The sequence below is a fragment of the Terrabacter sp. Root181 genome, assembly GCF_001428505.1.
Lineage (GTDB): Bacteria > Actinomycetota > Actinomycetes > Actinomycetales > Dermatophilaceae > Terrabacter.
Genome location: NZ_LMHU01000001.1, coordinates 660,128 through 1,110,528, shown reverse-complemented (window position 1 = coordinate 1,110,528; position 450,401 = coordinate 660,128). Strand labels below are relative to the sequence as shown.

At 71.7% G+C, this 450,401-nt stretch carries 437 protein-coding genes, 6 tRNA genes, 4 pseudogenes and 2 riboswitches (2 of these 449 running past the window's edge); of the genes and pseudogenes, 213 read left to right on the top strand and 234 right to left on the bottom strand.

Annotated features, from left to right (window positions below):
* The 3 genes in view from ASD90_RS05205 to ASD90_RS05195 are tightly spaced (each overlapping or abutting the next) and all read left to right on the top strand, a layout consistent with a single transcriptional unit that may run on beyond the window.
* A protein-coding gene (locus tag ASD90_RS05205; RefSeq protein WP_056752501.1) for a Gfo/Idh/MocA family oxidoreductase crosses the window boundary here: on the top strand, positions 1–634 show its 3' portion. Its footprint begins 371 nt before the window's first position; only the last 634 of its 1,005 coding nucleotides appear in the window; the start codon falls outside the window, past its left edge; it ends in the stop codon at positions 632–634.
* Positions 631–1,680, top strand: a complete 1,050-nt coding sequence (locus ASD90_RS05200; protein WP_056752498.1) for a Gfo/Idh/MocA family protein — start codon at positions 631–633, stop codon at positions 1,678–1,680. The genes ASD90_RS05205 and ASD90_RS05200 overlap by 4 nt, the downstream gene beginning before the upstream one ends.
* A complete protein-coding gene (locus ASD90_RS05195) occupies positions 1,677–2,558 on the top strand; it encodes a sugar phosphate isomerase/epimerase (RefSeq protein WP_056752496.1) in 882 nt (293 codons plus the stop codon). The genes ASD90_RS05200 and ASD90_RS05195 overlap by 4 nt, the downstream gene beginning before the upstream one ends.
* A gap of 7 nt (positions 2,559–2,565) precedes the next feature.
* Here ASD90_RS05195 and ASD90_RS05190 read toward each other — a convergent pair whose 3' ends face one another.
* The 3 genes from ASD90_RS05190 to ASD90_RS05180 are packed head-to-tail and all read right to left on the bottom strand — an operon-like array spanning position 2,566 to position 4,928.
* Positions 2,566–2,967, bottom strand: a complete 402-nt coding sequence (locus tag ASD90_RS05190) for a hypothetical protein (RefSeq protein WP_056752493.1) — start codon at positions 2,965–2,967, stop codon at positions 2,566–2,568.
* Positions 2,968–3,021: 54 nt separating this feature from the next.
* Positions 3,022–3,657 (bottom strand): response regulator transcription factor, encoded by a 636-nt coding sequence (locus tag ASD90_RS05185; protein ID WP_200958573.1) that lies wholly within the window; start codon positions 3,655–3,657, stop codon positions 3,022–3,024.
* A 5-nt stretch (positions 3,658–3,662) separates the two neighbouring features.
* Positions 3,663–4,928 (bottom strand): sensor histidine kinase, encoded by a 1,266-nt coding sequence (locus ASD90_RS05180; protein WP_082588490.1) that lies wholly within the window; start codon positions 4,926–4,928, stop codon positions 3,663–3,665.
* A gap of 229 nt (positions 4,929–5,157) precedes the next feature.
* Between ASD90_RS05180 and ASD90_RS05175 the strand changes: the two genes are divergently transcribed.
* From ASD90_RS05175 to ASD90_RS05165, 3 genes are all read left to right on the top strand, one after another.
* On the top strand, positions 5,158–6,255 hold the full coding sequence (locus tag ASD90_RS05175; protein WP_056752483.1) for an ABC transporter permease: 1,098 nt from the start codon (positions 5,158–5,160) through the stop codon (positions 6,253–6,255).
* On the top strand, positions 6,252–6,974 hold the full coding sequence (locus ASD90_RS05170; RefSeq protein ID WP_056752480.1) for an ABC transporter ATP-binding protein: 723 nt from the start codon (positions 6,252–6,254) through the stop codon (positions 6,972–6,974). The genes ASD90_RS05175 and ASD90_RS05170 overlap by 4 nt, the downstream gene beginning before the upstream one ends.
* A gap of 109 nt (positions 6,975–7,083) precedes the next feature.
* Complete coding sequence (locus ASD90_RS05165) at positions 7,084–7,368, top strand: hypothetical protein (RefSeq protein ID WP_056752476.1); 285 nt, start codon at positions 7,084–7,086, stop codon at positions 7,366–7,368.
* Between the two features lie 46 nt (positions 7,369–7,414).
* On the opposite strand, the gene ASD90_RS24200 is transcribed toward ASD90_RS05165, so the two are convergent.
* From ASD90_RS24200 to ASD90_RS23740, 3 genes are all read right to left on the bottom strand, one after another.
* The gene (locus tag ASD90_RS24200) at positions 7,415–8,392 is read right to left on the bottom strand and encodes a LuxR C-terminal-related transcriptional regulator (RefSeq protein WP_056752473.1); all 978 of its coding nucleotides are present in this window, start codon (positions 8,390–8,392) and stop codon (positions 7,415–7,417) included.
* Positions 8,393–8,822: 430 nt separating this feature from the next.
* Entirely contained in the window at positions 8,823–10,400 is a 1,578-nt protein-coding gene (locus ASD90_RS05155; RefSeq protein WP_056752471.1) for a phosphatidylserine/phosphatidylglycerophosphate/cardiolipin synthase family protein, read from the bottom strand.
* A gap of 52 nt (positions 10,401–10,452) precedes the next feature.
* Positions 10,453–10,638, bottom strand: a complete 186-nt coding sequence (locus ASD90_RS23740; RefSeq protein ID WP_157610716.1) for a hypothetical protein — start codon at positions 10,636–10,638, stop codon at positions 10,453–10,455.
* 352 nt (positions 10,639–10,990) lie between these two features.
* Here ASD90_RS23740 and ASD90_RS23355 point away from each other — a divergent pair, with 352 nt between their 5' ends.
* Complete coding sequence (locus ASD90_RS23355) at positions 10,991–11,146, top strand: hypothetical protein (RefSeq protein WP_157622996.1); 156 nt, start codon at positions 10,991–10,993, stop codon at positions 11,144–11,146.
* A 123-nt stretch (positions 11,147–11,269) separates the two neighbouring features.
* Here ASD90_RS23355 and ASD90_RS05145 read toward each other — a convergent pair whose 3' ends face one another.
* Positions 11,270–11,824 carry a nucleotidyltransferase family protein gene (locus tag ASD90_RS05145; RefSeq protein ID WP_056752466.1) on the bottom strand — a complete coding sequence of 185 codons (555 nt, stop codon included), beginning with the start codon at positions 11,822–11,824 and terminating at the stop codon, positions 11,270–11,272.
* An 81-nt stretch (positions 11,825–11,905) separates the two neighbouring features.
* Between ASD90_RS05145 and ASD90_RS05140 the strand changes: the two genes are divergently transcribed.
* The 3 genes from ASD90_RS05140 (at position 11,906) to ASD90_RS23350 (ending at position 14,598) form a co-directional block, all read left to right on the top strand.
* Positions 11,906–12,682, top strand: a complete 777-nt coding sequence (locus tag ASD90_RS05140; protein ID WP_056752461.1) for an endonuclease/exonuclease/phosphatase family protein — start codon at positions 11,906–11,908, stop codon at positions 12,680–12,682.
* On the top strand, positions 12,570–14,279 hold the full coding sequence (locus ASD90_RS05135; protein ID WP_082588489.1) for a CYTH and CHAD domain-containing protein: 1,710 nt from the start codon (positions 12,570–12,572) through the stop codon (positions 14,277–14,279). The genes ASD90_RS05140 and ASD90_RS05135 overlap by 113 nt, the downstream gene beginning before the upstream one ends.
* A 148-nt stretch (positions 14,280–14,427) precedes the next feature.
* On the top strand, positions 14,428–14,598 hold the full coding sequence (locus tag ASD90_RS23350; RefSeq protein ID WP_157622994.1) for a hypothetical protein: 171 nt from the start codon (positions 14,428–14,430) through the stop codon (positions 14,596–14,598).
* Positions 14,599–14,630: 32 nt separating this feature from the next.
* On the opposite strand, the gene ASD90_RS05130 is transcribed toward ASD90_RS23350, so the two are convergent.
* The 3 genes from ASD90_RS05130 to ASD90_RS05120 form a co-directional block, all read right to left on the bottom strand.
* Positions 14,631–15,629 (bottom strand): glutathione synthase, encoded by a 999-nt coding sequence (locus ASD90_RS05130; RefSeq protein WP_056752455.1) that lies wholly within the window; start codon positions 15,627–15,629, stop codon positions 14,631–14,633.
* Positions 15,626–16,810 (bottom strand): flavohemoglobin expression-modulating QEGLA motif protein, encoded by a 1,185-nt coding sequence (locus ASD90_RS05125; protein WP_235506392.1) that lies wholly within the window; start codon positions 16,808–16,810, stop codon positions 15,626–15,628. Before ASD90_RS05125 ends, ASD90_RS05130 begins: the two co-directional genes overlap by 4 nt.
* A gap of 290 nt (positions 16,811–17,100) precedes the next feature.
* Positions 17,101–17,181 (bottom strand) — tRNA-Tyr (locus ASD90_RS05120).
* A 136-nt stretch (positions 17,182–17,317) separates the two neighbouring features.
* On the opposite strand from ASD90_RS05120, the gene ASD90_RS05115 reads away from it, so the two are divergent.
* Positions 17,318–17,812, top strand: coding sequence for a YajQ family cyclic di-GMP-binding protein (locus tag ASD90_RS05115; RefSeq protein ID WP_026864286.1), 495 nt, complete (start codon positions 17,318–17,320; stop codon positions 17,810–17,812).
* An 85-nt stretch (positions 17,813–17,897) separates the two neighbouring features.
* On the opposite strand, the gene ASD90_RS05110 is transcribed toward ASD90_RS05115, so the two are convergent.
* Positions 17,898–18,686 carry a DUF4031 domain-containing protein gene (locus ASD90_RS05110; protein ID WP_056752452.1) on the bottom strand — a complete coding sequence of 263 codons (789 nt, stop codon included), beginning with the start codon at positions 18,684–18,686 and terminating at the stop codon, positions 17,898–17,900.
* A gap of 139 nt (positions 18,687–18,825) precedes the next feature.
* Here ASD90_RS05110 and ASD90_RS05105 point away from each other — a divergent pair, with 139 nt between their 5' ends.
* Entirely contained in the window at positions 18,826–19,116 is a 291-nt protein-coding gene (locus ASD90_RS05105; RefSeq protein ID WP_056752449.1) for a WXG100 family type VII secretion target, read from the top strand.
* A 159-nt stretch (positions 19,117–19,275) separates the two neighbouring features.
* On the opposite strand, the gene groL is transcribed toward ASD90_RS05105, so the two are convergent.
* The 3 genes from groL to ASD90_RS05090 form a co-directional block, all read right to left on the bottom strand.
* Complete coding sequence (gene groL / locus ASD90_RS05100; RefSeq protein WP_056752446.1) at positions 19,276–20,907, bottom strand: chaperonin GroEL; 1,632 nt, start codon at positions 20,905–20,907, stop codon at positions 19,276–19,278.
* 224 nt (positions 20,908–21,131) lie between these two features.
* On the bottom strand, positions 21,132–21,557 hold the full coding sequence (locus ASD90_RS05095) for an HIT family protein (RefSeq protein ID WP_056752442.1): 426 nt from the start codon (positions 21,555–21,557) through the stop codon (positions 21,132–21,134).
* Between the two features lie 46 nt (positions 21,558–21,603).
* Positions 21,604–22,149, bottom strand: coding sequence for a hypothetical protein (locus ASD90_RS05090; protein WP_056752440.1), 546 nt, complete (start codon positions 22,147–22,149; stop codon positions 21,604–21,606).
* A gap of 104 nt (positions 22,150–22,253) precedes the next feature.
* Here ASD90_RS05090 and ASD90_RS05085 point away from each other — a divergent pair, with 104 nt between their 5' ends.
* Positions 22,254–23,147: an MBL fold metallo-hydrolase gene (locus ASD90_RS05085; protein WP_235506391.1), complete on the top strand. Its 894-nt coding sequence runs from the start codon at positions 22,254–22,256 to the stop codon at positions 23,145–23,147.
* 95 nt (positions 23,148–23,242) lie between these two features.
* Here ASD90_RS05085 and ASD90_RS05080 read toward each other — a convergent pair whose 3' ends face one another.
* Entirely contained in the window at positions 23,243–24,265 is a 1,023-nt protein-coding gene (locus ASD90_RS05080) for a type IV toxin-antitoxin system AbiEi family antitoxin domain-containing protein (RefSeq protein ID WP_056752434.1), read from the bottom strand.
* A gap of 289 nt (positions 24,266–24,554) precedes the next feature.
* Here ASD90_RS05080 and ASD90_RS05075 point away from each other — a divergent pair, with 289 nt between their 5' ends.
* Positions 24,555–25,787: a M48 family metalloprotease gene (locus ASD90_RS05075; RefSeq protein ID WP_056752432.1), complete on the top strand. Its 1,233-nt coding sequence runs from the start codon at positions 24,555–24,557 to the stop codon at positions 25,785–25,787.
* 33 nt (positions 25,788–25,820) lie between these two features.
* Here ASD90_RS05075 and ASD90_RS05070 read toward each other — a convergent pair whose 3' ends face one another.
* The 6 genes from ASD90_RS05070 to ASD90_RS05045 form a co-directional block, all read right to left on the bottom strand.
* The gene (locus tag ASD90_RS05070; RefSeq protein WP_056752429.1) at positions 25,821–26,891 is read right to left on the bottom strand and encodes a P1 family peptidase; all 1,071 of its coding nucleotides are present in this window, start codon (positions 26,889–26,891) and stop codon (positions 25,821–25,823) included.
* Complete coding sequence (locus ASD90_RS05065; protein ID WP_056754453.1) at positions 26,888–27,352, bottom strand: GNAT family N-acetyltransferase; 465 nt, start codon at positions 27,350–27,352, stop codon at positions 26,888–26,890. Before ASD90_RS05065 ends, ASD90_RS05070 begins: the two co-directional genes overlap by 4 nt.
* Before the next feature lie 94 nt (positions 27,353–27,446).
* A complete protein-coding gene (locus tag ASD90_RS05060) occupies positions 27,447–27,746 on the bottom strand; it encodes a DUF3263 domain-containing protein (RefSeq protein WP_030193685.1) in 300 nt (99 codons plus the stop codon).
* Positions 27,747–27,959: 213 nt separating this feature from the next.
* Positions 27,960–29,321: a pyridoxal-dependent decarboxylase gene (locus ASD90_RS05055; protein WP_056752426.1), complete on the bottom strand. Its 1,362-nt coding sequence runs from the start codon at positions 29,319–29,321 to the stop codon at positions 27,960–27,962.
* A 178-nt stretch (positions 29,322–29,499) separates the two neighbouring features.
* Positions 29,500–30,147, bottom strand: coding sequence for an HAD family hydrolase (locus ASD90_RS05050; RefSeq protein ID WP_056752424.1), 648 nt, complete (start codon positions 30,145–30,147; stop codon positions 29,500–29,502).
* Positions 30,148–30,156: 9 nt separating this feature from the next.
* Positions 30,157–31,335, bottom strand: coding sequence for an N-acetylglucosamine-6-phosphate deacetylase (locus ASD90_RS05045; protein WP_056752421.1), 1,179 nt, complete (start codon positions 31,333–31,335; stop codon positions 30,157–30,159).
* A gap of 44 nt (positions 31,336–31,379) precedes the next feature.
* Here ASD90_RS05045 and ASD90_RS05040 point away from each other — a divergent pair, with 44 nt between their 5' ends.
* The 3 genes from ASD90_RS05040 (at position 31,380) to ASD90_RS05030 (ending at position 35,548) form a co-directional block, all read left to right on the top strand.
* Positions 31,380–32,057: a uracil-DNA glycosylase gene (locus ASD90_RS05040; RefSeq protein WP_056754450.1), complete on the top strand. Its 678-nt coding sequence runs from the start codon at positions 31,380–31,382 to the stop codon at positions 32,055–32,057.
* Positions 32,054–32,872 carry an SGNH/GDSL hydrolase family protein gene (locus tag ASD90_RS05035; RefSeq protein WP_056752419.1) on the top strand — a complete coding sequence of 273 codons (819 nt, stop codon included), beginning with the start codon at positions 32,054–32,056 and terminating at the stop codon, positions 32,870–32,872. Before ASD90_RS05040 ends, ASD90_RS05035 begins: the two co-directional genes overlap by 4 nt.
* Before the next feature lie 294 nt (positions 32,873–33,166).
* On the top strand, positions 33,167–35,548 hold the full coding sequence (locus ASD90_RS05030) for an immune inhibitor A domain-containing protein (RefSeq protein WP_056752416.1): 2,382 nt from the start codon (positions 33,167–33,169) through the stop codon (positions 35,546–35,548).
* Between the two features lie 134 nt (positions 35,549–35,682).
* Here the strand turns inward: ASD90_RS05030 and gabT are convergent, their stop codons facing one another.
* The gene (gene gabT / locus ASD90_RS05025) at positions 35,683–37,020 is read right to left on the bottom strand and encodes a 4-aminobutyrate--2-oxoglutarate transaminase (protein WP_056752414.1); all 1,338 of its coding nucleotides are present in this window, start codon (positions 37,018–37,020) and stop codon (positions 35,683–35,685) included.
* Between the two features lie 365 nt (positions 37,021–37,385).
* Here gabT and ASD90_RS05020 point away from each other — a divergent pair, with 365 nt between their 5' ends.
* The gene (locus ASD90_RS05020) at positions 37,386–38,918 is read left to right on the top strand and encodes a S53 family peptidase (RefSeq protein WP_056752410.1); all 1,533 of its coding nucleotides are present in this window, start codon (positions 37,386–37,388) and stop codon (positions 38,916–38,918) included.
* A gap of 107 nt (positions 38,919–39,025) precedes the next feature.
* Here the strand turns inward: ASD90_RS05020 and ASD90_RS05015 are convergent, their stop codons facing one another.
* The 3 genes from ASD90_RS05015 to ASD90_RS05005 are packed head-to-tail and all read right to left on the bottom strand — an operon-like array spanning position 39,026 to position 40,355.
* Positions 39,026–39,466, bottom strand: coding sequence for a VOC family protein (locus tag ASD90_RS05015; RefSeq protein WP_056752408.1), 441 nt, complete (start codon positions 39,464–39,466; stop codon positions 39,026–39,028).
* 5 nt (positions 39,467–39,471) lie between these two features.
* On the bottom strand, positions 39,472–39,966 hold the full coding sequence (locus tag ASD90_RS05010; protein WP_056752405.1) for an SRPBCC family protein: 495 nt from the start codon (positions 39,964–39,966) through the stop codon (positions 39,472–39,474).
* Positions 39,963–40,355, bottom strand: coding sequence for a helix-turn-helix transcriptional regulator (locus ASD90_RS05005; protein WP_056752401.1), 393 nt, complete (start codon positions 40,353–40,355; stop codon positions 39,963–39,965). The genes ASD90_RS05010 and ASD90_RS05005 overlap by 4 nt, the downstream gene beginning before the upstream one ends.
* A gap of 177 nt (positions 40,356–40,532) precedes the next feature.
* On the opposite strand from ASD90_RS05005, the gene ASD90_RS05000 reads away from it, so the two are divergent.
* Genes ASD90_RS05000 through ASD90_RS04985 form a run of 4 tightly spaced genes read left to right on the top strand, consistent with a single transcriptional unit; the run spans position 40,533 to position 43,672 of the window.
* Positions 40,533–40,928, top strand: coding sequence for a molybdopterin-binding protein (locus tag ASD90_RS05000; RefSeq protein ID WP_056752399.1), 396 nt, complete (start codon positions 40,533–40,535; stop codon positions 40,926–40,928).
* Entirely contained in the window at positions 40,925–41,779 is an 855-nt protein-coding gene (gene modA, locus ASD90_RS04995) for a molybdate ABC transporter substrate-binding protein (protein WP_056752397.1), read from the top strand. Before ASD90_RS05000 ends, modA begins: the two co-directional genes overlap by 4 nt.
* A gap of 37 nt (positions 41,780–41,816) precedes the next feature.
* Positions 41,817–42,602, top strand: a complete 786-nt coding sequence (locus ASD90_RS04990) for an ABC transporter permease (RefSeq protein WP_056752394.1) — start codon at positions 41,817–41,819, stop codon at positions 42,600–42,602.
* Entirely contained in the window at positions 42,599–43,672 is a 1,074-nt protein-coding gene (locus ASD90_RS04985) for an ABC transporter ATP-binding protein (RefSeq protein ID WP_056752392.1), read from the top strand. Before ASD90_RS04990 ends, ASD90_RS04985 begins: the two co-directional genes overlap by 4 nt.
* Positions 43,673–43,691: 19 nt before the next feature.
* Here the strand turns inward: ASD90_RS04985 and ASD90_RS04980 are convergent, their stop codons facing one another.
* On the bottom strand, positions 43,692–44,945 hold the full coding sequence (locus ASD90_RS04980) for an MFS transporter (protein ID WP_056752388.1): 1,254 nt from the start codon (positions 44,943–44,945) through the stop codon (positions 43,692–43,694).
* A 159-nt stretch (positions 44,946–45,104) separates the two neighbouring features.
* Positions 45,105–46,001 carry a peptidoglycan DD-metalloendopeptidase family protein gene (locus ASD90_RS04975; protein ID WP_082588486.1) on the bottom strand — a complete coding sequence of 299 codons (897 nt, stop codon included), beginning with the start codon at positions 45,999–46,001 and terminating at the stop codon, positions 45,105–45,107.
* A gap of 141 nt (positions 46,002–46,142) precedes the next feature.
* On the opposite strand from ASD90_RS04975, the gene ASD90_RS04970 reads away from it, so the two are divergent.
* Positions 46,143–47,288, top strand: a complete 1,146-nt coding sequence (locus ASD90_RS04970) for an acyl-CoA dehydrogenase family protein (RefSeq protein WP_056752382.1) — start codon at positions 46,143–46,145, stop codon at positions 47,286–47,288.
* Between the two features lie 48 nt (positions 47,289–47,336).
* Positions 47,337–48,113 (top strand): SDR family NAD(P)-dependent oxidoreductase, encoded by a 777-nt coding sequence (locus tag ASD90_RS04965; RefSeq protein WP_056752380.1) that lies wholly within the window; start codon positions 47,337–47,339, stop codon positions 48,111–48,113.
* 72 nt (positions 48,114–48,185) lie between these two features.
* Here ASD90_RS04965 and ASD90_RS04960 read toward each other — a convergent pair whose 3' ends face one another.
* Complete coding sequence (locus tag ASD90_RS04960) at positions 48,186–48,581, bottom strand: hypothetical protein (RefSeq protein WP_056752377.1); 396 nt, start codon at positions 48,579–48,581, stop codon at positions 48,186–48,188.
* A gap of 10 nt (positions 48,582–48,591) precedes the next feature.
* Positions 48,592–49,422 carry an FHA domain-containing protein gene (locus tag ASD90_RS04955; RefSeq protein ID WP_056752375.1) on the bottom strand — a complete coding sequence of 277 codons (831 nt, stop codon included), beginning with the start codon at positions 49,420–49,422 and terminating at the stop codon, positions 48,592–48,594.
* 177 nt (positions 49,423–49,599) lie between these two features.
* On the opposite strand from ASD90_RS04955, the gene arfB reads away from it, so the two are divergent.
* Positions 49,600–50,055 carry an alternative ribosome rescue aminoacyl-tRNA hydrolase ArfB gene (gene arfB, locus ASD90_RS04950; protein ID WP_235506390.1) on the top strand — a complete coding sequence of 152 codons (456 nt, stop codon included), beginning with the start codon at positions 49,600–49,602 and terminating at the stop codon, positions 50,053–50,055.
* Between the two features lie 92 nt (positions 50,056–50,147).
* Here arfB and ASD90_RS04945 read toward each other — a convergent pair whose 3' ends face one another.
* Positions 50,148–50,474 (bottom strand): DUF952 domain-containing protein, encoded by a 327-nt coding sequence (locus ASD90_RS04945; protein ID WP_056752371.1) that lies wholly within the window; start codon positions 50,472–50,474, stop codon positions 50,148–50,150.
* Positions 50,475–50,619: 145 nt separating this feature from the next.
* Between ASD90_RS04945 and ASD90_RS04940 the strand changes: the two genes are divergently transcribed.
* From ASD90_RS04940 to ASD90_RS04930, 3 genes are all read left to right on the top strand, one after another.
* On the top strand, positions 50,620–51,495 hold the full coding sequence (locus tag ASD90_RS04940; RefSeq protein ID WP_056752368.1) for an alpha/beta fold hydrolase: 876 nt from the start codon (positions 50,620–50,622) through the stop codon (positions 51,493–51,495).
* A 166-nt stretch (positions 51,496–51,661) separates the two neighbouring features.
* The gene (locus ASD90_RS04935; RefSeq protein WP_056752366.1) at positions 51,662–52,168 is read left to right on the top strand and encodes a SigE family RNA polymerase sigma factor; all 507 of its coding nucleotides are present in this window, start codon (positions 51,662–51,664) and stop codon (positions 52,166–52,168) included.
* Complete coding sequence (locus tag ASD90_RS04930; RefSeq protein ID WP_056752363.1) at positions 52,165–53,484, top strand: hypothetical protein; 1,320 nt, start codon at positions 52,165–52,167, stop codon at positions 53,482–53,484. The genes ASD90_RS04935 and ASD90_RS04930 overlap by 4 nt, the downstream gene beginning before the upstream one ends.
* A 248-nt stretch (positions 53,485–53,732) precedes the next feature.
* Here ASD90_RS04930 and ASD90_RS04925 read toward each other — a convergent pair whose 3' ends face one another.
* Complete coding sequence (locus ASD90_RS04925) at positions 53,733–54,422, bottom strand: Crp/Fnr family transcriptional regulator (RefSeq protein WP_056752362.1); 690 nt, start codon at positions 54,420–54,422, stop codon at positions 53,733–53,735.
* 177 nt (positions 54,423–54,599) lie between these two features.
* Between ASD90_RS04925 and ASD90_RS23345 the strand changes: the two genes are divergently transcribed.
* A complete protein-coding gene (locus ASD90_RS23345; protein ID WP_157610704.1) occupies positions 54,600–54,797 on the top strand; it encodes a hypothetical protein in 198 nt (65 codons plus the stop codon).
* A 4-nt stretch (positions 54,798–54,801) separates the two neighbouring features.
* Here ASD90_RS23345 and ASD90_RS04920 read toward each other — a convergent pair whose 3' ends face one another.
* From ASD90_RS04920 to ASD90_RS04900, 5 genes are all read right to left on the bottom strand, one after another.
* Positions 54,802–56,466 carry a peptide ligase PGM1-related protein gene (locus ASD90_RS04920; protein ID WP_056752359.1) on the bottom strand — a complete coding sequence of 555 codons (1,665 nt, stop codon included), beginning with the start codon at positions 56,464–56,466 and terminating at the stop codon, positions 54,802–54,804.
* Positions 56,463–57,617: an adenylate/guanylate cyclase domain-containing response regulator gene (locus tag ASD90_RS04915; RefSeq protein ID WP_235506389.1), complete on the bottom strand. Its 1,155-nt coding sequence runs from the start codon at positions 57,615–57,617 to the stop codon at positions 56,463–56,465. Before ASD90_RS04915 ends, ASD90_RS04920 begins: the two co-directional genes overlap by 4 nt.
* Positions 57,617–58,009 (bottom strand): response regulator, encoded by a 393-nt coding sequence (locus ASD90_RS04910; protein ID WP_056752354.1) that lies wholly within the window; start codon positions 58,007–58,009, stop codon positions 57,617–57,619. Before ASD90_RS04910 ends, ASD90_RS04915 begins: the two co-directional genes overlap by 1 nt.
* Complete coding sequence (locus ASD90_RS04905; protein ID WP_056752351.1) at positions 58,006–60,618, bottom strand: response regulator; 2,613 nt, start codon at positions 60,616–60,618, stop codon at positions 58,006–58,008. The genes ASD90_RS04910 and ASD90_RS04905 overlap by 4 nt, the downstream gene beginning before the upstream one ends.
* 112 nt (positions 60,619–60,730) lie before the next feature.
* Complete coding sequence (locus tag ASD90_RS04900; protein WP_162260173.1) at positions 60,731–62,302, bottom strand: amidase family protein; 1,572 nt, start codon at positions 62,300–62,302, stop codon at positions 60,731–60,733.
* Between the two features lie 140 nt (positions 62,303–62,442).
* Between ASD90_RS04900 and ASD90_RS04895 the strand changes: the two genes are divergently transcribed.
* On the top strand, positions 62,443–63,192 hold the full coding sequence (locus tag ASD90_RS04895; protein WP_056752346.1) for an MIP/aquaporin family protein: 750 nt from the start codon (positions 62,443–62,445) through the stop codon (positions 63,190–63,192).
* Positions 63,193–63,247: 55 nt separating this feature from the next.
* On the top strand, positions 63,248–65,560 hold the full coding sequence (locus tag ASD90_RS04890) for an MMPL family transporter (protein ID WP_235506388.1): 2,313 nt from the start codon (positions 63,248–63,250) through the stop codon (positions 65,558–65,560).
* Here ASD90_RS04890 and ASD90_RS04885 read toward each other — a convergent pair.
* Complete coding sequence (locus tag ASD90_RS04885; RefSeq protein ID WP_235506387.1) at positions 65,526–66,038, bottom strand: hypothetical protein; 513 nt, start codon at positions 66,036–66,038, stop codon at positions 65,526–65,528. The genes ASD90_RS04890 and ASD90_RS04885 overlap by 35 nt on opposite strands.
* A 143-nt stretch (positions 66,039–66,181) precedes the next feature.
* On the opposite strand from ASD90_RS04885, the gene ASD90_RS04880 reads away from it, so the two are divergent.
* Positions 66,182–68,965 carry a cation-transporting P-type ATPase gene (locus ASD90_RS04880; protein ID WP_056752341.1) on the top strand — a complete coding sequence of 928 codons (2,784 nt, stop codon included), beginning with the start codon at positions 66,182–66,184 and terminating at the stop codon, positions 68,963–68,965.
* A gap of 9 nt (positions 68,966–68,974) precedes the next feature.
* On the opposite strand, the gene ASD90_RS04875 is transcribed toward ASD90_RS04880, so the two are convergent.
* Positions 68,975–70,021: a type I asparaginase gene (locus tag ASD90_RS04875; protein ID WP_157622990.1), complete on the bottom strand. Its 1,047-nt coding sequence runs from the start codon at positions 70,019–70,021 to the stop codon at positions 68,975–68,977.
* A gap of 233 nt (positions 70,022–70,254) precedes the next feature.
* On the opposite strand from ASD90_RS04875, the gene ASD90_RS04870 reads away from it, so the two are divergent.
* Positions 70,255–70,962 (top strand): hypothetical protein, encoded by a 708-nt coding sequence (locus ASD90_RS04870; RefSeq protein WP_082588483.1) that lies wholly within the window; start codon positions 70,255–70,257, stop codon positions 70,960–70,962.
* Positions 70,963–71,149: 187 nt separating this feature from the next.
* Here the strand turns inward: ASD90_RS04870 and ASD90_RS04865 are convergent, their stop codons facing one another.
* The 3 genes from ASD90_RS04865 to ASD90_RS04855 form a co-directional block, all read right to left on the bottom strand.
* Positions 71,150–71,596, bottom strand: coding sequence for a DUF6325 family protein (locus tag ASD90_RS04865; protein ID WP_056752336.1), 447 nt, complete (start codon positions 71,594–71,596; stop codon positions 71,150–71,152).
* Positions 71,597–72,050: 454 nt separating this feature from the next.
* Positions 72,051–73,106, bottom strand: coding sequence for an ABC transporter permease (locus tag ASD90_RS04860; RefSeq protein ID WP_056752334.1), 1,056 nt, complete (start codon positions 73,104–73,106; stop codon positions 72,051–72,053).
* On the bottom strand, positions 73,100–73,744 hold the full coding sequence (locus ASD90_RS04855; RefSeq protein ID WP_157610700.1) for an ABC transporter ATP-binding protein: 645 nt from the start codon (positions 73,742–73,744) through the stop codon (positions 73,100–73,102). Before ASD90_RS04855 ends, ASD90_RS04860 begins: the two co-directional genes overlap by 7 nt.
* A 399-nt stretch (positions 73,745–74,143) precedes the next feature.
* Here ASD90_RS04855 and ASD90_RS04850 point away from each other — a divergent pair, with 399 nt between their 5' ends.
* A complete protein-coding gene (locus tag ASD90_RS04850; RefSeq protein ID WP_162260172.1) occupies positions 74,144–75,250 on the top strand; it encodes a cytochrome P450 in 1,107 nt (368 codons plus the stop codon).
* Between the two features lie 96 nt (positions 75,251–75,346).
* The gene (locus tag ASD90_RS04845; RefSeq protein WP_056752324.1) at positions 75,347–76,174 is read left to right on the top strand and encodes a PhzF family phenazine biosynthesis protein; all 828 of its coding nucleotides are present in this window, start codon (positions 75,347–75,349) and stop codon (positions 76,172–76,174) included.
* Between the two features lie 189 nt (positions 76,175–76,363).
* On the opposite strand, the gene ASD90_RS04840 is transcribed toward ASD90_RS04845, so the two are convergent.
* The 4 genes from ASD90_RS04840 to ASD90_RS04825 all read right to left on the bottom strand — a co-directional run bounded on the left by ASD90_RS04840 (position 76,364) and on the right by ASD90_RS04825 (position 80,130).
* Positions 76,364–76,436: transfer RNA gene (locus ASD90_RS04840), tRNA-Thr, on the bottom strand.
* Positions 76,437–76,587: 151 nt separating this feature from the next.
* Positions 76,588–77,229 (bottom strand): transglycosylase family protein, encoded by a 642-nt coding sequence (locus ASD90_RS24605; RefSeq protein WP_304437877.1) that lies wholly within the window; start codon positions 77,227–77,229, stop codon positions 76,588–76,590.
* Between the two features lie 12 nt (positions 77,230–77,241).
* Positions 77,242–77,455: riboswitch (cyclic di-AMP (ydaO/yuaA leader) on the bottom strand.
* A gap of 295 nt (positions 77,456–77,750) precedes the next feature.
* Positions 77,751–79,598 carry a serine/threonine-protein kinase gene (locus ASD90_RS04830; protein ID WP_056752319.1) on the bottom strand — a complete coding sequence of 616 codons (1,848 nt, stop codon included), beginning with the start codon at positions 79,596–79,598 and terminating at the stop codon, positions 77,751–77,753.
* A gap of 100 nt (positions 79,599–79,698) precedes the next feature.
* Entirely contained in the window at positions 79,699–80,130 is a 432-nt protein-coding gene (locus tag ASD90_RS04825) for a CBS domain-containing protein (protein WP_056752316.1), read from the bottom strand.
* Between the two features lie 206 nt (positions 80,131–80,336).
* Here ASD90_RS04825 and ASD90_RS04820 point away from each other — a divergent pair, with 206 nt between their 5' ends.
* Positions 80,337–81,875 (top strand): trehalose-6-phosphate synthase, encoded by a 1,539-nt coding sequence (locus ASD90_RS04820; protein ID WP_056752313.1) that lies wholly within the window; start codon positions 80,337–80,339, stop codon positions 81,873–81,875.
* A complete protein-coding gene (gene otsB, locus ASD90_RS04815) occupies positions 81,872–82,675 on the top strand; it encodes a trehalose-phosphatase (protein ID WP_056752311.1) in 804 nt (267 codons plus the stop codon). The genes ASD90_RS04820 and otsB overlap by 4 nt, the downstream gene beginning before the upstream one ends.
* Positions 82,676–82,882: 207 nt before the next feature.
* Here the strand turns inward: otsB and ASD90_RS04810 are convergent, their stop codons facing one another.
* The 5 genes from ASD90_RS04810 to ASD90_RS04790 all read right to left on the bottom strand — a co-directional run bounded on the left by ASD90_RS04810 (position 82,883) and on the right by ASD90_RS04790 (position 89,736).
* Entirely contained in the window at positions 82,883–83,896 is a 1,014-nt protein-coding gene (locus tag ASD90_RS04810; protein ID WP_056752307.1) for a LacI family DNA-binding transcriptional regulator, read from the bottom strand.
* A gap of 1 nt (position 83,897) precedes the next feature.
* Entirely contained in the window at positions 83,898–85,784 is a 1,887-nt protein-coding gene (locus tag ASD90_RS04805; RefSeq protein ID WP_082588480.1) for a glycoside hydrolase family 13 protein, read from the bottom strand.
* Positions 85,781–86,722, bottom strand: coding sequence for a sugar ABC transporter permease (locus ASD90_RS04800; RefSeq protein WP_056752304.1), 942 nt, complete (start codon positions 86,720–86,722; stop codon positions 85,781–85,783). The genes ASD90_RS04805 and ASD90_RS04800 overlap by 4 nt, the downstream gene beginning before the upstream one ends.
* Complete coding sequence (locus ASD90_RS04795; RefSeq protein WP_056752302.1) at positions 86,722–88,266, bottom strand: ABC transporter permease subunit; 1,545 nt, start codon at positions 88,264–88,266, stop codon at positions 86,722–86,724. The genes ASD90_RS04800 and ASD90_RS04795 overlap by 1 nt, the downstream gene beginning before the upstream one ends.
* Before the next feature lie 150 nt (positions 88,267–88,416).
* A complete protein-coding gene (locus ASD90_RS04790) occupies positions 88,417–89,736 on the bottom strand; it encodes a maltose ABC transporter substrate-binding protein (protein ID WP_056752299.1) in 1,320 nt (439 codons plus the stop codon).
* 327 nt (positions 89,737–90,063) lie between these two features.
* On the opposite strand from ASD90_RS04790, the gene ASD90_RS04785 reads away from it, so the two are divergent.
* The 3 genes from ASD90_RS04785 (at position 90,064) to ASD90_RS04775 (ending at position 93,195) form a co-directional block, all read left to right on the top strand.
* Positions 90,064–91,167 (top strand): ABC transporter ATP-binding protein, encoded by a 1,104-nt coding sequence (locus ASD90_RS04785; protein WP_056752296.1) that lies wholly within the window; start codon positions 90,064–90,066, stop codon positions 91,165–91,167.
* Positions 91,168–91,294: 127 nt separating this feature from the next.
* Positions 91,295–91,954, top strand: a complete 660-nt coding sequence (locus ASD90_RS04780) for a Pr6Pr family membrane protein (protein WP_056752293.1) — start codon at positions 91,295–91,297, stop codon at positions 91,952–91,954.
* Positions 91,951–93,195 (top strand): DUF4032 domain-containing protein, encoded by a 1,245-nt coding sequence (locus ASD90_RS04775; protein WP_056752290.1) that lies wholly within the window; start codon positions 91,951–91,953, stop codon positions 93,193–93,195. Before ASD90_RS04780 ends, ASD90_RS04775 begins: the two co-directional genes overlap by 4 nt.
* A gap of 56 nt (positions 93,196–93,251) precedes the next feature.
* On the opposite strand, the gene ASD90_RS04770 is transcribed toward ASD90_RS04775, so the two are convergent.
* The 4 genes from ASD90_RS04770 to cysS form a co-directional block, all read right to left on the bottom strand.
* Positions 93,252–93,776: a vitamin K epoxide reductase family protein gene (locus tag ASD90_RS04770; protein WP_056752288.1), complete on the bottom strand. Its 525-nt coding sequence runs from the start codon at positions 93,774–93,776 to the stop codon at positions 93,252–93,254.
* 7 nt (positions 93,777–93,783) lie between these two features.
* Positions 93,784–94,635 carry a DUF929 family protein gene (locus ASD90_RS04765; RefSeq protein WP_056752285.1) on the bottom strand — a complete coding sequence of 284 codons (852 nt, stop codon included), beginning with the start codon at positions 94,633–94,635 and terminating at the stop codon, positions 93,784–93,786.
* Positions 94,636–94,808: 173 nt separating this feature from the next.
* Positions 94,809–95,780: a 23S rRNA (guanosine(2251)-2'-O)-methyltransferase RlmB gene (gene rlmB, locus ASD90_RS04760; RefSeq protein WP_056752282.1), complete on the bottom strand. Its 972-nt coding sequence runs from the start codon at positions 95,778–95,780 to the stop codon at positions 94,809–94,811.
* A 1-nt stretch (position 95,781) separates the two neighbouring features.
* Positions 95,782–97,275 (bottom strand): cysteine--tRNA ligase, encoded by a 1,494-nt coding sequence (cysS, locus tag ASD90_RS04755; RefSeq protein WP_056752280.1) that lies wholly within the window; start codon positions 97,273–97,275, stop codon positions 95,782–95,784.
* Between the two features lie 85 nt (positions 97,276–97,360).
* Between cysS and ASD90_RS04750 the strand changes: the two genes are divergently transcribed.
* Complete coding sequence (locus tag ASD90_RS04750; protein WP_056752277.1) at positions 97,361–98,110, top strand: hypothetical protein; 750 nt, start codon at positions 97,361–97,363, stop codon at positions 98,108–98,110.
* An 89-nt stretch (positions 98,111–98,199) separates the two neighbouring features.
* Here ASD90_RS04750 and ASD90_RS04745 read toward each other — a convergent pair whose 3' ends face one another.
* The 7 genes from ASD90_RS04745 to ASD90_RS04715 all read right to left on the bottom strand — a co-directional run bounded on the left by ASD90_RS04745 (position 98,200) and on the right by ASD90_RS04715 (position 103,198).
* A complete protein-coding gene (locus ASD90_RS04745; protein ID WP_056752273.1) occupies positions 98,200–98,874 on the bottom strand; it encodes an MBL fold metallo-hydrolase in 675 nt (224 codons plus the stop codon).
* On the bottom strand, positions 98,871–99,953 hold the full coding sequence (locus tag ASD90_RS04740) for an S-(hydroxymethyl)mycothiol dehydrogenase (protein WP_056752270.1): 1,083 nt from the start codon (positions 99,951–99,953) through the stop codon (positions 98,871–98,873). Before ASD90_RS04740 ends, ASD90_RS04745 begins: the two co-directional genes overlap by 4 nt.
* 88 nt (positions 99,954–100,041) lie before the next feature.
* Positions 100,042–100,476 carry a hypothetical protein gene (locus tag ASD90_RS04735; RefSeq protein ID WP_056752268.1) on the bottom strand — a complete coding sequence of 145 codons (435 nt, stop codon included), beginning with the start codon at positions 100,474–100,476 and terminating at the stop codon, positions 100,042–100,044.
* 114 nt (positions 100,477–100,590) lie between these two features.
* The gene (gene ispF / locus ASD90_RS04730) at positions 100,591–101,076 is read right to left on the bottom strand and encodes a 2-C-methyl-D-erythritol 2,4-cyclodiphosphate synthase (protein WP_056752266.1); all 486 of its coding nucleotides are present in this window, start codon (positions 101,074–101,076) and stop codon (positions 100,591–100,593) included.
* Positions 101,076–101,897, bottom strand: coding sequence for an SDR family oxidoreductase (locus tag ASD90_RS04725; RefSeq protein ID WP_056752264.1), 822 nt, complete (start codon positions 101,895–101,897; stop codon positions 101,076–101,078). The genes ispF and ASD90_RS04725 overlap by 1 nt, the downstream gene beginning before the upstream one ends.
* 98 nt (positions 101,898–101,995) lie before the next feature.
* Positions 101,996–102,667, bottom strand: coding sequence for a 2-C-methyl-D-erythritol 4-phosphate cytidylyltransferase (gene ispD, locus ASD90_RS04720; RefSeq protein ID WP_369793578.1), 672 nt, complete (start codon positions 102,665–102,667; stop codon positions 101,996–101,998).
* A gap of 48 nt (positions 102,668–102,715) precedes the next feature.
* On the bottom strand, positions 102,716–103,198 hold the full coding sequence (locus ASD90_RS04715; protein ID WP_020145708.1) for a CarD family transcriptional regulator: 483 nt from the start codon (positions 103,196–103,198) through the stop codon (positions 102,716–102,718).
* A 264-nt stretch (positions 103,199–103,462) separates the two neighbouring features.
* Here ASD90_RS04715 and ASD90_RS04710 point away from each other — a divergent pair, with 264 nt between their 5' ends.
* Positions 103,463–103,984: a hypothetical protein gene (locus ASD90_RS04710; protein WP_056752259.1), complete on the top strand. Its 522-nt coding sequence runs from the start codon at positions 103,463–103,465 to the stop codon at positions 103,982–103,984.
* A 121-nt stretch (positions 103,985–104,105) separates the two neighbouring features.
* Here ASD90_RS04710 and ASD90_RS04705 read toward each other — a convergent pair whose 3' ends face one another.
* Both ASD90_RS04705 and ASD90_RS04700 read right to left on the bottom strand, forming a co-directional pair.
* Positions 104,106–104,789 (bottom strand): response regulator transcription factor, encoded by a 684-nt coding sequence (locus ASD90_RS04705; RefSeq protein ID WP_020145710.1) that lies wholly within the window; start codon positions 104,787–104,789, stop codon positions 104,106–104,108.
* A 64-nt stretch (positions 104,790–104,853) separates the two neighbouring features.
* Positions 104,854–106,146 (bottom strand): cell wall metabolism sensor histidine kinase WalK, encoded by a 1,293-nt coding sequence (locus tag ASD90_RS04700; protein WP_235506386.1) that lies wholly within the window; start codon positions 106,144–106,146, stop codon positions 104,854–104,856.
* 291 nt (positions 106,147–106,437) lie between these two features.
* On the opposite strand from ASD90_RS04700, the gene phoU reads away from it, so the two are divergent.
* The gene (gene phoU / locus ASD90_RS04695) at positions 106,438–107,148 is read left to right on the top strand and encodes a phosphate signaling complex protein PhoU (RefSeq protein ID WP_056752254.1); all 711 of its coding nucleotides are present in this window, start codon (positions 106,438–106,440) and stop codon (positions 107,146–107,148) included.
* 80 nt (positions 107,149–107,228) lie between these two features.
* Here the strand turns inward: phoU and ASD90_RS04690 are convergent, their stop codons facing one another.
* Genes ASD90_RS04690 through mshA form a run of 3 tightly spaced genes read right to left on the bottom strand, consistent with a single transcriptional unit; the run spans position 107,229 to position 109,897 of the window.
* Complete coding sequence (locus ASD90_RS04690; RefSeq protein WP_200958532.1) at positions 107,229–107,972, bottom strand: phosphoglyceromutase; 744 nt, start codon at positions 107,970–107,972, stop codon at positions 107,229–107,231.
* 24 nt (positions 107,973–107,996) lie between these two features.
* Positions 107,997–108,551, bottom strand: a complete 555-nt coding sequence (locus ASD90_RS04685; protein WP_056752248.1) for a YbjN domain-containing protein — start codon at positions 108,549–108,551, stop codon at positions 107,997–107,999.
* Positions 108,548–109,897, bottom strand: a complete 1,350-nt coding sequence (mshA, locus tag ASD90_RS04680) for a D-inositol-3-phosphate glycosyltransferase (RefSeq protein ID WP_235506385.1) — start codon at positions 109,895–109,897, stop codon at positions 108,548–108,550. Before mshA ends, ASD90_RS04685 begins: the two co-directional genes overlap by 4 nt.
* 106 nt (positions 109,898–110,003) lie before the next feature.
* Between mshA and ASD90_RS04675 the strand changes: the two genes are divergently transcribed.
* Positions 110,004–110,804: a hypothetical protein gene (locus ASD90_RS04675; RefSeq protein WP_056752244.1), complete on the top strand. Its 801-nt coding sequence runs from the start codon at positions 110,004–110,006 to the stop codon at positions 110,802–110,804.
* Between the two features lie 162 nt (positions 110,805–110,966).
* Positions 110,967–111,902 carry an MEDS domain-containing protein gene (locus ASD90_RS04670; RefSeq protein WP_162260171.1) on the top strand — a complete coding sequence of 312 codons (936 nt, stop codon included), beginning with the start codon at positions 110,967–110,969 and terminating at the stop codon, positions 111,900–111,902.
* Positions 111,903–112,011: 109 nt separating this feature from the next.
* Here ASD90_RS04670 and ASD90_RS04665 read toward each other — a convergent pair whose 3' ends face one another.
* The 9 genes from ASD90_RS04665 to ASD90_RS04625 form a co-directional block, all read right to left on the bottom strand.
* Positions 112,012–112,476 carry a phosphomannose isomerase type II C-terminal cupin domain gene (locus ASD90_RS04665; RefSeq protein WP_056752238.1) on the bottom strand — a complete coding sequence of 155 codons (465 nt, stop codon included), beginning with the start codon at positions 112,474–112,476 and terminating at the stop codon, positions 112,012–112,014.
* Positions 112,477–112,551: 75 nt separating this feature from the next.
* The gene (locus ASD90_RS04660; protein WP_056752235.1) at positions 112,552–112,866 is read right to left on the bottom strand and encodes a DUF2516 family protein; all 315 of its coding nucleotides are present in this window, start codon (positions 112,864–112,866) and stop codon (positions 112,552–112,554) included.
* 87 nt (positions 112,867–112,953) lie between these two features.
* Positions 112,954–113,379, bottom strand: coding sequence for a D-aminoacyl-tRNA deacylase (gene dtd, locus ASD90_RS04655; RefSeq protein ID WP_056752232.1), 426 nt, complete (start codon positions 113,377–113,379; stop codon positions 112,954–112,956).
* Between the two features lie 54 nt (positions 113,380–113,433).
* A complete protein-coding gene (locus ASD90_RS04650) occupies positions 113,434–114,429 on the bottom strand; it encodes an asparaginase (protein ID WP_056754435.1) in 996 nt (331 codons plus the stop codon).
* Between the two features lie 99 nt (positions 114,430–114,528).
* Positions 114,529–115,539: a hypothetical protein gene (locus tag ASD90_RS04645; RefSeq protein ID WP_056752227.1), complete on the bottom strand. Its 1,011-nt coding sequence runs from the start codon at positions 115,537–115,539 to the stop codon at positions 114,529–114,531.
* Between the two features lies 1 nt (position 115,540).
* Positions 115,541–116,032: a helix-turn-helix domain-containing protein gene (locus tag ASD90_RS04640; protein WP_056752224.1), complete on the bottom strand. Its 492-nt coding sequence runs from the start codon at positions 116,030–116,032 to the stop codon at positions 115,541–115,543.
* Positions 116,033–116,169: 137 nt separating this feature from the next.
* On the bottom strand, positions 116,170–117,024 hold the full coding sequence (locus ASD90_RS04635) for a 3-keto-5-aminohexanoate cleavage protein (RefSeq protein WP_056752221.1): 855 nt from the start codon (positions 117,022–117,024) through the stop codon (positions 116,170–116,172).
* A 35-nt stretch (positions 117,025–117,059) separates the two neighbouring features.
* Entirely contained in the window at positions 117,060–118,103 is a 1,044-nt protein-coding gene (locus tag ASD90_RS04630; RefSeq protein ID WP_056752217.1) for a folate-binding protein YgfZ, read from the bottom strand.
* 40 nt (positions 118,104–118,143) lie between these two features.
* Positions 118,144–118,641, bottom strand: coding sequence for an FABP family protein (locus tag ASD90_RS04625; protein WP_030199640.1), 498 nt, complete (start codon positions 118,639–118,641; stop codon positions 118,144–118,146).
* A gap of 23 nt (positions 118,642–118,664) precedes the next feature.
* Between ASD90_RS04625 and ASD90_RS04620 the strand changes: the two genes are divergently transcribed.
* On the top strand, positions 118,665–119,036 hold the full coding sequence (locus tag ASD90_RS04620) for a DsrE family protein (protein WP_056752214.1): 372 nt from the start codon (positions 118,665–118,667) through the stop codon (positions 119,034–119,036).
* A 71-nt stretch (positions 119,037–119,107) separates the two neighbouring features.
* Here ASD90_RS04620 and ASD90_RS04615 read toward each other — a convergent pair whose 3' ends face one another.
* Together ASD90_RS04615 and ASD90_RS04610 are read right to left on the bottom strand one after the other, a co-directional pair.
* Positions 119,108–119,938: a hypothetical protein gene (locus ASD90_RS04615; protein WP_056752211.1), complete on the bottom strand. Its 831-nt coding sequence runs from the start codon at positions 119,936–119,938 to the stop codon at positions 119,108–119,110.
* A 6-nt stretch (positions 119,939–119,944) separates the two neighbouring features.
* The gene (locus ASD90_RS04610) at positions 119,945–120,265 is read right to left on the bottom strand and encodes a MoaD/ThiS family protein (protein WP_082588478.1); all 321 of its coding nucleotides are present in this window, start codon (positions 120,263–120,265) and stop codon (positions 119,945–119,947) included.
* Positions 120,266–120,331: 66 nt separating this feature from the next.
* Between ASD90_RS04610 and ASD90_RS04605 the strand changes: the two genes are divergently transcribed.
* Complete coding sequence (locus tag ASD90_RS04605) at positions 120,332–121,027, top strand: response regulator transcription factor (protein ID WP_056752208.1); 696 nt, start codon at positions 120,332–120,334, stop codon at positions 121,025–121,027.
* 92 nt (positions 121,028–121,119) lie between these two features.
* Here ASD90_RS04605 and ASD90_RS04600 read toward each other — a convergent pair whose 3' ends face one another.
* Positions 121,120–122,985 carry a bifunctional UDP-sugar hydrolase/5'-nucleotidase gene (locus tag ASD90_RS04600; protein WP_056752206.1) on the bottom strand — a complete coding sequence of 622 codons (1,866 nt, stop codon included), beginning with the start codon at positions 122,983–122,985 and terminating at the stop codon, positions 121,120–121,122.
* A gap of 144 nt (positions 122,986–123,129) precedes the next feature.
* Here ASD90_RS04600 and mshD point away from each other — a divergent pair, with 144 nt between their 5' ends.
* On the top strand, positions 123,130–124,062 hold the full coding sequence (mshD, locus tag ASD90_RS04595; RefSeq protein ID WP_056752204.1) for a mycothiol synthase: 933 nt from the start codon (positions 123,130–123,132) through the stop codon (positions 124,060–124,062).
* Between the two features lie 44 nt (positions 124,063–124,106).
* Complete coding sequence (locus tag ASD90_RS04590; RefSeq protein ID WP_056752201.1) at positions 124,107–126,419, top strand: RNA degradosome polyphosphate kinase; 2,313 nt, start codon at positions 124,107–124,109, stop codon at positions 126,417–126,419.
* Positions 126,420–126,481: 62 nt separating this feature from the next.
* Here the strand turns inward: ASD90_RS04590 and ASD90_RS04585 are convergent, their stop codons facing one another.
* The gene (locus ASD90_RS04585) at positions 126,482–126,880 is read right to left on the bottom strand and encodes a nuclear transport factor 2 family protein (RefSeq protein ID WP_056752194.1); all 399 of its coding nucleotides are present in this window, start codon (positions 126,878–126,880) and stop codon (positions 126,482–126,484) included.
* 135 nt (positions 126,881–127,015) lie between these two features.
* Here ASD90_RS04585 and ASD90_RS04580 point away from each other — a divergent pair, with 135 nt between their 5' ends.
* The 5 genes from ASD90_RS04580 (at position 127,016) to pstB (ending at position 132,214) form a co-directional block, all read left to right on the top strand.
* On the top strand, positions 127,016–127,963 hold the full coding sequence (locus ASD90_RS04580; protein WP_056752192.1) for an NUDIX hydrolase: 948 nt from the start codon (positions 127,016–127,018) through the stop codon (positions 127,961–127,963).
* Between the two features lie 235 nt (positions 127,964–128,198).
* On the top strand, positions 128,199–129,320 hold the full coding sequence (gene pstS, locus ASD90_RS04575; protein ID WP_056752189.1) for a phosphate ABC transporter substrate-binding protein PstS: 1,122 nt from the start codon (positions 128,199–128,201) through the stop codon (positions 129,318–129,320).
* Positions 129,321–129,450: 130 nt separating this feature from the next.
* Positions 129,451–130,440: a phosphate ABC transporter permease subunit PstC gene (gene pstC / locus ASD90_RS04570; RefSeq protein WP_369793559.1), complete on the top strand. Its 990-nt coding sequence runs from the start codon at positions 129,451–129,453 to the stop codon at positions 130,438–130,440.
* Entirely contained in the window at positions 130,437–131,417 is a 981-nt protein-coding gene (gene pstA / locus ASD90_RS04565; protein ID WP_056752183.1) for a phosphate ABC transporter permease PstA, read from the top strand. Before pstC ends, pstA begins: the two co-directional genes overlap by 4 nt.
* A 20-nt stretch (positions 131,418–131,437) precedes the next feature.
* Positions 131,438–132,214 (top strand): phosphate ABC transporter ATP-binding protein PstB, encoded by a 777-nt coding sequence (gene pstB / locus ASD90_RS04560; RefSeq protein WP_056752180.1) that lies wholly within the window; start codon positions 131,438–131,440, stop codon positions 132,212–132,214.
* Positions 132,215–132,313: 99 nt separating this feature from the next.
* Here the strand turns inward: pstB and ASD90_RS04555 are convergent, their stop codons facing one another.
* The 7 genes from ASD90_RS04555 to ASD90_RS04525 all read right to left on the bottom strand — a co-directional run bounded on the left by ASD90_RS04555 (position 132,314) and on the right by ASD90_RS04525 (position 138,249).
* On the bottom strand, positions 132,314–133,318 hold the full coding sequence (locus ASD90_RS04555) for an inorganic phosphate transporter (RefSeq protein ID WP_056752176.1): 1,005 nt from the start codon (positions 133,316–133,318) through the stop codon (positions 132,314–132,316).
* A gap of 7 nt (positions 133,319–133,325) precedes the next feature.
* Entirely contained in the window at positions 133,326–133,946 is a 621-nt protein-coding gene (locus ASD90_RS04550; RefSeq protein WP_056752173.1) for a DUF47 domain-containing protein, read from the bottom strand.
* 171 nt (positions 133,947–134,117) lie between these two features.
* Positions 134,118–134,387 (bottom strand): hypothetical protein, encoded by a 270-nt coding sequence (locus tag ASD90_RS04545; RefSeq protein ID WP_157610697.1) that lies wholly within the window; start codon positions 134,385–134,387, stop codon positions 134,118–134,120.
* A 274-nt stretch (positions 134,388–134,661) separates the two neighbouring features.
* Positions 134,662–135,273, bottom strand: a complete 612-nt coding sequence (locus ASD90_RS04540; protein ID WP_056752170.1) for a hypothetical protein — start codon at positions 135,271–135,273, stop codon at positions 134,662–134,664.
* A 119-nt stretch (positions 135,274–135,392) separates the two neighbouring features.
* The gene (locus tag ASD90_RS04535) at positions 135,393–136,010 is read right to left on the bottom strand and encodes an LUD domain-containing protein (RefSeq protein WP_056752167.1); all 618 of its coding nucleotides are present in this window, start codon (positions 136,008–136,010) and stop codon (positions 135,393–135,395) included.
* A complete protein-coding gene (locus tag ASD90_RS04530; RefSeq protein ID WP_056752166.1) occupies positions 136,007–137,497 on the bottom strand; it encodes a lactate utilization protein B in 1,491 nt (496 codons plus the stop codon). Before ASD90_RS04530 ends, ASD90_RS04535 begins: the two co-directional genes overlap by 4 nt.
* The gene (locus tag ASD90_RS04525) at positions 137,494–138,249 is read right to left on the bottom strand and encodes a (Fe-S)-binding protein (protein ID WP_056752163.1); all 756 of its coding nucleotides are present in this window, start codon (positions 138,247–138,249) and stop codon (positions 137,494–137,496) included. The genes ASD90_RS04530 and ASD90_RS04525 overlap by 4 nt, the downstream gene beginning before the upstream one ends.
* A gap of 121 nt (positions 138,250–138,370) precedes the next feature.
* On the opposite strand from ASD90_RS04525, the gene ASD90_RS04520 reads away from it, so the two are divergent.
* The 3 genes from ASD90_RS04520 (at position 138,371) to ASD90_RS04510 (ending at position 140,332) form a co-directional block, all read left to right on the top strand.
* Positions 138,371–138,685, top strand: a complete 315-nt coding sequence (locus ASD90_RS04520) for a pyridoxamine 5'-phosphate oxidase family protein (RefSeq protein WP_157610695.1) — start codon at positions 138,371–138,373, stop codon at positions 138,683–138,685.
* Positions 138,686–138,808: 123 nt separating this feature from the next.
* Positions 138,809–139,597: a sigma-70 family RNA polymerase sigma factor gene (locus ASD90_RS04515; RefSeq protein ID WP_056752160.1), complete on the top strand. Its 789-nt coding sequence runs from the start codon at positions 138,809–138,811 to the stop codon at positions 139,595–139,597.
* 141 nt (positions 139,598–139,738) lie between these two features.
* Positions 139,739–140,332, top strand: coding sequence for a DUF664 domain-containing protein (locus ASD90_RS04510; protein WP_235506384.1), 594 nt, complete (start codon positions 139,739–139,741; stop codon positions 140,330–140,332).
* Between the two features lie 60 nt (positions 140,333–140,392).
* Here ASD90_RS04510 and ASD90_RS04505 read toward each other — a convergent pair whose 3' ends face one another.
* Both ASD90_RS04505 and ASD90_RS23340 read right to left on the bottom strand, forming a co-directional pair.
* Positions 140,393–140,914, bottom strand: coding sequence for a YbhB/YbcL family Raf kinase inhibitor-like protein (locus ASD90_RS04505; RefSeq protein ID WP_056752157.1), 522 nt, complete (start codon positions 140,912–140,914; stop codon positions 140,393–140,395).
* Between the two features lie 101 nt (positions 140,915–141,015).
* Entirely contained in the window at positions 141,016–141,408 is a 393-nt protein-coding gene (locus tag ASD90_RS23340) for a hypothetical protein (RefSeq protein ID WP_162260170.1), read from the bottom strand.
* A gap of 1 nt (position 141,409) precedes the next feature.
* Here ASD90_RS23340 and ASD90_RS04500 point away from each other — a divergent pair, with 1 nt between their 5' ends.
* The 19 genes from ASD90_RS04500 (at position 141,410) to ASD90_RS04415 (ending at position 155,201) form a co-directional block, all read left to right on the top strand.
* Positions 141,410–141,988, top strand: coding sequence for a hypothetical protein (locus ASD90_RS04500; protein ID WP_157610691.1), 579 nt, complete (start codon positions 141,410–141,412; stop codon positions 141,986–141,988).
* A 99-nt stretch (positions 141,989–142,087) separates the two neighbouring features.
* The gene (locus ASD90_RS04495; protein ID WP_157622984.1) at positions 142,088–142,738 is read left to right on the top strand and encodes a hypothetical protein; all 651 of its coding nucleotides are present in this window, start codon (positions 142,088–142,090) and stop codon (positions 142,736–142,738) included.
* Between the two features lie 277 nt (positions 142,739–143,015).
* On the top strand, positions 143,016–143,270 hold the full coding sequence (locus ASD90_RS04490; protein ID WP_235506383.1) for a hypothetical protein: 255 nt from the start codon (positions 143,016–143,018) through the stop codon (positions 143,268–143,270).
* Positions 143,271–143,289: 19 nt separating this feature from the next.
* Positions 143,290–144,465 carry a PEP/pyruvate-binding domain-containing protein gene (locus tag ASD90_RS04485; RefSeq protein ID WP_235506382.1) on the top strand — a complete coding sequence of 392 codons (1,176 nt, stop codon included), beginning with the start codon at positions 143,290–143,292 and terminating at the stop codon, positions 144,463–144,465.
* On the top strand, positions 144,462–145,061 hold the full coding sequence (locus ASD90_RS04480) for a hypothetical protein (RefSeq protein ID WP_056752147.1): 600 nt from the start codon (positions 144,462–144,464) through the stop codon (positions 145,059–145,061). Before ASD90_RS04485 ends, ASD90_RS04480 begins: the two co-directional genes overlap by 4 nt.
* Positions 145,062–145,302: 241 nt before the next feature.
* Positions 145,303–145,378: transfer RNA gene (locus ASD90_RS04475), tRNA-Lys, on the top strand.
* Positions 145,379–145,598: 220 nt separating this feature from the next.
* Positions 145,599–146,201 (top strand): DUF433 domain-containing protein, encoded by a 603-nt coding sequence (locus tag ASD90_RS04470; RefSeq protein ID WP_056752145.1) that lies wholly within the window; start codon positions 145,599–145,601, stop codon positions 146,199–146,201.
* Positions 146,198–146,662, top strand: coding sequence for a hypothetical protein (locus ASD90_RS04465; protein WP_056752142.1), 465 nt, complete (start codon positions 146,198–146,200; stop codon positions 146,660–146,662). The genes ASD90_RS04470 and ASD90_RS04465 overlap by 4 nt, the downstream gene beginning before the upstream one ends.
* Before the next feature lie 303 nt (positions 146,663–146,965).
* The gene (locus ASD90_RS22830; protein ID WP_082588475.1) at positions 146,966–147,190 is read left to right on the top strand and encodes a helix-turn-helix domain-containing protein; all 225 of its coding nucleotides are present in this window, start codon (positions 146,966–146,968) and stop codon (positions 147,188–147,190) included.
* A 184-nt stretch (positions 147,191–147,374) separates the two neighbouring features.
* Complete coding sequence (locus tag ASD90_RS04460) at positions 147,375–148,526, top strand: hypothetical protein (RefSeq protein WP_157622982.1); 1,152 nt, start codon at positions 147,375–147,377, stop codon at positions 148,524–148,526.
* Between the two features lie 11 nt (positions 148,527–148,537).
* A complete protein-coding gene (locus ASD90_RS04455; RefSeq protein ID WP_157622980.1) occupies positions 148,538–149,026 on the top strand; it encodes a hypothetical protein in 489 nt (162 codons plus the stop codon).
* 3 nt (positions 149,027–149,029) lie between these two features.
* On the top strand, positions 149,030–149,278 hold the full coding sequence (locus ASD90_RS04450) for a helix-turn-helix domain-containing protein (protein ID WP_056752134.1): 249 nt from the start codon (positions 149,030–149,032) through the stop codon (positions 149,276–149,278).
* A gap of 12 nt (positions 149,279–149,290) precedes the next feature.
* Positions 149,291–149,716: a hypothetical protein gene (locus ASD90_RS04445; RefSeq protein ID WP_162260169.1), complete on the top strand. Its 426-nt coding sequence runs from the start codon at positions 149,291–149,293 to the stop codon at positions 149,714–149,716.
* A gap of 15 nt (positions 149,717–149,731) precedes the next feature.
* The gene (locus tag ASD90_RS04440; RefSeq protein ID WP_056752128.1) at positions 149,732–150,178 is read left to right on the top strand and encodes a hypothetical protein; all 447 of its coding nucleotides are present in this window, start codon (positions 149,732–149,734) and stop codon (positions 150,176–150,178) included.
* Positions 150,175–150,879 (top strand): toprim domain-containing protein, encoded by a 705-nt coding sequence (locus ASD90_RS04435; RefSeq protein WP_056752125.1) that lies wholly within the window; start codon positions 150,175–150,177, stop codon positions 150,877–150,879. Before ASD90_RS04440 ends, ASD90_RS04435 begins: the two co-directional genes overlap by 4 nt.
* Positions 150,880–150,905: 26 nt before the next feature.
* Positions 150,906–152,084, top strand: a complete 1,179-nt coding sequence (locus tag ASD90_RS04430; protein WP_056752123.1) for an AAA family ATPase — start codon at positions 150,906–150,908, stop codon at positions 152,082–152,084.
* 370 nt (positions 152,085–152,454) lie between these two features.
* Positions 152,455–153,045: a hypothetical protein gene (locus tag ASD90_RS04425; RefSeq protein WP_157622978.1), complete on the top strand. Its 591-nt coding sequence runs from the start codon at positions 152,455–152,457 to the stop codon at positions 153,043–153,045.
* Between the two features lie 222 nt (positions 153,046–153,267).
* The gene (locus ASD90_RS04420) at positions 153,268–153,939 is read left to right on the top strand and encodes a recombinase family protein (RefSeq protein ID WP_056752117.1); all 672 of its coding nucleotides are present in this window, start codon (positions 153,268–153,270) and stop codon (positions 153,937–153,939) included.
* Entirely contained in the window at positions 153,939–155,201 is a 1,263-nt protein-coding gene (locus ASD90_RS04415) for a site-specific integrase (protein ID WP_056752115.1), read from the top strand. The genes ASD90_RS04420 and ASD90_RS04415 overlap by 1 nt, the downstream gene beginning before the upstream one ends.
* A gap of 53 nt (positions 155,202–155,254) precedes the next feature.
* Here the strand turns inward: ASD90_RS04415 and ASD90_RS04410 are convergent, their stop codons facing one another.
* The 10 genes from ASD90_RS04410 to ASD90_RS04360 form a co-directional block, all read right to left on the bottom strand.
* Positions 155,255–155,533 (bottom strand): hypothetical protein, encoded by a 279-nt coding sequence (locus ASD90_RS04410; RefSeq protein WP_157622976.1) that lies wholly within the window; start codon positions 155,531–155,533, stop codon positions 155,255–155,257.
* 597 nt (positions 155,534–156,130) lie between these two features.
* Complete coding sequence (locus tag ASD90_RS04400) at positions 156,131–156,826, bottom strand: SDR family NAD(P)-dependent oxidoreductase (protein WP_056752109.1); 696 nt, start codon at positions 156,824–156,826, stop codon at positions 156,131–156,133.
* Entirely contained in the window at positions 156,823–158,064 is a 1,242-nt protein-coding gene (locus ASD90_RS04395) for an exo-alpha-sialidase (RefSeq protein ID WP_056752106.1), read from the bottom strand. Before ASD90_RS04395 ends, ASD90_RS04400 begins: the two co-directional genes overlap by 4 nt.
* Positions 158,061–158,855, bottom strand: coding sequence for an HpcH/HpaI aldolase/citrate lyase family protein (locus ASD90_RS04390; protein WP_235506381.1), 795 nt, complete (start codon positions 158,853–158,855; stop codon positions 158,061–158,063). The genes ASD90_RS04395 and ASD90_RS04390 overlap by 4 nt, the downstream gene beginning before the upstream one ends.
* On the bottom strand, positions 158,852–159,844 hold the full coding sequence (locus ASD90_RS04385) for an aldo/keto reductase (protein WP_056752102.1): 993 nt from the start codon (positions 159,842–159,844) through the stop codon (positions 158,852–158,854). Before ASD90_RS04385 ends, ASD90_RS04390 begins: the two co-directional genes overlap by 4 nt.
* A complete protein-coding gene (locus tag ASD90_RS04380) occupies positions 159,841–160,689 on the bottom strand; it encodes an ATP-binding cassette domain-containing protein (RefSeq protein WP_082588473.1) in 849 nt (282 codons plus the stop codon). The genes ASD90_RS04385 and ASD90_RS04380 overlap by 4 nt, the downstream gene beginning before the upstream one ends.
* The gene (locus ASD90_RS04375) at positions 160,682–161,521 is read right to left on the bottom strand and encodes an ABC transporter ATP-binding protein (protein WP_056752099.1); all 840 of its coding nucleotides are present in this window, start codon (positions 161,519–161,521) and stop codon (positions 160,682–160,684) included. The genes ASD90_RS04380 and ASD90_RS04375 overlap by 8 nt, the downstream gene beginning before the upstream one ends.
* Positions 161,518–162,471, bottom strand: a complete 954-nt coding sequence (locus ASD90_RS04370) for an ABC transporter permease (RefSeq protein ID WP_056752096.1) — start codon at positions 162,469–162,471, stop codon at positions 161,518–161,520. The genes ASD90_RS04375 and ASD90_RS04370 overlap by 4 nt, the downstream gene beginning before the upstream one ends.
* Positions 162,468–163,400: an ABC transporter permease gene (locus tag ASD90_RS04365; protein WP_056752094.1), complete on the bottom strand. Its 933-nt coding sequence runs from the start codon at positions 163,398–163,400 to the stop codon at positions 162,468–162,470. Before ASD90_RS04365 ends, ASD90_RS04370 begins: the two co-directional genes overlap by 4 nt.
* A gap of 29 nt (positions 163,401–163,429) precedes the next feature.
* Positions 163,430–165,031, bottom strand: a complete 1,602-nt coding sequence (locus ASD90_RS04360; RefSeq protein ID WP_056752091.1) for an ABC transporter substrate-binding protein — start codon at positions 165,029–165,031, stop codon at positions 163,430–163,432.
* Between the two features lie 275 nt (positions 165,032–165,306).
* Here ASD90_RS04360 and ASD90_RS24185 point away from each other — a divergent pair, with 275 nt between their 5' ends.
* From ASD90_RS24185 to ASD90_RS04345, 3 genes are read left to right on the top strand one after another with little or no spacing between them, the layout of a single operon-like run.
* Complete coding sequence (locus ASD90_RS24185) at positions 165,307–166,710, top strand: four-carbon acid sugar kinase family protein (RefSeq protein WP_056752088.1); 1,404 nt, start codon at positions 165,307–165,309, stop codon at positions 166,708–166,710.
* On the top strand, positions 166,707–167,714 hold the full coding sequence (gene pdxA, locus ASD90_RS24180) for a 4-hydroxythreonine-4-phosphate dehydrogenase PdxA (RefSeq protein WP_056752084.1): 1,008 nt from the start codon (positions 166,707–166,709) through the stop codon (positions 167,712–167,714). The genes ASD90_RS24185 and pdxA overlap by 4 nt, the downstream gene beginning before the upstream one ends.
* A gap of 10 nt (positions 167,715–167,724) precedes the next feature.
* The gene (locus ASD90_RS04345; RefSeq protein WP_056754425.1) at positions 167,725–168,513 is read left to right on the top strand and encodes a DeoR/GlpR family DNA-binding transcription regulator; all 789 of its coding nucleotides are present in this window, start codon (positions 167,725–167,727) and stop codon (positions 168,511–168,513) included.
* A gap of 1 nt (position 168,514) precedes the next feature.
* On the opposite strand, the gene ASD90_RS04340 is transcribed toward ASD90_RS04345, so the two are convergent.
* Positions 168,515–170,935, bottom strand: coding sequence for a phosphoketolase (locus ASD90_RS04340; RefSeq protein WP_255358542.1), 2,421 nt, complete (start codon positions 170,933–170,935; stop codon positions 168,515–168,517).
* Positions 170,936–171,131: 196 nt separating this feature from the next.
* Positions 171,132–171,326, bottom strand: coding sequence for a CsbD family protein (locus ASD90_RS04335; RefSeq protein ID WP_056752081.1), 195 nt, complete (start codon positions 171,324–171,326; stop codon positions 171,132–171,134).
* Positions 171,327–171,470: 144 nt separating this feature from the next.
* Here ASD90_RS04335 and ASD90_RS04330 point away from each other — a divergent pair, with 144 nt between their 5' ends.
* The 12 genes from ASD90_RS04330 (at position 171,471) to ASD90_RS04275 (ending at position 179,409) form a co-directional block, all read left to right on the top strand.
* Entirely contained in the window at positions 171,471–172,490 is a 1,020-nt protein-coding gene (locus tag ASD90_RS04330) for a cation diffusion facilitator family transporter (protein WP_056754419.1), read from the top strand.
* Positions 172,487–172,999 (top strand): methylated-DNA--[protein]-cysteine S-methyltransferase, encoded by a 513-nt coding sequence (locus ASD90_RS04325; RefSeq protein WP_056752078.1) that lies wholly within the window; start codon positions 172,487–172,489, stop codon positions 172,997–172,999. Before ASD90_RS04330 ends, ASD90_RS04325 begins: the two co-directional genes overlap by 4 nt.
* Positions 173,000–173,088: 89 nt before the next feature.
* Positions 173,089–173,589, top strand: coding sequence for an RNA polymerase sigma factor (locus tag ASD90_RS04320; protein ID WP_056752074.1), 501 nt, complete (start codon positions 173,089–173,091; stop codon positions 173,587–173,589).
* Positions 173,582–174,190, top strand: coding sequence for a methylated-DNA--[protein]-cysteine S-methyltransferase (locus tag ASD90_RS04315; RefSeq protein WP_056752071.1), 609 nt, complete (start codon positions 173,582–173,584; stop codon positions 174,188–174,190). The genes ASD90_RS04320 and ASD90_RS04315 overlap by 8 nt, the downstream gene beginning before the upstream one ends.
* Before the next feature lie 117 nt (positions 174,191–174,307).
* Positions 174,308–174,787 (top strand): nitroreductase/quinone reductase family protein, encoded by a 480-nt coding sequence (locus ASD90_RS04310; protein ID WP_056752068.1) that lies wholly within the window; start codon positions 174,308–174,310, stop codon positions 174,785–174,787.
* 105 nt (positions 174,788–174,892) lie between these two features.
* Positions 174,893–175,441 (top strand): NUDIX domain-containing protein, encoded by a 549-nt coding sequence (locus ASD90_RS04305; protein WP_056752065.1) that lies wholly within the window; start codon positions 174,893–174,895, stop codon positions 175,439–175,441.
* Positions 175,442–175,564: 123 nt separating this feature from the next.
* Positions 175,565–176,131: a SigE family RNA polymerase sigma factor gene (locus tag ASD90_RS04300; protein ID WP_082588471.1), complete on the top strand. Its 567-nt coding sequence runs from the start codon at positions 175,565–175,567 to the stop codon at positions 176,129–176,131.
* On the top strand, positions 176,128–177,009 hold the full coding sequence (locus ASD90_RS04295) for a hypothetical protein (RefSeq protein WP_056752063.1): 882 nt from the start codon (positions 176,128–176,130) through the stop codon (positions 177,007–177,009). The genes ASD90_RS04300 and ASD90_RS04295 overlap by 4 nt, the downstream gene beginning before the upstream one ends.
* Before the next feature lie 39 nt (positions 177,010–177,048).
* Positions 177,049–178,095: a PHP domain-containing protein gene (locus tag ASD90_RS04290; protein ID WP_056752061.1), complete on the top strand. Its 1,047-nt coding sequence runs from the start codon at positions 177,049–177,051 to the stop codon at positions 178,093–178,095.
* A gap of 104 nt (positions 178,096–178,199) precedes the next feature.
* Positions 178,200–178,272: transfer RNA gene (locus ASD90_RS04285), tRNA-Glu, on the top strand.
* Positions 178,273–178,304: 32 nt separating this feature from the next.
* Positions 178,305–178,378: transfer RNA gene (locus tag ASD90_RS04280), tRNA-Asp, on the top strand.
* Positions 178,379–178,452: 74 nt separating this feature from the next.
* Positions 178,453–179,409, top strand: a complete 957-nt coding sequence (locus tag ASD90_RS04275) for a D-2-hydroxyacid dehydrogenase family protein (protein WP_082588470.1) — start codon at positions 178,453–178,455, stop codon at positions 179,407–179,409.
* 100 nt (positions 179,410–179,509) lie between these two features.
* On the opposite strand, the gene ASD90_RS04270 is transcribed toward ASD90_RS04275, so the two are convergent.
* Positions 179,510–180,652: a CdaR family transcriptional regulator gene (locus ASD90_RS04270; protein ID WP_082588469.1), complete on the bottom strand. Its 1,143-nt coding sequence runs from the start codon at positions 180,650–180,652 to the stop codon at positions 179,510–179,512.
* A 147-nt stretch (positions 180,653–180,799) separates the two neighbouring features.
* Here ASD90_RS04270 and ASD90_RS04265 point away from each other — a divergent pair, with 147 nt between their 5' ends.
* The 3 genes from ASD90_RS04265 to ASD90_RS04255 are packed head-to-tail and all read left to right on the top strand — an operon-like array spanning position 180,800 to position 183,861.
* A complete protein-coding gene (locus ASD90_RS04265; RefSeq protein WP_056752056.1) occupies positions 180,800–181,870 on the top strand; it encodes a ferredoxin reductase in 1,071 nt (356 codons plus the stop codon).
* Between the two features lie 13 nt (positions 181,871–181,883).
* Positions 181,884–183,170: an acyl-CoA desaturase gene (locus ASD90_RS04260; RefSeq protein WP_056752054.1), complete on the top strand. Its 1,287-nt coding sequence runs from the start codon at positions 181,884–181,886 to the stop codon at positions 183,168–183,170.
* A gap of 16 nt (positions 183,171–183,186) precedes the next feature.
* Entirely contained in the window at positions 183,187–183,861 is a 675-nt protein-coding gene (locus ASD90_RS04255) for an HAD family phosphatase (RefSeq protein ID WP_056752050.1), read from the top strand.
* A gap of 142 nt (positions 183,862–184,003) precedes the next feature.
* Here ASD90_RS04255 and ASD90_RS04250 read toward each other — a convergent pair whose 3' ends face one another.
* Positions 184,004–185,440 (bottom strand): GuaB1 family IMP dehydrogenase-related protein, encoded by a 1,437-nt coding sequence (locus ASD90_RS04250; RefSeq protein ID WP_056752048.1) that lies wholly within the window; start codon positions 185,438–185,440, stop codon positions 184,004–184,006.
* 199 nt (positions 185,441–185,639) lie between these two features.
* Between ASD90_RS04250 and ASD90_RS04245 the strand changes: the two genes are divergently transcribed.
* Entirely contained in the window at positions 185,640–187,778 is a 2,139-nt protein-coding gene (locus ASD90_RS04245; RefSeq protein WP_056752045.1) for an MMPL family transporter, read from the top strand.
* 100 nt (positions 187,779–187,878) lie between these two features.
* On the opposite strand, the gene ASD90_RS04240 is transcribed toward ASD90_RS04245, so the two are convergent.
* Positions 187,879–188,460, bottom strand: a complete 582-nt coding sequence (locus ASD90_RS04240; RefSeq protein WP_056752043.1) for a dihydrofolate reductase family protein — start codon at positions 188,458–188,460, stop codon at positions 187,879–187,881.
* 193 nt (positions 188,461–188,653) lie between these two features.
* Between ASD90_RS04240 and ASD90_RS04235 the strand changes: the two genes are divergently transcribed.
* Complete coding sequence (locus ASD90_RS04235) at positions 188,654–189,676, top strand: M12 family metallopeptidase (protein WP_056752040.1); 1,023 nt, start codon at positions 188,654–188,656, stop codon at positions 189,674–189,676.
* Between the two features lie 134 nt (positions 189,677–189,810).
* Positions 189,811–190,332: a hypothetical protein gene (locus ASD90_RS04230; protein WP_056752038.1), complete on the top strand. Its 522-nt coding sequence runs from the start codon at positions 189,811–189,813 to the stop codon at positions 190,330–190,332.
* Positions 190,333–190,398: 66 nt separating this feature from the next.
* Here ASD90_RS04230 and ASD90_RS04225 read toward each other — a convergent pair whose 3' ends face one another.
* Positions 190,399–190,965 (bottom strand): YceI family protein, encoded by a 567-nt coding sequence (locus ASD90_RS04225; RefSeq protein ID WP_056752036.1) that lies wholly within the window; start codon positions 190,963–190,965, stop codon positions 190,399–190,401.
* 236 nt (positions 190,966–191,201) lie between these two features.
* Between ASD90_RS04225 and ASD90_RS04220 the strand changes: the two genes are divergently transcribed.
* A tRNA-Phe gene (locus tag ASD90_RS04220) sits at positions 191,202–191,275 on the top strand.
* Positions 191,276–191,478: 203 nt separating this feature from the next.
* Here the strand turns inward: ASD90_RS04220 and ASD90_RS04215 are convergent.
* From ASD90_RS04215 to ASD90_RS04190, 6 genes are all read right to left on the bottom strand, one after another.
* A complete protein-coding gene (locus tag ASD90_RS04215; RefSeq protein ID WP_056752029.1) occupies positions 191,479–193,065 on the bottom strand; it encodes a ribonuclease J in 1,587 nt (528 codons plus the stop codon).
* Between the two features lie 430 nt (positions 193,066–193,495).
* Positions 193,496–195,127, bottom strand: a complete 1,632-nt coding sequence (locus tag ASD90_RS04210) for a bifunctional 3-(3-hydroxy-phenyl)propionate/3-hydroxycinnamic acid hydroxylase (protein ID WP_082588467.1) — start codon at positions 195,125–195,127, stop codon at positions 193,496–193,498.
* Positions 195,124–195,477 (bottom strand): DoxX family protein, encoded by a 354-nt coding sequence (locus ASD90_RS04205; RefSeq protein WP_056752026.1) that lies wholly within the window; start codon positions 195,475–195,477, stop codon positions 195,124–195,126. Before ASD90_RS04205 ends, ASD90_RS04210 begins: the two co-directional genes overlap by 4 nt.
* Positions 195,474–197,357, bottom strand: a complete 1,884-nt coding sequence (locus ASD90_RS04200) for an acyl-CoA synthetase (protein ID WP_235506380.1) — start codon at positions 197,355–197,357, stop codon at positions 195,474–195,476. The genes ASD90_RS04205 and ASD90_RS04200 overlap by 4 nt, the downstream gene beginning before the upstream one ends.
* Complete coding sequence (locus tag ASD90_RS04195) at positions 197,357–198,295, bottom strand: fumarylacetoacetate hydrolase family protein (RefSeq protein WP_056752019.1); 939 nt, start codon at positions 198,293–198,295, stop codon at positions 197,357–197,359. The genes ASD90_RS04200 and ASD90_RS04195 overlap by 1 nt, the downstream gene beginning before the upstream one ends.
* On the bottom strand, positions 198,292–199,425 hold the full coding sequence (locus tag ASD90_RS04190) for a VOC family protein (protein WP_056752016.1): 1,134 nt from the start codon (positions 199,423–199,425) through the stop codon (positions 198,292–198,294). Before ASD90_RS04190 ends, ASD90_RS04195 begins: the two co-directional genes overlap by 4 nt.
* 138 nt (positions 199,426–199,563) lie before the next feature.
* Between ASD90_RS04190 and ASD90_RS04185 the strand changes: the two genes are divergently transcribed.
* From ASD90_RS04185 to ASD90_RS04160, 5 genes are all read left to right on the top strand, one after another.
* A complete protein-coding gene (locus tag ASD90_RS04185; RefSeq protein ID WP_235506379.1) occupies positions 199,564–200,229 on the top strand; it encodes a TetR/AcrR family transcriptional regulator in 666 nt (221 codons plus the stop codon).
* Positions 200,230–200,361: 132 nt separating this feature from the next.
* Positions 200,362–202,851 (top strand): poly(3-hydroxyalkanoate) depolymerase, encoded by a 2,490-nt coding sequence (gene phaZ / locus ASD90_RS04180; RefSeq protein WP_200958530.1) that lies wholly within the window; start codon positions 200,362–200,364, stop codon positions 202,849–202,851.
* Positions 202,852–203,056: 205 nt separating this feature from the next.
* A complete protein-coding gene (locus ASD90_RS04170) occupies positions 203,057–203,500 on the top strand; it encodes a hypothetical protein (protein ID WP_056752009.1) in 444 nt (147 codons plus the stop codon).
* 314 nt (positions 203,501–203,814) lie between these two features.
* A complete protein-coding gene (locus ASD90_RS04165) occupies positions 203,815–204,204 on the top strand; it encodes a DUF1003 domain-containing protein (protein WP_056754409.1) in 390 nt (129 codons plus the stop codon).
* 102 nt (positions 204,205–204,306) lie between these two features.
* Entirely contained in the window at positions 204,307–205,242 is a 936-nt protein-coding gene (locus ASD90_RS04160) for a diacylglycerol kinase family protein (protein WP_082588466.1), read from the top strand.
* Positions 205,243–205,465: 223 nt separating this feature from the next.
* On the opposite strand, the gene ASD90_RS04155 is transcribed toward ASD90_RS04160, so the two are convergent.
* Positions 205,466–206,101 (bottom strand): DUF1269 domain-containing protein, encoded by a 636-nt coding sequence (locus tag ASD90_RS04155; protein ID WP_056752002.1) that lies wholly within the window; start codon positions 206,099–206,101, stop codon positions 205,466–205,468.
* A 234-nt stretch (positions 206,102–206,335) separates the two neighbouring features.
* Positions 206,336–210,082 carry a S8 family serine peptidase gene (locus tag ASD90_RS04150; protein ID WP_082588465.1) on the bottom strand — a complete coding sequence of 1,249 codons (3,747 nt, stop codon included), beginning with the start codon at positions 210,080–210,082 and terminating at the stop codon, positions 206,336–206,338.
* A gap of 234 nt (positions 210,083–210,316) precedes the next feature.
* Here ASD90_RS04150 and ASD90_RS04145 point away from each other — a divergent pair, with 234 nt between their 5' ends.
* From ASD90_RS04145 to ASD90_RS04135, 3 genes are all read left to right on the top strand, one after another.
* Positions 210,317–211,303 carry a helix-turn-helix domain-containing protein gene (locus ASD90_RS04145; protein WP_056751997.1) on the top strand — a complete coding sequence of 329 codons (987 nt, stop codon included), beginning with the start codon at positions 210,317–210,319 and terminating at the stop codon, positions 211,301–211,303.
* Between the two features lie 81 nt (positions 211,304–211,384).
* Positions 211,385–213,580 (top strand): glycosyltransferase, encoded by a 2,196-nt coding sequence (locus tag ASD90_RS04140; RefSeq protein WP_056751995.1) that lies wholly within the window; start codon positions 211,385–211,387, stop codon positions 213,578–213,580.
* Positions 213,577–214,917 carry a glycosyltransferase gene (locus tag ASD90_RS04135; protein WP_056751992.1) on the top strand — a complete coding sequence of 447 codons (1,341 nt, stop codon included), beginning with the start codon at positions 213,577–213,579 and terminating at the stop codon, positions 214,915–214,917. The genes ASD90_RS04140 and ASD90_RS04135 overlap by 4 nt, the downstream gene beginning before the upstream one ends.
* A gap of 72 nt (positions 214,918–214,989) precedes the next feature.
* Here the strand turns inward: ASD90_RS04135 and guaD are convergent, their stop codons facing one another.
* The 10 genes from guaD to ASD90_RS04085 all read right to left on the bottom strand — a co-directional run bounded on the left by guaD (position 214,990) and on the right by ASD90_RS04085 (position 226,041).
* Positions 214,990–216,300, bottom strand: a complete 1,311-nt coding sequence (gene guaD, locus ASD90_RS04130; protein ID WP_056751991.1) for a guanine deaminase — start codon at positions 216,298–216,300, stop codon at positions 214,990–214,992.
* On the bottom strand, positions 216,297–217,130 hold the full coding sequence (xdhC, locus tag ASD90_RS04125; protein ID WP_056751988.1) for a xanthine dehydrogenase accessory protein XdhC: 834 nt from the start codon (positions 217,128–217,130) through the stop codon (positions 216,297–216,299). The genes guaD and xdhC overlap by 4 nt, the downstream gene beginning before the upstream one ends.
* A gap of 1 nt (position 217,131) precedes the next feature.
* Complete coding sequence (gene xdhB / locus ASD90_RS04120; protein WP_056751985.1) at positions 217,132–219,615, bottom strand: xanthine dehydrogenase molybdopterin binding subunit; 2,484 nt, start codon at positions 219,613–219,615, stop codon at positions 217,132–217,134.
* The gene (locus ASD90_RS04115) at positions 219,612–221,078 is read right to left on the bottom strand and encodes a xanthine dehydrogenase small subunit (RefSeq protein ID WP_056751982.1); all 1,467 of its coding nucleotides are present in this window, start codon (positions 221,076–221,078) and stop codon (positions 219,612–219,614) included. The genes xdhB and ASD90_RS04115 overlap by 4 nt, the downstream gene beginning before the upstream one ends.
* Positions 221,079–221,132: 54 nt before the next feature.
* Positions 221,133–221,810 carry a GTP cyclohydrolase II gene (ribA, locus tag ASD90_RS04110; RefSeq protein WP_056751979.1) on the bottom strand — a complete coding sequence of 226 codons (678 nt, stop codon included), beginning with the start codon at positions 221,808–221,810 and terminating at the stop codon, positions 221,133–221,135.
* Positions 221,807–222,502, bottom strand: coding sequence for a dihydrofolate reductase family protein (locus ASD90_RS04105; protein WP_082588463.1), 696 nt, complete (start codon positions 222,500–222,502; stop codon positions 221,807–221,809). Before ASD90_RS04105 ends, ribA begins: the two co-directional genes overlap by 4 nt.
* Positions 222,495–223,505, bottom strand: coding sequence for a lysylphosphatidylglycerol synthase transmembrane domain-containing protein (locus ASD90_RS04100; RefSeq protein ID WP_056751976.1), 1,011 nt, complete (start codon positions 223,503–223,505; stop codon positions 222,495–222,497). Before ASD90_RS04100 ends, ASD90_RS04105 begins: the two co-directional genes overlap by 8 nt.
* Before the next feature lie 83 nt (positions 223,506–223,588).
* A complete protein-coding gene (locus ASD90_RS04095) occupies positions 223,589–224,527 on the bottom strand; it encodes a glycosyltransferase family 4 protein (RefSeq protein ID WP_235506378.1) in 939 nt (312 codons plus the stop codon).
* Positions 224,528–224,637: 110 nt separating this feature from the next.
* Positions 224,638–225,036 (bottom strand): 6-carboxytetrahydropterin synthase, encoded by a 399-nt coding sequence (locus ASD90_RS04090; RefSeq protein ID WP_056751973.1) that lies wholly within the window; start codon positions 225,034–225,036, stop codon positions 224,638–224,640.
* Between the two features lie 12 nt (positions 225,037–225,048).
* Positions 225,049–226,041 carry a zinc-binding alcohol dehydrogenase gene (locus tag ASD90_RS04085; protein ID WP_056751968.1) on the bottom strand — a complete coding sequence of 331 codons (993 nt, stop codon included), beginning with the start codon at positions 226,039–226,041 and terminating at the stop codon, positions 225,049–225,051.
* A gap of 92 nt (positions 226,042–226,133) precedes the next feature.
* Between ASD90_RS04085 and ASD90_RS23335 the strand changes: the two genes are divergently transcribed.
* The 4 genes from ASD90_RS23335 (at position 226,134) to ASD90_RS04065 (ending at position 230,389) form a co-directional block, all read left to right on the top strand.
* A complete protein-coding gene (locus ASD90_RS23335; protein ID WP_235506377.1) occupies positions 226,134–226,916 on the top strand; it encodes a CDP-alcohol phosphatidyltransferase family protein in 783 nt (260 codons plus the stop codon).
* Entirely contained in the window at positions 226,913–228,619 is a 1,707-nt protein-coding gene (locus tag ASD90_RS22820) for a CDP-alcohol phosphatidyltransferase (RefSeq protein WP_235506376.1), read from the top strand. Before ASD90_RS23335 ends, ASD90_RS22820 begins: the two co-directional genes overlap by 4 nt.
* Before the next feature lie 96 nt (positions 228,620–228,715).
* The gene (locus tag ASD90_RS04070) at positions 228,716–229,105 is read left to right on the top strand and encodes a hypothetical protein (protein ID WP_056751963.1); all 390 of its coding nucleotides are present in this window, start codon (positions 228,716–228,718) and stop codon (positions 229,103–229,105) included.
* Between the two features lie 96 nt (positions 229,106–229,201).
* Positions 229,202–230,389 carry a hypothetical protein gene (locus ASD90_RS04065; RefSeq protein WP_056751958.1) on the top strand — a complete coding sequence of 396 codons (1,188 nt, stop codon included), beginning with the start codon at positions 229,202–229,204 and terminating at the stop codon, positions 230,387–230,389.
* 27 nt (positions 230,390–230,416) lie between these two features.
* On the opposite strand, the gene ASD90_RS04060 is transcribed toward ASD90_RS04065, so the two are convergent.
* From ASD90_RS04060 to ASD90_RS04020, 9 genes are all read right to left on the bottom strand, one after another.
* Positions 230,417–232,819, bottom strand: coding sequence for a beta-glucosidase (locus ASD90_RS04060; RefSeq protein ID WP_056751955.1), 2,403 nt, complete (start codon positions 232,817–232,819; stop codon positions 230,417–230,419).
* A gap of 12 nt (positions 232,820–232,831) precedes the next feature.
* On the bottom strand, positions 232,832–233,281 hold the full coding sequence (locus ASD90_RS04055) for an ATP-binding protein (protein ID WP_056751952.1): 450 nt from the start codon (positions 233,279–233,281) through the stop codon (positions 232,832–232,834).
* Between the two features lie 99 nt (positions 233,282–233,380).
* Positions 233,381–233,794 carry a hypothetical protein gene (locus ASD90_RS04050; RefSeq protein WP_056751949.1) on the bottom strand — a complete coding sequence of 138 codons (414 nt, stop codon included), beginning with the start codon at positions 233,792–233,794 and terminating at the stop codon, positions 233,381–233,383.
* 92 nt (positions 233,795–233,886) lie between these two features.
* Positions 233,887–235,056, bottom strand: coding sequence for an acyl-CoA dehydrogenase family protein (locus ASD90_RS04045; RefSeq protein ID WP_056751945.1), 1,170 nt, complete (start codon positions 235,054–235,056; stop codon positions 233,887–233,889).
* A gap of 95 nt (positions 235,057–235,151) precedes the next feature.
* Positions 235,152–236,372 carry an acyl-CoA dehydrogenase family protein gene (locus ASD90_RS04040; protein ID WP_056751942.1) on the bottom strand — a complete coding sequence of 407 codons (1,221 nt, stop codon included), beginning with the start codon at positions 236,370–236,372 and terminating at the stop codon, positions 235,152–235,154.
* Positions 236,373–236,374: 2 nt separating this feature from the next.
* Positions 236,375–237,421 carry a phosphotransferase family protein gene (locus ASD90_RS04035; protein ID WP_056751939.1) on the bottom strand — a complete coding sequence of 349 codons (1,047 nt, stop codon included), beginning with the start codon at positions 237,419–237,421 and terminating at the stop codon, positions 236,375–236,377.
* Between the two features lies 1 nt (position 237,422).
* Positions 237,423–238,193 carry a 3-oxoacyl-ACP reductase FabG gene (fabG, locus tag ASD90_RS04030; RefSeq protein WP_056751936.1) on the bottom strand — a complete coding sequence of 257 codons (771 nt, stop codon included), beginning with the start codon at positions 238,191–238,193 and terminating at the stop codon, positions 237,423–237,425.
* Positions 238,190–238,975, bottom strand: a complete 786-nt coding sequence (locus tag ASD90_RS04025) for an SDR family oxidoreductase (RefSeq protein ID WP_056751932.1) — start codon at positions 238,973–238,975, stop codon at positions 238,190–238,192. The genes fabG and ASD90_RS04025 overlap by 4 nt, the downstream gene beginning before the upstream one ends.
* A gap of 97 nt (positions 238,976–239,072) precedes the next feature.
* Positions 239,073–240,083 carry an alpha/beta hydrolase gene (locus ASD90_RS04020; protein WP_082588461.1) on the bottom strand — a complete coding sequence of 337 codons (1,011 nt, stop codon included), beginning with the start codon at positions 240,081–240,083 and terminating at the stop codon, positions 239,073–239,075.
* A gap of 84 nt (positions 240,084–240,167) precedes the next feature.
* On the opposite strand from ASD90_RS04020, the gene ASD90_RS04015 reads away from it, so the two are divergent.
* The 13 genes from ASD90_RS04015 to ASD90_RS03955 all read left to right on the top strand — a co-directional run bounded on the left by ASD90_RS04015 (position 240,168) and on the right by ASD90_RS03955 (position 256,374).
* A complete protein-coding gene (locus ASD90_RS04015; RefSeq protein WP_056751929.1) occupies positions 240,168–241,745 on the top strand; it encodes an ATP-dependent DNA ligase in 1,578 nt (525 codons plus the stop codon).
* A 128-nt stretch (positions 241,746–241,873) separates the two neighbouring features.
* Positions 241,874–243,685: a glycoside hydrolase family 3 protein gene (locus ASD90_RS04010; protein ID WP_235506375.1), complete on the top strand. Its 1,812-nt coding sequence runs from the start codon at positions 241,874–241,876 to the stop codon at positions 243,683–243,685.
* A gap of 1 nt (position 243,686) precedes the next feature.
* Positions 243,687–244,604: an endonuclease/exonuclease/phosphatase family protein gene (locus tag ASD90_RS04005; RefSeq protein ID WP_056751926.1), complete on the top strand. Its 918-nt coding sequence runs from the start codon at positions 243,687–243,689 to the stop codon at positions 244,602–244,604.
* Entirely contained in the window at positions 244,601–245,923 is a 1,323-nt protein-coding gene (locus ASD90_RS04000; protein ID WP_056751924.1) for an exo-beta-N-acetylmuramidase NamZ domain-containing protein, read from the top strand. The genes ASD90_RS04005 and ASD90_RS04000 overlap by 4 nt, the downstream gene beginning before the upstream one ends.
* A 55-nt stretch (positions 245,924–245,978) precedes the next feature.
* Positions 245,979–247,721, top strand: coding sequence for a serine hydrolase (locus ASD90_RS03995; protein WP_056751920.1), 1,743 nt, complete (start codon positions 245,979–245,981; stop codon positions 247,719–247,721).
* A 4-nt stretch (positions 247,722–247,725) separates the two neighbouring features.
* Positions 247,726–248,625 (top strand): MurR/RpiR family transcriptional regulator, encoded by a 900-nt coding sequence (locus ASD90_RS03990; RefSeq protein WP_056751918.1) that lies wholly within the window; start codon positions 247,726–247,728, stop codon positions 248,623–248,625.
* A gap of 115 nt (positions 248,626–248,740) precedes the next feature.
* Complete coding sequence (locus ASD90_RS03985) at positions 248,741–249,700, top strand: N-acetylmuramic acid 6-phosphate etherase (protein WP_056751914.1); 960 nt, start codon at positions 248,741–248,743, stop codon at positions 249,698–249,700.
* 68 nt (positions 249,701–249,768) lie between these two features.
* On the top strand, positions 249,769–251,088 hold the full coding sequence (locus ASD90_RS03980) for an extracellular solute-binding protein (RefSeq protein WP_056751912.1): 1,320 nt from the start codon (positions 249,769–249,771) through the stop codon (positions 251,086–251,088).
* A gap of 10 nt (positions 251,089–251,098) precedes the next feature.
* Positions 251,099–251,998: a carbohydrate ABC transporter permease gene (locus ASD90_RS03975; RefSeq protein WP_056751909.1), complete on the top strand. Its 900-nt coding sequence runs from the start codon at positions 251,099–251,101 to the stop codon at positions 251,996–251,998.
* Positions 251,995–252,903 carry a carbohydrate ABC transporter permease gene (locus ASD90_RS03970; protein ID WP_056751907.1) on the top strand — a complete coding sequence of 303 codons (909 nt, stop codon included), beginning with the start codon at positions 251,995–251,997 and terminating at the stop codon, positions 252,901–252,903. The genes ASD90_RS03975 and ASD90_RS03970 overlap by 4 nt, the downstream gene beginning before the upstream one ends.
* Before the next feature lie 13 nt (positions 252,904–252,916).
* Positions 252,917–253,867 (top strand): N-acetylglucosamine kinase, encoded by a 951-nt coding sequence (locus tag ASD90_RS03965; RefSeq protein ID WP_056751905.1) that lies wholly within the window; start codon positions 252,917–252,919, stop codon positions 253,865–253,867.
* A 96-nt stretch (positions 253,868–253,963) separates the two neighbouring features.
* Positions 253,964–255,733, top strand: a complete 1,770-nt coding sequence (locus ASD90_RS03960; protein ID WP_056751902.1) for an alpha-amylase family glycosyl hydrolase — start codon at positions 253,964–253,966, stop codon at positions 255,731–255,733.
* A gap of 68 nt (positions 255,734–255,801) precedes the next feature.
* On the top strand, positions 255,802–256,374 hold the full coding sequence (locus ASD90_RS03955; RefSeq protein WP_056751899.1) for a DM13 domain-containing protein: 573 nt from the start codon (positions 255,802–255,804) through the stop codon (positions 256,372–256,374).
* 70 nt (positions 256,375–256,444) lie between these two features.
* On the opposite strand, the gene ASD90_RS03950 is transcribed toward ASD90_RS03955, so the two are convergent.
* Positions 256,445–257,713, bottom strand: a complete 1,269-nt coding sequence (locus ASD90_RS03950) for an FAD-binding oxidoreductase (protein WP_056751897.1) — start codon at positions 257,711–257,713, stop codon at positions 256,445–256,447.
* A 143-nt stretch (positions 257,714–257,856) separates the two neighbouring features.
* Here ASD90_RS03950 and ASD90_RS03945 point away from each other — a divergent pair, with 143 nt between their 5' ends.
* Positions 257,857–259,491 (top strand): CdaR family transcriptional regulator, encoded by a 1,635-nt coding sequence (locus ASD90_RS03945; RefSeq protein ID WP_235506374.1) that lies wholly within the window; start codon positions 257,857–257,859, stop codon positions 259,489–259,491.
* 28 nt (positions 259,492–259,519) lie between these two features.
* Positions 259,520–259,987: a nucleotidyltransferase domain-containing protein gene (locus tag ASD90_RS23900; protein ID WP_056751895.1), complete on the top strand. Its 468-nt coding sequence runs from the start codon at positions 259,520–259,522 to the stop codon at positions 259,985–259,987.
* On the opposite strand, the gene ASD90_RS03935 is transcribed toward ASD90_RS23900, so the two are convergent.
* Positions 259,984–260,427, bottom strand: coding sequence for a VOC family protein (locus ASD90_RS03935; protein ID WP_056751892.1), 444 nt, complete (start codon positions 260,425–260,427; stop codon positions 259,984–259,986). The two genes, ASD90_RS23900 and ASD90_RS03935, sit on opposite strands and share 4 nt — an antisense overlap.
* Before the next feature lie 137 nt (positions 260,428–260,564).
* Here ASD90_RS03935 and ASD90_RS03930 point away from each other — a divergent pair, with 137 nt between their 5' ends.
* Positions 260,565–261,032 carry a hypothetical protein gene (locus tag ASD90_RS03930; protein ID WP_056751890.1) on the top strand — a complete coding sequence of 156 codons (468 nt, stop codon included), beginning with the start codon at positions 260,565–260,567 and terminating at the stop codon, positions 261,030–261,032.
* Positions 261,033–261,133: 101 nt separating this feature from the next.
* Here ASD90_RS03930 and ASD90_RS22815 read toward each other — a convergent pair whose 3' ends face one another.
* Positions 261,134–261,325, bottom strand: a complete 192-nt coding sequence (locus ASD90_RS22815) for a BldC family transcriptional regulator (RefSeq protein ID WP_045191048.1) — start codon at positions 261,323–261,325, stop codon at positions 261,134–261,136.
* A gap of 385 nt (positions 261,326–261,710) precedes the next feature.
* On the opposite strand from ASD90_RS22815, the gene ASD90_RS03925 reads away from it, so the two are divergent.
* A complete protein-coding gene (locus ASD90_RS03925; RefSeq protein ID WP_020142456.1) occupies positions 261,711–261,905 on the top strand; it encodes a DUF3073 domain-containing protein in 195 nt (64 codons plus the stop codon).
* Positions 261,906–262,219: 314 nt separating this feature from the next.
* Here ASD90_RS03925 and purM read toward each other — a convergent pair whose 3' ends face one another.
* Positions 262,220–263,350, bottom strand: coding sequence for a phosphoribosylformylglycinamidine cyclo-ligase (purM, locus tag ASD90_RS03920; protein ID WP_056751887.1), 1,131 nt, complete (start codon positions 263,348–263,350; stop codon positions 262,220–262,222).
* A gap of 201 nt (positions 263,351–263,551) precedes the next feature.
* Between purM and ASD90_RS03915 the strand changes: the two genes are divergently transcribed.
* Positions 263,552–264,490 (top strand): hypothetical protein, encoded by a 939-nt coding sequence (locus ASD90_RS03915; protein WP_056751884.1) that lies wholly within the window; start codon positions 263,552–263,554, stop codon positions 264,488–264,490.
* Positions 264,491–264,514: 24 nt separating this feature from the next.
* On the opposite strand, the gene purF is transcribed toward ASD90_RS03915, so the two are convergent.
* The 6 genes from purF to ASD90_RS03885 form a co-directional block, all read right to left on the bottom strand.
* Positions 264,515–266,077, bottom strand: a complete 1,563-nt coding sequence (gene purF / locus ASD90_RS03910; RefSeq protein WP_056751882.1) for an amidophosphoribosyltransferase — start codon at positions 266,075–266,077, stop codon at positions 264,515–264,517.
* A gap of 42 nt (positions 266,078–266,119) precedes the next feature.
* Positions 266,120–266,680, bottom strand: coding sequence for an RNA 2',3'-cyclic phosphodiesterase (gene thpR, locus ASD90_RS03905; protein WP_056751879.1), 561 nt, complete (start codon positions 266,678–266,680; stop codon positions 266,120–266,122).
* Positions 266,677–267,861 (bottom strand): CaiB/BaiF CoA-transferase family protein, encoded by a 1,185-nt coding sequence (locus ASD90_RS03900; RefSeq protein WP_056751876.1) that lies wholly within the window; start codon positions 267,859–267,861, stop codon positions 266,677–266,679. The genes thpR and ASD90_RS03900 overlap by 4 nt, the downstream gene beginning before the upstream one ends.
* The gene (locus ASD90_RS03895) at positions 267,858–268,106 is read right to left on the bottom strand and encodes a hypothetical protein (RefSeq protein ID WP_056751874.1); all 249 of its coding nucleotides are present in this window, start codon (positions 268,104–268,106) and stop codon (positions 267,858–267,860) included. The genes ASD90_RS03900 and ASD90_RS03895 overlap by 4 nt, the downstream gene beginning before the upstream one ends.
* Positions 268,103–268,483, bottom strand: a complete 381-nt coding sequence (locus tag ASD90_RS03890; protein WP_056751871.1) for a sterol carrier family protein — start codon at positions 268,481–268,483, stop codon at positions 268,103–268,105. Before ASD90_RS03890 ends, ASD90_RS03895 begins: the two co-directional genes overlap by 4 nt.
* 61 nt (positions 268,484–268,544) lie before the next feature.
* Positions 268,545–269,426 carry an LLM class flavin-dependent oxidoreductase gene (locus ASD90_RS03885; protein ID WP_056751868.1) on the bottom strand — a complete coding sequence of 294 codons (882 nt, stop codon included), beginning with the start codon at positions 269,424–269,426 and terminating at the stop codon, positions 268,545–268,547.
* A gap of 22 nt (positions 269,427–269,448) precedes the next feature.
* Between ASD90_RS03885 and ASD90_RS03880 the strand changes: the two genes are divergently transcribed.
* Positions 269,449–270,240 (top strand): GNAT family N-acetyltransferase, encoded by a 792-nt coding sequence (locus ASD90_RS03880; protein WP_056751866.1) that lies wholly within the window; start codon positions 269,449–269,451, stop codon positions 270,238–270,240.
* A 68-nt stretch (positions 270,241–270,308) separates the two neighbouring features.
* Positions 270,309–271,055 (top strand): spermidine synthase, encoded by a 747-nt coding sequence (locus ASD90_RS03875; RefSeq protein WP_056754390.1) that lies wholly within the window; start codon positions 270,309–270,311, stop codon positions 271,053–271,055.
* Between the two features lie 18 nt (positions 271,056–271,073).
* On the opposite strand, the gene purL is transcribed toward ASD90_RS03875, so the two are convergent.
* The 4 genes and pseudogenes from purL to ASD90_RS03855 all read right to left on the bottom strand — a co-directional run bounded on the left by purL (position 271,074) and on the right by ASD90_RS03855 (position 275,140).
* The gene (purL, locus tag ASD90_RS03870) at positions 271,074–273,374 is read right to left on the bottom strand and encodes a phosphoribosylformylglycinamidine synthase subunit PurL (protein WP_056751864.1); all 2,301 of its coding nucleotides are present in this window, start codon (positions 273,372–273,374) and stop codon (positions 271,074–271,076) included.
* On the bottom strand, positions 273,371–274,066 hold the full coding sequence (gene purQ, locus ASD90_RS03865) for a phosphoribosylformylglycinamidine synthase subunit PurQ (RefSeq protein WP_056751862.1): 696 nt from the start codon (positions 274,064–274,066) through the stop codon (positions 273,371–273,373). Before purQ ends, purL begins: the two co-directional genes overlap by 4 nt.
* A gap of 101 nt (positions 274,067–274,167) precedes the next feature.
* Positions 274,168–274,416: pseudogene (purS, locus tag ASD90_RS03860) on the bottom strand (phosphoribosylformylglycinamidine synthase subunit PurS); the annotation flags it as partial.
* 94 nt (positions 274,417–274,510) lie between these two features.
* Complete coding sequence (locus ASD90_RS03855) at positions 274,511–275,140, bottom strand: hypothetical protein (protein ID WP_056751856.1); 630 nt, start codon at positions 275,138–275,140, stop codon at positions 274,511–274,513.
* 130 nt (positions 275,141–275,270) lie between these two features.
* On the opposite strand from ASD90_RS03855, the gene ASD90_RS23330 reads away from it, so the two are divergent.
* Positions 275,271–276,545, top strand: coding sequence for a GNAT family N-acetyltransferase (locus ASD90_RS23330; RefSeq protein WP_157622974.1), 1,275 nt, complete (start codon positions 275,271–275,273; stop codon positions 276,543–276,545).
* A gap of 9 nt (positions 276,546–276,554) precedes the next feature.
* On the opposite strand, the gene ASD90_RS03840 is transcribed toward ASD90_RS23330, so the two are convergent.
* Positions 276,555–277,124 carry a GNAT family N-acetyltransferase gene (locus ASD90_RS03840; protein ID WP_056751854.1) on the bottom strand — a complete coding sequence of 190 codons (570 nt, stop codon included), beginning with the start codon at positions 277,122–277,124 and terminating at the stop codon, positions 276,555–276,557.
* A 118-nt stretch (positions 277,125–277,242) separates the two neighbouring features.
* Between ASD90_RS03840 and ASD90_RS03835 the strand changes: the two genes are divergently transcribed.
* On the top strand, positions 277,243–278,493 hold the full coding sequence (locus ASD90_RS03835; RefSeq protein ID WP_056751852.1) for a hypothetical protein: 1,251 nt from the start codon (positions 277,243–277,245) through the stop codon (positions 278,491–278,493).
* Between the two features lie 108 nt (positions 278,494–278,601).
* Positions 278,602–278,886: a hypothetical protein gene (locus ASD90_RS03830; RefSeq protein ID WP_056751850.1), complete on the top strand. Its 285-nt coding sequence runs from the start codon at positions 278,602–278,604 to the stop codon at positions 278,884–278,886.
* On the opposite strand, the gene ASD90_RS03825 is transcribed toward ASD90_RS03830, so the two are convergent.
* The 4 genes from ASD90_RS03825 to purD all read right to left on the bottom strand — a co-directional run bounded on the left by ASD90_RS03825 (position 278,876) and on the right by purD (position 282,287).
* The gene (locus ASD90_RS03825; protein WP_200958527.1) at positions 278,876–279,289 is read right to left on the bottom strand and encodes a GNAT family N-acetyltransferase; all 414 of its coding nucleotides are present in this window, start codon (positions 279,287–279,289) and stop codon (positions 278,876–278,878) included. The two genes, ASD90_RS03830 and ASD90_RS03825, sit on opposite strands and share 11 nt — an antisense overlap.
* An 86-nt stretch (positions 279,290–279,375) precedes the next feature.
* Positions 279,376–280,281 carry a phosphoribosylaminoimidazolesuccinocarboxamide synthase gene (locus tag ASD90_RS03820; RefSeq protein ID WP_056754383.1) on the bottom strand — a complete coding sequence of 302 codons (906 nt, stop codon included), beginning with the start codon at positions 280,279–280,281 and terminating at the stop codon, positions 279,376–279,378.
* Between the two features lie 56 nt (positions 280,282–280,337).
* On the bottom strand, positions 280,338–280,973 hold the full coding sequence (locus ASD90_RS03815; protein ID WP_235506373.1) for an RNA polymerase sigma factor: 636 nt from the start codon (positions 280,971–280,973) through the stop codon (positions 280,338–280,340).
* Between the two features lie 36 nt (positions 280,974–281,009).
* Entirely contained in the window at positions 281,010–282,287 is a 1,278-nt protein-coding gene (gene purD, locus ASD90_RS03810) for a phosphoribosylamine--glycine ligase (protein ID WP_056754381.1), read from the bottom strand.
* Positions 282,288–282,335: 48 nt separating this feature from the next.
* Here purD and ASD90_RS24670 point away from each other — a divergent pair.
* Positions 282,336–282,485, top strand: a pseudogene (locus tag ASD90_RS24670) (DUF664 domain-containing protein); the annotation flags it as partial.
* A gap of 158 nt (positions 282,486–282,643) precedes the next feature.
* On the opposite strand, the gene ASD90_RS03800 reads toward ASD90_RS24670, so the two are convergent.
* Positions 282,644–283,267: a GNAT family N-acetyltransferase gene (locus ASD90_RS03800; protein WP_056751842.1), complete on the bottom strand. Its 624-nt coding sequence runs from the start codon at positions 283,265–283,267 to the stop codon at positions 282,644–282,646.
* Between the two features lie 59 nt (positions 283,268–283,326).
* Here ASD90_RS03800 and ASD90_RS03795 point away from each other — a divergent pair, with 59 nt between their 5' ends.
* Positions 283,327–285,648, top strand: a complete 2,322-nt coding sequence (locus ASD90_RS03795) for an ATP-binding domain-containing protein (protein ID WP_235506372.1) — start codon at positions 283,327–283,329, stop codon at positions 285,646–285,648.
* 639 nt (positions 285,649–286,287) lie between these two features.
* Complete coding sequence (locus ASD90_RS03790; protein ID WP_056751836.1) at positions 286,288–287,862, top strand: M4 family metallopeptidase; 1,575 nt, start codon at positions 286,288–286,290, stop codon at positions 287,860–287,862.
* A gap of 103 nt (positions 287,863–287,965) precedes the next feature.
* Here the strand turns inward: ASD90_RS03790 and lysS are convergent, their stop codons facing one another.
* The 6 genes from lysS to ASD90_RS03760 all read right to left on the bottom strand — a co-directional run bounded on the left by lysS (position 287,966) and on the right by ASD90_RS03760 (position 294,418).
* Positions 287,966–289,753: a lysine--tRNA ligase gene (gene lysS / locus ASD90_RS03785; RefSeq protein ID WP_056751834.1), complete on the bottom strand. Its 1,788-nt coding sequence runs from the start codon at positions 289,751–289,753 to the stop codon at positions 287,966–287,968.
* Positions 289,754–289,812: 59 nt separating this feature from the next.
* A complete protein-coding gene (locus ASD90_RS03780) occupies positions 289,813–291,123 on the bottom strand; it encodes an adenylosuccinate synthase (RefSeq protein ID WP_056751831.1) in 1,311 nt (436 codons plus the stop codon).
* A gap of 88 nt (positions 291,124–291,211) precedes the next feature.
* Positions 291,212–292,015: a Cof-type HAD-IIB family hydrolase gene (locus ASD90_RS03775; RefSeq protein WP_056751829.1), complete on the bottom strand. Its 804-nt coding sequence runs from the start codon at positions 292,013–292,015 to the stop codon at positions 291,212–291,214.
* 25 nt (positions 292,016–292,040) lie between these two features.
* Positions 292,041–292,448 (bottom strand): DUF3151 domain-containing protein, encoded by a 408-nt coding sequence (locus tag ASD90_RS03770; protein ID WP_056751827.1) that lies wholly within the window; start codon positions 292,446–292,448, stop codon positions 292,041–292,043.
* Positions 292,445–293,473 (bottom strand): class II fructose-bisphosphate aldolase, encoded by a 1,029-nt coding sequence (fbaA, locus tag ASD90_RS03765; protein ID WP_056751820.1) that lies wholly within the window; start codon positions 293,471–293,473, stop codon positions 292,445–292,447. The genes ASD90_RS03770 and fbaA overlap by 4 nt, the downstream gene beginning before the upstream one ends.
* Before the next feature lie 102 nt (positions 293,474–293,575).
* On the bottom strand, positions 293,576–294,418 hold the full coding sequence (locus ASD90_RS03760) for a GNAT family N-acetyltransferase (RefSeq protein WP_200958526.1): 843 nt from the start codon (positions 294,416–294,418) through the stop codon (positions 293,576–293,578).
* A gap of 29 nt (positions 294,419–294,447) precedes the next feature.
* On the opposite strand from ASD90_RS03760, the gene ASD90_RS03755 reads away from it, so the two are divergent.
* Complete coding sequence (locus ASD90_RS03755; RefSeq protein ID WP_056751816.1) at positions 294,448–295,860, top strand: FAD-binding oxidoreductase; 1,413 nt, start codon at positions 294,448–294,450, stop codon at positions 295,858–295,860.
* A 21-nt stretch (positions 295,861–295,881) separates the two neighbouring features.
* Here the strand turns inward: ASD90_RS03755 and ASD90_RS03750 are convergent, their stop codons facing one another.
* The gene (locus ASD90_RS03750) at positions 295,882–297,009 is read right to left on the bottom strand and encodes a Xaa-Pro peptidase family protein (RefSeq protein ID WP_056751813.1); all 1,128 of its coding nucleotides are present in this window, start codon (positions 297,007–297,009) and stop codon (positions 295,882–295,884) included.
* Between the two features lie 76 nt (positions 297,010–297,085).
* Here ASD90_RS03750 and ASD90_RS03745 point away from each other — a divergent pair, with 76 nt between their 5' ends.
* The 4 genes from ASD90_RS03745 to ASD90_RS03730 are packed head-to-tail and all read left to right on the top strand — an operon-like array spanning position 297,086 to position 301,346.
* Complete coding sequence (locus tag ASD90_RS03745; RefSeq protein ID WP_056751809.1) at positions 297,086–298,450, top strand: sensor histidine kinase; 1,365 nt, start codon at positions 297,086–297,088, stop codon at positions 298,448–298,450.
* On the top strand, positions 298,447–299,154 hold the full coding sequence (locus ASD90_RS03740; RefSeq protein WP_056751806.1) for a response regulator transcription factor: 708 nt from the start codon (positions 298,447–298,449) through the stop codon (positions 299,152–299,154). Before ASD90_RS03745 ends, ASD90_RS03740 begins: the two co-directional genes overlap by 4 nt.
* Positions 299,155–299,190: 36 nt before the next feature.
* Positions 299,191–300,117, top strand: coding sequence for an ABC transporter ATP-binding protein (locus tag ASD90_RS03735; RefSeq protein WP_056751803.1), 927 nt, complete (start codon positions 299,191–299,193; stop codon positions 300,115–300,117).
* Entirely contained in the window at positions 300,114–301,346 is a 1,233-nt protein-coding gene (locus ASD90_RS03730) for an ABC transporter permease (protein ID WP_082588459.1), read from the top strand. Before ASD90_RS03735 ends, ASD90_RS03730 begins: the two co-directional genes overlap by 4 nt.
* Before the next feature lie 12 nt (positions 301,347–301,358).
* Here ASD90_RS03730 and ASD90_RS03725 read toward each other — a convergent pair whose 3' ends face one another.
* Entirely contained in the window at positions 301,359–302,600 is a 1,242-nt protein-coding gene (locus ASD90_RS03725; RefSeq protein WP_056751800.1) for an MFS transporter, read from the bottom strand.
* Between the two features lie 236 nt (positions 302,601–302,836).
* Positions 302,837–304,009 carry a citrate/2-methylcitrate synthase gene (locus tag ASD90_RS03720; protein ID WP_056751796.1) on the bottom strand — a complete coding sequence of 391 codons (1,173 nt, stop codon included), beginning with the start codon at positions 304,007–304,009 and terminating at the stop codon, positions 302,837–302,839.
* A gap of 37 nt (positions 304,010–304,046) precedes the next feature.
* On the opposite strand from ASD90_RS03720, the gene ASD90_RS03715 reads away from it, so the two are divergent.
* Complete coding sequence (locus ASD90_RS03715; protein ID WP_082588457.1) at positions 304,047–305,285, top strand: citrate synthase; 1,239 nt, start codon at positions 304,047–304,049, stop codon at positions 305,283–305,285.
* A gap of 1 nt (position 305,286) precedes the next feature.
* Here ASD90_RS03715 and ASD90_RS03710 read toward each other — a convergent pair whose 3' ends face one another.
* Positions 305,287–305,937: a TrmH family RNA methyltransferase gene (locus ASD90_RS03710; protein ID WP_056751791.1), complete on the bottom strand. Its 651-nt coding sequence runs from the start codon at positions 305,935–305,937 to the stop codon at positions 305,287–305,289.
* 35 nt (positions 305,938–305,972) lie between these two features.
* On the opposite strand from ASD90_RS03710, the gene ASD90_RS03705 reads away from it, so the two are divergent.
* The 4 genes from ASD90_RS03705 to ASD90_RS03690 all read left to right on the top strand — a co-directional run bounded on the left by ASD90_RS03705 (position 305,973) and on the right by ASD90_RS03690 (position 309,681).
* Positions 305,973–307,004: an SPFH domain-containing protein gene (locus tag ASD90_RS03705; protein ID WP_235506371.1), complete on the top strand. Its 1,032-nt coding sequence runs from the start codon at positions 305,973–305,975 to the stop codon at positions 307,002–307,004.
* Positions 307,001–307,627 carry a hypothetical protein gene (locus tag ASD90_RS03700; protein ID WP_056751788.1) on the top strand — a complete coding sequence of 209 codons (627 nt, stop codon included), beginning with the start codon at positions 307,001–307,003 and terminating at the stop codon, positions 307,625–307,627. Before ASD90_RS03705 ends, ASD90_RS03700 begins: the two co-directional genes overlap by 4 nt.
* Before the next feature lie 258 nt (positions 307,628–307,885).
* Positions 307,886–308,614, top strand: a complete 729-nt coding sequence (locus tag ASD90_RS03695) for a DedA family protein (protein WP_056751786.1) — start codon at positions 307,886–307,888, stop codon at positions 308,612–308,614.
* A gap of 116 nt (positions 308,615–308,730) precedes the next feature.
* Positions 308,731–309,681, top strand: coding sequence for a TIGR03086 family metal-binding protein (locus tag ASD90_RS03690; RefSeq protein ID WP_056751783.1), 951 nt, complete (start codon positions 308,731–308,733; stop codon positions 309,679–309,681).
* Here the strand turns inward: ASD90_RS03690 and ASD90_RS03685 are convergent.
* Positions 309,671–310,408, bottom strand: coding sequence for a LemA family protein (locus ASD90_RS03685; RefSeq protein ID WP_056751779.1), 738 nt, complete (start codon positions 310,406–310,408; stop codon positions 309,671–309,673). The genes ASD90_RS03690 and ASD90_RS03685 overlap by 11 nt on opposite strands.
* 131 nt (positions 310,409–310,539) lie before the next feature.
* Here ASD90_RS03685 and ASD90_RS03680 point away from each other — a divergent pair, with 131 nt between their 5' ends.
* The gene (locus ASD90_RS03680; RefSeq protein ID WP_056751778.1) at positions 310,540–310,833 is read left to right on the top strand and encodes a DUF1905 domain-containing protein; all 294 of its coding nucleotides are present in this window, start codon (positions 310,540–310,542) and stop codon (positions 310,831–310,833) included.
* Positions 310,830–311,519, top strand: a complete 690-nt coding sequence (locus ASD90_RS03675) for a hypothetical protein (protein WP_200958525.1) — start codon at positions 310,830–310,832, stop codon at positions 311,517–311,519. Before ASD90_RS03680 ends, ASD90_RS03675 begins: the two co-directional genes overlap by 4 nt.
* On the opposite strand, the gene pyrE is transcribed toward ASD90_RS03675, so the two are convergent.
* Both pyrE and ASD90_RS03665 read right to left on the bottom strand, forming a co-directional pair.
* Positions 311,483–312,046, bottom strand: a complete 564-nt coding sequence (gene pyrE, locus ASD90_RS03670) for an orotate phosphoribosyltransferase (RefSeq protein ID WP_056751776.1) — start codon at positions 312,044–312,046, stop codon at positions 311,483–311,485. The genes ASD90_RS03675 and pyrE overlap by 37 nt on opposite strands.
* A gap of 24 nt (positions 312,047–312,070) precedes the next feature.
* Positions 312,071–312,619 (bottom strand): YciI family protein, encoded by a 549-nt coding sequence (locus ASD90_RS03665; RefSeq protein ID WP_056751775.1) that lies wholly within the window; start codon positions 312,617–312,619, stop codon positions 312,071–312,073.
* A gap of 128 nt (positions 312,620–312,747) precedes the next feature.
* Between ASD90_RS03665 and ASD90_RS03660 the strand changes: the two genes are divergently transcribed.
* Complete coding sequence (locus tag ASD90_RS03660) at positions 312,748–313,548, top strand: maleylpyruvate isomerase N-terminal domain-containing protein (RefSeq protein WP_056751771.1); 801 nt, start codon at positions 312,748–312,750, stop codon at positions 313,546–313,548.
* A 17-nt stretch (positions 313,549–313,565) separates the two neighbouring features.
* On the opposite strand, the gene ASD90_RS03655 is transcribed toward ASD90_RS03660, so the two are convergent.
* Positions 313,566–314,342 (bottom strand): SDR family oxidoreductase, encoded by a 777-nt coding sequence (locus tag ASD90_RS03655; RefSeq protein ID WP_056751768.1) that lies wholly within the window; start codon positions 314,340–314,342, stop codon positions 313,566–313,568.
* A gap of 52 nt (positions 314,343–314,394) precedes the next feature.
* Between ASD90_RS03655 and ASD90_RS03650 the strand changes: the two genes are divergently transcribed.
* A complete protein-coding gene (locus ASD90_RS03650; RefSeq protein WP_056751765.1) occupies positions 314,395–315,219 on the top strand; it encodes an exodeoxyribonuclease III in 825 nt (274 codons plus the stop codon).
* Positions 315,216–316,106: an alpha/beta fold hydrolase gene (locus ASD90_RS03645; RefSeq protein WP_056751764.1), complete on the top strand. Its 891-nt coding sequence runs from the start codon at positions 315,216–315,218 to the stop codon at positions 316,104–316,106. The genes ASD90_RS03650 and ASD90_RS03645 overlap by 4 nt, the downstream gene beginning before the upstream one ends.
* Positions 316,107–316,160: 54 nt before the next feature.
* On the opposite strand, the gene ASD90_RS03640 is transcribed toward ASD90_RS03645, so the two are convergent.
* Entirely contained in the window at positions 316,161–317,930 is a 1,770-nt protein-coding gene (locus ASD90_RS03640; protein WP_369793552.1) for an MFS transporter, read from the bottom strand.
* Between the two features lie 7 nt (positions 317,931–317,937).
* A complete protein-coding gene (locus ASD90_RS03635; RefSeq protein ID WP_056751761.1) occupies positions 317,938–318,648 on the bottom strand; it encodes an LppX_LprAFG lipoprotein in 711 nt (236 codons plus the stop codon).
* Between the two features lie 120 nt (positions 318,649–318,768).
* On the opposite strand from ASD90_RS03635, the gene ASD90_RS03630 reads away from it, so the two are divergent.
* Positions 318,769–319,437: a hypothetical protein gene (locus tag ASD90_RS03630; RefSeq protein ID WP_057589373.1), complete on the top strand. Its 669-nt coding sequence runs from the start codon at positions 318,769–318,771 to the stop codon at positions 319,435–319,437.
* Complete coding sequence (locus ASD90_RS03625) at positions 319,434–320,030, top strand: HAD family hydrolase (protein ID WP_056751755.1); 597 nt, start codon at positions 319,434–319,436, stop codon at positions 320,028–320,030. The genes ASD90_RS03630 and ASD90_RS03625 overlap by 4 nt, the downstream gene beginning before the upstream one ends.
* Positions 320,031–320,053: 23 nt before the next feature.
* Here the strand turns inward: ASD90_RS03625 and clpB are convergent, their stop codons facing one another.
* From clpB to dnaK, 9 genes are all read right to left on the bottom strand, one after another.
* Complete coding sequence (gene clpB, locus ASD90_RS03620; protein WP_056751752.1) at positions 320,054–322,615, bottom strand: ATP-dependent chaperone ClpB; 2,562 nt, start codon at positions 322,613–322,615, stop codon at positions 320,054–320,056.
* Between the two features lie 99 nt (positions 322,616–322,714).
* Entirely contained in the window at positions 322,715–323,146 is a 432-nt protein-coding gene (locus tag ASD90_RS03615) for a VOC family protein (RefSeq protein WP_056754368.1), read from the bottom strand.
* Between the two features lie 9 nt (positions 323,147–323,155).
* On the bottom strand, positions 323,156–323,413 hold the full coding sequence (locus ASD90_RS03610; RefSeq protein WP_056751750.1) for a hypothetical protein: 258 nt from the start codon (positions 323,411–323,413) through the stop codon (positions 323,156–323,158).
* Positions 323,414–323,422: 9 nt separating this feature from the next.
* Positions 323,423–324,118 carry an ANTAR domain-containing protein gene (locus tag ASD90_RS03605; protein ID WP_056751748.1) on the bottom strand — a complete coding sequence of 232 codons (696 nt, stop codon included), beginning with the start codon at positions 324,116–324,118 and terminating at the stop codon, positions 323,423–323,425.
* A 153-nt stretch (positions 324,119–324,271) separates the two neighbouring features.
* The gene (locus ASD90_RS03600; RefSeq protein ID WP_056751743.1) at positions 324,272–327,412 is read right to left on the bottom strand and encodes an ATP-binding protein; all 3,141 of its coding nucleotides are present in this window, start codon (positions 327,410–327,412) and stop codon (positions 324,272–324,274) included.
* 115 nt (positions 327,413–327,527) lie between these two features.
* Entirely contained in the window at positions 327,528–327,980 is a 453-nt protein-coding gene (locus ASD90_RS03595; RefSeq protein WP_056751739.1) for a heat shock protein transcriptional repressor HspR, read from the bottom strand.
* Positions 327,981–328,016: 36 nt separating this feature from the next.
* Entirely contained in the window at positions 328,017–329,027 is a 1,011-nt protein-coding gene (locus ASD90_RS03590; protein ID WP_056751737.1) for a DnaJ C-terminal domain-containing protein, read from the bottom strand.
* Between the two features lie 89 nt (positions 329,028–329,116).
* A complete protein-coding gene (locus tag ASD90_RS03585) occupies positions 329,117–329,794 on the bottom strand; it encodes a nucleotide exchange factor GrpE (RefSeq protein ID WP_056751733.1) in 678 nt (225 codons plus the stop codon).
* Complete coding sequence (gene dnaK / locus ASD90_RS03580; protein ID WP_056751731.1) at positions 329,791–331,722, bottom strand: molecular chaperone DnaK; 1,932 nt, start codon at positions 331,720–331,722, stop codon at positions 329,791–329,793. The genes ASD90_RS03585 and dnaK overlap by 4 nt, the downstream gene beginning before the upstream one ends.
* A gap of 259 nt (positions 331,723–331,981) precedes the next feature.
* Here dnaK and ASD90_RS03575 point away from each other — a divergent pair, with 259 nt between their 5' ends.
* From ASD90_RS03575 to ASD90_RS03565, 3 genes are all read left to right on the top strand, one after another.
* Positions 331,982–333,241, top strand: a complete 1,260-nt coding sequence (locus ASD90_RS03575; RefSeq protein ID WP_056751728.1) for a sorbosone dehydrogenase family protein — start codon at positions 331,982–331,984, stop codon at positions 333,239–333,241.
* 55 nt (positions 333,242–333,296) lie between these two features.
* A complete protein-coding gene (locus ASD90_RS03570) occupies positions 333,297–333,773 on the top strand; it encodes a MarR family winged helix-turn-helix transcriptional regulator (RefSeq protein ID WP_056751725.1) in 477 nt (158 codons plus the stop codon).
* 208 nt (positions 333,774–333,981) lie between these two features.
* A complete protein-coding gene (locus ASD90_RS03565; RefSeq protein ID WP_200958524.1) occupies positions 333,982–335,073 on the top strand; it encodes an MFS transporter in 1,092 nt (363 codons plus the stop codon).
* Here the strand turns inward: ASD90_RS03565 and ASD90_RS03560 are convergent.
* The 3 genes from ASD90_RS03560 to ASD90_RS03550 all read right to left on the bottom strand — a co-directional run bounded on the left by ASD90_RS03560 (position 335,070) and on the right by ASD90_RS03550 (position 338,462).
* The gene (locus tag ASD90_RS03560; RefSeq protein WP_056751723.1) at positions 335,070–335,906 is read right to left on the bottom strand and encodes a hypothetical protein; all 837 of its coding nucleotides are present in this window, start codon (positions 335,904–335,906) and stop codon (positions 335,070–335,072) included. The genes ASD90_RS03565 and ASD90_RS03560 overlap by 4 nt on opposite strands.
* An 11-nt stretch (positions 335,907–335,917) precedes the next feature.
* The gene (locus tag ASD90_RS03555) at positions 335,918–337,633 is read right to left on the bottom strand and encodes an alkaline phosphatase D family protein (RefSeq protein WP_056751721.1); all 1,716 of its coding nucleotides are present in this window, start codon (positions 337,631–337,633) and stop codon (positions 335,918–335,920) included.
* 88 nt (positions 337,634–337,721) lie between these two features.
* Positions 337,722–338,462, bottom strand: coding sequence for a dienelactone hydrolase family protein (locus ASD90_RS03550; protein ID WP_056751719.1), 741 nt, complete (start codon positions 338,460–338,462; stop codon positions 337,722–337,724).
* A gap of 94 nt (positions 338,463–338,556) precedes the next feature.
* Between ASD90_RS03550 and ASD90_RS03545 the strand changes: the two genes are divergently transcribed.
* Positions 338,557–339,393 (top strand): DUF3626 domain-containing protein, encoded by an 837-nt coding sequence (locus ASD90_RS03545; RefSeq protein WP_235506370.1) that lies wholly within the window; start codon positions 338,557–338,559, stop codon positions 339,391–339,393.
* Positions 339,394–339,481: 88 nt separating this feature from the next.
* On the opposite strand, the gene ASD90_RS03540 is transcribed toward ASD90_RS03545, so the two are convergent.
* Positions 339,482–341,182, bottom strand: a complete 1,701-nt coding sequence (locus tag ASD90_RS03540) for an alpha/beta-hydrolase family protein (protein ID WP_056751713.1) — start codon at positions 341,180–341,182, stop codon at positions 339,482–339,484.
* Between the two features lie 115 nt (positions 341,183–341,297).
* Here ASD90_RS03540 and ASD90_RS03535 point away from each other — a divergent pair, with 115 nt between their 5' ends.
* The 8 genes and pseudogenes from ASD90_RS03535 (at position 341,298) to ASD90_RS03505 (ending at position 348,568) form a co-directional block, all read left to right on the top strand.
* Positions 341,298–342,137, top strand: a complete 840-nt coding sequence (locus tag ASD90_RS03535; protein WP_056751709.1) for an alpha/beta fold hydrolase — start codon at positions 341,298–341,300, stop codon at positions 342,135–342,137.
* 85 nt (positions 342,138–342,222) lie between these two features.
* Positions 342,223–342,942: a DsbA family oxidoreductase gene (locus tag ASD90_RS03530; RefSeq protein ID WP_056751706.1), complete on the top strand. Its 720-nt coding sequence runs from the start codon at positions 342,223–342,225 to the stop codon at positions 342,940–342,942.
* Positions 342,943–343,174: 232 nt separating this feature from the next.
* A complete protein-coding gene (locus ASD90_RS24665; RefSeq protein WP_369793551.1) occupies positions 343,175–343,387 on the top strand; it encodes an MmcQ/YjbR family DNA-binding protein in 213 nt (70 codons plus the stop codon).
* A 76-nt stretch (positions 343,388–343,463) separates the two neighbouring features.
* Positions 343,464–344,267 (top strand): CAP domain-containing protein, encoded by an 804-nt coding sequence (locus ASD90_RS23895; protein WP_056751703.1) that lies wholly within the window; start codon positions 343,464–343,466, stop codon positions 344,265–344,267.
* Positions 344,268–344,288: 21 nt separating this feature from the next.
* A complete protein-coding gene (locus tag ASD90_RS03515) occupies positions 344,289–345,146 on the top strand; it encodes a 2-phosphosulfolactate phosphatase (protein ID WP_056751700.1) in 858 nt (285 codons plus the stop codon).
* A gap of 60 nt (positions 345,147–345,206) precedes the next feature.
* Positions 345,207–345,482, top strand: a pseudogene (locus tag ASD90_RS22805) (NUDIX domain-containing protein); the annotation flags it as partial.
* 132 nt (positions 345,483–345,614) lie between these two features.
* Positions 345,615–347,585, top strand: coding sequence for a right-handed parallel beta-helix repeat-containing protein (locus tag ASD90_RS03510; RefSeq protein WP_056751697.1), 1,971 nt, complete (start codon positions 345,615–345,617; stop codon positions 347,583–347,585).
* A gap of 155 nt (positions 347,586–347,740) precedes the next feature.
* Positions 347,741–348,568: an LLM class flavin-dependent oxidoreductase gene (locus tag ASD90_RS03505; protein ID WP_056751694.1), complete on the top strand. Its 828-nt coding sequence runs from the start codon at positions 347,741–347,743 to the stop codon at positions 348,566–348,568.
* Positions 348,569–349,078: 510 nt separating this feature from the next.
* Here ASD90_RS03505 and ASD90_RS03495 read toward each other — a convergent pair.
* Entirely contained in the window at positions 349,079–349,627 is a 549-nt protein-coding gene (locus ASD90_RS03495) for a DUF1062 domain-containing protein (RefSeq protein WP_157622970.1), read from the bottom strand.
* A gap of 287 nt (positions 349,628–349,914) precedes the next feature.
* Between ASD90_RS03495 and ASD90_RS03490 the strand changes: the two genes are divergently transcribed.
* Positions 349,915–350,754 (top strand): alpha/beta fold hydrolase, encoded by an 840-nt coding sequence (locus ASD90_RS03490; protein WP_056751688.1) that lies wholly within the window; start codon positions 349,915–349,917, stop codon positions 350,752–350,754.
* A 189-nt stretch (positions 350,755–350,943) separates the two neighbouring features.
* Here ASD90_RS03490 and ASD90_RS22800 read toward each other — a convergent pair.
* The 3 genes and pseudogenes from ASD90_RS22800 to ASD90_RS03480 form a co-directional block, all read right to left on the bottom strand.
* A pseudogene (locus tag ASD90_RS22800) lies at positions 350,944–351,114 on the bottom strand (4-oxalocrotonate tautomerase family protein); the annotation flags it as partial.
* A gap of 25 nt (positions 351,115–351,139) precedes the next feature.
* Positions 351,140–351,577 carry a VOC family protein gene (locus ASD90_RS03485; protein ID WP_056754361.1) on the bottom strand — a complete coding sequence of 146 codons (438 nt, stop codon included), beginning with the start codon at positions 351,575–351,577 and terminating at the stop codon, positions 351,140–351,142.
* 146 nt (positions 351,578–351,723) lie between these two features.
* On the bottom strand, positions 351,724–353,106 hold the full coding sequence (locus ASD90_RS03480; protein WP_056754355.1) for an FAD-binding oxidoreductase: 1,383 nt from the start codon (positions 353,104–353,106) through the stop codon (positions 351,724–351,726).
* Between the two features lie 152 nt (positions 353,107–353,258).
* Between ASD90_RS03480 and ASD90_RS03475 the strand changes: the two genes are divergently transcribed.
* The 6 genes from ASD90_RS03475 (at position 353,259) to ASD90_RS03450 (ending at position 358,535) form a co-directional block, all read left to right on the top strand.
* A complete protein-coding gene (locus tag ASD90_RS03475) occupies positions 353,259–354,614 on the top strand; it encodes an aspartate aminotransferase family protein (protein ID WP_056751686.1) in 1,356 nt (451 codons plus the stop codon).
* A 198-nt stretch (positions 354,615–354,812) separates the two neighbouring features.
* On the top strand, positions 354,813–355,262 hold the full coding sequence (locus ASD90_RS03470; RefSeq protein WP_056751683.1) for an EVE domain-containing protein: 450 nt from the start codon (positions 354,813–354,815) through the stop codon (positions 355,260–355,262).
* Positions 355,259–355,723: a MarR family winged helix-turn-helix transcriptional regulator gene (locus ASD90_RS03465; protein WP_056751680.1), complete on the top strand. Its 465-nt coding sequence runs from the start codon at positions 355,259–355,261 to the stop codon at positions 355,721–355,723. Before ASD90_RS03470 ends, ASD90_RS03465 begins: the two co-directional genes overlap by 4 nt.
* 44 nt (positions 355,724–355,767) lie before the next feature.
* Positions 355,768–356,751 (top strand): L-lactate dehydrogenase, encoded by a 984-nt coding sequence (locus tag ASD90_RS03460; protein ID WP_056754352.1) that lies wholly within the window; start codon positions 355,768–355,770, stop codon positions 356,749–356,751.
* 13 nt (positions 356,752–356,764) lie between these two features.
* A complete protein-coding gene (locus ASD90_RS03455; protein WP_082588565.1) occupies positions 356,765–357,802 on the top strand; it encodes a glycerophosphodiester phosphodiesterase family protein in 1,038 nt (345 codons plus the stop codon).
* Positions 357,803–357,836: 34 nt separating this feature from the next.
* Positions 357,837–358,535: a TetR/AcrR family transcriptional regulator gene (locus ASD90_RS03450; protein WP_056751675.1), complete on the top strand. Its 699-nt coding sequence runs from the start codon at positions 357,837–357,839 to the stop codon at positions 358,533–358,535.
* A 22-nt stretch (positions 358,536–358,557) separates the two neighbouring features.
* On the opposite strand, the gene ASD90_RS03445 is transcribed toward ASD90_RS03450, so the two are convergent.
* On the bottom strand, positions 358,558–358,941 hold the full coding sequence (locus ASD90_RS03445; RefSeq protein ID WP_056751672.1) for a VOC family protein: 384 nt from the start codon (positions 358,939–358,941) through the stop codon (positions 358,558–358,560).
* A 90-nt stretch (positions 358,942–359,031) separates the two neighbouring features.
* On the opposite strand from ASD90_RS03445, the gene ASD90_RS03440 reads away from it, so the two are divergent.
* The 4 genes from ASD90_RS03440 to ASD90_RS03420 all read left to right on the top strand — a co-directional run bounded on the left by ASD90_RS03440 (position 359,032) and on the right by ASD90_RS03420 (position 362,530).
* Positions 359,032–359,772, top strand: coding sequence for a TetR/AcrR family transcriptional regulator (locus tag ASD90_RS03440; RefSeq protein ID WP_056751670.1), 741 nt, complete (start codon positions 359,032–359,034; stop codon positions 359,770–359,772).
* Positions 359,769–360,593: a thioesterase family protein gene (locus ASD90_RS03435; RefSeq protein WP_056751666.1), complete on the top strand. Its 825-nt coding sequence runs from the start codon at positions 359,769–359,771 to the stop codon at positions 360,591–360,593. Before ASD90_RS03440 ends, ASD90_RS03435 begins: the two co-directional genes overlap by 4 nt.
* Positions 360,594–360,779: 186 nt before the next feature.
* Positions 360,780–362,156: a L,D-transpeptidase family protein gene (locus ASD90_RS22795; RefSeq protein WP_082588450.1), complete on the top strand. Its 1,377-nt coding sequence runs from the start codon at positions 360,780–360,782 to the stop codon at positions 362,154–362,156.
* A 155-nt stretch (positions 362,157–362,311) separates the two neighbouring features.
* Positions 362,312–362,530, top strand: coding sequence for a hypothetical protein (locus ASD90_RS03420; RefSeq protein ID WP_056751659.1), 219 nt, complete (start codon positions 362,312–362,314; stop codon positions 362,528–362,530).
* A gap of 35 nt (positions 362,531–362,565) precedes the next feature.
* On the opposite strand, the gene ASD90_RS03415 is transcribed toward ASD90_RS03420, so the two are convergent.
* The 3 genes from ASD90_RS03415 to ASD90_RS03405 are packed head-to-tail and all read right to left on the bottom strand — an operon-like array spanning position 362,566 to position 364,529.
* Positions 362,566–362,991, bottom strand: coding sequence for an OsmC family protein (locus tag ASD90_RS03415; RefSeq protein ID WP_056751658.1), 426 nt, complete (start codon positions 362,989–362,991; stop codon positions 362,566–362,568).
* A 21-nt stretch (positions 362,992–363,012) separates the two neighbouring features.
* Positions 363,013–364,059, bottom strand: coding sequence for an LLM class flavin-dependent oxidoreductase (locus ASD90_RS03410; RefSeq protein WP_235506475.1), 1,047 nt, complete (start codon positions 364,057–364,059; stop codon positions 363,013–363,015).
* Positions 364,060–364,088: 29 nt separating this feature from the next.
* Complete coding sequence (locus tag ASD90_RS03405; protein ID WP_056751656.1) at positions 364,089–364,529, bottom strand: DUF732 domain-containing protein; 441 nt, start codon at positions 364,527–364,529, stop codon at positions 364,089–364,091.
* A gap of 24 nt (positions 364,530–364,553) precedes the next feature.
* On the opposite strand from ASD90_RS03405, the gene ASD90_RS03400 reads away from it, so the two are divergent.
* Positions 364,554–364,835 (top strand): hypothetical protein, encoded by a 282-nt coding sequence (locus ASD90_RS03400; RefSeq protein ID WP_056751654.1) that lies wholly within the window; start codon positions 364,554–364,556, stop codon positions 364,833–364,835.
* A gap of 12 nt (positions 364,836–364,847) precedes the next feature.
* On the opposite strand, the gene ASD90_RS03395 is transcribed toward ASD90_RS03400, so the two are convergent.
* From ASD90_RS03395 to ASD90_RS03365, 7 genes are all read right to left on the bottom strand, one after another.
* Entirely contained in the window at positions 364,848–366,062 is a 1,215-nt protein-coding gene (locus ASD90_RS03395) for a pyridoxal phosphate-dependent aminotransferase (RefSeq protein ID WP_056754343.1), read from the bottom strand.
* A 102-nt stretch (positions 366,063–366,164) separates the two neighbouring features.
* Positions 366,165–366,695: a hypothetical protein gene (locus ASD90_RS03390; protein WP_056751651.1), complete on the bottom strand. Its 531-nt coding sequence runs from the start codon at positions 366,693–366,695 to the stop codon at positions 366,165–366,167.
* Positions 366,696–366,772: 77 nt separating this feature from the next.
* Positions 366,773–368,353, bottom strand: coding sequence for a polyprenol phosphomannose-dependent alpha 1,6 mannosyltransferase MptB (gene mptB / locus ASD90_RS03385; RefSeq protein ID WP_056751645.1), 1,581 nt, complete (start codon positions 368,351–368,353; stop codon positions 366,773–366,775).
* The gene (locus ASD90_RS03380) at positions 368,346–368,942 is read right to left on the bottom strand and encodes a histidine phosphatase family protein (RefSeq protein WP_056751642.1); all 597 of its coding nucleotides are present in this window, start codon (positions 368,940–368,942) and stop codon (positions 368,346–368,348) included. Before ASD90_RS03380 ends, mptB begins: the two co-directional genes overlap by 8 nt.
* 1 nt (position 368,943) lies before the next feature.
* Positions 368,944–369,480: a hypothetical protein gene (locus ASD90_RS03375; RefSeq protein WP_157611111.1), complete on the bottom strand. Its 537-nt coding sequence runs from the start codon at positions 369,478–369,480 to the stop codon at positions 368,944–368,946.
* A 55-nt stretch (positions 369,481–369,535) separates the two neighbouring features.
* Positions 369,536–371,866: an ATP-binding cassette domain-containing protein gene (locus ASD90_RS03370; protein ID WP_056751638.1), complete on the bottom strand. Its 2,331-nt coding sequence runs from the start codon at positions 371,864–371,866 to the stop codon at positions 369,536–369,538.
* Between the two features lie 22 nt (positions 371,867–371,888).
* Entirely contained in the window at positions 371,889–372,503 is a 615-nt protein-coding gene (locus ASD90_RS03365) for an ECF transporter S component (RefSeq protein WP_056751635.1), read from the bottom strand.
* A gap of 89 nt (positions 372,504–372,592) precedes the next feature.
* Positions 372,593–372,709: riboswitch (TPP riboswitch) on the bottom strand.
* A gap of 64 nt (positions 372,710–372,773) precedes the next feature.
* Here ASD90_RS03365 and ASD90_RS03360 point away from each other — a divergent pair.
* Entirely contained in the window at positions 372,774–373,241 is a 468-nt protein-coding gene (locus tag ASD90_RS03360; protein WP_056751631.1) for a DUF4235 domain-containing protein, read from the top strand.
* A 49-nt stretch (positions 373,242–373,290) separates the two neighbouring features.
* Here ASD90_RS03360 and ASD90_RS03355 read toward each other — a convergent pair whose 3' ends face one another.
* Entirely contained in the window at positions 373,291–374,364 is a 1,074-nt protein-coding gene (locus tag ASD90_RS03355) for a zinc-dependent alcohol dehydrogenase family protein (protein ID WP_369793550.1), read from the bottom strand.
* Between the two features lie 115 nt (positions 374,365–374,479).
* Between ASD90_RS03355 and ASD90_RS03350 the strand changes: the two genes are divergently transcribed.
* Complete coding sequence (locus ASD90_RS03350; RefSeq protein ID WP_056751626.1) at positions 374,480–374,995, top strand: DUF1918 domain-containing protein; 516 nt, start codon at positions 374,480–374,482, stop codon at positions 374,993–374,995.
* Between the two features lie 64 nt (positions 374,996–375,059).
* Here ASD90_RS03350 and ASD90_RS03345 read toward each other — a convergent pair whose 3' ends face one another.
* Positions 375,060–375,761: a response regulator transcription factor gene (locus ASD90_RS03345; RefSeq protein ID WP_056751622.1), complete on the bottom strand. Its 702-nt coding sequence runs from the start codon at positions 375,759–375,761 to the stop codon at positions 375,060–375,062.
* Entirely contained in the window at positions 375,758–376,942 is a 1,185-nt protein-coding gene (locus ASD90_RS03340) for a sensor histidine kinase (RefSeq protein WP_056751619.1), read from the bottom strand. The genes ASD90_RS03345 and ASD90_RS03340 overlap by 4 nt, the downstream gene beginning before the upstream one ends.
* A 160-nt stretch (positions 376,943–377,102) precedes the next feature.
* Between ASD90_RS03340 and ASD90_RS03335 the strand changes: the two genes are divergently transcribed.
* Complete coding sequence (locus tag ASD90_RS03335; protein WP_056751616.1) at positions 377,103–378,515, top strand: MBL fold metallo-hydrolase; 1,413 nt, start codon at positions 377,103–377,105, stop codon at positions 378,513–378,515.
* 92 nt (positions 378,516–378,607) lie between these two features.
* Positions 378,608–378,817 (top strand): DUF1918 domain-containing protein, encoded by a 210-nt coding sequence (locus ASD90_RS03330; RefSeq protein ID WP_020142172.1) that lies wholly within the window; start codon positions 378,608–378,610, stop codon positions 378,815–378,817.
* Here the strand turns inward: ASD90_RS03330 and hutI are convergent.
* The 3 genes from hutI to ASD90_RS03315 are packed head-to-tail and all read right to left on the bottom strand — an operon-like array spanning position 378,814 to position 382,600.
* Positions 378,814–380,010: an imidazolonepropionase gene (gene hutI, locus ASD90_RS03325; protein WP_056751614.1), complete on the bottom strand. Its 1,197-nt coding sequence runs from the start codon at positions 380,008–380,010 to the stop codon at positions 378,814–378,816. The genes ASD90_RS03330 and hutI overlap by 4 nt on opposite strands.
* Positions 380,007–381,341, bottom strand: a complete 1,335-nt coding sequence (locus ASD90_RS03320) for a formimidoylglutamate deiminase (protein ID WP_056751611.1) — start codon at positions 381,339–381,341, stop codon at positions 380,007–380,009. The genes hutI and ASD90_RS03320 overlap by 4 nt, the downstream gene beginning before the upstream one ends.
* Entirely contained in the window at positions 381,338–382,600 is a 1,263-nt protein-coding gene (locus ASD90_RS03315) for an allantoate amidohydrolase (RefSeq protein ID WP_082588449.1), read from the bottom strand. Before ASD90_RS03315 ends, ASD90_RS03320 begins: the two co-directional genes overlap by 4 nt.
* Before the next feature lie 53 nt (positions 382,601–382,653).
* Here ASD90_RS03315 and ASD90_RS03310 point away from each other — a divergent pair, with 53 nt between their 5' ends.
* Both ASD90_RS03310 and ASD90_RS03305 read left to right on the top strand, forming a co-directional pair.
* The gene (locus ASD90_RS03310; protein WP_082588448.1) at positions 382,654–383,187 is read left to right on the top strand and encodes an aminoacyl-tRNA deacylase; all 534 of its coding nucleotides are present in this window, start codon (positions 382,654–382,656) and stop codon (positions 383,185–383,187) included.
* A gap of 34 nt (positions 383,188–383,221) precedes the next feature.
* The gene (locus ASD90_RS03305) at positions 383,222–383,599 is read left to right on the top strand and encodes a DUF2256 and DUF3253 domain-containing protein (protein WP_056754334.1); all 378 of its coding nucleotides are present in this window, start codon (positions 383,222–383,224) and stop codon (positions 383,597–383,599) included.
* 90 nt (positions 383,600–383,689) lie between these two features.
* Here ASD90_RS03305 and hutU read toward each other — a convergent pair whose 3' ends face one another.
* Both hutU and hutH read right to left on the bottom strand, forming a co-directional pair.
* The gene (gene hutU / locus ASD90_RS03300; RefSeq protein WP_056751608.1) at positions 383,690–385,345 is read right to left on the bottom strand and encodes a urocanate hydratase; all 1,656 of its coding nucleotides are present in this window, start codon (positions 385,343–385,345) and stop codon (positions 383,690–383,692) included.
* Positions 385,346–385,388: 43 nt separating this feature from the next.
* On the bottom strand, positions 385,389–386,972 hold the full coding sequence (hutH, locus tag ASD90_RS03295; RefSeq protein WP_056751607.1) for a histidine ammonia-lyase: 1,584 nt from the start codon (positions 386,970–386,972) through the stop codon (positions 385,389–385,391).
* 100 nt (positions 386,973–387,072) lie between these two features.
* On the opposite strand from hutH, the gene ASD90_RS03290 reads away from it, so the two are divergent.
* The 4 genes from ASD90_RS03290 to ASD90_RS03275 all read left to right on the top strand — a co-directional run bounded on the left by ASD90_RS03290 (position 387,073) and on the right by ASD90_RS03275 (position 390,331).
* Complete coding sequence (locus ASD90_RS03290; RefSeq protein ID WP_056751604.1) at positions 387,073–387,855, top strand: IclR family transcriptional regulator; 783 nt, start codon at positions 387,073–387,075, stop codon at positions 387,853–387,855.
* A 10-nt stretch (positions 387,856–387,865) separates the two neighbouring features.
* Positions 387,866–388,843: an NAD(P)H-quinone oxidoreductase gene (locus ASD90_RS03285; RefSeq protein WP_056751601.1), complete on the top strand. Its 978-nt coding sequence runs from the start codon at positions 387,866–387,868 to the stop codon at positions 388,841–388,843.
* A gap of 110 nt (positions 388,844–388,953) precedes the next feature.
* The gene (locus tag ASD90_RS03280) at positions 388,954–389,565 is read left to right on the top strand and encodes a hypothetical protein (RefSeq protein ID WP_056751599.1); all 612 of its coding nucleotides are present in this window, start codon (positions 388,954–388,956) and stop codon (positions 389,563–389,565) included.
* A gap of 133 nt (positions 389,566–389,698) precedes the next feature.
* On the top strand, positions 389,699–390,331 hold the full coding sequence (locus ASD90_RS03275) for a bacterial proteasome activator family protein (protein ID WP_056751596.1): 633 nt from the start codon (positions 389,699–389,701) through the stop codon (positions 390,329–390,331).
* 8 nt (positions 390,332–390,339) lie between these two features.
* On the opposite strand, the gene ASD90_RS03270 is transcribed toward ASD90_RS03275, so the two are convergent.
* Both ASD90_RS03270 and ASD90_RS03265 read right to left on the bottom strand, forming a co-directional pair.
* Positions 390,340–391,023: a histidine phosphatase family protein gene (locus ASD90_RS03270; RefSeq protein WP_056751594.1), complete on the bottom strand. Its 684-nt coding sequence runs from the start codon at positions 391,021–391,023 to the stop codon at positions 390,340–390,342.
* The gene (locus ASD90_RS03265; protein WP_056751592.1) at positions 391,020–391,220 is read right to left on the bottom strand and encodes a hypothetical protein; all 201 of its coding nucleotides are present in this window, start codon (positions 391,218–391,220) and stop codon (positions 391,020–391,022) included. Before ASD90_RS03265 ends, ASD90_RS03270 begins: the two co-directional genes overlap by 4 nt.
* A 102-nt stretch (positions 391,221–391,322) precedes the next feature.
* Between ASD90_RS03265 and ASD90_RS03260 the strand changes: the two genes are divergently transcribed.
* Complete coding sequence (locus tag ASD90_RS03260) at positions 391,323–392,996, top strand: metallophosphoesterase (RefSeq protein WP_235506368.1); 1,674 nt, start codon at positions 391,323–391,325, stop codon at positions 392,994–392,996.
* On the opposite strand, the gene ASD90_RS03255 is transcribed toward ASD90_RS03260, so the two are convergent.
* From ASD90_RS03255 to ASD90_RS03235, 5 genes are all read right to left on the bottom strand, one after another.
* Complete coding sequence (locus tag ASD90_RS03255; protein WP_056751585.1) at positions 392,986–394,749, bottom strand: AMP-binding protein; 1,764 nt, start codon at positions 394,747–394,749, stop codon at positions 392,986–392,988. The two genes, ASD90_RS03260 and ASD90_RS03255, sit on opposite strands and share 11 nt — an antisense overlap.
* Positions 394,750–394,800: 51 nt before the next feature.
* Complete coding sequence (locus ASD90_RS03250) at positions 394,801–395,490, bottom strand: PH domain-containing protein (protein ID WP_056751584.1); 690 nt, start codon at positions 395,488–395,490, stop codon at positions 394,801–394,803.
* A 55-nt stretch (positions 395,491–395,545) separates the two neighbouring features.
* Positions 395,546–397,192 (bottom strand): SulP family inorganic anion transporter, encoded by a 1,647-nt coding sequence (locus ASD90_RS03245; RefSeq protein WP_235506367.1) that lies wholly within the window; start codon positions 397,190–397,192, stop codon positions 395,546–395,548.
* A gap of 64 nt (positions 397,193–397,256) precedes the next feature.
* Positions 397,257–397,574, bottom strand: a complete 318-nt coding sequence (locus ASD90_RS03240) for an SHOCT domain-containing protein (protein WP_056751577.1) — start codon at positions 397,572–397,574, stop codon at positions 397,257–397,259.
* The gene (locus ASD90_RS03235; protein WP_157622966.1) at positions 397,571–398,035 is read right to left on the bottom strand and encodes a DUF6325 family protein; all 465 of its coding nucleotides are present in this window, start codon (positions 398,033–398,035) and stop codon (positions 397,571–397,573) included. The genes ASD90_RS03240 and ASD90_RS03235 overlap by 4 nt, the downstream gene beginning before the upstream one ends.
* Positions 398,036–398,157: 122 nt before the next feature.
* Between ASD90_RS03235 and ASD90_RS03230 the strand changes: the two genes are divergently transcribed.
* The 3 genes from ASD90_RS03230 (at position 398,158) to ASD90_RS03220 (ending at position 402,128) form a co-directional block, all read left to right on the top strand.
* Complete coding sequence (locus ASD90_RS03230) at positions 398,158–399,252, top strand: AI-2E family transporter (protein ID WP_082588447.1); 1,095 nt, start codon at positions 398,158–398,160, stop codon at positions 399,250–399,252.
* A 166-nt stretch (positions 399,253–399,418) separates the two neighbouring features.
* On the top strand, positions 399,419–400,507 hold the full coding sequence (locus tag ASD90_RS03225; protein ID WP_082588446.1) for an SGNH/GDSL hydrolase family protein: 1,089 nt from the start codon (positions 399,419–399,421) through the stop codon (positions 400,505–400,507).
* 64 nt (positions 400,508–400,571) lie between these two features.
* Positions 400,572–402,128 carry an NAD(P)/FAD-dependent oxidoreductase gene (locus ASD90_RS03220; RefSeq protein WP_056751571.1) on the top strand — a complete coding sequence of 519 codons (1,557 nt, stop codon included), beginning with the start codon at positions 400,572–400,574 and terminating at the stop codon, positions 402,126–402,128.
* A gap of 3 nt (positions 402,129–402,131) precedes the next feature.
* Here the strand turns inward: ASD90_RS03220 and ASD90_RS03215 are convergent, their stop codons facing one another.
* Together ASD90_RS03215 and ASD90_RS03210 are read right to left on the bottom strand one after the other, a co-directional pair.
* The gene (locus tag ASD90_RS03215) at positions 402,132–402,719 is read right to left on the bottom strand and encodes a DNA-3-methyladenine glycosylase I (RefSeq protein ID WP_056751569.1); all 588 of its coding nucleotides are present in this window, start codon (positions 402,717–402,719) and stop codon (positions 402,132–402,134) included.
* 9 nt (positions 402,720–402,728) lie between these two features.
* The gene (locus ASD90_RS03210) at positions 402,729–403,307 is read right to left on the bottom strand and encodes a GNAT family N-acetyltransferase (RefSeq protein WP_056754325.1); all 579 of its coding nucleotides are present in this window, start codon (positions 403,305–403,307) and stop codon (positions 402,729–402,731) included.
* A gap of 143 nt (positions 403,308–403,450) precedes the next feature.
* Here ASD90_RS03210 and ASD90_RS03205 point away from each other — a divergent pair, with 143 nt between their 5' ends.
* From ASD90_RS03205 to ASD90_RS03190, 4 genes are read left to right on the top strand one after another with little or no spacing between them, the layout of a single operon-like run.
* Positions 403,451–403,942, top strand: coding sequence for a CAP domain-containing protein (locus tag ASD90_RS03205; RefSeq protein ID WP_056751566.1), 492 nt, complete (start codon positions 403,451–403,453; stop codon positions 403,940–403,942).
* Between the two features lie 57 nt (positions 403,943–403,999).
* The gene (locus ASD90_RS03200; RefSeq protein ID WP_056751563.1) at positions 404,000–404,317 is read left to right on the top strand and encodes a helix-turn-helix transcriptional regulator; all 318 of its coding nucleotides are present in this window, start codon (positions 404,000–404,002) and stop codon (positions 404,315–404,317) included.
* Positions 404,314–404,838 (top strand): SRPBCC family protein, encoded by a 525-nt coding sequence (locus ASD90_RS03195; protein ID WP_056751560.1) that lies wholly within the window; start codon positions 404,314–404,316, stop codon positions 404,836–404,838. Before ASD90_RS03200 ends, ASD90_RS03195 begins: the two co-directional genes overlap by 4 nt.
* On the top strand, positions 404,838–405,218 hold the full coding sequence (locus ASD90_RS03190; protein ID WP_056751559.1) for a VOC family protein: 381 nt from the start codon (positions 404,838–404,840) through the stop codon (positions 405,216–405,218). The genes ASD90_RS03195 and ASD90_RS03190 overlap by 1 nt, the downstream gene beginning before the upstream one ends.
* Before the next feature lie 29 nt (positions 405,219–405,247).
* On the opposite strand, the gene ASD90_RS24170 is transcribed toward ASD90_RS03190, so the two are convergent.
* Both ASD90_RS24170 and ASD90_RS24165 read right to left on the bottom strand, forming a co-directional pair.
* Positions 405,248–405,598, bottom strand: coding sequence for an HNH endonuclease signature motif containing protein (locus ASD90_RS24170; RefSeq protein WP_235506472.1), 351 nt, complete (start codon positions 405,596–405,598; stop codon positions 405,248–405,250).
* A gap of 389 nt (positions 405,599–405,987) precedes the next feature.
* Positions 405,988–407,181, bottom strand: a complete 1,194-nt coding sequence (locus tag ASD90_RS24165) for a DUF222 domain-containing protein (protein WP_056751553.1) — start codon at positions 407,179–407,181, stop codon at positions 405,988–405,990.
* Positions 407,182–407,324: 143 nt separating this feature from the next.
* Here ASD90_RS24165 and ASD90_RS03175 point away from each other — a divergent pair, with 143 nt between their 5' ends.
* Positions 407,325–408,176 carry a phosphatase PAP2 family protein gene (locus tag ASD90_RS03175; RefSeq protein ID WP_056751549.1) on the top strand — a complete coding sequence of 284 codons (852 nt, stop codon included), beginning with the start codon at positions 407,325–407,327 and terminating at the stop codon, positions 408,174–408,176.
* Between the two features lie 121 nt (positions 408,177–408,297).
* On the opposite strand, the gene ASD90_RS22790 is transcribed toward ASD90_RS03175, so the two are convergent.
* Positions 408,298–409,122 (bottom strand): methyltransferase domain-containing protein, encoded by an 825-nt coding sequence (locus tag ASD90_RS22790; RefSeq protein WP_082588445.1) that lies wholly within the window; start codon positions 409,120–409,122, stop codon positions 408,298–408,300.
* A 101-nt stretch (positions 409,123–409,223) separates the two neighbouring features.
* On the opposite strand from ASD90_RS22790, the gene ASD90_RS24510 reads away from it, so the two are divergent.
* From ASD90_RS24510 to ASD90_RS03155, 4 genes are all read left to right on the top strand, one after another.
* Complete coding sequence (locus ASD90_RS24510; protein ID WP_082588444.1) at positions 409,224–410,396, top strand: glycosyltransferase family 4 protein; 1,173 nt, start codon at positions 409,224–409,226, stop codon at positions 410,394–410,396.
* Positions 410,380–410,967, top strand: a complete 588-nt coding sequence (locus ASD90_RS03165; RefSeq protein ID WP_056751543.1) for a hypothetical protein — start codon at positions 410,380–410,382, stop codon at positions 410,965–410,967. The genes ASD90_RS24510 and ASD90_RS03165 overlap by 17 nt, the downstream gene beginning before the upstream one ends.
* Before the next feature lie 305 nt (positions 410,968–411,272).
* Positions 411,273–412,958, top strand: a complete 1,686-nt coding sequence (locus tag ASD90_RS03160) for an FAD-dependent oxidoreductase (RefSeq protein ID WP_056751542.1) — start codon at positions 411,273–411,275, stop codon at positions 412,956–412,958.
* 129 nt (positions 412,959–413,087) lie between these two features.
* On the top strand, positions 413,088–414,815 hold the full coding sequence (locus ASD90_RS03155) for an alpha/beta hydrolase (RefSeq protein WP_162260168.1): 1,728 nt from the start codon (positions 413,088–413,090) through the stop codon (positions 414,813–414,815).
* Positions 414,816–414,827: 12 nt separating this feature from the next.
* Here the strand turns inward: ASD90_RS03155 and ASD90_RS03150 are convergent, their stop codons facing one another.
* The 5 genes from ASD90_RS03150 to ASD90_RS03130 all read right to left on the bottom strand — a co-directional run bounded on the left by ASD90_RS03150 (position 414,828) and on the right by ASD90_RS03130 (position 417,709).
* On the bottom strand, positions 414,828–415,121 hold the full coding sequence (locus ASD90_RS03150; protein WP_056751535.1) for a hypothetical protein: 294 nt from the start codon (positions 415,119–415,121) through the stop codon (positions 414,828–414,830).
* Positions 415,122–415,210: 89 nt separating this feature from the next.
* Entirely contained in the window at positions 415,211–415,834 is a 624-nt protein-coding gene (locus tag ASD90_RS03145) for an FMN-binding negative transcriptional regulator (protein WP_056751532.1), read from the bottom strand.
* Positions 415,835–415,929: 95 nt separating this feature from the next.
* Positions 415,930–416,202 carry a hypothetical protein gene (locus ASD90_RS03140; protein ID WP_056751529.1) on the bottom strand — a complete coding sequence of 91 codons (273 nt, stop codon included), beginning with the start codon at positions 416,200–416,202 and terminating at the stop codon, positions 415,930–415,932.
* On the bottom strand, positions 416,199–417,140 hold the full coding sequence (locus ASD90_RS03135; protein ID WP_157622962.1) for a DUF4097 family beta strand repeat-containing protein: 942 nt from the start codon (positions 417,138–417,140) through the stop codon (positions 416,199–416,201). The genes ASD90_RS03140 and ASD90_RS03135 overlap by 4 nt, the downstream gene beginning before the upstream one ends.
* Positions 417,137–417,709: a hypothetical protein gene (locus ASD90_RS03130; RefSeq protein WP_056751523.1), complete on the bottom strand. Its 573-nt coding sequence runs from the start codon at positions 417,707–417,709 to the stop codon at positions 417,137–417,139. The genes ASD90_RS03135 and ASD90_RS03130 overlap by 4 nt, the downstream gene beginning before the upstream one ends.
* 93 nt (positions 417,710–417,802) lie before the next feature.
* Between ASD90_RS03130 and ASD90_RS03125 the strand changes: the two genes are divergently transcribed.
* Both ASD90_RS03125 and ASD90_RS03120 read left to right on the top strand, forming a co-directional pair.
* Positions 417,803–419,122: an MBL fold metallo-hydrolase gene (locus tag ASD90_RS03125; protein WP_056751520.1), complete on the top strand. Its 1,320-nt coding sequence runs from the start codon at positions 417,803–417,805 to the stop codon at positions 419,120–419,122.
* A gap of 130 nt (positions 419,123–419,252) precedes the next feature.
* The gene (locus ASD90_RS03120; RefSeq protein WP_056754321.1) at positions 419,253–420,326 is read left to right on the top strand and encodes an MBL fold metallo-hydrolase; all 1,074 of its coding nucleotides are present in this window, start codon (positions 419,253–419,255) and stop codon (positions 420,324–420,326) included.
* 28 nt (positions 420,327–420,354) lie between these two features.
* Here the strand turns inward: ASD90_RS03120 and ASD90_RS03115 are convergent, their stop codons facing one another.
* The 4 genes from ASD90_RS03115 to ASD90_RS03100 form a co-directional block, all read right to left on the bottom strand.
* Positions 420,355–420,879 (bottom strand): GtrA family protein, encoded by a 525-nt coding sequence (locus tag ASD90_RS03115; protein WP_157622960.1) that lies wholly within the window; start codon positions 420,877–420,879, stop codon positions 420,355–420,357.
* Between the two features lie 5 nt (positions 420,880–420,884).
* On the bottom strand, positions 420,885–422,933 hold the full coding sequence (locus tag ASD90_RS03110; protein WP_056751515.1) for a glycosyltransferase family 39 protein: 2,049 nt from the start codon (positions 422,931–422,933) through the stop codon (positions 420,885–420,887).
* A 114-nt stretch (positions 422,934–423,047) separates the two neighbouring features.
* Positions 423,048–424,778 (bottom strand): cell wall metabolism sensor histidine kinase WalK, encoded by a 1,731-nt coding sequence (locus ASD90_RS03105; RefSeq protein WP_056751512.1) that lies wholly within the window; start codon positions 424,776–424,778, stop codon positions 423,048–423,050.
* Positions 424,756–425,493, bottom strand: a complete 738-nt coding sequence (locus ASD90_RS03100) for a response regulator transcription factor (protein ID WP_056751509.1) — start codon at positions 425,491–425,493, stop codon at positions 424,756–424,758. The genes ASD90_RS03105 and ASD90_RS03100 overlap by 23 nt, the downstream gene beginning before the upstream one ends.
* 140 nt (positions 425,494–425,633) lie before the next feature.
* On the opposite strand from ASD90_RS03100, the gene ASD90_RS03095 reads away from it, so the two are divergent.
* Positions 425,634–426,353 (top strand): hypothetical protein, encoded by a 720-nt coding sequence (locus ASD90_RS03095; protein WP_056751507.1) that lies wholly within the window; start codon positions 425,634–425,636, stop codon positions 426,351–426,353.
* Here ASD90_RS03095 and ASD90_RS03090 read toward each other — a convergent pair whose 3' ends face one another.
* Complete coding sequence (locus tag ASD90_RS03090; protein ID WP_056751502.1) at positions 426,354–429,563, bottom strand: response regulator; 3,210 nt, start codon at positions 429,561–429,563, stop codon at positions 426,354–426,356.
* Positions 429,564–429,726: 163 nt separating this feature from the next.
* Here ASD90_RS03090 and ASD90_RS03085 point away from each other — a divergent pair, with 163 nt between their 5' ends.
* From ASD90_RS03085 to ASD90_RS03075, 3 genes are all read left to right on the top strand, one after another.
* Positions 429,727–430,476 (top strand): VIT family protein, encoded by a 750-nt coding sequence (locus ASD90_RS03085; RefSeq protein WP_056751499.1) that lies wholly within the window; start codon positions 429,727–429,729, stop codon positions 430,474–430,476.
* A 236-nt stretch (positions 430,477–430,712) separates the two neighbouring features.
* Complete coding sequence (locus ASD90_RS03080) at positions 430,713–432,899, top strand: DEAD/DEAH box helicase (RefSeq protein ID WP_056751496.1); 2,187 nt, start codon at positions 430,713–430,715, stop codon at positions 432,897–432,899.
* A gap of 138 nt (positions 432,900–433,037) precedes the next feature.
* Entirely contained in the window at positions 433,038–434,078 is a 1,041-nt protein-coding gene (locus ASD90_RS03075; protein ID WP_056754318.1) for a zinc-dependent alcohol dehydrogenase family protein, read from the top strand.
* 39 nt (positions 434,079–434,117) lie between these two features.
* Here the strand turns inward: ASD90_RS03075 and ASD90_RS03070 are convergent, their stop codons facing one another.
* Positions 434,118–434,618 (bottom strand): GNAT family N-acetyltransferase, encoded by a 501-nt coding sequence (locus ASD90_RS03070; RefSeq protein ID WP_200958523.1) that lies wholly within the window; start codon positions 434,616–434,618, stop codon positions 434,118–434,120.
* 10 nt (positions 434,619–434,628) lie between these two features.
* Positions 434,629–436,671 carry an NAD(+) synthase gene (locus tag ASD90_RS03065; protein WP_056751494.1) on the bottom strand — a complete coding sequence of 681 codons (2,043 nt, stop codon included), beginning with the start codon at positions 436,669–436,671 and terminating at the stop codon, positions 434,629–434,631.
* 139 nt (positions 436,672–436,810) lie between these two features.
* On the opposite strand from ASD90_RS03065, the gene ASD90_RS03060 reads away from it, so the two are divergent.
* Positions 436,811–437,239 (top strand): pyridoxamine 5'-phosphate oxidase family protein, encoded by a 429-nt coding sequence (locus ASD90_RS03060; RefSeq protein ID WP_056751492.1) that lies wholly within the window; start codon positions 436,811–436,813, stop codon positions 437,237–437,239.
* A gap of 139 nt (positions 437,240–437,378) precedes the next feature.
* Here ASD90_RS03060 and ASD90_RS03055 read toward each other — a convergent pair whose 3' ends face one another.
* Positions 437,379–438,572 carry a glycine C-acetyltransferase gene (locus ASD90_RS03055; RefSeq protein WP_056751489.1) on the bottom strand — a complete coding sequence of 398 codons (1,194 nt, stop codon included), beginning with the start codon at positions 438,570–438,572 and terminating at the stop codon, positions 437,379–437,381.
* A gap of 144 nt (positions 438,573–438,716) precedes the next feature.
* Between ASD90_RS03055 and ASD90_RS03050 the strand changes: the two genes are divergently transcribed.
* The 4 genes from ASD90_RS03050 (at position 438,717) to ASD90_RS03035 (ending at position 443,449) form a co-directional block, all read left to right on the top strand.
* Positions 438,717–438,962, top strand: a complete 246-nt coding sequence (locus ASD90_RS03050) for a pyridoxamine 5'-phosphate oxidase family protein (protein WP_056751486.1) — start codon at positions 438,717–438,719, stop codon at positions 438,960–438,962.
* A 195-nt stretch (positions 438,963–439,157) separates the two neighbouring features.
* A complete protein-coding gene (locus ASD90_RS03045; RefSeq protein WP_056751479.1) occupies positions 439,158–439,406 on the top strand; it encodes an SCO4226 family nickel-binding protein in 249 nt (82 codons plus the stop codon).
* 128 nt (positions 439,407–439,534) lie between these two features.
* Positions 439,535–440,362 (top strand): caspase family protein, encoded by an 828-nt coding sequence (locus tag ASD90_RS03040; RefSeq protein ID WP_056751477.1) that lies wholly within the window; start codon positions 439,535–439,537, stop codon positions 440,360–440,362.
* Between the two features lie 3 nt (positions 440,363–440,365).
* On the top strand, positions 440,366–443,449 hold the full coding sequence (locus tag ASD90_RS03035) for a CHAT domain-containing protein (protein ID WP_056751472.1): 3,084 nt from the start codon (positions 440,366–440,368) through the stop codon (positions 443,447–443,449).
* Here ASD90_RS03035 and ASD90_RS03030 read toward each other — a convergent pair.
* Positions 443,439–443,999 carry a dihydrofolate reductase family protein gene (locus tag ASD90_RS03030; protein WP_056751469.1) on the bottom strand — a complete coding sequence of 187 codons (561 nt, stop codon included), beginning with the start codon at positions 443,997–443,999 and terminating at the stop codon, positions 443,439–443,441. The genes ASD90_RS03035 and ASD90_RS03030 overlap by 11 nt on opposite strands.
* Positions 444,000–444,143: 144 nt before the next feature.
* Here ASD90_RS03030 and ASD90_RS03025 point away from each other — a divergent pair, with 144 nt between their 5' ends.
* On the top strand, positions 444,144–444,524 hold the full coding sequence (locus ASD90_RS03025; RefSeq protein WP_056751464.1) for a hypothetical protein: 381 nt from the start codon (positions 444,144–444,146) through the stop codon (positions 444,522–444,524).
* 7 nt (positions 444,525–444,531) lie between these two features.
* On the opposite strand, the gene ASD90_RS03020 is transcribed toward ASD90_RS03025, so the two are convergent.
* The 4 genes from ASD90_RS03020 to tdh are packed head-to-tail and all read right to left on the bottom strand — an operon-like array spanning position 444,532 to position 448,198.
* Complete coding sequence (locus ASD90_RS03020) at positions 444,532–446,094, bottom strand: Na+/H+ antiporter (protein WP_082588442.1); 1,563 nt, start codon at positions 446,092–446,094, stop codon at positions 444,532–444,534.
* A gap of 9 nt (positions 446,095–446,103) precedes the next feature.
* On the bottom strand, positions 446,104–446,481 hold the full coding sequence (locus tag ASD90_RS03015; RefSeq protein WP_056751459.1) for a YrdB family protein: 378 nt from the start codon (positions 446,479–446,481) through the stop codon (positions 446,104–446,106).
* The gene (locus ASD90_RS03010) at positions 446,478–447,149 is read right to left on the bottom strand and encodes an alpha/beta fold hydrolase (RefSeq protein WP_056751456.1); all 672 of its coding nucleotides are present in this window, start codon (positions 447,147–447,149) and stop codon (positions 446,478–446,480) included. The genes ASD90_RS03015 and ASD90_RS03010 overlap by 4 nt, the downstream gene beginning before the upstream one ends.
* 11 nt (positions 447,150–447,160) lie before the next feature.
* Complete coding sequence (gene tdh / locus ASD90_RS03005) at positions 447,161–448,198, bottom strand: L-threonine 3-dehydrogenase (RefSeq protein ID WP_056751453.1); 1,038 nt, start codon at positions 448,196–448,198, stop codon at positions 447,161–447,163.
* Between the two features lie 32 nt (positions 448,199–448,230).
* Here tdh and ASD90_RS03000 point away from each other — a divergent pair, with 32 nt between their 5' ends.
* Positions 448,231–448,752, top strand: coding sequence for a Fur family transcriptional regulator (locus tag ASD90_RS03000; RefSeq protein ID WP_235506365.1), 522 nt, complete (start codon positions 448,231–448,233; stop codon positions 448,750–448,752).
* A 7-nt stretch (positions 448,753–448,759) separates the two neighbouring features.
* Here ASD90_RS03000 and ASD90_RS02995 read toward each other — a convergent pair whose 3' ends face one another.
* A protein-coding gene (locus tag ASD90_RS02995) for an alpha-galactosidase (protein ID WP_082588441.1) crosses the window boundary here: on the bottom strand, positions 448,760–450,401 show its 3' portion. The gene runs 560 nt beyond the window's last position; only the last 1,642 of its 2,202 coding nucleotides appear in the window; the start codon falls outside the window, past its right edge; it ends in the stop codon at positions 448,760–448,762.

Sequence of the window (450,401 nt, the reverse complement as noted above, 5' to 3'; positions counted from 1 at the left end):
CGCCTTCAGCGCCGCCCGGTCCGCTGTCGAGTCCGGCGAGCTCGGCTGGGTCCACACGGTGCGGTCGACCACGCTGGACCCGTCGCCCGCACCGCGCGCGTACATCGAGACCTCCGGCGGGATCTTCCGCGACTGCAGCGTGCACGACTTCGACACCGTCCGCTGGGTGACCGGCCGGGAGGTCGTCGAGGTGTACGCCACCGGGAGCGCACGGGGCGCGGACTTCTTCGCCGAGCTCGGCGACGTCGCCACGGCGGCCACCCTGCTGACCTTCGACGACGGCGCCACCGCGGTCGTGTCGAACACCCGCTACAACCCGCGCGGCTACGACGTGCGCCTCGAGCTGCACGGGACCGAGGACAGCGTCGCAGCCGGGTGGAGCGACACGACTCCCCTGCGCAACCTCGAGCCGGGAGCGACCTGGCCCGCCGGACCGCCGGCCACCTTCTTCATGGACCGGCTCACGGCTGCCTTCCGCGCCGAGCTGCAGGCGTTCACGGATGTCGTTGCGGGAGAGCGGAGCTCGCCGTGCACGGTCGATGACGCCCTCGCCGTGGCCTACATCGCCGAAGCCGCCGCCCTGTCCCTGCGCGAGCACCGCCCCGTGCGGATCGACGAGGTCCGGCTCCCATGACGGGCTCGACCGGCGAGATGCCGGCCACGGAGCCGCTGCGCCTCGGCATCCTCGGGGCCGCACGCATCACCGAGCTCGCCCTCGTGAAACCCGCGAGGATCACCGGTGCCCGACTCGTCGCCGTCGCCGCTCGCGACCGCTCCAGGGCCAGCGCGTTCGCGCAGGCCCATGGCGTCGAACGGGTCCACGACTCCTACCTCGACGTCATCGAGGACCCCGAGGTGGAGGTGGTCTACAACCCGCTGGCCAACAGCCTCCACGGGCCGTGGAACCTCTCCACGCTGGGCGCCGGCAAGCACGTCTTCACCGAGAAGCCGTCCGCGAGCAACGCGGCCGAGGCCGAGACCGTCGCTGCGGCCGCGCGCCGGAGCGACCGACAGTTCTTCGAGGGCTTCCACTACCTCTGGCACCCACTCGTCGCGCGACTCCACGCCATCCTCGCGAGCGGCGAGATCGGCGAGCTGCGACACGTCGAGACCGTCATGGACATGCCGGCTCCCGCTCCGTCAGACCCTCGATGGTCCTTCGAGCTCGGCGGCGGGGCCCTCATGGACCTCGGCTGCTACAGCCTGCACACCCTGCGCCTGCTCGCCCCGTTCGCCGGCGGCGAGCCTGCTCTGGTCAGCGCGACCGGCGGTGAGCGGAGCGGTCACCCGGGGGTCGACGAGTGGCTCACCGCGGAGCTGGAGTTCCCCGACGGCGTCACCGGGACCGCCGGCTGCAGCATGGCGAGCGACCACCACGAGATGAGCCATCGCCTCGTCGGCACCGCCGGCGAGGCGGTCATCACCGACTTCGTCAACCCCCACCACGACGACCGGCTCGTCGTCACCACCGCAGCCGGCACCCGCACCGAGCACCTCGGTCGACGCTCCTCGTACACCTACCAGCTCGAGGCCCTCACGACGGCGATCCGCACCGGCACCCCGGCCCGTCCCGACGCCGACGACGCCGTGCTGACGATGCGCCTCATCGACCAGTGCTACGAGGCGGTGGGCCTGGGCCCCCGACCCACGCACGTCGACCCCGAGAGGGCCGTCCGATGACGTCCCGATCCGCACCCGACGACCTCCTCGCCACGTGCTGGACGAGTGCCGGGGACGCCGCCTCCGACCGCGCCGACCTGCGCAGCCCGCTCACCCTGCGCGAGCGCGTCGAGGCCGCGTCGGCCGCCGGGTACCCAGGCTTCGGCCTCCTCTCCGACGACCTCCCTGCGGCCGTGACGGCATACGGCCTCAAGGGGATTCGCGCCCTGCTCACCGACAGCGGGATCACCCACCTCGAGCTGGAGGGCATCCCGTACTGGTGGGACGATGGAGCCCACCGACACGAGTCCGACCGCGTGCGCCGGGCACTCCTCGAGGCCGCGGAGACCTTGGGTGCCCGCCACCTCAAGGTCACCCCCGACGGCGACAACGCGCCGTGGGACCGCAGCCTCTGGGCTGCACGGTTCGCCGAGCTCGCCGCCCAGGCGCAGGACGTGGGCGCCCGCCTCGGGATCGAGTTCTTCCCGTGGTCCAACGTCGCATCGCTCGAGGAGGGGCTGCGACTGGTCACCGAGGCCGGGCACCCGGCGGGCGGCGTCATCATCGACACCTGGCACATCGCCCGCGCCGGGACGCCACCGTCGGACCTGGCGACGGTGCCGCTCGAACGCATCATCGGGGTCGAGCTGAACGACGCGGACCCACAGGTGGTCGGCTCCCTCTTCGAGGACACCGTCCACCGCCGCCGGTACTGCGGCGAGGGCAGCTTCGACCTCGCGGGCATGATCGCGGCCCTGAGGTCCGCCGGCTGGGCCGGGCCGTGGGGTGTCGAGATCCTCTCCGACGAGCACCGGTCGCTGCCGGTCGGTGCGGCGCTTCTGCGCGCCGCCACCAGCGCCCGCCGCGCGCTCGAGACGGCGCGTGCGCCGACCTCGTGACGCGGACTCAGCCGCCGACTGCCCCGTTGGAGCCGGTCTGGACGCAGCGGAAGGGCTTTTGCCCGTCTGCTCCGTGGTAGACGTACTCCTCGGCCCCGGCACGCAACACGATGCGATAGCCGTCGACCAGCGCCTGCGTGTACGAGTAGCCCGGCTTGGGACAGCCGAGCGAGCCGTCGGGCCACGTGACCCGCTCGTGGGTGACCACGTCGATGTCGGCAGGGTCGACGCCTGTCAGGGCAGCGAGATCAGCGATCGCGAGAGCCTCGGGGTCGACACCGCTCGTGGGTTCGGCGGCCCGGGGGGTGCTCGTGGCATCCGCCGCGCCGCCGGATCCGTCGCTGACGGCGCAGCCGGAGGTCGCGACGACGACAAGGAGAGCCAGGGCAGTCAATCCGAAGCGGGACACGTCTCCTCCTCTGCGGCCGTCGGTGTCAGTGTCCGGGTGGTGCCGATGATCTGTCTACCGTGGGCGATCGCTCCGGCGAATCAGTCCTCGCTGGACGGCCACGGCCACCGCGGCGGTTCGTGAGTCCACGTCGAGCTTGGCGAAGATGTGCACGAGGTGTGACTTGACGGTGGCCTGGGACACGAAGAGCTCGGACGCGATCTGTTGGTTCGACCTGCCCGCCGCCACGAGGACCAACACATCGGTCTCCCGGGTGCTCAATGCCTGTGACGGGATGCGGATCCGCTCGATGAGGCGGCCGGCGATGGCGGGCGCGAGGGCCGACTGCCCCGCTGCGGCCGTACGCACGGCCGCACTGAGCTCATCCGGTGGAGCGTCCTTGAGCAGGTAGCCGCAGGCGCCTGCCTCGACGGCAGCGATGATGTCGGCGTCGGTGTCGTAGGTGGTCAGGATGATGACGCGTGGAGCGGCCGGCGCCATGGTGATCTGCCGGGTCGCGGCGCTGCCACTCAGGCCGGTGCCGAACTGGAGGTCCATCAGGACGACGTCGATGTCACCGCGGCCGGCACGCTCGACCGCAGCCTCTGCGGTGTCGACGTCGTCGACGACCGCGATGTCCGGCTCGGACTCCAGGACGGCGCGCAGTCCCGCGCGCACCACCGGATGGTCGTCGGCAAGAAGGAGACGGATCGCAGTCACTGGCGCTCACCGGTGGCTGGGGTCGCGCTGACCCGGTCGAGATGAACCGATACCGCTGTGCCGCGGCCGGGTTGGGACTCGACCGTCAGCGTGCCGCCGAGCTCGGCAGTCCGAGAGCGCATGGACCCGAGGCCATAGCCCCCACTGCCGGGCTTGTCGGCGGCGGGCGCGTCGGTGGCGAAGCCGATCCCGTTGTCGACGATGTCGAGGGTCACCTCGCTGTCCATGATGGTCAGGGTGACATCGGCGCGGGTGGCTCGCGAGTGCTGCGCGGCGTTACCGAGCGCGCCCTGGGCGATCCGGAGCAGGGCGACCTCCACGGGCTTGGCCACGGCGGTCGCCGGACCCTCGTCGTGGAAGACGACGTCGATGCCGGTCCGGGAGGCGGTCGTGTCGCACAGTCGCTGCAGAGCCGCCGGCAGGGTTGAGCTTTCGAGGTCGCCCGGGGTCAGGGCGCGGACGACGCGGCGGGCCTCTGCCAGGTTGTCCTTCGCGGCGACGCGGGCCTGCTCGACGAGGACCGCCGCCCGGGCCGGGTCGACCTCGCGGTCGGGGTCCAGGGAGCGGGAGGCCGCTTGCAGGAGCAGCTGGATGCTGGACAGGCCTTGGGCGAGGGTGTCGTGGATCTCCCGAGCCAGGCGTTCTCGCTCGTCGAGAACGCCCGCACGGTGTTGGGCGGCGGCCAGCTCGGTGCGGGTGCGGTCGAGCTCGACGATCAGCTGCCGTCGCTGCTCCGACTCGGCCTGCAACGCCTGGTAGCCGAAGACGGTGGCGATCGGGACAACGGCTCCCAGCACGGGTCCGATCGCCATTGCAGCCGTGAACGTCTCCTGGTGCCAGCCGAACCCGGCGACCGACACCAGGGTCACGACGGCGACTGCTGCGAGCCCTTGCCGCGGCGGCAGGAGGTGCAGCAGCAGCAAGAACCAGGGGAACGCCAGGTAGACGGCCTCCGGGGTCAGGATCAGCAGGGCGACCCAGGCCGAGAGCAACAGCGCGAGCCAGGCGCCGGCCGCGAGCTGGGACCCGGCGACGACCGCCGACCTGGCTCCGACCGCATAGACGACTCCCACGAGAGCAGCGAATGCCACGACCCACGGCCAGCCGGGAGCCTGGTCGGAGGCGCTGCGCCCGGCCACGAGGACGAGCAGTGCGCCGACCAGCAGGTGCAACCCCGCTCGCAGCAGGGCCGGCACCGGGGTCGGTTCCCACCGGCGGGTGGCCGCATCGTGATGGGGCTGGCTCCGGGCACCGTGGATCATGTCGCTGGAGAGCCTATGGCGCCGACGCGAGGTGGCGCATCCATCAAAGGGTTGAACGGCCACTGCATCTCTTGATCGCGCGGATCCGTACTCACGCCCGATGCCGCGAGCGTGCGGATCGAGGAACGTTGCCTGTGGCGCCGCAACCGCGGCGCGCCGGTCATCCGAGCGCTGGAGCCCACGGGCGGGCGTGCACGAGCCGGGACACCGTGGAAAGGAAGCCACCGGCGTGTTCGTCGCCATCCGAGATCTCCGCCATGCCAAGGGGCGGTTCGCGCTGATGGGGGCCGTCGTCACCCTCATCACCATGCTCGTTGTCCTGCTGTCCGGCCTGACCGCCGGACTCGCGCGGGGCAACACCTCCGCCATCACCGACCTGCCCGCCGACCACCTCGTGTTCTCAGCCCCGGCCGAGGGACAGAAGCTGGCCTTCACCGAGTCCTCGATCACCCCCTCCGTCCAGCAGGAGTGGGCCTCCGTGGACGGCGTGGTCAGCGCCGATCCGGTCCGCATCGCGATGACCCGTGCCAGCGGGAGCGGGAGCGGGAGCGGGAGCGGGAGCGGGCGCAGCGCCGCTGTAGCGGTGTTCGCCGTCCCGGCCGGTTCCGCGCTGGCACCGCGAGTCGGCACCGACCGGGTCGTCCTGTCCTCGAAGGCCGCCGCCTCGCTCGAGGTCGCCGCGGGTGACCAGATCGAGCTGACGGGTCAGCTCGTCACCGTGGAGGCCGTCTCCGGCGATGACGAGTTCTCGCACGCCCCGGTGATCTGGGCGGCCACCGAGAACGCGCCATCCTCCGGGCTGACGCCGGGCAACGCCACCGTCATCGCCCTCACCACCACCGGCGGAGCCGATCTCGCCGCCGCCGACCAAGCCCTCGGTACCCGCACCCTCACGGTGGCCGAGTCGCTCTCCGGGATCGGCTCCTACACCTCCGAGAACGGGTCCCTGCAGCTCATGCGCGTCCTGCTGTTCGCGATCTCCGCCCTGGTCATCGGCGCCTTCTTCACGGTCTGGACCGTCCAGCGCAGCGGCGAGATCGCCATCCTCAAGGCCGTCGGTGCCTCCACGGGCTACCTGCTCAAGGACGCACTCGGTCAGGCGCTGGCGCTGCTCGCCATCGGCACGGCCCTCGGCACCGCAGCCGCGTCCGCGATCGGGGCAGCCATCAGAGCCTTCGCCGGCACCGCCGTCCCGTTCGTCCTGGCCCTGCCCACCCTGCTGTTCCCCAGCGCGGTGATGATCCTGCTCGGCCTCGTCGGTGCGGCGGTCTCGCTGCGCACCGTCACCTCCGTCGACCCCCTCACTGCCCTGGGAAGTGCACGATGACCCTCCACATCGACGACGTCACCCTCACCTACCCGGACGGCGAGCAGCGCCTCACCGCCCTCGACCACGTCAGTCTCACCGCCGAACCCGGCACCCTCACCGCGATCGTCGGGCCTTCCGGCTCAGGCAAGTCCAGCCTGCTCGCTGTGGCGGCCACACTGATCACCCCCGACTCCGGGCGCGTCCTGCTCAACGGGCGCGACCTCGCCCAGCTCAGTCGCACCGAGACCGCGAAGGCGCGACGGGAGGGGATCGGCATCGTGTTCCAGACCTCCAACCTGCTTGCCTCACTCACGGCCCTGGACCAGCTGCTCGTGATCGCCCACATCGCCGGGAGGGACATCGATGCCGCCCGGATCCAGGCCATGGACCTGCTTGGCGCGGTGGGACTCGTCCCCCAGGCAGACAAGCGCCCCAGCCAGCTCTCCGGCGGACAACGTCAACGTGTCACGATCGCTCGAGGCCTGATGAACCAGCCGTCCCTGCTGCTGGTCGATGAACCCACGAGCGCCCTGGACCGCCACCGCGGAGAGGCCGTGCTCGACCTGCTGCGTGAGCTGACCACCGACCGCAACCTCACGACGGTGATGGTCACCCACGACCACGAGCACCTCGCCACCGCCGACGCGGTCATCGAGCTCACCGACGGCAGGATCGCGACTCTCGCGGACGGTGATGCGGTTGAACCGGGCGTCGTTGCCATCGCGTCCACACGATGATCCGATCACGGGGGCGCCGGCACCTCATGACGGGCTGGGTCACGTGGCACACCATCCGTTCGCTGAACGGCCACTGGTGCCCGGCCGTGAAGCAGGCGACGATGACGCCATGGCGAAGTCTGGGGGTGGCCCGCGGTTCTTCAGGCGTCGCGGTGACGAGCTGACCGTGAAGGACGGCGAGGGCAACAAGCACCACGCAACCCTCGAGCGCGTCGACGCGGACACGACCCAGGAGGACGGCTCGTTCGTGCTCGGCTACTGCAAGAGCTGCGACTGGACGGGCCCCGCGCGACGAGCCCGCGACAAGGCCCGCAAGGACGCGCTCGCGCACGCCGACGACTGCCCCAGCAAGGGCAAGGTGCGTCTCGGCGTCAGCGAGGAGGACCTCCGCTAGGTCGACGACCACGAGGACGACCGCGCGCGGACGACCGCGCGGTCCCTCAGCCGGGCCCGTGGCGCACCAGCCAGCGCAGCTCGCTGCGGTGCTGGAGCCCGAGCTTCGCGAGCACCGAGGCGACGTGCGTCTTCACGGTCGCGGTGCCGATGTCGAGGGCGGCCGCGATCCCTGCGTTGCCCGGGTCGCCGTCCGGGCCGATGACGAGGGCGACGACCTCCCGCTCCCGCGCGGACAGCCCCTCGAGCGGGTCGGTCACCGGACTCCTCCCGCGGGCCGTCTCGGCGCGGCCGCCGAGACGGGTCATGAGGGCAGCCTGCACCTCGAAGCAGCGTCGGCTGAGCAGGGCGAGCCGGTCGCGAGCGCCGTCGTCTGCGTCCGGCGGCAGCTCCTCGGCCGTCTCCTCGATGTCGAGCGCCAGGCGGGTCAGCGCCGAGGACGCCTGGTTGACCGCCATCAGGGTGCCGGCACGCCCGTCGTCCGAGAGCTCCGGGTAGACCGCCCCGAGGTTGAGACGCCGACCCGGGCTGGCCGCATGGATCCGGTCGAGCACCAGCGCCGCGAGCCAGGTCAGCGCCGTCACGACCTCGTCGGTCATGACGTCCGGGGTGTCCGACAACGCACCCAACAGGCCCACCACCCCGTCGACGCCGAGCATCGGCACGACGACGGCGTCGGCGGAGAGCTGCCCGTCGCCGAACCGCACTCCCCGGTTGAGCAGGGCACCACCGTCGTCCCGGTAGCGATAGGGCCGGTGCGAGGCGAGCACCCAGGCCACGACCCCGCTCGGGCCGTAGGCAAGCGTTCCGGTCTCGAGGTAGCGCCCGTTGCTGAAGACGTACGGGTAGGACAGCTCGCGGTCCTGCTCGTGCACGAGGGCGACGTAGAAGTCGTCGAGTCTGGTGATGGCCCCGACGGCCGCCCGGCAGGCGTCGTAGACGGTGAAGACGTCGCTGCGGTCCGCCTCGTGCATGACCTGGTCGGCATGGCGCAGGGCCCGGATCGTCAGGTCGCTGAGCGTCATCGTGCACCCCCTCCTGCAACGCGCTCGTCCCACCTCGGGCGAGGTGGCCACCGTAGAACGCCCTCGACCCGCGTGCGGCCGCTTTCACGCAGGTCGGCTCCGCCGGCGAACGACCCGCCCACTCCCCCTCCGGCGGATACCCCGCGGCCACGCCAGGGCTGATAGTGGGCATGGCCGGTCGATGGCTCGCAGGTCACCGACGGCCCGGATCAGGGGTTCCATCCGGTTGCGCGACGGCACGGGTCGGTCAGGGGGTATGCCGCAGCGCACCGGCTCGTCCGGCCGTCGAGTGCCGCGATCGCCCCGGTCCCCGGCCTCGTGGAGGGGCGCCGGGGACCGGGGCACCGCTGGCTTCGGAGACACCTGGCCTCCGGTCGGCCCGACCGGACAGCCGTCGCGGCCACGACGGCCGGGGTCGCGAGGCGGGGTCTCAGTAGCGCTCGTCCTTGCGCAACGCCGGCGGTCGCCCGTCGGGATCCTGGATCACGTCGAGCGGGAGCGTGGCCCAACGCCGCTGCCGGGCCGTGAGCTGCGGCAGAGGCAGCCGGCGCAGCCGCCCCGGCGGTCGCGACCCGTGGCTCCCGGCGGCAAGCCACGCGTCGAGCCGCGCGGCATGGTCGGCATAGACCTCGACCATGTCGGCAGGATCCAGGCAGTCGCCCATCGTCGCCTCGAGGCCGCGGTCGCGCACGTCGTCGAGCCGGTCGAGGTGCTCGGCGGCAAGGGTGAGACGCAGGTCGCGGGCGTAGGACTCGTCGAGCACGACGGCCGTGAGCTCCGAGTCGTGCGTCCAGGAGCGACGGCTGAAGTTGTCGGAGCCGGTGCTCGCCCACGTGTCGTCGACGATGCAGACCTTCGCGTGGACGTAGACGGGGACGTCGGCGTGGTTCACCAGGCCGTACGCCGTCACGCGGCCGGGAGCGACCTCCGTCAGCCGCCCGATCGCGCGGTGACGGCCGAGCAGCTGCGGCACGCGGTTGACACCGGCCAGGTCGGGGACCAGCGGGATGACGACGACCACGTGGAGGTCCGGCTGCCTCCGGAGCTGCTCGTCGAAGACCCGCGCGACGTCATGCCCCCAGAAGTACTGGTCCTCGACGTAGACGAGGCGCTCGGCCCGCCGGACTGCCTTGGCGTAGCCGCGGGCGACGCTGCGTTCTCCACCCCTGGCGAAGGGATAGTCGCGGCCCCGGCCCAGGTCGGGGTAGGTCCGCAGGAGCTGCACGACGTGGTCACCTGCGAGCGGCGGCGGAGGCCACTGTCCGGGAAGGCGGGCGGGCGTGCTGTCCAGGCCGCGAGCCCTGTCGGCCAGCCGACGCCACGGAGCGCGCGACAGCGGGGCCGGGTCGCCCCAACGCTCCCTGAACACCGTCTCCACGTCGTGGACCGCCGGCCCCTGGATCGCCACCTGGACGTCGTGCCACGGCGGGCGTGGGCCGTACTCCTCGCTGAGGGGCTGGGGCTGCGGATCACCCTGGTGCGTGGCGTCATCGCGCCGGTTGTGGGCCACGTCGATACCGCCGACGAAGGCCACGTCGCGGCCTGGGTCCTGGTGGTGGCGGATCACGACGAACTTCTGGTGGTGGGACCCGCCGGCGCGCACCCGCATGTCGAGCAGCACCTCGGCGCCCCGGCGCTGCAGCTGCTCACCGAGGTGGCGGTTCTCGGTCGCGAAGAATCCGGTCTGGTCGACGTGCGACCGCCACACCAGCCCGCGGACGACGACCCCGCGCCGGTCCGCGCGTGCGAGCACCTCGACCACCTCGCTGCCGGGCTCCCCGGTGAGCCGTTCGTCGGCATCGCCCTGCCAGTCGGTGAAGAGGACCAGGTCACCCGGCCCCGTCGCCTCCACCGCGTCGTACAGCTCTCGGAAGTACGTCGCGCCGTGGATGAGCGGACGGACGTGGTTGCCCTCGGACCAGGCCAAAGGGCCGTGCAGGTCGTCCACCCGGGTGGAGGGGTTGCCCCGCTCGGCCCGGGTCAGCAACCAGTCAGCAGGGTCGGTCATGCTCCGAGCATGCCGCACTCACGACGCCGGAGGGCCGGCGTCGCGGGCTGGGTCAGCCCTCGCCTCCCTCGTCCGCGTCGTCATCCTCGTCGTGCCGTTCGTCTTCGAAGTCCTGCACGAGTTCCTGCGCCCGTTCGTCGCGGCCGGCGGTGTCGTCGTCGTCCAGGTCGTTCATCGCTTGCCCCAGAGCCCAGTCCGGTAGGGACCGGCCCGAGTCGGGGCTTGAGCTCGTGGACATGTCCTTCACCCTCCGCCGCGCACCTGGCAGTCGTGCACAGGTCCATTGTGACGCCCGTGGTGGCGACCCGCTCCTCCTCCAGCCCTCGGGTTCCCCGTCCTGATGCTCGCGAGACGTGGATCGGTCGCCCCTTCCTCGAGGGCCAGCACGGGCCCGGCGATGTTCAGCGGGCGTAGGGTTCGGGAATGAGGTCGGCGCACCGTGCGGCGACAGACCGGAGTCAGCGATGCGGACCGATCCGCCGGTCGTGCCACCAGCCGCACCGCAGCTGTCGGAACTGATGTCGCTCGTCCACGCAGCTCAGGCAGACGTGCGAGTCCTGCGGTCCGGGCGGGTCGATGCGGCTCTTCTGATGGCCGCTCGGGGCGCGCTGCTCGACGCCACGGAGAGATATGCCGCCGAGCTGGTTCGACGCGGGCTGCCGATGCCGCCCGGTCTTCGTGACGACCTGCGCCTGCAGCGGAGGATTCGCGGCCCGCACCGGTCGGGGTCGCTGCGCAACGGTTGAGCAGTCGGGTTGAGCTCCCCGCGCGGCAGCCTTCGGATCCCACGCCGCGGCCTAGCCCCACCTCGTACACGAGGAGGGGCACCGGGAGGGATGGACGTTGGAGGAGCCCCTCGCCTGACACGGTCAGCCGGAGATGATGTCCAGCCGTCGAAGCAGGAAGAGCACGGTGACGGCGAAGTCGTTGCCCGCGGTCTCACGCCCGACGCGGTCCCAGTCGACCTGTTCTCGCAGGGCCCGTGTGACCGGAAGGACCTTGGCGAGATCGCAGTAGTGTTCGTCGAGCGCGTTCAGCTTGTGCACGAGCAGCTCTGTGGCCTCGAGCACTGGCATCTCGACCGACAGGACATCCATGGCCGTCGCGCGCTGGACCTCCGCACGGTGCACGGCCCCGCCGACCGGTCCGTGGATGATGTCGACCATGGCCCCGTCGGCGTAGACCTTGAACAGCCAGTCCTCCGGCGGCTGCACGACATCGAGCCCTTCGTCAGCCAGGTGCTGGGCCACAAGGTCCGCGTCCTCGTCCGCGACGAGGAAGTCCACGTCGTGGTCGGGTTCCGGCCCTCCACGGGCCCATGCCGCATAGCCACCCATCAGCGCGAACGGCACGCCGGCCCGCTTCAGTGCCACGGCCACGGTCTTGAGCGCCTCCCGAAGGTCCGGCGCGTCGTCCACTCCCATGGTGTTGGTTTACCCACACGAGCACGTGCGCCGACAGCCCGCATTCGCGTGCGCCGACGGGCCGGCGGGTAGGAGCCTGTCATGAGAGTCGCGACGTTCAACATCCTCAACGGACGCGTGCCGACCGACCAGCACGTCAATCTCGTCGGATTCCGCGAGGCGATCCGCCGCCTCGACGTCGATGTCCTGGCGATGCAGGAGGTGGACCACAACCAGCACCGCTCGGACCGCGCCGACCTCACGGCCATCGCCGCCGAGGCGATGGAGGCACCGGAGCACAGGTTCGTGGCGGCTCTGTCCGGCAGCCCCGGTGCGACCTGGATCGCGTCAACCGGCGAGGAGCAGCCCGACGCTGCCGCGTACGGCATCGCCCTCCTGTCGCGCTTCCCCGTGCGAGGGTGGCGGGTCGTGCGGCTCGCACCGGTGCCGGTGCGGGTCCCGATGCGCTTCTCCGGTCGCCGCCTCCCTGAGCTGGTGCGCGACGAGCCTCGGGTCGCCGTCGTCGCAGATGTCGAGTCCCCCGGCGGGCAAGTCACGGTGGTGAACACGCACCTGTCGTTCATCGACTGGTGGAACGGCCGTCAGCTGCGCCGCCTCGTTGCCGACATCGCCGACGACACCGGACCGGTGTTGCTCATGGGTGACCTCAACATGGGACCCGAGCGCGCGACGCACCTCACGGGGATGACATCGGGCGTGCAGCTGCTGACCTACCCCGCGGCCGGACCGACCCAGCAGATCGACCATGTGCTCGTGCGTGGAAACGTACGGACCCACCGAGGCGAGGCCGTGGCGCTCCCCGTCTCTGACCACCGGGCACTGGCTGTGGACGTCGAACTGCTCCACGACCCTGCGTGAGCGGACGACACCAGCGGGGCCGGGGCAAGCCACCCATGGCAACCGAGGATGCGTCAAGATCAGGAGCATGGCCGCTTCGCAGCATGACGAGACAGAGCGAAAGTTCGACGTCGAGACACGAACCGTCTTGCCGAACCTCACCTCCGCTGAGGGCGTGTCCTCGGTCGACCAACCCGGCGAGTTCCAGCTCGAAGCTGTCTACTTCGACACCCCGGACTACGACCTCGCCCGCGCGCGAATCACGTTGCGGCGCCGCACGGGCGGCACGGACGCGGGGTGGCACCTCAAGCTGCCTGCCGGACCAGACACCAGGACCGAGATACGCGAGCCACTCGGGCCTGTAGGCGGTGACGTGCCTGACCAGCTACGGACGCGAGTGGGCGCCATCGCACGGGCCCGCCCCCTCGCACCGATCGCCATCGTGAACACGACTCGGCGTGAGTACGCCCTGCGTGATGCCGAGGGCGCAGTGGTCGCGCGGGTCTGCGACGACGCGGTGCTGGGTCAGCTGCTCGGCGACGACGAACCCGACCAGACCTGGAGGGAATGGGAGGTCGAGCTCGACGCAGGCCCTGCCTCAGTGCTTGAAGCCGTCACCGCGGTCCTGCTCGCTGCCGGCGCGGTCCCGGCGAGCGCCGGGTCGAAGCTGGGTCGCGTCGTGGGCGAGATCCCAGGCGTCGAGCAGGTCCGGCCATCGAAGAAGCAGCTCGCCAGGGGCACCGCCGGCCAGCTGCTGTCCGCGCACCTGACCGAACAGACCGCTCGTCTGCACGAGCACGACGCCGGGGTGCGGGCCGGCCATCCCGAGTCGGTCCACCGGCTTCGGATCGCCGCCCGGCGGCTGCGGTCCGCGCTCAGCACCTTCCGACCGATCCTCGACCGAACCCACACCGATCCCGTGCAGGAGGAGCTGCGCTGGCTCGGCCGGTCGCTCGCGCCAGCGCGCGACGCGCACGTGCTACGTGAGCACCTGCTCGCCCTGGTCTCGTCGGAGCCGGATGAGCTCGTCATCGGCTCTGCCGTGACGCGCATCGAAGACCAGCTGCGCGCTGATCACCAGACCGGGCTCGTGGGGGCCCGCGAAGCACTCGACAGTGACCGCTACTGGCACCTGCTCGACACCCTCGACACTCTCGTCGCCAGCCCGCCGCTGCGACCGCACGCGGACACGTCGGCCCGCACGATGATGCCGCGTCTGCTGGCCCGTGACCTGAAGCGGCTTCGTCGCGCGGTGCGAGCGATCGAGGCCGCCCCGGACGCCGCCCACCGCGACATGGCGTTCCACGAGGCCCGGAAGAAGGCCAAGCGCCTGCGCTACGCAGCCGAGGTCGCAGTACCCCCGCTGGGCAAGCGGGCTCGTTCACTCGCGAAGTCCGCCAAACAGGCGCAGAAGGTGCTCGGCGCGCACCAGGACTCGGTCAACGCGCGCGGCCGTCTGCGCGAGCTGGGAGTGCAGGCGCATCTGGCCGGGGACAACAGCTTCTCCTTTGGTCGGCTCCACGCCCTGGAGCAGGTTCGTGCCGAACGTGCCGAGGCCGAGTTCGAGACGGTCTGGACCAGGTTCAGCCGCAAACAGATCCCGCGCTGGACCGGCTAGCACGGACTGCACCCATACCTCTCGGGGTTGCAACGCTCTCAGTGCGTGACAGCCCCACTCAGCGACTGCCACGTGCAGCGACGACGCTCGTTGGTTCGAGGCCCGGTGCTCTGGGTATCGGATGCCTGTGCGAGCAGAGGTCGTCGTCGTGGGCGAGATCGAGCACGACGACCTCTGGCCGTATGCCATCGCCTCCCAGCGCACCGGCGACCTGTCCGTCTTCGCGCTGGAAGTGCATGACAGTCAAGAGTTCCTCGGAGTCCTTGAGATGCTCACGGCTCGCGGTGCTGAGGTCACCCACGCCCAACTGCTCGCTTGAGAGCGCGGCACATTCGCGTTCGACAGGGTTTGTCACCTGTTCGACCGGGTGCGGCGCTCCAAGGCCTCGATGACGGTGGGGCAGACGTCCACGTCGTAGAGCCGTTCGACGCTCTGCATCCCTCCGGGGCTCTCGGCGTTGATCTCGACCACCTTGTCGCCGATCACGTCGATGCCCACGAGGAACATCCCGTCTGCCACGAGCTTCTCGCTCATCACGTCCACGACGGCGAGCTCGACGTCGCTGACCTCGAGGGGAACGGAGCGCCCGCCCGTGCTGATGTTGGCTCGAGGGTCGTTGCCGGTGGGCACCCGTCGGAACGCCGCGAGCTTTCCACCGCGCTCGAGGATGCGTCCTTCGAGGACGAAGATGCGTGCATCTCCCCGCTCTCCCCCGTCGATGAACTCCTGGACGATCGCGTAGCCGTCCTGCAGCACCGCTTCGGTCATCTGGGCGAGGTTGGTCTCGTCGGCGTCCTTGATCATGAAGACGTTTCGGCCCTTGGCTCCGTAGAGCGGCTTGACGACGGAGTGACCCACCATGCGGACGAACCGCTCGATCGACTCGGGGTCGCGCGTCACCAGTGACCGGGGTCGGATCTTCTCGGGGAACTCCTCCAGGTACAGCTTGCTGGTGGCGCGGATCAGGGACATGGGGTCGTTGACCACCACAACGCCGCGGGCCTTGAGCATCTGGCCGAAGACGGCGCCGAGTGGGCTCGCCCAGGGGCGCTCCTGCAGGTCGTCGATCGACTCGTTGCGCAGGACCACGGCGTCGAGGTCGTCCAACACGATTCGTTCGGCGTCGCCCTCCTGGACGCGGCCCATGAACGTTCGAAGCGTGTCACCGCCCTCGAGCGTCGCGATCCGAGCCCGGCCGAGCAGCTGCCCGTTTCGCTCTCCGAGCTCGAGGTCGCCGACGCCGAGGTACCAGACCTCGTGGCCGCCCTGGGCGGCGGCTCTCGCCAGCCTGGTGGTCGTGTACTCGTCGATCTCCGTGGCGACGTCGTTGACGAGGAAGGCAAGTCTCATGTGGGCACGGCTCCTTCGTAGAGGTCGGTGACGGACATGCCCGCGCGTATGCCGTCCAGCCGTTCCTGCGCGCCGGGAACGTCGAGCCAGCGCGGACGGACCCATGGCGCTTCAAGCACCTTGCGGTCGAGCAGATCCTGGATCAGCGGAATGTGGTCGACCGCGAGCTTGCCGACGAACAGGACGTCGAGGTTGACGCCCTCTGCGAGCAGGTCGAGGAGGCGGCTGATCCCGCGGAGGTAGATCGCGTCCTTGACGGACCCGCCCGCGACGACGACGCGAATGGCGATGGCCCACGCGGTCCGCGCCGGGATCCCATGGTCCGCCCTCAGCGACTCGAAGATCTCCAAGAAGTCGGCTCCGTGCAGCATCCGGTCGATGGCGATGACGCGCGCCGCGAGCACCCGCAGCCGCCGGGGGTCCAGCCCGCCGACCAGGTACTCCGCCAGCACGGCGAGTCCCTCCTGGGTCTCGTCATAACCCGGCAGGCCGATCGTCAGGAGCTTCAGCGCTTGCCTGGCACCGTTCTGGTACGTGACGACGTGAGTGCCGACCTCATGGTGCAGCAACGCCTCGACGCGGTCAGCCCTGATCGCTGCGGCCTCGGGGATGAGCAGCTGGCCGAACGACACCATCAGCTCCGAGATGTCCTCGCGCACCTGGACGTTCACGGGGAAGCCCGGGTACTGGGCGCCGTATCGATGGAACTCGGCACGCGCGGCCTCCGCAAAAGCCCCGGCGGTGACGCTGCGCCCGCTGGGGACCTGGGCGGGGATGAGCCGCAGCAGCTCTTCCGCATCCGCTGCCAAGACCCGGGTGATCCCCCCGTAGAGCTGCAGTGACCCGTACACGAAGCGCGACGTGTCGCGATCCTCCAGAGCCGTGACCTGTCTGGCTATCTCGTCCCGCTTGGATCGCAGAAGTGCGTGGAGTGCGGGATCCGTGACGTTCTCGATCTCGAGCCCGTAGAGATCACGCCGCACCAGGTCCGGGTCGAAGTCCAGGGGCCGCAGCCGCAGCGTCGGCGCGCTGCCATAGTCACTGCGTTCGAAGTCGACCCACGCCTCGGCCGCGTTGACCGGCGTCAGGTTCAGCAGCAGATCCACGGTGCGCTCGAGGCCGGTGAGGCGAGCATCGATGTCAAGAGCCGGCCCCAGCCGCTGCCCCGTCAGAGTTGACACGCCATGTACATACCCAAGGCCCGGCCATACCACCTGCGGCACGCAGCGGTCTCGCTCTGGCTCAACGCGGGTGCGCCCGTCACCCAGGTCGCCGATCGGGCGGCACACAGCGTGAACGTACTCCTCCGCGTCTACGCGTCCTGCAGCCATCTCTGCGTCGAGCCCGGCAGATTTCCCCACAGACACTCGTAAAGAGCCGTCGTCGGCCACCAGCGGGCCCCCGCCGCCAGACAGCAGAAAGGGCCCCCGACCGGCGTTTCCGCTGGTCAGGGGCCCTTCTGAGCACTGGGTGGCAGGTGAAGGATTCGAACCTTCGTAGCTCTCGCGACGGATTTACAGTCCGTTTCCATTGGCCGCTCGGACAACCTGCCCTGGTGCGTCTGGAAGGATAGCAAGAGATCGGGCGCGGTCCGAAATCGGGCCCGCGGCGGCGCTTTCGTCGCGTCCGCACGCGTCTCGAGCGCCCGCCCGACAGACCAGACAACAGCATCCGGAAGGACCCCACCGATGGCCGACTCCTCGTTCGACATCGTCAGCAAGTTCGACAAGCAGGAGATCGCGAACGCGGTCAACAGCGCCAGCAAGGAGATCGCGACGCGCTACGACTTCAAGAACGTCGGCGCCTCCGTCGACCTCGCGGGTGACGTCATCAAGATGAAGGCGAACACCGAGGAGCGCTGCCTCGCGGTGCTCGACGTCGTGCAGACCCACCTCGTCAAGCGCAAGGTCAGCCTCAAGCACCTCGACGTCCCCGAGGCCGGACCGCGCCTCTCCGGCAAGGAGTACCACCTCGACGCGCCCCTCAAGGAGGGAATCTCGCAGGAGAACGCGAAGAAGATCAACAAGCTCATCCGCGACGAGGGGCCCAAGGGCGTCAAGAGCCAGATCCAGGGCGACGAGCTGCGCGTGTCGAGCAAGTCCCGCGACGACCTCCAGGCCGTCCAGCGGATGCTGCGTGAGGCCGACCTCGACGTCGCGCTGAACTTCACGAACCAGCGTTGAGCGCGCGGGTCCGCTTGGGCGACAGGTGAACCCACCACGAGAGACCACGTATGCCGTCCACCCAGGTGGGCGGCATACGTGCGTCTCAGCGGGGGCGGGCGAAGCCGCGCAGGTCCGGGAAGACCTCGACGGCGAGGGCCCACCAGAAGAGGTGGCCGCAGAGCTCGGCGTACTCCTGCGGCGTCACCCAGCGCGTCTCGTGGATGCCGTCGTCGCCGTCGGTGAGCTCCGGCCGCACGTCGTCGAGCCGGGTTCGGAAGACCTGCAGGAAGGGCTTGTCGCGACCGAAGAGGTTGTCGTCGGTGCGAGGCGTGAACCGCTCGTAGCCGCAAGGCAGTACGTCCGGGTGACGCAGCCTGAGTCCGGTCTCCTCGAACGTCTCGCGCACGGCGTTCTCGACCGGTGTCTCGTCGTCCTCGCGCCACCCACCGGGAGAGCCCCACTCGCCGCGACGCACGCTGTGCACGACGACGAAGTCGCCGCGCCGGTCGCGGACGAAGACCATCGCCGCCAGCACGCGGGCCGGGTCCATCGGGTCGTCGGAGGCCACGAGGTCGACGTCGCTCGAGCCGTTGGGGAACGACACGTCGAGGATGCGGAGGACCCCGCGGTCGCGCTTGCGCTTGCGCAGCCGCAGGCCGGACGCGTTGAGCCGGCGCGCGAGGTCGGCCCCGCCCGTCGGTGTGGCGCCGGCGTCGACCGCGTCCTGCCACCGTCCCTGCGGCACGTCGTAGTGGTCGCCGTCGAACGACCGCGGGTGCAGCTGGGCGGCGCGGGCGACGGCGTGCAGCTCGTCGTAGGAGGTGTCGCTGACGAGGTGGGCGAAGAGCCGACCGTGGGCGGGCCAGATCGGCTGGTCGATCCACACGGTCATGGCCCCGAGCCTAGGCCAGCCCCATCACGTACGCCGTCGGGTCCCCTGTGGATGACGCGCGCCGCCGCCCCTCCGCCCGACCTAGCCTCGAACGCACGCGGCCGCCGTCCGGCCGGTCCACCGATCGAGGAGTAGACCCATGTCCCGTTCCGTCGTTGACACCGAACGCATCGCCGCCGCGGCCGGCGACATCAACCGCCTCGCCGACACCATCACGTCGAGCACCGCCGAGCTGCGCGGGCGCCTCGCCGGCATGGGCGCCGACTGGCAGGGCCCGGCCAAGGTCGAGTTCGAGCGCGTCATGCACGACTACCAGCGCATCCGGGCCCAGATGACCGAGGCGCTGGCCGACGTCGGCCGCCTCACCCTCAAGGCGTCCTCGGCGTATGCCGAGCACGAGAACGCGACGCGCGCCCTCTTCGCCCGCTGAGTCCCTCGCGGGCACACGGCATACGCCGCTCTGCCTCACGGGCGCCTGGGACCCCGGGACGCCCGGGACGCCCGAGACGCCCGAGACGCCCAAGGGCGGCTCCCCCGTGAGGAGGAGCCGCCCTTGCGACGTGCTGCGGTGCTGCTCAGACGGTTGGGCTCAGAAGCCCATGCCGCCCATGCCGCCCATGTCGTCGCCACCGGGCATGGCCGGCGCGTTCTTCTCGGGCTTGTCGGCGATGACGGCCTCGGTCGTGAGGAAGAGCGCCGCGATCGAGGCTGCGTTCTGCAGCGCCGAGCGCGTCACCTTGACCGGGTCGATGATGCCGGCGGCGAGCAGGTCGACGTACTCACCCGACGCGGCGTTGAGACCGTGACCGGCCTCCAGGCCGCGCACCTTCTCCGCCACGACTCCACCCTCGAGACCGGCGTTGATCGCGATCTGCTTGAGCGGGGCCTCGGTCGCGACGCGCACGATGTTGGCGCCGGTCGCCTCGTCACCCTCGAGCACGAGCTCGTCGAGCGCCTTGGCGGCCTGGATGAGAGCCACGCCACCACCGGCGACGATGCCCTCCTCGACGGCAGCCTTCGCGTTGCGGACGGCGTCCTCGATGCGGTGCTTGCGCTCCTTGAGCTCGACCTCGGTGGCCGCGCCCGCCTTGATGACGGCGACGCCGCCGGCGAGCTTGGCGAGGCGCTCCTGGAGCTTCTCGCGGTCGTAGTCGGAGTCCGACTTCTCGATCTCGGCCTTGATCTGGGCGATGCGGCCCTCGATCTGCGAGCGGTCCTCGGCGTCCTCGACGATGGTCGTCTCGTCCTTGGTGACGACGACCTTGCGAGCGCGGCCGAGCAGGTCGAGGGTGGCGTTCTCGAGCTTGAGACCGACCTCCTCGGAGATGACCTGGCCACCGGTGAGGATGGCGATGTCGGTGAGCATGGCCTTGCGGCGGTCGCCGAAGCCGGGAGCCTTGACGGCGACCGACTTGAACGTGCCCTTGATCTTGTTCACGACGAGCGTCGCGAGTGCCTCACCCTCGATGTCCTCGGCGATGATCAGCAGCGGCTTGCCTGACTGCATGACCTTCTCGAGGAGCGGGATGAGGTCCTTGATGCTGCCGATCTTGGAGTTCGCGACGAGCACGTAGGCGTCGTCGAGGACGGCCTCCATGCGCTCGGTGTCGGTGACGAAGTAGGCGGAGATGTAGCCCTTGTCGAAGCGCATCCCCTCCGTCATCTCCAGCTCGAGGCCCATGGTGTTGGAGTCCTCGACGGTGATGACACCTTCCTTGCCGACCTTGTCCATCGCCTCGGCGATGAGAGCACCGATCTCCTCGTCGGCCGCCGAGATGCTGGCGGTCGAGGCGATCTGTTCCTTGGTCTCGATCTCCTTGGCCTGCTCGAGCAGGCGGGCGGTGACGGCCTCGACGGCCTTCTCGATGCCGCGCTTGAGCGCCATCGGGTTGGCGCCGGCGGCCACGTTGCGCAGGCCTTCCTTCACCATCGCCTGGGCGAGCACGGTCGCCGTCGTCGTGCCGTCACCGGCGACGTCGTCGGTCTTCTTGGCAACTTCCTTGACGAGCTCCGCGCCGATCTTCTCGTACGGGTCGTCGAGCTCGATCTCCTTGGCGATCGAGACGCCGTCGTTGGTGATCGTGGGGGCGCCCCACTTCTTCTCCAGGACGACGTTGCGGCCCTTCGGGCCGAGGGTCACGCGGACGGCATCGGCGAGGATGTTCATTCCTCGCTCGAGCCCGCGACGCGCCTCTTCGTCAAACGCAATGGTCTTGGCCATTCGGGTGGTTCCTCCCACGCGAATCGTTGGTGGTGGCCCGCATGACGCCCGCGACGGACGGGACCGGTCTCCCCAGCTTCATGTAGCTGCGAACCCAGCCCCTCGGCATACGGCCCATTTCTGTCACTCCCCTAGGGAGAGTGCTAACGCCATTATTGGCACTCTCGGGGTGAGAGTGCAAACGTCTCACCCGCTCGGGTGAGGGCGTATGCCGTGGGGTCGGCTCAGGCGTCCCCGGCCGGTGCCAGCACGGTGGCGATCCGGGCCGCGTGCGCGGCGGACTCCTCCGGCGACGCGTAGGTCGTCCGCGGCCAGAAGAAACCGCGCAGGCCGTCGCCCTTGGTCCGTGGCACGACGTGGACGTGCAGGTGCGGCACGGACTGGCTCACGACGTTGTTCACCGCGACGAACGTGCCCTGCGCGCCGAGCGCCTCGACGACGGCCGCGGCGAGGCGCTGGGTCGCCCCGAGCAGCGTGGCGTGCAGGTCCGCGGGCAGGTCGAGCAGGGTGTCGACATGCCGGCGCGGCACGAGCAGCACGTGGCCCTTGAAGACGGGGCGGCGGTCGAGGAAGGCGACGAGGTCCGGCTCGTCGAGCACGACGTCGGCCTGGACCTCCCCCGCCACGATCGAGCAGAAGACGCAGTCCATGCCGACAGGCTTTCACGCCCGAGCACGGTCGGGCGGGCCGCGGGGCTCAGCAGATGACGAGCAGGACGCAGCCGCCGTCGCTCGACGTGGGTGAGGGGCTGGGCGTCGGGATGGGCTTCTTCGTCGAGGTCGGCTTCGGCTTCGGGTTGCCCCTGGTCGGCCTCGGGCTCGGGGCGGCGGTCGAGCTCGGTGCGGGCGCCGTGGTGGCCTGGCTCGGCGACGGAGCGGGCGCCGTCGTCGTGGGGACCGACGAGGTCGGGTGGGAGGCCGGCTCGACGACGACAGCGGTAGCCCGCGGTCGGGTGGTCCCGGGTCGGCGGGCCCCGGTCGCCCCGGTCGCGCCGGCCCCGCTGGTGGCGGCGGTGGAGGTGTCTGCCGAGCCCCAGCCGTCGTCCGAGGTCGTGCTCGACCAGTCGCCCCCGGGCAGTCCGGGGAAGCCGCCCGACGACATCGCCTCGTCGCTCCAGCTGTCGCCGGACCAGAAGGCGACGGCACCGGTCGAGAGCAGGGCGATCGAGGCGAGGACGGCAGCGATGACGACCTTGCGTCGGGACTTCGAGCCGGGAGTGGAGGTGTGGATCTCGGTCGACATGGTCCACAAACGTAGAGGAACCGGGCGCCGGACGCCTCCTCAGGACGTGGCCGCTACGGTGGACCCATGCTCGGCGAGACGTGGATCACACCAAGGGTCGCGGCATGACCGCACCGCCCGAGGGAGCCACGACGGCGACGACGACGGGCTTCGTCGAGGTCGCCGATCGCGTCTTCGTCGCGCGCTACCGGCAGTGGGACGTCAACGTCGGACTCGTGCTCGGCCGCCACGGCGCCGTCGTCATCGACACCCGTGCGAGCGACGTCGAGGGCAGCCAGGTGCTCGACGACGTCCGGCGCCTCGGCCGTGACATCGAGGTGCGCCACGTCGTCAACACGCACGTCCACTTCGACCACACGTTCGGCAACGCCGCCTTCGACCTCGCGACGGTGCATGCGCACGACAACGTCGGGCGCACGATCGAGGAAGACGCCCAGCGGATCAAGGCCGCCTTCCGGGCCGACCCGGGAGCCGGTCCGGAGCACGGCTACACCGAGCGCGACGCCGCCGAGGTCATGGCTACCGTCGTGCGCGCGCCCGACCGCACCTTCGGCTCCAACGCGACCATCGACCTCGGTGACCGCGTGGTCACGATGACGTATGCCGGTCGCGGCCACACCGACGGCGACGTCGCCGTGCTCGTGCCCGACACCGACGCGATGTTCCTCGGTGACCTCGTCGAGGAGAGCGCCCAGCCGTCGTTCGGCAGTGACTGCTGGCCGCTCGAGTGGGCCGACACACTCACCTCGCACCTCGTCCAGGCCGCTGACCGCATCGTCGTCGTGCCGGGACACGGACGCCCGGTCGACGGCGCGTTCGTGGCCCGGCAGCGCGACGAGATCGCCGCGGTCGCGGCCGTGATCCGCGAGCGCCGGCTCGGTGCGGGCTCCCTCGAGGAGGCGCTGCGCGAGCCCGACCCGCGCCTGCCCTACCCGCTCGACCACCTGGGTGCAGCGATCCGCCGGGGCTGGGACCACCTCACCCCACCCGCCCCCTGACTCCGCGCCGACGGGCGCCTCGGGTCCGGTGGTGGAGTTCTCCCAGCACGTGGTGCCGACTGCACTCCACGACCTGCGGCCCACGCAGACGGCCCTCACGCGACCCGATGCCTCGACCGAGCCACGCCGCAGCTCGGGCCGCACGACGTGAGCTCGCCGTCCCAGCCGCGGGATCGGAGGAGCTGCCCGACCAGCAGACTCGCGCGACAGGGCTCGAGAACGTGGGACCAACCCAGTCGCAGGGTGGCATCACCACGGCTCGCGGCGTCGACGTCGCGCTCGAGATCGGCCCACTCGCGCGCCGGCCCTGCGTGGACGAACCGTCCGTCGAGCTCCACGACGACCCCGAGCTCCGGGTACTCGACGTCGCGGTAGGTCACTCCCCACCTCGTGACGGCGCGGACCTGCCGGCGCGCCGTCGGCAGGCCGTGCGCTCGCTCGACCTCGGAGAGGTAGCGCCGTTCGAGGACCGACATCGTCCCGTTCGCGATGTCGTCCAGGATCGCCAGGAGGAGCCGTCGCCGAGGCAACCGCCCACGTGCGGCCAGCGTGGCGCGAAGGCGTGAGGCGGTCGTCGCTCCCTCCTGGCACGCATCCGACAGGACGGCGACGGCGTCCGCCTCGCCTCGACAGCTCGACGCCACGTCGAGAAGGGCCTCGTCGAGGCGGAGACGCGGCGGCGCGAGGTGGAGCAGGACGCGACTCTCGAAGTCGGACCGACGGGTCACGACGACACCACTCGGTGGCACGACCCGTCGACTCGCGTCCACGACGACATGGACCGGGTCCACGTCGGCCACGCGTCCGAAACGGATCCCCTTGTCGATCCACGCGTCAGCGCGCCCTCCCCCGTTGAACGACCTGAGACCGTGAGCCCGCAGCGCGGACGGCCCGGCGAGCGCCGCGGGCCAGTGGAAGAGCGTGGCGGCCCAGGCGCGCTGCGACCACGTGGCGGGCCCGGTGTGGTCGACGTAGATGCCCGGGTGGATCCGCGCCAGCTCTCGACGGCGCAGCAGCCTCTCCAGGCCGTTGTCGTCGAGGCCGCACTCCAGGGCCTGCGACCGCGAGATCACCCCGTCCTGCGACCGGAGCAGTCGGTGCGCGCACGACAGGTCCATGCCTCCGAGCGTGACCGCGCATCCTGGATGCCGCACAGCGGCGGCGTCTGCCTGTGGCTGACGAGCCACCCCGACGAGGGGGTGTGGATGATCCGCGGGATGGCTCGATGAGATCCTTCGGCACCAGGTGCCGGGAGAGCTCCACGACCTTGCGGCCCGCGCCCCTGATGTGGGCCCGGCTCTGGCCCTCGTGGCGGGGCCCGTCGCGACCGTGCCCGGGCAAGCAGCCCGCGACGGTCGACGCAGCCGTAGCATCCGGAGCACCAACCCACCGCCGAAGGGCCGTCCGTTGTCCGAGCTCCACCCACATTCGTCCTCGCCCACGTCCACCGCCGCCGCGGCCCCACCGCGACCTGGACTCTCGTGGTTCGCCCGCCGGCGAGTCGAGGCACTCGACCAGGCCTCGGCCCGGATCCACGGCGTCCTGCTCGCCCAGGTGAGTCGGGGCGAGCGCCCCCAGGCTTCGACCCGCACGTCACGTGGCGTCATCGCGATCTCGGTGCTCGTACTCGCCTCGTATGCCATCGCGTTGGTCCTGCTCGTCATCGCCACCGTCGCCTCGAAGAACGTCATCGGCTGGTTCGCCGTCGTCCTCGGCTGGCTGATCGTGGTTGCCATCGCGCCACGGCCCCACCGGCTCGAGGACGTCCGACTGCTGCCAGCCGATGACTATCCGAGTACCCACCGCCTCGTGGCAGCCGTGGCCGAGTCGGTCGGTACGCCGGCCCCGGACCTCATCGCCGTCTCGATCGAGTTCAACGCGGGCGTCGCTCGAATCGGCTGGGGGCGCCGTCAGGCGCTCGTGATCGGGCTACCGCTCTGGACCCTGCTCACCGACGACGAGCGCCTCGCCCTGCTCGCCCACGAGATGGGACATCTCCGCGGCCGGGACACGGCCCTCAGCCACCTGGCGGCCGTCGCGCACGGCGTGCTGCGTCGCGCCGCCACGCTCCTGACCCCCTTGCCCGACGACGCCTACTCAGACTTCGTCGACGACCGTCGCGATGTCTCCGAGGCGACCATGAACGCTGTCGGCTCACTGGTCCTCCGCGTGCTCTCCGCGCCCGCAACCCTCCTGCTCCTGCTCTTCGAGCGCCTCGCCGCCGTCGAGTCCCAGCGCCGCGAGTACCTCGCCGACCTCCGGGCCGCCGAGGTTGCAGGCACGTCCGCCGTCGTGCGTCTGCTCGTCACGACCGAGAACCTGCCCGGCCTCCACACGCTGGCCGCCGCGGGGGCGCGACGGCGAGAGGACCCCTTCGCGGTCCTCGAGGCGGTGCGCGAGCGTCCGGGCCCGACGGCGCAGCAGGTCGCGGCCGCACGCCAGCGGGCGCGAGAGCAGGACCTGCGCTGGGACGCGAGCCACCCCCGCGACGACCTGCGCCTCTCTCTCGCGGAGGCCCGCGCCGCGGAGCGCTCCATGGGCGCCTCCGACGTGCAGCACGGCGCCGACCGCGAGCTGGCCGGTCTCCGGGGCGAGCTCACCCGTCAGCTCTCCGACGAGCTGGTCCATCCCTACTACTGAGCCCTCCGGGTCTCAGCGCGCCGGCTCCCGGAGTCAGCGCGCGATCGCGGACGGGAACGCGTCGGACCACGAGCGCAGCATCACGCCGCCGTCGGCGGAGCGGTCGACCGACGTCGCCGCCAGCAGCGCGTGGACGATCGCTCGCGCCACGCAGTCGGCGCCCGCCTCCATGAGCAGCGTCTGCTCGACCGGGTCGGGTGCCGGCCGCTCCCCCGTCGCCAGCGTGAAGAGGGTGTCGCCGTCGAAGAGCGTGTGCACGGGCTTGAGCGCCCGCGCGAAGCCGTCGTGACCGATGCCGGACATCTTCTGGCACTGGGCCTTGGTCAGGGTGGCGTCCGTCGCGATCACCCCGATCGTCGTCGCGAGGCCCGGGCGGCCGGTGTTGGCGGGCAGCGCCTCGGCCCGGGCCCGGGACTCCTCGAGCTCTGCCGCACTCGGCCGACCCACGTGGGCCAGCTCGTCGCCGAGACCCAGGCCCACGGCATACGGCAGCCCGGTGGCAGGGTCGACGGCCGAGCCGACGGCGTTGACGGCGACGAGCGCTGCGACGGTGGCACCCGACTCGAGCACGATGCTCGCGGAGCCGACGCCGCCCTTGAAGCCGCCCGCCTTCGCACCGGTCCCGGCGCCGACGCAGCCCTGGGCGACGGCCGAGGCCGACGCACTGGCGTATGCCGCCCTCCCGTCCTCCGCGCGCGGACGATGGGCCCACGTGCCGCCCCGTCCGAGGTCGAAGAGGATCGCGGACGGCACGATCGGCACGACGTGTCCGGGCTCGCCCATCGGCCAGCCGATCCCGTCGTCGAGCAGGGCGTCCACGACACCGTCGGCGGCGGCGAGGCCGAGGGCGGACCCGCCGCCGAGGACGACGGCGTTGATCCGGTCGACGAGGTTGCGGGGGTCGAGCAGGTCGGTCTCACGCGTGCCGGGGCCACCGCCACGCACGTCGACGCCGGCGACCGCACCGCCCTCGGGCGCGAGCACGACGGTGACGCCTGTGAGCCACCCGGGCTCGTCACGGGTGCAGTGGCCGACGCGCACGCCGGAGACGTCGACGAGGGAGTTGGTCGGGCCGGGGGCCGCGACGAAGGGGCCACCGCTCACTGCGGTTCCCGGAGGTCGAACTCCATGAGCCGACCGGGCGAGCTGAAGCCGAGCCGCTCGTAGAACTCCTGCGCGCGGTCGTCGGGGGCGTTGAGCCGGATCCACTTGACGTCGGTGGTGCGCGACCACTCGATCATCGCCTCGGTGAGGGCGCGGCCGACGCCGCGGTCACGGCAGCCCGGGGCCACGAAGAGGCCACCGACGTGCAGCCAGGAGACGTCCTTGCGACCGGGCCACGGCAGCGCGTGGATGCGCCGGGTCTCGAGGATGCCGGCGTGCTCGCCGCGGCTCTCGGCGATCCACGTCGGCCGGTCGGGCCGCTCGGCCAGCCACGCGTCGACGAAACGGTCGAGGTAGCCAGTCTCGGACGGCATACCCAGCTCGCGGGCGAACTGCAGGTGCAGCGCGGCGACGATGAGGGCGTCGTCGGCCGACGCGCGGCGGATCGTCACCTCGGCCATGAGGGAAGTGAACCACGCGCGCGTTGCGAGGGCCCGCATCACCGGCTCGAGCGGCCACCTGCCCATCGGTGGGACGGGCGACGTGAGGGACGGGTCAGACGTTGATGCCGAGGCGGCGGCTCGTGCGCGCCCGCTGGCGGCTCGCGCGCATGCGGCGCAGGCGCTTGATGAGCATCGGGTCGGCCTCGAGGGCCTCCGGGCTGTCGAGGAGCGCGTTGAGCACCTGGTAGTACCGCGTGGAGCTCATGTCGAAGAGCTCCTTGATGGCCTGCTCCTTGGAGCCGGCGTACTTCCACCACTGGCGCTCGAACGCCAGGATCTCGAGGTCACGCGCACTGAGGCCGTCCTCGGACTCGTGGCGGTGCGGCTGCGCCGTGGCGTGTTCTGTGCTCATGTCCCCGTCTCGCTGGAGTGGTGCTGCGTCTCACGTCGTGCGTTGGCTCCGGTCACACCCTAGACCGAAATGACAAGGGTGTCATTCAGCTCGGGCGTGGCGCGGCATGTCGTCGGCGGGGCGCTCGGAAGGCCCGGAACATGCGTCCCACCAGCCTCATGAGCCCCACCCGTGACGCGTCGTCGCGTCCGGTCGTGCGGCGTCCCCCGTGCGTCACGCCATCGTATCGAGGATGGCGTTGACGTCCTCCTTCGTCGTGTGCGGGTTGACGATCGCGAAGCGCGTCAGCGTCTCCGCGCGGAACGTCGTCGGCACGACGAAGGCGAACTCCTGCGCGAGTAGCCGGTCGGTCCACGCCTGGTAGTCCTCGGGCGACCAGCCGAGGCGCCGGAAGACCACGACCGAGAGGTCGGGCTCGCGCACCGCCTCGAGGTAGTCGCGGCGCCCTATCTCGTCGGCGGCGAAACGCGTCACCTCGAGCGTGCTCTCGATGGCGTCGACGTAGGCGTCGGTGCCGTGGACCGCGAGGGAGTACCAGAGCGGCAGGCCGCGGGCCCGCCGCGTCAGGCCGATGGAGTAGTCGGTCGGGTTCCACTCGGCCGACTTCGTGATGACGTCGAGGTAGCCGGCCTCCTGCGTGTGCGCGACCCGTGCGAGCTCGGGCTCGCGGTAGATGAGGGCGCAGCAGTCGAACGGCGCGAAGAGCCACTTGTGCGGGTCGACGATGAAGGAGTCGGCGTGCTCGATGCCGGTGAAGAGGTGGCGCACCGACGGGGCCGCGAGCCCGGCGCCGCCGTAGGCACCGTCGACGTGCAGCCACAGGCCGTACTCGCGGCACACCTCGGCGACCGACTCGAGGTCGTCCACGACACCGAAGTTCGTCGTGCCGCTCGTCGCGACGACGGCGAAGAAGGTCTCGGCGCCGTGCTCCTCCAGCGTCCTGCGCAGCTCGGCACCGGTCAGGCGCAGCTTCTCGTCGACGTGGACGCCGCAGACCTCGGCGTCCATGACCGCGGCCATCGAGACGACCGACGAGTGCGCGTTGTCCGTCGCGGCGATCCGGTAGGGGCGCGCGCCGGTGCCCGCCTGCTTCGCGCGAGCCCTGGCCGTATGCCGTGCCACGACGAGCGCTGACAGGTTGCCCACCGTGCCACCGGGCACGAAGACGCCGCCCGCCGAGTCGGGCAGGCCGGCGAGGTCACTGATCCAGCGCAGGGCCTGGTTCTCGGCGTAGACCGCGCCGGCGCCCTCCATCCACGACCCGCCGTAGATCGATGACGCGCCCACGACGACGTCGAACGCCGCGGCCTCGCGCGTCGGAGCGCACGGGATGAAGGAGAGGTAGCGGGGGTGGTCGGTCGAGAGGCAGGCCGGCGCCAGGGTGTGCTCGAAGAGCTCCATCGCCCGCGTCGAGCCGAGACCCTGCGGGGTGATGGTCTGGCCGGCCGCGGCCCGGAGGTAGTCCTCGGGCTGCGCGCCGTCGAGCGGGATCGGGTCCATGAGCAGTCGCTCGCGGGCGTAGCTGAGGACCTTGTCGACGGCGACGTGGTCGGCGTCCTTGTCGAAGCTGTGCACGCACAGATGCTAGGCCCTGCGACCCGGTGCCTCCGACCCCTCCGACCCCCTCCGCACCGAACGCCGCGTTCGGTGTCGAGCTCGGTGTTCTGACGGCGCGTTCGCGACCGAACGCGGCGTTCGGTCGTTGGGACGCAGCCTGCGGGCCGTCAGGTGCGGACCGGGACCCCCAAGGACCTCAGCCGATGAGGGCGGTGCGCAGCTCGCCGGCGGTCGCCACGACGGCCGTGGGCCGCACGCCGTGCAGGGCGTCGGGCAGGCCCGCGCCCCACGTGACGGCGACGGTGTCCATGCCCGCGGCCTTGCCGGCGAGCACGTCGACGACCGCGTCACCGACGTAGACGGCGTCGTTGGACCCGCGCCCCATCCGGTCGAGCGCGAGCAGCAGCGGCGTCGGGTCGGGCTTGTGCCGCTCGGTGTCCTCCATCGCGACGAGGACGTCGACGTGCTCGCTGATGCCGAGGATGTCCATGGCCTGCTCGGCCGACTCGCGCCGCTTCGACGTGGCGACACCGACGTGGACGCCCGCAGCGCGCAGGTCGCCGAGCACCTCGACGACGCCGTCGTAGCCGCGGATGAGGCGCTCGGTGTTGTCGGCGTTCCACTGCAGGTAGGTCGCGTAGAGCTCGTCCGCGTGCTCGGGCGAGTGGTCGCGGAACGCGCCGATGAGGGGCCGGCCGATCCACGAACGGATCACGTCCGGGTCCTCCTCGCGGCCGATGACGGTGCGGAACGCGTGCTGGTAGGACTCGACGATGAGGTTGATCGTGTCGGCCAGCGTGCCGTCGAGGTCGAAGACAGCGGTGGACCAGCGGGGAGAAGTCACCGGCCGAGCCTAGGGCAGCGGGGACTCCAGCCACCGCCCGCGTCTCATGACCCGGGTCGCTCGGGCGGCCTCGTCGACGACGACCACGTCGGCGCGGGATCCCACGGCGAGCGCCCCCCGGTCGGCCAGCCCGAGCGCGCGGGCAGGCGTGCGCGTGGCGGGGCGGACGGCATACGCCATCGGGACGCCGGCGGCAACGGCCCGGGCCACGATGTCGGCGACGTGGCTCGTGCCCCCGGCGATCGATCCGGGCGTCGTGCCGTCGGGGTCACGGGTGAGGCGGGCGATGCCGCGGTCGACGACGACCGAGAGGCCGCCGAGGACGTAGGCACCGTCTCCGACGCCGGCCGCCGCCATGGCGTCGGAGACGAAGGCGACGTGGTCGGCGCCGACGAGGTCGAGGACCGTGCGCACGGTGTCGTCCGACAGGTGCGCGCCGTCGGCGATGAGCTCGACCGTGACGTGACCGCGCGCGGCCGAACGCATCAGTGCCGCAACGGCGCCCGGCGTGCGATGGTGCCACGGGTCCATGCCGTTGAAGAGGTGCGTGGCGAGGTCGGCGCCGGCCGCGACCGCCGCCTCGACCTGCGCGTAGGTGGCCGTCGTGTGACCCACTGCCGCGTGGATGCCGGCCGACGTGAGCCAGCGGACGAGGTCGAGGCCGTGAGCGCGCTCAGGGGCGAGCGTCACCTGGCGGATGTGGCCGCGGCCGAGCTCGATGAGGCGCTCGACCTCGGCGAGCGAGGGGTCACGCAGGAGCGTCGGGTCGTGGGCGCCGCAGCGGGCCTCGGCCAGCCACGGACCCTCGAGGTGGATCCCGTCGACGACGCCGTCGTCGGCGAGCTCGGCGAGCATCGCGACGCCCCGCTCGAGGTCACGGGAGCTCATCGTCACGAGGCTCGCGAGGAGGCTCGTCGAGCCGTGCGCGTGGTGGTGCTCGGCCGCAGCGGCGGCCGCGTCGTCGCGGAGGTCGGTGAACGCCGTGCCGCCGCCGCCGTGGCAGTGGATGTCGACGTATGCAGGCAGCATCGTCCCCGACACCCGCTCGGCCGCGTCGGCGCCGGGCGGGGGCTCCGCGCCGGCCGTGAGTGGAGTGACGGCCGTGATGCGCTCGCCGTCGACGTGGACGAGGACGTCGGGCAGCACCGTGTCGTCGACGAGGGCGGGTCCGCGCAGTGTGAGGTTCATCGGGGTCGATTCTGTCGCACACCGCACAGGGGTAGCGTGTGGCCGTGCCAGCCCGCCCCCTCAGCGACCTCGTCCACCCGACGTGGGTGCCGGCGCTCGAGCCGGTCGCCGACACCATCACCGCGATGGGGGAGTTCCTGCGCGCGGAGGTGGCGGCAGGTCGCGGCTACCTCCCGGCCGGCGACCGCGTGCTGCGCGCCTTCTCGCTGCCACTGCCCGACGTGCGCGTGCTCGTGGTCGGCCAGGACCCCTACCCGACACCCGGTCACCCGGTGGGCCTGAGCTTCAGCGTCGCGCCCGACGTGCGCCCGGTCCCCCGGTCGCTGCAGAACATCTACCAGGAGCTCGGCACCGACCTCGGCCTCCCGACGCCGGGCGACGGCGACCTGACGCCGTGGTTCCAGCGCGGCGTGATGCTGCTCAACAGGGTGCTCACGGTGCGGCCCGGCGCGTCAGCCAGCCACCAGGGCAAGGGCTGGGAAACCGTGACGGCACAGGCGATCTCGGCCCTCGTCCAGCGCGGCGGACCACTGGTCGCGATCCTCTGGGGACGGCAGGCGCAGTCCCTCGCCCCCATGCTCGGCGACGTGCCGCGCATCGAGTCGGCCCACCCGTCCCCGCTCTCGGCGCGTTCCGGCTTCTTCGGCTCGCGGCCCTTCAGCCGCACCAACGACCTCCTCGCCCAGCAGGGCGCGGCACCCATCGACTGGAGGCTGACATGACCCAGCCCGCACCCGACGGCTCCGGACCCACGGTCTGGACGCGCTTCGTCGCGATCGGCGACTCGTTCACCGAGGGCATGTGCGACGACGACCCGACGTTCGGGCACGACGGCGAGTTCGCCGGCTGGGCCGACCGGCTCGCGTCGCACCTGTCCGAGATCGCTCGCAGCGAGGGGCTCGACTTCGGCTACGCCAACCTCGCCGTGCGCGGCCGCAAGCTCGCCGACGTCGTCGGCCCGCAGCTCGAGGACGCCCTGTCGCTCCAGCCCGACCTGGTCAGCATCGTCGGCGGCGGCAACGACATCCTGCGCCCGAAGGCCGACCTCGACGGCCTCGCCGCGCGGCTCGAGGCCGCCGTCGCCCGCATCCGCGCGACCGGGGCCGACGTCCTCATGGCCACGCCGGTCGACCCGGCCGACGCCCCGCTCGTCAAGGCCACCCGGGGTCGCGCCGCGATCCACACCGCCAACATCTGGAGCATCGCCCGTCGCAACGGCGCCCACGTCATCGACCAGTGGGGCCTGCACGCCCTCCGGGACTGGCGGATGTGGTCCGAGGACCGCATCCACATGACGACCGAGGGCCACCGCCGCGTCGCCCTCGCCGCGCTCGAGGCCCTCGGCCACACGCCGACCGAAACCGACTGGGCCACCCCGCTCGAGCCTGCTCCCCCGATCGGCCGCCGCGAGGCGCTGCAGGCCAACGCGCAGTGGGCCAAGGAGTACGTCGGCCCGTGGGTCCACCGCCGCCTCACCGGGCGCAGCTCGGGCGACCACCGCCTGGCCAAGCGCCCCGACGTCGCCCCCCTCGACTGACGCCGCGTCACACGCTCGGGCCGGGACGCGGACGCGCCCGGCAAGTACGGCTCCGGATCCTCCGTCGACCACCCGGCATACGACCACTTCTTCGGAACACCCTGCCCGCCACCTGAGGATCTCCTGAAAATGGATGGCTCCAACCTCTGGCGCGGAGCGGTCCGTCCTGCCATTCTCCTTCTCGGGTTGCTCGGGGGAGCCCCAACCCGACACCACTGGTGCGCGTGACCCGGATCGGGCCACGCGCATCGCGCGGACCGGCGGCCGACGACGGCTGCCAGTCGAGGAGGATCAGTGCGCAGGACGTCCAGGGGGCTGCTCAGCCTCGCTCTCGCAGCCGGCATGGGGGTCGCCGTCGGCGCTCCCATGGTCGGCGCCCAACCGACCGTCGACCGGGTCGCCCACCAGCCGGCCGACGCCGCCGCCCAGAAGGGGTCGGACGAGCTCCCCAACCCCAGGGAGGACAAGCGCCGCGCTCTCAAGGAGACGGCGATCAAGCAGGTGCTGAACGGCACCGCCACGCCCGTCAAGAAGGGCAACAGCACCGTCGTCAAGGTCAAGGGCGCGACCGGCGGGAAGGGCCCCACCGACGAGTACGTCGAGCTGAGCCGCGAGGGCACCGACAAGATCTTCGTGATCCTCGCCGAGTTCGGCAACGAGCGCGAATCGCGCTACCCCGACCAGGACACGGACCCGGCCACGCCCGGCCCGACGACGTTCGAGGGCCCGCTGCACAACGCGATCCCCGAGCCGGACCGCACGCTCGACAACTCGACGAACTGGAACGCGAACTACAGCCGCGAGTACTTCCAGAACCTCTACTTCGGTGCCGGCGGCCCCATCGGCCAGGGCGGCACCCAGGAGAGCGTCAAGCAGTGGTACGAGCGCCAGAGCTCGGGCCGCTACAGCATCGACGGCGAGGTCTCCGACTGGGTCAAGGTGCGCTACAACGAGGCCCGCTACGGCCGCTCGAACGGCTACCCGTGCGCCGGCAACGTCTGCAACAACACGTGGGCGCTCGTCCGTGACGCGGTCAACCAGTGGGTTGCCGACCAGAAGGCCGCCGGCCGCACGCTCGACCAGATCAAGGCCGACCTGGCGCTGTACGACCAGTGGGACCGCTACGACGTCGACGGCGACGGCAACTTCAACGAGCCCGACGGCTTCATCGACCACTTCCAGATCGTGCACTCCGGTGGCGACCAGGCCGATGGCGACCCTTACCAGGGTGAGGACGCCGTCTGGTCGCACCGCTGGTACGCCTCGACCGCGGCCGGCGGTCCCGGCGGGGCGACGGGCACCCCGATCGCCGACACCGGCATGTGGGTCGGTGACTACACGATCCAGCCCGAGAACGGCGGCATGTCCGTCTTCACGCACGAGTACGGCCACGACCTCGGCCTGCCCGACCTCTACGACTCCGCCACCGGCGCCGACAACGGCGTCAACTGGTGGTCGATGATGAGCCAGAGCCGCCAGGCCGGTCCGAACGACCAGTCCATCGGCGCGCGCGGCTCGGACTTCGGCGCGTGGGAGAAGCTCTTCCTCGGCTGGCTCGACTACCAGGTCGTGACGCCGACGGCCAAGGGCACCAAGGTCATGGTCGGCCCGCACGAGTACAACACCGACAAGAAGCAGGCGGTCATCGTCCCGCTGCCGAAGAAGAACGTCGTCTCGCCCCTCGTCACCCCGAGGACGGGCTCGAAGGACTTCTACGGGGGTCGCGCCAACGCGACCGAGGCGACCCTGACCCGCTCGGTGGCCCTCGCCTCGGGCACGTCGACGCTGTCCTTCGCGACGAACTACGCGATCGAGGACTGCGGCTGCGACTACGGCTACGTCGAGGTCAACGACGGCTCCGGCTGGACGGCCATCCCCGGCACCGACACCCGAGCCCCCGAGGGCAACGGCATCACCGGCTGGAGCGGCGGCGCCGAGGGCCAGATGGGCTGGAAGGACGCGTCCTTCGACCTGTCCGCCTACGCGGGCAAGACGGTGCAGCTGCGCTTCCGCTACCACACGGACCCGGCCTACACCGAGCTCGGCTGGTTCGTCGACGACGTCAAGGTCGTCAGCAACGGCGCGACCGTCGTCGACAGCGGGGCCGAGGGAGGCCTCGAGGGCTGGACGGCGAGCGGTTGGTCGTCGGTCGGGGCGAGCGTCTCCACGGCGTACGACAACTACTACATCGCCTCGTACCGCAACTACGTGTCGTTCGACTCGTACCTCAAGAGCGGGCCGTACAACTTCGGCTGGCTCAACACCAACGGCGACAAGGTGGAGCACTTCCCCTACCAGGACGGCCTGCTCGTCAGCTACTGGGACACCTCGCAGGCCGACAACAACACCGGCGCCCACCCCGGCGAGGGCCTGATCCTCCCGGTCGACGCCAACCCCGAGCCGCGCCTGCTGTCCGACGGGACGCTCCTGCGGGCGCGCATCGCCGGCTACGACGCGCCGTTCTCGACACAGCAGTCGGACTCGTTCACGTTCCACAAGAACGGGGTGGCCTTCCCGGTCGCCGGTGCTGCGGCCAAGCCGGTCTTCAACGACTCCAAGCAGTTCTGGTACTCGAGCACGCCGTACACCGGCGTCAAGGTCCCGAACAACGGCGTCAACATCGGCATCGAAAACCAGTTCGGCACCTCGATGCAGGTCAAGGTCTGGCTCCGCTGACGCGGATCCCCCCGTGACGCAGTGAGGCCCGCCCCCCGTTCGGGGGCGGGCCTCACTGTCGTGGGGGGGCGTATGCCGTCGGGCTTGGTTGCGCTGCAAGGCAACCGGACGGCATACGCACTCGGGAACGTGCGTCAGACGGAGGCGGCGAACGCCTTCTCGAAGATGTCGAGCCCCTCGGAGAGCAGGTCGTCGCTCGCGGCGAGCGGCGGGAGGAACCGGAAGACGTTGCCGTAGGTGCCGCACGTCAGGGTGACGAGCCCCTCGGCGTGGCAGGCCTTGTTGACGGCGCCGGTCAGGGCGGCGTTCGGGGTCAGGTCGCCGGGGCCGTTGACGAGCTCGACGGCGAGCATGGCCCCACGGCCGCGGATGTCGCCGATCTGGGGGTACTTCTCGGCGAGGGCCTGAAGGCGCGGCACGAAGAGGGCCTCGACCTGCTTGGCGCGGGCGCAGAGGTCCTCCTCCTTCATCGTCTCGATGGCGCCGAGGGCTGACGCGCACGCGACGGGGTTGCCGCCGTAGGTGCCGCCGAGGCCACCGCCGTGGATCGAGTCCATGACGTCGGCGCGGCCCGTGACACCGGCGAGCGGGAGGCCGCCGGCCATGCCCTTGGCCGTCGTGATGAGGTCGGGCACGACGCCCTCGTGCTCGCTCGCGAACCAGTCACCCGTGCGGCAGAACCCGGTCTGCACCTCGTCGGCGATGAAGAGGATGCCGTTGTCGGCGCACCAGTCGGCGACCTGCTTGACGAATCCCGGTGCGGGGACGATGAACCCGCCCTCGCCCTGGATCGGCTCGAGGATGACGGCAGCGAGGTTGTCCTCGCCCACCTGCGCGTGCACCTGGGTGACGAACGCGTCGAAGCTCTCCTTCGCACAGTCGGCGGCGCCGCCCGGCCAGCGGTAGGGGTAGCTCATCGGGGCGCGGTAGACCTCGCCGGCGAACGGCCCGAACCGGTGCTTGTAGGGCATGTTCTTGGCCGTCAGCGCCATCGTGAGGTTGGTGCGCCCGTGGTAGGCGTGGTCGAACGCGACGACGGCGTTGCGGCCGGTGAAGTGGCGCGCGACCTTGACGGCGTTCTCGACGGCCTCGGCGCCGGAGTTGAAGAGCGCGGTGCGCTTGTCGTGGTCGCCGGGCGTCAGGTCGTTGAGGGCCTCGGCCACCTCGAGGTACTCCTCGTAGGGCGTGACCATGAAGCAGGTGTGGGTGAAGTCCTGCACCTGCGCTGTGACACGGTCGACCACGCGCGGCGCGGCGTTGCCGACGGTCGTCACGGCGATGCCGGAGCCGAAGTCGATGAGCTGGTTGCCGTCGACGTCGACGAGGATGCCGCCGCCGGCCCGCTCGATGTAGACCGGCAGGCCGGTGGAGACTCCGGCGGACACGGCCGCCGTCTTGCGGGCCTGGAGCGCGGCCGACGTGGGGCCGGGGATCGCGGTCTGCAGGAGCCGCTGCTGGGGGACGTTGCTCATGGGGGTCAGTATGCCGTCCGGCGAGGGCCGGACGGAACCCGGGCGCCTCCACGGAAAGTGCGCATTCCGTGATTCCTTGCCCATTCGGGCCGCGCATACCGTCGTCTAGCACGGCAGACACGACTGAATGTGCACCCAGCGACATGTGGCTTCCGGCGCCCTGGGGTGGGTGGGTGTCGACAGCGACCCGGGCACTCTCGATTCTGCGAGAAACCCGTGAACTCGCACTGAATATCCGGTGAGTTGTGGTGGCGACCTCGCTTCGGCGGTTCCCTGAGTAGTGGCTGTCGACGACGATGTCGTGTCGCCGGTGAGCCGAAGGATCGATCCGCAGATCACAGGCACTCGGGGAGCTCGGAGCAACCATGATCCACACCCAGCCGAGAGCGGTGGCGACCATCAGCGCCCTCGCCCTCGCCACCCTCGGCGCGGCCACGAGCGGCGCCCTCGCACCGGTCAGCGCGGCACCCGCCTCACCAGCCCGGACGACCACGTCCCTGTCGGGCCTGCACCCGACCGTGTCCGACTACGTCCAGGTCTCGGCCTCGACGACTCCGCCGACGGAGGCGCAGTGCTACTCCGTCGGGCGGCGGTGCTTCACGCCGACGTCGACCCGCGCGGCCTACAACGTCCAGGGCCTCATCGACAGTCACCTCGACGGCCGCGGCATGACCATCGCCATCGTCGACTCCCACGGCAGCGACACGATGGCGCACGACCTGCACGTGTACGACCAGGCGTTCGGGCTCCCCGCCATGTGCGGCGAGGAGTCGGTGTCGTGCGCTGCCGGCATGCCGACCTTCAGCGAGCTGCAGCTCCAGGGCAGCCCGGCGACCAAGGCGCCACCGTCGACCAGCAAGGGCACCGGCCTGCAGGACAAGGCCGCCTGGGCGCTCGAGGTCGCCCTTGACGTCGAGACGGCTCACTCGATGGCCCCCGGCGCCAACATCCTGCTCGTCACCACGCCGAACTCCGAGACCCTCGGAGTCCAAGGCTTCCCGCAGATGATGGCGGCCGAGCAGTACGTCGTCGACCATCACCTCGCGAACGTCATCTCGCAGAGCTTCGCCTCGGCGGAGGACGCCTTCGGCAGCTCCCAGTCGCTGCTCAACCTCCGGCATGCCTTCGTCTCCGCCGCCCAGAGCGGCGTCACGGTGCTCGGGTCGTCGGGTGACGGCGGCACGGCGAACACCATGAAGCAGCCGGTGAAGGCCGGCGGCGCCCTCATCCCCTACCCGACCGTGGAGTGGCCGGCATCCGACCCCCTCGTGACGGGAGTGGGAGGCACCTACCTGTGCACCGACGCCCAGGCGAGCGCCGGCCGCGTCGTCGACAGCATCCACCCCCCGGCCAAGTGCCAGGCAAACCCGGGCGCAGCCGAGGTCGGGTGGACCTTCTCGGGCGGCGGCTTCAGCCACGTCTTCGACACCCCCGCCTACCAGTCGACCCTGCCCACCGGCAGCACACCGATCGGCACCAAGCGCGGCGTTCCCGACATCGCCCTCCAGGCCAGTGCGGGCACGGGCGCGCTCGTCTACCTGTCGCTGCCACCCGACGGCACGGGCGGCCTCTTCTGCGGGAGCACACCCTGCAGCACCGGCTGGTACGACATCGGAGGCACGTCGTTGTCCTGTCCCCAGTGGGCGGGGCTCGTCGCCATCGCCGACCAGATCAACGGCGGCGGGCTGGGTCTGATCAACCCGGGCCTCTACCGGATCGGCGCCAACCCCGCTCGGTATGCCGCCGACTTCTACGACGTGACACTGGGCAACAACACGGCCGATCCCAGCGTTGCGGGATATCCGGCCACGACCGGGTGGGACCCGGTGACCGGTCTCGGCACTCCGAATGCGGGAGTGCTGCTGCCCGATCTCGTCCAGGCGGTGCACGGCAACTGACCACCGGCAGGCGTGCATGAGCGTCATGGCCTGAACCGGGGGTCTCGGTGGCCCCGGACGCCGGCGAAGTGCCCACTCGACCGCGAGTGGGCACTTCGCTCGGGGCGTCAGAGCTCGACGCCCTCACCGAAACGGCCGCGGGCCTCGTGCGGGATGAGCGGCTTGTCTGCCCGCACCTTGAGCTCCTGGACGGCCCACGAGTTGCCGTCGGGGTCGGTGAAGCCGAAGAACGTGCCGCCGTCGCGAGGGTCGATGACCTGGACCTCGGAGCACTCGACTCCCCGGCCGACGAGCTCTTCGCGCGCGGCGGCGGCGTCCGGCACGACGAGCTGTATGCCGTGCAGCGAGCCGGGCGTCATCGCCTTCTGCGACGGGAGGTCGCCGACGACGATCGAGCACCCGGAGCCGCGCGGCGTCAGCTGTGCGATGTGCATGTGCTCGTTCTGCGTCTCGTGGTCGAGGTCGAAGCCGACCTGGTCACGGTAGAAGGCGATCGCGGCCCCGAGGTCGCTGACCGGGACGATGACGACCTCGAGGGTCCAGTCCACGGCGCTCAGCCCTGCGCCGTCGCGGGGGCGGCGACGCCGAGCAGCTCGTCGAGCTGCTCGTAGCCCTGGGCCATGCCCTTCTCCATGCCGCTCTCGACCATCAGGTCGCGGCCCTCGACGGTCGGGCCGACGCTGTGTCCCTCGAGCCGGCAGCGGCCGTCGCCGAGGTCGACGAAGCGCATGAACTCGATGGCGACCTCATCGGGCGCACCCTCGAACTCGAAGGTCTGGATGGCGAGGTCGTTCTCGCGCACGGTGTGGAACGTGCCGTGGAAGCCATAGACGTTGTCCCCGTCCCGGTGCGTGTAGCGGTAACCGCCGCCGGACGTGAAGTCCCAGCGCTCGATCTGCATCTCGTAGCCTCGCGGCCCGAGCCACTGGCGCACGAGCTCGGGGTCGCGGTGGGCGTTGAACACGGCCTCGACGGGGGCGTCGAACTCGCGCGTGAAGTCGATCCACGGCTTGCCCGCGGGGATGTCGAGGGTGAGTGGGTTGGTCATGACTGCTGCTCCTTGTCGGTGATCGGTGTGGTTGCGTCCGCCTGGATGGCGGGCTGGGTGGTGCGTTCGAGGACGGCATCGAGCGACCGGAAGCGCTGCTCGGCGGCGAGCCGGTAGCGGTCGATCCAGGCCGTCATCGCCTCGAGGCGGGCGGCCTCGAGGTGGACCGGACGGCGCTGGGCGTCGCGGGTCCGGCTCACGAGACCGGCCAGCTCGAGCACCTGGATGTGCTTGCTGACGGCCTGCTTGCTGATCTCGAACGGCTCGGCGAGCTCGTTGACGGTCGCGGCGCCCCGGCTGAGGCGGGCGATGATGGCGCGGCGCACGGGGTCGGCCAGGGCCGCGAAGGCGCGGTCGAGGTGGGCTTCCGAGACGGGCGAGAGGATCATTGTCAACTAACTCCTTGATCAACTAATACGTTGATTAAACGCCGGTGCCATCCCTCCCGTCAACCCCCTGCCGCCACCAACCGCGCCACCCGCGGGGCCGACCCTGGGCGCTCGAGGAGCGCACGCGGCATACGCAAGCACAGCGACTCCCGCACCTGCGGGTGTAATGTCACACTCATGCCGCATCTGCGAATCACCGAGGCAGCCTCGCTGCTCGGCGTCTCCGACGACACCGTCCGGCGCATGGTCGACTCCGGCCGCCTCGACGGGGCGACCGACGACGCCGGCCGACGCACCGTCGACGGCGCCCAGCTCGCAGCGGTGGCCCAGGAGCTCGCGCATCCGGCTGCGGTCGGCGCCATCGGGGGCGCATCCGCCCGCAACCGGATGCGCGGCATCGTCACCGCCATCACCCGGGACACCGTCATGGCCAAGGTCGAGCTCCAGTGCGGGCCCTTCCGCATCGTCTCGCTGCTCTCGAGCGAGTCCGTCGACGACCTCGCCCTCGAGGTCGGATCCGTCGCCGTCGCCAGCGTCAAGTCGACCCACGTCGTCGTGGAGGTCCCGGCGTGAGCGCCGGGCCATCGCGCCCCGCGCCGCCCCGGAGCCCCCGGAGCGCCCGCAACCCCCATCGGGCCGTCGCGGCCGCCGTCGCGACCCTCGCCACCGCCCTGCTCGTCGCAGGGTGCGGCAGCAGCACCCCCACCACGTCTGCCGACGGCACCGGACAACCGGGGAGGTCCGGTGCCTCGGCGGCCTCCCTCGAGGGCACCGTGACGGTCCTCGCAGCGGCGTCGCTCACCGAGTCCTTCGACCAGCTGAAGACGGACTTCGAGGCCGCCAACCCCGGCGTGACCGTCGAGACGTCCTACGGGTCGAGCGCGACCCTCGTGCAGCAGGTCGACAACGGCGCACCCGCCTCGGTCATCGCCCTCGCCGGCACGGCCGCGGCGGAGCCCCTCGACCAGGCCGCCGTCAAGGACACGCAGAGCTTCGCGACCAACGTCCTCGAGATCGCCGTGCCACCGAGCAACCCCGGTGCGGTCACGTCGATCAACGACCTCGCGAAGCCGAGCGTCAAGGTCGTGCTCTGTGCCGACACGGTGCCGTGCGGCAAGGCCGCGCAGGCGACCTTCAAGAAGGCGCGCATCGTGCCCAACGTCGTGAGCAAGGAGGTCGACGTCAAGGCGACCCTCTCCAAGGTCAAGCTCGCCGAGGCCGACGCCGCCGTGGTCTACCACTCCGACGTCGTCGCGGCGAAGGACGCCGTCACCGGGGTGGAGATCCCGTCGCAGTTCAACACGAGCCTGTCCTACCCCGTCATCAGGCTCTCCGACGACGCGGCGACCAAGGCCTTCGTCGCCTACCTGCTGAGCGCCAAGGGTCTCGCGACCGTGCAGTCGTTCGGCTTCGGCGCGCCCTGAGCAGGGGGCCGTCGGGCCACCGGGAGGATGACCTGACATGAGGTATGCCGGCCGGTGGCGTTCGCGGGTCGCGCTCGGCGTGCCGGCGGCGCTCGCCCTGCTGCTGCTCGTCGTGCCCCTCGTCGCGCTGCTCCTCCGCGCCGACTGGGCCCGCATCCCGTCCGACCTCGCGACCCCGACCGTCCTTCCGGCGCTGCGGCTCTCGCTGACGACGACGTCGGTCACGGCCGTCCTGTGCCTGCTGCTGGGCACTCCCCTGGCCTGGTTCCTCGCCCGCTCCGACCACCGCGCCACGAGCTGGGTGCGGGCACTGCTCACCGTGCCCCTCGTCCTGCCGCCGGTCGTCGGCGGCGTGGCGCTGCTCATGACGTGGGGCCGCAACGGGCTCATCGGGCAGCACCTGGCGCCGTTCGGCATCCAGATCCCGTTCACGACCGTGGCGGTCATGCTCGCCGAGACGTTCGTCGCGATGCCCTACTACGTGCTCGCCGTCGAGGGTGCGATGCGCGGCCTCGACCCCCGGCTCGAGTCGGTGGCGCGCACGCTCGGCGCGAGCGACCTGCGCTACCTGCGCACGGTGGGCATCCCGCTCGTGCTGCCCGGTATCGCCGGTGGCCTGGCCCTTGCGTGGGCGCGCGCACTCGGGGAGTTCGGCGCGACGATCACCTTCGCCGGCAACTTCCCGGGGCGCACCCAGACGCTGCCACTGCTCGTCTACGTCGAGCTCGAGCGTGACCCGCAGGTGGCGATCTCGATCTCGATCATGCTGCTCGTGGTCAGCGTGCTCGTGCTCGGTGTGCTGCGCGGACGGTGGCTCCGATGAGCAGGCTGGTCCCCGCCGGCGAGGGCCTCGACGCGCGGATCTGCCTGTCACGCGGGGAGATCGAGGTGGACGTGGCACTGACGGCCGAGCCCGGCCAGGTGATCGGCGTGCTGGGGCCCAACGGTGGCGGCAAGACGACCACCGTCCTCGCGCTCGCCGGCGTGCTCGCCCTCGGCGAGGGCCACATCCGGGTCGCGGGCGACGTCTGGGACGACGGCCGTCGCCGCCTCGCACCCGAGCAGCGTGCCGTCGGTCTGATGCTGGCCGACAGCCTGCTCTTCCCCCACCTTCGCGCCCTCGACAACGTCGCCTTCGGCCCACGCAGCCGCGGCATCAGCCGGCACGAGGCCCGGGAGCGCGCGCGCACCGAGCTCGAACGCGTCGGCCTCTCCGACCGCGCCACCTCGCGACCCCGGGAGCTCTCCTCCGGTCAGCAGGCGCGCGTGGCCCTCGCGCGCGCGCTCGCGACCGACCCGGCCCTGCTGCTCCTCGACGAGCCGCTCGCCGCCCTGGACCCCGACACGCGCGCACGGACGCGCAGCGACCTCGCGGCCCGCCTGACGGCATACGACGGGGTGACGGTGCTCGTCACCCACGACCCGCTCGACGCGCTGACACTCGCCGACCACCTCGTCTTCGTCGAGGACGGGCGGGTGACGCAGGCGGGCACGCCCGCCGAGGTGCTGAGCGAGCCGCGGAGCGCGTACGTCGGCACGGTCGTCGGGCTCAACCTGTATGCCGCACACGGCGATTCACATGGCCACGTGCACACGGCAGACGGTGGTCTCATCGTCACGACGAGTCCGACCGAGGGCGCGGTGTGGGCGACGATCCCGCCGAGCGCGGTGTCGCTGCACCGGCACGAGCCGGAGGGGTCGCCCCGCAACGCGTGGCGGCTGCGCATCGCGTCCGTGACGATGCAGGGCCAGTCGGCCCGCGTCGGTCTCGTCGGTGACGTGGCCCTCACAGCCGAGGTGACGCTCGAGTCGGTCACGGCGCTCGGCCTGCAGGTCGGTCAGGGCGTCTGGGCCGCCGTCAAGGCCACCGAGGTGCGCACCTACCCGCGCTGAAACCGGCTGCCGACTCTGTTCACTCGAGTGAGCGGGTGGTGGTGTGGCGGATCCGGAGGAAGGCCAGCACCGACGGCAGCTGCACCGCCGCGGAGACGAGCAGGGCCACGGGGATCGAGGTCCGGGTCGCGAGGGCGCCGAGCGGCGGCCCACCCGCGACCTGGCCGATGGCGTTCGCCTGGCTGTTCATCGACAGCACCGTCGCGCGCGAGGCCGACTCGAGGTTGCGGTTGAGCCACGTCGCCTGGATCGGCGCGCTGAAGGCGCTGCTCGCGTTGTGCAGCCACAGGGCCGCGAGGACGAGCCACAGGTTGCCGAGGAGGGCGACCCCGACGACGGCCACGACCTGCGCCGCGGACGCGAGCGCCACCGGCAGTCCCGGGTTCTCGTCGACGACCCGAGACGGCAGCCAGCGGCCGCTCGCCCCGGACGCGAGCAGCGAGACGACCGAGCCGATGAGCGCGAACACGGTGAACGCCACGGCCGGGTCGCTGCCGAGGAACTCGGGCATCTCGAACGTGTCGAGCACGTGCACCTGCCACAGGCGGTCGAAGACCTCGCTCGAGAGCCCGACGAGCACGCTGACGAAGAGGAAGACGCGCACGACCTGCCGCCCACGCGCGATCCGCAGGCCCGCGACGAACTGGTCCTTGAGGTGCCCGAACGTCTCCCGTTCGCCGCGTGGTGTCGGGTGGAAGTGGCGCTCCGGCATCGTCACCGCGAGGCCCACGGCCAACAGCACCAGGGTCACGCCCGCCACGATGATCGGCACCCTGAGGGCGATCAGGCCGAGCCCTCCGGCAGCGAGGATGCCGACGAAGCCGAAGGCGAGGTCGAGCTGCGTCTCCCTCGTGAAGACCCGCGCGACGTGCGCCTCCCCCACCTCGTCGGTGATCCACGCCTGGAGCGCACCGGACGTGAACGTGTAGCCGATGCCCCAGATGACGTTGCCGACGATCGCGGCGGCGAAGGTCGCGACGACCCCCTCGACCGCGAACCCGACGCCGACGAGGAAGAACCCGATGATGACCGACACGCGTCGGCTCCACAGGTCCGCGACGATCCCGGTCGGCACCTCGAAGACGAAGCACGTCGCCTCGAGCACCGTGCCGACGAGCACCATCTGGAAGGGGTCGAGACCGACGACGCGGTACTGGAAGACGAGGTTGAGCGTGAAGCACGCGGCATACGCGAACGCCGCGACGGCCGTCAGCACGTAGAAGGTGGCCGTCGCGTCCGCCTCGCGCAGCGGACGCCGCAGGAGCGTGAGCACGGGTCGACCGTAGGGCCCGCGAGGTCGTGCCGTCGCGCGGTTTCCCGAGCACGTATGCCGGGTGGCCGGCCCCGTGACCATGGCTGGGGCTCGGCAGGCGAGGGTGACCGGCGGGTCGGCGGCCGGGACCGACGTGGTCCCGGCCGCCGACGTGCCTGCTCAGGGAAGCGCGAGGAAGGCGTTGCGGAGCAGCGGCTGGTTGTTGACGAAGCCGTAGTCCGCGCAGGCGGCAGCGCTGCACGACACACGCGAGTCGACGCCGACCCCCATGTCGATGTGCAGGTGCGAGTCGGTGCAGAGGGCGTGGTACTTCGTGCCGACGTAGCCGAGGCGCTGGCCCTTGGTCACGGACTGCCCGACCGAGACCACCGGGGCGTGGCTGTCGTCCATGTGGGCGAAGTACCACAGCCGTCCGAAACCGTCCTTGACGGTGACGGTGCTGCCGACGCTGTCGCAGGCCGTGCTGCCCGCACGGACGTTGCGCGTCATCACCGTGCCGTTGACCGGCGAGAGGACCGAGGTGCCGGTCGCGGCGAAGATGTCGGACGCGTTGTAGTCGTGGTGGCAGTTGACCTTGCTGTCCCAGCACCAGTGCGGTGTGCGGTTCTTGATGTCGGCCTGCGTGACGCCGAGCGGGAAGCGCAGCGACGCGTCGCCGATGATCTGCGAGGCGTTGTTGTTCTTGACGTTGGCGTTGAGGTCGACCTGCGCGCCGTTGGGGACCTCGTCGTAGACCCCGCCGAAGTCGCTGTTGTAGAAGACGAACACCGACGTGCCGGTGCGGTTCCAGACCGAGGCGGTGTTGTTCTTGACGCACTGGCCCTGGCCGGACCCGCTGCTGACGAACGTGATGCAGCCGGACCCCGAGCCGTAGTCGCGCTGGGAGTTGACGAGGTCGACGCGGGACCCCGCGTTTCCGCTGTTGTAGTAGAGGCAGAACTCGCCGGACTCGCACACCCCGTTGCGAGCCGTGGCGCTGGCGGTCGGCGCGGTGCCGACGAGTGCGGCTGCGACGCCGAGCACGGCGACCAAGCCGACTGCGAATCTCCTGAACATGTCGTGTCCTTCCAAAGAGCGGTGTGGTGGTGCCCTGTCCGACCCACTGAACCGACGTCGCCTAACTGGCTCCTAACAGGACGAGGAGCCCCTCACGTCTCACACTTTGGACGAAATGCTCGGACGTCCTAGTATCTAGCCATGCCAGCGACGAGGTTGATGCCGACTGACGAAGCCACCGACCTGATCGAGCTGACGCGGGAGATCTGCCGCAAGGACCTCGCGCCGAAGGTCGACGACGCCGAACGCGCCCACACGTTCCCCGGCGAGACCTTCCGGACGCTCGGCCGAGCGGGCCTGCTGTCGCTGCCCTACCCCGAGGAGTTCGGCGGGGCCGACCAGCCCTACGAGGTCTACCTCCAGGTCGTCGAAGAGATCGCCTCCGTCTGGATGAGCGTCGCGGTCGGGGTCAGCGTCCACAGCCTCACGGCATACCCCGTGGCGACCTTCGGCACCCGCGAGCAGCAGGAGGCCCTGCTGCCGGGGATGCTCTCGGGCGAGCAGCTCGGCGCGTACTGCCTCTCCGAGCCCCTCGCCGGGTCCGACATCGCCTCGATGACGACCCGGGCCACCCGAAGCGACGACGGCTGGTCACTCAAGGGCACCAAGGCGTGGATCTCGCACGCGGGACACGCCGACTACTACACGACCTTCGCGCGCACGTCCGACGACGGCGGCAAGGGACTGTCGACGTTCATCGTGCCGGGCGACGCACCGGGCCTGAGCTTCGCCGAGCCGGAGCGGAAGATGGGCCTGCACTGCGACCCCGTCGCACAGGTGATGTTCGACGCGGTCCACGTCGACGGGTCCCGCCTCGTCGGCCAGGAGGGGCAGGGCATGCACATGGCCCTGTCCGCCCTCGACGCCGGGCGCCTCGGGATCGCCGCCGCCGCGACGGGACTCGCGCAGGCGGCACTCGACGCGGCAGCCGACTACGCCACCGAGCGCCAGCAGTTCGGACGCCCCATCGGTGACTTCCAGGGCCTTGCCTTCCTCCTCGCCGACATGGAGGCCGCCGTCACGTCGGCCCGCGCCACCTACCTGCACGCCGCCCGGCTCAAGGACGCCGGCCGCGGCTACGGCAAGGAGGCCGCTGTCGCCAAGCTCGTGGCGACCGATGCCGCGATGCGCGTGACGACGGACGCCGTCCAGGTGCTCGGCGGCGCCGGCTACACCGAGGACTTCCCGCTCGAGCGCTACATGCGCGAGGCCAAGGTCACCCAGATCTTCGAGGGCACCAACCAGATCCAGCGCCTCGTCATCTCGCGCCAGCTCCTCGCCCGCTGAGCCTCCGCTCCCCCCTCCCGACTGCCCGTCCCCGCGAAAGGCCTTGTCATGCAGCTGAACTCGTCCACCGTCGCCGTCGTCACCGGTGGCGGCTCCGGCCTCGGCGGTGCCACCGCCCGCCGTCTCGTCGCGGACGGCGCGACCGTCGTCATCATCGACCTCGAGGGATCCACTGCGCCGGCCCTCGTCGACGAGCTCGATGCGCAGCGCGAGGGCAGTGCCGTGTTCGTCGCCGCCGACGTCCGGGACGAGGCACAGGTGCAGGCCGCGATCGAGCGGGCCACCGAGCTCGGGGAGCTGCGGATCGCCGTCAACTGCGCGGGCGTCGCCACACCCGGCCGGGTCCTCGGACGAGGCGGACCGCTCGCCCTCGACACGTTCCGGACGGTCATCGACATCAACCTCGTCGGCTCGTTCAACGTCCTGCGTCTCGCGGCCGCGGCGATGCTCGGCAACGAGCCCGTCGACGGCGACCGCGGCGTCATCGTCAACACGGCGAGCATCGCCGCCTTCGACGGCCAGATCGGCCAGGCTGCGTACGCCGCCAGCAAGGGTGGCATCGTCGGGCTCACGCTGTCGGCTGCTCGGGACCTGGCCGACAAGGCGATCCGAGTCATGACGATCGCACCCGGCACGTTCGAGACGCCGATGCTCGCCGGGCTCCCGGGCGAGGTCAAGGAGGTCCTCGAGAAGCAGGTGCCGCACCCGTCGCGCCTCGGTCGCCCCGAGGAGTACGCCAACCTCGTGCGCCACATCGTCGACAACCCGATGCTCAACGGTGAGGTCATCCGCCTCGACGGCGCCCTGCGGATGCCGCCGCGCTGAGACCGCGCGCCCCGTCCCGACGTGTGCCGCCCCCAGTCGCTGGGGGCGGCACACGCGTCTTCCAGGCGACCCTCAGACGGACAGCATCGTCGACACGCCGCCGGCCAGTGGCCCGAGCCAGCCGGCGAGGGCGCGGATCGGTTCCACTAGTGCGGCACCGGCCGACGCCAGCGCGCCGATCGACCTGAGCCGCTGCGTCAGTCGCTCGAGGGCCGAGGCCGCCGCCGCCCGGTCGGGCTCCTGCACTCCGAGTGCCTCGTCGATGCGCGCGGCCTCGTGCCGTGCCACAGGGTCTGCCGACGCCTCGGGGCATGCATCGATCGCTGAACGTAAGTCGGCCAAGGCGTCTCGACCCTGCTTGAGGTCCTGGCGCATGTGCACCGTCGAGTGCTGCCCCCCGTGGACGTGCTGGTCGCCGTCGACGTTGTTGATCGTGCCGGCGTTCTGGTTGTTGATGTTGAAGGTCATGGCGGTCTCCTCAGTAGGCGTGCGACCAGGGCCGTGCGGGCATCTCCCGGTCGACCCGCTTGCGCCGCGAGGCGGCGACGACGTGCAGCACGAGTCCGATGACGAACAGCACGACGCCGAGCGACGAGACCGCGGCGCCGGTGAAGGCGAGCTGGAAGCTGCCCATCGACGGCAGGGTGGACGGGTTCGTCGTTCCCGGCGCCGCGGTGAAGCCCTCGTCGATGGCTCCCGTGATGCCCTGCATGAAGCCCATGGAGCCGAACAGCTGCACGCCGAAGCCGAGCGCGAAGACGACGAACCCGGTCCACAGGAGCCATCGGGCCCTGGTCCGCGTCGCGGCGATCTCGCGCATGAAGCTCTCTCGCTGGTGGATGTAGGCGTTGTACTGGTCACGCCCGACGTTGTTGATGGTGCCGGCGCGCTGCTCGTCGACGTCGTAGCGAACCCCCGGCTCGGCGCGGTGGTCGGCACCGGTTCGGGCCCGAGCCCCGGCCTGGGTCGGCCCGGCCGGTGGCAGGACACGCGTCCCCGAGTCGTCGGTCGAGACCCTGAGCCGGACCCGACCCATGGTCACGACGTCACCGGCGTGCAGCTCGACGACGCCATCGACGGGCTCGTCGTTGACCCAGGTGCCCCCTGATGAGCCGAGGTCCCGGATGCGTACCCGACCGGACCTGACCTCGAGCTTGGCGTGGACCCGGCTGAGGTAGGGATCGTCGAAGCGCAGGTCGCACGCCTCGGCACGCCCGACGAGGAGGTCGTCCTCGCCGAGCTGGTAGCGCCGGTCGTGATCCGACTCGGGCGCGAGAACGGTGACGTGTGTCGAGTGGTCCGTCTGCATGACCTGTCCCCTCCGGGCATCCTTCGCGCCCGTGCCTGCCGAGGGCGCACGGCGACGGCGGAACGGTGGATGGGTGCGCGCCCTCTGGTTGCCGTCACCGGACGGAGGGCGAAGCGGCCCCGCCAGATACGTGGGTGCGCGTGCCGCAGTGAGGTGGCCGGGCGGCACAATGGTTCGGTGAACGAGCCCGGCGGTGACCTCGTGATCGCGGCCGGCCCCGGTCTGCGGCGCGGCCTCGTCATCCCCGCGGTCGAGCTCGTCGAGCGGTTCAGCCGGTCGTCCGGCCCGGGCGGTCAGGGCGTCAACACCACGGACAGCCGGGTCGAGCTCGCCTTCGACCCGGAGGCGTCGACCGCCCTGACGCCCACCCAGCGGGAGCGCCTCGTCACCGCCCTTGCGGGCCGCCTCGTCGCCGGCCGGCTCACGATCGTGGCCTCCGAGCAGCGCTCCCAGCTGCGCAACCGGTCCGCGGCCCGTGAGCGGCTCGCCGACCTGCTCCGCGAGGGCCTGGCTCCCCCGCCTCCGGCACGCCGCGCGACGAAGCCGACGCTCGGCTCGAAGAGGCGGCGGATCGAGGGCAAGAAGCGCCGGTCGCAGGTCAAGTCGGGCCGGGGCCGCATCAGCCCCGAGTGACGGGCACGAGCCGTGGCCTCTCGACGTGCAACGGGGCACGCGACGTGGCCTCTCGACGTGCAACAGTGGGCACGACGTGGCCACTCGACGGGTCAGGCGTGGGGTGGTGCCAGCACGGTCGTGTCGACGACGGCGTCCACCTCGATGGGGCCGTAGACGTGCGGGAACGTCTCACCCGTGGCGGGGTCGCCGACCTCGTGGACGACGCGCGAGGTCAGCCTCGACTCGTCGACGTGCAGCAGCACGAGCGGCTCGGTGACGTCGGCGTAGAAGCGGGACCGCACGACCGGCCACTGCTGCGCCGACGAGGCGTGGATGAACCCCTCCTCGGCGAGGGAGCGACCGCGCGTCGAACGCACGTAGCTGCCGTCGCGGAGGGCCTGCTGCCAGTGGGCCTGCTCGGCCAGGTGGTAGATCATGCGCCGCGACGCTAACAGGCGAGCGCCGCCGGTGACGTGTATCTCAGGGAGGGCACGCGGCCCCTGAGGAGAGAGAGGCTGGAGGTGTGGATCGCGGTCGACCGCAGTCCCCGGCCGCACGCACCCGGTGGGAGGACGACGCACCATGACCAGGACGCAGGGCCCGCGCGACGAGGCCGAGCTGAGCTACCCGGCGAGCGTCGCGAACCTCGGTGGGCACGACCTCTCCTACGTCGACACCGGTCACGGCTCAGCCATCCTCTTCATCCACGGGCTGCTCGGCTCGCACGAGAACTGGACCCACCTCGTCGACCGCCTCGACACCGAGCACCGGGTGCTCATCCCCGACCTCTTCGGGCACGGCGCCTCGGCCAAGCCCGTGGGTGACTACTCGCTCGGCTCGCACGCCGCCATCCTGCGCGACCTCATCGACCGGCTCGAGATCCCGAGGGTCACCCTCGTCGGCCACTCGCTCGGGGGCGGCATCGCCATGCAGTTCTGCTACCTCTTCCCCGAGCGTGTCGAGGCGCTCGTCCTCGTCTCCAGCGGTGGCCTCGGGCGGTCGGTCAGCCCGCTGCTGCGCTCCGCCACGCTCCCGGGGGCCGAGCTCGTGCTTCCCGTCATCGCCTCGACGTGGGTGCGTGAACGGGTGGAGACCGTCGGCCGGGCCGTGCGGGGCCTCGGGTGGCGGCCCAGCGCCGACGTCTCGGCGGCCTGGAAGGGCTTCACGTCGCTCTCGGACGCCGAGAGCCGCCGCGCCTTCCTCGCCACCACCCGCGGGGTCATCGACCCCGGTGGCCAGACGGTCAACGCGCACGGCCACCTGACGACCGCCGACCACATCCGCACGCTCGTCATCTGGGGCACCCGCGACCGGATGATCCCCGTCGGCCACGCCGAGCGGGCTCACGAGGTCTTCCCCGGCGCCGAGGTCGTGCTCTTCGAGGGTGCCGGCCACTTCCCGCACCTCGAGCAGCCGGACCGCTTCGCGAGCGTCCTCGAGACGTTCATCCACGGCTGACCCGAGGCTGGAGCGGGCGCTCAGCGCCGGGATGCCGTCCGGTCCCGACGTGCCCGATGTGCCCCCGCTGTGCCCGACGCACCCTCCTCGGAGAGGATCGTGCCCGATGACAACCTCTGGGCGGCCCCACCGCGTTGAGGGTGCGTCCAGCCACACCAGACAGGGGATGTCAGTGGGAAACACCGAGCGCGAGGTCGACTTCTCGGCCTACGTGCGAGCGCGACAGACCTCGCTCGCACGATTCGCGTACCTGCTCACCGGGGACCCGCACAGCGCCGAGGACCTCGTCCAGTCGTCGCTGGCGAAGGTCTACGGCAAGTGGGACCACATCAGCACCGTCGAGTCGCCCGACGCCTACGTGCGAAAGGTCATGGTCAACGAGCACACGACGTGGTGGCGGCGCGCCTGGCGACATCGCGAGCGCACCGACAGCGAGCTGATCCGCGTCATGGACCCGGCAGCCGCGCCGGTCACGGGGCACGACAGCGAGCTGTGGGCCCACGTCCGCTCGCTCGCACCGCAGCAGCGGGCCGCCGTCGTCCTGCGCTACTACGAGGACCTCACGGAGGCCCAGACGGCGGAGATCCTCGGGGTCTCCGTCGGCACCGTCAAGAGCCACACGAGCCGAGCCATCAGCTCGCTGCGCAGCCGCATGAAGGAGGTCACGTCTTGACCACGCCAGACCAGGAGAACGAGCTCCAGGCCCTGCTCAGGCAGCACGCCGGCGGCATCGAGGTGTCCGGGGACTTCGCACCGGTCGCCATCGCGCGCCGTCGTCGCGACCGGCGCAACCGGGCCGTGCTCGGGGCGGCGGCCGCTGTCGCCGTCATCGCCGTGGCGGTGCCGACCGTGTGGTCCGCGGGCCGCGGCACGCCGCCGGTCCCGGCGCTGACCACCTCGTCGACGTCGGTCCCGTCGTCGCCGAGCTCGGTGCCGACCCAGACGCCGTCGGTGACGACCGGCACGGGCACGGTCGCTCCCCCGACCAGCGCCCCTCCGCTGACCAGCGCGCCTCCGACGGCGACGGGCACGATCCCGCCGAGCGGCACGGCACAGGTGGCGACGCGCGGGACGGCCTACGCGCTGGACGACACGATCCGCTTCGGCGACAAGGTCTTCCGGCTCCAGAAGGGCACCGCCGTCGAGACGTTCGCCGTGCTCGGCAACGGTGGCTTCGTCGTCGCGTCACACATGTCAGACGGGCCCTCGCAGAGCATCATGGAGATCCTGTCGCCGGGCGGTCGCCTCGTCACCTCGCTCGGGGTCAGCGGGACGTACGCCGTGTCGCCGGACGGGTCACGGGTGCTCGCCAAGAGCGGGGACTCCGACACGGTCGTGGTCTACGCCGCTGACGGCTCGAAGGTGGCCCAGCGCACGGACGACCGCCAGCCAGGCGCGATCGTCGGTGACCTCGCCTACCTCACCGGGGACACGACGACGGGCTCGCTCGAGTGGGACGTCGCGACGGGGACGTCCCGGAAGCTCCCCGCGCACGTCGTGGCGGTCTCCCCGGACCGCAGCCGGGCCGCTCTCCAGTGGTTCGTCGCGACGGACGCGATGGACGAGGCGTGCTGGGCGGTCGTCGACCTGACGAGGTCGACGTTCCCGAAGACGGTGGAGAGGTGCGGCGCGGGCCAGAACCCGACCATGTTCATGCCGACCGCCTTCTCGAGCAGGGGCACCTACCTCGTCGGCTCGCACTACCTCGACGGCGGCTTCTGGTTCAGCGCCGGCGTGGTGCGGGTCAGCGACGGCACGGTCGTCCTCGGCGGCACCGGGGACCGCGTGGTCTCCGGCTGGACGTGGCACCTCGGCGACGACGAGTCCACGCTCGTCATCTCGCGCAACACGTCGAAGCCGCTGACTCCCGCCGCGCGGAACACCGTCCAGCGATGCACCCTGGCCATGGACTGCAGTGTCCTGCACCCCGAGATCGGACTGAGCAACCCGTCCTCCTTCACCGAGCCGAGGTACGTCGTCCCGAGGTGAGCCCGGGCCCACCGAGCACCCACGTATGCCGTTCGCCCACCCGGGCGGACGGCATACGTGTTCGGGGAGAAGACCTGTCGGCCGCGTGCAACCATTCCCGGGTCGTCGGTTCCGACAGGGGGAACCGACAGAGAGGCACTCACGATGCCTTCACCAGAGGACGAGGACGACTTCGCCGCGTTCGTCCGAGCCCGCCCGCCCGACCCACGCCAGAGCGGGGGGTCCTGTCACGTCGCGGACGGAGGTCGTCAGGCGTGCCCGAGTGGGTGGGTGACGGTCGCTGTCCGGCGCAGGGCCCCGGGGTCCACGACCGTCACGCGCCCACGGTCGAGCGCGACGACACCACCCGACTCGAGGCGGCGCAGGACGCGGTTGGCCGTCGGCCTGGTGACGCCGGCGAGCTCGGCGAGCTCGGACTGGTTCAGCTGCACTGTCACCGGTGAGCGTGACTGCGCGCCAACGGCATACACCCCGCACAGGGACACGAGACTGCGCACGACTCGGAGCTCGGCTGGCGTGTGCAGGGCCTCCATGAGCGCCTCGGTGAGGCAGTTCACCCGGGCCGCGAGCAGCCGCACGAGCAGCCGACTGACCTCCGGGTGCTTGGCACACAACCGCTCGAAGTCCGCGAAGGCCAGGGCCAGGGTCACGGTCGGCTCCACGGCCTCGATCGTCGCCGTGCGTCGCCCGGCGCGCACGATCATCGCGAGCTCCCCGAAGGCCTGACCCGGACCCATGACGGAATACGCCAAACGGTCACCCTGCTCCGACGACCGGCGGGCGACGACACGCCCCTCGACGACGAAGTGCACGGAGTCCGCGGTGTCCCCCTCGTGGAAGACCACCTCGCCCGTGGCGTACGTGTGCCGGTGCATCGTCGCGACGACCTCCCGGCGCTCGCTCGGTGCGAGGTCGGACAACAGCCCGAGCTCGAGCATCACGGCAGCACCCTCGCGGCGACTGGGTGCCGACGAGCACGCCCGGGGTGTCGCCACGCGCACAGACACCTGCGCGCATCAGCGGGACCGTCATGAGTGGCGACATCAGGACGTGACCGCACGACGACATCCGCGGAACGAGGGGCGGCGAACCCCTCACTGAGGGAAGGCACTTCGATGACCACGACGACGACACGACGACGAGTCCACCCGGACCTGGCGCACCACCACCCCCGAGTGACGCGCCTGTCCCGTGGCGGCTGGACGTGGGAGTGCGACTGCGGCGGTGCATCGGCCCGGTCCGTCGTGGCCCGCCTGACGTGGCACCAGGCCTTCGTCGGCGCCCTCATCCACTCCGCCTCGATCGCCCCCTGAGCGGTCACCGAAGACCCTCTCCGAGGCGCCCCCGATGGGGCACGGGGAGCGGCACGAGGGACGCCCGCGCCTCGGTGAGCAACGCCGACTCCGCCCGGTCGAACACATCCTGGGCGGAGTCTGGCGTGTCCCCGATGGCCGTCATGCCCACGCGACCGCACTCGGTGATCGAGCTGATCATGTGGAAGACGACGCCCGCCTGGCGGGACTGGTCGAAGTGGAGCCCCGCCCGGGCCACGAGGTCGAAGAGGTCGTCGACACCCAGGCCCCGGAGAGACGTGTCCTGGAGGTGGTCGGTCGCCACGAGATGGCGCTCGGCGCCGGACGGGGTGACGAAGCGGCCCTCCTCGTGGACGTAGGTGCCGTCGGTCAGGAACTGCAGCGTGAGGAACGGGTGCGTCGTGCCGCCCCTGCGCAGGTTGATCTCGATGGCGTGGGTCTGCCAGCGCTCCCCGTGGCGGACCACGACGAAGTCGAGGGCGAAGCGGCCGAGCACCCCCTTGTCGGCGAGGACGCGACCGACCTTCTCCGCCTCGCGGGTGATCGTCGTCGCGTAGGCCGGGTCGGCCGGGAACCGCGCGCCGAGGTACATCTGCCCCGTCGGGCCTCCGAGCACCTGGTCGTGGGTCGAGAGGATCTCGAGCTTCCCGAGCGGGGTCACGCGCAGCTGCACGCTAGGGCTGCGCACCTCGTCACCGACGATGCGCTCCTCGACGATGCCACCGCGCTCGTCCAGCCGCCCGAGGTAGGCCCCGGTCTCGATGCGTTCGTCCTCGAGCTGCATCCCCAGCACCCGGTCGGTGACGACCGCACGCAGCGAGCCTCCCTCGTCGCCCGGATCCGCCGCCGCGGCGTCCACGTCGGTCAGGTCGACGAGGGCGTTGCCCGAGCCCGAGACACCCTCGTCGAGCTTGACCATGGCCCACTGCGCGTCGGGCCGCGACGCGTGTAGCTCGAGCACGGCGTCGACGACGTCGTCGACCGAGTGGACGTCCTCGGCGCCGAAGGGATGGTCGACGCCGGCCTCGGCGAAGACCCTGCGGCAGCCGGTCTTGGTGCCCAGCGGGTAGAGGCGCGGGTCGGCGGCATACATGGGGATGCCGAGCATCAGCGCCAGGTCACGCTCGCGCGTCGTGCTCGTGTAGGGGATGAGGTGCGACCGCGCGGGGTCCGGTACGAGGGAGGCGATGCGGGAGAGAACCCGCGGGCGGGCCAAGAGCTTGTCGGTCAGGGGTCTCGGGGAGGAGTCACCCACCGAGACCAGGTCGAGGCGGGCCCGGGCATGGCTCGGGATGACGCCGGGCAGCAGCGACAGGTAGTACTCGATGATGTGCTCGCTGATCGGCATCGACGTCACGTAGACCATCCGGAGGCATGGCTGGCGCAGCAGCAGCAGCAGGAAGAGGAAACGCTCCTCCATCGCCTGGTTCATGGCGCCCGCCGACGGCGCGAGGTGGTCGACGCTCATCGACGGCACGACGACCACCGACTCCCGGGGGTCGCCTTGACCAAAGCTGCGCCAGACCTCGGGCAGGACCTGCTGCAGGTCGTCGAACAGTCGGCCGCGGGCCGCCTCGTCGAGGTCGTCGAGGCCACCTCCGGCAGCCGTCGGCGCTGGCGTCGTCGGGTCGGCCGGGGCCGGGGTCGGGGTCGGGGTCGTCGGGTTCATGGGTCGTCCTCCCGGTCGGTGGTGCCGATGACCTCGTGGACCTCGAGGGGCCGCGAGATGCCGCGCAGCTCCACCGGCCCGAGCGAGCGCGTCTCGAAGCGCTCGTCGAGGCCGGCGCGCACGCGGGGGCTGATGAGGATCTGCCGGGCTGCCGCGGTGGCGCACAGGCGCGCCGCGACGTTGGTGACGGTCCCGATCGCCGCGTAGTCCCAGCGGCCCTCGAAGCCGACGCGGCCCAGCGTCGCGTAGCCCTGCGCGATGCCGATCCCGAAGCCGAGGTCGTGCCCCTGCCGGGACCACCGGGAGGCGAGCTCGTCGACGCGGTCACGCATGTCGAGCGCCATCCGCACCGCCCGCTCGGGCGCGTCGGGACACGGCGGCGGGTCGTTGAAGAACACCATGAGCCCGTCGCCGGCGAAGTGCTCCAGCGTGCCCTCGTACGCGAAGACGAGCTCCCCGAGGGCGCCGTGGTAGTCGCGCAGCACCGACATGGTCTCCTCGGGCTCGGCGGTCTCGGCGAACGCGGTGAAGCCGCGGAGGTCGGTGAAGACGGTCGTGATGTCGCGTCGGTGGCTCTCGAGGAAGGACTCGTCACCGGACTCGACGATGAGTCCCGCGATCTGGGGCGACAGGAAGCGGCGCAGGCGGCCCAGCCGGTCGAGGTCGTCGACCTGCTCGGCGACCCGGCTCTCGAGCTCGGCGTTCCAGCGCTCCAGCGCGACGGTCTGCTCGAGCACCGTGTCGTGCAGCCGCTTGACCCGCGCCAGGGACCGGACACGAGCCATCAGCTCGGCCTGGTCGAACGGCTTGGTGATGAAGTCGTCGGCCCCCGCCTCGAGGGCCCGCAGCCGCTGCTGGGTCCCGCTGGCCGTGACCATGACGACGGGCAGCATCGCGGTGCGAGGGTCGGCCTTGATGCGCTCGCACGTCTCGTAGCCGTCCATGACGGGCATCAGCACGTCGAGCAGGACGACGTCGATCTCGCACTCGGCGAGCGCCTCGAGCGCGGCGGCGCCCGACGCCTCAGAGCGCACGAGGAACCCCCGCGGCTCGAGGACGGCGTGCATGAGCTTGCGGTTCTGCTCGAGGTCGTCGACGACGAGGACCCGCACGCCGGCGAGCGAGGGGACCGTGGCTGCAGGGACCGGCATCATGGGCTCGGCGCGTCTCGTCGGGGCAGGTGGCGGCGCACCTGGGCCGGGAACTCACGGACGCTGATCGGCTTCTCGAGGTAGCCCGCGAAGCCCGAGCCGAGAGCCCGCTCGCGGTCGCGGTGCATGGCGAACGCCGTCAGCGCGACGATCGGGATGTGGGCCGTCGGCTCGTGGTCACGGATCAGCTCGAGAGCGGCGAAGCCGTCGATCCCGGGGAGCTGGAGGTCCATGAGGATGACGTCGGGCAGGGTCGCCCTCGCCTGCTCGACCGCCTCCTCACCGGTGGTCGCGACGACGACGCAGAAGCCGGCATACTCCAGCACGTCCCGCGCCAGCTTGAGGTTGCGGGGGTTGTCCTCGACGAGGAGCACGACGGGGAGGTCGCTCACGGCTGCCCCTCCCCCGTGTGCTCCGCCGCGACGGTCGCCAGGCGGCGCGCGAGACCCGGGAGGTCGATGCCGGCCTTCTCCGCGACGAACGCGATGCGCCCCTCGAGGCGTGAGCGGTCTTGCGGCGTCAGGGACTTCGCGGTCAGGACGACGATGGGGGGCCCGTCGGAGTCGCGGTGCGGCCGCAGCTCGTCGATGACGGCGAAGCCGTCGACGTGGGGCATGAGCAGGTCGATGACGACGACCGACGGGGCGACGGCACGGACGAGGTCCGCCGCCTGCTGGCCGCCCGCGCACGTGTGCACCTCCCAGCCGAGCGGCTCGAGCGTGCTGCGCACGAGCTTGAGGGCGAGGGGGTCGTCGTCGACGACGACGACACTGAGCCGGGGAGTCTGCTCGTCGGCGCGCGGCGGTGGCAGCAACCGGGTCACGGCCGCGAGGAGGTGCTCGCCGCTCACCGGCTTGACGAGGTACTCCGTCGCTCCGAGAGCGAAGCCACGACCTCGCTCCGGCTCGACGCTGACGACGACGACGGGCACGTCAGCCGTCGTCGGGTCGCTCTTGAGCGCCGTCAGGACCTCCCACCCGTCCATCCCGGGCAGGTGGATGTCGAGGACGACCGCGACCGGGTCCTGGGCCCGGACGAGGTCGAGTCCCTGCTCGCCCGTGGACGCACCGACGGCGCGGAGGCCGGCTGCGCGCAGGTGCAGCTCGACGAGCTCGGCCGAGCGGGGGTCGTCCTCGATGACGACGACGGTCGGGCCGGTGAGGGAGCCGTCGTCGACCATCCACACCTCGCCGCCCGCCGCACGGTCGGCGTCGGGCTGCGGGACCGAGATCCCGAAGGTGCTCCCGTCGCCCGGGGTGCTGGTGAGCCCCGTGCCCTCGCTCGACGACGCCGACCGCTCACCCTGCTGGAACGAGTCGAAGATGCGCTCCTGGTCCGCGGGCGCGATGCCGATGCCCGTGTCCGTGACCGTGACGTCGACCTCCTCCGCGTCGCGCCAGGCCCGGACGACGATGCTGCCGCCGTCCGGGGTGAACTTGACCGCGTTGCTCAGCAGGTTGAGCAGCACCTGCTTGAGCCGCAGCTCGTCGGCCGTGACGAGTCCGAGGCCGGCGGCCGCCTCCAGCGTCAGCCGTATGCCGTGCAGTGCGGCGCGCTCGCGCACGAGCGACAGCGCCTGGACGAGGATGTCGTCGATGGGAAAGGTCGTGAGGTCGAGCTCCATGCGTCCGGCCTCGATCTTCGACAGGTCGAGGATGTCGCCGAGCAGGGCGAGCAGGTGGCGACCGGCGGAGTGGATGTCCTCGAGGTAGTCCTCCTGCCGTTCGTTGAGGTCGCCGAACATCCGCTCCAGGAGCACCTCGGAGAAGCCGATGACGGCGTTGAGGGGCGTCCGCAGCTCGTGCGACATGCTCGCGAGGAACTCCGACTTGTGGCGGCTGGCCTCGGCGAGGGCGACGCTCTGCTGCTCGAGCTGCTGGTAGAGACGGGCGTTGGTGAGCGCGACGGCCGACTGGCTCGCGAAGGCGGTGAGCAGGTCGCACGTCTCGTCGCTGAACGACCCGGTCGACTTGCGACGCACGACGAGTGCCCCGACGACCCGGTCGGGACGCACGAGCGGGATGGCGACGAGCGAGCGCCAGCCCGACCCGTGCAGCACGGCCAGGTGGGGGTCGAGCGGGCCGGGCTCGGCGTCGAGATCGGGGATCTGGAGGACCTCGCGGGTGCTGGCCGCCCGGCCCACCCACGTCCGGTCGATGTGGATCTCCGCGCCACGCAGCGCGTCGATGACGTCGGCGCTCGTGCCGTAGGCCGTGCGCACCCGGAAGAGTCCGGTCGCCTCGTCGAACTCCATGAGCGACCCGCCGTCGGTGTCCGAGAGCTCCACGGCGTGGGTGACGATCGTGGTCAGGACCTCGTCCGCGACGAGCGTCGAGCTGATCGCCTCGCCGACCTCGGCGAGCGCCTCGAGCTGGTCGACCTTGCGGCCCAGCTCGGCCGAGCGGCTCTCGAGCGCGGAGAAGAGCTCGACGTGCCGGAGCGCGAGGGCTGCCTGCTCCGCGAAGGTCGACAGGAGCTCCTGAGCGGCCTCGTCGAAGGGCGCGACCTCGGTGCGCCAGACGTTGATGGCGCCGACGACCTGGTCGCCGACCACCATCGGAGCGCCCATCATCGTCCGGTAGCCGCCGACCCGTTGGAAGTCGGTGCGGCGGTAGTCCGGGTCGGCGAGGACGTCGTCGATCTGGTGCACGGTCCGGTCGATGGTGACGCGCCCGACCAGCGTCGCCCGGTCGCGGGCGATCGGGTGCTGCGAGACGAAGTCGACGAACTCGGGCGTCAGCCCGCTCGAACGCGCGAGCACGTAGGAGTCACCCTGGACGAGGTAGATCTGGGCCACCTGCGCCCCGAGGAGACGCCGTGCGCTGTCGACGACGGCGTCGAAGACCTCGTCGCGACTGGCGGCGCCGCCGGTCGTCGAGGCGGTGAGGACCTTGAGGATGTCGCTCGTGGCACGCAGCTGCTCCTGCGTCGTCGCAAGTCGGTCGGCGAGATCGTGGACGACCTCGACCGGCTGAACGCCCGCCTCTTCGAACCCGCCCATGCGAGTCCCCCATCGCGCTGTGAGTCCCTGTGGTCCCCCAGATGAGTCTCCTCCCCGAACCGTCGGCGCACCACGGAAACCACGAGCTCGGCAGGAGCGCCCGATCGGCCGGCTAGCCGCGACCTGCCCCGATCGGTTCACGACGCAGCCGCGTGACTCGCTCGAACGCGTGGGCCATCGACAGCAGTCGGCCGTCCTCACCGGGGCGACCGATGAACGTGGCGCCGACCGGCATCCCGTTGCTGCGCATGCCGGCCGGGACGGTGACCGCCGGGAAGCCGGCGGTCGCGTAGACGGAGGAGTGCCGGTTCGAGAGGCTCACGAGCAGCTCGGTGCGCGTGCCGTCGAAGGTCTCGGCGAGGAGGGCGGCCGCGCGGTCACGGAAGCCGAGCGCGGCTTCGGCATAGGCGTCGGCGTCAGCGCCACGCAGGACGGCGAGGTCCAGGACGCCCTGGCCGGACGGCATACGTCGTCGGGGGTCGGCGAGGTTCCACGCGAGGAGGTCGGCAGCCGTCGTCACGCGGACACCGTCGCCGCGGGCCCCGGTGGCCGCGGCGAGGTAGGGCAGCGTGTCGTGGCACAGGCCACCGAGCACGACCCCGACGAATCCCTTCTCGTACTCGTCCAGCGAGTCGGCGCGCAGGCCGAGCAGGACGTCTGCCGCATCGGCCCCGGCGCGGGTCAGGCCCTCGACGACGCGCCCGAGCACCGCGGCGTTCTCCGAGGTGTCCTCGAAGGGCGACTGCTGCGACAGCACGTCGGCTCGGAGGACGCCGACGCGCACTCCTTCGAGCGCGTCGTCGGCGAGGTCGGTGCGCACCGGGTGCCTCGCGATGACCTCGAGCACGGCGGCCGCGTCGGCGACCGACCTTGCGACGGGCCCGGCCGAGTCCTGAGTGTGCACGAGCGGCACGATGCCGTCGGTGGGGACGACCCCGCGGCTCGGCTTCATCGCGACGACCCCGCTGAAGGCCACCGGGGCGAGGAGCGACCCGGACGTCTCGGTGCCGATGCTCGCGATGCAGAGCCCTGCCGCGACCCCGACCGCCGAACCACTGCTCGACCCGCCTGGGGAGAACTGCGCCCCAAAGGGATTCATCGCCTGACCGCCGACGGCGCTGAACCCCGCCCGCGACGACATCGCGCCGGCGAGCTCGGACAGGTTGGCCTTCCCGAGGATGACGGCGCCGGCATCGCGCAGCCGGGCCACGAGCGGCGCGTCGTGGTCGGCCAGGTGGTCGGCGAGCAGCACGGAGCCCGCGGTGGTGTGCAGAGGTGGCGCGGTCTCGATGTTGTCCTTGAGGGTCAGCGGTATGCCGCAGAGCGGGGACGGCGACGCCCCCGCCCGGCGCCGCTCGTCAGCCGATGCGGCCTCGACGAGGGCGTGCGGGTTGAGCTCGAGCAGCGACCTCAGGGTCTCGTCCTGTGCGCGAATCCGACTGAGGCACAGGAGAGTGAGGTCCTGCGAGGTCAGGCGGCCCGAGTCCATGAGGCGGCTCAGCTGGACGATCGACGCGTCGCGCACGAGCGTGGCGACGCGCTCGACACGGTCGTCCTCGAAGTCGCGAAGCGCGTCCTCGAACGGCGACAGGTCGAGCGGGCGCAGCCGTGGCGAGGAGGCCGAGCGACGCCCGACCCACCGGCCCGTCAGGGTCGACCGGGCCACGGCCAGGTATCGGTTCACGCCGCCCATGATGTCGGTCGGTGCAGGGCCGCACAGGGAAACGGCGCACAGATGACTGCGCTCGGCACCACCTCACCCCTACTCTGAGCATGAGCGTCCCGGGGGATCGGGCCCGCTCGCCCTGCTACGGAAGGACTCTCATGCCCGACTCCAGCACCGTCGCCGGCCCGACGCCCGACCTCACACGCAAAGCCGTGGCCGAGGCCGTCGGGACGTTCATCCTCGTGTTCTTCGCCGTCGGCGCCGCCGTCGTCGGCCTCGAGACGATGAGCAGGCTCGCCGTCGCGCTGAGCTTCGGCTTCGTCCTGCTCGCCCTCGCCTACGCCATCGGCCCCGTCTCGGGCTGCCACGTCAACCCGGCCGTGACCCTGGGTGTCCTCATGCGCAAGGGCATCACGACGACCGAGGCCGTCTACTACTGGATCGCCCAGCTCGTCGGCGCGATCCTCGGCGCGGCCCTGCTCAAGCTCATGGTCTCGAGCTTCGGCGGCGTCAAGGACGAGACCGGCGCCCTCGGGACCAACAACTGGGGCCTGACCATCACGGCGGGTGGCACCTTCGTGCTCGAGGTGGTCCTCACCTTCCTGCTCGTCTTCGTCGTGCTCCTCGTGACCAGCCGGGCCGCGGCGCCGGGCTTCGCCGGACTCGCGATCGGCCTCGTGCTCACCGTGATCCACATCGTCGGCATCCCGCTCGACGGCACCTCGGTCAACCCGGCACGGTCCATCGGCCCGGCCCTGCTCTACGGTGGCGAGCCGCTCGCCCACGTGTGGATGTTCATCGTCGCGCCGCTCATCGGTGGTGCCATCGCGGCCCTCGCCTCCCCGTTCTTCGAGACGGCCGTCTCGAAGTCCGACGTCGACCCGACGGGCGCCGACGTCCCCGAGTGACCCGGCTCCACCGGCTGTCCAACCTTGCGGTCCCGGCCTGCTCCATGATGTGTCCATGAGCGACGCATCCGGGGGCAGGCACGGGTCGACGAGACCGAAGGGCCGCGCCGCCGTGCGGTGGGTCGCCGCCCTGGCCGTGCTGGCCTGGCTCGCCATCGGCGGGGTCGGCGGCCCCCTGGTGGGACGCCTCTCCGAGGTCGCCACCAACGACAACGCGAACTTCCTTCCCCCGTCGGCCGAGTCGACGTCGGTGAGCAAGCTCGTGGGCCGCACCACCGACACCCAGACGCTCCCCTACCTCGTCGTCGTCGAGCGACCGAGCGGACTGACCCCGGCCGACCTCGCGGCCGTCCAGCGCTACGTCGACGGCATCCCCGGGCTCGAGCTCGCCGAGCCGGGGCGCACCGTCGGCCAGTTCCTCCAGGCTCCCCCGACGGCGGCGATCCCCAGTCCGGACCGGCAGGCCGCGCTCGTCCCCGTCCCGTTCGTCGCCGACAAGGCCGAGGACACCATCGACGGTGACACCGCGTTGTATGCCGTCGCCCAGGCCCTGCGCGAGTCCGCCGCGTCGACGTTGGGCTCGACCGGACTGACCGTGCACGTCACGGGGGCCGGTGGGTTCTTCGCCGACTTCATCATCGCCTTCAGCGGCATCGACGGGATCCTGCTCCTCGTCGCGCTCGGCGTCGTCTTCCTCATCCTGCTCATCGTCTACCGGAGCCCGATCCTGCCCTTCGCCGTGCTCATCACCGCGATGTTCGGCCTCTCGCTGGCGGCTCTCGTCGTCTTCCCCCTCGCCGAGAACGGCTCTATCAGCCTGAGCGGCCAGAGCCAGGGCATCCTGTCGATCCTCGTCGTCGGCGCCGCCACGGACTACGCCCTGCTCCTCGTCGCGCGGTTCAAGGAGGAGCTGCACGACGAGGAGTCGACGTGGGCGGCCATGAAGATCGCGTGGCGGGCCTCCCTCGAGCCGATCGCCGCGAGCGCCGCGACCGTCGTCCTCGGACTGCTGTGCCTGCGCCTGTCCGACCTCGGCAGCACCAAGGGGCTCGGACCCGTGGGCGCCCTCGGGATCGTCGGCGCCTTCGTCGCGTCGCTGACCTTCCTGCCCGCCGTCCTGCTCCTCATCGGGCGGCGCATCTTCTGGCCGCAGGTGCCCCACGTCGACCACGTGCACGGGGCAGACGCGGTCGGCACCCGGGGCATCTGGGGCCGCGTGGCCGGCCTGGTCGGACTCCACCCGCGGCGCGTCTGGGTGGTCACGTTCCTCGCCCTCGCGACGTGTGCGGCGTTCCTGCCGACGCTCAACGCCCGCGGAATCGCCCAGTCCGACCTCTTCCTCACCAGGGTCGACTCCGTCACGGGGCAGGAGGTGCTGGCACGCCACTTCCCCGCCGGGTCGGGCTCGCCGGTGCAGATCGCCGTCCCCGAGGCCGAGGCCGACGCCGTGGTCGCGGTGCTCGAGTCGACCGACGGCGTCAGCAGCGCGCAGGTGGGCCTCGTGCCCGGCCAGCCCCCCAAGGTCGTCGACGGCCAGGTCATCGTGCAGGCCACGCTCGACGCGGCCGCCGACAGCGTCGAGGCCGAGGACACCATCGAGACGCTCCGGTCGTCCCTCGACCGGGTGGGCACCGACGTCCTCGTCGGCGGGACCACGGCGACGAACCTCGACGTGCGCCTCGCCAGCGAGCGCGACCTCAAGGTCATCATCCCGACGATCCTCGCCGTCATCTTCGTCGTGCTCATGCTGCTGCTGCGCTCGATCGTGGCCCCGCTCGTCCTCGTCGCCGCGAACGTCCTGTCCTTCGCCGCGACGATGGGCGTCTCCGCCATCGCGTTCAACCACGTGTTCGGCTTCCCGGGCTCCGACCCGTCGACACCGCTCTACGGCTTCGTCTTCCTCGTCGCCCTCGGGATCGACTACTCGATCTTCCTCATGACACGCGTCCGCGAGGAGTCGCGCGCCCGCGGCACCCGTCCCGGCATCCTCGTGGGGCTCGCGGTGACGGGCGGCGTCATCACGAGCGCCGGCATCGTCCTCGCGTCGACCTTCTCGGCGCTCGCGGTGCTCCCGATCCTCTTCCTCGTGCAGATCGCCTTCATCGTCGCCTTCGGCGTCCTGCTCGACACGCTCGTCGTGCGCAGCCTGCTAGTCCCGGCGGTCTCCTACGACCTCGGCGACCGCATCTGGTGGCCCATCGGCCTCCGCCGGGCGTCGAGCGGGGCGTCGAGCGGGGCGTCGAGCGGGGCGTCGAGCGGTGCGTCGAGCGGGGCGTCCGGCACGGACGAGGGCGACGGGGACGCGGACGGCGAGGGGTCTCCTGCACCGCGGACTAGTGCGGCTTCAGGACGATCTGCAGAGCGATGACCGTGAGCCCGACCAGGCCCCCGGCGAGCGCCCCGACGACCAGCCACGGTCCCCGGAGGCCGGCCCGCCTGCTCGCGATCGCCGACAGGAAGGCCAGGGTCAGCATCCCCGTGATCTCCACGACGGGAAGGGTGTCGGCGGTCCTGAGAGATGTCGCCCGACCGATGGCCAGGACGGCGAGCGGGGGCACGGCTGCCAGCAGCAGATGCACCTGCCGACGCGCCACCGCGAGCCATTCCGAGGTCGTGAGCCCGCGCTGCACCGCTGCGTGCTCCTGGAGCAGCTCCGAGAACGCATGCGCCAGGCACACGGCCACGACGGGAGAGACGACGACGACGGCAGCTGCCGGGAACGACAGCTCGGACCAGCCGGAGTAGGCGGACAGGACGGCCATCACGACGATGGTCGCGTACGTCAGACGCTCGAGGTCCAGGGCGACCCCGGCGACGCGCACCGAATGCGGATCTTGACTCGTCACGCGGTCAAGGCTCGCACGGAAGTCGTGACCGCTCAGCGGATCGTCGGACGACATGGCGGAGCGGACCTGCCACGCAAGGGGGCCGGTTGGTACTAGCGTGACAGATGCTGAGGTTGAGGCACCCGGAGCTGAGGGGACGACCCATGAGCGAGAGCGGCACGCCGACGTCGACGGCGGACACCGAGACCCCACCATTCGCGCTGGACGCCGACGAGGTCGTGGCCGCGGCCGGCTCCGACGCCGACTCCGGGTTGAGCGGGACCCTGGCGGCGAGCCGTCTGACGACCTTCGGTCCCAACGCGATCGCTGCTGAGAAGCCGCCGTCCGCGTGGGTCGTCGCCGCGAGCCAGCTGCGCGACCCGATGAACATCATGCTGGTGGCCGTCGTGGTCGTGAGCCTGGTCATCGGCCAGGTGTCGACCGGCGTGATCGTCGGGTTGCTCATCGTCCTCAACCTCGCCCTCGGCACCCGGCAGGAGCTGACGGCCCGGGCGAGCGTCGACGCCCTCGCCAAGATGCAGACACCACAGGCGCGAGTCGTCCGTGACGGCGCCGTCTCCCTCGTCCCCGCCACCGAGATCGTGCCCGGGGACGTGGTGCAGGTCGAGGCAGGTGACATCGTCCCGGCGGACGGACGCATCGTCAGGTCCGCCACCCTCGAGGCCCAGGAGGCTGCGCTGACCGGGGAGAGCGTGCCGATCGCGAAGGACCACTCCGCTCTGGGGTCCGTGGACGTCGCTCTCGGCGACCGGACCAACATGCTCTTCCAGAACACGTCCATCACACGCGGCACGGGCACCATCGTGGTCACGGCGACCGGGCAGCAGACGCAGATGGGCCAGATCGCGACGATGCTCAGCTCGGTCACGCGTACGCGTTCACCGCTGCAGAAGGAGCTCGACTCCCTCACCAAGGTGCTGGGCGTCATCGCGTGGGGAGCGGTCGCCGTCATCGTCGTCGTTGGTCTCGTCCGCGGGACACCGGGCAAGGACCTCCTGCTGCTGGGCACGGCGATGGCCGTCTCCGCGATCCCCACGGGGATGCCCGCCTTCGTCTCCGGACTCCTCTCGATCGGGGCGAAGCAGCTGACGGCGGCCAAGGCCGTGGTGAAGAACCTCACCGACGTCGAGACGCTCGGGTCGACGAGCGCGATCAACACCGACAAGACGGGCACGCTGACGCTCAACGAGATGATGGTGTCCACGCTGTACGCGAGCGGGTCGTGGTTCACCGTCGACGGCGAGGGCTACCGCAAGAGCGGGGCGATCCGGGCCGTGGCCGGCACTCCGGTCCCCGACTTCACACGTCTGGGGCTGGGGCTGTGTCTCGACAGCGACGCGGTGGTCGGCGACGACGGCTCGGTGATCGGAGACCCCACCGAGGCGGCGCTGGTGGTGCTCGCCGCCAAGCTCGGGATCGACGCCGAGGAGACCCGCCGCACCTACCCGCGCCTGTCCGAGGTGCCCTTCGACTCCGAGTACAAGTTCATGGCCACGTTCCACCGGGTGACGCTCGACGGCGCCGAGCACCTCATCGAGCTCGTCAAGGGCGCCCCCGACGTCGTCATCGCCCGGTGCACCCTGGCCGGCGGTCCGCTCAGTGGCTCGCAGGTTCCCATCGAGCAGGCGCTCGACGGCCTCCAGGAGGCCAACGAGCGGATGGGCGGCAAGGGTCTGCGCGTGCTCGCGTTCGCGGCCCGTCTCGTCGCCGACGACGAGGTGGCGACCATGACCGCAGACCCGATGGCCCTGACGCAGGGCCTGTCCTTCGTCGGGCTCGCCGGGATCATCGACCCCCTGCGCGCCGAGGCGAGGAGCGCTGTCGCGACGGCCCTCAGGGCCGGGATCGACGTGCGGATGATCACCGGTGACCACGCCGTCACGGCCCAGGCGATCGGCCAGGAGCTGGGGCTGGGTCCGGGGGCCATCAGCGGCGCCGAGCTGCAGGCGCTCAGCGACGAGGAGCTGAAGCGGCAGCTGCCGGCCCTGCACGTGTTCGGCCGGGTGACGCCCGAGGACAAGCTCCGGCTGGCGCGCGCGATGCAGGAGGAGGGGATGATCGTCGCGATGACCGGCGACGCCGTCAACGACGCGGCCGCCCTCAAGCAGGCTGACATCGGCGTCGCGATGGGGAGCGGCAGCGAGGTGACCAAGCAGGCCGCGCGCATGGTGCTCACCGACGACAACTTCGGGACGCTCGTCCATGCCGTCGAGATCGGGAGGCGCGTCTACGACAAGGTCGTCTCGTACGTGCGCTACCAGATGACCCAGCTGCTCTCGCTGGTGTTCCTGTTCCTCGCAGCGACGGTGTTCGACGTCAACCGGGGTGTCGCGATGACCCCGACCATGGTGCTCTTCCTGCTGTTCTTCGCCACGGCCGTGGGTGTCATCATCATCGCCGTCGACCCGGGCGACCCCGACGTCATGAGCCGCCCGCCCCGCGACCCCGGCATCCCCATCACGAACCGGTCAGCGGTCGTCATGTGGGTGGCCTATGCGCTCGTGCTCTTCCTCGCGGCCTTCATGCCGCTGGTGCTCGGACCGGACGAGCCGAGCCCGACGCGAGCATCCGTGTCCATGACGATGACGTTCGTCGTGATGGGCCTCGGCACCGCGTTCAACGCGGTGGTCAACCGGCGCGACCCCACGAGTGGCCTCACCCCGCCGATCCTCAGGGCGCTGGCGATCGCCCTCGTTCCCGTGGGGATGCTGCTCCTGGCGACCCAGCTCCCGACGTTGCAGCAGGCGCTCCTGACCTCCCAGCTCACGCCGCGCGAGTGGCTCGTCTGCGCAGCCCTGGCCGCCGCGCTCCCCGTCGTCGTCGAGCTCGGCAAGCTGGTCAGGAGGCGCCGACGCGAGCCTGCTGAGGCCCTCGACCCGCAGTCGACGGTCGCGCCTGCCCGCGCCCTGACGACGCCGCGCGCCTGAGCTGCGACATCAGGTGGCCCCTGCCCCCGTCGGAGCCGCGACGTCGTCCCTCCTCGTCAGCTCGCCGGCGACGTCACGTTGCATCAGGTCGGCCACGACCGAGGTGTCGAGGCCCTGGCCGAGCAGGACCGCGAGCTTGGTGAGCGCCGCCTCGCACGTCATGTCGTAGCCCGGCACGGCTCCGGCCCGCATGAGTGCCGACCCCGTGGCGTACGCCCCCGGCTGCACCGAGCCGCGGACGCACTGGGTGACGACGACCACGACGATGTCCTGGGCCGTGGCGGCCTCGACCACAGCCATGAACGCCCGGTCGTTCGACGGTCCGTTGCCCGCCCCGTAGGCCTCGACGACCAGGCCCTGCAGCGGCGGTCGGCACAGGTTCGCGAGGATGGAGGCCGAGAACCCGGGAAAGAGCCGCACGGCCGCGACCTCCCCCAGCCGCCCGGCCCTGAGCTCGGGCTCTCCTCCGGCCGGGCGCACCAGGGAGTCCTGGACGTCGATGTCGATGCCGATCGCGGCGAGCGGCGGGAAGCGGGGGGAGTCGAAGGCGTCGAGGCCCGAGGCGTCGACCTTCGTGGCCCGGTTGCCTCGGAGCAGCACCTCCCCGAAGAGCAGCGTGGACTCGGGGACGTCGGACCGCGCCGCGACCTGGAGAGCCCCGATGAGGTTCTGCCGTCCGTCGCTGCGGGTGCGGGCGATGGGGATCTGCGAACCGGTGACGATGACGGGCTTGCCGAACGACGGGAGCAGGAACGAGAGTGCGGACGCCGTGTAGGCCATCGTGTCCGTCCCGTGCAGGACGACGAACCCGCGGTGCTCCTTGCGGCGCTCGTGGAGGACCCGCGCGATGGCGCACCAGTCGTCGGGCGTCGCGTTGGCGGAGTCGATCGGCGGATCGAGCTCCTCGAAGACGATCGGGGGCAGCTCGCCCCGCGAGTTCTCCACGATCCAGTCGACGTAGGGGGCCAGCGCGCCAGCCACCGGCGCGTAGCCGTCGGGGGTGTCGACCATCCCGATGGTGCCGCCGGTGTGGAGCACGAACACGCTGTCGCTCACCAGGTGTCTCCCTTGGTCGGATCCCGGACTCCGCGCGAGCCCACGCCTCGTGCCGCCGGTGCCGGCGCCACGCGCAGCTCACCGTGGCACCCACGACAAGCCCTGTCCAGCCGGACCCTGTCGTGGACGCGCTCGCCGGATCTGTCCCGCATGACCGGCGAGCCGAAGGCCGGTGTCGTGGCGGTCTGCCACGATCGGTCCCGACAGCGGCCGCGAGCGCATACAACTGGAGCATGAGCATGCATCAGGACGAGGACGGTCTGGCCGAGTCACGCGCTGATCTCGGACCGCGAGGGCGAGTGCTCGACGAGATCCGCACGCCGAGGGCGGCAGCCATCGCCGGGATCGCCTTCGCCCTGCTCCTGGGAGCGGTCATCATCCTGATGTACCTGGCCCTCCCGGGCACCGGCACGCGGTCGACGTGGATCACCGATACGGCGCGCCGCGACAGGGTCGCGCTGGCGATGCAGCTGACCCCCTACGCCGGCATCGCCTTCCTGTGGTTCATCGGGGTGATCCGTTCCCGTCTCGGGGCCCGAGAGGACAAGCTGTTCGCCACGGCCTTCCTCGGCTCCGGCCTGCTCTTCGTCGCGATGCTGTTCGCCGCTTCCGCGGACGTCGGGGCGTTGCTGTCGCTCTACGACGGGCCCGACAGCGTCTCGCCGGAGTACGTCCGCCAGGTGGGAGCGGTGAGCACGGCGCTCCTGACGACGTTCGGCATCCGCATGGCAGCGGTCTTCACCATGGTCGTCACGAACCTCGGCCGGCGCACCGGCATCGTGCCGCGGTGGCTGGTGGCGGTGGGGTTCGTGGTCGCGGTGGTCCTGCTCCTTGCGCCGCCGCGGACGGTCTGGGCCGTCCTGCTCTTCCCGCTCTGGGTCCTGCTCCTCAGCCTGCACCTGCTCGTCACGTCCTTCCGACCGGAGCCGGCGGCGGCGTAGGGCAGCACGGAGCGCCGTGGGGCCCTGGGCGGGCCCCACGGCTGGACTCAGGCGTCAGCGGCGATCGCGGCGATCGTCGCGCCGGTCTTCACGGCGCTCACCGCGCCGGTGAATTCCGTGCGCGACGACGACGGCGCCACCGACGGCGGCCACTGTCCTTCTCCTGCGCCTGGCTGCGAGTGGCATGTCAGGCTCCTTCCTCTTCGTCGGACTCGATGGCCGCGATGACGGCCTGGATCGGGATGCGCCCGCTGGCCACGAGCTGGCCGCCGGCGTGACGCACCGCCGCGCCGAAGGGGGCCGCCCACAAGTTCTCCCACACCAGGACGGCCGCTGAGCTGCCCGGCTCGATGGTCTCGGCCAGGTCGGCGACGTCCTGCTCGCTGAGCAGCATGGCCAGCTCGGTCTCGTACGCGCGGAGCTCGCCGATCTCGGAGTCCTCCATGTCCGTCGCCTCGAACGCCTCGAAGCTGCCGTCCTCCGCCTTCTTGAAGAACAGCAGGTCCAGGACCCGGATGAGGTCGCGATCCACGTAGTCCTTGAGGATCGGGGCGATCTTGCCGTTGAGGGTGCTGCCCTCGAACTCCACGACGATCCAGTCCACCGGACCGAGCTCGTCGACGTTGAGAGTCATGTCATCTTCTCCTTGGTGTGCGTCCGGTGTGGATCAGTGCGTCCGGTGGAGGTGCAGGCCTGGGCCGACAGACCACGGGCGACAGTCGGGGTGCCGCACCGCGACGGGGTGATGGGTCGCGACGCATGCGGGTCCGCCTGCGTTGCCCACAAGGCTAGGAGCCGTCCGCCCGTGCAGCCTCACCCGCTGGGGATGAACCCTGCCTGCCGGCGGCCGTGGAGTGTCCCTGTCGGGTGGTCGGGGGCCGTCCCCTGTTTGGGGTCCGGCCCTCTTGCTGGTCTCGTCGTCTATTCGCTCTGCTTGCGACCCGGGCCCGGGTGCCTGCGCTTTCCGCGCCGGAGGCGCAGCTCGAGCCGGTCCAGAACGTCCTCAGGTCGTCGGCGAGGTCGTGCACCCGACGCGTCACGTATCGACGCCTCCTCGGGCCGACGCCGATGTGGGCGCGTCCCTTCGCCTAAGGTCCTGCCAACGCGAGGGCGGGGTCCACCCGGAGGACTCGCGTGATACCAGCGACGCTCGCCACGACCCCGAGACCGATGGCGACCACCGCGAGCACCAGGCACGGGGTGAGGCCGAGGCCGATGGTCAGCGGAAAGGCCGGCAAGAGTGCCTGCGCGAGGAGGACCGCGCCGGCCGCGGCGGCCACCGACACGGCGAGACCCTCGATCAGAGGGGTCGCGCAAAGCCGCCATGGAGCGGCACCGATGGCCTTGAGGACGGCCACGTCGCGCACTCGGTCGAGGGCCGAAAGGTAGCAGACGAAGGCCACGATGCTGCCGGCCACGAGCCAGAGGAGGACAGAGAGGAGGCCAAGGGTCCTGGTCGCGACCTGAAGTGGTCGGCGTAGGTCGTCCCGGACATCGCGCGGCGTCATGACCACCAGGTCTGGTGGGAGAACGGCGGGTTTGCCCCGCATGACGAGCGCGCTGGCCAGGTCGTCGCCGTGGTAGGCGATGGCCTGGCCCTGAGAGAGCGTCATGACCACGGTAGGCGTACCCCCGTTGTACGTCAGCCCGGCAAGGGTTCCGACCACCGTCAGACGAACACCGGCGAGCGTCAAGGTTGTTCCGAGCGGGACGCCCAGGCTCTCGTCGACCGCGACCTCGCCCTCGGCGCGAGGCGGCCGGCCTGCGGTCGGTCGAGGCTGGACGACACCATCGGGACGGTAGGCGATGACGTTGACGTCGACGGGACCGCTGGACTGGGCCCCGTCGACGACGTGTCGGAAGATCGCCACCGGGGTCATGGCGACTGCTCGAGGGGGGTCCGCGATCAGCTCCGCCGTCGAGGTCCTCATCGGGGAGTTCGTGGTGAAGGGACCTGCCAGACCTCGCGTCACGATCCAGGCGTCACCGCCGAAGAAGGTGATGGTCCGGTCCGTCTCCTCGAGGAAGCTGTCGTGAACGGACTGGAGCAACAGGGTGACGGCGAAGACGAGCATGGCCGCGCAGACGCCCACGACGATGCGGCGGGCTCGCCACTGCAGGTCGCGCAAGGTGATGGTCAGCATGGCGTGGTCAGGTCCACCACGTCGTCGGCGGCCTGTATTACTCGGAGATCATGCGTGGCGACGAGGACGAGTCGACCCGGCCGGACGAGCGAGCGGAGGAGCGTCAACATCGCGCCGACCTGCGGTTGATCCAGGTGGGCGGTCGGCTCGTCGGCCAAGAACAGCGGAGGATCTCCGACGAGGCCGCGCGCGATCGCGACCCGCTGCTGCTCGCCGCCCGAGAGACTCCCGGGTCGGTGGTGCAAGCGGTGAGCGAGACCCATCCCGGACAAGAGCTCGGTGGCGCGCCGTCGAGCGACCGAGCGCTGGACGCCCGTCATCAGCAGCGGCGCCATGACGTTCTCGACGGCATCGAGACTGGCGATCAAGTTGAACGACTGGAACGCCAGGCCCACGCAGTCCCGACGGTGCTGCAGCATCTGCGGACGTGACGAGAGCGCGAGCTCGCGGCCCGAGAAGGTGACGGAGCCTCGAGCCGGTGTCAACAAGCCGGCCAGGACCGACAGCAGCGTGGTCTTGCCCCCGCCGCTCGGGGCGCACACCACCATGAGCCGACCATCGGTACCGACGAATGACAGGTTCTCCAGGGGCCGGACGCAGCTGGGGCCTGAGCCCAGCTCCACGGTCAGGCCGGACACGATGAGGTCAGCACGACTGGTCACGCTCGCCCCTCACCCCCCGAGACTCTCCCGGACCCGCCTGGCGGTGGGCCCCTTCACGGGTCATCGTGGCAGCCCCCCGTGGATCTTGCGGTCCATCTCGCGGGATTCGGCCAATGGTCCCGAAAACGCAGACCGACGGGCATCGACGTGCGACGGTGGGCCATGCGAACCGGCTTGCTCCAGAGGGCCGCTGGACGTGGGCTCCTGTGGATGCTCGGCCGCCGCGCAGACGGCAGGCACGCGCGTGCTTGGCCCCGCGTACCCGAGGATGCCTACACCCTCGTGCGTCGCGATGGGCTCGACCCGGTGGCGGCCCTCCTCGACCGAGACGCTGTGACGAGGCTTCGGCTCCCGTTCCGGTTCCGCGGGTGGCTCGTGACCGGGTACCCGGACGTGCGCTCGGTGCTCGCGGACTCCGCCGGCTACAGCAACGACCTGGTGGGTCGGCTCGGGGCATCGGCCGCAGGGAAGCACCACCTTGGCGGTCTGGGCTTGTGCGACCCGCCCGAGCACACGCGGCTGCGGCATCTGCTCGTCCCCGAGTTCACCGGGCGTCGCCTCCAGGACCTGCAGCCGCTCATCGAGGGCATCGTCGACGACGCCTTGGACGACCTGTCAAGGCTCGGAGACGCAGGTGAGCCGGTCGATCTCGTCGAGCACCTGGCCCGTCCGGTCGCCGCCCGCACCATCTCCATGATGCTGGGTCTCGATGAGGATGAGCACGCCGTGCTCCATCGGCTCAGTTCCCAGCGGTTCGACCTCGCGGGATCAGGCGGGGGACCTTTCGGACCGATCTCCGACGCCATCGGCCATCTCCTCGAGGTCGTGCGCCGTCAACGCGCACACCCGGCACCGGGACTCATCGGCCGTCTCCTGCGCGATCACGGCACCGAGCTGACCGACACCCAGATCGCAGGTCTGGCCGACGGCCTGTGGACCGGCGGACTCGAGTCCACCACGAGCGCGTTGGCGCTGGGCGGATACCTGCTCGGAACGGACTCCGTGGCGGCACACCTCCTGCGGGACGATGACCGTAAAGGTGTGGACCGATGGGTCGAGGAGCTCTTGCGCTACACCTCGGTCGTGCAGGTGGCGTTCCCCCGGGTGGCGCTGGCAGACACGGAGCTCGGCGGCGAGCGCGTCCTCGCCGGAGACCTGGTGGTCTGCTCGCTCAGCGCGGCCAACCGCGACGCGAAGTTCGTCGACGACGCCGCCCAGTTTCTGCCGGATGGCCGACCTCGAACTCACCTCGCGTTCGGTCATGGTCCGCACCGGTGCATCGGTGCCGAGCTGGCGCGCCTCGAGCTGCGAACGACACTGCCCCGGCTCGCAGTGCGTTTCCCGCAGCTGCGGGCGGTCGCGCCCATCCCGCGCACCGATGGCGAGCGTCTCTCCTTCATCTACGGCCTCCCAGCCGTTCGCGTCCTGCTCGAGGACGGCGGACCCGCTGACGACTCGTCGAGGCACGCCGGAAGGCCTTGATCGAGCCCAGCTCTCAGGTCCGTCCGGGCCCAGCGGCGACGTCTGCACCCCGCACATGAGGCATCCGCAAGCGGTCAGGCCTGCGATGATGCCGACATGAGCGAGGCCGTGCAACGGTACGTGGCGTTCTCGGATCATCCCGACGGCGGCAACCCCGCTGGTGTCGTGCTCGATGCGGCCGGGTTGAGTGACGATCGCATGCTCGCGATCGCCGCCGACCTGGGATACAGCGAGACGGCCTTCCTGTGCGGCACCGACATCCGCTACTTCTCACCGCTGGCCGAGGTCCCGTTCTGCGGTCACGCCACCATTGCCACGGCGGTGGCCCTGGCCGAGCGCGACGGGCCTGGCGAGGTCGTCCTGGCTACGGCCGGCGGCCCGGTTCCGGTCAAGACCCGGCGCGATCCTGACGGCCGCATCCTGGCGACACTCACCAGCGTGCCAGCGCGGATCTCCCCTATCGGACCCGCGGATCTCGAGGAGCTGCTCGCGTCACTCGGCTGGGGCACCGCCGACCTCGACCCCGCACTGCCGCCACGCATCGGCTATGCCGGCGCCTGGCATCCCGTGATCGCCGCGGCCACGCGCCGGCGCCTCGCCGCGCTCGACTACGACTTCGACCGGCTGGCGACACTCATGGCCGCCCGCGAATGGACGACGATCCAGCTGGTCTGGCGCGAGGCCGGCTCGCTCTTTCACTCGCGCAATCCGTTCCCGCCAGGCGGCGTCGTCGAGGATCCCGCGACCGGCGCCGCCGCCGCTGCGCTCGGCGCGTACCTCCGCGATCTCCAGCTCGTGCCGCTACCCGCAACCGTCACCATCCATCAGGGTGAGGATCTCAGGCGACCTGGACACCTCGTCGTCGATATCCGCGCCGATCGAGCCGAGATCGAGGTCACCGGCACCGCCGTGGCCATCACGTGAACTGCTACCCGAGGGCGGCACGAACGGACGGGGGACGGACTCCGCCACGGGGTGGTGCCCGACCCGCCTTGCCGCACGACGTGCGTCACGGGAGCGGATGACCAGGATCCTGCCCCGGCGAAAAGGTGGGCAGAGCAGTGGGTGACCGGGTGGTGAGCCTGTCGTCCAGCAGCTTTGCGGTGGTCAGGGAGCTGGCGAGGGGACTCGAACCCCTAACCGCCTGTTTACAAGACAGGTGCGCTACCAGTTGCGCCACGCCAGCACGTCCCGGCGCGAGCGCCGCGGACGGGCGAAAGCGTAGCCGAGCCGGACCGCATACGCCCACACGGCTCGGCCGGGGGAGACGAAAGGACGGCCCCGCGCAAACCCAGGGGTGGTCGCGCGAGGCCGTCCGGCTCAGTTGTATCAGGAACTCACGGAAGTCGCAGAGTCTGACCCACGAAGATGAGGTTCGGGTTGGTGACCCGGGCCCCGTTCGCCTTCCAGAGGGACTTCCAGCCGCCGGCCACGTGGTAGCGCGCGGCGATCTTGCCGAGGGTGTCACCACTGCGGACGGTGATCTTGGCGCCCTTGGCAGTGTTCTTCTTGGTGGACGTGACGGCATACGTCTTCTTCTTGACGACCTTCTTCGTCGTCACCGGCTTGCGCACGGTCGACCGCGAGACCGGGGTCGACGTGGCGCCGCCGTTGGCGCGCGTCAGGCCCGCGCGCTGCGAGCACACCGGCCAGGCGCCGGGGCCCTGGGAGGCAAGCACACGCTGCGCGACGGCGATCTGCTCGGCCCTGGTGGCGAGGTCCGCGCGCGGTGCGAAGGCCGTGCCGCCGTAGCCGCGCCACGTGCTCTGCACGAACTGGAGTCCGCCGTAGTAGCCGTTGCCGGTGTTGATGTGCCAGTTGCCGCTCGACTCGCACTGGGCGACGCGGTCCCAGACGGAGGCCGCCTTGGCCGACCCGCCCGTGGCGATCCCACCGACGATGGTGGCGGCTCCAGCGATACCGACTCCCGCGATGCGCTGCTTGACCGAGACCTTCTTGGTCGCAGCATGCTTCGACATGTACTGCATGGTGTTTCCTTCCTGACGCGCGCCTGCGGGGTTAGCTGTCGGGTTGGGGCGTCAGGTGCCCTGTCGCGGATGCGACTTCACCCCGAGACCAGATCTCGTCCTCTTGTCATGCGCTTCGACACACATGCACTCACTGGTCACACTGGGTCCCCCGTCCTCGCCCGGCCCACGGCTGTGGGCTGCATCCCTGGCTGGCGAGGCTCGGCGCGCTCAGGGAACGGATTGATGGGTGTCCATGTGAAGTTGTGGGAGCGTTCGTGTGGAGCCGGACGCGACGAAGCGACCCGGGAGCCAAGTGCTGCAGCTCCCGTCCGACCCTAGAGTCGAGGCCGCCGAGCACTGACGGTACGGGACGTTCCAGCCCTGCACAAGGAATGTCGAGACACTTCCGTGATCTTTTCCCAGCCCCTGACAGGGGTTGATGCGCTAGGGACACAGGGCCCGCACAGAGGTCGCATCAGGCACCCACAGACCCCACCGGGCGGGCCTACAGACGCGGCGGTGCGCGGCCGTCAGTGCCCGAACGGGTTGGCCGTGAACGGGTCCCACGTGAGGCTCGTGCCGTGCTGGAGCGCCACGAGAGCGGCCACGACGCCGAAGACGGCGAGCAGCCCGGACACGATCTGCGCGGCGAGGCCGGCCGGCACGAGGCGCCGCGCGATCGAGCGCGACCCCCGCCGCAGCGAGGCACCGCCGGGTCCCCACCACAGCATGAGCAGGCCCAGGACGCCGCCGACGGCGAGCGTGATCGGGGCGCCGGGCCCGAGGTCGCTCCCCTGTGTCCCGGCGAGGAGCAGGGCGGCCGCGAAGATCCCCGCGAGCGCCACGGCGACGGGCAGGAGCAGTCCCACCCCGGTCGCGATGATGCCGACGACGAGGTGCCACGGGCTCGAGACGACGGCGAAGGGCACGTCGCTGCGCCGACGCCCGAAGTCGTAGCGGCGCAGCACGAGCGCCGTGACGGAGCGGTCGGTGGCGCGGGCGAGCGCCGACAGCACCACGAGCACGAGCAGGGCGATGCCCGGCCAGGCCATGAGGGCACCGATCCAGGCGATGCCGACGGCGGCCAGCAGGCCGGTGCGCATCGGCAGGCCGATGCGGGGGTCGCCCTCGCGCGTGGCCGGCTCCGCCTCCTCGTCCCACTCGTCCTCGGGCCAGTAGCCCTGCTGGGCCTGCTCGACGTCCTCGCCCCCGTGCCCGTGGAGAGCGTCGTAGTCCTGCGCTCCGCCCCACTCGTGGTCCGACGCCGGCTCGTCGTCCCAGCCGTGGTCGTATGCCGCCGGGTCGGGTGCGGGCGCCGGGGCGCCGGTCGGGGGCGGGGCCCACCGCACCGGGGTATCGGCCGGGTGCGCAGTCGCCGGCGTCACGGGCGGCATGACGGCGGTGCTGCCGTTCTGGACCACCTGGGTGTCGCCCGGAGTCGCGGCGCGGCCGTCGTCCCAGGGGTTGCCGCTCGGCGTCGGCACGGTCGCCGCACGCCCCGCGGCGTAGAGCTCGAGCGCCGCGATGACCTGGTCGGCGTGGGGCCGCAGCCTCGGGTCGGGTGACAGCGACGCGCGCAGCAGCGGCACGAGCCGAGGGTCGACGCCCTCGAGGTCGACGTCACCGGCGCGGACCCGGGTGAGCACGGCGTCCATGCGGGCGCGGCCGAACGGCGGACGGCCGGACGCGGCATACGTGATCGTGGCGGCCCAGCCCCACCAGTCGGTGGCGTCGGTGATGGCGGCACCCTCGACGAGCTCGGGCGAGAGGTAGCCGGGCGTGCCCATGACGAGCCCGCCGACGGTGTGGCGCACGTCGTCCTGCAGGTGCGCGATGCCGAAGTCGATGAGCACCGGGTCGCCGTCCTCGATGAGGACGTTGCCCGGCTTGATGTCGCGATGGACGACGCCGCACGCGTGGATCGCGCGGATCGCCTCGGCGATGCCGCGGGCGAGGCGCAGCAGGTCGGCGGGCGCCAGCGGGCCGTGCTCCTCGACGACCTCGTCGAGGGCCGGACCGGGCACGTAGCGCGTCACGATGTAGGGGCGGGGCGCCATGACGTCGGCGTCGATGACGCTCGCGACCCGGGCGTCGCGGATGCGCGAGAGTGTTTCGACCTCACGGGACAGGCGCTGGCGGGCGTCGGCGTCATGGGCCACGTGCGCGCGCAGCACCTTGATCGCCACGGCGCGGCCGCGCGGGTCGAGGGCGAGGTGCACGACGCCCATGCCGCCCTCGCCGATCTCCTCGATGAGGCGGTACGGGCCGATGCGCTGCTGGGACCCGGGACCGCCGGGCTTCGGGACCACGGGCACACCACCGGTGCGCGCGCCGGGCCGCGGGGTGGGCACCCGCTCGGTCCGGTCGTACGCAGTCATGCCCCTACGGTATGCGACTGGCGCGCTGCCGTAGGAACCCTGCGGCAGCGCGCCGCGGAGTGTCCCGGTCGGTGGTGGTTGGTCCCCTTCGTCCCGGTGCTCAGCTGCTGATGTAGTCGCGCAGCTGATCGCGCTCGGACTGCAGCTCGGACAGGCGGTGCTTGACGATGTCACCGATGCTGACGATGGCAGCGAGCTTGCCGTCGGCGTCGACGATCGGCACGTGGCGCACCCGCATCTCGGTCATCGTCCCGGCGAGGTCGGCGATGTTGTCGTCGGCCGAACCGGTGGTGACCTCGCTCGTCATGATCTGCGACACCGGCGCCTCGAGCACGCTCGTGCCCGTGCTGTGGAGGTGGCGGACGACGTCGCGCTCGCTGACGATCCCGTCGACGCTCGAGCCGTCGGTGCTGACGACCACCGCACCGATCCGGTGCTCGGCCAGCAGTGCGAGCAGGCCGGCGACGGTCTCGTCGGGCTTGACGGTGATGACCTCGCTGCCCTTGTAGCGCAGCACGTCAGAAATCTTCACGGCGACTCCTTCACCTCGGCGCGATGCCCTCAGGCGGCCACCCGCTCCACCAGAGATGCCCTGACTCGACCCTAGAACGGGACCGGACCGGGCGCCACCGTTCGCTCGTTAGAGTGAGACCGATCGCGCCCGCCGCACCCCTGCCCACCGGGCCGGAGCACGGCGCGGCCCGAGGACCACCCCTCGAAGCAGCAGGAGTTGATTGCGTGCCGTCCGCTCGGCCGACCTACGACCTCGTCATCGCCGCGAACCGCCTGCCCGTCGACAAGGTCGTCACCGACGACGGCGAGGTCGAGTGGCGCCGCAGCCCCGGCGGCCTCGTGACCGCCATGGAGTCCGTGATGCGCACGCAGCCCGGCGCATGGGTGGGCTGGGCCGGCGACGCCGGCGAGGCGCCCGAGCCGTTCGACGAGGACGGCATCCACCTGCACCCCGTGCCGCTGTCGACCGACGACATCCGCGACTACTACGAGGGCTTCTCCAACGACACCCTCTGGCCGATCTACCACGACGTCATCGTGCCGGCGACCTTCCACCGCGAGTGGTGGTCGAGCTACCAGACGGTCAACCGGCGCTTCGCCGAGGCCGTCGCCGAGGTCGCGGCCGAGGGCGCCACGGTCTGGGTGCAGGACTACCAGCTCCAGCTCGTGCCGGAGATCGTGCGCAAGCTGCGACCCGACGTGCGCATCGGGTGGTTCAACCACATCCCCTTCCCGCCCGTCGAGCTCTTCGCGCAGCTGCCGTGGCGCGCCCAGCTGCTCGACGGCCTGCTCGGGGCCGACTTCCTCGGCTTCCAGCGCCAGGCCGACGCCCGCAACTTCGTGCGTGCCTGCCGCCAGCTGCTCGGTGCCCAGACCAGGCGCGACCGCGTCACCGTCGAGGGCTCGCACCGTCAGGTCCGGGCGGCCGCGATCCCGATCTCCGTCGACTTCCAGGGCCTCGAGGCGCTCGCCCGACGGCCTGACGTCATGGCCCGCGCCCGCGAGATCCGCGAGAGCCTCGGCGACCCCAAGGTCCTCATGCTCGGCGTCGACCGGCTCGACTACACCAAGGGCATCCGGCACCGGCTCAAGGCCTACGAGGAGCTGCTGAGCGAGCGGCGCATCGGACCGCCCGACGTGACGCTCGTGCAGGTCGCGACGCCGAGTCGCGAGCGGGTGGACGCCTACCGCAACCTCAAGAACGAGATCGAGCAGACCGTCGGCCGCATCAACGGCGAGCTCGGCAAGATCGGCGCACCGGCCGTGCACTACCTCCACCACTCCTACCCTCGCGAGGAGATGGCGGCGCTCTTCCAGGCCGCCGACGTCATGCTCGTGACACCGCTGCGCGACGGGATGAACCTCGTCGCCAAGGAGTACGTCACGTGCCGCCACGACCTCGGCGGCGCCCTCGTGCTGTCGGAGTTCACCGGCGCGTGGCACGAGCTGCACCAGGCGTTCGCGTGCAACCCGCACGACATCGAGGGCCTCAAGCAGACGATCCTGCGCGCCATCAACACCCCCGAGAAGGACAAGCAGCGGATCATGAAGGCGCTGCGCCGGCGCGTCTCCGACCACGACGTCCAGCGCTGGGCGGCGCGCTATCTTGCCGCGCTCGCCGCGGCGCCCGAGCTGCCGGGGGCCGAGGCACGCCCGCAGCCGACCCCGCACGCGGAGGAGACTCCGCTCATGCCCGCCCCCAGCGAGTCCCGCAGCGAGTCCCGCAGCGGGTCGCGCGGTGTCGCGGACAGGGCGGGGTCGTGAGCGCCACCGCGCCGTCCGCGGAGGCGCTCGAGGAGGCGGCGGCCGCCCCGGTCCTGCTCGTCGCCACCGACTTCGACGGGGTGCTCGCACCGTTCGACGCCGACCCCATGAACGCCACGCCCGTGGCGGGCAGCATCGACACGCTGCGGTCGCTCGCGAGCCTGCCGGGCGTCCACGTCGCCGTCGTCTCGGGACGTGACCTCGACACGCTGCGGGCCCTCACCGGCATCACCGAGGACGAGCCGATCGTCCTCATCGGCAGCCACGGCGCCGAGTCGTCGAGCGGGGCCGTGCGCGAGGCCATGGAGGCGGCAGCCGTGACCCCTGACGACGAGGTGACGCTGGCCGAGCTGCGCACCGACATCGAGTCGCTCGTCAAGGAGCACCACCCCGAGGCCGGGATCGAGTACAAGTCGGCCGCCGTCGTCGTCCACGTCCGCGGCCTCCCGCGCGACGTCGGTGACGCCGCCATCGCCGACGCCCGGCGGGTCGCCCTCGACCACCCCGGCGTCAAGGTGCTCAAGGGCAAGTCGGTGCTCGAGCTGTCGGTCTCCCACGCCGACAAGGGATCTGCCGTCACGGCGCTCGGGCGCCACGTCGGCGCCGTCGCGCGCGTCTACCTCGGCGACGACGTCACCGACGAGGACGCGTTCATGCGCATGCGCCGGCCCGAGGACGTCACCGTCAAGGTCGGCACCGGCTCGACCGCCGCCCGTTACCGCGTCGACGACGAGCCGGCCGTGGCCGCCCTGCTGACGCGACTCCAGTCCCTCTGCTCCGCCGCCCACGTCGCGAGCTGAACCGGGCGACCGGGCCACCCGGCATACGCGCACCACCTCGACGCCGCGGCCCCCAAACGGTGGGCGTAACCCCACGCCCTCGACCGCCCCGGCGCCGCGGCCCCCAAACGGTGGAGGCCCCGGAGGCCGAGAACCCGGACCGCCGGTCGAGGGCTGGAGCCGGCGCCCAGCGCCGGAAGGCCGCACTCCCCCACGTCGCGCGGACGCTCAGTGGCGCCGGACAGCGCCCGTCGAGCCGCGGACGACCAGCTCGGGTCGGAAGACGTATTCGGCGCGGGGAGAAGGCTGCCCGGCGATCTCGTCGAGCAGGGCACGCACCGTCGCAGCACTCATGGCGTTGACGCTCTGGCGCACCGTCGTGAGTGGCGGGTCGGTGAAGGCGATGAGCGTCGAGTCGTCGTAGCCGACGACCGAGAAGTCGCGCGGGACGTTGAGGCCGCGCTTGCGGGCCTCGCGGATGGCGCCCAGCGCCATGAGGTCCGATCCGCATACGACGGCTGTGGCGCCACGGTCGAGCAGACGCCCGGCCGCGGTCGCCCCGCCCTCGACGGAGAAGAGCGAGCGCTCGATGAGGTCGTCGACGTCGGAGCGACCGGTCAGCTCCTGCATCGAGTGGCGGAAGCCCGCGATCTTGCGGATGACCGGCACGTAGCGGTCGGGTCCGACTGCCAGACCGATCTCGCGGTGCCCCAGGCTCACGAGGTGCTCGAGCGCAAGGCCCATCGAGGCGACGTCGTCGTTGCTGATGAAGGGCGCGTCGACGCCCTCGATGTAGCCGTTGACAAGGACGAGCGGCAGGTTGCGGTCACGCAGCGCGACGTAGCGGGCGGAGTCGGTCGTCGTGTCGGCGTGCAGGCCGGAGATGAAGATGATGCCGGCGACACCGCGCTCGAGGAGCATCTGGACGTAGTCGTCCTCGTGCACTCCCCCCGCGACCTGCGTGCACAGCACCGGCGTGTAGCCGTTCTGCGCGAGGGAGTTCTCGATGATCTGGGCGAAGGCCGGGAAGATCGGGTTGGTCAGCTCCGGCACGATGAGGCCGACGAGCCCGGCGCTCTTGCGGCGCAAGCGACTCGGTCGGTCGTAGCCGAGGACGTCGAGCGCCGTGAGGACGGCCTGGCGTGTCGACTCGGCCACCCCCGGCTTGCCGTTGAGCACTCGGGACACGGTGGCCTCGGACACGCTCGCCTGTTCGGCGATGTCGCGCAGTCGTGCCCTCATGTCACCTCCCCCTTCGTCGCACGTGCCGTGGACCGTCGTCGGTGGGGCGCCACGTCCAGATGCTGACGCTGGGCCCCGAGGCGCTCAGTGTGACAGCACGCTTGCCGACCTTGGGGACGGGTCCGTAGAGCGGCGAACCGGACTCGATCCCGGCCAGGTGACGCGGGTCGAGGACCACCGGGTCGTGGGCGTCCCGTGCGACGTGGACGAGAGCCACCTCGTCGAGCGTCTCGCGGAGGTAGACCATGGCGTCACCCTCGGCGTAGACCCAGCGCAGGCCGCCGCGCCGGAGCGCCACCGAACGCTGGCGAGCCTGGATGAGGCCGCGGTAGACCGCGAGCGTCCCCGAGTCCCAAACGCTCTCGTCCCACGGCATCGGACGGCGGCCGTCCTCGCCGAAGGTGCCCTCCATCCCGATCTCGTCGCCGTAGGTCATCATCGGCATCGACGGGAAGGTCATGAGCAGACCGACCGCCGCCTCGACGGAGTCGGCGCCGACGAGGGTCCGGATGCGCGGTACGTCGTGTGACCCGATGAGGTTGAACGAGTGGACGAGCGACTGCCAGGCGATCCGCGACGTGAAGTCACGCATCGTCTCGACGACCGCACCGGCATCGAGCAGGGGCAGCGGGACCGGGGCGCCGAGGAACCGCGGGTCCTTGGGTTCCTCACGCAGCCACGTCCACGTCGGCTTGCAGAAGCCGGCGTAGTTCATGACGCCGTGCCAGCCGTCGCCGGGCATGTCAGGCGTGTAGTCGTGGAAGTGCTCCCCGACGAGCAGGGCGTCGGGGGCGACCCGGCCCATGACGTCACGCATCTGCCGAGCCACGTCGTGGTTGACGTCGGTGTCGCGCCAGCGGCCGGTCATGTTGGCGACGTCGACACGCCACCCGTCGAGCCCACCTGACCGACCCAGCCACTTGCGTACGACACCCTGGGGGTCCTCGAAGATGCGGTGGCGCAACGCGGCGTTGAGGTGGTTGAGCTTCGGCAGGGACGGGACGCCGAGCCAGGCGACGTAGGTGCCGTCCTCCCAGATGTAGTAGTCCCGCTCCGGCGTGTTCTTCCCGCCGGGACCGGCGGCCTTGAGGAACCACTCGTGGGCGTTGCCCGTGTGGTTCGTCGTGAAGTCGCCCATCACCTTCAGGCCGCGCTCGTGGGCGGCCTTGGTGAGCCGGCGCAGCGCCGGGGCACCGCCGAGGAGCGGGTCGATCTGCTCGAAGGACGACGCGTCGTAGCGGTGGTTGGAGCGCGCCGGGAAGAACGGCGTCAGGTAGACGACGTCGACGCCCAGCGACTCGAGGTGGTCGAGGTGCTCGGTGATGCCGTCGAGGTCACCGCCGTAGAGCTGGTGGGCGATGCCCCTGGGGCTGAGCTCGACCGGGTCGGACCAGGCCGCAGCGACGGCCCAGTCCGGCGTCTCGTGCTTGTCGGCACCTTTCGAGCGCGCGAAGCGGTCGGGGAAGATCTGGTAGACGACCGCCCCCAGCGCCCACTCCGGCGGCGGGCTCGCGTGCGCGACGAGGCGGAAGTCGCTCGCATCGGGCACGTCCCGCCCGTGGACACCGGTCCCGTTGAGCCACGCGTACCTCGTCGGGCCGCCGGTGAGCAGGAAGCGGTAGCTCGTGACCGGGTTGTGGCACGTCAGGGTCGCGCGCCACCACTCGTCGACGGCCGTCGTGCGCACCTTGCGGGCGACCGTGAAGGTCGCCTCGCCGTCCGGGGACGTGCGCACGTGGACCGCCTCGACCTCGGCCTCGAGCGGCACCCGGACGAGCACGTCGACGCGGTCGCCGAGGCGGGGCGTCTGGTTGGAGACGTACCGCCCCGACCCGTCGTGGTGCGGCTGGCTCAGCCACGTCTGCTGGCGGGTCGGGGCAGGAGTCACTTCACGGATCCCGTGGTGAGCCCACCGACCAGCTGACGCTGGAAGGCGAGGTAGAGCAGCATCACGGGGATCGAGCCGAGCAGGGCACCGGCCGTGAACCGCCCGAACAGGGTGTTCGCGTCGTTGCCGAGCGTCATGCCGTAGAGACCGACACCGAGCGTCTGGTTCTCGACGTCCGTGAGGAAGACGCTCGCCAGCATGAACTCGCCGTAGAGGCCGACGAAGACGAGCATGAAGACCGTGACGAGGATCGGCATGACCAGTCGTAGCGTCATCGTGAAGAAGATGCGCGCATGGCTCGCACCGTCGACGATGGCTGCCTCGTCGAGCTCGCGTGGCACGGTGTCGAAGTAGCCCTTGAGCAGCCACACGTTGGCCCCGAGCGCGCCGCCGAGGTAGGCGAGGATCAGGCCGGTGACCGTGTTGAGGCCGAGCGCCGGCAGCACGTCACCGATCGCCGCGAAGATGATGTACGTCGCGACGATGGCGAGCAGCGCCGGGAAGAACGTCGTCAGCAGCAGGAACATCATGCCGCCGCGACGGCCCTTGAACCGCAGGCGCGAGAAGGCGAACGCCGCACACGCGCCGAGGAAGACCGCCCCGAGCGCCCCGACGAACGAGATGGTCAGCGAGTTCTTGTACCAGGTCCAGAACGGGCGCGAGCTGTCGTTGAAGAGGTCGGTGAAGTTCTTCGTCGAGAAGCCCGAGGGCCACAGGCTCGCCGTGTTGAGCGTGCCGCTCGGGTTCGTCGCTGCGGAGTAGATGAAGAGGATCGGGAAGAGCGCCCACATCAGGGCGAGGATGCCCAGGGCGTGGCGCCACCAGACCTGCCCGCCGACGCCCGGCCGTTTCGGCGACGGGGCGTGGTCGACGTGCTCGCCGGTCTCGACCTCGAGCCGGTGGTCGAGGCGGGGGTCTGTGGGAACAGGGGCGGACATCAGTTGACCTCCTCGAGGGCCTTGGTGCGACGGAAGCCCGGGATGCTCATCAGCGCCACGAGCAGGAAGATGATCACGGACACCGCCGCAGCAAAGCCGTAGTTGGGCGCGCTGCCGGAGAAGGCCAGGCGGAACGCATACGTGATGAGCAGGTCGCTCGAGCCGATGCTCGTGTCGGCGCCGTTGAACGGGCCACCCTTGGTGAGCAGGTAGATGAGCCCGAAGTTGTTGAAGTTGAACGCGAACGACGCGAGCAGCAGCGGGCCGACGGCCACGAACAGCAACGGCATGATGATCGAGCGGAGCGTCCGGAAGGCGTTGGCGCCGTCGATCGTCGCCGCCTCGCGCACGTCCTGCGGGATCGACTGGAGCGCGCCCGTGCAGACGATGAACATGTACGGGAAGCCCAGCCAGAGGTTCGTGATGAGGATCGCGGCCTTGGCGCCGCCGGGCGTTCCCAGCCAGTCGACGGAGATGCCCAGCGTCTGGTTGATGATGCCGTAGTCCTGGTTGAACATGCCCTTCCACACCAGCGCCGTGACGAAGCCGGGCAGGGCATAGGGCAGGATCAGCAGAGACCGGTAGAACGCTTTGCCGCGCAGTCTCGGGTCGTTGAAGAGCAGCGCGATGAGCATGCCCAGCAGGAACGTCGTGAGCACCGACAGGATGGCGAAGGCGATGTTCCAGATGAAGATGCTGATGAAGCCGCTGCGGATCGTGCTGTCGGTGAAGATGCGGGAGTAGTTCGCCAGGCCGATGTTCTCCTTCCAGCCCTGGGGGAACGACTGGGTCGGGTCGGCCACGTTGACCCACTTGGCGTCCTTCGGCGCATACACCGATGGTGGCGCCGTGGCCGCGTCGGTCAGCTGGTCGGCCGCCGAGTCGTAGGTGACCGTCGCCTTGCCCTCGAAGGCCTCGGAGAGACCGACCGGTTTGATGCCGCCCCCGTCGCTGGTCGGCACGGCGATGGCCGACAGGTCCTTGCTCCGGGCGTTCGCCTGCTTCGCGGTGAGGATGGTGTAGCCGGGAGCCTTGGTGATCTTGCCGACGGGCGTCTTCTCGACACCGGTCGGGGGAAGCGGCTTGAGGCCGGCGTTGTCACCGACGTAGGTGCTGCCGTCTGGCTTGGTCAGCAACAGGACGAGGTCCGCGGTGGCGGGGTCGCCGCCCTCGGCGATCGCGACCGACATCTTGTAGCGCGGGGTGTCGGGGACCTCGCGGACCGACTGGGCGATGATGTCGGTGACCGACTCCTCCTTGCTGTAGAGGTGTCCGTCGCCGTAGTTCGTGACCGAGAGGCTCGCGGTGTAGAGCACCGGCCACAGCTGGAAGAGGATCATGAAGAGCAGACCCGGGACGAGGTACTTCAGGGGGACCGATCGCTTCGTCGCGTAGACGGCGAGGACGCCCATCCCCACGAGTCCGGCGAGAACGACCGCCATGACGTTGCCGGCCGCAGCCAGCTTGGTGGCGATGTAGAGGATGCCCAGCAGGGCGACTGCAATGAGAACCCACTTGATCGCGAGCGCGATGGGCTTCTTCATGTGACACGTCCTTTTGCGCCGACCCGGCGCCGTTGCCGTAGGTGCACGAAGGGGAGCCCTCGCGGAGCTCCCCGATGGCCCGTGCCCGGGCCGGGTTTCCGGGGTCCGCCCTCAGGACGGACCCCGGAAACCCTTGTCAGACTGAGGAGCTCAGCCCTTGGCGATGTTCGCCGTGATCTCCTTGGCAGCAGCGTCGAGACGCTCCTTGGCGCCGGCCTTGCCGGCGATGATGTCGGCGGTCGCCTGGCCGAAGGGGCCCCAGACCGAGTTCATCGCGGGAATGTTCGGCATCGGCGAGCCGTCGATGCCGGCCTCGTACCACGCCTTGACGTCGGGGTCGCTCGCGGCGACCTCGGCGTACGCCTCCTTGAGGGCCGGCGGGCGCTTGCCGACCTCGAAGAGGGCCAGCTGGACGTCCTTGCGCGGGATGTAGTTCGTGACGAACTCCTGCGCGAGGGCGGCGTTCTTGGCCTTGCTCGAGACGTAGAACATCTGGACACCGAGGAACGGACGCATGGCGCCGCCACCGGTGAGGCTCGGGAGCGGGGCGATGCCGTAGTTGATGCCGGCTTCCTTGGCCTTCGCGACGCTCCACGGACCGGAGATCATGAACGGGGCGGCCTTCGTGTCGAAGAGCGCGTCCTGGTTCGTGTCGTCGACGTTGGTCGAGAGGACCTTCTTCTTGCCGAGCTCGGCGAGGACGTCGCCACCCTTGACCGAGTCAGGGGTGTTGACGATGACCTTGTTCGGGTCGTAGTCACCGTTGGGCTTGATGGCGAAGATGCCGCCCTCGGGGAACGCCGAGAGGTACGGGTAGGCGAAGTACGCGTTGCCGACCTTGGAGACGAACTGGCTGAGGACCTGCTTGGCCTTACCCTCCTTGACGAGCTTCTCGCCGGCGGCGACGAGCTCGTCCATGGTCTTGGGCGGGTTCGGGACGAGGTCCTTGTTGTACATGAGGCCGATGTTCTCGACGGCGTAGGGCACGCCGTAGGCCTGGCCGTTGAACTTCGTGGCCTCGATCGCCTTCGGCAGGAACTTGGCCGCGACGTCGGAGCTGAGGTTGACCGGCGCGACCGTCGAGTTCTGGACGAGCTCGCCGAGCCAGTCGTGGGCGCCGACGATGACGTCCGGACCCTTGCCGACCTTGGTCGCGTCCTTGAACTGGGCGCGGGTGTCGGTCGAGATCTGGACCTTGACCGTCACGCCGTTCTCGGCAGCGAACTCGTCGGCGTACTTCTGCACGGCCTTCGAGCGGTCGGCGTCGGTCCAGATGACGAGGTCGACGTTGGCGTCACGGACGGGAGCAGCGGTGCCGCTCGGCGTCTCCGGGACACCGGTGGTCGTCGCCTTGCTCGTGCCGGCGGCGCCGGTGTCGGACGGGGTGGTGGGGCTGGACCCACCGCAGGCGCTGAGGGCCAGGGCGGCAACACCCGTGACGGCAGCAGCGCCGAGCGCACGCTTGTGCATGGATTCTCCTTTGAAGCCAGGTGGCACACGCCGCCACCGGTGCCCCGGAATCTAGCAAGAAGTTGCAGACAGCGGAAACCCGCTTGCTGCAATTTTTTGCAACGTTCCGGACACATCCCTGATCGGACCCAGCGGGGACCGGTCGCCGGGGTCCCCGCCGGGGCCTACACGTCCCCGACCCGTGCCCGCGGCGGCCCTCCCGTGGGCGAGGGGTGGTCAACGTGCCCGGAGTGGGACATGATGTCGATGCCTGCTCACCCGGGCAGGCACACCCTTTACAACGGATCGTCCGGCACGTTCCTGCCGGTGAAGGAAGGCAATGAAGCCATGGCAACAGTGACGTTCGACAACGCGACGAGGCAGTACCCCGGGAACCCGATTCCCTCCGTCGACAAGCTCAACATCGAGATCGCGGACGGGGAGTTCCTCGTCCTCGTCGGCCCCTCCGGGTGTGGCAAGTCCACCTCCCTGCGCATGCTCGCCGGCCTCGAGGAGGTCAACGGCGGACGCATCCTCATCGGTGACCGCGACGTGACGAACCTGTCCCCCAAGGACCGCGACGTCGCGATGGTCTTCCAGAACTACGCGCTCTACCCGCACATGACGGTCGCCGACAACATGGGCTTCGCGCTCAAGATCGCCGGCGTCGACAAGGCCGAGATCCGCAAGCGCGTCGAGGAGGCCGCCAAGATCCTCGACCTGACGCCGTACCTCGACCGCAAGCCGAAGGCCCTCTCCGGTGGCCAGCGCCAGCGCGTCGCCATGGGCCGCGCGATCGTGCGCTCCCCGCAGGTGTTCCTCATGGACGAGCCGCTGTCCAACCTCGACGCCAAGCTCCGCGTCCAGACGCGCACGCAGATCGCCTCGCTCCAGCGCCGCCTCGGCGTCACGACGGTCTACGTCACGCACGACCAGGTCGAGGCCATGACGATGGGTGACCGCGTCGCGGTGCTCAAGGACGGCATCCTCCAGCAGTGCGACAGCCCGCGCCGCATGTACGACCACCCGGCCAACGTCTTCGTCGCCGGCTTCATCGGCTCGCCCGCCATGAACCTCATGGAGGTGCCGGTCACCGACGGCGGCGTGGACCTCCACGGCCACACGGTCCCGGTGACGCGTGAGAACCTCGCGGGCGTCGGCAAGAACGTCACGCTCGGTGTGCGTCCCGAGGACCTCGAGCTGTCGTCCGACCAGTCGGGCATCCCCGTCACGGTCGACGTCGTCGAGGAGCTCGGCGCCGACGCCTACATCTACGGCTCCACCGAGCAGAAGCTGCTCGAGGCCACCGGCGAGAACGCCGGCGCCGTGCCGTTCATCGCACGCGTCGACGGTCGCCGCCCCCCGGAGAAGGGCGACAAGATCTACCTCAAGCCGAAGGCCGGCCACGTGCACGTCTTCAACGCCGAGTCGGGGCTGCGCGTCGGCGACTGAGCCACACGCGTACCACCGCATCACGCCGCCGGGCCGGCACCCCTCGTGGGTGCCGGCCCGGCGCCGTTGTCCCGCAACGCTGGACAAGGTGCGGCGCCAGCGGCTGACGAGGCCCTAGGCTCCGGCTGTGACGAAGTCGACGATCGGCCGGTACTGGCACCTCGTGACGCTCGTCGTCGCGGTCTTCGCACTCGTCTTCCAGCTCTACCTCGTGGCGACGGGCGACAACATCCTCGACTCGAGCGCGGTGACGACCGCCCGGCCCGAGCAGGTGCGCCGCTACTTCAGCTACTTCACCATCCAGGCGAACCTCCTCGTCGCCGTCTCGATGTACCTCGTCGTCCGCGACCGCATCGACTCCCAGCTCTTCCGGGTCGTGCGGCTCGCCTCGCTCGTCGGTATCACGGTGACCGGCATCGTCGCGGCGGTCGCGCTTCCCCCGTCGCCGAGCTACACGACGGGCTCGCTCGTCTGTGACCGACTGCTCCACATCGTCGTCCCGGTGCTGACCTTCGTCGGCTGGGTCGCCTTCGGTCCGCGGGGCCGGGTGACCCGCGACGACCTGCTGCCCTCGCTCATCTGGCCGGTGCTGTGGCTTGCCGCCACGCTCGCCCTCGGACCGCTCGTCGACTGGTACCCCTACCCCTTCCTCAACGTGGGCTCGATCGGCCTGGGCCGCACCCTGCTCAACTGCGCCGTCATCGCCGTCCTCTTCCTGGCGCTGGCCGCCCTTGCGCTGTGGGCTGATCGACGCCTGTCGCGCGACCGTGCCACGATGAACGCGTGACGCTCGAGATCACCACCGCCAGGCCCGAGTCCGCACTGCTCGACCTGCCGTGGTCGACACCGCTGGAGGAGTGGCCCGAGAGCTATCTCGCCGCGCTACCCCGAGGCATCTCGCGCCACGTCGTGCGTTTCGTCAAGCTCGGCCCGCGCGTCCTCGCCGTCAAGGAGATCAAGGACGACATCGCCGACCGCGAGTACGCCATGCTGCGCAACCTGCGCCGCCTCGACGTGCCGAGCGTCGAGCCGTTCGGGGTCGTGCACGGGCGCACGACCGCCGACGGCGAGCCGCTCGACGCCTGCCTCATCACGCGCCACCTGCAGTTCTCGCTGCCCTACCGCGCGCTCTACAGCCAGAACCTCCGGCCCGACACGGCCGTGCGCCTCATGGACGCCCTCGCCGTCCTCCTCGTGCGCCTGCACCTCGAGGGCTTCTGGTGGGGCGACGTGTCCCTGTCCAACACGCTCTTCCGCCGCGACGCCGGAGCCTTCGCCGCCTACCTCGTCGACGCCGAGACGGGCGAGCTGCACGCGAGGCTGTCCGACGGCCAGCGCGAGCACGACCTCGACATCGCCCGGGTCAACATCGCCGGTGAGCTGATGGACCTCGCGGCGGGGGGCTTCCTCGAGGAGCACGCCGACCCCTTCGAGGTGTCCGCGTCGGTCATCGAGCGCTACCACACGCTGTGGGACGCCCTCACCGGCACGGAGCGCTTCGAGGTCGGTGACCGCTGGCGGGTCGACGAGCGCATCCGCCGCCTCAACGAGCTCGGCTTCGACGTCGACGAGCTGTCGATGACGACCGACATCGGCGGCACCGAGATCGTCATCACCCCGAAGGTCGTCGACGCCGGGCACCACTCCCGCCGCCTGCTGCGCCTCACCGGCCTCGACGTCGGCGAGAACCAGGCGCGACGCCTGCTCAACGACCTCGACGCGTACACCGCCGCCACCGACCGTCAGGGCGACGACGAGGAGATCGTCGCGCACGACTGGCTGGCCAAGATCTACGAGCCGGTGACGCGCGCGGTGCCACGCGAGCTGACCGGCCGCCTCGAGCCCGCCGAGATCTTCCACGAGGTGCTCGAGCACCGCTGGTACATGAGCGAGCGGGCCGGTCACGACACCCCCATCGAGGACGCCCTGCGCGACTACGTCGCCACCGTCCTGCCGGCCAAGCCGGAGGAGAAGGCCGTGCTCGGCGTCGACACCGAGGAGATGCCGGTCATCAGCCGCTTCGACTGAGCACGGGTGCCGTGCGCCACCGACGGCTGGAGCCCCCGCTCAGCGCCGGTATGCCGTCACTCCCCCTCGGTGCCCACGGCGAGCTGGTCGGCCGGGGCCGAGAGGATCTGGCCGAAGAGCACGACGATCCAGAGCAGGAACGTCACGACGTGCACGGCCGTGCACCACAGGCAGATCGCGTGGATCCGGTAGAGCTCGGCCCACACGAGGTAGAGCGCCATGCCGAGGCCGACCGTGAGCCAGCCGAGGCGGACCGCGTCGAGCCAGCGCTCGGGCCGACGCCACACCTGCGGCAGGCAGAGACCGAGGGCGACGACGAAGAAGACGAGCCCGAGCAGCGCCACGGGGACGCCCATGAAGGTGCTCCAGGCGCTCGTCGTCACCTTGGCACAGTCGATGACCCCGCCGATGCTGCACGCGAGGGTCGCGTTGGCCGTGAAGTGCTCGAAGGTCAGGTAGGCCGAGACGAGCAGGCCCGCGACGGCGAGGACGACCGACACGGGGGCGAGCCACACCGGCCGGCTCGGGCCGGTGACCACCGGGGCCTCCCCGGTGGCCACGTCGTCGTGCAGCGGGCTCACGCCGGCGTCACCGCTTGAGCAGCACGGAGGCGGAGGCGACCGCCTGGCTCGTGCAGACGTTGGCGGGCTGGCCCTTGGTCTGCTCGCAGATCTGGGCGGTGATCATGTTGATGGCCGGCGTCACGGTCTTGCCGATGTCGGAGGTGGGGTCCTGGATGCCGGCGATGATCTGGTCGTAGGTCTTGCCCTCGAAGGCGTTGGCGTCGACCGTCGCGCCGTCGGTGGCGTGGGTGCCGCCGTAGGTGATCCACGGGATGCCGCCGCCGGGGTTGAACTTCTGGAAGAGCGCGAGGTTCTCGCCGTCCAGGGTCTGGAGCGGCTGCTTGTTGCGGTCCTGCGTCTCGACGGCCTCGAAGGCGACGACGTCGCTCGCGTACTTCGCGTCCTTGAACGAGAACGTCGGGGTGTCCGGGTGCACGTCGTCACTCGAGCTCGTCGTCTCGGTGACGCCGGTGAAGGTGCCGAAGCGGGACAGCGCCCCGATGAGCGCCCAGCGCTCCATGGCGCAGAACGGGCAGTACTCGGCGCCGACGTAGAGCACCTTCGGCTTGCCGTCCTGGGTCAGGGCCGTGCCGCCCTGGAGCTTGGCGGGCGCCTGCTCCGGCGTCGGAGCCGGCGCGCTGTCGAAGACGCTCGAGGGCAGCTTCTCGAGCGTGGCGAGCGCCGCGGCTCCCCCGCTGGCCGCGGGCGCGTCCTGCGGCCGGTTCGAGATGACGACCCCGAGGACGACCGCGATCACGACCACGACGACAGCCACCGACGCGGCGATGACCTGCGTGCGCTGACGGTCCTTGCGGGCGGCCTCGGCGCGCAGCTGCGCCGCTCGGGCGGCCGTCTCGGCACGGTTGCTCTTCGCCACGGGTTCGGTCCTCCGGCATCTCCCGCTGCATGACCGCAGTCGGGGTTCGTAGTACTACAGCTCGTAGTTGACCTGCGTCAGCACTCTATCGAGGTCATCTGGACCAGCGTCGCAGAGGGTCCGAGAGTTCCCGGACACGTATGAGTCGTTCCCCCCGGCCGCCGACCGGCCGGTCAGCGGCGGCGCTGGCGGGCGATCTCGTAGAGGGTGACGCCCGTCGCGAGCCCGGCGTTGAGCGACTCGACGGCCGAGCTCATCGGGATCGAGACGATCTGGTCGCACGTCTCGCGGACGAGGCGCGACAGGCCCTTGCCCTCGGAGCCGGTGACGACGACGAGCGGCTCCGTCGCGAGCGAGAGGTCGGGCAGCTCGACGTCGCCGTCCATGTCGAGGCCGAGGATGAAGAAGCCGGCCTTCTTGAACTCCTCGAGGGCGCGGGTCAGGTTGCTCGCGCGGGCCACCGGGATGCGGGCAGCCGCACCGGCGGAGGTCTTCCACGCCGACGCGGTCATGCCGACGGAACGACGCTCGGGCACGACGACACCGTGGCCGCCGAAGGCCGCCACGGACCGCACGATGGCGCCGAGGTTGCGCGGGTCGGTGATGCCGTCGAGCGCCACGACGAGCGGGATGCCGGGCATCTCGGGGTCGATGAGGTCGTTCGGGTGGGCGTAGTCGTAGGGCGGCACCTGCAGCGCCATCCCCTGGTGCACGCCGCCGTCGGTGAGCCGGTCGAGCTCGCCGCGCGGCGTCTCGAGGATCGGGAGACCCCGCTCGGTGGCGAGCTTGAGGGCCTCGCGCACGCGGTCGTCGGTGTCGATGCGCGTGGCGATGTACATCGTCGCGACCGGCACATCGGCGCGGAGCGCCTCGACGACCGAGTTGCGGCCGTAGACCATCTCGCTCGAGGCCTTGCTGCGGCTCTTGGACCGGGTCTGGCCGCGGCCGCCCGGACCGGGCGCACCGGAGCCGGAGCGCTTCGCCGCAGCCTTGGCGCGCTTGTGCGCGGGGTGGTACTCGCGCTCGGAGGCCTTGGGCGTCGGGCCCTTGCCCTCGAGCCCGCGGCGGCGCTGGCCGCCGGAGCCGACGGTCGCGCCCTTGCCGCTCTTGCGGATGGCGCCGCGCCGTTGGGAGTTGCCTGGCATGTCAGCCCTGTGCCTTCTCGGCCCCGAGGGCCGCGGTGGGGTGGTCGGTGGTGGGGTCGGCGTCGCCGCGCGCCGGGCGGGCGAGCGACCACTGGGCCCCGGACGGGGTGTCGGTGATCTCGATGCCGACCGCCGTCAGCGTGTCGCGGATCTCGTCGGCCCGGTCGAAGTCGCGCTCCTGGCGGGCGATCTGGCGGGCGTCGAGCTGGGCCCGCACGAGTGCCTCGAGCGCGAGCTCGGCGGCGGCGTCCTCGCGGCTGCTGCCGGAGCCCCAGTGCGCGGCGAGCGGGTTGACGCCGAGCACGTCGGTCATGGCGACGACGGCGCCGGCGGCCTCGAGGGCCGCCTCGTCGTCGTCCTCGTCGAGGGCGCTGTTGCCGGCGCGCACCGTGTCGTGCACAACGGCGAGCGCGCCGCTGACGCCGAGGTCGTCGTCCATCGAGGCGACGAACGCGCCCGGCAGGTCAGCGGTGGACACCGGTCGGATCGCGCCGCGCCGGGACGCCCGTTCGAGGAAGCCCTCGATGCGCTCGACGGCGGCGGCGGCCTCCTCGAGGGAGCCGGAGTGGTACTCGATCATCGAGCGGTAGTGCGCCGCCGTGAGGTAGTAGCGCAGCACGATCGGCCGCGTCGACTCGAGCAGGTGGCGCACCTCGAGGGCGTTGCCGAGCGACTTGCCCATCTTCTGGCCCTTGACCGTGACCCACGCGTTGTGGAGCCAGTAGCGGGCGAAGCCGAGCCCGGCCGCGCGCGACTGCGCCTGCTCGTTCTCGTGGTGCGGGAAGCGCAGGTCGATGCCACCGCCGTGGATGTCGAACTCGTCGCCGAGCCAGCGTCGCGCCATGGCGGAGCACTCGAGGTGCCAGCCCGGACGACCGGCGCCGAAGGGCGTGGGCCACGACGCGCTCTCGGGCTCGTCGGACTTGTGGCCCTTCCAGAGCGCGAAGTCGCGCGGGTCACGCTTGCCGCGCGGGTCGGCATCGTCCGCGCTGGCCATGTCGTCGAGCGACTGGCCGGTCAGCGAGCCGTACTCGGGCCACGAGCGGACGTCGAAGTACACGTCGCCACTGCCGTCGGGGGCGGCATACGCGTGGCCCTTCTCGATGAGCGTCTCCATGAGCGTCACCATGTCGGGCACGTGACCGGTCGCCCGCGGCTCGTAGGTGGCCGGCTCGACGCCGAGCGCGTCGAGCGCCTGCGAGGTGAGGCGCTCGTTGCGGTAGGTCAGGGCGAACCAGTCCTCACCGGCGTCGGCCGCCTTGCGGAGCACCTTGTCGTCGATGTCGGTGACGTTGCGCACGAGCGTGACGTCGTAGCCGTGACCGACCTCGAGCCAGCGGCGCAGCACGTCGAAGGCGACCGCGAAACGGATGTGGCCGATGTGCGGCGCACCCTGCGTGGTGAGGCCACAGATGTACATGCCGACCTTGCCCACCTCGCGCGGCATGAAGTCGCGCAGCTCCCGGGTTGCGGTGTCGAACAGTCGTAGGCTCACCCGCCGAAGTCTATCGGCGCGTCGCTGCGCACCCGACCATGCGCGATCCCGCGACGCCGGCACCGCGCGGTCTACGCTCGGGCGCATGGCGCAACCGCGGCTCACGAGCTACGAGCGGCTCGACGGCTCCGAGGTGCGCGCCGTCATCAGCTACCTCGGCGAGCGCATCGACACCTACCTGCCCCGCCACCCCGGGCTGCGTGCCGCCACCGAGGAGCTCGGCAAGGTCGTCGACGCCCTCCTCGACCGCCGCCGGCGCGCCCCCGCCCAGCGAGCCACCCTGGTGTGGGCCTCGCGGGCCCTCATCGTCGTCGTCCTCGCCGTGTCGCTCGTCGCGGTCGGCATCGCGGTGCGCGACGCGCTGGCCCGGGCCGGCTCGATCGCGGCCTTCGAGTGGCTGCCGGTCGTCGAGAGCCTCATCAACGACCTCGTGTTCGCCGGGATCGCGATCTGGTTCCTGCTCTCGCTCGCCGACCGGGTCGTGCGCAACGACCTCATCCGCCGGCTGCACCACCTGCGCTCGCTCGCCCACATCATCGACATGCACCAGATGAGCAAGGACCCCGCCGCCCTGCTGCCCGACACCCGGCTCGGGACGATCGCCGGTGACGAGGTCGTGAGCCCCCGCACGATGTCGGTGCGCGACTACGCGCTCTACCTCGAGTACTGCTCCGAGCTGCTGTCGATGACCTCGAAGGCCGCGGCCCTGTGCGCCGAGGAGTCGACCGACGCGCTCGTGCTCGACACCGTGAGCGAGATCGAGAACCTCACGACCGGCATGAGCCGCAAGATCTGGCAGAAGATCAGCCTCCTGCGCGACGCACCCCGCGCCTGAGCGCGCGACGCCGCGGCCTCGGGCACACGGCATACGGCATACGGCACGAGGGCGTATGCCGTGTGCCCGGGTCACGCGGCGCAGCGGGGTCAGTGACCCCGGCGGATCCACTCCTCGACGTCCGGCAGCTCGTCGCCGATCGTCGTGGCGCGGCCGTGGCCGGTGAGGACCGTCGTCTCGGGCGGGAGCGAGAGCAGCTGGTCCTTGATCGACTCGACGATGGTCGGGAAGTCGGACCACGACCGACCCGTCGCGCCGGGGCCACCCTGGAAGAGCGTGTCACCGGTGAAGACGACGGCGAGGTCGCGGGCGTGGAAGCAGCACGCGCCCGGCGCGTGGCCCGGCGTGTGCAGCACGAACAGCTCGACGTCGGCGACCTGCACGACGTCGCCGTCGGCGAGGTCCAGGGTCGGGGTGAGGTCGGGGTGGCTCTGGTCCCACAGCACCCGGTCGTCCGGGTGGAGAGCAACCTTCGCGCCGGGATGGGCGGCGAGCAGCTCGGGCACGACGGTGACGTGGTCGTCGTGTGCGTGCGTCAGCAGGATGTGGGTCAGGCGGCGGTCGCCGACGAGCTCGAGGATCGGGGCGGCGTCGTGCGGGGCGTCGATGACGACGCACTGGGTGTCGTCGCCGATGACCCACACGTTGTTCTCGACCTCCCACGTGCCGCCGTCGAGGCTGAAGGTGCCCTCGGTCGTCGTGTGGTCGATGCGGACGCCGCCCTGCGAGGGCGTGACCCGGTCGGCCGCGCCGTCGGCGCTCACAGCTCGACGACCGATCGCAGGACCTCGCCGGCGTGCATCTTGTCGAACGCCGCCTCGATGTCGCCGAGGCCGATGCGCTCGGTGACGAACGCGTCGAGGTCGAAGCGGCCCTGCTTGTAGAGGTCCACGAGCATCGGGAAGTCGCGGCTCGGGAGGCAGTCGCCGTACCAGCTCGACTTCAGGGCGCCGCCGCGGCCGAAGATGTCGATCATCGGCAGGGTGACCTGCTGGTCCGGCGTCGGGACGCCGACGAGTACGACGGTGCCCGCGAGGTCGCGGGCGTAGAACGCCTGCTCGTAGGTCTCGGGGCGGCCGACCGCCTCGACGACGACGTCGGCGCCGTTGCCGTCGGTGAGGCTGCGGATCGCCTCGACGGCGTCGGTGTTCTTGCTGTTGACGGTGTGCGTGGCGCCGAAGTGCTTCGCCTGCTCGAGCTTCGCGTCGCTGACGTCGACGGCGATGATCGTCGTCGCGCCGGCCACCTTGGCGCCGGCGATCGCGGCGTTGCCGACCCCGCCGCAGCCGATGACGGCGATCGAGTCGCCGCGGCCCACCCCGCCGGTGTTGACGGCCGCGCCGAAGCCGGCCATGACGCCGCAGCCGAGCAGACCGACGGCGGCGGCGTCGGCCTCGGGCACCGTGGTGCACTGGCCCGCGGCGACGAGCGTCTTCTCGATGAAGGCCCCGATGCCGAGCGCGGGCGTCAGCTCGGTCCCGTCGGTCAGCGTCATCTTCTGCGTCGCGTTGTGGGTGTTGAAGCAGTACCACGGCTTGCCCTTGGCGCAGGCCCGGCACTGACCGCACACGGCGCGCCAGTTGAGGATGACGAAGTCGCCGGGAGCCACGTCGGTGACGCCCTCGCCGACGGCCTCGACGTAGCCGGCGGCCTCGTGGCCGAGCAGGAACGGGTAGTCGTCGTTGATGCCGCCCTCGCGGTAGTGCAGGTCGGTGTGGCACACCCCGCAGGTCTCGATCTTGACGACCGCCTCACCCGGGCCGGGGTCCGGCACGACGACGTCGACGACCTCGACGTCGGCGCCCTTGCTGCGGCTGATGACACCCTTGACGGTCTGCGGCATGACTACTCCTGTCGATCTTGCGGATGTGCGGCCTGAGAGGCCCTCCATGACCTACCCAAACGTCCCGCGGGGCCCAGCGCAACGAGCGTCAGGCCCGGCGCAGCGCCGCGAGGAAGAGCTGGGCGTGCCGCTGCACCGGGGCCCGGTCCCACGGCGAGTGCTCGAGGTCGTGGTCGACGGGAGCGACACGCAGGAAGATCCGTCCGTGGGCCGTGGTGCGCAGCAGCACCGGCCACCGCGTCGTCGTGTAGTTGCGCGACGCCCGGGTGCCGGCGACCGGCACGGCCCAGGCGACGTCCTGGGCACCCGCCGGCGTGAAGGCGACGTGGCCGTCTCGGACCTCGATGCGGCCGGGACCGGCGACGTCGCGACGCGACCGCACCTGCACGTCCCAGGCGGTCGGCAGCTGCTCCGGCTCGGCCGGACGGTTCCAGCCGGCGAGGGCGATGAACATCGCGACGAGGAAGACGATGAGCATCAGTGCGACCGGTCCGAAGACCAGCCACATCCACGAGTCGTCCACGGGTCTCCTCAGGTGAGTCGTCGAGCCGCCGGGGGGCGGACGCGGTCGGCACTACGAGCGGCGCGCCCGTCGATCGGTTCCGACGTGGCGAGGTGTCTCGGCCCTCGCGGGGCCTCAGCGAGCGACGACGAGGGCCGTCGCGACGGCGGCCACGCCCTCGCCCCGACCCGTCAGGCCGAGCCCGTCCGTCGTCGTGCCGCTCACCGAGACCGGGGCGCCGGCCGCGGCGGCGAGGGCCGCCTCGGCCTCGGCACGGCGGGCGCCGACCTTGGGCCGGTTGCCGACGACCTGGACGGCGATGTTGCCGATGTCGTAGCCGGCCTCGCGCACGAGCCGCGCGGCCTCGGCGAGAAGCGTGACCCCGGACGCTCCGGCGAGCTCGGGACGCGACGTGCCGAAGTGCGCGCCGAGGTCACCGATCCCGGCCGCCGAGAAGATCGCGTCACAGGCCGCGTGGGCGGCGACGTCGGCGTCGGAGTGCCCGTCGAGGCCGCGCTCCCCCGGCCACTGCAGTCCCGCCACCCAGAGCTCCCGGTCCGAGCCCTCCGGGGCGTACGCGTGGACGTCGACGCCCACGCCGACGCGCGGGAGGTGGGTCATCAGGCGTCCTTCCAGTCGATCGGGCCGCGGTGGATCTTGTGCGGGGCCGCCTGGGCCACCGGCTTGACCACCATCGTGTCGATGTTGACGTGCTGGGGCAGGCCCACGACGAAACCGACGCACTCCGCGACGTCGTCGGCGACGAGCGGGCGGTCGACGCCGTCGTAGACCTTGTCGGCCGCGGCCCGGTCCCCGTGCAGGCGGGTCAGGGAGAACTCCTCGGTGTGCACCATGCCGGGCCGGATGTCGACGACGCGGATGTTCTCTCCGTTGAGCTCGAGCCGGAGCGTCTCGGAGACGACGGACGTGCCGTGCTTGGCGGCGACGTAGCCGGCACCGCCCTCGTAGACGCGCTCACCGGCGATGGAGCTGATGTCGACGATGGTGGCGCGGGAGGAGCGCCGCAGGAGCGGCAGCACGGCCTGGATGACCCGGAGGGTGCCGACGACGTTCGTGGCGAACATCCGCTCCCACTCCTCGGGGTCGCCGTCCTCGACCTCCTCGGGGTCGCCGTCCTCGACGCGGGTCACGCCCAGCGCACCGCCTGCGTTGTTGACGACGACGTCGCACCGGTCGAGGGACGCGACGCCCTGGGTCACCGACCCGGGGTCGGTGACGTCCATGACGAGCGCACGGGCGGAGCCGCCGGCGCTCTCGATGTCGGCCACGACCTCGTCGAGCTTCTCGCGACGGCGGCCGGCGACGACGACGTCGAAGCCGTCGCGCGACAGCCGCCGTGCGATGGCCGCACCGATGCCGGTGCCACCACCGGTGATGAGAGCCGTCGGTCGGGACAGGGCGGTGCTGGGGTCGGTCGTCACGCTGCCGAGGATAGGCAACTCCCGGGGTCGATGTGTTCTGCGGTCACCCGTGACCGCAGAACACATCGAACCGAGGTCGGATCGAGGTCGGATCGAGGTCAGGAGGTGGCGAGCAGGCGGGCGGCGGCCTCGAGGTCGCTCGGCGTCGTCACCTTGAGGGCCCGCGGGTCGCCCTCGACGACGAGGACCCGCTCGCCCAGCCGTTCGACGAGCCCCGCGTCGTCGGTGGCCTCGCTCGACACGGCGTGCGCACGCTCGAGCACGTCACGCCGGAAGCCCTGCGGCGTCTGCACCGCCCGCAGGGCCGAGCGCTCGGGCGTGCCGACGACGAACCCGTCGGCGTCGACCTGCTTGATCGTGTCGACGACCGCAGTGCCGGGCACGACGGCCACGGCTCCCGCCGCGACGGCGGCGACCACCCGGTCGAAGACCGCGACCGGCGTCAGGCACCGGGCGGCGTCGTGGACGAGGACGATGTCGACCTCGTCACCGAGCGCGCGCAGACCGGCTGCGACGGAGTCGCCCCGCTCGACCCCGCCGGGCACGACGGTCACCGGCGTCACGGACCCGAGCTCACGGCATACGCCATCAGTGACGGCAGCGGCCTGCTCGCGGTGGGTGTCCGGAACGACGAGGACGACCTGGACCACGGTCGCGCACGACAGGACCCCCCGCAGGGCGTGCCCCAGCAGGGGCACCCCGGCGAGGGGCACGAACGCCTTGGGCAGACCTGCCCCCAGACGCGAGCCAGAGCCGGCCGCGACGACGATGACGCCGACGCGACCGGCTCCGGTCTCGTTGTTCAGTGTGCTGTCCGATCAGGAAGCGAGGACCTCGTCAAGGATGGTCTCGGCCTTCTCCTCGTTCGTCTTCTCCGCGAGCGCGAGCTCGGAGACGAGGATCTGGCGGGCCTTGGCGAGCATGCGCTTCTCGCCGGCCGACAGACCGCGGTCCTGGTCACGACGCCACAGGTCGCGCACGACCTCGGCGACCTTGATGACGTCACCCGACGCGAGCTTCTCGAGGTTCGCCTTGTAGCGACGCGACCAGTTGGTCGGCTCCTCGGTGTGCGGCGTGCGGAGCACCTCGAAAACGCGGTCGAGGCCTTCCTTGCCGACGACGTCGCGGACACCCACGAGGTCGCAGTTCTCGGCGGGGACCTCGATCGTCAGGTCACCTTGGGCGACCTTGAGCTTGAGGTAGAGCTTGTCCTCTCCCTTGATCGTGCGTGTGTTGATCTCTTCGATGAGTGCAGCCCCGTGGTGGGGGTACACGACCGTCTCGCCGACCTTGAAAACCATCTGCTGTTTTCCCCTTTCGCGACCTCCAGATTATCACGAAGCTGTGCACATCGCGATCTCAGGATTCGGCATCAGTGCAGGTCAGAGCCACAGTGGGGGCGCGGCACGCGGTAATTGACGTCTTGACAGAAGGCCGCTCGGCGTGCTTCGCGGGGGCCTTCCGGGCCTGTGTCGTCGCGTTCGCGGCGCCCGTCCTTCGGCTCGCCGGCGCCGAGTCGGCGGGTGCACGGGTCCGCGGGGTCACGCGCCGGTAGGCTGTCGCCCGTGAAGCGTCGATACCCCGCCATGACCCCCGCGCGTCGCCCGTCCACCCGCCGGGTGTCGACCGTGCTCGCCGGTGTCGTCCTCGCCGTCGCGACGACCGGCTGCCAGGTCAACTCGCCCGTCCAGACCGCCGTCCCCTACGTGCCGGCCGACGGCGTGCCGGCCAACGTGGGCCAGCTCGCCGTGCGCGACCTCCTGCTCGTCGGTGACGGCAACGGCACCGTGGTCATCTCCGGCTCGGCCATCAACCTCGGCGAGCAGGACATGACCGTCCAGATCGCCGCGCAGGCCGACCCCAACGCCACCAGCGCGCCCACCGGCTCCGAGGTGCGGCTCGGCCCGCGCGAGCAGGTCAACCTCTCCACCAAGGGTCTGCAGCTGACCGACGTCAAGACCAAGCCCGGCGGCCTCGCCCCGGTCACCATCACCTCCGACACCGGTGGTACCACCGTCGTCAAGGTGCCGGTGCTGACGGCGAGCGGCTACTACGCCACGGTGACGCCGGCCCCGACCGGCAGCTGACGCTCCCCGTCGAGAGGCCACGTCCGGCCCACTCGCAGCAGTCGAAAGGCCACTCCTCGCGGCGAGGAGTGGCCTTTCGACTGCGTGGGTGCGGCCACTCGTGACCGCTCGACAGTGGGGGTCAGCCGGCCTCGAACTTGTAGCCCAGCCCGCGCACCGTGACGATGTGCACCGGGTTGGCCGGGTCGGGCTCGATCTTGGCGCGCAGGCGCTTGACGTGGACGTCGAGCGTCTTCGTGTCGCCGACGTAGTCGCTACCCCACACCCGGTCGATGAGCTGCATGCGCGTCAGCACGCGACCGGAGTTGCGCAGCAGCATCTCGAGCAGCTCGAACTCCTTGAGCGGCAAGGACGCCGACCGGCCCTGGACGCTGACCGTGTGGCGCTCGACGTCCATGCGCACCGGACCCGACTCGAGCGTCGAGGGCAGCAGGTCCTCGGGCTCGGCGAGCCGGCGGAGCACGGCCTTGACGCGCGCGAGCAGCTCACGGCTGGAGTAGGGCTTCGTGACGTAGTCGTCGGCACCGATCTCGAGACCCACGACCTTGTCGATCTCGCTGTCCTTGGCGGTCAGCATGATGACCGGCACCGAGGAGCGCTGGCGCAGCGCCCGGCACACGTCGACGCCCGACAGGCCGGGCAGCATGAGGTCGAGCAGGACGAGGTCGGCGCCGTTCTTGTCGAACTCGGCCAGGCCGTCGGGCCCGGTCTCGGCCACGGCGACGTCGTAGCCCTCCTTCTTCAGCAGGTAGGACAGCGGGTCGGAGAACGACACCTCGTCCTCGACGATGAGAATGCGACTCAAGACAGGCCTCTCGGGGTCGGGCAGCGTGGGAACTGGGTGAGCTGCTCGGGCGGTGGGGACGTGGCTAGGCGTTGACGGACGGGGTCGGGCCGGCGCGGCGGTGCGCACCCGGCGGGTCCGGTGCACCCGGCGTGGCCGAAGCGTCCGGCTCGGCCGGCGTGGCCGCCGCAGCCGCCGCGTCGGGCGGGAGGGCGGCATACGTCGTCGGTCGAGAGGGCGCGATCGCGGCGGAGGCGTTCGCGGCGGGCAGCTCGATGGTGAACGTCGACCCGCGGCCGGGCTCGGACCACACCGACACGTTGCCGCCGTGGTTGTCGGCGACGTGCTTGACGATGGCCAGGCCGAGCCCGGTGCCGCCGGTGGCACGCGACCGGGCCGTGTCGACGCGGTAGAAGCGCTCGAAGATGCGCTGCTGCTCGTCGGGGGCGATGCCGAGGCCCTGGTCGGTGACGGAGACGTCGATGACACCCGCACGACCTCGACGCACCATGACCCCGACCCGGGTGCCCGTGTCGGAGTAGGCGATGGCGTTGCCGACGAGGTTGCTGATCGCGGTGGTCACGAGCTCGGCGTCCCCCCAGACCTCGCAGCCCTCGTCGATGGCCGTGACGAGCTCGATGCGGTGCTCCTCGGCTATGAGGCGACTGCGGTCGGCGGCATCTCCGGCGCACGCCCCGACGTCGATGAGGGTCGGGTCCTTGATGACGTCGGCGCCCTGCAGGCGGGACAGCTCGACGATCTCCTTGACCAGCCGGGTCAGCCGGTCCGACTCGACGCTGATCCGCTTGGCGAAGCGCGCCACGGCCTCGGGGTCGTCGTGCGCGTCGAGGACGGCCTCGGCGAGCAGCGAGATGCCGCCGACCGGGGTCTTGAGCTCGTGGCTGACGTTCGCGAGGAAGTCGCGACGGATCTCCTCGACGCGCGCCGCCTTGGAGCGGTCCTCGACGAGGAGGAGGACGTGGTCGGCGCCGAGCGGTGCCACGCGGGCCGCGACGACGAGCCGGCCGTCCCCGATGCCCTTCTGCAGGGCCAGCTCGGCCTCGCGGATGACGCCGTCGCGGCGCACCGCGCGGGCGAGGTGGAGCAGTTCCGGGTGGACGAGCTCCTGGCCGCGCACGAGGCCCTGGGCCACCGCGGCAGGGCTGTTGTTGACGACCCGGTCGGACGAGTCGACGAGGATGCCGCTCGAGCGCAGCACCGCGATCACCTCACCGACACCGGGGGGCAGCGGCGGGTCGGGTGGCGGGGGCATCTCGGCGGCGGTCGAGCGGTCCGACAGGCGCACGGCGACCATCGCCAGGCCGCCAAGGGCGAGGCCGGCGATTCCACCGAGCGTTGCCGCGGTCGTCGGGTCCACGACACTCAGCGTACGCATCACCGCGGGAGGGTCGGACCACGCGCGACACGCTCGTGCTGAGCGCGAACCCACTGTTCACCTTGGCGTCCCCACCCATTCACGAAGCCCTGCCAACCTCTGCACCAGCGGGGGACGTGCCACCCCGTTCGTATGCCGTCCCGCGCGTCGCGAGTGGCAGGCTGGTTCCCGAGGTGGCGCCCGCCCCAGCACGACCCACCGCTGGCACGACCACGCACGACCACGCACGACGACACGCACGACCACGCACGACCGGCAACTGACAGGAAGACCATGCGCGACCAGTTCCACGAGGACCTCGACACGATCTCGGACCAGCTCGTCGAAATGACGCGCCTCGCGGGGTCGGCCATCTCCCGGGCCACGACCGCACTGCTCGACGCCGACGTCCACCTCGCCGAGTCGGTCATCGAGGCAGACCGCAAGCTCGACGACATCCGCGTCGAGCTCGACGAGCTGTCGATCGACCTCCTCGCCCGCCAGCAGCCGGTGGCCACCGACCTGCGCATCGTCGTGACGGCGATGCACATGAGCTCCGACCTCGAGCGGATGGGCGACCTCGCCCGTCACGTCGCCAAGGTGGCCCGCCTGCGCACGCCCGACTCGGCAGTGCCACCGGAGCTGCGCTCGCACATCCTGCAGATGGGCCAGGTCGCCGAGTCGATCGTCGCCAAGTGCGGGTCGATCATCGCGAGCAAGGACGTCGCTGCGGCCATCGCCCTCGAGAAGGACGACGACGCGATGGACGACCTCCACCGCGAACTCTTCGCCGCCCTGCTCGACGAGAACACGTCGTGGTCGCGCAGCGCGATCCTCGACCTGACGCTCGTCGGCCGCTACTACGAGCGCTTCGCCGACCACGCGGTGTCGGTGGCACGCCGCGTCATCTACCTCGTCACCGGTGAGTACGACTCCGAGGTGAGCTACGACCACGAGGACGCCGAGGACGCCGACGTGCTCGAGGCCATCGAGCACGACTCCTGACCCTCACCTTCTGCAACCTCGAAAAGGCCACGAACCGGGCTCCGGTTCGTGGCCTTTCGACGGTTCGACGGTCGGGGCCGTCAGCGGCCCTGGTTGGCGACGGCCTCGGCGGCGGCGCGGGCGGCCTCGGGGTCGAGGTAGCGCCCACCCCGGGTCACGGGGCGGAACGACTCGTCGAGCTCGTAGACGAGCGGCATGCCGGTGGGGATGTTGAGGCCGGCGATGTCGTCGTCGGAGATGCCGTCGAGGGTCTTGACGAGGGCCCGCAGCGAGTTGCCGTGCGCGGCGACCATGACGGTCAGGCCGTCGGCGAGGTCGTTCTGGATCTCGCTCTCCCAGTAGGGCATCAGCCGTGTCACGACGTCCTTGAGGCACTCCGTGGCGGGCATGGCCGCGCCGAGGCCGGCGTATCGGGCGTCTCCGTGCTGCGAGAACTCGTCGTCCTCGGCGATGGGCGGCGGCGGCACGTCGTAGGAGCGGCGCCACTCCATGAACCTCTCCTCGCCGAACTCCTCGAGGGTCTGCTTCTTGTTCTTGCCCTGGAGCGCGCCGTAGTGACGTTCGTTGAGGCGCCAGTCGCGCTTGACGGGGATCCAGTGGCGGTCCGCCGCGTCGAGCGAGAGGTTCGCGGTCGTGATGGCACGGCGCAGCAGCGAGGTGTGCACGATGTCCGGCAGGATGCCGGCGTCCTTGAGCTGCTCGCCGGCGCGCACGCCCTCGGCGCGGCCCTGGTCGGTGAGGTCGACGTCGACCCAGCCGGTGAAGAGGTTCTTGGCGTTCCAGTCGCTTTCGCCGTGACGGACGAGGACGAGCGTGTAGGTCATGCGGGCCAGCCTAGCGACGGCCGATCAGGGCTCCGACCTGTCGTCCAGCAGGTGACGGAAGGCGTCGAGGTTGCGGGTGGACTCCCCTCGCGAGACCCGCCAGGCCCACTCCTTGCGCATCGAGCCGAGGAAGCCGAGCGCGAGCAGCTCGTTGAAGACGTCGTCGCTCGCGGACAGGACGATCCCGAAGAGCTGGTCCAGGTGCTCGGGCTCGACCGCGACGGTCGGCACCTCACCGCGGAGGTAGACGTCGCCGTCGGTGTCGACGGCGTAGGCGACGCCCTGCAGCCGCAGGTTCTTGCGCAGCAGCGTGCGGTAGAACGCCTCGTGGTTCTCGTCCGGGTTGCGGATGACGAAGGCGCTGACGCTCGTCGTCCGGTCGCGCACGAGGACCGACACGACGGTCTTGAGCTTCTTCTCCCCGGGCAGGGTGACGACGTACTCCCCCGGGCGTCCGCCGAGCTCCCAGTCGAGACCGACCGAGCCGAGGTATGCCGTGAGGCGGGCCTCCGCGGCCGCGGCCGGGTTGTCGTCTGCGGGGTTGTCGTCTGCGGGGTTGTCGGTGGGCTCGGCGCTCACGGGATCACCGCCGTCGGGACGCCGACGAGACTCTGACCCTCGTCGATGGGCGACTCGTTGCCGCCGTCGGCCCGCTCGCGGATCGCCTGCCGGTAGACCTCGAGGAGCCGGTCGGTGGTCGCGCCCCAGCCGAACTGGGCGGCGTGTGCGACCGCTGCGGAGCCCAGCGCGAGGCGGCGGTCGTCGTCGCGCAGCAGGGACTCGACGGCGTCGGTCCAGTCGGGGGTCGCGTGGCCGTCGACCAGGAAACCCGCGTCACCAACGGCGGTCGGGAGTCCGCCGACGTGGGCGGCGACGACCGGGGTCCCACAGGCCTGGGCCTCGATGGCCACGAGGCCGAAGGACTCGGAGTGGCTCGGGACGAGGACGAGGTCGGCGGCGCGGTACCACTGCGCGAGCACCTGACGGTCGACGGGTGGCACGAAGCGGACGACGTCGTCGATGCCGAGGGTGCGGGCGAGCTCCTCGAGCTCGTGCGGCCGGGTGAGGCCGCTTCCACTGGGTCCGCCGAGCACGGCGACGGTGAGGCGCCTGCGGCGTGACGGGTCCCGGTGCAGCAGCTCGCCCGCGACGCGGAGCAGCACGTCGGGCGCCTTGAGCGGCTGGATGCGCCCGACGAAGAGGAGCAGCTCACCCTCGACCGGCAGGCCCAGGGCCCGGTGCGCCGCACCCCGGTCGCCGGGGGTGAAGGTCGACAGGTCGACCCCGGGTGGGACGACGGACACCTTGGCCGGCGGGGCCGCATAGAGCTCGATGAGCTCACGGGCCTCGTCGTCGGTGTTGGCGATGAGGCGGTCGGCCGCCTCGACGACCTGGACCTCACCGATCTCGCGGCCGCGCGGCTCGGGTGGGTCGCCCTCGGCAAGGTGGAGGTTCTTGACGCGCGCCATGGTGTGCATCGTGTGCACGAGCGCGACCCGCCAGCGGTCGGCGGCGAGCCAGCCGACCTGGCCCGAGAGCCAGTAGTGCGAGTGGACGAGGTCGTAGTGGTCCTCGGGGACCGAGAGCCCGGCCTGCATGATGCCGGCGGAGAAGGCGCACAGCTGGCCCGGCAGGTCCTCCTTGGCGAGACCCTCGTAGGGACCGGCGGTCACGTGCCGCACCCGGACGCCCGGCACGAGGTCGGCCTCGACCGGCGTCGCGCCGGTGGTGCGTCGGGTGAAGATGTCGACCTCGATGCCCCTCGCGGCGAGCTCCTTCGCGGTCTCGGCGACGTAGACGTTGAGACCTCCGGCGTCGCCGGTGCCCGGCTGCTCCAGGGGCGAGGTGTGGACGCTGATCATCGCCACACGTCTCGGATCGGCCGCCATCGGCATCCCTTCGTCCTGCTCGCTGCTCGTCGACATGCTCTTCCTCGACTCAACCACACGCACGATTCGATGTATTCCGCGGTCGCCCGTGACCGGGGAACACGTCGAACCGCGGTCGTGGGGCGCTGACTAGGCTGCGGAGGTGCCTCCACGTCAACGCCCCGTCGGCACGGTGACGCGCGGGACGACGAACCCGAACCGGCTGCGGCGCTGCGACCGGTGGATCGCCGGACCGCAGGCGTGGCGACTGCGACGGAGCCCGACGCCCCCGGTCGTGGTCGACCTCGGCTACGGCGCCTCCCCCATCACCGCGGTCGAGCTGCACGACCGACTCCAGCGCGTGCGGGCGGACGTCCGGGTCGTCGGCATCGAGATCGAGCCCGCCCGGGTCGCCGCGGCGAAGCCGCTCGAGCGTGACGGGCTGTCCTTCCGCGTCGGGGGCTTCGAGGTGCCCCTCGACGACGGCGCCCGCCCCACCGTCGTGCGTGCCTTCAACGTGCTGCGGCAGTACGCCGAGGACGAGGTGCCGGCCGCCTGGGCCTTGGTCCGGGAACGTCTCGCCCCGGACGGGCTGCTCGTGGACGGGACGTGCGACGAGATCGGGCGCCGTGCGTCGTGGGTCGCGGTCGACGCGACCGGTCCCGTCAGCCTGACCATCTCGGTGCGGATGGGCGGCCTCGACCGTCCCTCCGACGTCGCCGAGCGCCTGCCCAAGTCGCTCATCCACCGCAACGTGCCGGGCGAACCGGTCCATGCGTTCCTCGCCGACCTCGACCGCGCCTGGGCCCGCAGCGCCCCCCAGTCCTCCTGGGGTGCGCGCCAGCGCTTCCTCGCCGCCGTGGCCGAGGTACGCGAGAGGTGGCCGTTGCTCGACGGTCCCGCACGCTGGCGGCTCGGCGAGCTCACCGTCGACTGGGCGGCGGTGGCGCCGCTCCCCCGCTGAGCTGCCCATCCCGATCAGCCGCTCAGGGTTTGGGCCGCCTTGTCCCGCTCTGTTCCCCCACTCGGCACTCACAGGTAGCGCCGCCGTCGACGAGCTCGACGGCGGCGTAGCATCGGCACCATGTCGCACGGCGGCACGGCCGCGTGGGGGCGAGGCCATGCGGTGAGTTTCTACACGCTCGACAGTGAGGGTTTCGGCGCCGTCGCGCGATTCGTCGCGGACGGGTGGGACCAGGACGAGTGTGTCGTCGTCGTGGCCACGGCAGCCCACCGGGCCGCCGTGGAGGCGCTCCTGCTCGAGCTCGGGCACGACCCCGCCGCGCGGGTGGCGGCCGGACGCTACCTGACCCTCGACGCCGAGCAGACCTTGTCCGAGCTCTTCGTCGACGGCCACCTGGACCCCGACCTGTTCATGCGGCGGGTCGGCGAGGTCGTCAGCGAGGCCTCCGGCGCCGGCCGCCCGATCCGGGGGTTCGGCGAGATGGTCGCCGTGCTCTGGCAGCGCGGGCAGATCGAGGAGGCCATCGACCTCGAGCTGCTCTGGAACGAGCTGCTGCGCGAGTACGACTTCTCGCTGCTCTGCGCCTACCCCACGGGCGCCTTCGACCACGCCGAGCTCGTCGACGTGCGGCGGGTGTGCGACCTGCACACCGACCTGATGCCGGTGGGCGCAGCGACCTCGACCGACGGGTCCCGGCTGGCTGCCGGCCACGCCTGCTCCCGGGTCTACCTGCCGACGGCCGAGTCGGTGCCCGCGGCGCGGCACTTCGTCGTCGACGTGCTGCGGGCGTGGGACCACGACACGCTCACGACCGATGCCGCCCTCATCGTCTCCGAGCTCGCGACCAACGCCCTGACCCACGCCGCCTCCCCGTTCCGTGTCGTCGTCGACCGGCGTCGGGGCGATCTGCGCATCGGCGTCGAGGACGCGGCCGTCACCCCGCTCAGGCGGCGACCGGCCGCGGTGGACGACGTCAGCGGGCGCGGCGTCGACATCGTCGCGGCCCTGTCGGAGCGGTGGGGCTACAGCCCGGTCCCCGGCGGCAAGGTGGTGTGGGCGGAGCTGACGCTCGACCCGGGCCGGTCACGCGCCGGCTGAGTCGGCCGGCGCCTCGCTCGCCGGTGCCGACCAGCCCCGGGACGCACGTATGCCGCCGGGCGGGCCGGCGGCATACGTGCGGTCGTGCGTGGTCGTGGTGCGTGCGCGCTCAGCGGACGTAGTCGTCCTCGAGGCGCTCGATGTCGGACTCGTCGAAGTGGCCGAAGCCGACCTCGAGGAGACGACCCGGGTGCTCCCCGGAGTTGCCCATGCGGTGGATCGAGTTGCGCGGGACCCAGACCGTCTCGCCGGGCTGGGCGCTCCAGGTGCGGTCACCCACCGTGACGTCGATCGGCACGTCGAGGATCTGCCACATCTCACCGCGGTGGTCGTGACGCTGGAGGGAGAGCCGGTGGCCGGGCTGCACCGTGATGATCTTGACGGTGACCTGCTCGTTGGAGACGAACTGCTGGAACTCGCCCCACGGCCGCTCGGCGACGAAGATGTCCTCGGTCGGGTTGCGGTTGCCCAGGTCGTACTCGTCCGCGGTGTGACGCGGAGACGAGAAGTTCTGGTGCTGGTGGGCGTCGAGCTCGTGGTCGACGACGGCAGCAGCAGGCTGCTGGTCGGACATGGTTCTCCTATCGGTTGTGAGTGCACCAGTGTGCCGTACGCGGCGGGCCCGGTGTCCCGGGCGGACGCGTGAGGGTCACCACCCGGTGTTGGAGCGGCCTCCGAGACCCCTGACCTGCCGCAGCGCCGGACGCACGTCGGCGAGGTAGACCGCGGCCCCGAGGAACGCGGCCAGACCCAGCAGGCCGATCGGGTTGAAGACCGAGACGGACCCGAGGACCAGGGCCACGCCCGTGATCACGAGCCAGAAGCGCTTGGTGCGCTTGCTCGCGGCGACGTAGGCGTTCTCCGGGTGGCGCAGGGCGTCGACGAAGGCGAAGATCTCGCAACCCAGGGCCACCACTCCGATGACGAGGGTGACGAGGCTCTGGTAGCCGGCATAGAGCTGCATGGATGCAGCGTAACCCGGCGACGTGGGCCCGACCTCTCCCAGCCGGCTCCCAGACTTCTGCCGTCGGGCCGGCCGCGAACGTTCTGGTCAGACGTCCACGACGAGCGTGAAGGGACCGTCGTTGACCAGCGACACCTGCATCATGGCGCCGAAACGGCCCTGCTCGACCTCGATCCCCCGAGCGCGCAGCGCGGCCACGAGGTCGGCGACGATCGGCTCCGCCACCGGCCCCGGTGCGGCCGCACTCCACGACGGGCGGCGGCCCTTGCGGGTGTCGGCGTGGAGCGTGAACTGGCTGACGACGAGGACGGGGGCCCCGGCATCGGTGAGGCTCTCCTCGTCGCGCAGGATCCGCAGCTCGGCGATCTTGCGGGCCATCCGCTCGACCTGCTCGGGACCGTCGTCGTGGGTGACGCCGACGAGCGCCAGCAGTCCGGGGCGGTCGATGGCGCCCACGACCTCGCCGTCCACCTCGACCCTCGCGCTCGTGACGCGCTGGAGCACCGCCCTCACGTCGACCTCACCGTCGTCCCGGCCGCGTCGGCCACCTCGGCCACCTCGGCCGGCTCAGACGCCGACGGCGACGACGGACCCCACGGGCTGGCCGTGGCCGAGCACGGGCTGGTGCTCGAGCACCGCGAGGACGTCCTCGCTGCCGACCCCGATGCGCCGCAGGACGGCGGCCAGCAGGACGCTGCGGGCGCGCGACGTGCCGTCGGCGACCTTGACCGCGATGCCGCGGCCGTCGGGCAGACCCACCGCGTAGACGGCCTCGGCGCCGTCCTTGGCGACCAGGCCGTCGACACCCCGGATCAGGGCGGTGACGTCGCGGTGCGTGCCGCCGAGGTACTCCGGGAAGTCCCGGATGGCCCTGGTGATCTTGGCCTCCGGCCCCTCGGTCGCCGCTGCGAGACGGCCGAACGAGCGGGCGAGGGCGCGTAGGGGCACCGCGTGGATCGGCGCACCGCAGCCGTCGACGGCGACGGCGCTCGGCTCGGCGCCCGTGAGCTCGCGGACGGTCTCGGCCACGGCCACCTGGAGCGGGTGCGCGGGGTCGCGGTAGGTCGCGAGGTCCCACCCGTTGACGACACACGTCGCGAGCATCGAGGCGTGCTTGCCCGAGCAGTTCTGCGCGATCGACTGCCGCGGTCGCCCGCTCGCGATCCACCCGATGCGGGCGGACTCGTCGTAGGGGTAGTCGGGGGTGTTCTGGAGGTCGGCCTCGGTCAGGCCGGCGCCGGCGAGGATCTCGCGCGCACCCTCGACGTGGAAGTCCTCGCCCGAGTGGCTGGCACACGCGAGCGACAGCAGGTGGCCGTCGGTCGCGAGGCCGCTGCGCACCATCGCGAGCGCCTGGAGGGGCTTGCTCGAGCTGCGGGGGAAGACTGCGCCGCTCGAGTCGCCGATCTCCAGCTCGACCGAGCCGTCGGGAGGCGTGACGACGGCCGTCCCGTGGTGCACCGACTCGACGAACCCGTCCCGCACGACGTGCGCGACGATCGGGGCGTCGGCGAGCGCCGCGCTGACGGAGTTTGTGGACGGCGGGGCAAGGTGAACGGACACGTCCCGCAGTATGCCGGAGCGACGCAGCAGGGCCGCCACCCGGTGGGGGTGGCGGCCCTGTCGTACGGACGGGCGCCCGGGGGGCGCCGGCTCGACGAGTCAGTCCGTCGAGGTGCCGGTCGTGCTCGTGGCCGTCGAGGCCTTCTTGGCGGTCTTCTTCTTGGCCGGCGTGGCCTTCTTCGTCGCGGTCTTGGCCGCGCCCGTGGTCGCGGCCGCCGTCTTGGTGGCCGTCTTCCTGGCCGCCTTCTTGGCCGGCGCGACCTTGCGGGCCACCGTGGCCTGCGGGTCGTCGGTCGTGGCAGAGCTGCGAGCGGCGACCTTGCGGGTCGTCGTGGCCTCGACCTCGTTGGCCTTGCGCGTGGCCGCGGCCTTCTGGGCCGCCGACTTGCGGATCGCCGTCTGGTGGGCGGCGGTGCGCTTGGCCGGGACCGGTGCGGCGGCCGACTCGACGGCCTCGACCGAGGAGGAGACCTGCGAGCCGAGCGTGGAGGCGTCCTTGACGACGACACCCTTGAGGCTCTTGGCGACCTTCTCGCCCTCGCTCACAGCAGCACCGGCGACGCGACGACCACGGGTCACCGTGGCGGTGCCGCGCTCGGCGAGGTCGTAGGCCGTGCGCTCACCGTGGGCGCGGAGGTCGGTCACGACCTTCTCGCCACGGGCCGCGGCGGCGTCGTACTGGTCCTTGGCGTTGCTCGCGATGACGAGACCCTCGTTGAGGACGCGGGCCGGGAGGTCCTGGGCCCGGGTGACGAAGCGCTCGGCATACGTCGTCGCCAGCTTCTGCAGCTCGGTCGTGCGGCCCTGGAGGTCGACGATGCGCTTCTGGAGGTCCTTCTGCATCTGGTCGGCCTCCTTCTTGGCGCCCTTGCGCAGGTCGACACCCTTGGCCTGCTTGCGCGCGACCTCGAGCTGCTCGCCGGCCGTGCGGACCGTGTCGATCGCGATGTTGGCGGCGCCGACGACGGCGTAGAACGGCGTCGGGTCGACCTGGACATCGGGCATACGGTCCTCGACCTGGACCAGCTGGCCGCGCACGTCGGCGACGGCGGCCTCGGCCTGCTTCTGGGCGTCCTTGACAGCCTTGGTGATCTTCTTGCTGAGTGCCATCTCAGTTCTCCTTCTCGTTGAGCTCGGGGGTCGCGGCAGCGGACGTGCTGCGCGACGGGCGCCGGCGCGGTGCTGCCGCCGGGGTACGCGGTGTGCGCGGGGTGCGCGGTGGCCGCGGCGTGGTCTCGGGTGTCGTCTCGTCCTCACCGACGAACGACAGGTAGATGTCGACGAGCACCGCGCGCTGCCGGTCGGTCAGGACCGGGTCGAGCGCGACCGCGGAGAGGACGTCGGGCACGGCGGCAGGGTCGCCGTCGGCGACCCGCTCGTCGAGGATGCCGGCCCGGACGTAGAGCGACTCGGCCGAGACCTGCAGCCCCTTGGCGATCTGCTGCAGGATCTCGGCGCTCGGGCGCTTGAGCCCGCGCTCGATCTGCGACAGGTAGGGATTGGAGACCCCGGCCATCTCGGCGAGCTGCCGCAGCGACAGCTGGGCGCTCTCGCGCTGCTCGCGCAAGTAGGCCCCGAGGTCGGGTAGCGGAAGCTTGCTCATGCCTCCATTGTGCTAACTACAGCAAGCAGAATGCAAACTCTGGACAGCGTGAGACGCCCCACACCGGCTCCCGGCACGCACGAGTGCCCTCCCGACCCGATGGGTCGAGAGGGCACTCTTCCCCGCGCAGGAGCGTGTCAGCGGGTGCGACGGTCCTTGATCGACAGGGCCTCTCGCGCCTCGGTCGTCGTCATCGGCGGGCGCTGCATGACCGTGGCGATCTCGGCGGCCCGGGCCACGAGCTCGCTGTTGTGCGCGACGGGACGACCCTTGGCGTACATGAGGTTGTCCTCCATGCCGACGCGGAGGTGCCCGCCGCCCGAGAGGGCCGCGGCGACGATCGGCAGGTGCGCGCGGCCGATGCCGGTGGCCGACCAGCTCGTCACCTCGGGCGGGAGCATCGCGACGCCGGCGAGCAGCGCCTGCGGCGTGCCCGGCATCGAGCCCGGCACCCCGGTGACGAAGTCGACGTGGACCTTGCCGCCGTAGGGCAGTCCGCACTCGTCGATGAGCCGGCGCAGCGCGTGCACGTGACCGAGCTCGAAGAGCTCGAACTCCGGCACGACCTCCCGCTCCTGGGCCTGCCGGTAGAGGTCGACCATGAAGCCCCACGGGTTGAGGAACACGCCGTCGCCGAAGTTGGTCGTGCCGCACGTCAGCGAGCACGAGTCGGGGTCGGCGTCGAGGACGGTGAGGCGCTTCTCGAGGGGGTCGGTGATGGAGCCGCCGGTCGAGAGCTGGACGACGAGGTCGGTGGCCTCGCGCACGCCGTCGACGGCCTCCTTCAGGAAGCCCGGCTCGAGCGTCGGCTGGTGCTCGCGGTCGCGCACGTGGATGTGGATCAACGCGGCGCCCGCGCGCTCACAGGCGACGGCGGTCTCGACGAGCTCATCCGGTGTCGTGGGCAGGGCCGCGACGTCCGACTTGGCGGTCTCGGCGCCCGTGGGCGCGACGGTGATCAGGGTGCTCGCTGCGGTGCGTGCGGTGCTCATGCCGCACATCCTGCCAGCGGCTGCAGCCGCGTCGGTCAGGGGGCGACGATCGTCGTCTGCGCGGCCGAGAGGTCGTCGACGAGCAGCTCGAGGGTCGGGTCGGTGTTGCGCTTGATGACCGCGAGGGCGATGGGTCCGTCGACGTGGTGGCGCCCGACCGAGGTGACGCGCCCGATGACGCGGTCGCCCGCCCGGACCTCGCTCCCCTGCGCCGGCAGGACGTGACCCGAGCCGTCGAGGTGGAGGAAGACGAGCCGGCGCGGAGGGCGACCGAGGTTGTGGACGCGGGCCACCGTCTCCTGGCCGCGGTAGCAGCCCTTGTGCAGGTGCACCGCGGTGCGCAGCCAGTCGAGCTCGTGGACGATGGTGCGGTGGTCGGTCTCGAGGCCGAGACGCGGACGCCAGGCAGCGATCCGGAGGGCCTCGGCGGCCCACAGACCGGCTAGAGGCCGATCCCCCACGGCCGCAACGAGATCCGATCGCGGGACGATGACCTCTCGCCAGGACCGCTCGGTGCCGGGGTGGTCGTCGACCGGGCCGTATGCCGTCGTGTCGCCGACGAGGTCGGGCCACGGGTCGCGCCAGGCGAGGGGCTCGCCCTCGACGGACTCGCTGTCGTGCGGCTCGCCGAGCACGGCCCAGTCGTCGGTGACGAGCGAGACCTCGACGCGCAGCATGAAGCGCATCCGGTCGAGCCACTCGACGAGGGCCGGGCCGGCACCGGGCTCGGTCGTGATCCATGTCGTCTCGCCGTCGTCGACGACGTGCAGGGAGTGCTCGACGTGGCCCTTGGGGCTGAGGATGAGGGCCTCGCGCGACTGGCGCGGCTCCAGGCCGAGGAGGTGCTGGGTGGTCAGCGAGTGCAGCCAGCTGAGCCGGTCGGGGCCCGTGACGGTGACGACGTCGCGGTGCGAGAGGTCGACGACCGCGAGGCCCTCCTCCAGGAGGCGCTGCTCGCGCATCGGGTCGCCGTGGTGGAGGGCGACGCCGGCCTCGAGCCCCTCGCCCGCCACGGCGCCGGGGCGCGACAGCAGCGGACTCGTCGTCGCCGGTCGGGTGGGCAGCTCCACGTCGCTCATGCTGGTTGGAACGCTCACGGCACACGCCTCATTCCGTTGGTCACTCGACGCGCTTGAGGGTGGCCGACACGTGGCTCTGGAGCTCCTGGCCGACGGCGGCCATGTCCATGACCCAGAGGAGGTTGGACTCGACGAGGCCGTACATCCGCGTCGCGGCGTTGTACTCCTTCGCCCCGGGGGCGCGCAGGACGCCGTCGGTCTTGAGCTGGATCTTGGCCGGCTCGATCTTGCCGTAGTAGAGCTCGAGAATGCCGGTGGGGTGCGCGAGGAGCAGCTCGACCTCACCGTTCTCGAGCGGGCGCCAGAAGCCGGACTCGACGGCCGCGGGGCGCACCTTCGCGCCGTTCTCGGAGTCCAGGATCCAGGCGCGGCTCTCCCACTTGAGGAAGCCTCGCCCGTCGTGGGTGACCTCGACCTCCTGGCCGAAGTGCGCCGACTCGATCGTCGGGTAGCCGACGACGCCGGCGCCCTCCCAGCGTCCGATGAGCCAGGCGAGGGGTCGCAGCGGCTCGGGGATGTCCTGGTCGAGGTTGAACATGCGCCCGATCGTAGCCTGATCCCATGGACTCCCCCGCACGCTCGCTCGTCGTCAAGGTCACCGCCGGCACCGAGGCGCCGGAGCGCCTCTCGCAGGCCTTCACGGTCGCCGCCACGGCCGTCGCGAGCGGCGTCGACGTCTCGCTCTGGCTCACCGGCGAGTCGACGTGGATGGCCGTCCCCGGGCGGGCGGAGGAGTTCGAGCTGCCGTATGCCGCCCCGCTCGTCTCGCTGCGTGACGCGGTGATCGAGGGTGGCCGGCTCACCGTCTGCACGCAGTGTGCGGCCCGGCGCGACCTGACGCAGGACCAGCTGGTCGACGGTGCGGTGATCAAGGGCGCGGCCGTCTTCGTCGAGGAGGTCATGGCCCCGGGTGCGCAGGCCCTCGTCTACTGACCCGAGTTTCTGGCCTCTCGACGGTGGGAGGCGGCGGAACGTGGCCTCTCGACGGTTGGGGAGGTGGGGAGTCAGGTGAGGACGGAGAAGAGGTGCACGACGGCACCGACGACGAGCACCGACCCGGCCCCCGCGCCGACCTGTCCCCGGACCGTCAGCATGGCCGGCTGCAGCGCGAGCACCCGGCGGAACGACCACGACACCGTGCCGACGGCAGCACCGATCCCGAGTGCCTCGAGCGCGCCGACCTGCGTGCCGCGGGTCGCGACGACGACAGCGGCGAGCACCGCGGCCGCGAGGGCCACGAACCCGAGGAACGGCGAGGCGCCCCGGACGCCGGCGAGCAGGTCGGTGACGACGGCCGCCCCGACCGCTGCCATGGCGACGACGGCGACCGCCCGGCCCTTGTCGCTGTTGGCCGCGACGACCGCCGTCGTGCCGGAGGCGATGACGACGAGGCCGCCGAACGACGAGAGCAGCGTCAGGACGAGCCCCTCGCGGCCGGTGCGCCGGACGAGCTGGCCGGAGAAGGCGAGCAGGATGCCGAACGCGACTGCTGCCGGGACCCAGAGCAGGTCCTGGCGCAGCGCACTGAGCACGATCGCCACGGACGCGACGGCGAGCACGACGGTCGTCGCCGTCGGGGTCCAGGACCCGGTGAGCAGAGGCCATCCCCAGGCCACCGCGAGAGCGAGCGCGAGGGTCACGCCCAGCGTGGCGGCATACCCGGTCCCCTGTGCGACGAGGAGCACCACCGCGGCGACGAGGGTCGCTGCGATGCTGACCCACCGGATGCGGTCGGCACCCGCGGGCGACAGCGGTAGGCGGAGCGACCCGGCGGCCACGGAGGCGTCGGGACCGGGCTCGCGGAGGGTCGCGTCGTCCTCAGGCACGGGGGCCATTGTGCATCACCCGCCGGCGAAGGGCGGCAGCACCTCGACGGTCCCGCCGTCGACGACGGGTGCGTCGCGACCGACCTTGCGGCCGTCGAGCAGGAAGGTCGCGACCCGCGCGACCCGCGCGAGGTCGGGGTGGGCGGCGACGGCCGCGTCGACGACCTCCCCGACGGTCGCGCCGGTCCGCGTCTCGCTGTCGGTCCCGGCCGCGGCGCGCGCCGCGGCCCAGTAGCGCACCGTGACCGTCGCGGCGGAGGTGGTGGCAACCGGGGTCGCGGGAACCGCCGCAGCGACCGGTTCGGTCGTGCGCGGCTCGGGTCCACTCGGGGCCATCTCACTCCGTCTCATCGTTGATGCGGTCTCGTCCGCTGGTGACCAGTCTCGCCTATCCTGCATGAGATGGCCCGACTGCTGCTGCTCACCAACGCGCTGGCTCCCAGCGCCGAGGTGCTGCCTGCCCTCGGGCTGCTCAGCCACACGGTGCGGATCCTGCCCGCCGAGGCCACGGCCCTCGTCGACTCACCCGACTGCGACGTCGTCATCATCGATGCGCGACGGGAGCTGGCGAGCGCACGCTCCCTCTGCAGGGTGCTGCGCACGACCGGGATCGGCACCCCCCTGCTGGCCGTCCTCACCGAGGGCGGCCTTGCTGGTCTCACGGCCGAGTGGGGCCTCGACGACGTGCTGCTCGACTCCGCCGGCCCCGCCGAGGTCGACGCGCGCCTGCGCCTCGCCATGACGAAGGGCCAGGACGACGACGCCGACCTCGACCTGCCGATCACCTCGGGCGAGCTCGTCATCGACGAGGCCTCCTACTCCGCGAAGTTCCGTGGCAGCCCGCTCGACCTGACCTACAAGGAGTTCGAGCTCATCAAGTACCTCGCGCAGCACCCGGGGCGCGTCTTCACCCGCGCCCAGCTGCTCCAGGAGGTCTGGGGCTACGACTACTACGGCGGCACGCGCACCGTCGACGTGCACGTGCGTCGCCTCCGCGCCAAGCTCGGGCCCGACCACGAGGCCCTCATCGGCACGGTCCGCAACGTGGGCTACCGTCTCGTGCCCGACCGGGCCGAGGCCCAGCCGGCCGACGCCTGACCCACTCGCCCGAGCCACGCCACACAGAGGTATGCCGTCCGGCTCGGTGAGCTGGACGGCATACCTCGTGGTGGTGCCGGGTCGGTCCTCGGTCAGCTGCCGGAGATCCGGGTCAGCGGACCCGGCGTGTAGCCGGTGGGGTTGAAGGACGTGAGGTAGTTGGCGAACGCGTCGATGTCGAGACCGCCGTAGTAGACGTTGGTGCCCTTCGTGAAGGTCGGGAAGCCGTCGCCACCGCCCTGCAGGAAGTTGTTCGTCACGATGCGGTAGGACTGGCTGTCGACGAGGGGGCTGCCGTTCAGCGTCACGGCACCGAGGGTCGTGCCGGAGTAGCTGTAGGAGAAGCCCTTCGAGACCTGGAGGATCTTCTTGTTGGAGCCGGCGTTGCTGCCGGTCCACTGCTGCCCCAGGATCGCCTTGATCTGCTCACCGGTCAGCGTCATCGACACGAGGTAGTTGTTGAACGGCTGGACCGTGAACGCCTCGTCGTAGGTGACGTCACCGGGCGCCTCGCCGTACGGGGAGGTGGCGTAGGTGAGGTCCGCACGGATGCCGCCCGGGTTCATGAAGGCGATGACCGGCTTGTCGCCGCCGGTGACGACCGACGGGTCGGCGAGCTGGGCGTCGGCGATGAGGTCGCCGAGCTGCGACTCACCGCCTGCGTTGGCACCGGCGCCGCCCTTGAGGACGTCCTGCGTGATGTGGCCGATCACCTTTGAGGCGATGGGGCGGACGAGCTCCTTGTACTGGTTGATGAGCGCCGTCTGCGCGGGGTCCTTCGTGTCGCGCGTGACGATCATGTTCGTGCCCTCGACCGAGCTCCGCACGATGTCCTGGGTGCGCCTGTCGAACTGGAGGTTGGTCTCGGTGAAGAGCCGGCCGAACGACGACGCCGAGGTCACGAGCCGGTCGTTGTCGGCCGGATCCTTGACGTCACACACGTAGGGCTGGTGGGTGTGACCCGAGACGATCATGTCGATCTCGGGGTCGAGGCCCGCTGCGATCGGCAGGATCGCCGAGTCGCTCTTCAGGCTGCCGCCGCCCTGGCACGTGTAGTCATAGGTCGGGTTGGCCTGGTAGGTCTTCTGGTCGACGGGGCTCGTCCACGGCTCAGAGCTCGGGGTCCCGCCCTGGTGGATCAGCACGACGATGGCCTTGACGCCCTGCGCGCGAAGCACCGGCACGAGCGCGTTGGCGGTCTTCACCTCGTCGGTGAACTCCAGCCCGGCCACGCCGGAGGCGGTGACGATGTTGGGCGTGTCCTTGAGGGTCATGCCGATGAAGCCGATCTTGGCGCCGTTGACGTTCTTGATCGAGTAGGCGGGCAGGATCGTGTTGCCGCTGGCCTTCTCGATGACGTTCGCGGCGAGGATGTCGAAGCTCGCACCGGGGAAGGAGCCGGTCGGGCAGGAGTTCTGGTTGTTCTGGCCGTCGCCGTCGTCGATGCAGCCGCCGTGGGCGAGGCGCTGGATCTCCCTGTAACCCTCGTCGAACTCGTGGTTGCCGACGGAGGTGACGTTGAGGCCGAGCTTGTTCATCGCGAGGATCGTGGGCTCGTCGTGGAAGGCCGCGGACAGCAGCGGCGAGGCGCCCACGATGTCACCCGCGGCGACGGTGAGCGTGTTGCGGTGGCCCTGGCGGGCCTCGGCGAGGTGGGACGCGAGGTACTCGACACCGCCGGCGTCGACCGTGACGTCCACGGGCTCGGCCTTGTTGAGGTCCTTGTCGACGTCGTTGGCGTCCGGCGCGTGGCCGACGACGATGCGCCCGCTCGACCCGGACGGCGCCTCGAGGTTGCCGTGGAAGTCGTTGAACGACAGGAGCTGGATGTCGACCAGCGGGCCTTGCGGGTCGCTCTTCTGGTTGCCGTTGTCGGCAACGGCAGGCGCTGCGAGCGCGGCCGCAGCGCAGAGTCCGGCGACGGCGACTCCGGCGAAGCGGCGGGTGGAACGGGACATGTCTTTCCCCTTGGTCATCGGTGGTGTCGGAGCTCGTGGCATCCACTGCGGAGGCTAGCCGTGGCTGAGTGCCAAATGGGTGTTGTCCGGTAAAAGAGTGGTGACGGTCGCGAGTCCGTGTGCCCCCTGTGGTGGAATCGCCGTATGCCGCCGACCCTCGCCGTGCGCGACGAGCAGCACCCGCTGACCACCCAGGAGGCCACGGCCGTCCTCACCCTTGCGGAGGAGGTCACCCGGCGCGACGGCTCTCCCCCGCTGTCGGAGCAGTTCCGGCTGTCGACCGCCTCGCGCGACGTCGACGGCGTCGATCACGTCCTCGCGCTCGACGAGGCGGGCGGGGTCGTCGGTTACGCCCAGTGGCGCGTCGGGCCCGACGGCGAGCCCCCGTCGGCCGAGCTCGTCGTCGCACCGGACGTGAGGCGGCGCGGCATCGGCCGCTCCCTCGCAGCCGCGCTGCCCGGTGACGTGCGGCTGTGGAGCCACGGCTCCGGGGCGAGCGCGTCCGCGGCCGCCTCCTTCGCCGCCGCCCTCGGGCTCGTGCCCGTGCGTTCGCTCCACGTCATGGGCCGCTCGCTCCGCGACGGGCCCGCCTGGCCGCCCGCGTCCCTCGACCCGACGTATGCCGTCCGCTCCTTCGAGCCCGGACGTGACGAGGACACGTGGCTGGAGCTCAACGCCGCAGCGTTCGCACACCACCCCGAGCAGGGGTCGCTGCGGCGGGCCGACCTCGACCAGCGGATGGCGGAGCCGTGGTGGGACCCGGCAGGCCTCATCCTCGTCGTCGAGGCCGCCGACCCGGACGTGCTCGCCGCCTCGCACTGGACGAAGGTCGACCCGCCGGGCGGTGAGGTGGGCGAGGTCTACGTCGTGGCGGTCGCACCCGACCGGCAGGGGCAGGGCCTGGGGCGCGCGGTCACGGTGCTGGGCCTCGACCACCTGCGCTCGCTCGGCCTCGACCGCGTCGTGCTGTACGTCGACGAGGACAACGTCGCGGCCGTGCGCACCTACGCCGCCCTCGGCTTCGAGGACGTCGAGGTGCACCGGCAGTTCGCCCGGTCCTCGCCCGCTGTCGGCTGAGACGAGTTCACCCCCGAGTCGCCTTTCGGTGCCACGATGGGCACATGAGCACCGGCAGTCTCACCACCACCGACCTCGACGAGCAGGACGCCGTCTCGACGGAGGTCCGCGACATGAGCTCGGAGGAGGCCGCGAGCGAGGCCGCCGAGGTCAGCTCCTTCACGAGCACGGTGCCCACCCGGCGCATCCCCGCGCGGGCACCCAACGGGCGGTTCGTCGGGGCCGCGGGGCCGAGCGACGACGAGGACGACCTGCCGGCCGACCGCTACCTCGAGCGCGAGCTGTCCTGGCTGCAGTTCAACGAGCGGGTGCTCCAGCTGGCCATGGACCCTGCGGTGCCCCTGCTCGAGCGCACCCGCTTCCTCGCGATCTTCGCCAACAACCTCGACGAGTACTTCATGGTGCGCGTCGCCGGCCTCAAGCGGCGCATCGCGACCGGCCTCGCCGTGCGCACCGCCGCAGGGCTCGAGCCACGTGAGCTGATCGAGCGCATCGCCCGGCTCGCGCACGAGCTGATGCAGCAGCACGCCGGCGTCTTCCAGCACGACGTGCGGCCCTCGCTCGAGGACGAGGGCATCACCATCGTCCGCTGGGACGACCTCGACGAGGACGACCGGGAGCCGCTCCACTACTTCTTCGCGGACCGGGTCTTCCCGGTGCTGACGCCGCTCGCCGTCGACCCGGCGCACCCGTTCCCCTACATCTCCGGCCTGTCGCTCAACCTCGCGGTGCTGCTCCAGAACCCCAAGACGGGCAGCGAGCACTTCGCCCGCGTCAAGGTGCCACCGAGCCTGCCGCGCTTCATCCTCGTCGAGGAGGACATCGACGCCGAGGTCGAGCGCAAGCGCTTCGTGCCGCTCGAGGACGTCATCGCGAGCCACCTCGACCAGCTCTTCCCCGGGATGCTCGTGCAGGAGCACTTCAGCTTCCGCGTGACCCGCAACGAGGACCTCGAGGTGGAGGAGGACGACGCCGAGAACCTCCTCACCGCGCTCGAGAAGGAGCTGACCCGCCGCCGGTTCGGGCCGCCGATCCGCCTCGAGGTCGAGGACGACATGGACCCCAAGGTCCTCGACATGCTCGCCCGCGAGCTGCAGATCAGCGACCGCGAGATCTACCGGCTGCCGACCCCGCTCGACCTGCGTGGCCTGTTCACCGTCGCCGACGTCGACCGCAGCGACCTCGAGTTCCCCAAGTTCTTCCCGCGCACGCACCCGGACTTCGCTCCGACCGAGAGCGCCAAGGCCATCGACCTGCTCACGGCCGTTCGGCAGAAGGACGTGCTCGTCCAGCACCCCTACAACTCGTTCTCCACGTCGGTGCAGGCCTTCATCGAGCAGGCCGCGAACGACCCGAAGGTGCTCGCGATCAAGCAGACGCTCTACCGCACCTCCGGCGACTCGCCGATCATCGACGCCCTCATCGACGCCGCCGAGGCCGGCAAGCAGGTCCTCGCCGTCGTCGAGATCAAGGCCCGCTTCGACGAGGTCAACAACATCTCCTGGGCCCGACAGCTCGAGCAGGCCGGCGTCCACGTCGTCTACGGCGTCGTCGGCCTCAAGACGCACGCCAAGCTGTGCCTCGTCGTGCGCCAGGAGTCCGAGGGGCTCGTGCGCTACTGCCACATCGGCACCGGCAACTACAACCCGAAGACGGCTCGCGTCTACGAGGACTTCGGCCTCTTCACGACCGACCCGCAGGTCGGCGAGGACCTCTCTCGCCTCTTCAACCTCCTGTCCGGCTTCGCGCCCCGCAGCAGGTTCAAGCGCCTCCTCGTCGCCCCGAGGTCGGTGCGGTCGGGCCTCATCGACCTCGTCGACGAGGAGATCGACATCCACGAGTCGCGGCACAAGGACGCCCCGGCCGGGCGGATCGTCATCAAGGCCAACTCCATCGTGGACGAGGCGCTCATCGACGCGCTCTACCGGGCGAGCATCGCCGGGGTCCAGGTCGACATCTGGGTGCGCGGCATCTGCGCCTTGCGCCCCGGCGTCGAGGGCCTGTCCGAGAACATCCGCGTGCGCTCGATCCTCGGCCGCTTCCTCGAGCACTCGCGCGTCTTCTGGTTCGACCACGGCGGCGACCCGCAGGTCTACATCGGCAGCGCGGACATGATGCACCGCAACCTCGACCGCCGGGTCGAGGCCCTCGTGCGCATCGTCGAGCCCGGGCACCTCGTCGAGCTCGCCGACCTCATCGACCTCGCCTTCGCCGAGACCACCTCCCGCTGGGACCTCGGCTCCGACGGTCGCTGGGTGCGCCACCACCTGTCCGAGGCCGGCGAGCCTCTCGACGACCTGCAGGAGAAGCTCATCGAGCGCCACGACCGGCGACGCCGCAAGGCCCGCCGCCGCTGAGGCTCACTGCTCGGCGACTCGACGGCCGTCGCGCGCGGCTGCGGTCAGAACGGGCACGGCACTCAGTCGGTCACGGTGTCACCGTGGCGATGGGCTACCCGCCACTGGCCGTGCTCGCGTCGGTACACCTGTGTCGCTCGCAAGGTGTACGTCCGTGGCCGACCGTCGACGGAGGCCGACGTGTGCTCGAGGCCTGCGGTGTAGGCCATGTCGCCCGCCACGTCATGTGCCAGCAGCTCGAACGCGTACGACGTGCAGTCGGAGAACGACCTGCCGAGGGACGCGAACAGCTCGTCGAGCTCACGCTGCCCCTGCGCGCTGCGCCAGGCCCCGAGCACGCTCACGGGCTCACGGCGCGACCACAGCGCCCGTCGGGGCCCGGCGTCACCGTTGTGCAGGGCCAGTTCGGCGTCGTACAGCTCGGTCTTCACCCAGGTGAGAAAGTCGTCGTCGTCGCTCATCGTTCCATGATGCGCCGCCCGCGTGCTCGCGCGCCGCGCTTCGGCGACCTCGACGACCTGCTCGGCTGACCGGCATACGGGCAGGTTGGGCCGGTCGGGGCGCCTCGTGGCGCCGCATCAGGCAGACTGGCGCGCGTGGCCTCAGTGATCCCCGCCGCCGGCACGCTGCCCTGGCGGCGTCGCGACGGACGTCTCGAGGTCGCCCTCGTGCACCGGCCGAAGTACGACGACTGGTCCTGGGCCAAGGGCAAGCTCGACCCCGGTGAGCACCCGTGCGTCGCCGCCGCCCGCGAGACGCTGGAGGAGACCGGGCTCGTCGTGCGCCTCGGGGTGCCCCTGCCGTCGGCGGAGTACCCCGTGCTCGACTCCACGGGCGGCCCTGCCACGAAGCAGGTGCACTACTGGACCGCACGCGTCACGGGCGGCACCGGTGTGCTCGAGCACGAGATCGACGAGGTGGCGTGGGTCGACGTCCGTACCGCCCACGACCGCCTCCACTACGCCCGCGACCGCGAGCAGCTGCTCGCCCTCGTCCGCGCCGAGCGTGCCGACGAGCTGCGCACGTGGCCGCTCGCGTTCGTGCGCCATGCGAAGGCGACCCCGCGCGGCAAGTGGGAGGGCGACGACCGGCGTCGGCCGCTCGATGCCGTGGGGCGCGCGCAGGCGGCCAGCGTCGCCGCCGTGCTCGGGTCCTACGGCGTGACCCGCGTCGTCTCCTCCTCCTCGGCCCGCTGCGTCTCCACCGTCGAGCCGTATGCCGCTGGGCAGGGCCTGCGACTGCGCACCCGTGACGTGCTGTCGGAGGAGGGGTTCGCCGAGAGCCCCGTCGGTGCGGTCGCCCAGGTGCAGCGGCTGCTCGAGCGCGGCGACCCGGCCGCCCTCTGCAGCCACGGTCCCGTGCTGCCGACCCTGCTCGGCCTGCTCCACACCCGGGTGGACCACTCGCCGGAACGCGGCGGCGTCGCGGACGCCCTGCAGGGCGCGGCCGACGAGGACATGCACAAGGGCGAGGTGCTCGTCTGCCACCTCGTCGGACGTGGCGAGGACGCGCGCGTCGTCGACGTCGAGCGCATCGACACCTGAGACCGGACGGGGTCTGCGAGGCTCCCCAATCCTTCATCGTCGGCCGGTCCGGGCCGCGCCGCATCCCGAGCCGGCGCCGCACCCCAAGACGTCGCCCCTCGTTCACCCTGCGTTAACCGCACGTGGACGACTCGTCATCCTGCGCACCTATGTTCGCCGTGGATCAACGTCCAGCAACGTCGCTCGGATCTGCCGAACGACCACCAGGTACACCCCATCGAGAGGGATCACACTCGTGTCTGTTTCGCGTATCAGCGCTCTCGGCGCCATCGCCCTGTCCGGCGCTCTGGCGCTGTCGGCCTGCGCGTCCGAGAACAACGGCGCCGCTCCCGGCGCCGGCTCGACCGCTGCTGGTTCCACCGCCGCCGGTGACTGCTTCAGCGGCGACCTCAAGGCCGAGGGCTCCTCGGCCCAGAAGAACGCCATCGACGAGGCCATCAAGGCGTACCAGACGGCCTGCGCCGACGCCAACATCGACTACCAGCCCACCGGCTCCGGCGCCGGCATCAAGCAGTTCATCGCCAAGCAGGTCGACTTCGCCGGCTCCGACTCGGCCCTCAAGACCGAGCCCAAGGACGGCAAGATCGAGGCCGACGACGCCAAGGCGGCCTGCGGCACCGAGGCCTGGAACCTGCCCATGGTGACCGGCCCCATCGCGATCGCCTACAACGTCAAGGGGGTCGACAAGCTCGTGCTGAACGCCGAGGTGGCCGCGAAGATCTTCGACGGCAAGATCACCACCTGGAACGACCCGGCCATCGCCGCGCTCAACAAGGGCGTCACGCTTCCCGCCACGCCGATCAAGGTCTTCTTCCGCTCCGACGAGTCGGGCACGACCGAGAACTTCACGAAGTACCTCAAGGCCGCCGCTCCCGACGCCTGGTCCTACGAGACCGGCAAGAAGTGGACCGGCAAGGGCGAGGGCAAGGAGAAGTCGGCCGGCGTCGCCACCGCGACAAAGGGCCAGGACGGCGGCATCACGTACGTCGAGCTCTCCTACGCCCAGCAGAACCAGCTGGCGATGGCCCAGATCGACACCGGCTCCGGCCCCGTCGAGCTGACCGCCGAGTCGGCCGGCAAGACGATCGCCACGGCCAAGCAGACCGGCTCCGGCAACAACCTCGCGCTCAAGATCGACTACGCCACCAAGGAGGCCGGGGCCTACCCGATCGTCCTCGTGACCTACGAGATCGTCTGCTCGAAGTACGCCGACGCCGAGACGGGCAAGAAGGTCAAGAGCTTCCTCAAGACCTTCGCCTCGGACGAGGTCCAGAAGGGCCTCGAGGCCAAGGGCTACGCCCCGCTCCCGACCGAGGTCGCGACCAAGGTCCAGGCCGCGGTCGACGCGATCTCCTGACCACCTGACCCGGCCGGAGCGATCCGGCAGGGTCGTCCACGCAGGGGTGGGCGCCGAACCCGGCGTCCGCCCCTGCGCCAGTACGACGCACATCGAAGGAAGAGGCCTCCACGTGTCGACAGTGACGGGTGTGTCCGCCGCGGACCAGACTCCCGGGCCCGACGGGCGCAGACCCTTGCAGGCGGACCACGCGTCCACGGGGCGCGTCGGCGACCGGCTCTTCGGTGGCGCCGCCACGGTCTCGGGTGTCTTCGTCATCGTCCTCGTGACCCTGATCGCCATCTTCCTCATCGTGCAGGCCGTGCCCGCGCTGATGGACAACTCGGCGAACTTCTTCACCAGCCGGGTGTGGGCACCCGGCGGCGAGCAGCCCGCCTTCGGCATCCTCGAGTTCCTGTGGACGACCGTGACCGCGTCGGCCATCGCCATGCTGCTCTCGGTGCCGGTCGGCGTGGCCGTGGCCCTCTTCCTCACCCAGTACGCCCCCACCTGGATGCGCCGCCCGGCCGCGAGCCTCGTCGACCTCCTCGCGGCCGTCCCCTCGATCGTCTACGGCCTCTGGGGCCTGATCGCCTTCGCGCCCGTGTTCAAGCCGGTGCAGTCGTTCATCGAGGACAAGCTCGGCTGGTTCCCGCTCTTCGCCCCCACGGGCATCAGCGGCGGGACCATCTGCTTCATCGGCGTCGTCCTGGCCATCATGGTCCTGCCGATCGTCACCGCACTCTCGCGTGAGGTCTTCGACCAGACGCCGACCGCGCACAAGGAGGGCGCGCTGGCGCTGGGCGCGACCCAGTGGGAGATGATCCGCACGTCCGTCCTGCCCTTCGGGCGACCCGGCGTCATCTCCGCCTCGATGCTCGCCCTCGGCCGGGCGCTCGGCGAGACCATCGCCGTCACGTTTCTCGTCTCGGCCCTCGCCGACGGCAACCCCTGGTCCTGGTCGCTCTTCAACGGCGGTGAGACCTTCGCCTCGAAGATCGCGAACAACGCCTCGGAGTTCAGCAACCCCAACAAGACCGGCGCCTACATCGCGGCCGGCCTCGTCCTGTTCGTGCTGACCTTCGTCGTCAACAGCATCGCCCGCGTGGTCATCGAGCGCAGGAAGGCCTTCACCGAATGAGCACCGCCACCGACCGCCGCCTCCCCGACGACCGCGTCCCCGACGACCAGGTCGCCTCCGGGGACACCTCGACCCCGCCCGGTGGCCGATCGGGTCGCGACGCGCTGTCCGAGATGAGCAACCCCCACCGGGCTCGCGCGGTCAAGGACGTCGTGGCCCGCGTCGTCATGTGGGCCGCCTTCTTCCTCGCCGTCGTGCCGCTCGTGTGGATCCTCGGCACCGTGATCGGCAAGGGCTTCCACATGCTCACGACGTCGACCTGGTGGACCGGCAACCAGCGCAACGTCAACTCCGACGACTTCGGTGGCGGCGCTCGTCACGCCATCGAGGGCACGCTGCAGATGGTCGGCATCACCGCGCTCATCGCGGTGCCCATCGGCATCCTCACCGCCGTCTACCTCGTCGAGTACGGCCGCGGGCACCTGGCCCGGGTGATCAGCTTCACCGTCGACATCCTCTCGGGCGTCCCGTCCATCGTCGCCGCGCTGTTCATCTACGCGATCTGGGTGACGGCCTTCGGCTTCAGCCGCTCGGGGTTCGCGGCGGCCCTCGCCCTCGTGCTGCTCATGATCCCCGTCATCGTCCGTTCGACGGAGGAGATGCTCAAGCTCGTGCCCAACGAGCTGCGCGAGGCCTCGTACGCGCTCGGGGTGCCGAAGTGGGCGACCGTCGTCAAGATCGTCCTGCGCACCGCGTTCTCGGGCATCGTGACCGGCGTGCTCCTCGGCATCGCCCGCGTCATGGGTGAGACGGCGCCGCTGCTGATCCTCGCGCCGTACACCAAGAACTTCCAGCGTGACCTGTTCAACGGCAACTTCCCGACGCTGCCGATGATGATCAACCAGGACCGCGGCGACTTCGCGCTCGCGACCGCCGCCGAACGGATGTGGGGCGCGGCGCTCACGCTGATCCTGCTCGTGCTCCTCCTCAACGTCATCGGCCGCGTCATTGCGCACTTCGGCGCCGTCAAGAAGTAAGAGAAAGCGATACCTGAACGATGGCAAAGCGAATCGACGTCAGCGACCTCAACGTCTACTACGGCGGCTTCAAGGCCGTGGAAGGTGTCTCGATGACGGTCGAGCCCCGGTCCGTCACGGCCTTCATCGGCCCGTCGGGCTGCGGCAAGTCGACCTTCCTGCGCACCCTCAACCGGATGCACGAGGTGATCCCCGGCGGGCGCGTCGAGGGCAAGGTCATGCTCGACGACCAGGACCTCTACGCGGCCTCGATGGACCCCGTGACCGTGCGCCGCACCGTCGGCATGGTCTTCCAGCGGCCCAACCCCTTCCCGACGATGTCGATCTACGACAACGTCGCGGCCGGGCTGCGGCTCAACGGCGTCAAGAACAAGAAGACCCTCGACGGCATCGTCGAGCAGTCGCTCAAGGGCGCGAACCTCTGGACCGAGGTCAAGGACCGCCTGAGCAAGCCGGGCGCCGGGCTCTCCGGTGGCCAGCAGCAGCGGCTCTGCATCGCCCGGGCCATCGCCGTGCAGCCGCAGGTGCTGCTCATGGACGAGCCGTGCTCGGCGCTCGACCCGATCTCGACGCTGGCGATCGAGGACCTCATCAACGAGCTCAAGAACGACTTCACGATCGTGATCGTCACCCACAACATGCAGCAGGCGGCGCGCGTCTCCGACCGCACGGCCTTCTTCAACCTCAAGGCCACCGGCGAGCCGGGTCGGCTGGTCGAGGTCGACGACACGACGCGGATCTTCAACAACCCGACCGAGCAGGCCACCGAGGACTACATCTCCGGCCGCTTCGGCTGAGCCACGAGGCCGCTCGGGCCGACGGCCCGCGGCCACGGACGACAGTGCCCACTCGACCTCGACGGTCGGGTGGGCACTGGTCGTATGCCGGTGGCGCGGTCAGCGGAAGATGGCGGTCACGTACCAGGCGGCGACTGCGACGAGGCCGGCGCCGGGGAAGGTGAGCACCCACGCGCCGACGATGTTGCCGGCCACGCTCCAGCGCACCGCCGAGAGCCGCTTGGTCGCGCCGACGCCCATGATCGCCGAGGTGATCGTGTGCGTCGTCGAGATGGGGGCCCCGAGCGCGAGGCCGGCGACGTAGAGGATCGACGCCGCCGTGGTCTCGGCCGCGAAGCCCTGCGGGGGCGTGAGGTCGATGATCCGCCGACCCAGCGTGCGCATGATGCGCCACCCACCGGCATACGTGCCCGCGGAGATCACGAGGGCCGAGAGCACGAGGACCCAGATCGGGACGGTGGTGCTGTTGTGGTAGCCAGAGATGTTGAGGGCGAGCAGCACGACACCGGCGGTCTTGGCGGCGTCCTGGAGGCCGTGGCCGAAGGCCATCGCGGCAGCGGACGCGGTCTGCGCCAGGCGGAAGCCGCGCGTGACCCGGCCCGGGTTGGCGTTGCGGAAGATCCAGAAGATGGCCGTCATGAAGAGGTAGCCGACGACGAGCCCGATGAGTGGTGAGGCGATCATCGGGATGATGACCTTCTCCCAGATGACGGCCCACTTCACGGCGACGCCGGCCACGAGCGCAGCGCCAGCGAGACCGCCGATGAGGGCGTGAGACGAGGACGAGGGCAGGCCGAACCACCAGGTCAGCAGGTTCCAGCCGATGGCGCCGATGAGGGCTGCGGCGACGAGCCAGAGCCCGTCGACGCCCTCGGGCTGCTCGATGATGCCCGAGCCGATGGTCGCGGCCACCTTGGAGCCGAAGAAGGCCCCGAAGAGGTTGGCGATGGCGGCCATGGCAAGCGCCACGCGAGGCGTCAGGGCCCGGGTCGAGACCGAGGTCGCGATCGCGTTGGCGGCGTCGTGGAAGCCGTTGGTGTAGTTGAAGCCCATGGCCAGCGCGATGACCGCACCGACCCCGAGGACGGGGATGGTTGTGTCCATCAGCGGGTCAGGACTCCTTGACCGCGATGCCCTCGACCACGTGGGCGACCTTCTCGAACGCGTCGGCGGCGTTCTCGAAGCCGTCGACGATGGCCTTGACCTTGATCACGTTGACCGGGTCGGGCGAGTTGTTGAAGAGGGCGGCCACCATCTTGCGGTGCAGGGAGTCGGCCTGGTTCTCGAGGCGGTTGATCTCGATCCAGTAGCTCTTGAGGTCCTTCAGCGAGCGCAGCCGCGGCATGGCTTCGGCGGTCACCTCGGCCATGCGGGCGAGGATCTCGAACTGCTCGGCAAGACCCTCGGGGATCTCGCCCATGCGGTAGAGCACGATGAGGTCGGCGGTCTCCTCGATGTAGTCCATGCAGTCGTCGAGCGACGCGGCGAGGTTGTGGATGTCCTCGCGGTCGAAGGGCGTGATGAACGAGCTGTTGACCTTGTTGATGAGCTCGTGCGTCGCGTCGTCGGCGGCGTGCTCGAGGTCCTTGAGCCGGTCAGCCACCGCCTGCCGCTTCGAGGGCTCGACCTCGAGGAACCGGGTCAGCTCCCGGGTCGCCTCGACGAGGAGTTGGGCGGAGGAGGTGAAGAGGGAGAAAAAGCTCGTGTCCTGGGGTGTGAGGCGAAAACCCACGGGGGCGCTCCGGTCGATCGAGGTCTGGTCCGGGAAGATGCTACGGCGTCTGAGTCACTCCGGCGCAACCCGGCGTCAATCCGGCGTTCACGCCGGACCGACCGGGCGGCTCGGGAGCTGCGTGCAGGAAGGCGCCCACAGCACCCGGTTCGGCGTGCGGACGGGAACGGGTCACTCGGCCGGGTCGGCGAGCGACGGCCCCGAGGCCCGTGAGCCGTCGGTGCTGGGGATCTCAGGGGAGGAGGCGTCGGCGGCTGCCGCGGGCCCGGCCGCTGGGTCGCCGGGGTCCTCACCCGGTATGCCGAGCAGCTCGTCGACCTCGTCGGGCGTGAAGTGGCGCGGGCTGGAGGACGCCGCCACCACGAGGTCGCTCACGAGCTCGATCTCGTCGGCGAGTGCGACATCGAGCAGGTCTCCGGACCGCTCCTCCTCGGGCGTCATGGGTCCAATCTAGGTGCCGACCCCGGGGCCCGTGGGGGGAAGCCCCAAACGAGATGAGGGCGTGGCGCGTGCTATCGGGGTGGGCCGTGAACGACCGTGACGTGACGGCGACCGAGGTTGCGTCGGGTCGGGAGCGCCTCTCGGCACTGGGCCGCTCGTAGCGGCTGAATTTGGGACCCGGGGCTACCACGACCCGACGCGCGTCCAAGAATAAAGCCGTCCGAACGGATCACCAAAGACGCGCTGACGCAAGCCCCGACGACTACGAGCCGCCTCAGTCCAGCGCGTCGGCCCGCCACAGGCGCGCGCACACGGTGAGGTCCTCGGCCATGACGAGGACGTTGGCGGCCTGCTCGGCGGACTCGTCGCCCGACGAGATGTCGGCACGGCCGGCCGAGACGACGCGGCAGAACGCCGAGGCCCGCTCGAGGGCGACGGCGAGGTCGCCCTCGAACACACCGCGCAGCACCTCGTCGATGACCCGCCCCATCTCCTGGGGCCCCGGCGGCTCGGCCGCACCGGCGACGGCGTGGTTGGGGCCGGTGAAACGGATGCCGGCGGCATACTCCCGGCTCGCCTCCTCAGGCGCCCGCTGCACCCACTCACGCAGCACGTAGAGACGCCAGAGCGCTCCCGGGAGCGACCGGGCGGGGCGCTGTGACCACAGCTCGGCGAGCGTCGACAGGCCGATGTCGTCGACGAGCGCGACGAGCTTCTGCGTCACGGCCGGGTCGGACGCCGCACGTCCGGCGTGGACGAGCGCGAGGGCCGTCTCGTGCGCGACGTGGATCTGCTCCGTCGGGTCGTAGGCGGGACCGTGCGCCTCGAGGGCGGCCTCGCTGAAGAAGGCGGGCCGCCTCGGGGCGTGGTGGTCGCTCTCACTCATCCCCGCAGGCTAACCCCCGGCGCCCACGCCAGGCTCGTCCCGGCGGGCTCCTACACCGGCTGGAGGCGCTCGGCACGACGCTGCCCTCGTGGGCGACGACCGGCCGGCGCTGACTCGCGTCAGCTGACGGCCCCCGGGGGCGTGCCGTCCGCCGGGCCGACGAGGACGACGTGGAGGGTACGGGGTCCGTGGACACCCTCGACGCGGCTCAGCTCGATGTCGCTCGTCGCCGACGGGCCGCTGATCCACGTCGTCGGACGCGCCGGGTCGAGACGTCGCACGGCAGCCGGGACGTCGTCGACGACCTGGTCGGCGCGGACGACGCACACGTGCACGTCGGGCACGAGCGTCAGCACCCGTCGCCCCTCCCCCGCCCCGTGCGAGAGCACGATCGTCCCGGTCGTCGCGATCGCGACGGTCGCCGTCGTGACCACGGCCGTGGTCGCGTCGAGCTCCGCGGACGACAGGCCGGCGTCGGGGACCGCGCCGGGGACGGCATACGGCATCCCGTCGGGGACGACGACGGTGGCACGTTCGGGCAGGGCCGCGGCGATGGCCGCGGCGACGCCCTCGGGCGGGCACCGCACGACGGTGGCGCGGTAGTCGGCGACCCGCGCGGCGAACAGGTCGACGTCGCCCTCCCGCTCGGGCCGGTCGAGCGGTGGGACCTCGACCGGGCGACGCGCGGTGGCGACGGCACCCCGGACGGCCGCGAGGATCTCGTCGCGCGCACTCATCGGGTGCCTCCGTCCGTGCGCTTCCACCAGGCCCGGAAGGACTCCCGAGGCGGAACCGGGAGGTCGCGCGCGTCGGTCCAGGCGGCACCGGGACCGGGGAGGCGACCGACCAGGCGGCGGCCACCGGCACGACGGCCGCGACGGGTCAGGGAGGAGAGGGCGTCGAGAGCACGGCCCGCGAGGCCGGACGCCTGCTCGGCGGCCGCGAGCCGGCCGCCCGACCCGAAGGCGGCGGCCGCGGCTCGCATGGCGAGCGCCTCGGGCTTGGGGACCCCCGACCGGTGGGCGTCGACGACCTGGGCGCGCAGGTCGACGAGGACGCTCGGGATGTCGATGCGCACGGGGCAGGCCTCGAAGCACGCCCCGCACAGCGACGACGCGTACGGCAGCGAGTCGGTCTGCTCGTCGTGGCCGACGCCCTTGAGGAGCGGGTTGAGGATGGCGCCGATGGGCCCCGGGTAGACCGAGCCGTACGCGTGCCCGCCGGTTCGCTCGTAGACCGGGCACACGTTGAGGCAGGCCGAGCACCGGATGCACCTCAGGGCCTGCCGGCCGACCTCGTCGGCGAGCGCGCGGGTGCGGCCGTTGTCGAGGAGGACGACGTGCACCTCCTGCGGGCCGTCGCCCGGAGTCACGCCTGACCACGTCGAGGTGTAAGGGTTCATCCGCTCACCCGTCGACGAGCGCGGCAGCAGGGTGAGGAAGACGTCGAGCTCGGTCCACGTCGGCACCACCTTCTCGATGCCGACGACCGACACGAGGACCTCGGGGAGGGTCAGGCACATGCGGCCGTTGCCCTCGGACTCGACGACGACGAGGGTGCCGGAGTCCGCGACGGCGAAGTTGGCGCCACTGACCCCGACCTTGGCGCGGAGGAACTTCTCGCGCAGGTGAAGGCGGGCCGCCTCGGCCAGGCGCACCGGGTCGTCGGTGAGGTCGGCCGGAGCGGGGCGGCCGACGCGCGCCATCTCCCGCTCGAAGATGGCGCGGATCTCGGCGCGGTTGCGGTGGATGGCGGGCACGAGGATGTGGCTCGGGAGGTCGTCGCCGAGCTGGACGATGAGCTCGGCGAGGTCGGTCTCCCACGCCGAGATGCCCTGCGCCGCAAGGTGTTCGTTGAGCTCGACCTCCTGCGTCGCCATCGACTTGACCTTGACCACCTCGTCGACGCCGTGGGCCCGCGCGACCTGCGCCACGACCTCCGACGCCTCCTCCGCGGTGCGCGCCCAGTGCACGACGGCGCCGCGCGCGGTGAGCGACTCCTCGAGCCGGACGAGGTGCTCGTCCAGGTGGAGCAGGACGTCGTCCTTGATCGCGGCGGCACGGAGCCGGAGCGCCTCCCAGTCGTCGAGCTCGGCGACGACGGCGGCTCGCTTGGCGCGGATGGTCGTCGTCGCGTGGGCGAGGTTGGCACGCAGCTGCGTGTCCGCGAGGGCGGCACGAGCGGCAGTGGGGAACGGCGGCATACCGACGAAGGTGCGGCTCATCGGGCGGCCCCGGCGCGTGTCGCGCCCTCGGTCGACGCCAGCACCTCGGCGAGGTGCATCACGCGGACCCCGGCCCGCTGGCGCGTCAGCAGGCCACCGATGTGCATGAGGCACGAGCTGTCGCCGGCGACGAGCACCTCGGCCCCGGACTCGCGCACGTGCCGAGCCTTGTCGGCGCCCATCGCGACGGAGGTGTCGGCGTTCTTCAGTGCGAAGGTGCCGCCGAAGCCGCAGCACTCCTCGGCCCGCGGGAGGTCGAGCAGCCGGAGGCCCCGGACCGCACGGAGGAGCCGCTCGGGACGGTCGCCGACGCCCAGCATCCGCAGCGAGTGGCACGTCGGGTGGTAGGTGACGGCGTGCGGGAAGGACGCCCCCACGTCCTCGACGCCGAGGACGTCGACGAGGAACTCGGACAGCTCGTGCACCCGCGGGGAGATCTCGGCGACCGCGGTCGCGAGGCCGGGGTCACCGGAGCGTCGCGCGACGATCGAGTGCTGGTGGCGCGCGGATCCGGCGCACGACCCCGACGGCGTGACGACGGCGTCGTAGCCCTCGAAGGCCCGCACGAAGCTGCGGACGACCGGCACGGCCTCGTCGAGGTAGCCGGTGTTGACCATCGGCTGACCGCAACAGGTCTGAGCGGCGGGGAACTCGACGTCGACGCCCAGCCGGCGCAGCAGCGTCACCACGGCCTTGCCGGCATCCGGGAACATCGCGTCGTTGAGGCAGGTCACCATCAACGCCACACGCATACGAACACCCTCGCACAGCGGAGCTCGCCGTCGTCGGTGGACGAGCGATCGACGAGCGGGTGGACGATGGTGGGGACGTCCGCGCCACCGCCGGTGCGGATCCCGGACGGTGGAGGTCGCCATGAGCGTCAAGGTCGAGCTGTCGGAGCTGGGCGAGGCGATGGGGCGCCACGACTACGCGTTCCTCGTGTGTCTCGGGGAGGAACGGCCGCACGTGCTCGGCGTCCGGCCGAGGCTCGACGGCGACCGGCTGGTCGTCGACCGGATCGGCGCGACCGCGACCCGGCTCGTCGGGGATCGCGGCGGCGTGACGCTCGTGTTCCCGCCCCGGGAGGCCGGCGACCGGTCGCTGATCGTCGACGGCACCGTGGCGCAGGTCGGAGACGGCGAGCTCGTGGTCACCCCCGTGGGAGCGGTGCTGCACCGCCCTGCGTGAGGGCGCGCGGGCCCGGATCGGCCGGGCTCGACTGTCCAGCCCTTGTGCAATGTTGAGACTTTGTCTAGGGTCCTCCTGTCGGTCAAGAAGGTGCCGCCACCCACATCCCTGGATGGAGCAGACATGACCGACCCCTCGCGCGGTCCCCGCAAGGACGCCCGCACCCGTGAGCTCATCACCGCCTTCCGCACCTCGGACTCCGAGACGGAGAGGGCGCAGGCACTCGAGACGGTGACCCGGCTGCACATGCCACTGGCCCGGTCGCTCGCCCACCGCTACTCCGGCAAGGGTCTCGACCGCGAAGACCTCGAGCAGGTCGCCTTTCTGGCTCTGCTCAAGGCGATTCGGCGTTTCGACCTGTCCCACGAGACGGAGTTCGGCGCCTACGCGACGCCCACCATCACCGGCGAGCTGCGCCGCCACTTCCGCGACCACGGGTGGCTCGTCCGTCCCCCGCGCGGCCTGCAGGAGCGGCGCCAGCTCGTCACCGACGCGCGCACCCGCCTCGAGCAGACTCTGGGCCACGAGCCCACGCAGGCCGACCTGGCCGCGTCGCTCGAGCTGACGCTCGAGCAGGTCAAGGAGGCGCAGGTCGCCTCGACGAACCTTCGGCCGGCGTCGCTCGACGCGGCCACGACGGAGGGCGGGCGCCCTGTCCTCGACCTCGTCGACGCCCGCGCCGAGCACCAGTCCGACCCCGGCCTCGACGACGGCATCGTCGTCCGGACGGCGCTCAAGCGACTGCCCCCACGTGAGCAGGAGATCGTCGAGCTGCGCTTCGCGCACGACATGACGCAGGCCGAGATCGCCCAGACGATGGGCCTGAGCGCCATGCAGGTCAGCCGCCTGTTGCGCCGGGTGCTCGCCGAGCTGCGCACCCACCTCGAGACCGAGGAGCTCATGAGCGCCTGACCGCGCGCTCCCTCCGTGCACCCGGACCCGGGCGAGACCCGCACCGCAGACGACGGCGGCGCGGGTCTCGTCGTCCGGCGACCTTCGGACGCCCTCACGAGGCGGACGTCGACCGTCCGGGACCCTGCCTACGGTCGGTCCATGAGCACCGAACCGATGACGAACCAGACCCCGTGGGAGCCACCGCTCGCCGGCACCGACGTCGAGCAGCTCGTGGGCTCCCTCGAGCGGATGCGAGCGACCTTCCGCTGGAAGGCCGACGACCTCGACGGCGCCGGCCTGCGGACCCGCGTCGGAGCCTCGAGCCTCACCCTCGGCGGCCTCCTCAAGCACCTCGCCGCGAACGAGGACTACATCTTCACGCACAAGCTGCGCGGCGAGCCCATGGGCGCCCCGTGGGACGCGACCGGCTGGGACGGCAGCGACGACTGGGACTTCGAGTCGGCCGCTCAGGACTCCGCCGAGAGCCTTTACGACCTCTACGACGGAGCCGTGCAGCGATCACGCACCCGGCTCCGCGCAGCGCTCGACGCGGGCGACCTCGACCAGCCCGTCCACGCCTCGATGCCCGACGGCCGGCACGCCAACCTGCGTCGCCTCGTGTCCGACTTCGTCGAGGAGTACTCCCGTCACACCGGTCACGCCGACCTGTTGCGCGAGGCCGTCGACGGACGCGTGGGTGAGGACCCGCCCGACGGCTGGACACCCAGGTCCGGTCACTTCACCTTCGCCTGACGTCAGCCGGGCCGCCCAGCGAGCGACCCGGCAGACGCCATCGGGGTGACGCCGACGGTGTCAGTGCTGGTACGTGCCGTGGACGACGGCGCGGCCGAGCGACTTGAAGGCGAGGTTGAACGACACGACCGCCGGAGACACCGAGTCGTCGACGCCGAGTGTCGGCTCCGACACGGCGTGGACGACGAAGAAGTAGCGGTGCGGCATGTCGCCCTTCGGGGGCGCGGCACCCATGAAACCCTTCTCACCGCTGTCGTTGCGCACGTGGAAAGCCTTGCCCGGCAAGGCTCCCGAGGCTGCGCCGGTGTCGAGCGACGTCACGTCGGCAGGCACGTCGACGAGCACCCAGTGCCAGAAGCCCGACGGCGTCGGGGCGTCGGGGTCGAAGCAGGTCACGACGTAGCTCTGCGTCCCCTCGGGCGCACCGCTCCACGACAGCTGCGGGCTGGTGTTGCCCGCGGCCGCCACCTGGTCGTCCCCGAGCGGCGCCCCGTCGGTGACGTCGGCGCTCGTCACCGTGAAGGACGGCACCGGCGGAAGCAGGTCGTAGGGGTTGGGGGCGACCGGTCGGTCCAGGCTCATGCGGTCCTCCTGCGAGTCGTTGACGTCTGCACCCTACCCACCGAGTGCGTATGCCGTCCCGGGCCGAGAGCGCGTCCCCGACCCTCGCCTTCCCCGCCATCTCACCCCGCGGGGGTGACGCCCGAGCGGGGTGTCGTGCGCGCACAATCGGCCATGAGACGCATTCCTGCCTTGGCCAGCGCGCTTGCCACCCTGGCCGTGATCTCGGTCCTCGCCGCGTGCTCCGGCAGCGGGTCAGTCAACCTGCCGACGACGCTGCCGAGCGTCGAGCGCTCATCGCAGCCGTCCGCCAGCGAACCGGCGGCGAGCGAACCGGCGGCCAGCGAGTCGGCGACGAGCGATCCGGCACTCCCGGCACTGCCGACCCGGACGGTCCCGACCGAGACCCAGACCGTGACGGAGACCGCCACGCAGACGCAGACGAAGACCGAGACGCAGACGCAGACGGAGACGAGGACGGCCACGGTGACTCGGACCGAGACCGAGACCGCCACGGTGACCGAGACACCGTCCGAGAGCCCGACGCCGACACCGACCTCGACCGAGGTCGCAGCGGCGCCCACGTCCGACGAGGGGACGACGTGGTGGCCGTGGCTGCTGCTCCTGCTCATCCTGCTCGGCGCGCTCACCTGGTTCCTGATCCGGCGTCGCCAGGCACAGGCTGAGCTCCAGGCCTGGGACGACCGTCTGCTCGCCGCCGAGCGGGAGGCGTCCTGGGTCGAGGACTCTCTCACCACCCAGGTCCTGGAGCGGCCGAGCGCCGCAGAGGCGCTGCCGATCTGGACGGCCGCCCAGCCCCGCCTGCTCGAGATCGACGAGGCCTTCCACGCTCTGGCCACCGAGGCGCCGGACGGGGCACGCGCCGAGCGGGTCACCGACGTTCGCGGTCTCCTGCGTGGCCTGGTGGAGGCTGTCGGGGCCGACCTCGCGACGGCCCCGACGGCCGACCCCGACCAGTTCCGGGCCCGTCGAGCGGTGATCGACTCGGCCCGACGCGACCTGCGCGCCACCCTCGGTCCCGTCGAGAGCCCGGCCGCCGCGGCGGACTCGGACCGGCCGGACGCCGGCGTCTGACGCGCTCCCGCGGCTCGGACGACATCGAGCCGCGGGACCCCCTGGGCGTGGACGTCCCACGTCCGACCCGGTCCCTCGTTACGCTGAAGGTCACGAAACGTGACAAAGCAGACAGGGGTCCTGATGCGCAAGGAGCGAGAGGCGCACGGCACCGGCAGGGTGCGGCGCGGGCACACGCACGATGCCATGGTCTCGGCGGCTCCGGAGTCCGCTGCCGAGCAGACGCCGCCCGTCCCGTCCGGCTTCCCGGTCTTCGCCGTCCGGGAGTGGGCGGCCCGCTACTACGAGCAGGAGCGGCTCGAGCGCGACGCGACGTGGTGGCGCCTCGCCTGGCCGTTCGGTGTGGCGCTCGTGCTCGCGGCCGGAGCCGCCACGGTGGCCTGGCGCTGGCCCGTCCGCGAGTCCGACCTCGCACTCGGCGCGACGGTCGTGCTGGCCGCCGCGGCGGTCGGCGTGACCGTCGGCGGCCTCCTGCGGGTGCGGGCCGTCCGCACCCGACGCGCCGCCGCCACGGCCAGGCCGGCCACCGTCGAGAGCCTCCCGGAGAGCGCCCGAGCGATCGTGCTGGACTCACCGCGCCTGCGCTTCCGCCGACCGACCGACGAGCCGGGCTTCGCCGCGGTCCGTGACGACGTGGCGGCCGCGGCGCCGGTCGGCGAGCTCGCGGCCTCGGTCCTGGTCTGGGCCCTCGTGATGCGCGGCCAGGTCGACGGCACCCTCGAGGACTGGGTGCGTGGCCGCCACCTCTGACCCGCTCCGGCCCGACGCGGCGCCGCCGAGCACGTCCTGACCGGGTCGCCGGTTCTGCCGGGCCGGGCACGATGGCGACCTCGCGGTTCCAGCAGTTGCTCAATGTCTTGTTGACAACATCCCGTTGATGCGGTGCGCTCTGGGGATGCGCGACGATGACTGGGATGGTGCCGCTGCTCTGGACGGTGCTCGCGGGGTCGTAGGAGCCGCTGGTGGCGCCGGTCTGGGTTCTCGACCGTGGCAGACCTCGGGGCAGCCTCCCTCCGACGGGGACCTGGTGCGGTTCGCCGTCTGGGCGGCCCGCCACGAGGCCGGCACCGATGTCGCCGTCGTGACCGCGGGGCTGCAGCTGCTCTCCAGCGCCCGAGCGGAGCTGGACCAGGTCGAGGCCGGCCTGCTCTTCGCGGCGCGGGCGGCCGGGATGACGTGGCCACAGATCGCGGACGCGCTCGGGCTCGCCTCGGCACAGGCCGCACAGCAGCGGTTGAACCGGGTGCTAGGACGCGTCAGCGATGGCGAGTCAGGTTCATGAGGCGTCTCCGGCGGACCTGGTGATCTGGCTGGAGGCGGCCGACGGGCGATGTGGCGCCAAGGCAGCGCAGCTGGGCCGGTTGCTCCGCACGGGTTTCCACGTTCCGGCCGGGTTCGTCGTCGTCGACGCCCTCGGCGACGACAGCTGGGCAGGAGAGCTCGAAGCGGCCTTGCGCCAGCTGGGTCCGGGGCCGTTCGCCGTGCGTTCCTCCGCGATGTGCGAGGACGGACCCGAAGCGTCCTACGCCGGCCAGCTGGACACCACGTTGGGTGTCACGACGCCGAGGGAGGTCGCCGATGCGGTACGCAGCTGCGCGGCATCGGGCAACACGTTGCGGGCCCTCGCCTACGCCGCCCGCCGAGGTCACCCGCGTCACCCGCGTCACCCGACCGCCGAGAGGAGCGATCCCCGTCCCGTTCCGGCATCCGTGCCGGTCATCGTGCAGCTCCTCGTCCCCGCCGACGTCTCCGGAGTGCTGTTCACCCGGCATCCGGTCACCGGGGGCGACGCGGTGATCATCGAAGGCGCCCGCGGCCTTGGTGACCAGGTGGTCGAAGGCAGGGTGAGGCCGCAGCGGTGGGCCGTGAGCGATCACGTCGTCAGCGCCCCAGCTCCCGCGCCAGGCTCGGACGGGGAGATGGTCCTGACCGCGGGGCAGGTGCTGGACATCGCCCGAACCGGACGGCGTGTCGAGGCCGAGCTGGGGGGCCCACAGGACGTCGAGTGGGCCCTGGCCGACGGCGTGCTCTGGGTGCTTCAGGCTCGTCCCATCACCACGACCGGCCTGCTCGGCTCGCCGGCCACCCCCGACGCCAGGACGTCCGGCGCTGCCGTCCGACTGCTGGTGCGGGGCACGGGCTCCAGCCCCGGCAGCGCCGCGGGCCCCGCCCAGGTCATCGACGGCCTGGACGACTTCGACCGCTTCCGCCCCGGCGACGTCCTCGTGTGCCGCGCGACGTCACCGGCCTGGACTCCCCTTCTGGCTCGCGCAGCAGCGGTGGTGACCGAGGTCGGCGGCATCCTGTCGCACACGGCGATCGTGGCCCGGGAGTTCGGCATCCCAGCGGTCACCGGCGTCAGCGACGCGACGACGGCACTGAGCAACGGAGAGCGAGTGATCGTCGACGGCACTGATGGCACCGTCTCCACCGCTGTGCACAGCCCAGGGCGAACGATCACCGAGGAGGACCAGTGACCACCCCCACGCCGGTCGAGGTCAGGGTGCTGCACGCCGTGCGCGTCCTCGGCTACGCCGATACCGAACGCCTCGCCCGTCGCGCCGCCGCCAGCCCGGACGCCGCACTGCAGCACCTGGGCGAGGCTCGGCGTCGTGGATGGGTCGTGCCCTCGTCGTTCGCCGGTGACGAGGGCTGGTCGCTCACCGAGTCCGGCAAGGCCCACGACGAAGACGTCATGGCCACCGAGCTCGACGAGACCGGTGCCCGAGGCGTCGTCGAAAGTGTCTACCGAGACTTCCTACCGCTCAACGAGGTGGTGGCCGGAGCCCTCACCGCTTGGCAGCTGACCGAGATGGGCATCGGCGCCCAACGCACCACCCTGGCGGACACCATCGCGACTCTCGAGACCGCCGCCACGGCCCTGGCCGAGATCGAGAGGCTCCTGACCTCTCATCTCATGCGGTTCTCGGGCTACCACGACAGCTTCCGAACCGCCCTCACCCGAGCCCGCACAGCGCCGGCCTGGATCGTCGGTACCGACCGGGACTCCTGCCACCGCGTCTGGTTCGAGCTTCACGAGGACCTGATCGCGACGCTGGGCCTCACCCGTTAGGACTCAGGGGACACCCACCACTGCATGGACAGTTCACAGCCGTCGTGATCGGAGTCTTCCGCGCCGTGAACCGTGCCTGCGCTGGGATGTCGCCGCCCCACTTCCTCTGGCGGGGCCGCACATCAAGGCGTCTGGGGACTGCGGCATACTTGCCGTGGGATCAGGTTCGGCCGGTACTTACACCCCTGTTGTTCCGATCGAACTTGCGTGGGAAGTTTGCAGGTGAACTCCCCACCCCCCCGGGCCTCTAGCTCAGTCGGTAGAGCATCGGACTTTTAATCCGCCGGTCGTCGGTTCGAGCCCGACGGGGCCCACCACACGTTTGCGCAGGTCGAGAGCGGTTTCCGACGTACTCAGCGGCGATCACTGCACCCGCCGAGGGCTCCGTAAGGGCTCCGGTGCCTCGGAGGGCCCTCTCACGGGCTCAAGGTGTCGGCGTACGGCCCACGCGTCTGTGGGCGATTCTGCCAAGCGATTGACCCCGGTCGCTGGCATGATGAGCGCAAGCGAGACCTCAAGGGTGCGGAAGGAGGAGCCATGTACCCGATCCATCTGGCGTCCAAGCTTTCCGGGGCCAGCGAAGGCCAACTGCGGCACTGGGCCACCACCGGCATTTTGGAGCCAGCCCACGGTCGGCAGCCACGGTACTTGTACTCCTTCCGAGACATCATGGCTTTGCGCACCGTCGCTCGACTGCGCTCGGACGTACCCCTCCAACGGATTCGCAGCGCCTTCAGCACACTGAGCGAGCTGGACCTCACGGAGCACCCGTCGCAGTACGCCCTCTTCTCTGACGGTGAAAGCGTCTTCCTTGTGCAAGGGGACGACATCACGGATCTGGTGAAGCGGAGACGTCAGACGATGCTGACCTCGCTCGCGGACGTCATGCACCCCTTCAAGAACATGAGGGGTGAGCGGGTCGTGGACCTCAGACACCCGCGCGAGAACTTGGAGATCCGTGAGGCGCGTCTCGCCGGATGGCCCACGATCCGGGGCACTCGGGTGCCGTACGACTTGGTGGCCAGCCTCATGGAGGACGTTCCGGCGGAACAGGTCTCGCGTTACTACCCTGGCGTTTCGGCGGAGGCAGCCAAGGATGCCCGTGACTTCCACCTGTCGGTTGAAGCGGTCCCGGCGTGAAGTTCTTCTTTGACGAGAACATGTCCCCCACAGTGGTGGACCCGCTGCGGCCGCTCCTCGGCAGAGAGCACGAGTTGGTGTCCATCTTCGAACACAACGGCGGCAGGCTGGTCAGCGCCGACGACGACGCGCTGATCCAGTCGCTCCAGAGTCAGTTCGACGTCATGGTCACGCAGGACCGCAGCCAACTTCGCAACCACAGAGAGGCGCTTCTCGATAGCGGCCTGCACTGGGTTGGGCTGAACGTTCAACGTCAAGGGGACCTGCACGGGCTCGCGGCTTCAGCCGCCTGCCTCATGGCCGGGCTCCCCCATGCCCTGGACACCATCGGCTCGTGGGCAGGTACCAACGGATGCTGGATTACCCTGCGCGGTCTCCAGCGCGAAGCGAAGCAACGGATCACGGTCCGGAACGCGCCTGAGATGCAGCATCGAGCGAGAGTGACCCGACTTACGTCGTGAAGCGTCCTCGCGCTGGCATACCCACCGGATCGCTTGCACGCGAACACGATTCGTGCGCCGAGGTGCGTCGGGCTAGTAGCGCCAACGGAACTCGCGGTGTTAGCATCGCTCGTACACCGATATGCCGAGACCCCCGAACACGCAAACGCACAGACGCCGACACACTGACACACTGATACACACGTCAGGGTGGTCACTCCCCAGCCGAGCAGTGGCACTCCGTTTCCGATCCATCGGAGCGGGCCGCGCTCGGCTTCTCTGTGTCCGCTGCCTCTCCGATGACTCCATCTGAAGAGGCAAGCCATGAGTTCCACTCCTGCTCAGCCAGATCCACTCCTCGACGTGTGGCAGGTGGCCGACTACCTCGGCTACACCGAGTCCGCCGTGCGACGACTGATCCGCGATGGGATCTTGCCCATCATCAAGATCGGCGGCCAGCCCAAAAGCCGCATCCGCATCCGGCAGTCCGCGTTGGACGCGCTCATCGAGGCATCCACGACCCCAGCCACATCCGGTCGCCTCGCCTGACCCTGCCTGCTTGGGCTGGAGTGGGTTGCTTTCTCCCACAAGGGCACTCGTGCCGCGTCGATTCCGCCGATGGCGTACGTTCGTCGTCGTCGGAGCCAGCGGCCCGATTCGCGGGATGACGTCAGAGGCGCAACCCACCCAAAATTCGCTTCGATACCAAGGAGATTCACATATGAACCTCACCATGAGGTCACTAGTCGGGTACACCCGAGCCGGCACGCCCGTCTTCCCGATCTTTGGCGCCATGCCGCGCGGGTACAACAGCGCTGGCGACGTCGTCAAGAAACTCGCCGACGGCACCGACACCGCCAACCTGTTCACAGAGTTCGACAAGGCTGCGGCCGCACAGAACGCCAAGCGCGATGGGTTCGCCGCCGCACTCTCGTTCCGCACGGTGAACGCCTATGACGATGTCCTGCAGGGCACGTCGGACTTCGTGTTTGAGGACACGACTGAGTACGGCGAGCCGGTCGGCTACCGCGCTCTGCCGACGGCGCTGCCCGTCGCGTACACGTTCAAGTTCCGCGACATCGCGGTGCGCACGACGTGGCGCTTCCTGATCGACGCCACTGCGGAGCAGGTGCGCTCGAACACCAACGGTGTCCTGGAGGCCGACAACCGCCAGGTCTTCGAGGGAATCATGGGTTCGTTCTTCGACCCGGCCCAGCGCGTCTCGCCAGAGGGCAACCCGGTCTACGGCCTCTATAACGCGGACGGCACTGTCCCGCCCGCGGTCGACGGCACGACGTTCCTGGGCACGCACACGCACTACCTCACGAGCGGCGCGGCGAACTTCGACGGCGCAGACCTCAACACCCTGATGGGCCACGTCACCCACCACGGCTACGGCACGAACGGCAGTGGACAGCTGCTCGTGTTCGCGCACCCCGACGACGTGGAGATCATCCGCGGGTTCAAGGTCGCCTCAGGCAGCCCCGCTGACTTCATCCCCTCGGCTGCTGCCCCTGCGTACCTCACCGCAGACACGATCATGGGTCAGGTCGCCCCCGCCACCTACGGCGCGCTGCCGGTCGCTGGCTCGTTCGGTTCGGCCTGGGTCCTGCCGGAGTCGCTCATGCCCAAGGGCTACCTGCTCGCGGTCGCGTCCGGCGGACCGAACAGCCCAGACAACCCAGTGGGATTCCGCGAGCACGTGCGCGCTGACCTCAAGGGTCTGCGGCAGGTCGGTGGCCCCGACAACCGCTACCCGCTCCAGGACTCGTTCTGGGCTCGTGGGTTCGGGACGGGCATCCGCCACCGTGGCGCCGCTGCCGTCATGCAGGTCACGGCGAATGCCTCCTACGCCGCCCCGTCCAAGTACGTCCGGACGTTCTGACAGCCATGACCATGAGCGACAAGGACTCTGAGGTGCTCGCCCGGTCGGTGCTCGACCAGGCGACTACCGCAGCCGAGGACGCCGAACGCCTTTGGCCCCACAACAAGGCCATGTGGAGCGACCTCAAGGTGGAGGCTCGGTTGCTGGACTGCGCGATCGGCCCGGACAGCGACAGTGCGTGGGGTGCACTCGTCCGGCCTGACCAAGTGACGCTCGTCTGGCCGGTGAACGGTGCTGCGGTGCAGGTGCAGCGGGGTGAGGACGTGGCCATGTTTGCCGCGCACTCGTACCCGCTCGCACTGGGGCAGACCTCGACCTGCGATCGGTGCGCCGAGGACAAGCCGCCATACGGGGCACTGCTGTTCGCGCACGGCGCCAAAATCATCGGCCTTGTCTTCTGCCATGGCTGCGCAGAGATGTTCAACCTGGCTTGGCTCGACGACAACCTCAAGCCGGTCTGGGTCTACAACCCGAACAACACACAACCGCAAGGAGTTTGAGAAATGGCCAAGCCAACCAGGCGTAGCCCGGCTGGGTCGACGCTGACCGCTGATGAGTTCCGGGCCGCTCGCGACTGGCCGACCGCGCTGGAGATCGCTGAGGAGTACGGCGTCAACGTGCGTTGGGTGCACGACATGCTCCGTGAGCGTCGGTTCCGCGCCGTGCGGATCAACGTCCTGCGCATCGACCCGGACGACTTTGTCCGCTTCCTCAACGACCTCAACGCCGCGTATCTCGGCGCCAAGAACTGACCAACGCCGGGCGTGACTGCGGGGCAGCCGCCGAGCCAAAGTGACTGCCCCGCCAGGAACCCCCAGAAGGAGGAGGAGATTCCCATGAGTATCAACACTTCGAGACTACCCGACGACCGCGCGATGCCGTTGTCGCGAGTTCCTTTGACCCGAGGTCGAATCCGTTGGCAGCAGTCGGACGCGCCGGTCACCATCGAGGCACAGCTGATCATCCGGGTGTGCTTCTCGGGCAAGGGTGTTCACGTCCAGAGCCGCAGCGCGGTCCTCGCCGACCTCACGGCTTGGTTTGACTCGCTTGACGTGAAGCGTGGGCAGCCGGTCAACCACGCCCAGAACGTCTGCACTGCGCAGATTTGGCTGTCGCGACAGGTCGACGCCGCGAACTCGCCGCTGACCCTCCTGCCGCCCGCCGTGCGCCTCGTGCGTCGCGTCGCCTGAGCAAGCCTGCCTGCCATGAAGAACCCACAGTTCGGTGAGCACATCGCGCTCTGGGCGCAGGCCGTTCGCCTGCGCCCCAGCACCCGCCACCCGTGCGCACATGCGATCCGTGGTGGCCGCCTCGACACCCGAGCCCACCGTGACTACTGCCTGCCAGCGCGACGAACGCTGCTCGCCAACGCCTTCGTGTTCACGGCCACGGAGACCCAGCACCGCATCCTCATCTGCTTCCCGTACGCGCAACGACCTGGCGAGCCAGGTCACGACCTGCACTGCAAGGCAGTCGAGGAGTACGCAGCAGCGGTCGGGGTCCAAGCGTTCATCCCCGGACAAGGCGCGATCCACCGACTGTTCTCGACCGACTCAACCTGCGTCATCTACGGGCCGGTGGGCGTTGTCATGGACTTCCCAGACCAGTTCGTGCCGTCGTGGAGCCCCACGAAGACTCGGAGCATCTGGTGAACGGCGCCACGTACCACTACCCAGACAGCCAAGGACACCTGCGGCTGCGCAAGATTCGGTTCCAGCGGACCCCACCACCCACCGATGACATCCCCTTCCCCGCCGAGCAGAAGTCCTTCTACATGCAGGCGCGAAAGGGCGAGGGCATGGCGTGGGTTCAGCCCAAAACGCTCAAACGCAAGTACCCAGCCGCGCGCGCCTACTTCGACAGCCTTCTGTACCGGCTGCCCGACCTGCTTGCGGCGGTTGAGGGTTCCGAGCACGGCACCCTCTACATCACCGAGGGCGAGAAGGACGCCGACTCCATCGCCGCGCTCGGCCTGCCTGGGGTGGTGGCCGTGTCGCACTGGCAGGGCGGAGCCAGGCAGGGCTCGGGCGGGCCGACCTCCCGACAGGCGCGACGCCTCCGCCCATGGCGGGGAGGTGTCGTCGTGTGTGCCGACGCGGACGACGCCGGTGCCGTTACCGCGTTCCGGTGGTACGGGCTACTCACACGATTCGGCATCCCGAGCGAGCGAATCACGGTCGTCCGCGCTGCTGGGCCGATGCCGCTCGACAGGGGTCGTGACGTCACCGACCACCTCAAGGACGGCTACACGCTCGATGACCTGGTGCCGATGGACCTGCACAAACTCGAGAAGTTTGCTCTGCGAGTCATGGCCAGCAACCCCCACCCAGACGGGTCAGGCAGTCCGATATGAGCCGGCAACGGAACGAGAGACCAAGCATGCCAAGCAACGCGCCCAGGGCGGCCGGCGACAACGTCATCCCGCTGCATGGAGACGGCGTGCTCCGAGCCAGCGACTTCACGATGCGCGCCGCCCGGCACCTTTGGTACCCATACCTCCCGCTGGGGAAGATCACTGTGTTCGACGGTGATCCCGGCAAGGGCAAGTCCCAGATCACCGTCGACCTTGCGGCGCGCGTCATCATGGGGCTGCCACTGCCCGACATGCGTGTTCATGTCAGTGTCTCGCGCCCGGCTTCCCGGAAACGGGTTTCGCCTTGTGGTGTCGTGATGGTCTGCGCGGAGGACGACTGGGGAGACACGATCCTCCCGCGGCTTGTCGGGGCGCTTCAGGAGTACGGATGCAAGGACATCCCAGCTGCGCTGGATCGTGTTGCCGTCGTTGGGATGCAACGCTCCGACGACGGCCAAGTCCGAGCCCTGGAGTTTCCAAAGGACACGACGAAGGTGCGGCAGGCCGTCAAGGCTGTCGACGCCGTACTGGTGGTCGTGGACCCGATCATGGCGTTCTTCGGGGAGGACACAAACACCAGCAGCGACGCGAGCGTGCGCAAGGCGCTCGGCCCCTTCAAGGAACTCGCCGCCAAGACCGGCGCGGCGTTCGTACTGATCCGCCACCTCAACAAGTCGGTCGACCTGAAGGCTGAGTACCGGGGTGGCGGCTCACACGGCGGCTTCATCGGGCTTGCCCGGTCGGCGTGGATGGTCGGCGAGCATCCAGAGGAGCCAGGCACGTACGTCTTCGTCCACTCCAAGGCCAACATCACCGTGCGGGGCCGGTCAGTGCGATACGTGATCGTGCCGCGAGAGGTCACTGATGCTGGCGGCAAGTCCATCGATACCTCAGGCATCGAGTGGGGTGAGCCGGTGGACATGGACGCCGACACGCTCCTCCGGGGCCACGACTCCCGGCGCGACGCCCCAGAACGGGACGAGTGTTGGGAGAACATGAAGGCGCTTCTGGCGGAGCGCGACCCGCGACCGGCGCGTGAGGTGCAGCGTCTCTTGCAGGAGGCCGGGCACACCCTCGACACCATCAAGCGGACCAAGCGCCACTATGGCGTTCGTTCGGTGCAGCGCCGCGAGGGCGCGGCGATCTGCGGCTGGGAATGGACCGTCGCGCCGCCCGATGCTGTGCAGGGTGGTGAATCGGGTTGAGGTCGCATGAGAAGGAGCACCAGCCTCTAGCCACTTCTTGCTCCGACCAGCGGAAACGTGGCACGGAAGGGCTAGGGGTGGGGCAAGGCTCTCTTACGGGGAATCAACCTCCTCTAGCGACTCCTTGGTCGGTCAAGGGGTGGCTAGAGAAGGCCGGTTACCCCACCCACCCCCTTGGTCCACCCCTTGCCGGGGCCGATCTTCTTGCAGGTATGGAGGACTCGCGCGATGACCTACGGAAGTGAAGACCTATCGAAGTGTGCTCAGGGAGGCTAGGCGCAGCACGGGGAGGCGTGAAAGGCCGCCGATTCCCCTCCCCGGCCCACGATTTCGGATGACGTGAAACACACTGAAGGACAAGGAGATTGCAATGGACAAGCCCAAGTGCAAAGCCCACAAGAAGGACGGAACTCCATGCGGCCGTTGGCCGGTCAGAGGCTCCACCGTCTGCCCGAAGCATGGTGGCTCCGCGCCCCAGGTGCGGAGGAAGGCAGCGGAGCGGCTCGCTGCGGCGGCAGACGTGCTCATGGCGCAGCTGCTTGGCATCGCCGCCAGCGCGGAGAGCGAGGCCGTCCGGTTGTCCGCGATCAAGGACGCCCTCGACCGCGCAGGCTTCGCCCCGGCCCAGATGGTCAAGTTTGGGCTCGCGCAAGACGATCCGTTTGGCGATCTGCTCAAGGAGATCCTGAGCGACCCCGACCTGATCATCGAGGACACCCCGCGGCGCGCCCTCCCCACCCCGGACCGGGGGTGGGGTGACGAGTGGCTGCCTGAGCGCGACACCATCCCCGGCGAGGTCATCCGCGAGCCGGCAGCCACAGCCCCGCCCGCCCAGCCGGCAAGCGCACCTGCGAGCCCGCCCCGAGGCAAGCGGATCGGGGCCGTTGTGAAGGTGCCCACCCACATCCGCTCGGGGCTACGCCTCGACCCCGACCCCGGACGGGCGACGTTCGCCCCGTAGGCCCACGCCTCGCACGCCCCGGCTGTGGCGTAACGGTGCGTAATGGCCGGGCCAGTACCGGGCGAGGGTCGAGCCCGTCGGCAGCGTTAGGCGGGCGCGTAGCACGCCGTGTGCTCGAATGGCGGGCGAACCGTCTCACGAAGTGAGACGGCAGGCGTACCGTTCGGGGCGTAAGGCCAAGCCGGTCGGTTACGCCCGACCGAGAACAAGGAAGGAACCAAGATGAGCAAGGCTCAAGCGGGCACCCGGCCCGTCACCCGAGCACTCGCCTACTGCCGCGTGTCGACAGCCGAGCAAGTGCGCACCGGGCTCGGGCTCGACGCCCAACGCGACACGGTCACGGCGGAGGCGACCCGGCGCGGTTGGACCGTGGATGTGATCACCGATGAGGGCGCGTCCGGCAAGCAGGTCAACCCAGGTCTGCGCGACGCGCTCGACCAACTCGCGACCGGGCGCGCAGACGCCCTGATCGTCGCCAAGATGGACCGGCTTGCCCGGTCGGTGCTCCACGCGAGCGACGTCATGGAGCGCGCCCGGCTCCAAGGCTGGGACCTCGTGGTCTGCGACCTCGCCCTCGACCTGTCGACTCCGTACGGCAAGGCGATGGCGAACATGCTGGCGACGTTCGCTGAGTTGGAGCGAGAGATGATCGCGACTCGCACCCGCGAAGGGCTCGCCGCCGCGAAGGCCAAGGGCAAGCAGATCGGTCGGCCCCGGCTCGCGACGGCTGGCGTCGTGGACCGCATCTGTCGCGAGCGGGAGGGCGGAGCCTCGTTCGGGGCCATCGCTCGCGGGCTCACCGACGACGGCATCCTCAGCCCGCAGGGTCGGCCCGGTTGGCAGTCGTCCACCGTCCGCCGCGTATTCGACCGAGCCGGAAGGACGGTCGCCTGATGGCTCGCATCGTCAAGGTCGAGACAAGCACCACCAGCCCACGCCCGTATGAGGTGCGGTGGAGTTGGTACGACACGGCTGGTAAGCGTCACTTCAAGAAGGCGCGCTATCGCACCGAGCGCGAGGCCAAGGCCAAGAAGCGCGAGGTCGAGGACGCCATCACCTCAGCCAATCTCCCCGACTACGCGGGCGGCAAGCAGTCGCTCGCCTTCTGGGGTGAGCGTTGGTTGGCCGAGCGCGAGACACTCACCAAGCCGTCCACTGCTCGCGGCTACCGGGCGATCTGGAGCGCGAGTGTCCGCCCGGCGTTCGGTGACCGGCGTATCGGCTCAATCACGGCGGGCGACGTGCAGGACTGGATCACGAGCTTGTTGCGGGACAACAAGGCTCCGGCCACGATCAAGCACCACGGGTGGGTCTTGGGACAGGTGTTCGCCTACGCGGTGCGCGCCCGAGCGATCACCTACAACCCGGCACGCGACGTCCGGCTTCCAACCAACCGGAGCACCGGTCGGCTCGACTACACGCCAAAGTTCATGACCGCCGAGGAGATCGACCGCCTCGCCCGCTGCCTCAGCGACACCTACCCCGAGGCACCGTGGGGCGCGCTCGTCCGCTTCATGGCCTGGACCGGCCTGCGTACCGGCGAGGTCGCCGGGCTCAACGTCGGTGACGTGAACCTTGAATCCTCCACACCCTCCATCACGGTCACCCGCACCCGTGCCTTCCGGGGTGGGGTGTGGTCTGAGCACACGCCGAAGTCGGGCAAGGCTCGCACCGTGCCGCTGCTGCCAAGCGCGCTCAGGGCGGTGCACGACGTGCTCGCGATGCACCCCGACCGCGACAACCCCGACGCGCCGCTCTGGCCCGGCACCCGCCCCGGCGCGAGCACCGGCCCGCGAACGTCCGGCAGGTTCGCCGCCGCCACGGGCAGCGGGCGTCTCGATTGGAGCCACCCATGGGAGGCGGGCACTTTCCTGAAGCGACGATTCCGCCCGGCCACGCTTGCGCTCGGCATCGGCTCGCCCCGGCTGCACGATCTGCGGCACACGTTCGCCTCCCTCGCCGCCAGCCAGGGCATCCCCTCGGCCCAAGTTGCGGCGTGGCTCGGGCACGCCGACGACATCATCACGCGCCAGATCTACACGCACCTGTTCGCTGAGGACTCCTCCCGCCACGCCGAGCGTCTCGCCGCGCTCGACCGCGCCACGTCCAGCGCGACCGCGCCGACCCGACGCAACCATCTGCGCGCGGTCCAGTAGCCGTCTGAGCGATCCCTCGCGGTGCGCTCGCTGATCGCGGCACGAGCGGACGATCAGGTGTTGACCGATAGGCGCAGTTGCTCCAAGCCCGAGTAGCCCAGCACCGTCAACAACACGACGCTGCCAACCGGGGGATAGTCGTCAAGCCCCGAGGTCGCGGACCGGCCCATCATCGGGGTATCGACATGCCCAAAGGTCTCCTGGTCCGGAAGAAACACACCCAGCCCGAACGGGTGCAGGCACACGACGACCCCGCGATGTTCAGTCCCGTCCGACAGCCGTGTCTCACGCTTGGGCGGGTGTGAGTGAAAGCACCGCACCTCATTTGCCACGTTCAGCAGCGTAGACGACAGCGGATTCACAACGTCCGCACATCGGCAGATCCGGACGTTTACGCCGCCCCGACGGCAAGTTTCCCGCACTACCGAGAGCACCTTCAAGGGGCTCCGTACGGGCTCCGGTAGGGCTCCGCCGAGGTCGGCCCCGATGCGTCGGGGTGCGCCACAGCCGATTTGCTGATTGTCAATCGTCGCAGGACGATTCGCGCGTCTCCGCTGGTCGCCGGGCCATGTAGACTAGTGTTCAAGGGCTCCGTGACATCGGACTTTTAATCCGCCGGTCGTCGGTTCGAGCCCGACGGGGCCCACCACACGTTTACGCAGGTCAGGCACTGTCAGCCCCGTTGGCCTGGCGCGCGACCTGCAGCACTCCGGGGGTGCTGGGGCGTCGCCTGCATCTGCATCCGCATCGGCGTCGGCGAGGGGCTCCCCGTCGTCCTTGAGAAGGTCACCGCCTGACCGGTCCGCCGCCGCGAGACACACCTACGCACGTGCGGGCCGGTTGCACACCGCGCACCGGGTGCGGCTGACCCGGACGTGTGTCGATCGGCGCAGGCGAGCGCATGCCGGCCGCCCCCCGGGCGCACGCCGTCAGGGCAGGGACGCGCCGCCGCACATGACGATGGTCTGACCCGTCACCATCGCGCCGGTCGGTTCGACCAGGAAGCGGGTCAGCGCCGCGACCTCCGACGGCTCGACGAGCCGGCCGAGTGGCGGCACGACCGGTGGCACCGACGCACGGTTGGGGTCGTCGAGCATCGCCGTGCGGGTCGGTCCCGGAGCGACGACGTTGACGGTGATCCCGCGCGGTGCGAGCTCCGCGGCCCACGAACGGGCCATCGCGGTGAGCGCGGCCTTTGTGGCGGCGTACTGGCTCTTGCCGGGCACCCCCGTCATGGTGCGACTGCCGACGAGGACGACACGACCGCCGTCGACGAGCGACCCGACGAGGCCGCCCACGACGAGCTCCGCGCCGCGCACGTGCACGGCCCACATCCGCTCGCCCTGCTCGGGGAGCAGCTCGCCGACGCCGGCCGCGGTCCCACGCACCACACGGACGGCCTCGTCGGCCGAGATCACGTCGGCCAGGTCGCACGGCACCCACGTGGCGGCGTCCGACAGCGCGCCGCGGGAGCGGCTGAGCCCGAGGACGTGCCACCCGGCACCGACGAGGTCGTGGGCGATGGCGAGACCGATGCCCGAGCTGGCCCCCGTGACGACCGCGCTGCGTGTCGCGCGCTCGGCATGTGGGGTGGGGGCCGGCCCGGGCCGCGTCGCCGCACTCACCGGGATGGGCTCCGGCGCAGGCGGTCGACGACGTCGGCGGGAAGGTGCACGTGCTTGATGGCGCGGCGGTGGTAGGTGTAGGCGACGTGCAGGTCGCCGTCCGGGCCGGGCAGCACCGAGGGGTAGGACAGCTCGCGGTTGAGACCGTCGCGCGAGTTGTTGGACATGCAGTAGCCGTCGCCGGTCTCGAGGTCGACCTGGACCGGCCACGACCGGCCCTCGTCAGGGCTGAGGCCGAGGGTCATCGGCGCCCGTGGCGCTCCCCAGAACGCCGTGCGGCGCCCCGCGGCCTCCGCCTCCTCCGGCGACGGCTCGGCGACGACGGGACCGTCCAGGCCGTCCACGACACCCTCGTCGTCGATCTCGTCGTAGAGCGAGACCCTGCGTTCCGTGGCGTCCAGCGCCGAGCTGCGGTTGAAGACGAGCGCGACCTCTCCCCCACCGGTCGCCACGGCCTGGATCGAGGAGTTGTTGTTGGGCAGCGCGGTCGGGGTGGGGTCGGCCCACGTCAGGCCGTCGTCGGTCGAGGTCGTCTCCCAGACGTGGTCGGCCCACCGGCTGCGGAAACACGCCCAGAGCGAGGAGTCCTCGCGGACGATGACGTTCATGTGCACGCAGCCGAGCGATCCCGGCACCTGCGCCTCGGTCCACGTGTCGCCGCCGTCGTCGCTCCACCACACGCTCGACGTGTCCTCGTTGCCGACCCACTTCTCGCCGGGCACCGTCACGCAGTTGAAGACGGGCAGCAGGATGCGGCCGCTCGCGGTCACGACGGGCGGCTGGCGCACGAAGACGCCGCCGGCGTCCGTGGCGGGCAGCAGCACCGTCGGCGCCGCCCACGTCTGCCCGCCGTCGCGGGACACCCGGCGCCGCACCTCGGACGTGTCCTGGTTGCCGGCGAGCTGGGCCGTGTAGAGCAGCCAGACGGCACCGTCGGGCGCCGTGAAGAGGACCGGGTTCTGCTCCGACCTGGTCGGGTCGTCGCTGAGCGGCACGGGGTCGAGCCACGTGTCCGCGCCGGACGGCATACGCGAGAGGTAGGCGGTGATGTCGCTGACACCCTCCTGGGTGCCACCGAACCACACGCATGCGAGGTCGCCGTTCGGCAGCCACGCGAGGTTGGCCGCGTGGCACTGCACCGTCGGGGTGGGGAGGTATGCCGTGTGGCCGCCTCCGTCGCGCGGGCGCAGGGCGCCGTCGGTCGGGAGCCCCACGGCGGATGCCCCGGCGACGCTCACGACTCGCCCCGCGCCGCCTTGAGGTGGGCCGTCGCGGCCTGCTCGAGGTGGATGAGGTCGGACGAGACGGTCGCGAGCGTGAAGCCCTGGGCGAGGCGCTTGGCCGCGACCTCCCCACTGGGAGTGTGGAACCCGGCCGCGATGCCGGCCGCCTCGGCAGCGGCCAGGATCCGCTCGACGGCGGACTCGAAGGCCTCGTCGACGGCGGTGTCGGACGACGTCGCGCCGCCGACGGCGATGCGCAGGTCGGACGGACCGATGTAGAGCCCGTCGATGCCGGGCGTCGCCGCGATGGCCTCGACGTTCTCGAGCCCCTGGGGCGTCTCGATCATCGCGAGGACGACCGTCGCGTCGTTGGAGTCGGCCGGGTTGGGGCCGATGCGCAGCTGCGACCTCATGGGCCCGTAGGAGCGGATGCCGAGCGGCGGGTACTTCGCGAACGACACCGCGGCGGCCGCGTCCTCGGCGGTGTTGACGAGCGGCACGATGATGCCGGCCGCACCCGAGTCGAGGGCCTGCCCGATGAGGAACGGGTCGTTGGCGCCGACCCGGACCATGCCGACCGACTCGCCACCGGCGTCGACGGCCGTCATGCCCGCAAGGATGCCCTTGTAGTCGAGCAGGCCGTGCTGGGCGTCGAAGCAGACGTAGTCGTAGCCGAGCCGGGCGAGCCGTTCCGTCGACACGGGAGAGTCGATGATGACCCAGTAGCCGAGGATCGTCTCGCGGGCCCGGAGCCGCCGCGCGTAGTCGAGCACGCGCTCGCGGCTGCGCTCCATCGCCGTGCTCATCGGTTGTACCCCGGCATCGACCCGGCGATCGCCAGGCCTGCCTCGTCGCACGCGGCGACGACGTCGTCGTGGAGCGGACCGGCTTGTGCAGCAGTGATGTTGGCCTCCAGCTGGTGTGGTTTGGATCCCCCGAGCAGCACCGACGAGACGACCGGCTTGCTCAGCAGCCAACGCAGCGACAGCTCGGGGAGGGTGACTCCGGCCTCGGACGCGATGGCGCCCAGGGCCTCGATGACCGCGAACGTCTCGGCGTTCCAGTAGCGGTCCCTGTACATGGTGGCGAGCGCCGACGAGCCGAAGCGTCCCTCGCCGGGCGTCTCCGTGAAGGAGTGGCGTCCGGTGAGCAGGCCGCCGCCGAGCGGGTTGTAGACGATGGTCGCGAGGCCCTTCGTCGTGGCGAACTCGGAGTACTCCGCCTCGATGCGGCGTGCGACGAGGTTGTAGAGCTGCTGCGCGAGGATCGGCCTCGGCGTACCGAGCGCGTCGCACGCCGCGAAGACGTCGCCGATCTGCCATGCCGAGAAGTTCGAGACGCCGATGGCGCGGACCGTGCCCTCCTTGACGAACTCGCCCAGGGCGGAGACGGTCTCGTCGATCGGGACGGACCGGTCGGGCTGGTGCAGGTAGTAGACGTCGACGTGGTCGGTGCGCAGCCGGCGGAGGCTCGCCTCGAGCGACGAGCGGAGTCCCGCGGCCGAGAGCAGCGGGGCGCCCCCGGCGTCACCCGGGTGGATGCCGGCCTTGGTCGCGATCGTCGCGGCGTCGCGCCGGCCGACGAGGATCTCGGCCAGCATCTCTTCGCTGCGCCCGGCGGCATACCCGTTGGCGGTGTCGATCGAGGTGATGCCCGCGTCGAGCGCGGTGTCGACCATGCTGCGGGCCGTGTCGAGGTCGACCGTGTCGCCGAAGGTCATGGTCCCGAGCACGAGCCGCGAGAGCGGTCGGTCGAGGCCGGGCAGGTCGAGCGTGGGCAGGGCAGCAGTGGTCATGAGGCCTTCTCGGTCTCGGCCGTGCGGGAGGCGGCGATGTGGCGGATGAGGTGTCGCGGCTTGATGCCGGTCATGAGGCCGGGCTCGAGCGCCGAGCGGCGCAGGCGCTGGGTGTACTCCGCCTGCGGGCGCGAGAGGAGGTCGTCGGTGCGGCCGCTCTCGACGATCCGGCCCGCGCGCATGACGACCGTGTCCTGCGCGATGGCGCGGACCACGCCGAGGTTGTGCGAGATGAAGAGGTAGGTCAGCCCGGTCTCGGCCTGGATGTCGGCGAGCAGCTCGAGCACCTGCGCCTGGACGGAGACGTCGAGCGCACTGGTCGCCTCGTCGCAGACGAGCAGCTCCGGGTCGGAGGCGAGCGCCCGGGCGATGCCGATGCGCTGACGCTGTCCGCCGGAGAACTCCGGCGGCTTGCGGTCGAGGGCGGTGCGCGGCAGCCCGACCCGGTCGATGAGCTCGGCGGCCCGGTCGCGCTGGACCTTGCGCGACTTCTCCCCGCGGACCCGGACCGGCTCGGCAACGATCTCCTGGGCGGTCAGGTGCGGGTCGAGCGAGCCGTACGGGTCCTGGAAGACCATCTGCACCCGGTGGCGCATCGGGCGCAGCTGCTTCTCGGTGAGCTGGACGAGGTCGGTGCCGTCGAGGTCGATGACACCGGACGTCGGCGTCAGCAGGCGAACGAGCGCCTTGGCGATCGTCGACTTGCCGCAGCCCGACTCCCCCACGATTGCCAGGGTGCCGCCGCGCGGCACGCTGAAGGACACGTCGTCGACGGCCCGGAAGGCGTCCTTGCCGCTGCCGTACTCGACGACGAGGTTGCTGACGGTGAGCAGGTCCTCAGCCATGGCTGGCCTCCTTGACGAGCGGCGGCGTGACGCCCGGGTCCTCCCAGGGGCCCAGCTCGGGGATCGCACCGAGCAGCTTCTGGGTGTAGGGGTGCTGGGGGTGGTCGACGACGTCGGTCACCGGGCCGCCCTCGACGAAGGCGCCCGACTTCATGACGTGGACGCGGTCGCTCATGAGGCGCGCCACGCCGAGGTCGTGCGTGATGAGCAGCAGCGCGATCCCGGTCTGCTCCTGCAGCTCGAGGAGCAGGTCGAGGATGCCGGCCTGCACCGTGACGTCGAGTGCGCTCGTCGGCTCGTCGGCGACGATGAGGTCGGCGTCGGTCGAGACCGCCATCGCGATGAGCACGCGCTGGAGCATCCCGCCCGAGAGCTGGTGCGGGTAGGCGTCGAACTGCTTCGCGGGGTTGCGGATGTGCACCTGCTCCATGAGCGACAGGGCCCGCGCCTTCGCCTCGGCCTTGCCGAGGTCGGGGTACTTGATGCGCACGGCCTCGGTCATCTGCCGGCCGATGGTGCGGATGGGGTTGAGGGCCGTCATCGGGTCCTGCGGGATGAGCGCGACGGCTCGTCCGCGGAGCTTGTCGATGACCTTGCGGCTCCCGGTGACGTCCTGGCCGCCGATGCGGGCCTCGCCGGAGATGACCGCGAGGTCGTCGGGCAGCAGGCGCAGGATGGCCATCGCCGTCGTCGACTTGCCCGAGCCGGACTCGCCGATGATCGTCACCGTCTCGCCCTCGTCGATGTGGAAGCTGACGCCGTCGACGGCGCGCACGACGCTGGTGCCGGTGAGCAGCTCGACCTGCAGGTCCGTGACCTCGAGGACTCTCATGTCTGGTCTCCCTTCGCGCGTCGCACCCGGTCGCGTAGGCCGTCTCCGACGAGGTTGACGCCGACGACGAGCAGCGCGATGGCCAGGCCCGGCACGGTGACGAGCCAGGGCTTGCCCGTGACGAAGAGCTCGCGCCCGTCGGAGATGATGCCGCCCCACGTCGGGTAGGGCCGCTGGACGCCGGCTCCGAGGAACGACAGCGCGCTCTCGAGCAGCACGGCCTGGGCCAGCAGCAGGAGCACGACGACGAGCACCTGCTGGAGGATGTTGGGGACGACGTGCCGGCTGAGGATCGAGAACTTCGGCAGTCCGAGCACGCGCGCCGCCGCGACGTACGGCTTCTCCCGCTCGACGAGCACGAGCGCGCGGGTGATGCGCGCCGGCTCGGGCCACTGGGCGAAGGCGATGACGAGCGTGATGACGGGGATCGACGGGCCGAAGAGGGCCACGACGAGCAGCAGCATGAGCAGCAGCGGGAGGGCCATCTGCGCCTCGAGCAGCCGGGAGATGATCGTGTCGACCCAGCCGCCGAAGTAGCCGGCGGCGGCACCCGCGACGATGCCGAAGAGGCCCGAGACGAAGATCGCGAGGAAGCCGATGACGAGGGACGTCTGGCCGCCGTGGAGGATGCGCGAGAGCAGGTCGCGTCCGTTGGGGTCGGTGCCGAGCAGGTGCCCCGCGCTGAACGGGGGCAGCGACGACTCGGACAGGGCGCCGACGATCGGGTCGGGCAGCGGGAGGACTCCCGCCAGCACGACCGGGATGACGACGACACCGGCGCAGATCGCACCGACCCAGATCTTGACGGTGCTGTAGCGGGCCCGTCGCGCGGCGGCCGAGCGGCGCAGCAGCACCTTCGTCACGGCCGACTCGCGACCGAGGATGGAGCCGGGCACCTCGGCGAGGTTCGGGACCTGCGGGTGGCCGGGCAGGTTCGTCGAGGTGGTCATGAGCTGGCCTCTCCGAGTCGGACCCGCGGGTCCATGAGCGGGTAGAGCAGGTCGACGAGCAGCTGGACGACGAGCGCCAGCACCACGGTGACGAGGACGGTCGCCTGGATGAGCGGGAAGTCGCGCTGCTTGAGCGCGTTGACGACGAGCTCACCGACGCCGGGCCAGTTGAAGACGACCTCGACGATGACGACGCCGTTGAGCATGGCCGCGAAGCGGGTGCCCAGCGCCGTGACGACCGGCAGCGCGGCGTTGGAGAAGGCGTAGCGCCAGGTCAGCGCACGCTCCGACACCCCGCGCGACCGTGCGACCGTCAGGTAGGGCGACGCGAGGTTGACGACCATCTCGCGGCGCACGAGCCGCGAGATGAGCGCGATCTGCAGGATCGCGATCGTCACGGTGGGCAGGATGATCGAGGCCGCAGAGTCGAAGCCCGAGGGCGCGAACCAGTGAAGGTTGACCGCGAAGAGGATGAGCAGCACGAAGCCGATCCAGAAGTCGGGCATCGACTGACCGGCGATGGTGCCGATGTTGGCTCCCAGCTCCGGAGCCGTGTTGCTGCGGCGCGCCATCCACACGCCCAGCGGGATCGCGACGGCCGAGGTGACGATGATCGCCGCGACCGCGAGGGTGATCGTGTAGGGCAGGCGTTCCAGGACGACGTCGAGCGCGGGGCGCTTGAAGAAGAACGACGTGCCGACGTCGCCCTGGAACAGGTGCTGCAGGAACGTCCAGAACTGCACGGGGACCGGCTGGTCGAGCCCGAACTGCTGGCGGATCGCCTCGAGCTGCTCCGAGCTCGGGTTCGGCGGCGCGTAGTTGGCGGCGGGGTCCCCCGGGGCCATGCGGAGCAGGACGAACACGGTCGCGACGGCGAGGAAGGCCGTCAGGATCGTCTGGCCGACCCGTTTGAGGACGTACTTGAGCATGGGATCACCTTGGTCTGGTCGCCTGTGAGTCAGGCGGAGACGGTCACGGCGGCGAGGTCGTAGGAGTTCGTCGCCCGGAGGTTGAGGTTCTGGACCCGCTTGCGCTTGGCGAGGACGTTGTTCGGCGTCCAGGCCCACACGGCCGGCCACTCCGCCCAGATCTTGTCCTGCGCCTGCTTGAGCAGGTCGTTGCGCTTGGCCTCGTCGGACTCGGCAGCGGCCTGGTCGAGCAGCGCGGTGATCTCGGGGACGACGAAGCCGTGGTAGGTGTCGCGCGTCTTCTCCTTCTCCGCCGTGCCGCCGTACTGGCCCTGGAGGTTCGTCAGCGCGAGCCCCGTCTGGTTGCCGTAGCCGTTGGCCAGGATGTCCCAGTCGCCGGCCTCGCCGCGACGCCAGGCGTTGATCTCGCCGCCCTTGGGGATCATCTTCAGCTCGGCCGTGACACCGACGGCGGCGAGCATCTGCGAAACGGCCTCGAGGACGCGTGACGCACCGGCGAACTCGGAGTCCTCCCAGATGATCCGCACCTTGAGGCCGGAGCCGCCGTTGTCGGCGAGCATCTGCTTGGCCTTGGCCACGTCGTAGGTGTACTCACCCGTCTTGGCGAACCCGGCCAGGGTCGTGGGCACGACACCTTCGGCCGAGGTGACCTGGCCGTTCATGAGCGCCTTGATGAGCGACTCGTGGTCGATCGCGTAGGTGAGCGCCTCGCGCACCTTCGGGTTGGCGAGCGGGCTACCCGCCGGCTTGCGGAAGTTGTAGAAGAGGTGGATGAGGCGCGTGCCGGGCGTCTCGATGACGTCGATGTCCGAGTTGGTCTTGAGGGACGTCGCGGACTCGGGCGTGATCGTGTCGATGACGTCGGTCTGGCCCGAGGTGATCGCGATGACGCGCGCGCCCTCCTCCTCCTGGTAGCCGACGTTGACCGTGTCGAGCTTGGCCGGCGTGCCCCAGTAGTTGTCGTTGCGCACGAGTCGGTAGGTGCCGGTGCCGGAGTCGGAGCTCGCGACGGTGAAGGGGCCGGTGCCGAGCCCGGAGTCGAGCTCCTCGGCCTTGTTGTCCTTGGCCGGGGTGATCAGGATGTTGGACATCAGCGAGTTGAGCGAGACGACGGGACTCTTCGTCGTCAGGGTGAAGGTCCGGTCGTCGATCTTGGCGAAGGTGGGCTGCTCGGGGAACTGCGAGGCGACGTAGCCGGCCTTGACCTCGAAGTAGAGCCGGAGCGCCGTCTCGACGTCCTCGACCGTGACCTTCGACTTGTCGGAGTAGTGGATGTCGTCGCGCAGCTTGACGGTCCACTCGGTGGGCTTGGTCTGCTCGAACGACTCGGCGAGCATGAGCTCGGGGGTGAGCTTGTCGCCGATCTTCGTCAGGGCCTCGCGCACGGCGCGCTGGACGGTGACGGCCGCGTCGTACTGGTTCAGCTTGTTGTCGAGGCTGACCAGGTTGCGGTTGAGCACGATGCTCAGTGTGCCCCCCGCAGCGCCTGCCCCGGCAGTGCTCGCGGTGGTGGCGGACTTGGGCCCGGCGCAGGCCGCGAGCGCGGGAGCGAAGAGTGCTCCGGCGCCGGCCAGCGAGGCGAACTTGAGAATCGAGCGACGCGAGACCTCGCGCGTCGACTGGTCAGACATGGGAAGCAGTGCAGGCTGCTGGGGCATCGGGACTCCTCGTTGAGCGGTGGCCTCCCCGTCGGCGGCGCACGATGCGCCCCTCGGGTTGGACCACCTTCGCACCGTTGCGCGATTCGCGCAATACCTGTAGCGTTTTTTGTGAAGAGACGGTTGGTCGTATGCCGTCCGGAGCACTCCCGGAGCACGCTGACCAACCCTTCGCCCCCACCGGCAAGGACGCCAATCTCCTTGCTGCACAGCCCAAGACACGCCCTGAGCGCCGTGAGGAGGAGACCATGACTGCACCGTCCCTGGGCATCGTCGCTGACGACCTGAGCGGCGCCGCCGAGTGCGCATCGCACGCACTTATGCGTGTTTCGCGCAGCATTGTGGTCCTGGCGGGCCGGGACGCGGATGCCACCATCGTGCATCCTGACGCACCCTGCACGGGCGCCGGCGGCACCGAGGACGAGCCCCTCGCGGTGGTCACCGTCGACACCGACTCGCGTCGACTCACCGAGCAGGAGGCCCAGGGCGCGGTCCGCGCAGCCGCCGGTCTCGTCGCCGGCGCACCCGTCGTCGTCAAGAAGGTCGACTCGCTGCTGCGAGGACACGTCGCCGCCGAGGTGTCCGCACTGGCCGAGGAGCTGCAGCGCACGCCGGTCGTCGCCGTCGCCAACCCGGCTCTCGAGCGGGTCGTGGTCGACGGCGTGCTCCACGTCGGTGGCACGCCCCTGCACCGCACCGACCTGTGGGCCGTCGAGGCGACCGCGGCGCCCGACCGGGTGGCCACAGCCCTGCACCCGCTCGCGACGGTCCTCGTGCCCCACTCGGTGGTCAGCCGTGGCGTCGCGGCCGTGGCCGAGGCTCTGGCGGCCGCCGCCGACGCCGGACTGGTCGCCGTCTGCGACGCCGTGACCGACGCCGACCTCGACGTCGTCCACGCGGCCGCCGTGGCCGCGAGCGCCGCCCGTGGGCGTGGCACCCTCCTCGTCGGCTCGGGAGCGCTGGCCGACGCCGCCGTGCGTGCCCTACCGCCAGAGCAGCGCCGCGGCCCCCGAATTGCGGGCCCGGAGCCCGACAACGCACCATTTGAGGGCCGCGGCGCCGAAACGGCGGGTGCGATGCGGTCCGCACCGTCCGTCGGGCCCGTCCGGTCCGTGCTCTTCGTGCTGGGCACGCGCGCCCCCGGCGTCTCGGCGCAGCTCGAGCAGCTCTGTGCCGCGCGGACCACGCACATGGTCCTCGTCCAGCCGGGCCGGCTGCTCGCCGACCCCGGGGTCGTACGCGCCGAGCTGGCCGCCCGAGGCCGCGGCAGTGTCGTCGTGGTGGCGCTCGACCCGGCCGCCCCCGCCGACCCGACCCGGTCGCGTGCCCTGACCGAGGCCCTCGCCACCGCGGTGGCGCCGCTGCTCGACGAGTACGACGGCGTGTTCCTCTCCGGCGGCGAGACGGCCCGTGCCGTCCTCGACCGGCTCGACGTGCACTCCCTCGAGGTCGTCGAGGAGGTCGAGACCGGCACCGTCGTGAGCCGCCTTCCCGGTGGGGGCCTCGTCGTCACCCGCCCGGGCAGCTTCGGCGACCCGACCTCGCTCGCCCGCGTCGCCACGCACCTGCTCGGCGCCGCACCCCCCGACACCACGCCAACTCACACCGCAACCCGCGCCACCCCCGGCGCGACCACCGAGGAGAACTCATGAGCGCCGCCCTTCCCCGCATCGCCGTGACCATGGGCGACGGCGCCGGCATCGGCCCCGAGATCATCGTCAAGGCCCTGGCCGACCCGCACGTCGCCACCATGGCGCGCGTCGTCGTCGTGGGTGACGCGATGCGCCTCAAGCAGGCCGCCGACATCGCGGGCGTCCCCGTCGACATCGTCACGATCGACGACGTCGAGGAGGCGAGCGAGATCCCCGGCCGCATCAACGTCATCGACCTCGCCCTGCTGCCCGAGGACCTGCCGTTCGGCCGGCTGTCCGCCGTCGCCGGCGATGCGGCCTACCACTACATCCGGGTCGCCTCCGAGCTCGCGATGGCGGGCAAGGTCCAGGCGATCTGCACGGCCCCGCTCAACAAGGAGGCGCTGCACGCCGGCGGCCACGTCTTCCCCGGGCACACCGAGCTGCTCGCCCACCTCACCGGCACTCCCGAGGTCTCGATGATGCTGTCGACCGAGCGGGTCAAGGTCATCCACGTGACGACCCACATCGGCCTCATCGACGCCGTCAACCGCATCGAGCCGGGGCTCGTCGAGCGCGTCATCCGCCGCGGCCACAAGGCCCTCGTCGACGCCGGCACCCCGAACCCGAAGATCGGCGTGTGCGGCATCAACCCGCACGCCGGCGAGAACGGCCTCTTCGGCTACGGCGAGGAGGCGTCGAAGATCAACCCCGCGGTCGAGGTCTGCCGGGCCGACGGCATCGACGTCCACGGCGCCCTGCCGGCCGACACCCTCTTCTTCCTCGCCGGCCGCGGCGACTACGACCTCGTCGTCGCGATGTACCACGACCAGGGCCACGGTCCGGTCAAGGTGCTCGGCCTCGAGGCCGGTGTCAACGTCACGATCGGCCTCCCCGTCATCCGGACGTCCGTCGACCACGGCACGGCTTTCGACATCGCCGGGACTGGCATCGCCGACCACCGCTCGATGATCGAGGCGCTGCGTCTGGGCGCGGAGATGGCGCCGCGGCCCGTGGACGCCTAGGGTGCCCAGCGTGGCGAAGCACACCGCACAGACGCGTCGGGGCGAGATCGTCCGCCTCGCCACCACCAGTGGGCTCGCGAGCGTGGAGGAGCTCTCCGACCAGCTCGGCGTGACCGCGTCGACGATCCGCCGCGACCTCGCCAAGCTGACGGCGCAGGGCAAGCTGGCCCGCACCTACGGCGGCGTCATGAGCCTCGCCCACCACCCCGAGGCCTCGTTGCGCCAGCGGCTGGGTGAGGCGCACGCCGCCAAGCGCGACATCGCGCGCTGGGCCGCCGACCAGATCGAGCCCGGTGAGACCGTGCTGCTCGATGCCGGCTCGACGATGGGCGCGCTCGCCGACGCCATCACCAAGACCCCCGAGCTGACCGAGCTGACCGTCGTCACGGCCGGCATCAGCGCCATGGGCACCCTCGCCGACAGCGTCGGCATCGACGTCATCGCCCTCGGCGGCCGGCTGCGGCCGCTCAGCCAGGCCTTCGTCGGGCCGCTCGCCGAGGCCGCCGTGCAGCGGCTCTCCTTCGACCGCGCTTTCATGGGTGCCGACAGCGTGCACGCCGAGCGCGGCATCTGCGAGGCCGACCTCGAGCAGACCCGGCTCAAGGAGCTCATGATGAGCCGGGCCGAGCACACCTACGTCCTCGCCCACGCCGACAAGCTCGGCCAGTCACCCTTCCACGCGTGGGCCGTGATGCCGCGCACGTGGACCCTCGTCACCGACGAGTCTGCCGATCCCCTTGCGCTGCAGGCCTTCCGCGACAACGGCATCGAGGTCGTCATCGCACCGCGCCGCGACTGAGTCAGTCCTCGAGCGGGGTCGTCATGACCCAGTCGCGCACCTGCGGCATGTCCTCGAGGTGCTCGACGATGTAGTCGTGGTGCTTCGCGAGCTGCGCCTCGCACCACGCCTTGACCTCGCTCGACCCGCGCACCTGCCGACCGGCGTTGTTGATGGCGTCCATGACGAGCGAGTAGCGGTCGACGCCGTTGCGCACGACCATGTCGAACGGTGTCGTGGTCGTGCCCTCCTCGCTGAACCCGCGCACGTGGAAGCGGTCGGCGTCGGGTCGGCCATGGACGAGCTGGTGGATCGCCCCGGGGTAGCCGTGGAAGGCGAAGACGACGTCGACGTGGTCGGTGAAGAGCTCGCCGAACCGCACGTCGTCCATGCCGTGGGGGTGGCTGCGCGCCCGCGGCAGTGTCATGAGGTCGACGACGTTGACGACGCGGACGCGCAGCTGCGGCAGCTTCTCCTTGAGGATCTGGGCCGCTGCGACGACCTCCATCGTCACGACGTCCCCCGCGCAGCCGAGCACGACGTCGGGGTCGCGGTCGCCGTCGTCGCTGCCCGCCCAGTCCCAGATGCCGGCGCCGGCCGCGCTGTGCGCGATCGCCTCGTCCATCGTCAGCCACTGCGGCTGGGGCTGCTTGTCGATGACGATGAGGTTGACGTAGTTCCTCGACCTGAAACAGTGGTCGGCAACGGACAGAAGGCAGTTCGCGTCCGGCGGCAGGTAGATGCGCGAGACGTCGCCCCGCGCGTTGAGGACGGTCTGGATGAGTCCCGGGCCCTGGTGCGAGAAGCCGTTGTGGTCGTTGCGCCACGCCGTCGAGGTCAGCAGGATGTTGAGGCTCGGCACCTCGGCCCGCCAGTCGAGCTTGTTGGCCTCCTGGAGCCACTTGCTGTGCTGCACGGTCATCGAGGCGCTCACCATCGCGAACGCCTCGTACGTCGCGAAGAGGCCGTGCCGACCGGTCAGCGTGTAGCCCTCAAGCCAGCCGTGGCACGAGTGCTCGGAGAGCACCTCCATGACCCGGCCCTCGTGCGAGAGCTTGAGGTCGTCGTCCGTGACCCGCTCGGCCGTCATCCGGTCTGACACGTCGAAGACGGCGCCGACCCGGTTGCTGTTCGTCTCGTCGGGGCTGAACAGGCGGAAGGTCGTCGGGTTGCGGACGTAGAGCTCGCGCATCATCTCGCCGATGGCGCGCGTGGACTCCTCCCGGACGGTCGCGGGCGTCGGCACGTCGCGCGCGAAGTCGCGGAAGTCGGGGATGTCGAGGTCGGTCGTCAGCGCGCCGCCGTTCGCGTGCGGCGAGGCGCTCATCCGCAGGGTGCCCTCCGGGTTGGCCTGCAGCACGAGGTCGGTCGGCCTTCCCGACGCGTCGAAGAGCTCGTCGGGCCGGTAGGAGCGCAGCCATGTCTCGAGGACGGCGAGGTGCTCGGGGTTGTCCTTGACGCCGGACAGCGGCACCTGGTGCGAGCGCCACGAGCCGGTCACCGGGATCCCGTCGACCTCCTCGGGACCGGTCCACCCCTTCGGCGTGCGCAGCACGATCAGGGGCCACCGCGGCCGCTCCCCCATGACCCACCCGTCGGCGCGGGCCTCCTGCTGGATGGCGCGGATCCGGCCGTATGCCGTCGCCAGCGTCTCCGCGAAGCGCTCGTGCATGCCCGGCACGTCGTCACCCTCGACCTCGAGCACGTCGTAGCCGTGGCCCTCGAGCAGGCTGCGCACCTCCGCGGGGTCCTTGCGGCCGAGCACCGTCGGGCCGGCGATCTTGTGGCCGTTGAGGTGCAGCACGGGCAGCACCGCCCCGTCGCGGCGCGGGTTGAGGAAGGAGATGCCCTTCCACGAGCCCTCGAGCGGGCCGGTCTCGGCCTCGCCGTCACCGACGACGGCGAGGGCCAGCAGGTCGGGGTTGTCCATGACGGCGCCGAAGGCGTGGACGAGCACGTAGCCGAGCTCGCCGCCCTCGTGGATCGAGCCCGGCGTCGTCACGGACACGTGGCTCGGGATGCCGCCGGGTGCCGAGAACTGGCGGAAGAGCCGCCTCACGCCGTCCTCGTCGCACGTCACGGCCGGGTAGATCTCGGAGTACGTGCCCTCGAGGTAGCCCGCGGCAACGAGGGCGGGGCCGCCGTGGCCGGGTCCCGTGAGGTAGATCGTCTGCTGGCCGGTGTGGCGGATGACCCTCGACATGTGGGTGTAGACGAACGACAGCCCGGGGCTGGTGCCCCAGTGGCCGAGCAGCCGCGGCTTGATGTCGTCCGGCACGAGCGGGCGCCGCAGCAGGGGGTTGTCCTGCAGGTAGATCTGCCCGATCGTCAGGTAGTTGTCGGCCCGCCACCACGCGTCCATCGACGCGATCTCGTCGGCGGTCGGGGCCGGCACCGCGATCGGGGCTGGCTCGGTGGTCGTGGCGGTCGTCGATGTCGTCACAGCAGGGCCTCTCGAGGGAAGAGATCGTCCCGTCGAGCCTCACCGACGGACGCCCCGCTGACAAGGGGACGAAGGTCCCTGAACCGGCCAGCCGGCCGGACGGCATACGCCCTCGGTGCGGGTGGGAGCGTCGAACGGGCCCGGGGACGGCAGTGGGCCGGTCCCCGTCGGGACCGGCCCACCCCACTCCGGAAGGTCAGCGGTTGAAGGCGTCCTTGACGTCGTCGCCCGCGTCCTTGAGCTGCTCGCCCCGCTGCTTGAGGTCTGCCGAGGCCTGGTCACGCTTGCCCTCGGCCTCGAGTCGCTCGTTGTCGGTGACCTTTCCGGTGGCTTCCTTGGCCTTGCCCTTCAGGTCTTCACCCATGTTCTTGGCCTTGTCCTCGGTACCCATGTCGGGGCTCCTTTCGCCTTCGCTCGGATACCACTCCCCCTACCCGGTCCCGGACGATCCTCACCAGAGGCGGTCACCGCGTCCGCAGAGGAGTCGCAGGTCATCGGCGTCGGTGGCGTTTGCGACACTGGGGTGGTGTCAGCGATCCCGGGTCCCGCGCCGGACCAGCCCGAAGCGCCCGCGTCATCCGGTCGTGCGCCCCAGACCCGCGACCTGAGCCGGTTCGCCTACCTCTCCATCGCTGCGGCGGTCGTCACCATCACGCTCAAGGTCATCGCATGGCGCATCACCGGCTCGGTGGGCCTGCTCTCCGACGCGGCCGAGTCGGTCGTCAACCTCGTCGCCGCCGTCGCCGTGCTCATCGCGCTCAAGGTCGCGGCGATGCCCGCCGACAAGAACCACCACTACGGGCACACCAAGGCCGAGTACTTCTCGGCGGCGGTCGAGGGGATGATGATCTTCGTCGCCGCCCTCGTGATCATGTACACCGCGGTCGAGCGCTTCCTGCACCCGCAGCCGATCGAGAACGTCGGCATCGGCCTGGCCATCTCCGTCGTCGCGTCGGCCGTCAACGGCGCCGTCGCGGTGGTCCTGCTGCGCGCCGGGCGCCAGCACCGCTCGCTCACGCTCACCGCGGACGGCAAGCACCTCATGACCGACGTGTGGACGTCCGCAGGCGTCGTCGTCGGCGTCCTCCTCGTCGGCCTCACCGGCATCGCCCGTCTCGACCCCGTCATCGCCTTCCTCGTCGGCATCAACATCGTCTGGACCGGGTGGAAGCTCATCCGCGAGTCGACCGAGGGCCTCATGGACATCTCGATGCCCAAGGAGGACAACAGCGCGATCGCCGAGATCCTGGCGCGCTTCGTCACGCGCGAGGTCCACTTCCACGCGCTGCGCACCCGCGTCTCGGGCCACCACCGCTTCGCCGAGGTGCACGTCCTCGTGCCCGGCGCGTGGACGGTGCAGCAGGGGCACGACCTCATGGAGGAGGTCGAGGAGGCCGTGCACCGCGAGTTCGGCGAGATCGCCCTGACCTGCCACCTCGAGCCCTCCGAGGACCCCCGGGCCTACGGCGACTACGCGGCCGAGTTCCCCATCCCGACGCACGACGACATCGTCGCTGCGCACGGGTCGACACCGCGGCGCGACGACCCGGCATGAGCCGCGCGCACGTCGTCCTGCCCTCGCCCATCGGCGAGCTGACCGTCGTCGCCGAGGAGGGCGCCATCACCCACGTGCTCATGGATGCCGCGAAGTACCGCCCCGAGGACCCCGCGGTCCTCGGCGAGGTCGGCGACCCGGCCGACGAGCCGTTCGCGGCCGCCGGCGTGCAGCTCGCCGCGTACTTCACCGGCGCGCTGACCGAGTTCGACCTCCCGCTCGCACCTCGGGGCGACGCCTTCCACCAGAAGGTGTGGGCGCTGCTGCGCGAGATCCCCTACGGCGAGACGCGCAGCTACGGCGACCTGGCGCGGGCGCTCGGCGACCGCAACCTCGCCCAGGCGGTCGGCACGGCCAACGGCCGCAACCCGATCGCCGTCGTCGTCCCGTGCCACCGCGTCATCGGCGCCGACGGTTCGCTCGTGGGGTACGCCGGTGGGCTGGACCGCAAGCGTTTCCTCCTCGCGCTCGAGGAGCCCCCCGCCGCCACCTCCGGCCGCCTCTTCTGACAGCGCCCAGCCGCACTCGAGTGGGCGGTCCGCCCCGTCCGTCACACTGGGTGACCTCACACTTCCGGAGGCCGGAGCGTCTACAGGGCATGAAGCGACCGTTCGAGCAGGCCGTCACCGAGCACGGGGCCGTGGTGCTGCGCGTCTGCCGCGCCGTGCTCGGCCCGACCGAGGCCGACGACGCATGGTCCGAGACCTTCCTCTCGGCCCTGCGGGCCTGGCCCGACCTGCCCGACGACGCGAACGTCCGGGCCTGGCTCGTCACCATCGCGCACCGCAAGGCCGTCGACGTCGCCCGCGCCGGCGCCCGTCGGGCCGTGCCGGTCGCGGTGGTGCCCGATGCCACAGCCCCTCGCGCCGACCAGCCGGAGGAGGCCCTGCCCGACGGGGACCTCTGGACGGCGGTCGCCGCCCTCCCCGAGAAGCAGCGCCTCTGCGTGGCCTACCACCACGTCGCCGGGCTGCCCCACCCCGAGGTCGCCCGCATCGTCGGCGGAACGCCCGCGGCAGCACGCCGTGCGGCAGCCGACGGCATCGCGCGGCTCCGGTCCACCTACGCCCCCCACGGAAGGGTGAGCACCCATGTCTGACAACCCGATCCAGCTCCTGACGGAGCCCGCCTCCGGCGAGGACGAGCGCCTCGCCGCCCTCCACGCCGCCCTGGTCACCCGCGCTTCGGCGGAGTCCTCCCTCGACGTGACCTACCGCCTCCTCGACTCGCCGGTCGGACCGCTCCTGCTCGCAGCGACCGAGAACGGGGTCGTACGCGTCGCCTTCGAGATCGAGGACCACGACCGCGTTCTCGAGTCGCTCGGGTCGTCGGTCGGATCGCGGATCCTCCGCGGGGGTGTCCGCCTCGACCCGCTGGCGCGCGAGCTCGACGACTACTTCGCCGGGCGCCGGCAGGGATTCGACGTCCCGCTCGACCTGCGGCTGGCCCGCGGTTTCCGGCTCACCGTGCTGCGGCACCTGGGCGAGATCCCGTACGGCTCGACCGAGAGCTACGGCGAGGTCGCCGTGGCGTCCGGCAGCCCGCGGGCCGTGCGGGCCGTCGGGTCGGCGTGCGCGACGAACCCGCTGCCGATCATCGTCCCGTGCCACCGCGTCGTCCGTTCGGACGGCTCCCTCGGCGGCTACCTCGGCGGTCTCCCCACGAAGAAGCGCCTCCTCGCCCTCGAGCGCGCCGCCTGACCCGCAGCTGCCGTGACCGGGTGCTCACTCGAGTGGGACGGGACCTCACTCGAGTGGGACGGGGGGCGGGATCGGCGATCGCCCTCCGCGGCCCTGCCGCGGTGCCATGCTGAGGCGGTGACCGACACGACGAAGCCCGCGGTCGAGGAGGCCCTGGCGCCCGCCGCCCTGGTCAAGCTCGTCAACCCCGTCATGCGGTGGGTGCTGTCGTCGCCCCTGCACGGCATCGCGAGCAAGGGCCTGCTGGTCCTGCACGTGACCGGGCGGCGCACGGGCCGCGTCTACGACGTCCCGGTCGGCCGCCACGAGCTCGACGGGCAGCTCATGACCTACGGGGGCGGCGCCTGGCGGGCCAACCTCCGGGGCGGGGCCGACCTCGAGGTGACGGTCGACGGACGGCGACGCCGTGCGCACGCGGTCCTCGAGGAGGATCCCGACCGCGTCGCGGAGGTCTTCGACCGGCTCCTCGAGCGGCTCGGACCCAAGCGGGCCAACCGGGTGGCCCTCAAGGTCAACGTCGACCGTCCGCCGACCCTCGACGAGGTGCGCGCCGGAACGGCCGGCCGCGCCCTGGTGCTCATCACCCTCCTCGACTGACCCACCGACCCCGGCCGCTGGGACGGGGCGCTCACTCGACTGGGACGGGACGCTCACTCGAGTGACGGGTGGGACGATCGGGGGCATGCGTCCCGGAGATCCGTCGTGAGCTGGCCCGTGCGTGCGACCGAGGTCGTCTACGAGAACCCGTGGATCCGCGTGCGCGAGGACGTCGTGACCCGACCCGACGGCACCGATGGCATCTACGGCGTCGTCGAGCTGCAGCGGCCGGCCGTCTTCGTCGTGGCCCTCACCGACGACGACGAGGTGGTCCTCGTGACGCTCGACCGGCACACGGTCGGCACCTCCGTCGAGGTCCCGGCAGGAGGCACCGACGGCGAGGACCCGCTCGCGGCCGCCCGCCGCGAGCTCGTCGAGGAGACCGGGCTCGTCGCTCGGGACTGGCGTCAGGTCGGCACCATGAACGCCCTCAACGGCGTGTGCCGCGCACCGGAGGTCGTCTTCCTCGCGCGCGGGCTCGAGCCGGCCCCGGGCGCCGCCGACACCAACGCCCGCGCCGAGGAGGGGATCCGTGAGGTCCGCCGCGCCCCGGTCCGCGACGTCCTCGGGCTCGTCCGCGACGGCGCCATCACCGACGGCGAGACGATCGCCGCGCTGATGCTCGCCCTCGTGGCGCTCGACCGAGTGTCCTGACGCCGGGCGTCGCGAGCCCGAGCCAGGGCCGACCGCACGACGACGACCGCACCACACGGCATACGCCATCTCGCGAATCCCGGCCCGGGTGCAACGGTTCGACGCGCCGCCGTGTCCTAGGGGGTGTACGACACTGACAGCCAGACGATCGGCACCACCGACGACGACCGGGACCGGCGGGAGCACATGAGACGCAGGGACGAGGCGGCGTTCCGCAGCTTCGTGGAGGAGCGGCAGACGATGCTGCGCCGACGCGCCTACCTGCTCTGCGGCAACTGGGCCGACGGCGACGAGCTCGTCCAGGAGGCGCTCGCCCGCGTCTACGTCGCGTGGCCGCGGATCGCCACCGGCGCCGAGACGGCCTACACGAGACGCACGATGATGAACCTCTACCTCAACGACCAGCGCAAACGACGTCGCGAGGTGCTCACCGACCAGGCACCCGAGCCGGCGACCACCGACCACGACCGCGAGCTCGCGATGACCCTCACCGACCTGCTGCGCGACCTCCCTGAGAAGCAGCGCGCCGTCCTCGTCCTCCGCTTCTGGGAGGACCTCACGGTGCCCCAGATCGCCGAGTGCACGGGCGTGGCCGAGGGCACCATCAAGAGCCAGATCTCGCGCGGGCTCGCCGCCCTGCGCGACCGGCTGGCCGAACCACCACTGACCGGGGCGGGAGCTTTCCCATGAGCGACGACACGACACGCGGGCCCGGCGCCGCGCCGGAGGAGGGCGAGCTCCAGCTGCGAAAGGCGCTGTCCACCATGAACGACCTCGAACCACCCCGCGACGACCTCTTCGCCCAGCGCGCCCTGATGCGCGGGCGGGCCCGCACCTCCCGCCGCCGGTCAGCGCTGCTCGGCGCGGCAGCCGCCGTCGTCGTGGTCGGCGCCGTCGGCGGCACCTGGGCGCTCGGCGACCACGGCGCGTCGTCGAGCAGCGCCAGCGCGGGCTCGGCGCCCGAGGTCATGAAGGACGCGACGGGGAGCGCCGGCGCGGACAACGGCGCCCGATCGCCCCAGACCCTCACCGGCAGCGAGGCGCCCACGGGCGTCGACCTCGTCCCGTCCGCCCCACCTGCTCGCGACACGACCCGGTGGTTCGGCACGCTCTCGACGCCGCAGACCAACGCGTTCGACGCCGTCGAGCCCACCGTGGCCGCGCGCTGGCCCGACGTCTTCTCGGGGGCGTATGCCGCCGACCCCGCAGGTGCCCGCGTGGCCGTCGTGGTCACCCGGCACGACCCCGGCCTCGAGGCCTTCGTGGCCGCCGCGATGCCGTCACCGACCGATGTGGAGTTCGTCGTCATGAGCCATTCCCTGGCCGAGAAGGAGAAGGTCGCGAAGGAGATCCTCGACCAGCGGATGCTGTGGCGCTCCAAGGGGATCGAGATCATCGCCGTGACGCAGGACGCCCGCGGCGACCAGGTCGTCGTCATGGCCGACGAGGGCTCGTCGCCCGGGCTCATCGCCCAGCAGTACGGCGACATCGTGCGCGTGGTCCCGTCGACCCAGACGGCGCCCGGCAAGCTGCCGGACGGCAGCACGCTGCCGACCCTGCAGCAGTAGGCGGGCACGGCGTCGGGTGCCGCGGTTAGGCTGCTCGGCATGGAGCAGCCGACCCCTCCGCAGGCACCGATCAGCCCGCTCGACGCGCTGCGCCGCATCTGCTTCCTCCTCGAGCGGGGGCGCGAGAGCAGCTACCGCGTCGACGCGTTCCGCAAGACCATCGAGGCGATCACGCTCATCAGCGACGATGAGCTGAAGGAGCGCGTCGAGGCCGGAACCCTCAAGCAGATCAAGGGAATCGGCGACTCGAGCGCCGCGATCATCGGCCAGGCGGTGCGCGGCGTCCTGCCGGCCTACCTGGTCTCGGCGGAAGAGAAGCACGGCGCGCCGCTCACCACCGGCGGCGCCGACCTCTACGCCGCCCTCCGCGGAGACCTGCACGCCCACTCCAACTGGAGCGACGGCGGCAGCCCGATCGAGGAGATGGTGCTCGCCGCCGTCGAGCTCGGGCAGGAGTGGATGGCGCTGACCGACCACTCGCCGCGCCTCACCGTCGCCAACGGCCTGAGCCGGGCCCGCCTCGCCGACCAGCTGAAGCGTGTCGACGCGATCAACGCGAGCCTTGGCGACGCGTTCACGCTCCTCAGGGGCATCGAGGTCGACATCCACCTCGACGGCACGCTCGACCAGGACGACGACATGCTCGACCAGCTCGACGTCGTCACCGCCTCGATCCACTCCAAGCTGCGGCAGCCCTCGTTCGAGATGACGCCCCGCATGGTGGCCGCCGTGCGCAACCCGCACACCAACGTGCTCGCCCACTGCACCGGCCAGCTCGTGACGGGCAACCGCGGCAAGCGTCCGCCGTCGCAGTTCGACGCCGAGAAGGTCTTCCGGGCCTGCCTCGAGCACGACGTCGCCGTCGAGATCAACTCGCGTCCGGAGCGGTGTGACCCGCCCGACGAGCTCATCGAGCTGGCCCGCGACCTCGGCTGCCTCTTCACCATCGACTCCGACGCGCACGCACCCGGACAGCTCGACATGAAGTCTCTCGGCTGTGAGCGCGCCGAGCGCCTCGGCATCCCCGCCGAACGCATCGTCACGACGTGGCCCGTCGACGAGGTCCGGGCCTGGGCGAAGGGGTGACCGGAGGGGTTGCCGAAGGGGCTCCGGACGGCCGTTCGGAGGCGATTTGGACGGTGCCGGAATCTCCCATATAGTTTCGACGTCCCAACGGATAGGTCGGGCAGGTCCCCATCGTCTAGCGGCCTAGGACTCCGCCCTTTCACGGCGGCAGCACGGGTTCGAATCCCGTTGGGGATACGCAGTACAGTTCGACACGCACCACCCAGTAAGGCCCCGTAGCGCAGTTGGTTAGCGCGCCGCCCTGTCACGGCGGAGGTCGCCGGTTCGAGCCCGGTCGGGGTCGCAAGACACCAGAAGCGCCGCTCTCATCAGAGAGCGGCGCTTCTCGCATGTGGGGGTCCTCGTAGGCTGTGCCCTGTGCGGATCGCGGTGCTCGACGACTACCAGGGCGTGGCCCTGTCCAGCGCCGACTGGTCGCCGGTCACCGACCACCCGGGCTCCCCCTGCTCGGTCGAGGTGTTCCGGGACCACGTCAGCGAGGCAGGAGCGCTCGTCGAGCGGCTCGCGCCCTACGACGCCGTCGTCGTCATGCGCGAGCGCACCCCGCTGCCGGCCGCGGTCCTGGCCTCGCTCCCCCGGCTGCGGCTCGTCGTCACGACCGGCCGCCGCAACCCGAGCATCGACGTCGCGGCCGCCACCGCGGCCGGCATCACCGTCTGCGGCACCGAGAGCCTGGCGACGGCACCGGCCGAGCTCACCTGGGCCCTCGTCCTCGGGCTGGTGCGACACCTCGTCCCCGAGTCCACGGCCGTGCACGACGGCGGCTGGCAGACGACCGTCGGTCGCGACCTCGCGGGCCACACGCTCGGCCTGCTCGGCCTCGGTCGCATCGGCACGCAGGTCGCCGCGGTCGGCCGCGCGTTCGGGATGGACGTCGTCGCGTGGAGCCGCAGCCTCACCCCCGAGCGGGCGGCGCAGGCGGGCGTCCGATCGGCCCCGCTCGACGACGTGCTGTCCGGCTCAGACGTCGTCTCGATCCACCTCGTCCTCGCCGAGGGCACCCGCGGCCTCGTCGGCGAGCGCGAGCTGGCGCTCATGCGACCCGACGCGATGCTCGTCAACACCTCCCGGGGCCCGATCGTCGACGAGCGCGCCCTCCTGGCGGCTCTCGACCGTGGCCACCTCGGAGGCGTCGGACTCGACGTCTTCGACGTGGAGCCCCTGCCCGTCGACCACCCCCTGCGCACCGCGCCGCGCACGCTGCTGACGCCGCACCTCGGCTACGTGACGCGCGACGTCTACGCGACGTTCTTCAGCGGCGTCGTCGAGGACGTGACGGCATACCTCGACGGCTCCCCGATCCGAGCGCTCTGACCATCGTCGGGCGCGAGGTCGCGCGTTCGCCGCGTCCTGGCGCCCGACCTGCCCACCCGAGGGCGTATGCCGTGCGCCCGGCCCCGCCCGTGACGTGACCTCAGCGGTGGCCGGCGCGCAGGACGAGCTCGAGCTCGAAGCGCACCTCCGGGTCGTCGAGGGCCTCGCCGAAGAGCTCCTTGAGCTGGGCGACCCGGTAGCCCACCGTCTGCTGGTGGACGAAGAGCTCGGCGGCGATCGGCGCGCGCTGCCCCTGGTGGCGCAGCCACGACAGGAGCGTCTCGGTCAGGCGCTCGCGCACGGCGGGCCGCAGGCTGTCGAGCGGCGCGAGCCGCGTGCGGGCGAGGTCGTCGGTGGCGAGCGGCTCGGCGAGCACGACGAGCTCGGCGAGGTGGTCCTCGACCCACACGGGGGCGGCGTCGCCGTGCGGCCGGTCCGGTCCCGGCGCCACGCCGTGGGCCCCCGCCGACGTCGCCAGGTGCAGCGACTCGCTCGCCTGCTGCCACGGACGTGCCGGTCCGACGATCGCGCGGCGCCCGCGCAGGGCCCGCTCGAGGTCGCGTCGACGCGGCTTGCGGCTGACGAACGGGAAGACGACGACGACGTCCGTGCCTCGCTCGGCGACGAGACCGTCGGGTCCGAGCGCGCCGCGCAGCCCGTCGACGTGCGGGAAGGGCACGAGCGCGACGACGACGACCTCGGGCAGGGTCCAGCCGACGGCCGCGGCGAGGCGTGCCACGCCACCGTCGCTGGAGTCGCCGCGCAGGATCATCTCGAGCAGCTCACCGCGCAGGCGCAGCTGCTCGCCGGCGCGCTCGGACTGCTCCTGCGCGTAGCCCTGCGCGCTCGCCGCCGACAGCTCGTCGATGTAGGCGAAGAGCGACTCCCCGAGCGAGAGCAGCACGTCGGGCGGCAGCTGCGACACGTCGACGGTGCGCGAGATGGCGCGGAAGGTGACGCGGGCGCCGTAGCGGTAGGCGGCGAGCAGCGACTCGAGGCTCCGGCCCGAGCGGACCTCCCCGCGACCGAGGTTCTCGTAGACCCACTTGCCGTCCTCCGACAGGGCCGGCAAGCGGGTGCCCGGCAGGTCGAGGAAGCGGTTGAGCGCCACCGTCACGCCCCGACGGACGCCTTGGCCGAAGCGGCCCTCCATCGGCATCGCATAGACCGGCACGTCACGGGGTATGCCCTCGATGATGGCCTCGACGATGTCGCCGACGACGGGCCGCAGAACGGTCGTCACTTCGGCTGGCAGAGACAACCACGGCGGGTCAGACGTGTCCTGCGCCACTTCGACCTCCTGCATTTTGTCGTCGTGCAACAGTTTCTCACTCCAAAGAGTACGCGCCACCCCAAGATCCCGAGGGGCTTGGGCGACGACCATAGGAGGATGACCCAGATCAGAGCTCTCCGGCGGGTGGCGTCGCTCCTGACGACCCCTCTCGCTCCCGAGGACATCATCAATCTGGTCAACCCGCTGGCCTCGGCGCGCCAGCTGCGGGGCGTCGTCACGAAGGTGGTCCGCGAGACCCCCGACTCGACGACGATCCACTTCCGTCCCGGCCGCGGCTGGAACCCCCACGCCGCCGGCCAGTGGGCCCGCATCGGCGTCGAGATCGACGGTGTGCGGCAGTGGCGCAGCTACTCCCTGTCGGCCGCCGTCGGGCACGACCCGGCCATCACGGTGACCGCGATCGGCTTCGTGTCGACGGCCCTCGCCCGCAGCACCAAGGTGGGCGACATCCTCTTCCTCGACACCCCGCAGGGCGACTTCGTGCTCCCCGAGCACCCGCGCCCGCTGTTCATGCTGACCGCCGGCAGCGGCCTGACGCCGGTCATGTCGATGATCCGCACGCTCGTCCCGCGCCGACCCGACGCCGACGTCGTGCTCGTCCACTCGGCGCGCACCCGCGACGACGCCCTCTTCCACGACGAGCTGCTCGAGCTCGCCGACCAGTTCCCCGGCCTCACGGTCCGCCACTGGTTCACCCGTGAGGAGGGCTCGCGCCGCCTCGACCTCTCGGACGTCACCGACCTCGAGACGCTCTGTCCCGACTGGCGCGAGCGGGCGGCATACGCTTGCGGTCCCACCGACTTCCTCGACGCGGCCACCGACCTGTGGCTGCGTGACGGCGACGACGCCACCCACACGAACCTCACCATCGAGCGCTTCGCACCCGTCCTGCTGGAAGGGTCCGGCGGCGAGGGCGGCCTGCTGACGTTCGAGAAGTCCGACAAGGAGGTGGAGGCGGGCGGCGACGTCCCCCTCCTCGAGGCCGGCGAGGACTGCGGCGTCGTCATGCCGAGCGGGTGCCGCATGGGCATCTGCCGCAGCTGCCTCGTCCCCCTGGTCGCCGGCAAGGTTCGCGACCTGCGCACCGGTGAGGTCCACGGTGACGAGGGCGAGCTCATCCAGACCTGTGTCAACGCGGCCGCCGGACCCGTCCACCTGGACATCTGAGAAGGGAACCACCATGACTGCCACCACGAACCGACCGACGACGACGCCCCTCGGGGACGCCGCCACCGGTGTCGTTGACGGCACCGCCACGACGCCCCGGCCCCGCAAGCCGATCCTCGCCGCGTCCGGCGGACCCGCGAAGCGCCCCAGCGCCGCCGCCCACCTCACCGACGCCGACGTCGAGCAGCTCGGCAAGGAGCTCGACGCCCTGCGCGACCGCGTCATCGCGACGCGTGGCGCGGCCGACGCGGCCTACATCCGCAGGGTCATCCGCATCCAGCGCACCCTCGAGGTCGCCGGCCGCGCCACCCTGCTCTTCTCGAAGAAGAAGACGGCGTTCGTCGCCGGCACCGCGATGCTCTCGGTCGCGAAGATCCTCGAGAACATGGAGATCGGCCACAACGTCCTGCACGGCCAGTGGGACTGGATGCGCGACCCCGACATCCACTCGACCACGTGGGAGTGGGACTTCGTCACGCCGGCGGCCGCGTGGAAGCACACGCACAACGACCTGCACCACACGTGGACCAACGTGCTGGGCAAGGACAAGGACGTGGGCTACTCCATCCTGCGCATGGACGAGGACCAGCCCTGGCACCCGGGCAACCTCGGCAACCCGCTCTACAACATGATCCTCGCGCCCTTCTTCGAGTGGGGCATCGCGATCTACGACCTCGAGCTCGAGGCCGTCAAGGACGGCGAGAAGTCCAAGGACGACCTCAAAAAGGACCTCAAGGCCATGGGCCGCAAGGTCGTCCGCCAGTTCACCAAGGACTACGCCGCCACCCCGCTCGCCGCCGTCCCCTTCGGCTCGGGCAAGCAGGCTCTCATCGGCACCTTCACGGCCAACGCCATCCGCAACGTCTGGGCGCACTCCGTCATCTTCTGCGGCCACTTCCCCGACGGCGTCGACACGTTCACCGAGGAGGAGATCGAGGGCGAGACCCGCGGCGACTGGTACATCCGCCAGATGCTCGGCTCGGCCAACATCTCGGGCAGCAAGCTCATGCACATCATGACCGGCAACCTCAGCCACCAGATCGAGCACCACTGCTTCCCCGACCTGCCGAGCAACCGCTACCACGAGGTCGCCGTCGAGGTGCGCGAGATCTGCCAGCGCTACGGACTGCCGTACACGACCGGCCCGCTGCCCAAGCAGGTCTACCAGGCGTGGGCCAAGGTGTTCCGCCTCGCCCTGCCCAACCGCCCGCGACCCCTGCCGAAGAACGCCGCCCACGCCGTCAACGCCCCGGTCCCGCCGCGGCGCTCCGCCCTGCCGATGGTGGCCCGTGTCGGCTGAGGCGGGAGCACGACCGGTGCCGACGGCCGCCTTCTTCGACCTCGACCGCACGCTGATCCGGGGGTCCGCCAACTACCCGCTCGCGATCGCCGCCTTCCGGGGCGGTCACGTGCCGTGGAAGGACCTCGTCAAGGACACCGTCAACGCGATCTCCTTCCACCGCAAGGGCTCCACCGACGAAGGGTCGGAGGCGCTGCGTGAGCGCATCCTCCGGGCGGTGGCCGGCATCCCGCAGTCCGACATCATCCACCTGACCGACGCGATCGTGCCGGGCATCGTGCGCAAGGCGATCCCGGCGTCGATGGCGCTGCTGTCGGAGGCCCGCCAGCGCGGGCACGACCGCATCGTCGTGTCGGCCTCGCCCATCGAGCTCGTCAGCCGCATCGCGACGGCGCTCGGGCTCGAGGGTGCCGTCGCGACCCGAAGCGAGCTCGACGAGCAGGGCCGCTACACCGGCCAGCTCACGGGCGAGTTCTGTTACGGCGCAGGCAAGGTCATCGAGATCGAGAAGCTCGCCGCCGAGCGCGGCTACGACCTGTCCCGGTGCGCCGCCTACAGCGACTCGATCAGCGACCTCCCGATGATGGAGCGGGTGGGTGAGGCCGTGGCCGTCAACCCCGACGGCGAGCTGCGCGAGCTCGCCCGCGAGCGCGGTTGGCGCGTCGTCGAGGTCGGCCGCAAGCGCCACTGATCGCGTATGCCGTCGCCTCCCGAGGGTGACCGCGTGATGGTCTGCGCTTCGGTGGGGTGATCACCCCACTGGACGGCGGATCATCCGGCAGGTCTCGCGCCGATCGTCCGCCGCTGACACGGGCCGCCGTCGGGCGCCGGCGTCACCAGGAGGTGTGGAGCGGGCGCCCCTCGGCGAAGCCGGCCGTGCTCTGGAGCCCGACGACCGCCCGCTCGTGGAACTCCTCGAGCGTCCGCGCACCGGCATACGTGCAGCTGCTGCGCAACCCGGCGACGATCTCGTCGATGACGTCCTCGACGGAGGGGCGCGCGGGGTCGATGTACATCCGCGCCGTGCTGATGCCCTCCTCGAAGAGGGACTTGCGGGCGCGGTCGTAGTCGGTGTCGGTCGCGGTGCGGTTGCGCACGGCCCGGCTGCTCGCCATGCCGAACGACTCCTTGTACTGGCGCCCGTCGTTGTCGGTGTACAGGTCGCCGGGCGACTCGAGCGTGCCCGCGAACCACGAACCGATCATGACGTTGGACGCGCCTGCCGCGAGCGCGAGGGCGACGTCGCGCGGGTGACGCACTCCACCGTCAGCCCAGACGTGCTTGCCGAGATCCCTTGCAGCCGCGGCACATTCGAGCACTGCCGAGAACTGTGGCCGACCGACCGCGGTCATCATCCGGGTCGTGCACATCGCCCCCGGGCCCACCCCGACCTTGACGACGTCGGCACCGGCCCCGACCAGCTCACGCGTGCCGGCGGCAGACACGACGTTGCCGGCGACGACCGGTACCTGCGGGTCGAGCGCCCGCACCGCACGCAGCGCGTCGATCATCTTGTCCTGGTGCCCGTGGGCGGTGTCGATGACGAGGACGTCGGCGCCGGTGTCGAGCACCTCGGCGGCCTTGGCCGCGACGTCACCGTTGATGCCGACCGCCGCGGCCACGCGCAGGCGCTGCCTGTCGTCTACCGCCGGCTGGTAGAGGCCGGCTCGGATCGCACCACCCCGGGTCAGGATGCCGACGAGCTCGCCGTGCTCGGAGACGACGGGGGCGACCTTGCGCCGCGCAGCCGAGAGCCGCTCGAAGGCCTCCTGCGGGTCGATGGAGTCGGGCAGCACGACCATGTCCTCGTGCATGACGTCGTGCACCTGCGTGTAGCGGTCGACGCCGGTCAGGTCCTTCTCGGTGACGATGCCCACGGGCTTCGGACCGTCGACGACGACTGCGGCACCGTGGGCCCGCTTGCCGATGAGGACGAGCGCCTCGCCGGCCGTCATGTGCCGCTCGAGGGTGATCGCCGTGTCGTGGACGAGGTGGCGCTGCTTGACCCAGCCGACGACGTCGCGGACCACCTCGACGGGGATGTCCTGCGGGATGACGGCGATGCCGCCACGTCGGGCGACGGTCTCGGCCATGCGCCGACCGGCGATGGCGGTCATGTTGGCGACGACGAGCGGGATCGTCGTGCCCGAGCCGTCGACCGACGACAGGTCGACGTCGAGGCGGCTCGTGACCGACGAGCGGCTGGGCACCATGAAGACGTCGTCGTAGGTGAGGTCGAGCTGGGGCTGGAGACCGTTGAGGAACTGCACGGGAACCCATGGTAGGCGGTTCCGGTGCGAGCGGCGGTCGACACCCGGCCCTGACGGGGCAGCGGGGTCAGGGTCCTCCCCCACCTGACCCTGAAGTCGACCCCCAACCTGGCCCCAACCCCTGTTCGCGCGGCCGTCGGCGGCCCTAGCGTTGATCGGGCCGCGACTGCGCGGCAGACTCCGGTAGGGGGCAAATGCCATGAATGACAACAGGATCGGCGATGTCGGGCGGCTTGCGCGAATCCCGTCCTCCCGGGTGACGAAGTGGCTCGTCGTCGGCTTCTGGATCGTCGTGGTCGGCTTCCTCGCCGGCCCGTCGTCGAAGCTGCAGTCGGTCCTCAACAACGAGGCCGCGTCATGGCTTCCCGCGGACGCCCAGTCGACCCAGGTCGTCGACCAGATCTCGGCGTTCCAGAGCACCAACGAGTTCCCCGCCGTCATCGTCTACGAGCGGCCGAGCGGCGTCACGCCGGCCGACCTCGCCGCCGTGACCGCGCAGGTCGCGCGCTTCAACGCCCTCGAGCCGGTCAAGCGCGACTCGGTCGGCCCGATCCCGTCCGCCGACGGCCAGGCGCTCCAGGTCATCGTCCCGGTCGACGCCGGGGAAGCCGGCTGGGACTCCCTCAGCACCACGGCGACGCAGATGCGCGACATCGCCGCCAACGGGCCCGCCGGTCTCTCGATGCACGTCACCGGGCCGGTCGGCTACGGCGCGGACTCGTCGGAGGCGTTCTCCGGCATCGACGGCAAGCTGCTCTACAGCGCGATGGCCGTCGTGATCCTCATCCTGCTCATCACTTACCGAAGCCCGATCCTCTGGCTCCTTCCCGTCGTCTCGGCGGGCACCGCCCTGTTCGTCGCGCAGGGCGTCATCTACTTCCTCGCCGACGGCGACACCCTCACGGTCAACGCGCAGAGCTCCGGCATCCTCACGGTCATCGTCTTCGGCGCCGGTACCGACTACGCGCTGCTCCTCGTGGCGCGCTACCGCGAGGAGCTGCGCCGTCACGCCGACCGGCACGAGGCCATGGCGGTTGCCCTGCACCGCGCCGGCCCGGCGATCCTCGCCTCGGGTGCCACGGTCGTCGCCGGCATGCTCTGCCTCCTCTTCGCGTCCATGAGCTCGACGAAGGGACTGGGCCCCGTCGCCGCGATCGGCATCGCCGTCGCCCTGCTCGTCATGCTGACGCTGCTGCCGGCCCTGCTCGTCGTCCTGGGCCGCTGGGTCTTCTGGCCCGTCCGCCCGACCCTGGGCTCCGTCGACGGCACCCGCGACGGGGTCTGGGCCCGCATCGGCGCCCGGATCGCCCGGGCACCGCGACGCACGTGGGTGGTGACGTCGCTCCTGCTCGCGATCGCGTCGCTCGGGGTGCTCCAGCTCAACGCGGTCGGGCTGCAGAACAAGGACTCCTACTACACGACGCCGCCGTCGGTGATCGGCGAGCAGATCGTCGCGAAGCACTTCCCCGCCGGCGGCGGGTCCCCGGTCCTCGTCCTGGCGAACGGGGCCGCCGCCGCCCAGGTGCGGTCGTCGCTCGAGGCGGTCGACGGCGTCGACACGGTCGCCGACCCGGTGACTCGGGACGGCCGCTCGCTCATCCAGGCCACCCTCACCTCGGCCCCGGACTCCGACGCGGCGACCGCGACGCTCGACCGGATCAGGACGGCCATCGCGGCCGTGCCGGGTGCGAACGCCATCGCGGGAGGTGACACGGCGACCCGCGTCGACACGCTCCGGGCCAGCTCCAACGACAACGAGCGGATCATCCCCGTCATCCTCGGCGTCGTCCTGCTCATCCTCGTGCTCCTGCTACGCGCCCTCACCGCACCACTCGTCCTCATCGGGACGGTCCTGCTCTCCTTCGGAGCGGCAATCGGCTTGTCCGCGTTGGTCTTCCGGCACGTGCTCGGGTTCGCCGGCGCCGACTCCTCGTTCCCGCTCTTCGTCTTCGTCTTCCTCGTCGCCCTCGGCATCGACTACAACATCTTCCTCATGACCCGTGTCCACGAGGAGGCGAAGAAGGTCGGGACGTGGCGCGGGTCGCTCGTGGGGCTCGCTGCGACGGGCGGGGTCATCACGTCGGCGGGGCTCGTACTGGCCGGCACCTTCGCGGTGCTCGCGACGATGCCCATCGTCGCGTTCGCCGAGATCGGCTTCGCCGTGGCACTCGGCGTCCTGCTCGACACGCTGATCGTCCGCTCGGTCCTCGTCACCGCCCTCAACCTCGACATCGGGGCACGGATGTGGTGGCCGAGCAGGCTCGCCCGCACCGATGCCGCGACCACCGCAGCAGCCGAGCGTCCCGAGCCCGTCGCCGAACCGGCTCTTCAGGGTTGAGGGGGTCGTCGCCGGCTGGATGTCGGCCGGCGCGTCGGGCCCGGGCAGCGACGCGCAGATGCAGCCGGAGCCCCGATCTGGTGTCACCCGCTCGGATCGGTCAACGGCGCACTCGGTAGCGCAGGTGCAGCACCCGGTCGCCCCGGATCACCACGTCGGGATCCTCCAGCAGGTGCTGGGCGTGGACCGACCCGAAGTAGCGCTTGCCGGACCCGAGCACGACGGGTACGACGTCCATGCGCACCTCGTCGACGAGGCCCGCGGCGAGCATCTGGCCCCCGACGTCACCAGCGGCGACCTCGACGATGCGGTCACCCGCAAGCTCCTGCGCCTGGGCCATGGCTGCCTCGACGCCGTCGACGAAGTGAAACGGCGCCTCGGGGTCCCAGCCGTCGGGCGGCGGCCGGTGCGTCACGACGACCACGTGGTCGATGCCGCTCGGAGGCTTCCCGTCCCAGCCGTCCGTCAGGTCGAAGACGTGGCGGCCGACGAGTGTCACCCCGATCTGGTCCCAGTACGGCCGGATGTAGTCGTAGGACGTCTGCGACACCAGCAGCTCGCCACTCTCGTCCAACGGGACGTCACCGTCGGACAACCAGTCGAACAGCGGTCCGGGCTGGTCGTTCTCGTCCGCGACGAAGCCGTCCACCGACACCGAGCCGTACATGACCACCGTGCCCACGGCGCTTCTCCTCTGCTTCGGGGTGCCCCCAAATCATCCATCGATGGCTGTCGCTCGGGCAGGAGTCAACCAGCCCGCAGCGGCCCACGAGCGCCACCACACGGCATACGGCCGATTCGGCTGTGCGCGACCGCCGGCGGTAGGACGATGGACGGTGGACGCGACTGCGCCCCGGAATGATTGGGGGAACGCCATGACGGATGCACCGCACGTGTGCTTCGACCGGATCCTTCCCAAGGACCTGATGCGCCCTCACCGGCGCGAGCGGGGCCCGGACGGTGCGGACCGCGCGATCTCGCCCATCGGCAAGGCGTGGATGAACGGCACGACGCTGAAGGTCCGCTTCCTCGAGGGCACGCCCGCCCAGCAGGCCAAGGCGCGCGAGCAGGCCGCGTGGTGGCAGGCCGCGTGCAACATCTCCTTCGACTTCGGCAACCACCCGAACGCCGACCTCCGGGTCTCGTTCGACCCCACCGACGGCGCGTGGTCCTACGTCGGCACCGACAACAAGGGCATCCCGAGCAACGAGGCGACGATGAACCTCGGCTTCCTCGACGGCGGCACGGCGGGCCACGAGTTCGGCCACGCCATCGGGCTCGCGCACGAGCACTCGAACCCGCAGGGCGGCATCGAATGGAACGAGCCGGTCGTCATCGCGGCCCTCGCCGGACCACCGAACCGCTGGGACGAGGCCAAGGTCCGCCACAACGTCTTCATGAAGTACGCCGTCGACCAGATCAAGGGGACGCAGTTCGACCCCGACTCGATCATGCTCTACGCCTTCCCGGCGACGTGGACGCTCAACGGTGTCGCCACGCACGCCAACGACGACCTCTCGGCGCTCGACCAGGCCTTCGTCGCGGGAGCGGCCATGTATCCCAAGGGCGCCCCGGTCGTCACCGACGCGGCGACCCTCACGATCGACGGCCCGAAGGTCGAGGCCTCGATCGGAGCTGCCGGCGAGGAGGACCTCTACGCCTTCGACGTCGCGAGCGACGGGCTCTACGAGGTGTCGACACGCGGGTCGACCGACGTCTACCTCTCCCTCTTCGGGCCCGACAGCGACACCGACCTCGTTGGCGAGGACGACGACAGCGGCTACGGCGTCAACGCGCGCGTGCGTGCCGGGCTCACCCCCGGTCGCTACGTCGCCCAGGTGCGCCACTACCGACCGAGTGGGACCGGCACCTACTCGATCCGGGCGCGCCGCCGCTGACGCTCGCGCTCCCCTCCCAGGACCCTCCACCGAGGGCGTATGCCGTCCGCTCGCCACCCGACGGCATGCGCCCTCGCTCTCTGCCTCCGGGGTAAGGCGTTGACGCTCTCGCGTAATGGAGTAATCCTGATTACATGATTACGAACGAAGCACTGGAGCGAGTGCGCGGCTGGTTCGTCGGCCGCCTGCCCGAGGAGTGGCGCAGCACGCCACCCGAGATCACCGTCGACCGCGAGGAGATCACCGTCGTCCTCACCGTCGCCGACGTCGACCTGCCCGACGGGTCGAGCGCCGCCGAGCGCGACGAGGCGCGCGCCGGTCGAGCCAAGGCGTTCCGCGAGGACACCCGCGGCCGTCGCATCGAGATCGCCCGCGAGGCCGAGCACCGCTTCGAGCGGAAGGTGTCGTGGGCCGTGCGCGTCGGCGACCACACCGAGCTGTTCACGCACGTGGCAGCGCCGGCGATGACACGGCTGCGCCAGCCCGAGCGGCTCGTGCTCGACACGCTCGTCGACGCCGGGGTGGCCCGGTCACGCGCCGAGGCGCTGGCCTGGTGCGTCAAGCTCGTCGCCCAGCACGAGAGCGACTGGCTCGGCGAGCTGCGTGAGGCCATGTCGCACGTCGCCGACGTGCGCACCAAGGGCCCCGGGGCCTGACCGACCCGTCCGGTCGAGGTGTCCACGCGCCGCCCGGCGCGACGGCACACCTCGACCTCCGGCGGGTCAGTCCTGCTGGTCGCTCCCGCGCTTGACGGCGGAGATCTCGAACTCGAGCGAGATCTTCTCCGAGACGAGCACGCCGCCGGCGTCGAGGGGCATGTTCCACTCGAGGCCGAAGTCGCGGCGGTTGATCCGGCGCGAGCCCTCGAAGCCGGCGCGCAGCGCGCCGAAGGCGTCGGTCTGCACGCCGATGAGCTCGATCGGGATGGTGACGGGCTTGGTGATGTCGCGGATCGTCAGGTTGCCGGAGACCATGTAGGCGTTCTCCTCGACCTCCTCGATCTGCGTGCTCTCGAAGCGGATGTCGGGCCACTTCTCGGCGTCGAAGAAGTCGGCGCTGCGAAGGTGGTCGTCACGCTGCTGGTTGCGCGTGTCGACGCTGGCGGCCTTGAGGACCACCTCGGCGTACGACTTGTCCATGTCGTCGACGTCGGCGTAGAGGCGGCCGGTCACGTCGTTGAACGAGCCGCGCACCGTCGTCACCATCGCGTGCCGCGCCGAGAAGCCGATACGGGTGTGGGCCGGGTCGAAATCCCAGTCCCCGCTCAACGCGGATCCGTGGTCGGTCATGGTCTCTCCCCTGCGGTTCGAAGAATGAGTCGCGGCATCCTCTCACGACCCAGGGTGCTTGAATCTTTCACTACTGCCTCGTTCGTTGGCAAGTTATGGGCACGGGACCCCGGCGCTCGCCCCCGACGGCTGACCTCCCCATACCCGCCGACGATCCCTCACGTGCGCTCCTGCGCCACCCGTGGGCGGTTTGCAGGAAGCCCCGAGGGGTCGGCTATAGTTCCACTCGTTGTCCCGGCCAGGTAGCTCAGTTGGTACGAGCGTCCGACTGAAAATCGGAAGGTCGGCGGTTCGACCCCGCCCCTGGCCACAACCCCGAAGCCGCAGGTTCAGATCCCTCTGACCTGCGGCTTCGTCGTGGCCGCGGAGCGGCAAGAGCAATGGTCCAGGCGCAGTTGCTGCCCTTGGGACCGGCGCATGCTGTCCTGTCGCGGCCCGGTTGAGGGCGTGGTTCCTTCGCGTGGCTCCGGTGCGTGCAGGAGTGATCGGTCCCGCGCCCTGCCTGAGGGAGGCTCAGGCGTCGACGATGACGGGGATGATGAGGGGGCTGCGGCGCGCCTGTCGGTGGACCCAGGTGGACATGGCTTGGCGGACGAGCTCCTCGACCTGCTCGATGTCCTCGATGCCCTCCTTGGTGGCGGTCGTGAGCGCCTTCTGGATGGCCGGTGTGGCCTTGGCGAAGTCGCCGGGCTCGTGCTCGAACCCGTGGGCGAGGTAGTCGGGCTCCTCGGTGAGCTTGCCGGTGTCGGGATCGACGATGCAGACGATGGTGATGACCCCTTCCTCGGCGAGGGTGCGGCGCACGTGCAGGGACTCCTCGGTCGCTCCGCCGACCGTCATGGCGTCGACGTAGACGAGGCCGGCGGGGACTGTGCCGGTGATCGTCGCCTGGCCGTCGACGAGGTCGATGACGGCGCCGTCGTGGGCGATGAGGGCGCGCTTGGGGTCGACGCCGGTGCGGATGGCGATGTCGGCGTTTGCTCGCAGGTGGCGCCACTCCCCGTGGACGGGCAGCACGCTGGAGGGCTGGACGATGTTGTAGCAGTAGGCGAGCTCGCCGGCGCTGGCGTGGCCGGAGACGTGCACCTTGGCGTTGCCCTTGTGAACGACGTTGGCACCCCAGCGGGTGAGCTCGTTGATGACGCGGTAGATGGCGTTCTCGTTGCCCGGGATGAGGGAGCTGGCGAGCAGCACGGTGTCACCTTCGGCGACGCGGATGGGATGGTCTCGCCTGGCCATCCTCGACAGGGCGGCCAGGGGCTCGCCCTGCGACCCCGTGCAGATCAGGGCAATCTCGTTCGCGGGCCGGCGCTCGAGCTGCTTGAGGTCGACGACCAGGCCCTGGGGGATGTCCAGGTAGCCGAGGTCGGCGGCGATGCCCATGTTGCGGACCATCGACCGGCCGACGAAGGACACCTTCCGTCCGTGGTCGCGGGCCGCGTTGAGCACCTGCTGGATGCGGTGCACGTGGCTGGCGAAGCTCGACACGATGACCCGTCCCGTTGTGGTCCGGAACACCGCTTCGATCGCGGGCGACAGCTCGCCCTCCGACACCGTGAAGCCCGGAACCTCCGCGTTCGTCGAGTCGACGAGGAAGAGGTCGACGCCCTCTTCGCCGAGGCGGGCGAAGGCGCGTAGGTCGGTTACCCGACCGTCGAGGGGGAACTGGTCCATCTTGAAGTCGCCGGTGTGCAGGACGAGGCCCGCTGCGGTGCGGATCGCGACGGCGAGCCCGTCGGGGATCGAGTGGTTGACGGCCACGAACTCGCAGTCGAAGGGGCCGAAGGAGCGGCGGTCGTCCTCGCTCACCTGCACGGAGACCGGGGTGATGCGATGCTCCTGGAGCTTCGCCTCGAGGAACGCGAGCGTGAGGCGTGAGCCGACAACGGGAATGTCCGGTCGCTCGCGCAGCAGGTAGGGCACGCCGCCGATGTGGTCCTCATGACCGTGCGTGAGCACGATCGCGTCGACCTTGTCGAGACGGTCCCGGATCCAGGAGAAGTCCGGCAGGATCACGTCGACGCCCGGCTGGTGCTCCTCGGGGAAGAGGACGCCGCAGTCGACGACGAGCAGCCGCCCGGCGTGCTCGAAGACCGTCATGTTGCGGCCGATCTCGCCCAGTCCACCCAGGGGAACGATCCGAAGGCCGTTGCGCGGCAGCGTGGGGATGTCCTGGGACGACCGTCGGGAGCCGCGTCCACGCCCACGGGACTGAGGCCGGCGACCGCCACCCGCGCTCACAGGCCCCTCCCGGGACGGGAGCTCACGGCCTGGCGGTCCGAGCTGGAGGAGGCCTGCTCGGGCGCCGGGCGGCTGGTTGCGGTGAACAGCTGCGGTGTCATGGTGATCCTTCTCGTGCTGAGCAACGGCGGGATGGCGACGAAACCGAGGTGTCAGGTGCTCACACCTGCAGACGCACGGATGTCAGGGTAGGCAGGTCACAGCGTGTCCCGTTCCGCGTCTCGTGGAGTCGGTGGGGCGGATTCTCAGGCCACGGTGATCGGCGTTCGCACGTCGCACTGTATCGGCGTCAGCATGCCGAGCGAGAAGTGTCGTCGTTGCCGCCGTACGTGGCGGGGTCACCCGGGGAAAGCAGGTGGCCTGGGACGGCATGGGCGAGAGGGTCCTGTCGCTGCAGGAACGTCGGTGCTCCCTCGCAGAGCGTTGCCACGTCGCGACCGACGCGCAGCACGGTGAAGTCCGGTCGCACCAGTGCGGCCACAGCCTTGCCGTCTGCGAGCCACGTGGACAACGCCGAGCCTGGTTTCACCTCGAGCACCTCGGTCCCGCGGCCCGCCAGCAGATCCCGCTGGCCGGGCGAGAGGGGCACGGCGCTGACGACCACGAACCCGCCACGTGTCACGTCGTCATATCGGAGGTCCTCCGTCAGGGGCGCGTTCGGGCACATCCGCCCTGCCAAGGACCTGCGACGTCCGGCCCCATCCACCAGTGCGGACCGGCTCAGCGGCGGGGTCTCGCTGTCGAGGAGGCGGTCGCGCAGACCGGGGACCCAGTGCAGCCGTGGGGCGATGGCCCCACGGAGCAGGTCACCGGCCCTGCCGCCCTGCGTCATGGCGACACCGATGAGCCGGGCGAGCTGGATGAGCGCGCGAGCGTGTGGTTTGCGCTCCACCTCGTAGGTGTCGAGCACCGACCCCGGCAGGTCTCCGGAGAGGACACCGGCGAGCTTCCAGCTGAGGTTCATGGAGTCGCGGAGTCCCGCGCACAGCCCTTGTCCGACGAAGGGGGGTGTCAGGTGGGCGGCGTCGCCGAGGAGGAACACGTTGCGGTCTCGCCAGCGGTCCGCCAGCTGGGCCCGGAAGGTGTACTCCGCAACGCGGCCCAGCTCGAGCTGGTCGCACGGGACGCCCTTGACCCACGGTCCGATGAGGGGCTGGAGTGCTTCGATGGACTGGAAGTCGGCGGCGGTCTCGCCCGGCAGCATCCGGAACTCCCAGCGGTAGCGGGTGTCCCCGATACGCATGTATGTCGCGGCGCGCGCCGGGTCGCAGACCTGGTGCACGCCTTCCCACTGGTCGAGCTCGACCCTGCTGGCCACGTCGATCACGAGCCAGCGCTGGTCGAACTTGAGGTCCGCCATCGTCGAGCCGATCGCCGCGCGCACCACGCTGTTGGCTCCGTCGCAACCCAGCACGAAGGTGGCCGGCACGGACTCCCGCTCGCCGGTGAGCCGGTCGGTGAAGTCCACCCTGACCCGGCCCTGGCCGTCCTGGGCGATGTCCGTGACGTCCACGTTTCCGCGCAGGTTGACCGTGGTCTGGCCCTCGAGGTTGGTGCGCATCAGCTGCTCGAGCTCGGGCTGGTCGAACATGTTGGCCTCGGGGTGCCCATGCCGGCCGTGGTCGCCGGTCCGGTCGAACACCGCCAACACCCGATGGTTCCGGTCGACCAGCTGAAGCCCGCGCGTGGGCCGGGACACGGCAGCGAACTGCCCGCCGATCCCGAGCCGTCCCAGGATCCGGTAGGTCTCGTCGTCGAGGTGGACGGCTCGCGGCTGGGGGTAGACGCCGTCCCAGCGGTCCAGCACCAGGCAGTCGACTCCGTACTGGCCCAGAAGGGTGGCGGCGGCGACGCCGACGGGCCCGGCCCCCACGATGACGACGGGAATCGGGTCGTCGCGGGTCTGCCGAGAACGGTTCATCGCAGGTCACCGACCACCAGAAGGAGGTAGCTCACGGTCGCCAGACCCAGGACGATGGCCGGGGCGATCTCGCGTACGCCGTCGCCGCCCCGGACGTGGGCCACGACTGCCCCTCCGAGGAGCATCAGGAGTCCGGCGGCGGCCAGGCCGCCGATGACCGGGACGAACGCGCCGACGAGCAGGCCGACGACACCGAGGACCTCGAGGAGGCCGATCCGTCGGTAGGCGGTGACGCTGAAGCCGACGTGTTCGGCTTTGGCGCGCATGGCTGGCACGGCGGCGAGCTTGGCGGTGCCGACGGCTGTGAAGGCCACGACCAGAAGGCCGGCAAGGATCGTTGTGGGGTTCATGACAGTTCCAATCTCCAGGTGATGGCAAAGCGGTCGAGTGTTTCCCTGACCGGGGTCTGGTCGGCGCCGCGGGCCAGAGTGACGACGGCGACGACAGCACCGTCCTCGACGGCCCCTCGGACGGACGTGACCGAGGCGATGTCGCGCAGGGCGTCTGCGACGGCCTCTCGGGTGGCCTCGGCGCGCAGGGCCGGTTTGAAGTGTTTGCCCACCCGAGTGACCGGGAGCGCGTCCAGCACGGTGACGGTCTTGGGTGCTGCCGCCTGCTCGGGGACGTGGTCGGCGGCCCAGGCCCGCAGTTCCTCGGGGGTCGGGTTGGCTTCGGATGCGACGGTGACGAACGCGACCGGCACCTCGCCGGCGTGCAGGTCCGGACGGCCCACCGCCTGCGCAGCCGTGACCGCCGGGTGTGCCAGCAGCACGTTCTCGATGACCGCCGGGTCGATGTTGTGACCGCCGCGGATGATGAGGTCCTTGGCTCGGCCGGCGAGGTGGATGAAGCCGTCCGGGTCGACCCAGGCCAGGTCTCCGGTGTCCAGCCAGCCGTCGCGCAGCTTGCCCAGCCCGTCCAGCCCGGGCCCGTCGGGACTTCGGCCGCTGACGTAGCCGGGAAACACGGTCGGTCCGCTGATGGCGAGGACGCCGACTTGACCGGCCGGCAGGTCGACCCACTCACCGTCGTCGGTGACCTTGACGGTCTTCACCTGCTGGTACGGCAGCCGCTGGCCGACGGATTCCCGACGTGGGTGGTGAGGAAAGCTCAGTGCGCTCACGCACGTGGCCTCGGTGAGGCCGTAGCCCTCGACCAGTTGGATGCCGGTGGCGGCCTCAAAGCCGTCCCGCACCGCCAGGGGCAGGGGGGATGCGCCGACGACGGCGAAGCGGAGACTGCTGATGTCGGCGTCCAGGGGATGGCCAGCGAGGACGGAGTACACGGTGGGCACGGCGCTCATCGTGGTGACCCGATAACGCTCGACGAGCTTCCAGAAGTTTGAGAGGAGCGCGTGGTCGCGGTAGCCCTGAGGGCCGGCCCAGATGACGTGGAGTCCTCTGAACAGCGGGCCAAGAACGGTGACAAGGAGTGCGTTGACGTGGAAGAGCGGCAAGGCCGCGAAGATCACCGCGTCGTCGTGCAGCATGCCGGTGACAGAGATCATCCAGGCGTCGCTGACCTCGTTGGCGTGGGTGTGCGCTGCGAGTTTCGGCAGGCCCGTCGTGCCGCCCGTGTGGAAGAGAGCGGCGAGGTCGGCGGCCGAGGGCGGTTCACCCACGAAGGCATCGTGTGGCTGTCCTGCCGCGAGGGCGGATAGGTGCCCGACCCGGATGCCGTCGATAGCGCACAGCTCTGCCTCAACCGGGCCCGCGCCCGTCGCGCTCAGGGCCAGGACGGCCTCGATCCCGGCGTCGGCGGCGAGCTCGCGGGCACGCTCCCAGACCTCGGGCGCGAGGTCGGGGCCGGCGGCCACGAGGATTCGGGCGCCCGACCTGCGCAGCAGCTCGGCGATGTGGTCCTCGGAGAGCCCGCTGTTGATCGGCGCGGCGATGCCGGCGAGCTGGGCAGCGAGCGTTGCGGTGACGAGCTCGTCGCAGTTCGGGGCGAGGAGTGCGACCGCGTCGGTGCGGCGCACGCCGAGCGTGTGGAGCACGTTGGCGTAGCGATGCACGTCCATCAGGAGCTGGGCATGGGTGCGCTCCGCCGGTTGCTCCCACCCTTCGCCGTCCGGGAGCACGGACAGGGCGACGCGGTCCGGCCAGAGACCGGCGGCCCGGACGAGGAGCTCGTACGTCGTGCCCGGCAGGCCACGGTCAGTCAGCGGTATGGCCTCGATGGCAGCAAGATCGCCAGGCCCGTCGTACGTCGGCGAGAGCAGGTCGCCCATCATGCTGTCCTCACGACAGTGCGCTGACGACCGAGGTCAATGGCCCCGTCGTCGCTGCCGATGGAGACTTCGACGACGTCGCCGTGCTTGAGGTACTTGGGGTTCTGGGCCTGCCGCTTGAAGAAGACCTTCCACTTCAGGGCGGGCGGCAGGAACGCGGCAATGATCTCGACTGGCTTCGGGGGTGCGCTCAGGGCGGTCCCCTCCGGGGTCCCGGTGAGGAGCAGGTCACCCGGGTCGAGGCGTTGGAACCGGCTCAGCGCCTGCAGCGCCTCGAGCGGGGAGAAGACCATGTCGCCGTCGACCACCGAGTCCTGGCGCAGCTGGCCGTTGACCCACAGGCGCAGGCGTAGGTCGCCGAACCGCTTGAGCTCATGGTCGTCGAGCAGGACCAGCGCCGGGCCGACGGGCGTGAAGGTCGGGTACGACTTGGACTCGAAGAACTGGGTCTTCGGCAGCTGCACGTCGCGGGCCGAGACGTCGTTGGTCACGACGAGGCCGGCCACGAACGTGGTCCAGTTGTCGGCGGTGACCTGCGTGCCCACTGGGATTGCCTGACCGATGACCAGGCCGATCTCGACCTCGTAGTCGAGGAAGCGCACGTGGTCGGGGCGGATGATGTCGTCGAACGGGCCGCTGATCGAGCCCGACGTCTTGCGGAAGAACGTCAGCGGGATGGTGTCGGGGTTGAGACCTGCGTCCTTCACATGGCTGGTGAAGTTCGTCATCTGCGCCACGACCCGGCAGGGTGCCGTCACCGGGGACACCACATCGAGGGTGGCCGGGTCGACGGTCGTCGTGGTGCCCCGGGCGGCGTCGATCCGCGTGGGCCCGGCGAGCAGCCCGCGGGTGGTCGTGGCGTCGGTGTCGATGCGGGCGGCGCCGCCGGGAGTGCGGACCCACCAGGAGTCCGTCGTGCGGAGGATCGTGGTGCTCATGAGCTCGTCACTTTCAGCATGCCGCGGAGGCGGGTCAGGTCGAACTCGTTGTTGTCGCGCAGTGAGCGAGCCATCGAGACAAGCTCGTGCGCCAGGTCTCGTCCTGGCGTGAGACCGAGGAAGTCCTTGGTGGCCCGTGGTCCCCACTGAGCCAGCCCGGATGCGGTCATCGGCGACCAGCCAGGCTCCAACGTGCAGTCGAACAGGTCACCGTCCGCGAAGTGCTCGACCAGGAGCCCGTCGGGGTCGCGCCAGTAGTCGAAGATCTGGCTGCCCTCGATGTGGCGACCAATTCCCCACGAGCGGTTGAAGCCGAGCTCGCGGAGATACTCCCCGCCGGCGGCCAACGCGTCGAGGTCTCCCACCTGGTACGCCGAGTGCACGTACCGGTTACTGGGCCCGAGCATCATCGCCAGCGTGTGGTGGTCGCTCGGGGTCGTGCCTCGGTCACACCGGATGAAGCTCATCGTCGGGCCGCGCTCACGCTGCCCCTCGTAATACTTGAAGTCGCTGACGATGAGACCCAGGTGCTGGAGGTACCAGTTCAGCGACTCGATGTACTTCGTGGTCTGGAGCACGACGTGGCCCAGTCGCTGGATCGTCGCGGGTGCACGTGGCGGCCGCTGCGTGGTGTTGGCGCGTCGGACGTCGTGCCCGAAGTTGAACTGCTGTGTCGGCTGGGGCGGAAGGGCTGCCAGCTCGTGGGTGTCGGCGACAACCCGGACCATGCCACCACTCGGGTCGGTCAGGTCCACGGTGAGCCCGCCGATGCTCTCCGGAAGCGTCTCGACGTTCGTGCAGGTGGCCCCGGCCAGCCGCACCAGGTCGACGGTCTCCGCGGCGCGGAAGGCCGCTCCGAGGTACCTCGAACGTGGCCCGCGTCGTACGATCACACAGGGCGCGCCCGGGTCGTTGCCTCTCAGCTGCAGCTCGTCCACCGTCCTGCTCACCGTGGTGAACCCGAACGCGTGCGCGAAGCGCTCCGAGGCAACGAGGTCGGGCTTGACGAACTCGAGCCAGGCCAGGTCGAGCACCTTGATGACGGGGTTCCTTGCGCGTCCCGGGTGCTCAGCAGGCAGCGCACCCTGCTCGCAGTGCAGGTCGGTGTGGGTTCCGTGGTGACTGGTCATTGCCGCTCCTCCGTTGATCTTCTGACGTAATCGTCATTCATGACCACATGCTCAGTCAAGGGTTTCTGAGGTAATCGTCATTCCTGACTGGACGCGCTAGGGTGGATGCACAACGAGACCCAGACAAGAGGAGCGGCCGTGAGCAACGTCCCAGCGCAGCAGCAGAGCAACCGACTGGACCGTCGCAAGGCCCGGACGCGAGCGGCTCTCATCCGGGCCGCGCAGACGCTCATTGCCGAGGGCAGGACGAACGTGCCGATCCTGGAGATCACTCAGGCAGCTGACGTCGGGATGGGGTCCTTCTACAACCACTTCGAGACCAAGGAGCAGCTGTTCGAGGCCGCGGTCGAAGCAGTGATGGACGCCTACGGCGAGCTGCTCGACAACCTGACCGCCGACATAGAGGACCCCGCAGAGGTGTTCGCCTGCAGCTTCCGGCTCACCGGGCGACTGCACCGGCGGGAGCCGGAACTCAGCCAGGTGCTTCTCAACAACGTGTTCCGGCTGCTCAGCGCCGACAATGGCCTGGCACCACGAGTCCGCCGGGACATCGCGGCAGCCGTCGATGCCGGGCGCTTCGACGTCGAGGACCTCGACGTGGCTGTCACGATGAGTGCCGGAGCCCTGCTCGGCCTCGGCCACCTGCTGCACGCCCAGCCGGCCCGTGACGTCGAGGAGACCACCGACCGAGTGGCTGAGGACCTGCTGCGCATGTTCGGTGTGCCCCGGCAACGGGCGCGGCGGATCTGCTCGCTGCCCCTGCCTGACCTCGACGCGGCACCCGGCGACGGCTCGGCGGCCTGACCTCCGGTCCTCCCGCCATCGACGACAACAGTCTCTTCGAACGCTACTGACGAAATCATCACTAACGAGGTATTCTTCAGTCCAGCGGTGGCCCTCCCCATGGCCGCCTGAAGACGCTGAGGAGACTCTCCGATGAGCACCCCGACCTTCGACGCCCTTCTCGTCGACGCCGCCCTTGGCCCCCTGAACCGCTTCCTTCCGGACAGGTCCACGGCGAAGTGGGGAGTCTCTCTCGCGCGCACTCCGGGGAGAGCTGCTCGACGACTGGGCGAGCTGGGTGCCGAGGCAGGACGCATCCTCAGCGGGACCTCGACGCTCGCGCCGCACCGCGCGGACCGCCGGTTCACCGACGTCGCCTGGATCGAGAACCCGTTGCTGAGACGCCTGGTCCAGCTCTACCTGGCCGGCCGCCACACCGCCGAGCAGCTCCTGATCGAAGCCGACCTGGACCCACGCGACCGTGCGCGCGCGCGGTTCTTCCTCGACAACGTCGCCGAGGCGGTCGCCCCCAGCAACGTCCCCCTCGTCAACCCTGCTTCGGCCAAGGCGGCCATCGACACAGCAGGGTTGAGCCTGGTCCGCGGGGGCAGGCAGCTGGTCAAGGACATGGCCTCGGCCCCGCGCCTGCCGGAGATGGTCGACAGCGCCAGCTTCGTCGTGGGCGACAACATCGCCGCGACCGGCGGCGGGGTCGTCTTCCGCAGCGAGGTGCTGGAGCTGATCCAGTACACCCCGCAGACCGACGAGGTCTACGAGGTGCCGACGCTCGTGGTCCCGCCCACGATCAACAAGTTCTACGCGATCGACCTCGCCCCGACGAGGAGCCTCGTCGAGTTCGGGGTCCGGCAGGGCAGGCAGGTGTTCGTGATCTCCTGGCGCAACCCGGACCCGGCGCATGCATTCTGGAACTTCGACACCTATGTCGACGCCATCCTCGAAGCTCTGGGGGCAGTTGAGGAGATCACGGGGAACGCGCAGACGGTGCTCGGGGGTGTCTGTTCAGGCGGCATCCTCGCCAGCATGACGGCGGCCTACCTGACCGGTATCGGCCAGCAGGACCGGCTGGCCGCGCTCTGCCTGGCGGTGACGGCCTTCGACAGCCGGGACGCCGAGACGGTGTCCGCCCTCGTCGACGAGCGGTTGGCGAGCCACGCTAAGGCGACATCGGCACGCAAGGGATACCTGGATGGGCGGGCGCTGGCCGAGGTGTTCGCATGGCTGAGGCCCGGGGACCTGGTGTGGAACTACTGGGTGAACAACTACCTGATGGGGAGGCGGCCCCCGGCGTTCGACATCCTGTTCTGGAACTCCGACACCACCCGGATGACCGCCGCACTGCACGCTGACTTCGTCGACCTGGCGATGGACCATTCGCTCGCACGATCTGGGGCCCTCACCGTCCTCGGCGTGCCGATCGACCTTCACACGATCACCGTTGACACCTATGTGGTGGCCGGCATCGCCGACCACATCACCCCGTGGGAGAACTGCTACCGAAGCGCTCAGCACGTGGGCGGGAGAACCCGCTTCGTGCTGTCGACCAGTGGTCATATCGCTGCCCTGGTCAACCCGCCCGGCAACCCGAAGGCGTCCTTCCACACCAACGACGACATGACATCCGACGCCGCGGTGTGGCTGGGGGGGCTCCGATCTCCAGCCGGGCAGCTGGTGGACCGATCTCGGACTGTGGCTGGACGAGCGCTGTGGCCAGCTCCGTCCAGCACCCGAGACGCTCGGGTCGCACAGCCTGAGCCTGCTGGTGGAGGCGCCCGGCACCTACGTCTTCGACCGATGACCGAGTCCCAGCGGCTCCGTGTCCTCGGCCACGACGTCCGGGTGTCAGTCCGGCCGGGCACGGCACCAGGCCCACCGCTGGTGCTCTGCAACGGTATCGGCGCCAGCCTCGACCTGCTCCAGCCCTTTGTCGACGAGGTCGACCCACGGATCGAGGTGGTTCGGTTCGACGTACCTGGCGTGGGTGGCTCCCCGACGCCGAGGGTGCCGTACAACTTCGCCCTGCTGGCGTGCTTCGTGGGGACGCTGCTCGACCGGCTCGGCTACGACCGGTTCGACACCCTCGGCATCTCTTGGGGCGGGGGCCTCGCCCAACAGCTCGCCTTCCAGTTCCCGCGACGCTGCCGTCGGCTGGTGCTGGTCAGCACCGGAACCGGCATGTTGATGGTGCCAGGACGCCTCACCCTGCTCAGCAAGATGCTGACGCCCCGGCGCTATCGCGACCCGGCATATGCCCGGTCCATCGCGGCGGAGCTGTACGGCGGCCGGATGCGTGGGCGGCCCGACGAAGTCAGGCCTGTGGCGTATGAGCCCGAGCGCTCAGGCTCTTCAACCGGCTACGTCCTCCAGCTCCTCGCGGGCGTGGGTTGGTCGAGCCTTCCGGCCCTGCCACTGATCCGGCAGCGCACCTTGATCCTCGCCGGGACAGACGACCCGATGATTCCACTGGTCAATGCGCGGCTGATGCTCACCCTGCTGCCCCATGCCTCGATCCACGTCTTCGACGACGGCCACCTCGGGCTCCTCACCGCCGCCGACGAGCTCGGCCCGCTCGTCTCGAGCTTCCTGACCTCACAGGGAGACGAGGACGCCTGGTCCGGCGACTGACGCCCGCCTACCCCGTTCTGCCGAGGTCGAGCCGGGAGACCCTCAGGTGCCTCGCTTCCATCCGACGAAGTCTCCTGAGCGAACTGAGGCCTACGTCACATGGGCCTCCGCGCACTTGCCAATCTGCACTACTGACGATATCGTCAATAGTGCAGGAAATGAACAAGAGGCCCTAGTGGGCCGGAATCTAGTGAAGGTGGTACCCATGACACAGCACACGAACTTCTCTGAGCGGCTGGACGATCTGCAGCAGCGGGTCGGGACGGCCAGGTCCGCGGTGCAGACGGCCGCGACCGAGTCCGAGTCGCAGCTCAAGGAGCGGATCGACCAGGCCCAGGCTGTCCTGGACCAGTCCGTCCAGGACGCCCGGCAGGACGTCTCCGAGGCCGCCGACGGTGCTCGGGCCAAGTGGGCACAGCTGAAGGCTGACGCTGCGGCGAAGAGGAGCGACGTCAAGGCCAACATGGACAAGCGGGCCCTCCACATGGACGCCAAGGTGGCCACGACCGACGCGGACTGGGCAGAGGCTGATGCGGCCGAGGCCCTCGACTTCGCCGACTGGGCGGTCGGGAACGCGCAGCTGTCGATCCTCGACGCCATCCACGCCCGCGCCTACGCCGACACGCTCACGGCCGCCGACGCCAGGTAGTCCCCGACCGGACCGGACGTCAGGAGGCCTGGTTCTTCTCACAGTTGCGCCGACGCGGGCAGGGGTGGTCAACGCCCTGCCCGCGCGGCATCACCGGGGGAAGTGCGCAATGACACCCGCGTTGAAGGCCACTGAGCCGCTCAGCAAAATGTCATCCGGGCCGGTCGCGGGGTGGCGGAGATCTACGCCGGCATCACCCTGCGCCAGTTCGGCGAGCAAGCCGATCAGCCGCCCGTCTGGCATCCCGCCGGGCGGCGCAAAGCAAAGGAGCCGAAGTGAAAACCACTCACCCGGAACCCGGCAGCCCCGCTCTGATGCAGCACCTTCGCGAGCGCGGCAGGCGCCGGGAGAACCGGATCGCGGACCGGATCACGCGGTTCGCTGGTTCGATGAAGTTCGTCTACATCCACGTCATCTGGTTCAGCCTGTGGATCGGCCTCGGCGTCGAGGACTACCCGTTCGGACTCCTGACGATGATCGTGTCGCTCGAGGCCATCTTCCTGTCGACCTTTGTCATGATCAGCGAGAACCGCGCCGACGAGAAGCGCCACGTGATCGCGGACGAGGCCTGGCGGACGGTCCAGGACGAGAGCGACCAGAACGAGAGGCTGCTGCGCCTGTCCCAGGAGATCCTCGAGCTCACCCAGGAGATCCACGCGGCGAGCGCTTCAGCCACTCCGGCGAGTCGCCCCAGAGCTCAGTGAAGACCAGCAAGCCCTCCGGGTCGTCAACCGCTGCCGTCAGCGGTTGACACTCAGCGGTTGACACGGAGAACGACCTGGCAGCCGCCAGGGAAAGGCAGCGACATGATCCAGCCACGGCAGCCCGCGACCGAGCTCTCGACGCCGCTCACTCGTGGCTGGCGGCCGGTCGTGCCTCCTCGACGGCCGGTGCTGTTCGTCAACCCCAGGTCTGGTGACGGCGCAGCGACCCGCCACGGCGTGGTTGAGCTGGCACGTGAGCGCGGAGTCGAAGCGGTGGTCCTCGGCTCGGACGACGATCTGAGGACCCGCGTCTCGGAGGTTGTGGCCGATGGTGCCGATGCGCTCGGAATGGCGGGCGGCGACGGGTCGCTTGCGGCCGTGGCGGCAGTCGCTGCCGCACGCGGGTTGCCCTTCGTCTGCATCCCGGTCGGGACACGCAACCACTTTGCGCTGGACCTCGGCGTGGACCGGCACGACGTGCCCGGGGCCATGGACGCGTTCACTGACGGGGTGGAGCGCCTGATCGATGTGGGCCACGTCAACGGCCGGATCTTCTTGAACAACGTCTCCCTCGGCATCTACGGAGAGGCTGTTCAGGAGGCCGGCTATCGCGACTCGAAGCTCCGCACCCTGGCGGAGACGGCGCGCCGGGTGCTTGGCCCCAGTGGGCCGGTGCCAGCGCTGCGCCTGGTCGACGACACCGGACGAGAGCATGCCCGGCTCGCTGTGCTGCTGGTGTCCAACAACCCGTATGCGTTGAACGGTCCTGGGCTGGGCACCCGACCAACGCTCGCCAGCGGTCAGCTGGGGATCCTGGTGCTCGACACACCAGAGGAGAGGCAGCACCATCCGGGGCGAGCCTGGAGCGCTCCCCACCTCGAGGTCCAGGCCCCGGCGACCGTGCACGCCGGCATCGATGGCGAGGCCGTCGAACTCGTTGCTCCACTCGAGTTCGTCGTCCGTCCGGCTGCGCTGCGGGTCAGGATCTCTGCGCGCCATCCGGGCGCCTCGCCCGCAGCCCGAATCCCTCCCCCATGACACCCCCATGGCTGGACGGGAAAGCCGATTCAGGCATTGGTACAAGTCGAGCGCCCTCAAGTGCCTTCCCAGCTGCGGCGATGCGTTTCCCCAGACCGATTCGGCGGGCGGCTCATTGCTGCCGTGCCGGCAGGAGCTGGGCGATGGCCAGGCCATCGAACAACAGTGTGTTGATCGCGACGAACTGCGCCAGCGCGGCGTACCAGCCGGGCTGCAGACTCGGCTACGTGTCGGTCCGCTCCGGCTCGCCCTGCTTCTCGGACCCGTCAGCACTCGCGCCCGCTGCCGCCTCCTCGGCCTCCTCGGCCTCCTTGGCCGCAGCCTTGACGTCCTGCGCGACGACGTGGTCGACAGCGGACTCCACGATGGCGTCGGCCATCGCGAGCGCCCGCCGCAGCTCGACGACGGCTGGGTCGGAGACCAGGGCGACGATGGCAGAGTGGCCGGGCTCGACCGCGGACTCCAGCTCGTCAGACAGCTCGCTGCGGTGATGGAGCTGGCCCACCTTGCCGGCCGCGGCCCCCGCAGCGCCGAGCACCGCGGCGCTTGCGAGAATCGTCGGCGGGAAGATGAGACCGAGGACGGCTCCGCCGACCACGCCCCACTTGAGGCCGCGTCGGGTGGTGTGGTCGGTGGCCTTCTGGATCTCCAGCTGCCCGTCTGCCGCCCGCTTGACGACGATGACACCCTCGATCTGGACGTGCCGGCCATCCTCGACCGACTTGAGTGCCTCGTAGGCGTCCTGCGCCGTTCCGGTGTCCGAGAAGTCAGCGATCAGCAGGGTGTACGCGCCGTCGTACACCGCCCCACCGGACATCGTCACATCGGTCTCATCGGGTGTGTTCGGGACTTCGGACATCGACGCCTCCTGGTTCAAGGGTGGGCGCCGCCGGCTTGACGTGTACCGGTCGCGCCAGTGTGCTTTCGGACACTACTCCTGAGAAGGGACGGGCAGCGGCTTGCCGACAAGAGGCAGCCTGCGGCGCGCCGCGCCAGGTCCCACGGGGGAACGCCTGGGCCGCACCGGACCGCAGGCCGCCCACCTCCGGTGAGGTGGGCGGCCTGCGCCGCTGGCAGCTCTTTCGGACGCCGCTCAGCGCACCGCGTAGGCGGCCTTGACGACCTGCGTCACCGAGGCGCCCTTGCTGTCGGTCACCTCGACCCGCGTGGTGACCGTCTTGCCGCTGGCACCCGTGTGGTCGACGGCCGCACTCCAGACACCGCCGTCGCTGGACACGGCTGCGTCCGTCCACGTCGTGCCGCCGTCGTAGGAGAAGGCGAACTTCGCAGAGACGATGTCACCGGGGGCGTAGCCACCGTGACCGGTGACCCGGATCGGGAGCACCTGTCCGGCCGAGGCGGCGAGGGTCTTGCTGCCTTCCTCGGGCAGGCCGACCCGCGGGAAGAGCAGCGGGAGACCGACCGAGAACGTGTCGGGGTCGAGCGCGGAACGGAAGCCCCACGTCGTCTTGACCTCGGTGGAACGGGCCCACTGCCTCGCCGGGCCCCCGAACTTGCCGGTGTTCATCTCGAGCTCGTAGGCCGAGTCCTCGGCCGGCACCTCGAAGACGCCGTTGGGGTAGTAGCTGTAGCCGATCTCCTCGCCGTTGCGGCGCAGCGTGAGGTTGCCCTCGTCACCGAAGCTGCCGGGGTTGGCCACGTGCCCGAAGTCATCGCCCCACATCTGGGGGGCGAAGCCCATGAGGCCGCCCTGACGCTCGGCCGTCAGCTGCTCGACGCCCTGGTCGTTCTTGATCGCAGCCGGGGCGACGATGCCGCCGTACCAGCTGTCGGTGCGGACGCTGCCGGCCGGGTAGGTGCGCCAGGCCTCGGTCATCGCCTCTCCGAAGGGGAAGCTCGACGTGAGGTAGTGCAGCCACTTCGTGCCGCCGTCGGTGTAGAACTCCGTGCGCTTCGTCGCCACCTGCACGGCTTCGTAGGCGGAGACACCGAAGGTGACACCGTTGTCACGGCCGGCGTAGACGAAGTCCAGGAGCGGAGTGTCGACGCCCATGCCCTTGTAGTCCGCCTCCGTGCGGCCGAGCTTCTTGTCCTGCACGACGAACGTCTTGTCGTCGGTCACCGGAGTCGACTGGGTGAAGCCGAGGTTGTAGACGTACGGGCTGCTGGCCGTCGCCTTCCAGGAGAGCGTCAGCTCACCTCCGGGGGCGGTGGCAAGGAGCGCCTGGAGCTGGTCGCCCTCGGCCATCGGAAGGGAGTAGGTCGCCACGCTGAGCGGCGCGAAGCCGGCCACGGGCAGCCACTTTCCGGGAGCCGGAGCGTACGCGAGCAGGGCCTTGGCACCGGCTGCGCGGGCCCGGTTGACCATCGCCGGCGAGATGCCGCTGGTGCTCACCTTGACGAGCACGACCTTGCCACCCACGCGGGCGGGGTCGAAGATCGAGCCGGTGCCGCCGTCGACGAGACCCGCGGTGCTGACGCCGTCGAGGCCGGGCGCCGCGTTCGGCGCCGCGATCGGGTGCAGCACTGGTCCTCCGAGGACCGACATCGAATCGACGGCAGGCGCGTAGCGGCGCGACCAGTCACCGAACTCCCAGGTGCCCTGCTGGGGGTTGCCCTGCACGTCGGCATACACGGCGGTCGTCGTCGGGCCAGTGCTGAGGGAGCCGGCGTGGATCCACGTGTCGTCCCACGTGCGGGAGAACGAGAGGACCGAGGCCTTGGCCTCGCTGGGCCGGTCCGTCTTGACCGACAGCAGGTGCGCCTTGGTCGCGTCGAAGTCGACGGTCGTGTCGCCGGTGACCTTGATCTCCGGTCGGCCGAAGTAGGCGATGGAGCCGACCGTGCCCGCCGTCAGGTAGGTGGGGTCCGCCGTCCTGACGAAGCTCGACAGGAAGTACGTGCCCGGGCGCACCTGGAACTTCTGCTCCGCAGCGCCGTTGTTGAAGGCGCGCTGCGCCTTGATGGAGTCGATGTTGACCACATCGACGCTCGAACCCAGGTTGGCCGGGTTGCCGAGGCGGTCCTTCATCCGGACCGTGAGCTGCACCGTCTCGGGAGTGACGAAGAGCGAGAACGGCGTCGACACGTTGGCGCCGCCGGTGGCGACGATGCGGCCGGTGACGTCTCCGTACTGCGCGGCGTCGAGCTTCGCGGTCGGGTCGACCTTGACGGGGACCTTGACGGTCGCACCCGCGGGGACGGTCACCGACGACGCTCCGAGCACGACCGGCGCCGACTTGACGGCCGAACCGTCGTCACCGGTGACACCGGCGACGGACAGCTGCAGGGTGACCGGCTGGTCGGTGACGTTGGTGTAGGGAAGGTCGATGGTCGTGATCTGGGAGCTCGTGTGCGGCCACGCGAACGTCCCGGCCTGCACGGGCATGGTGGTCACCGGGGCCTTCGCCGCGGCGATCACATCCAGTCGACCCGCGCCCTGCGCGCGGACGTCACCGGGAACATCGGACTTCGCCGACGACACGAGGGCCGCCTTGAGCTGCTGCCCGGTCCAGGTCGGGTGCGTCTGCTTGACGATGGCGGCGGCACCGGCGACGTGCGGCGTCGCCATCGACGTGCCCGACATCGCGACGTACGCGTTGTCGCCCCGCCCGCCTGAGCGCGCCGCGGTGATGCCGACGCCGGGCGCCGAGATCTCCGGCTTGAGGGTGTGGTCGACCGCTGTGGGCCCGCGGCTGGAGAACCACGCCGGCACGTCCTGACGGTCCACCGCGCCCACCGTCAGCACCGCGGGAGCGCAGCCGGGAGCCGAGACCGTGTTGTTCGCCGAGCCCGTGTTGCCCGCCGCGATGACGAAGAGGGTGGAGCTCGTGGTGGCGAGCTCCTGCGCGGCGGACGACATCGGGTCGTTGCAGGCGGCAGGTGCCCCATTGCTCCCCAGGCTCATGGACACGACGTCGGCGCCCTGCGAGACCGCCCACTCCATGCCGCCGATGATCATCGAGTCGGAACCACCACCGTTGTCACCGAGCACCTTGCCGATGAGCAGCTGCGTCTCGGGGGCGACGCCCTTCTCGAGGCCATCGCTCGCCGCCCCGGACCCGCCGACGGTGGAGGCCGTGTGCGTGCCGTGACCGTGCACGTCCGACAGCGCTCCACCCGCTGAGCCGGTGAAGTCCTTGGACGCCACGATCCGACCCTGCAGGTCAGGGTGCTCGGCGTCGGCGCCCGTGTCGAGGACGGCGACCTTGGTGCCGGCTCCCTTGAGGCCCTCTGCCCAGGCCTTGTCGGCGTTGACCTGCTTGGTCGACTGGTCGAGGGTGGCGTACGCCTTGGCGTCGAGCCAGATCTTCTCGATCTTGGCACCCGCCGCGGTGGACGGGTCCGTCGCGTCGGCGAAGAAGTGCGCGGCCTGCGCCTTGCCGGCCTTGAGCGCGACGCCGTCGATCGAGTGCAGCGTCTGGCCCTTCGCCGCGCCCTTCGGGGTGACCGGTGCCGAGCGGGCCCGGCTGAGGTCAGTGGTGTAGCGCGCGATGACCGGCACGCTGTCGGTGCTGGCGTCGTCGTAGCCCATGGCGACGAGCCCGGTCACGTTGAAGAGCTCCTCGTCCACCTTGCCCGAGGCCAGGGCGTCCACGGCATCGGCGGGATAGACGTAGACGTCCTTGCCGACCCGGCGCGTCTCGACAGAAGGCACGGTGCCGTCCTCGCGCGGCAGCACGGTGACGATCGGCGCGTTGGTGCCGGCCCCGGTGACGAGGACCTTGTCACCCGTGATCAGGGTGACGGTCTTGGGGGCGTGGCTCGCCGCCTGGGCAGCGGACGATCCGACGATCGGACGGGGTGTGGCACCTGAGTCCTGGCCGAAGGCCGAGGTGGGGGCGGCCGCGGTGGCGGCAACGATGGCAACCGTTGCCACCCCTAGGGTGTGACGCCAGATGGGGCGCATGCTGGTCCTCCGGGGGATGGGGCGCGAGCCCGCTGTTCGGGTCACGCTGCGTGAGGGTGGCGCAAGGGGTGGGACTCCTCCGCCGCGAGCCACAGTGCCCGAGGAGCCGGTTTGTCGGGAAGAATGTGTGTGCGGCGGTTATGTGTCATGGCGCAGGTGCGCCACCCGCCCGGGAGAGTGACAGGGCGACCGGAAGGAGCGAGGGTGGAAGCGCTCGCAGCGCTGGGTCTCGGTCGCGGAGAGGCGACGCTCTACCGCACGCTGGTCGGTCTGGGTGGGACCGGCGTCGACGACCTGGCCCATCGGTGCCAGCTCTCGAGCGCGGAGGTCGAGGACGGCCTCGTCGGTCTGGAGGGCAAGGGACTGGTGGCACAGGCGGCCGCCACTCCCGGCCGCTGGGTGGCGGCACCACCGGGCATCGCGCTGCGTGCCCTCCTCAACGACCGCCGTCACGAGCTCGACCAGGCCGAGCTCGTGGCCGCGCGGCTGGCGGAGTCGCATCGCACCGATGCTGCGGGGAGTGTTCACGATCTCGTCGAGGTGGTCGTCGGGGCCGGCGCGGTCGGACAGCGGTTCCACCAGCTGCAGCTGGGAGCCGTCGAGGAGGTCTGCGTCCTCGTCACCGACACCCCGACGGCCGTCACCGCGGCGGAGAACCAGGCCGAGGACATCGCGGCGGCCCGCGGCGTCCGGTACCGGGTCGTGCTCGAGCGCGACGTGCTGGAGCAGACGTCGCAGACCGAGCTCGTGGCGGTGATACGCCGCGACGAGGAGGTGCGGATCAGCGACCGTGTCCCGACCAAGCTCGTCATCGCCGACCGTCGCACCGCGATGGTGCCCCTCGATGCCGACTCCCCGGAGCCGGCGGCCCTCGTCATCCACTCGACCGGGCTCGTCCAGTCCCTCCTGTCGCTCTTCGACTTCGTCTGGCGCGAAGCCTGGCCGCTCAACTTCGCGTCTCCGGAGAGCGACGAGCTCGTGGAGACGGCCCCGGGACCGGACGAGACCGACCTCCAGGTGCTGTCGTTGCTCATCGCCGGCGCCTCCGACGTCCTGGTCGCGAGACAGCTCGACGTCGGGCTGCGCACGGTCCAGCGCCGCGTCCGTTCGCTCATGGATGCCACCGGCGCCAACAGCCGCATCCAGCTGGGTTGGGCGGCACACGAAAAGGGCTGGCTCCGGCGACCGTAGCTCAACAGTGGCCGTCACCGTGCCGCCTAACGTTAGACAAGGGTTGTACATCTTCGCGATCGGACGCCTAAGGTCGGCACCATGGACCCCCGCTCCGCACTCGAGGCGGTCCGTACCGCTCCCACCCTCCTCAAAGCCATGCGGGCCGCCTCGGCGCTCGCCGACGTCACCAGCCAGTCGGTCGGTGACGTCGTCGGTGACCTGACCTCGGCGACGCTCTCCGACGATCCCCTGACCGCCCTTGCCGCCGTCCACGCGCTCGGCGTATGCGACGACCCCGCCGCGGCATCGCTTCTCGCACAGCTGGTGCGTGACGAGCGGCGCCATGTGGCGGAGCACGCGCTCGACGCGCTGCGGCACACGACTCCCGTCGACGACGCGCTGCCCCACCTCGTCGGCGCGAGCCGCGACGGCGGCTTCACCGGAATGCTGGCCCAGCGCACCCTCGAGAGCTGGGCGGCCCAGCAGCCGGACCGGGTGCGCGGGGCCCTGCTGACCGGTCTGGCAGCAGCCGACCACGACGGCCGCGCGCGACTGGCCGAGACGCTGGGGCTGGTGCCCGGAGCGGCGACCACGACTGCGCTCATCACTCTCGCGGCAGACGACACCGAGGTGCTCCCGGTGCGCGCGGCAGCGACGGCCGCCCTCGGCGACGGACCTGCGGCCGGCCACAGCGCCGAGGCGCTCCTCGTGTCGTTGGCCCGCACTGTCGGCCCCCTGGCCCAGACCGCCCGGCTCGCCCTCTTCGACCTCCGTCCGGCGCCGGTGCCGGTGCCGTGCGTCCCTGACGGGCTGACCGTCGTGCAGCTCTTCCTCCACTCCGACATCGACGGGCGGCTGCACCACTCCGGCCGGGGCGACACCGGTGGCATCGCCACGCTGCTCGTGCACCTCGGGGACGCCCTGCTGCGGGGCGATCCCGCCGTGGCTCGGGTCATCACCGTGTCGGGCGGCAGCCCCGACCCGGCCCAGTTCCCCTCCGGGCGTCCGTCCGCCGCGCCCGGAGGCCACGTCGGCTCCTCGCTGCTCGCTCCGGGCCACCACTACGCCAGGGTGCCGCTGTCAGGTCCTGTGGGAGTGGGCCGGGCGTGGCCGGCGCGGGTCGCGGCGCGCCGCGGAATCCGCCGGGTCCTCCGGGCTGCGGGCCGCGTCGACGCGATCCACCTGCGGATGGCCGACGTCGGGTCCATGGCCGCCGCCGAGGTGGCGGACGAGCTCGGCATCCCCGTCGTGCTGACCGTCGCGCCCGACCCCCAGGCCCTCATCGACGCGCGGGACCGCACCGGGACGCTGACCCGTGCCGGGTTCGGCGAGGCTGATCTCGCGGAGCACCTGTGGTTCCGCGACCAGCTGCTCCGCGACCTCGCTGCGCGCGCCTCCCACCTCGTGCTCTTCCCGCGCCCACAGGTCGGCGACGACCTGCGGCGCTACCTCGGGATCGACATCGAGGTGCAGCGAGAGCGCCTCGGCGTCGTCGGCGAGGGCATCGACGTGGCGGGTGTCGACCGCATCGTCGGCGAGGCCCTGGACAGGTCCGGACGACGCCGCGGGTCCGGCGTCGCCACCGCACTCGACGAGCTCGACGCCCTCCTCCGCACCCTCCCCGACGACCGCCGGGCCCTGCCGACCGTCGTGTCGGTCGGTCGGCTCAACCCCGTCAAGGGGATGGCGACCCTCGTGCAGGCCTGGCGCGACGACGCCCTGCTGCGCGAGCGTTGCAACCTGCTCGTCGTGGGCGGCGACCTCGACCACCCGAGCGCCGAGGAGGGCGCCGAGCTGGCCCGCATCGACGCCGTCGTGCCGCCCGGCGAGGCGGCCGACCAGGGGCTGCTCCTGGCCGGCCACCGCCCCAACGCGACGACCATCGCGTGGCTCGCGCGACTGCGCGGACGGCCGGGCGAAACGGCGCCGCCCGGGGTCTACGTCAGCGCGAGCCTCAAGGAGGAGTTCGGCATCGCGATCCTCGAGGCGATGGCCGTCGGGCTCGTCGTCGTCGCGCCCGACGGCGGGGGCCCGGCGACCTACGTCGCCCACGGGGAGACGGGCATCCTCGCCGACACGTCCACCGCCGCCGCCCTCGCAAACGCGACCCACGCCGCACTCGACCTCGCCGCGGCACCGGACGCCGACGCCCGGATGGCGCAGGCCCGGGACATGGTGCGCACGAGGTTCGGCATCGACACGATGGCCGCGTCGCTCGCCGCGGTCTACCGTCAGGTGGCGCCACAGCGAGCGGATGGGCCGCGCCTGTCCGACGCCGTGGAGGGAGCCTCGTGACGCTCCTCGTCATCAGCCCCGACTACGCCTCCCACCTCTACCCGCTCGCCACCCTCGCCACGGCCTGGCGTGACGCGGGTGAGCGCGTCGTCGTCGCCACAGGCAAGGCCACCGACGCCCTCGTCACCGCCTTCGGCTACGAGCGCGAGCACCTGCAGCTGGGGCGCGGCTCGAACCCGGGCGTCATCCGGGCCGAGGAGCAGCCGGCCGGCGAGGACGACTCGCTCCGCGGGTTCTTCGAGGCGACGAGGCTCGGCGCCGTCGAGACGCTCGCCTACCAGGCGCGGGCGCGCGGGGACGACCTGCTCTGGAACGCCGTAGGCGTGGCCCGGGCCGTGCACGACGTCGTCGACCGGGTGCGCCCCGACACGGTCATCGTCGACCACCTCGCCTTCGGTGCCCGACTCGGTCTCGCCAGCGGGGGCACCAGCCACGCCGACGTCGTGCTGGGACACCCGTCCGCCCTCACCGTCGGCGACGAGGTGTACGGCTACCCACCCGCCTGGCCCCGTGCCTTCACGCCCGGATCGGACGCCCTCGCCGAGCTTCGGCGGCTCTCGGAGCGGGTGCGCGACGACTTCACGGCGCAGTGGAACACCGCACTGGCGCAGCTGTCGCACGGGGCCCCGCCGAGCGTGGACGCCTTCGCCGAGACCGGCGACGTCCTGATGCTCAACTACCCCGCGGAGCTGCACGACCCCCACCGCACCTCGCTGCTCCCGCGCCACACCTTCCTCGGCTCCGCGGTGCGGGCCGAGGCCCCGGACGAGCAGGTCGAGGAGTGGCTCGGCCGCAGCGACGAGCCGGTCGTCTACGTCAGCCTCGGCAGCTTCCTCTCCGCCCGGTCGGACCTGATCGCGACGATCGTCGAGGCGCTGCGCCCGCTCGACGTCCGCGTCGCCCTGGCCCACGGGTCGACGCCGCGTGCCCTGCTGGGTGCACTCCCCGAGTCGTGGCTCGTACGCGAGATGCTCCCGCAGGTGACCCTGCTCGGTCACGCTTGCGTGGCCGTCTCGCACGGCGGAAACAACAGCGTCACCGAGTCACTCACGGCCGGTGTCCCCCTGCTGCTGCTCCCCCTCTCCACCGACCAGTTCGCCGGCGCCGCCGCCGTCGAGGAGCAGCGGCTGGGCGAGGTGCTCGACCCCAACCGCGCCGACGCCGTTGCGATCCGCTCGGCCGCCGAACGCCTCATGGGCTCCGCGGACGTCGTGGACCGCACGGGGCTGCACCGGATGGGTGTGTCGCTGCGCGAGCATCCGGGACCCCGACGGGCCCGCGACGCGCTGATGCAGCAGACGGCGCCCGCCGACGGGAGCGGCCCTGCGACGGTCTGAGCCTCCCCGCGGGTGGGGACGTCGACCCGGAAGGTGAGCGGCGGCATACGCCCTCGGTCGGGCGGGAGCACGTCAACGGGGGTGTGGGCTCCGCCACCGGCCGGCGGCGATCTGCTCGCCCCCGACCCACACGCCGCCGACGTCGGACGTCGTCCCCAGCGCGAAGACCTTGGACAGCGCGTCGTCGGGGGACGACGCGTTGTCGAGTCCCACGGCGAGCGGGTCGCCGGGCTCGGGCAGCACCCAGACGGCGTCGAACTGCTTGCCGACCGACAGGTCACCCACGTCGTGACCGAGCCCGAGCGCGTCGGCGCCCGCCCCGGTGCTCAGCCAGAGCAGGTGCGCCGAGGTCAGCAGCATCCCGTCCAGGCCGAGGAGCTGCTGGACGAAGTACGCCTGCAGTCCCTCCTTGAACAGCGAGAAGCCGGTGCCGGCGCCGACGTCCGAGCCGAGGGCGACGCGCACCCCCGCCTCGACGTGCCGACGGAGCGGGAAGAGCCCGCTGCCCAGCGCCGCGTTGCTCGTGGGGCAGTGCGCCACGGCGGCGCCGCGCTGGGCGAGCGTCCTCAGCTCGGCATCGGTCGGGTGGACGTCGTGCGCCAGCACGGACCTCGACGTGACGAGGCCGAAGCGGTCGTAGGTGTCGACGTACGAGGCCCCGTCGAAGAGCGCGGCGACCTCGCTGATCTCGTGATGGTTCTCGTTGAGGTGCGACGTGAAGAGCGACCCGGGCACCTCGGCGAAGGTGGCGGCACAGGCCTCGAGGATCGCCTCGCTCGCCGAGAGGGAGAAGCGCGGTGTGACCGCGTAGCGCAGCCGGCCCTTGCCGTGCCAGCGGGCCGCGAGGTCGCGCGACTCGGCGTGGGCGCGCTCGGCGGTCGTGAGCAGCGGCTCGGGCAGCAGCCGGTCCGAGGTCACGAGGCCGGTCGTGACCCGCAGGCCCCAGTGGTCGGCCGCCTCGAACATCGCGTCGACGGCCGGGGCCTGATGGGCGCCGAAGACGAGCGCGGTCGTCGTCCCGGCGTCGACGAGCCCCGCCACGAAGTCACGGGCCACGCCACGGGCGTGGTCGACATCGGCGAGCCGCATCTCCTCCGGCAGGGCGTAGCGGTCGAGCCAGTCGAGCAGCGGCAGGCCGAGCCCACCGATGACGCGCACCTGGGGGAAGTGCACGTGCGTGTCGACGAGCCCCGGGAGGAGCAGACCCTCGCGCAGGTCGAGGACCGTTGCGTCGGGATACTGCGCGCGCACCACGTCGAACGGGCCGCGCGCGGTGATGACGCCGTCCTCGACGAGCAGCCCGCAGTCGTCGTGCGACCGGAGCGTTCCGCCCGCGAAGGGGCTCGTCGGCGTGTCGAGCACGCGTGCCCGGAAGATCGTCACGGACGGGTGCCCGGCGTCGGGCGCTCGAGCTGCCGCTCCCGCTCGAAGAGCGCCAACAGGTCGGCCGCGACCGCCACGGCGATGGTGGCCGGGCTCTTGCCGGTGAGCCCGGGCACCCCGATCGGCGTCGTGATCCTGCTCAGCTCCTGCGCCGAATGGCCCTCTGATGCAAGGCGTTGCTCGAACCGGCGCCACTTGGCCGACGACCCGATGAGGCCGATCGAGCCCAGGTGCGAGCACCTCAGGGCGGCATCGCACAGGGCGATGTCCTCGGCATGGTCGTGGGTCATGACGAGCACGTGAGTGCCGCGCGGGACCTGCCCGAGGACGAGCTCCGGAACGGGCGCGTGGTGGAGGTGCACGCCGGCCACGGCGTCGGCGAGCCCCGCGAGTCGTCCTGGGGCCACGCGGTCGGCGCGTCCGTCGACGAGGTGCAGCTCGAGGTCGTGACGGCTCAGGATGCGAGCGAGCTCGGGGCCGACGTGACCCATCCCGAAGATCGCCACGGAGGGCACGACGGGCAGTGGCTCGAGCAGCACCGACACCTCGCCGCCGCAGCACTGCTGGCCGTGCTCGACGGGTGCTCGCTCGTTGAGCGCCAGGTCGAGCTGCTCGGGGGCGAACTCCCCCCGCCCGAGCATCGCGCGGGCGCGCTCGACGGCCGTCGCCTCGAGGTTGCCACCGCCGATGCTGCCCCACGTGTCGTCGGGCGAGACGACCATCTTGGCGCCGGGCTCGCGCGGGGCGTGGCCGCGGACGGCCGCGACCGTCACGAGCACGCCGGGGACCCGGTCCGCACGCAGCCGCTGGGCTGCCGAGAGCCAGTGCACGTCAGTCACCCCTCCCGGCGGCGACCTGCTCCGAGTGCGGGCGCAGCGGGTGCCCGGCGGGGTCTGCACGCTCGGGCGCGACGCCCACGCCCCGGAGCTCGCCCCGTACGACCGCCACCGTGTGCGGTGGCTGGCCGGCTCCTCGCGCCTGCTGGACGGCCCAGAAGACCGCCTCGGGTGTCGCCGGCGAGGCGAGGTCGACCTGCGTGCCCGCGGCCCCGAACGCAGCGGCCGCCTGGCGCAGGGCCTCGCGGACGGAGATGGCGAGCATGAGCGGGGGCTCCCCGACGGCCTTGGACCCGTAGACGACACCGTCCTCGGTGGCGCGCTCGAGCAGTGCGACGTTAAAGACGTCGGGCATCTCGGAGAAGCTCGGCAGCTTGTAGGTGCTCGCCGACGCCGTGGCGAGCCGGCCGCGTGCCGGGCCGGAGGACTCGTCCCACCGGAGGTCCTCGAGGGTGAGCCAGCCCGCACCCTGCACGAAGCCGCCCTCGATCTGGCCGAGGTCGACGAGTGGGGAGAGCGAGTCACCCACGTCGTGCACGATGTCGACCCGGCGCAGCCGGTAGGCACCGGTGAAGCCGTCGACCTCGACCTCGGCCGCCGCAGCGCCGTAGGAGAAGTACTTGAACGGCGAGCCGTGCATTCTCGTCGAGTCCCAGTGGAGTCCCTCGGTGCGGTAGAAACCGGCCGCCCAGAGCTGGACCCGTTGGTAGTAGGCCTCGCCCACGAGATCGGCCCAAGCCACCTCCGCTGCGCCCGACCCCGCTTCCGACGCCGCTCCCTGCGCCGCTCGCGCGCACCCGTCCTCGAACCGCACGTCCTCGCCGGGGATGCCCAGCCGGGCAGCGGCCACGGCGCGGAGCCGGCCCAGGATCTGCTCGCAGGCGTCCTTGACCGCTGCACCGTTGAGGTCGGCTCCCGAGCTCGCTGCGGTCGCGGACGTGTTGGGCACCTTGTCGGTGCGCGTCGGTGCCAGCCGGACGAGCGACAGGGGGACGGCTAGCGACGTGGCAGCCACCTGCAGCATCTTCGTGTGCAGGCCCTGGCCCATCTCGGTCCCACCGTGCGTGACGAGGACCGAGCCGTCCTTGTAGACGTGCACGAGCGCCCCGGCCTGGTTGAAGGCGGTGAAGTTGAAGGAGATCCCGAACTTCACCGGCGTGACGGCCAGGGCCCGCTTCGTGTGCTCGTGGGACGTGTTGTACGCGGCGATCGCCGCGGAGCGCTCCGCGATCTCGCCGGTGGTCAGCACCTGCTCCCAGCACGCGACGGCCCGCTCGGGGTGACGGACGACCTGACCGTATGGCGTGTCCTGACCCTCTGCGTAGAAGTTGAGCCGCCGCAGCTCCACGGGGTCGATCCCGAGCAGCGGTGCGCAGCGGCCGAGGACGTCCTCGATGACGAGCATCCCCTGGGGTCCGCCGAACCCGCGGAACGCCGTCTGGGACGTCTTGTGGGTCCGGGCGATCCGTCCGTCGACCCGCAGGTGGGGGATCCAGTATGCGTTGTCGACGTGACAGAGCGCCCGCGCCAGCACGGGCTCGGAGAGGTCGAGGCTCCAGCCGCCGTCGGAGGTCAGGGTGGCGTCGAGCGCGCGGATGCGGCCATCGCCGTCGAAGGCGGCGCGCCACTGGGCGTGGAAGCCGTGTCGCTTGCCCGTCATCGTCAGGTCCTGGGTCCGGGTGAGGCGCAGACGCACCGGCCGCCCGGTCAGGACGGCTCCCAGCGCGGCCACGGCCGCGTAGCCGTGCGGCTGCATCTCCTTGCCACCGAAGCCTCCTCCCATCCGCAGACACTGGACCGTGACGCCGTGGCTCGCCAGACCCAGCACGTGCGCCACGATCTGCTGGGTCTCCGTCGGGTGCTGGGTGCTGCTCTGGACGAAGACCTGTCCGCTCTCGTCGACGTGCGCGAGCGAGCAGTGCGTCTCGAGGTAGAAGTGCTCCTGGCCGGCGAGATCGAGCTCGCCGCTGAACACGTGCTCGGCCGCGCCGAAGGCCTCGTCGACATCACCGCGCTCGAGCCTGGGCTGGCCGCCCTGGAAGCTGCCTGCCTCGATCGCCTCGCGGACGGTGACGACCGAGGGCAGCGGCTCGTAGTCCACCTCGACGGCCAGCGCCCCGAGCCGGGCCGCCTCGAGGGTGTCGGCCAGTACCCAGCACACGGCGTGCCCGAAGAACATCACCTCGGACGGGAAGAGGGGCTCGTCGTGCTTGACGCCGGCATCGTTGACGCCGGGCACGTCGGCGGCGGTGAGGACGCGCACGACGCCCGGGACGGCGAGCGCGGGGACGGGGTCCAGCCGCGTCACGCGGGCGTGGGCGTGCGGTGCCTGGACGGGGTGGGCGTGGAGCAGACCGTGCGTGCGCGTCGTGAGGTCGTCGGTGTAGAGCGCCGTGCCCGTGACGTGAAGGGCGGCGGACTCATGCGGGATCGACTGTCCGACAACGGGATCGGCAGGCCGGCGGGACAGGGACGTCATGCACCCACCCCGTCCTCGGGCTGCTCGTCCGCATGGAGGCGAAGGAGCGAGGTGCCCAGCACAGCGCTGCGGTAGGCCGCGCTCGCCCGGTGGTCGTCGAGCGGGGTGCCCTCCCCCCGCATCACCTCTGCGGCGGCCTGCACCGTCGCCGCGGTCCAGGCCCGGCCCTCCAGGGCTGCTTCGGTGGCGAGCGCCCTGACGGGGGTGGCTGCCACGCCGCCGAGACCGATGCGCGCCCTCCGGACGGAGCCGTCGACGACGTCGAGGGCCACGGCGACGGCGACGCTGGAGATGTCGTCGTAGCGGCGCTTGGCGATCTTGTGGAAGGCCGTGGTCGGGCTGAGCGGCAAGGGGATCCGCACCGCACGGATGAGCTCGTCGGGCCGGCGCACGCTCCGCCGGTAGCCGGTGTAGTAGTCGGCGAGCGGCACCTGGCGGTCGCCGTCGGGGCTCGCGAGCACGACGACGGCCTCGAGCGCGAGCAGCGCGGGCGGCAGGTCACCGATCGGGGAGCCCGTGCCGAGGTTGCCGCCGACGGTCGCACCGTTGCGGATGAGTCGGGAGCCGAACTGGGGGAACACCTGGTCGAGCAGGGGGATCCGCCCCGCCAGCTCGCGCTGCACCTCGGTGAGGGTCAACGCGGCGCCGATCTCGACGGCCTCGTCACCGATCTCGAGGCGGCGCAGCTCGGGCAGACGGTCGATGCCGATGACGAACGGCGCTCGGGTGCCACGGAGATTCACGTCGACGCCCCAGTCGGTCGAGCCGGCGACGACCGCCGCGCCCGGATGGCCCGCGAGCAGGTCGAGCGCCTCGTCGAGGTCGGCCGCACGGGCATACGTGCCGGTCGCCCCCGAGAGCCGGGTCCCGACCGGAGGTGGCGGCGCGTCCGAGCGCCGCGCGGCGAGCCTGTCGTCGGCTGCCGGGGACTCGAGCGCGAAGGCCGCGTCCCGGATGGGCCGGTAGCCGGTGCACCGGCACAGGTTGCCTGAGAGCGCTCCGAGACGGAACCCGTTGGGCCCCGACTCGTGCCTGTCCGCGTCCCCGCCCACACGGGCACCGTCGTCCTGCCGGTCGGCGCGGTAGTACTCGGCAGCCATGGAGCAGACGAAACCGGGCGTGCAGTAGCCGCACTGCGACCCGCCTCGCACCGCCATCTCGTGCTGCACCGGGTGCAGGTGCCCCGGCGTCCCCAGTCCCTCGGCCGTGACGACCTCCTGGCCGTCCAACGAGGCGGCCGGCAGGAGACAGGCATTGACGGCCGTCCACTCGGTGCCCGACCCACCGTCGGGGCGGGCCACGAGGACCGCGCAGGCGCCGCACTCTCCCTCGGCGCACCCCTCCTTGGCCCCGGTGAGCCCCTGCCCTCGCAGCCAGTCGAGGGCATTGGTCGCAGGGTCGGTGCCCGCCAGGTCGAGCTCGGCGCCGTTGACCGTCACCGAGAGAGGCTGCTCCGGCGTCATCCGAAAGTCCCGTCGTCCACTGACCCATGATGCACCGCCGGGCGCCGCGGTCAATCAGGGCTGGACGCGCAGGTCGAGGGTGTGCGCGCCGCGCACGACCTTCGTCGCGAGGTAGTGGGCGTTCGCGTCGGAGAGGTGGACCCCCGTCGGCACGCGGCGGACCACCGTGACCCCGAGGGCCCGCAGCTGCTCGGCCTTGTCGGGGTTGTTGCTGAGCAGGGCGACCCGGCTGACCCCGAGCGCGCCGAGCATCTGGGCGGCCACGGTGTAGTCCCGCTCGTCCTCGCCGTAGCCGAGCGCGACGTTCGCCTCGTAGGTGTCGAGCCCCGCGTCCTGGAGCACGTACGCGTCGAGCTTGGGATAGAGGCCGATGCCGCGCCCCTCCTGCCGCAGGTAGAGCAGGAACCCACCGCTTGCGTCGAGGCGCTCGACGGACTCGCGCAGCTGGGCGCCGCAGTCACACCGCCGGCTGCCGAAGACGTCGCCGGTCAGGCACTCGCTGTGCAGCCGCGTGGGCGTCGGGTCGCGGTCACACGCGCCGGCGCCCGGGGACGCGGCGCGGTCGCCGAGACCCAGCGCGAGGTGCTCGCGCCCGTCGGCGAGGCCGTCGAAGGTGAAGACGCGCGCCGTCGTCTCGAAGCCGTCGGCGAACCCGACCGGCACGAGCACGTGGGTGCGGATCCGGGCCGGGGGAGGTGTCGCCGGGGTGGGGTCCGGCGCCGCGGAGGTCATGCGCCCTCCCGGAAACGCGGCGACAACGCATACCTCAGCAGGACCACGTCGCCGATCTGGCGCACCTCGGCGAGGGTCGCGCGACGGCCGGCGTTCCACGGATAGCGCCCGTCCCCGACGAACCGGCACGCGGCCGAGTCCCCGACGAAGAAGGGCGCCACGACGAGCTGGAGCTCGTCGGCGAGGTCGTCGGTGAGCAGCTGGGTGTGCACGGTCCCACCGCCCTCGACCATGAGCCGCTGCACGCCGCGGTCGCCGAGGTCCTCGCAGACCCGGCGCATCGTCGCCGGACGGCCGGCGTCGACGACGGCCGCTGCGGCGCCGAGCCGCTCGCGGGCCTCGGGCACCACGTCGGTCGGGCAGTAGACGAGCTTGTCGGCACCGTCGGCCGCGAAGAAGCTTGCGGCACAGTCGAGCTCGGCACGCCTCGTAACCGTCACCTTCGTGGGCGACGGGGTGAGCCCGCGGGCCACGCGCGCGGCGCGGCGCTCGGCCGAGCGGACGAGCAGGCGCGGGTTGTCGTGGCGGATCGTGCTCGCGCCCACGAGGATCGCGTCGCTGGCGGCCCGCTCGCCGTCGACGCGGTCGAAGTCGGCGTCGTTGGACAGCATGAGGCGGGTCGAGGTGCCGGCACTGAGGTAGCCGTCGATCGACATGCCGCAGCTGAGCAGGGTGTACGGACGGTCAGCCACTGACAGCTCCTTCCGCAGCGACGCCCGTGGCGCGGTGGGTCTCGCGCCGCGAGGTGACGAGCAGCGCCGCGCCGGGGAGGGCGGCGACGAACGACATGACGCCGTAGACGACGGCGGTCCCCACTCCCCCGGCGACCCCGAGGCCGGCGACCCCGAACGCCCACGCCGCGACCCCTTCACGGGGTCCCCACCCGGCGACGTTGAGGGGCACGGCCATCGCGACGAGCACCACGAGTGCAAGCGGCACCAGGTCGCCCACCGACGCGGTGACCCCGGCGCTCCTGGCTGCGAGCACGAAGGTCGCCACGTGTCCGACGACGACGACCGTGGAGACCGCGACGACTCCCGGCCACGTATGCCGTCCCAGCAGTCCCGCTCGCAGGTCGGCCACCGCGACCTGCCCGGCCCGCGAGACCCGCGGGACCCGCGCGTCGCGAGCGACTCGAACCGTCGGGCGCTTCCCCGACACACGGCGCCCTCGCGCCACCACGACGGCCAGGGCGGCGACGACCGCTAGTGCGGCAGCGACGAGAAGCACTGTCGGAAGAGGCGATTCGCCCTCCGGCAGCGACGACACCGGCGACGGCAGGAGCAGCACGGCACCGACGGTCAGCACGACGAGGACGACCTGACCCGCCGCCCGCTCCCACACGACGGACCGCAGCCCGCGGCCCAGGTCGCCGCCCCGGCGGCCGTGGCGCACACCGCGGTGCACGTCGCCGAGCACCCCGCCGGGGAGGGTCACGTTGAGGAACTGCGACCGGTAGCACGCTGCGACGGCCGAGCGCAGGGACAGCTCGGTCCCGAGCCCCCGCGAAACGAGGACCCACCGCCAGGCCCCGCACACGGTCGTCACGACCGCGATCGCAGCCGCGGCGGCGACCGACCACGCGTCGACATGGCGCAGTCCGTCGACGAAGGCCTCGCCACCGATGCGCCATACGAGGACACCGAGGATCGCGAGCCCCGCGACGGGGCGCAGCCAGGATCGGTCGGGTCGCATCTCCTCCGCCCTTTCTGCCCGGGTCTGCCGGGGGTCTGCCCGGGACCCCCTGATGGTGACGACGTCCGTGTCGACGATCGGGTTCAGCCGGCCCGTACCCCGTCGAGCACGGCCGAGACGTGGTCCACCGTGTCCGACCACGGCACAAGGGTCTCGCATCGCGCGACCGCCCGTCGTCGCAACCGCTCACGCAGGTCGCCGTCGGTCAGCCAGGACCGGAGGGCGGCCGCCAGCGCGCCGGGACGACCGGCCGGCACGAGCAGGCCCGGCGGGCCGTCGCCGGCCTCCCCGAGCGCCTCGGACACCCCGCCGACGTGAGAGGCCAGCACCGGGACACCACGAGCGAGGGCCTCGGTCACGACCATCCCGTACGTCTCGACGAGGGAGGGCAGCACGAGGAGGTCGGCGGCGGCATACGCCTCCTCGAGGTCCGCGCCACCGAGGGGGCCCACGAGGCGCACGCGATCGGTGAGCCCCGACGCCGCGAGCCGTCGACGCAGTCCGTGGACGAGCGCCGGCTCACGCGTGAGTGCGCCGGCCAGGACGCACGACCACGTCAGGTCGCGCACGAGGGCGAGCGCCACCACGAGCTCGGCCTGCCCCTTGAGCGCGGTCACGGCACCGACGCACAACAGGCGCCCGCCGTCGCGCGAGCCCGCGGCCAGGGGCGCACGGTCGACCCCGGGTCGGGCGACGTGCACGAGCCCGGGAGGGAGGGCGTACGCGTCGAGCAGCACGTCTCGCGTCCAGGCACTCGTCGTGACGACGGCCGTCGCCACCGAGAGCACCCGCTGCTCCCCCGCGGCCGCTGCGGCGTCGGCCGACCCGAGCGGCAGGTGCACGAGCACGACGAGACGGACGCGGTCCGCCGCCGGCACGAGGACCTCGTCGGCGGCGCACGCGACGAGACCGTCGACGAGCAGCACGGCGTCCGCGGGGACCGCATCGACGACCTCGGCCAGACGCGCCAGAGCCGCCGCGTCCGGTCGCGGCCAGGCTCCGGGCACCGCATGCTCGGTCACCACCCGGCCCGCGGTCCTCAACCCGTCGATCACCCTGCGGTCGTAGGTGTTTCCCCCGCTCGGGCGGGTGGGGTCGTCGATCCCGTCCGGGACGACCGCGTGGACCTCGCTCAGAGGTCGCACTCGTAGCTCGCCCACGCGACGTGCGACTCGTGGAGCGTCACGACGAGCCCGGTCACCTGGTCGGTGGCGCCGCCGAGGTCGCCGGCGCGCACCCGGTCCGCGACCCGCTCGGCGATCGTGCGGGCCAGCACCTCGGTCGAGGTGTTGACGCCCGCGAAGTCCGGATCGTCGTCGAGGTTGCGGTAGCCGAGGGCACCGACGACCTCGCGGACGTGCCGGGTCGCCAGGCCGATGTCGACGAGGATGTCATCGCGGTCGAGCTCGGGTCCACGGAAGGTCACGTCGACGACGAACGTCGCCCCGTGCAGCCGCTGGGCCGGGCCGAACACCTCCCCGCGGAAGCTGTGCGCGATCATCATGTGGTCCCGGACGGTCACGCTGAACATCGGCTCCCCGCTTCAGTCGGTGGGTCGGTAGGAGATGGTGTGGCAGATGGCCGGCAGGGTGCCGTCCGCGAGACGAGGCATGAGGGCGGGCAGCTCCTCGAACGGCGAGTCACCGGTCAGCAGGGCATCGAAGGCGGGATCGCGCAGGAGGCCGACGGCGAGCGTCAGGCGCTCGGCATACGAGTAGCGCGAGCGCCGCGCTGCCGCAACGGAACCGACCTGACTGGCACGGATGCGGAGCCGCGACGAGTGGAACGACCCACCGAGCGACAGCCCGACCCGCGTGTCGCCGTACCAGCTGAGGTCGAGCACGGTCGCCTCCGGCGCGAGGAGGTCGAGCGAGAGCTGGAGCCCCGCGCCCGTCGCGCTGGTGTGGACGACGAGGTCGTGGTCTCCGTGCGCGTCCGCGAGGTCGTCGGGTCGCGCGAAGGCGACACCGAGACGCGCGGCCACCGGCTCGCGGGCCGGGTCCACGTCGACGAGGGTCACCCGGCAGCCGGGGATCGCGGCGAGCAGGCGCGCGACGCAGCATCCGACCATCCCCGCCCCGACGACGGCCACCCGGTCACCGATTCGGGGGGCGGCGTCCCAGAGCGCGTTGACGGCCGTCTCGACCGTGCCCGCGAGCACGGCCCGCCGTGCCGGCACGTCGTCGGGCACGACGACCACCGACTCGACCGGCACGACGTATGCCGTCTGGTGCGGGTGCAGGCAGAAGACCGTCCGCCCGAGGAGCGCCGAAGGCCCCTCGTCGACGACGCCGACACCGAGGTAGCCGTACTTCACCGGACCGGGGAAGTCGCCCTCCTGGTGCGGGGCGCGCATGACGGCGTACTGGTCCTCGGGCACGGCGCCACGGAAGACGATGGTCTCGGTGCCACGGCTCACCCCCGAGTGCAGCGCCCGCACGAGCACCTCGCCGGAACCGGGTGCGGGCACGGTGACCGGCCGGATCTCGCCCCTGCCGGGCTCGACCACCCAGAACGCCCGCGCATCGGTGGACACGCGACCAGACTAGGGCTGTCCGTGAACTCCGACGGTGACGACGGCGTCCTTGGATGAAACCTCTCAAGCACGGTGGAGGCGCAGTGCGTCACGTGACCCCTCACGGCCCGTTCCTCGGGCTCGTCGGCGTGCTGACCCTGCTCGCCGTCCTGGACCGGGGCGGCGATTTGGGTGCCGTCGGCTGGGCCGTCGGCCTGGCGTGCGGCGTGGCGCTGTGCGTCCTGCTCGGTGCCGGGCTCGTCCGCGCCTCGCGTCCTCGCCTCCTGCCCGCCGACCGGGTCACCCTGTCTCGGGCGGTCCTCGTGTGCGGCGTCGCGGCTCTGGTCGCGGACACCGTCGCTCAACCCGCCGGCACCCACGAGACCACCGGCGTCCTGGTGGCCCTGGCCGCGGTCGCCCTCGTCCTCGACGCCGTGGACGGCCGCGTCGCGCGCCGCACCGGCACCGTGCACCCCCTCGGAGCCCGCTTCGACATGGAGACCGACGCCTTCCTCATCCTCGTCCTCAGCGCATACGTCGCGCGGGACCTCGGGTGGTGGGTGATGGGCGTCGGGGCGGCCCGTTACCTCCTGCTGCTCGTCGCCCTCGCCGCGCGCTGGGCGCCGTGGCTGCGTGGGCAGGTCCCGGCGCTGCTCTGGCGCAAGGTCGTCGCGGCCTACCAGGGCATCGTGCTCACGGTGGCCGCTGCCGGCATCCTCCCGGCGGCCGTCGCCTCGCTCGCTGTCGGCACCGGGCTGGGACTGCTCGCCGTCTCGTTCGGCACCGAGATCGTGACGCTGCGGCGGCTGTCGCTGCCCCGGCCGACGGAGGTCGAGACCCTCGCTGCCTGGCCGGGCGTCGGGCCGAGCGCCGTCGACGCGCGCGTGCTGCCGTGACCGCGCCGACGACGCGCACGACGCACACGGCGCCCACCCCGCGCATCAGTCGCGCGACGACGCGACGAGCGGCCGGCCACGCCCTGACCGGGCTCGCGGTCCTGCTCGTGTGGGTGGCGCTCGTGGCACCGAACCCGGCGGTGGGCTGGACGCCGACGCCGCTCGCGCTCCTGCGTGTCCCCGTCGAGGCCCTGCTCCTCGTCGCCGTACTCCTCGCCCTGCGCGGAACCGCCGCGCGGTGGTTCGCGATCGTCGTCGGGCTCGTCCTCGGAGTACTCCTCGTCGTGCGGGTCCTCGACGCGGCCTTCCTCGCCACGCTCTACCGGGCGTTCAACCCGCTGACCGACTGGCGCTACGCCGGCTCCGCCACCGACCTCCTCGGCGAGTCGACCGGTCCCGTGACCGCGGTGCTGGCCGCCGTCGCGGCCGGGCTGGTCCTGATCGCGCTGGTCGCCCTGACCCCGCTGGCCGTGCGACGGGTCGGGCTGCTCGTCGACCGGCACCGCACGGGCGCGCTGCGAGCCCTCGGGGCCGCGACCGTCGCCTGGCTCGTCTGCGCCTCTTTGGGACTCGGTGCCACCACCGACCTGCCCGTGGCCTCGTCGAGCACCGTGGCCCTCGCCGCCCGCGAGATCACGTCCGTGCGCGACGGCCTGCACGACCAGGACGTCTTCGCCGCCCAGATCGCCGTCGACCCGTTCCACGACACCCCTCCGGGCGACCTGCTGACCGCGCTGCGCGGCAAGGACGTCGTCGTCGTCTTCGTCGAGAGCTACGGCAAGGTCGCCGTCGACGAGAGCCCTGACGTGGCAAGGGCGCTCGCAGCCGGGACGAGCGGGCTCGAGGCCTCCGGCTACACGACGCGCAGCGCCTGGCTCACGTCCCCGACGTTCGGCGGGATCAGCTGGCTCGCCCACTCGACCCTCCAGTCGGGCCTCTGGGTGAGCAGCCAGCAGCGCTACGACCAGCTGCTCGACACCGCCACGTCGGCCTCCCGACGCCTCACCCTGGCCGAGGCCTTCTCACGCGCCGGTTGGCGCACCGTCGACGTCATCCCGGCCAACCGCCACGACTGGCCCGAGGGCAAGGCCTTCTACGGCTACGACGCCGTCTACGACGCGCGCACCCTGGGCTATGCCGGGCCGGGCTTCGGCTACGCACCCATGCCCGACCAGTACACCCTGTCGGCCTTCGACCGGCTGGAGCTCGAGAGTCGCCCACCGGGCGGCCGCCCTCCCGTCATGGCCGAGATCGACCTCGTGACGAGCCACGTCCCGTGGGCCCCGCTGCCCCGGCTCGTCGACTGGGCCGCCGTCGGCGACGGCTCCACCTTCCTCGCCCAAGCCGGACAGGCCCGGCCACGCGACGCCGTGTGGAGCAGCACCGCCGGGGTGCGGACGGCATACGGCCAGACCGTCGCCTACTCCCTCGACAGCGTCGTGTCGTTCCTGCGCGGGACCCACGACGACGACCTCGTCGTCGTCGTGCTGGGCGACCACCAGCCGGTCAGCATCGTCTCCGGTGACCACGCCGGGCACGACGTGCCCGTCAGCATCGTCTCCCGGGACCCGGCCGTGCTCGACCGCATCTCCAGGTGGGGCTGGCAGGACGGGCTGCGGCCCGGCCCCACCGCGCCGGTCTGGCCGATGGACCGCTTCCGCGACCGTTTCCTCACCGCCTACGGGCCCGGCGCCGGAGGCTGAACCTCTCCCCCCGTCGAGACGTCTTCAGGGGAAGGGAGTCCAACACCGCGACGCCAACGGGACGCCGCGGCGCGACCCGGACGACAGGAGCGCATCATGAGACTCCGAGGCGTGGGAGCGGTGGCGTTGCTCGTCTCCGCCGGAGTGCACCTCTACCTGTGGTTCGACGGGGTGCGCAACCAGACCGTTGGGCCGATGTTCCTCATCAACGTCGTCGCCGGTGTGGTCATCGCGATCCTGCTGCTCCGCTGGGAGCACTGGGTGCCCGCCTTCCTCACCGCCGGTTTCGGGGCCGCGACGCTCGGGGCCTTCATCATCGCCTCCACCGTCGGGCTGCTCGGCGTGCACACCGTCTGGGCGGGCGGATCGGTCTGGACGGCGGCCGTGGCCGAGGTCGTCTGCATCGTCGTGGGCGGCCTCCTGCTGCTGCGCGGTCGATCGGTGACCCCGCAGCTGGCCCGCCCGGCCAAGCGCCACCCGGCCTGAGGCTCACCCGCATCGGGGGATGCGTGCGGGGTCGGCGCCACGGGACGCTCGACAGACAGGCCTGACGCCTGCATCGCGAGAGTCCCGGAGGTCGACATGCCTGCACGCCTGCGCTCGGTGCTGGCAGCCGTGCTCATCGTCATCGGCGTCGTGCTCGTGCCCGTCGGGGTGACGGCGACGTGGCTGCGCACGACGGTGACCGACACCGACAACTGGGTCGAGACCGTGACACCGCTCGCCACCGACCCGGCCGTGACCGCGTTCGTCGAGGACCGTGCGACGGCACGCGTCCTGGTCGCCATCAGCGACCAGCACCTGGTCGACCGAGCCCTGGAGGCGCTCGAGGCCGGAGGCCGACCGGTCGCAGCACGAGCACTCGGGCTGCTCAAAGCTCCCCTCGCGGCCCAGGTCGAGCAGGTCGTGCGCCGTGTCGTCACCGCCGTCGTCGGGAGCGACCAGTTCGCCACGGTCTGGGTCGCCGCCAACCAGGTCTCGCACGCCCAGCTCGTCGCCGTGCTCTCGCGGTCACCCGACGGCGCCATCGTCGACAACGGGACCGACGTCAGCATCGACATCGGCAACATCGTCGAGCCCATCGAGCAGCGTCTCGTCGCCGCAGGGGTCCCGCTCGTCGACAAGCTGCCGCCGATCACCGTCTCGGTCCCCCTGCTGCCCAGCAGCGACCTCGACACCGCGCGTACCGCCTACAACGCCCTGCGCGTCGGCGGAGTCGCGCTGCCGCTGCTGGCCATCGCGTTCATCGCGGGCGGGGTCGCGATGGCACGCGACCGCCGACGAGCACTGGTACGCGTGGGGCTCGGTGCCGCCGTCGCCTGCGTCGTGCTCGTGCTGGGGCTGTCGTTCGCCCGCTCGCACGTGGCGAGCAGCCTGCCGCCCGGGGCCTCCGCAGCCGCGGTCTCCATCATCGACACCCTCACCGAAGGGCTGCGCCAGATGGTGCGCGTCGTCGTCGCCTTCTTCCTCGTGATGGTGCTCGTCGCGCTCGTCGTGGGCCCGTCGCGCGGGGCCCGCCGGGTGCGGTCACTGGCCGTCGCCGGCTGGGACGGTGCGCGGGGCGGGATGGACCGCGCCGCCGGCACGCCCCTCGCGATCCCGGTCGCCATCGGGGTCGCCGTCCTCTGCGTCCTCGTCGTGGTCTTCGCCGGCGATCTCGGCACCGGCTGGACGATCCTGCTCGCCGTCGTCGCCGGCCTGGCGCTGATCGTCGCGGCCCTCGCCGGTCGGGGCGCGGCCCAGGTCAGCGGCTCGGCCGGGGGACCATGACGCCGGAGGACCCTTCCTCGACCAGGCTCAGCGCCATGGCAGGCGGGCTCTGACGTCCCCGAGACCGCGCGCGACGAGCACGGTCCCCCCGCCCTCGAGGCGAGCCCAGGATCCCGAGGTGGCGTCCCAGCGACGCCACATCCGTTCGTCGCACCGCACGTCCACGGTCGCGCTGGCACCGGAGTCGACCTCGACGGCGGACCAGCCGACGAGTCGCACCGGCTGGGTGGGGTCGCCGGGCTCGAGGTAGACCTGCACGACCTCGCGGGAGGTGCGGTCCGAGGTGTTGGTGACGGTCGCCGAGACCACGACAGCGGCGTCCTCGGTGGAGGACACGGCGACGTCGGAGTAGTCCCACGCCCCGTATCCCAGGCCGTGGCCGAACCAGAGGGTCGGTGCGGGAGCCCGGCCCGCGTGGTGTCCGCGGTACCCGACGAAGGGGCCCTCGGCGTACTCCACCGCCCCGTCGACCGGGGTGACGCCCCATGCCGGAGAGGCGCCGTCGGCCGCGGGGTAGGACGTGACGAGCCGCCCCGAGGGCTCGATGTCACCGACCAGGGCCGAGGCCACGGCATGACCGCCCTCCTGACCCGGGATGCCGGCGACGAGGACGGCGTCCACCTCGCCGAACCACGGCATCAGCACGGGGGTGGCTGCGTTGACGACCACGACGGTCCGACTCGCCACCGCCGCGACGGCGGCGACGAGGTCGTCCTGACGTCCCGGGAGGGCAAGCGTGGTCTTGTCGACGGCCTCGGTCTCCTGCTCCTCGGTCAGTCCCACGACGACCACCGCGACCTCGGCCGCCGCCGCAGCGGCCGCCGCGTCGGCAATGACGTCGCTGGCCGGGCGCGGCGCCTGGCGGGCCACGACAGAGAGCCGGCCGAACGGCGCGCCGGTCGACCGTCGTTCGGCCACCAGCTCGACCGGGCCGGCGGAGTCGACGACCGTCGTCCAGCCGGGCGGGGTCAGGAGCGCCTCGCCGACGTCGCCGCTCGACAGACCGAGCGTGACGTCATGCGCGACGCCGTCGACGCGCACCGTCCACGCGCCGACGCCCACGACGCCGACCTCGCGGGGCCCGTTGCCCGCGACGACCGCCTCGAGCCGGATCACGGCCGGGACCTCGGGCAACCCGTCGTCGAAGCCGAACGAGACCGTCGCGTCATCGACGTGGCGGTCGACGACGACCACGCCGTCGGCGGTCGTCGCGGTGAAGTGGATGCCCGCCGCGCCGCCCTGGGGGTCGGTCACGACGTCGAGGTCGGCCGGCACAGGACGCGATCGCACCTCGACGCCGTCGACGACGTCGACGTCGGCGAGGCGGGCCGCCAGCGCCTCGGCCACGCTGATCTGATGCGGCGGCCTCACCTGGGCGGAGCCGCCACCCATGTCGATGGTCCGGGTCGCGTGTCGCCCGATCAGCGCGACCCGTGTCGCCCTGTCCAGGGGCAGGCTGCCGTCGTTCCGCACGACCGTCATCCCTCGCGCAGCGAGCCTCTCGAGCTGCTGCCGGCGCACGGGGTCGGTCGGCGGCGGGCAGTCCGTCGACCACGCGCGGCCACCGTCGAGGGCCCCGACCCGACCTGCGAGTCGGAGCAGCCGGCGAAGGTGGTCGTCGATGGTGGACTCGTCCACGTCGCCGCTCTCGACGGCGGCGACGAGCGCTGCGCCCCAAGGCCCGTCGGGCCCGGGCATGACGAGGTCGAGGCCACCGTTGGCGGCCGCGGCGGCCGACTTCGTGGCGAACCAGTCGGACATGAGGAGGCCGTCCCAGCCCCACTCCCCCTTGACGATGCCGTTGTTGACGGCGTCCTGCTCGGTCGCGGGCACGCCGTTGACGTCGTTGTAGGCGGCCATGATCGACCAGGGGTGGGAGTCCTCGACGGCGATCTCGAAAGGCAGCAGGTAGAGCTCGCGGAGCGTCGACTCGTCCACGACGCTGTTGACCGTGTGTCGTTCCGTCTCGGACTCGTTGGCCACGAGATGCTTGAGACACGCGCCGATACCGTTGCCCTGCAAGCCTTTCACGTATGCCGCAGCGAGCCGTCCAGTGAGCAGCGGGTCCTCCGAGTACGCCTCGAAGAGACGGCCCCCGAGGGGCGAGCGGTGCAGGTTGATGGTCGGGCCGAGCACGACGTGGATGTGCTGTCGCTCCGCCTCCTCGGCCAGCACCTGGCCGACCTCGTGGGCGAGGTCCTCGTCCCACGCGGAGGCGATGAGGGTGGCGTTGGGCATCAGCGCCACCTCGTCACCACCGACGAACTCGAGACCACGAACTCCGGTCGGCCCGTCGGAGAAGGCCATCGTGCCGAGGCCGATGGAGTCGTCGCCCTGCAGCGTGAACATCGTGGCGCCGGTCAGCAGGCGCACCTTGGCCTCCAGGTCGAGCGCGGTGATGCGGGCGTCCAGGTCGGTGTCGTCGGTCATGGGACCAGCCTCTCAGGCGCGTCCGTGAGCCGGTAGCAGGAGCCTGATGCTCGTCCCCCGGCCGAGCTCGGACTCGACGTCGATCCGCCCACCGTGCCTCGTCACGACACGCTGCGCGATGCTGAGGCCGAGACCGGTGCCCGGAACCTGGAGGGCCTGCGGGTTGGTCCCGCGGAAGAACTCCGCTTCACGGCGTTGCTGACGAGGTTCTGCACGACCCGCTCCAGGTCCCCGGCGCTGCCACGGACGAGCGGCAGCCGCTCCTCGAGGTCGACGTCGGCCTCGGGCATGGCCCCGGTCGGGGTCGCTGACCCGCGAGAGGGTCAGCCGGTCGTCGGTGAGGCTCTGCAGCGGCTCGGTGTTGCGCTCGATGACCCCGAGTGACCGGTCGCCGTTGCCGTCGGGCTCCTGCCGGAGCAGCTCGACGTGCTCCAGCCGACGCGCAGCACGGGCTGCAGCCATCTCCGCGGACCTCAGTGACTCACTGATGTCGCAGAGCGGGCGTCAATCCGGCACAAGGGACTTTTCACACCACGTGTCGCGGGCGGTGTGGCGCCGGGGTCACCAGCCGGACTGCATGGCCGAGTGCTCGGGGGCGGGGGTGCGGGTCAGCTGGAGGAAGCCCCCGGGCATGTCGCGCCGCTCGATGACGCGCCGCGTCAGTCCCTTCGCCGCGGCCAGGGCGACGGTCTTGTCGACGAACGTGGGGTCGGTGCACGTGAACTCGCGCCCCTTCCACCGGATGGTGCAGCCGTCCGCCGCACGCACGTTGCGGACCCAGTCGGTGCCGCGCCCCCACGGCAGGCCGATGACGAAGGTCGTCGGCGTGGGGATGACGGCGATCGGCGTGGAGTAGTCCTTGCCGCTCGAGCGGCCCTGGTGGCGCAGCACCGCCCAGAGCGGGAAGAAGCGGTGCCCGGCGAGCCGGACGGCGACCTTGTTGAACTGCTTCGCGGATGCGGGTGGGCCTGCCATGCCCTCAGCATGCTCCTCGCGAGCCCCGCCATGGGCCCTTTGCCGCGGACGTATGCCGAGGACGTATGCCGACGGGCCGGGTCCGCCGCCCGTCAGCCCAGGTGCCCGCGGACCGACACGTGCCCCTTGAGCAGGTTGCGCGCGATGGTGCGGCGCTGGATCTCGTCGGTGCCCTCGTAGATGCGCAGCAGCCGCAGCTCGCGGTACCACCGCTCGACGGGCAGCTCGCGGGTGTAGCCCATCCCGCCGTGCATCTGGAGCACGCGGTCGACGATCTCGTTGGCCTTGACGCCGCCGTACAGCTTGGCCATCGACTGCGACTGGCGCGAGTCGAGGCCGCGGTCGACCTGCCAGGCGGCGGTCAGCACGAGCCAGCGCAGGGCCTCGATCTCGACGGCGGAGTCGGCGACCATCCACTGGATGGCCTGGCGCTCGGCGATCGGCTGGCCGAAGGTGACGCGGTTGCGGGCCCACTCCATGCCCATCTCGACGAGCCGCTCGCACGACCCGAGGGCGTGGGCCGGCAGCATGTAGCGGCCCTTGCCGATCCACCGCATCGCGAGGTCGAAGCCCGTGCCCTCCTCGCCGAGGATCGCCGAGTGCGGCACCCGGACGTCCTCGAAGACGAGCGCGGCAGGTCCCCACTCGCCCATCGTGTCGATCGGGGTGCTCGTCCAGCCGCGGTCGCGGTCGACGAGGAAGCACGTGACGCCACCGTCGGCGCCCTTCTCCTTGTCCGTCACGGCGAACACCATGACGAAGTCGGCCTCGTTGCCGCCGGTGATGAAGGTCTTCTCCCCGTTGATGACCCACTCGTCGCCCTCGCGTCGGGCGCTCGTGCGGATGGCGCGTGCGTCGGAGCCGGCGCCGGGCTCGGTGATCGCGAAGCACGACCTCCGGGTGCCCTCGATCGTCGGGCGGAGGTAGGTGTCCTGCTGCTCCTCGGTGGCCGAGAAGAGGATGTTGTCGGCCTCGCCGGCGAAGCGGAACGGCACGAACGACCGGCCGAGCTCGATCTCGATGAGCGCCGCGACGACGGCGCCCTGCCCCATGCCGCCGTGGCTCTCGGGCGTCTGGATGCCGAAGAAGCCGGACGAGCGGGCCTTGTCCTGAAGGCCCTTCAGCTCCTCGGCGGTGAGGCCACGCTCGTTCCGTCGCTCGCGCTCGAGCACCTGCGGCTCGAGCGGCACGATCTCCTTGCGCACGAAGGTGCGCACCCAGTCGCGGATCTCGCGCTCCTCGGCGCTGAGGTCGAAGTCCATCGTCGGTCCCTTCGTCGTGCGGTCGGGTGGGTCGTGCGGGTGACGTGCGGGGTGTCGTGCCGTGACGAGTGCGGGGTGTATGCCGTCCCGCGCGGTCAGCGGGCGGCATACCTCCGCAGCTCGGCCTTGGCGAGGGCGTTCTTGTGCACCTCGTCGGGTCCGTCGGCGAAGCGCAGCGTGCGGATGCCGGCGAAGGCGGCGGCGAGCTCGGTGTCCTGGCTGAGGCCGGCGGCGCCGTGGGTCTGGATGGCCTTGTCGAGGATCCACTCGACGGTCTTGGGCGTCGCGATCTTGATCGCCTGGATCTCGGTGTGCGCGCCCTTGTTGCCGACGGTGTCCATGAGCCAGGCGGTCTTGAGGACGAGCAGGCGCAGCTGCTCGATGCGCACCCGGGACTCGGCGATCCAGTCGCGAACGACGCCCTGCTCGGCGATGGGCCGGCCGAAGGCGACGCGCTCGGACGCCCGGCGGCACATGGCCTCGATGGCGACCTCGGCGAGACCGATCGAGCGCATGCAGTGGTGGATGCGGCCCGGCCCGAGCCGGGCCTGCGCGATGGCGAAGCCGGTGCCCTCCTCGCCGATGAGGTTGCTCGCGGGCACGCGCACGTCCGTGAAGCGCAGCTCGGCGTGCCCGCCGTGGTCGTGGTCGTCGTAGCCGAAGACCTCCATGCCGCGGACGACCTCGACGCCGGGCGCGTCGCGCGGGACGAGGACCATCGACTGCTGGCGGTGCCGGTCGGCCTCGGGGTCGGTCTTGCCCATGACGATGAGGACCTCGCACTCGGGGTTCATCGCCCCGGTGATCCACCACTTGCGCCCGTTGATGACGTAGTCGTCGCCGTCGCGGCGGATGCTCGTGCCGATGTTGGTGGCGTCGCTGCTCGCGACGTCGGGCTCGGTCATCGCGAACGCCGAGCGGATCTCGCCGCGCAGCAAGGGTTTCAGCCAGCGCTCCTGCTGCTCGGCGTTGCCGAACTGGGCGAGCACCTCCATGTTGCCGGTGTCGGGGGCAGCGCAGTTGAGGACCGCCGGCGCGAGGCGGATGGAGCGGCCGGTGATCTCGGCGAGCGGCGCGTACTGGAGGTTCGTCAGACCGGCGCCGTGCTGGCCGGGGAGGAAGACGTTCCACAGGCCGAGGTCCCGGGCCTCCTGCCGGAGGTCCTGCAGGACGGGGGCGGTGCTCCACGCCCACGGGTCGGGCGGGGCCGAGACCTGCTCGTCGAAGACGGGCAGCGACGGCACGATGCGCTCGTCCATGAAGCCGAGCAGCTCCTGGCGCAGCTCCTCGGTGCGGGCATCGAATCCGAAGTCCATGTTCAGCTCTCCTTGACGGCGGCGAGACCGGCCGTGACGAGCGGGACGGTGGCCTCGCCGATGCTGGCGAAGCCGCTGCCGACCGTCTGGCCCTGGGTGTAGCGGTAGTGGATGCCCTCGAGGATGACCGCGAGCTTGAAGTAGGCGAGCCCGAGGTGGAACGAGAGGTGGCCGAGGTCGCGCCCGCTCGCGGCGGCGTACCGCTGGCGCAGCTCGGGCCCGCTGATGAAGCCCGGCGTCCGCGAGACGTCGGAGACGGCGACGCTGTCCATCATGAGCGGGAGCGTCTGGTACGCCTCGAGCAGGGCGACGTCGGTGAGCGGGTCCCCGAGCGTGGCCATCTCCCAGTCGAGCACGGCCGACACCTCGTCGTCGCTCGTGACGAGCAGGTTGTCGAGTCGGAAGTCACCATGAACGATCGTCGGATCGTCTTGCGCGGGAACGGATCCCGCGAGCCGCTCGTGCAGCTCGTCGATGCCCGGGAGGTCGCGGCTGCGGGATGCGTCGAGCTGCTGCTTCCACCGGCGCACCTGGCGCTCGAGGAAGCCGTCGGGACGTCCGAAGTCACCGAGACCGACCGACGCGGGCTCGACGGCGTGCAGCGCGACGAGGGTGTCGACCATGCGCTCGCTGATGGCGCGCACCCGCTCCGCGCCGAGGGGCTGGAGCTGTGCCTCGAAGCGGTAGGGGGTGCCCGCGACGCGCTCCATGACGTAGAACGGCGCCCCGATGACGTCGGGGTCGTCGCACACGGCATACGTCGTCGGGACGGGGACGGCGGTGTCGCGCAGGGCCGTGATGACGCGGTGCTCGCGCCCCATGTCGTGGGCGGTGGCGAGCACGTGACCGAGCGGCGGCCGCCGCACGATGACGGTGCTCGTGCCGTCGCCCACCTCGTACGTGAGGTTGGACTTGCCGCCCGCGACGACCCGCCCCGTGAGCGGTCCCTCGAGCAGGTCGGGGGCCGCGTCGGCGAGGAAGTCCCGGAGCCGGTCGAGCGGAAGGCCGGGCGGGTCCCCGTCGGGGGCGGTGTCGCGGGCGTCGGTCACGTCAGTCCTTCGGCCCGCCGGCGACGTAGATGACCTGGCCGGAGACGAAGCCGGCCTCGTCGCGCACGAGGAAGGAGGTCGTGGCGGCGATGTCCTCGGGCTGGCCGACGCGGGCGACCGGGATCTCCTTGGCCGCACCCTCGAGGAACTGCTCGAAGGTGATGCCCATGCGCTCGGCCGTCTGGCGCGTCATGTCGGTGGCGATGAAGCCGGGGGCGATGGCGTTGGCCGTGACGCCGAACTTGCCGAGCTCGATGGCGAGGGTCTTCGTGAAGCCCTGGAGGCCCGCCTTGGCGGCGGAGTAGTTGGCCTGGCCGCGGTTGCCGAGGGCCGAGGTCGAGCTGAGGTTGACGATGCGGCCGAACGTCGCGTCGATCATGTGCTTCTGGGTCGCCCGCGTCATGAGGAACGAGCCGCGGAGGTGGACGTTCATGACGGCGTCCCAGTCGTCGGCGCTCATCTTGAAGAGCATGTTGTCGCGGATGATGCCGGCGTTGTTGACGAGCACCGTCGGGGCGCCGAGCTCGGAGGCGACGCGGTCGACGGCCGCCTGCACGGCCGCCTCGTCCGACACGTCGACGGCGACGGCGAGGCCCTTGCCACCCGCAGCCTCGATCTCGGAGACGACTGCGGCACAGGCGGACTCGTCGAGGTCGAGGACGGCGACGGCAAACCCGTCGGAGGCGAGCCGCTTGGCCACCGCGGCGCCGATGCCGCGCGCGGCCCCGGTGACGATGGCGGTGCGCTGGGAGGTGTTCGGCTGGTCGGTCATGCGTTCTCCTGCTGGTCGGCGGTCTGGTGGTCGAGCTTCTGCTGGAGCCGGTTCATGCCGGCGAGCCAGGCGTCGGGGTGGGCGGCGCGCAGCGCGTAGTAGTCGCGCACCTCGGGGTGCGGGAGCACGTAGAAGTCGTCGGTCGCGAGCGCCCGCCACGCGGCCTCGGCGACCTCGTCGGCGGTCAGCGTCGCGTCGAGGGTGAGCAGGTCCTTGAGCGGGCCGGAACCGTCGAGCATGCGGGTCTGCACGCCCTGCGGGCAGATCGCCTGGACGACGATCCCGCGGTGGCGGTAGGTCGCGCTCAACCACTCGGCGAAGGCGACGGCGCCGTGCTTGCTCACGGAGTAGGGCGCGTCGCCGAGCATCGTCAGCAGCCCGGCCGCCGACGCGGTGACGACGAGCCGGCCTCCGCCGGCGTCGAGCCAGCGGGGCACGAGGTGCCGGGCGGCGCGCACGTGCGCGAGGACGTTGGTCTCGAGGGTGCGGGCCCACTCCTCGTCGGAGGCGTCGAGCCCGGCCAGCGTCCCGATCCCCGCGTTGGCGAAGAAGACGTCGACGCTCCCGAAGGTCTCGTATGCCGTGTCGACGAGGTGGCGCACGCCGGCGTCGGTCGACGTGTCGCCGGGGACGGCGAGGGCGCCGATCGCCTCGGCCGTCGCCGAGAGCTCGGCGGCGTCGAGGTCTGCCACGACGACCTGCCGGCCCTCGCGGGCCAGACGGGTGGCGATGGCGCGGCCGATCCCCCGGGCTGCTCCGGTGACGACGGCGGTGTCGGGCATGCTGCTCCTCGCGATGGACTAAGCGCTTGCTTACCTTGACGACAAGGTGCCCCCCACGTCAAGTGACCCCACCCGTCGAGAGGCCACGTCCGGCCCCTCAGCCGGTGACGCGCTCGATGAAGGCGACAGCCCGATCGAGGGCCTCGCGCCCGTCCGGGGTGTCGAGGTCGAACTGGTACTCGTGGTCGAGCCGCGGCTCGTGGTCGTCGTCGAAGAGCAGGACGTCGTGGTCGACGTCGTGCCGCTCCAGGGCGTCGACGAGCGCGAGCGTGTGCGGGAGCAACGGGTCGCCGTTGCCGGCCGAGACGAACGAGGGCGGGAACGACGGCGTGACGTGGACCGGCACCGAGCCCTGCCGGGTGATGCGTTCGTCGTGGCGCCGGCTCGACCCGAGGTACGACCAGATCGCCGTGTCGACCAGCCAGCTGCCCAGCCGGGTCGACCCCTGCGCGAGCGTGAAGTCGTAGGCACCGCAGAAGAGCACGAGACCGCTCAGCGAGGAGGGCGGCAGCTCGACGTCGATCCCCACCTCGCGGGCGTAGTCCTCGTCGGTGACGAGCAGCGCCACCTGCGCCGCGATCTGGGCGCCGGCCGAGTCGCCGGCCAGGACGACCCGCCCGGGGTCGATGCCGAGCCGGTCGGCGTGGTCGACGAGGTGCGCGAGCGCGGCCACCACCTGCTTGACGGGCGTCGGGTAGCGCGCACCCGGGGCGATCGAGTAGTCGACGCCGACCGTCGTGAGACCGCGCCCGGCCAGGACCCGAAGGTAGTTGGCGACGTCACCCTTCGACCCGGACACGAACGCACCGCCGTGGACCCAGACGACCGTCGGCAACGCCGCTTCGCGCGCCGGCCTGAAGACGTCGAGCCTCCCGTCCGGGGACGAGACGTCGTACGCCTCGTCGACGACCTCGACGAGATCGCCCGGGACATGCTTCTCGAGGGCGCCGCTCGCGCGTGCGGCGCCCCGGCCGAAGACGGCGCGGACGAGCAGGGCCGAGGGCCAGGGCGTCGTCCGCGCGGCGACGAGGAGCGCCCCGGCGGCCGTCGCCACGCCGAGCGCGGCCGTCCGCGCGAGACCGCGAGTCCGGTCGACGATGCCACCCATGCGGCGAATCTAGTCGGGACACGGCCACACGTGGCCTCTCGACGGTGGCTGGTGGGTGTCGGCGGGGCGGGGCAGGATCGGGTCATGCAGCTCTCCGACGTCGTCGCCACCTCGCACACCGTCGCCGCCACGTCGTCGCGCACCGCGAAGGTCGAGGCGCTGGCGGCGTGCCTGCGTCGTGCGGCCGACGACGGTCCCGACGTGGTCGAGGTCGTCACGGCCCAGCTGTCGGGCACGCTCCCCCAGCGGCGCCTCGGGGTCAGCTGGCGCGGCCTCCAGGGACTGCCCGACCCGGCGGAGACCTCGACCCTGACCGTCGAGGAGGTCGACGCCGCGGCCACCACGATCGCCGCGATCGGCGGCTCCGGCTCGGCCGCCGCCCGCACCGCCGCCGTCCGCGAGCTCTTCTCGCGCGCCACCGCCGACGAGCAGGCGTGGCTGCGTGGCCTCATCACGGGCGAGACCCGTCAGGGCGCGGGCGACGGCGTCATGCTCCAGGCCGTCGCCAAGGCCGCCGACGTGCCCGACGCCGCGGTGCGCCGGGCCGTCATGCTCGCCGGCTTCGCGGGCCCGGTCGCGCGCGCCGCCCTCACCGGTGGCGCCGAGGCGCTCGACGCCCTGACGCTCGAGGTGGGACGCCCGCTGCGGCCCATGCTCGCCGGCTCGGCCCCCGACGTCGCCGCGGCACTGGCCACGCTGGGAGGCGAGGTCGTCGTCGAGACCAAGCTGGACGGCATACGCCTGCAGGCACACGTCGACAACCGGACTAGCCCGGGCAGCGTGCGCCTCTTCACCCGGACGCTCGACGAGGTCACCGACCGGATGCCCGAGATCACCGAGGCGCTGGCGACCCTCGACGTCGAGACCCTCGTGCTCGACGGCGAGGTCATCGCACTCGGCGAGGGTGGCCGGCCCCAGCCGTTCCAGGTGACGGGAGCCCGCACGGCCAGCAGCGCCGACGTCGACCGGCTGCGCGCGGAGGTGCCCCTGACACCGTTCTTCTTCGACCTGCTCCACCTCGACGGCGACGACCTCCTCGACGAGCCGGCCCACGTGCGATGGGAGCGACTCGCCCGCACCGTGCCGCCCGCGTGGATGGTGCCGCGCGAGCTCACCGACGACCCCGAGCAGGCCCAGCGGTTCTTCGCAGACCTCGTCGCAGCCGGGCACGAGGGCGTCGTCGTCAAGGATCCCGCCCTGCCGTATGCCGCCGGCCGCCGGGGCCCGGGGTGGGTCAAGGTCAAGCCGCGGCACACCCTCGACCTCGTCGTCCTGGCCGTCGAGTGGGGCAGCGGACGCCGCCAGGGGTGGCTCTCCAACATCCACCTCGGCGCGCGCGACGCCGACACCGGTGACCTCGTCATGCTCGGCAAGACGTTCAAGGGGATGACCGACGAGATGCTCGCCTGGCAGACCGAGCGGTTCAGCGAGCTGGCGCTCGACCCGGCGGATGTCGGGGCAGGCCGGTCGGGCCAACAGTGGGGCGTCGTCCCGCTGCGCCCCCAGCAGGTCGTCGAGATCGCCTTCGACGGCGTGCAGAGGTCGTCGCGCTACCCCGGCGGCATGGCGCTGCGGTTCGCCCGCGTGCTGCGCTACCGCGACGACAAGCCGGTCGCCGAGATCGACACCGTGCAGACCGTGCGGTCGCTCGCCGGCTGGTGAGCCCGAGCGGCGTCGGCGCGTCGTGAGACGGCACGCCGCTATCTGTTGCCTACGCCACAGTACGTAGGTAAGTTCCGGCCCGAAGGCAGATCGCGTGAATTCTTCACACTCCTGGAGGCACCATGTCCATGTCCGAACTCTCCCGCCGCTCGGTGATCGCAGGTGGCATCGCCGCCGCAGCAGCGGGTGCCACGGCCGGGAGCGCCCGCGCCGCCTCGAGCGCATCCACGGCAGCCGTGACCGGCGAGGATGGCTGGATCACCGCAACGATCAACCGGATGTCGTTGGAGGAGAAGGTCGGTCAGCTCTTCATCCAGAACGTCTACGGCAAGGACGCGACGACCCCCGACAGCCGCAACCTCCCGCTCTACGGCGTCGCGAGCCCCGCGGAGGTCGTGCAGAAGTACCACCTCGGCGGTGTCATCTACTTCGCCTGGACCGACAGCGTGCAGAACCCCGACCAGATCGTCGGCCTCTCAAACGGCCTGCAGAAGGCTGCCCTGACGCAGCAGAGCAAGGTCCACATCCCGCTCCAGATCGCGACCGACCAGGAGCAGGGGGTCGTGACGCGCATCGGGCCGCCTGCCACGCAGTTCCCGGGGTCCATGGCCCTCGGTGCCGGCCGCAGCGCCCCCGACGCGCGCACGGCCGCCGCGATCACGGGCCGTGAGCTGCTCGCCATGGGCGTCAACACGAACTTCGCGCCCGACTGCGACGTCAACGTCAACCCGCTCAATCCCGTCATCGGCACGCGGTCCTTCTCCTCGCGCGCCGCGCTCGCCGCCGAGCTGGCGGCCGCCCAGGTCGCCGGCTACCAGCGCGACGGTGGCGTCGCCTCGTCGGCCAAGCACTTCCCGGGCCACGGCGACACCGCGACCGACAGCCACGTCGCCTTCCCGATCATCACCCACACGCGGGAGCAGTGGGAGACCATCGACGCCCCGCCCTTCAAGGCCGCGATCAACGAGCAGATCGACATGATCATGACGGCGCACCTGTCGTTCCCGGCCCTCGACGACTCGGGCAACCCGGCCACCCTGAGCAAGCCGATCATGACCGGCGTGCTGCGCGAGGAGCTCGGCTACGAGGGCGTCATCGTCACCGACTCGCTCGCCATGCAGGGCGTCCGCGACCTCTACGGCGACGCCGAGGTGGCCGTGCGCGCGCTCCTCGCCGGCGTCGACCAGCTGCTCATGACGCCCGCCATGGACGACGCGTACGCCGCCGTCATCGCCGCCGTGCGCAGCCACCGGATCCACCCGAGCGAGCTCGACGCCAAGGTACGCCGCGTGCTGGGCCTCAAGTACCGCCGCGGGATCGTGGCCCGACCGTACGCCGACCCGACCGCCGTCGCCTCGGTCGTCGGGACCCCGGCCCACCTCGCGTCGGCCGCCACGGTCACCGACCGCACGACGACGCTCGTCAAGAACGACGCCAAGGCCCTGCCGATCGCCCCGAGCGGCACGAAGATCCTCGTCACGGGCTACGGCGTCTCGACGACCGCCACCCTCGCGGCCGCCCTGACCGCCAAGGGCGCGACGGTGCAGACCGTCCAGACCGGCGCGTCGCCCACCGACACCGCGGTGGCATCCGCCGTCGCGGCAGCCGCCGACAAGGACGTCGTGGTCGTCACGACGATGAAGGCGTGGGACACGAGCGTCACCGACACCCGCGGCGGCCAGCAGAAGCTCGTCAAGCAGCTGCTCGCGACCGGGAAGCCCGTCGTCGTGGTCGCCGTGCGCGACCCCTACGACATCGCGTACTTCACGGCGGCGCCGACGTACGTCGCGACCTACTCCTACAGCCCGGTCGCCATCGAGGCGGCCGCACGGGTCATCGTCGGGGACGTGGCGCCGACGGCGTCGCTGCCGGTCGACATCCCCGTCGCCGGCGACCCGGCCACGGTGCTCTACCCGTTCGGTCACGGGCTGACCTACTGAGATGGGCGCCCTGCACCGGATGGTCGCGGCGGCGGCTCTCGTCGCCGCCGCGGCCACTGCCACCGCGGTCGCCCCGGCGGGCGCCGAAGCCGCCGTGCCGGCCGTCCCACCCGTGCCACCCGTGCGCGCCGTCGTCGCGACGTACAACATCCACGCGGGCGCGGGCAGCGACAACGTGTACGACCTCGACCGCACCGCCGCCGCGATCCGGGCCCTCGACGCCGACGTCGTCGGGCTCGAGGAGGCCGACGTCCACTGGGGCGAGCGCAGCCGCTTCGACGACACCGTCGCCGAGCTCGGACGCCGGCTCGGGATGCGCACCGCCTTCGCCCCGATCTACAGCCTCGACCCACTGACAGCCGGTGCGCCTCGGCGCGAGTTCGGCCTCGCCCTGCTCTCACGTCACCCCATCGTCGCCGTCGAGAACCACGACCTGACCCGGCTCTCGACCCAGGACCCGAACCCCGTCCCGGCACCGGCTCCCGGCTTCCTCGAGGCCACGGTCCAGATCGGCGGGGCCCGCGCCCACGTCTACGTCACCCACCTCGACTACCGCGGCGACCCGACCGTCCGCCGCCTCCAGGTCGCCGACACCGTGGCGATCCTCGACCAGGACCCGCCCGGCGCCGACCAGGTGCTCCTCGGCGACCTCAACGCCGACGCCGGCGCACCTGAGCTGGCCGGCCTCTGGACCCGCCTGCGCGACGCCTGGGCCGTGGCCCCGACCCGCGACGGCGAGCCCGGACTCAGCTACCCCGCGATCGACCCGACCAAGCGCATCGACCTCGTCGCCGTCTCCCCCGGCATCGACGTCGTGCACGCCAGCACCGCCCATGACCCCGCCCTCGTCGGCGCGAGCGACCACCGTGCAGTCGCCGCGACCGTCCTGCTCGACCAAGGATCGGAGACCTCCAGATGACCAACCTCAACCGCAGGCAGCTGCTCACCGCCGGCGCCCTCGGCGCCGTCGCCATCCCCGCCACCGCGGCGGGTTCCGTTGCAGCGCAGGCCGGCCCGACGGCATACGCAAGCAGCTACCCGAACAACCCCGTGACGACCGGCGCCCAGAGCGCGGCCGCGGCCGACTGGTCCGTCCTGTCGGGGCAGAAGGTCGGCGTCATCACGAACCCGACCGGCATCCTCACCAACCTGCGCACCATCGTCGATGAGATGCACGAGTCCGGCGCCGTCGACATCGTCGGCGTCTTCGGGCCCGAGCACGGCTTCCGCGGCACGGCCCAGGCCGGTGACTCCGAGGGCAACCACACCGACCCGCGCACGGGCCTCATGGTCTACGACGCCTACGGCGCCAACGCGGCGAAGATGACGACGCTCTTCCGGACGGCCGGCGTCGAGACGGTCGTCTTCGACATCCAGGACGTCGGGTCGCGCTTCTACACCTACATCTGGACGATGTACACGGCGATGCGTGCGGCCGTCGCCGTCGGAGCCCGTTTCGTCGTCCTCGACCGCCCGAACCCCATCGGCGGCAAGGCGATCGGGCCGATGATGACGACGCCGTGGACCTCTGGCGTCGGCGCCAAGGAGATCGTTCAGGCGCACGGCATGACCGTGGGCGAGCTCGCCCGCTATTTCGACGGCGAGTTCCTCACCGCCGACGCAGGTGGCCAGCTCACCGACCTCAGCGTCGTCGAGGTCAAGGGCTGGCGCCGCGACGTGCCGTATGCCGTCACCGGGCTCCCGTGGGTCATGCCGAGTCCCAACATGCCGACTCCCGACACGGCGCTCGTCTACCCCGGCACGGGGATGTTCGAGGGGACCAACCTGTCCGAGGGCCGCGGCACGACGCGGCCGTTCGAGCTCATCGGCGCGCCCTACGTGGACTACAGGTGGGCCGAACGCCTTGCGGCGCTGGACCTTCCGGGCGTCGGCTTCCGCGAGGCCTACTTCTCCCCCACGTTCAGCAAGCACACCGGCCTCGTCTGCGGCGGCGTCCAGCTGCACGTCACCGACCCGTCCACCTTCGACCCGATCCGCTCGACCGTCGAGATGCTCGTGGCGGCCAGGGCGCTCTACAGCGACTTCGCCTGGCGCTACGACTCCTACGACCCGGCGCGGCCCTACTGGATCGACAAGCTGACCGGCTCCCAGCGGCTGCGCACCCAGATCTCGGCCGGTGCGCCCGCCGCTGAGGTCGTCGGCGCATGGCGCGACGAGCTCGCGGCCTTCGACGCCCGGCGCCAGCAGTACCTCATCTACCGCGGCCCCTCGAACTGACCTGTCCACCGGCTCGCCACCCGCTGCTCGACCTGTTGCACGATCTAGGAGTGACATGCGCCTGCGCACCCTCGTCCCTGCTGCCCTCGGCAGCCTCGCCCTCGCGGGGAGTCTCGTGACCGCCGGGCCCGTCGGCTCCGCGACGGCCGACGACTTCAGCAAGCCCGACCGCGGTTTCGCCCCGGCCAACACCGTCCTGTCCGACGCGAGCCCGACGTCGGTGGGGCTCGATCCGGCGCCGATCGCGGAGTCGGTGGCGCAGATCCACGCCCACGAGCAGGTCGACGCGAGCGGCCACCCCCTCTTCGCGGGCGCCGTCGGGATCATGGGCCACGAGGGCCGCATCGTCGAGCGCGACGCGAGCGGCTGGGCGCTGCGCTACGCCGACGCCACGACCGAGCTGCCGCGCGACCAGTGGGAGCCGATGCGGACCGACACGATCTTCGACCTCGCCTCGGTCTCGAAGCTCTTCACCTCGATCGCCGTCGTCCAGCTCATCGAGGAGGGGCGCGTCGCGCTCGAGAGCCCCGTCGCGACCTACCTCCCCGAGTTCGCCGCCAACGGCAAGGAGTCCGTGACGGTGCGCCAGCTGCTGACGCACACGTCGGGCTTCACCTCGTGGCTGCCGCTGTGGAGCAAGTGGCCCGACAAGGTGTCACGCATCAAGGCGGTCATGGACCAGCCGCTCACCAACGCGCCCGGCACCACCTACCTCTACAGCGACCTCAACCTCATCACCCTCGGCGTCATGGTCGAGAAGCTGCGGGGCGAGCCGCTCGACGCCGTCGTCCACGACCGCATCACGGCGCCGCTCGGCATGACCGACACCGGCTACAACCCGGCCGACAAGGCCCGCACCGCGGCGACCGAGTACCAGACGGCGCCGCCGCGCGGCATGGTGCGCGGCGAGGTCCACGACGAGAACGCCTGGTCGCTGGGCGGGGTCGCCGGGCACGCGGGCGTCTTCTCCACCGTCGACGACCTCGCGGTCCTGTCGCAGGCCCTGCTCAACGGCGGCACCTACCGCGGAGAGCGCATCCTCAGCCGCAAGAGCGTCGAGGCCCTCATCACCAACTTCAACGGCGACTTCCCCGGCGACTCGCACGGTCTCGGCTTCGAGCTCGACCAGCGCTGGTACATGGACGCCCTGTCCGGACCCCGCACCGCAGGCCACACCGGCTACACCGGGACGTCGATCGTCATCGACTTCACGTCGCGGTCCTTCGCCGTCCTGCTCACCAACCGGGTGCACCCGTCGCGCAGCTGGGGCTCGATCAACATCGCCCGCCGCGAGTGGGCCCACGGCCTCGCGGCGTCCATGGGCATCCGGCCGCGTCACGGTGACACGGCCTGGTTCACCGGCTCGGACAACGCGACGACCACCACCCTGACGACGACGCCGCTCCCGGTGGGCGTCGGGGGTGGGCGCCTCGGCTTCGACCTCTTCCTCGACACCGAGGAGACGGACCTGCTCCACCTCGAGCGCTCCACGGACGGCGGCGCGACGTGGGCGGCCCTGCCGTTCGCCGTCGTCGACCGGGGCCAGACCGAGACGGCCGACGGCGTCATCTCCGGCTCCGGCACGAGGCGCTGGGTGCAGGTGCGGGCCGACCTGCCGGCCGGGGCGCAGCAGCTGCGCTGGCGGCACACGACCGACGGCGGCTACCTCGGTCGGGGCGTCGCCGTGGACGACGTCATCGTCCAGGGCCCGGGCGGCGTCCTGCTCGACGGTGAGAAGACCCCTGACGCCTTCACGGCGGACGGGTGGCGGCTCGCGGGCCGCGACGCCGTAGCGTAGGCCCATGCCCAGGACCGAGGACGGGGCCTCGTCCCCCGCAGGTGCCGCGAGCGCATCGCTGCTCATCCGCCTGCGGGGGATCAAGCCCTCGCTGTCGCCCGCCGAGGACCGTGTCGCCGACATCGTCCTCGCCGACGCGCGCCGTGCCGCCGGCCTGACCATCAGCGAGCTCGCCACGGCGGCGCGCACGTCCGAGACGACGGTGCTGCGCTTCTGCCGGCGGCTCGGGCTGCCGGGCTACCCGCAGCTGCGCCTCGCGCTCGCCGAGGAGTCGGCCCAGCCGCGCACGATGAGCCGCAGCGGCACCGACATCAGCGCCAAGGACACGATCGACGACATCATCGCCAAGGTCGCCTTCACCGATGCGAGCGCGGTCGAGGAGACCGCCCAGCAGCTCGACCGCGAGGCGCTGTCCGAGGCAGCCGCCTTCATCGCCAAGGCCGGACGCGTCGACATCTACGGTGTGGCCGCGAGCGCCGTCGTCGGCGCCGACCTCCAGCAGAAGCTGCACCGCATGGGCATCGTCGCCTTCGTCTGGAACGACGCGCACCTCGCCCTGACGAGCGCCACGCTGCTCGGCCCGGGTGACATCGCCATCGGCATCTCGCACTCCGGCACGACCACGGAGACCATCGAGGCGCTCGCGGCCGCGCGCTCGACCGGGGCCAAGACCCTGGCCATCACGAACTTCCCGCTGTCGCGGCTGGCCTCGGGCGTCGACTACCTGCTCACGACCGCCGCGCGCGAGACGAGCCTGCGCTCGGGCGCGACGGCGAGCCGCATCGCGGCCCTCACGGTCGTCGACTGCCTCTACATCGCGGTCGCCCAGCGCAACCTGCGCCGGGTGCGCAAGGCGGTTGCCGAGACGCGCGAGGCCGTCGCCGGCCACCACGTCACCGACTGACCCGTCAAGCGCCCCCTCCCCCACTCGAGGGACGGGGGTGGTCGGGGGACCGTGACGGGAATGTTACTCATTTACGGCATTGACGCTGACGGCGTAGGAAACTAACCTCGCACGGGTGAGCAGCGAGGTGACCGTGGACGCCCCCACCGAGGAGCGCCATCCGGGGACGACGTCCATCGACACCCACACCTCCCTCGACATCCTCAGGGCGCTCAACGCCGAGGACGCGACCGTGGCCGGCGCCGTGAGCGTGATCCTCCCCGACCTGGCTCGTCTCGTCGACCGCGCCGTCGAGTCGCTCCGCGCGGGCGGAGCCGTGCACTACTTCGGCGCCGGCACGTCGGGCCGACTCGCCGTGCTCGACGCCGCCGAGCTGCGCCCCACCTTCAACGCCCCGGCCGGGCTCGTCGTGGCCCACCACGCCGGCGGCCCCGCCGCCCTGCTCGAGGCCGTCGAGAACGTCGAGGACGACGTCGACCTCGGTCGCGCAGAAGCCGACGTGCTGCGTCCCGGGGACATCGCCATCGGCCTCACGGCCTCAGGGCGTACGCCGTTCGTGGCCGGCGCTCTCGCGCGGGCTCGCGAGCTGGGGGCCGTCACGGCCCTCGTCACGGCCAACCCGCACGCCGAGGTCGCCGTCCACGCCGACCTCCTCCTCGCCGTGCGCACCGGCCCCGAGGCCCTGACCGGCTCGACCCGGCTCAAGGCCGGCACCGCCCAGAAGCTCGTCCTCAACTCGTTCTCGACCGCCGTGATGATCCGGCTCGGGCGCACGTGGAGCAACCTCATGGTCGACGTCGTCGCGACGAACGCCAAGCTCCGCGGCCGCGTCGTGCGCATCCTGCAGGAGGCGACGGGCGCCGACGCCGAGCAGGCCCGCCGGGCCCTCGACGACGCCGACGGCGAGCTCAAGCCCGCCCTGCTCTCGATGCTCGCGGGCGTCGACGCCGGCACGGCGCGCGACGCGATCGCCGCCCACGACGGCTCCGTGGCCCACGCGCTCGCGTCCCTCGGCGGCCAGGTGGCCGCCCCGGCCGCCCGCGCTGCCCCGGCCGCCCCCACCCCCGAACGCTGAACCCACCACCCTCCCACCCCCACGTGCCGACCCCCAGGCACCGAGCAGAACCCGACAGGAGCACCACCATGACGTTCGCCTCACGCCTCCCCGGCTCGTCGCGGCGCGCACGCCGCACGGTCCTCACGATCGCCGCGCTCTCCGGAGCGCTCGTCGTGACCGCCTGCTCGCCCTCCTCCTCGGGCTCCTCGAGCACCGGTGACGACGGCAAGGTCACCCTGACGGTGTGGTCGTGGCGCGTCGAGGACGAGGCGGCATACACCAAGATCTTCGACGCGTACGAGAAGGCCCACCCCGGCGTCAGCATCGACTTCAAGGCGTTCAAGGCGACGGAGTACAACAAGATCCTCGCGACCGGCCTCGCCGGCTCGAGCGGCCCGGACGTGCCGCAGGTCCGCTCCTACGGCCAGCTCCAGGGCACCGTCGCCAGCAAGTCCCTGCTGCCGCTCGACGGCAAGGTCGACCTCGCCGGCTGGGACGAGAACGTCGTCGCGAGCGCCAAGGGCAAGGAGGACGGCAAGACGTACTCCGTGCCGCTCGCGCGCCAGACCGTCCAGATGTTCTACAACCAGGGCCTCTTCGACAAGAGCGGCATCAAGGCCCCCACCACGTGGGCCGAGTTCATCGCCGCCAACGACAAGCTCATGGCGGCCGGCGTCACGCCGATCGCCATCGGCGCCAAGGACGACTGGACGCTCCCGATCGTCCACGAGGTGCTCGCTGCCCCGCGCTTCGGCGGCAAGGCCTTCCAGAGCGAGGTGCTCTCGGGCCAGAAGTCCTTCACCGACCCCGACTGGGTCGGATCGGTGCAGGTGGTGAGCGACCTCGAGAAGTACCTGCCCAAGAACTCCACCGGCGTGGCGCAGACCGACGCCCAGACGCTCTTCTCGGCCGAGAAGGCCGCGATGATCCCCGGCGGCAGCTTCGACCTCTCCGTCTTCCAGAAGGCCAACCCGGCCATGAAGATCGGCATCTTCCAGGTGCCGCCGGCCCCCGGGTCGCCGAGCGGTTCGGCCGCGACGACGGCAGGATGGGCCGATGGCAACTTCGGCGTCTCCGCCAGGTCGAAGCACCCCACCGAGGCCACCGAGCTCGTGAAGTGGATGACCACGAAGGAGTTCGGCCAGATGGTCACCGACGACATCAGGCAGATCTCGGCCGTGCCCGGGGTCGAGCCCACCGACCCGCTGCTCAAGCAGATGAGCCAGAACTACACGGACTCCGGGTCGCCGTACCTGCTGCTCACCGACTTCCGCTACGGCTCACCGACGGGCACCGACCTGCTCGGCAAGGGCCTGCAGGAGCTGCTGCTCGGCTCCAAGGACGCCACCGCGGTGAGCCAGGACCTCGAGACCGGCGTCAAGACCTGGTTCAAGCCGAGCGCGTGACGGTTCCTGCATGAGGCGCCGCACCGGCCTTGTCTTCGTCGCCCCGGCGCTCGCCCTCTTCGCGGTGTTCGTGCTCTACCCGATGGTGACGGCGTTCTCCTACGCCTTCTTCCAGTGGCAGGGCACGACCCGCGGGGCGTTCGCCGGGCTCGAGAACTTCGCGACGCTCTTCACGAGGGCGCCGTTCACGACCGACCTGCCACGAGCGTTGATGCACAACGTGCTCTTCTTCGTCGGCACGATGCTCATCCAGAACACGTTCGGTCTCACGATCGCGTACCTGCTCTACACGCGTCCGCGCAGCCGCCGGATGCTGCAGACGCTCTACGCGATGCCCTACCTCGTGAGCCCGATCGTCATCGGCTACCTCTGGACGCTGCTGCTCTCGCCGACGTTCGGGCCGGTCAACACGCTGCTGACGAAGATCGGTCTCGAGTCGTGGGCGCTGCCGTGGCTCGGCGACCCGAAGACGGCGATCTGGGTCGTCATCCTCGTCAGCGTGTGGCAGTGGATCGGCTTCCCGGTCCTGCTCTACGGCGCCGCCCTCGGCGGTGTCCCGGAGGAGCTGACCGAGGCCGCCCGCGTCGACGGCGCGAGCAACCGGCAGGCGTTCTTCAAGATCACCCTCCCGCTGCTCGTCCCGGCCATCGGCACGGTGTCGGTCCTGACGTTCATCTTCGCGATGGAGGCCTTCGCCCTGCCCTACGCGTTCGGCGGATCGACCGGGAACCCTGCAGGCGCAACGGACTTCGTGTCGTTGCTCTTCTACCGCACGGCCTTCGACTCGGGCGCGACCGATGCCATCGGCAGCTCGTCGGCGCTCGCCACCCTGCTCTTCGTCATCATCTTCGGCGGCGCCTACGCCGCCACGGCCGTGCTGCGCCGTCACGAGCGGAGGATCACCGCATGACCACGGCCGTCGTCACCACCGAGTCGCCGCAGGAGCAGGCCGCGGCCCGTCCCGTCCCGAGCGGTCGTCGGCGCCCGCCGCGGGTCAACGGTCCCGTGGGCGGCGCCGGTGCCAGCGTGCTGCTCTGGGGGTATGCCGCCCTGGCGCTCGTGCCGCTGCTGCTCATGGTGAGCAACAGCTTCCGCACCAACTCCGACCTCATCACCGACCCGCTCGGCCTGCCCACTCCCCCGACGACGGCGAGCTACGTCGAGGCGTGGACCACCGGCAACTTCGCGACGTACTTCGCCAACTCGCTCGCCGTCACGGTCGGCGCGGTCGCGATCTCGACGGCGGTCGCGACGATGGCCGCCTACGCGCTGGCCCGCGGCCGGTCTCGGATCTTCCGCTGGCTCGAGGCGCTCTTCCTCTCGGGCCTCATGCTGCCGATCCACCTCGCGATCCTGCCGATCTTCTACCTCTTCGACGGGCTCGGGCTCATCGACTCGCGTCTCGGCCTCATGCTCATGTACGCCGCGTCGGGCGTCCCGTTCTCGATCTTCGTCCTCATGACGTTCTTCCGGCAGCTGCCGGAGGAGCTCGAGGAGGCCGCCGCGCTCGACGGGGCGAGCCACTGGCAGACGTTCTGGCGGATCATGGTGCCGCTCGTGCGCCCGGCCCTGGCGACGGTCGCGGTCTTCCGCTTCGTGCCGATCTGGAACGACTTCCTCTTCCCCCTCGTGCTGCTGCGCAGCGAGGACAAGTACACCCTCCCGGTCGGCCTCACGAGCTTCTTCGGGGAGAACGCGACGAACTACTCGGCCGTCTTCGCCGGGCTCGTCATCACGACGATCCCGCTCATCGTGCTCTTCCTCGTCGCCACGAAGCAGATCGTCGCGGGCTTGACCGCCGGCATGGCGAAGTGATCGGCTCGCTCGCGTGAGCGAGCGCGCCGGGGCCGTCGTCGCCGTCGACGTCGGCGGTTCGGGCCTTCGGCTGACCACGTTTGCCAGCAGCCCTGGTCCCGTGCTCACCGCACCGGGGGTGCGGGTCGGGTCGGGCGGGATCGACGTGGCTGCTCTCGTCGCCGATGCGCGGTCGCTGTCGGCGAGAGCCGCGGCCGAGTCCGCTTCCGGCGCAGTGCCTCCCGAGGTGGTCGTGTGGTCGATGCGCGGCCTGCTCTTCCTCGCCGACCGGACCGACGTGCTCCGCACGGTGGCCGAAGGCCTGGGCGCCGAGCGCACCGTCGTCGTCAGCGACGCCGTCGCCAACCTCGTGGGCGCGACGGGTCGGATCGGTCCGGGCGCGGTCGTCGCGGCGGGCACCGGCGCGGTCGCCTTCGGCACCGACTTCGACCGGCAGTGGCGCCGCGTCGACGGCTGGGGGCACGTGCTCGGCGACGCCGGGTCGGCGGCGACGCTCGGCATGGCCGGCCTCCGGGCGGCCCTGCGCGCCCACGACGGCCTCCCCGGCGGTTCGCCGGCCCTCCTGTCGGCGGCCACCGACCTGCTCGGACCGCCCGAGGGCTGGCCGCGGCTCGTCATGACGAGCCGAGACGCGCCCGAGCGTCTGGCCTCGGTGGCGCCGCTCGTCACGGCCGCTGCGGCCGGCGACCCCGTCGCCCACGCCCTGTGCGTCCGCTCGGGCACCGACCTCGCCGACTCCCTGCTCCGCGCGGCGGAGGGCCTGACCGACCCGGTCCTCGCCGCGACCGGTGGGCTGCTCAGCGCCGCCCCCGTGGCCGACGCCCTCGACGCCCGGCTCGCCGACGCCGGCGCCCGGCGCACTCCCGCCCGCGGCGGGGCGCTCGACGGCGCCCTCCTGCTGGCCCGGCACCTGCGGGACACCGGAGCGCTCCCCGAGCACCCGGCATACCTCCTCGTCGGCTGACGCGGGCCCCGGTGGCCGATCGGGTACGTCTCCGGTCGGCCCCGGCAGCCCGGTCTACGCTCGGGGCTGCCCCCTCACGAGCCGACTGGAGCCCGCATGTCCGAGCACGACGCCCACCGCCCCGGACTCGGGTCGATGCCCCACGACGGCGGCACGGCCTTCCGCGTGTGGGCCCCGAACGCCGACGCCGTCGCGGTCACCGGCAGCTTCACCGGGTGGTCCGGCGACGGCCACGCGATGGTCTCCGAGGACAACGGCCACTGGTACGCCGACGTCGACGGCGCGCACCCCGGCGACGAGTACCAGTTCGTCATCACCCACGGCGAGCAGCGGCTCATGCGCATCGACCCGCGCGCCCGCGTCGTCACGAACTCGTCGGGCAACGCCGTCGTCTACGACCGCGACGCCTTCGACTGGGCCGGCGACACGTTCGGCTGCCCGCCCCACGACGAGCTCGTCATCTACGAGACCCACATCGGCTCGTTCGTCGCGACCGAGGGTGACGCCGGCGACCTCGGCGGCCTGGCCGGCAAGCTCGGCTACCTCGCCGAGCTCGGCATCAACGCCGTCGAGCTCATGCCCGTCGCCGAGTTCGCCGGCGACTACTCGTGGGGCTACAACCCGTCGAACCCCTTCGCGGTCGAGAGCGGCTACGGCGGCGCCGACGCGCTGAAGGGCTTCGTCAAGGAGGCCCACCGGCACGGCATCGCCGTCATCCTCGACGTCGTCATCAACCACTACGGCCCGAGCGACCTGTCCCTGTGGCAGTTCGACGGCTGGAGCGAGGACGGCAAGGGCGGCATCTACTTCTACAACGACGAGCGCTCCGCGACCCCGTGGGGCGACACCCGCCCCGACTACGGCCGCGAGGAGGTGCGCGCCTACCTCCACGACAACGCCCTCATGTGGCTCGAGGAGTTCCACCTCGACGGCCTGCGGTTCGACGCGACGCTCTACGTGCGCACCATCGACGGCCTCGGCACGGGCGACCTGCCCGAGGGCTGGGACCTCCTGCAGTCGATCACGGCGACCATCCGCGAGCGGCACCCCGACAAGATCCTCATCGCCGAGGACCTCCAGGCCGACCCGGCGATCACCTCCGACGACAAGGGCGGCGCCGGCTTCCACGCGCAGTGGGACACGAGCTTCGTCCACCCGGTGCGGCGCCTGCTGACGGCCGTCGACGACGCCGACCGCTCCATGACCGCGCTCGCCGAGGCGCTGCGTGGCGTCGACGAGCCGTTCCGGCGCATCGTCTACACCGAGAGCCACGACGAGGTGGCCAACGGCAAGCTGCGGGTCCCCCACGAGATCGACGGCGGCGACCCCAGCGGCTGGGCGGCGCAGAAGCGCGCGACCCTCGGCTTCGCCATCGCCCTGACGACGCCGGGCATCCCGATGCTCTTCCAGGGCCAGGAGTTCCTCGAGGACGAGTGGTTCCGCGACGACGTGCCGCTCGACTGGGAGCGGGCCGAGCAGTTCCGCGACATCGTGCGCCTCGGCCGCGACCTCATCCACCTGCGCCGCGACGTCGACGGCGTCTCGCGGGGGCTGCGCGGCGAGGGCTTCGAGGTGCTCCACCTCGACGACGAGGCGAAGGCCCTCGCGTGGGCGCGGAGCTCGGGCGACGACGTCGCCGTGGTCGTCGTCAACGCGAGCGCCGAGGCCCGCGCCATCACGACGGGTATGCCGTCCGCCGGGCCGTGGGCGGTGCGCTTCAACTCGGACGCGTCCACCTACAGCGCCCTCTTCGCGGGGCACGACAGCCACGACGTGGACGCGGCGCCCAAGCCGCTCGACCACCAGCCCGCAAGCGGCACGGTCTCGGTCGGCGCCTACACCCTCGTCGTCCTCACGCCTGCCTGACGCGCGCGTCACCGTTTCGTAAGGGTCGCGTCCTGGTGCCGGCGGCGCGCGACCGGTCCACTGGACGCATGAACCGACGCCCCTGGATCGCCGCCGCCGTCGTCACCGCCGTCGTCGGGCTCGTCGTCGCGCTCGCCCTCTTCCAGCCATGGCGGCTGCTCACCCGCAGCACCGTCGACGAGGCGCTGCCGACCGCCACCGCGGTCTCCGCCGAGAGCCCCGGCCCGAGCGGCACGGCCACGGGGAGCGCGGCCGCGACCGGACGGCATACGCCCTCGGCCGCGGCAGCGGCTCCGCGCGTGCTCGGCGAGGGTCGCTTCGTCGACGGGGAGCACGCCACGTCCGGCACCGCCCGCGTGCTCGAGCTGGCCGACGGCTCACGCGTCGTGCGCCTCGAGGGGTTCTCGACGAGCGACGGCCCGGACGTCGTGGTCTGGCTCACCGACCAGCCGGCCGGGGACGACGACTGGCACCGCTACGACGACGGGCAGTCCGTCCCCCTCGGCGCGCTCAAGGCCACGGACGGCAACCAGAACTACGCCGTCCCGGCCGGCACCGACCTGACGGAGCTCACCTCCGTCGTCATCTGGTGCGACCGCTTCGACGTCGCCTTCGGATCGGCTCCCATCCGATCGGCGTGACGCCTCCGAAGCACGGGTGACGGCTGCCGCCGCACTGAGGGGTCCGGCGGCGGCCGCCTCCGGCAGCGACTCAGCGCAGCGGGTTGAAGGGGGCCAGCTGCTCGGGCGCACGGCCGGTCACGATCTGCTCGGCGAGCAGGCGACCGGTCACGGGGCCCAGAGTGATCCCCCACATGCCGTGACCGCCGGCGACGAAGACCTTGGGGTTGCGCGAGGCGCCGATGAGCGGCAGGCCGTCGACGGTGCAGGGACGCGAGCCGACCCACTCGTCCTGGCGGTGGTCGAGGTCGGCGCCCTGGAGCAGCGGGCGGGCCGACTCGACGATGGCCTGGATCCGGCGCGGGTCGAGGGCGGCCTCGGGCCGGCGGAACTCCATCATGCCGGCGACGCGGAGGCGGTCGCCGACGGGCGTGCAGGCGACGCGCTCGGCCGGGAAGTAGACGGGACCGTTGGGCAGGTCGTCGACGGCGACGCTGAAGGAGTAGCCGCGGCCGGCCTGGACGACGCGCTTGACGCCGAACTCGCGAGCCAGCTTGCCGAGCCATGCGCCGGTCGCGACGACGACGGAGTCGTAGTGCTCGGCCTGGCCGAAGTCGTTCGTGACGAGCACGCCGGTCGGGGTGTCGGTGATGCGCTGGACGGCGCTGCCGGTGACGATCTTGCCGCCACGAGCCGTGACCGAGTCGGCGAGCGCGGCGACGTAGGCGCCGGGGTTGATGAAGCGCTGGCCGTGGAGCACGATCGCGGCGCCGATCTCGCCGGAGAGGGCCGGCTCGATGGCGCGGGCCTCGTCGCCGGTGAGAACGTCGAAGGTGATGTCGCCGCCCGAGGCGTGGATGTGCTCGATCTCCTCGAGCAGGGTCTGGCGCTCCTCGGCCGTGCGGTAGGCGGCCGTGAACGACTTCGCCTCGTAGGTGTCGGCGTCGACCCCGCCGGCCTTGAGGAGGTCGAAGCTCTGCAGCGACAGGTCGTTGACGGGCACGAGGGCGCCCATGGCCTTCTTCCACGCCGTCATGGTGCTGTGGCGCGTGAAGCCGGTGACGAAGCGGAGGAAGTCCGGTCGGGCGCTCGGCGGCACGTAGACCGGCGAGCTGGGGCTGAGCACGGCGCGCAGGCCGTACTTCAGCACGGCGGGCTCGGGCAGCGGCGTCGCGATGCCGGGCGTCAGCCAGCCGGCGTTGCCCCAGGACGCACCGGCGGCGACACCGTCGCGGTCGATGACGGTGACCTCGACGCCGCGCTCCTGGAGGAACCAGGCGGTGGCGAGACCGACCATGCCGGCGCCGACGACGGCGACGCGCTCGGGGGCGGGGGTACCGGCGGGGGTCACAGCGGACATGCGATCGACTCCTGGGTCTGTCTGTTCGAGGTGGTGCCTTGTCTCCATGGTGGCGGCGCCAGCCGCCGCCCCCGTGGTGCTGCACAGCCAACGTTTCCTCCGTCTGTTGTGCTGAGAGCACTAAAGACCGTCACAATGGTTGTATGCCGTCCGCCCCGTCGCGCTCGAAGCGGCGCTCTGCGACCCGTACCTCCTCGACCACACCGGTCGGCCTGCCGATCGCGCAGCTCGTCGGCACCCTCGGGGGCGGCCTGCTCACGGTCGTCGTCGACGTCGGCGGTCCGGCCGTCGACGACGTGACGCTCGCCGAGCCCGGCTCCGGCGTCTTCGGCCAGGCCGGCGACCTGCTCCTCGGCGTCGGGGTGGAGCGTCCGGCCGAGGCGGCAGCGCTGCTCGAGGGCGCCGCCGCGGTGGACACCGGCGCCGTCGTGCTGAGACGCGCCGCCGCGCGCGACCCGCAGGTCCGCGCCGCGGCGGCCCGCTTCGGCGTCAGCCTCGTCGAGCTCGCCGACCACGCCTCGTGGGCGCACGTCGTGTGGCTGCTGCGGGGCGTGCTCGACCGCGCCGCGAGCGGGCCGGCCCTGCGCGCCGAGGGTCCAGTGCTCGACGAGCTCTTCGCGCTCGCCGACGCGTGCGCGGCCCTCGTCGCGGCCCCGATCACCATCGAGGACACCCAGTCGCGGGTGCTCGCCTACTCCTCGACCCAGGATGTCGCCGACCCCGCGCGCGTCTCGACGATCGTCGGACGCCGCGTGCCCGACGAGGTCATGGCCAACCTCCGCGGACGAGGGGTGTTCCGTCGGCTGGCCCGCTCGGACGAGCCCTTCTTCGTCCCTGCCGGTCGCGGCCTGCGAGCCCGCGTCGTCGTCCCGGTGCGGGCCGGCATCGAGTGGCTCGGCTCGATCTGGGCCGTCGTCGACGAGGAGCCACCGGAGCAGGTCATGGGCTCGCTCGCCCAGACCGCCTCGGTCGTGGCCCTGCACCTGCTGCGTCTGCGCTCGCAGGCAGACCTCGCCCGACGGGTCTCGGCCGACCGGCTGCGAGCCGTCCTCAGCGGCGACACGCTCGAGGCCGAGGGCTGGCTGCCGGCGGCACCGTGGCGGGTCGTCGTGCTCGCCGGCGCCCACCGCGCCCGCACCGACCCCACCCGTGAGGCCGCACCGCGCGACACCGAACGCGAGCTCGACGTGTGGGAGTCGGCCGCGCGCCGCCGGTCCTGGCGCCAGCCGCTCCTCGCGATCTTCGACGGCGTCGCCCTGACCCTCGTGCGCGACGTGCCCGGCGACGCCTCCCCGGGCACGTGGGAGTGGCTGCTCGGCGTCGTCGAGGAGGTCGCGGGGGTCACCCCGACGGCCACGGCGAGCGCCGGGGGCCGGGTCTCCCGGACGGTCGACCTCGACCGGTCGCGACGCGAGGCCACCGAGGTGCAGCGCCTGCGCGACGTCGGTCGGGTCACGGGCACGACGACCACGGTCGAGGACGCCTGGGCCGCCGTCACCAACGCCCGCGCCCTCGGCGGCATCTGGACCGAGGAGCTGCTCGGTCCGGTCGCCGCCCTGCGCGAGCACGACGAGGCCCACCACACGGCATACCTCGAGACGGTCGCCGCGTGGCTCGACCATCCGGGAGACCCACGGGCGGCCGCGGCGCGCGTCCACGTACACCCCAACACGCTCCGCTACCGGATGCAGCGGCTGTCGGACGTCGTCGACCTCGACCTGCACGACCCCGAGACCCGGCTGGCCCTGCGCCTGCAGCTGCGCGCGCTCGGCCACTGAGACGGGCCGCCGCCGCTAGCGTGGGGTCGTGGACGAGCAGGACGCGGTGACGACCGGCGGGCAGCAGTGGCTCGCACCGGCCGAGTTCGAGCGCATCTACGGCCCGCAACGCTCCTGGACCCCGGTCGAGGTCCGCGAGCTGCTCCGTGGCCTCGGGGTGCCGTGGTGGGTGGCCGGCGGGTGGGCCGTCGAGGCGTTCACCGGGGTCGCCCGCGACCACGAGGACATCGACGTCTCGGTGCTCCGTCGCGACGTCGGCGCGATCCGGGCCCACCTCGAGCGGCACTGGCACCTGTGGTCCGCCGGCGACTCGGGCCTGCTGCACCTGCGGCCGGGACGGGACGTGCCAGAGGACTCCGGCCAGATCTGGGTCCGCGAGCACGCGCTCCCCCTGCTCGGTGCCGCCCAGGTCGCGGTGCTCCGGCGGGTCGTCGACGCCCAGCCGGCCGACCATCCGTGGCGGGCTCGCCTGGACGGGGTACGGGGGGGCGCCTAGGCAGGCGCCTCGCCCAGGTGGACCGTGCCGTCTTCGTCCACCCGGAAGTTCGGGTTGTGCACGAGGTCCCACCGGAAGCCGTCCGGGTCGGCCACGCACGCACTGACCCCGCCCCACTCGCGCTCGGTCGGGGCCGAGACGGAGGTCGCACCGGCAGCCAGCGCGGCGGCATACAACGCCTCGACCTGCCCGACCTCGGTGACGTTGTGGCCCAGCGACACGGGCGGCGCGGACGAGCCGTGCGCGACGTCGCCGTACTCGCTCGGCATCTGCGTGACGTCCCAGAGCGCGAGCAGCTGCCCGGGGGCGCCCTGGACGAAGGTGATGTCGGGGAGATGGAGCACGGAGCGGAAGCCGAGCCCGTCGACGTAGAAGGCCCGTGAGCGCTCGACGTCACGGACGCCGAGGGTGATGGCGGTGATCTCGGGTGGGGTCGTCATCCCGCCACGATAGGACGCCCCACCGACGTCGCCGAGCCGTAAGGACCGGATAACCCCTACGTCATGGAGTGCGGGCCCTCGCGGGTCTTGACTCGGGGGTGAGCCGGTCAGGGTGACCGGACGAAAGGTGGAAAGCCATGTCTCACAAGCTGACTCGCGGGATCCTTCGCTCGCTGGGCGTCGCCGCGGTCGCCCTCCCAGCCCTCGTCGCGGGCACCTCCGCCCACGCAGGACGCGTCTCGGGTCCCGCGTTCTACGTCGACCACCAGCTCTACCGGACGGTCGCGACGCCGACCGACCTCAGCGGCACGGGCGCACCCGCGCAGTCGTGGGACACGATCTACAGCTTCGGCGCCGTGCAGCGCAGCGTCGCGACCGCGGCGCCGGGTGACCCCGGCTTCAACGGGGGGCGCTGGCAGGTGCACGCCGTGTCGCTCACCGGCACGTATGCCGCAGCGCTGGCCGCCGGCGACCACGACGGTGACGGCGTGCTCGACGCCGCCGACGAGGTGCAGGCCGCCATCGACGCCGGAGCCCTGGTCGACGGCGGCGTCGTGAAGTACTTCGTGTGCACGGTCAACCCTGTCCCCCACGGTCAGGGCTGAGCGGCTCCCAGCGCAACCGGGGGTAGCAGTCGGGGGAGGGACACCGTGTGGTGTTCCTCCCCCGACGATCTGACCGGTTTACCCCCCAAATGTCCCCGAAGTCAGTGTCCGCCACCCAGAAGGTCGCGCACCTCTGACTCGCGATACCTCCGGTGCCCACCAAGGGTCCGGATCGAAGTCAGCTTTCCTGCCTTGGCCCAGCGAGTGACCGTCTTCGGGTCCACCCGGAAGAGGGCCGCAACCTCGGCAGGAGTCAGCAGCTTCTCGGTCTCATGTCGATCCTGAGTCGTCATTGTCATATCCCCACCACCCTGTCGCTAGGTGCAGCGACACGCATGCGCCCCAATCGGGGCTCAGTAAAGCAAGGGTAAAGTCTCGGCCGTTCGAATGGCGGTTAAACACTGAAAAGAGTCAAATCGTCCCGCTTCCGAGACACCGGGTGTATACGACGAGGGGATCGACCGGGCCGCGCGGTGACAGCAGGGTGCACCCTGGCCGGCCGAGTCGCGACGCGCCGCCGGTCGAGGGGGTGCGGCAGGCGCGGGATTTGCCTCACTCATGTAGCGTTAGCACCACGAGAACACACACATTCCCGGGGCCGCTACGCGGACATCGAAGAGCCACCCGGTTCTCCGAGGAGCGATGCCGTCCCGGCACGACGCACGAGGGGGTCACGCCATGGGGCGCGGCCGAGCCAAAGCCAAGCAGACCAAGGTCGCACGGCAGCTCAAGTACTACACACCTGACACGGACTTGAGCGCGCTGGAGCGTGAGCTGCACGGGCCGTCGCAACGCGACGTGTCCAACCAGCCACGATCCGTCGACGACGACGAGTACGACGAATACGGGAAGTGGGCTTCGGGCGGGCGCTGAGCTCTCCCTTCCCTCTTCCGTCTGCACCTCGTGCGTCGGGTGTTCACACCCGGCGTGCGATCGGTGCTGCCCTCGAGGCAGCCGACGTCCCGGGCACGCGTGTCCGGGGTCCCGTCGGGGGACGCATCGACGCCCGCACACCCCCCGGGGCGCTGCGGGCTTCGTCGTACCCGGGGTCTGCCGTGTCACGCGGGGTATGCCGTGTCGCCGGGTCTGGAGTGTTCCGGGTGCGCCGGGTCGCCCGGTCCCGCACGCGAGGGGCGTGGACCGTGACCAGTGAACGGAGACCGCTGAAGGTGCCGCGGTGGCGGGCCTCAGGCGGTCGGGTGCTGCCCGACGACCTGCACGGCGCCCCCGTCGACGCCCTTGGCCCCCCGCACGATCTCGACGTCGCCCGCGACGAGCCCGTCGGCGTGCGCCCGCTCCTCGGTGGCGACGTCGCCGAGACGCCACGCACGGATGCCGCGCGCCTCGCTCAGCTCGATGGCGCGCTCGGCCTGGGCCTCGGGCAGCACGGCGACGAAGCCGATGCCCTGGTTGAGGGTGCGCTCGATGTCGGCCTGCGGCACGCGCCCGAGGTCCTGGACCGTGCGGAAGACGGCCGGAGGCGTCCACGTCGAGCGGTCGACGCGGGCGAAGGTGCCGGTCGGGAGCACCCGTGCGAGGTTCGCGGCGAGCCCACCACCGGTGACGTGGCTCAGGGCGTGCACGTCGACGCCGTCGGCGGCGATCAGCTCGAGCAGCGGCCTGGTGTAGATGCGGGTCGGCTCGAGCAGCTCCTCGCCGAGCGTGCGGCCGAAGTCGTCGACGTGGCGGTCGAGCTGCCAGCCGGCGCTGGCGACGACGCGCCGCACGAGGCTGTAGCCGTTGCTGTGCAGGCCGCTGCTGGCGAGCGCCACCACGACGTCACCGTCGGCGACGCGCTGCGGACCCAGCACGGCGGCATACTCCACGACGCCGGTGGCGGCGCCGGCGACGTCGTACTCGTCGGGCTCGAGCAGCCCGGGGTGCTCCGCGGTCTCGCCGCCGACGAGGGCGACGCCGGCCTCCTCGCACGCGCGGGCGATTCCGCCGACGATCGCGGCGATGCGCTCGGGCACGACCTTGCCGGTGGCGATGTAGTCGGTCATGAAGAGCGGCTCGGCCCCGCACACCACGATGTCGTCGACGACCATGCCGACGAGGTCGAAGCCGATGGTGTCGTGCACGTCGAGGGCCTGGGCGATGGCGACCTTGGTGCCGACGCCGTCGGTGCTCGTGGCGAGGATCGGCCGGGTCATCCGGGCGATCGCGCTCGCGTCGAACATGCCGGCGAAGCCGCCGAGTCCGCCGACGACCTCGGGCCTGGTGGCGCGCCGCACCGATGCCTTCATCAGCTCGACGGCCTTGTCACCTGCTTCGACGTCGACTCCGGCCGAGGCATAGGTGATGGGGGCATCGCTCACACGCCCCAGCCTACCGGCGCCACGAGCACCCCTCCCCCACCCCCACGACCCCTCCCCGGTTCGATGTATTCCACGGTCGCCCGTGACCGCGCCATACATCGAACCAGGGGACCGTCCACAGGTCCCGGCCGGTCGTGGCGCTCATCCACAGAAGCGTGCCGCCCTGGTGACGGCGCGGCGGACGGCGGCGAGCCTCGGGCCATGGACCGCGAACGACTTCTCCTCGCTCGCCGCATCGCCGAGGCGCAGGGCGGCGTGGCATCCCGCCGACAGCTGTATGCCGCGGGCATGACCGAGACCCACGTGCGCCGAGCCGTCGAGTCGGGCCGCTGGCAGATGCACGGCAGGCAGACCGTGGCGGTCCACACTGCACCGCTCGACGTCGTCGCTCGTCGCTGGCGCGGCGTGTGGGAGGTCGGGGAGGCGATCGCGGCCATCGACGGCGCGACCGCTCTGCAGGCTGCAGGCCTCAAGGGCTACGAGGACGACCGCATCCACGTCTCCGCCAGGCACCACCACAACACCTCGGTCGTCGATGGCGTGACGGTGCACAAGGTGATCCGCCGCGTTCCCGACGAGGTCGTGGGCGTGGGCCTGCCTCGGGTGCGCCCTGCCGTCGCGGCCATCCGAGCCGCACACTGGGCCGTGTCCGACCGTCAGGCGGCGCTCGTGCTGCTCATGGCTGTCCAGCAGGACCTCACGACGCCCCGTGTCCTGGCCCGGGCACAACGTGAGGTCCGTGGCAGAACCCGTCGCGCGTTCGTGCGCGGAGTCGTGCGGGACATCGCCTTCGGCGTCGAGTCCTTGGGTGAGCTCGACTTCGCCCGGCTGTGCCGCCTCAAGGGCCTGCCGGAGCCCGACCGCCAAGTGGTCCGGCGCGGCCCTCGAGGACGCATCTACCTCGATGTCCGGTGGAGCTGCTGCGACCTCGTGGTGGAGATCGACGGCGCGCAGCACAGAGCCGGACTCAACGTCATGCTCGACAACCTTCGCCAGAACGCCCTCGTCCTGGCGGGTGATCGGGTGCTCCGCATCAGCGTCGTCGGACTGCGGCTCGAAGCCGAGCTGTTCCTGCAGCAGGTCGCGGCGGGGCACCATCCCTCACGCTGCCGGTTCGATGTATCTCACGGTCACCGGTGATCGTGGAATACATCGAACCGCGGGTCAGGGGTGCTGGAGGGCGCTCTCGCCGCCGAGGCCGACCCCGAGGCTGACGCCCTCGACGTCGACGGAGCGGTCGTGGCCGGTGCGCACCGTGAGCGGCAGCGTCTCGAGGACGTGCTTGCCGATCCGGCCGTCCTCGGGCAGCTCGATGGGGTACTTCCCGGTGAAGCAGGCCGAGCACAGCTCGTCGGCGGGCTGGTTGGTCGCGCCGATCATCCCCTCCTCGGAGATGTAGCCGAGCGAGTCGGCGCCGATCGAGGCGCGGATCTCCTCGACACCGAGGCCGGTGGCGATGAGCTCGGCACGCGTCGCGAAGTCGATGCCGTAGAAGCAGGGCCACTGCACCGGCGGCGAGCTGATGCGCACGTGCACCTCGGCGGCCCCGGCCTCGCGGAGCATCCGGATCTGCGCGCGCTGGGTGTTGCCGCGCACGATCGAGTCGTCGACGACGACGAGGCGCTTGCCGCGGATCGTGTGCTCGAGCGGGTTGAGCTTGAGCCGGATGCCCAGCTGGCGCAGCGTCTGCGACGGCTGGATGAAGGTGCGGCCGACGTAGGCGTTCTTGACGAAGCCCTGGCCGAACGGGATGCCCGACTCCTGCGAGTAGCCAACGGCCGCAGGCACACCCGACTCCGGGACACCGATGACGAGGTCGGCGTCGACCGGGTGCTCGCGCGCGAGGACCCGGCCCATCTCGACGCGGGCCTCGTGCACGACCCGGCCGCGGATCACGGCGTCGGGGCGGGCGAGGTAGACGTACTCGAACACACAGCCCTTGGGCTGCGGCTCGGCGAACTTGTGCGAGCGCAGGCCGTCCTCGTCGATGACGATGAGCTCGCCCGGCTCGACCTCGCGGATGACGGCCGCGCCGATCGTCTGCAGGGCCGCGGTCTCGGACGCGACGACCCAGCCCCGCTCGAGGCGGCCGAGCGCGAGGGGACGCACGCCCCACGGGTCGCGGGCGGCATACAACGTCGTCTCGTCCATGAAGACGAAGGAGAACGCGCCCTTGAGCTTGGGCAGCAGCTCGAGGGCGGCCTGCTCGGGCGTGCGGTCCTCGTCGGCCGCGAGCAGTGTCGTGACGAGGGCGGTGTCGGACGTGTTGCCGCGGGCCAGCTCGCCGGTGATGCGGGTGCCGCCGAAGTGCTCGTCGACGAGGGCCTTGAGCTCGACCGTGTTGATGAGGTTGCCGTTGTGGGCGAGCGCCAGCGTGCTGTGCCCCGTGCCGCCGAGGGTGGGCTGGGCGTTCTCCCAGGTGGAGCCGCCGGTCGTGGAGTAGCGCGTGTGGCCGATGGCGATGTGGCCACGGAGCGAGCTGAGCGCGGTCTCGTCGAAGACCTGCGACACGAGGCCCATGTCCTTGTAGACGAGGATCTTCTCGCCGTCACCGGTCGCGATGCCGGCCGACTCCTGCCCGCGGTGCTGCAACGCATAGAGCCCGAAGTACGTCAGCTTCGCGACGTCCTCTCCGGGAGCCCAGACGCCGAAGACCCCGCAGGCGTCCTGCGGGCCTTTCTCGCCGGGGATGAGGTCATGGTTCAAACGACCGTCGCCACGTGCCACAGCGCCAGTGTCGCACACGCCGATGGGCGATCCGTCCGCGGCTCAGGACCGCAGCGGCAGCTCCGCGAGCACCTCGTAGCGCGGTCGACGTCCCCGTCCCTCGCCGAGGTGCGACTCGACGAGCGCGAGGTGGTCGACGCGCCAGGCGGGCCCCTCCCACGCGTCGAGCGCACGGATCCAGCGGGTGGCCTCGGTGGCGCGGTGGAAGCGACCGAGCGTCAGGTGCGGGTGGAAGCGCGTGCCGTCGGGCGTCGCCCCTGCCGACGTCGACGCATGGCGTATGCCGCCCGCCACCTTCCCGAGGTCACCGCGCACCTGTTCGATGCCTGCCCAGAGGACCCGGGCGGCATACGGGTTCGGGAAGGCGCCGGCTCCGGCGAGCCGCAGGACGAGCGGGTCACGGCGTACGGCGGACCGGGCGAGCGCCTCGGTCAGGGCGTCGAGGCGTGCCTCGGGGACGGCGCCGAGGAAGGCGAGGGTGACGTGCCACTGGTGGCGGTCGGTCCAGCGGATCTCGGGCCCGGCCTCGCGGCGCGGGCCGACGTGCTCCTCGAGGTCGTCGAGGACGCCGTCGGGTGGGACGACGGCGACGAAGAGCCTCATGGCGCGAACGCGGCGCCCGAGGCGATGAGCGCGTCGACGTCGTCGACGCCCCAGGCGGCGAGGGCGGCGCGGGTGTCGGCACCGGGCGTGGACGGAGGGGCGCCGAGGACCGCGGGCGTGCGCGAGAAGCGCGGCGCCGGGGCGGGCTGGACGATGCCGTGGTGCTCGACGTAGGTGCCGCGGGCCGCGAGGTGCGGGTGCGCGGGCGCCTCGGCATAGCTGAGCACCGGCTCGACGCACGCGTCGGTGCCCTCGAAGACGGCGGTCCACGCGTCGCGGGTCCGGGTCCGGAACGCGTCGGCGAGGAGGGTCCGCAGGGCGGGCCACTGGGCGGGGTCGAGGCGGTCGGGCGCGGCGTCGGTGAGGTCGAGCAGGTGCAGGAGCTCGGCGTAGAAGGCCGGCTCGAGGGGGCCGACCGCCAGCCAGCCGCCGTCGCTCGTCTCGTAGACGTCGTAGAAGGGGGCGCCGGTGTCGAGGAGGTTGGTGCCGCGCCGGTCGGACCACAGGCCGGCCGAGGCGAGCCCGACGACGAGCGACGACAGGTGGGCCGTGCCGTCGACGATCGCGGCGTCGACGACCTGGCCGCGGCCGCTCGTGCGGGCCTCGAGGAGGGCGGCGAGGACACCGACGACGAGGTAGAGCGCCCCGCCACCGAAGTCGCCGACGAGGTTGACCGGGACCTGCGGAGGTCCACCCGCCCGGCCGATGGCGTGCAGGGCACCGGTGACGGCGACGTAGCCGATGTCGTGCCCGGCCGAGTGCGCGAGCGGGCCGTCCTGGCCCCAGCCGGTCATCCGGCCGTAGACGAGACGGGGGTTGCGGGCGAGACAGTCGTCGGGACCGAGACCGAGGCGCTCCGCCACGCCGGGGCGGTAGCCCTCGAGGAGGACGTCGGCCTGCTCGACGAGGTCGAGCGTCGTCGCGAGCCCGTCGGGGTGCTTGAGGTCGAGGGCGACGGAGGGGCGGCCCCGGCGCAGCAGGTCGGACTCCGGCGGCAGCGGCACCGGGAGCGAGGGCTCGCCGGGGCGGTCGACGCGGATGACGTCGGCGCCCAGGTCGGCGAGGAGCATCGCCGCGAACGGCGCGGGACCGATGCCGGCCAGCTCGACGACGCGGACGCCGGCGAGCGGTCCCGGGCGTGCGCCCGTGGCGCCCTCACCGTCGCCGGCCGGCGGGGTCACGACTGGTCGCGACCGGACCGGTCGAGGAGGATGCCGAGCACGCCGGCGAGGCCGGTGCCGAGGAAGGCACCCAGGGCGCCGATGTAGAGAGCACCGGTGGTCGTCGTGTAGCCCTGCACCTCGTCGCCCAGGATCGAGACGGCCGCGCCCACGATGAAGCCCAGGACGGCGCCGGTGATGAGGAAGCGCTTGAAGTTCGGGATACGGGGACGCTCGGGGCGGGTGGTCGGCGAGGGCTGGGTCACGAGTCCAGCCTAAGCGAGGTGAGCGGCAGGAGGCCGTCGAGGTGGGCCCGCTGGCCGCTCGCCCGCACGAGCGCACCGTCCAGCGCCGACTCCCACGCCAGGTCGCCGACGGCGAGGCGCAGCCACGTCGCAGCATCGGTCTCGATGACGTTGGGCGGGGTGCCGCGCGTGTGGACCGGCCCCTCGATGCACTGCACGGCCCCGTGCGGGGGCACGCGCACCTCGACGGTCCGACCGGGTGCGATGGTCGCCAGCTCCTCGAGGGTGTAGCGCACCGCCGTCGCCGTGGTGCGGCGGTCGGCGGCCCAGCCGGCCTCGCGGCAGGCGACGAGGGCGGCATGGCCCTCGGCGACAGGAGTACGGCGGCGTGGCGGCATACCTCGCAGGCTATCCGCGGCCGCCGACGACGAGCAGGGGCCCCGGGACCATGCCCGGCCGTCAGCGCAGGCGCGGGATGACGTCGGCGACGACCTCGTCGAGGACGTCACGCGTGCCGAGGAACGGCTCGGTCGGGCGTGGCCAGTGGGTGATGACGTCGGTGAAGCCCAGGTCGGCCGCGCGACCCACGGCCTGCTCGAACGTCGCGGCGCTCGACAGCGAGAAGGTCGGGGCGGAGTCGAGGTTGAGGTAGCGGGTGAAGCCGTCGGAGTCACGACCAGCCGCGTCGAGCGCCTCGTCGACCCGCCGGCTGTGGCCGGCCACCAGCGCCCACCACTCCTCGTCGGTGTCGGCGTTGCCGCCATAGGTCATCCACCCGTCGCCACGCTCGACGGCGAGGGCGATCGACCTGGGTCCGTTGGCCGCGATGACGAGCGGCACCCGGCTGCCGGTGTCGCCACCACGGACCGGTCCCGGGAGGGTGCGCACGTCGCGGGCGGCGTAGAAACGGCCGTCGACGGTGACGTGGTCGTCACGGAGGAGGCGGTCGAGCAGGCCGGTGAACTCGTGGAAGCGGGCGACGCGGTCGCGCAACGGGAGGTCCTCGCCCGTGATGCGGGAGTCGAGGTCGCCGCCCGTGCCGATGCCGAGGAGGAAACGCCCGCCGGAGATGTCGTCGAGGGCGAGCACCTCGCGCATGAACTGCACCGGGTGGTGGTTGTTGGGCGAGGAGACGAAGGTGCCGAGCCCGATGCGTTCGGTGACGGCGGCGGCCGCGGCGAGGGTCGGCACCGCAGCGAACCACGGTGACTCGGGAAGCCCGCCCCACGTCACGTGGTCGAAGGTCCAGGCATGGTCGAAGCCCATCTGCTCGGCCTCGCGCCACATGGGCTCGGCATCGGACCACGGGTGCTCGGGCAGGATCGCCAGACCGAATCGCATGCCACGACCGTAGCCTGTCGGGGTGACGACGAACTGGGACGCAGAGGCCGTGCTCGCCGCCTCGAACGAGTGGTCGTGGGTGCCGGAGGGCGCACCTCACGTGCGGAACGACGAGTACCTCGTCGTCGCCTATCCCGACCACTTCCTGACGCCGACGTCGGCGCGCGTCTTCGGATCGGAGCGCGACGCCTCCGAGCTCGCCGACGAGATCGCCGAGATCGCACAGCGGTTCGGCCGCGACCGCCTCTGGTGGCGGCTCTCGGAGCTCACGCGCCCCGAGGGGCTCGAGCCCGAGCTCGTCCGGCGCGGCGCGACGCTCGTGGACCGGATGGACGTCCTCGCCCTGCCGCTCGGAAGCGGCGTGCCCGACCTGGCGGTGCCCGACGACGTCGAGGTCCGCCGGGTGACGGACGCGCAGACGGTGCGCGACGCGATCGTCGTCGGCAACGACGCCTTCGGCGGCGAGGAGCCGACCGACGAACAGGTCGCCTCGTCGCTGGCCGAGGTCGAGCGCGGTCTCGACGACGACTCCGGCGGACGCTGGGTGGCCTACGTCGACGGACGTCCCGCGGGCACGGGCGGCTACACGCTCGCCGACGACGTATGCCGTCTCTGGGGCGGTGGGACCCACGGCACCTTGCGTGGCCGTGGGGCCTACCGCGCCGTCCTCGCCGCCCGCCTCGACACCGCTCGCGCCGCCGGGGCGACGCTGGCCCTCACCCACGGGGTCGTCGACACGTCGTCGCCGATCCTGCGGCGGATCGGCTTCACTCGCTACGGCGAGGAGCGCACGCTCGTCCTGGACCTCGCGTGAGCGCGGGATCGCCTGCGGCGCAGCACGTCTCGCTCGAGTGGGACGAGCGCGGCGGCGTCACGGTGCACATGGACGGGTCCCCTCAGTCGCACGTCCAGCCCGACGACCCGACCCTCCTCGTCTTCGAGTACGTCCAGCACCTCGCGATCGCCATCGACTCGATGCCCCCGGGTCCGCTCGGCGTCACGCACGTCGGCGGGGCGGGGCTGACGCTGCCTCGGTGGGTCGAGGCCACCCGCCCGGGGTCGCCGCAGATCGTGTGCGAGCCGGACGAGGCCCTCACCGAGCTCGTCCGTCGCGAGGTCCCGCTCCCCCGCCGGCACCGCATCCGTGTCCGCCCCGTCGACGGGCTGACCGGCGTCCGAGCGCTCAAGGACGCCTCCGCCGACGTCGTCGTGACCGACGCCTACGCCGGAGGCCGCGTGCCCGCGGAGCTCGTCGGGACGGCATACGCCCGCGACGTCGCACGGGTGCTCAAGCCGACGGGCCTCGCCCTCTGGAACCTCGCCGACGAGCCCGGAATGCATTGGGTCGCAAGGGTCGTCGCGACCGTGGCCACGAGCCTGCCCCACGTCGCGCTCGTCGCGACGCACGAGGTGCTCAAGGGTCGTCGGTTCGGCAACTCGGTGCTCCTCGCCAGCGCGTCCCCGCTGCCGCTGGAGGCACTGCGCCGCGACGTCGCTCGCGCCAACCTCCCGACCGGCCTGCGTGAGGGGCCCGCCCTGACACGGCTGCTCGCCGGCGCGAGGCCCTTCGACGACACGGGAATGCAGAGCCCGCCACCTCCCGAGGCGGGGAGGTGGCGGGCTCGCTGAGACCGTGAGGTCGGTCGCTCAGGCGCCGAAGACCGCCGGGAGCGTGAACTCGTGCGCCGACTTCAGCTCCGCCACGGACACGGAGAAGTGGCCGACGACCTCGAGGTCGCGTCCACCCGTGACACCGATGCGGGCGTGCGGCACCTCTCCGAGCATCGCCTCGAACTCGGCGGCGTGACCGGCGGGCACCGCGACGAGGGCCCGGGCGCTCGACTCGGAGAAGAGCGCCGTGAACGCGTCGAGCGGGTTGCCCTCCGCGTCGGCACCGACCTGGTCGAGCCCGTCGACCGTCACGCCGACGCCGTGGCGCATGCACGCCTCGGCGAGCGCGATGGCGAGCCCACCCTCGGACAGGTCGTGCGCCGCCTCGACGACACCGGTGCGGGCCGCCTCGACGAGCACCCGGCCGAGGGACTGCTCGGCCGCGAGGTCGACCATCGGCGGGAGTCCACCGAGGTGCTTGTGGATGACGTGCGCCCACTCGGACCCGTCGAGCTCGTCGCGCGTCGTGCCGAGGAGGTAGACGTGCGCGTCGTCGCTGCGGAAGCCCGAGCCGGACCGCTTGGAGACGTCCTCCATGACCCCGAGCACGCCGATGACGGGGGTCGGGTGGATCGCGACGTCGCCGGTCTGGTTGTAGAACGACACGTTGCCGCCGGTGACGGGGATCCCGAGGAACCGGCACCCCTCGGCGATGCCGCGGATGGCCTCGCGGAACTGCCACATGACGCCCGGGTCCTCGGGCGAGCCGAAGTTGAGGCAGTCGGTGACGGCGAGCGGGGCGGCCCCGGCCGTGGCGACGTTGCGGTAGGCCTCGGCGAGCGCGAGCTGGGCACCGGCATACGGGTCGAGCTTGGCGAAGCGGCCGTTGCAGTCGGTCGACACCGCCACGCCGCGCCCCGTCTCCTCGTCGACGCGCACGACACCCGAGTCGTCGGGCTGGGCGAGCGCGGTGTTGCCGAGGACGTAGCGGTCGTACTGGTCGGTGATCCACGACTTGTCGCAGAGGTTGGGCGAACCGAGGAGCGTCAGCAGCTGGGCGCGGATCTCGTCGCCCGACTCGGGCTTGGCCAGCTCGGCGGTGCCCGCCGCGTTGAGACCGTCGAGGTATGCCGGCCGGGCCAGTGGGCGGTCGTACGTCGGGCCCTCGTGGGCGACCGAGCGCGGCGGCACGTCGACGATGACCTCGCCGTGCCAGGTGATGACGAGGTGGTCGCCGTCGGTGACCTCACCGATCACGGTGGCCTCGACGTCCCACTTCTCGGTGATGGCCATGAACTCGTCGAGGTGCTTCGGCTCGACGACGGCCATCATGCGCTCCTGCGACTCCGACATGAGGATCTCCTGCGGCTGCAGGCTCGCGTCGCGCAGCGGGACGAGCGAGAGCTCGACCTGCATGCCGCCGTCGCCGTTGGAGGCGAGCTCGCTGGTGGCACAGGAGAGCCCGGCACCGCCGAGGTCCTGGATGCCGTCGACGACGCCGGCCGCGTAGAGGTCGAGGCAGCACTCGATGAGCACCTTCTCGGCGAACGGGTCGCCGACCTGGACGGCGGGGCGCTTGGTCGGGCCACCCTCGTCGAACGTCTCTGACGCGAGCACGGAGACGCCGCCGATGCCGTCGCCGCCGGTCTTGGCGCCGAAGAGGATGACCTTGTTGCCGACACCGGACGCCCTGGCCAGGTGGATGTCCTCGACCCGCATGGCGCCGACGCAGAGGGCGTTGACGAGCGGGTTGCCCTGGTAGCAGTCGTCGAAGACGACCTCGCCGCCGATGTTGGGCAGACCGATGCAGTTGCCGTAGCCACCGACGCCCGCGACGACGCCCGGCAGGACGCGCTGGGTGTCCGGGTGGTGGAGGTTGCCGAAGCGGAGCGGGTCCATGACGGCGATCGGGCGGGCACCCATCGACATGATGTCGCGGATGATGCCGCCGACCCCGGTCGCGGCGCCCTGGTAGGGCTCGACGTAGGACGGGTGGTTGTGCGACTCGACCTTGAACGTCACCGCCCAGCCGTCACCGATGTCGACGACGCCGGCGTTCTCACCGATGCCGACGAGGAGCTTCTCGCGCATCTCGTCGGTGGTGTTCTCGCCCCACAGGGAGAAGTGGATCTTGCTCGACTTGTAGGAGCAGTGCTCGCTCCACATGACGGAGTACATCGCGAGCTCGGCGATGGTCGGACGGCGCCCGATGATCTCGCGGATGTTGGCGTACTCGTCGACCTTGAGGCCGAGCTCGGCCCACGGCTGCTCGACGTCGGGCGTCGACGCGGCGTGCTCGACGGTGTCGAGCAGGGGCGCGGTCTGGATGTCGCTCATGCGGTGGCTGCGCTCTCGAGGGTCTGCTTGATGATCGAGGTGAAGAAGCCGCGACCGTCGAGGCTCGGGCCGTAGCCCTCCTCGACCGCGTGCTCCGGGTGCGGCATCAGGCCGACGACGTTGCCGCGCTCGTTGGTGATGCCGGCGATGTGGCGGTAGGAGCCGTTGGGGTTGCGCCCCTCGGCGTCGGGGACGTAGCGGAAGACGACCCGCCCCTCACCCTCCAGCGTGTCGAGCGTCTTCTCGTCGGCGACGAAACCGCCCTCGCCGTTCTTGAGGACGATGGTGATCTCCTGGCCGGCCTCGAAGTCGGACGTCCATGCGGTGGAGGCGTTCTCGACGACGAGCCGCTGGTCGACACAGTTGAACTTGCGGTGGTCGTTGCGGATCAGCGCGCCGGGCAGCAGGTGGCTCTCGGTGAGCACCTGGAAGCCGTTGCAGATGCCGAGGACGGGCAGGCCGCCCCGGGCAGCCGGCACGAGGGCGTCCATGACCGGCGCGAAGCGCGCGATGGCGCCGCACCGGAGGTAGTCGCCGTAGGAGAAGCCTCCGGGCAGGATGACCGCGTCGACGCCCTTGAGGTCCGCGTCACCGTGCCAGAGCGCAACGGCCTCGCCGCCGCACTCCCGCACGGCACGCGCCGCGTCACGGTCGTCGAGCGAGCCGGGGAACGTGACGACGCCGACCCTCACTGCTCGTCGTCCTCCGCCTCGCGCGACTCGCCGTCGGTCTCGTCGGCCTGGCCCGTCTCGCCGGACTCGCTCTCGCCGGACTCGCTCTCGTCCTGCTCACTCTCGTCGACCACGTGCACCGAGACGACGTCCTCGATGACGGGGTTGGACAGGAGGGTCTCGGCGGCCTCGCGGGCGGCGGAGAGGTGCTCGTCCGTGACGTCACCGTCGACGGTGAGCACGAAGCGCTTGCCCTGGCGGACGTCGGTGAAACCGTTGAACCCGAGCCGCGGCAGGGCGCCACCGACGGCCTGTCCCTGGGGGTCGAGGATCTCGGGCTTGAGCATGACGTCGACGACGATGCTTCCCATCAGTGGTGCTTCTCCCTGCGCTGGTGGGGGGTGGAGGCGTCCCCGCGGGACGGCCCGAGTCTATCGGGCGCCACGAGGGCACCTTGACAATGTCTCAGCGGGACTGCAGGGCGTCGAGCGCGACCGCCATCGCCATGCCGACGCGCCAGTCGATCGGCTTGCCGTCGGCCAGCGCCGGGAGGGCCACGTGGTAGACGTCCTTGACTCCGGCCCTCTTCGTCGAGCTGAGCCCGACGGCACCGTCCGGTGTCACGAAGTCGAAGTGGAAGAGGAACGGCCCGGGGAGGTCGCCGAGGACGGGGACCACGTCCCACAGCCGGCGCGCCACGGCGACCTTCGCGTTGCGCTCGCGGCCGACGAGCTCGCGTCCGTCCGGCAGCCCGAGCAGCCACGTGGAGTTCACGAGCGAGGCGGTGAACTGCTTCCTGAACCAGCCGATCGGCTGACCCTGGCTGTCCGTGACGTCGTAGGTCGACCTGAGGTCGATGCGCTTGCGGGCCTTGAACCCGAACAGCGGGTGCGTCTTTGCCGAGTCCGTGTAGAAGGTGACCTGCTCCTTGGCCGCCATCCGCTTCTGCTCGGCGAAGCAGAGCAGGCCGAGCTCCTTGCCGGACTCGTCCTGTCGGACGATCTCGTAGCGGTTGACCATCATGGTCAGCTTCTGGCGCAGCAGGTAGCGCTCGACGGGGACGTCGGAGAGGGCGTCGGCGACGGGCTCGGTCATGCGCCCAGCGTGCCACAGCGGCCGTCCCGGCCGATGGCGTATGCCGCCCGGCCCGGCGCCCGCCGCGCGTGCTCGCTGAGGCGCGCACACGCATACGACAACGCCCGGGACGGGCTGGCAGGGTGGCCGGGTGCCCCATGTCGTCCGCCCCGCGCTCCCCCGCGACCTCGACGGGCTGCCCGTCCTCGAGGCGGCCGCCGACGGCCTCTTCGCCGCGCAGGGCATCGGACCGTTGCCGCCGGTCACGACGACCGCGGACGAGCTCGCTCGGGCAGCGGCGGTCCTCGTCGTCGGGGACCCCGCCATCGGCTTCGCGCGGATGGAACGCGTCGACGGGCAGGCCCACCTGGAGCAGCTGGCCGTGCACCCGGCGGCAGGACGTCGAGGGGTCGGCACCGCGCTCGTCGAGGCCGCCGCGACGTGGGCGGCACTCCAGGGGTGCGAGACCGTGACGCTGTGCACGTTCGCCGACGTGCCGTTCAATGCCCCCTTCTACGCCCGGAACGGTTTCGTCGAGCTCACCGACCTCGGTCCGCAGCTCCGCGCACTTCGGGACGCGGAGCGGCGGCTCGGGCTGGACGCCCTGGGACGACGCGTCGTCATGCGCCGCGCGGTCGGGCCGCTCGCGGTGCTCGAGTACCTCGCGACCGGACTGGGCTCCGCGCTCGGCGATGACCTGCTGGGCCTCTACGCCCACGGCTCGCTCGTGGCCGGCGACTTCTCGCCCGCGCGCAGCGACCTCGACCTGCTCGCCGTCGTCGCGCGGCCACCCGACGACGCGATGCTCGCGGCGGTCGCACCGGTCCACGCAGCGCTCGAGGAGCGGCACCCGGCATGGCGAGGACGCATCGAGGTCGAGACCGTCGCACGCTCGACGGTCGAGGCGTACGCGTCCGGCCCGCCAGACGGACCGGAGGGCTCACGGACCGACTCGATCATGCGGATCAGCCCCGGCGAGGCGCCGCACCTCCTGCCGGCGACGTCGCACCGCGTCGTCACCTGGGCGACGGTTCGTGGGTCGGGTCGGGCGTTGGTGGGGCCGACGGCCGCCGAAGCGCTCCCGACCGTGTCGGCACAGACCGCGCGCGACGCTCTGATCGAGCACGTGCGCGACTGGCCGACGTGGGTCGAGGGGATGACGACCGTTGGCGCCCAGTCGTACTCGGTGCTCTCGCTGTGCCGAGCGTGGTGCGCGCTGGTCCGAGGCGAGCAGCTGTCGAAGCGGGCGGCCGCGGACGAGTTCGCCTCGGCGCGGCCGGAGGAGGCCGACCTCGTCCGGTGGGCGGGCGACTGGTGGTACGCCGGGGGCTCGGACGACGAGAAGGGTCGGTTCGAGGAGGTCCGTGCCTTCGTCGTGCGCACCAGCCGCGCCGTCCTCGACAGCACGGCGGGCGTCGAAGCCTGAGCCGGGGGGTCAGTCGGGCGCCAGCCGGGCGTGCAGGTGCATGTCGTGCCAACCGTCGGGATGGAGCAGCGCCGACCGGCGGGTGCCCTCGAGCCCGAAGCCGTTCTTGGCCGCGACCCGGCACGAGGGCTCGTTGAGCACCGAGTGCATGAGCTCGATGCGGTGGAGCCCCAGCACGAAGAGCCAGTCGGTCATGGCGGTGAGGGCGCGACCGGCCACGCCGCGGCCACGCCCCTCGGGCAGCACCCAGTAGCCCACCTCGGCGACACCCTCACCGAGGTGCAGGACGGGCAGGCCCACGCGCCCGACGACGACACCGCCGTCGACCACAGCCCACTCGGCGCCGGTCTCGGCCTGCCAGCGGTGCCACGCCCGCCCGCGGACCCACTCGAGGGCCTCATCACCCGTCAGGGTGCGACGGTGCCACCGCTCGATGGCGGGGTCGGCGTACGCCCGGACGAGGACGTCGGCATCGGCCTCGACGAACGGCCGCAGGTGAAGCCCTCCGCCTGCATCGATGACGGGCTGGGGCTGACCACTGACGGCACCGGCCCTGACGGCCACGGGAAGCGACGACATGGGGCCATCCTCGCAGGCGCCACCGACATGGGCCGGTGCGGGAGAACCCTTGGCAGACATGTGAATTCGATGTGGACAAGCATTGTCGGAGGCGCGACGACCATCTAGGATGGAACACATGTTCGAACACGCGACCACGGCAGACGTGGGGAGAGCCGACCTCCTCGGCGAGTCCGTTCACGCGTCCGCCGTCGCCGCGTCCACCCTGCTGCGCGAGGTGTCGGGCATCGCCGGCATCGACGGCAACGACCTCGACGACGCCGACCTCATCTCGGCCATCGACCGGCTCGAACGCGCCAAGGCTGCGTGCGCCGCGGCCCAGGCCAGGCTGACGGCACACTTCGTCGAGTCCCAGGCGCGGGCCGCGACGCGCCTCCGGGCGGAGGCTCAGGCGTGCTCCGACGCCGGCGACTTCGACGGCTGGGTGGCGGCCTGCGACGGGGCGCGCGACCTCGAGCTCGAGCCGGTGGCGGCCGAGACACCCGGCAGGCACCGTCGCCCGGCGCGGTCCGACCGTCGGATGACGCTGTCGCGCACCGGGGTGTCGGCGCAGGTCGGCCTCGCGCGACGGGAGTCACCGTCCCGGGGTGCTCGACTCGCGAACGCGTCGCTCGCCCTCGTGCAGCACCTGCACCACACCCTGGATGCGCTGGCCGCCGGCGTCCTCAACGAGCGTCGCGCCGAGATCGTCGTGCGCTGCACGAGCCACCTCGACCCCGAGCTCAGGACGCAGGTCGACAGCGAGGTGGTCGGGGCGCACCTCGACCTCACCGATCCCACCGCACCGGGCGGCGTCGGTTCCTGGGGAGACCGCGAGCTCGAGCGCCGCGTCCGCGCGTGCGCCGACCGCCTCGACGCCGCGGCCGCGGTCGAGCGGTGCCGGGTCGCCGAGAGAGAGCGCCGGGTCACGATCCGTCCGGTGCCCGACGCGATGGCCGTCGTGTCGGCGCTGCTCCCCGTCGCGCAAGCCGTCGCGGTCCACACCGCGCTCACTCGGGCCGCCCTGTCCGGCAAGGCAGCCGGAGACGACCGCGGCAAGGGCCAGCTGATGGCCGACGCGCTCGTCGAGCTCGTGACCGGGCAGGCCGTGGCCGATGACGTCCCGGTCGAGGTCCAGGTCGTCATCACCGACCGGGGTCTGCTCGCGGGAGGCGACATGCCGGCCCACGTGCCCGGCTACGGCCCCGTCCCGGCCCGCTGGGCTCGCGAGCTCCTCGCCCCCGGCCCGTCTGAAGACCGTCCTGGCGACGTGAGGGCGAACGTGTGGGTGCGGCGGCTCTTCACACATCCGACCACCGGCTCGCGTGGCGATGGACAGCACCAGGCGGCTCTTCCCGGCAGCACTGCGCCGCTTCGTCGTCGCGCGTGACGGCACCTGCCGCACGCCCTGGTGCGACGCAGCGGTCGCGCACGCCGACCACGTCCAACCTCACGCCGAAGGCGGTCCGACGAGCGCGGCCAACGGCCAGGCCTGTGCGTGCGATGCAACCTCGTCAAGGAGGAGCCTGGCTGGACCTCCGAGGTGCTCCACGACGGCCTCGGCCTCACCAGCGCTCGCCCCCACACGGTGCGGACCACGACGCCGACCGGGCACCGGTATGCGTCGAGCGCTCCCCCGCTGCTCCCGACGCGTCCACCCGGCTCACCACCGCGAGCCGGTCGACGAGCGCCGGCCGTGTCCGCCGTGTCCGCCGTGTCCGCCGAGGTCATCCAGCTCGAGCTCTACCGGCGCACCGACGTCGAGGTCGAGCTCATCGGCTGACGCGCGAGAGCACGAGCTTCAGCCTCGGCGCGCTCGTCAGGGTGAAGCCGGCACGTTCGTAGACGCGACGCCCCTCGGGAGTGGCGGACAGGTCCACGCGATCCGCGTCGATCGAGCGCGCCCACTCGACCACGTCGCCGACGAGAAGGGTCCCGAACCCGCGCCCGCGATGCTCCGGCACGGTGATGACGTTGGCGAGTCGCACGGCGCGGCCGCGCGGGCAGTGCGGGTTGGGTACGCCGAGCTCGAGCGTGCCGATCGCCGCCGCGATGACGACGCCGTCCACCTCGACCACCGGGAAGCGAGCGACCGCACCGTCATCGACGACGCGTACGAACCAGTCGTGCGCGTGCCGTCGCCAGGCGGCACCGTGACCGCCAACGCTGTTACCCCCGTCGTACACGAGCGCCCAGAGGGAGAGCAGTCGCGGGAGATCGGACGCCGTGGCGGCCCGGAGCCGCCCCGCCGACGTGTCCGTGCGGTCGCCGTTCAGAAGGTCTGCCCCGTGAGGCGCTCGTAGGCCTCGACGTACTTCGCCCGGGTCTGCTCGACGACGTGCTGGGGCAGCTCCGGCGGCGGGCCACCGGCCTTGCGGTCCCAACCCGACTCGGACGAGGTCAGCCAGTCACGCACGAACTGCTTGTCGTAGGACGGCTGCGAGTGTCCGGGCTCCCACAGCTCGGCCGGCCAGAAGCGCGACGAGTCCGGGGTCAGCACCTCGTCGGCGAGCACGAGCCCACCGGTGCCGTCGGGCGAGAGGCCGAACTCGACCTTCGTGTCGGCGATGAGGATGCCGCGCTCGGACGCGATCTCGTTGCCCCGGGCCAGGATGGCGCGGGTCAGCCGAGACACCTCTGCTGCGACCTCCGCGCCGAGCTCGGCCTCGACCTCGTCGGGTGACATCGGCAGGTCGTGCTCGCCGACCGGTGCCTTGGTCGTCGGCGTGAAGACCGGCTCCGGCAGCCTGGACCCGTCGACGAGTCCATCGGGCAGCACCACGCCGGACACGGAGCCCTTCTCGCGGTACTCCTCCAGCCCGCCACCGGTCAGGTACGCGCGAGCGATGGCCTCGACCTTGAGCATGTCGAGCCTGCGCACGAGCACACCACGCCCCGCCACGGCGTCGGGCACGTCCGTGGACACGACGTGGTTGGGCACGAGGTCCGCGAGCTGGTCGAACCACCACAGCGACAGCCGGGTCAGCACCGCGCCCTTGTCGGGGATCTCGGGCGACATCATCCAGTCGTACGCCGAGAGCCGGTTCGAGGCGACGAGGAGCAGCTGGTCCTCCACCACCTGACCGTCGTCGGCCAGCGGCGCGTAGAGGTCGCGCACCTTGCCGGAGTAGACGTGGAGGTAGCCGGGCAGCTCGAGCGGTAGATCGGTCACGCGCACAGCCTGCCACCTGGCCAGACGATCGGGCAGGGCGCGCTCGGGCGGAAGGGGCAGGTTCACGACAGGGCCTCCTTGAGGGCATCGATCTCGATCACGTGGACGAGGCTCTGACGAGCCCGGTGGAGCCGGGACTTGACGGTCCCCTCCGAGACGCCGAGCGCGTCGGCCGCCTGCGCCATGGAGCAGTGCGACCAGACGACGAGCTCGACCGCCTCGCGCTGCACCGCCGGGATCAGCTTCAGGGCGCGGCGCACCTCGCTCATCTGCCGCTCGTCGTCGACGCGCACCGCGGTGGAGGCGGCGTGGTCGGGCGACACGGCGCCTCCGGAGTCCGCCTCGATACGACCGTGCAGGAGCCGCTGCCGCCGGGCCGAGCGTGCGACGTTGGCGCACTCCTGCCCCGCCATGACGAGCAGCACGGCGCGGGCGGTCTCGGCCCGCAGTGGGTCCACCGTGCCGGCTCGCGCCCGTCGCCAGACGGCGGTGAAGGTCGCCTGAACGACGTCCTCCGCAGCCGCCCAGGACGCCGTGCGACGGAACGCGAAGTTGTAGACGGCATCGCAGTGGCGCCGGTACAGGTCCGTCAGCGCCGCGTCGTCCGCCTCGGCCAACCGGGACCACAGCCGGCGGTCGTCGACCGCCGGGTCGGCCTCGGCCATCGCCCCTCCTCGGCTCGCGATCATGGTGCTCATGCCAAGAAGAGTCCGGATCGGCCGGGTCGGTTTGCCTCAGCCGACCGCGATCTGGCCCTGCTCCGCCTTGAGCGCGATGTCGGTGCGGTGGTGTGAGCCGTCGAGCTCGATGACGGCGACGGCGTCGTAGGCCGACTGCCGCGCCTTGGCGAGGGACGAGCCCACGGCGACGACGTCGAGCACGCGCCCGCCCGCCGAGACGAGGGCACCCGAGGTGTCGAGGGCCGTGCCGGCGTGGAGGACCACCGTGCCGGGCACCTCGGCCGCGGCGTCGAGTCCCGTGATGGGGTCACCGGTGCGGGGCGACGTGGGATAGCCCGAGGAGGCCACGACCACGACCACCGCGTGGTCCGCCGACCAGCGCAGCCGGCCGAACTCGGCGAGCCCGCCCGTGGCGGCGGCGAGGAGCAGCTGCGCGAAGGGCGTCTCGAGGCGTGCGAGCGAGGCCTGCCCGTCGGGGTCACCGAAGCGCGCGTTGAACTCGATCACCCTCGGCCCCCGTGACGTCAGGGCGAGGCCGACGTAGAGAACACCGACGAACGGCGTGCCGCGGCGGCGCATCTCGTCGACGGTCGGCTGGGCCACGCGTCGCACGATGTCGTCGGCGAGCCCGTCGGGCGCCCAGTCGAGGGGCGAGTAGGCGCCCATGCCACCGGTGTTGGGGCCGGCGTCGTCGTCACCGACCCGCTTGAAGTCCTGGGCGGGGGCGAGCGCGACGACGGTCTCGCCGTCGCTGATGCAGAAGACCGACACCTCGGGCCCGTCGAGGAACTCCTCGACGACGAGGCGGCCGTCGGGCTTGGCGAGGCAGGCGCGGGCGTGCTCGACGGCTGCCTCGCGCGAGTCGGTGACGACGACCCCCTTGCCGGCGGCGAGGCCGTCGTCCTTGACGACGTGCGGGGCGCCGAGCGCGTCGAGGGCGGCCTCGACCTCGCCCATCGTCGTGCAGACGTGGGCCAGCGCGGTCGGCACGTCGGCGGCGGCCATGACCTCCTTCGCGAAGGACTTGCTGCCCTCGAGACGGGCGGCCTCCGCGGAGGGCCCGAAGACGGCGAACCCGGCCGCACGGCATACGTCGGCGACGCCTGCGACGAGCGGCGCCTCGGGTCCGACGACGACGAGGTCGACCGCGTGCTCGCGGGCCACGGCGGCCACCGCATCGCCGTCGAGGATGTCGACGGGGACGCAGAGGGCGGTCGCGTCGATGCCCGGGTTGCCCGGCGCGGCGATGACCGCGTCGACCTCTGGATCGGCCGCGACGGCCTTGACGAGAGCGTGTTCACGAGCGCCGGAACCGAGGACGAGAACCTTCACGGTGCCCACCCTATTGGCTCACCCCACCTGCCCTGCCACGCTGTCTCGATGCCCAACACACACCCGGCACCTAACCACGACGCGGGGTTGGTACAGACCCTGCAGACCCATCGCGAGGCGGTGCTGTGGAAGCTCGACGGGCTGTCCGAGTTCGACGTCCGCCGCCCCCTCACGCCGACGGGCACGAACCTGCTCGGCACGCGGGTCATGCCGACATCCTCCGCGAGCAGATCGACGGCTCGGCCGGACGGTTCCGCGACCGCGACAACCTCCCCGAGGTCGACGGGGACCGGTGGGTCGCCTACCTCGGCCGGGTGCAGGCCGCGGCCGACGCGTACCGGTGAGGACGCGAGCGATCAGCCGAGGCGGGCCAGCAGACCTGCCCGCACGGTCGGCCACTCGTCGACGAGGATCGAGTGGACCGCCGAGTCGCGCCACGAGCCGTCGGGCCGACGGACGTCGCGGCGCGTGATCCCCTCGAACGTCGCACCGAGCTTGAGGATGGCCGCCCGCGAGCGCGCGTTGACGACGTCGGTCTGGATCTTGACCCGTCCGAACCCGCACGTCTCGAACGCGTGCGCGAGGAGGAGGAACTTCGACTCCGGGTTGACCTGGGTGCCCCACCAGCGGGAGCCGTACATCGTCCACCCGAGGTGCACGTGCTCGCGGTCGGTGTCGACGTCGCCGAGCGAGCTCGACCCGACGACGGTGCCCGCCTCACCGAGGTCGCCGTCGGCGACGAGCCTGATCGTGTATGCCGTCCGGCCGGCCCCGCGGGCCGCCACCGCAGCCGCGACGAGGGCCTCGGTCTCGGCCACCGAGGTGTGCGGTCGCATCATCGCGAAGCCCTGCTCGTAGCAACGCGGGTCGGAGTAGACGGCGAACAGCCCGGCGGCGTCGTCGGGGGTCGTCACGTCGAGGCGGACGAAGCGGCCGACGAGCGGCGCGCCGGTTGGCGGGACACAGACCTCGGTGGGCATGAACTGACAGTAGACTTGATGGTTCCCGCGCCACCCGGCGCGTCCCTCAGAGTCCTTGGATGTCAGTGAGCACTTCGAACGCATCGTCCCAGCGGACCAGCGCGCCCGGATCTCGGGGCGCCTCGCCGGTGTCGACCAAGAGCATCCCCGACGAGCTCGCCCGCGAGATCGCGGTCGAGCAGGCCCACGTCGACCGCGTCCACGAGGAGCTGGAGAAGGCCGGCGTGCGCGCCGACAGCGTCCAGGCCGAGGGCCTGGCACGCAGCCACTTCGGACGCCAGGTCGAGGTCGGCGACGCCGAGGGCGCTGCCCTCTTCGAGCGGGACGCCCTGATGTTCCACGCCGCCAAGCGGCGCACGGCCCTCGACACGCAGTACGAAGGGCTCGTGTTCGGGCGCCTCGACATCGACCACGCGATGCTCCGGGCGGCGGCGGTCGACGCCAACAGCAACGGCCACCACCGCCCGTCGGACGGCAGCTCCGGTGGCGACCGCGAGATCCGCTACATCGGGCGCCTCGGCGTCCGTGACGACGACTACGAGCCGCTCGTCATCGACTGGCGCGCGCCGGCCGCGTCCGCCTTCTACCGTGCGACCCCGACGCAGCCGATGGGCGTCCTGCGCCGTCGTGTCCTGCGCAGCCGCGGCACGGTCGTCATCGGCATCGAGGACGACCTCATGGTCCCCGAGGCCCCTGACGACCTCGTCGTCGTCGGGGACGGCGCGCTCATGGCGGCCCTGACCCGCAGCCGCGGCGAGCGCATGCGGGACATCGTGGCGACGATCCAGGCCCACCAGGACGAGGCCATCCGCGCCAGCGCACGCGGCATCACGGAGATCACGGGTGGCCCCGGCACGGGCAAGACCGTCGTCGCCCTCCACCGCGCGGCCTACCTGCTCTACTCCGACCGGCGCCGCTTCGAGTCCGGCGGCATCCTCGTCGTCGGCCCGTCGGGGGCCTACACCGCCTACATCGAGCGCGTGCTCCCCTCGCTCGGCGAGGACAGCGTCATCCTGCGCGCCCTCGGTGACGTCCTCGACGTCGTGCACACCGAGCGGTTCGACCCCCCGGCCGTGGCCCGCACCAAGGGCTCGACGCGCATCCGCACGCTGCTCGGCGCCGCGGCCCGTGGCCGCGTACCGGGCACGCCGACCGAGTTCCGCGCCATGGTCGCCGGCCGCCCGGTCCGCCTCGAGATGCGCGAGCTCGACCGCGTGCGCTCCCAGGTCCTGCGCCAGCACCAGCGCAACACGGGCACCGCCGCGGCCCAGGCCGCTCTCGGCGAGGCCGCCTGGGCCTCCCTCGGCATCACCGGCGACCGCGAGGCCAAGGAGGAGTTCCTCGACAAGTGGGAGGACCACCTCGACGTCGAGGCGTTCATGCAGGTGTGGTGGCCGCAGGTCGACCCCCGTGAGGTGCTGCTCTGGCTCGGCGACCCCGAGCTCGTGCACCGCCACGCGCGCGGCACGCTGCGCGACGACGAGATCGAGCCGCTGGCGGCCTCGTTCCGCCTCGCGCTCGAGACCGGCACGTGGTCGGTGGCCGACGTCGCGCTCGTCGACGACATCTCCGCCCGCGTCGGCCCCGTGCAGGAGGCCCCCAAGGAGGAGCGCGGCTTCTACGAGATCGAGGAGCTCGAGGACCTCAGCCAGTACGGCGTCACCGAGGTGCAGCCGGTCGTCAGCGCGGCACGCGACAGCGGCGCTCCCCTCGTGCTCACCGACCCGCGCGACAAGCTCCTCGCCGGTCGCATCGGCAAGCCCGACGAGTACGCCCACGTCCTCGTCGACGAGGCCCAGGACCTCTCGCCCATGCAGTGGCGGATGATCGGCCGCCGGGGTCGGTACGCGTCGTGGACGGTCGTCGGCGACGCCGCCCAGGCCTCGTGGCCGGACGCCGGCGAGGCCGCTGCCGCGCGCGAGGAGGCGTTCGGGACGCAGGCGCGCCAGCAGTTCCACATGGACACCAACTACCGCAACGCACGCGAGATCTTCGACTACGCCGCCGAGGTCGTCCGCCGCGAGGTGCCCGACGCGGACATCCCGCAGGCCGTGCGCGAGACGGGCATCGACCCGGTGGAGGGCGCCCTCGGTGCCGATCCCGCAGTCTCGGTGCGCGCCGCCGTCGAGTCGCTCCTCGGGCAGGTCGAGGGTGCCATCGCCGTCATCACCCCGGCGACGCACGCCGAGGTGCTCGCCCCGGTCGCGGAGCTCGGCGAGGGTCGCGTCCAGGTCATCGACCCGATGTCGACGAAGGGCCTCGAGTACGACGCGACCGTCGTCGTCGACCCCGACGAGATCACCCGGGAGTCGCCCGGCGGCATCCGGGTGCTCTACGTGGCGCTCACCCGTGCAGCGCACCGGATGACGATCCTGTCCTGACCCCCAACACGGGCCGAGCCGGCGTCATGACATGTCCTGATGTCGGTCATGTTCGGCGCAGAGTTCGACGTTTCCGGGACGGGGTGGCGCGCGATGTCGCCCCATGCGCACAGCCACGCGCAGGATGGTCCGTCTCGCCCGTTTCCTTCTAGGTAAAGACTTGTTCAAGGAATCCTCGAACCGTCGACTGCGCCCCGACCCGGGGGGATGATTGCCTCAACGTCAAGGCGTGCGAACCTACCCTCCCCGCCGTCTCCTCCCCCCTGAGACCCTTGACGTCCGGCGAAGTCCCGCCCCCCAATGTGGACGACGCACCGGGCGAGGGACGAGATGCAACCCCCCTGCATCTCGCCCCTCGCCCGCTTCCATGTCCGGGCCACGCGCGCGCACACTCCGCCACGTCCAGCCACGTCCAGCCACGTCCGGCCTACCCAGCCATCGGCTCGGGGCGGCCGCTCCTCTCACGCCCGAGGACTTTCCTGAGAGAAGTCTGGGAACTCCCCTCGCCGCGGATTATTTCTTGTTCAAGCGCCGGCAAACAATGACTCCGGTGTCTGGCGCCGTGACCAGACAGCGACAAATGTGGCGGAACGGTCGTCCGACCGCCCTCGGGGGCACCTCGGTAGCCAGGAGAACGCCTTGAAGAAGAGCTTCATCACGACGACGGTCGCCACCGCAGCGATCGCCGCCGCCGCCCTTGCAACCGTCGCCACGAGCGGCGCGCAGGCAGCCACCCAGTCCGCCTCCGGATCCGGCCTCGACCGGGCCGTCGCGGCCGCGAAGGCCCACGGCGCGGCCTTCGGCCTCGACCAGGACCAGGGCCTCACGACCCGCAGTGTCGCCACCGACAAGGACGGCACGACGCACGTCCGGTTCGACCGCACGTTCAAGGGCCTGCCCGTCGTCGGCGGCGACCTCGTCGTCCACACCGACAAGTCCGGCGCCTGGAAGGGCGTCAACGCCGCGTCGAGCGCCGTCCGCGTCGCATCCACGACCCCGACCGTCGCCGCCGCGAAAGCCGCTGCCACGGCGGCCCGAACGGTCGACTTCACCGTCAGCAGCTCGAAGCCGACCCTCGCCGTCTACGCGATGAGCGGCCCCGCCCGCCTCGTGTGGAAGACGCAGGTCGACGGCGTCGGCTCGCACGGCGAGCCGGCCGGCACGGTCGTCTTCGTGGACGCGCGCTCCGGTGCGGTCGTCGACCACTGGGCGACCGAGATCAACGACGCCGGCACGGGCAGCAGCCTCTACCTCGGCTCGGTGACGGTGCAGACCACGCTCTCCGGCGGCAGCTACCAGATGATCGACGCCACGCGCGGTGGCGCCCGCACCGAGGACGGCAACAACGGCTCGACGTCCTCCACGACCGGCACCCTCTTCACCGACGCCGACAACGCGTGGGGCACCGGCTCCAACTCGAACCGCCAGACGGCCGCCGTCGACGCCGACTTCGGTGTCGGCGCGACGTGGGACTTCTACAAGAACACCTTCGGCCGCAACGGCATCAAGAACGACGGCAAGGGTGCTCGCAGCCTCGTGCACGTGGGCACCGGGTGGGTCAACGCCTCGTGGAGCGACACGTGCTTCTGCATGCGCTACGGCGACGGTGACGGCGTCAGCTACGGCCCGCTCGTCTCGCTCGACGTCGCCGGCCACGAGATGACCCACGGCGTCACGTCCGCGACCGCGGGACTCGCCTACCGCCGCGAGTCCGGCGGCCTCAACGAGTCCACGTCCGACGTCATGGGCACCATGGTCGAGTTCACGGCCGCCACGACGGGCGACCCGGGCGACTACCTCATCGGTGAGCGCTTCGCGCTGGGCTCCGCCAAGCCGCTGCGCTACATGGACCAGCCGAGCAAGGACGGCGCGTCGGCGAACTGCTGGAGCAAGAGCGTCGGCACCCTCGACGTCCACTACTCCTCGGGCGTCGGAAACCACCTCTTCTACCTGCTGTCCGAGGGCAGCGGCGCGAAGACGATCAACGGCGTCGGCTACAACAGCCCGACGTGCAACGGCGGCGCGGTGACCGGCATCGGTCGCGACGCGGCCGCGGCCATCTGGTACCGCGCCCTGACGACGTACTGGACCTCGTCGACGACGTACGCACAGGCCCGCGCCGGGATGCTGTCGGCCGCGACCGACCTCTACGGCGCCGGCAGCGCCCAGTCCACCGCCACCGCGACCGCCTGGTCCGCCGTCGGCGTCAACTGACCCACCCCAAACGTCGAAAGGCCACGAACCGGGGGTCCGATCTCGGACCTACAGGTGCCCCGCACCCCGGTTTGTGGCCTTTCGACGGTTCAGATGCGGGAGCTCAGTGGCCGACGAGGGTGCGGACGCGGTCGGCGCCGACGGCGAGGAGCAGCGTCGGCAGCCGGGGACCGGTGTCCTTCGACACGAGCAGCCGGTAGACGAGGACGAAGAAGGCGCGCTGGGCCTTCGACAGCTCGGGGTCCTTGACCTTGGCCTCGGGGTCGATGCCGCGCTGGATCTTCGGCACGCCGTAGACGAGGTGCGTCAGGCCGTCGAGCGACCAGTGCTCGTCGAGACCGTCGGCGAGCAGCCGCAGAGACTCCTGCTGCTGGTCGTCGAGGCTGCCGAGCAGCTCGGCGTCGGGCTCGGTGCGCACGATCGTCCGGTCCTCGGCAGGGACGTAGCCGAGCATCCAGCGCTCGGCACAGTCGAGCCGGGGCCGCAGGTCGTCGGTCGAGGCGACCGGGTTGTCGGGCTCGAGCTCGCTGAGGATGCGGACCGCCTGCTCCTCGTCGCCCTGCGTCACGTCGATGACCGACGCGATGGTACGGAACGGCATGGGACGCGGCGTCGTGGGCAGCGGGCCCGCCGCCGTCGACGTGGCACGCAGGTGGGCAGCAAGGTCGCCGGCCTGGGCCGATCCGTCGGCGACCTTGCGGCCCAAGGCATCCCACTCGTCATAGAGCCGCTGGAGCTCAGGCCCGAAGGCGACGTCGAAGCTCTGGTTGGGCCGGCGGCGGGCGTAGAGCCAGCGCAGCAACGGGGCCTCCATGACCTCGAGCGCGTCGGTCGGGATCGGCACGCCACCCTTGCTCGAGCTCATCTTGGCCATGCCGGCGATGCCGACGAAGGCGTACATCGGGCCGACGGGACGCTCCCAGCCGAAGATCGGCGCGAGGTCCTTGCCGACGACGAAGCTGCTGCCGGGGCTCTGGTGGTCGACTCCCGACGGCTCGAACAGCACGTGCTCGTGCCCCCAGCGCATCGGCCAGTCGACCTTCCAGACGAGCTTGCCGTTGGTGAAGGTGTCGAGGTCGACGGTCTCGGTGTGGCCGCACTTGGTGCAGTCGTAGGTCAGTTCGTGGCTGCCGTCGTCGTAGGCCGTGACGGTCGTGAAGTCGGTGCCGCACGAGCTGCAGAAGGGCTTGAACGGGTAGTAGCCCGCCTTGCCCTCGCTGCCGTCGTCCTCGGAGGCCGCTCCCGAACCGCGCTCGGCCTCGGTGGCGGCCGCCGCCTGCTCCTCGGTGAGCTTCGCCGCCTTGCCGCCGCCACCCTGCTGGCCGGCCTTGCCCTTGCCGCTCGACTTCTGGCGCGCCGCCTCGACGGCCTCGAGCGTGCGGTACTGGTCGAGCACCTTGTCGATGGCGAAGCGCTCACGCATCGCGAGGAGCACCTGGTCGCGATAGACACCGGCGCGGTACTGCTCGGTCTGGCTGATCTGGCGCACCTCGATGCCCGTGGCCTCCATGGCCTCGAGGAGCGGTGTCTTGAAGTGGTCGGCCCAGCTGGCGTGCGGCGAGCCGGCGGGCGGCGGCACCGAGGTGAGCGGCACGCCGATGTACTGCTCCCACGAGTCGTCCACTCCCGCAAGGTTCTTCGGCACGCGGCGGAAGCGGTCGAAGTCGTCCCAGCTGAGGATGTGCTCACAGTCGATGCCGCGTCGCTTGATCTCGTCGGCGACGAGGTGCGGCGTGATGAGCTCGCGGAAGTTGCCGAGGTGGATCGGGCCCGACGGGCTGATGCCGGACGCGCAGACGATCGTCTCGCCGGGGTTGCGCTCCTGCGCCTCCGCGACGACCTCGTCGGCCAGACGCGTGACCCAGTCGAGCGGGGTGACCTCTTCAGTCATGGGTTTCCTTCAGTTCCAAAGGCTTTCGTATGCCGTGTGCTTCGTGACGCTGGAACGCGTCAGCCGGCGACGGCCGGCTTGAGCGGGTAGCGCTCGATGATCTCGTCGCGGCCCGGTCCGACGCCGATGGCCGAGACGCGGGCGCCGATGAGCTCCTCGACGCGCAGCACGTAGGCCTGGGCGTTGGCCGGCAGGTCCTCGAAGGAGCGGCAGGCGGTGATGTCCTCCCACCAGCCCGGCAGCTCCTCGTAGATCGGCGTCGCGTGGTGGAAGTCGGTCTGGTTGACCGGCATCTCGTCGTGGCGCACGCCCCCGACGTCGTAGGCGACGCAGACGGGGACCTTCTCGAGGCCCGTGAGGACGTCGAGCTTGGTGATGACGAAGTCGGTGACGCCGTTGATGCGGGTCGCGTAGCGGCCGACGACCGTGTCCATCCAGCCGCACCGACGCGGACGGCCCGTGGTCGTGCCGTACTCGGCTCCCGTCTTGCGCAGGAACTCGCCGTTGTCGTCGTGCAGCTCGGTCGGGAAGGGACCCTCGCCGACGCGCGTCGTGTAGGCCTTGAGGATCGCGATGACCGAGTCGATGCGCGTCGGGGGCACGCCCGAGCCCGTGCAGGCGCCGGCGGAAACGGCGTTGCTGGACGTCACGTAGGGGTAGGTGCCGTGGTCGACGTCGAGCAGGGTCGCCTGCCCCGCCTCGAAGAGCACCGTGTCGCCGCGGTCGAGCGCCTGGGTCAGCACGAGGCTCGTGTCGGCGACCATGGGAGCCAGGCGGACGGCATACGACAGCAGCTCCTCGACGACGTCGTCGACGGCGGCGGCGCGGGTGTTGTAGATCTTCGCGAGCACCTGGTTCTTCAGCTCGAGGGCCGCCTCGACCTTCTGGCGCAGGATGCCCTCGTCGTAGAGGTCCTGGATGCGGATGCCGACGCGGTTCATCTTGTCGGCGTAGGTGGGGCCGATACCGCGACCGGTCGTGCCGATGCGGCGCTTGCCGAGGAAGCGCTCGGTCACCTTGTCGATGGTGCGGTTGTAGCTCGGGATGACATGGGCGTTGGCGCTGACGAGCAGCTTGCTCGTGTCGACACCGCGCGCGTCGAGGCCGTCGAGCTCCTCGAAGAGCACGGACAGGTCGATGACGACGCCGTTGCCGATGACCGGCACGCAGTTGGGGCTGAGGATGCCCGACGGCAGCAGGTGCAGCGCGTACTTCTCGCGCTTGCCGTCCTTCTCGATGACGACGGTGTGGCCGGCGTTGTTGCCGCCGTTGAACTTGACGACGTAGTCGACGCTGCTGCCCAGCAGGTCGGTCGCCTTGCCCTTGCCCTCGTCACCCCACTGCGCTCCGACGAGCACGATTGCCGGCATCGGTCTGCCTTCCGGTTGCGGTTGAAGCCAACCGCAAGGTTATCGGTTCGAGACCGATGCCCCCGACGCCGTCCCGCCCGACGACGTCTCAGTGGCGGGTCAGCCAGTCCTCGAGGTAGGCAGCGACGCCGTCCTCGCGGTGGTGCGCGGTGACGACGGTGGCCGCGTCGAGCGCCGGGTCGACGGCGTTGGCGACCGCGACGGCGGTGCCCGCGACGGCGAAGGCCGAGACGTCGTTGTGGTTGTCGCCGAAGAAGACGGTGTCAGCGACGTCGATGCCGAGCTCGCCGGCGAGGGCGCGCAGGCCGTCACCCTTGGAGCAGGCGGCGTTGGCGATCTCGAGGTAGGTGTCCTTGGACCGGTAGGTCACGAGACCAGGCCGCCCCGCGAGTGCGGTCTCGAGGGTGTCGACCGACGCCGGGTCGCCCATGGCCATGACCTTGTGCGGCAGCTGCGTGTCGACGTGGCCCTGCGAGACGTAGTGGTGCGCCGACTCGGGGCTCGGGTCGACGGCCGTGATGCTCGCCTCGCGCTCGGTCCACTCGTCGGGACCCCAGGCGTACCAGTCGTCCCCGGAGAAGAAGCTCGCGTGCAGGTCGAGTCCCTCGCAGACGGCATACACGGCGCGCGCGTCCTCGGCAGCGATCGGCACGTCGGTGACGACCGAGCGGTCGGCCCTCAGCACGAGCCCGCCGTTGTACGCGATGAGCGGCGTCGGCTCGACGCCACAGAGCCGCTCGAGACCCTCGAGGGACGCCGGCATGCGTGAGCTGCAGAGCGCGAACGTGTGGCCGGCCTCCCGCACCGCCCGGATGGCGGCGACGGTGCGGGTGGACAGCGTGCGCCGGTGGTCGAGGAGCGTGCCGTCGACGTCGGAGCAGAAGAGGGTCATGAGTGCGTGCGGTCGAGCGGCCCGGTCAGAGACCGAGCTCGCGCGCCGCCTCGGCCGAGCTGTCGCGCAGGAACTGCGTGCAGCGGGCCTCCTCGTCGCTCTCACCGATGGCGCGCGCCGCCCGGGCGAGCGCCGCGAGCGCCCGCAGGAAGCCGCGGTTCGGCTCGTGCGACCACGGCACGGGACCCTGGCCCCGCCAGCCGGACTTGCGCAGCGAGTCGAGCGCGCGGTGGTAGCCGGTGCGGGCGTAGGCGTACGCCTCGACGTCGCGGTCACCGTCGGCGAGCGCGTCCTCGGCGAGGACGGCCCACGCGAGCGAGCTCGCGGGGTACGTCGCGGCCACCTGCACCGGGTCGACCCCGGCGTCGAGCTTCTCGGCGGCCGGGTCGACCGCGAGCCGGGTCTCGGGGATGCCGAGCAGGTTGTCGCTCACTGGTGCGTGCCCGCCGAGCGGAGGGCGTCGCAGGCCTCGACGACGCGCTTGGCCATGGCCTCCTCGGCCGACTTGCCCCAGGCGCGGGGGTCGTACTGCTTCTTGTTGCCCACCTCGCCGTCGATCTTGAGCACGCCGGCGTAGTTCCCGATCATCCAGCCGGCGATGTCGCGCGTGAAGGCGTACTGCGTGTCGGTGTCGACGTTCATCTTGATGACGCCGTTGTCGACGGCGGCCGAGATCTCCTCGGGCAGCGAGCCCGAGCCGCCGTGGAAGACGAGGTCGAAGGGGCGCGCGTCGTCGGAGAGTCCGAGCTCCTGGGCAGCGGCGTGCTGCGCCTGCAGGAGGATCTCGGGGCGCAGCTTGACGTTGCCGGGCTTGTAGACGCCGTGGACGTTGCCGAAGGTGAGGGCCGTGAGGTAGCGACCGTTCTCGCCGGAGCCGAGGGCCTTGATGGTCGCGATGGCGTCCTCGGGCGTCGAGTAGAGCTTGTCGTCGATGGCACCCTCGACGCCGTCCTCCTCGCCGCCGACGACCCCGACCTCGATCTCGAGGATGACGTTCGCGGCCTTGGCGAGGGCGAGCAGCTCCTGGGCGATCGACAGGTTCTCGTCGAGCGGCACGGCCGAGCCGTCCCACATGTGCGACTGGAACCAGGGCGTGCCGCCGGCCTGGACGCGCTCGGTGCTGGCCGCGAGGAGCGGGCGCACGAAGGCGTCGAGCTTGTCCTTGGGGCAGTGGTCGGTGTGCAGCGCGATGTTGACGGGGTAGTTCTTCGCCACCTCGTGCGCGTAGGCCGCGAAGGCGAGCGAGCCGCTCACCATGTTCTTGATGCTCGGGCCGGAGAGGTAGTCCGCCCCACCCGTCGAGACCTGGATGATGCCGTCGGAGCCGGCGTCGGCGAAGCCCTTGAGCGCGGCGTTGAGCGTCTGAGAGCTCGAGACGTTGATGGCGGGGTACGCGAAGGAGCCGGCCTTCGCGCGGTCGAGCATGTCGGCATACACCTCGGGGGTGGCGATGGGCATTGCTACTCCTGCTGTCTGGTGAGCGGGTTCACGATCCGCCGTGAATCCTGCCACGTATGCCGTCGCGTGCCCACGAGTGCCCACCCACCGGTGAGCGCCCGCTCAGCGGGGGTCGAAGACGTACGGGGTCGTCGTCGCGACCCGGTGCAGCCCGAGGCGGCGGAGGATCGGCTCGGAGTCGGGCGAGGCGTCGACGCGGACGTACTCCTTGCCCCGTTCGAGACCGAGCCTGGCCCGGTGGAGCAGGGTGGCGCGGTAGAGGCCACGGCCGCGCCACTCGGCGAGCGTCGACCCGCCCCACAGCCCGGTGAACCCGCTCGTGTCGTACTCGCCGCGGGCCGCGCAGAGGACCGGCCCCTCACGGGACTCCTCGACGACGACGACGTCCATCGAGTCGGGCCGGGCCACCCACTCGGGGTAGAGGGACTCCGTCACCCAGGCGTGGTCGTCGCCCCAGACCGCCTCGGACATCGTGCGCATCCGCACGAAGTCCTCGACGGAGTCGGCGGCCCGGACGACCACGCCGTCGGGCAGGGCCAGGTCCTGCGCAGCCAGCGGACCGGCCTCGCCGAGGATGAGCGCCTCGTCGTCCTCGCGGACGAAGCCGGCGGCCTCGAGCCGCTCGCCGAGGTCGCTCGGCTCGTCGTAGTCGTACGTCTTCCACTCGACCTTCTGGCCGCGCTCGGCGAAGAAGTCGCGCACGCGGGCGATGAGGCCCACGGGGTCGTCACCGAGGCCGTCGGGGCTCTCGACCATCGCGAAGTGGCCGGCCGGGTCGAGGTCGTAGTGCTTGCGCACGGGTCCGTCGAGCTCGAGGGGCCGCTCGGCCGTCCCGAGCGGGACGGGGGCGCGGCTCTGGTCGTGGAAGACCCGGAGCAGCTGCTCGGGGAGGGGCGCGGGTGCCGGGTCGGTATCGCTCTGGAACGAACGGGGGTTCACAGGCACCAGCCAAGCATGGTCTGATCCGTCTCGTCATGCCTGTTTCCCCGCTCTCGCCCCGCGCCGCCGCTGCCCTCGCCGACGCCCGCCCCGTCCCGTTCTGGACCGACCGTCCCGAGCGCCCCGACCCGCGTGCGGCACTCACCGGTGCCGCCCCGCGCACCGACCTGCTCGTCGTCGGAGGCGGGTTCACGGGTCTGTGGGCCGCGATCCAGGCCAAGGAGGCCGACCCCGCGCGCGATGTCGTCGTCGTCGAGGCGGGCCGCCTGGCCGACGGGGCGTCGGGTCGCAACGGCGGTTTCATGGCGCCGTCGCTCACGCACGGGCTCGCTCAGGGCGTCGGCTGCTGGCCCGACGAGATGGAGACCCTCGACCGGCTCGCGGCCGAGAACGTCGCGGGCATCGAGAGGTCGCTGACGGCGTACGGCATCGACGCCGACCACCACGTGCCCGGCGAGCTGACCCTCGCTCTGACCGAGCACCAGGTGCCGTCCGTGCGCGAGTCGTACGAGCTGCACCGGGCGCACGGCGTGCCGGTGGAGCTGCTCGACGCGACGCAGGCCCGTGTGCGCGTCGACTCGCCGCGCTACCTCGCCGGGATGTACGACCCCGAGGTCGCGCTCGTCGACCCGGCCCGCCTCGTCTGGGGGCTGGCCCGCGCCGCCGAGTCGCTCGGCGTCAGGCTCCACGAGCACACGCGCGCCACGGCATTCGACACCGAGGGCGACGGCGTGCGGGTGACGCTCGACGGCGGCTCGATCCACGCGAGGCGCGTCGTCATCGGCACGAACGCGTCGCAGGGCGTGCTCAGGCGCCTCAGCGCGTGGGTGCTGCCCGTCTACGACCACGTCCTCATGACCGAGCCCCTGACGCCGACCCAGCTCGACGCCATCGGCTGGAAGGGTCGCGAGGGACTCACCGACGCAGGCAACCAGTTCCACTACTACAGAAGGACGCTCGACGACCGTGTGCTCTTCGGCGGCTACGACGCGAACTACCACTTCCCCGGCCGCATCGACCCCGCGCTGGAGCAGTCCGACGCCTCGCACGGCCTCCTCGCCGACCACTTCCTCGACCTCCTCCCCCAGCTCGAGGGCATCCGGTTCACGCACCGCTGGGCCGGGGTCATCGACACGACGTCGCGCTTCACGCCGGTCTTCGGCACGGCGCTCGGCGGACGCATGGCGTACGCCGTCGGCTACACCGGGCTGGGCGTCGCCTCGACCCGCTTCGGCGCGGCGGTCGCCCTCGACCTCGTCGACGGCAGGGACACCGAGCTCACTCGGCTCGGGATGGTGCGGCGCAAGCCGATCCCCTTCCCTCCCGAGCCGATCCGGTATGCCGCCGTGCGGGCCACGCGGTCGTCGCTCGCGGCCGAGGACCGCACCGGACGTCGCAACCTGTGGCTGCGCGCGCTCGACCGGATGGGTGTCGGCTTCGACTCCTGAACCCGGCGCCGAGCGGGTGTCTCAGAGGACGACGAGGTCGGTCGGACGGGTGTTGAAGCGCTCGACGCCGTCTTCGGTCACCGCGACGATGTCCTCGATGCGCGCCCCCCAGCGTCCCGCGAGGTAGACGCCGGGCTCGATGCTGAAGGTCATGCCGGCCTCCACGGGCAGGTCGTTGCCGGCGACGATGTAGGGCTCCTCGTGCCCGTCGAGCCCGATGCCGTGGCCGGTGCGGTGGATGAAGTGCTCGGCGAGCCCGGCCTCGGCGAGGACGTCGCGGGCGGCCCGGTCGATGGCCTCGCACGTGGTTCCCGGGCGCACCGACTCGACGGATGCCTGCTGCGCCGCCTGCAACGCGGCGTAGGCCGAGGCCACGTCGGGCTCTCGTGGCGAGCCCACGGCATACGTCCTCGTGCTGTCGGAGCCATAGCCGGAGGGCAGCGGGCCACCGATGTCGACGACGACCACGTCACCGTCCTCGATGACGCGGTCGCTGACGGAGTGGTGCGGGCTGGCGCCGTTGGGACCGGCGCCGACGATCACGAAATCGGCTCTGGCGTGGCCCTCCTCGACGATCGCGGCCGCGATGTCGGCGGCGACGGCGGCCTCGGTGCGGCCCGCTCGGAGCCACTCGCCGACCCGGGCGTGCACCCGGTCGATGGCGGCACCCGCGGCGCGCAGCTCGGCGAGCTCGGACGCGTCCTTGCGCATCCGCAGCTCGCGCAGCACCGGCCCGGCGAGCTGCTGGTCGGGGGCTCCGGCGTCACGCAGCCGCAGCAGGTGCAGGGCGGGCGTCATGTCGGACACTGCGACCCGGCCCCCCGGTACGCCGCCGAGCGCCAGGGCGTAGGGGTCCTCGCCGTCGACCCACGTGCGCACCTCGATGCCGAGCTCGCCCAGGGGCACGTGACCGAGCCCGGCGTACTCGAGCGCGGGCGAGACGAAGACGGGTGCGACCGCGGCGCCGGTCGGCACGACGAGCGCCGTCAGCCGTTCGAAGGACGAGCCCGCGATGCCGGTGAGGTAGCGCAGGTCGGAGCCGGGCGACACGACGGTCGCCGCGACCCCCGCATCGGCCGCGTGTCGGCGCAGCCGGTCGAGCCGGGAGCGCATGGTCGTGACGTCGAGGACGGAGGAGCTGACACCCATGCGCCGACCGTACCGCCGCCGCGCCTCCTCCTCGCGGGGGAGCCGGGAGACCACCCCGCTGCCTAGGCTGGTGCCCATGTCCGGGGGCCGCACGGTGATCGCACGCGTCGAGACGTGGGCCGGGGTCGACACCGACTGGGTGCGCCGGCCGGACGACCCTGCCCGCACGAGGCGCGTCGACACGTGGGTCGCGCTGGCCTTCCTCGTCGCCGGCTCGCTCGGCGTCGAGCTGCTCCGGAGCATCGACGCGCTCGGCCCGTTCCAGGACTCGTGGGTGTGGCCGCACGTCGCGGTGCTCGCCGGCACGGTGCCCCTCGTCTGGCGACGACGCTGGCCGCTGGCCGTCGCAGCCGGCCTGTCGCTGCACTTCTTCGTCGTGGGCCTCACGATGCCCGGCGTCGTCGCGTCGGTCCCGATGCAGGTCGTCTACTTCGTGGCCATCTTCACCGGCGTCGCCTGGGCACGTGACCGGCGCCTCATGATCGGGGTCGTCGTCGCGATCGTCCTGCTCATGTTCGGCTGGCTCACGTGGCAGTTCGCGGTGGGCTCCGGCATCGAGGAGGCCCTGAGCCACGACGGCCGGCTCCCCGAGCGCAAGGGCCTGTTCAGTCCCGCATCGGCCTACGTCACCTACAGCCTCCTCATCAACGTCTTCTACTTCGGGGGCGCGATCGCCCTGGGCCAGGCCGCCTGGCGCGCCGCCCTGCAGCGCGACCGCCTCGCCGAGCAGGCCCGCACCATCGACGCCCAGGCCACGAGCCTGCAGCGGCAGGCCGTCGTCGAGGAGCGGCTGCGGATCGCGCGTGAGCTCCACGACGTCGTCGCCCACCATGTCTCGGTCATCGGCATCCAGGCCGCCGCGGCCCGTCGGGTGCTGCGACGTGACGCCGACGCCGCCGAGACCGCCTTGAGGTCGGTCGAGACGTCATCGCGCGAGGCCGTCACGCAGATGCGCGAGCTGCTCGGCACCCTCCGGTCGGGTGAGGACGAGCGGCCCGACGGCACGCGATCCCCCGAACCGCGCCTCGCCGACGTGCCCGCACTCGTCGAGGAGGTGTCGACCGCCGGCATGCGGGTCGACTGCCGCCTCGTCGAGGACTCCCCCGGCGCGGTCGTCGCCGTGCCGGACCCGGTGGGACTCTCGCTCTACCGAACCGTGCAGGAGGCGCTCTCGAACATCCGTCGGCACTCGACCGCCTCTGCCGCAACGGTCTTCGTCCGGGTCGACCGCCGGCCGGAGCCGGGCTTCCTCCACGGCTACGCCGAGGTGGAGGTGCTCGACGACGGGCGCCCGCGATCCGGCACGTCCGGTACCGGCCTCGGCCTGCTCGGCGTCCGCGAGCGCCTCGCGGCCCACGGTGGGGTCAGCGAGATCGGGCCCCGGGTGACCGGCGGCTACCGCGTCCGGGTCCGCATGCCGCTGCCCGAGGAGGCGTCGTGACCGCGCGGACCCGCGTCCTGCTCGTCGACGACCACCGGCTCGTGCGCTCGGGCTTCTCGCTCATCCTCTCGGTGGAGGACGACCTCGAGGTCGTCGGCGAGGCGAGCGACGGCGTCGAGGCGGTGCGGCTCACCCGGGAGCTGCGCCCTGACGTCGTGCTCATGGACGTGCAGATGCCGGTCATGGACGGCATCGAGGCGACCCGGCGGATCGTGGCCGACGACCTGTCCAAGGTCGTCATCCTCACGACCTTCGACCGCGACGACTACGTGTTCGCCGGGCTCGGCGCCGGCGCCAGCGGCTTCCTGCTCAAGAACTCCGACGCCGAGCACCTCGTCGAGGCGGTGCGGGCCGTCGCGGGCGGCCACGCCCTGCTGGCCCCCGAGGTGACCCGCCGCGTCATCGCGCAGATGACCGAGGCACCCGGCCGCACGGCACTCGTCGGCACGGCGGCGCCGCCGACCCGCGACCCGCGCCTGGACGAGCTGACGCCGCGAGAGCTCGAGGTGCTCGGACTCGTCGGCCGCGGCCTGTCGAACGCCGAGGTCGCCGCGCGGCTCTTCGTCGGCGAGGCGACGGTCAAGACCCACCTGTCCAACGTCTTCGCCAAGCTCCACCTGCGCGACCGGGTCCAGGCCGTGGTGCTCGCCTACGAGGCGGGCCTCATCCTCCCGGGGGACCCCGAGGGTCAGCCGGGCGGCTGATCCCCCGGCGGCCCACACCGCCCTAGCGTGGACGCCATGATCGAACCCGGGGACCGACTCACGAGACCGCGCGCGACAGCCGCCATCGAGCTGCGCCACCTGACCCGCACGTTCGGGGAGATCCGAGCCGTCGACGACGTCAGCTTCACCGTCGCCGCCGGCCAGCTGACCGGCTTCGTCGGCGGCAACGGCGCCGGCAAGACGACGACGATGCGGATGCTCATGGGCGTCCTCTCCCCCACCAGCGGGGAGGTGCTCTGGGACCAGCGACCGATCACGTCGCTCGACCGGCGGGCTTTCGGCTACATGCCCGAGGAGCGCGGTCTCTACCCCAAGCAGGCCGTCCTCGACCAGCTCGTCTACCTCGGTCGGCTGCGGGGACTCGGCGCCGCGGAGGCGAAGGCCTCGGTGACGACGCACCTCGAACGCCTCGGTCTCGCCGACCGCGCCAGGGACCACGTCGAGAAGCTGTCGCTCGGCAACCAGCAACGGGTGCAGATCATCGCGGCCCTCATGGGTCGGCCCCGGGCGCTCGTGCTCGACGAGCCGTTCAGCGGGCTCGACCCGGCCGCCGTCGACAACATGGCCGACCTGCTGCGCGAGCACACCTCCCGGGGCGTGCCCGTCCTCTTCTCCTCCCACCAGCTCGACCTCGTCGAGCGGCTCTGCGAGCGCCTCGTCGTGCTCGCCCGCGGCCGGGTGGTCGCCTCTGGCACCCCGGACGACCTGCGGGCCACGTCGGTCGCGCGCCACCGGCTCGTGCTGTCCGGTGACGCGGGATGGGTGCGCGGCATCGCGGGCGTGCACGCCGTCGACGTCGAGGGGAGCAGGGCGCTGCTCGAGATCGTCGAGCACGGCGCCGAGCGGACGCTCCTCGAAGAGGCCCTGCGACGCGGCGAGGTCCACGAGTTCTCCCCACAGCGGCCCAGCCTGGCCCAGATCTACCGCGAGGTGACCGCATGACCACCACCCACGAGCGCCCCGTCGAGCCGATCACGACCGACGCCGACCCGACCCACGACGAGGTCGGGCGGCCCTGGGTCATCGTGGCCGTGCGCGAGATCGTCGTGCGGGTCACGAACCGCACGTTCCTCTACTCGACGCTCTTCACGCTCGTGATCATCGCCGGCTTCGCGGCCTTCTCGGCGTGGCAGGCGGGCAAGACCACGACCTACACCGTGGCGGTCTCGTCGGCCGAGGGAACGCGCCTCGTCGAGCAGGCGGGCGCCGCCGCGAGGACGAGCAGCGACACCGTCCTCATCACAGCGGCCAGCGTCTCGGGGCAGGAGCCGGCCCGAGCCGCGGTCGACCGCGGCGACGTCGACGCGTGGCTGCACGAGACGCCGAGCGGCTGGACCCTGACCTCCGGCGACGACGTGTCGATGTCGCTGCAGGTCCCCCTCGAGGGTGCCGTCCGCGACGCCGCTCTCGACCGCAACGCGGCCGCGGCCGGGACGACGGTCGAGGCGCTCGAGCGCGGTGCGACCCTGTCGGCGGACCGCTTCGACGGGCAGACGACGAACCGGGGCTTCGTCCAGGCCGCGACCTTCGCCTTCGCGCTGCTCTTCCTCATGAGCGCGCTGATGTTCGGGCAGCAGATCGCCGCGAGCGTCGTCGAGGAGAAGCAGTCGCGACTCGTGGAGATCATCGCCACGGCGATCCCCCTGCGCGCCCTGCTGGCCGGCAAGGTGGTCGGCAACGCCACCATCGCCCTGGCGCAGGTCGTGCTCTTCGCCGGGGTCGGACTCGTCGCGGTCTCGTTCACCGACTGGTCGTCGCTGCTGCCGGCGCTCTCGACGGCCGTGCTGTGGTTCGTCCTCTTCTTCGCCGTCGGCTTCTTCGCGCTCGCCTGCCTCTTCGCCGTGGCGGGAGCGCTCGCCTCGCGCACCGAGGACCTCCAGTCGACGACCTCGCCGATGACGACCGTGCTCATGCTCGTCTACTTCGCGAGCTTCGCCCTGAGCGGGACGGCGCTCAAGGTCGCGTCCTTCGTGCCGATCGTGTCGGTCGTGGCGATGCCCGGCCGCATCATCGCGGGCGACGCCGCCTGGTGGGAGCCGGTCGTGGCCCTGCTGCTCATGGCGGCCTTCTCCGCCGGGACCGTCCTCGTCGGCGAGAAGATCTACCGCCGTTCGCTCATGCAGACCGGCGGTCGGGTGTCGTGGAGGCAGGCTCTCCGCGCGGCGGACTGACCCGGCCTGCCCTCAGTCGCGGCCCTGGTCGGCTCGCTCCCCGGGGGTCGTCACGTGCCGGTAGGGCGAGCACCACAGGATCAGGGCAGCCACCGCGAGCCCCACCACTCCGAGCGCGATGGCGACGCGGTTGCCCCACGTCGCGGCGACGAGTCCGCTGATCGGTGCGGCCACGGCGATCGAGCCCCAGTTGAGCGACCGGATCGTCCCGTTCATCCGGCCCCGCAGCCGGTCGGGCGTCACGAGGTTGCGGTAGCTCATGTCGAGCGGGTCCCGCAGCCCCATCGCCAGGCCGAAGAGCGCGTTCGCGAGGAGGGGCCACACGACGGCATACGGCCCGGGTCGGGCGAGGAGCAGGAGAGCGTATGCCGCCGGGCTCAGCCACTCGGTCGTCGTGATCACCCGTCCGGTGCCGAAGCGCAGGCCGAGTCGCGGGGACAGGCCCGCGCCGAGGACGCCGGTCACACCCGTCGCGGCGAGGACGAGCCCGATCGCGAGCGGGTCGAGGTGCAGCTCCGTCGTGGCGAAGTAGACGAGGACCGTCGTGACCATGGCGTTGGCGAAGAACCACAGGTGGAGCGAGATGGCGTACGGGCGCAGCACCGCGTGCCGGTAGACCCAGGCCGCGCCCTCGCGCAGCTCGCGCCACACGTGCCGCTCGGCGGTGCGCTCGGGTGCCCGCTCCTCGGCGCGGACCGTCATGAGCACGAGAGCCGACACGGCATACGACACGGCGTCGACGAGCACCGCCACGGGGGCGGACAGCAGCCGCACGAGCGCCCCGCCGATGAGCGGTCCGAGCGACTGGGTCGCCGAGTAGGTCTGCGCCAGGCGTGCGTTCGCCGAGGCCAGGCGCGTCTCCGGCACGATCGTCGGCAGGAAGGACAGGTGGGCGGCGCTGAAGAACATCGACGCCGACCCGGCGCCGAAGACGAGGACGGCGACGAGCGGCACCGTCAGGTGGCCGGTCAGGGCGAGGGCGCCGATCGTGCCGATGAGCAGCGCGCACAGCAGGTCGGCCCCGATGAGGAGCGGGCGGCGCCGGACCCGGTCGACGACGACGCCGGCGAGCATGCCGAAGAGCAGGTAGGGCAGCCACGTCGCCGCCCGCACGATCCCGAGGGCCGTCTGGTCTGCGTGGAGGGTCTCGATGAGGAGCAGCTGGAGGGCGAGCGCCGACACGAAGGTGCCGAGGTTGGAGACGGCGTCGGCGATCCAGAAGCGGACGAATGCGGCATTGCGGGAGGTTTCCACCCGTGCCGCTCCCACGCTGGGGGTCCTCCTTACGCGATGCCGACGGTTCCTTGACACCACCTTGTCGAGTTCTGACCCGATCGTCGACCGGAGGGGGTCGGTCCTGCCCTACCGTGGAGATGACGTTCGGAGGGCTCCGGGCGACCCAGCGACCGGATGCTCCCCCGGTCGCGCCGAGCAGGCCCCGGCAACCGGATGCGTCGGGGTCTGCTCGATGCCCGCCTCCTGGACCAGGCCTAGGCCGGCTGCGGAGTGCGCCTGCCGGCAGGCACCGGCTGGGGCGGCGGCGGCCCGACGTAGCGCGCCGCCGGCCGGATGATCTTGGGGTCGCGACTCTGCTCGAGGACGTTCGCGGTCCAGCCGACGACGCGCGCGACGCAGAACGTCGGCGTGAACATCGACGGCTCCAGGCCCGCGAGCCTCATGACGACGCCGGCGTAGAACTCGACGTTGGCGTGGAGCTCCCGCCCGGGCTTGAGCTCGGCGAGCGCGCGCTCGATGGCGTCCTCGACACCGACCGCGAGGTCGACGAGGGGGTCGTCCCACCCGCGGGCGATCTCCTTGAGCATCTCCGATCGCGGGTCGCGGGTGCGGTAGACGGCGTGGCCGAAGCCCATGATCCGGTCGCCGGACGCGATGCGCTCACGCACCCAGCCGTCGGCCCGGTCGAGGGTGCCGATCTCGTCGAGAGCCTCGAGGGCCCGACTCGGCGCACCGCCGTGCTTCGGGCCCGAGAACGAGCCGATGGCCGCGACGAGACAGGCGGCGAGGTCGGCGCCGGTGCTCGCGACGACCCGCGCCGTGAACGTCGACGCGTTGAAGCCGTGGTCCATCGTCGCGACGAGGTACTGCTCGACGGCGCGGGCGTCGCGCGCCGAGGGCAGACGTCCGGTCACCATGCGCAGGTAGTCCTCGGCGTGGCGCAGGGTCGGGTCGGCCGGCACGGGCTCGAGCCCCTGGTGGAGGCGGTGGGCCGCAGCGAGGATCGTCGGCGTGACGGCGACGGCGGCGAGGGCTGCCGCGACCTTCTCGTCCTCGTCGCAGTCGTAGAGCGGCCGCAGACCGGCGATGCCGCCCCACGCCGACAGGGCCGTGCGCAGCACCTGGAGCGAGTCGGTGGTCGTCGCGCAGATGGCGGGCAGCAGGTCGGCGAGACCCCGGGGCATGACGCGCAGGCGCCCCACCTCGGCGGTGAAGGCCGACAGCTCGGCGTCGTCGGGCAGGTGGCCGCGTTCGAGGAGGTGCCAGGCCTGCTCGAAGCCGACCCGCTCGGCCAGCTCGACGGCCGAGTACTGCCTGTAGTGGAAGAAGCCCTCGTCGCCGCGGACGTCGCCGAGCTCGGTGTCGGTGACGACGACCTTGGCGAGACCCCTCGGGACGCTGATGAATCCGGTGGGAGTGGTGGACATGGTGTCCTCCTTTCAGGTTCACTCGTCACTCTCAACGATGTTGATCAACACCGTCAATGTTGATCGCGTCAATGTTGACCCGATCAACCCGGAGGCGGACGTGGCGGCGACACCAGGCACCTGGATCACGACGACCGAGGCGGCGCAGCGACTCGGCGTGAAGCGTGCGACGCTCTACGCCTACGTCAGCCGCGGCCTGCTGCGCAGCGAACGCCGACCGGGCCAGCAGGAGAGCCTCTTCGACCGGACGCAGATCGATGCCATGGCCTCGGCGACGCGTCCACCGGGCGGCCCGCGGCCCGTGCTCCGGTTCCGCAGCATCGCCACCTCGGTGAGCAGCCAGGCGGAGGGCGAGCTCTTCTACCGCGGCCACCCGCTGGGGGAGGTCGTCGCCCTGCCCTCGCTCGAGGCAGCGGCGGCCGTCGTGCTGGGGACCGCGGTGCCGCCGCCGTCGTCGTCAGCCCGGCTGCCCACGACCCCGGTCGACCTGTCGGGACTCCCCCTCGAACGCCGGATGCCGGTGGCCGTGCAGCTGCTCGCGGCGGCCGACGCCTTCGCCTCCGACACCGACCCCGACCGGGTGAGGGCCGCAGCGCTCCCGACCCTGCGGGCCGCTCTGACGCTCGTCGCGAGCGCTGCCGGGACCCCCGATCCGGCGCGGCTCGACCTCGCCGGCCTCGCGCTGGCGGCACTGGGTGGCGCGCCGTCGGCCCGCGCCGACGTCGCCGTGCTCCGGGTCCTGCTCGTCGCCCTGCTCGACCACGGACTCACGGCCTCGACGGTCGCCGCGCGGGTTGCCGCCTCGACCCGTGCCGGCCTCGACGACTGCCTGTCGGCCGCCTACGCGGCGATGGCCGGCCCGCTCCACGGGGCCGCCCCGGTGGCCGCCCATGCCCTGCTCGCCGACGGCGTCGACCCTGCCGTGCTCGTGGCCCGGTCGCTGCGCGAGCGCGGTGGGGTCGCGGGCTTCGGCCACTTCCTCTACCCCGACGGCGACCCGCGGGCCGACGTCGTGCTCGACGCCCTGTGGCGGCGGCGCGGCACGACCCGGCTGAGGAGACGCGTCGAGGGCCTCGCCACGCTCGTCGCCGAGCGCACCGGCGCGCTCCCCAACATCGACCTCGCGAGCGCTGCGGTGCTCCACGCCCTCGGCCTCCCCGCCGAGTCGGGCGAGGTCGTCTTCCAGGTGGCCAGGTCGGTCGGCGTCGCCGCACACGTCGTCGAGGAGTACGCCGAGGAGCCGTTGCGCTGGCGGGGCCGGGACCCGCAGGGCTGAGCTACACCTGCTGGTCGAAGACGTGCCGGCGCACCCAGGCGTGCATCGCGATCGCCGCGGCGGCACCGGCGTTGATCGAACGGGTCGAGCCGAACTGCTCGATGTGCAGCACGGCCGCGCACTCGCCGCGCATCGGCTCGGACAGGCCCGGGCCCTCCTGACCGAAGACGAGCACGCACCGGCGGGGCAGGTCGAAGGTCTCGATGGGCACCGAGCCCGGCAGGTTGTCGACACCGATGAGCGTGAGCCCCTCGAGCCGGGCCCATGCCGCGAGCGAGGCGGCATCCGGGTGGTGGTGCTCGTGCTGGTAGCGGTCGGTGACCATGGCGCCGCGACGGTTCCAGCGCCGCCGGCCGACGATGTGGAAGGCGCGGGCACCCATGGCGTTCGCCGTGCGGATGACCGAGCCGATGTTGAAGTCGTGGCCCCAGTTCTCGACGGCGACGTGGAAGTCGTGACGCCTGGTGTCGAGGTCGGCGACGATCGCGTCGTGTCGCCAGTAGCGGTACGCGTCGACGACGTTGCGCCGGTCGCCGTGCTCGAGCAGGTCGGGGTCCCACTGGTCGCCGGCCGGCCATCGGCCCTCCCACGGGCCGACCCCCACGACGGCGGCCGGCTCCTGCGGGGTCTCACCCCCTTCAGGCGATGCCACGGGTCCCCTTCCGGCTCATTCTGGTGTCACATCCGATGCCCGGAAGACTAACGACCGGGCGACCGGCCGGACGACGCAGCCGCACGGCCGAGTGGCGACAGGAGACCTGCGATGCGATCCACGACCTCGACGACCCGCACGACCTCTCGGCGACCGTCATGAGCACCGCAGCCGTCGTCATCCTCCTCGTGCTCCTGATCCCGATGCTCGGGATCCTCGCGTGGATGGTCATCGCGGCCTCGGTCATCAAGGTGCCTGCGGGAGCCTTGGGACTGGTGCTGAAGAACGGCAGGGCCACCGACCACTCCCTGACTCCCGGCCGGCACTGGGTCCCGCTGCTGCGCAAGACGATGGTCGTCGAGTATCCCTCGGTCGAGATGGCCTACCGCGCCGGCGAGGACGCCTCGTCGGCGGTGTCGGAGCTCGACCGGACCGGGCCGAGCCTGAGCTGTGCCCTCGGCGACCGGGCCCTGGCCGACGTCGCCTACACGGTGCGTTACGCGATCATCCCCGAGCGGCTCCGCACCGTGCACGAGCGGTTCGGGCCCCAGGGCGTGCACGGCCTGGTGCGCGACGAGAGCGGTCGGGCCATCAGCCGCGCGCTGAGCGATCCGGACGTCACGGTCGATGCCCTCTTCGGTCGCGCCCGGTCCGACACCGAGACCCGGCTCGCAGAGGCCGTCACCGCCGCCCTCGAGGAGCACGGAATCCGCGTCGCGGGCTTCGTGCTCGGACCCGTGGACCTCGGCCGCACCGGTGAGGTCATCCAGGCCACGGTGCGCGCCGGCTTCGAGCTGGCCCTCGAGGAGGCCGAGGCTGCCACCCGGATCGCCCAGGCCCAGAACGACGGCCGGCTCGCGGAGGAGATCACGACCGCACGCGAGGACGCCTGGCGCTACCGCGAGACGGACCTGTGGCGCGACCTCGTGCAGCGCTCCGACGGGGTTCAGGTGGGCCGTCGCCGACCCGGCTACGGACCCGGCCGGCTCGGGCTCACGGTCCGCGAGGACACCCCCGTCGACCCGTCCGCCACCGCCGACCAGCCGGCGAGCACTGAGCCGCAATGAACCGCGAGGGGTCGTTCATCGACCGGCTGATCGAGATGATCACCGTGCTCGTGCTCGGGCTCGCCACGGTCGGTACCGCGTGGTGCGGCTACCAGGCGGCCCAGTGGAACGGGGTGCAGAGCACCGCGACGAGCACGTCGACCGACCAGCGCGTCGAGGCCAGCCGGCTCTTCGGCGTCGCGACCCAGCGGGTCAGCTACGACAGCAGCATGATCGCGCAGTACGCGCAGGCGGTGCAGGCGAAGAACACCCAGCTCGTCGGTTTCTACCGGGCGACCCTGATCCGCGAGGAGCTGCTCCCCGTCATCGACCGCTGGGAGGCCGAGATCAAGGCGGGCGCGACCCCGACGCGACTCATCGACGACACGAGCTACATGGACGGCCAGCTCGGCCCCTACCGGACGGCCACTGCGAAGGCGGACGCCTCGAGCAAGGTGGCCCTCTTGGCGGGGGACACCGCGCACGAGTACGTCATCAACACGATCCTGCTCGCGGTCGCGCTCTTCTTCTCCGGGGTCCTGTCGAGCTTCCGCTACCGACCGGCGCGCCTGCTGCTCGTCGTGGCCGCCATCGCGACCGTGGCAGTGGCCGCCGTCAACCTCGCGGACCTGCCCGTCGCCTGAGGGCGGCTGCCGGCGCGGCACGGGATCAGGAGGAGGACGGCACGTCCGCCGTCGTGTCCGACGTGGCGTCCACGACCCCGAGTGTTCCGGCAGGTGCCGCCGCTCCTCCTTCGCTCCCGCGTCCATCGTGAACCGCCGCCGCGCGCCGACGGAAGGGACGTCGTCCCATCGATACGCCTTCGAGACCCGCCCGAGACCCACAGGCGGAGGACAGCGCGGATTCAGGCGCTCCCGGACACACGGCATACCCTGTGACCCATGCACGCACTCGCCGCCGCCCTGCCGGCCATCGCACCGGCCCTCGGCCCCAAGTGGATGGACCCCACCTACCTGCTCCAGCAGTACGGCGAGGCCTTCTTCTGGATCGCGGTCGCCATCGTCTTCATCGAGTGCGGGCTGCTCTTCCCGATCCTGCCCGGCGACTCGCTCCTCTTCGCCGTGGGACTCTTCATCGCCACCGGCCAGGTGCACGTCAACCTCGGCATCGCGATCGTGATCCTGTGCGCGTCGGCCTTCCTCGGCAACGTCGTCGGCTACGAGATCGGTCGAGCCCTCGGCACACCGCTCTATGCGCGCGACGGCAAGGTGCTGAAGAAGAAGTACTTCGACCAGACGACGGACTTCTTCGACCGGCACGGCAACAAGGCCCTCGTCATCGGCCGGTTCGTCCCGATCGTGCGCACCTACATCACCGTCGTCGCCGGTGTCAGCCGGATGGAGCGCCGCCGCTTCTTCACGTGGAGCGCCGTCGGCGCCGTCCTGTGGGTGGCCGGCGTGACGCTCCTCGGCTACTTCCTCGGGCAGGCCTTCCCGTGGCTCACCGACAAGCTCGAGATCGCCATCCTGCTCGTCGTCGCCGTCTCGCTGGTGCCCGTGCTCTTCGAGTTCGTCAAGCACCGCCGCCAGGCCAAGGCCCTCGCCGCCGAGACCGCCGAGGCGGCGAGCGACATCGCCGACCACGCGACGGGCGGCGACCGCACCTCCTGACCTCGTCCCACGCGTCCCCACGCGTCCCGCACGTCGGCACATCTTGGCGCGATGACCTGACGAGCGCCGCGCGCCCGGAGCACACTGGTGGTGCCGGGGGGTGATCGGAGGACGTCATGGACACAGCGACCGAGACCCCGCAGACCGGGCCCGACCTCGGCGGGAGCTACCGCCGCAGCGTCCAGTGGTGGTCGCAGCAGGTCGCCGCGGTCGCCGACGACCAGTGGGGCCTGCCGACGCCGTGCAGCGAGTGGACGGTCCGCGACCTCGTCAACCACGTGGCCGGCGAGGACCTCTGGACGTCGCCGCTGATGCGCGGCCGCACGATCGCCGACGTCGGCAGCCGGCTCGACGGCGACCTCCTCGGTGAGGACCCCCGCGACGCCGCGGCGTCGGCCGCGACCGAGGCCGTCGGCACCGTCGACGAGACGCTCCCGTCGCACGGCACCGTGCAGCTGTCCTACGGGGAGGAGTCGATGGACGAGTACGTCCGGCAGCTCGTCGCCGACCACCTCGTGCACGGCTGGGACCTGGCCGCCGCGATCGGACAGGACCGCACTCTCGACCCCGGGCTCGTCACGGAGGTCGCGACGTGGTTCGACGCCATGGAGGAGGCCTACCGCTCCGGCGGCGCCGTCGGACCGCGTACGCCGTCGGGTGGCGACGCGCAGGCCGACCTGCTCGCCCGCTTCGGGCGGGACGCCGCGTGGGGTGCGACGCACGCCGGTTTCTCCGCCTTCGTCGCGGCCTTCGGTCGCGGCGACGTCGAGGCGATCATGGCGCTCATGACCGACGACTGCGTCTTCGAGGCGACGGGGCCGGCGCCGGACGGCATCCGCCACGAGGGTGCCGCCGACGTGCGCTCGGTGTGGGAGTCGCTCTTCACCGAGACCGGCAGCCCGGCCTTCACGGCCGAGGAGTCCTTCGTCGCGGGCGACCGCGGCGTGCTGCGCTGGCGCTTCTCCTGGGTCGCCCCCGACGGCTCACCGGGGCACGTCCGTGGCGTCGACGTCGTGCGCCTGCGCGACGGCCTCGTCTGCGAGAAGCTCTCCTACGTCAAGGGCTGACGCCCGGGCCCGCCTGGGAGTCGGACGTCGGGTCGGGCTGGGCCCCACCCGGGGCCTGTGCCTGGGGCAGCGCGCCGGGAGCGCCACCGGGCTGCGTGGACGGGCCCCCCACGGCGCCGGGCTGGGTGGACGCCGAGACGGCCGGGGTGTCGGCGCCGCCGGCGCCGTCACCGCCGAACGACACGTTCGGGACGACGGCCTCGGTGGCAGGGGTCTCGAAGTACTCGGCCCGCTTCACGCCGGCGACGTTGGCGACGATGTTGGACGGCACCGACTCGACCTTGGTGTTGAGCTCGCGCACGAGGGCGTTGTAGTAGCGGCGCGAGCTCGCGATGCGGTCCTCGGTGCTCGTCAGCTCCTGCTGGAGGGCGAGGAAGTTCTGGTTGGCCTTGAGGTCGGGGTAGGCCTCGGCCACGGCCATGAGGCGACCGAGCGCCTGGCTCAGCTGGCCCTCGGCCTGTGCCGCGGCGGCGGGCGTCGAGGCACCGGACATCGCCGCGGACCTGGCGGCCATGACCTCCTCGAGCGTGCCGCGCTCGTGGGCGGCGTAGCCCTTGACCGTCTCGACGAGGTTGGGGATGAGGTCGTGGCGGCGCTTCAGCTCGACGTCGATCTGGCGCCAGCCCTCCTCGACCTTGTTGCGCAGGCCGATCAGGCCGTTGTACATGACGACGCCCACGACGGCGAGGAGCACGACGAGGCCGAGCAGGATCCAGACGATGATCATGGGTTCTCCCGAATGCAGGGCGGTCAGTGTGCCGATCCTAGTGCGGGGGACGCACCTGCGGACCGGGGCGCTGGTGCGACGACGCGCCGCCGTCCGGGGTTCCTGTCGGTGCCGGGTCATAGCGTGGTCGCATGACGACGCTCCGCTTCACGGCCGACCTGTGGCGCTGGGAGGCGCAGACGGGATGGTTCTTCGTGACGGTCGGCGAGGACGCCTCGGCCCGCATCCGCGAGGTGCCGCGTCCGCCGCGGGGCTTCGGGTCGGTGCGCGTCCGGGCCACGGTCGGGGCCACGTCGTGGACCACCTCGGTCTTCCCCGACGCCGCCCGGGGTGCCTACGTGCTCCCGGTCAAGAAGGCCGTGCGGCGAGCCGAGGGCCTCGACGAGGGCGACCCGGCCGACGTCGTGCTCGAGGTGCTCGAGTGACGGCGTCGCGCCCGTCGAACGGTCCGGCACGCAACCGGGTCGACCCCTTCGGCGACGTCGTCGCAGCCGCCGGGCTCGGCGACCTCATGGGCAACCGCGGTCGCCTCCACGACGGTGCGGGCACGCGTGACGTGCGCCGGCACCACGTCGGACGCGCGTGGATCACGTGCGTGCTTGACTTCCGGGGCCGCCGTGTCCGGCAGTGGGACCCGGCCCACTACACGCCCCTCTTCTTCCTCGACGAGGCGCTCGCGCTCGCAGCCGGGCACCGGCCGTGCGCCGAGTGCCGACGCGCGGACTTCTCCCGCTTCCGCGACCTCGTCGCCGCGGCGCACCGCACCACCCACCTGCCGGCCCCCGGACTCGACGGGTTGCTGCACGACGAGCGCTGGGACGCGAGGCGCCGCACCCGGCGGCTGCACGCGTACGCGTGGGGCGACGTGCCCGACGGCGCCTACGTGCTGCTCGGGTCGGGTCCGGCCGTCGTCACCGACGGAGGCCTGCTGCCGTGGCAGCCCGACAACACGTATGCCGCCTCGCTCCTCGAGCGGCCCCGTGCGGGCGTCGCGACGGTGATCACCCCACCCTCGTCGGTCGAGGCCCTGCGCGCCGGCTACGAGGTGCACGTCGGGCGACGTCCGGGCACGTCTCAGGCGAGCCCGAGCTCCTCGAGCGAGAACGCGTAGCGGTACTCCACGCCGGCCTCGGCGGTGATCTTCTCACCGGCTCCCGTGGCACGGTCGGCGATGGTCGCGACGGCGACGACCTCGGCGCCGTCCTCGCGGGCCGCCTCGACGGCGGCGAGCGGCGAGGCCCCGGTCGTCGTCGTGTCCTCGACGACGAGCACCTGGCGGCCCGTGATCGACGGACCCTCGATGCGCTGCTGGAGGCCGTGCGCCTTGCCGGCCTTGCGCACGACGAAGGCGTCGAGCCGCTGACCGGCGGCCGCGGCGGCGTGGAGCATCGAGGTCGCGACCGGGTCGGCGCCGAGCGTCAGGCCGCCGACGGCGGCATACGTGAGGTCCTTGGTCAGCTCGCGCATGACGATCCCGACGAGGGGCGCGGCCTCACCGTCGAGCGAGATGCGGCGCAGGTCGACGTAGTAGTCCGCCTCCTTGCCCGAGCTCAGGGTCACCCGACCGTGGACGATCGCCTTCTCACGGATGATCTCGAGCAGGCGGGCACGGGCAGCGGCGGCGTCAGTAGCGGTCACGAGGCTCCATCGTAGGGCCCCGCGTCAGTCGGGCTGCCCCCCGAACTGCCACAGGTGCACCTCGACCCCCACGTACCGGTCGGGGGTCAGGACCTCCCGCGCCCGTTCCGCGTCGGGCGCCTCCAGCAGGACGGCCATCCCGAGGACGAAGGCAGCGTCGTCGGACAGGAGCGGCCCGCTGGCGATGAGCGCCTCACCCTGCGGGGGCTCGACGGCGTCTGCCAGGGGCTCCAGGGTGAAGCCGAGCACGAGGTAGCGGTCGAGACCGGGTCGGCCGTCACCGAAGTCCCACATCGTCCGACCGAGCGAGTTGTGCCACCGCCGCAGCAGCACGTCGCGGTAGGCCCCGGCCTGGTAGCCCGGCTCGTCGAAGGCGAAGGCGCGGGCGGCCGCGGGATCCGGCAGGTCGAGGATGTGCACGCTGCCGGTCAGCGTCCCGTCGCTGGTGAAGGTCGGTCCGCGCGCGATCATCGTCGCGGCGAACCGGTCCATGTAGGACCAGTGCTGCTCCACCATCCGGTTGCGCAACGGCGTGGACCCGGGACGGTCGCGGTGGTAGCAGAAGAACTCCATGGGCCCAGCGTCGCCGAGGTCCCCGGGCACGCGCAACGGACGGAGATCACGTCGACGCCCGGGTGCTGCCGGCCGTCGGACCGGAAAGCGCTGTCGGGTGGGCGCGGCCGGGTGGTAGACAGACCGCCGTGACGAGCGAGCTCGAGTTCCCCGACCTGCTGCGCCTCATCGACGAGCGGTCGCGGGCCTTCCGCTCCGCCGTCTCGATGGCGTCCACCCTCGACGTGCAGGTGCCGACCTGTCCCGACTGGACTCTGCGCGACCTGGTGCACCACCTGGGCGAGGGGCGACGCTCCTGGGCGGCCACGGTCGCCGCCGGCCCCGCCGCGACCTCGCGGATCCGGCCGCCGTCAGACGGTGACGCGGCCGCGCCGCGGGAGCCCGAGGCCCTGGACGCCTGGCTCGCCGCGTCGACCGAGCTGCTCCTCGACGCGCTGCGCGACGCCGGCCCCGACCGTGGCTGCTGGACGTGGTGGGGCGACTCGCAGTCTCCGCAGACGTGCGGCGCCGTGGCCCGGCACCAGCTCCAGGAGGTCGCGGTACACACGTACGACGCCCAGCTGACGGCGGGAGCGCCCCAGCCGCTGCCCACCGACGTGGCGCTCGAGGGTGTCGAGGAGTTCCTCTCCACCTGCTGCGCGACGACGAGCCCCTGGCCGCACGAGCCCGCCGTCGTCGACTACGAGGCGACCGAGGGTCGCTCGTGGCGGCTCTGGCTCTCCGCCGACGGCGCCCGAGTCGCACGCCGGGCCGGGGCCGACGCGCCGGGGTCTGCCGCCACCGGCCGGGACACGGCCGACACCCGCGCCACCGGCACGGCGAGCGAGATCGTCCTCGCCGCCTTCTACGGCCGCCGCCCGCTGGAGGCCCTGACGATCGAGGGCGACCGACGGGTCGTGGACCGGCTGATCGCCTGGGAGCCCGAGTAGGCCGAGTAGGCCGGCGGTCAGCGGCGGACGAGACGGGCCCGGCGACGCACGACCGACCGCGGCACGATGCGGAGCAGGCCGACGATCGCCTTGTACTGCAGGCCCGGCACCGAGACGACCCGGCCCTTGTCGACGTCGTCGAGGCAGTCGGAGACGAGCCGCGTCGGGTCGAGCCACATGAAGTCGGGCCCCGGCTTGCTGATCCCCGCGCGCTGCTGGAACTCGGTGTTGGTGAAGCCGGGGCACAGGGCCGTCACGGTGACGCCCGAGCCGGCGAGCTCGCTCGCGAGCCCCTCGCTGAACGTCGTGACCCACGCCTTGGCGGCGGAGTAGGACCCGGAGGCGACGAAGCCGGCCACCGACGAGACGTTGACGATGCGGCCACGACCGCGCTCGCGCATAGCGACGCCCGCGGCGTGCGACAGCACGAGCACCGCCCTCGTCAGCACGTCGAAGGCAGCCTCCTCGACGGCGACGTCGTTGCGCAGGAAGCTGCGGCGCTGGCCGTAGCCGGCGTTGTTGACGAGCACGTCGACGGGACGCTCCGGGTCGGCCACCCGGTCGGCGACCGTCTGCAGGGCCGACCGGTCCGAGAGGTCGGCGACGAGCACATCGGCCGTGACGGCATACCTGCTCGTCAGCTCCGCGGCGACCGCGTCGAGGCGCTCGCGGTCGCGGGCGACGAGCACGAGGTCGTGCTGCCGGGCCGCGAGCTGCCGCGCGAACTCGTGTCCGATGCCGGCGCTGGCGCCGGTGACGAGGGCCGTGGGTCGCGTCGTCCGCGGTGCAGTCATGTGGCTCACCCTAGGCACACGCCGTCGGCGCGGCGGTCTAGGGTGGCCGACTGTGCGCATCGCCACGTGGAACGTCAACTCCATCCGATCCCGCATCGACCGCGTCGCCGCCTGGCTCGAACGCACCGACGTCGACGTGCTCGCCATCCAGGAGACCAAGGCGCGCGAGGACCAGTTCCCGTTCGAGCGCTTCGAGGCCCTCGGCTACGAGGTGGCCCACCACGGCCTGAGCCAGTGGAACGGCGTCGCGGTCGTCTCGCGCGTCGGACTCGACGACGTCCGCGTCGGCTTCGACGGGATGCCCGGCTGGGGCGAGCCCGTGGCGCCCGAGGCGCGCGCCATCGGGGCCCTCTGCAACGGCGTCCGCGTGTGGTCGCTCTACGTGCCCAACGGTCGCTCCCTCGACGACCCGCACCTCGGCTACAAGCTGAAGTGGCTCGAGGCCCTCGCAGCCGCCGGTCGCGGGTGGCTGGCCGACGACCCCGAGGCGCAGATCGCCCTGCTCGGCGACTGGAACATCGCGCCGACCGACGCCGACGTGTGGAGCGTCCCCTACTACGAGGACAAGACGCACACCTCTCCCGGCGAGCGCGCCGCCTTCCAGGGTGTCGTCGACGCCGGCTTCAGCGACGTCGTGCGACCGCACACGAGCGAGCCCGGCACCTTCACCTACTGGGACTACACCCAGCTGCGCTTCCAGAAGCGGCAGGGCATGCGCATCGACTTCGCGCTCTGCTCCCCCGCGCTCGCCGAGCGCGTCGTCGGGGCCGCCATCGACCGCGAGGAGCGCAAGGGCAAGGGCGCGTCCGACCACGCACCCGTCGTCTTCCAGGTCGGGGACGCCGACCGCGTCGAGGCGGCGGGGACGGACGCGTGAAGCGCCACGACCGCCGCGGCATCGTCACCCCCGACGGCGCCATCCTGTCCGTCCACACGTACGCGGAGCCCGACCTGCCGCCGGAGGCGCCCACGCTCGTGCTCGCGCACGGCTGGGCCGTCAACCACGAGAGCTGGCTGCCGGTCGTCGACGAGCTCGCCGACGAGCCGGTCCGAATCGTGCTGTGGGACCAGCGCGGGCACGGGCGCTCGACGATCGGGCTGCGCCGGACCGAGCTCGCGTCGATGTCGGTGTCGCTCACCGGGCGCGACCTCGACGTCGTGCTGCGCGCCGTCGTGCCGCCGACCTCCCCCGTCCTGCTCGCAGGTCACTCGATGGGCGGCATGACGGTCCTGGCGCTGGCCGAGCAGCGTCCCGAGCTCTTCGGCTCGCGCGTCCAGGCGGCGCTCCTCGTCGCCACCGCCTCCTCCCACGTCGCCCTCGGCGAGCGCACCGGGGAGGCCGCCGTCATGCGCCTGGCGGCCCGCGGCATGCCGCTGCCACCCGGCGGGAACGGCCGGATCCGCGCGCTCGTCCGCGGGCTCTTCGGCGAGGACGCCGACCCCGCCGACGTCGAGACCGCCTGCGACCAGGTGGCGTCGACGAAGCTGACGACGTTCGCCGCGTTCTACGGGGCTCTCCTGACCGTCGACCAGCGCGGCGGCTTCCCCGCCCTCGAACGCGTGCGGGTCGCCATCGTCGCGGGCCGGCTCGACCCGCTCATGCCGGTGACGCGGGCACGCGCGATGCGCGTCGCCCTGCCGCACGCGACGTTCGTCGACATGCCGCGGGCCGGTCACATGCTGCCGTGGGAGGCGACCGACGTCGTCGCCGACGAGGTACGCGGCCTGCTCGCCGAGCTGCGCGCCCGCCCCGTCTCGGTGTGAGGCCCCGGCTCCGGCAGGCCCAGCCGGCCGGGTCTGCCGGGTCTGCCGGATGTCTCAGAGGGCGACGAAGCGGGGGGCGTCGGCGTCCGCCGGCTCGCTCGCGCCGGCGCGGCCGCGCACACCGAGGGTGAAGGCGACCGCGGCCCCGAGCAGGGCGGCGATCGCGCCACCGAGGAAGACCGTCTGGACCTGGACGACGCCGGCCCCGATGAGGGCGTCGGTGTCGAGCTGGTCGGGCAGCCGACGCACCGCGTCGAAGTAGCGGCTCAGGCCGATCGAGGTGAGCAGCGCGAGCCCGACGACCATGCCGACCATCCGGGCCACGACGACGAGGGAGCTCGCGACACCGTGGGCGTCGGCCGGTGAGTCGGCGAGCGCCGCATTGTTGACCGGCGCCAGCGCGAGGCCCATGCCGAGGCCGACGACGACCAGGACGGCGGTGGCCGGCACGGTGTCGCTCACCGAGTCGAGGGTCCAGCGGGACATGACGACGAGGCCGACCCCGCCGAGGAGCAGGCCCGTCCCGGCGACCGCACCGTCTCCGAGGCGGCGCAGCGACCACCCACCGAGCAGGGCCCCCACGGGCACGGCGAGGAGGAACCGGACGAGGACGAGCGCGGCGCCGGTCTCGTCGTAGGTGTCGGTGAGGCGGGCCAGGAGGGGCACGTCGACGACGACCGCGACGAGCGCCGCGCCGACGAGGAGGCTGACGACGAGGGAGCGCAGGCCGCGCGCCCCGACGACCCCACGTGGGATGAGCGGGTCGGCGGCGTGCCGGTGCCACCACGCGAGCGCCACGAGGGCGAGGGCGCCGACCGGCAGCAGGCTGTAGCCGAGCGGACCGACGACCTCCTTCTCCGGGTCGGACGAGGCGAAGGTCAGCACGAGGCTGCCGAGTGCGACGGCGACGAGCAGGGCACCGACGAGGTCGGCCCGTCGGAGCACGGGCCACCAGCGGGGCGCGGTGAGCACCGCGACGACGACGAGCAGGCCGAGACCCACGACCCCGATCGGCGTCAGCACCCGCGAGGTGCCGGCGAAGGGGACGAAGGGCTCCCCGAGCGCGACGTCGGTGACGAGCGACTCGGGGTCCGCGAGCGCGAGGCCGGTGACGCCGAGGCCGAGCACCAGGAGCACTCCGGCGAGCACCGACAGGACCCTTCGGCGCCGTGGACGCGCCGGGTCGGGGACCGCACTCGGGGCCAACGTCCCCGAGCGGCCACCGAGGAGGTGGATGACGGCGTACAGCACAAGGGCGGCAGCGACGTTGAGCCAGAAGATCGCCCGCCATCCCGACCACGCGAGGACGATCGCACCGAGGACCGGGCCGAGCACCGAGCCGAGCTCCTGGACGGCGCCGACGACCCCGAGGGGGGTGCCCCGGCGATGCGGTGGCCACAGGTCGGCGACGAGGGCGAGGGTCGCCGGGACGAGTCCGCCACCGCCGATGCCCTGGAGCACCCGACCGGTGACGAGCACCGGCATCTCGACGGCGAGCGCCGTGACGGCCGAGCCGACGACGAAGACGAGGAGGCAGCCGAGCAGGATGCGCCGGCGGTCGAGCAGGTCGGACAGGCGGCCGATGAGGGGAAGCACCGCGATGTAGCCGAGGAGGAAGCCGGAGATGATCGGCGTCGCCCGCTGGAGGGCGTCGATGCCGATGCCGACCCCGGCCATCATGTCGGTGAGCGCGAGAACGACGACGTACGTGTCGGCGGCGGCCAGGGCGACCGCAGCCGACGCCGCCGAGAGCAGCGCGAGGCGGTGCCTGCCGTCGGCCGGCCCCGGCTGCGGCGCGGTCGTGGGCGAGGCGGGTGACGTCACCGGCGCGTCAGGGCTTGGTGATCGTGACGGGCTGGCCGTACTGGTCGAGCGTCAGGGTGTAGGTCGACGTCGTGCCGGCGCCGAAGAACGGCCCCGTGATGACGACCTGGCGCAGCTCCCCGGAGTCGGTGAGGCCGTAGGTCACCTGGTAGGTGCCGTTGCTGTCGCCGATGAGGAAGAGGTCGGTGACGGCCTTGCCCGGCACGGTGCCCGTGATCGTCGAGAGCACCTCGGAGCCCTGTCGCACCTTCTCGCCGGCGACCGGGGACGTCGTCGCGGTGAGGAGCGTCGTCAGACCCTTGTCGGGTGAGAAGAGCACGGCCGGGTCGGGCAGGCCGAAGGTCTTGGGGTCGATCTTGTTGGTGCCCGGGATGAGCGGGAGCTTGGCGTAGACCTCACCGTCGAGCGAGGTGATCTCGGCATCGGCCTGCACACCGTTGAGCGCCACCTTGAAGGTGCCCTTGAACGCCGGCGGGTGCTTGCCCCAGCCGTCGGCCGACACGACACCGCTCGAGCCCTCCGGGACGTTGCTGCTCGCGAGCTTCAGGTGCACGGACGCTGCGGCGTCGACCTTGGCCTTGGCGGCCGCGAGCTGCTGCGCCGGCGAGAGCTGCGAGGCGCTCGGCGTCGTCGCCTCCGGGTCGCTCGAGCAGGAGGCCACCCCGACGACGCACAGCGCCGAGAGGGCAGCAGCGGCGAGCTTTCCGGTGATGCGCATGGGGGTCAGGCTAACTGAGGAGGGCGACGGCTTCGGTCCGCCACGGGAATGTGGGTATGGCTAGGGTCGGGGACGATCACGGCGGGACAACCCCGCCACCAGATGAAGGAGCACGAACCCATGGCCCTGCTCGGAGTCATCCTGCTGCTGGTCGGCGTCGGAGCCGGCGTCGTCGCCTACCTGGCGACCCATGCCGCGTCCGGGACGGTTGCCGTCGCGGCTTTCGGCTTCACCCGCAACGCGACGCCGCTCGAGCTCGTCGTCTACGGCGCCGTCGCGGTGCTGCTCTTCGCGCTCGGCTGGGCCTTGGTCTCGGCCGCGGCCCGTCGCCGTGCCCGCCTGCGTCGCCAGGACAAGGAGACGACCCGGCTCACCGAGGTCGAGGAGAGCGCCGAGGCCGCGCGCCTCGACCACGAGCGCCGCATCCAGGAGGCCGGCCTGCGTGACGAGGACCTGCGCCGCCGCGAGAGCGAGCTGTCGGCCCGCCACGAGGGCCTCGACACCCGCGAGGCGGAGCTGTCGCGCCGCGAGGCCGAGTGGCGCGAGCGCGAGAGTCCGTCGGTGGCCGACGTCGTGACCGGCCGCGCCGAGGGCAACGTCAACGAGGGCACCGCGTCGTGGACCGACGAGCCGCGTTCCGCCGGCAGTGTCGAGCGACCCGCCGAGACGCGGACCGGCCGCCGTGCCGACCGCAGCGACGCGCTCGACCAGACCGACGCCACGCCCGGCGAGTCCACCGCCGACGAGTCCACCGCCGACGAGCGCGAGCAGCGCGACTCGACGGTGTGAGGGACCACACGGCATACGTCTTCGACCTCGACGGCGTCGTCCGGGACTTCGCCCCGGGTGACGCGAACCCCGCGATCGAGGCAGCCCTCGGGCTGCCCGCGGGGCACGTCGCGGCGACGGCGTTCCGCAGCGAGCTGCTCCTGCCGACCATCACCGGCCGGCGCAGCTTCGACGACTGGTATGCCGCCATCTGCGCCGCGCTCGAGGAGGTCGTCCCCGAGCCGGCGCGGGTGCGCGAGCACATGGCGGCCTGGCGCGAGCACCGCGGCACGGTGATCGACGAGACCGTCGAGCGCCTCGAGGTCCTGCGCTCGGGCGGCCACCGCACCTACGTCTTCACCAACGGCACCGACTACGTGCCGCAGGAGATGGAGCTGCTCGGGATCACCCGGCTCTTCGACGGCCTGCTCAACAGCGCCGACTTCGGCGTAGCCAAGCCGGACCCCCTGGCGTATGCCGCCGCGCACCGCGCGATCGAGGCTGACCTCGGGCGCGCGGTGGCCCGTCACGACGTCTGGTTCACCGACGACCGTGACGACAACGTCACGGCCGCCCGCGAGTTCGGCTGGGACGCGGAGCTCTTCACCCGCTGAGCCGTGGGGCGGCACCCGGACGGTCAGGACAGGACGAGCGTCTCCCCGTCGGGGGCGACGCCCACCGCGACCGTCGACCCGTCGCGGACCTCGCCCGAGAGCAGGCCGCGGGCGAGCCGGTCGCCGATCTCGCGCTGCACGAGGCGGCGCAACGGGCGGGCGCCGTAGGCCGGGTCGTAGCCGCGCGCGGCGAGCCACTGGCGAGCCCCGTCGGTGACCTCGAGGGTGATGCGCCGGTCGGAGAGCCGCTCGGCGAAGGCCCGCACCTGCAGGTCGACGATGTGGGCGAGGTCGTCGCGGCTCAGGGCGTCGAAGACGACGACCTCGTCGAGGCGGTTGAGGAACTCGGGCTTGAACGCCGAGCGCACGACACCCATGACCGACTCGTGCCGCGCCTCGGGGCTCAGCGTCGGGTCGGTGAGGTACTGCGACCCGAGGTTGGACGTGAGCACGAGGATGACGTTGCGGAAGTCGACGGTGCGGCCCTGGCCGTCGGTCAGTCTGCCGTCGTCGAGCACCTGGAGCAGGATGTCGAACGTCTCGGGGTGGGCCTTCTCGACCTCGTCGAGCAGGATCACGGAGTAGGGCCGGCGACGGACGGCCTCGGTGAGCTGGCCGCCCTCCTCGTAGCCGACGTAGCCCGGGGGCGCCCCGATGAGGCGCGCCACGGAGTGCCGCTCGGAGTACTCCGACATGTCGATGCGGACCATGGCCCGCTCGTCGTCGAAGAGGAAGTCGGCGAGGCTCTTGGCGAGCTCGGTCTTGCCGACACCGGTCGGGCCGAGGAAGAGGAAGCTGCCGGTGGGCCGGTCGGGGTCCGAGACCCCGGCGCGCGTGCGGCGCACCGCGTCGGACACCGCACGCACCGCGTCGGCCTGGCCCACGAGGCGGGCGCCGATGTGCTGCTCCATGTGCAGCAGCTTCTCGGACTCGCCCTCCATGAGCCGGCCTGCGGGGATGCCGGTCCAGGCGGAGATGACGTCGGCGATGTCGTCGGCGCCGACCTCCTCCTTGACCATCGGCTCGTCGTCGCCGGGCGCGGCCGCGGCCTCGCGCTCCTGGGCGGTCGCGAGCTCCTTCTCGAGCGTCGGGATGTCGCCGTAGAGGATCTTGGAGGCAGCGCCGAGGTCGCCCTCGCGCTGGAGCCGGTCGGCCTGCGTGCGCAGGTCGTCGATGCGGGCCTTGAGGTCGCCGACGGCGTTGAGGCCGGACTTCTCGGCCTCCCAGCGGGCGTTGAGTGCCGCGAGCTCCTCGGAGCGGTCGGCGAGGTCCTTGCGCAGGCGCTCGAGCCGGTCCTTGCTCGCCGCGTCGCTCTCCTGCTCGAGGGCGAACTCCTCCATCTTGAGCCGGTCGACGGCGCGGCGCAGCTCGTCGATCTCGACGGGGCTCGAGTCGATCTCCATGCGCAGTCGCGAGGCTGCCTCGTCGATGAGGTCGATGGCCTTGTCGGGCAGCTGGCGGCCGCTGATGTAGCGGTCGGACAGGCTGGCCGCGGCGACGAGGGCCGAGTCGGCGATCGTCACCTTGTGGTGCCCCTCGTAGCGCTCCTTGAGCCCGCGCAGGATGGCGATGGTGTCCTCGACCGACGGCTCGCCGACGAAGACCTGCTGGAAGCGACGCTCGAGCGCGGCGTCCTTCTCGATGTGCTTGCGGTACTCGTCGAGCGTCGTCGCGCCGACGAGGCGCAGCTCGCCGCGGGCGAGCATGGGCTTGAGCATGTTGCCGGCATCCATGGCACCCTCGCCGCCGGCGCCCGCGCCGACGACGGTGTGGATCTCGTCGATGAAGGTGACGATCTGGCCGTCGCTGCCCTTGATCTCCTCGAGGACGGCCTTGAGCCGCTCCTCGAACTCGCCGCGGTACTTCGCCCCGGCGATCATCGAGCCGAGGTCGAGGGAGTAGAGGGTCTTGTCGCGCAGGCTCTCGGGCACGTCGCCCTCGACGATGCGCTGGGCCAGGCCCTCGACGACGGCGGTCTTGCCGACGCCGGGCTCGCCGATGAGCACGGGGTTGTTCTTCGTGCGCCGGGAGAGCACCTGCACGACGCGACGGATCTCGGCGTCACGCCCGATGACGGGGTCGAGCTTGCCCTCGCGCGCGCGGGCGGTGAGGTCGGTGCCGTACTTCGACAGCGCCTCGAAGGTGCCCTCGGGGTTGTCGGAGGTGACGGGGCGCCCACCGCGCAGCTCGGGGATCGCGGCCTCGACGGCGTCGGCGTCGAGGCCGAGCTGACCCGTGCGCGCGAGGGCGAGGAGCAGGTGGTCGGTCGAGACGTACGAGTCGCCCATCGCCGTCATGTACTGCTGCGCCTGCGAGATGGCGCGGGCGGCCGTGGGCGAGAGCTGCGGCTGCTGGGTGCCGCCGGTGACCTGCGGCATCGAGGCCATGGCGCGCTCGGCGGTGGCGGTCGCGGCGGCGACGCTGGACCCCCCGGCGGTGAGCAGGGCCGGGGTGGTCGTGCCGCTCTGGGCTGCCAACGCGAGCAGCAGGTGTGCCGGCTCGATGTTCGGGTGGTGCTTGCCCGTCGCGGTGGTCGCGGCCTGGGCGAAGGCCTCCTGAGCCTTGTTGGTCAGCTGTAGGTCCATGCGTACTCCTGGTGCGGGGATCGGTTCACTGGGATCAACTGGCGCGGAGTTGAGTCTATTCCACTCAACTTCCTGCGGAACCAGAAGGTGACCGGGCCCTCAGGTCAGGCAGAACTCGTTGCCCTCCGGGTCCTGCATGACGATGTAGTGGTCCATCTCGGTGACCGTCTCGCGGACGACGGTGGCCCCGAGCGCGACCAGACGGTCGGACTCGGCCTGCAGCAGCTCGCCCTTGCCCTCGGCCGGACCGGGAACGCCGCTGACACGGACGTCGAGGTGCAGCCGGTTCTTGGCCGTCTTGCCCTCCGGCACCTTCTGCAGGAAGACCCGCGGCCCGGCGCCGTCGGGGTCGACGACGGCGTACGCGTCGTTGTGCCGCTCGGGCGGCAGCCCCCAGGCGGTGAGCGCCTCGGGCCACGTCGCGAAGCCCGGCGGCGGGGCGTCCTCGACGTAGCCGAGCACCTCAGCCCAGAAGCCCCCGAGCGCACGGGGGTCGCCGCTGTCGATCGTCACCTGGAAAGCGCGCGCCATCATCACTCCTCAGTCGTGCGGGTCGGGGTCGTACCAGCCGTCGTGGGCCGCGGCGAGCGCCTGGAAGCGGACGGCATACGCCGGGTCGGAGGGGGTGCGCACGTAGACGGCCCACTCGTGGTCCTCGGAGTCGTCCTCGCCCGCGAGCGCCTCCCGCACCACCCGGACGTCGGGGAGCCCCTCGGCCTCGAGCTCGTCGGCGAGCGCCTCGGCAGCCTCGCGCTCCGGAAGCACAATGAGGTGCGGCGCGTCGTCCGTCGGGCTCACGGTCCCAGACTAGGGCCGTCCCACGACGTCGTCGGGCTCCGCGCCGGTCTCGATGACGCGCTGGGCGACCTCGCGCAGCTTGACGTTGTGGTCCTGGGACGCGCGCCGGAGCACGTGGAAGGCCTCCTCCGACACGATCCGGTGGCGCTCGATGAGGATGCCCATCGCCTGGCCGACGAGCCGGTGGCTCTCGACGGCCCGCTCGAGGTTGGCCTCGTTCTGGCGGAAGCGGTCGACCGTGACGATCCGGTCCACCGCCTGTGCCAGCGAGTGCAGGAGCAGCTCGGCCAGGGTCCGCTGGGCCGTGCCCGGACCGGGGCTGCGACCCACCCCGGCCCAGGCCCGACACGTGGCGTGGATGCCGGACGACTCCAGGAGGATGCCGCGGGCGCCGTCGCCGGCGCGGGGGTCTGCCGTCGTCCCGCCGGTCTCGAGGGGCCCGGAGAGGACCTCCCGGACCGCCGGCGACAGCGCCGAGGGCGGGACGACGCCGGAGGCGCTGGCGAGGAGGTCGTGCTGGGTCGCCGTGACCCGGAGGACGGCTTCGCCGGCGAGTGCCTCGCCGATCGCGGAGGCGGCCACCGCGAGAGCCTCCTCGAGGTCCTCCGAGCGCACCAGCTGGCGGGCCGCCGAGGTGATGCGCACTGCCGCGTCGAGCGGACGGTCGTCGTCGTTCGCTGTGATCGCCGGACGCAGGACGCTCAACGGGGCCTCCAGGGTATGCGTGGGAAGGCCCGCGAACTTGGAGGCAGCACAGTGTTGCATCCCGCCACGCCGCCGGACAAAACACGACACGACCAAATTGAGGCACGGCCAATTCCCGCGCGGCACAAGGCCGCACGCACGCGACAGAGGCGGTCAGGCCTGGTCCGGGTCCTGCCCGCTCTCGACGACCCGGGCCGCGAGCTCGCGCAGCTTGATGTTGCGGTTGAGCGAGGCCTGCCTCAGCATCTCGAAGCTCTGCGTCGCCGTGATCCGGTGGCGCTCGATGAGGACACCGACGGCGTGGCCGATGAGCCGGTGGCTCTCGATGGCCTGCTCGAGCTGGTGCTCCTTCTGCGCGCGGGCCCGCTGCGCGACCACGCGGTCGACGGCCTGGCCGAGCGACTGCGCGAGCAGGTCGCCGACGATGAGCTCGTCGCTCGAGACGAGCCGAGGCTCGTCGAACTGGACCCAGGCGCGACAGTCGGACTCGTGCACCGTCGGGAGGAGCAGCAGGCCCTCTCGCTTGTCGCCGACGAGCACGTCGTGCCGGTGCGGCGAGGACTCGAGCCCCTGGCGTACGCCCGGGTCGAGGTCGCCGACCGCCACGCGTCCGCGCGGGGACAGCACGACCGGCTCCCCCTTCGTCGGCGAGACGCGCAGCGTGACCGCACCGTCGAAGAGCACGGTGAAGCCGGTGACGGCCGTGGCGAGGACCTGGTCGAGCTCCTCGGCGACGGCGAGGTCGACGGCGATCCGGGCCGCGAGCTCGCGCCGCATCCGGGACTCGCGCTCGCGCGTCTCGTCGCGGACGACGACGATGACGAAGCCGTCGTGCTCGGCCGTGCCGGGCACGCTCGCCGACCGGACGTGAACCCACGCCTCGCCGCCACCACGGCGCAGGATGCGGTAGCGGTCGTCCTCGACAGGTCGTCCGGACTGGAGCAGCTCCATCCGTCGCTGGTGCTGGCGACGCTCGTCGGACGACTCCGACTCGGGGACCCACCACGGGTAGGGCGGCACGAGCGGGCCGTCCGCGAGGGACCAGCCGAACGTCCGCGTGAACACGTCGTTGACCTGGATGACGAGACCCTCGCCGTCGACGACGACGAACGGTTCCTGGATGGCGCCGAGGATGGCCCGCAGCCAGGCGGCGTCGCGCGAGCGCGACCGAGCGCGCACGAGGTTGGCGGCGAGGCGCGCGCGGAGCTCCTGCGGCTGGAAGGGCTTGACGACGTAGTCGTCGGCGCCCTCGAGCAGCCCGGTCGTGCTGGCCTCGACGCCCGCACGCGCGGAGAGCAGGACGACCGGCAGGTCCCGCAGACCCGGGTCGGCGCGGATCTCGCGCACGAGCGTGAGGCCGTCCATCCGCGGCATCATGACGTCGGCGAGGACGATCGACGGGCGCCGGGTGCGGAGGTGGTCGAGGGCCTCGACCCCGTCGCGCACCGACACGACGTCGAAGTCGACGACGCAGTGGCGCGCGATGTAGTCGCGCATGTCGTGGTTGTCCTCGACGACGAGGAGCGTCGGTCGCACGTCGCCGCCCCTCGGGGTCGGTGACGCCGGGCCGGGGAGGTACGTCGCACCGTCGGTGGCGGGCTGCACCTCCGCCGCGACCTCGTCGCGCACGACCCAGCTGCTCGCCTCGTGGATGAAGGACTCGGCCGAGCGCGGCGTGATCGACGGGCGCGACGCGGCACGCTCGGCCGCCCGGCCCCACGGGAACGACACGGTGAAGGTGCTGCCCTGGCCCTGCCGCGACTGCACGGCGACCCGGCCCCCCAGCAGGTCGACGAGCTGGCGCACGAGCGACAGGCCGATGCCGGCGCCCTCGCGCGACCGCCGGTCGTCACCGCGGTCGAGCTGCCGGAACCGGTCGAAGACGAGGTCGAGGTCCTTCTCGGCGATGCCGATGCCCGTGTCGGTGACCGACACGGCGTACCCGTGCTCGTCGCCGCCCAGGTGGAGCGAGATCCGGCCGCGCGCGGTGAACTTCAGGGCGTTCGAGAGCAGGTTGAGCACGATGCGCTCGAACATGTCGACGTCGACGTAGGCCTCGTGGTCGAGGTCGTCGCAGACCACCTCGAACGCGAGTCCCGTGCGCTCGATGGCCGGGCGGAAGTTCGCGGCGATGCCGGTCGTCAGCTCCTCGACGTCGGCCGGGACCCAGTGCGGCTCGACCGCCCCGGCCTCGACCCGGGTGAGGTCGAGGATGCGGTCGACGAGGCCCGCGAGGCGGTCGGTGTTGCGGCGGATCAGCTCGAAGCGCTGGCGCTGCTCGGGGTCCAGGCCGTCGGCGGCGAGGGCGTCCTGCACCGGGCCGGCGATGAGGGTCAGCGGCGTGCGCAGCTCGTGGCTGACGTTCGCGAAGAAGTCGGACTTGGCCACGTCGAGCTCGGCCAGGGCCTCGGCGCGGTCGCGCTCGTCCTGGAGGCGGCGGATACCGCTCAGGGCCATCGCGACGTGGGAGGCGCACAGCTCGGCATAGACCTGGAGCGTCGCGTCCCACGGCTGACGGGGGTTCTCGGTGAGCAGCAGGTGTGCCGTGGGCTCGAGCAGGCCGGGCTCGACGACGGGGACGACCCGGACCGGGCGGCCCTCGTCGTCGACCGTCGGCAGCGCGTCACCGGGTGCAGCCCAGCGGAGGTCGCTCGCGAGGTGGTCGTGGCTGTCGGCACCCAGCACGTCGAGGGCGCGACGGCGTACGTCCTCGGAGTCCTCGGCGTCGGCCAGCGCGGCGACGAGACGGGCCGAGACGTCGGCACGACGCTCGGCGAGCACCTTCGTGGTGGTCTCGGTCGCGACGTTGAGCACACCCACGACGGCTCCGGCCTCGTCGTGGATGGCGCCGTAGGACCACGTGAAGTAGGCCTCCTCGAGGTAGCCGGCACGGTCGACGACGAGCAGCTCGTCCTCGACCCACGTGGCGGGGCCACCCGTGGTGACGCCCTCGAACATCGGTCCGATGACGTCCCACACCTCCGGCCACACCTCACGCACCGGCCGGCCCCACGCGTCGGGGTGCTTGCTCTCGCCGAGGAGGGTGCGGTAGCCGTCGTTGTAGACCATGTCGAGGTCGGGACCCCAGCACACGAGCATGGGGAAGCGCGACGACAGGCACACGTCCACGAGGATGCGCAGGCTGGCCGGCCACGTCTCGACCGGGCCGAGCGGTGTCGCCGACCAGTCGGTGCGGCGCAACAGGGCGAGCATCTCGCCCTGACGCGGCGGCACGCCGTGCGGGTTCGTCATGGGGGCGCCGAAGAGGGCGCCCTCCGGGTGGTGCGGGGTCACACGACCTCCGGGACTGGGGTCAAGAAGCTGCCTCCGGCGGCATTCCACAACGGCGCCCCGTCTGCTTGAGGCGAGCACAGTGTGGCACACGCGGGGGGTCCCGCGAGCCGGGACGCTAGCGTTCCGGCCGCCACACGACGAGCGCCTGCGACGACGGGGCGCGCGGCGGACGCTGGCCGGGTCGGACCGCGACCACCTCTCCGCGCGGACCGACCGCGAAGACCCGGGCCCCGGCAGACAGGGCGGCCTGGGCCGCCGCCAGCTCGGCGGCGAGCTCCTCGACCCGCGACCGGAGCGCCGCCACGTGGTTCTCGAGGTCGAGGATGCGCTGGATACCGGCCAGTGAGACACCCTCGTGCGACAGTCGCTGCACCTCGCGGAGCAGCTCGACGTCGCGCGTGCTGTAGCGCCGGCCGCCGCCACGCGTGCGCGACGGCGACACGAGACCGAGCCGGTCGTACTGCCGGAGCGTCTGGGCGTGCATGCCCGCCAGCTCGGCCGCGACGGAGATGACGAAGACCGGCGCGTCGTCGTCGTGCCCACCGGGGCGGGCGCTCTTGCGGGCCATCGTCGTCCTCCGTCCGTCGGGTCTCGTCGGTGGTGGTCAGGCTCGGGCGCGCTGGAAGAGGTCGGCCCGCGGGTCGTGGCCGTTCTCAGCGGCGGCCATCCGCTCGACGGCCTCGCGCGCCTCGTCGGTGAGCCGCTGCGGCACGACGACCTGGACCTTGGCGAGCAGGTCGCCCGTGTGGTCGCCACGCTTGACGCCGCGGCCCTTGAGCCGCAGGACGCGTCCGCTCGGCGTGCCCGGGGCCACCTTGACCTTGACCGAGCCGCCGTCGAGCGTCGGGACCGCGACGGTCGCACCGAGCGCCGCCTCCGCGAACGTGACGGGCAGGTCGAGGGTGAGGTTGTCGCCGTCGCGCCCGTAGACCGGGTGCTTGTCGACGGCCACGGTGAGGATGAGGTCGCCGGCCGGAGCTCCCGGGTCGCCCTGACGACCCTTGCCGCGCAGGCGGATCCGCTGGCCGTCCTTCACCCCGGCGGGGATGCGGGCGTTGATGCGGCCGAGGTCGGGCGAGCTCAGCGACACGGTCGAGCCCTCGACGGCGTCGCGGAAGCCGATGCGCGTGCTCGCCTGGACGTCGGCACCGGGGCGAGGCCCGGCCGGCGCGCCGTAGCCGCCGTAGCCGGCGCCGGGAGCACCACCGCCGAACATCTGACCGAGGATGTCCTCGAGGTTGGGTTGACCACCTGCGCCGCCGGTGTCGAAGCGCACGCGCTGGCCGCCGGGAGCCCCCGCTCCGCCGAAGGCGGAGAAGATGTCCTCGAAGCCGGCACCCTGCCCACCCGCGCCACCTGCCGTGAAGCGGGCGCCGCCGTGCGACATGGCGCGGATCGCGTCGTACTCGCGGCGCTTCTCGGGGTCGGACAGGACGGCATACGCCTCCCCGACCTCCTTGAAGCGCTCCTCCGCCTTGGCGTCGCCGACGTTGTGGTCGGGGTGCATCGTGCGCGCGACCTTGCGGTAGGTCTTCTTGATCGTCGCGGCGTCGGCGTCCTGGGGCACGCCGAGGATCGCGTAGAAGTCCTTCTCGAACCAGTCCTGACTAGCCATGGCGCACCTCCTCGTTCACGGTGACTCTCACGCTGCTCCCATCATCGTGTATGCCGCCGGGCTGCGTGTGCAGCCCGGCGGCGGACGTCTCAGGCGGGGTCGGCAACCGAGACCCGGGCGGCACGGACCAGCCGGTCACCGATGCGGTAGCCGGGCTGGAGCACCTGGACGACGGTGGTGCCCGTTGCCCCCTCGGGGAGCTCGGCCTCGACGTGCATGAGGGCCTCGTGCACGTTGGGGTCGAACTCCTGGCCGGCCTCACCGACGCGCTCGACGCCGAAGCGGCCGAGGGTCGCCTCGAGCTTGTCGGCGATGGACGCGAACGGACCGTCGGCGAGGTCGCCGGCCTGGCGGGCCATGTGGATGTCGTCGAGGACCGGGAGCAGCGACTCGACGACGCTGCCGACCGCGGTGTGGCGGATGACCTCGCGGTCGCGGTCGACGCGCTTCTTGTAGTTGACGTACTCGGCCTGCAGTCGCTGCAGGTCGGCGAGCAGCGTTGCGGCCATGGTGTCCTCCTCGGCGAGGACGACGCCCTCGGCCTCCGAGGGCTCGCCGGACTCGCTTGCGGTGTGGTCGAACTCGTCCTCACCACCGGGCTCGGACGAGGCGCCCGGACCGCCCTCGTAGTACGTGTGGTGGCGCTCGCCGTGGGCCGAACCGCCCCGCGGCGGGGTGCCGGCGGCGTCGCCGCCGGCACCCGTCGCGCCCGATGCGGTCACGTCAGGCTGCTCGCCGGACGTGCCGTGCTTCGGGGACTCGGTCACTTGGCGTCCTTGACCTCGTCGTCGTCGACGACCTCGGCGTCGACGACGTCGTCGTCGGACGCGTCGGAGGCACCGGACGTGCCGGACGTGCCGGACGCGCCGTCGCCGGAGGGCGATCCGTCCTGCCCGGCGGCACCCGCGGCGGCGTTCGCGGAGGCCTGCTCGGAGGCGTACACGGCCTGGCCCATGGCCTGGGACTTCGTGTTGAGGTCCTCGACCTTGGCCTTGATCTCGTCGGCGCCAGCCTCTGAGCCCTCGGCGATGGCGGCCTTGAGGTCGGCGAGCGACTCCTCGACCGGGGTCTTGACGTCGGCCGGGACCTTGTCGCCCGACTCCTTGAGGAAGGACTCGGTCGAGAAGACGAGCTGCTCGGCCTGGTTGCGGGCCTCGGCCTCGTCGCGACGTTTGCGGTCCTCGTCGGCGTGCGCCTCGGCGTCCTTGACCATCTTGTCGATCTCTTCCTTCGACAGGGCCGAGCCACCGGTGATCGTCATCTTCTGCTCCTTCCCGGTGCCCTGGTCCTTGGCGGAGACGTTGACGATGCCGTTGGCGTCGATGTCGAAGGTGACCTCGATCTTCGGCACACCACGCGGGGCCGGCGCGATGCCGGTCAGCTCGAAGGTGCCGAGCGACTTGTTGTGCTGCGCGATGTCGCGCTCACCCTGGAAGACCTGGATGAGGACCGACGGCTGGTTGTCGTCGGCGGTACTGAAGATCTCGGAGCGCTTGGTCGGGATCGCGGTGTTGCGCTCGATGAGCTTGGTGAACAGGCCACCCTTGGTCTCGATGCCGAGCGAGAGCGGCGTGACGTCGATGAGCAGGACGTCCTTGCGCTCACCCTTGAGGACACCGGCCTGCAGGCTCGCGCCCATGGCGACGACCTCGTCGGGGTTGACCCCCTTGTTGGGGTCCTTGCCGCCGGTCATCTCCTTGACGAGGCTGCTGACGGCCGGCATGCGGGTGGAGCCGCCGACGAGCACGACGTGGTCGATGTCGGCGACCTTGATGCCGGCGTCGTCGATGACCTTGTGGAACGGCGCCTTGGTGCGGTCGAGGAGCGACTTCGTCATCTGCTCGAACTGGGCGCGGGTGAGGTTCTCGTCGAGGTGGATCGGACCCTCGGGCGTCATCGAGATGTACTGCGCCGAGATGTTGGTGCTCGTCGCGGTGGAGAGCTCCTTCTTGGCGCGCTCGGCCTCGTCGCGGAGCCGCTGCATCGCGATCTTGTCCTTGGACAGGTCCTGGCCGGTCTTGTTCTTCACCTGGGTGATGAGGTGCTGGACGACGACGTCGTCCCAGTCGTCGCCACCGAGGTGGTTGTCACCGTTGGTCGCGCGCACCTGGATCGTGGCGAAGCCGTCCTCGGCGTCCTTGCCGACCTCCAGGAGGGACACGTCGAACGTGCCGCCACCGAGGTCGAAGACGAGGATGAGCTCGTCCTCCTTGCCCTTGTCGAGGCCGTAGGCGAGGGCGGCCGCGGTGGGCTCGTTGACGATGCGCAGGACGTTGAGGCCCGCGATCTCACCGGCCTCCTTGGTGGCCTGGCGCTCGGCGTCGTCGAAGTAGGCGGGGACGGTGATGACGGCGTCGGTGACGGTCTCACCGAGGTAGGACTCGGCGTCGCGCTTCAGCTTCTGGAGGATGCGCGCGCTGATCTCCTGGGCGGTGTACGTCTTGCCGTCGATCTCGGGCGACTTCCAGTCGGTGCCCATGTGGCGCTTGACCGAGCGGATCGTGCGGTCGACGTTCGTGACGGCCTGGCGCTTGGCGACCTCGCCGACGAGCACCTCGCCGTTCTTGGAGAACGCGACGACGGACGGGGTCGTGCGCCCGCCCTCGGCGTTCGAGATGATGCTCGGCTCGCCGCCCTCGAGGACGGAGACGGCCGAGTTGGTGGTACCGAGGTCGATTCCGACGGCACGTGCCATGGGTGACTCCTTGATGATCTAGGTGGAGACCGGGTGTTGCTGGTGGTCTGGTGAAACAGGTCCTCGCTCAATCTGCTCCGGCTCCGACGTGATTGTCAAAACCGCACTCGCAAATCTTGCGCTCACCCGACTCAACTCTGGGGTCGCGAGGATTGTTCCCGCCACGCCGGGCCGGATCTCGAACCGGCCCGGCACGCCCGAGCCCGGCGCCCGCGCACGCACAGGGTCCGTCGCTAGCGTCGCTGGCCGGAGGTGCCTCATGCCGCACACGACCCGCACCGCGCTCGCCGCGGCCACCGTCCTCGGCCTGGCGGGGCTGTCGACGACAGCCTGCTCGTCGGGCCCGCCGGCGCCGACCGGGACCACCGCCGCCACGACCAGAGCGGTGACGACCTCCGCGCCCCCGTCCAGCCCGACGACGAGTAGCGCACCCTCGCCGACGACTCCGACGCCGTCCTCGACGACGACGTCCAGCGGCCCGGCCAGCCCCGCACCCACGTCGAGGGCCGGCCGGGCGACGGGCAGCGCGACCGTCGTGCGCACGCTCGCCACCGGGATCGACGTGCCATGGGGCCTGGCCCGGTTACCGGACGGGACCGTCCTCGTCTCGGCCCGCGACAGCTTCCGCATCTACCGGCTCGACGTCGCCGCCTCTCACCTCACCCGTGTGGGCACCGTGCCCGGCGTCGTCTCGAACGTCGCCCAGCAGGGCGAGGCGGGCCTGCTCGGCATCGCCGTCTCGCCCTCCTTCGCGCACGACCGACTCGTGTACGCGTACTACTCGACCGCGGGCGACAACCGGATCGCCGCCATCCCCTGGGACCCGACAGCACCGGCCGGTCGCCAGCTCGGCACGCCGCGGGTGCTCGTCACGGGCATCCCCCACAACGTGCACCACAACGGCGGACGTCTCGCGTTCGGCCCGGACGGCTACCTCTATGCGACGACCGGCGAGGCGCAGCAACCGGCGCTGGCCCAGGACAAGGGCTCGCTGGGCGGCAAGATCCTGCGGATGACGACGGCCGGGCGCCCGGCTCCCGGCAACCCCTTCGGGACGCTCGTCTGGTCCTACGGGCACCGCAACGTGCAGGGCATCGCGTGGGATGCCGCGGGTCGGCTCTGGGCCTCCGAGTTCGGCGACCACAGCGAGGACGAGCTCAACCTCATCCGGCCGGGTCGCAACTACGGCTGGCCGCAGACGGAGGGGCGCACGAGCAGGGCCGGGGTCACCGGCCCCGTCGCCCAGTGGGGCCCCCCCGAGGACTCCCCGAGCGGCATCGCGATCGCCCAGGGCTCGGTGTGGATGGCTGCCCTGCGCGGGCAGCGGCTGTGGCGGATCCCCCTCGACGGCACGGGGACCGCGGCGGCTCCCCGGGACTTCCTCGTCGGACGCTACGGCCGGCTGCGCAGCGTCCTCACGGTCGGGCCGGACACGCTGCTCGTGACGACGAGCAACCGCGACGGTCGCCAGAGCCCCGGAGCCGGCGACGACCGCATCCTGCTCGCCCGCGTCACGTGACCAGTTCGACAGGTGTGACTGGACAGTTTCACCTGTCGAGTTCTACCGTCGGGTCATGGCATCAAGGAGCACCACCCGAGTCGCGACCGACGGCTCGCACGCCATCGCGCCGACCGCGGGCCGCGCCGCCCACGACATCCGGGTGACCTTCAGCCGACTGCGTCGCCGGCTGCGCGACGTCGCCGAGCTCGACGGTCTCACCCCCTCCCAGACCGCCGTGCTGAGCCGGCTGCTCGGCGACGGCGACGCGACCGCCAGCGCCCTGGCGGCCGGCGAGCAGGTGCGGCCGCAGTCGATGGCGGCGACCCTCACGGTCCTCGAGGAGCGCGACCTCGTCGAACGCCGCCCCGACCCCACCGACGGCCGCCGCCAGCTCGTGTCCCTCACGACCTCCGGGCGCAGCCGCATCGACGTCAGTCGCGCCGCCCGCGAGGAGTGGCTCTCGAGGGCCCTCACCGACCACTTCACCGAGGCCGAGCGCCGCACCGTCATCGACGCCATGGTCCTGCTCGACCGGGTCGCGCGCCGATGACCCGCGCTGCCGAGGCCGGCGCGGCCGCCGAGGCCACGGACCGTGCACGCACCCCGCCGGCCGGACGCTTCGACCGGCGCCTGGTCGCGCCGATGGTGCTCGGGTCGGTGCTCAACCCCGTCAACTCCTCGATGCTCGCCGTCGCGCTCGTCCCGATCGGCCTGGCCCTCGGTGCACCGCCGTCCTCGACGATCTGGCTCCCGCCTCGATGGTGCTCATCCGCAGCGAGTCGGTGCGCACCGGCACCGACTCGCCCGCGGGCGTGCTCGCCGCCCTCTCCGCGGCGAACCAGACGGTGGCCGTCATCGGCCCGACCGTCGGCGGCCTGCTCATCGGGCTCGGCGGCTGGCGCACGATCTTCACCGTCAACGTGCCGCTCGCGCTCGCCTGCCTCGTTCTCGGGTCGCTGCGCCTGCCCCGCGAGGAGCAGCTGCACCGCGACGACGACACGGCGCGCCCACGGGGGCTCGACGTCACCGGCATGGCGCTCTTCGCCGCGACCCTGACCGCACTGCTGCTCTTCCTCATGCAGCCGGCGGCGCGCTGGCCGCTCCTGCTCGTCGTCGCCGTCGCCGTCACGGGCCTGGTGCTGCGCGAGCGGCGCGCCGACGACCCGTTCATCGACGTCCGCCTTCTGGCCGGCAACGCTCCCCTGGTCGCGACGTACGTCCGGCAGCTGCTCGCCTCCACGGTGAGCTACGTCTTCCTCTACGGCTTCACCCAGTGGCTCGAGCAGGGCCGGGGCCTCACCGCCACGGGCGCGGGGCTCGCGCTGCTGCCGATGTTCGTCGTGGCCATCGCGGTGACGACGGTCTTCGGTCGTCGTGAGCAGGTGCGCGGCAAGCTCCTCGTCGGCGGCGCGCTGCAGGTGCTCGCCTGCCTCGGGCTGCTCCTGCTCCACGACGACTCACCGCTCTGGCTCGTCGTCGCCGTCGTCGGCGTGGTCGGGGTGCCGCAGGGACTCATCGGCCTGGCGAACCAGAACGCCCTCTACCGACAGGCCCACCCCGACCGCCTCGGCTCGTCGGCCGGGCTGCTGCGCACCTCCATGTACCTCGGCGCCATGGTCGCCGCCGCCGCCAACGCCGCCGCGTTCCCCGAGCGTGCCGACACCGCAGGGTTGCACGCCCTCGCCGTGGTGCTCACGGTCGTCTCGGTCCTGCTCCTCGCGATGTCGGCCATAGACCGCTCCCTCCGCCGCCGATGCCCCGAACCCGCACCCGCCCTCGGGCCGGACCCCGCCACACCACCGGTGCCCGACGCGCCGCAGGGACTGGGCGGACGGCTGCGCCGCACCTAGGGCTCGACGACCCGGCGCTGCTCGAACGCCGCGCGCAGCGGGGCGACGTCGGCGTCCGGCACGTGCTCGAGGGCGAGGTCGTACGTCTCCTCGACGAGGGCGACCAGCGCGGCGACCGCGCCGTGCGGGGACGCGACGAGCAGGGCCCGGGTGCGCTCGACGAGCCGCTCCGGACGGTGGGCCAGCAGCGTCGCCTCACGGTCCAGCCACTTGTGGAAGGGGTGTGGCATCCACACCCGGTTGACGGCGAAGAGGGCGTCGAGGACGCCCTGCACCCCGTCGAGGAGGTCGCGGTGCAGCAGCACGACGTCGTCCCGGTCCGCGAGCATCTCGAGCCGCTCGCGGGGTCGCAGGTCGAGGGCCTGGTGCACCTGGGCGACGGCCAGCGCCTCCGGGTAGCCGTCGCAGCGGGCGCGCCACGCGTCGATGACGTCGTGCCCGTGCAGCGGTATGCCGTCGCGCAGGGCCGTGACCCGCACCTGGAGCTCCGCCTCGGTGTCGCCCATGAGCGCCCGGTCCAGGTAGGTGTCGATGGTCGATGTCACGAAGCCGCTGACGTCGGTCTTGACGCCGCCGACGAGCAGGCCGTCGGCCCACTCGTGCTCGTCCTCCTCGGCGTAGACCCGGGTGAGCCCGGCGCCCTCGATGGCTGCCTCGCGGTCCGCCGCCGTCGGCGGTGAGGACCAGTAGACGTCGAGCTCGATGTCGGACGCCGCGTCGGCGAGCCGACGGGCCACCGAGCCGCCGATGAGCGCCGCCGCGACCTTGGGGTTCTCGGCATACGCTCGGACGGCCTTGCGCGCCAGCGCGATCCGCCGCTCGACCTCGTCCACGTGCTGGCCCGTCAGCCTGCTGCCGGGAGGCGCACGCTGGACACGGTCGTCAGCACCGGGTGGGCGTCGTCGCCGTCGCGGATCTCGCCGCCCCGCCAGACGATCGACAGGTCCCGGCCCTGGACCGTGAGCTCGGCGAGGCAGTTGTCGAACCACGGCCCGTCGGTGACCACCCACGGGTAGGCAGGGTCGGGCACGCGCTTCGAGTGCTCGGCGACGAACCGCATGGGACCCACGAGCCCGCGGGCGAAGGCGGACATCATGACGCGCACCATCCGCGGCATGGGGTTGCGGATCGGCGAGCAGACGGCCTGGATGATGCGCGAGGTCGCGCCGTGGCGGGTCCTCGCGTCGACGACCTCGGCGACGTAGGAGTTGTGGACGTCGCCGGAGAGGAAGACGACGCTCGCCGGAGCCGCGCCGCGCTCACCCCGCGCCACCTGCATGACGGTGTCGAACACCTCGACGAACCCGTCGTTGAAGGCGGCCCAGTGCTCGAGGTCGATGGACTGCCGGACCTTCTCGGCCCGGTCGGCGATGACACGTCCGTGGGTGCCCATGGCGAGCACCTCGTCGATCGCCTCGAGGTCGTGCAGGCCGGGCGGGAGCATGAACGGCAGGGACGTGCCGATGAGCAGGTGCTCGACGTCGCCCGTCAGCTGCTCGTCGAGCCAGCGCATCTCGTCGGGGTCGAGCATCGAGCGGTGCTTCGGCTCGAGGACTCGAGCGGCCCGCGAGTCGACGACGACGAGGCGGACGTCGCCGAGGTCGCGCCGGAAGCTCCAGCGGTAGACCTCGGGGTGGCGGTCCGACCGGCGCGAGAGGTCGAAGACGGCCTCGGTCAGGTCGAGCTCACCCACCGTCGGGTCCCCAGCGCGCTCGCCGGCGGCCTCGAGCACCCGGGCATAGATCTCGTCGTCGGCGAGCTGCGACGGCGAGAGGTTGCCGATGTGCTGGTAGACCCAGTACGACGACAGACCGCCCATCAGGCGCTCGTGCCACCACGGCGTCCGGTTGATCTCCTCGTGCCAGGTCCAGGACGTGTTCCAGTCGTCGCGGATGTCGTGGTCGTCGAAGATCATGCAGCTCGGCACCGTCGACAACAGCCACCGGTTCGCGGCGTCGCCCCAGGCGAGCTGGTAGAGGTGGGCGTACTCCTCGTAGTCCTTGATCTCCTCGCCCGGCGGCTCGGTGATGTCCCGCCGGGCGGCGATGAACTCGCGCATCGCCTCCGACGTCTCGTCGGCGTAGACCTGGTCGCCGAGGAAGGCCACGAGGTCGGGCCACTCCTCCTCGCCCCGCGCGAGGGCGAGCGCGAGGGTCCGCAGGGCGTCGACGCCGTTGGTGCGGTGGCCCTCGCGGTCGTGCGGCACCGTGGTACGGCACGAGCCGAAGAGCAGGCGGGTGGGCCGGCCGCGGTCGATGGTGCGGATGCGCGGTGGCGGGAAGGCGCTGTCCGGCTCGGGCCAGACCGGGGTGTCGTCGATGCTGACGGTGTAGTCCCACGACCCGCCCGGCTCGAGGCCGTCGACGACCACGAGCGCGTAGTGGTGCCCCTTGACGATGAACGTCGGAGCGGTCCAGTCGCGACCGTCGGTGTGCACGGTGACAACTCCGGGGCCGGAGGCCTCGACCCAGACGGTCGCGTCCGTCTCGCCGATGTAGCGCAGCATGGGGCCGAGCACGAGCGGGTTGCCGGGGTCCGGCGCTGTGGCGGTGTCGGTCATCCCACAGGCCTACCGCACGCGGGTGTGCCCGTGGGACGAAAGACCGGTGGGAACCCTGTGGCAGGCCCCGCCCGGCGGGGTGGGGAGGTCATGAGGGCAGGTGCTCGTCGAGGAAGGCCAGCGTCCGCTCCCACGCGTCGGCGGCGACCTCGGCGTGGTACTTCGACGGCGAGGTGTCGTTGAAGAAGGCGTGCCCGACGCCGTGGTAGACCCGCGCCGTGAAGTCGACGCCCGCCTGCTCCAGGCGCGACTCGAGCTCGGGCACCCCGTCGGTGATGCCGTGGTCGTCCTCGCCGTAGAAGGCGAGGACGGGGCAGCCGATCGTGGCGGGGTCGGCGTTCTCGGGGAAGCTCCCGTAGAAGGGCACCGCAGCGCGCAGCCGCGGGTCGGCGGCCGCGAGGGCGAACGCGTACGTCCCCCCGAAGCAGAAGCCGATGACGCCCACCCGGCCGTCGACGCCGGGCTCGGCGACGAGGGAGTCGACGACGGCACGCAGGGCGGGCACCGCCCACGCGGCGAACTCCGGCTGCCGGGCGGGGGTCGTCGCAGCGCGCATCTGCGGCTGCGCGGCGAGCCGGTCCTCCTCCGACGCGCTGGACATCAGCTCGAAGATCCGGGCGCCCACCTCGGGAGTCAGACCGACGTGCCCGAGCAGGTCGGGAGCGACGGCGACGTAGCCTTGGGCAGCGACGCGGTCGGCGACGTCCTTGATGTGGTCGGCCAGGCCCCAGATCTCCTGGATCACGACCACCGCGCCGCGCGGCGCTCCGGTGGGGTCGGCCCGGTAGGCGGTGAGGTCGTGCTCGGGGAGGTCGATCATCGTGCCCATGCACCATTCCTACCCCGTGACCCGGAGGGTGCCGCGTGTCAGGGTCCCCGCGGACGCCGCCGCGAGGCGAGGCGCGGATGTGAGGATGTGGCCCGTGACCTCGCAGCCGTATGCCGTCCGGCGCGCGATCGCGCACGTCCGCGGGCTCTCGGCCGGGCCGGCCCTCGACCCGACGCTGCGCGTCACCCTCAACTTCCACCCGGACCGGCTCGTGCGCGGCGAGCCTGTTCTCGCCGTCATGGCCCGCGACGGCGTCTACCGCTCCCAGTTCGAGACCGGGACGAGCAACGGCGGGCTGACGGCACACCCCGGCGGTGACCGGTGGCGCTGGGAGAGCAGGATCTTCGGCGGTGCCTACGACGGGGCCGAGCCGGCCCTGCGGCCGAAGTACGGCGCGCTCGACTTGCACCGCCGTCCGTACGGCGCGGCGCCGCGCTTCGGGTCGGCGCACGTGAGGCTCGCCGCGCACACGCTCGAGCGGACGACGTTCTGCTTCCCCGACAGCGTCTTCGAGCCCGAGCACTTCGGCACCGCAACGGCCTTCGCGCTCGGCGCCCTCGCCGACTCCGCCGACCACGACCTCCTCGACGACTACGTCGAGGCGCACGTCCACGGCGTGGTCGCCCTGTCGACCGACGTCGAGGCACTCGTGCTCGACCCCTGCTACCGCGGCACCGGCGTCGAGGCCGATGCCCACCGCCTCGGGGTGCCCGTCGAGTGGCACCCGGGATACTGCCTCGACGTCGCGACGCTGCGCGCCCACCCCGACTACCGCGGCCCGGAGCACGTCGCCCTCGGCGTGGCACTCGCCGTGGACGGCGTCGTCACGCCGCAGGTCCTCGGGGACGCGTCACGGACGGGTCGGTACGACGAGCAGGCCCTCAAGCGGGTCTGGCACTACGTCGCGCGGTTCGGATCCGCCTCTGCCTGAGGCGTGCTCGCCTCGCCGGTGACGACGGTCGTCACCACCGTCGTCACCGACGGACGTCGGGGTGTCGACGAGAAGCGGGGAGCCGCGGTCACTCGACCCGGTTGACCGTCTCCTCGATGCCGGCGACGAGCTTCGAGTAGTCGTCGGTGGGCGACCCGCCGAGCACCGACCCCCACGCCGGGACGAGCTCGGGGCCGTAGCGGTGGCCGTAGCCGTCCGGCGGGTCGTGCCCGACGGCCATGTCGGTGGTCAGCTGCCAGAACGTCACGAAGGGGATCCACGTGACGTCGGGGTTGACGTCGCGACCCCGCGGCTCGCGGAGCCAGTCGGGCTCGGCGCCGAGCAAGGCGGGGTTCCACCAGACGACGGGGTCGGACGCGTGCTGGGCGTAGACGAAGCGCGGGAAGTCCCACGCGCCGTAGTCGCGCCCGTAGTAGTCGTGGGTCAGCTGGTCGCCGCTCGCCGCGAAGCGGATGTGCAGGCCCGCGTCGACGACCGGCACGATCTCGGGCGACCCCTCGTTGCGCCGGGCCGTCAGCGACGCCGCGATGTCGGTGAAGCTCGGCGTGCCGACCCACACCCCGCCCTGCGCGCGGGCCAGCATGTCGTCGGCGTCCTTGAAGGCCGCCTGCCCGCCGTAGGAGCCGAGCGACTCCCCGCCGACGACGAGCTGCGGACGGTCGTCGGCCGGCAGCGTGCGCCACACGGCATACACCTTGTCGAAGAGGGCCTTGCCCGCCTCGCGCGGGGTGTCACGGTCGGTCATCATCGACATCGCGCTGGGCAGGTAGGAGTACTGCATCGCGGCGATCGCGCTGTCGCCGTTGCTGAGGTACTCGACGGACTGGGCGGACCAGTCGTCGACCCAGCCGGTGCCCGTCGTCGTGAACACCGCCAGCACGCGGCGGTTGAAGGCGTTGGTGCGCTTGAGCTCGGCGACCACGGCATCGGCGACGTCGGAGACCGTGCGGTCGGGCGTCCGGCCGGCATAGACCCGGATCGGCTCGATCGCGCCACGGTCGGTCGCCGCCGTGATCTGCGCGGCCGTCGGCGCGCTCGTGACGAACATCTGGCCCTGGTAGCCGAGGCTGTCCCACGACTCGAGCGACCCCGGCCCGCCCGAGCGGAGCGGCAACGTCGGCGCGGCTCGGCCGGTCGGAGCGGTGTTGACCTTGGCGGCGACGCCGGCGAAGGCCTGCATGCCCTGGTGGAAGAGCACGCTGTCGGTCACCCACGCCGTGGCCAGGGCCACGACGACGACGGCGATGAGGGTCGCGATGGTCTTGGGCAGCACGTGGCCCGCGGCCTCGGCGAGCTGGCGCGTCGCACCGCGCAGACCCCGGGCGACGGCGAGGAAGAGGACGGCCACGAGGGCCGCGAGCGCGAGCGCCAGGGCCCAGTCGAACGGGTCGAGGGGCGTGAGCTCGACGAACGCCGCCGTGCGCGCCTGCGAGCGCACGTTGGCGACCGTGAGGCCGAGGACCGCGACGGCCCCGAAGACCGGGGCGGCGACGAGCAGCCAGTGCCGTGCCTCGCCGCTGACGGTGACGCGCAGGTCGATGAGGCGCGCCACCCGGCGCACGACCCACGCGACGACGACGCCGAGCGCATAGCCGGCCACCACGCAGAGCCCGCTGATGAGGCCCTGGTAGTACCACGTGCGCGGCAGCAGGCTCGGGGCCATCGAGGTGAGGAAGTAGGCGGCGCCGAAGAAGAGCCCGGTGCGCGACACGTGCCACCAGGCCCGGCCCGCGCCGGGCTGGATGCGCTGGTCGGACACGTCGGGCATGGCTCCACAGTAGGTCGCCGCCCTGTCACGCCGCCTCGGGTTTGGCCCCTAGGTGATGACCCTGACCCGAGCACCCGGTCGGGCGCTCCTCGGCCCGCCGGGGCACGATGGGGGCATGCGAGCCCTCGACGAGCGGATCACGTCCTTCGGCCGGGACGGGCTGCGCTTCGACGTGACCGACGGAGGTCCGCTGGGTGGTGAGGTCGTCGTGCTCCTCCACGGCTTCCCGACCGACCGCACGAGCTGGGACCGCGTCTCCGCCCGGCTGCACGAGGCGGGCCTGCGCACCCTCGCCCCGGACCAGCGCGGCTACTGCCCCACGGCCAGCCCGGCCGACCGGGACGCCTACCGCCTCGACGAGCTCGTCGCCGACGTCCTCGGTCTCATCGAGGCCTCCGGTCGCGAGCGGGTCCACCTGGTCGGCCACGACTGGGGCGGCGCCGTCGCGTGGCTCGTCGCGGGCAACCACCCGACGCGCATCGCGTCACTGACCGTCCTGTCGACGCCGCACCCGGCGGCCATGTCGCGCGCGTGGAGCTCCGGCACCGAGCAGAAGCGGAAGTCCTGGTACATGGCGGCCTTCCAGGTGCCGCGCCTCCCCGAGCGGGCCCTGGCCGCCCGCTTCGACCGGCTGATGGCCCGCTCGGGCCTCCCGACCGCCGACCGGACGAGGTATGCCGTCCGGCTGGCCCACGCCGACGCGCTCACCGGTCCGATCAACTGGTACCGCGCCGCCCGGCACTCCGGCGTCTCCGCGCACCGCGTCGCCGTGCCGACGACCTACGTCTGGGGCTCGCGCGACCCGTTCCTGGGCCGCACCGCCGCCGAGCTGACCCGCGAGCACGTGACGGGCGACTACGAGCTCGTCGAGCTCGACGCGGGCCACTGGCTGCCCGAGACCCGCGACGCGGAGTCCGCCGCGGCGATCCTGCACCGGGTCGCCCGGGCCGGCTGAACGGCATACGCCCGCTCACCCGGAGGGTGACGGACGCCTCGCCCGATGCGGGGAACACGCCCGGTCACGGGTAGGTTGCACGACCGTGAAGATCGACATCTGGTCCGACATCGTGTGCCCCTTCTGCTACCTCGGCAAGCGCCGTCTCGAGGCGGCCCTGGCGCAGTTCGCGCACGCCGACGAGGTCGAGGTGACGTGGCACAGCTTCGAGCTCGACCGTGGCGCCGAGCCGGTGTCGGGCGTCCCCCTCGTCGACCTCGTCGCCGCCAAGTACGGCACGACGCGGGAGCAGGCCGTCGCGCAGCACCGCTCGATGGCTGCCGCGGCTTCCGAGCTCGGGCTCGAGTTCAACTGGGAGCAGGCCCGCTACGGCAACACGTTCGACGCCCACCGGGTCGTCCACCTCGCCGCCGAGCAGGGGCTCGCCGACGCCGCCCACGAGCGGCTCATGCGCGCCTACTTCACCGACGGCCTCGCGGTCGGCGACCGGGAGGTCCTCGTGCGCCTCGCCGCCGAGATCGGCCTCGACGCCGAGGCCGTGCGCACGATGCTCGAGTCGGACGACTACGGCAACCACGTGCGCAGCGACGAGGCCACCGCCAAGATGCTCGGCATCGAGTCGGTCCCCTTCTTCGTCCTCGACCGCAAGTACGGCGTCTCCGGCGCGCAGCCCGTCGAGGTCTTCACGCAGGCGCTCGAGACCGCGTGGTCGACGCGGCACGAGGTGCCCGAGCCGGTCGCCGTCGGCGGCGGGTGCGGTGGAGGCTGCGGCGCCGGTGGCTGCGGCGGGGCCTGCGGCGCCTGAAACCCTCCCGGCGGGGGACGGGGCCCTACCGTGGTCGGGTGGCCCACCCCCTGATGTTCGACGCCGCCGACCCCTACCTGACCCGGGTCCGCGACATCTGCCTGGCGCTGCCCGGCGCCGACGAGAAGGTGTCGCACGGGCGCCCGACCTTCTTCACGACGAAGGTGTTCGTCACCTACGGCGGCACCGTGAAGGCGACCACGACCCGGAGCCGCACCGCCAGTCGGTCCTCGTGCTGCCCGACGCAGCCGAACGGCCGGCTCTGCTCGGGGACGAGCGCTTCTACGACCCGGCCTACCTCGGCCCGTCGGGCTGGGTGGGGCTCGACCTGCGCGCGTGCGGCGCGCCGGAGGAGGTCGACTGGCAGGAGGTGGCCGAGCTCGTCGACGCCTCCTACCGCCTCACGGCCCCGGCTCGACTCGTGCGAGAGCTCGACACCGACTGAGCCGAGGGCTCCCCATGGTGCACCCGCACCCGCGGGACGCGTAAGGTACCGCTCGCCGGGTCGACGAAAGGTGCACATGGGACGGCACACCGATCCCGCGGTCGTGGGATCGCGGCGCGCCGCCGTGGTGACCCTGACGGTATCCGCGGTGCTCGTCGTGGGTGGCTTCGCGATCCTGCACGAGGCGGACGGGTTCCGCCCCGGACACGGGTCGACCCCGTCCACGCCGTCGGTGCCGGCGGTCACGCCGAGCAGCCGCGTCGACGACGCCACGGAGCCCGGCCGCACCCCGTCCACGTCTCCGGGCACGTCGCCGAGCGCCTCCGGTGCGACCTCGTCGACCCTCCCGACGTCGCCGCAGCCGTCACTGACCACTCGCGCCCCGGCACCGCTCGTCACCGCACCGGAGGGCACGCGTACGGCCCCCGCGCGACCGTCCGGCACGGCGAGCGCGACGAGCCCGACGGCCACACCGGCGAAGCCGGCGCCACCACCGCGGGCCGGCGTCGCCCAGCAGGTCGTGGCCCTCGTCAACGTCGAGCGGTCGCGCGCCGGCTGCGGCCCGGTGTCGGTGAACGCCGCGCTGCGGCGCGCTGCGCAGGACCACAGCGACGACATGGCCACCCGCGACTACTTCTCCCACACGAGCCCCGACGGGGTCACCTTCGCCGAGCGCATCCGCGCCGCGGGCTACCAGGGCGGTGCCATCGCCGAGAACATCGCGGCCGGCCAGACGAGCGCCAAGGACGTCATGCGCGGCTGGATGGCGAGCCCCGGCCACCGGGCGAACATCCTCACCTGCTCCTACCGCGACATCGGCGTCGGCTACGCGACCGGCGGCTCGTACGGCACGTACTGGACCCAGACGTTCGGCGGCTGAGCCACCCGTAGGTTGGATGCCATGATGCCGTGGCACTCGCAGGACCGGCACGTCGTCCGCCTCGACTGGGGGCCCGGAGCGGCCGAGGACCTCACGGCGTATGCCGTCGCCGCGGGTTCGCCCGTCTGTGCGGTCGTCGTCGACGTCCTCAGCTTCACGACGTGCGTGTCCGTCGCCGTGGACGCCGGTACCCGGGTGCACCCCTACCGCTGGAAGGACGCGTCGGCCCGGACCTTCGCGGACGGGCTGGGGGCGACGCTGGCGCGGCCACGGTCGGCGACCGCTGTCGACGGCGGGGTCAGCCTCTCGCCGTCCTCGATCCGCGCGGCAGGGCCGATCGGGGACCTCGTGCTGCCCTCACCCAACGGCTCGACGACCAGCGCCGTCCTGGCCGGCGCCGGGGCGGACGTCGTCGCAGCGTCGCTGCGCAACCGCTCCGCGGTGGCTGCCTGGCTCGTCGACTGGCTGGAGTCGTCGCGCGGATCGGGCGGGTCGGGCGGGTCGGGCGGATCGGGCGGGCCACGCGCCCAGCCCGCCGTGGTCGTCGTGCCCGCCGGCGAGCGGTGGCCCGACGGTTCGCTGCGCCCCGCCGTCGAGGACCTCTGGGGCGCCGGCGCCGTGATCGCCGCCTTGGCCGGCCGGCTCGAGCACCGGGCCGGTCCGCTCCTGCTCAGCCCCGAGGCCGAGGCCGCCGGCACGACGTGGCTGGCCGTGGAGGACCGGATCGGCGAGGCGCTGCATGCGTGCGCGAGCGGTCGCGAGCTCGTCGAGCAGGGCTGGCCCGATGACGTGGCGGTCGCGGCCGAGCTGGACGCGTCCGACGTCGTGCCCGTGCTGACGGACGGGGCCTTCACGGGACAGGTGGCGAAGCGGGACTGACGTGCGTGGAGGCAGCCCGACTAAGTCCTCACGGGCGACCCTCTTCGAGTCCTTCGGGATGAACACGAGCGACTACTGCTGATCCACTCGCGGGATCCCCTGAGCGCAGAGGAGTGCTGGTACCCCGTGGGCGGCGGTCGCGAGCCAGGTGAGACGGCCCAGCAGGCAGCCGTTCGTGAAGCCGCTGAGGAGCCCGGGCTCGAGGACCTGCCTGCGGCGAACCCGTATGGACGCGTCAGCACACCTACCGCTACAACGGGCGTGAGGAAGAGGTTCACGAAGACTGGCTGCTCCATCGCGCGACCTCTGCTTCCGAGGGGCAAGCGGTCGCCATGAAGAACCGCGAAATCCTCATCCCCGAGTGCAACCTGCGTAGTGTCGATCGCACGCCGTGTCCGAGCCCATGACGGGCGCATGACCACCGGACCGGCGCCTCCTGCCACCGCTCGACATAGAGGACACACCGCCGTGACCAGCGTGCTGCATGTCGCCCCCACCGGCTCCGACCAGGCGGACGGGTCTGAGCCCCGTCCCTTCCGCACGATCGGCCGCGCCGCAGAGCTGGCGCGGCCCGGCGACCGGGTCGTCGTCCACGAGGGCGAGTACCGCGAGTTGGTCGCACCCCCTCGGGGCGGGCTGAGCGACGCGCGTCGCATCACCTACGAGGCGGCGCCGGGCGAGCACGTCGTCATCAAGGGCTCCGAGCGGGTGACCGACTGGCAGCAGGTGGGCGGTGGGGTCTGGACGGTGCGCGTGCCCAACGAGCTGTTCGGCTCCTTCAACCCCTTCGCGGAGGAAGTCGTCGGCGACTGGGTGGTCCGCCCCATCGAGGCTGGTCAGCGCAAGCACCTCGGTGACGTGTACCTCGACGGCCGCAGCTTCTACGAGGTGGGCAGTCCCGATGAGGTGTCACACCCAGACCGCCGCGACGAGGTCACCGACGACTGGACGAGGAAGACGGTCCCCGTCCCCGACGCCGACCAGACGCGGTACGTGTGGCACGCCCAGGTCGGCCCCGACGCGACCACCATCTGGGCCAACTTCCACGACGCGGACCCGAACGAGCGACTCGTCGAGATCAACGTCCGACGGTCCGTGTTCTACCCCACCGAGCACCACGTCGACTACATCACCGTCCGCGGCTTCGAGCTGTGCCAGGCGGCGACACCGTGGGCCCCGCCGACGGCGGACCAGCCGGGACTCATCGGGCCGAACTGGGCCAAGGGCTGGGTCATCGAGGACAACGTCATCCACGACGCCAAGTGCGTCGCCATCTCCATCGGCAAGGAGGCCTCGACGGGCGACAACAACTACACGAACCGCGGCGACAAGCCCGGCTACCAGTACCAGCTCGAGTCCGTCTTCTCCGCCAGGGAGATCGGCTGGGACAAGGAGCACATCGGCTCCCACGTCATCCGCCGCAACACGATCTACGACTGCGGGCAGTGCGCCGTCGCGGGCCATCTCGGCTGTGTCTTCTCCACGATCGAGGACAACCACATCCACCGCATCGCCCTGAAGCGGGAGTTCTACGGGCACGAGATCGCCGGCATCAAGCTGCACGCGGCCATCGACGTGGAGATCACCCACAACCGCATCCACTCCTGCTCGCTCGGGATCTGGCTCGACTGGCAGACCCAGGGGACCCGGGTCGCGCGCAACGTCCTCTACGGCAACTCGCGCGACCTCTTCGTCGAGGTGAGCCACGGACCCTATGTCGTCGACCACAACGTCCTGGCCTCACCGGTCTCGATCGAGTCCTTCAGCCAGGGCGGCGCCTACGTCGGCAACCTCGTGTGCGGCACCCTCGGCCTGATCCGGGTGATGGACCGCGCCACCCCCTACCACCGTCCCCACAGCACTCAGGTAGCCGGCTACGCCGTGATCTACGGCGCCGACGACCGCTGGATCGGCAACGTGTTCGCCGGCGGTGAGATCGACGCGGCCTACAACACGGACGCCCACACCTTCGACGGCGCCTGGGTCGGGACCGCCGGCTACGACGGCCACCCGTCCACCTTCGCGGACTACCTCGCGCTCATCGACGCCCAGCCCCCGGGCGACCACAACCGCTTCCCCGACGTGCCGCAGCCCGTCTACATCCACCACAACGCGTATGCCGGAGCGGCCACCCCGTATGCCGCTGAGGACGCTCCGCTGCGACTCGACTCGGCATCCTTCACAGTCGTCGAGGAGGGCGACACCGTCTCCCTCGACGCCGACCTCCCCGAGTCGTTCGACGGGCTCCAGGTCGGCGTCGTCACCGGCGCGGACCTGCCCAGGGTCCGGTTCGTCGACGCGGACTTCGAGGAGCGTGACGGCTCGCCCGTGACGATCGACCGAGATCTCCTCGGGGTGCGCAAGGGCCCGAACGCGTCCTACCCGGCCGGCCCGATCGCCACCTTGTCGTCAGGCACCTCTCGCATCCGCCTGTGGTGACCCCTGGGCCATCGGCAGGTGGCGCTGGCCGGAGCAAGGACGGCGCTGAAGCGAGGCGGCCGGTCTGGGCGCTGTCCTGACTGTCCGATCCGTCGCGTCCCGATCGTTGAGTGATCGAGAAGCCGGCACCAGGCAGCCATAGGAGGATCATCGCCATGTCAGTCACCTCGAGAAGCGCCACCAGACCGCTGCGGTTCGGGGTCGTTGCTCCGATCACCCGCGGCGTGGCGACCTGGCGAGACCACTTGCGTCGTCTGGCCGACAGTGGCTACTCGACGATCTTGATGCCCGACGTGCCGCAGTGGCAGCCGGCGCCCGGTCCGGCGCTGGCGGTCGCGGCAACCCTCACCGACCTGCGAGTGGGCACCTGGGTGTACGCCTCTCCGGTGCGGCCGGCGTGGACCACCGCGTGGGAGGCGCACTCCCTGTCGGTGCTCACGAACGGCCGGTTTGAGATGGGCATCGGTACCGGGCGGCCCGGCATCGCCGAGCAGCTCCGCGAACTGGGCCTGCCGATCGACTCAGCGAGCCGACGCTCGGATCACGTGCGTGACGTCGTCACGGCGTTGCGGCAGCTTGATGGTGCGGACCGGCACACCCCCGTCGCCATGGCCGTGGCCGGTCCCAAGGCGCAGGCGCTTGCTGCAGACATCGCGGACACGGTGACCTTCGTCATGCCGCAGATCGAGTCACGAGTCGAGTCGACGCAACGGGTACGGCGCTTCGACAACCACCGCGACGTCGAGCTGGCCTTGCATGTTCCCGTGATCGGTGACTCGGTCGCTCCGTTCATGGCCGGGCCCGACCTCGACACCGCCGCCGTCCGGGCCGCAGACTCGCTGGCCTATCTCCCCAACGACCCCGCGGCCGCTGCCGAGGAGATCCAGCGACGACGGGAGGAGATCGGCTTCTCGTACTTCGTGTTCGGAGCTGACGTCAGTGACGCTCTCGCCCCAGTCGTCGCCGAGCTGGCCGGACGGTAGTCCCGACTGGTGCGCTCCAGCCTTGGGTGTGGTGTGAAGGAGGGCAGTGGATCATCCGGGACTGGCCGGCCTTCCTGGACCGCGTGGCTGCCAGCGCGCCTCCCGATCTTCGTCGAGCGGCGGACATCTGGGTCGACCAGCCCCGGCGTGGGCTTGGGCCGCAGCAGTCGTGGGGGTTCACGGCTCTCCTAGACGCCACCGAGTACGCCGGCGAGCAGTTCGCGAGACACCTTCGACTCAGCCGATAGCCCCGGGCCCACCGCGCACGACGACACGGCCACGGGATCGCACTCTCCTGCCGCGCTGAGCCGGAGGCTGAACTCGATGTCGATTCGGACCTGGTGATGCACCTGCCTGGCGCGGAGCGGTGTGGGGTGACCGGTCATGCCGCTATCGGTCGTGCCGCCTGTCGGATGCTCGTACGCGGGTGTCGCTCTAGAGTCGGGGAATGAGCGGCTGGGACCCCACGAGCGGCCGCGTCTTCGCCTGGGCCGCGGACAGGTACTGGACTCAGCGCCTGAGCGTAAAGGCGAAGTCGCCAGAGCGCTTGCCGCCCAGGTGGACTGCAGATGTGAGGTCTTCCTCGGCGACCAACCTCTCGACCTCAGCCCGCGACAGCCCGAGACCCTCAGCGATCAGCCGCACTGGCCGGACGGGGATCCGCGCCGCGAAGCGAACCACGACATCGATCGGCACGTTTTCCGGATCGTCCGGTCCGCCGGTGTCGAGGCGCCACGCATCGTCCCAGTCGAGAGCGATGCGGTTACGCCGCCGCACGACCGGATCCTGAAGCAGCTCGGCTGCCAGACTGGGATCGTTGTGATGCAGCCGGTCCAGTAGTCCACGCCGTACCGACCGGACGTTGATCCGCTCAAACACGGTGAGCTTGGTGGTGTCACCGCAGACGACGCAGAGCGCGAGAAGCCAGGCGTCGAGGAGCTTGTGATGTGCGTTGACGCGGAACTTGCCGTTCGCGCGGAACCGCTCGGCACCACACCTATGGCAGCGGCGGACGATGGTGGGCAGGCAGGTGGGCACGACGACCCAGCTCTTGGGCACAGAGATACACCGGTTCCCGTGAGAAGTTCGAAAGCGAAAGGAACGCGGCGCGCAGGCGCGCCGCGCGACGGATCAGCGCTCGAGAGGTCTCACAGGATGTGCATCGGCAGGTCCTCGGTGATCGAGATGGGGGCGGCCGCACCGTAACAGCGCGAGGAAGAGCGGCTCCACGGTTTTTCTGAAGGGAAGCCGCCAGCCGCGCCGTCAACGAGGGCGACAGGACAACGCCCCGTCGTGATCCGCTCTGCGGCAGTCTCCGTCCGGGCCCGTCGCGGTACGGTCACCGGGTGCCGGGTCCCATCGACATACCCTCCGACCAGTTCGTCATCCTCGACGGCGTCCGCTTCCACTACCTGGACTGGGGCGGCGACGGAGACCCGCTGCTGCTGCTGGCCGGCCTGGGCTGCACCGCCCACGTCTTCGCGGAGCTCGCGCCGCACTTGAGCGACCGGTTCCGGGTGCTCGCCCTGACCCGGCGTGGGCACGGGCTGACCGACCAGGTCCAGAGCGGCCACGCCCTCGCCGACGCCGCCGAGGACGCGCGACGGCTCCTCGACGGCCTGGGCATCGAGCGTGCCCACGTCGTGGGGCACTCGATGGGAGGGGGTGAGGTCTCGGCCCTTGCCGCTCGCCATCCCGGACGCGTTGCGAGAGTCGTCTACCTTGACGGGGCCTACGACTGGGCCGACAGCCCAACACCCGAGTGGCCGGAAGAGGCCGCGGGCCCAGACCGGTTCGCCTCGTACGAGGACTACGTCGACTTCGTCCACTCCTTGCTCCCCGACGACATCCGGGGACCTGCCCTTGACGCCATGCTGCCCGCCACCGTGGACACCCAGGCGGACGGGTCGGTGGTCGACACGTTCTCCGCCGCGGCCGCCGCGCCGTTCGTTCAGGCCCTCAAGGCGTTCCGGCACCCCTACTCCGACATCACTGCACCCGCGCTGGCCATCTACGCCCTCGGGGACCAGTGGCAGGGGCCCGAGGCGATCTGGCGGGTCGCCTGTCGTGACCGTTTCGCAGCGGAGACGGCGAATGCTCGCGTCATCGAGCTCCGCGCCAGCCACTACCTGTTCATCGACCGCCGTGACGACGTTCTCGCAGCGATGCGGGCGTTCCTCACCTAGCCCGTCAACCCGAACCAGGTCCTGCGAACCCCCTCGCCGCAGGCGTTGACGATGGCTCCGGTGCGCGTCGTCACGCGACGTACGTTCGAGCAGGCATCGTGCCTCGCGTGAGTCGCCGGGTCACGGGACTCGCGGCGTCCAGACGCTTCGGACGGACAGCCGCTCATCCGGTGATGCCGCGAACAGTTCCTAGACGTTGATGTCGAAACCCAGGTCGTAGTCACTTGCCGCGATTCCGCCCGCGCCCCAGTTCCCGGGCGGGCTCTCCCGCAAGAGGATGGAAACGTGGGCCCGAGGGATGTCGTGCTCTGCGAGTCGGTCCACGATCTGTCGGTAGAGCTCCCGCTTGGCCGCGATCGAGCGGCCGGAGAAGCGCCTCCCAGGCTCAGCCGGCCTTGAGCTCCTGGGCGAGCATCACGATGATCCCGCTGGGGCCGCGCACGTAGGTGAGCTTGTAGACGTCCTCGTAGGTGGCCACTCCGCGCAGCGGATGGCAGCCGTGCCTCGCGGCGACCTCGAGGGCCTCGTCGATGTCGTCGACGGAGAAGGCGACCCGGTGCATGCCGATCTCGTTGGGTCGGGTGGGCGTCGTCTCGATGGCCTGGGGATGGATGTACTCGAAGAGCTCGAGGCGACCGTGGCCGTCCGGCGTCTGCAGCATGGCGATCTTGGCGTGGTTGCCGTCGAGACCCACGGCGGTGTCGGTCCACTCACCGCTGACCGTGTCGCGACCGAGGACGGTCAGCCCGAGGTCGGTGAAGAAGGCGATCGTCGCTTCCAGGTCGTCGACGGCGATGCCGACGTTCTCGAGTTTGATGGGCATGCCCTGCACGCTGCCGATCGACGCGCGTGGCCCGACCGCTCAGTGCGCATCACTGCGACGACCACACCAACAGACCGAAGGCCGGCCGCGCGCGCAAGGGTTTCGGCCGCGCCCGCGGGGACACGGCATACGGCCGGCGGGGCCCGCTACTGCCCGAGCGCCGTCCAGAAGGCCGAGGCGGCGCGCGACGGGCGGCCGGTGCGCCGCTCCGACCAGTCGGCCGAGCTCATGAGCGCGGTGACGGCGTTGACGCCGAGCCAGCGGAGGGGCTCGGGCTCCCAGTCGCGCGACGTGCGGCCCGCCCACGGCAGCGTGGCGAGACCCTCGGGGTCGTCGCCGCGGATCATCGCGGCGAGCGTGCGTCCAGCGAGCGCCGAGGTGGCGACCCCGTCACCGACGTAGCCGCCGGCGAAGGCGAGACCGGTGTGGCGGTCGTGGCGCACGGACGGGAACCAGTCGCGCGGCACACCGAGGTTGCCACCCCAGGCATGGGTGAAGGCGACGCCGTCGAGCACGGGGAAGAGCTCGAGGAGGATCCGACGCAGCGCGCCGTGGACGCGTTCGTCGCGGTCGTAGAGCGGCGAGACCTTGGAGGCGTAGTGGTAGGGAGCGCCCCTGCCACCGAAGGCGATCCGCCCGTCGCGGGTGCGCTGACCATAGATCGTCAGGTGCCGGTTGTCGGCGAAGGTCGTGCGCTTCTCGAGGCCGATCTGCGCCCACGTGTCGGCGGGCAGCGGCTCGGTCGCCGTCATGAGCGAGTAGATGGGCGCGATGGCGCGGCGGCGCCCCGCGACGGTCGGCGTGTAGCCCTCGGTCGCGAGGACGACGTGCTCGGCGCGGACCGTGCCGTGGGGCGTGACGACGCGGTGGCTGCGCACGTCGACGGCCGGGGTGCGCTCGTGGACGACGACGCCACGCCGCTCGACGGCGTCGGCGAGACCGCGCACGAGACGGGCCGGGTGGATGGCCGCACAGTGGGGCGTGAACGACCCCCCGAGAGCGTCGCTGACGCCGGCGACCGCCGTGACCTCGTGTGCGTCGAGGAGGCGGTGGTCGTCCTCGCCGAAGCCCCACTCGCGGTGGTCGGCGACCTCCTCGCGGACCCGTTCGAGCTGGGCCGGGTTGCGTGCGACGGAGAGGTAGCCGCCCTGGTCGAAGTGGCAGTCGATGCCCTCCGCGTCGGCGATCCGGCCGACGTCGGCGACCGTGTCGTGCAGGAGGTGCTGCATCCGCACCGCCGCGTCGCGGCCGCGCTCGGCAGCCATCCGCTTGAGCGAGGCGGGGAAGAGGGCTGAGCACCAGCCGCCGTTGCGGCCCGAGGCGCCGAAGCCGGCGACCTCCTTCTCGATGACCGCGACCCGGATCGTGGGGTCGGCCGTGACGAGGTGGTATGCCGTCCACAGCCCCGTGTAGCCGGCCCCGACGACGGCGACATCGACGTCGACGTCGGTGGTCAGCGAAGGGCGCGGCTCGATGTCGTCGATCGTGTCGTGCCAGAGGCTCAGGCCGCGGTAACCACTCGGGGGCATGGGCGGGATCATGCCACCTTCCAGGCCCTCCGCAAGCCCTGCGAGCCTGTGCCTTTTCGCTTGAATCCCCTTCCAACACCTTCGGAATCCGCGGCCTGGCGGGGTTTGGGCAATCACTTCCGCCGCGTCGTCCGCCGGGGCATGATGCGGACATGAGCACCGTCGACCGCGCGCGTCTCGCCGAGCTGCACGCGCGCGAGCGGGCAGCCTTCTCCGAGGCGCGGCCACGGTCCCGGGCCCTCGCGCAGCAGGCGGCGGTGCACATGCCCGGAGGCGTCCCGATGAGCTGGATGGTCAAGTGGCCCGGCGACTTCCCGGTCTTCGTCGAGCACGCCGAGGGCGCCCACTTCACGTGCGTCGACGGCATCGACCACGTCGACCTCTGCCTCGGCGACACGGGCGCGATGATGGGCCACTCCCCCGCGCCGACCGTCGAGGCCGTGACGCGGCAGCTCTCGCGCGGGATCACGACCATGCTCCCCACCGAGGACGCGATCGCCGTGTCGACGGGTCTCGCCGAGCGATTCGGGCTGCCCTACTGGCAGTTCACCCTGACGGCGACCGACGCCAACCGGCACGCGATCCGCTACGCCCGCCACCTGACCGGCCGGAGCAAGGTCGTCGTGCACAACTGGTGCTACCACGGCTCCGTCGACGAGGCGTTCGCGACGTTGGGCCCGGACGGCTCGACGGTCGACCGGCGCAGCAACATCGGGGCTCCGGTCGACACGTCGGAGACGACGCGGGTCGTCGAGTTCAACGACCTCGAGGCGCTCGAGCGCGCCCTGGCCCACGGCGACGTCGCGGCGATCCTCGTCGAGCCGGCGCTGACCAACATCGGCATCGTGCTGCCCGACCCCGGATACAACGAGGGCCTGCGCGAGCTCGCGACGCGCCATGGCGCGCTGCTCATCAACGACGAGACGCACACGATCTGCGCCGGGCCCGGTGGCTTCACCGGGGCGCACGGCCTCGCCCCGGACATGCTCGTCATCGGCAAGTCCATCGGTGGCGGCATCCCCTGCGGCACCTTCGGCTTCACCCAGGACGTCGCCGACCGGATCGCCCGCTCCGTCGAGCTGGAGGACATCGACGTGGGCGGCATCGGCGGCACGCTCGCCGGCAACGGGCTGTCGATGGCGGCCATGAAGGCCACCCTCGAGCACGTCATGACGGCCGAGGCGTTCGAGCACATGGTGCCGCTCGCCGATGCGTGGGCCGACGGCGTCCAGGCCGGCATCGACGCGACCGGGGCCGACTGGCACGTGACGCGGCTCGGCGCGCGAGCCGAGTACAACTTCTCCGGGCGGCCCTCGCACGACGGCCAGGAGGCGCACGACGCCGACGACTTCGAGCTGCAGCAGTACCTCCACCTCTACGCCCTCAACCGCGGCATCCTGCTCACGCCGTTCCACAACATGGCGCTGATGAGTCCTGCGACGACGGCTAGAGACGTCGCGGCGCACACGACGATGTTCGGCGAGTGCCTGCGCGAGCTCTTCTCATAGCCACTCCCCCGGCCGTCCCGGCCGTCCCGGCCGTCCCGGCCCTCGCACCGGCACGACCGGTCGGCCATCGGGCCAGGTGTTGACACAATTAATAAGCGCGCTTAGTTTATGGGTCATGACCACTCTCGCGCACCTCTCCACCCGGGTCCCCGTGTCTCCCGAGGTCATCGGCCTCCTCGCGACCGCGCAGGCGTCCCGGTGAAGCACTGGCTGGCCGTCGTGTCGGCAGCCCACGTGCGCCGGGGCGTCGGTCTCGGCATCGCCCAGGTCCACCACGGGCGCCGCCCGGGTCTGGCGCGGATGTCGGCCGGCGACGGGTTCGTCTACTACTCGCCGCGGGAGGAGCTCGGCAGCGACGTCCCCTGCCGACGGTTCACGGCCGTCGGTCGGATCGCCGACGACGAGATCTGGCAGGCCGACGAGGGCGACTTCCGCCCGTGGCGTCGCCGCGTCGACTGGGCCAGCGCAGACCCCGTGCTGATCGCGGACCTGCAGGACCGGCTCCTGCTGACGAGCACGCCGCACTGGGGCTATGCGCTGCGCCGCGGCCTGCTCCCGCTCGACGAGGCAGACTTCCTCCTGATCGAGGCCGCCATGACCGGCGCGCCGCCACCTGCCCCGACCCCGACGGAGACCCATCGCGCATGAGCGACCTGCAGACGCGTTTCGCCGAGGCCGACGAGAGCCCGGGCCTGCTGCTCTGGCGGGTCGGCAACCGCTGGCAGGCCATGGTGCGCGAGGCCCTGGCGCCGCACGACCTGACCCACACGCAGTTCGTCCTGCTGGCCTCGCTGACGTGGCTCCGGCGCGGACGGGACGAGCCGGTCACCCAGCGCGACCTCGCCGCCCACGCGAGGACCGACGTCATGATGACCTCGCAGGTGCTGCGCGCCCTCGAGACCAAGGGGCTGGTCGAGCGCCGCCCCCACCCGGCGGACGCGCGCGCCCGCGACCTCGTCGTCACACCGGCAGGCGTGCACACCGTCAATGCGGCGATCGTCTCCGTGGAGGACTGCGACGCGGCGTTCTTCGCCGACGCCGGTCCCGACCTTCCGGGACTCGTGTCGGCCCTCGCCCGCCTGGCGGGCCCGGAGCGGCCCCCGGCCTGACACACTCGCACCGACGACGTGGACGAGTGACGGAGGACCGGACCATGACCGTGGATGCACTGACAGGCAGCACGCGCCGCCGCCGTACGACCAAGCTGGGGATCGTCGGGGCGGGCGCCGTCGGCGCCACGCTGGCGTATGCCGCGTTGATGCGTGGCGTCGCCCAGAACGTCGCGCTCTTCGACGTCAACGCCGCCAAGGTGCGCGCCGAGGCGCTCGACCTCAGCCACGGCATCCAGTTCGTCCCGATGGCGCACGTCGACGGGTCCGACGACATCGAGGTCCTCGCTGACTCCGACGTCATCGTCTTCACCGCCGGCGCCAAGCAGAAGCCCGGCCAGTCGCGGCTCGACCTCGCCGAGTCGACCATCGGGATCATGCGGGCGATCCTCCCGCGACTCGTCGAGGTGGCACCCGATGCCGTGCACGTCATGGTGACCAACCCCGTCGACGTCGTGACCTATGCCGCCCTCCAGGTGTCGGGCCTCCCCGCCGAGCGGCTCTTCGGCTCGGGCACCGTCCTCGACTCGTCGCGGCTGCGCTTCCTGCTCGCCGAGCACACGGGCGTCGCGGCCCAGAGCGTGCACGCGTACGTCATCGGCGAGCACGGCGACTCCGAGCTGCCGCTCTGGTCGTCCGCGACGATCGGCTCCGTGCCGCTGCTGCAGTGGCGCACGTCGGACGGACGGATCGCCCTCGACGAGGAGGCCCGCGACCGCATCGCGACGGACGTCGTGCAGTCGGCCTACCGCGTCATCGAGGGCAAGGGCGCGACGAACTACGCGATCGGGCTCGCCGCCACTCGGGTCATCGAGGCGGTCCTCTACGACGAGCGCCGCATCCTGCCCGTCTCGTCGCTCCTCGACGACTACTACGGCATCAGCGACGTGTGCCTGTCGGTGCCGGCGATCGTCCACGCCGGCGGCGTCGGCGACCGGGTCGAGGTGCCGATGACCGATGCCGAGCTGTCGGGACTGCGGGCGTCGGCGGACGCGGTCCGCGACACCGCCCACCGCTTCGGGTTCTGACGACGTGGTCGGCATGCGTCGGGGCTCGCGCCCGGCTGCTCTCGCGGCGCTCGGCGTTGCGGTCTGCCTCGTCGTGACGGCCTGTTCCGGCAGCGACACACCCACGGACGCCTCGACGAGGCTGGCCCGGACCTTCGACCTGCAGGCCCACCGCGGCGGCGCGGCCCTGACGTCGGAGAACACGCTGGCCGCGTTCTCACGGGCGCTCGACCTCGGCGTCACGACCCTGGAGCTCGACGCCCAGGTCACCCGCGACGGGGCCGTCGTCGTCGCCCACGACAACCGGGTCAACCCCGACACGTGCCGCGACACGACGCCGGCCAAGGCCTCGGACGACCTTTTTCCTTACTCCGGCAAGCCTTTTCGGCTGCTGACGCTGGCGCAGGTCCGCACCCTCGACTGCGGCTACCAGCCGGCGCCCGACTACCCGGACCAGCGCGCCGTCCCGGGCGCCAGGGTGCCCGAGCTCCGCGAGGTCGTCGACCTGCTGCGCGACCGCGGCGCCGACGACGTCGGTCTCAACGTCGAGATCAAGGTCCAGGCGGACGACCTCGACCTGACCGTCCCGCGCGAGCATTACGCCGAGAAGGTGTGGTCGGTGCTCGAGGAGGGCGGCATGGCCGACCGGGTCACGATCCAGTCGTTCGACTGGGCGAGCCTGACGACGGTGCACCGCATCGCCCCCCACGCCCGGCTCGTCGCCCTCGTCTCGCCGGAACGCCTCGAGCGGGGCAAGGAGGGCGCGTCGCCGTGGCTCGGCGGCCTCGACATCGACGCCGTGGACGGCGACGTCGTGCGCGCCGCCTCCGGCATCACGGGGGTCGTGGCCATCTCACCGCGCGAGGACCTCCCCGTCGACGCCGCGTTCGTCCGCTCGGCCCACGCCGCCAGACTCGCCGTAATGCCGTGGACGGTCGACGACGAGGAAGGCATGGGACGGCTCGTCGACCTCGGCGTCGACGGCCTCATCACCAACCGCCCCGACCTGCTCCGCACCGTGCTGACGCACAGGGGCATCGCGACACCCCCGTCCCATCCCGCAGCCGGGTGAGACCAGCAGGCACGGCCCGGAGCATGATGGGTCCGTGAGCACGTCCGCCGCCTTCGACGCCGACCCGGCACCCGACCCCTCGGGCGCGCCGCCGGCACGGGCGACGTACCACCACGGCGACCTGCGCCGGGCCCTGCTCGAGGCCGGCACCGACCTCGCCCGGGAGGGTGGCCCCGACAAGGTCGTCCTGCGGGAGGCGACGCGTCGCGTCGGGGTCTCGGCCAATGCGGCATACCGCCATTTCGCCGACCGCGACGCCCTCCTCGGCGAGGTGGTCTCCCGCGCGCAGGCGCGGGCCGCGGACGTCATCAGCGCCACGATGGACGCCGTCCCCGCCGACCTCGAGACCGGCCAGCGCGCCCGCGCCCGCTTCCGGGCGGTGGGCGTGGGCTACCTGCGCTTCGCGATGGACGAGCCGGGCCTCTTCCGCGCAGCGTTCGCCGTGCCCGTCGACCTCAGCCGGGCCGCGTCCCCCGATGCGGCCGGCGTCGGCGGCCGCACCCCCTTCCAGCTGCTCGCCGACTCCCTCGACGCCATGGTCGACGCCGGGGTCATGTCCGACGACGAGCGGCCGGGCGCCGAGCTGCTCGCGTGGTCAGCCGTTCACGGCATGGCGATGCTCGCACTCGAGGGGCCGCTGCGCGACCTGCCGCCCGGTGCCGTCGACGAGCTCGCCCCGCGCCTCGTGCGCATGGTCGACCTCGGTCTCGGCCTGTCCGACGGCGCGAGCTGAGCCCGAGGGCCCGGCGCCGGGCTCAGACCCACTGGACGAGCTGCACGACGAGACCGTTGGGGTCGCGGTACTGCACGAACCGCTCGCCCCAGGGCTCCGTCTCAGGCGCCGTGACGACGTCGACCCCGGCGGCCACGAGCCGCTCGTGCCGGGCATCGAGGTCGTCCACGACGAAGGCGAGCAGGAGCCCGTCGCGTGCCGACCCGCCGACCTCCGCCGGCTTGAAGCTCGGCAGTCCGGTGCGCAGGAAGATGACGTTCGACCCACCGTCCGGGTGCCGGAGCGAGACGAAGCCGTCGTCGCGCATCTCGACGACGTGACCGAGGTGGGTGACGAGGAAGTCGGCGGACGCGTCGGGATCGGGGACGTTGAGCGAGACGGCGAATCCGGTGATCGTGCCGGGCATGGGAACCTCTTTCCGTACGGTGTACGGACAATAACGTACGGCATACCGAATCGTTCCCGAGGCGATTCACGAGACGAACGGGGTGGGCCCGTGGGCACCGTCCGGCTGCTCTGGCGACGTGAGCGCCCACTCCCCCCGCGCCCCGGGCGCCGCCCGACCCTCACCGTCGATGCCGTCGTCGACGCCGGCATCCGCGAGGCCGACGACCGCGGGCTGCACGACGTCTCGCTGCGCCGGGTCGCCGAACACCTCGGCGTCGGGGTCATGACGCTCTACGGGCACGTCGCGAACAAGGCGCAGCTGCTCGACCTCATGGTCGACCAGTGCCGGCTCGACATGGAGTGGGCGCCGCTGTCGGGGTCCTGGAGGGATCGCCTCGGCCAGGTGGCCGACGAGAACCTCACGCTCCTGACGCGGCACCCGTGGCTCGCCCACGTGGAGACCGAACGAGCCGTGCTCGGCCCCGGCACCCTCGGCAAGTACGAGCGCGAGCTCGGGGCCGTCGAGCCGCTGCCGCTGACCGACCCCGCCAAGGACCAGGCCCTCGCTCTCGTCCTGGCGTTCGTCCGGTCCTCGGCGCGAGCCCTCGAGGCGGCCCGGGCCGAGCGCAGCGAGGAGACGCCGGAGCAGTGGTGGCTGCGCGAGGGCGCCGAGCTCGCCGCCCTCGGGATCGAGGAGCGCTTCCCGCTCGCCAGCCGCGTCGGGCAGGCCGCCGGCGCCGCGACGCACGCCGCGGCCGATGCCCGCTCCGCTCACGCGTTCGGCCTCGGCGTCCTGCTCGACGGGCTCGCGCCGGCCCGGCCGGGACGGCGACCTAGGGTGGGCGGGTGACCAGCGAGACCCCTGACAGCACCGGCGCCGAGCTCGACCACGAGACCCCGGCCTTCTACCGCCGGCTCGGCCCGGGGCTCTACGCGCCCACCGTCCACGTGCAGGGCGCGTGGCGTGACGACGAGCAGCACATGGCGCCGGTCAGCGGCATCCTCGCCCACGAGATCGACCTGCACGAGCCGCGCGACGGCAAGCAGCTCGCCCGCATCTCCTTCGACATCCTCGGCATGATCCCCGCGCGACCGAGCCGGGTCGAGGTGCGCACGACACGGCCGGGACGCACCATCGAGCTCGTCGAGGCGACGATGCTCGTGGACGACCGCGCCGTCGTGCGGGCCCACGCGTGGCGTCTCGCGTCGCACGACTCCGAGCCCGTGGCCGGTGTCGAGCTCGCGCCGATCCCCGGACCCGACGAGATGCGCCCGTGGGTCGGCACCGACACGTGGGAGGGCGGCTACATCGAGGGACTCGAGTTCCGGGTCGATCCCGAGCGCCGACCGGGCCGGACCCGCGCCTGGATCCGCGCGCTCAACCCGCTCGTCGACGGCGAGACCTGCTCTCCCACAGCCGATCTCGTGCGCCTCGCCGACACCGCCAACGGCATCGCCGTCCGTGTCTCGCCGCAGGAGTGGATGTTCCCGAACGTCGACCTCAGCGTGCACCTCTTCCGCGAGCCGGTGCGCGGCTGGGTCGGCTTCGACACCAGCGTGACGATGGGCCCGACGGGCCTCGGGCTGACCTCGACGACGTTGCACGACGAGCGCGGCCCGGTCGGGCGCGCCGAGCAGATCCTCACCGTCCGCCGCCTGCCGGGCGCCTGAGCCCGGCGGTCCACCGCAGTCGTGACCTCGCGGCGACAACCTTTCGCCGCGTCGAGGCGTCAAGAGGCGTGTCGGGACTCCGCGCCAAAGCACGGCTCGCCTGCCACAATGAAGGGCGCGTTCGCGCCGACTCACACCCGCCGTCGCGCGGTCAGGACACCAGGGGACACCATGAGGACCATCCGCATGGACAGGAATCGCACCGCAGGCAGCGTCGCCGCGGCACTCGCGATCGTCGCGCTCGCCGTCACGGCTCCGGCCGCGCGCGCCGACGACCTGACCGGCACGCCGACACCGCCCGGCACCTCGACATCGGCGAGCGGCGCCGCCGGGACCACCTCGACCGAGACGACCACCTCGTCGACGACCACCGGGACGACGACCAGCACGACCGCCACGACGACGCCGTCGACCACCACCAGCACCACCACGACGCCGAGCCCCACCACGACCACGCCGCCGCCACCCGCCCCGAGCCCGGTCGTCATCCCCGAGGGCAGCTCGGGCTGGAAGGTCAAGGACCTCCAGGTGCGCCTGCGCCTCGTCAAGGCCTCCTACTGGACCTACGCCGTCTCCGGCGTCTACGGCTGGACGCTCGGGCAGCGGGTCCTGACCTTCCAGACCGACCAGGGCCTCCCGACCACGGGCGTCGTCGACCAGCGCACGTGGAACCGCCTCGTCGCCCTCACCGCGACGCCGACCCGCCTCAAGGAGGGCGCGTCCGGCAACGCCGTCAAGGACCTCCAGGTGCGTCTGCGCGTGGTCAAGGCGTCCTACTGGTCGTATGCCGTGTCGGGCTACTACGGCTGGACGCTCGGCCAGAGGGTGCTCGCCTTCCAGCGCGACCAGAACCTCCCGCAGTCCGGCGTCCTCGACCAGCGCACGTGGAGCCGGCTCGTCTCGCTGACGGCGTCCCCGACCGCGATCAGCACGTCGGCCCCTGCCGCGAACGTGCGCGAGCTCCAGCGGCGTCTCGGCGCCAAGGGCCTGTGGCCGTACGCGTACTCCGGCACCTACGGCTGGACCCTCGGCCAGAAGGTCCTCGCCTTCCAGCGCACCTACGACGTGCCGCAGTCGGGCGTCGTCGACACCCGCACCTGGGCGCGCCTGCGCGCCCTCACCTACGTGCCGGGCACGTTCGACAAGCACCGCTACTACGCCGGCCTGCGCCCGCTCGTGCCGACCCTCGCGTCGCTCGACAAGCGCTGCCGCACCGGCCGCGTCATGTGCGTCGACAAGGCCACTCGGACCCTGACGTGGGTCGTCGACGGCAAGCCGCAGACGGCCATGTGGGCCCGCTTCGGCCGGCCCGGACACGAGACGCGCGAGGGCACCTTCAGCGTCTCCCGCAAGTACGAGTACGTCATCTCGAACCTCTACTTCACGCCGATGCCCTACTCGATGTTCTTCTCCGGCGGCCAGGCCGTGCACTACTCGTCGAACTTCGCGCGTCTCGGCTACGCCAGCGCCAGCCACGGCTGCGTCAACATCGCCGACTACGCACAGGTCAAGGCGCTCTTCTTCAAGGTGCGCATCGGCGACAAGGTCGTCGTCTACCACTGAGCCCGACGCGACACTGGAGCGAGCGGCCTTGCGAGCAGAGCAAACCCGATCAAGTACGCGGGGGGCCGTGGCGCGCAGGATCGTGACGTGACCGGCTCACGTGACACCTTCGGCGCCTGGCTGTCGCCGATGCCGCGCCCGTCTTCCTCTGGCACGTGCGCGACGCCATCGAGCAGGGACAGCTCGACGACGTCTTCGTCGATGCCGCCAGCGACCCGCCCTACGTGTGCTCCTACGGCGCGATGGTCGCGCACGTCCTGACGTTCGCGGCGCACCGGCGCACCCTCGCCGTCCGCGCGCTCGACAAGCACGGCGTGACGCGGCTCGGGTGGGGCGACCCCATCGAGTGGCTCGACGCCGCCCACCGCCCCTGACGGCATACGCCCTCGGTCGTCGCGGCGGTCGCCGGTCACTCGACCGTGGCGGTGACCTTCGTGCCGAGCTCGACGGTGCGGCTGACGGTGCACCACTCGTCGTGCGAGCGCTGGACCATCTTCGGCAGCATCTCGCGCGCCGCGTCACCGCCGTCACCCTCGGGGAAGCGCACGCGGAAGGTCACCGTGATGTCCTGGAGGTGGTTGCCGTGCTCGTCCTTGACCTTGTCGGCCGTCACCTCGACCTCGAAGTCGTCGGGCTCGGCGCGGCGGGACGTCACCGTGTCGACGTCGACGGCCGTGCACGCGGCGATGCCGGCGAGGAGCAGCTCGACGGGCGAGAGCTCGTCGGTGCCGGAGCTGACGGTGATCGAGCCGCCGCGGAGGTTGCGGGCGGTGTAGCGGCCCATGCTGTCGCGGGTCAGCGTGACGGAACGGAGGTCGGGGGCGTCGGTGCTCATGGGGTCAAGCCTTTCAGACGGTCAGTTCCATGCGTCGGCGAGCAGCTCGTAGGAGCGCAGCCGCGCGTCGTGGTCGTGGGCGCCGCACGTGACGATGACCTCGTCGACGCCGGTGGCCTCGACGAAGCCGGCGAGGCCGTCGCGCACCTCGTCGGGAGTGCCGACGAGCGAGACGCGCGTCATCTCGTTGACAGCCTGGCGCTCGGCCGGCGACCACTGCGCCATGAGGGTCGCGATGTCGCCCTCGGGCTCGGGGAGCCCGGCGCGGCGGCCGGTGACGATGCCGTGGAAACGCTGGAGCACGCTCGTGAAGAGGCGCTCGGCCTCGGCCGTCGTGTCGGCGACCATGACGTTGACGCCCGCCATCGAGCGCGGCGCGTCGAGCCCGCCGGGCTCCGTCGACGGGGTGAAGCGGGAGCGGTAGACCTCGAGGGCGCTCATCAGGGCGGCCGGGGCGAAGTGCGAGGCGAAGGAGTAGGGCAGGCCGAGGGCGGCCGCCACCTGGGCGCCGCCGTGGCTCGACCCGAGGATCCAGATCGGCACGTGCGTCCCCTCGCCGGGGATGGCACGGACCTTCGCGTCAGGGTCGGGGTCACCGAGGTAGCCGATGAGCTCCTCGACCTCGCCGGCGAAGTTCATGGCCGCTGCCTCGTTGCGGCGCAGGGCACGGGTCGTGAAGGGGTCGGTGCCGGGGGCACGGCCGAGCCCGAGGTCGATGCGGCCCGGGTGGATCGTCGCGAGGGTGCCGAACTGCTCGGCGACGACGTACGGCGCATGGTTGGGCAGCATGATGCCGCCCGCGCCGACGCGGATCGTCTCGGTCTGGTCGGCGACGTGGCCGATGAGCACGGCCGTCGAGCTCGACGCCACCCCACGCATGTTGTGGTGCTCGGCCATCCAGTAGCGGCCGTAGCCCCACTTCTCGGCGTGGCGGGCGATGTCGACCGTCGAGGCGATCGCCTCCCCCGCGCTGCCCCCGTCGAGGACGGGCACGAGGTCGAGGATGTTCAGCTGGGCTCTGGCGGCAGGACTCACGTGGGTGCCAACGGGCAGCGTGGTGCGCGGTATTCCACCCACCGGTTCCACCGCGCCCACGGTCACGGCAGCTTGAGCTGGGACACCTGGTCGTCGTAGTCGGGGCAGAAGGCCTGCACGCCTGCGGCCATCAGCTGCTTCGTGCGCAGCGCCTCACCGGTGTTGGGCAGCGGCCTGTCGTCGTCGTCGACCGCGATCTGGGCCAGCTCGACGCCACCGTTCTTCAGCGCCCAGCACGTGGTCGTCCCGGTCTCGATGTCGTCGTTCACCGTGTCACCCGTGACCGAGGCCCCGAGCTTCTGCGCCGCGAGGACGAACTGTGCCTCCTCGGCCGAGATGCTCGGGCGCGCGTCGGCGACGCCCGCGGGCAGGTCACCGATCGTCGGGTCCGACCCACCGCACGCGGCGAGCGAGAGGACGACGAGGAGGGCGGCCCCGGCAGCGAGCGCCGGGCGCTGACCGGGCCGGGCGGCATACGGCCGCGGAGCGTGCGCTGGTGTCATCGCGTTCATCGTTACCCTGAACGCGTGAGCGAGCCCGATCATCCCCGCGACGCCGCGTCCGCCCGGCTGGCAGCGGACGCGCCGATCGCCCGGGCCGCGGTCGTCGCCTCGTTGTCGGCGGTCGTCCTCGGGTTCGTCTTCCTGCCGCAGCTGCTCGGCCTGGCGCTCGCGGGGCTCAGCCTCGTGCGCCGTGAGCCGGGTGGGCGCCGGCCCGCCCTCCTGGCCGTCGCGATCAGCCTGCTGCTCACGGTCGTCTGGGGCGTCGTGCTCGGCCTGCTCCTCAAGTGGTGGGCCACCTCCCGCTGACCGCTGCTCCGACTACTGGGAGTACGTCGAGAGGAACTTCTCGAGCCGACCGACCGCGTCCTCGAGGTCCTCGACGCGGGGCAGGAAGACGAGCCGGAAGTGGTCGGGCGTCGACCAGTTGAAGCCCGTGCCGTGGACGATGAGCATCTTCTGGTCGCGGAGCAGGTCGAGGGCGAAGCGCTCGTCGTCGTGGATGTCGTGGACCTTCGGGTCGAGCCGCGGGAAGAGGTAGAGCGCCCCCTCGGGCTTCGTCGCCGACACCCCGGGGATCTGGTTGAGCATCTCCCACGCGACGTTGCGCTGCTCGAGGAGCCGGCCGCCGGGCAGGATCAGCTCGTTGATCGACTGGTAGCCGCCGAGCGCGACCTGGATCGCGTGCTGCGCGGGCACGTTGGCGCACAGACGCATGTTGGCGAGGATGTCGAGGCCCTCGAGGTAGTTGCGCGCGTGCTCCTTCGGCCCCGTGATGACGAGCCAGCCCGACCGGAAGCCGGCGACGCGGTAGGCCTTGGAGAGGCCGTTGAAGGTCAGGCAGAGCAGGTCGGGCGCGAGGGCCGCGATGGAGGTGTGCGTCGCGCCGTCGTAGAGGATCTTGTCGTAGATCTCGTCGGCCATGATGATCAGCTCGTGCTCGCGGGCGACCTGGGCGATGGCCTCGAGCACCTCGCGCGGGTAGACGGCGCCCGTCGGGTTGTTGGGGTTGATGACGACGATGGCGCGCGTGCGGTCGGTGACCTTGCTGCGGATGTCGTCGAGGTCCGGGGCCCAGCCGGCCTGCTCGTCGCAGACGTAGTGGACGGCGTTGCCGCCGGCGAGGCTCGCGGCCGCGGTCCACAGCGGGTAGTCCGGCGCCGGGATGAGCACCTCGTCGCCGTTGTCGAGCAGTCCCTGCATCGCCATGACGATGAGCTCGCTGACCCCGTTGCCGAGGTAGATGTCCTCGACGCCGACCGGCGGGAAGTCGCGCACCTCGTAGTGCTGCTTGACGGCGCGCCGGGCCGAGAGGATGCCCTTGCTGTCGCTGTAGCCCTGCGCCGTCGGCAGCTCCTGGATCACGTCGACGAGGATGTCCTCGGGAGCCTCGAAGCCGAACGGCGCCGGGTTGCCGATGTTGAGCTTGAGGATGCGGTGCCCCTCGTCCTCGAGCCGCTTGGCCTCGGCCAGGACGGGACCCCGGATCTCGTAACAGACGTTCTGGAGCTTCTTGCTCTGGGTCACCGCGCGCATGTGGACCAGCGTCCCACCGGCGTACGCCGTGAGCTGCGTCATTCCCACCATGTGGCCCGTCGCGTCCGTCACGTCGCGCGTGGGACGAGTGGGGCGGGGTGGCTAGCGGCCGAGGCAGCCGAGGCTGGAGCCGGGGCTGCTGGCCGTCAGCGACGCGACGAGCTGGTTGAGCGCGCCGGCGGCGACGTCGACCGTGAGGACGTGGCCGTTCTCGACCCGGGTCAGGTGGCCCACGACAGGCGGCACGGCGGACCCCTGCGTCCAGCCCTTCTGCTCGAGGTAGCCGACGAGCTCGGCGGCCTGCGGCCCCGTCGAGGGCGGGTAGGTGCGGGTGATGCGTCCGTCGATGCTCTCCCGGCAGGGCGGGAGCTCGCTGTGGCCGAGCGGGACCATCGAGCGGTCGAGCTCCTCGACCTCGCGTGCGAGCGACTCGTAGGCGGCGACGTCGTCGGTGTGCACGCGGCTCGACCAGGCCCAGAACCCGAAGGCCAGCAGGGCGACGACGAGCACGATGAAACCGATGCCTGCCGGGCCGGGGCGCCGTCGACTCCTGGCTGTGGGCGCCGCATCGGGCCCGCTCGTGGGGACGCCGCGGCCGGTCGGGGCCTCGTCGACGAAGCCGGAGTCACTCACCGGGACAGTGTGGGACACGTCGCCCCGACCCGCAGTCACCCGTGTCCAACTGTCGCCGATCCGTGACCCGGCGGGCGTCACCTCGAACGAGGGACGGGCTCGGGGCTGCGGACGAGAGGGCGGTCGAGGTCGAGCAGGTGTCGCCAGTCGGTGCGGCGGGCGGTGCGCAGGCCGCTCCGCAGCAGCAGGACGAGGACGACGATCGCGACCGGCACCCCGACGGCGGTCGTGGTCAGCCCGAGGCTGTAGCCCTCGGGCAGCGTCGCGAAGCAGACGACCGTGGCGACCACGGCCAGGGGACCCTCGAGACGCTCCTGCCACAGGGCGCCGAGCGACACGGCGAAGAGCGGAAGCGCCCAGAGGTAGTACCACCCGAGGAAGACGGGGGCGAGCACGACGACGGCGAGCATCGCCCAGGCGACGCCGCGGACCGGCCGCAGTCGTGGCTCGGCCGCGGCGTCCTCCGCGGCCAGGTCGCGGGTGTCCGCGGGCTTGAGCGCCGCGAGCCAGACGAGCACGAGGAGCAGGGCGAGCACGACGAGCCCGACGGCCCGCGCGGCCGCGATGCCGGTGTCGCGCCACGCGTCGTGGCCGAGCAGGTGCCCGACGGCGCCGACGGCGATCCCGATCGCGGTGGGCAGTGACGTCCACTGCTCGTTCTTGCCGGGGGTCCCCGTCGGGTTGAGCCACGAGAACCCGAGCCCGGTCACGACTCCGCCGAGCGCCATCGGGACCCCGGCGCACACCAGCGTGAGGGCGCCCGCGCGCAGCACGTCACCCCAGCGGGCGTATGCCGGGTCGCCCGCCCCCGGGGCTCGTGCCGCCGCGACGTGGCGGGCCCAGAGGACGACGACGAAGGGCAGCGCGATGACGGCGGTGACCTTGACCATGGCCCCGAGCGCGATGACGACGCACGCGAGGACGAACCGGCCCCGCAGCGCGAGGGCCAGGCCCCCGAGCACCGCGGCGACCATGAGGGCGTCGTTGTGGGCTCCCCCGACGAAGTGGGCGCCGACGAGCGGCACCGCGACGCCGAGCCAGAGCGCCCGCACGGGCGACCAGCCGATCCGGCGGGCCACGTCGGGCACGGCCCAGGCCATGACGACCACCCCGGCCACGGCGAGCAGGCGCAGGAGCAGGAGCGCGACCCACAGCTCACCCGACACCGAGGCGACGACCCGGGCGAGGAGCAGCCACACCGGTCCGTAGGGCGTCGGGCTGTCGAGCCACGTCGGCGCCGTCGATCCGCGCCACGGCGAGTCGAGCTCGCGGACGACGTGGTCGTAGGGGCTGAGCCCCTGGTCCCAGAGCAGGCCCTGCGCGGCGTACGAGTAGAGGTCGCGGCTGTAGAGCGGCATCGCCGCCACGAGCGGCACGAACCACAGCGCGATCGTCGCCCACCACCAGCGCACCGACACGTCCGCCTCGCGCAGGCGCCACCAGGCGAGCACGAGCAGGCCCATCGCGAGGACCGAGACCGTCGCGAGGAGCGGTGAGCCGCCCTTGGTCGTCCACCACGCGAGGCCCGGCCACAGCACACCCGTGTTGGGTCGCGGCAGCGCGCCCGAGCCCCACGACGCGGCGGCGAGCACGACCCCGCCGACGGCGCCGGCCCATCGCCACGTGCCATGGCTGGCGGCGCGTCGCGGCTCAGCCATGCGTGACCGGCTCGTCGCCCCACGCGAGCAGGCGCCACCCGGCCACGGGGTCACCCTCCATCGTCACGACGTGCGCGTTGTCGAGGCGGCGCCCGTCGAAGAAGTCGGCCGGCAGGCCGAGCGAGGCAGAGCACCAGACGCGCATGGCCGCTCCGTGGCTCACGGCGAGGGCGGACTCGTGGCCGTCGGAGGCGATGCGGGCGATCGCCGCGTCGTAGCGCTCCATGAAGCCGGCACCGCTGTCGCCCCCGGGGATCGCGTGGTCGGGCTCGTCGCGCCAGCGGATGACGGCGTCGATGTAGGGCTGCCACTCGGTCGACATCTCGTAGTCGCCGGCCTGGATCTCGCGCAGCCCGGGGAGCACGACCATCTCGAGGCCCAGCATCTCGGCGAGCGGCGCCGCGGTCTGCTGGGTGCGCACGAGGTCGGAGGTGTAGATGGCCCCGAGGTCCTCGCCGCCGAGCCGCTCGGCGAGGTCCCGGGCCTGCCCCCGACCCTCGTCGGTGAGGTCGAGACCGGGCACGGCCGTGTCGAGCTGGCGCGCGACGTTGGCGTGGGTCTGCCCGTGCCGCACGAGGAACAGCCGCACCTCAGAGGCCCTTCACGGTGACGCCGCTCAGGCACTCGACGCCCTTGCTCGGCCCGGTGTGGAAGTTCTTGACGGAGACCGGTGCGGTCGCCCCCGCCGCCAGCGTGACGTCGACCTCCTTGCCGGCGACGTCTGAGCCGTCGGAGTCCTTGACGATGAAGACGGCCACGGTGAACGTGTGCTCCTCGGTGTCGGAGTTGGTCAGCGTGCCGGTGAAGCTCCACGACTCGCCCGTGGGCTCGCACGTCGCGTCCGTGAGGCTCGAGGCCGCGTCGAAGAGGCCGCCGTCGCTCGGCGCGGCCGTGTCGCTCGGGTCCGCCACGTCGTCGCTCGGGGTCTCGGCCGTGATCGTCGGCTGGACGGGCACGCTCACGGTGGGGGCGACGGAGTCGTCGGGCGATGACGGCGCGGGCTGGCCGCACGCGGCGAGCGCCAGCACGAGCGAGGCGGACAGGCCCAGCGCGACGGTCGGGACGGCATACGCCCTGGGTGTGCGGATGACACGGGTGGCTGGGCGGGGTCGGCCTGGCATGGGCACGTGCGGCGCCTTCCTGTCGCGAGGTGTGCGCCGCCCATTGTGCCCCGCTACGACGTCAGGAGAGCGTCAGCCGGGCCGCGACCGCGGCGGCGACCACGAGGACCCCGGCGCCGAGGGCCAGCGTGTCGGGCAGTCGCCACGGCGCCGGGCCCGCCCACGAGCGGCGCCGGGCCTCCGCGAAGCCCCGGGCGTCCATGGCGAGCGCCAGCGCCGACGCCTGGCCCAGGGCGCCGACGAGCAGGCCGCCCGTGACGACGACGGCCTCACGGCCGCGGGCGAGCGGCCCCCGGTCGGCGCGGATGCCGCGCACCCGGCGGGTCGTCATGAGCTCGCCCCAGAGAGTGTCGAACGACTGGAGCCGCTGGAGGGCCGCCGTCGCGGCCACGACGGGACGGGCCGGCAGACGGAGCCGCTGGGCGAGGTGGTCGCCGAGTCCCTCGGGGTCGAGGAAGCCGACGACGAACGCCGACGGGACGAGCAGGCACAGCACGCGCAAGGCCGCCCCGGCCGCGACCTCGAGGTCACGCCCGCCGAGGAGCCAGGCGGACCACGCGACGCCGACGACGGCGAGCCCAGCGGGCGCGAGCCGGGCGAGGACCCCGCGCAGGCGTCCCTCCGGGGCTCGGCCGTGGCCCGGCGCGAGCAGGCCGACGAGCCCCAGCAGGACCTCGACGGCGAGGACGGCGAGGGCCTGGCGCCACGTGTCCAGCAGGGCGGGCAGGGGCAGGACGCACAGCGCCGCGCCGAGCAGCGCGAGCGGGCCGACCCGGGCGAGCAGCGGGTGCCGCTCCGGCTCCGGGTCGGGCGGTGGCTGGTTCGGGGCGGCCAGCTCGACGACGCCGTCGGCGTCGTCGACGACGCCGGGGTCGTGGGTCGTGACGACGACGGCCGCGCCCTCGTCACGGGCCGCCGCGAGCACGCCGGAGACGGCCGCCCACGTGAGCCGGTCCTGCCCGACGGTCGGCTCGTCGGCGAGCACGAGGGCGGGCCCGTGCGCCACCGCGGAGGCCATCGCGAGGCGACGCTGCTCACCGCCCGAGAGCTGGCGCGGGTCGGCGTCGGCGAGGTGGGCGAGCCCGAGGGCCGCGAGCAGGTCGTCGGCTCGGCGACCGGCCGAATCGGGGTCCTGCCCGAGGGCGAGCGGGGTGGTGAGCACGTCGTCGCGCACGGTGCGGCCGACGAGCGAGGTGGCTGCACGCTGCGGCACCCAGGACACGACGCGGGCGAGGTCGATCGAGGACCACTCGTGCGGCGGCGCGAGCCGGTCACGGGCCACGGCGCGGTCGCCGGTCTCGGCCGGCGTGAGGGGCAGCGCGACGTCGACGCTCCCGCCGCTCGGCGAGACGAGGCCGCCGAGTGCGGACATGAGCGAGGACTTGCCGGCCCCGCTCGGCCCGACGAGCGCCAGCGAGCGACCGGCGCGCGCCTCGAGGTCGAGGCCGTCGACGGCGAGCGTCGTGCGCGACCGCTCCCCCAGCCGACGACTGCGGTGCTCGACCCGGACGTCGGCGGCCGCCGCGACGAGACGGCCCTGCGGCACGCGGCCGGCCGCCGCTGACGGGGCCGGCTCGAGAACGAGCTCGAGCGGCTCCGGATCGGGCACGCCAGGGACCCAGATGCCTTGCGCCGCAAGGGAGTTGCCGTGCTCTGCGAGGACCTGACGCGGCTCGCCGTCGGCGACGACCGAGCCGGAGGCGTCGAGGACGACCAGACGGTCGACGAGGTCGAGCCAGCCGCCCAGCCGGTGCTCGACGACGACGAGGGTGAGACCGCGCCGCTCGACGACCTCGGCCACGACGGCACGCACGCCGGCCGCCGTGTCGGCGTCGAGCATCGCCGTGGGCTCGTCGAGCAGCAGCACGGAAGGCTCCATGACGAGCGCGCCCGCGAGCGCCAGCCGCTGGGACTCGCCGCCGCTCAGGGTCGACGGTGGGCTGTCGGGCGGCATCGTCAGCCCGACCTCGCGCAGCGCGGCCGCGACACGTGCCGGCATCTCGTCGCGGGGCAGCACGACGTTCTCGAGGCCGAAGGCGACGTCACGCCCGATGCTCGAGGCGACGACTCCGGCTCCCGGGTCCTGCAGGACGAGCCCCACCGAGCCCGGAACGTCTTGTGGCGCATGACCGCCCACGGTGACGGTGCCCGACAGGTCACCGGCGTCGGCCGTGAGCAGCAGACCGGCGACGGCGCGGAGCAGGGTCGACTTGCCCGACCCGCTCGGCCCGGCGAGCAGCACGCGCTCGCCGGGATCGAGGGTCAGGTCGAGGCCGTCGAGGACCGGACGGGAGCGCCCGAAGGGCCGCCACGTCAGGTCCTCGACGCGCACGCCGACACCCGAGGTCACCGACCGCGACCCCGCGTCGAGGTATTCGGCTTCTCGTGCCATCGGCGCGTCTACCTCGAACCGGTCAGACGGCCCGCTGCTCGCGGACCTCCTGGCCCGGAGGGAACGGGTTGAGCGCGCCCGCCGCGGCGAGCAGGCGCGTCAGGCCGACGGCGAGGAGCGAGCCGAGGACGGCCACCGAGGCGCCGAGCAGGAGCAGGTAGGAGATCTTGTAGCCCCAGCCCCAGTCGGTCCAGTAGGAGTACCACTCGTAGACGGCCTCGAAGGCGCCGCCGAGGAAGCCACCGAGCAACAGCGGCGCCCAGCTGTAGACGGCATACCCGAAGACGGCGAAGCCGAGCTCGACGCCGAGCCCCTGCACGAGGCCCGACACGAGCGTGGTCAGCCCCCACTGCGTGCCGATGAGCGCCGAGACGATCGCCGCGAGCAGCTCGGTGAAGACGGCCGCGCCGGGGCGCCGGATGATGAGCATGCCGACGATGCCGGCGACGAGCCAGGGCCAGTTGAAGAGGGCCCCGAGGGGCGGGAAGGCCGCCGACACGGCCTCGGACGGCACGGAGTAGACGAGCCCCCAGGCCCAGTAGGCGACGCCGAAGGCGACCCCGAGGAAGGCGCAGGTGAGCAGGTCGATGGTGCGCCAGCGGGTCAGCGGCCCGCTCGCGGTGATGGTCTTGGACATGGTGTGTCTCCCGGGTTCCAGTGGATACGTGTGGATACCTGGGGGAAGCCAGCCGGACGGCACACGTCGATGACGTATGCCGTGCGGTGGCCTGAGAAATACCGACTTCCTTCGCCGGTGCTAACCGGAGCAGGTTCGAGGGTCTGCGGCTCGGCCCTTCGGGCTGCCGCACTCTCAGCGCGTGTCGCGCTCCCCTGTCGTGATGGGTGGGTGGTGCTCTTCAGTTGTCGGGGGTGACTCTACTCCGCACGACGTGGGTACAGTCACGGCATGGGACCCAAGGACTCGAAGAAGGCCACCAAGGCGCTCAGCAGGGCGAAGGCCAAGGCCGAGGACGCCGCCACGCCCCGTACGCCGCTCGGCGGCCCCGTGTGGAAGATCCTCAGCGTCGGGTCGACCATCCTCGCCACGAAGATCGCGACCGACGCCACGCAGAAGGGCTGGAAGCTCGCGACCGGCCGCAACGTGCCCGTCAAGGGCGACTTCGAGCGCGAGCGCACCCGCGACGTCATCATCTTCACCGCGATCTCGTCGATGGCCGTGGCCACGGCCCGGGTCGCCGTCGAGCGCGGCGCGGCGAGCTACTACCGGCGCTCGACGGGCCACCTGCCCAAGGCCCTCGAGGACGAGAAGGCGTCGCTCACCGACAAGAAGGCGGCGCGCAAGCTCGCCAAGGGCAAGGACAAGGCCGAGCGCGCCACGAAGAAGGCCATCGACAAGGCCACCGGCGGCCGCTAGGCCGTCAGCTGCCCGACCCGCGCGGCGCGCGGCTCATCGACCGGGCGGTTCAGCGCGAGTGGTCCGGCACGAGCACCGCCGCTCCGTGCACGCGGCCGGCCTCGAGATCCATCAGCGCGCGGTCGGCCTCACCCAGCGGGACCGGCGTCGTGGTCACCCGGAGCCGCAGCCGCTCGGCCAGCAGGAGGAACTCCACCCCGTCCTGCCTCGTGTTGCTCGTGACGCTGCGCACGGACCGCTCCCCGAAGAGATGGCGCTGGTAGTCGAGCGCGGGGATGTCAGTGAGGTGGATTCCCGCCAGGGCGAGAGTGCCGCCCGACGCCAGGGCCTCGAGGGCGACCGGGACGAGCTCGCCCACCGGTGCGAAGAGGATCGCGGCGTCGAGCGGCACCGGCGGCGCGTCGTACGGACCACCGACCGAGGCCGCCCCGAGCTCTGCGGCGAGCGCGCGGGCACCCTCACCCCGGGTCAGCACGTGCACCTCGGCCCCCTGGGCGACGGCGACCTGTGCCGTGAGGTGGGCGCTCGCGCCGAAGCCGTAGATGCCGAGCCGGCCGCCGGGCGGCAGCTGCGCGCGTCGCAGCGAGCGGTAACCGATGATTCCCGCGCACAGCAGCGGCGCCGCGTCGACGTCCGAGAACGAGGCCGGGACCCGGTAGGCGTACGCCTCGGGCACGACGGTCCACTCCGCGTAGCCGCCGTCGGCGTCCCAGCCGGTGTATCGCGAAGCGGCGCAGAGGTTCTCGCGTCCCGAGCGACACCACCGGCACGCGCCGCACGTGGTCCGCAGCCAGGCCACGCCCACCCGGTCCCCGAGCGCGAAGCGGTGTGCGCCCTCTCCGAGGAGTGCCACCTCACCGACCACCTCGTGACCGGGCACGACGCGGTGCCGGTGTCGCGGCAGGTCGCCCGTGACGAGGTGCAGGTCCGTGCGGCACACCCCACAGGCCCGGACACGGATCAGCACGTCGCCGGGGCCGGGCTCCGGGAGGGACAGCTCGGCCCTGACGAGCGGGTGCCGCCGCAGCGGTCCCGGCTCGTCGACGACCCACGCCTGCATGGTGCTCGTCGCGCCTCCCTCGGCCCGTCGGCCGTGCCTGCGCACGACGTGGACCCATCTCACGCCCGGACCGTCAGGCGCGGACAGGGTCCAAGGTCCCGTACCCGGGAGCCCTTCGCCCCTGAGCAGCCCGCCGTCCGGGTGGTGTTCTGGTCTGAGACCGATCGAGGAGGCCATCGTGAGAGCACACGTCGGAGACCGCATCGTGCTCGCGGCAGAGCACGTCGACGAGCCCACCCGCGACGGGGAGGTGCTCGAGGTGCACGGCGACGACGGCGGCCCGCCGTACGTCGTGCGTTGGGCGGACGGCCACACCGGGCTCATCTACCCCGGCCCGGGGTCGGTGCTGCACGTCGGAGTGCCTGGCGACGTGGCTGCGACGGCCGCACCCCGGCCGGCGGAGCCGGCGGACCATGCACCGACTCAGCACCTGCGCGAGTGGCAGGTCCGTGTCTCGCTGCTCGAGTCCGGCGACGACACCAAGGCGACCGTCGTGCTCGTCGCCGACCCGACGGACCGGCTGAGCGCCAAGGGTTCGAGCCACCGGTCGTCCGACGACCCGGCGTCCCGGCGGATCGGCGACGAGGTTGCCGTCGCCCGGGCCCTGCGCCACCTCGCCGACCAGCTGATCGTGGCGGCGGAGCGCGACATCCGGCAGCGCACGGGCGAGGAGGCCCACATCAGGACGACGTGAGCCGATGCCGCACGGCGCGAGCCGCCGCCGGACGGCGCGAGCCCCGGCACCGCCTCGTCCTGCGTCAGCCGTCGCCGACGCGGACGAGGCCCGTCTCGTAGGCCAGCACGACCATCTGCACCCGGTCGCGGAGCCCGAGCTTGGCGAGGATGCGCCCGATGTGGGTCTTGACCGTGGCCTCGGCGACGAAGAACGACGCGGCGATCTCCGCGTTGTTCAGGCCTTTGCCGACGGCCTCGAGCACCTCGCGCTCGCGCTCGGTCAGCACGTCCAGCCGCTCGATCCCCGCCGGCTGCACGGGGGTCGCGAGCACGGGCAGGAAGCGGTCGAGCAGCCGCCTCGTCGGTCCGGGCGCGACGACGGCGTCCCCGGTGTGCACGGCCCGGATCGCCGAGAGCAGCTCCGACGGGCCGGCGTCCTTGAGCAGGAAGCCGGCCGCGCCCGCGCGGAGCGCCGCGTAGACGTACTCGTCGAGGTCGAAGGTCGTCAGGACGAGCACCTTGGGGGTGGCGCCGCGCTCGACGACCCGGCGCGTCGCCTCGATGCCGTCGAGCCGCGGCATGCGGATGTCCATGAGCACGACGTCGACGTCGCGACCGGGCAGTGCGTCGAGCGCGGCCAACCCGTCGGCGCACTCCGCGACGACGTCGATGTCGGGCTCGGCGTCGAGCACCATGCGGAAGCCCGCTCGCACGAGCGCCTGGTCGTCGACGATCATCACCCGGGTCGGCCGGTCGGTCGGCCGCTCCGTCGTCACCTCGGTCATCGCTCCCCCTCCGTCGGCATCGTCGCGAGGACCTCGAAGCCGCCACCAACCCGCGGCCCCGCGGTCAGGGTGCCCCGGTGCACGGCGACCCGCTCGCGCATGCCGGGCAGCCCGTGGCCACGGCCGTCGTCGACGCTGCGCGCCCCGACCCCGTCGTCGCACACGCAGATCCGCAGCACCTCGTCGGTCTGCTCGACGTCGACGACGGCGCTCGCCCCGGGTCCGGCGTGCTTGATGACGTTGGTGAGGGCCTCCTGGACGACGCGGTAGGCCGCGAGGTCGAGGCCCACGGATCGCCCGCGCTCCGCGCCCCGGACGGTCAGCGTCACCGGCACCCCGGCGGCGCGCACGCCCGCGACGAGGTCGTCGAGCTGGGCGACCCCGCCGGTCGGTGCGAGCTCGACGCCCGAGTCCGGGTCGCGCAGCACCCCGACGAGGCGTCGGGTCTCGGTCAGGGCGTCACGGGCGGTCGACCCGATGGTCTCGAGCGCGCCCACCGACCGGGCCAGCGCGCCCTCGGGACTGCGCTCGGCGGCATACGCGGCGCCGTCGGCCTGCACGACGATGACCGACAGCGCGTGGGCCACGACGTCGTGCATCTCGCGGGCGATGGCCGCGCGCTCCTGCTGGGCGGCGAGCCGCAGGGCCTGCTCGCGCTCGCGCTCGACCCGCTCGGCGCGGTCCTCGAGGTCGGCGAGGCGCTGGAGGCGGGCGCGCTTGAGGTCGCCGAGCGCCCACGCCGCGAGCGAGGCGGCGGCGCAGGCGACGAAGGTGAAGAGGAACTCGCCCGGCCCCGGCACCCGGCCGCTGACCGCGCTGAACCGCACCCCGGCGATGGCCGAGCCCAGCGCGGCGACGCCCAGCCCGGCGAGGCGGACGGCGCGGCGTCGGTCGTAGGCGGCGAGCGAGTAGAGGGCGACGAGGAAGGCGATGTCGCCGGGGAGGAGGCTGCTCGTCGGGACGACCCGGAGCGCGAGCGCGATGCTCACGACGGCGAAGGCCGTGGCGGGGTGCGAGCGGCGCCAGATGAGGGCGAGGTTGGACAGGCCCACGACGGCCCACCCGATGCCCTGGCCCTCGCCGAGGACGACGAGCCCGAGGAGAGCGAGGACGATCGCGAGCGGCACGTCGAGGAGCATCGGCCGGCGCTGCAGCCAGTCGTAGACGCTCCCCTCACTCACCCCCCGAGCCTACGAGGGCCGTGCGACCGGGTCGTCAGACCGTGGTCGGAGACCCGCCGACGCTGCCGTCCAGCAGGCGGATGTCTCGATGATCACGCGGCGAAGCACGACTGCCTGCCGGGGTGCGGGAGGACGATGGAGAGGGACCCGAGGAGGGGCCATGAGCACTCACGTGAGACCGGAGAGGCACGGACCGGCGCCGGCGCTGACGTTCCTCGGCGCCGCCGGGACCGTCACCGGCAGCAAGTTCCTCGTCGAGGGAGAGGGCGCTCGGCTCATGGTCGACTGCGGCCTCTACCAGGGCGAGCGTCGCTGGCGGTCGCTCAACTGGGAGGCCCCTCCGGTCGACCCCGCCTCGGTCGACGCCGTGGCCCTGACCCACGCCCACCTCGACCACTGCGGCTACCTGCCCGCACTGGTCCGGGGCGGCTTCGCGGGACCGGTGCACGCGACGGCCGGCACCGCGGCCCTCGCGGGCGTCATCCTCCGCGACAGCGCGCACCTGCAGGAGGAGGAGGCCGAGGGGGCCCGGCGCGGCGGGTGGTCGCGGCACGACCCACCGCTCCCGCTCTACACCGTCGCCGACGCGGACGAGGCCGTCGCCGCCCTGCGCCCCGTGGGCGACGACGCGGCCGTACGTGTGGGCGGCGCCGCGGGCGCCACCGTGACCTTCGTGCCCGCCGGGCACATCCTCGGGTCGTCGAGCGTGCTCGTCGAGATCGACGGCGCGAGCGTCCTCTTCTCCGGCGACCTCGGCCGGCCCGACCACCCGGTGCTGCTCCCTCGGGCGCGGCCGCCCGCAGCCCGCACCGTCGTCGTCGAGTCGACCTACGGCGACCGGGCCCACCCCGAGATCGACCGCGGCCACCGGGTCATGGCCGACGCGATCCGCCGCACCGTCCGGCGCGGAGGCAGCGTCGTCGTGCCCGCCTTCGCGGTCGACCGCACCGAGATCGTCCTGCTCGCCATCGCCGACCTCGTCGAGAGCGGAGCGATCCCCGACGTCCCGGTGTGGGTCGACAGCCCGATGGCCCTCGCGGCGCTCGACATCTACCGCGACCCCGCCCACGCCGGTGAGGTGCGTCCCGACGCGCTCGAACGGCTTCGGCGGCTCTCGGGCCTGCGGACCGCGCACAGCGCCGAGGAGTCGATCCGTCTCAACACCCCGGGCACGCCGTGCATCATCGTGTCGGCCTCCGGGATGGCGACGGGGGGCCGCGTCGTGCACCACCTGCGGCACCTGCTGCCCCAGGCGCGCAACACCGTGCTGCTCACCGGCTACCAGGCCGTCGGGACCCGCGGCCGCGACCTGCAGGAGGGCGCCCGCGAGCTCAAGATGGCCGGTCGCTACGTCCCGGTGCGGGCCGAGGTCGTCACCCTCGACGACTTCTCCGTCCACGCCGACGCCGACGAGCTGCTTACCTGGATCGGCGAGATGCCGCACCCTCCGGAGAGCGTCCACGTCGTCCACGGGGAGCCGGGGGCCGCGCGGGCGCTGGCGGACGGCATACGCGAGCGGTTCGACTGCGCCGTCTCGGTGCCGCGCCTGGGCGAGCGGGTGCTGCTCGACTGACGTCTGCTCGGTCACTCGACCCGCGAAGACCTTCCCGCAAGGGCCCGGAGGTGGTCTCCTTGGAGGAGAGCCCCAGCGCGAGGAGGTGTGCCATGGAGGCACGGGTCGGTGACCGCATCACGATGGCCGCGGAGCACGTCGGTCAGAGCACGCGCGAGGGCGTCATCCGCGAGGTGAAGGGTGAGGGCGGCGCACCGCCCTACGTCGTGGAGTGGTCCGACGGCCACACCGGGATCATCCATCCCGGCCCCGGGTCGGTGCTGCGCTGCGAGCACCCCGCCGACGACGCGGCCGGCTCCTAGACGTCGAGCGCGCGAACGATCGGCACCCCGGCCCGGTAGGCGAGGTGCAGGTGGCTCGGCGCGTCGATGACCGCCAGCTCGGCGGGCTGCCCCGGCGCGACCCGACGATCCAGGCCGAGCGAGCGCGCTGAGACGGCCGTCGCGGCGTGCAGCGCCTCGGCGGGCGTCATCCCCATCTCGCGCACGGCGAGGGCGATGGCGAAGGGGATCGACGACGAGTAGCACGTGCCGGGGTTGCAGTCGCTCGCGAGCGCGACGTCGACGCCGGCGTCGATGAGCGCCCGCGCGTCGGGGTAGGGCGACCGCGTCGAGAACTCGACGCCGGGGAGCAGGGTGGCCACGGTCGTGCCGCGTGCGGCGGCGAGCGCCTCGACGTCCGCGTCGTCCAGGAAGGTGCAGTGGTCGACGCTGCGGGCACCGAGCTCGCAGGCCAGGCGGACGCCGGGGCCGTGGCCGAGCTGGTTGCCGTGGACGCGGAGCGACAGTCCGGCGGCGCGACCGGCCTCGAGGACGGTGCGGGCCTCGTCACCGTCGAAGGCGTGCGCCGAGTGCGGCTCGCAGAAGACGTCGATGCTCTCGGCGAGCGCGGTGGGGCCGTCGGCGACGACCGCGTCGAGCATGGGGCCCGTCACGAGGTCGACGTAGGCCGCCCGCCGCGTCGCGTACTCCCCGGGGACCACGTGCGCACCGAGGAAGGTCGTGTGCGGGGTGAGCTCGCGGGCGACGCGCAGGCTGCGCAGCTCGTCGTCGAGGGTGAGGCCGTAGCCGCTCTTGATCTCGACCGTCGTCGTGCCCTGCGCACGCATCTCGGCGACGCGGGAGGCCACGAGGGCGCGGAGGTCGTCGTCGCTCGCGGCCCGGGTGGCGGCGACCGAGACGGCGATGCCCCCTCCGTCGTAGGGCGTGCCGGTCATGCGGGCCGCGAACTCCGCCGATCGGTCGCCGGCGAAGACGAGGTGCGTGTGCGAGTCGACGAAGCCGGGGATGACCGCACGGCCGCCGAGGTCGCGCCGGTCGTCGGCGGCGGGGGCCTTGGCCGCCGGACCGACCCACTCGACCTCGCCGGCGGCCGAGACGACCAGGGCCGCGTCGCGGACGATGCCGAGGAGGGCGTCGCCGGGGTCGGTGTGGCCGTCGCGCCGCTCCGGGTCGTTCGTCGTCAGCTCGGCGATGCCCGTGAGGAGCAGGCTCACGCCGGGACCCCTCCCGCGACCCGGTCGATGGCGCCGACGAGCATCCGCCCGACGTCGCCCATCCGGTGGTGGCCGTCGCTGACGACGACGTCGCCACCGACGACGACGGTCGAGACGTCCGACGCGACGCACGCGTAGATGATCTGGTCGTGCGCGGCACCAGCCGTGTTGACCGTGTCGGTGCGCACCGTGACGAAGTCGGCCAGGGCGCCCTTGCTCAGGTGGCCGCCGTCGGACCAGCCGAGGGACCGGTAGCCGTTGAAGGAGGCCGCGAGGAGCAGGTCGTTGGCCGAGAAGCGGTCGCGCTCGTTGGTGACGAGCCGCTCGTGCATCTCGAGACCCCGCAGCTCCTCGAACGGGTCGATGACGACGTGCTGGTCGGAGCCCAGCGAGATCGGGCTGCCGGCGTCGTGGAGGGCCCGGGCCGGGCCGATGCCGTCGGCGAGGTCGCGCTCGGTCGTCGGGCAGAAGCACGCACCCGTGCCGGTGCCGCCGAGCAGGTCGATGTCGCGGTCCTCGAGGTGGGTGGCGTGCACGGCCGTCGAGTGGGCACCGAGGGCACCGGCCTCGTCGAGCAGCTGGGTCGGGCTGGCACCGTAGAACATCTGGCAGGCGAGGTTCTCGCCGTGCTGCTCGGAGAGGTGCACGTGCAGCGGCAGGTCGCCGACGGCTTCGACGACCCGGGGCAGGTCGGCGCGCTTGACCGCGCGGACGGAGTGGATGGCCGCGCCGAGCCGCACGCGGTCCGTCTCGGGGCGCCGTGCCGACATGCGCGCGGCCCAGGCCTCGACCGTGCCGTCGCTGAACCGCCGCTGGCCGGGGTGCAGCTCGACGTGGCCGCCGCCGTTGAGGCCGCCCTCGAGGTAGCACGTGTCGAGCAGGGTGAGCCGGATCCCGGCCTCGTCGGCGGCCTGGCGCACCGCGAGACCCATGGCGTTCGGGTCGCCGTACGCGTGGCCACCCGGACGGTGGTGGACGTAGTGGAACTCCCCCACGAGCGTGATGCCGGCCTGCACCATCTCGGCGAAGACCGCCCGCGCGAGCGCGAAGTACGTGTCGGGGTTGAGCTGCTCCGCGGCGGCATACATCTGCTCGCGCCAGCTCCAGAAGTTGCCGCCGCCCCCGTTGACGCGCCCGCGGAGGGCACGGTGGAAGGCGTGGCTGTGCGCGTTGGCCATGCCGGGCAGCGTCACGCCGGCGAGGCGGACGTCGTCGGGCTGGGGGTCCGCGTCGACAAGGACCTCCTTGAGCAGGCCGTCCTGCGTCACGAGGCGGACGCGTCGAGCGAATCCTCCTGTCAGCCAAGCACTCTCACACCAGAACGCGGTCATCGGACGTCGCTCATCGACTCGGGGTCCTTCCCTGTGCACAGCTCGGTCACGACGGCGGTGAGGGCCGTGACCCCATGGTGGCAGTCGTCCACGTCTGCGTGCTCGACCGGAGAGTGTGAAACTCCTGTGGGGTTGCGGACGAAGAGCATCGCGCTCGGCACCCCGTGCGTCGCGAGGATGCCCGCGTCGTGCCCGGCGCCCGTGCCGAGCAGCGGCGCGTCGGGCAGGACGCCGCGCAGCCTGCCGACGAGGCCGGCGTCGAAGGTGGTCGTCGGCGTCCACGACTCCGGCGTCGTCGTCGCGCCGAGGCGGCCGGCCTCCGCCGACACGGCGTCGACCACCGCGTGCACGACGTGCTCGCTGCGGCCCCGGGCGTCGAGCCAGGCCGTGACGTGGCTCGGGATCGCGTTGACCCCGCCGGGGATGACGTCGACCTTGCCCACGGTGGCCACGCAGCCGAGCCCGACGGCATACGACCGGGCGGTCTGGATGACCGTGGCCAGGCCGATCATCGCGTCCCGGCGGTCGGCGATGCGCGTCGTGCCCGCATGGTTGGCCTCACCGGGGATGTCGATGCGCCAGCGACCGTGGGGCCAGATGTCGGTGCCGATCGCGACGGCGCGGGCCGGGTCGGTGAGGTCCTCGCCGCCGTCGGGGGTGAGCGCGAGCGCCTTGCCCTGCTCGACGTGCAGCTCGACGAACCGGCCGACGCGACGCACGGCCTCGTCGTCGCGGCCGAGCGTCTCCGGGTCGCGCCCCGCGTTGCGCCAGGCGTCGGCCATCGACACGCCGTCGTCGTCGGTGAGCGACCGGGCACGGTCGGCGTCGAGGGCGCCGGTGATGATGCGCGAGCCCGCGCAGGCGATGCCGAAGCGCGCCCCCTCCTCGTCGACGAAGTTGACGACCCCGAGCGGCACGTCGGGCTCGAACCCTGCGTCACGCAGCGCGTCGACCGTCGCGAGCGCGCTGACCACGCCGAGCGGTCCGTCGAACGCGCCGCCGTCGGGGACGGAGTCGAGGTGCGAGCCGATGACGACGCCGGGCGTCGCGTCGGGGTCGCCCCACCAGCCCCACTGGTTGCCGGCCCGGTCCTCGACGAGGTCGAGGCCCCGCGCCGCGCACTCGCCCGCGAACCACTCCCGCAGGTCGTGGTCGGTCCGGGTCCATGCGTAGCGGCGGTAGCCGCCCGACGCGGGCGCGCGACCGACGGGCTCGAGATCGGCCCACATCTTCTCGAAGCTCGTCGTCACCTCGATCACCACTCCTCGCAACGCCGGCGCCTGCGTCCGGCGGCATAACTAGGCTCTGTCACATGGACCCTGACCGCGATGACACCGCAGAGCGTAGTGACTCGGGCTCGGAACCGCCGATCCGCACGCCGGCGGTCGACGCGGTCCTCGCGGCTGGCATCGAGCACACGGTGACCCGGCACGGGCGCGTCTCGAGTCTCGAGGAGGCGGCCGCCGCCCGGGGCATCGAGCCGCGTGACCTCATCAAGACCCTCGTCGTGCGCCGGGCGGAGGACGACCACGTCTTCGTCCTCGTACCCGGTGACCGCACCTTCTCGTGGGCCAAGGTGCGCGCGTTGCTCGGCACGAACCGCATCTCGATGCCCGACGCCGACGCCGCGAAGGCCGTCACGGGCTACGAGCGCGGCACCATCACGCCCTTCGGCTCCGCTGCGCGCCTGCCCGTCATCGCCGACACCCACCTCGTCGGCCGCCGCATCTCGCTCGGCGGCGGCGGCCACGGGATCGGCCTCACCGTCAACGGCGACGATGTCATCCGCCTCTTCGACGCGACCGTCGCCGACATCTCCGACGAGGAGGTCCGCAAGGACCGTTGACGCCCCCGCGGCCCCGAGGGCGCAGACTGTGCACATGTCACGCACCCCGCTGCCCACCAAACCGTGCGCTCGATGCGGCCGCACGATCACGTGGCGCAAGGCCTGGGAGCGCGACTGGGCGACGGTCCGCTGGTGCTCCGACAACTGCCGCAAGCACGGTCTGACGCCCGTCGACCTCGAGCTCGAGGACGCCCTCACGAAGCTCGTCAGGGCACACCCCGCCTCGGCCACGGTCGACCCGTCGGAGGCGGCCAGGGCCGTCGGTGGCGCGGACTGGGAGCAGCTCGTCGAGCCGGCCCGGAACGCCGCCCGGCGGCTCGTGGCCGCCGGGCGCGCCCAGATCATCCAAGGTGGCCGGGTCATCGACCCGGACCACGCGAAGGGCCCGATCACGGTGCGCCGCCCCCGCTGAGCCCGCCCTGCACACCCGCGCGGTTCGATGTATCGCACGGTCATGGGTGACCGCGCGATACATCGAACGAGGGGGACGGCATACGCCCTCTCAGCCCTCCTGCATCGGGACGCGGACGCCGCGCTCGTGCGCGACGCGGTCGGCGATGTCGTAGCCCGCGTCGACGTGGCGGATGACACCCATGCCGGGGTCGTTCGACAGGACGCGCGCGAGCTTCTGCGCCGCGAGGTCGGTGCCGTCGGCGAGCGAGACCTGGCCGGCGTGCAGGCTGCGGCCGATGCCGACGCCGCCGCCGTGGTGGATCGAGACCCAGCTCGCGCCCGAGCTCGTGTTGACGAGCGCGTTGAGCAGCGGCCAGTCGGCGATGGCGTCGGAGCCGTCGGCCATCGACTCGGTCTCGCGGTAGGGACTCGCGACGGAACCGCTGTCGAGGTGGTCGCGACCGATGACGATCGGCGCCGAGATCTCGCCCGTGCGCACCATCTCGTTGAACTTCAGACCCGCCTTGTCGCGCTCGCCGTAGCCGAGCCAGCAGATGCGGGCAGGCAGGCCCTGGAAGGCGATCCGCTCCTGCGCGCCGCGGATCCACTTGTGCAGCCGGTCGTTGTCGGGGAAGAGCTCGAGCACGGCCTTGTCGGTCGCGGCGATGTCGCGCGGGTCGCCCGAGAGCGCGGCCCAGCGGAACGGGCCCTTGCCCTCGCAGAAGAGCGGTCGGATGTAGGCCGGGACGAAGCCGGGGAACTCGAAGGCCCGGTCGTAGCCACCCTGGCGGGCCTCGTCGCGGATCGAGTTGCCGTAGTCGAAGACCTCGGCGCCGGCGTCCTGGAACTCGACCATGGCCTTGACGTGCTTGGCCATCGAGGCGCGGGCCCGGTCGGTGAAGTCCTCGGGCTTCTTCTCGGCGTACTCGGCCCAGTCGGCGAGGTCGACGCCCTCGGGCAGGTAGCTGAGCGGGTCGTGCGCCGACGTCTGGTCGGTGACGATGTCGATCTCGACCCCGCGACGGAGCAGCTCGGGGAAGACCTCGGCCGCGTTGCCGACGACCCCGACCGACCAGCCGCGGCGCTCGCGCTTGGCCGCGAGCGCCTTCTCGATCGCGTCGTCGAGGTCCGTGGCGACCTCGTCGAGGTAGCGGTGCTCGACGCGGCGCTGGAGGCGGGCGGGGTCGACGTCGACGATGAGGCAGGCGCCGTCGTTGAGGGTGACGGCGAGCGGCTGCGCGCCGCCCATGCCGCCGCACCCGCCGGTCAGGGTGAGCGTGCCGGCGAGCGTGCCGCCGAACTTCTTCTCGGCGACGGCGGCGAAGGTCTCGTAGGTGCCCTGGACGATGCCCTGGGTGCCGATGTAGATCCACGACCCGGCCGTCATCTGGCCGTACATCGTCAGCCCGAGGTGCTCGAGCCGGCGGAACTCGGGCCACGTCGCCCAGTCGCCGACGAGGTTGGAGTTGGCGATGAGCACGCGCGGTGCCCACTCGTGCGTCTGCATGACGCCGACCGGGCGACCGGACTGCACGAGCATCGTCTCGTCCTGCTTGAGCGTGGTCAGCGTGCGGACCATCGCGTCGAAGGACTTCCAGTCGCGGGCCGCGCGACCGGTGCCGCCGTAGACGACGAGGTCGTCTGGACGCTCGGCCACCTCGGGGTCGAGGTTGTTCATGAGCATCCGCAGGGGGGCCTCGGTGGCCCACGACTGCGCCGTCAGGGTCGTCCCACGCGCCGCGCGGACGGGTCGTGCACCTTCCATGTCACTCTCCTTCGAGGTGGAAAACGTTGGTATGCCGGGTCGCTCAGCGGAGGGGGCCGGTGACGGACTCCGCGGCGGCGAGGACGTCGCCGTCGGTCACGGCCTGGTGGGCGCCCTCGATGTCGGGGGCCAGGAAGCGGTCCGGGCCGGGAGCCGCGTTGGTGCGGGCCGCGAGGGCCGTGATGACCGCGCCCGTGGCGGGCGAGGGCTCGAGCGGGGCCCGCAGCTGGATGCCGCGCGCCGCCGCCAGCACCTCGATGGCGAGGACCCGGCCGAGGGCGTCGACCGAGCGGCGCAGCTTGCGGGCGCCGGACCACCCCATCGACACGTGGTCCTCCTGCATGGCCGAGCTCGGGATCGAGTCGACCGACGCGGGGACGGCGAGACGCTTCATCTCCGAGACCATGGCGGCCTGGGTGTACTGCGCGATCATCAGGCCCGAGTCGACGCCGGGGTCGTCGGCGAGGAAGGGCGGCAGGCCGTGGTTGCGGGCCTGGTCGAGGAAGCGGTCGGAGCGGCGCTCGGCCATCGAGGCGACGTCGGCGGCGACGATCGCGAGGAAGTCGAGGACGTAGGCGACGGGCGCCCCGTGGAAGTTGCCGTTGGACTCGACGCGGCCGTCGGGGGTGACGACGGGGTTGTCGACGGCCGAGGCCAGCTCGGCCGCGGCGACGCGGGCGGCGTGCTCGACCGTGTCGCGGGCGCCGCCGTGCACCTGCGGTGCGCACCGCAGGGAGTACGCGTCCTGCACGCGGGTGCACTCCTCGGTGCGGTGCGACTCGCGGATCGGCGAGTCAGCCATGACGGCACGGATGTTGGCGGCCGATGCACCCTGGCCCACCTGCGGGCGCAGGGCGTGCAGGTCGGGGGCGAAGACGTCGTCGGTGCCGAGGAGTCCCTCGACGCTCATGGCTGCCGAGACGTCGGCGACCTTGAGCAGGTGGCGCAGGTCGTGGATGGCGAGCACGAGCATGCCGAGCATGCCGTCGGTGCCGTTGATGAGGGCGAGGCCCTCCTTCTCGGCGAGGACGACGGGCTCGATCCCGCTGTCGCGCAGGGCGGTTGCCGCGTCAGTGAGGGTGCCGTCGGCGAGGCGCACGGGGCCCTCGCCCATGGCGGCGAGCGCGCAGTGCGCCAGCGGCGCGAGGTCGCCGGAGCAGCCGAGCGAGCCGTACTCGTGCACGACCGGGGTGATGCCGGCACTCAGCAGGGCGGCATACGCCCTCGCGGTCTCGAGGCGCACGCCGGTGCGTCCGGTCGCGAGGGTCGAGAGGCGCAGGAGCATGAGGGCGCGCACGACCTCGCGCTCGACCTCGGGGCCGGCACCGGCCGCGTGCGAGCGCACGAGCGAGCGCTGGAGCTGGGCACGCAGGGCGGTCGGGATGTGGCGCGTCGCGAGCGCGCCGAAGCCGGTCGAGACGCCGTAGTGGGCGACCGTGTCGTGGGCCAGGTCCTCGATGACCTCGCGGCTGCGGGCGATCTCGGCCTCGGCCTCGGCGGACAGCTCGACCCGGGCGTCGTGGCGGGCGACGGCGACGACGTCGTCGATGGAGAGCGGGCCGGTGCCGACGGTGACGGTGCCGGCGAATGAGGCGGAGGCGGCGACGGGGGCGGGTGCTGCGTTCATGCCTCCATCGAACCGCCGAACGGCTGGCGCGGCGGCCCACGAGGGGGGACAATTGTCTCGGATGCGAGACTTGCTCGATCGTGGACTGGAGGTGGCCCACATGTCCAACGCCCCGGCCGCCGCCAACGCGCTCGACGTCCTCGAGCACCTCTCCCGCCACGCCGAGCCGGTGCCGGCCGCGTCCATCGCCCGCGACCTCGGGCTCCCCCGCAGCTCGGTCTACCACCTGCTCAAGGTCCTGCACAGCCGCGGCTACGTCACCCACTACGTCGAGGAGCGGCGCTTCGGCCTCGGCCAGGCGGCCTACGAGCTGGGCTCGGCCTACCAGCGGCAGGCGCCCCTGGCCCGCGTCGCCCGCGCGGCGATGCGCCGGCTCGTCGACCAGAGCGGCCGCAACGCCCACTTCGCCACCCTCGACGGGCGCGACGTCATCTACCTCCTCGAGGAGCGCGCGCCCGGGCAGCCGATGCTCGTCACCGACGTCGGCGTGCGCCTGCCCGCGCACCTCACGGCGAGCGGTCTCGCGATGCTGTCGGCGCTCCCCGCCACCCAGGTGCGCGCCCTCTACCCCGACCGGGCCTCCTTCGTGCAGCGCAGCGGCGGCGGGCCGCGGTCGCTCGCCGAGCTGCGGAGCGTGCTCACCCGCACGCGCACCGACGGCTACGCCCGCGAGGAGGGCACCGTGACGGCCGACCTGTCGTCGGTCGCCGTGCCCGTGCTCGACCGGGCGGGACGGCCGCTCGCCGCGATCGCCCTGACGCTGCGCACCCCCGACGCCGGCGCCGAGCACGTGGCCGAGCTCGTGGCGCGGGCCCGTCTGGCGGCCGACGACATCGCGCGCCGCCTCAGCCCCAGCGCCTCGTCCGGCCGTCGAGGTCAATAGGCTCGCACCCATGCGCGCCATCACGATCCCCGAGCCCGGAGACGCCGACAGCCTGCTCCTCGACGAGGTGCCCGAGCCCGAGGTGAAGGCGGGGCAGGTTCTCATCGACGTCGTCGCCGCGGGCGTCAACCGCGCCGACGTCATGCAGCGCCTCGGGCACTACCCGCCGCCGCCCGGTGCGTCGGAGTATCCCGGCCTCGAGGTGAGTGGCCGGATCGCGGCGCTCGGCGACGGCGTCGAGGGCTGGCGGATCGGTGACGAGGTGTGCGCCCTCATCGACGGCGGCGGCTATGCCGAGCAGGTCGTGGCACCCGCCGAGCAGGTGCTGCCCGTGCCGCGGGGCGTCTCGCTCATCGACGCAGCCGGACTGCCGGAGGTGACGTGCACCGTGTGGTCCAACGTCTTCCTCGTCGCCAACATCCAGCCCGGCCAGGTGCTGCTCGTCCACGGTGGCAGCTCGGGCATCGGCACCATGGCCATCCAGCTCGCCAAGGCGGTCGGCGCGCACGTCGCCGTCACGGCCGGCAGCCAGGCCAAGCTCGACGTGTGCCGCGAACTCGGCGCCGAGTTCCTCGTCAACTACCGCGAGGAGGACTTCGTCGAGCGGGTCCGCGAGCTGACGAAGGGGCATGGCGCCGACGTCATCCTCGACAACATGGGCGCGAAGTACCTCGCCCGCAACGTCGAGGCCCTCGCCATCAGCGGTCGTCTCGTGACCATCGGTCTCATGGGCGGCCGCACGGGCGAGCTCGACATGGGCATGCTGCTGGCCAAGCGCGCCGCCGTCATCGCCACGTCGCTGCGGGCCCGCCCCGCCACGGAGAAGGCCGCCATCGTGGCCGCCGTCCGCGAGCACGTGTGGCCCCTCCTCGAAGCTGGCGCGGTGCGGCCGGTCATCCACTCGCGGCACCCGCTCGAGCACGCCGCCGCGGCGCACCGCGAGATGGAGGCCTCCGGCCACATCGGCAAGATCCTCCTCACCACCTGAATCCGGTCGTGTCGGACTCGTCCCCTGACGCGTCCGACGCGACCGGCGTACCGTCGATCGATGGGCCACTTCGGCTCGAAGCGGCCCCCGATCGCAACGGGAGGTTCACGGTGTTCATCCAGGTCATCCAGGGTCGGTGCACCGACGCCGACGCCATCCACCGGCAGATGGACCGGTGGCGCGAGGAACTCGAGCCGGGCGCGCAGGGCTGGCTCGGCGGGACGTACGGCATCACGGAGGACGGCGAGTTCGTCGGCGTGGTCCGCTTCGACTCGCGGGCCTCGGCCGAGGCCAACTCGGCCCGCCCCGAGCAGGGCGCATGGTGGGAGCAGACGGCTCGGCTCTTCGACGGAGAAGCCAGCTTCCACGACTGCGACGACGTGACGATGATGCTCGACGGCGGCAGCGACGACGCCGGCTTCGTCCAGGTCATCCAGGGCCGGCTCAGCGACGCGGAGCGCTTCCGCCACATGATGGAGGGCCCGATGGACATGCTCCACGAGGCCCGCCCCGACATCATCGGCGGCACCATCGCGATCGACGCCGACGGCTTCTTCACCCAGACGATGGCCTTCCGCACCGAGGACGCGGCGCGCGAGGGCGAGCAGAAGAGCCCGCCCCCCGAGACCCAGGCGGAGATGGACGAGATGATGGCGCTGATGAGCGACGTCAGCTACCACGACCTCCACCACCCGTGGTTCGCCACGGCCGGCGCGCGCTGACAACCTCGCACCTGCCCGCCCTCGGGCTCGACCTGAGGGCGGGTGCCTCGTCGCGCCTGGACGCCCGTGCGACCTGACGGGGGACGCACGGGCCCCGACCATCCAGACCGGCGCGTGAGGCAGGATGGAGCGCATGAGCGACGACGCGAGCCGACAGGGCCAGGGCACCGACACCGACTCCCAGCGCGACGAGCCGCGCATCGTCGTCGTGACCCCCGACGGCATGGGCGTCGCGAACGCTCAGGACGACGACCCCGCCGATGGCAAGCACACCCACGCGGAGAGCCGCGAGGAGCGACGCGAGCGGGAGCGCACCAACCCGGCGGACCTCGTCGAGGAGCCGGCCAAGGTCATGCGCATCGGCTCGATGATCAAGCAGTTGCTCGAGGAGGTGCGCAACGCTCCTCTCGACGAGGCCGGGCGCCGCCGCCTCGCCGACGTGCACCACCGCTCCATCGAGGAGCTCAAGGACGGCCTCGCGCCCGAGCTCGTCGCCGAGCTCGACCGGATCGCGCTGCCGTTCCGCGACGACTCCCCGTCCGACGCGGAGCTGCGCATCGCCCAGGCCCAGCTCGTCGGCTGGCTCGAGGGGCTCTTCCACGGCATCCAGACGGCGCTCGTCGCGCAGCAGATGGCGGCGCAGCAGCAGCTCCAGCAGATGCGCGCCCTGCCGCCCGGCCCGGGCGTCACCTACGGGACGCCTCCCGGCATGCAGCCGGGCGAGCACCACCCGGGCGACCCGGGCCCCACCGGCCAGTACCTCTGACCCGAGGGTCAGAGCCAGCTGGAGCGCTCGCGCTCGGTGGGCACGACGCCCGTGTCCCACTGCGTGAACGGGGCCTCGAGCTTGTAGCGGAAGTCCGGCTGCCTCAGCAGGACCACGGGCTGGGCGTTCCCGGGGTTGTCGAGCGACTCGAAGTAGTCGACGCCCCAGTGGAACCACCGCATGCAGAAGAGCCGCATCGTCAGGCCGTGCGTCACGATCACGACGTTGCGCGGCGCGGCCGGCGTCTCGAAGTTGCGGTGCATCGACTCGAGGAACGTCGACACCCGGTCGTAGACGTCCGAGCCGGACTCCCCCTCGGTGAAACGGTAGAAGAAGTGGCCGTAGCGGTCGCGCTGCGCCTTCTGCTCGGCGATGTCGACGGGGTCCTGGAAGTTGGCCCAGTCCTGCTCGCGCAGGCGCGGCTCGACCCGCACGTCACCCGCAGCGACCGGCAGAGCCATCGCCTCGACCGTCTGCCGGGTGCGGACGTAGGGCGAGGCGTACACCTCCACCGACTCACCGTCGAGCACGTCCCGGATGACGGCACCGGTCTGGCGCGCCTGCTCGAATCCCTTGGGTGTCAAGCCGATCCGATGGTCGGGGACCCGCTCGTAGATGGTGTCGTCGAGGTTCCCCTCGGACTCGCCGTGTCGCACGAGGATGATCCGGGTCGGTCGGTGCTCGAGGCTCACCGCCTCAGACTACGGTCGCGACCACGCGCCGCCCACGGGGCGACGAGCAGCACGAGCCACGCGAAGCCGACGACGAAGCTCGCCACGAGGATGACGACCCCGGCCGACCCGCCGAGGACGCGCGGGCCGAGGACGAGCAGGACGGCATACGCCACGAGCGCCGTGACGACGACGGCCTTGCGACGAGTCGACCCCATGACTCCTCCTCGCTGCGTGCGCTGACGTCCTCATCGCAGCACGCCGACGTGAACGGGCGGCACCGTCCGGGTGACACGTCCCGGTCCGGTTAGGGTGAGTCGATGCGACAGGTGGGCGACCTGCTGACCGGTGACAGCCCCTGGCTGCGCCGGGCCTCGCACGTGCTCAAGTGGCTCGCGGTGCTCGCAGCCTGCTACCTCGGCGGGGTCGCTGCGACCAACCTCGCGCCGACCGTCGCCGAGACGTCGCAGTACCGCGCCGTCCTGCGCCTCGACCCCGTGCCGCGTCACTCCCCCGTGCTCCACGCGCCCACGATCGTCGGGGACGTCGACGTCCAGTTCGCCTCTCCCATCGTCGCGCCCGGCCTCGACGTGCAGGTCGCCGTGCGCGAGGAGATCACCAACCTCTTCACCCGGCCCAACGTCGACATCAAGGCCCTGCAGCCGTCCTCCGACGAGATCTCGTCGGCGATCGCCCAGGCGGGGGTCGGCGTCGGCATCCGCTTCGTCCTCGGCGCGACGGCCATCGCGGTGCTCCTCGCCCTCGCCTCGCACTACATCCGACAGCGCAACACCCGCCGCCACCACGTGATCTTCGTCGCGTCGGCGATGGTGGTGGCGACCGTCGTCACCTTCGGCGGGATCGCCCTGACCTACCAGCCGAGCCGCTTCGCGGAGTACCGCACGACCGGCGTCCTCGGCGTCGTCCAGCGCAACGCCGGGCTCCTCGCGGACGTCGAGGCGCGGGCCACCCAGGTGACGCCCTACTTCCGCAACCTCCTCGCGGTGACGCAGGCGCTCCAGCAGAAGTACGTCGCCGGCAACGTCAACGAGCCCGTCTCGGCCCGCTTCCTGCTCGTCTCCGACATCCACGGCGCGAACCAGTACGCCCTGATGCGCACGATCATCGAGGAGGAGGACGTCGACGCCGTCATCGACAGCGGCGACCTCGTCAACTTCGGCCGCGTCCAGGAGGGGGACGCCGCCGGCCTCTACGCCTCCATCCAGTCGCTCGGCGTGCCCTACATCTTCACGAGTGGCAACCACGACCAGTCGTCCCCGACCGACCGTGCGGTCCTCTCGCGCCTCGGCCGCATCCCCAACGTCGTGCTCCTCGAGGACGCCGCGGGGTCGCTGCGCGAGCTGACCTTCCACGGCCTGCGCATCACCGGCTTCAACGACCCGCGCTACTTCGGCGACGACAACGCCGACCCGACGGCCAAGGCCAAGCCCGCGGCCGACCGCTACAACGCGGCCGTGGGCGACCAGCCCGAGCCCGACGTCGTCGTGACGCACGAGCCGTATGCCGCCGAGCAGGTCGAGCGCGGGCGCCTGCTCGTCAACGGGCACATGCACACGCCGGCGATCGAGGGGAACCGGATCCAGGTCGGCACCTTCACCGGTGGAGGCGTCGTCTCGCACTACTCCGAGGGGCCGGGCGAGGAGCTCGACGGGCAGCCCTACTCCTTCGACGTCGCGCAGTTCGGCACGTCGTGCGAGCTGACCTCGCTGACGCGCTACTCGTTCCGCAACCTGCTCGAGGGGCGCCCCGCCTACGACAGCGTCCAGGTCATCAGCGGCGCCCGCATCGACCCCTACCGACCCGTGGCGCCGACCGTGCAGCAGCCGGGTCAGGACCAGCCGGACCCGGCCAGGCGCCTATGCAGCCGCATCGACGAGACGACGATGCGCTCCCTGCCCCTCGTGCCGCAGGACCCGGCGTCGCCGTCGACGACGACCCCTGCGGCCCCGACCTCCTCGACCCTCACCCCTTGAGGTCGGGGAACTGGTCGTCGCGCCACTCGTTCTCGGGCTGGCCCGCTCCGGCCGCCTCGAGGTCGCTCTCCCGGCCACGCAGCTCGACCCGGCGGATCTTGCCGGAGATCGTCTTGGGCAGCTCGTAGAACTCGATGCGTCGCACCCGCTGCCACGGCGCTAGCTTCTCGCGGGCGTGGGCGAGGATCGAGCGCGCGACGTCCTCGCCGGGCTCGTGGCCCGGGGCGAGGGCGATGTACGCCTTGGGCACGGCGAGGCGCACCGGGTCGGGCGCGGGCACGACGGCGGCCTCGGCGACGGCCGGGTGCTCGATGAGGACCGACTCGACCTCGAACGGGCTGATCTTGTAGTCGCTCGCCTTGAAGACGTCGTCGGTGCGGCCCACGAAGGAGATGTAGCCGTCGGCGTCCACCGAGGCGACGTCGCCGGTGTGGTAGAAACCGCCGGCCATGGCGTCGGCGTTGCGCTGCTCGTCACCCTGGTAGCCCGTCATGAGCGGCACCGGGTGCTGCGACAGGTCGAGGCAGATCTCGCCCTCGCGGTTGCCGTCCGAGTCCGGCTCTGTGACAAGGACATTCGTGATCGGGTCGACGACGACGACCGGGCAGCCGGGCAGGGGTCGTCCCATCGAGCCGGGCTTGACGGTCGAGCCGGGCGTGTTGCCGACCGCGGCCGTCATCTCGGTCTGGCCGTAGCCGTCGCGGATGGTCAGCCCCCACGCCTTGTCGACCTGGGCGATGACCTCGGGGTTGAGCGGCTCGCCGGCGCCGATGACCTCGCGCAGCGACCCCGGGCCGCCCGACAGGTCGCTCTTGATGAGCATCCGCCACACCGTCGGCGGCGCGCAGATCGACGTCACTTCGTGCGTGCGCAGGACCCGCAGCAGGGCGGCGGGGTCGAACCGGCTGTAGTTGTAGACGAACGCCGTCGCCTCGGCGGCCCACGGCGCGAAGAACGACGACCACGCGTGCTTGGCCCAGCCCGGGCTGCTGATGTTGAGGTGCACGTCGCCGGGCCGGAGCCCGATCCAGTACATCGTCGACAGGTGCCCGACGGGGTAGGAGCGCTGGGTGTGCTCGACGAGCTTGGGGCGGCTCGTCGTGCCGGACGTGAAGTAGAGGAGCATGCGGTCGTCGGGTCCGGTGCCGGGGTGCTCGGTGGCCGGGACGTCGAGGTCGTATGCCGCCTCGTGGCGCTCCCAGCCGTCCGTGGCGGTCCCCGCCGGGTCGGCTCCACCGACGGCGACGCGTGCGTAGTCGCCGGCCACGTCGTCGAGCTTGTGCACCTCGGACGCGTTGGTGATGACGGCGCGGGCGGCCCCCCGCTCCATCCGGTCGACGAGGTCGCCGGGGCCGACGGCGGTCGTCGTGGGCATGACGACGGCACCGAGCTTGATGACGGCGAGCATCGACTCCCAGAGCTCGACCTGGTTGCCGAGCATGAGGATCACGGAGTCACCCCGGCGGACACCGAGGGCGGCGAGCCGCGCGGCCACCTGGTCGGAGCGGCGGGCCATCTCGTCCCAGGAGTACGACCTCGACGACTCGTCCTGCTCGACGATCGTCAGGCAGGCGCCGTCGTTGCCCCGGGCGACGGCGTCGAACCAGTCGATGCCCCAGTTCCAGCGGTCCCCCACGTCGGGGAAGGTGAACTCGCGGACGGCGCGCGCATGGTCGCCACGCAGGGAGAGGAGCTCGTCACGGGCGGCCCGGTAGGTCGCGGTCACACCGGCTTCGTCGACAGTGGAGGTCATGACCCGACGATGCCACACGCGCCTGCGGTGCGGCAGAGGACGGCGACGAGCTCAGAGCGCCTGGTCGCTGCCGTCACCGAGGTCGCGCGGGCGGCGGCGCTCCTCGGCGAGTTCGGGCCGGTCGGGACGCCCGGACCGCTGGGGCGGGATCGCCGTGGTGTCGTCGTCGTAGCCGTCGTCACCGGACGCGGAGGCCGGGTCAGAGCCGGGGGCGTCGGCCATGCCGCGGCCGTGGGTGCGCCGGCGCAGGTCGTCCTCGTCGATGAGGCGGTTGATGAGCTGCTGGACCTCGTTGCTGCGCGGGATGTTCGTGAGGTTCTCGTCGGGGCTGTCGCCGGCCGACTCGATGTGCAGCGAGCCCGCGCCGATGATCCGGTCGACCACGGTCTGTTGGAAGCTCACGTCGGTGATCTTCGAGAGCGTGATGTCCTTGCCGTTCTTCGTCAGGATGCCTCGGCGCACCATGACGCGGTGCGAGGTGATGACGTAGTGGGTGGTGCGCCAGCGCAGGTAGGGCACGAAGACCGCCGGGACGGCGACGAGGACGAACACTGCCACGGCGATCCACTGGATCCGGTTGCCGGTGTCGTCGTCGGGGGTGGCGCGCGCGACGGTGATGCAGGCCGCGGCCAGCAGCAGGCCGAAGAGCGTGGGCACGACGACGGTGAGCCAGTGCGGGTGCAGGTCGCGCTCGACCTTCTCTCCCTTGGCGAGCACGTTCTCCGGGAAGCCCACGGTCATCCTCCTGTCGTCACGGTCCCCTCGGACCACACCTGTTGACGTTCAGCCTAGGCGGTCAGGCCTCTTCGTCGGCCGGGCCCGACTCGGCGAGGAGCCGCAGTGCGTCGGCCCGGGCCCGGCGGGTGGTCTCGCCCAGCCACTCGGTGCCGAGGTAGACGTGGTCGGGGCCCACGAGGCCGACGAGCCCCTCGGCCTCCATCTGGTGCAGGACCTGCCGGTTGTCGACGACGAGCTTGAGGACGCCGTCATGGGCGTGGAGCTCCCTCGCGTAGCCGCGGAGCACGTCGATGAGGGTCAGCCCGATCTGGTCGACCCCGCGCAGCCGGAGCACGACGACGGCGTGCCGCGACCCCTCGTCGACGCGCGGCAGCAGGGCCCGGAACGTCGGGGCGCTGGCGAAGAAGAGGGAGCCGTACGGCTGGAGCACGAGCACCTCGCCGCCCGGCACCGTGTCCGGTGGCTCGCCCTGGCGCACCCTCCCGTCGGCGTCGAGGTCGAGGCTGGCGACCCGCACCCGGTTGGACTGCTCGACGACGTGGAGCACGATCGCGAGGGCGACCCCGACGAGCACGGCGTACTGCACCGGGATGAGCAGGGTCAGCACGAAGGTGAGGGCGAGGACGACGGTCTGGACGGTCCCCGTGCGCATGACCGACTGCACCCTCGCCGGCTTCACCGCGCCGGCGCCGACGACCATGAGCAGCGCCGCGATGGACGGCAGGGCGACCAGGGCCACGACGTCGGCGAGCACGAGCACGACCAGTGCCATGACCCCGCCGGCGAAGCCGAGCGAGAGGCGCGTCCGGCCGCCCGCCGTCGCGACGAGCGACGACGCCGACATCGAGCCGCCGACCGGCATGCCCCGGAAAAGTCCGGAGACGACGTTGCCGACCCCTTGGCCGATGAAGTCACGCGAGGCGACGGACGAGCGCCCGTCGGGGTTGGGCACCGCAGCCGAGACCGCGGCGCCCTGCACGAGTCCGATGAACGCGAGCGAGACCGCGGGCAACGCGAGGTAGGGCACGTCGCCGAGCGACGGCAGCGCCGGCAGCGGGAGCGAGTGAGGGACGGCCGCGATGTCGCCGACGACGGCGACGTCCGCGTCGAAGAGCCACCCGAGCACGCCCGCGAGGAGGGAGCTCACGGCCATCGCGACCACGAGGCCGAGCGCGCCCAGGCGGGTCCGCTGGAGCCCGACGATGAGGACGAGCGTCACCACCCCGACGAGCAGGGTCATGAGGTCGATCCGCCACGGATGGAGGAGCAGGTCGAGGGTGCGCATGATCCGGTTGGCGCCGGACGTCTCGGCTCCCGTGAAGTCGCCGAGCTGCCCGAGCACGATGTTGACGCCGACGGCCGTGACGAAGCCGGTCATGACCGAGCTCGGCACGAAGCGGAGCAGCACTCCACCCCGCAGGAGCCCCGCCGCGATCATGACGACGCCGGTCAGGGCGGCCAGCGTCCAGAGCGCCCGCTCGGGGTCGGGGCGCGACCCCAGGTCGGCGTCGGCGACGACGAGCGACATGGCCCCGGTCGCCTGGACGGCCATGAGCGTGCTGCTCGTGAAGAGCGCGGCGCCCACCATGCCGTAGAGGTAGCCGTAGAGCCCCGCGAGCGGGTTGACGCCCGCGAGGACGCCGCTCGCCAGCCCGTCGGGGACGCTCTCGACGCCGAGCACGAGTCCTGCCTTGAGGTCGGCCAACAGCGATCGGCTCCTCAGCCGCGCCAGGGCTCGCGCTCCCGGGGTCGCTGCCCCCACGGGTGGATCAGCCGCCCAGGATGCGGGCCTTCTGCTGCGCCAGCTCCTCGTCGGTGAGGATGCCCTGCGCGTGCAGTGCCGCCAGGCGTTCGAGCGAGGCCAGCATGTCGTCGACCGCGGGGGCGGAGGGCGGTGGTGGCGGTGGCGGTGGCGGTGGCGGTGGCGGCTGGGTCGCGGCGGCCTGCGCCTCGGCGTCCGCGGCCTGCTGCGCCTTGGCCTGCTGACCCTGGTGCATCTTGCCGCTCACGGCGGTCGCGGTGCCGGCGACGACCGCCGTGCGGGCCGCCACCCCCAGCAGTCCGGGCCGTCCCCTGCGTCCCCTCATGACCCCTCCTCGGTCGACTCGGTCGACTCGTTCGACGAGATGGCCGCCAGGGCAACCTCGATGTCCTCGCGCGGCAGTCGCTCCATGACGAGCACCTGCCCGTCCAGCTCGCGCACCTCGGCAGCGATCTCGGACGCCCAGACGTTCTCCCAGGCGATGACGAGCACCGTCGTGCCGGGGTCCATCTCGGCGGCGATCGCGAGCGCGTCCTCCTCACCGACGAGGTCGGGCATGACGGTCGGGAAGCCGAGCAGCTCCTCGGCGCCCTCGGGTGACTCGGCGTCGAACATCAGCACGCTGCCGTCGTCGTCCTTGCGGACGAGGAGCACGTCGAGCACGCGCACGGCCCCTCGGTCGACGGCTCGCGCCACCGCATCGCGTATGCCGCTCTGCCGCAGCTCCCCACGGAATCCGATGACCGCCAGGTCCACTGGCCCGATGGGCCCCGTCGAGGTCGACATGGGACTCCCTCCCGGTTCGTGGCGGCGCCGTGCCGACGCCGCTCGCCTTCATGCTCCGGCGACCTGAGGTCAGGGGCATCACCCCGGCAGGGTGAGGCCCCCACGACGCCGCCGGTGCTGCCATGGATGCCATGACCTCACCGGACGCGCCGACCACCCCGACCGCGTCCGCGCCTGCGGCGCCACCGGTGCCGCGCGGCGTCCTCATCCTCGTGGCGCTGGCAGCGGGCTTCGTCGTGGCGTTCGGCATCCACCTCGTCTCCGGCATCCTGGGGCCGCTCTTCCTCGCGCTCGTCCTGACCATCGCGGCCTTCCCGGTGCGCAACGCCATGGTCCGCCGCGGTCTGCCGCACTGGCTCGGGACGCTCGCCGTCGTCGTCGCGATCTACCTCGGTGTCGTCGGCCTGGCCCTGCTCATCGTGGTGTCGGGCGCCGAGCTCGCGGGCCTCCTGCCCCAGTACGCCGACAACCTCGCGGCCATCGTCGCCGACATCACGAACTGGTTCGCGGCGCGCGGGGTGAAGCCGGAGCAGACGCAGGCCCTCGCGTCGTCGCTGGACCTCGGGCGTGCGAGCGCCGTCCTCACCTCGCTGCTCTCGGACATCCTCTCGCTCGTGACGAACCTCGTCTTCGTCCTCGCGCTCGTGCTCTTCTCCGCGATGGACGCGAGGGGCTTCTCCGAGACGCTCACCACCCTGCGCACCGAGCGTCCCGCGTTCGTCTCGGCCATGGGCTCCTTCACGCACGGCACGCGTCGATACCTCGTCGTGGCAACGGTGTTCGGTGCCATCGTCGCTGTCTTCGACACCCTGTTCCTCTGGTACATCGGCGTGCCCGGCGCGCTCCTGTGGGGCGTGCTCGCGTTCATCACGAACTACATCCCCAACATCGGCTTCCTCATCGGCCTCGTGCCGCCGGCGATCCTGGCGCTGCTCGACGGCGGGTGGGGCTCGTTCGTCCTCGTGGTCGTGGTCTACAGCGTCATCAACCTCATCATCCAGTCGGTGATCCAGCCGAAGGTCGTCGGTGACGCGGTGGGGCTCTCGGCCCTCGTGACGATCCTGTCCCTCGTCGTCTGGTCGCTCCTGATCGGTGCTGTCGGCGCCGTGCTCGCCATCCCGTTGACGCTGCTCGTCAAGGCCCTCCTCGTCGACGTCGACCCCGACACCCGATGGCTCGGCGGTCTCCTCGGGGACCGGCCCGCGTCCCCGTCCTGACCCGCCCGACGACGGGTCCGAGTGTTCGGGTCGCGGGGCCGGGGTGACGGCCCTACTGTCCGGTAGTGGGACGTGTGACGCGGGACACACCGTGGCCGACGGGTGCCGCCCCTCGCGGTTGCAGTGCTCAGCGTCAGCAAGCCTTCCACCCACAAAGGAGTGTGTCGTGAAGCGCAGGTCCCTCATGTCATCCCCCCGCCGGCGAGCCCTCGGCGCCGGCCTCTCCGCCCTCATCGGTCTCGGGGCCGCGCTCGCCCTCGGCGCCCCCGCCGTCGCAGCCGGCACGACCTACGTCGCCCTCGGCGACTCCTACTCCTCAGGGACCGGCACCCGGACCTACATCAGCGACGGCACGTCGTGCCAGCGCTCGGTCTACGCCTACCCCTCCCTCGACGCCTCGGCCCTCGGCCTGGCGCTGAGCTTCCGGGCGTGCTCCGGCGCGACGGTCGCCAACGTGACGAACACCCAGCTGTCCGCGCTCTCGAGCACGACGGCCTACGTCACGATCTCGGTGGGCGGCAACGACGCCGGCTTCTCGAGCGTCCTGACGACCTGTGCGCAGCCGAGCTGGCTGAGCAACTGCAACGGCGCCATCGACACCGCCCAGGGCACCATCAACAACACGATCCCCGGACGCCTCGCGACGCTCTACTCCTCGATCCGCGCCAAGGCCCCGAACGCCCGAGTCATCGTCGTCGGCTACCCGCGCATCTTCAACGGCGAGGACTGCAACGCCTTCACGTGGTTCTCGCCCACCGAGGAGTCACGCCTCAATGCGACCGCGGACCTGCTCAACTCGAAGACGGCCACGGCCGCCTCGAACGCCGGGTTCACGTTCGTCAACCCGACCTCGAAGTTCGTCGGTCACGCCGTGTGCGATGACGTCGAGTGGCTCAACGGCCTGAGCAACCCGGTCGGCGAGAGCTACCACCCCAACGTCGCCGGTCACCGTGACGGCTACGCCGTCGTGACGAAGCCGGCGTTCGGGCTCGCGCTCAAGCTGTCGGCCGCGCAGGCGGAGGCGAAGGCGGTCGCGTCCGCCGACTCGCTCGCCCGCGACGCGAAGCGGTATGCCGCCGTGGACCGCACGATCACGCCGGAGCGTTTCGTGGCTCCCGACCTCACGACGTCCGCGGCGCGCGCTGCCGCGGCCCGCGCCGGGGTCGACCTGAGCAGCCGCGCCAGCATCGACGCCGCCGACCGGCTCTACGCGGCTCGCCAGGACGCCGCGAGGCAGGCCGCGGCCACGCGGTGACCACGCGGTGAAGAAGTGGTGAGGTCGTCGGGCGTCGCCCGGACACGGCACCTAGTCTGACCGGGTGCGCTACGACGACATCATCATCGGGGCCGGTCACAACGGCCTCACGGCCGCCGCCTACCTGGCCCGCGCGGGAAGGACTGTCCTCCTCCTCGAGCGATCGGACCGGGTGGGCGGCGCTGCCGTGTCCGCCCGGGCCTTCGAAGGCGTCGACGCGCGGCTCTCGCGCTACTCCTACCTCGTGTCGCTGCTGCCGCGGCAGGTGCTCACCGACCTCGACCTCGACCTCCGGCTCATCCGGCGACGGTTCTCGTCGTACACGCCGGTCCCGTCGGACCCCGACCGCGGCCTGCTCGTCGACCACGGCGACGAGGCCGCGACCCGCGCGGCCTTCCGCGCGCTGACCGGCGGTGACGACGCGTATGCCGGGTGGAGCGACTTCTACGGGCGCATGGCCGCCGTGGCCGGACACGTCTTCCCCACGGTCCTCGAACCGCTGCGCTCGCGCGACGAGGTGCGCGCGCTCTCCGGTGACCCTGAGCTCTTCGACGCCCTGACGACCCGGCCCGTCGGCGAGCTCATCGAGTCGGTCACCGACGACGACACGCTGCGCGGCATCATCGCCACCGACGCCCTCATCGGCACGTTCGCCTCGCTCGGTGAGAGCGACCTGCGCCAGAACGTCTGCTTCCTCTACCACCTCATCGGCGGCGGCACCGGCGACTGGGACGTCCCCGTCGGGGGCATGGGCGCGCTCACCGACTCCCTTGCGGCAGCGGCCGTCTCGGCCGGCGCGACGATCGTCACCGGGGCGGAGGTCACCTCGGTCGACCCGTCGACGGGCGAGGTCGCCTGGTCCGGAGGGAGCGCCGGCAGCGGCAGTGCCGTCGGCGGCACCCTCGTCGCCGGCTGTGCGCCGGCCGTGCTCAACCGCCTGCTCGCCGCGGCCGGTGCCGACCCGGTCGACACCGAGCCCGAGGTCGAGGGCGCCCAGCTCAAGGTCAACATGCTGCTGACGCGGCTCCCCCGGCTCCGCGACGGCGCCGTCGACCCGGCGGCAGCCTTCGCCGGGACGTTCCACATCAACGAGGGCTACTCCCAGCTCGAGCAGACGTATGCCGCCGCGCGCGACGGGCACATCCCCGACCTGCCGCCGTGCGAGATCTACTGCCACACCCTCTCGGACCGCTCGATCCTCGGGCCCGAGCTCGCGGCCGGCGCCGCCCAGACGCTGACCCTCTTCGGCCTGCACCTGCCGGCCCGTCTCTTCCGCGACGACAACGAGACCGCGACGAAGGAGGCGCTGGCCGCGACCCTGCGCTCGCTCGACTCGGTGCTCGGTGAGCCGATCGAGTCGGTGCTCGCCCGTGACCGCCACGGCAACCCCTGCATCGAGGTCAAGAGCCCCGTCGACCTCGAGCAGTCGGTCGGCCTGCCCGGCGGCAACATCTTCCACCGCTCGCTGCAGTGGCCCTGGGCCGAGCGGGACTCCGAGGTGGGCACGTGGGGTGTCGAGACGGCATACGACAACGTGCTGCTCGGCGGAGCCGGGGCCCGACGCGGCGGCGGAGTCAGTGCGATCCCCGGCCACAACGCGGCGCGGGCGGTCCTCGGCTGAGGGCTAGTCGGGCCAGACACCCGAGCTGCCACGTCGGTGGCTGCCCATGAGATGGGTGTCGACGATGCCGACGGCCTCCATCAAGGCATACATCGTCGTGGGACCGACGAAGGCAAAGCCCTTCTTGCGCAAGGCCTTTGACAGCGCCTTGCTCTCGTCGGAGACGGTGGGCACCTCGGAGTGGTCGATCGGGCGCGGGGTGTCGGCGGGCCGGAAGCCCCAGACGAAGTCGACGAGTCCACCCTCGTCGCGCAGGGCAATGGTGGCCCGGGCGTTGGTGATGGCAGCCTGGATCTTGCCCCGGTGGCGGATGATGCCGGCGTCGCCGAGCAGCCGCTCGACGTCGGCGTCGGTGTAGGTGGCCACGACGTCGGGGACGAAGTCGGAGAAGGCGGCCCGGAAGTTGGGGCGCTTGCGAAGGATCGTCGCCCACGACAGTCCCGCCTGGAAGCCCTCGAGGCAGATCCGCTCGTAGAGGCCGCGCTCGTCGCGGATCGGCACCCCCCACTCGGTGTCGTAGTAGTCCATGAGGAGGGGGTCCACCGAGGCCCACGTGGGGCGGGCGAGCCCGTCAGCACCAACGACCGTCATGCCGCGACCCTAGGACAGCGCCCGGCGCATGACGACGCGGGGGAAGCCCCCGGAGACGGCGTCGGTGTCGGCCGCCTTGCTGAAGCCCGCTCTCTCGAAGAGGGCGCGGGTGCCGACGTACGCCATCGTCAGGTCGACCTTGCGCCCACGGTTGTCGACGGGGTAGCCCTCGACGGCCGGCGCGCCCTTCGCGCGGGCGTAGTCGACGGCGCCCTCGAGGAGCGGCAGGGCGATGCCCTGGCCGCGGTGGCCCGGGCGCACCCGGATGCACCAGAGCGACCACACGGCGAGGTCGTCGACGTGCGGGATCTTCGTCGAGCGGGCGAAGGGCAGCTCGGCGCGGGGGGCCACGGCGGCCCAGCCGACGACCTCGTCGCCGTCGTAGGCCAGCACGCCCGGCGCGACCCGGCGGCGCGTCAGGGCCCGGACGAACTCCCCGCGCGCCGGACCCACGAGCGCCTTGCTGGTCTTCGCGTCGATGCGGTGGCTCAGGCACCAGCACACGGTCGACGCAGGGTTCTTCGGGCCGAGCATGGTCGCGACGTCGCCGAACCGGGCGTGCGTGGCCGGCCGCACCTCGATGCTCATGCCGACCACGCTAGCCAGCGGTGGCGACAGCGCTTCGTCACCGCCACGGTCGCGAGGTGGATATGTTCGTTTTGTCGACGGAGCGTCACGGACGTCCGTACCGTGGCTGGACGGCATACGCCCGCAGTCACCTCGGAGGACCCATGCAGACCGCCACGCCCCTACGCACCCGCCTGGCGCTCGTCGCCGCTGCGTCCGCCGCGCTCGCCGCCGCCCCGGCGGTCGGGTCGCCGCAGGCGGCCGAGGCCGCGACGGTGAGCGTCCAGAACCAGGTCATCCAGCTCGTCAACGTGCAGCGGACCAAGGCCGGGTGCCGCGCGCTGGCGCTCGACGCGCGCCTCTCGCGCGCCGCGCAGGCGCACTCGATCGACATGGCGAAGCGTCGCTACTTCTCGCACACCAGCCTCGACGGGCGCACCTTCGCGCAGCGCATCCGGGCACAGGGCTACACCGGCTCGATCATCGGCGAGAACATCGCGGCCGGCTATCCCACGCCAAAGGCCGTCATGGACGCGTGGATGAAGAGCCCCGCACACCGGGCCAACATCCTCAACTGCCGCTACACGGCCATCGGGGTCGGCTCGGCGGTCGGTGGGCCCTACCGCTACTACTGGACGCAGGACTTCGGCGGCTGAAGCCCTTCTCTTGTGAGTACCCTTGTGGGTACGTACCCGATCGGGTACGGTCGAAGTATGGACGCGGTACTGCAGGCCTTGAGCGACCCGAGCCGACGCACGGTGCTGGAGATCCTGCGCGACCACGCGGCGACCGCCGGCGAGCTGGCCGACGCCCTGCCGATCGCCCGACCCGGCGTCTCGCGGCACCTGCGGGTGCTCCGCGAGGCCGGGCTCGTCGACGTGCGCCAGGAGGCGCAGCGCCGGATCTACACCCTGCGCCCGGAGGCGCTCATGGAGGTCGACGAGTGGTTGGACGGCTACCGGGCCCTGTGGCAGAACCGGCTCGATGCCCTGCACACCGAGATCGCACGAGGAAGGAAGGCACGGAAGTGAAGATCACCGGAACGATGCGCGCCCTCGACGACACCCGCGGCGCAGTCCGCGTGGAGGACGTCTACGACACCGACATCCACGACCTCTGGGAGGCTTGCACGAACCCCCAGCGGCTGGCCCGCTGGATCGCCGAGGTGTCCGGCGACCTGAGAGTGGGTGGGACGGTGCATGCCGTCTTCACGAGCACGTGGACGGGACCGGCGACGGTCGAGGTCTGCGACGCGCCGCACCACCTGTTGCTGACGACCGAGCCCGGCACCGACGACGAGAGCCAGATCGAGGCCTGGCTCACCGCCGAGGGTTCGCAGACCCGGCTCGTCGTCGAGGAGCGCGGGCTGCCGGTCGGGCAGCTCCACTTCTACGGCGCCGGCTGGCAGGTGCACCTCGAGGACCTCGGGCGGTCGCTGCGCACCGGCGGTCCGGTCCACCCCGACGGTTGGTCGGAGCAGACCGCCGCCCCTGCCTGGCAGGAGCGCTGGACGGCCCTGACCCCTGACTACGAGAACCTGACGGACCACTGATGTCCGACACGATCCGGTTCGACGGGACTACGGTCAACGCTCCTGACGCACTCGAGCTCGCGCAGTTCTACGCCGAGATCACCGGTGGGGTCGCGCGAGGCACGTCGCACTGGGCCGCGGTCTCCAGTGGAGACGCGTTCATCGCCTTCCAGCAGGTCGAGCACTTCCAGCCGCCGACCTGGCCCGGCGGCTCCACCCCGATGCACCTGCACCTCGACTTCCGCGTCGACGACCTCGAGGCGACCGGGGCGCGGGCCAGCGCGGCCGGAGCAACGCGTCTCGAGTTCCAGCCGAACGACCACTGCGTCGTCTACGCCGACCCGGCCGGCCACCCGTTCTGCCTGTCGACCTGGGGCGTCCGGCAGCTCTTCGACAGCTGAGAGGTCATGCTGCCCGGGTCGGCGACGCGTCAGGTCGGGAAGAGGTCGACGAGGTGCAGGTGCAGCGGTGCGCCGCTGGGGGCGGGGTAGCGCCGCCCGAGTCTGGCTGGTGGTCTGTGTCGGTCTGGCTGTTTCGGGTCGGCGCGGGGGTCTGGGTCGGGGGCCAGGGTGAGGTGTGGTGGGTGCGGGGTTGGTGGTCGCTGGGGTGGGCCGATGAGCAGCCCGGTGTCGGTGTGGAAGGTGAGGCCGTCGGGGTGGGTGGGGTCGCCGGTGAGGGTGAACTCGCCGCGGTGGTGTCCGTCGTGGTGGAACGGGCACAGGCCCAGGAGGTTGGTGGTGTCGGTGGGTCCGCCGTCGCGCCAGTGCTGGAGGTGGTGGATCTCGAGGTGTCGGGTGCTCCCGCAGCCGGGGAACCGGCAGNAGGAGGTTGGTGGTGTCGGTGGGTCCGCCGTCGCGCCAGTGCTGGAGGTGGTGGATCTCGAGGTGTCGGGTGCTCCCGCAGCCGGGGAACCGGCAGCCCCGGTCGCGGTCGAGGACCAGGATGCGGGTGCGGTGCGGGACGACGCGCTGGGCGCGGCCGACGTTGACGGGGTGCCCGTCGGTCTCCCAGACGGGGGTCAGGGTCCCGTCGCAGGTCAGGCCGTCGACGACCGGCTGCGGGAGCCGGGGGCGTCCGGTGAGCCAGCCGCCGTCGGTGTCGAGGTGGACCTGGACCCGGTATCTGGCGGACCGCGCCCGGCGCGCCGCCCCACCCGAACCGGCTGAACCGTCACGGCCCGCCGCCGTGGTGGTGGTGGCGGCGTCGAGGGAGCGGGTGGCGAGCACGGTCAGGGCGTCGGCCCACGTGACCAGGGGCTTGCCTGCGGCGGTGCAGCATCGGTCCGGGTGCAGCACGTCCCCGTTCAGGGCCCGCTTCTCGCCCTCGCTCACACCCTCGCGGTTGGCGGGGTCGTGGGTCAGGGTGTGGAAGAGGTGGTCCTTCGCCTCGGCCAACGCTGACTCGATGAGGGCGCCGACCTCGGCGGGGGCGACCCTCGCGGTTGGCGGGGTCGTGGGTCAGGGTGTGGAAGAGGTGGTCCTTCGCCTCGGCCAACGCTGACTCGATGAGGGCGCCGACCTCGGCGGGGGCGTCGTAGCGCAGCCGGAACCGCCCGTCCGCGTCCAGGCCCATGCTCAGGTGCGCGGGCTYGACCGGCGCGGTTTTCACCGGTCCCGACTCCGGGTCGTGCTGCTCGGGCTGGAGCTCGCCGGGCAGGCTGCGGCCGCGATCGTCGACGGTGTCGGGCTGCAGGGTGAAGTCGTAGCGGGTGACGGAGCGCTGCAGCCCGGTGACGCCGAAGAAGGCGGCCCAGCCTTCGGCCAACGCTGACTCGATGAGGGCGCCGACCTCGGCGGGGGCGTCGTAGCGCAGCCGGAACCGCCCGTCCGCGTCCAGGCCCATGCTCAGGTGCGCGGGCTTGACCGGCGCGGTTTTCACCGGTCCCGACTCCGGGTCGTGCTGCTCGGGCTGGAGCTCGCCGGGCAGGCTGCGGCCGCGATCGTCGACGGTGTCGGGCTGCAGGGTGAAGTCGTAGCGGGTGACGGAGCGCTGCAGCTGGGTGACGGTCGCGTGCTGCGCGAACTCGGCCACGGTCGCGTCGAACGCGGCCGGGGTGTGCCGGGCCACGACCGCGGCCTGGTCCAGGCTGATCCGCCCCTCCCGCAACGCCGCGGCGGTGGCGGGCAGCTCCCGGGCGCGGCGGGCGAGCAGGATCACCGCGGCCGCCTGGCCCCGGGACAGTCCGGCGCGGAGCATCAGCCAGTGCTCGGGTGAGCGCAGACCCGCGGCCTGCCAGGACCCGTCCGACAGGACGGTGGCGACGAAGTCGACGAGCCGGGCGTGCGCGTCGTGCAGGTCGGCGGCCAGGGACGCGACGTGGTCCCAGTCCTGCTCGATCTGCTGCGCGGTCCGGCTCTGCTCCATCCCCTGATCGTACAGGTGTTCGAACGACACGACAAGACTTGTCCACACGAAAACCACTGTCCCGCAACGGTTTACGACTCAACGGGACTCGCCGGACGGCATACGTCAGCGGCCGGACGGCCACTCATGGGTAAGGATGGGGCATGCCCGTGCCCACCCGACCGCCGACGCCCGACGACACGATCGGCGCGCGGGACCTCACCGCCTGGCACACGCGTTTCGGCCGCTGGCTCGTCGACGTCTTCGCCGCGCTCGCGCGGGCGTCCAGCCCCGCCGCGCGGCGCGTCGCGCGCTGGTCGTCGGCACACCTGGCGTTCGTCGTCTTCGCCGCCGTCGCCCTCGTCGTCATGGTCGTCCTCGTCGAGGGGATCGAGACGGTCTACGAAGGGGTGGTCGGTCGCGACGGACTGACCGCGATCGACCAACCGGTGCTCGACGCGGCGATCACACTCCGCTCCCCCGGCCTCGACTCGGCCGTCACCGCCTTCACGGACATCGGCGGCCCGGTCGGCATGCCGATCCTCGCCCTCGTCGCCGTCGCGATCATCACGTGGCGCCGCCGCCGGTGGACGCCGATCGTCCTCACCCTCATCGCCGCCGCAGGCTCGCTCGCCATGACCATCGTCGGCAAGAACGTCGTCGACCGGGCCCGCCCGCCGGCCTCGCTCGCGGTGCCCCCGCTCGAGGTGTCGCCGTCCTTCCCGAGCGGACACACCCTCAACGCCACCGTGCTGACGACGGTCGTCGTCTACCTGGTCCTGATCGAGACGACCGCGGCGTGGCAGCGCACGGTTGCCGTCTCGCTCGGCACGCTCTTCGTCCTGGCGATGGGACTCTCCCGCGTCTTCCTCGGGCACCACTGGCTCACCGACGTGCTCGCCGGCTGGCTCATCGGCCTCGCCTGGGCCCTCGCCGTCATCACGGCGCACCGACTCTGGCTCACCCTCCGTGAGCGACCCGAAGCGTTGCGCGGCGTCGAGCCCGCTACTCCTTGACGGCGCCCTCCAGAGAGCCGGAGATGATCCGGGTCGGCACCGGCTAAACCCCAGCCCCCAACCCAAGATCCACCGGGTGGATGTGCGTTGCGATTCGCCGACCCCGGTCAGCGCAAACGGGTTAGGTGGAGTCCTTCATCGGGGCGGCAGTACCGCACCGGATATCCGGAAGCTCGGACCAGACCTTCATCGCATGATCGGGGTCGGGCGCTACGTGCGTCGCTACTGGGTGCAGAAGCGCCCGCCACGTCCGATACTGGAGCGCTGTGAGGGGGGCCTGGAGAGCTAGATTCGCCCGATCCAGGAGGGTAAGCGGGGAATTCCTGGCGGCAAAGTCAGCCAGCTCACGCCGAGTTTGCAGGTGACTGATCTGAATGACTTCTTGCGCATTGAGAGCTCCGTCCCAAAAGAGCCACTGGACTCGGTCTTCAGGCCTCAAGCCTTTCAGAATCCTCTTGGGGAGGTGGTAGCGGCGGTCCTCATGGATCGCATGGGCCTTGAATCGGAATCTAAGCTCATTGTTCTCGATATCAACGAGCCAGCGATGATGGTAATGTCCGACATAGTTTCGCCCCTCAAGCCCGCGCACACTCTCAATCAAGCGCGAGGGCACCTCTACATATCCCCGCCTGGCTACTCTCGAGATCTCCGCACAAACATGAATGGGATCACGCACGTCCTCCAGGGTGTGCGAACAAACCGCAAAGTCGAACTCTTTGTCGGCGAACGGCAGAGGCGCGCCAGAGATGTCATGAACGAGCCATGACGAATCGGTGAAACGCTCCTTCGTACCGCCATCGCTGCCCCCCAACCCCCGCGACTCGTGTCCAAGGAGATCCACAACGACGTCTGCTCGGTTGAAGGGACGATACCAACCGCCCACGTCCAGAACCTTCCATTTGTCGCGAATGATCCGTTCCACATGCGCAACATTGGGCCCAAACATGGAGCGATACTACCAGCGAATCATTCTAGACCTCCGCTCAACAGGCAGTATGTGGTGTGGGCAGATACCATCGCCATAGCCAGACTACGGCTTAGTTCTCAATGAGGAGGACCTCCATGCGCATCCTACAGGTCTCCCACGCTTACCCTCCGACCTTTGGCGGGGTGGAGAGTCACGTGCATGACCTTGCGCACAATCTGGCCGGGAGGGGCCATGACATTCTTTGCCTGGTTGGCGGAGTCGACGACGGAGCGTCAGGTCGGCCACTGTCGGAGGTGCAGGTCGCTCATTCTTCCACGCTGACGGTCCAATCCCTTTTGGGCGTGGAGCGCGAAGGGCCGGCGAGCGTCTCAGCGGCCAGAGAGAGGTACCTACACCATCTCGATTCTATTGCGGACAACTTCCGGCCCGACCTGGTCCACATGCACAACGCACACCACTTCTCCTCAATGCCCGCCACTGCAACACTAAGCCGATTTGACGTCCCTTGCGTCAACACCGTTCACGATCGAGCTGGTGAACACATCTTCGCGGAGGTGCTCGATTTGCAGTGGGCTCATACTCTTTACGTGAGCGAGTACGTTGCCGAGGCCCTTCCGTCTTCGAGCCCGAATTCGATGATCTGGCTCGGCATTGACCTCGGAAGCTACACGCCAACGGGCGCAACTGACACGCGCTTCTCCGCGCTCGATGGTCCGGTGATCTTCCACCCTGCCCGAATGCTGGAGTGGAAGGGCCTGCATGTGAGCGTGAAAGCCCTTGCCGTACTGCGGCGCCGGGGCATCACGGCGTCGCTAGTGCTCTGCGGCTCAACGAACATTGTTGACGATCCAGCGCAACTATACGCATATAGATCGACACTGGAAGGCATTATCGCTGACCTTGACCTAGGGGACTTCGTCCACTTCATGGACTTTGAGCGAGGTCGCATGGCAGACGCTTACCGTGCTTCTGATCTTGTGTGGTACCCCACCATCGAACCAGAACCTTTGGGTCTTGCCCCTATAGAGGCCATGGCCACAGGTACTCCTGTGGTCGTGAGCGACGTCGGCGGCATGCGAGAAACCGTCCGCAACGAGCAATCGGGCCTATTGGTCAGAGCCGGCGACGAAGAAGCCCTCGCGGACGCCTCGGTGCGCGTACTGTCGGACCAAAAGCTTCGTGACCAACTCAGGTTGGGGGGGCTGCGGCGGAGTCAAGCCTTCGACCTCGACCTGTACGTGGACTCAATTGAGAGACTCTACAAGGAGTTGACAGGTGCCAAGCGCAAATGAAATCGGCATTTCCATATACCTCTCTGAGTATGAATCTCTTCGGCGCGAGATCGAGATGCGCGCCACCTTGTCATCGAGTCTGGTCGCTCTGGAACTGAGCGCCCTGGGAATCGGACTGGTTGCCGCTAAGGACCTGATCGATCTGTACGCGGGCCTCGCCTTTCTCTCTGCCATACTGTGGCTATTCTGGTTGGACCACGCCGAGCAGATATGGAAGCTTGCGACATACATATCGCTACAACTCCGGCCCGTTCTGGTCGAGACGGCCCCGCACGCGTTGGGCTGGGAGCAGTTCTTGCGCAACTTGGATTCCCGAAGAGTTGTTCGGTCGACAAGGAATGCTGCTTTCTACATAACTCTTCTCTTCGCATCGATGCCTCCCGTACTGGGAGTGGTGTTTGTTGCGGCCGCCGCACACCAGTCGAATGCTTTGGATCTTGTTATGGCTGGGCGTCTAGTAGCAGCAGTAGGAGTCTTCGCCCTTTGGGTCTACGCACTCGTGCAGTTCCGATCGTTTTCCGCCAGCCGCGACCAGATGGACAAGTGGATCCAATACCCCAGCACGTTTTGAAACACCCATGCCCGCGATGATTGCAGCCCTGCGTAAGAGCCGAACGACAAGATCGCGAACGGCGTCGCCAAACCGGATCAACATGGTCTGCCGACCAGCCCTCGGTCGGCCGGCGGGCTCGTCAAACGGCGCTCACGTTCTCCAGGGTTCTTGAGGAACACGCGCGCCTTGGCGAATAGCATGCCTTCTCGAGGTCTCGGCCGACGGCGCGGTCGAGGTGCTCAGCGCACCCGACGACGTCACGGTCGTCGCCGACTGACGCGACGGCATACTCCATCGGGCCTCCGGCTCCTAGGATCGACAGGGTGAAGCCAGCGATCATCCTCGTGTCCGAGACCCGCTGCGACGAGCTGCTCGACGAGTTCGGGCGCTATGCCCGCGACTACGAGCTGCCCACCGCGACCTCCGCCCACGAGGCGAAGCAGGCAGCCAAGGGGGTGGTCGCCGACGGCGGCCAGGTGGCGATGTTCGTCACCGAGTCGCGGCTGCCCGACGCCGAGGTGCTCGAGGCCTTCCACTGGTGGCGCGCCACCGTCCCGACGGCCCGACGCGTCATCGCCGCCCACGTCTCGACCTTCCGCGAGGATGCCGTGCAGCTGCGGGGCGGCCTGGCCAAGGGCAAGTACGACGCCTACCTCCTCGCACCTCGCGGCGCGCGCGACGAGGAGTTCCACACGGCCATCTGCGAGCTGCTGTCCGACTGGGGCTCGACGGTGGCCGAGCCCGAGGTCGTGACCGTGGCCATCGTCTCCCCGGTCGAGGACGCCCTGACGCTGGGCATCCGCGACTACCTCGACCGGATGGGCATGCCCAACCGCGTCTACGCGCCCGACAGTGACGAGGGGCGCGCCATCCTCGGCCACGTCGAGGGCGACGGCGGCGAGCCCGACTACCCGCTCGTCATGGACCTCGGCAAGCGCGTCGCGACGGTGCACAGCGTGCGCGACGTCGCGACCCGCATCTACGGCCGCCCCGCCGACGTCGACGTCGACCGGGTCGTCGACGTGGCCATCGTCGGCGCCGGGCCGGCGGGACTGGCCGCCGCCGTCTACGCGTCGTCGGAGGGACTGTCGACAGTCGTCCTCGAGGCCGAGGCGATCGGGGGCCAGGCCGGCACCTCGTCGATGATCCGCAACTACCTCGGGTTCCCCCGCGGCATCAGCGGTATGCGCCTGTCCCAGCGGGCGCGCAACCAGGCGATCCGCTTCGGCACCGAGTTCTTCACCGGCTGGCCGGTCACGTCGTTCACGCCCGGCGCGCTCGACGGCGACGGCGCGCCCACGCCCCACGTCCTGTGCACCGAGGGCGGTGACGTGCACGCACGTGCCGTCGTCGTCTCGGCGGGGGTGAAGTACCGCCGCCTCGACGCCCCGGGCATCGAGCGGCTCGTCGGGCTCGGCGTGCACTACGGCAGTGCCATGACGGCCGCCCGTGAGATGGAGGGCGCCGACGTCGTCGTGGTGGGCGGCGGCAACTCCGCCGGGCAGGCCGCGATCCACCTGGCCCGCTTCGCCCGGACGGTGACGATCCTCGTGCGCCGCGAGTCCCTGGCCGAGACGATGTCGAGCTACCTCGTGGGCGAGATCGCCTACAACCCGCGGATCTCCGTCCTCGCGTGCTCCGAGGTGATCGAGGGCGGACCCGGCGACGACGGCCGCCTCGGTTGGGTCACGGTGCGCAACACCGCCGACGGCACCGCGGAGCGACGCGAGTGCCGCGGACTCTTCCTGCTCATCGGGGCGGCGCCCCACTGCGACTGGCTGCCCGACGAGGTCGCGCGCGACGAGCGGGGCTTCGTGCTGACGGGCCGCGACGTGCCGCAGGACCGGTGGCGCGGGGGACTCCCGCCCGAGAGCCTCGAGACGACGGTGCCGGGTGTGTTCGCAGCGGGCGACATCCGCGCCGGCTCGATGAAGCGCGTGGCCGCGGCGAGCGGTGAGGGTGCGTCGGTCGTGCCGCTCGTGCACGCCTGGCTCGACCCGACCCGCTGACACCGACAGGACATCCGCGGCAGGACGGACGAGTCGTCGGTCCACCGGATTCGGCTGCGCCGCCAGGGCGTCGCGAGGACTATGGAAGGGCGACCCACCGCCGCGTCCTGCTCATCGCCGGAGTCACCCATGACGCCTTTACTGCTTTCACGTCGCCCCCTGTCCACGGCGTCCCGCCTCGCCGCCGCAGTCACCGTCGCCCTTGCGGGGATCGCCGGGATCGCCGCGGCCCCTCTCGCGCAGGGTGCCCCGTCAACCCGCTCCGCTCCTGCCTCGGCGGTGGCGTGGTCGGGCTGCTACCGATGGCTCGGCGACAACGTGCCCCCCGGCGAGCCGCCCATCATCTACGAGTGCGCCACGGTGCCCGTCCCCCTCGACCACGACGACCCGCGCGGCGCCTCCGTCCTCATCAGCGTCGTGCGGATCCCCGCCTCCGACCGAGCCCACCGGATCGGATCGCTCTTCCTCAATCCGGGCGGCCCCGGCGGCAGCGGGGTGGACTTCGCCCTCTTCGCCGGCCCGTACCTGTACACGCCCGAGCTCCGCGCCCGCTTCGACATCGTGGGCTTCGACCCGCGCGGCATCGCCCGCAGCACCCAGCTGCGCTGCACCGGCAGCCCCCGTCAACAGGGTCCGTGGTTCGTGCCGCTGGTGTGGCCCGAGAGTGCCGCCGAGACGGACGCGTGGGCGCTGTCGGACGCCGCCCTGCAGGAGGACTGCGACCAGCGAGGCGGCCGGATCCTCGACCACATGTCCACCGCGGACGTGGCGCGGGACCTCGACCTGCTGCGCGCCGCGGTCGGTGACGAGCAGCTGACGTATGCCGGCTACTCGTACGGCAGCTACCTCGGCGTCACGTACGCGAACCTCTTCCCGTCTCGCGTCCGTGCCCTCGTCGTCGATGGCGTCCTCGACCCCGTCGCGTGGTCGACCGGCGACCCGGGTCAGCAGGTCGAGCCCTTCTCGACCCGCCTGCGCAGCGACGTCGGCTCCCGCGACACGCTCGCGGAGTTCTTCCGGCTCTGCGACGAGGCCGGTGACGGCTGCCCGTTCGCCGCCCCGGGGGGCTCCAGCGCGCGCTACGACGCCCTGGAGGCTCGCCTGCGGGCTCACCCGGTGGACCTCGACGGCTTCGCCTACGACCACCGCTTCCTCGTCGGCGACACACTCGGCTTCCTCTACTCGTCGCCCGAGTGGTGGACCCTCGCCGACCTGCTGGCGACCCTGGACGAGCTGTCCGCCGGTGGCTCGGCATCGCAGCGCGCGGCGTTCGAGGAGAAGCGCCGCTCGGTGGGCTCGGGCCACAGCGGCTTCCCGCGCTACCCCGGCTACGAGGGCTTCGCGGCCGTGGCGTGCGCCGACAGCGACAACCCCACGTCCGTGGCCGCGTGGTCTGCCGCGGCGGCGGATCGGGCCCTCGTGTCGAGATTCGGCCCGCTCTGGACCTGGGTCAGCTCGGTGTGCAACGACTGGCCCGGCTCACAGCAGGACCGCTTCGTCGGACCGTGGACCGCGCGGACCGCGAACCCCGTGCTCGTGGCCAGCACCAGGTTCGACCCGGCGACGCCGCTGCACGGCGCCCAACGGGCCGCAGGCCTGCTGCCCGGGTCCCGGCTGCTCACGGTCGAGGGCTGGGGTCACACGACCCTCTTCCTCTCCGCGGCGGCCGACGCGGCGGTGGCCGCCTACCTGCTCGACGGCACCCTGCCGGCGGTCGGGGCGAGGTTCAGCCAGGATCTCGACCCGCTCGCCCCGCCGGCGGCGGCGGACGCCCGAGGCGCCGGAGCTGCTGCGTCCGCGAGCACGCTGCGGGCGACGCACCTGATGTCCCTGCGCGGGGCGCCCTACGGCCGCTGACGGGCACCCTCGTCAGAGCTGGATGAGCTGCCCGTCGCGGAACGAGTAGCGGTAGGCCGCGGTCGTGGCCGCCGGCAGGTTGGCGGGGTGCGTCGCATGGTGCCGGTGCGGGTGCGGGGCCGGCTCGGTGGCCGCGCGCACGGGCGTCAGGCCACCGGCGACGCCTGCCGCCTGGGCCTGCCCGTCCCCGAGGGCCATGGTGCCGACGAACGCGACGGCGACGGCGGCACCGGCCGCGCCGAGGCCACGACGCAGCGTGGAACGGAAGGTCGAGGGAGCGTTTCCGGGGCGGGGTGTCGTGTCCATGTCCCCACCGTCGCGGCCGCGGCTGTCGGCCGTCTGTGCCGAGGGAATGCGTTCGGCATGGGTGGTGGGCCGCTGTGCCGCAAGGGCGCTCAGTCCCGCAGGGCACGCTCCATCTCGTCCGCGACCACTCGGGCCGGGGCGTCACCCTCGTCCCTCATGCCCGCGATCGCACCCTCGCGGTCGGCGTCCGACCGGTTCTGGCTCAGCTTGGCCTTGCCCTCGACGGACTCGACGGACACCTCGATGCCGACGATGGCGCGCAGCCGGCCCCGGACGTACTTGGCCGGGGCGTCGGTGACCGCCCACGGGCGATCGCGCCCGGCCTCGTGGCGTCCGGTCAGCCGGGTGACGACGTCGAGCACCCAGTCGGGGTCGTCGTGCACGGTGACGGCGCCCCGCAGCTGCACCTCGCTGTAGTTCCACGTCGGGACGACACGACCGTGCTCGGCCTTGCTGGCGTACCAGGCCGGGGAGACGTACGCGTCGGCGCCGCTCACGATGAGGAGGGCGGGCGAGGCCGGCGCGATGCGGGTCCAGTGCTCATTGGCCCGGGCCAGGTGACCGAGGACCCGGTCGCCGTCGACGATGACCGGCAGCAGCGTGGAGTCCGGCCGGCCGTCAGGGCCGACGGTCACGAGGCGGGCAGCCGGGTGGGCCGAGAGGAAGGCCGCGACGCCTGGGTCGGCCATGACGTTCGCCTTGGGCACGTACATCCTCCGATGGTGCCACGCGCCCGGTGGGCGGCACCGCGGACACGGAGCCCGCCGACGGGTGTCGACGGGCTCCGTGGGGAGGGGCAGGAGTGGGCTCAGCTGTGCCGGTGGGGTGCCCGGCGGGGTGCCGCCGTCCATGGACGCGGGCTGCCGGCGTGCGGGCCCGGGACCACGTGCAGGTCGGCGCGGTGGGGACTTTGGACGGAGGGGTCGAGGCGCTCGGCGAGGCTGCGCAGGAGCAGCGCGGCCCGGACGTGCCGGCGGATGCGGCCCACCTTCGGTGCATGGTGGCGGGAGGCGACGCGCTCGACGATGCGGTCGCGGGCGATCGCCTCCTGCGGCGAGAGGCTCAGGGTTCCGGTGCTCATGCGAGGCTCACCTGCGCCCGCTTGACCCGGATGTCGCCGCTGCCCGAGTGCACGACGAGGCGTGCCTGGGCCTCGGAGTCCCCGGGTCCCGACGTCTCCTCGAGGTCGATGTCGACGTCACCGGTGACGGTGTTGAGGTCGAGGTAGGCCGCGACCCCGTGGGCGACGGCGATGGTGACGTCACCCGTGCCGGTGCGGGCCCGGACCTCTCCACCGTGCACGCCGTCGAGGCTGACGTCGCCCGTGCCCGTGGTGAGCTCGAGGTCGCCGGTCGAGGCACCGATGTGGACGTCGCCCGACCCGGTCTTGGCCTTGACGGCGGCGTCGGAGCGACGGAGCGAGATGTCGCCGCTGCCCGAGGTGAGGTCGAGACGACCGCCGCCCGTGCCGACGGTGATGTCGCCGGAGCCGGTCCTGGCGTCGAGGTCGCCGCTCGCGGACTGGAGCGTGATGTCGCCCGAGCCCGACTTGAGCCGGGCGGAGCCGACCTCGTGGAAGGTCAGGTCTCCGGCGCCGGTGGCCGCGCGGACCTCACCCAGCAGGCCGGCCGCGGTGACGTCGCCGGCCCCGGTCTTGGCGTCGACCGTGCTCGATGCCGGCAGCTCGACCTCGACGTCGACGGAGCCCTTGGTGCCCAGGGAGAAGAAGCTGTCGCGCAGCTTCGGCGCCAGGACGGAGACGTCGTTGCCGTGGGCCTCGACCGTGAACTTCTCGGCGATCTCGGCGCCGTTCTTGCCGTGCGGGTGCAGGCGGACGGTGGTCGTCGGGCCGTTGCCGACCGTCAGCGTCAGGTCGCCGACGAGGAGCTCGGCCTTGAGGGTGATGGGACCCGTCGTGTCGAAGCGGGTCTCGAGGGTGGTGCCCATGGGAAGTCCCCTTTGCTCGGTGATGGTCGTGAGGTCGGTGCGCTGGCTGGTGGGCGTGTCAAGGCCGATCATCGGACCCAGCCCTGCACGCGCTTGTTGGAGGAGCGGTTGCGGCCGGGTGCGCCGGGCCCGAACTGCGGGCCGGGCGGCATCGGCGGGAAGCCCGGCATCGGCGGGACGCCGGCTCCCGTGGCGGCGCGGACCGCGTTGACGATCCACGTGTTGAGCGACTGGCCGCGGCCGGTGGCGAGATCCTCGGCCCGGACCTTGAGGGCCTCGGGGAGGCGCAGCGTGATGCGCGACGTCTCGGCGCCCTCGTCGTCGGGTGACACCACGGTGGTGTCAGCGGTGTCGATGGCCTGGGTGTCGTCGGCGACAGCCGACGGGCCGGCCCCGACGACGACGAAGACGGGCTCACGGCCCTGCAGGCGGACCTCGACGGAGGCCCCCTCGAGCTCGTTGGTGATCTCGGCCGCAGCGTGCGAGAGCGCATCCATCAGCGCCAGACGTGCGGACGAGTCGAGCGCGAAGCCGATCCGCTCGGCGGCCTGCTCGGTCTCCGGACCCATCGCCCTGGCCGCCTGGGCGAGATCCCGACGCAGTGCGTCGACGTACTCGGTGATGTCCATGTGCATCATCATGACACCACTGTGGTGTCACGTCAACACCATGATGACGCCGGGACGTAGCCGGGTACGTTCCCCATGCCCCTCGCCCCTCGTGAAAGGTGCCCGATGCGCAGCCTCGGAACCTCCGACCGCCCCTCCGTCCGCGCCGTCTCGTCCGCCATCGAGAAGGTCTCCTCGCGCACCCGGGCCCGCCAGTTCGTGCGGGTCATGAACCGGATGGGCGCCTCCCCCGCGGCGATCCTGCCCTTCGTGCAGGACTCCCCGAACTTCACGAGCCGTCGCTTCGAGGGCGAGGAGCCGTCGCTGCGCCCGCGCGTCCGCGCACAGACGAGCGCCCTCATCGCCGCCATCCGGGTCAGCGGCCGGGGCCAGCCGGCCGGCACCGTCCCCGTCGTCCCCGCCCGGCCGCCGCAGCAGCCGGGCGACCTCGCCGTCACGTGGTACGGCCACGCGACGAGCGTGCTCGAGATCGACGGCGCCCGATTCCTCATCGACCCCGTCTTCAGCGAGCGCGTCTCGCCGATCCGGCACTCCGGACCCAAGCGGATGCACCCCGTGCCGGGGTCGATCGCCGACCTCCCCAGCATCGACGCCGTGCTCATCAGCCACGACCACTACGACCACCTCGACCAGCCGTCGATCGTGCGGCTCGAGGAGACCCACCGCCCCCACTACGTCGTGCCGCTGGGCGTCAACGCGCACCTGCTCGCCTGGGGTGTCCCCGAGGCGCGCATCACCGCGCTCGACTGGCGCGGCGAGACCGAGGTCGCCGGCATCCGCCTCACCTGCACCGAGGCGAGGCACAACTCCGGTCGCGGGCTCGTCGACAGCCAGACCCTGTGGGCGGGCTGGGCCCTGCACGGCGCTCGCCACAGCGCCTACTTCGCCGGCGACTCGGGCACGTCCAAGCGCTTCGCGTCCATCGGCGCCGACCTCGGCCCCTTCGACCTGACCCTCATGCCGGTCGGGGCCTACGACTCGTTCTGGCCCGACATCCACATGGACCCCGAGCAGGCGCTCGCCGCCCACCGCGACGTCAACCGCATCGGCGACGAGGCGCACGCCCTGACCGAGGACCACGCGGGCGTCGCCGACGACTTCATCGAGGGCGACCAGCGCATCGACACCCCCGGCGGCACCCACGAGGAGGGTGAGCCCACCGAGACGACCCGCACCGTGCAGACGGCCGCTCGCGAGTCCCTCCTCGTGCCGATCCACTGGGCCACCTTCAACCTCTCGATGCACTGGTGGGCCGAGCCCGTACGCCGCATCCGGCGGGCCGCGCTCGAGGCGCGGGTGCCCGTCGCCTTCCCCCGCGTCGGCGAGCGCGTCGACGTCACGACCGGTGATGCCACCGCGGTCGCGGCCGCGCACGCGGAGCCGTGGTGGGAGGAGTGCGCGGCACCCGAGGACCGCGACGACTGAGCGGTGCGGGAACTCGGGCGCTCTCCCCGGCGCTGGACGAGAATGACGGCAGCCCGCACTCGCGTGGCCGTCCGAGCCGTGAGGCACGACAGGCAGGAGAAAGCCCGTGCAGCTCCCGATCCTCCGACGGATGGGTGCGTCGACCGCGACGCAGCGACAGCGCGCCGCCGCGTCACCCAACTACCGTGACGGCGAGTTCCGATCCCACGAGCCGACGCACGTCGTCGCGACGTCCGAGGCCGAGGGCCCGGGCAGCATGCTCACGACGATGGTCCGCGAGTTCGGCCGGGGACGGCCGCGCGGCACCGTGCCGCTCGTCAGGCCGCGGCACCCGCACGAGCCCGCCGACCTCGCGGTCACGTGGTACGGCCACGCGACCAGCGTCGTCGAGCTCGACGGGCGGCGCTTCCTGCTCGACCCCGTCTTCGGCAAGCGGGCCTCGCCGTCCGTCGTCGCCGGGCCCAAGCGCCTGCACCCGGTCCCGGGCCGCATCGCCGAGATCCCGCACCTCGACGCCGTCGTCATCAGCCACGACCACTACGACCATCTCGACGAGCCGTCGATCGTGCAGCTGGAGCGCACCCACCGCCCGCACTACGTGGTCCCCCTCGGGGTCGACGAGCACCTGCGGTCGTGGGGCGTGCCCGCGGGGCGCATCACGAGCCTCGACTGGCGCGAGGAGACCGAGATCGCGGGCATCCGCATCACGTGCTCGGAGGCCCGTCACTTCTCGGGTCGCGGCTTCGTGCGCAACCAGACGCTGTGGGCTGCGTGGTCGCTGCGCGGACCGCGCCACGCGGTCTTCTTCGGAGGTGACTCGGGACCGACGCACCGCTACGCCGACATCGGCGCCGACCTCGGGCCCTTCGACCTCACGATCATCCCGATCGGCGCCTACAGCGTGCACTGGCCCGACATCCACCTCAACCCCGAGGAGGCGATCGAGGCGCACCTCGACGTCAACAAGGGCGAGACCGGCTCGGTGCTGCTGCCCATCCACTGGGCCACCTTCAACCTCGCGACGCACTGGTGGAGCGAGCCGATCCGCTGGGCGCGACGGGCTGCCGCCGAGCGCGGCGTGCGGCTGGTCGCACCGCGCGTCGGCACCCGGATCCAGCTGAGCGACAACGACGTCGACGAGGTCGTGGCCGCGCACCAGGACCCGTGGTGGGAGACGTGCGCCGCCGCCGAGGACCGCGACTAGGGGGCCAAGGCGTCCCGACGGACCGCCGTCAGCGCTCGCCCTGCTGGCCCTCGAGCACGCCACCCTCGGAGTATGCCGGGTCGTGGCGGTCCGTCGGCCCGACCGGTGTCGCCGTGGTGTCGTCGGGAGACGCCGGCGTGCGGAAGATCCAGCGACGCATGGCCACGAACCGCGCCGCCGTCGAGAGCACGTTGGCCACCGCGACGACGACGGTCTGGACGAGCGTCCCCGCGTCCGGCGCCACCGCCCCGAGCACGGCGAGGGCGACGGTCGTGGCGGCATACGTGATCCCGAAGATGACGAGCGCCTGGCCGTGGTGAGCCACGAGGTTGCGCCGACCTGACACCCCGAAGGTCCACGCCCGGTTGAGCCCGGTGTTGAGGACCGTCGCGATGACGAGCGCCACCCCGTTGGCCAGCTGGGACGGGGCACCGCCCCGCACCAGGGCCGCGAAGAGGCCGAGGTGCAGGGCGGTGGAGACGACTCCGACGCCGGCGAAGCGGATGAGCTGCTGCGAGAGGCGCACTCGTGGCACCGACGTGGAGGCCGACATGGTCGTCACCGGAGGGGCTGGGTCAGGTCGTAGAACGTCGAGCCGTCGATCGTCACCGCGGTGAAGTTCTCCTGCACCCACGAGCTGATCTCGGACGAGGCGCTGCTGCCACCGTTCTGGTTGCCGAATCCCCTTCCGCCACCGGCGAAGTAGTGGATCTGGCCGTTCGCGACGTACTGCTGGAACTGCGCGAGCGTCGGGCTCGGGTCGGAGCCGTTGAACCCGCCGATCGCCATGACGGGCAGCTGCGTGCCGAGCTGGAGGCCGGCTGCCGTCTGCGAGCCGACCGCTGCGGCGACCCACGTGTAGCTGTCGGCGTCGGCCGACAGTGCCGCCACGACGGCCGTGCTGGGCGTGGAGGCGTCGAGCAGACCGCCCATGCCGCCGCCACCACCGGTCTGCGGGCCGCCCTGCGTCGTGCCGGTCTGGCCGGGCATCTGCGGCGGCGTGCCACCCATGCCGCCCGCGCCACCGGGACCACCGCTGGAGCCGGCAGGACCGGCCGTCACGATGGAGCCGCTGTGGCCCTGGGCTGTGGTCGACACGGCATACGCCCCCGGGCCGGCAAGGCTCGCGACCAGCGCAGCGGCAAGGACGAACGGGACGGCGCGGGCGTGCATCCAGCGGGTCGCGAGGATGAGCAGGGCCGCGGCCATGCCGACCGCGAGCACCGAGATGCGCAGCCAGTCGCCGTAGGCCGTCGTCCGGGACAGGAGGATGAAGCTCCACGTCGCGGCGGCTGCCGTCGCGGCCGCGAGGGCGATCGTGCCGACCGCGATCGAGCGGCGCTGCCAGGCCTCGACCGCACCCATGCCGACCACGGCACCGATGGCGGGGGCGAGGGCCACGGTGTAGTACTCGTGGAAGATGCCGGCCATGAACGAGAAGACGAGGATCGTCACGACGAGCCAGCCACCCCAGACGAGGTAGGCCGCGCGGCGCAGGTCGGTGCGCGGGCGACGGCCGCGCAGCCAGAGGCCGGCCGCGAGGAGGATGAGAGCGCTCGGGATGAGCCAGGAGACCTGGTCGCCGACGCTCGAGGAGAACATCCGGAAGAGGCCGGTCGAGCCCCACATGCCGCCACCGGCCACCGCGCCGCCGCCACCGACCGAGCCGGTCTCGTCACCGCTCAGGCGACCGAGGCCGTTGTAGCCGAAGGTCAGCTCGAGGAACGAGTTCGTCTGGCTGCCACCGATGTAGGGACGGGCCGAGGCCGGCACGAGCTCGACGATCGCGACCCACCAGCCGGCCGAGAGCACCATCGTGCCGACGGCCAGGAGCGAGTGGACGATCCGCTTGCGCAGGGTGGTCGGGGCCGCGATGAGGTAGGCGAGCCCGAAGAAGGGCACGACGAGGAGGACCTGGAGGGTCTTGGTGAGGAAGCCGAGACCGATGAAGACACCGACGATCATCATCCACTTGGGCGAGGCCTGCTCGATCGCCTTGATCGTGGCCCACGCACCGAGCGCCATGAGGAGCGTCAGGAGCGCGTCGGGGTTGTTGAAGGTGAACATCAGGGCGGCGACGGGCGTCAGGGCGAGGACGACTCCGGCGATGAGGCCGGCCGCGGCGCCGAATTGGCGCTTCACGGTCGTGTAGACCACACCGACCGTCGCGACGCCCATGAGCGCCTGCGGCAGGAGGATCGCGAAGGAGCTGAGCCCGAGGAGGCGCACCGAGAGGGCCATCACCCAGAGGGAGGCCGGCGGCTTGTCGACGGTGATCGAGCTCGCGGCGTCGGAGCTGCCGTAGAAGAAGGCCTTCCAGCTGTCGCTGCCCGCCTGGACCGCCGCCGAGTAGAAGGAGTTCGCGTAGCCGCTCGCCGTGAGGTTCCACGTGTAGAGCACGAGCGTGACGAGCAGGAGGGCCAGGAGCGCGGGGCGGGCCCACGACGGGTCGGCGTCGGCGCCGCGCCACAGGCGCTGGAGACGGCCGGGACGACCCGCACGGGCTGCGGGCGACTGCGTGGTGTCGGGGCGGGCGTCCGCCGGCCCGACGGGCGCCGGTGCGGCGCTGCCCGCGGGGCCCGTGCTGGTGAGGGTCATGGTGTCCATGGCTCAACGTTCGGGCCGGTCGCTGTGCCGTTCCTATGACCCGACTTTGGTGCCGGCATGAGGTCCCGCGCGTTTCCCGACCCGCCGCACACGACCGCGTGTGCGGCGGGTCGGTCACGGGGCGGCGGGCAGGAGCAGGCTGAAGGTCGTGTCGCCGGGGCGGCTGTCGAGCTCCACCCGACCCCCGTGGGCCTTGCTGACGGCCGCGACGATCGACAGTCCCAGGCCGGTGCTGCCGCCGGCCCGCACGCGGGCGTCGTCGCCCCTGGCGAACCGCTCGAAGACGTTGGGCTGCAAGGAGACCGGCACACCGGGCCCGTCGTCGTGGACGGCGACCCGCACCCACTCGCCCTCCGGGCGAACCGACGTCGTGACGCGGGTTCCGTCGGGAGTGTGCGTGCGCGCGTTGGCGAGGAGGTTGGCCACGACCTGGTGGAGTCGGGCGCCGTCCCCGGTCACCTCGACCGGCTCGGGCGGCAGGTCGAGGTCCCACCGGTGACCGGGCGAGGCCGCGTGCGCGTCGCTCACGGCGTTGATGACGAGCATCGACATGTCGACCGGGGCCTCATCGAGGGGACGGCCGGCGTCGAGACGCGCGAGCAGGAGGAGGTCCTCGACGAGCGAGCTCATCCGGTCGGCCTCCGACTCGATGCGACCCATCGCGTGGGTGACCGTCGGCGGCACGGGGTCGGGCTCGCGACGCGACAGCTCGGCGTAGCCCTTGATCGACGCGAGCGGCGTGCGCAGCTCGTGCGAGGCGTCGGCGACGAACTGTCGCACCCGCTGCTCGCTCTGGTGCCGGGCGTTGAGGGCCTCGTCGACGTGGTCGAGCATCTCGTTGAAGGCAGCGCCGACCTGGCCGACCTCGGTGCGGGTGTCGGTGTCGATGGGGTCGACCCGGGCCCCGAGCGCGACCTTGCCCGAGTCGAGCGGCGTCTGCGAGACCTTCGTGGCCGTCGCCGCGAGCCGGCGCAGCGGCTCGAGGTTGCGTCGCACGAGCCACGTCCCGATCAGGGCCACGAGGATGATGCCGGAAACGACCGTGCTGATCGCCAGGACCACCATCTGGCTGATCGTCCGCTCCGTGGGGCCCATCGGAAGACCGACGACGAAGACGCCGACGGGCGCGCCGCCGTCCACCACCGGCGTCGACTGGACGCGATAAGTGCCGAGACCCGTGATGTTGATGTTCGTGGGCACACCACGCAGTCCAGCGCTCTGGAGCTCCCCCAGCTGCGCGGTCGTCATTGCGACGGGCTGCTGACCGCCCGTGCTCACCTTCCCGATCGACCCGGGAGAGGTGGTCGTCTGCCTGGTGGGCAGGAAGGCCACGAGGCCCTCGTCGCCCGGTCCGCGAGTCCGGTGATCGTCGGTCGTCGTTCCGAAATCGACCCCCCGAGGGTCGCTGATCTGCCGAGCCATCGAGGAGCGCAGCTGGTCGTCGACCTGTCCGGTCAGCTGCCGCTCGAGCGCGACGACGGTGAAGGCGCCCGTGGCGAGGCTGAGCAGGGTGAAGAGGGCGAGCATCGAGGCGACGAGCTTGGCGCGCAGCGTCCAGGCCGACCACGGCCGGACCTGGTCGCGCGCGTCGGCAAGTCGCCAGCTCAGCGGCACCCGGGCCTCGGCATCGCCGTCCTCGCTGTCCTCGCCGTCCTCGGGGCGCGCCGTGGCCGCAGCAGGTGCCGGCACGGCATACGTCATCCGGTCGTCGGTGTCGTCGTCGAGGTCGTCGCGGAAACCGACGCCCTCGTGGAAGAGGTCGAGCGGGCTCGCGCCGTCGTCGTCGGGCAGGTCCGCGCGGTCCGGCAGCTCGGTGCCCGTCTCAGGCGGCCGGCTTGAGGACATACCCAGCTCCTCGCATCGTGTGGATCATCGGCTCACGCCCCGCGTCGATCTTCTTGCGCAGGTAGGAGATGTAGAGCTCGACGACGTTGGCCTGGCCGCCGAAGTCGTAGTTCCACACGCGGTCGAGGATCTGCGCCTTGGACAGCACCCGCTTGGGGTTGCGCATGAGGTAGCGCAGCAGCTCGAACTCGGTCGCGGTCAGGTGGATCTCCTCGCTGCCGCGCATCACCTCGTGGCTGTCCTCGTCGAGGGTGAGGTCACCGACGACGAGCACGGAGTCGGAGGCCGAGACGGCGATCGTCGTGCGGCGCATGAGGGCACGGACGCGGGCGACGACCTCCTCGAGGGAGAAGGGCTTGGTGACGTAGTCGTCGCCGCCGGCGGTCAGGCCCGAGACGCGGTCCTCGACGGCGTCCTTGGCCGTGAGGAAGAGGACCGGCACGTTGCTGTTGTCGGAGCGCATGCGTCGCAGCACCTCGAGGCCGTCGAAGTCGGGCAGCATCATGTCGAGCACGACCGCGTCGGGGTCGAACTCGCGGGCCGCGCGCACGGCATCCATGCCGGTGCCGGCGGCGCGCACCTCCCAGCCCTCGTAGCGCAGGGCCATGCCGAGCAGCTCGGTGAGGTTGGCCTCGTCGTCGACGACGAGCACCCGCACCGGGGAGCCGTCGAGTCGCTGGAGTCGCGCTGCTGCGGGCTTGGTCTTCTCGGTCATGTCATCCAGTGAAACCCCTCGGCCTGTGCGATGACCAGTACATCCCTGTGCGATTCCTGTGGAGTGACTGTCCCGAAGTCCCAGCGGCTCGACGGCTCGGGCACAGCACCTGCACAGGCAGCCGCCCGAGCGTTGCCCCTATGAGCAACGAGTCCACGCCACAGGTCCCGGCCGAACAGCCGACGTCCGGGCTGCCGCAGTTCGACCCGAACGCGCCGGTCGCCCGCCCCGCCACCGACGACACCCAGCAGCTCCCGTCTGCCACGACGACCGAGATGCCCGTGACGCCACCGGCCACGCCGTACGCGTATGCCGTGTCGCCGGGTGCCGCGGCCCCCATCGCCGGTCCCGACGTGCCGCTCTCCCCCACCGGCCTCCCGGTGCGCGAGAAGCCGGCCGGCGCCGCCACCGCCGGTGACGGGCCGCGCTGGAACGCGAAGAAGACCGCCGTCACCGCCGGGCTCGCGCTCGCTCTGACGTCCGCCGGCGCCATCGGTGCCGCGGCCGCGATGCCGGCCGGGGCGACGGGCGGCGACACGGGCTTCCGCGGTCCGGGCGGCGGCCGGAGCTTCCAGTTCCCCGGCGGCCAGCAGGGGCTCACGAACCCCAACCAGCAGGTGCTGCCGAACCAGCAGGGCACGAGCCCGCAGCAGCTGCCCAACCTGCAGAACGGCGTCCCGGGCGGCGGCCAGAGCGGGATCGACCCGAACCAGCTCGGCCAGCTCGACCCGCAGGACCTGCTCCAGCAGCTGGGTCTGGGCGTCGACCCGTTCGGGGACGACCAGGGTCAGGACCCGTTCTCCGACCCGGGCCAGGACGACTCGGGCTCGGGCACGTCGGGCAGCGCCACGACGACCTGATCAGCCGCGCAGCGCGGCTGCGTACTCCTCGAGCGCCCTCGTCGCCCGGTCGATCTCGTCCTCGACCCGGGCGACGAGGGCTTCGTCGGCCAGCTCACCGGCGGCGCCGAGGCGCTCCACCTCGTGGCAGAGGTCGGCCAGGACCGTGGCGCCGAGGTTGGACGCGGTTCCCTTGAGCCCGTGGGCGATCCGGCCCTGCGTCTGAGCGTCGCCCTCGTCCCGCGCGCCGGCGAGGTCGGCGAGGCGCTGCCGCGCGCCCGTGCCGAAGCGGTCGATGAAGCGCAGCAGCAGCGAGGGGTCGCCCGGCTCGAGGTCGCGCAGCTCGTCGAGCCGACCGGTGTCGAGCACGTCGAGGTCGTCGAGCTCCGTGGCAGGGGACGTGGCAGGCGTGGTCGCCGGGCGTGACCGCGGCACGGGTCCCGAGCCGGTCCAGCGCTGGAGGGTCGAGGCGAGCAGTGCGACGTCGACGGGCTTGGTGAGGAAGTCGTCCATGCCCGCCTGCAGGCAGCGCTCCCGCTCGCCGGCGATGGCCGAGGCCGTCATGGCGATGACCGGGAGGCGTCGGCCCGGCTCCTCCTGGGCGCGGATCGCCCGGGTCGCGGCGTAGCCGTCCATCTGCGGCATCTGACAGTCCATGAGGACGGCGACGACGTCATCACTCCGGGCCCGGTGGGCCGCGACCCCCTCGATGCCGTTGCCGGCGAGCACGACGGCGTAGCCGAGGCTCTCGAGCACACCCTGGGCGACGAGCTGGTTGACCTCGTTGTCCTCGACGACGAGGACCGTGCCGAGGCGGCCGTCAGCAGCGTCGGCAGCGTCGACGGACCGCGCGGGCACCGGCTCGGGCACGAGGTGCCGCCCGGCGACGTCGGCCATCGCGTCGAAGAGCGCGGACGGCATGACGGGGGCCGTGAGCGTCGCGTCGACGCCGGCCTCCTCGAGCGTCGCCACGTCGGGAGGTGGCACGTGCGCGCACACGAGCACGACGCGTACGCCCGCGAAGCGCTCGTCCGAACGGATCATCCGGGCGATCTGCAGGCCGCCGGCGCCCGAGCCCGGGTCGTCGAGCACGACGACGTCGAGCGGGGTGCCTCCGCGGTCGGCCCGGTCGAGCTGGACGAGGCCCTCGACGCCGGATGCGGCCGACGTGACGGACATCGACCACGCCGCCAGCTGCTCCTCGACGCGGACGCGGTGGGCCAGGTTGGCGCCGACGACGAGCGCCCGCAGGCCCGACACGGCCGCCGCCTGGGACTCGGAGCGACCGACGCTGCGCGCCGAGGCCGGCTCGAACGCCGCGGTGAACCAGAACGTGCTGCCCTCCCCGGGCTCGCTCTCGACGCCGATCTCGCCGCCGAGGGCCGTGACGATCTGCCGGCTGATGGCCAGGCCCAGCCCGGTGCCGCCGTACTCGCGCGTCGTCGACGAGTCGCCCTGGGAGAAGGACTCGAAGAGCCGCGAGCGGACCTCCGGGGCGACGCCGGCGCCGGTGTCGGTCACCTCGACCCGCAGGACGGGACCGGTGTCGGTGACGTGGTCGAGGGTCAGGTGGATGACGACGCTGCCCGAGTCGGTGAACTTCACGGCGTTGGTCGTGAGGTTGGCGACGACCTGGCCGAAGCGCACCGGGTCGCCCGAGACCATGAACGGCACGTCGGGCCCGCGCGTCACCGACAGGTCGAGCGCCTTGGCGCGGGCCCGCTCGGCGAGCAGGGCGACGCCCCGCTCGAGCACCGCGGCCGGGTCGAAGTCGACCGACTCGAGCTCGAGCCGCCCGGCCTCGATCTTGGACAGGTCGAGGATGTCGTTGACGAGCTCGAGCAGCACGTGGCCCGCCTGGTCGATGCCGTCGGAGAGCCGTCGCTGGTGCGGGGTCAGCTCGGTGCGCCCGAGCAGCTCGCTGAGGCCGATGACGCCGTTGAGGGGCGTCCGGATCTCGTGGCTCATGGTCGCGAGGAACTCCGACTTGGCACGTGAGGCCGCCATGGCTGCGTCGCGGGCGGCGGCGAGGTGCTCGGCGGTCCACTCGCGGTCGGCGACCCGAGCGAAGAGCGCGGTGATCTGCTGGATCGTCACCGCGTCGGACTCGACCGGGGGCGCCGCGCTGCGCATGTCGAGCACGACGACGCCGGCCACCCTGCCCTCGTTGATGATCGGCACGGCCACGATCGTCGACCCCTCCGGAGAGGGCTCGGCCACGACCGACCGGCTCGAGACGGCGCGGGCCGCGAAGTCCAGTCCGACCGCGACCGGCAGGGTGCTCGACTCGGTGCCCTCGGGCGCCCGGACCGGCGTCCCGAGGACGCCCTCGGCATCGACGACGGCGCCGAGCACCGGTCGCCACGTCGTGTGGCGCGCCACCTCCGTGAGCACGACAGGCAGTGCCTCGTCGAGTGTCGCGGACTCGTTGGCCGCGGTCGCCATCGCCGTGACGAGCCCGAGCGCCTGCTCGGCGTCCTTCTTCTCCGTGATGTCCTGCGTCGTGCCACCCATCCGGATCGCCCGGCCCTCGGGGTCTCGGGTCACGAGTCCCCGACCGCGGATCCACGCGATCTCGCCGGACGTGCGCACGACGCGGGCGTCGAACTCGAACGCGTCCTCCGACACGAGCGCGGCCCCGACGACCCGGGACACGAGGGCCCGGTCGTCGGCGTGGATGCGCGAGAGGAAGCCCTCGTAGGTCGGTGTCAGGTCGGTGCGGTCCAGGCCGTAGATGCGGTAGAGCTCGTCGGACCACGAGACCCGGTCGGCGGCGACGTCCCACTCCCAGCTGCCGATCTTGGCGATCGACTGGGCCTCGGCGAGCTGGTCGAGCAGCTTGCGCTGGGCGCTGTGCTCGCTGACCCGGTGCAGCCACCCGCGCCGCGTGCCCGAGCCGTCGACGAGCGGGGTGTGCGACACGAGCGCCCAGAAGCGGTCGCCGCGGGCGTCGAGGAGGCTGCACTCGATGTTGTCGCCCGGCACCCCCTGGGCCGCGAGCTCGTCCAGGTGGTGGCGGAACTGCTCCTTGCCGATGTCGTCCACGGCGTCGAAGACCGAGAAGCCGACCATGTCGTCGGGGTCGCGGCCGAGCATCTCGGCCATCCGGGCGTTCGCGAAGAGCGTGCGGCCGCTCTCGTCGAAGACCCACAGCCCGTCGGGCGAGGCACCGACCATCCAGCGGTAGAGGTCGTCCCCCGCCGCTTCGAGTCCGCCCTCGATGCCCGACATGTGCTGATCCTCGCGCATTGCGGGCCACGGCGCCCGGATGCGGCCGTCATGTCGGGACGCGGGATCCGGGGCCGGCCTCAGGTGAGCCTCACCTACCGTGACACGGTCCACCGCGGGTGCCACGATCGATGGCACAACCCACCCGTCGATCGGAGCACCATCCATGTCCGACGTGCGCGCGTCCGACGAGCCCACGCCCCTCGACACCGGCCACGACCGCGACGAGCCGCACGACGCCAACGTGGGCGCCCGCCTCAACTGGCTGCGCGCCGGCGTGCTCGGCGCCAACGACGGCATCGTCTCGACCGCCGGCGTCGTCGTCGGCGTCGCCGGCGCGACCGCCGACAAGGCCGCGATCATCCTCGCGGGCCTCGCCGCGCTGTCCGCCGGCGCCATGTCGATGGCCGCCGGGGAGTACGTCTCGGTCAGCACGCAGCGCGACTCGGAGCGGGCCCTGCTGACGCTCGAGCGCAAGGAGCTCCACGAGGACCCCGACGGCGAGCTCGAGGAGCTGACCCAGCTCTACGAGGCGAAGGGGATGCGGCGCGAGCTCGCCGCCGAGGTGGCCCGCGAGCTCACCGCCCACGACGCCCTCACCGCGCACGCGGAGGCCGAGCTCGGCATCGACCCGACCGAGCTGACGAACCCGTGGCACGCGGCCGGCGCCTCGATGCTGGCCTTCGTCGTCGGCGCCGTCCTGCCCATGCTCACGATCACCTTCAGCCCGGCGTCGATCCGGATCCACGTCACCGTGGTCAGCGTCGCCGCGGCCCTGGCGCTGACCGGCGCGGTCAGCGCCCGCCTCGGCCGGAGCCCGGCCACCCGGGCGGTCCTGCGCAACGTCGCCGGCGGCCTGCTCGCCATGGGCGTGACGTATGCCATCGGCGCGCTCGTCGGGGTCAACATCGGCTGAGTTCGGGGCGAGTTCACGGCGAGCACACGGCATACGACCCGATGAGCCCGCTCCGGGCTGTAGAGTCGGGGTGTCCCAAGCGCCCGTCCGTGGCGCAACCGCCGATCCGGCGCTCGGGACACGGGGCGCGTGATGCGCGTCCACCGGGACTCGAGCCGAGTCCGCCGCCGACACCCCGACACGGTGTCGTCCGGGGGCCCAGCCCGCTCGACGTCCTCCGCGTCATCAGGAGGAACATGGCAACGCGCGTCCGCCGCCGACCGACCGACGGCCAGGGCCCGAAGCAGGGGCAGAACGGCCAGAACCACGGCCAGCGGAAGGCCACCCAGCGCAAGGACGACCCCGCCCCGCTCATCCCCGTGCTCGCACGGAGGGTCCGCGAGGTCGAGTCCCGCGTCTCGAGCAAGGGCAAGGCGAGCCCGACGAACCGGACCAAGTTCCTCGTCGTGGCCCTGCTCATGCGGTCCGAGCGCGCCCGCGTCCGTGAGGACGCGTCGATCCCGTCGGCCACGCGCGCCGACCTGCTCAAGCGCCTCGACGGCATCGCGACGATCCTCGCGCAGATCGCGGCCCGCGACACGAGCCTGCTGACCCTGCTCGACGCCGACGCCAAGCCCGGCCCGGCGGCCCAGCAGATGCGCCGCGACTGGCTCCTCGAGTCGGGCGCCGAGCTCGCCGAGGAGGACCTCGTCATCCAGGCGCCCGAGCCGCCGCGGCCCGTCGTCCCGCCGCAGATCGCGGCCCGTCAGGTGATGCCGCAGTCGGTGCCCTCTCGGGCGCTCGCCAACCCGTTCCTCACGCCGGACGTCGGCCGCGTCCAGAGCGACTACCTCCCGAACCGCCTGGCCGGCTGGGACCTGCTCAGCCCGCTCTACCGCGCCTTCGAGCAGGGTGCCGGCGGCGAGGCAGCGTCGATGGACCTCCCGCCGACGCCGCAGATCGACCGCTTCTCCCCGCCCGGGTCGCAGCTCATGGTCCACCAGTCCCGCTTTCTCCAGAGCGTCCAGGAGGGTCACCGCACCTTCCTGCTCGCCGACGAGCCGGGCCTCGGCAAGACCGCCCAGTCGGTCATGGCCGCCTCGATCGCGGGCGCCTACCCGATGCTCGCCGTCGTGCCGAACGTCGTGAAGATCAACTGGGCCCGTGAGGTCGAGCGGTGGACGCCGCAGCGACGCGTCACCGTCATCCACGGCGACGGCAACGACGTCGACGCGTTCGCCGACGTGTTCGTCGTCAACTACGAGATCCTCGACCGGCACTTCGGGTGGCTCTCGAGCTTCGGCTTCCGCTCGATGGTCGTCGACGAGGCCCACTTCATCAAGAACCTCCAGTCGCAGCGCTCTCAGCAGGTCCTGGCCCTCGGCGACCGGCTCCGGTCGACGACACCCGGCGGCGACCCGCTCCTCATGGCCCTCACCGGCACACCACTCATCAACGACGTCAAGGACTTCGACGCGATCTGGCGCTTCCTCGGCTGGATCAAGGACGGCAAGCCCACCGCAGAGATCGCGCGGCGCCTCGACGACACCGGCCACACGCCCGCGGACCGCGCCTTCTACCCCGAGGCCCGTCGCGCCGTCATCGACATGGGCATCGTGCGCCGTCGCAAGGTCGACGTGGCCAAGGACCTGCCCGACAAGCGCATCGCCGACATCACCGTCGAGCTCGACGACGACCTCGGTCGCTCGATCCGTGAGGCCGAGCGCGCCCTCGGACGCCGCCTGGCCGAGCGCTACCGCTCGCTCCTCGCCGCCGGCGACGGCCGGGAGGAGGACGGCGAGCCCGACACCTCCCTCATGCGTCGGGTCGCCGCCGCGGAGCTGCGGGCCGCATCAGCCGAGAAGGGCACCGACAACGTCTTCTCGCTCGTGCGCCGGATCGGCCAGGCCAAGTCGGCACTCGCTGCCGACTACGCCGTACAGCTGTCGCACTCGGTCGGCAAGGTCGTCTTCTTCGCCAAGCACATCGACGTCATGGACGCCGCCGAGCGCGTGCTCGCCTCGGCCGGCCTGCGCACCGTCTCGGTGCGCGGCGAGCAGACCTCGAAGCAGCGCCAGGAGGCGATCGACGCCTTCCAGAAGGACCCCGAGGTCGCCGTCGCCGTCTGCTCGCTGACGGCCGCCGGCGTCGGCCTCAACCTGCACGCCGCGTCCAACGTCGTGCTCGCCGAGCTGTCGTGGACCGCGGCCGAGCAGCAGCAGGCCATCGACCGCGTCCACCGCATCGGCCAGGACGAGCCCGTCACGGCGTGGCGCATCCTCGCGTCCGGCACCATCGACTCCAAGATCGCCGAGCTCATCGACGCCAAGCAGGGGCTCGCCGCGCGCGCCCTCGACGGCAGCGACGAGGACGTCACCTCCGGCGACACCCTCCAGCTCGACGCCCTCGTCGAGCTGCTGCGCCAGGCCCTGACCGAGGTCTGACGGCCGAGCGACCCGGGACCCTGGTCCCGCCCCGGCACTCCGGGGCGGGACGAAGGGCCCTACCTCCGCACCGGTTCCCGCGATGGACTGGACGCGTGCCGCTGCCTGCGGTCACGAGGAGGAGACATGAGCACCACCATGCACGCGATCGTCTACCACGGACCCGGCCGGAAGGCCTGGGACGAGGTCCCGAAGCCGACGGTCCAGGCCGACACCGACGCCGTCGTCAAGGTCGACACCGTGACCATCTGCGGCACCGACCTGCACATCCTCAAGGGTGACGTCGCAGCGGTCACCGACGGGCGGATCCTCGGTCACGAGGCGGTCGGCACGGTCGAGGAGGTCGGCCCGGGCGTCAAGAACGTCAAGCCCGGCGACCGCGTGCTCGTCTCCTGCATCACCGCGTGCGGTGCGTGCCGCTACTGCCGTGAGAGCAGCTACGGCCAGTGCATCGGCGGCGGCGGCTGGATCCTCGGCCACAAGATCGACGGCACACAGGCGGAGTACGTCCGGGTCCCCTTCGCGGACACCTCGACGTATGCCGTCCCCCAAGGTGTGACTGACGAGGAAGTGCTCATGCTCGCCGACATCGGGCCCACGGGCTACGAGGTCGGTGTGCTGAACGGCCGGGTATCACCCGGTGACGTCGTAGCGGTGGTGGGCGCCGGCCCGGTCGGGCTCTCCGCCATCATGGGTGCCAAGCTCTTCAGTCCGGCGCACGTCGTGGCCATCGACTTGGCCGATGCCCGACTCGAGGCGGCCAAGCAGTTCGGGGCCGACATCACGGTGAACCCCTCGCGCGAGGACGCCGTCGCGATCGTCAGGGGCCTGACCCAGGGCCTCGGCGCCGACGTCGCCATCGAGGCGGTCGGGGTGGCATCGACGTTCGAGCAGTGCGCGGCCCTGGTGCGGCCGGGTGGCACTGTCGCCAACGTGGGCGTCCACGGAGGACCGGCCACCCTGCACCTGGAGGACCTCTGGATCAGGAACGTCACCATCACCACCGGGCTCGTCGACACCTACTCGACACCCACCCTGCTCAAGCTGCTCGCCACGCACCAGGTCGACCTGGCGCGGTTCGTGACGCACCGCTTCGCCATGGGCGACTTCCTCGACGCCTACGACACGTTCGCCCGCGCGGCCGAGACCGGAGCCCTCAAGGTCGTGCTGACGAGCTGAGGCTCGACCCTGGCCGGGCGTCGACCCCCTCACGCCCGGTCAGAGGTCGAGGTGCATGATCCGTAGGCCCACGCGCTCCCCGGTCGGGAGCTCGTGGGCCCGCGGCACGGTGCCGACGACCGTGAAGCCGAGGCTCTCGTAGAGCCGGACCGCCCCCGTGTTGGTGGCGACGACGGCATTGAACTGCATGGCGGCATACCCGGACTCGCGGGCCCAGTCGAGGGAGTCGACGACGAGCGCACGCCCGGCGCCGAGACCTCGGGCCTCGGCCGACACCATGTAGCTCGCCGTCGCCACGTGCGACCCGGGGCCGGGACGGTTGCGCCCCATCTTCGCCGTGCCCAGGACGCGGTCACCGTCGACGGCGACGGTCACGCGACCACCGGGGCCGTTCTCGAGCCAGATGCCGCGCGCCTCGATCTCGGTGAGGTCGGTCGGGAAGGGGAAGGTGTCACCGGCCCGGACCACCTCCTCGATGACGGGCCAGACGAGCGGCCAGTCGGCATCGTCGTAGTCGCGGACACTGATCGTCGAAGCCACGCGGATCGCCTTACTTCTCGGGGACATTAGCGTCGAGCTCGCTCAGCCACGCCACCGACGTCGCGTCGGACGGCATACGCCAGTCGCCGCGCGGCGACAGCGAGCCGCCGGCCACGACCTTCGGGCCGTTGGGCAGCGCGGAGCGCTTGAACTGGTTGGCGAAGTAGCGCCTGACGAAGACCTCGAGCCAGTGCCGGATCGTCGCGAGGTCGTATGCCGTCCGCTCGGCCTCGGGGTAGCCCGCGGGCCACTCCCCCGCCTCGCTGTCGCGCCAGGCGTTCCACGCGAGGTAGGCGATCTTCGACGGCCGGTAGCCGCGACGGAGCACGTGGAAGAGCGTGAAGTCCTGGAGCGCGTACGGCCCGATCATCGCCTCGGTGCTCTGCGGCTTCTCCCCCTCCTTGGTCGGCACGAGCTCGGGCGTGATCTCGGTGTCGAGGATCGAGGTCAGCGTGCCGGCGACCTCCTCGTCGAACTGGCTCGACGACACGACCCACCGGATGAGGTGCTGCATCAGGGTCTTGGGCACGCCGGTGTTGACGCCGTAGTGGCTCATCTGGTCACCGACGCCGTAGGTGCACCACCCGAGGGCGAGCTCGGACAGGTCGCCGGTGCCGAGGACGATGCCGCCACGCTGGTTGGCGATGCGGAAGAGGTAGTCGGTGCGCAGGCCGGCCTGGACGTTCTCGAAGGTGACGTCGTAGACCTCCTCGCCCGTGCCGAAGGGGTGGCCCATCGCCTCGAGCATCTGCGTGGCCGCCGGGCGGATGTCGAGCTCCTCCCACGTGACGTCGAGCGACTCCATGAGCGCGATGGCGTTGCTCTTCGTGTGGTCGCTCGTGGCGAAGCCGGGCATCGTGAAGGCGAGGATGTCGCTGCGGGGGCGGTCGAGCCGGTCCATGGCCTTGGCGGCGACGATGAGGGCGTGGGTCGAGTCGAGACCGCCGCTGACGCCGATGACGATCTTGGGCTGACCGATGGCCCGGAGCCGCTGCTCGAGCCCGGAGACCTGGATGTTGTACGCCTCGTAGCAGTCGAGTGCGAGGCGGTCCTCGTCGTCGGGCACGAAAGGGAAGCGGTCGACCTTGCGGAGCAGGCCGAGGTCGCCGGTCGGGGGGTCGAGCTCGAGCTCGACGGTGCGGAAGCCGTCGGTGCGTGCGGCGAGGGTGCGCCGGTTGTCGTCGAACGTGCCCTGCCGCTGGCGCTCCTGGCGCAGCAGGTCGAGGTCGATGTCGGCGATGGACGCGCGGGCCCCCTCGGGGAACCGCTCGCTCTCGGCGAGCAGGGCGCCGTTCTCGTAGACCATCGTCATGCCGTCCCACGACAGGTCGGTCGAGCTCTCACCCTCGCCTGCGGCGGAGTAGAGGTAGGCGGCGAGGCAGCGGGCGGAGGCGCTGCGGGCGAGGAGGTGGCGGTCCTCGGCGCGCGAGACGGTGATCGGCGACCCGGAGAGGTTCGTGAGGATCGTCGCCCCGGCGAGGGCCGCCTCGTGGCTCGGGGGGACGGGGACCCACATGTCCTCGCAGACCTCGACGTGCAGCACGAAGCCCGGCACGTCGGTGGCCCGGAAGAGCAGGTCGGGGCCGAACGGCACGCGGTCGCCGGCGACGTCGACGGTCTGGCCGCGCTGGTCGTCGCCGGGCGCGAAGTGGCGCCGCTCGTAGAACTCGCGGTAGTTCGGCAGGTAGGACTTCGGTGCGACGCCGAGGATGCGACCGGCGTGGATGACGACGCCGCAGTTGTAGACGCGCGAGCCCTTCTCGAGCGGGGCGCCGACGATGACCACGGGACGCAGGTCGGCGGTGGCATCGGCGATCCGGGCCAGCGCGTCGTCGACCGCGTCGAGGAGCGGGTCCTGCAGGAGCAGGTCGTCGATGGCGTAGCCGGAGAGGCAGAGCTCGGGGAAGAGGACGAGACCGACGCCCTCGTCGTCGAGCTCGCGCAGCTGCGTGATGACGGCGTCGGCGTTGCGCTCGGGGTCGACCGCGACGATCGGCAGGGTGCACGCGGCGACGCGGGCGAAGCCCTGGGCCCAGGAGCTGTAGAAGTCCATGGGCACAGTCAATCGCACGGCCGTTCGGGCAGCGCGTGTGACGCGGGACTCTCGCCGAGCGCGGGCGTGTCCGACCCATCCCTACTACCATCAGTAGTAGCCGGACACCCCGTCCGACGCGCATCCCGAGGAGGTCACCATGTCGGACCAGAACCCGGTCCATGTCCTTCACCCGGAGGAGTCTTGGGGCTTCCTTCGCGAGCACGAGTTCGGCCGTCTGGCCTTCCACCTCGTCGGTGAGGTGCATCTGACACCGATCAACTACGCCCTCGACGGCGAGCACATCGTCTTCATGACGGCCGAGGGCAGCAAGCTCTTCGGCGTGACCGCCAACCCCGACGTCGCCTTCGAGGTCGACGAGATCGTCGCCGAGCGTGCCACGAGCGTCATCTGTCGCGGACGGGCCCGCACGCTCGAGGGGCAGGCGGCCTACGTCGTCGAGCGCCTCCCCGTGCGACCGTGGATCGACACCCCGAAGTCCGTCGTCGTCGCGATCGAGGTCGACGAGATCTCGGGACGCCGCTTCGACCTCACCCGACCCTGGCTGCGGGACCTGCCGACCGGCTGACCGGCTGCCTCCAGGTGGCCGCTCGGCCGAGCACTGAGCCCGCCACCCGCCGATCACTGCGTCAGTGCTGCACCCCGTGCAGCACTGACGCAGGTGCACGCGCCGGACCCGGTGACACCGAGGCGAGCGTCCGACGAGCTCAGCCGACGGCGTCCCGGGCGGCCACGAAGGCGTCGACGCACGCGCGTACGTCGGCCTCGGAGTGCGCCGCCGAGAGCTGCACGCGGATGCGCGCCTTCCCGCGCGGGACGACGGGGAAGCTGAAGGCGATGACGTAGACGCCGTTGCCGAGCATGTGGTCGGCGATCTGCGCGGCCTGACGGGCGCCGTCCTCGCCGGGGAACATGACCGGGCGGATCGGGTGCGTGCCCGGCAGCAGCTCGAAGCCGGCCTCGGTCATGAGCGAGTGGAAGAGCGCCGTGTTGGCCTTGAGGGTCTCGCGCTTCTCGGCCGAGCTCTCGACGAGCTCGAGCGCGGCCATGGAGCCCGCGACGACGGACGGCGCCACCGAGTTGGAGAAGAGGTAGGGCCGCGAGCGCTGGCGCAGGAGGTCGACGATCTCCTGGTGCGACGAGACGTAGCCACCCGACGCACCGCCGAGGGCCTTGCCGAGCGTGCCCGTGATGATGTCGACGCGGTCCATGACGCCGAAGAGCTCGGGCGTGCCGCGGCCGCCGTCACCGACGAAGCCCACGGCGTGGGAGTCGTCGACGAGGACGAGGGCCCCGAACTCGTCGGCGAGGTCGCAGATCTCGTCGAGCGGGGCGTACGAGCCGTCCATCGAGAAGACGCCGTCCGTGACGACGACGGTCCGCCTCGCGTTGGCATCGTGGGCCGCCTCGAGCTGCACCCGCAGGTCGGTCATGTCGGCGTTCTTGTAGCGGTAGCGCATCGCCTTGGACAGCCGCACACCGTCGATGATCGAGGCGTGGTTGAGCTCGTCGCTGATGATGGCGTCCTCGGCCCCGAAGAGCACCTCGAAGACGCCCCCGTTCGCATCGAAGCACGACGAGTAGAGGATCGTCGCCTCGGTCCCGAGGAACTCGCTGATCTGGTGCTCGAGCGAGGTGTGCAGCGTCTGGGTGCCACAGATGAAGCGCACCGACGCCATGCCGAAGCCCCACTCGTCGAGCGCCTGCTTCGAGGCTGCGACGACGCCCGGGTCGTTGGCGAGACCGAGATAGTTGTTGGCGCAGAAGTTGAGCGCCTCCGTCTTGAGCGTCGTGACGTGCGCCGACTGCGGCGACGTCAGCTCCCGCTCGTTCTTGTAGAGGCCGGCGTCCTTGATCTCCTGCAGCGTCGCGGCGATCTCGTCCTTGACTGAGCCGTACATCGGTGTCCTTCGCGGGTCGGTGAGGCGTGTGGCGCCACCCAGCGTATGCCCGGCCACGTTCGCGAAACCGCTGACGTCCTGCGCGGCGTCGGAGGACGCTGGAAGCACGCCCGCGTCCGCGGGTGGGAGGAAGGAGTGAGGGTCATGACGACACGACAGGGAAGCCTCGCACTGCTCGAGGACGAGGTGGCGCAGCGGTTGCTGCGGTCTCGGCTGCCCGCGCGCCTGGCGTACTCGTGGACCGACGGGTCACCACGGGTGGTGCCGATCGGGTTCCACTGGAACGGTGAGGAGCTCGTGTTCGGGACGCCACCAGATGCGCCCAAGATGAAGGTCCTCAGGGACGGTGACCGCGTGGCGGTGTCCATCGACACGGACGAGATGCCCTGAGCCGAGTCTTCGTCAGGCCCGAATGGGTCGCGATCCTCGACTTCGAGACGCGTTTCCCGAGTGCGATCGAGCGGGCCATGGAGGACGCGGCGAGCGCCTGAAGGACCTCGCCGAAGTTCCTGCCGGAGGACGCGACCCGGCGTAGCGTGGTCGCATCCGTTCCTCGGGGGATCGACGATCCAGCGAGGCGATCACATGCCAGAGTTCATGGACGTTCACACCAACATGCCGGGTGTGACGTCGCAAGCACTGATGGAGGCCCACCAGGCCGACCTCGACATCCAGGACGACGAGGGCGTGGTCTTCAAGCACGCCTGGGCCGACCCCAACAGCGGCCACGTGTTCTGCCTCTCCGAGGGACCGAGCGCCGACGCCGTGAGGCGCATCCACGAGCGCACCGGCCACCCGGCGGACGAGATCCACGAGATCACCGTCACGGCCTGAGCGGGCGGACCCCGAGGACCAGCCCCAGACGTTCCTCCTGAACCGGCTGTATCAGCAGCCCCGCAGGAGAACACTGGATCGCAGGGGCCGTCGCGCCCACTGCGCGGCCCGGGGCGAAGGAGTCCACCATGTCCAAGCGCGCGCTGCTCATCGGGGTCAACGAGTACGCGATCCCGGGGGCCAACCTCCGCGGGTGCGTCAACGACGTCCACAACATCGCCGCCGCCCTGACCGACCTCTACGGCTTCGCGGAGTCCGACATCACGATGCTCCTCGACGGCGCCGCGACGAAGGCCGCGATGACGCACGGCATCGCCGACCTCGTCGACTCGGCCAAGCCCGGTGACGTGCTCTACCTCCACTACTCGGGGCACGGCTCCAACGTCCCGGACACCGACGGCGACGAGACGACCGACCATCGGGACGAGATCCTGTGCCCGCACGACCTCGACTGGAACGACCCGCTCACCGACGACTGGCTCCGCACGACCTTCGACCGGCTCGACCCCGGAGCGTCGCTCACCGTCGTCATGGACTGCTGCCACTCCGGCAGCAACACGCGTGAGCCGGTGCTCCTCGGCGGGCCGCCGCCCGAGGTCGTCTCGCGCTTCCTGCCCAACCCCGACGACGAGACCCGCGGTGGCGGCTTCACGGGCACACCGCGTCGCGCCCGACGTCGCCGCCGCGACGAGGACGTCCACGTCGTCGACATCGCCGAGACCCTCGTCAGCGGGTGCCGCGACAACCAGACGTCCGCCGACGCCCACATCGACGGCGACTACAACGGCGCCCTCACCTACTACCTCGTGCGCGCCATGCGGGAGGACCCGCAGTCGACCTACCGAGCCCTCCACACCCGGACCCTGGCCGGCCTGCAGGGCAACTACGACCAGGTGCCGCAGCTCGAGGGCCGAGCCCCACGCCTCGACGAGACCTTCCTGTCCGGGGCGGGCTGAGCCGTGTCGGCCCTCGTGGGCAGCACGCCCCCGGCAGACCCTGACCCGTCGCCGAACGGGCACCCCGCGCCGCCGGCCGAGCCGGAGCCGTATGCCGTCCCGGCCGTCGAGGAGGCACGTGTCCTCCCCGAGCAGCCGCTGCCGGACCCGCCCAGCGCCCAGCCGGTCGCCTCGGCCTCACCGGTCGCACCGGTCGTGGTGGACCCAGACGACTCGGACGACTCGGACGACTCGGACGTCGACCCGTCGCGGCCGCTGACGCGGGTCCGGATCTCACACGGCGACCTGCGCTTCGCCCGCCACCACGTCCTCGTCGGCCACTACCCGGGCAGCACCCTCGTCGGCGGCGAGGGCGCCCTCGACGAGCTGCTCGACGGGCGGCTCTCTCGCGCCGCGCTGCTCGGCATCTACCCGGGCCCGATCGAGACGTGCCAGGTCTTCACCGACCCGGACGAGTGGACGCGCCCTCCCGGGGCGGTCGTCGCAGGGCTCGGTCCGATCGGCGGCCTGAGCGCCGCGTCGCTGGCCCGCGCCACCGCCCACGCGGTGCTGACCTCGGCCCTCGGCCACCTGACCGCGGGCGCCTCGGCGACGAGCACCGAGGTGCGGCAGCTGAGCCTCTCGAGCCTGCTCATCGGCACCGGGCAGGGCGGCCTCCCCGTGCGCGACAGCGTGCAGGCCCTGCTGACCGGCGTGCAGCGCGCCAACGACCGGCTCGCCGACACCGACCTCGGGGTGCACATCGCCGAGCTCGAGATCATCGAGCTGTGGCAGGACCGCGCGCTCCAGGCGGTCGAGGCCCTCGGGTCGTCGCTGACGAGCGGGGAGCTCGCCGACTCCTTCACGGCCGACCTCCGCCTCGAGGAGCGTCCGGGCCGCCAGCGCCGGCTGCTCTTCCAGGAGCCCACCGGCTGGTGGCAGCAGGTGCGGGTGCGCAGCGAGGCCGACGGCGGCCTCACCTTCGAGGCGTCGATGCGCCGGGCGGGCACGCCGACGCGCACCGTGCCGACCCAGCGCGCCCTCGTCGACCGGCTCGTCGAGTCGCTCGTCGACTCGCCGTCGCCCGACCCGTCGGCCTCCCGCACGCTCTTCGAGCTGCTCTTCCCCAACGACCTCAAGGCGCAGGCCCCCGACACGGACAACCTCGTGCTCCTCGTCGACCGCGGCTCGGCGCACTACCCGTGGGAGCTGCTCGACGACCACGGCACGGAGGAGGACCGCGAACCGCTCGGGGTGCGCCGCGGCCTCGTGCGCCAGCTCGAGGGCTCGTCGATGCGCAGCCACGTGCTGTCGGCGACGAGCAGCCGCGCCCTCGTCGTCGGCGACACCGCGAGCGGGCTCAGCTCCCTCCCGGCCGCGCAGAAGGAGGCCCGAGGTGTCGCGGATGCATTGCGCCAGAGTGGGTTCGACGCCGAGCCCCTCATCGCCGAGAGCGGCACCAAGGTCATCCAGGCCCTCTTCGCCACGTCGTACCGGGTCGTCCACCTCGCCGGTCACGGCGTCTTCGAGTGGCCGCTCGGCGACGGCACGGACGCCACGGTCACCGGCATGGTGCTCGGCAACGGGATGTACCTCACCGCCGGCGAGGTCGGCCAGATGCGGCAGGTGCCCGAGCTCGTCGTCGTCAACTGCTGCCACCTCGGGTCGATGGGCCCGAGCGGGCCCGTCGGTCCGGGGGGCACGGGCGGCCCGGGAGTTCCGACGGAGCACACCGGCAACTACCACCGGCTCGCGGCGAGCTTCGCGACCGAGCTCATCGACATCGGCGTGCGAGCCGTCGTCGCGTGCGGCTGGGCCGTCGACGACGCGGCCGCGTCGACCTTCGCGGCGACGCTCTACGACCGGCTGCTTTCCGGCCTGACGTTCGGCGAGGCGATCGCCGCCGCGCGCTGGCAGACGTGGAACGACCACCCCGCCGTGAACACGTGGGGTGCCTACCAGTGCTACGGCGACCCGGACTACCGGCTCGCGCCCGACGCGGCCGTGCACCGCGCCACGACGGTGCGCCGCGCACCCGCGAGCGCCGAGCAGGCGCGGGTCGAGATCGAGAACCTCGGCCAGTCGGTGGACGTCAGCCGCAACACCCGCTTCGGGCTCGACCGCCTGCGCGAGCTCTACGAGGCGCTGTCCCCCGAGGACCGCGAGGACGACGCGCTCCAGGTGCTCATCGCCCGGACGTACAACAAGTTCGGCGACTTCGCCCACGCCACGCAGTACTTCGAGCAGACCCTCGAGCGGGGCGGGGCGGCCCTGACCGTGCGCGACTTCGAGGTCTGGATCGACCAGGTGGTCCGGGCGGCCGCCGCGAGTGAGGACGCCGTCGACGACGCGGTCGCGACGATCGAGTCGGCCATCGACCGGCTGCGCTCGCTCCTCGACAACCCGGCGTCGCTCGTCCTGGGTCAGCACGCGCCCGAACGCGCGGCCTTCCTGCCCGGCGACGCCCACGAGCCGTCCGGCGGCGTCGGCATCGACCGGCTCTGGCGGGTCGCGAGCGCCTACAAGCGGCTCGCCCTCGTCACGTGTCCCGACCGGCCCGGCTCGACGCGGGCGGGCGACTGGTCGCAGACCCACGACGCCCTGACGAAGATGTCCGAGTGGTACGCCGCGGCGCGCACCGCGTCGGGTGCGACCGACCGGCGTCGGCACGGCGCCCTCGCCAACTGGCTCGCTGCCGAGCTCGCCCTGCGCTGGCGGCCGGTCGAGGGTCGCGCGATGCTCGACCGGGCCGAGGCGCGACGGCTCATCGGCGAGTCGCTCGGCCCCGCACGTGAGGAGGCCTACCTCGCCCCGACGTTCTGGACGGTCACGGTCTACGCCGACCTGCTCGTCCTCGACGCGCTGTGGAGCCCGCGGGCCACGGCCGAGGAGGCGCAGGACGCCCTCGACCTCTACCGGCGCGCGAGCGACCTCGGCAGCGAGGAGCAGCTGCGCCAGGTCCGCGACCAGGTCGACTTCCTCATCGTCATGGCCGGCACCGAGGCGCAGCGCCGGGTCGAGTTCCTCCAGACCCTGCGCGACGGCCTCGTGGCGCTCGACGCACCCCCGACCGGCACGGACGACACGGCGGGCACGGTCACCGCCTGACGGCATACCTCGTGTACGTCGCGCCCGCGGCGAAACGGCGCTGGTCGAGCAGCTCGAGGTCGAGGCGTATGCCGTCCGGCAGGCTCCGCGTGCCACCGCCCACGACGACGGGCACCGTCAGCAACCGCAGCTCGTCGACGATGCCGGCTCGCAGGGCGACGGCCGCGAGGGTGGGCCCTCCGATGCTGACGTCGCGGTCGGCCGAGGCGACGAACCGGGCGACCGACTCGGGGTCGAATTCGCGCACGAGCGTGGTGCGCGCGCTCGTCACGGCGCCGAGCGTGCGGGAGTGGACGACCTTGTCGGCGGCCTGCCAGATGCGGGCGTAGTCGTGCCCGATGTCGCCGTCGGGGTCGTCGGTCGGGGCGGTCTCCCAGTAGACCATCACCTCGTAGAGGCGACGGCCACACAGGTAGGTGCCGACGTCGCGCTCGAGGTCGTTGACGAAGGCGTGCACCTCGGCGTCGGGGGCCGCCCACTCGAATCCTCCGCTCGCGTCGTTCACGTAGCCGTCGAGGGAGGCGATGGTCGTGTAGATGAGGCGAGCCATGTGTTGACTCTGTCACTCGTGCACGCTCAGGGCACCCGGTTCGAGTGGGTCCGGGGCCGGACCGAGGTCTAGCATGACCGGGGTTTGCGTCCGGCCACCCCGGGCGCGACCCCCCTCCATCCCCCACCCTCAGGGAACGCTCTCGTGCTCCGACGCCTGACCCTCGCCTGCGCCACGGCCGCCCTCGCCCTCCCCCTCGCCGCCTGCGGTGGCAGCACTCCGGCCTCGTCGCCCGAGGCCGCCGCGCACCCCGGCTGGGCCGTCGTCGCCGAGCTCGTCTGCCCGTCGAGCGGTGACTCCGAGGGGTCGCTGGCCGACCACCGGATCACGTGCACGGGCGCCCAGGGCAAGCCTGTGGAGGCCGCGTTCTACGACCAGTCCGTCGAGCTCGACCGTCGCGTCAGCACCTTCGAGTGCAAGCCCGGCGTGAAGTCGGTGGCCGGCAAGGACTGGATGGTCCCGGCCGTCAGCGACGAGCAGGTCGTGGCCAAGCTGCTCGACGCCGGTGGCATCAACCTCTGCTGAGAGCCGGTCAGTCGAAGTCCCGCAACGCCCGGTTCTCGATGTCGCGCAGGACCTCGTCGGCACTCGCCGCGCTCACGTCACCGCGTCGACGCGCGTCGAGCACGTGCCGGCGCTCGGCATCGCTGGCACGTCGCAGGACGGACTCGAGTGCCCTTCCCCGTCGGGCGTGCTCGTCGTCGCGCGCCCGGGCGGAGGCGATCGTCTCCTGCGCCGAGAGGTACCCCTCGTACTGCGCGATCGCGGCACGACGGACGTCCTCGTCGAGGGACGCCTCCTCCTGCCTGATCCGGGCCAGACCTGCCGTGGTGGCGCGCATCCGCAGCTGCGCGATCTCGGCCGTCTCGTCGACGTCGCTGCCGACGCGGAGGTACGTCGTCAGAGGGGTCAGCGTCAGGCCCTGCACGACGAGGGTGACCAGCACCACCACGAGTGCGACGGTGACCACCTCGTCGCGGGCGGGCAGCGGCTCACCCGTCGCGACGACGGTCGGCAGCGCGACGGCCGTGGCCACGGTGACGACACCGCGCATGCCCGCCCAGGCGACGACCGTCGACTCCCGCCAGCCGGTGGGCAGGGGGGAGTCGCGACGCCGGGCCCGAAAGCGGGCCAGCCACGCGGCCGGATAGATCCAGGCCGCCCGGAAGACGATGATCGTGCCGACCACGAGGGCGGCCAGACCCATGGTTCCCGAGCTCGTCTCGGTGGAGCGGATCACCGCGACGAGCTCGAAGCCCAGCAGCGCGAAGACGAGGCTGGTGATGAGGAAGTCGGAGAACGACCAGACGGCGCGGCCGAGGAGCCAGCCCGCCGAGGTGGTGGCGTCGTGTCCGAAGGTGCGCAGGTAGAGACCGAGCACGAGGACGGCCAGCACGCCTGACCCGTTGAGGTGCTCCGCACCCACGTAGGCGACGAAGGGCACGAGCACGGTCACCGTCGTCTCGGTGTAGCCGTCGTGGATGCGGCCCAGCACGATGGTGGAGAGATGTCCGAGCACGAGCCCGACCAGCACGCCGAGCACGACCGCCTCGACGAGCTCGACCGCCACCTCAGCCCGGGTGATGTCGCCCGTCACCGCGGCCACGATGGCGACCTTGTAGGCGACGAGGGCCGTCGCGTCGTTGAACATCCCCTCGCCCTCGAGGATGGTGACCAGCCGGTGCGGCAGACGAAGCCGACGAGCCACGGCCGTCGCCGCGACCGGGTCGGGTGGGGACACGATGGCACCCAGCACCCAGGCCACCGCCCAGGGCAGCCCCGCCGCGTGGGCCACGACGGCCACGACGGCCACCGTGGCCAGGGTCAGGCCGACCGCGAGCACGAAGACGGCACCGGCGTGCTCCCTGAACTCGTTGACGGTCGTGCGCTGGGTCGCGGCGAAGAGCAGCGGGGGCAGGACGACGGGGAGGATGAGAGCGGGGTCGAAGGACAGCGGGTTGGCCGGCGTCACCCACGCCAGGAGCAGGCCGAAGATCGTCAGCAGGACCGGCTGCGGCACCCGGATCCGGTCGGCCAACGGAGTGAGCACGATGATGCCAACCACCACCACGAGGGCCAGCACACGTCCGTCCACCCTCGCACCCTAGAACGAGGACGGACCCGCGCCCCGGTGCGCGAAGGGACCGAACCACGTGAGCACGGTGTTGACGACGACGAGTCCAGCCACGACCAGCGCCCACGCGACCGGCAGGACCACGAAGGCCGCACCCACCGCACCACCGAGCACGACGACCTTCGTCAGGACGCCGAGCACGGGCACCTGCACGACGGCCCGTGGCGCCGCGAAGAGTCCCCAGAGGGTGACGGCGGCCGTCGGTACGAGGACCCCGCCGAGCACGTGGGCGGCGGTGGTGGTCCCGAGCGTGGCTCCCCAGACCGCGAGCAGGACGACGGCCAGCACCTCGACGCCGAAGGCCACGACGTCATTCGCGTTGACGCCGGCGACGGAGCGCGCGGTCACGGGTCCGGCTCGTCGAGGAAGGCGTGCGTGAGGTCCGCGAGCTCGCGCGCCGACTCGGTGTTGACGAGGGCTCCGGCGCCGTCGATGACCTGGAGGTGGGCGGTCGGCAGGTGCCGCGACAGCTCCTGCGCGGCGGCGATCCCGGCCTTGTCCCTCGACCCGGCGACGACGAGCACGGGCGCCGTGACCGTGCGCAGCGACTCGGTGCCGTCGAAGCCCTTGAGCGCGTCGAGCACGGCGAGCATCCGCGGACGCGAGACCCCCGCGTCCACGAGCCGGCCCTCCGGCACGAGCCGCATGGCGAGGCGCTGCATCCGCAGCGCACCCCTGCCGGGCCGTACGAGCGCGCCGCCGAGGACGAGCCGTCCGACGAGCTCAGGCCGCTCGACGGCGAGGCGCAGCGCGACGCTCGCGCCGACCGACACCCCGACGAAGTCGGCCTGCCGCACGCCCTGCAGCTCGAGCTCGTCGGCGACGCCGGACGCTGCCGCCCCGAGGTCGAAGCCGACGGGGTCCTTGGGCTTGAGGCCCTTCATCCACGGCGCCGTCATCGGGCGTCCGGCGCCGTAGGCCGACACGAAGTCCTGCCACGCGATCGGCGACTGGCCGAGGCCGTGGAGGAGGACGAGCGGACGGGGGCGGTCACCCGGGTCGGGAGCGGACGGCATACGAGAGCCCTTCAGCTCCAGTCGAGGACGACCTTGCCGCACTGGCCGGACCGGGCGGTCTCGAAGGCCTCCTCCCACTGCTCGGCGGGGAAGCGGTGCGTGATGACCTGCGCGACGGCCGACCGGAAGCGCTCGGACGTCGCGATCATCTGCGACATGGCGTACCAGGTGTCGTACATCTCGCGGCCGTAGATGCCCTTGAGCGTGATCATGTGGGTGATGACCTTGCCCCAGTCGAGCTCGTAGGACTGGTGCGGCAGGCCGAGCAGCGCGATGCGGCCGCCGTGGTTCATGTTGGCGATCATGTCGGTGACGGCCGGCGCGGCACCCGACATCTCGAGCCCGATGTCGAAGCCCTCCTTCATGCCGAGGTGGGCCTGCGCGTCGGCGAGGCTCTCGCGCGTCACGTTGATCGTGAGGTCGGCGCCGGCGTGCTCGGCGAGCGCGAGGCGGTAGTCGCTCGCGTCGGTGACGACGACGTAGCGGGCGCCCGCGTGGCGCGCGATCGCGGCCGCCATGACGCCGATCGGGCCGGCGCCGGTGATGACGACGTCCTCGCCGACCATCGGCCACTGCAGGGCGGTGTGGGTCGCGTTGCCGAGCGGGTCGAAGACGGCACCGAGGTCGGGGTCGAGGTCGGCGGGCTGGATCCACGCGTTGCTCGCCGGGATGACGACGTAGTCGGCGAAGGCGCCGTCGCGGTTGAGGCCGATGCCCTCGGTCCGGATGCAGAGGTGGCGTCGGCCGGCCCGGCAGTTGCGGCAGCGGCCGCACACGATGTGGCCCTCGCCCGACGCGCGGTCACCGATGGAGACGCCCGTGACGTCCTCGCCGACCTCGACGACCTCGCCGTAGAACTCGTGGCCGATGACGAGCGGCGGCTTGACGGTGGACTGGGCCCAGTCGTCCCAGCCCGCGAGGTGCAGGTCGGTGCCGCACAGGCCCGCCCGCAGGACGCGGATCTTGACGTCGGCGGGCCCGCACTCGGGCTCGGGACGGTCGACGAGCGAGAGGCCGGGGCCTGCGGTCAGCTTCGTGAGTGCGCGCACGGGGAGAGTCTGCCACTGCCGATAATGGGAGCGTGCCCCCCTCCGCCGAGAGCCCCGCACCGAGCCCCGCACCGGGCCCCGCACCGAGCCCCGCACTGAGCCCCCGGGTGGCCGCCGCCGTCGCGCGGCTGCGGTCCGCCGGTGAGCGCGTCACCCCGGCGAGGTATGCCGTCCTGCACGTCCTCGACGCCGCCGGCCTCGCCGACGAGCACCTCACGGCCGAGCAGATCGGCACGCGGGTGGCCGACGTCGAGCCGAGCGTCCACCGGGCCACCGTCTACCGCACGCTGACCTCGCTCGCCGAGACCGGCGTGCTCTCGCACGTCCACCTCGGCGGGTCGGCCACGGTCTACCACCTCGCCGACCCGGAGCCCGAGCACCACCACGAGCACGGGCACGCCCACGTCCAGTGCCACGTCTGCGGGCGTGTGCTCGACGTGGCACCGGACGTGTTCGACGGGGTCGCAGCGCGGCTGCGCGACGACCTCGGCTTCGTCCTCGACACCGGCCACGCCGCGCTGCTCGGCACCTGCCGCGACTGCCGGACCCCCTGACCGACCGTCAGACGGCCCGGAGGTCGAGGAGGTAGCCCTGGGCAGGGCCCATCACCGGGACCGGCAGCCCGACCCGGCTCAGGATGGCACCGGGCACGACGACGCCGTCGTCGCCGAGCGCCCCGTCCCACCAGGACGGCGGCGTGTTCTGCACGACGGCAGGGAGCCCGGCCTCGGGACGGACGCGGACGGCATACGACCGGCTGGGGTCGAGGCCCGGCAGGGGCAGCGCCCCGGTCACCGCGTCGCGACCGGTCACCAGCCTGGCGACCGTGTAGGCCGCCCGGCGGCGGTCCGCGTCGACCGTGCCCGTCACGAGCACGGTCCCGTCGGGGCTCTCGGACCGCACGAGGTCACCGGTGTGCAGCAGCGGCCGCAGCTCGCGTGCGAGCGCCGTCCACGCCGTCAGCGCCTCGAGCTCGTCGTCGGAGCACTGCGTGATGTCCCACTCGAGGCCCGCGTGGCCCTGGAGGGCCATGAGCATGCGGAAGCCGAGGTCGACCGTGCGGTGAGTCGTGTGCGCGGTCGCCGGGCCGACGTGAGTGCCCATGAGCTCCGCCGGCACGAGCAGGCTCGTCCAGCGCTGGATGCTCGCACGCTCGAGGGCGTCGTTGCAGTCGCTCGTCCAGATGCGGTCGGTGCGGTCGAGCACGGCGAGGTCGACGCGCGCGCCGCCACTGCTGCACGACTCGATCTCGAGCCGCGGGTGGCGGGCCCGCAGGTCGTCGAGGAGCCGGTAGAAGGCGAGCGTGTGCGCGTGCACGGCGGGGGCGTCGACGAGCCGACCGGACGGGCCGTCGACGGTGTGCACGGCCTCGAGGAGGTCGCGGTTGTGGTCCCACTTGATGTAGTCGATGCCGATGTCGGCGACGAGGCCGCTGATCCGCTCGAGCAGCTGGGCGGAGGCGTCGTCGTCGGTGAGGTCGAGCAGCTGCTGCCAGCGCCACTCGCGCGGCGAGCCGGCAGCCGGGCGCAGCACCCACTCGGGGTGCTCGCGCACGAGGTCGCTGTCCTCGTTGACCATCTCGGGCTCGAACCACAGCCCGAACTCGAGACCGAGGCCCTTGACGTGGTCGACGAGCGGGCCCATGCCGTCGGGCCACACGTCGGTCGAGACGACCCAGTCGCCGAGCCCGGCGCGGTCGTGCCGCCGGCCGCCGAACCAGCCGTCGTCGAGGACGAAGCGCTCGACCCCGATGCGGGCGGCCGTGTCGGCCAGGGACTTCAGCTGCTCGAGGTCGGTCTCGAAGTAGACGGCCTCCCACGTGTTGAGCACGACGGGGCGCGGGCGCGACGGGTGAGCGGGACGGGCGCGCAGGCTGCGGTGCAGCCGTCGGGACAGGCCGTCGAGGCCGTCGGTCGAGTGGACGAAGACGACGGTCGGGGCGGCATACGACTCCCCCGGCGCGAGGCGCACCTCGCCGGGAGCGAGCAGCTCGCCGCCGCCGATGACGGCGTGGTGGCGCCCGGCGCCCTCGGGCAGCGCCTCGACGAGGTGCTCGTGGTTGCCGCTCCACGCGGTGTGCACGGCCCAGACCTCACCGGAGCGCCAGCCGAAGCCGGTCGTCCCGGCCATCATCAGCAGGGTCGCGTCGTGCCCGGTGCGCCCGCGGCGCGACGCACGCAGGTGGGTGCCGTGGTCGAGTCGG

Coding starts and splice junctions, on each gene's coding strand:
- ASD90_RS03010 (WP_056751456.1), bottom strand. CDS start 447,149: ATGCCGTCCGCTCCCGACCCGGGTGACCGCCCCCGTCCGCTCGTCCTC.
- ASD90_RS24200 (WP_056752473.1), bottom strand. CDS start 8,392: ATGACGCTCAGCGACCTGACGATCCGGGCCCTGCGCCATGCCGACCAG.
- ASD90_RS03330 (WP_020142172.1), top strand. CDS start 378,608: ATGGAGGCACGGGTCGGTGACCGCATCACGATGGCCGCGGAGCACGTC.
- ASD90_RS04935 (WP_056752366.1), top strand. CDS start 51,662: ATGTCAGTGGGAAACACCGAGCGCGAGGTCGACTTCTCGGCCTACGTG.
- ASD90_RS03465 (WP_056751680.1), top strand. CDS start 355,259: ATGAGCGACCTGCAGACGCGTTTCGCCGAGGCCGACGAGAGCCCGGGC.
- ASD90_RS04225 (WP_056752036.1), bottom strand. CDS start 190,965: ATGACCGACCACGGATCCGCGTTGAGCGGGGACTGGGATTTCGACCCG.
- ASD90_RS04615 (WP_056752211.1), bottom strand. CDS start 119,938: ATGGCCCCCGTGCCTGAGGACGACGCGACCCTCCGCGAGCCCGGTCCC.
- ASD90_RS03345 (WP_056751622.1), bottom strand. CDS start 375,761: ATGACCGAGGTGACGACGGAGCGGCCGACCGACCGGCCGACCCGGGTG.
- ASD90_RS04245 (WP_056752045.1), top strand. CDS start 185,640: ATGAATGACAACAGGATCGGCGATGTCGGGCGGCTTGCGCGAATCCCG.
- ASD90_RS04315 (WP_056752071.1), top strand. CDS start 173,582: ATGTCTGACAACCCGATCCAGCTCCTGACGGAGCCCGCCTCCGGCGAG.
- ASD90_RS04750 (WP_056752277.1), top strand. CDS start 97,361: ATGGCGCAACCGCGGCTCACGAGCTACGAGCGGCTCGACGGCTCCGAG.
- ASD90_RS04975 (WP_082588486.1), bottom strand. CDS start 46,001: ATGTTCAGGAGATTCGCAGTCGGCTTGGTCGCCGTGCTCGGCGTCGCA.
- ASD90_RS04620 (WP_056752214.1), top strand. CDS start 118,665: ATGGACTCCCCCGCACGCTCGCTCGTCGTCAAGGTCACCGCCGGCACC.
- pstB (WP_056752180.1), top strand. CDS start 131,438: ATGGCAAAGCGAATCGACGTCAGCGACCTCAACGTCTACTACGGCGGC.
- ASD90_RS03875 (WP_056754390.1), top strand. CDS start 270,309: ATGGACGGGTCCCCTCAGTCGCACGTCCAGCCCGACGACCCGACCCTC.
- ASD90_RS03100 (WP_056751509.1), bottom strand. CDS start 425,493: ATGACCGAGAAGACCAAGCCCGCAGCAGCGCGACTCCAGCGACTCGAC.
- ASD90_RS03835 (WP_056751852.1), top strand. CDS start 277,243: ATGTTCGAACACGCGACCACGGCAGACGTGGGGAGAGCCGACCTCCTC.
- ASD90_RS03275 (WP_056751596.1), top strand. CDS start 389,699: ATGAGCGACGACGCGAGCCGACAGGGCCAGGGCACCGACACCGACTCC.
- ASD90_RS04100 (WP_056751976.1), bottom strand. CDS start 223,505: ATGCGACCCGACCGATCCTGGCTGCGCCCCGTCGCGGGGCTCGCGATC.
- ASD90_RS05155 (WP_056752471.1), bottom strand. CDS start 10,400: ATGACCGACCCTGCTGACTGGTTGCTGACCCGGGCCGAGCGGGGCAAC.
- fbaA (WP_056751820.1), bottom strand. CDS start 293,473: ATGCCCATCGCCACCCCCGAGGTGTATGCCGACATGCTCGACCGCGCG.
- ASD90_RS03975 (WP_056751909.1), top strand. CDS start 251,099: ATGAGGCGCCGCACCGGCCTTGTCTTCGTCGCCCCGGCGCTCGCCCTC.
- ASD90_RS05195 (WP_056752496.1), top strand. CDS start 1,677: ATGACGTCCCGATCCGCACCCGACGACCTCCTCGCCACGTGCTGGACG.
- xdhB (WP_056751985.1), bottom strand. CDS start 219,615: ATGACGTCCCTGTCCCGCCGGCCTGCCGATCCCGTTGTCGGACAGTCG.
- ASD90_RS03755 (WP_056751816.1), top strand. CDS start 294,448: ATGCCTGTTTCCCCGCTCTCGCCCCGCGCCGCCGCTGCCCTCGCCGAC.
- ASD90_RS04955 (WP_056752375.1), bottom strand. CDS start 49,422: ATGCAGACGGACCACTCGACACACGTCACCGTTCTCGCGCCCGAGTCG.
- ASD90_RS04925 (WP_056752362.1), bottom strand. CDS start 54,422: ATGCTCGAGCTCGGGCTGTTGTCCGACCTCGCACCGAGCGAGCGCCGG.
- ASD90_RS03105 (WP_056751512.1), bottom strand. CDS start 424,778: ATGTCCTCAAGCCGGCCGCCTGAGACGGGCACCGAGCTGCCGGACCGC.
- ASD90_RS03885 (WP_056751868.1), bottom strand. CDS start 269,426: ATGCGATTCGGTCTGGCGATCCTGCCCGAGCACCCGTGGTCCGATGCC.
- ASD90_RS04155 (WP_056752002.1), bottom strand. CDS start 206,101: ATGTCCGAAGTCCCGAACACACCCGATGAGACCGATGTGACGATGTCC.
- ASD90_RS04325 (WP_056752078.1), top strand. CDS start 172,487: ATGAGCCGCGCGCACGTCGTCCTGCCCTCGCCCATCGGCGAGCTGACC.
- mshD (WP_056752204.1), top strand. CDS start 123,130: ATGCCGCCGACCCTCGCCGTGCGCGACGAGCAGCACCCGCTGACCACC.
- ASD90_RS03655 (WP_056751768.1), bottom strand. CDS start 314,342: ATGACTGCACCGCGGACGACGCGACCCACGGCCCTCGTCACCGGCGCC.
- ASD90_RS03475 (WP_056751686.1), top strand. CDS start 353,259: ATGAGCACCGTCGACCGCGCGCGTCTCGCCGAGCTGCACGCGCGCGAG.
- ASD90_RS23895 (WP_056751703.1), top strand. CDS start 343,464: ATGGGACGGCACACCGATCCCGCGGTCGTGGGATCGCGGCGCGCCGCC.
- ASD90_RS04985 (WP_056752392.1), top strand. CDS start 42,599: ATGAGCAGGCTGGTCCCCGCCGGCGAGGGCCTCGACGCGCGGATCTGC.
- ASD90_RS04915 (WP_235506389.1), bottom strand. CDS start 57,617: ATGCCGGTCCCTGCAGCCACGGTCCCCTCGCTCGCCGGCGTGCGGGTC.
- ASD90_RS04230 (WP_056752038.1), top strand. CDS start 189,811: ATGATTACGAACGAAGCACTGGAGCGAGTGCGCGGCTGGTTCGTCGGC.
- ASD90_RS05140 (WP_056752461.1), top strand. CDS start 11,906: ATGAGAGTCGCGACGTTCAACATCCTCAACGGACGCGTGCCGACCGAC.
- ASD90_RS22830 (WP_082588475.1), top strand. CDS start 146,966: ATGAGTTCCACTCCTGCTCAGCCAGATCCACTCCTCGACGTGTGGCAG.
- ASD90_RS05045 (WP_056752421.1), bottom strand. CDS start 31,335: ATGAACCTCACACTGCGCGGACCCGCCCTCGTCGACGACACGGTGCTG.
- ASD90_RS05090 (WP_056752440.1), bottom strand. CDS start 22,149: ATGTCGACCGAGATCCACACCTCCACTCCCGGCTCGAAGTCCCGACGC.
- phoU (WP_056752254.1), top strand. CDS start 106,438: ATGCGCGACCAGTTCCACGAGGACCTCGACACGATCTCGGACCAGCTC.
- ASD90_RS04895 (WP_056752346.1), top strand. CDS start 62,443: ATGCCCGACTCCAGCACCGTCGCCGGCCCGACGCCCGACCTCACACGC.
- ASD90_RS04665 (WP_056752238.1), bottom strand. CDS start 112,476: ATGTCCGACCAGCAGCCTGCTGCTGCCGTCGTCGACCACGAGCTCGAC.
- ASD90_RS04140 (WP_056751995.1), top strand. CDS start 211,385: ATGGACCCCCGCTCCGCACTCGAGGCGGTCCGTACCGCTCCCACCCTC.
- mptB (WP_056751645.1), bottom strand. CDS start 368,353: ATGGCTGAGCCGCGACGCGCCGCCAGCCATGGCACGTGGCGATGGGCC.
- ASD90_RS03540 (WP_056751713.1), bottom strand. CDS start 341,182: ATGCCCGACGTGTCCGACCAGCGCATCCAGCCCGGCGCGGGCCGGGCC.
- ASD90_RS22815 (WP_045191048.1), bottom strand. CDS start 261,325: ATGACGACTCAGGATCGACATGAGACCGAGAAGCTGCTGACTCCTGCC.
- ASD90_RS24510 (WP_082588444.1), top strand. CDS start 409,224: ATGAGGAGGACCTCCATGCGCATCCTACAGGTCTCCCACGCTTACCCT.
- ASD90_RS04690 (WP_200958532.1), bottom strand. CDS start 107,972: ATGACCTACACGCTCGTCCTCGTCCGTCACGGCGAAAGCGACTGGAAC.
- ASD90_RS03080 (WP_056751496.1), top strand. CDS start 430,713: ATGGCAACGCGCGTCCGCCGCCGACCGACCGACGGCCAGGGCCCGAAG.
- ASD90_RS05010 (WP_056752405.1), bottom strand. CDS start 39,966: ATGACCAACCCACTCACCCTCGACATCCCCGCGGGCAAGCCGTGGATC.
- ASD90_RS24605 (WP_304437877.1), bottom strand. CDS start 77,229: ATGTCGAAGCATGCTGCGACCAAGAAGGTCTCGGTCAAGCAGCGCATC.
- ASD90_RS03840 (WP_056751854.1), bottom strand. CDS start 277,124: ATGTCGTCGCTTCCCGTGGCCGTCAGGGCCGGTGCCGTCAGTGGTCAG.
- ASD90_RS03575 (WP_056751728.1), top strand. CDS start 331,982: ATGCCGCACACGACCCGCACCGCGCTCGCCGCGGCCACCGTCCTCGGC.
- ASD90_RS03085 (WP_056751499.1), top strand. CDS start 429,727: ATGTCCGACGTGCGCGCGTCCGACGAGCCCACGCCCCTCGACACCGGC.
- ASD90_RS04515 (WP_056752160.1), top strand. CDS start 138,809: ATGACCGACCCCTCGCGCGGTCCCCGCAAGGACGCCCGCACCCGTGAG.
- ASD90_RS03745 (WP_056751809.1), top strand. CDS start 297,086: ATGTCCGGGGGCCGCACGGTGATCGCACGCGTCGAGACGTGGGCCGGG.
- ASD90_RS04320 (WP_056752074.1), top strand. CDS start 173,089: ATGAAGCGACCGTTCGAGCAGGCCGTCACCGAGCACGGGGCCGTGGTG.
- ASD90_RS04470 (WP_056752145.1), top strand. CDS start 145,599: ATGTACCCGATCCATCTGGCGTCCAAGCTTTCCGGGGCCAGCGAAGGC.
- ASD90_RS03970 (WP_056751907.1), top strand. CDS start 251,995: ATGACCACGGCCGTCGTCACCACCGAGTCGCCGCAGGAGCAGGCCGCG.
- ASD90_RS04455 (WP_157622980.1), top strand. CDS start 148,538: ATGAGCGACAAGGACTCTGAGGTGCTCGCCCGGTCGGTGCTCGACCAG.
- ASD90_RS04045 (WP_056751945.1), bottom strand. CDS start 235,056: ATGGACTTCGACCTCAGCGCCGAGGAGCGCGAGATCCGCGACTGGGTG.
- ASD90_RS03855 (WP_056751856.1), bottom strand. CDS start 275,140: ATGACCGAGCCCGTCGCCGACGCCCTCTCCGACGTCCCCGTCGAGCGC.
- ASD90_RS04545 (WP_157610697.1), bottom strand. CDS start 134,387: ATGACGCCCGAGGAGGAGCGGTCCGGAGACCTGCTCGATGTCGCACTC.
- ASD90_RS04965 (WP_056752380.1), top strand. CDS start 47,337: ATGCAGCTGAACTCGTCCACCGTCGCCGTCGTCACCGGTGGCGGCTCC.
- ASD90_RS04015 (WP_056751929.1), top strand. CDS start 240,168: ATGCAGCTCTCCGACGTCGTCGCCACCTCGCACACCGTCGCCGCCACG.
- ASD90_RS03700 (WP_056751788.1), top strand. CDS start 307,001: ATGAACCGCGAGGGGTCGTTCATCGACCGGCTGATCGAGATGATCACC.
- ASD90_RS03535 (WP_056751709.1), top strand. CDS start 341,298: ATGCGAGCCCTCGACGAGCGGATCACGTCCTTCGGCCGGGACGGGCTG.
- ASD90_RS03800 (WP_056751842.1), bottom strand. CDS start 283,267: ATGCCCACCGAGGTCTGTGTCCCGCCAACCGGCGCGCCGCTCGTCGGC.
- ASD90_RS04590 (WP_056752201.1), top strand. CDS start 124,107: ATGAGCACCGGCAGTCTCACCACCACCGACCTCGACGAGCAGGACGCC.
- ASD90_RS04460 (WP_157622982.1), top strand. CDS start 147,375: ATGAGGTCACTAGTCGGGTACACCCGAGCCGGCACGCCCGTCTTCCCG.
- ASD90_RS04420 (WP_056752117.1), top strand. CDS start 153,268: ATGAGCAAGGCTCAAGCGGGCACCCGGCCCGTCACCCGAGCACTCGCC.
- ASD90_RS04830 (WP_056752319.1), bottom strand. CDS start 79,598: ATGACTGCGTACGACCGGACCGAGCGGGTGCCCACCCCGCGGCCCGGC.
- purL (WP_056751864.1), bottom strand. CDS start 273,374: ATGAGCGACATCCAGACCGCGCCCCTGCTCGACACCGTCGAGCACGCC.
- ASD90_RS03480 (WP_056754355.1), bottom strand. CDS start 353,106: ATGCCCCCGAGTGGTTACCGCGGCCTGAGCCTCTGGCACGACACGATC.
- ASD90_RS04790 (WP_056752299.1), bottom strand. CDS start 89,736: ATGCACAAGCGTGCGCTCGGCGCTGCTGCCGTCACGGGTGTTGCCGCC.
- ASD90_RS04235 (WP_056752040.1), top strand. CDS start 188,654: ATGACGGATGCACCGCACGTGTGCTTCGACCGGATCCTTCCCAAGGAC.
- ASD90_RS03590 (WP_056751737.1), bottom strand. CDS start 329,027: ATGGCTAGTCAGGACTGGTTCGAGAAGGACTTCTACGCGATCCTCGGC.
- ASD90_RS05110 (WP_056752452.1), bottom strand. CDS start 18,686: ATGACCGTGTGGATCGACCAGCCGATCTGGCCCGCCCACGGTCGGCTC.
- phaZ (WP_200958530.1), top strand. CDS start 200,362: ATGAGCACCCCGACCTTCGACGCCCTTCTCGTCGACGCCGCCCTTGGC.
- ASD90_RS03125 (WP_056751520.1), top strand. CDS start 417,803: ATGCGCAGCCTCGGAACCTCCGACCGCCCCTCCGTCCGCGCCGTCTCG.
- ASD90_RS03250 (WP_056751584.1), bottom strand. CDS start 395,490: ATGACCGTGGGCTTCCCGGAGAACGTGCTCGCCAAGGGAGAGAAGGTC.
- ASD90_RS05170 (WP_056752480.1), top strand. CDS start 6,252: ATGACCCTCCACATCGACGACGTCACCCTCACCTACCCGGACGGCGAG.
- ASD90_RS03570 (WP_056751725.1), top strand. CDS start 333,297: ATGGCATCAAGGAGCACCACCCGAGTCGCGACCGACGGCTCGCACGCC.
- ASD90_RS05165 (WP_056752476.1), top strand. CDS start 7,084: ATGGCGAAGTCTGGGGGTGGCCCGCGGTTCTTCAGGCGTCGCGGTGAC.
- ASD90_RS03045 (WP_056751479.1), top strand. CDS start 439,158: ATGCCAGAGTTCATGGACGTTCACACCAACATGCCGGGTGTGACGTCG.
- ASD90_RS03075 (WP_056754318.1), top strand. CDS start 433,038: ATGCACGCGATCGTCTACCACGGACCCGGCCGGAAGGCCTGGGACGAG.
- ASD90_RS03685 (WP_056751779.1), bottom strand. CDS start 310,408: ATGATCATCGTCTGGATCCTGCTCGGCCTCGTCGTGCTCCTCGCCGTC.
- ASD90_RS04610 (WP_082588478.1), bottom strand. CDS start 120,265: ATGGCCCCGAGTGGACCCGAGCCGCGCACGACCGAACCGGTCGCTGCG.
- ASD90_RS04660 (WP_056752235.1), bottom strand. CDS start 112,866: ATGCAGCTCTATGCCGGCTACCAGAGCCTCGTCACCCTCGTCATCGGA.
- ASD90_RS03665 (WP_056751775.1), bottom strand. CDS start 312,619: ATGGAGTTCTTCTGCTACCACCGCGACCGTCCCGGGTCCACGCCGTTG.
- ASD90_RS04970 (WP_056752382.1), top strand. CDS start 46,143: ATGCCAGCGACGAGGTTGATGCCGACTGACGAAGCCACCGACCTGATC.
- ASD90_RS04540 (WP_056752170.1), bottom strand. CDS start 135,273: ATGAGTGAGAGCGACCACCACGCCCCGAGGCGGCCCGCCTTCTTCAGC.
- ASD90_RS03775 (WP_056751829.1), bottom strand. CDS start 292,015: ATGACCCTCTTCTGCTCCGACGTCGACGGCACGCTCCTCGACCACCGG.
- ispF (WP_056752266.1), bottom strand. CDS start 101,076: ATGACCCACCTCCCGCGCGTCGGCGTGGGCGTCGACGTCCACGCGTAC.
- ASD90_RS03980 (WP_056751912.1), top strand. CDS start 249,769: ATGACGTTCGCCTCACGCCTCCCCGGCTCGTCGCGGCGCGCACGCCGC.
- ASD90_RS04425 (WP_157622978.1), top strand. CDS start 152,455: ATGGACAAGCCCAAGTGCAAAGCCCACAAGAAGGACGGAACTCCATGC.
- ASD90_RS04525 (WP_056752163.1), bottom strand. CDS start 138,249: ATGCGTGTGGCGTTGATGGTGACCTGCCTCAACGACGCGATGTTCCCG.
- ASD90_RS03135 (WP_157622962.1), bottom strand. CDS start 417,140: ATGATCGGCCTTGACACGCCCACCAGCCAGCGCACCGACCTCACGACC.
- ASD90_RS23345 (WP_157610704.1), top strand. CDS start 54,600: ATGACCACGACGACGACACGACGACGAGTCCACCCGGACCTGGCGCAC.
- ASD90_RS03095 (WP_056751507.1), top strand. CDS start 425,634: ATGAGCAACGAGTCCACGCCACAGGTCCCGGCCGAACAGCCGACGTCC.
- ASD90_RS03695 (WP_056751786.1), top strand. CDS start 307,886: ATGCACGCACTCGCCGCCGCCCTGCCGGCCATCGCACCGGCCCTCGGC.
- ASD90_RS03935 (WP_056751892.1), bottom strand. CDS start 260,427: ATGACGACCCCACCCGAGATCACCGCCATCACCCTCGGCGTCCGTGAC.
- ASD90_RS04800 (WP_056752304.1), bottom strand. CDS start 86,722: ATGTCCGCCCCTGTTCCCACAGACCCCCGCCTCGACCACCGGCTCGAG.
- ASD90_RS03445 (WP_056751672.1), bottom strand. CDS start 358,941: ATGCCCGGCACGATCACCGGATTCGCCGTCTCGCTCAACGTCCCCGAT.
- ASD90_RS04200 (WP_235506380.1), bottom strand. CDS start 197,357: ATGGGCGACCTGCTCTCGCCGACGTACGACGGGCCTGGCGATCTTGCT.
- ASD90_RS03230 (WP_082588447.1), top strand. CDS start 398,158: ATGGATGCCATGACCTCACCGGACGCGCCGACCACCCCGACCGCGTCC.
- ASD90_RS04940 (WP_056752368.1), top strand. CDS start 50,620: ATGACCAGGACGCAGGGCCCGCGCGACGAGGCCGAGCTGAGCTACCCG.
- ASD90_RS05065 (WP_056754453.1), bottom strand. CDS start 27,352: ATGGCCGAGGTGACGATCCGCCGCGCGTCGGCCGACGACGCCCTCATC.
- ASD90_RS05085 (WP_235506391.1), top strand. CDS start 22,254: ATGACCGCACCGCCCGAGGGAGCCACGACGGCGACGACGACGGGCTTC.
- ASD90_RS03795 (WP_235506372.1), top strand. CDS start 283,327: ATGTCAGTGAGCACTTCGAACGCATCGTCCCAGCGGACCAGCGCGCCC.
- ASD90_RS23355 (WP_157622996.1), top strand. CDS start 10,991: ATGGCCGCTCGGGGCGCGCTGCTCGACGCCACGGAGAGATATGCCGCC.
- ASD90_RS03630 (WP_057589373.1), top strand. CDS start 318,769: ATGGCCCTGCTCGGAGTCATCCTGCTGCTGGTCGGCGTCGGAGCCGGC.
- lysS (WP_056751834.1), bottom strand. CDS start 289,753: ATGACTGAAGAGGTCACCCCGCTCGACTGGGTCACGCGTCTGGCCGAC.
- ASD90_RS04510 (WP_235506384.1), top strand. CDS start 139,739: ATGAGCACCGAACCGATGACGAACCAGACCCCGTGGGAGCCACCGCTC.
- ASD90_RS04990 (WP_056752394.1), top strand. CDS start 41,817: ATGAGGTATGCCGGCCGGTGGCGTTCGCGGGTCGCGCTCGGCGTGCCG.
- ASD90_RS22795 (WP_082588450.1), top strand. CDS start 360,780: ATGGACAGGAATCGCACCGCAGGCAGCGTCGCCGCGGCACTCGCGATC.
- ASD90_RS04555 (WP_056752176.1), bottom strand. CDS start 133,318: ATGGACACAACCATCCCCGTCCTCGGGGTCGGTGCGGTCATCGCGCTG.
- ASD90_RS03720 (WP_056751796.1), bottom strand. CDS start 304,009: ATGTCCACCACTCCCACCGGATTCATCAGCGTCCCGAGGGGTCTCGCC.
- ASD90_RS04040 (WP_056751942.1), bottom strand. CDS start 236,372: ATGGACTTCGGATTCGATGCCCGCACCGAGGAGCTGCGCCAGGAGCTG.
- ASD90_RS03150 (WP_056751535.1), bottom strand. CDS start 415,121: ATGGACACGACACCCCGCCCCGGAAACGCTCCCTCGACCTTCCGTTCC.
- ASD90_RS03715 (WP_082588457.1), top strand. CDS start 304,047: ATGTTGATCAACACCGTCAATGTTGATCGCGTCAATGTTGACCCGATC.
- ASD90_RS05145 (WP_056752466.1), bottom strand. CDS start 11,824: ATGGGAGTGGACGACGCGCCGGACCTTCGGGAGGCGCTCAAGACCGTG.
- groL (WP_056752446.1), bottom strand. CDS start 20,907: ATGGCCAAGACCATTGCGTTTGACGAAGAGGCGCGTCGCGGGCTCGAG.
- ASD90_RS04215 (WP_056752029.1), bottom strand. CDS start 193,065: ATGACGGTCTTCGAGCACGCCGGGCGGCTGCTCGTCGTCGACTGCGGC.
- ASD90_RS04165 (WP_056754409.1), top strand. CDS start 203,815: ATGCAGCACCTTCGCGAGCGCGGCAGGCGCCGGGAGAACCGGATCGCG.
- ASD90_RS03950 (WP_056751897.1), bottom strand. CDS start 257,713: ATGTCCGCTGTGACCCCCGCCGGTACCCCCGCCCCCGAGCGCGTCGCC.
- ASD90_RS04365 (WP_056752094.1), bottom strand. CDS start 163,400: ATGCTCAAGTACGTCCTCAAACGGGTCGGCCAGACGATCCTGACGGCC.
- ASD90_RS03455 (WP_082588565.1), top strand. CDS start 356,765: ATGCGTCGGGGCTCGCGCCCGGCTGCTCTCGCGGCGCTCGGCGTTGCG.
- ASD90_RS03145 (WP_056751532.1), bottom strand. CDS start 415,834: ATGTACGTGCCCAAGGCGAACGTCATGGCCGACCCAGGCGTCGCGGCC.
- ASD90_RS05180 (WP_082588490.1), bottom strand. CDS start 4,928: ATGATCCACGGTGCCCGGAGCCAGCCCCATCACGATGCGGCCACCCGC.
- ASD90_RS04000 (WP_056751924.1), top strand. CDS start 244,601: ATGACCAACCTCAACCGCAGGCAGCTGCTCACCGCCGGCGCCCTCGGC.
- clpB (WP_056751752.1), bottom strand. CDS start 322,615: ATGGACCTACAGCTGACCAACAAGGCTCAGGAGGCCTTCGCCCAGGCC.
- ASD90_RS03050 (WP_056751486.1), top strand. CDS start 438,717: ATGACGACACGACAGGGAAGCCTCGCACTGCTCGAGGACGAGGTGGCG.
- ASD90_RS03110 (WP_056751515.1), bottom strand. CDS start 422,933: ATGGACACCATGACCCTCACCAGCACGGGCCCCGCGGGCAGCGCCGCA.
- ASD90_RS03115 (WP_157622960.1), bottom strand. CDS start 420,879: ATGTCGGCCTCCACGTCGGTGCCACGAGTGCGCCTCTCGCAGCAGCTC.
- ASD90_RS05000 (WP_056752399.1), top strand. CDS start 40,533: ATGCCGCATCTGCGAATCACCGAGGCAGCCTCGCTGCTCGGCGTCTCC.
- ASD90_RS04880 (WP_056752341.1), top strand. CDS start 66,182: ATGAGCGAGAGCGGCACGCCGACGTCGACGGCGGACACCGAGACCCCA.
- mshA (WP_235506385.1), bottom strand. CDS start 109,897: ATGTCGACGAGCAGCGAGCAGGACGAAGGGATGCCGATGGCGGCCGAT.
- ASD90_RS03055 (WP_056751489.1), bottom strand. CDS start 438,572: ATGTACGGCTCAGTCAAGGACGAGATCGCCGCGACGCTGCAGGAGATC.
- ASD90_RS04640 (WP_056752224.1), bottom strand. CDS start 116,032: ATGAGCAAGCTTCCGCTACCCGACCTCGGGGCCTACTTGCGCGAGCAG.
- ASD90_RS05020 (WP_056752410.1), top strand. CDS start 37,386: ATGATCCACACCCAGCCGAGAGCGGTGGCGACCATCAGCGCCCTCGCC.
- ASD90_RS05060 (WP_030193685.1), bottom strand. CDS start 27,746: ATGAGCACAGAACACGCCACGGCGCAGCCGCACCGCCACGAGTCCGAG.
- ASD90_RS03550 (WP_056751719.1), bottom strand. CDS start 338,462: ATGGGCACGATGATCGACCTCCCCGAGCACGACCTCACCGCCTACCGG.
- ASD90_RS03735 (WP_056751803.1), top strand. CDS start 299,191: ATGATCGAACCCGGGGACCGACTCACGAGACCGCGCGCGACAGCCGCC.
- ASD90_RS04890 (WP_235506388.1), top strand. CDS start 63,248: ATGAGCGACGCATCCGGGGGCAGGCACGGGTCGACGAGACCGAAGGGC.
- ASD90_RS04845 (WP_056752324.1), top strand. CDS start 75,347: ATGAGCGAGGCCGTGCAACGGTACGTGGCGTTCTCGGATCATCCCGAC.
- ASD90_RS03130 (WP_056751523.1), bottom strand. CDS start 417,709: ATGATGATGCACATGGACATCACCGAGTACGTCGACGCACTGCGTCGG.
- rlmB (WP_056752282.1), bottom strand. CDS start 95,780: ATGCCAGGCAACTCCCAACGGCGCGGCGCCATCCGCAAGAGCGGCAAG.
- ASD90_RS04785 (WP_056752296.1), top strand. CDS start 90,064: ATGGCAACAGTGACGTTCGACAACGCGACGAGGCAGTACCCCGGGAAC.
- ASD90_RS03320 (WP_056751611.1), bottom strand. CDS start 381,341: ATGACCGCGTTCTGGTGTGAGAGTGCTTGGCTGACAGGAGGATTCGCT.
- ASD90_RS03260 (WP_235506368.1), top strand. CDS start 391,323: ATGCGACAGGTGGGCGACCTGCTGACCGGTGACAGCCCCTGGCTGCGC.
- ASD90_RS05105 (WP_056752449.1), top strand. CDS start 18,826: ATGTCCCGTTCCGTCGTTGACACCGAACGCATCGCCGCCGCGGCCGGC.
- ASD90_RS03175 (WP_056751549.1), top strand. CDS start 407,325: ATGCCCGTGCCCACCCGACCGCCGACGCCCGACGACACGATCGGCGCG.
- ASD90_RS03305 (WP_056754334.1), top strand. CDS start 383,222: ATGTCACGCACCCCGCTGCCCACCAAACCGTGCGCTCGATGCGGCCGC.
- ASD90_RS03200 (WP_056751563.1), top strand. CDS start 404,000: ATGGACGCGGTACTGCAGGCCTTGAGCGACCCGAGCCGACGCACGGTG.
- ASD90_RS03265 (WP_056751592.1), bottom strand. CDS start 391,220: ATGGGGTCGACTCGTCGCAAGGCCGTCGTCGTCACGGCGCTCGTGGCG.
- ASD90_RS22790 (WP_082588445.1), bottom strand. CDS start 409,122: ATGTTTGGGCCCAATGTTGCGCATGTGGAACGGATCATTCGCGACAAA.
- ASD90_RS03370 (WP_056751638.1), bottom strand. CDS start 371,866: ATGGCACGAGAAGCCGAATACCTCGACGCGGGGTCGCGGTCGGTGACC.
- ASD90_RS04370 (WP_056752096.1), bottom strand. CDS start 162,471: ATGACCACCTCGACGAACCTGCCCGGCCACCCGCAGGTCCCGAACCTC.
- ASD90_RS04335 (WP_056752081.1), bottom strand. CDS start 171,326: ATGGGTACCGAGGACAAGGCCAAGAACATGGGTGAAGACCTGAAGGGC.
- ASD90_RS03255 (WP_056751585.1), bottom strand. CDS start 394,749: ATGACCTCCACTGTCGACGAAGCCGGTGTGACCGCGACCTACCGGGCC.
- ASD90_RS03405 (WP_056751656.1), bottom strand. CDS start 364,529: ATGACACCAGCGCACGCTCCGCGGCCGTATGCCGCCCGGCCCGGTCAG.
- ASD90_RS04375 (WP_056752099.1), bottom strand. CDS start 161,521: ATGAGAGTCCTCGAGGTCACGGACCTGCAGGTCGAGCTGCTCACCGGC.
- ASD90_RS04870 (WP_082588483.1), top strand. CDS start 70,255: ATGAGCATGCATCAGGACGAGGACGGTCTGGCCGAGTCACGCGCTGAT.
- ASD90_RS04905 (WP_056752351.1), bottom strand. CDS start 60,618: ATGGGCGGGTTCGAAGAGGCGGGCGTTCAGCCGGTCGAGGTCGTCCAC.
- ASD90_RS04020 (WP_082588461.1), bottom strand. CDS start 240,083: ATGGGTGGCATCGTCGACCGGACTCGCGGTCTCGCGCGGACGGCCGCG.
- ASD90_RS04605 (WP_056752208.1), top strand. CDS start 120,332: ATGGCCCGACTGCTGCTGCTCACCAACGCGCTGGCTCCCAGCGCCGAG.
- ASD90_RS03955 (WP_056751899.1), top strand. CDS start 255,802: ATGAACCGACGCCCCTGGATCGCCGCCGCCGTCGTCACCGCCGTCGTC.
- ASD90_RS03030 (WP_056751469.1), bottom strand. CDS start 443,999: ATGGCTCGCCTCATCTACACGACCATCGCCTCCCTCGACGGCTACGTG.
- ASD90_RS03565 (WP_200958524.1), top strand. CDS start 333,982: ATGGTGCTCATCCGCAGCGAGTCGGTGCGCACCGGCACCGACTCGCCC.
- ASD90_RS04070 (WP_056751963.1), top strand. CDS start 228,716: ATGAGACTCCGAGGCGTGGGAGCGGTGGCGTTGCTCGTCTCCGCCGGA.
- ASD90_RS04715 (WP_020145708.1), bottom strand. CDS start 103,198: ATGGTTTTCAAGGTCGGCGAGACGGTCGTGTACCCCCACCACGGGGCT.
- thpR (WP_056751879.1), bottom strand. CDS start 266,680: ATGAGGCTCTTCGTCGCCGTCGTCCCACCCGACGGCGTCCTCGACGAC.
- ASD90_RS03395 (WP_056754343.1), bottom strand. CDS start 366,062: ATGCGCGCGGTGACCCAGAGCAAGAAGCTCCAGAACGTCTGTTACGAG.
- ASD90_RS04025 (WP_056751932.1), bottom strand. CDS start 238,975: ATGCCCGACACCGCCGTCGTCACCGGAGCAGCCCGGGGGATCGGCCGC.
- ASD90_RS03555 (WP_056751721.1), bottom strand. CDS start 337,633: ATGACCGACACCGCCACAGCGCCGGACCCCGGCAACCCGCTCGTGCTC.
- ASD90_RS03235 (WP_157622966.1), bottom strand. CDS start 398,035: ATGTCGACCTCGACGGGGCCCATCGGGCCAGTGGACCTGGCGGTCATC.
- ASD90_RS04430 (WP_056752123.1), top strand. CDS start 150,906: ATGCCAAGCAACGCGCCCAGGGCGGCCGGCGACAACGTCATCCCGCTG.
- ASD90_RS04795 (WP_056752302.1), bottom strand. CDS start 88,266: ATGAAGAAGCCCATCGCGCTCGCGATCAAGTGGGTTCTCATTGCAGTC.
- ASD90_RS03335 (WP_056751616.1), top strand. CDS start 377,103: ATGAGCACTCACGTGAGACCGGAGAGGCACGGACCGGCGCCGGCGCTG.
- ASD90_RS04860 (WP_056752334.1), bottom strand. CDS start 73,106: ATGCTGACCATCACCTTGCGCGACCTGCAGTGGCGAGCCCGCCGCATC.
- ASD90_RS03505 (WP_056751694.1), top strand. CDS start 347,741: ATGTCAGTCACCTCGAGAAGCGCCACCAGACCGCTGCGGTTCGGGGTC.
- ASD90_RS03290 (WP_056751604.1), top strand. CDS start 387,073: ATGTCCAACGCCCCGGCCGCCGCCAACGCGCTCGACGTCCTCGAGCAC.
- ASD90_RS03460 (WP_056754352.1), top strand. CDS start 355,768: ATGACCGTGGATGCACTGACAGGCAGCACGCGCCGCCGCCGTACGACC.
- ASD90_RS04625 (WP_030199640.1), bottom strand. CDS start 118,641: ATGTTCAACCTCGACCAGGACATCCCCGAGCCGCTGCGACCCCTCGCC.
- ASD90_RS05200 (WP_056752498.1), top strand. CDS start 631: ATGACGGGCTCGACCGGCGAGATGCCGGCCACGGAGCCGCTGCGCCTC.
- ASD90_RS03945 (WP_235506374.1), top strand. CDS start 257,857: ATGCCGTCCGCCCCGTCGCGCTCGAAGCGGCGCTCTGCGACCCGTACC.
- ASD90_RS03065 (WP_056751494.1), bottom strand. CDS start 436,671: ATGGACTTCTACAGCTCCTGGGCCCAGGGCTTCGCCCGCGTCGCCGCG.
- ASD90_RS04295 (WP_056752063.1), top strand. CDS start 176,128: ATGAGCGACGACACGACACGCGGGCCCGGCGCCGCGCCGGAGGAGGGC.
- ASD90_RS04170 (WP_056752009.1), top strand. CDS start 203,057: ATGACACAGCACACGAACTTCTCTGAGCGGCTGGACGATCTGCAGCAG.
- gabT (WP_056752414.1), bottom strand. CDS start 37,020: ATGAGCAACGTCCCCCAGCAGCGGCTCCTGCAGACCGCGATCCCCGGC.
- ASD90_RS03690 (WP_056751783.1), top strand. CDS start 308,731: ATGGACACAGCGACCGAGACCCCGCAGACCGGGCCCGACCTCGGCGGG.
- ASD90_RS04865 (WP_056752336.1), bottom strand. CDS start 71,596: ATGACTCTCAACGTCGACGAGCTCGGTCCGGTGGACTGGATCGTCGTG.
- ASD90_RS03040 (WP_056751477.1), top strand. CDS start 439,535: ATGTCCAAGCGCGCGCTGCTCATCGGGGTCAACGAGTACGCGATCCCG.
- ASD90_RS03215 (WP_056751569.1), bottom strand. CDS start 402,719: ATGACGGTCGTTGGTGCTGACGGGCTCGCCCGCCCCACGTGGGCCTCG.
- pstA (WP_056752183.1), top strand. CDS start 130,437: ATGAGCACCGCCACCGACCGCCGCCTCCCCGACGACCGCGTCCCCGAC.
- ASD90_RS04050 (WP_056751949.1), bottom strand. CDS start 233,794: ATGGCAGGCCCACCCGCATCCGCGAAGCAGTTCAACAAGGTCGCCGTC.
- ASD90_RS04290 (WP_056752061.1), top strand. CDS start 177,049: ATGGAGCAGCCGACCCCTCCGCAGGCACCGATCAGCCCGCTCGACGCG.
- ASD90_RS03890 (WP_056751871.1), bottom strand. CDS start 268,483: ATGCCGCCACGCCGCCGTACTCCTGTCGCCGAGGGCCATGCCGCCCTC.
- ASD90_RS04060 (WP_056751955.1), bottom strand. CDS start 232,819: ATGACCGACGACACCGACCTGGACGCCCGCATCACCGCGCTCGACCTG.
- ASD90_RS03310 (WP_082588448.1), top strand. CDS start 382,654: ATGGACCCTGACCGCGATGACACCGCAGAGCGTAGTGACTCGGGCTCG.
- ASD90_RS04010 (WP_235506375.1), top strand. CDS start 241,874: ATGTCCGAACTCTCCCGCCGCTCGGTGATCGCAGGTGGCATCGCCGCC.
- ASD90_RS03515 (WP_056751700.1), top strand. CDS start 344,289: ATGATGCCGTGGCACTCGCAGGACCGGCACGTCGTCCGCCTCGACTGG.
- ASD90_RS03705 (WP_235506371.1), top strand. CDS start 305,973: ATGCCCGGAAGACTAACGACCGGGCGACCGGCCGGACGACGCAGCCGC.
- ASD90_RS04920 (WP_056752359.1), bottom strand. CDS start 56,466: ATGAACCCGACGACCCCGACCCCGACCCCGGCCCCGGCCGACCCGACG.
- ASD90_RS03485 (WP_056754361.1), bottom strand. CDS start 351,577: ATGCCCATCAAACTCGAGAACGTCGGCATCGCCGTCGACGACCTGGAA.
- ASD90_RS04415 (WP_056752115.1), top strand. CDS start 153,939: ATGGCTCGCATCGTCAAGGTCGAGACAAGCACCACCAGCCCACGCCCG.
- ASD90_RS04090 (WP_056751973.1), bottom strand. CDS start 225,036: ATGTTCAGCGTGACCGTCCGGGACCACATGATGATCGCGCACAGCTTC.
- ASD90_RS05080 (WP_056752434.1), bottom strand. CDS start 24,265: ATGGACCTGTCGTGCGCGCACCGACTGCTCCGGTCGCAGGACGGGGTG.
- ASD90_RS05135 (WP_082588489.1), top strand. CDS start 12,570: ATGTGCTCGTGCGTGGAAACGTACGGACCCACCGAGGCGAGGCCGTGG.
- ASD90_RS05035 (WP_056752419.1), top strand. CDS start 32,054: ATGACCCAGCCCGCACCCGACGGCTCCGGACCCACGGTCTGGACGCGC.
- ASD90_RS23740 (WP_157610716.1), bottom strand. CDS start 10,638: ATGTCCACGAGCTCAAGCCCCGACTCGGGCCGGTCCCTACCGGACTGG.
- ASD90_RS04520 (WP_157610695.1), top strand. CDS start 138,371: ATGAGCGTCAAGGTCGAGCTGTCGGAGCTGGGCGAGGCGATGGGGCGC.
- ASD90_RS03990 (WP_056751918.1), top strand. CDS start 247,726: ATGCCCAGGACCGAGGACGGGGCCTCGTCCCCCGCAGGTGCCGCGAGC.
- ASD90_RS04190 (WP_056752016.1), bottom strand. CDS start 199,425: ATGACCAGTCACCACGGAACCCACACCGACCTGCACTGCGAGCAGGGT.
- ASD90_RS04210 (WP_082588467.1), bottom strand. CDS start 195,127: ATGAACCGTTCTCGGCAGACCCGCGACGACCCGATTCCCGTCGTCATC.
- ASD90_RS03780 (WP_056751831.1), bottom strand. CDS start 291,123: ATGCCGGCAATCGTGCTCGTCGGAGCGCAGTGGGGTGACGAGGGCAAG.
- ASD90_RS04535 (WP_056752167.1), bottom strand. CDS start 136,010: ATGAGTGCGCGCGACGAGATCCTCGCGGCCGTCCGGGGTGCCGTCGCC.
- ASD90_RS03730 (WP_082588459.1), top strand. CDS start 300,114: ATGACCACCACCCACGAGCGCCCCGTCGAGCCGATCACGACCGACGCC.
- ASD90_RS05005 (WP_056752401.1), bottom strand. CDS start 40,355: ATGATCCTCTCGCCCGTCTCGGAAGCCCACCTCGACCGCGCCTTCGCG.
- ASD90_RS04945 (WP_056752371.1), bottom strand. CDS start 50,474: ATGATCTACCACCTGGCCGAGCAGGCCCACTGGCAGCAGGCCCTCCGC.
- ASD90_RS03595 (WP_056751739.1), bottom strand. CDS start 327,980: ATGGCCCGCAAGAGCGCCCGCCCCGGTGGGCACGACGACGACGCGCCG.
- ASD90_RS04260 (WP_056752054.1), top strand. CDS start 181,884: ATGACTGCCACCACGAACCGACCGACGACGACGCCCCTCGGGGACGCC.
- ASD90_RS04205 (WP_056752026.1), bottom strand. CDS start 195,477: ATGAACCCCACAACGATCCTTGCCGGCCTTCTGGTCGTGGCCTTCACA.
- hutH (WP_056751607.1), bottom strand. CDS start 386,972: ATGAACGCAGCACCCGCCCCCGTCGCCGCCTCCGCCTCATTCGCCGGC.
- ASD90_RS04360 (WP_056752091.1), bottom strand. CDS start 165,031: ATGTCTGACCAGTCGACGCGCGAGGTCTCGCGTCGCTCGATTCTCAAG.
- ASD90_RS03960 (WP_056751902.1), top strand. CDS start 253,964: ATGTCCGAGCACGACGCCCACCGCCCCGGACTCGGGTCGATGCCCCAC.
- ASD90_RS05095 (WP_056752442.1), bottom strand. CDS start 21,557: ATGGACTGCGTCTTCTGCTCGATCGTGGCGGGGGAGGTCCAGGCCGAC.
- ASD90_RS03155 (WP_162260168.1), top strand. CDS start 413,088: ATGACGCCTTTACTGCTTTCACGTCGCCCCCTGTCCACGGCGTCCCGC.
- ASD90_RS03680 (WP_056751778.1), top strand. CDS start 310,540: ATGACGACGCTCCGCTTCACGGCCGACCTGTGGCGCTGGGAGGCGCAG.
- ASD90_RS03995 (WP_056751920.1), top strand. CDS start 245,979: ATGCGCCTGCGCACCCTCGTCCCTGCTGCCCTCGGCAGCCTCGCCCTC.
- ASD90_RS04450 (WP_056752134.1), top strand. CDS start 149,030: ATGGCCAAGCCAACCAGGCGTAGCCCGGCTGGGTCGACGCTGACCGCT.
- ASD90_RS03210 (WP_056754325.1), bottom strand. CDS start 403,307: ATGAGCATCGAGGTGCGGCCGGCCACGCACGCCCGGTTCGGCGACGTC.
- ASD90_RS03750 (WP_056751813.1), bottom strand. CDS start 297,009: ATGGGTGTCAGCTCCTCCGTCCTCGACGTCACGACCATGCGCTCCCGG.
- ASD90_RS03615 (WP_056754368.1), bottom strand. CDS start 323,146: ATGGCGCGCGCTTTCCAGGTGACGATCGACAGCGGCGACCCCCGTGCG.
- ASD90_RS03190 (WP_056751559.1), top strand. CDS start 404,838: ATGTCCGACACGATCCGGTTCGACGGGACTACGGTCAACGCTCCTGAC.
- ASD90_RS04380 (WP_082588473.1), bottom strand. CDS start 160,689: ATGGCTGAGGACCTGCTCACCGTCAGCAACCTCGTCGTCGAGTACGGC.
- ASD90_RS04645 (WP_056752227.1), bottom strand. CDS start 115,539: ATGGCACTCAGCAAGAAGATCACCAAGGCTGTCAAGGACGCCCAGAAG.
- ASD90_RS03815 (WP_235506373.1), bottom strand. CDS start 280,973: ATGAGCACCATGATCGCGAGCCGAGGAGGGGCGATGGCCGAGGCCGAC.
- dnaK (WP_056751731.1), bottom strand. CDS start 331,722: ATGGCACGTGCCGTCGGAATCGACCTCGGTACCACCAACTCGGCCGTC.
- ASD90_RS04960 (WP_056752377.1), bottom strand. CDS start 48,581: ATGACCTTCAACATCAACAACCAGAACGCCGGCACGATCAACAACGTC.
- ASD90_RS04265 (WP_056752056.1), top strand. CDS start 180,800: ATGACCCAGATCAGAGCTCTCCGGCGGGTGGCGTCGCTCCTGACGACC.
- ASD90_RS04505 (WP_056752157.1), bottom strand. CDS start 140,914: ATGAGCCTGGACCGACCGGTCGCCCCCAACCCCTACGACCTGCTTCCG.
- ASD90_RS04115 (WP_056751982.1), bottom strand. CDS start 221,078: ATGACGCCGGAGCAGCCTCTCTCGGTGACGGTCAACGGCGCCGAGCTC.
- ASD90_RS05115 (WP_026864286.1), top strand. CDS start 17,318: ATGGCCGACTCCTCGTTCGACATCGTCAGCAAGTTCGACAAGCAGGAG.
- ASD90_RS03360 (WP_056751631.1), top strand. CDS start 372,774: ATGGGACCCAAGGACTCGAAGAAGGCCACCAAGGCGCTCAGCAGGGCG.
- ASD90_RS05130 (WP_056752455.1), bottom strand. CDS start 15,629: ATGAGACTTGCCTTCCTCGTCAACGACGTCGCCACGGAGATCGACGAG.
- ASD90_RS04390 (WP_235506381.1), bottom strand. CDS start 158,855: ATGAGCACGGCGATGGAGCGCAGCCGCGAGCGCGTGCTCGACTACGCG.
- ASD90_RS04630 (WP_056752217.1), bottom strand. CDS start 118,103: ATGAGCGACGTGGAGCTGCCCACCCGACCGGCGACGACGAGTCCGCTG.
- ASD90_RS04195 (WP_056752019.1), bottom strand. CDS start 198,295: ATGAGCACCACGATCCTCCGCACGACGGACTCCTGGTGGGTCCGCACT.
- ASD90_RS03140 (WP_056751529.1), bottom strand. CDS start 416,202: ATGAGCACCGGAACCCTGAGCCTCTCGCCGCAGGAGGCGATCGCCCGC.
- ASD90_RS04385 (WP_056752102.1), bottom strand. CDS start 159,844: ATGACCACTGCTGCCCTGCCCACGCTCGACCTGCCCGGCCTCGACCGA.
- ASD90_RS03120 (WP_056754321.1), top strand. CDS start 419,253: ATGGGTGCGTCGACCGCGACGCAGCGACAGCGCGCCGCCGCGTCACCC.
- ASD90_RS03060 (WP_056751492.1), top strand. CDS start 436,811: ATGTCGGACCAGAACCCGGTCCATGTCCTTCACCCGGAGGAGTCTTGG.
- ribA (WP_056751979.1), bottom strand. CDS start 221,810: ATGACCTCCGCGGCGCCGGACCCCACCCCGGCGACACCTCCCCCGGCC.
- ASD90_RS04810 (WP_056752307.1), bottom strand. CDS start 83,896: ATGAGGGCACGACTGCGCGACATCGCCGAACAGGCGAGCGTGTCCGAG.
- ASD90_RS03205 (WP_056751566.1), top strand. CDS start 403,451: ATGCAGACCGCCACGCCCCTACGCACCCGCCTGGCGCTCGTCGCCGCT.
- ASD90_RS03365 (WP_056751635.1), bottom strand. CDS start 372,503: ATGTCCAAGACCATCACCGCGAGCGGGCCGCTGACCCGCTGGCGCACC.
- ASD90_RS04160 (WP_082588466.1), top strand. CDS start 204,307: ATGATCCAGCCACGGCAGCCCGCGACCGAGCTCTCGACGCCGCTCACT.
- ASD90_RS04530 (WP_056752166.1), bottom strand. CDS start 137,497: ATGAGCCGCACCTTCGTCGGTATGCCGCCGTTCCCCACTGCCGCTCGT.
- ASD90_RS03090 (WP_056751502.1), bottom strand. CDS start 429,563: ATGTCGGGCATCGAGGGCGGACTCGAAGCGGCGGGGGACGACCTCTAC.
- ASD90_RS04585 (WP_056752194.1), bottom strand. CDS start 126,880: ATGAGCGACGACGACGACTTTCTCACCTGGGTGAAGACCGAGCTGTAC.
- ASD90_RS03925 (WP_020142456.1), top strand. CDS start 261,711: ATGGGGCGCGGCCGAGCCAAAGCCAAGCAGACCAAGGTCGCACGGCAG.
- ASD90_RS03285 (WP_056751601.1), top strand. CDS start 387,866: ATGCGCGCCATCACGATCCCCGAGCCCGGAGACGCCGACAGCCTGCTC.
- hutU (WP_056751608.1), bottom strand. CDS start 385,345: ATGGAAGGTGCACGACCCGTCCGCGCGGCGCGTGGGACGACCCTGACG.
- ASD90_RS03415 (WP_056751658.1), bottom strand. CDS start 362,991: ATGAGCACCGACGCCCCCGACCTCCGTTCCGTCACGCTGACCCGCGAC.
- ASD90_RS04600 (WP_056752206.1), bottom strand. CDS start 122,985: ATGTCCCGTTCCACCCGCCGCTTCGCCGGAGTCGCCGTCGCCGGACTC.
- ASD90_RS04065 (WP_056751958.1), top strand. CDS start 229,202: ATGCCTGCACGCCTGCGCTCGGTGCTGGCAGCCGTGCTCATCGTCATC.
- ASD90_RS03915 (WP_056751884.1), top strand. CDS start 263,552: ATGGACCGCGAACGACTTCTCCTCGCTCGCCGCATCGCCGAGGCGCAG.
- ASD90_RS03930 (WP_056751890.1), top strand. CDS start 260,565: ATGTCTCACAAGCTGACTCGCGGGATCCTTCGCTCGCTGGGCGTCGCC.
- ASD90_RS03240 (WP_056751577.1), bottom strand. CDS start 397,574: ATGAGGGGACGCAGGGGACGGCCCGGACTGCTGGGGGTGGCGGCCCGC.
- ASD90_RS04005 (WP_056751926.1), top strand. CDS start 243,687: ATGGGCGCCCTGCACCGGATGGTCGCGGCGGCGGCTCTCGTCGCCGCC.
- ASD90_RS24185 (WP_056752088.1), top strand. CDS start 165,307: ATGACTGCACCGTCCCTGGGCATCGTCGCTGACGACCTGAGCGGCGCC.
- ASD90_RS04440 (WP_056752128.1), top strand. CDS start 149,732: ATGAAGAACCCACAGTTCGGTGAGCACATCGCGCTCTGGGCGCAGGCC.
- ASD90_RS04055 (WP_056751952.1), bottom strand. CDS start 233,281: ATGGCTGCAGCCCGTGCTGCGCGTCGGCTGGAGCACGTCGAGCTGCTC.
- pdxA (WP_056752084.1), top strand. CDS start 166,707: ATGAGCGCCGCCCTTCCCCGCATCGCCGTGACCATGGGCGACGGCGCC.
- fabG (WP_056751936.1), bottom strand. CDS start 238,193: ATGACCGACCAGCCGAACACCTCCCAGCGCACCGCCATCGTCACCGGG.
- ASD90_RS04740 (WP_056752270.1), bottom strand. CDS start 99,953: ATGCCGCAGACCGTCAAGGGTGTCATCAGCCGCAGCAAGGGCGCCGAC.
- ASD90_RS04635 (WP_056752221.1), bottom strand. CDS start 117,024: ATGAGCACCGCACGCACCGCAGCGAGCACCCTGATCACCGTCGCGCCC.
- ASD90_RS03635 (WP_056751761.1), bottom strand. CDS start 318,648: ATGCGCATCACCGGAAAGCTCGCCGCTGCTGCCCTCTCGGCGCTGTGC.